Origin of the sequence: Propionivibrio soli, assembly GCF_025770765.1 — a bacterium.
GTDB lineage: Bacteria > Pseudomonadota > Gammaproteobacteria > Burkholderiales > Rhodocyclaceae > Propionivibrio > Propionivibrio soli.
Map to the genome: position 1 here is coordinate 1 of NZ_JANZKY010000001.1, position 453,664 is coordinate 453,664.

Annotated in this window: 405 protein-coding genes, 5 tRNA genes, 1 other RNA gene and 5 riboswitches; of the genes, 177 read left to right on the forward strand and 234 right to left on the reverse strand. The window is 61.5% G+C overall.

What is annotated here, in order from left to right:
• From tuf (NZ453_RS00005) to NZ453_RS00085, 17 genes are all read right to left on the reverse strand, one after another.
• The coding region (gene tuf / locus NZ453_RS00005; RefSeq protein ID WP_263768199.1) for an elongation factor Tu at positions 1–1,190 on the reverse strand (1,190 nt) is incomplete at its 3' end.
• A 26-nt stretch (positions 1,191–1,216) separates the two neighbouring features.
• Positions 1,217–3,310: an elongation factor G gene (fusA, locus tag NZ453_RS00010; protein ID WP_263768200.1), complete on the reverse strand. Its 2,094-nt coding sequence runs from the start codon at positions 3,308–3,310 to the stop codon at positions 1,217–1,219.
• Between the two features lie 71 nt (positions 3,311–3,381).
• On the reverse strand, positions 3,382–3,852 hold the full coding sequence (rpsG, locus tag NZ453_RS00015) for a 30S ribosomal protein S7 (RefSeq protein WP_263768621.1): 471 nt from the start codon (positions 3,850–3,852) through the stop codon (positions 3,382–3,384).
• 92 nt (positions 3,853–3,944) lie between these two features.
• The gene (rpsL, locus tag NZ453_RS00020; protein ID WP_263768201.1) at positions 3,945–4,322 is read right to left on the reverse strand and encodes a 30S ribosomal protein S12; all 378 of its coding nucleotides are present in this window, start codon (positions 4,320–4,322) and stop codon (positions 3,945–3,947) included.
• A 166-nt stretch (positions 4,323–4,488) separates the two neighbouring features.
• A complete protein-coding gene (gene rpoC, locus NZ453_RS00025; protein ID WP_263768202.1) occupies positions 4,489–8,700 on the reverse strand; it encodes a DNA-directed RNA polymerase subunit beta' in 4,212 nt (1,403 codons plus the stop codon).
• 93 nt (positions 8,701–8,793) lie between these two features.
• Positions 8,794–13,077 (reverse strand): DNA-directed RNA polymerase subunit beta, encoded by a 4,284-nt coding sequence (gene rpoB, locus NZ453_RS00030; RefSeq protein ID WP_263768203.1) that lies wholly within the window; start codon positions 13,075–13,077, stop codon positions 8,794–8,796.
• A 258-nt stretch (positions 13,078–13,335) separates the two neighbouring features.
• Positions 13,336–13,710, reverse strand: coding sequence for a 50S ribosomal protein L7/L12 (rplL, locus tag NZ453_RS00035; protein WP_263768204.1), 375 nt, complete (start codon positions 13,708–13,710; stop codon positions 13,336–13,338).
• 63 nt (positions 13,711–13,773) lie between these two features.
• Positions 13,774–14,271, reverse strand: a complete 498-nt coding sequence (gene rplJ, locus NZ453_RS00040) for a 50S ribosomal protein L10 (RefSeq protein WP_263768205.1) — start codon at positions 14,269–14,271, stop codon at positions 13,774–13,776.
• A 279-nt stretch (positions 14,272–14,550) separates the two neighbouring features.
• A complete protein-coding gene (rplA, locus tag NZ453_RS00045) occupies positions 14,551–15,240 on the reverse strand; it encodes a 50S ribosomal protein L1 (protein WP_263768206.1) in 690 nt (229 codons plus the stop codon).
• A 1-nt stretch (position 15,241) separates the two neighbouring features.
• Complete coding sequence (gene rplK, locus NZ453_RS00050; protein WP_263768207.1) at positions 15,242–15,673, reverse strand: 50S ribosomal protein L11; 432 nt, start codon at positions 15,671–15,673, stop codon at positions 15,242–15,244.
• Positions 15,674–15,793: 120 nt separating this feature from the next.
• Entirely contained in the window at positions 15,794–16,327 is a 534-nt protein-coding gene (gene nusG / locus NZ453_RS00055; protein WP_263768209.1) for a transcription termination/antitermination protein NusG, read from the reverse strand.
• The gene (gene secE, locus NZ453_RS00060; RefSeq protein WP_263768210.1) at positions 16,324–16,677 is read right to left on the reverse strand and encodes a preprotein translocase subunit SecE; all 354 of its coding nucleotides are present in this window, start codon (positions 16,675–16,677) and stop codon (positions 16,324–16,326) included. The genes nusG and secE overlap by 4 nt, the downstream gene beginning before the upstream one ends.
• Positions 16,678–16,698: 21 nt before the next feature.
• Positions 16,699–16,774, reverse strand: a tRNA-Trp gene (locus NZ453_RS00065).
• 52 nt (positions 16,775–16,826) lie between these two features.
• Complete coding sequence (tuf, locus tag NZ453_RS00070; protein ID WP_263768199.1) at positions 16,827–18,017, reverse strand: elongation factor Tu; 1,191 nt, start codon at positions 18,015–18,017, stop codon at positions 16,827–16,829.
• Positions 18,018–18,065: 48 nt separating this feature from the next.
• Positions 18,066–18,140 (reverse strand) — tRNA-Thr (locus tag NZ453_RS00075).
• Positions 18,141–18,171: 31 nt separating this feature from the next.
• A tRNA-Gly gene (locus NZ453_RS00080) sits at positions 18,172–18,245 on the reverse strand.
• A gap of 53 nt (positions 18,246–18,298) precedes the next feature.
• Positions 18,299–18,383 (reverse strand) — tRNA-Tyr (locus NZ453_RS00085).
• Positions 18,384–18,713: 330 nt separating this feature from the next.
• Between NZ453_RS00085 and NZ453_RS00090 the strand changes: the two genes are divergently transcribed.
• Positions 18,714–19,364 carry a class I SAM-dependent methyltransferase gene (locus NZ453_RS00090; RefSeq protein WP_263768211.1) on the forward strand — a complete coding sequence of 217 codons (651 nt, stop codon included), beginning with the start codon at positions 18,714–18,716 and terminating at the stop codon, positions 19,362–19,364.
• A gap of 3 nt (positions 19,365–19,367) precedes the next feature.
• On the opposite strand, the gene NZ453_RS00095 is transcribed toward NZ453_RS00090, so the two are convergent.
• The 3 genes from NZ453_RS00095 to NZ453_RS00105 all read right to left on the reverse strand — a co-directional run bounded on the left by NZ453_RS00095 (position 19,368) and on the right by NZ453_RS00105 (position 22,342).
• The gene (locus NZ453_RS00095) at positions 19,368–20,015 is read right to left on the reverse strand and encodes a response regulator (RefSeq protein ID WP_263768212.1); all 648 of its coding nucleotides are present in this window, start codon (positions 20,013–20,015) and stop codon (positions 19,368–19,370) included.
• Between the two features lie 207 nt (positions 20,016–20,222).
• Entirely contained in the window at positions 20,223–21,899 is a 1,677-nt protein-coding gene (locus NZ453_RS00100; protein ID WP_263768213.1) for an ATP-binding response regulator, read from the reverse strand.
• Positions 21,900–21,943: 44 nt separating this feature from the next.
• On the reverse strand, positions 21,944–22,342 hold the full coding sequence (locus NZ453_RS00105) for a thioredoxin family protein (protein ID WP_263768214.1): 399 nt from the start codon (positions 22,340–22,342) through the stop codon (positions 21,944–21,946).
• 302 nt (positions 22,343–22,644) lie between these two features.
• Between NZ453_RS00105 and NZ453_RS00110 the strand changes: the two genes are divergently transcribed.
• Together NZ453_RS00110 and NZ453_RS00115 are read left to right on the forward strand one after the other, a co-directional pair.
• Positions 22,645–23,490: an ABC transporter substrate-binding protein gene (locus tag NZ453_RS00110; RefSeq protein ID WP_263768215.1), complete on the forward strand. Its 846-nt coding sequence runs from the start codon at positions 22,645–22,647 to the stop codon at positions 23,488–23,490.
• Positions 23,487–25,772, forward strand: coding sequence for a diguanylate cyclase domain-containing protein (locus tag NZ453_RS00115; protein ID WP_263768216.1), 2,286 nt, complete (start codon positions 23,487–23,489; stop codon positions 25,770–25,772). The genes NZ453_RS00110 and NZ453_RS00115 overlap by 4 nt, the downstream gene beginning before the upstream one ends.
• Before the next feature lie 12 nt (positions 25,773–25,784).
• On the opposite strand, the gene mltA is transcribed toward NZ453_RS00115, so the two are convergent.
• Positions 25,785–26,864, reverse strand: coding sequence for a murein transglycosylase A (gene mltA / locus NZ453_RS00120; RefSeq protein ID WP_338051129.1), 1,080 nt, complete (start codon positions 26,862–26,864; stop codon positions 25,785–25,787).
• Between the two features lie 194 nt (positions 26,865–27,058).
• Here mltA and NZ453_RS00125 point away from each other — a divergent pair, with 194 nt between their 5' ends.
• Both NZ453_RS00125 and NZ453_RS00130 read left to right on the forward strand, forming a co-directional pair.
• Positions 27,059–27,961: an ATP-binding protein gene (locus tag NZ453_RS00125; RefSeq protein ID WP_263768217.1), complete on the forward strand. Its 903-nt coding sequence runs from the start codon at positions 27,059–27,061 to the stop codon at positions 27,959–27,961.
• On the forward strand, positions 27,892–28,911 hold the full coding sequence (locus tag NZ453_RS00130; protein ID WP_275982999.1) for a Nudix family hydrolase: 1,020 nt from the start codon (positions 27,892–27,894) through the stop codon (positions 28,909–28,911). The genes NZ453_RS00125 and NZ453_RS00130 overlap by 70 nt, the downstream gene beginning before the upstream one ends.
• Positions 28,912–28,930: 19 nt before the next feature.
• Here the strand turns inward: NZ453_RS00130 and NZ453_RS00135 are convergent, their stop codons facing one another.
• From NZ453_RS00135 to glnA, 18 genes are all read right to left on the reverse strand, one after another.
• Positions 28,931–29,122, reverse strand: a complete 192-nt coding sequence (locus NZ453_RS00135) for a DNA gyrase inhibitor YacG (protein WP_263768218.1) — start codon at positions 29,120–29,122, stop codon at positions 28,931–28,933.
• On the reverse strand, positions 29,122–29,877 hold the full coding sequence (zapD, locus tag NZ453_RS00140; RefSeq protein WP_263768219.1) for a cell division protein ZapD: 756 nt from the start codon (positions 29,875–29,877) through the stop codon (positions 29,122–29,124). The genes NZ453_RS00135 and zapD overlap by 1 nt, the downstream gene beginning before the upstream one ends.
• Before the next feature lie 57 nt (positions 29,878–29,934).
• Positions 29,935–30,564: a dephospho-CoA kinase gene (gene coaE, locus NZ453_RS00145; protein WP_263768220.1), complete on the reverse strand. Its 630-nt coding sequence runs from the start codon at positions 30,562–30,564 to the stop codon at positions 29,935–29,937.
• Entirely contained in the window at positions 30,561–31,253 is a 693-nt protein-coding gene (locus NZ453_RS00150; protein ID WP_263768222.1) for an SPOR domain-containing protein, read from the reverse strand. The genes coaE and NZ453_RS00150 overlap by 4 nt, the downstream gene beginning before the upstream one ends.
• Positions 31,254–31,267: 14 nt before the next feature.
• Positions 31,268–32,632: a TrpB-like pyridoxal phosphate-dependent enzyme gene (locus NZ453_RS00155; protein WP_263768223.1), complete on the reverse strand. Its 1,365-nt coding sequence runs from the start codon at positions 32,630–32,632 to the stop codon at positions 31,268–31,270.
• 114 nt (positions 32,633–32,746) lie between these two features.
• Positions 32,747–33,166: an adenosylmethionine decarboxylase gene (gene speD, locus NZ453_RS00160; protein ID WP_263768224.1), complete on the reverse strand. Its 420-nt coding sequence runs from the start codon at positions 33,164–33,166 to the stop codon at positions 32,747–32,749.
• An 8-nt stretch (positions 33,167–33,174) separates the two neighbouring features.
• Complete coding sequence (locus NZ453_RS00165; RefSeq protein ID WP_263768225.1) at positions 33,175–34,809, reverse strand: NAD(P)-binding protein; 1,635 nt, start codon at positions 34,807–34,809, stop codon at positions 33,175–33,177.
• A gap of 1 nt (position 34,810) precedes the next feature.
• Positions 34,811–36,310, reverse strand: coding sequence for a polyamine aminopropyltransferase (locus tag NZ453_RS00170; protein WP_263768226.1), 1,500 nt, complete (start codon positions 36,308–36,310; stop codon positions 34,811–34,813).
• Positions 36,310–36,450, reverse strand: coding sequence for a hypothetical protein (locus NZ453_RS00175; RefSeq protein ID WP_263768227.1), 141 nt, complete (start codon positions 36,448–36,450; stop codon positions 36,310–36,312). Before NZ453_RS00175 ends, NZ453_RS00170 begins: the two co-directional genes overlap by 1 nt.
• Before the next feature lies 1 nt (position 36,451).
• Positions 36,452–38,266: a DUF4178 domain-containing protein gene (locus NZ453_RS00180; protein WP_263768228.1), complete on the reverse strand. Its 1,815-nt coding sequence runs from the start codon at positions 38,264–38,266 to the stop codon at positions 36,452–36,454.
• A 162-nt stretch (positions 38,267–38,428) separates the two neighbouring features.
• The gene (locus NZ453_RS00185) at positions 38,429–39,445 is read right to left on the reverse strand and encodes an SPFH domain-containing protein (RefSeq protein ID WP_263768229.1); all 1,017 of its coding nucleotides are present in this window, start codon (positions 39,443–39,445) and stop codon (positions 38,429–38,431) included.
• A 64-nt stretch (positions 39,446–39,509) separates the two neighbouring features.
• The gene (locus NZ453_RS00190) at positions 39,510–39,914 is read right to left on the reverse strand and encodes a DUF350 domain-containing protein (RefSeq protein ID WP_263768230.1); all 405 of its coding nucleotides are present in this window, start codon (positions 39,912–39,914) and stop codon (positions 39,510–39,512) included.
• A gap of 61 nt (positions 39,915–39,975) precedes the next feature.
• Positions 39,976–40,692 carry a type III pantothenate kinase gene (locus NZ453_RS00195; RefSeq protein ID WP_275983000.1) on the reverse strand — a complete coding sequence of 239 codons (717 nt, stop codon included), beginning with the start codon at positions 40,690–40,692 and terminating at the stop codon, positions 39,976–39,978.
• Entirely contained in the window at positions 40,689–41,507 is an 819-nt protein-coding gene (locus NZ453_RS00200; RefSeq protein WP_263768231.1) for a biotin--[acetyl-CoA-carboxylase] ligase, read from the reverse strand. Before NZ453_RS00200 ends, NZ453_RS00195 begins: the two co-directional genes overlap by 4 nt.
• 36 nt (positions 41,508–41,543) lie before the next feature.
• Positions 41,544–42,968: a nitrogen regulation protein NR(I) gene (gene ntrC / locus NZ453_RS00205; RefSeq protein WP_263768232.1), complete on the reverse strand. Its 1,425-nt coding sequence runs from the start codon at positions 42,966–42,968 to the stop codon at positions 41,544–41,546.
• A 179-nt stretch (positions 42,969–43,147) separates the two neighbouring features.
• Positions 43,148–44,239 (reverse strand): nitrogen regulation protein NR(II), encoded by a 1,092-nt coding sequence (glnL, locus tag NZ453_RS00210; protein ID WP_263768233.1) that lies wholly within the window; start codon positions 44,237–44,239, stop codon positions 43,148–43,150.
• A 33-nt stretch (positions 44,240–44,272) separates the two neighbouring features.
• The gene (locus tag NZ453_RS00215) at positions 44,273–44,785 is read right to left on the reverse strand and encodes a DUF4124 domain-containing protein (protein ID WP_263768626.1); all 513 of its coding nucleotides are present in this window, start codon (positions 44,783–44,785) and stop codon (positions 44,273–44,275) included.
• Positions 44,786–44,937: 152 nt separating this feature from the next.
• Positions 44,938–46,353 (reverse strand): type I glutamate--ammonia ligase, encoded by a 1,416-nt coding sequence (glnA, locus tag NZ453_RS00220; RefSeq protein ID WP_263768235.1) that lies wholly within the window; start codon positions 46,351–46,353, stop codon positions 44,938–44,940.
• A gap of 277 nt (positions 46,354–46,630) precedes the next feature.
• On the opposite strand from glnA, the gene NZ453_RS00225 reads away from it, so the two are divergent.
• From NZ453_RS00225 to NZ453_RS00235, 3 genes are all read left to right on the forward strand, one after another.
• Complete coding sequence (locus NZ453_RS00225; protein WP_263768236.1) at positions 46,631–47,080, forward strand: rhodanese-like domain-containing protein; 450 nt, start codon at positions 46,631–46,633, stop codon at positions 47,078–47,080.
• 81 nt (positions 47,081–47,161) lie between these two features.
• On the forward strand, positions 47,162–48,259 hold the full coding sequence (gene nadA / locus NZ453_RS00230; RefSeq protein ID WP_263768237.1) for a quinolinate synthase NadA: 1,098 nt from the start codon (positions 47,162–47,164) through the stop codon (positions 48,257–48,259).
• Positions 48,260–48,264: 5 nt separating this feature from the next.
• Positions 48,265–49,032 carry an endonuclease/exonuclease/phosphatase family protein gene (locus NZ453_RS00235; RefSeq protein WP_263768238.1) on the forward strand — a complete coding sequence of 256 codons (768 nt, stop codon included), beginning with the start codon at positions 48,265–48,267 and terminating at the stop codon, positions 49,030–49,032.
• A 42-nt stretch (positions 49,033–49,074) separates the two neighbouring features.
• On the opposite strand, the gene gluQRS is transcribed toward NZ453_RS00235, so the two are convergent.
• The 9 genes from gluQRS to NZ453_RS00280 form a co-directional block, all read right to left on the reverse strand.
• On the reverse strand, positions 49,075–50,004 hold the full coding sequence (gene gluQRS, locus NZ453_RS00240) for a tRNA glutamyl-Q(34) synthetase GluQRS (protein ID WP_263768627.1): 930 nt from the start codon (positions 50,002–50,004) through the stop codon (positions 49,075–49,077).
• 22 nt (positions 50,005–50,026) lie between these two features.
• Positions 50,027–51,118: a redox-regulated ATPase YchF gene (gene ychF / locus NZ453_RS00245; RefSeq protein WP_263768239.1), complete on the reverse strand. Its 1,092-nt coding sequence runs from the start codon at positions 51,116–51,118 to the stop codon at positions 50,027–50,029.
• 23 nt (positions 51,119–51,141) lie between these two features.
• On the reverse strand, positions 51,142–51,711 hold the full coding sequence (gene pth, locus NZ453_RS00250; RefSeq protein ID WP_263768240.1) for an aminoacyl-tRNA hydrolase: 570 nt from the start codon (positions 51,709–51,711) through the stop codon (positions 51,142–51,144).
• An 84-nt stretch (positions 51,712–51,795) separates the two neighbouring features.
• Complete coding sequence (locus NZ453_RS00255) at positions 51,796–52,434, reverse strand: 50S ribosomal protein L25/general stress protein Ctc (protein WP_263768241.1); 639 nt, start codon at positions 52,432–52,434, stop codon at positions 51,796–51,798.
• Between the two features lie 54 nt (positions 52,435–52,488).
• Positions 52,489–53,439 (reverse strand): ribose-phosphate pyrophosphokinase, encoded by a 951-nt coding sequence (locus tag NZ453_RS00260; protein ID WP_263768242.1) that lies wholly within the window; start codon positions 53,437–53,439, stop codon positions 52,489–52,491.
• Between the two features lie 87 nt (positions 53,440–53,526).
• Positions 53,527–53,603: transfer RNA gene (locus NZ453_RS00265), tRNA-Gln, on the reverse strand.
• 109 nt (positions 53,604–53,712) lie between these two features.
• The gene (ispE, locus tag NZ453_RS00270) at positions 53,713–54,576 is read right to left on the reverse strand and encodes a 4-(cytidine 5'-diphospho)-2-C-methyl-D-erythritol kinase (RefSeq protein ID WP_263768243.1); all 864 of its coding nucleotides are present in this window, start codon (positions 54,574–54,576) and stop codon (positions 53,713–53,715) included.
• Positions 54,573–55,187, reverse strand: a complete 615-nt coding sequence (gene lolB, locus NZ453_RS00275; RefSeq protein ID WP_263768244.1) for a lipoprotein insertase outer membrane protein LolB — start codon at positions 55,185–55,187, stop codon at positions 54,573–54,575. Before lolB ends, ispE begins: the two co-directional genes overlap by 4 nt.
• On the reverse strand, positions 55,187–56,947 hold the full coding sequence (locus NZ453_RS00280; protein WP_263768245.1) for a tetratricopeptide repeat protein: 1,761 nt from the start codon (positions 56,945–56,947) through the stop codon (positions 55,187–55,189). Before NZ453_RS00280 ends, lolB begins: the two co-directional genes overlap by 1 nt.
• A gap of 95 nt (positions 56,948–57,042) precedes the next feature.
• On the opposite strand from NZ453_RS00280, the gene mutM reads away from it, so the two are divergent.
• Together mutM and NZ453_RS00290 are read left to right on the forward strand one after the other, a co-directional pair.
• Positions 57,043–57,867 (forward strand): bifunctional DNA-formamidopyrimidine glycosylase/DNA-(apurinic or apyrimidinic site) lyase, encoded by an 825-nt coding sequence (gene mutM, locus NZ453_RS00285; RefSeq protein ID WP_263768246.1) that lies wholly within the window; start codon positions 57,043–57,045, stop codon positions 57,865–57,867.
• 81 nt (positions 57,868–57,948) lie between these two features.
• Positions 57,949–59,904: a dynamin family protein gene (locus NZ453_RS00290; RefSeq protein ID WP_263768248.1), complete on the forward strand. Its 1,956-nt coding sequence runs from the start codon at positions 57,949–57,951 to the stop codon at positions 59,902–59,904.
• A 54-nt stretch (positions 59,905–59,958) separates the two neighbouring features.
• Here the strand turns inward: NZ453_RS00290 and NZ453_RS00295 are convergent, their stop codons facing one another.
• The 5 genes from NZ453_RS00295 to NZ453_RS00315 form a co-directional block, all read right to left on the reverse strand.
• A complete protein-coding gene (locus tag NZ453_RS00295) occupies positions 59,959–60,219 on the reverse strand; it encodes a YfhL family 4Fe-4S dicluster ferredoxin (protein ID WP_263768249.1) in 261 nt (86 codons plus the stop codon).
• Positions 60,220–60,237: 18 nt separating this feature from the next.
• Positions 60,238–60,738 carry a pantetheine-phosphate adenylyltransferase gene (gene coaD / locus NZ453_RS00300; RefSeq protein WP_263768250.1) on the reverse strand — a complete coding sequence of 167 codons (501 nt, stop codon included), beginning with the start codon at positions 60,736–60,738 and terminating at the stop codon, positions 60,238–60,240.
• Positions 60,739–60,743: 5 nt separating this feature from the next.
• Positions 60,744–61,289, reverse strand: a complete 546-nt coding sequence (gene rsmD / locus NZ453_RS00305) for a 16S rRNA (guanine(966)-N(2))-methyltransferase RsmD (RefSeq protein WP_263768252.1) — start codon at positions 61,287–61,289, stop codon at positions 60,744–60,746.
• Between the two features lie 132 nt (positions 61,290–61,421).
• Positions 61,422–62,738, reverse strand: a complete 1,317-nt coding sequence (locus tag NZ453_RS00310; RefSeq protein ID WP_263768253.1) for a M16 family metallopeptidase — start codon at positions 62,736–62,738, stop codon at positions 61,422–61,424.
• Between the two features lie 11 nt (positions 62,739–62,749).
• Positions 62,750–64,117: a M16 family metallopeptidase gene (locus tag NZ453_RS00315; protein WP_263768254.1), complete on the reverse strand. Its 1,368-nt coding sequence runs from the start codon at positions 64,115–64,117 to the stop codon at positions 62,750–62,752.
• A 91-nt stretch (positions 64,118–64,208) separates the two neighbouring features.
• On the opposite strand from NZ453_RS00315, the gene ftsY reads away from it, so the two are divergent.
• The 5 genes from ftsY (at position 64,209) to NZ453_RS00340 (ending at position 68,491) form a co-directional block, all read left to right on the forward strand.
• Complete coding sequence (gene ftsY / locus NZ453_RS00320) at positions 64,209–65,162, forward strand: signal recognition particle-docking protein FtsY (protein ID WP_263768255.1); 954 nt, start codon at positions 64,209–64,211, stop codon at positions 65,160–65,162.
• 6 nt (positions 65,163–65,168) lie between these two features.
• The gene (locus tag NZ453_RS00325) at positions 65,169–65,831 is read left to right on the forward strand and encodes a cell division ATP-binding protein FtsE (RefSeq protein ID WP_263768256.1); all 663 of its coding nucleotides are present in this window, start codon (positions 65,169–65,171) and stop codon (positions 65,829–65,831) included.
• A complete protein-coding gene (gene ftsX, locus NZ453_RS00330) occupies positions 65,828–66,727 on the forward strand; it encodes a permease-like cell division protein FtsX (protein ID WP_263768257.1) in 900 nt (299 codons plus the stop codon). The genes NZ453_RS00325 and ftsX overlap by 4 nt, the downstream gene beginning before the upstream one ends.
• Before the next feature lie 24 nt (positions 66,728–66,751).
• On the forward strand, positions 66,752–67,684 hold the full coding sequence (locus NZ453_RS00335) for a ZIP family metal transporter (protein ID WP_263768258.1): 933 nt from the start codon (positions 66,752–66,754) through the stop codon (positions 67,682–67,684).
• 138 nt (positions 67,685–67,822) lie between these two features.
• Positions 67,823–68,491, forward strand: coding sequence for an HAD-IA family hydrolase (locus NZ453_RS00340; protein WP_263768259.1), 669 nt, complete (start codon positions 67,823–67,825; stop codon positions 68,489–68,491).
• A 46-nt stretch (positions 68,492–68,537) separates the two neighbouring features.
• On the opposite strand, the gene ugpC is transcribed toward NZ453_RS00340, so the two are convergent.
• The 16 genes from ugpC to NZ453_RS00420 all read right to left on the reverse strand — a co-directional run bounded on the left by ugpC (position 68,538) and on the right by NZ453_RS00420 (position 84,562).
• Entirely contained in the window at positions 68,538–69,554 is a 1,017-nt protein-coding gene (ugpC, locus tag NZ453_RS00345; protein WP_263768260.1) for a sn-glycerol-3-phosphate ABC transporter ATP-binding protein UgpC, read from the reverse strand.
• Positions 69,554–70,405: a sn-glycerol-3-phosphate ABC transporter permease UgpE gene (gene ugpE, locus NZ453_RS00350; protein WP_263768261.1), complete on the reverse strand. Its 852-nt coding sequence runs from the start codon at positions 70,403–70,405 to the stop codon at positions 69,554–69,556. The genes ugpC and ugpE overlap by 1 nt, the downstream gene beginning before the upstream one ends.
• 29 nt (positions 70,406–70,434) lie before the next feature.
• Positions 70,435–71,316: a sn-glycerol-3-phosphate ABC transporter permease UgpA gene (ugpA, locus tag NZ453_RS00355; RefSeq protein ID WP_263768262.1), complete on the reverse strand. Its 882-nt coding sequence runs from the start codon at positions 71,314–71,316 to the stop codon at positions 70,435–70,437.
• Positions 71,317–71,331: 15 nt separating this feature from the next.
• Complete coding sequence (gene ugpB, locus NZ453_RS00360; RefSeq protein WP_263768263.1) at positions 71,332–72,639, reverse strand: sn-glycerol-3-phosphate ABC transporter substrate-binding protein UgpB; 1,308 nt, start codon at positions 72,637–72,639, stop codon at positions 71,332–71,334.
• Between the two features lie 676 nt (positions 72,640–73,315).
• On the reverse strand, positions 73,316–74,548 hold the full coding sequence (gene ccmI / locus NZ453_RS00365) for a c-type cytochrome biogenesis protein CcmI (RefSeq protein WP_263768264.1): 1,233 nt from the start codon (positions 74,546–74,548) through the stop codon (positions 73,316–73,318).
• Positions 74,545–75,060 (reverse strand): cytochrome c-type biogenesis protein, encoded by a 516-nt coding sequence (locus tag NZ453_RS00370; protein WP_263768265.1) that lies wholly within the window; start codon positions 75,058–75,060, stop codon positions 74,545–74,547. Before NZ453_RS00370 ends, ccmI begins: the two co-directional genes overlap by 4 nt.
• Positions 75,057–75,641 carry a DsbE family thiol:disulfide interchange protein gene (locus tag NZ453_RS00375; RefSeq protein WP_263768266.1) on the reverse strand — a complete coding sequence of 195 codons (585 nt, stop codon included), beginning with the start codon at positions 75,639–75,641 and terminating at the stop codon, positions 75,057–75,059. Before NZ453_RS00375 ends, NZ453_RS00370 begins: the two co-directional genes overlap by 4 nt.
• A 3-nt stretch (positions 75,642–75,644) precedes the next feature.
• Positions 75,645–77,639 carry a heme lyase CcmF/NrfE family subunit gene (locus tag NZ453_RS00380; RefSeq protein ID WP_263768267.1) on the reverse strand — a complete coding sequence of 665 codons (1,995 nt, stop codon included), beginning with the start codon at positions 77,637–77,639 and terminating at the stop codon, positions 75,645–75,647.
• A 60-nt stretch (positions 77,640–77,699) separates the two neighbouring features.
• Positions 77,700–78,179, reverse strand: a complete 480-nt coding sequence (ccmE, locus tag NZ453_RS00385; protein ID WP_263768268.1) for a cytochrome c maturation protein CcmE — start codon at positions 78,177–78,179, stop codon at positions 77,700–77,702.
• Entirely contained in the window at positions 78,176–78,448 is a 273-nt protein-coding gene (gene ccmD / locus NZ453_RS00390; RefSeq protein ID WP_263768270.1) for a heme exporter protein CcmD, read from the reverse strand. Before ccmD ends, ccmE begins: the two co-directional genes overlap by 4 nt.
• A 2-nt stretch (positions 78,449–78,450) precedes the next feature.
• A complete protein-coding gene (ccmC, locus tag NZ453_RS00395) occupies positions 78,451–79,143 on the reverse strand; it encodes a heme ABC transporter permease CcmC (protein ID WP_263768628.1) in 693 nt (230 codons plus the stop codon).
• A gap of 194 nt (positions 79,144–79,337) precedes the next feature.
• Positions 79,338–80,006, reverse strand: a complete 669-nt coding sequence (gene ccmB / locus NZ453_RS00400; RefSeq protein ID WP_263768272.1) for a heme exporter protein CcmB — start codon at positions 80,004–80,006, stop codon at positions 79,338–79,340.
• Entirely contained in the window at positions 80,003–80,647 is a 645-nt protein-coding gene (ccmA, locus tag NZ453_RS00405; protein WP_476746429.1) for a cytochrome c biogenesis heme-transporting ATPase CcmA, read from the reverse strand. The genes ccmB and ccmA overlap by 4 nt, the downstream gene beginning before the upstream one ends.
• 87 nt (positions 80,648–80,734) lie before the next feature.
• Positions 80,735–82,099 carry a sigma-54-dependent transcriptional regulator gene (locus NZ453_RS00410; RefSeq protein ID WP_263768276.1) on the reverse strand — a complete coding sequence of 455 codons (1,365 nt, stop codon included), beginning with the start codon at positions 82,097–82,099 and terminating at the stop codon, positions 80,735–80,737.
• Positions 82,092–83,534 carry a sensor histidine kinase gene (locus NZ453_RS00415; protein WP_263768278.1) on the reverse strand — a complete coding sequence of 481 codons (1,443 nt, stop codon included), beginning with the start codon at positions 83,532–83,534 and terminating at the stop codon, positions 82,092–82,094. Before NZ453_RS00415 ends, NZ453_RS00410 begins: the two co-directional genes overlap by 8 nt.
• The gene (locus NZ453_RS00420; RefSeq protein ID WP_263768279.1) at positions 83,531–84,562 is read right to left on the reverse strand and encodes a substrate-binding domain-containing protein; all 1,032 of its coding nucleotides are present in this window, start codon (positions 84,560–84,562) and stop codon (positions 83,531–83,533) included. The genes NZ453_RS00415 and NZ453_RS00420 overlap by 4 nt, the downstream gene beginning before the upstream one ends.
• A 628-nt stretch (positions 84,563–85,190) precedes the next feature.
• Here NZ453_RS00420 and NZ453_RS00425 point away from each other — a divergent pair.
• The 3 genes from NZ453_RS00425 to NZ453_RS00435 are packed head-to-tail and all read left to right on the forward strand — an operon-like array spanning position 85,191 to position 87,920.
• Complete coding sequence (locus NZ453_RS00425) at positions 85,191–86,195, forward strand: cytochrome c3 family protein (RefSeq protein ID WP_263768280.1); 1,005 nt, start codon at positions 85,191–85,193, stop codon at positions 86,193–86,195.
• Complete coding sequence (locus NZ453_RS00430; RefSeq protein ID WP_263768281.1) at positions 86,188–86,802, forward strand: cytochrome b/b6 domain-containing protein; 615 nt, start codon at positions 86,188–86,190, stop codon at positions 86,800–86,802. Before NZ453_RS00425 ends, NZ453_RS00430 begins: the two co-directional genes overlap by 8 nt.
• Positions 86,803–86,849: 47 nt before the next feature.
• Entirely contained in the window at positions 86,850–87,920 is a 1,071-nt protein-coding gene (locus NZ453_RS00435) for an ethylbenzene dehydrogenase-related protein (RefSeq protein ID WP_263768282.1), read from the forward strand.
• A gap of 83 nt (positions 87,921–88,003) precedes the next feature.
• Here NZ453_RS00435 and NZ453_RS00440 read toward each other — a convergent pair whose 3' ends face one another.
• The 7 genes from NZ453_RS00440 to NZ453_RS00470 all read right to left on the reverse strand — a co-directional run bounded on the left by NZ453_RS00440 (position 88,004) and on the right by NZ453_RS00470 (position 97,341).
• Positions 88,004–89,974 carry a bifunctional 5-dehydro-2-deoxygluconokinase/5-dehydro-2-deoxyphosphogluconate aldolase gene (locus NZ453_RS00440; protein WP_263768283.1) on the reverse strand — a complete coding sequence of 657 codons (1,971 nt, stop codon included), beginning with the start codon at positions 89,972–89,974 and terminating at the stop codon, positions 88,004–88,006.
• A gap of 56 nt (positions 89,975–90,030) precedes the next feature.
• The gene (locus NZ453_RS00445) at positions 90,031–90,891 is read right to left on the reverse strand and encodes a MurR/RpiR family transcriptional regulator (protein WP_263768284.1); all 861 of its coding nucleotides are present in this window, start codon (positions 90,889–90,891) and stop codon (positions 90,031–90,033) included.
• 210 nt (positions 90,892–91,101) lie between these two features.
• Complete coding sequence (iolG, locus tag NZ453_RS00450) at positions 91,102–92,097, reverse strand: inositol 2-dehydrogenase (protein WP_263768285.1); 996 nt, start codon at positions 92,095–92,097, stop codon at positions 91,102–91,104.
• 46 nt (positions 92,098–92,143) lie between these two features.
• A complete protein-coding gene (locus tag NZ453_RS00455; RefSeq protein ID WP_263768287.1) occupies positions 92,144–93,175 on the reverse strand; it encodes an ABC transporter permease in 1,032 nt (343 codons plus the stop codon).
• A 90-nt stretch (positions 93,176–93,265) separates the two neighbouring features.
• On the reverse strand, positions 93,266–94,816 hold the full coding sequence (locus tag NZ453_RS00460) for a sugar ABC transporter ATP-binding protein (protein ID WP_263768288.1): 1,551 nt from the start codon (positions 94,814–94,816) through the stop codon (positions 93,266–93,268).
• An 82-nt stretch (positions 94,817–94,898) separates the two neighbouring features.
• Positions 94,899–95,837 (reverse strand): sugar ABC transporter substrate-binding protein, encoded by a 939-nt coding sequence (locus NZ453_RS00465; RefSeq protein ID WP_263768289.1) that lies wholly within the window; start codon positions 95,835–95,837, stop codon positions 94,899–94,901.
• A 439-nt stretch (positions 95,838–96,276) separates the two neighbouring features.
• Positions 96,277–97,341 (reverse strand): LacI family DNA-binding transcriptional regulator, encoded by a 1,065-nt coding sequence (locus NZ453_RS00470; RefSeq protein ID WP_263768290.1) that lies wholly within the window; start codon positions 97,339–97,341, stop codon positions 96,277–96,279.
• A gap of 240 nt (positions 97,342–97,581) precedes the next feature.
• Here NZ453_RS00470 and NZ453_RS00475 point away from each other — a divergent pair, with 240 nt between their 5' ends.
• The 10 genes from NZ453_RS00475 (at position 97,582) to NZ453_RS00520 (ending at position 110,554) form a co-directional block, all read left to right on the forward strand.
• Positions 97,582–98,487: a sugar phosphate isomerase/epimerase family protein gene (locus NZ453_RS00475; RefSeq protein ID WP_263768291.1), complete on the forward strand. Its 906-nt coding sequence runs from the start codon at positions 97,582–97,584 to the stop codon at positions 98,485–98,487.
• Between the two features lie 82 nt (positions 98,488–98,569).
• On the forward strand, positions 98,570–99,385 hold the full coding sequence (locus tag NZ453_RS00480) for a TIM barrel protein (protein WP_263768292.1): 816 nt from the start codon (positions 98,570–98,572) through the stop codon (positions 99,383–99,385).
• Between the two features lie 37 nt (positions 99,386–99,422).
• The gene (gene iolG / locus NZ453_RS00485) at positions 99,423–100,436 is read left to right on the forward strand and encodes a bifunctional inositol 2-dehydrogenase/D-chiro-inositol 1-dehydrogenase (RefSeq protein ID WP_263768293.1); all 1,014 of its coding nucleotides are present in this window, start codon (positions 99,423–99,425) and stop codon (positions 100,434–100,436) included.
• A gap of 230 nt (positions 100,437–100,666) precedes the next feature.
• Positions 100,667–102,370: a methyl-accepting chemotaxis protein gene (locus tag NZ453_RS00490; RefSeq protein ID WP_263768294.1), complete on the forward strand. Its 1,704-nt coding sequence runs from the start codon at positions 100,667–100,669 to the stop codon at positions 102,368–102,370.
• Between the two features lie 485 nt (positions 102,371–102,855).
• Entirely contained in the window at positions 102,856–103,950 is a 1,095-nt protein-coding gene (locus NZ453_RS00495; RefSeq protein WP_263768295.1) for a transaldolase family protein, read from the forward strand.
• Between the two features lie 28 nt (positions 103,951–103,978).
• Positions 103,979–105,001 carry a Gfo/Idh/MocA family oxidoreductase gene (locus NZ453_RS00500; RefSeq protein ID WP_263768296.1) on the forward strand — a complete coding sequence of 341 codons (1,023 nt, stop codon included), beginning with the start codon at positions 103,979–103,981 and terminating at the stop codon, positions 104,999–105,001.
• 258 nt (positions 105,002–105,259) lie between these two features.
• The gene (gene iolD / locus NZ453_RS00505) at positions 105,260–107,113 is read left to right on the forward strand and encodes a 3D-(3,5/4)-trihydroxycyclohexane-1,2-dione acylhydrolase (decyclizing) (protein WP_263768297.1); all 1,854 of its coding nucleotides are present in this window, start codon (positions 105,260–105,262) and stop codon (positions 107,111–107,113) included.
• Between the two features lie 79 nt (positions 107,114–107,192).
• A complete protein-coding gene (gene iolE, locus NZ453_RS00510; RefSeq protein WP_263768298.1) occupies positions 107,193–108,095 on the forward strand; it encodes a myo-inosose-2 dehydratase in 903 nt (300 codons plus the stop codon).
• Between the two features lie 10 nt (positions 108,096–108,105).
• Positions 108,106–108,906 (forward strand): 5-deoxy-glucuronate isomerase, encoded by an 801-nt coding sequence (iolB, locus tag NZ453_RS00515; RefSeq protein WP_263768300.1) that lies wholly within the window; start codon positions 108,106–108,108, stop codon positions 108,904–108,906.
• Between the two features lie 130 nt (positions 108,907–109,036).
• Entirely contained in the window at positions 109,037–110,554 is a 1,518-nt protein-coding gene (locus NZ453_RS00520) for a CoA-acylating methylmalonate-semialdehyde dehydrogenase (protein ID WP_263768301.1), read from the forward strand.
• Between the two features lie 169 nt (positions 110,555–110,723).
• Here NZ453_RS00520 and NZ453_RS00525 read toward each other — a convergent pair whose 3' ends face one another.
• The 6 genes from NZ453_RS00525 to NZ453_RS00550 form a co-directional block, all read right to left on the reverse strand.
• The gene (locus NZ453_RS00525; RefSeq protein ID WP_263768302.1) at positions 110,724–111,179 is read right to left on the reverse strand and encodes a hypothetical protein; all 456 of its coding nucleotides are present in this window, start codon (positions 111,177–111,179) and stop codon (positions 110,724–110,726) included.
• A gap of 164 nt (positions 111,180–111,343) precedes the next feature.
• A complete protein-coding gene (locus NZ453_RS00530; protein ID WP_263768303.1) occupies positions 111,344–112,456 on the reverse strand; it encodes an ABC transporter ATP-binding protein in 1,113 nt (370 codons plus the stop codon).
• A complete protein-coding gene (locus NZ453_RS00535; RefSeq protein ID WP_263768304.1) occupies positions 112,456–114,654 on the reverse strand; it encodes an ABC transporter permease in 2,199 nt (732 codons plus the stop codon). Before NZ453_RS00535 ends, NZ453_RS00530 begins: the two co-directional genes overlap by 1 nt.
• A gap of 2 nt (positions 114,655–114,656) precedes the next feature.
• Positions 114,657–115,694, reverse strand: coding sequence for an ABC transporter substrate-binding protein (locus NZ453_RS00540; RefSeq protein ID WP_263768305.1), 1,038 nt, complete (start codon positions 115,692–115,694; stop codon positions 114,657–114,659).
• A 119-nt stretch (positions 115,695–115,813) separates the two neighbouring features.
• Positions 115,814–116,635 (reverse strand): inositol monophosphatase family protein, encoded by an 822-nt coding sequence (locus NZ453_RS00545; RefSeq protein WP_263768306.1) that lies wholly within the window; start codon positions 116,633–116,635, stop codon positions 115,814–115,816.
• A 170-nt stretch (positions 116,636–116,805) separates the two neighbouring features.
• On the reverse strand, positions 116,806–117,840 hold the full coding sequence (locus NZ453_RS00550; RefSeq protein WP_263768307.1) for a LacI family DNA-binding transcriptional regulator: 1,035 nt from the start codon (positions 117,838–117,840) through the stop codon (positions 116,806–116,808).
• A 210-nt stretch (positions 117,841–118,050) separates the two neighbouring features.
• Here NZ453_RS00550 and hypF point away from each other — a divergent pair, with 210 nt between their 5' ends.
• Entirely contained in the window at positions 118,051–120,399 is a 2,349-nt protein-coding gene (gene hypF / locus NZ453_RS00555) for a carbamoyltransferase HypF (RefSeq protein WP_263768308.1), read from the forward strand.
• Positions 120,400–120,462: 63 nt separating this feature from the next.
• On the opposite strand, the gene NZ453_RS00560 is transcribed toward hypF, so the two are convergent.
• The 6 genes from NZ453_RS00560 to NZ453_RS00585 all read right to left on the reverse strand — a co-directional run bounded on the left by NZ453_RS00560 (position 120,463) and on the right by NZ453_RS00585 (position 127,222).
• Positions 120,463–121,539: a septal ring lytic transglycosylase RlpA family protein gene (locus NZ453_RS00560; RefSeq protein WP_263768310.1), complete on the reverse strand. Its 1,077-nt coding sequence runs from the start codon at positions 121,537–121,539 to the stop codon at positions 120,463–120,465.
• A gap of 15 nt (positions 121,540–121,554) precedes the next feature.
• Positions 121,555–122,661, reverse strand: coding sequence for a rod shape-determining protein RodA (rodA, locus tag NZ453_RS00565; protein ID WP_263768311.1), 1,107 nt, complete (start codon positions 122,659–122,661; stop codon positions 121,555–121,557).
• Positions 122,661–124,562, reverse strand: coding sequence for a penicillin-binding protein 2 (gene mrdA, locus NZ453_RS00570; protein ID WP_263768312.1), 1,902 nt, complete (start codon positions 124,560–124,562; stop codon positions 122,661–122,663). The genes rodA and mrdA overlap by 1 nt, the downstream gene beginning before the upstream one ends.
• Positions 124,563–124,573: 11 nt before the next feature.
• Positions 124,574–125,095: a rod shape-determining protein MreD gene (gene mreD / locus NZ453_RS00575; protein ID WP_263768314.1), complete on the reverse strand. Its 522-nt coding sequence runs from the start codon at positions 125,093–125,095 to the stop codon at positions 124,574–124,576.
• 4 nt (positions 125,096–125,099) lie between these two features.
• The gene (gene mreC / locus NZ453_RS00580; RefSeq protein WP_338051134.1) at positions 125,100–126,029 is read right to left on the reverse strand and encodes a rod shape-determining protein MreC; all 930 of its coding nucleotides are present in this window, start codon (positions 126,027–126,029) and stop codon (positions 125,100–125,102) included.
• 149 nt (positions 126,030–126,178) lie between these two features.
• Positions 126,179–127,222, reverse strand: a complete 1,044-nt coding sequence (locus tag NZ453_RS00585) for a rod shape-determining protein (RefSeq protein WP_263768316.1) — start codon at positions 127,220–127,222, stop codon at positions 126,179–126,181.
• A gap of 101 nt (positions 127,223–127,323) precedes the next feature.
• Between NZ453_RS00585 and gatC the strand changes: the two genes are divergently transcribed.
• The 4 genes from gatC to gatB are packed head-to-tail and all read left to right on the forward strand — an operon-like array spanning position 127,324 to position 131,100.
• Positions 127,324–127,611, forward strand: a complete 288-nt coding sequence (gene gatC / locus NZ453_RS00590) for an Asp-tRNA(Asn)/Glu-tRNA(Gln) amidotransferase subunit GatC (RefSeq protein ID WP_263768317.1) — start codon at positions 127,324–127,326, stop codon at positions 127,609–127,611.
• A complete protein-coding gene (gene gatA, locus NZ453_RS00595) occupies positions 127,608–129,089 on the forward strand; it encodes an Asp-tRNA(Asn)/Glu-tRNA(Gln) amidotransferase subunit GatA (protein ID WP_263768318.1) in 1,482 nt (493 codons plus the stop codon). The genes gatC and gatA overlap by 4 nt, the downstream gene beginning before the upstream one ends.
• Positions 129,068–129,631: a hypothetical protein gene (locus NZ453_RS00600; protein ID WP_263768319.1), complete on the forward strand. Its 564-nt coding sequence runs from the start codon at positions 129,068–129,070 to the stop codon at positions 129,629–129,631. Before gatA ends, NZ453_RS00600 begins: the two co-directional genes overlap by 22 nt.
• A 17-nt stretch (positions 129,632–129,648) precedes the next feature.
• Positions 129,649–131,100, forward strand: coding sequence for an Asp-tRNA(Asn)/Glu-tRNA(Gln) amidotransferase subunit GatB (gene gatB, locus NZ453_RS00605; RefSeq protein ID WP_263768320.1), 1,452 nt, complete (start codon positions 129,649–129,651; stop codon positions 131,098–131,100).
• A 62-nt stretch (positions 131,101–131,162) separates the two neighbouring features.
• On the opposite strand, the gene NZ453_RS00610 is transcribed toward gatB, so the two are convergent.
• Together NZ453_RS00610 and pyrE are read right to left on the reverse strand one after the other, a co-directional pair.
• Positions 131,163–131,813, reverse strand: a complete 651-nt coding sequence (locus NZ453_RS00610; protein WP_263768321.1) for a hypothetical protein — start codon at positions 131,811–131,813, stop codon at positions 131,163–131,165.
• Complete coding sequence (pyrE, locus tag NZ453_RS00615; protein WP_263768323.1) at positions 131,797–132,444, reverse strand: orotate phosphoribosyltransferase; 648 nt, start codon at positions 132,442–132,444, stop codon at positions 131,797–131,799. The genes NZ453_RS00610 and pyrE overlap by 17 nt, the downstream gene beginning before the upstream one ends.
• Before the next feature lie 48 nt (positions 132,445–132,492).
• Between pyrE and NZ453_RS00620 the strand changes: the two genes are divergently transcribed.
• Positions 132,493–133,290, forward strand: a complete 798-nt coding sequence (locus tag NZ453_RS00620) for an exodeoxyribonuclease III (RefSeq protein WP_263768324.1) — start codon at positions 132,493–132,495, stop codon at positions 133,288–133,290.
• A gap of 48 nt (positions 133,291–133,338) precedes the next feature.
• On the opposite strand, the gene NZ453_RS00625 is transcribed toward NZ453_RS00620, so the two are convergent.
• Complete coding sequence (locus NZ453_RS00625; RefSeq protein ID WP_263768325.1) at positions 133,339–134,181, reverse strand: methyltransferase domain-containing protein; 843 nt, start codon at positions 134,179–134,181, stop codon at positions 133,339–133,341.
• 355 nt (positions 134,182–134,536) lie between these two features.
• On the opposite strand from NZ453_RS00625, the gene NZ453_RS00630 reads away from it, so the two are divergent.
• The 4 genes from NZ453_RS00630 to NZ453_RS00645 are packed head-to-tail and all read left to right on the forward strand — an operon-like array spanning position 134,537 to position 135,910.
• The gene (locus NZ453_RS00630) at positions 134,537–134,857 is read left to right on the forward strand and encodes an ElaB/YgaM/YqjD family protein (protein WP_263768326.1); all 321 of its coding nucleotides are present in this window, start codon (positions 134,537–134,539) and stop codon (positions 134,855–134,857) included.
• Positions 134,858–134,869: 12 nt separating this feature from the next.
• A complete protein-coding gene (locus NZ453_RS00635; protein ID WP_263768328.1) occupies positions 134,870–135,280 on the forward strand; it encodes a phage holin family protein in 411 nt (136 codons plus the stop codon).
• Entirely contained in the window at positions 135,261–135,581 is a 321-nt protein-coding gene (locus NZ453_RS00640; RefSeq protein ID WP_263768330.1) for a YqjK-like family protein, read from the forward strand. The genes NZ453_RS00635 and NZ453_RS00640 overlap by 20 nt, the downstream gene beginning before the upstream one ends.
• Positions 135,578–135,910, forward strand: coding sequence for a hypothetical protein (locus NZ453_RS00645; RefSeq protein ID WP_263768332.1), 333 nt, complete (start codon positions 135,578–135,580; stop codon positions 135,908–135,910). Before NZ453_RS00640 ends, NZ453_RS00645 begins: the two co-directional genes overlap by 4 nt.
• 62 nt (positions 135,911–135,972) lie before the next feature.
• Here the strand turns inward: NZ453_RS00645 and NZ453_RS00650 are convergent, their stop codons facing one another.
• The 11 genes from NZ453_RS00650 to NZ453_RS00700 all read right to left on the reverse strand — a co-directional run bounded on the left by NZ453_RS00650 (position 135,973) and on the right by NZ453_RS00700 (position 147,412).
• On the reverse strand, positions 135,973–136,710 hold the full coding sequence (locus tag NZ453_RS00650; protein WP_263768333.1) for a uracil-DNA glycosylase family protein: 738 nt from the start codon (positions 136,708–136,710) through the stop codon (positions 135,973–135,975).
• Between the two features lie 23 nt (positions 136,711–136,733).
• On the reverse strand, positions 136,734–138,236 hold the full coding sequence (locus NZ453_RS00655) for an AmpG family muropeptide MFS transporter (RefSeq protein WP_263768335.1): 1,503 nt from the start codon (positions 138,234–138,236) through the stop codon (positions 136,734–136,736).
• A 6-nt stretch (positions 138,237–138,242) separates the two neighbouring features.
• Positions 138,243–138,848 carry a methionine biosynthesis protein MetW gene (gene metW, locus NZ453_RS00660; RefSeq protein ID WP_263768336.1) on the reverse strand — a complete coding sequence of 202 codons (606 nt, stop codon included), beginning with the start codon at positions 138,846–138,848 and terminating at the stop codon, positions 138,243–138,245.
• Positions 138,845–139,972: a homoserine O-succinyltransferase MetX gene (metX, locus tag NZ453_RS00665; protein ID WP_263768338.1), complete on the reverse strand. Its 1,128-nt coding sequence runs from the start codon at positions 139,970–139,972 to the stop codon at positions 138,845–138,847. Before metX ends, metW begins: the two co-directional genes overlap by 4 nt.
• 46 nt (positions 139,973–140,018) lie before the next feature.
• Positions 140,019–140,097: riboswitch (SAM riboswitch) on the reverse strand.
• Positions 140,098–140,155: 58 nt separating this feature from the next.
• Positions 140,156–141,916 (reverse strand): phosphoenolpyruvate--protein phosphotransferase, encoded by a 1,761-nt coding sequence (gene ptsP, locus NZ453_RS00670; RefSeq protein WP_263768629.1) that lies wholly within the window; start codon positions 141,914–141,916, stop codon positions 140,156–140,158.
• A gap of 7 nt (positions 141,917–141,923) precedes the next feature.
• Positions 141,924–142,193, reverse strand: coding sequence for an HPr family phosphocarrier protein (locus tag NZ453_RS00675; RefSeq protein WP_263768340.1), 270 nt, complete (start codon positions 142,191–142,193; stop codon positions 141,924–141,926).
• Between the two features lie 32 nt (positions 142,194–142,225).
• Positions 142,226–142,615, reverse strand: a complete 390-nt coding sequence (locus tag NZ453_RS00680) for a PTS sugar transporter subunit IIA (RefSeq protein WP_263768341.1) — start codon at positions 142,613–142,615, stop codon at positions 142,226–142,228.
• A 72-nt stretch (positions 142,616–142,687) separates the two neighbouring features.
• Positions 142,688–143,719: an FAD:protein FMN transferase gene (locus NZ453_RS00685; protein WP_263768342.1), complete on the reverse strand. Its 1,032-nt coding sequence runs from the start codon at positions 143,717–143,719 to the stop codon at positions 142,688–142,690.
• Positions 143,701–144,654, reverse strand: coding sequence for a glutathione synthase (gene gshB / locus NZ453_RS00690; protein WP_263768343.1), 954 nt, complete (start codon positions 144,652–144,654; stop codon positions 143,701–143,703). Before gshB ends, NZ453_RS00685 begins: the two co-directional genes overlap by 19 nt.
• A gap of 159 nt (positions 144,655–144,813) precedes the next feature.
• On the reverse strand, positions 144,814–146,097 hold the full coding sequence (gene gshA / locus NZ453_RS00695; protein WP_263768344.1) for a glutamate--cysteine ligase: 1,284 nt from the start codon (positions 146,095–146,097) through the stop codon (positions 144,814–144,816).
• Between the two features lie 40 nt (positions 146,098–146,137).
• Positions 146,138–147,412 (reverse strand): class I SAM-dependent methyltransferase, encoded by a 1,275-nt coding sequence (locus NZ453_RS00700; protein WP_263768345.1) that lies wholly within the window; start codon positions 147,410–147,412, stop codon positions 146,138–146,140.
• A gap of 181 nt (positions 147,413–147,593) precedes the next feature.
• Between NZ453_RS00700 and panE the strand changes: the two genes are divergently transcribed.
• Positions 147,594–148,520, forward strand: a complete 927-nt coding sequence (panE, locus tag NZ453_RS00705) for a 2-dehydropantoate 2-reductase (protein WP_263768346.1) — start codon at positions 147,594–147,596, stop codon at positions 148,518–148,520.
• A gap of 21 nt (positions 148,521–148,541) precedes the next feature.
• The gene (locus tag NZ453_RS00710; protein ID WP_263768347.1) at positions 148,542–149,333 is read left to right on the forward strand and encodes a PhzF family phenazine biosynthesis protein; all 792 of its coding nucleotides are present in this window, start codon (positions 148,542–148,544) and stop codon (positions 149,331–149,333) included.
• A gap of 123 nt (positions 149,334–149,456) precedes the next feature.
• Here NZ453_RS00710 and ahpF read toward each other — a convergent pair whose 3' ends face one another.
• Both ahpF and ahpC read right to left on the reverse strand, forming a co-directional pair.
• The gene (gene ahpF, locus NZ453_RS00715) at positions 149,457–151,016 is read right to left on the reverse strand and encodes an alkyl hydroperoxide reductase subunit F (protein WP_263768348.1); all 1,560 of its coding nucleotides are present in this window, start codon (positions 151,014–151,016) and stop codon (positions 149,457–149,459) included.
• Between the two features lie 124 nt (positions 151,017–151,140).
• Positions 151,141–151,707 (reverse strand): alkyl hydroperoxide reductase subunit C, encoded by a 567-nt coding sequence (gene ahpC / locus NZ453_RS00720; protein ID WP_263768349.1) that lies wholly within the window; start codon positions 151,705–151,707, stop codon positions 151,141–151,143.
• Positions 151,708–151,762: 55 nt separating this feature from the next.
• Here ahpC and NZ453_RS00725 point away from each other — a divergent pair, with 55 nt between their 5' ends.
• The 3 genes from NZ453_RS00725 to NZ453_RS00735 are packed head-to-tail and all read left to right on the forward strand — an operon-like array spanning position 151,763 to position 154,238.
• On the forward strand, positions 151,763–152,017 hold the full coding sequence (locus tag NZ453_RS00725; protein WP_263768350.1) for a hypothetical protein: 255 nt from the start codon (positions 151,763–151,765) through the stop codon (positions 152,015–152,017).
• 11 nt (positions 152,018–152,028) lie between these two features.
• Positions 152,029–153,651: an ABC-F family ATPase gene (locus tag NZ453_RS00730; RefSeq protein WP_263768351.1), complete on the forward strand. Its 1,623-nt coding sequence runs from the start codon at positions 152,029–152,031 to the stop codon at positions 153,649–153,651.
• 8 nt (positions 153,652–153,659) lie between these two features.
• Complete coding sequence (locus tag NZ453_RS00735) at positions 153,660–154,238, forward strand: 1-acyl-sn-glycerol-3-phosphate acyltransferase (RefSeq protein WP_263768352.1); 579 nt, start codon at positions 153,660–153,662, stop codon at positions 154,236–154,238.
• 123 nt (positions 154,239–154,361) lie between these two features.
• On the opposite strand, the gene NZ453_RS00740 is transcribed toward NZ453_RS00735, so the two are convergent.
• A complete protein-coding gene (locus tag NZ453_RS00740; RefSeq protein WP_263768353.1) occupies positions 154,362–155,006 on the reverse strand; it encodes a hypothetical protein in 645 nt (214 codons plus the stop codon).
• Positions 155,007–155,257: 251 nt separating this feature from the next.
• Here NZ453_RS00740 and thrH point away from each other — a divergent pair, with 251 nt between their 5' ends.
• The 3 genes from thrH (at position 155,258) to NZ453_RS00755 (ending at position 158,788) form a co-directional block, all read left to right on the forward strand.
• A complete protein-coding gene (gene thrH, locus NZ453_RS00745) occupies positions 155,258–155,872 on the forward strand; it encodes a bifunctional phosphoserine phosphatase/homoserine phosphotransferase ThrH (RefSeq protein WP_263768354.1) in 615 nt (204 codons plus the stop codon).
• An 8-nt stretch (positions 155,873–155,880) separates the two neighbouring features.
• The gene (purU, locus tag NZ453_RS00750) at positions 155,881–156,759 is read left to right on the forward strand and encodes a formyltetrahydrofolate deformylase (RefSeq protein WP_263768355.1); all 879 of its coding nucleotides are present in this window, start codon (positions 155,881–155,883) and stop codon (positions 156,757–156,759) included.
• 85 nt (positions 156,760–156,844) lie between these two features.
• Positions 156,845–158,788, forward strand: coding sequence for an ABC-F family ATP-binding cassette domain-containing protein (locus tag NZ453_RS00755; RefSeq protein ID WP_263768356.1), 1,944 nt, complete (start codon positions 156,845–156,847; stop codon positions 158,786–158,788).
• Between the two features lie 68 nt (positions 158,789–158,856).
• Here NZ453_RS00755 and NZ453_RS00760 read toward each other — a convergent pair whose 3' ends face one another.
• Positions 158,857–159,864, reverse strand: a complete 1,008-nt coding sequence (locus NZ453_RS00760; RefSeq protein WP_263768357.1) for a DMT family transporter — start codon at positions 159,862–159,864, stop codon at positions 158,857–158,859.
• Between the two features lie 244 nt (positions 159,865–160,108).
• Here NZ453_RS00760 and NZ453_RS00765 point away from each other — a divergent pair, with 244 nt between their 5' ends.
• The 7 genes from NZ453_RS00765 (at position 160,109) to cbpB (ending at position 165,830) form a co-directional block, all read left to right on the forward strand.
• Positions 160,109–161,191, forward strand: coding sequence for a VanZ family protein (locus NZ453_RS00765; protein ID WP_263768358.1), 1,083 nt, complete (start codon positions 160,109–160,111; stop codon positions 161,189–161,191).
• 62 nt (positions 161,192–161,253) lie between these two features.
• A complete protein-coding gene (locus NZ453_RS00770; protein WP_263768359.1) occupies positions 161,254–161,562 on the forward strand; it encodes a (2Fe-2S) ferredoxin domain-containing protein in 309 nt (102 codons plus the stop codon).
• A 15-nt stretch (positions 161,563–161,577) separates the two neighbouring features.
• Complete coding sequence (locus NZ453_RS00775; protein ID WP_263768360.1) at positions 161,578–162,216, forward strand: alpha/beta hydrolase; 639 nt, start codon at positions 161,578–161,580, stop codon at positions 162,214–162,216.
• Positions 162,204–163,136 carry an ATP-binding cassette domain-containing protein gene (locus NZ453_RS00780; RefSeq protein WP_263768361.1) on the forward strand — a complete coding sequence of 311 codons (933 nt, stop codon included), beginning with the start codon at positions 162,204–162,206 and terminating at the stop codon, positions 163,134–163,136. The genes NZ453_RS00775 and NZ453_RS00780 overlap by 13 nt, the downstream gene beginning before the upstream one ends.
• A 28-nt stretch (positions 163,137–163,164) precedes the next feature.
• Entirely contained in the window at positions 163,165–163,956 is a 792-nt protein-coding gene (locus NZ453_RS00785) for an ABC transporter permease (protein WP_263768362.1), read from the forward strand.
• A 77-nt stretch (positions 163,957–164,033) separates the two neighbouring features.
• A riboswitch (cobalamin riboswitch) is annotated at positions 164,034–164,222 on the forward strand.
• A 33-nt stretch (positions 164,223–164,255) separates the two neighbouring features.
• Complete coding sequence (gene cbpA, locus NZ453_RS00790; protein WP_263768363.1) at positions 164,256–164,453, forward strand: modified peptide precursor CbpA; 198 nt, start codon at positions 164,256–164,258, stop codon at positions 164,451–164,453.
• Positions 164,454–165,830 (forward strand): peptide-modifying radical SAM enzyme CbpB, encoded by a 1,377-nt coding sequence (gene cbpB, locus NZ453_RS00795; protein ID WP_263768364.1) that lies wholly within the window; start codon positions 164,454–164,456, stop codon positions 165,828–165,830.
• A gap of 83 nt (positions 165,831–165,913) precedes the next feature.
• Here cbpB and NZ453_RS00800 read toward each other — a convergent pair whose 3' ends face one another.
• From NZ453_RS00800 to NZ453_RS00835, 8 genes are all read right to left on the reverse strand, one after another.
• Positions 165,914–168,757 carry a sulfide/dihydroorotate dehydrogenase-like FAD/NAD-binding protein gene (locus tag NZ453_RS00800; RefSeq protein ID WP_263768365.1) on the reverse strand — a complete coding sequence of 948 codons (2,844 nt, stop codon included), beginning with the start codon at positions 168,755–168,757 and terminating at the stop codon, positions 165,914–165,916.
• Complete coding sequence (locus tag NZ453_RS00805) at positions 168,754–173,763, reverse strand: 2-oxoacid:acceptor oxidoreductase family protein (RefSeq protein WP_263768366.1); 5,010 nt, start codon at positions 173,761–173,763, stop codon at positions 168,754–168,756. The genes NZ453_RS00800 and NZ453_RS00805 overlap by 4 nt, the downstream gene beginning before the upstream one ends.
• 439 nt (positions 173,764–174,202) lie before the next feature.
• Positions 174,203–175,825: an NAD(P)-binding protein gene (locus NZ453_RS00810; RefSeq protein ID WP_263768367.1), complete on the reverse strand. Its 1,623-nt coding sequence runs from the start codon at positions 175,823–175,825 to the stop codon at positions 174,203–174,205.
• On the reverse strand, positions 175,825–176,838 hold the full coding sequence (locus tag NZ453_RS00815; RefSeq protein WP_263768368.1) for a thiamine pyrophosphate-dependent enzyme: 1,014 nt from the start codon (positions 176,836–176,838) through the stop codon (positions 175,825–175,827). Before NZ453_RS00815 ends, NZ453_RS00810 begins: the two co-directional genes overlap by 1 nt.
• Positions 176,839–176,848: 10 nt before the next feature.
• Positions 176,849–178,102, reverse strand: a complete 1,254-nt coding sequence (gene porA / locus NZ453_RS00820; protein ID WP_263768369.1) for a pyruvate ferredoxin oxidoreductase — start codon at positions 178,100–178,102, stop codon at positions 176,849–176,851.
• Positions 178,095–178,688: a 2-oxoacid:acceptor oxidoreductase family protein gene (locus NZ453_RS00825; protein ID WP_263768370.1), complete on the reverse strand. Its 594-nt coding sequence runs from the start codon at positions 178,686–178,688 to the stop codon at positions 178,095–178,097. Before NZ453_RS00825 ends, porA begins: the two co-directional genes overlap by 8 nt.
• Positions 178,689–179,040: 352 nt before the next feature.
• Positions 179,041–180,177 (reverse strand): PilT/PilU family type 4a pilus ATPase, encoded by a 1,137-nt coding sequence (locus NZ453_RS00830; RefSeq protein ID WP_263768372.1) that lies wholly within the window; start codon positions 180,175–180,177, stop codon positions 179,041–179,043.
• 36 nt (positions 180,178–180,213) lie between these two features.
• The gene (locus tag NZ453_RS00835; RefSeq protein WP_263768373.1) at positions 180,214–181,260 is read right to left on the reverse strand and encodes a type IV pilus twitching motility protein PilT; all 1,047 of its coding nucleotides are present in this window, start codon (positions 181,258–181,260) and stop codon (positions 180,214–180,216) included.
• Between the two features lie 67 nt (positions 181,261–181,327).
• Here NZ453_RS00835 and NZ453_RS00840 point away from each other — a divergent pair, with 67 nt between their 5' ends.
• From NZ453_RS00840 to NZ453_RS00855, 4 genes are read left to right on the forward strand one after another with little or no spacing between them, the layout of a single operon-like run.
• Positions 181,328–182,017, forward strand: coding sequence for a YggS family pyridoxal phosphate-dependent enzyme (locus NZ453_RS00840; protein WP_263768630.1), 690 nt, complete (start codon positions 181,328–181,330; stop codon positions 182,015–182,017).
• Positions 182,014–182,826 (forward strand): pyrroline-5-carboxylate reductase, encoded by an 813-nt coding sequence (gene proC / locus NZ453_RS00845; RefSeq protein ID WP_263768374.1) that lies wholly within the window; start codon positions 182,014–182,016, stop codon positions 182,824–182,826. Before NZ453_RS00840 ends, proC begins: the two co-directional genes overlap by 4 nt.
• Before the next feature lies 1 nt (position 182,827).
• A complete protein-coding gene (locus tag NZ453_RS00850; protein ID WP_263768375.1) occupies positions 182,828–183,367 on the forward strand; it encodes a YggT family protein in 540 nt (179 codons plus the stop codon).
• Between the two features lie 5 nt (positions 183,368–183,372).
• Positions 183,373–183,666 (forward strand): DUF167 domain-containing protein, encoded by a 294-nt coding sequence (locus tag NZ453_RS00855; RefSeq protein ID WP_263768376.1) that lies wholly within the window; start codon positions 183,373–183,375, stop codon positions 183,664–183,666.
• A gap of 62 nt (positions 183,667–183,728) precedes the next feature.
• On the opposite strand, the gene NZ453_RS00860 is transcribed toward NZ453_RS00855, so the two are convergent.
• Genes NZ453_RS00860 through NZ453_RS00880 form a run of 5 tightly spaced genes read right to left on the reverse strand, consistent with a single transcriptional unit; the run spans position 183,729 to position 187,499 of the window.
• Complete coding sequence (locus NZ453_RS00860; protein ID WP_263768377.1) at positions 183,729–184,994, reverse strand: dihydroorotase; 1,266 nt, start codon at positions 184,992–184,994, stop codon at positions 183,729–183,731.
• Between the two features lie 24 nt (positions 184,995–185,018).
• Entirely contained in the window at positions 185,019–185,978 is a 960-nt protein-coding gene (locus NZ453_RS00865; RefSeq protein WP_263768378.1) for an aspartate carbamoyltransferase catalytic subunit, read from the reverse strand.
• Positions 185,971–186,477, reverse strand: a complete 507-nt coding sequence (pyrR, locus tag NZ453_RS00870; RefSeq protein WP_263768379.1) for a bifunctional pyr operon transcriptional regulator/uracil phosphoribosyltransferase PyrR — start codon at positions 186,475–186,477, stop codon at positions 185,971–185,973. The genes NZ453_RS00865 and pyrR overlap by 8 nt, the downstream gene beginning before the upstream one ends.
• Positions 186,464–186,937: a Holliday junction resolvase RuvX gene (gene ruvX / locus NZ453_RS00875; protein ID WP_263768380.1), complete on the reverse strand. Its 474-nt coding sequence runs from the start codon at positions 186,935–186,937 to the stop codon at positions 186,464–186,466. Before ruvX ends, pyrR begins: the two co-directional genes overlap by 14 nt.
• On the reverse strand, positions 186,930–187,499 hold the full coding sequence (locus NZ453_RS00880) for a YqgE/AlgH family protein (RefSeq protein WP_263768381.1): 570 nt from the start codon (positions 187,497–187,499) through the stop codon (positions 186,930–186,932). Before NZ453_RS00880 ends, ruvX begins: the two co-directional genes overlap by 8 nt.
• A 40-nt stretch (positions 187,500–187,539) precedes the next feature.
• On the opposite strand from NZ453_RS00880, the gene NZ453_RS00885 reads away from it, so the two are divergent.
• Positions 187,540–189,006, forward strand: coding sequence for a cryptochrome/photolyase family protein (locus NZ453_RS00885; RefSeq protein WP_263768382.1), 1,467 nt, complete (start codon positions 187,540–187,542; stop codon positions 189,004–189,006).
• Here NZ453_RS00885 and NZ453_RS00890 read toward each other — a convergent pair.
• The 5 genes from NZ453_RS00890 to NZ453_RS00910 form a co-directional block, all read right to left on the reverse strand.
• The gene (locus NZ453_RS00890) at positions 188,979–194,813 is read right to left on the reverse strand and encodes a hybrid sensor histidine kinase/response regulator (RefSeq protein WP_263768383.1); all 5,835 of its coding nucleotides are present in this window, start codon (positions 194,811–194,813) and stop codon (positions 188,979–188,981) included. The two genes, NZ453_RS00885 and NZ453_RS00890, sit on opposite strands and share 28 nt — an antisense overlap.
• Before the next feature lie 30 nt (positions 194,814–194,843).
• Positions 194,844–197,015: a methyl-accepting chemotaxis protein gene (locus NZ453_RS00895; protein ID WP_263768384.1), complete on the reverse strand. Its 2,172-nt coding sequence runs from the start codon at positions 197,013–197,015 to the stop codon at positions 194,844–194,846.
• Positions 197,016–197,077: 62 nt separating this feature from the next.
• Positions 197,078–197,587, reverse strand: coding sequence for a chemotaxis protein CheW (locus tag NZ453_RS00900; RefSeq protein ID WP_263768385.1), 510 nt, complete (start codon positions 197,585–197,587; stop codon positions 197,078–197,080).
• A 12-nt stretch (positions 197,588–197,599) separates the two neighbouring features.
• Entirely contained in the window at positions 197,600–197,962 is a 363-nt protein-coding gene (locus tag NZ453_RS00905; protein WP_275983001.1) for a response regulator, read from the reverse strand.
• Positions 197,963–198,001: 39 nt separating this feature from the next.
• On the reverse strand, positions 198,002–198,367 hold the full coding sequence (locus tag NZ453_RS00910; RefSeq protein ID WP_263768632.1) for a response regulator: 366 nt from the start codon (positions 198,365–198,367) through the stop codon (positions 198,002–198,004).
• 484 nt (positions 198,368–198,851) lie between these two features.
• Between NZ453_RS00910 and thiE the strand changes: the two genes are divergently transcribed.
• Both thiE and hemL read left to right on the forward strand, forming a co-directional pair.
• Positions 198,852–199,550 carry a thiamine phosphate synthase gene (gene thiE, locus NZ453_RS00915; RefSeq protein ID WP_263768387.1) on the forward strand — a complete coding sequence of 233 codons (699 nt, stop codon included), beginning with the start codon at positions 198,852–198,854 and terminating at the stop codon, positions 199,548–199,550.
• Entirely contained in the window at positions 199,537–200,817 is a 1,281-nt protein-coding gene (gene hemL, locus NZ453_RS00920) for a glutamate-1-semialdehyde 2,1-aminomutase (protein WP_263768388.1), read from the forward strand. Before thiE ends, hemL begins: the two co-directional genes overlap by 14 nt.
• Positions 200,818–200,949: 132 nt before the next feature.
• Here the strand turns inward: hemL and corA are convergent, their stop codons facing one another.
• From corA to NZ453_RS00960, 8 genes are all read right to left on the reverse strand, one after another.
• The gene (corA, locus tag NZ453_RS00925; RefSeq protein WP_263768389.1) at positions 200,950–202,254 is read right to left on the reverse strand and encodes a magnesium/cobalt transporter CorA; all 1,305 of its coding nucleotides are present in this window, start codon (positions 202,252–202,254) and stop codon (positions 200,950–200,952) included.
• A gap of 148 nt (positions 202,255–202,402) precedes the next feature.
• Positions 202,403–203,116 (reverse strand): monofunctional biosynthetic peptidoglycan transglycosylase, encoded by a 714-nt coding sequence (gene mtgA / locus NZ453_RS00930; protein WP_263768390.1) that lies wholly within the window; start codon positions 203,114–203,116, stop codon positions 202,403–202,405.
• Positions 203,113–203,928: a shikimate dehydrogenase gene (gene aroE, locus NZ453_RS00935; protein WP_263768391.1), complete on the reverse strand. Its 816-nt coding sequence runs from the start codon at positions 203,926–203,928 to the stop codon at positions 203,113–203,115. The genes mtgA and aroE overlap by 4 nt, the downstream gene beginning before the upstream one ends.
• 10 nt (positions 203,929–203,938) lie before the next feature.
• Positions 203,939–204,826: an energy transducer TonB gene (locus tag NZ453_RS00940; RefSeq protein ID WP_263768392.1), complete on the reverse strand. Its 888-nt coding sequence runs from the start codon at positions 204,824–204,826 to the stop codon at positions 203,939–203,941.
• 1 nt (position 204,827) lies between these two features.
• Complete coding sequence (locus NZ453_RS00945; protein WP_263768393.1) at positions 204,828–206,750, reverse strand: ribonuclease catalytic domain-containing protein; 1,923 nt, start codon at positions 206,748–206,750, stop codon at positions 204,828–204,830.
• Positions 206,751–206,758: 8 nt separating this feature from the next.
• Positions 206,759–207,328: a YqiA/YcfP family alpha/beta fold hydrolase gene (locus NZ453_RS00950; RefSeq protein ID WP_263768394.1), complete on the reverse strand. Its 570-nt coding sequence runs from the start codon at positions 207,326–207,328 to the stop codon at positions 206,759–206,761.
• Complete coding sequence (locus tag NZ453_RS00955; protein ID WP_263768395.1) at positions 207,325–208,149, reverse strand: undecaprenyl-diphosphate phosphatase; 825 nt, start codon at positions 208,147–208,149, stop codon at positions 207,325–207,327. Before NZ453_RS00955 ends, NZ453_RS00950 begins: the two co-directional genes overlap by 4 nt.
• 303 nt (positions 208,150–208,452) lie before the next feature.
• A complete protein-coding gene (locus NZ453_RS00960) occupies positions 208,453–209,721 on the reverse strand; it encodes an ATP-dependent 6-phosphofructokinase (RefSeq protein ID WP_263768396.1) in 1,269 nt (422 codons plus the stop codon).
• Between the two features lie 161 nt (positions 209,722–209,882).
• Between NZ453_RS00960 and NZ453_RS00965 the strand changes: the two genes are divergently transcribed.
• The gene (locus tag NZ453_RS00965; RefSeq protein WP_263768397.1) at positions 209,883–210,329 is read left to right on the forward strand and encodes a surface-adhesin E family protein; all 447 of its coding nucleotides are present in this window, start codon (positions 209,883–209,885) and stop codon (positions 210,327–210,329) included.
• Between the two features lie 8 nt (positions 210,330–210,337).
• Here the strand turns inward: NZ453_RS00965 and NZ453_RS00970 are convergent, their stop codons facing one another.
• Positions 210,338–211,312 carry a TRAP transporter substrate-binding protein gene (locus NZ453_RS00970; RefSeq protein WP_263768398.1) on the reverse strand — a complete coding sequence of 325 codons (975 nt, stop codon included), beginning with the start codon at positions 211,310–211,312 and terminating at the stop codon, positions 210,338–210,340.
• 50 nt (positions 211,313–211,362) lie between these two features.
• Positions 211,363–212,760 (reverse strand): NAD(P)H-dependent oxidoreductase, encoded by a 1,398-nt coding sequence (locus NZ453_RS00975; RefSeq protein WP_263768399.1) that lies wholly within the window; start codon positions 212,758–212,760, stop codon positions 211,363–211,365.
• A gap of 168 nt (positions 212,761–212,928) precedes the next feature.
• Here NZ453_RS00975 and NZ453_RS00980 point away from each other — a divergent pair, with 168 nt between their 5' ends.
• Positions 212,929–213,612 (forward strand): GntR family transcriptional regulator, encoded by a 684-nt coding sequence (locus NZ453_RS00980; RefSeq protein ID WP_263768400.1) that lies wholly within the window; start codon positions 212,929–212,931, stop codon positions 213,610–213,612.
• A 49-nt stretch (positions 213,613–213,661) separates the two neighbouring features.
• Here NZ453_RS00980 and NZ453_RS00985 read toward each other — a convergent pair whose 3' ends face one another.
• Positions 213,662–215,368 (reverse strand): diphosphate--fructose-6-phosphate 1-phosphotransferase, encoded by a 1,707-nt coding sequence (locus NZ453_RS00985; RefSeq protein ID WP_263768401.1) that lies wholly within the window; start codon positions 215,366–215,368, stop codon positions 213,662–213,664.
• Positions 215,369–215,723: 355 nt separating this feature from the next.
• Here NZ453_RS00985 and NZ453_RS00990 point away from each other — a divergent pair, with 355 nt between their 5' ends.
• The 3 genes from NZ453_RS00990 to NZ453_RS01000 all read left to right on the forward strand — a co-directional run bounded on the left by NZ453_RS00990 (position 215,724) and on the right by NZ453_RS01000 (position 219,922).
• Positions 215,724–218,003 (forward strand): NADP-dependent malic enzyme, encoded by a 2,280-nt coding sequence (locus NZ453_RS00990; protein ID WP_263768402.1) that lies wholly within the window; start codon positions 215,724–215,726, stop codon positions 218,001–218,003.
• Between the two features lie 152 nt (positions 218,004–218,155).
• On the forward strand, positions 218,156–218,599 hold the full coding sequence (locus NZ453_RS00995; RefSeq protein ID WP_263768403.1) for a rhodanese-like domain-containing protein: 444 nt from the start codon (positions 218,156–218,158) through the stop codon (positions 218,597–218,599).
• Positions 218,600–218,698: 99 nt separating this feature from the next.
• Entirely contained in the window at positions 218,699–219,922 is a 1,224-nt protein-coding gene (locus NZ453_RS01000) for an HD-GYP domain-containing protein (protein ID WP_263768404.1), read from the forward strand.
• On the opposite strand, the gene NZ453_RS01005 is transcribed toward NZ453_RS01000, so the two are convergent.
• The 7 genes from NZ453_RS01005 to NZ453_RS01035 all read right to left on the reverse strand — a co-directional run bounded on the left by NZ453_RS01005 (position 219,919) and on the right by NZ453_RS01035 (position 231,249).
• Positions 219,919–220,950, reverse strand: coding sequence for an HD domain-containing phosphohydrolase (locus NZ453_RS01005; protein WP_263768405.1), 1,032 nt, complete (start codon positions 220,948–220,950; stop codon positions 219,919–219,921). The genes NZ453_RS01000 and NZ453_RS01005 overlap by 4 nt on opposite strands.
• Positions 220,940–225,103 carry a PAS domain S-box protein gene (locus NZ453_RS01010; protein ID WP_263768407.1) on the reverse strand — a complete coding sequence of 1,388 codons (4,164 nt, stop codon included), beginning with the start codon at positions 225,101–225,103 and terminating at the stop codon, positions 220,940–220,942. The genes NZ453_RS01005 and NZ453_RS01010 overlap by 11 nt, the downstream gene beginning before the upstream one ends.
• A gap of 432 nt (positions 225,104–225,535) precedes the next feature.
• On the reverse strand, positions 225,536–226,825 hold the full coding sequence (locus NZ453_RS01015; protein ID WP_263768408.1) for a cobyrinic acid a,c-diamide synthase CobB: 1,290 nt from the start codon (positions 226,823–226,825) through the stop codon (positions 225,536–225,538).
• Positions 226,819–227,493 carry a cob(I)yrinic acid a,c-diamide adenosyltransferase gene (gene cobO / locus NZ453_RS01020; RefSeq protein WP_263768409.1) on the reverse strand — a complete coding sequence of 225 codons (675 nt, stop codon included), beginning with the start codon at positions 227,491–227,493 and terminating at the stop codon, positions 226,819–226,821. Before cobO ends, NZ453_RS01015 begins: the two co-directional genes overlap by 7 nt.
• 95 nt (positions 227,494–227,588) lie before the next feature.
• Complete coding sequence (locus NZ453_RS01025) at positions 227,589–228,374, reverse strand: ABC transporter ATP-binding protein (protein ID WP_263768410.1); 786 nt, start codon at positions 228,372–228,374, stop codon at positions 227,589–227,591.
• Between the two features lies 1 nt (position 228,375).
• Complete coding sequence (locus tag NZ453_RS01030) at positions 228,376–229,365, reverse strand: FecCD family ABC transporter permease (protein WP_263768411.1); 990 nt, start codon at positions 229,363–229,365, stop codon at positions 228,376–228,378.
• A 6-nt stretch (positions 229,366–229,371) separates the two neighbouring features.
• Positions 229,372–231,249, reverse strand: a complete 1,878-nt coding sequence (locus NZ453_RS01035; RefSeq protein WP_263768412.1) for a TonB-dependent receptor domain-containing protein — start codon at positions 231,247–231,249, stop codon at positions 229,372–229,374.
• A gap of 138 nt (positions 231,250–231,387) precedes the next feature.
• A riboswitch (cobalamin riboswitch) is annotated at positions 231,388–231,602 on the reverse strand.
• A 132-nt stretch (positions 231,603–231,734) separates the two neighbouring features.
• Between NZ453_RS01035 and NZ453_RS01040 the strand changes: the two genes are divergently transcribed.
• The 5 genes from NZ453_RS01040 (at position 231,735) to NZ453_RS01055 (ending at position 234,648) form a co-directional block, all read left to right on the forward strand.
• Entirely contained in the window at positions 231,735–231,947 is a 213-nt protein-coding gene (locus tag NZ453_RS01040; protein ID WP_263768413.1) for a hypothetical protein, read from the forward strand.
• A gap of 14 nt (positions 231,948–231,961) precedes the next feature.
• The gene (locus NZ453_RS01045; RefSeq protein WP_263768414.1) at positions 231,962–232,318 is read left to right on the forward strand and encodes a cell division protein ZapA; all 357 of its coding nucleotides are present in this window, start codon (positions 231,962–231,964) and stop codon (positions 232,316–232,318) included.
• Between the two features lie 12 nt (positions 232,319–232,330).
• A non-coding RNA gene (ssrS, locus tag NZ453_RS22260) (6S RNA) lies at positions 232,331–232,513 on the forward strand.
• A 274-nt stretch (positions 232,514–232,787) separates the two neighbouring features.
• A complete protein-coding gene (locus NZ453_RS01050) occupies positions 232,788–234,341 on the forward strand; it encodes a protein adenylyltransferase SelO (protein ID WP_263768415.1) in 1,554 nt (517 codons plus the stop codon).
• Between the two features lie 52 nt (positions 234,342–234,393).
• Entirely contained in the window at positions 234,394–234,648 is a 255-nt protein-coding gene (locus NZ453_RS01055; protein WP_263768416.1) for a TIGR02647 family protein, read from the forward strand.
• On the opposite strand, the gene dsbD is transcribed toward NZ453_RS01055, so the two are convergent.
• From dsbD to lgt, 5 genes are all read right to left on the reverse strand, one after another.
• Positions 234,635–236,437 carry a protein-disulfide reductase DsbD gene (dsbD, locus tag NZ453_RS01060; protein WP_263768417.1) on the reverse strand — a complete coding sequence of 601 codons (1,803 nt, stop codon included), beginning with the start codon at positions 236,435–236,437 and terminating at the stop codon, positions 234,635–234,637. The genes NZ453_RS01055 and dsbD overlap by 14 nt on opposite strands.
• Complete coding sequence (gene cutA / locus NZ453_RS01065) at positions 236,434–236,769, reverse strand: divalent-cation tolerance protein CutA (protein ID WP_263768418.1); 336 nt, start codon at positions 236,767–236,769, stop codon at positions 236,434–236,436. Before cutA ends, dsbD begins: the two co-directional genes overlap by 4 nt.
• 26 nt (positions 236,770–236,795) lie before the next feature.
• On the reverse strand, positions 236,796–238,400 hold the full coding sequence (locus tag NZ453_RS01070) for a hypothetical protein (RefSeq protein ID WP_263768419.1): 1,605 nt from the start codon (positions 238,398–238,400) through the stop codon (positions 236,796–236,798).
• Positions 238,401–238,532: 132 nt separating this feature from the next.
• Positions 238,533–238,943 carry a methylmalonyl-CoA epimerase gene (gene mce, locus NZ453_RS01075; protein ID WP_263768420.1) on the reverse strand — a complete coding sequence of 137 codons (411 nt, stop codon included), beginning with the start codon at positions 238,941–238,943 and terminating at the stop codon, positions 238,533–238,535.
• Positions 238,944–239,065: 122 nt separating this feature from the next.
• Positions 239,066–239,863, reverse strand: coding sequence for a prolipoprotein diacylglyceryl transferase (lgt, locus tag NZ453_RS01080; RefSeq protein ID WP_263768421.1), 798 nt, complete (start codon positions 239,861–239,863; stop codon positions 239,066–239,068).
• Positions 239,864–240,122: 259 nt separating this feature from the next.
• Here lgt and ilvD point away from each other — a divergent pair, with 259 nt between their 5' ends.
• From ilvD to NZ453_RS01115, 7 genes are all read left to right on the forward strand, one after another.
• Positions 240,123–241,982, forward strand: a complete 1,860-nt coding sequence (gene ilvD / locus NZ453_RS01085; RefSeq protein WP_263768422.1) for a dihydroxy-acid dehydratase — start codon at positions 240,123–240,125, stop codon at positions 241,980–241,982.
• 170 nt (positions 241,983–242,152) lie between these two features.
• Positions 242,153–242,479, forward strand: a complete 327-nt coding sequence (locus NZ453_RS01090) for a c-type cytochrome (RefSeq protein WP_263768423.1) — start codon at positions 242,153–242,155, stop codon at positions 242,477–242,479.
• A gap of 411 nt (positions 242,480–242,890) precedes the next feature.
• On the forward strand, positions 242,891–244,159 hold the full coding sequence (locus NZ453_RS01095) for a branched-chain amino acid ABC transporter substrate-binding protein (RefSeq protein ID WP_263768424.1): 1,269 nt from the start codon (positions 242,891–242,893) through the stop codon (positions 244,157–244,159).
• Between the two features lie 97 nt (positions 244,160–244,256).
• Entirely contained in the window at positions 244,257–245,174 is a 918-nt protein-coding gene (locus tag NZ453_RS01100; RefSeq protein ID WP_263768425.1) for a branched-chain amino acid ABC transporter permease, read from the forward strand.
• The gene (locus tag NZ453_RS01105) at positions 245,174–246,283 is read left to right on the forward strand and encodes an ABC transporter permease subunit (protein ID WP_263768426.1); all 1,110 of its coding nucleotides are present in this window, start codon (positions 245,174–245,176) and stop codon (positions 246,281–246,283) included. The genes NZ453_RS01100 and NZ453_RS01105 overlap by 1 nt, the downstream gene beginning before the upstream one ends.
• Positions 246,280–247,050, forward strand: coding sequence for an ABC transporter ATP-binding protein (locus NZ453_RS01110; protein ID WP_263768427.1), 771 nt, complete (start codon positions 246,280–246,282; stop codon positions 247,048–247,050). Before NZ453_RS01105 ends, NZ453_RS01110 begins: the two co-directional genes overlap by 4 nt.
• A complete protein-coding gene (locus NZ453_RS01115) occupies positions 247,043–247,747 on the forward strand; it encodes an ABC transporter ATP-binding protein (protein WP_263768428.1) in 705 nt (234 codons plus the stop codon). Before NZ453_RS01110 ends, NZ453_RS01115 begins: the two co-directional genes overlap by 8 nt.
• Positions 247,748–247,799: 52 nt before the next feature.
• On the opposite strand, the gene NZ453_RS01120 is transcribed toward NZ453_RS01115, so the two are convergent.
• Both NZ453_RS01120 and NZ453_RS01125 read right to left on the reverse strand, forming a co-directional pair.
• Positions 247,800–248,975 (reverse strand): EAL and HDOD domain-containing protein, encoded by a 1,176-nt coding sequence (locus NZ453_RS01120; protein ID WP_263768429.1) that lies wholly within the window; start codon positions 248,973–248,975, stop codon positions 247,800–247,802.
• Positions 248,976–248,980: 5 nt separating this feature from the next.
• On the reverse strand, positions 248,981–250,039 hold the full coding sequence (locus NZ453_RS01125; RefSeq protein ID WP_263768430.1) for a CDP-6-deoxy-delta-3,4-glucoseen reductase: 1,059 nt from the start codon (positions 250,037–250,039) through the stop codon (positions 248,981–248,983).
• A 47-nt stretch (positions 250,040–250,086) separates the two neighbouring features.
• Here NZ453_RS01125 and NZ453_RS01130 point away from each other — a divergent pair, with 47 nt between their 5' ends.
• Positions 250,087–250,968 (forward strand): NAD-dependent epimerase/dehydratase family protein, encoded by an 882-nt coding sequence (locus NZ453_RS01130; protein WP_263768633.1) that lies wholly within the window; start codon positions 250,087–250,089, stop codon positions 250,966–250,968.
• A 161-nt stretch (positions 250,969–251,129) separates the two neighbouring features.
• Positions 251,130–252,278 (forward strand): THUMP domain-containing class I SAM-dependent RNA methyltransferase, encoded by a 1,149-nt coding sequence (locus tag NZ453_RS01135; protein ID WP_263768634.1) that lies wholly within the window; start codon positions 251,130–251,132, stop codon positions 252,276–252,278.
• 25 nt (positions 252,279–252,303) lie between these two features.
• On the opposite strand, the gene NZ453_RS01140 is transcribed toward NZ453_RS01135, so the two are convergent.
• Both NZ453_RS01140 and NZ453_RS01145 read right to left on the reverse strand, forming a co-directional pair.
• Positions 252,304–253,383 (reverse strand): Vgb family protein, encoded by a 1,080-nt coding sequence (locus NZ453_RS01140; protein ID WP_263768431.1) that lies wholly within the window; start codon positions 253,381–253,383, stop codon positions 252,304–252,306.
• A gap of 261 nt (positions 253,384–253,644) precedes the next feature.
• Entirely contained in the window at positions 253,645–254,133 is a 489-nt protein-coding gene (locus NZ453_RS01145; protein WP_263768432.1) for a MarR family winged helix-turn-helix transcriptional regulator, read from the reverse strand.
• Positions 254,134–254,378: 245 nt separating this feature from the next.
• On the opposite strand from NZ453_RS01145, the gene NZ453_RS01150 reads away from it, so the two are divergent.
• The gene (locus NZ453_RS01150) at positions 254,379–256,271 is read left to right on the forward strand and encodes a DUF4914 family protein (protein WP_263768433.1); all 1,893 of its coding nucleotides are present in this window, start codon (positions 254,379–254,381) and stop codon (positions 256,269–256,271) included.
• 206 nt (positions 256,272–256,477) lie between these two features.
• Here the strand turns inward: NZ453_RS01150 and NZ453_RS01155 are convergent, their stop codons facing one another.
• The 4 genes from NZ453_RS01155 to NZ453_RS01170 form a co-directional block, all read right to left on the reverse strand.
• The gene (locus NZ453_RS01155) at positions 256,478–259,576 is read right to left on the reverse strand and encodes an efflux RND transporter permease subunit (RefSeq protein WP_263768434.1); all 3,099 of its coding nucleotides are present in this window, start codon (positions 259,574–259,576) and stop codon (positions 256,478–256,480) included.
• Between the two features lie 10 nt (positions 259,577–259,586).
• Entirely contained in the window at positions 259,587–260,741 is a 1,155-nt protein-coding gene (locus tag NZ453_RS01160) for an efflux RND transporter periplasmic adaptor subunit (protein WP_263768435.1), read from the reverse strand.
• Positions 260,742–260,770: 29 nt separating this feature from the next.
• Entirely contained in the window at positions 260,771–262,192 is a 1,422-nt protein-coding gene (locus tag NZ453_RS01165; protein ID WP_263768436.1) for an efflux transporter outer membrane subunit, read from the reverse strand.
• A 132-nt stretch (positions 262,193–262,324) separates the two neighbouring features.
• Positions 262,325–263,008 (reverse strand): hypothetical protein, encoded by a 684-nt coding sequence (locus tag NZ453_RS01170; protein ID WP_263768437.1) that lies wholly within the window; start codon positions 263,006–263,008, stop codon positions 262,325–262,327.
• Positions 263,009–263,096: 88 nt separating this feature from the next.
• Here NZ453_RS01170 and NZ453_RS01175 point away from each other — a divergent pair, with 88 nt between their 5' ends.
• Positions 263,097–263,753: a response regulator gene (locus tag NZ453_RS01175; protein ID WP_263768438.1), complete on the forward strand. Its 657-nt coding sequence runs from the start codon at positions 263,097–263,099 to the stop codon at positions 263,751–263,753.
• A complete protein-coding gene (locus NZ453_RS01180; RefSeq protein ID WP_263768439.1) occupies positions 263,750–265,132 on the forward strand; it encodes a sensor histidine kinase in 1,383 nt (460 codons plus the stop codon). Before NZ453_RS01175 ends, NZ453_RS01180 begins: the two co-directional genes overlap by 4 nt.
• Before the next feature lie 51 nt (positions 265,133–265,183).
• Here NZ453_RS01180 and NZ453_RS01185 read toward each other — a convergent pair whose 3' ends face one another.
• The gene (locus NZ453_RS01185; protein ID WP_263768440.1) at positions 265,184–265,807 is read right to left on the reverse strand and encodes an SCO family protein; all 624 of its coding nucleotides are present in this window, start codon (positions 265,805–265,807) and stop codon (positions 265,184–265,186) included.
• A gap of 152 nt (positions 265,808–265,959) precedes the next feature.
• Here NZ453_RS01185 and coxB point away from each other — a divergent pair, with 152 nt between their 5' ends.
• Genes coxB through NZ453_RS01215 form a run of 6 tightly spaced genes read left to right on the forward strand, consistent with a single transcriptional unit; the run spans position 265,960 to position 270,698 of the window.
• Positions 265,960–267,141 (forward strand): cytochrome c oxidase subunit II, encoded by a 1,182-nt coding sequence (coxB, locus tag NZ453_RS01190; protein ID WP_263768441.1) that lies wholly within the window; start codon positions 265,960–265,962, stop codon positions 267,139–267,141.
• A 16-nt stretch (positions 267,142–267,157) separates the two neighbouring features.
• Complete coding sequence (ctaD, locus tag NZ453_RS01195; RefSeq protein WP_263768442.1) at positions 267,158–268,741, forward strand: cytochrome c oxidase subunit I; 1,584 nt, start codon at positions 267,158–267,160, stop codon at positions 268,739–268,741.
• 23 nt (positions 268,742–268,764) lie between these two features.
• Complete coding sequence (locus NZ453_RS01200) at positions 268,765–269,610, forward strand: cytochrome c oxidase subunit 3 (RefSeq protein ID WP_263768443.1); 846 nt, start codon at positions 268,765–268,767, stop codon at positions 269,608–269,610.
• A 46-nt stretch (positions 269,611–269,656) separates the two neighbouring features.
• A complete protein-coding gene (locus NZ453_RS01205) occupies positions 269,657–269,971 on the forward strand; it encodes a cytochrome c oxidase subunit II (RefSeq protein WP_263768444.1) in 315 nt (104 codons plus the stop codon).
• Entirely contained in the window at positions 269,968–270,090 is a 123-nt protein-coding gene (locus NZ453_RS01210) for a hypothetical protein (RefSeq protein ID WP_263768445.1), read from the forward strand. Before NZ453_RS01205 ends, NZ453_RS01210 begins: the two co-directional genes overlap by 4 nt.
• A gap of 2 nt (positions 270,091–270,092) precedes the next feature.
• Entirely contained in the window at positions 270,093–270,698 is a 606-nt protein-coding gene (locus tag NZ453_RS01215) for a cytochrome c oxidase assembly protein (protein WP_263768446.1), read from the forward strand.
• A 24-nt stretch (positions 270,699–270,722) separates the two neighbouring features.
• On the opposite strand, the gene NZ453_RS01220 is transcribed toward NZ453_RS01215, so the two are convergent.
• A complete protein-coding gene (locus tag NZ453_RS01220) occupies positions 270,723–270,920 on the reverse strand; it encodes a twin transmembrane helix small protein (RefSeq protein WP_263768448.1) in 198 nt (65 codons plus the stop codon).
• On the opposite strand from NZ453_RS01220, the gene NZ453_RS01225 reads away from it, so the two are divergent.
• The 4 genes from NZ453_RS01225 to NZ453_RS01240 all read left to right on the forward strand — a co-directional run bounded on the left by NZ453_RS01225 (position 270,919) and on the right by NZ453_RS01240 (position 274,410).
• Positions 270,919–271,740, forward strand: a complete 822-nt coding sequence (locus NZ453_RS01225) for an SURF1 family protein (RefSeq protein ID WP_263768449.1) — start codon at positions 270,919–270,921, stop codon at positions 271,738–271,740. The two genes, NZ453_RS01220 and NZ453_RS01225, sit on opposite strands and share 2 nt — an antisense overlap.
• Positions 271,737–272,378, forward strand: coding sequence for a hypothetical protein (locus tag NZ453_RS01230; RefSeq protein WP_263768450.1), 642 nt, complete (start codon positions 271,737–271,739; stop codon positions 272,376–272,378). The genes NZ453_RS01225 and NZ453_RS01230 overlap by 4 nt, the downstream gene beginning before the upstream one ends.
• Before the next feature lie 101 nt (positions 272,379–272,479).
• On the forward strand, positions 272,480–273,352 hold the full coding sequence (gene cyoE, locus NZ453_RS01235) for a heme o synthase (protein ID WP_263768635.1): 873 nt from the start codon (positions 272,480–272,482) through the stop codon (positions 273,350–273,352).
• Positions 273,353–273,363: 11 nt separating this feature from the next.
• Complete coding sequence (locus NZ453_RS01240; RefSeq protein WP_263768451.1) at positions 273,364–274,410, forward strand: COX15/CtaA family protein; 1,047 nt, start codon at positions 273,364–273,366, stop codon at positions 274,408–274,410.
• Positions 274,411–274,471: 61 nt separating this feature from the next.
• On the opposite strand, the gene mpl is transcribed toward NZ453_RS01240, so the two are convergent.
• Complete coding sequence (gene mpl / locus NZ453_RS01245; protein ID WP_263768452.1) at positions 274,472–275,842, reverse strand: UDP-N-acetylmuramate:L-alanyl-gamma-D-glutamyl-meso-diaminopimelate ligase; 1,371 nt, start codon at positions 275,840–275,842, stop codon at positions 274,472–274,474.
• 132 nt (positions 275,843–275,974) lie between these two features.
• Between mpl and NZ453_RS01250 the strand changes: the two genes are divergently transcribed.
• The 8 genes from NZ453_RS01250 to NZ453_RS01285 all read left to right on the forward strand — a co-directional run bounded on the left by NZ453_RS01250 (position 275,975) and on the right by NZ453_RS01285 (position 283,112).
• The gene (locus tag NZ453_RS01250; RefSeq protein WP_263768453.1) at positions 275,975–276,571 is read left to right on the forward strand and encodes a hypothetical protein; all 597 of its coding nucleotides are present in this window, start codon (positions 275,975–275,977) and stop codon (positions 276,569–276,571) included.
• Positions 276,568–277,119 carry a TlpA family protein disulfide reductase gene (locus NZ453_RS01255; protein WP_263768454.1) on the forward strand — a complete coding sequence of 184 codons (552 nt, stop codon included), beginning with the start codon at positions 276,568–276,570 and terminating at the stop codon, positions 277,117–277,119. Before NZ453_RS01250 ends, NZ453_RS01255 begins: the two co-directional genes overlap by 4 nt.
• A gap of 215 nt (positions 277,120–277,334) precedes the next feature.
• On the forward strand, positions 277,335–277,796 hold the full coding sequence (gene accB, locus NZ453_RS01260) for an acetyl-CoA carboxylase biotin carboxyl carrier protein (RefSeq protein WP_263768455.1): 462 nt from the start codon (positions 277,335–277,337) through the stop codon (positions 277,794–277,796).
• Positions 277,797–277,809: 13 nt separating this feature from the next.
• On the forward strand, positions 277,810–279,174 hold the full coding sequence (gene accC, locus NZ453_RS01265; RefSeq protein WP_263768456.1) for an acetyl-CoA carboxylase biotin carboxylase subunit: 1,365 nt from the start codon (positions 277,810–277,812) through the stop codon (positions 279,172–279,174).
• An 84-nt stretch (positions 279,175–279,258) separates the two neighbouring features.
• Positions 279,259–280,149 (forward strand): 50S ribosomal protein L11 methyltransferase, encoded by an 891-nt coding sequence (gene prmA, locus NZ453_RS01270; RefSeq protein ID WP_263768457.1) that lies wholly within the window; start codon positions 279,259–279,261, stop codon positions 280,147–280,149.
• Between the two features lies 1 nt (position 280,150).
• Positions 280,151–281,227: a DUF3426 domain-containing protein gene (locus NZ453_RS01275; protein ID WP_263768458.1), complete on the forward strand. Its 1,077-nt coding sequence runs from the start codon at positions 280,151–280,153 to the stop codon at positions 281,225–281,227.
• Positions 281,228–281,327: 100 nt separating this feature from the next.
• On the forward strand, positions 281,328–282,263 hold the full coding sequence (locus NZ453_RS01280) for a carbohydrate kinase family protein (RefSeq protein ID WP_263768459.1): 936 nt from the start codon (positions 281,328–281,330) through the stop codon (positions 282,261–282,263).
• 87 nt (positions 282,264–282,350) lie between these two features.
• A complete protein-coding gene (locus NZ453_RS01285; RefSeq protein WP_263768460.1) occupies positions 282,351–283,112 on the forward strand; it encodes a lysophospholipid acyltransferase family protein in 762 nt (253 codons plus the stop codon).
• On the opposite strand, the gene NZ453_RS01290 is transcribed toward NZ453_RS01285, so the two are convergent.
• From NZ453_RS01290 to rfbB, 4 genes are all read right to left on the reverse strand, one after another.
• The gene (locus NZ453_RS01290; protein WP_263768461.1) at positions 283,090–283,911 is read right to left on the reverse strand and encodes a symmetrical bis(5'-nucleosyl)-tetraphosphatase; all 822 of its coding nucleotides are present in this window, start codon (positions 283,909–283,911) and stop codon (positions 283,090–283,092) included. The two genes, NZ453_RS01285 and NZ453_RS01290, sit on opposite strands and share 23 nt — an antisense overlap.
• Before the next feature lie 7 nt (positions 283,912–283,918).
• Positions 283,919–284,923, reverse strand: coding sequence for a UDP-glucose 4-epimerase GalE (gene galE, locus NZ453_RS01295; RefSeq protein ID WP_263768462.1), 1,005 nt, complete (start codon positions 284,921–284,923; stop codon positions 283,919–283,921).
• Between the two features lie 75 nt (positions 284,924–284,998).
• Positions 284,999–285,889, reverse strand: a complete 891-nt coding sequence (gene rfbD, locus NZ453_RS01300) for a dTDP-4-dehydrorhamnose reductase (protein ID WP_263768463.1) — start codon at positions 285,887–285,889, stop codon at positions 284,999–285,001.
• Positions 285,886–286,953 carry a dTDP-glucose 4,6-dehydratase gene (gene rfbB, locus NZ453_RS01305; protein WP_263768464.1) on the reverse strand — a complete coding sequence of 356 codons (1,068 nt, stop codon included), beginning with the start codon at positions 286,951–286,953 and terminating at the stop codon, positions 285,886–285,888. The genes rfbD and rfbB overlap by 4 nt, the downstream gene beginning before the upstream one ends.
• Before the next feature lie 111 nt (positions 286,954–287,064).
• On the opposite strand from rfbB, the gene waaC reads away from it, so the two are divergent.
• Both waaC and waaA read left to right on the forward strand, forming a co-directional pair.
• Complete coding sequence (waaC, locus tag NZ453_RS01310) at positions 287,065–288,030, forward strand: lipopolysaccharide heptosyltransferase I (RefSeq protein WP_263768465.1); 966 nt, start codon at positions 287,065–287,067, stop codon at positions 288,028–288,030.
• Positions 288,027–289,301 carry a lipid IV(A) 3-deoxy-D-manno-octulosonic acid transferase gene (gene waaA, locus NZ453_RS01315; RefSeq protein ID WP_275983003.1) on the forward strand — a complete coding sequence of 425 codons (1,275 nt, stop codon included), beginning with the start codon at positions 288,027–288,029 and terminating at the stop codon, positions 289,299–289,301. The genes waaC and waaA overlap by 4 nt, the downstream gene beginning before the upstream one ends.
• On the opposite strand, the gene NZ453_RS01320 is transcribed toward waaA, so the two are convergent.
• Positions 289,276–290,613 carry a TolC family outer membrane protein gene (locus NZ453_RS01320; RefSeq protein WP_263768466.1) on the reverse strand — a complete coding sequence of 446 codons (1,338 nt, stop codon included), beginning with the start codon at positions 290,611–290,613 and terminating at the stop codon, positions 289,276–289,278. The genes waaA and NZ453_RS01320 overlap by 26 nt on opposite strands.
• Positions 290,614–290,631: 18 nt before the next feature.
• Entirely contained in the window at positions 290,632–291,297 is a 666-nt protein-coding gene (locus NZ453_RS01325; protein WP_263768467.1) for a protein-L-isoaspartate O-methyltransferase family protein, read from the reverse strand.
• Between the two features lie 214 nt (positions 291,298–291,511).
• Between NZ453_RS01325 and NZ453_RS01330 the strand changes: the two genes are divergently transcribed.
• The 5 genes from NZ453_RS01330 to NZ453_RS01350 all read left to right on the forward strand — a co-directional run bounded on the left by NZ453_RS01330 (position 291,512) and on the right by NZ453_RS01350 (position 300,946).
• Positions 291,512–295,099, forward strand: coding sequence for a PAS domain-containing protein (locus tag NZ453_RS01330; protein ID WP_263768468.1), 3,588 nt, complete (start codon positions 291,512–291,514; stop codon positions 295,097–295,099).
• The gene (gene nosR / locus NZ453_RS01335; RefSeq protein WP_263768469.1) at positions 295,096–296,409 is read left to right on the forward strand and encodes a response regulator c-di-GMP phosphodiesterase, NosR family; all 1,314 of its coding nucleotides are present in this window, start codon (positions 295,096–295,098) and stop codon (positions 296,407–296,409) included. The genes NZ453_RS01330 and nosR overlap by 4 nt, the downstream gene beginning before the upstream one ends.
• A gap of 64 nt (positions 296,410–296,473) precedes the next feature.
• Entirely contained in the window at positions 296,474–297,040 is a 567-nt protein-coding gene (locus NZ453_RS01340) for a response regulator (RefSeq protein ID WP_263768470.1), read from the forward strand.
• A 61-nt stretch (positions 297,041–297,101) separates the two neighbouring features.
• Positions 297,102–299,606 (forward strand): EAL domain-containing protein, encoded by a 2,505-nt coding sequence (locus NZ453_RS01345; protein ID WP_263768471.1) that lies wholly within the window; start codon positions 297,102–297,104, stop codon positions 299,604–299,606.
• Positions 299,603–300,946 carry an ATP-binding protein gene (locus NZ453_RS01350; protein ID WP_263768472.1) on the forward strand — a complete coding sequence of 448 codons (1,344 nt, stop codon included), beginning with the start codon at positions 299,603–299,605 and terminating at the stop codon, positions 300,944–300,946. Before NZ453_RS01345 ends, NZ453_RS01350 begins: the two co-directional genes overlap by 4 nt.
• A gap of 124 nt (positions 300,947–301,070) precedes the next feature.
• Here NZ453_RS01350 and NZ453_RS01355 read toward each other — a convergent pair whose 3' ends face one another.
• From NZ453_RS01355 to NZ453_RS01375, 5 genes are all read right to left on the reverse strand, one after another.
• Positions 301,071–303,809 (reverse strand): hybrid sensor histidine kinase/response regulator, encoded by a 2,739-nt coding sequence (locus NZ453_RS01355; protein ID WP_263768473.1) that lies wholly within the window; start codon positions 303,807–303,809, stop codon positions 301,071–301,073.
• On the reverse strand, positions 303,806–305,089 hold the full coding sequence (locus NZ453_RS01360; RefSeq protein WP_263768474.1) for a cyclic di-GMP phosphodiesterase: 1,284 nt from the start codon (positions 305,087–305,089) through the stop codon (positions 303,806–303,808). The genes NZ453_RS01355 and NZ453_RS01360 overlap by 4 nt, the downstream gene beginning before the upstream one ends.
• Positions 305,090–305,255: 166 nt before the next feature.
• The gene (locus NZ453_RS01365; RefSeq protein ID WP_263768475.1) at positions 305,256–307,847 is read right to left on the reverse strand and encodes a TRAP transporter permease; all 2,592 of its coding nucleotides are present in this window, start codon (positions 307,845–307,847) and stop codon (positions 305,256–305,258) included.
• Positions 307,848–307,940: 93 nt separating this feature from the next.
• A complete protein-coding gene (locus NZ453_RS01370) occupies positions 307,941–308,912 on the reverse strand; it encodes a TAXI family TRAP transporter solute-binding subunit (protein WP_263768476.1) in 972 nt (323 codons plus the stop codon).
• Between the two features lie 261 nt (positions 308,913–309,173).
• Positions 309,174–310,154 (reverse strand): TAXI family TRAP transporter solute-binding subunit, encoded by a 981-nt coding sequence (locus NZ453_RS01375; protein ID WP_263768477.1) that lies wholly within the window; start codon positions 310,152–310,154, stop codon positions 309,174–309,176.
• Positions 310,155–310,421: 267 nt separating this feature from the next.
• Here NZ453_RS01375 and NZ453_RS01380 point away from each other — a divergent pair, with 267 nt between their 5' ends.
• The 3 genes from NZ453_RS01380 to NZ453_RS01390 all read left to right on the forward strand — a co-directional run bounded on the left by NZ453_RS01380 (position 310,422) and on the right by NZ453_RS01390 (position 314,547).
• On the forward strand, positions 310,422–311,201 hold the full coding sequence (locus tag NZ453_RS01380; RefSeq protein WP_263768478.1) for a putative hydro-lyase: 780 nt from the start codon (positions 310,422–310,424) through the stop codon (positions 311,199–311,201).
• Positions 311,198–312,106: a DUF4392 domain-containing protein gene (locus NZ453_RS01385; RefSeq protein ID WP_263768479.1), complete on the forward strand. Its 909-nt coding sequence runs from the start codon at positions 311,198–311,200 to the stop codon at positions 312,104–312,106. Before NZ453_RS01380 ends, NZ453_RS01385 begins: the two co-directional genes overlap by 4 nt.
• 554 nt (positions 312,107–312,660) lie before the next feature.
• Positions 312,661–314,547: a methyl-accepting chemotaxis protein gene (locus tag NZ453_RS01390; protein ID WP_263768480.1), complete on the forward strand. Its 1,887-nt coding sequence runs from the start codon at positions 312,661–312,663 to the stop codon at positions 314,545–314,547.
• A gap of 283 nt (positions 314,548–314,830) precedes the next feature.
• Here the strand turns inward: NZ453_RS01390 and NZ453_RS01395 are convergent, their stop codons facing one another.
• Positions 314,831–315,304: a hypothetical protein gene (locus NZ453_RS01395; protein ID WP_263768481.1), complete on the reverse strand. Its 474-nt coding sequence runs from the start codon at positions 315,302–315,304 to the stop codon at positions 314,831–314,833.
• A gap of 152 nt (positions 315,305–315,456) precedes the next feature.
• Between NZ453_RS01395 and NZ453_RS01400 the strand changes: the two genes are divergently transcribed.
• On the forward strand, positions 315,457–316,926 hold the full coding sequence (locus NZ453_RS01400) for an aminotransferase-like domain-containing protein (protein ID WP_263768482.1): 1,470 nt from the start codon (positions 315,457–315,459) through the stop codon (positions 316,924–316,926).
• On the opposite strand, the gene NZ453_RS01405 is transcribed toward NZ453_RS01400, so the two are convergent.
• Positions 316,910–318,280, reverse strand: a complete 1,371-nt coding sequence (locus tag NZ453_RS01405; RefSeq protein ID WP_263768483.1) for a carbonic anhydrase — start codon at positions 318,278–318,280, stop codon at positions 316,910–316,912. The genes NZ453_RS01400 and NZ453_RS01405 overlap by 17 nt on opposite strands.
• Before the next feature lie 155 nt (positions 318,281–318,435).
• Positions 318,436–318,530: riboswitch (TPP riboswitch) on the forward strand.
• A gap of 84 nt (positions 318,531–318,614) precedes the next feature.
• Here NZ453_RS01405 and thiC point away from each other — a divergent pair.
• Positions 318,615–320,531 carry a phosphomethylpyrimidine synthase ThiC gene (gene thiC, locus NZ453_RS01410; protein ID WP_263768484.1) on the forward strand — a complete coding sequence of 639 codons (1,917 nt, stop codon included), beginning with the start codon at positions 318,615–318,617 and terminating at the stop codon, positions 320,529–320,531.
• Positions 320,532–320,623: 92 nt separating this feature from the next.
• Here thiC and NZ453_RS01415 read toward each other — a convergent pair whose 3' ends face one another.
• From NZ453_RS01415 to NZ453_RS01435, 5 genes are all read right to left on the reverse strand, one after another.
• On the reverse strand, positions 320,624–320,983 hold the full coding sequence (locus NZ453_RS01415; protein ID WP_263768485.1) for a hypothetical protein: 360 nt from the start codon (positions 320,981–320,983) through the stop codon (positions 320,624–320,626).
• Between the two features lie 157 nt (positions 320,984–321,140).
• Positions 321,141–321,947 carry a VWA domain-containing protein gene (locus NZ453_RS01420; protein WP_263768486.1) on the reverse strand — a complete coding sequence of 269 codons (807 nt, stop codon included), beginning with the start codon at positions 321,945–321,947 and terminating at the stop codon, positions 321,141–321,143.
• A gap of 277 nt (positions 321,948–322,224) precedes the next feature.
• Positions 322,225–324,111, reverse strand: coding sequence for a potassium transporter Kup (locus tag NZ453_RS01425; protein WP_263768487.1), 1,887 nt, complete (start codon positions 324,109–324,111; stop codon positions 322,225–322,227).
• Positions 324,112–324,149: 38 nt separating this feature from the next.
• Complete coding sequence (gene kdpE, locus NZ453_RS01430) at positions 324,150–324,833, reverse strand: two-component system response regulator KdpE (protein WP_263768488.1); 684 nt, start codon at positions 324,831–324,833, stop codon at positions 324,150–324,152.
• Positions 324,826–326,409, reverse strand: coding sequence for a DUF4118 domain-containing protein (locus NZ453_RS01435; RefSeq protein ID WP_263768489.1), 1,584 nt, complete (start codon positions 326,407–326,409; stop codon positions 324,826–324,828). Before NZ453_RS01435 ends, kdpE begins: the two co-directional genes overlap by 8 nt.
• Before the next feature lie 167 nt (positions 326,410–326,576).
• On the opposite strand from NZ453_RS01435, the gene acnA reads away from it, so the two are divergent.
• Positions 326,577–329,282 (forward strand): aconitate hydratase AcnA, encoded by a 2,706-nt coding sequence (gene acnA, locus NZ453_RS01440; RefSeq protein WP_263768490.1) that lies wholly within the window; start codon positions 326,577–326,579, stop codon positions 329,280–329,282.
• A 162-nt stretch (positions 329,283–329,444) separates the two neighbouring features.
• Entirely contained in the window at positions 329,445–329,762 is a 318-nt protein-coding gene (locus NZ453_RS01445; RefSeq protein ID WP_263768491.1) for a YciI family protein, read from the forward strand.
• A gap of 42 nt (positions 329,763–329,804) precedes the next feature.
• Here NZ453_RS01445 and NZ453_RS01450 read toward each other — a convergent pair whose 3' ends face one another.
• From NZ453_RS01450 to NZ453_RS01460, 3 genes are all read right to left on the reverse strand, one after another.
• On the reverse strand, positions 329,805–330,308 hold the full coding sequence (locus NZ453_RS01450) for a C40 family peptidase (protein ID WP_263768492.1): 504 nt from the start codon (positions 330,306–330,308) through the stop codon (positions 329,805–329,807).
• A gap of 101 nt (positions 330,309–330,409) precedes the next feature.
• A complete protein-coding gene (locus NZ453_RS01455; protein ID WP_263768493.1) occupies positions 330,410–331,300 on the reverse strand; it encodes a dienelactone hydrolase family protein in 891 nt (296 codons plus the stop codon).
• A 274-nt stretch (positions 331,301–331,574) separates the two neighbouring features.
• A complete protein-coding gene (locus NZ453_RS01460) occupies positions 331,575–332,150 on the reverse strand; it encodes a helix-turn-helix domain-containing protein (protein ID WP_263768494.1) in 576 nt (191 codons plus the stop codon).
• Between the two features lie 135 nt (positions 332,151–332,285).
• Between NZ453_RS01460 and kbl the strand changes: the two genes are divergently transcribed.
• The 3 genes from kbl to NZ453_RS01475 are packed head-to-tail and all read left to right on the forward strand — an operon-like array spanning position 332,286 to position 335,865.
• Positions 332,286–333,491, forward strand: coding sequence for a glycine C-acetyltransferase (kbl, locus tag NZ453_RS01465; RefSeq protein ID WP_263768495.1), 1,206 nt, complete (start codon positions 332,286–332,288; stop codon positions 333,489–333,491).
• 12 nt (positions 333,492–333,503) lie between these two features.
• Positions 333,504–334,490: an NAD-dependent epimerase/dehydratase family protein gene (locus NZ453_RS01470; protein WP_263768497.1), complete on the forward strand. Its 987-nt coding sequence runs from the start codon at positions 333,504–333,506 to the stop codon at positions 334,488–334,490.
• Position 334,491: 1 nt separating this feature from the next.
• Positions 334,492–335,865, forward strand: coding sequence for an L-serine ammonia-lyase (locus NZ453_RS01475; RefSeq protein WP_263768498.1), 1,374 nt, complete (start codon positions 334,492–334,494; stop codon positions 335,863–335,865).
• Positions 335,866–335,965: 100 nt separating this feature from the next.
• Here the strand turns inward: NZ453_RS01475 and rng are convergent, their stop codons facing one another.
• Positions 335,966–337,420, reverse strand: coding sequence for a ribonuclease G (rng, locus tag NZ453_RS01480; protein ID WP_263768499.1), 1,455 nt, complete (start codon positions 337,418–337,420; stop codon positions 335,966–335,968).
• Between the two features lie 123 nt (positions 337,421–337,543).
• Here rng and trhP point away from each other — a divergent pair, with 123 nt between their 5' ends.
• Both trhP and NZ453_RS01490 read left to right on the forward strand, forming a co-directional pair.
• The gene (gene trhP / locus NZ453_RS01485; RefSeq protein ID WP_263768500.1) at positions 337,544–338,851 is read left to right on the forward strand and encodes a prephenate-dependent tRNA uridine(34) hydroxylase TrhP; all 1,308 of its coding nucleotides are present in this window, start codon (positions 337,544–337,546) and stop codon (positions 338,849–338,851) included.
• A 55-nt stretch (positions 338,852–338,906) separates the two neighbouring features.
• Positions 338,907–339,992, forward strand: a complete 1,086-nt coding sequence (locus NZ453_RS01490) for a glycosyltransferase family protein (RefSeq protein WP_263768501.1) — start codon at positions 338,907–338,909, stop codon at positions 339,990–339,992.
• A 32-nt stretch (positions 339,993–340,024) separates the two neighbouring features.
• On the opposite strand, the gene NZ453_RS01495 is transcribed toward NZ453_RS01490, so the two are convergent.
• From NZ453_RS01495 to NZ453_RS01535, 9 genes are all read right to left on the reverse strand, one after another.
• Entirely contained in the window at positions 340,025–340,936 is a 912-nt protein-coding gene (locus tag NZ453_RS01495; RefSeq protein ID WP_263768502.1) for a PilZ domain-containing protein, read from the reverse strand.
• A gap of 144 nt (positions 340,937–341,080) precedes the next feature.
• On the reverse strand, positions 341,081–341,704 hold the full coding sequence (locus NZ453_RS01500) for a Maf family protein (RefSeq protein ID WP_263768503.1): 624 nt from the start codon (positions 341,702–341,704) through the stop codon (positions 341,081–341,083).
• 4 nt (positions 341,705–341,708) lie between these two features.
• Entirely contained in the window at positions 341,709–342,179 is a 471-nt protein-coding gene (gene rlmH / locus NZ453_RS01505) for a 23S rRNA (pseudouridine(1915)-N(3))-methyltransferase RlmH (RefSeq protein ID WP_263768504.1), read from the reverse strand.
• On the reverse strand, positions 342,176–342,538 hold the full coding sequence (gene rsfS, locus NZ453_RS01510) for a ribosome silencing factor (RefSeq protein ID WP_263768505.1): 363 nt from the start codon (positions 342,536–342,538) through the stop codon (positions 342,176–342,178). Before rsfS ends, rlmH begins: the two co-directional genes overlap by 4 nt.
• 7 nt (positions 342,539–342,545) lie before the next feature.
• On the reverse strand, positions 342,546–343,226 hold the full coding sequence (nadD, locus tag NZ453_RS01515) for a nicotinate-nucleotide adenylyltransferase (protein ID WP_263768506.1): 681 nt from the start codon (positions 343,224–343,226) through the stop codon (positions 342,546–342,548).
• Positions 343,219–343,992, reverse strand: a complete 774-nt coding sequence (locus tag NZ453_RS01520) for a BPSS1780 family membrane protein (protein ID WP_263768507.1) — start codon at positions 343,990–343,992, stop codon at positions 343,219–343,221. The genes nadD and NZ453_RS01520 overlap by 8 nt, the downstream gene beginning before the upstream one ends.
• A 75-nt stretch (positions 343,993–344,067) precedes the next feature.
• Entirely contained in the window at positions 344,068–344,805 is a 738-nt protein-coding gene (locus tag NZ453_RS01525; RefSeq protein ID WP_263768508.1) for a BPSS1780 family membrane protein, read from the reverse strand.
• A 131-nt stretch (positions 344,806–344,936) separates the two neighbouring features.
• The gene (locus NZ453_RS01530) at positions 344,937–345,275 is read right to left on the reverse strand and encodes a DUF2782 domain-containing protein (protein WP_263768509.1); all 339 of its coding nucleotides are present in this window, start codon (positions 345,273–345,275) and stop codon (positions 344,937–344,939) included.
• 39 nt (positions 345,276–345,314) lie between these two features.
• Positions 345,315–346,040: an LOG family protein gene (locus NZ453_RS01535; RefSeq protein WP_263768510.1), complete on the reverse strand. Its 726-nt coding sequence runs from the start codon at positions 346,038–346,040 to the stop codon at positions 345,315–345,317.
• A 35-nt stretch (positions 346,041–346,075) separates the two neighbouring features.
• On the opposite strand from NZ453_RS01535, the gene polA reads away from it, so the two are divergent.
• The 8 genes from polA (at position 346,076) to NZ453_RS01575 (ending at position 355,424) form a co-directional block, all read left to right on the forward strand.
• Positions 346,076–348,853, forward strand: coding sequence for a DNA polymerase I (polA, locus tag NZ453_RS01540; protein ID WP_263768511.1), 2,778 nt, complete (start codon positions 346,076–346,078; stop codon positions 348,851–348,853).
• A 221-nt stretch (positions 348,854–349,074) separates the two neighbouring features.
• Positions 349,075–349,695, forward strand: coding sequence for a thermostable hemolysin (locus tag NZ453_RS01545; RefSeq protein ID WP_263768512.1), 621 nt, complete (start codon positions 349,075–349,077; stop codon positions 349,693–349,695).
• Positions 349,692–351,188: an AMP-binding protein gene (locus NZ453_RS01550; RefSeq protein ID WP_263768513.1), complete on the forward strand. Its 1,497-nt coding sequence runs from the start codon at positions 349,692–349,694 to the stop codon at positions 351,186–351,188. Before NZ453_RS01545 ends, NZ453_RS01550 begins: the two co-directional genes overlap by 4 nt.
• Positions 351,175–351,840 carry an iron-containing redox enzyme family protein gene (locus NZ453_RS01555; RefSeq protein WP_263768514.1) on the forward strand — a complete coding sequence of 222 codons (666 nt, stop codon included), beginning with the start codon at positions 351,175–351,177 and terminating at the stop codon, positions 351,838–351,840. The genes NZ453_RS01550 and NZ453_RS01555 overlap by 14 nt, the downstream gene beginning before the upstream one ends.
• On the forward strand, positions 351,831–352,628 hold the full coding sequence (locus tag NZ453_RS01560) for an SDR family oxidoreductase (RefSeq protein ID WP_263768515.1): 798 nt from the start codon (positions 351,831–351,833) through the stop codon (positions 352,626–352,628). The genes NZ453_RS01555 and NZ453_RS01560 overlap by 10 nt, the downstream gene beginning before the upstream one ends.
• Before the next feature lie 64 nt (positions 352,629–352,692).
• On the forward strand, positions 352,693–353,343 hold the full coding sequence (locus NZ453_RS01565) for a tetratricopeptide repeat protein (RefSeq protein ID WP_263768516.1): 651 nt from the start codon (positions 352,693–352,695) through the stop codon (positions 353,341–353,343).
• On the forward strand, positions 353,344–354,006 hold the full coding sequence (locus NZ453_RS01570) for a response regulator (protein WP_263768517.1): 663 nt from the start codon (positions 353,344–353,346) through the stop codon (positions 354,004–354,006).
• A complete protein-coding gene (locus NZ453_RS01575; protein WP_263768518.1) occupies positions 354,003–355,424 on the forward strand; it encodes an ATP-binding protein in 1,422 nt (473 codons plus the stop codon). The genes NZ453_RS01570 and NZ453_RS01575 overlap by 4 nt, the downstream gene beginning before the upstream one ends.
• Positions 355,425–355,572: 148 nt before the next feature.
• Here NZ453_RS01575 and NZ453_RS01580 read toward each other — a convergent pair whose 3' ends face one another.
• The 8 genes from NZ453_RS01580 to NZ453_RS01615 all read right to left on the reverse strand — a co-directional run bounded on the left by NZ453_RS01580 (position 355,573) and on the right by NZ453_RS01615 (position 366,794).
• On the reverse strand, positions 355,573–357,183 hold the full coding sequence (locus NZ453_RS01580; RefSeq protein WP_263768519.1) for a methyl-accepting chemotaxis protein: 1,611 nt from the start codon (positions 357,181–357,183) through the stop codon (positions 355,573–355,575).
• Positions 357,184–357,295: 112 nt separating this feature from the next.
• Positions 357,296–359,509: an SLC26A/SulP transporter family protein gene (locus NZ453_RS01585; protein ID WP_263768520.1), complete on the reverse strand. Its 2,214-nt coding sequence runs from the start codon at positions 359,507–359,509 to the stop codon at positions 357,296–357,298.
• 96 nt (positions 359,510–359,605) lie between these two features.
• Positions 359,606–361,291, reverse strand: a complete 1,686-nt coding sequence (locus tag NZ453_RS01590; RefSeq protein WP_263768521.1) for a Na/Pi cotransporter family protein — start codon at positions 361,289–361,291, stop codon at positions 359,606–359,608.
• An 18-nt stretch (positions 361,292–361,309) separates the two neighbouring features.
• On the reverse strand, positions 361,310–362,077 hold the full coding sequence (locus tag NZ453_RS01595; RefSeq protein WP_263768522.1) for an HAD-IIA family hydrolase: 768 nt from the start codon (positions 362,075–362,077) through the stop codon (positions 361,310–361,312).
• Between the two features lie 3 nt (positions 362,078–362,080).
• Positions 362,081–363,358, reverse strand: a complete 1,278-nt coding sequence (locus NZ453_RS01600; protein ID WP_263768523.1) for a TRAP transporter large permease — start codon at positions 363,356–363,358, stop codon at positions 362,081–362,083.
• 1 nt (position 363,359) lies between these two features.
• Complete coding sequence (locus tag NZ453_RS01605) at positions 363,360–363,881, reverse strand: TRAP transporter small permease (protein WP_263768524.1); 522 nt, start codon at positions 363,879–363,881, stop codon at positions 363,360–363,362.
• Between the two features lie 212 nt (positions 363,882–364,093).
• Entirely contained in the window at positions 364,094–365,086 is a 993-nt protein-coding gene (locus NZ453_RS01610; protein ID WP_263768525.1) for a TRAP transporter substrate-binding protein, read from the reverse strand.
• Positions 365,087–365,180: 94 nt separating this feature from the next.
• Positions 365,181–366,794 carry an FAD-dependent oxidoreductase gene (locus NZ453_RS01615; RefSeq protein WP_263768526.1) on the reverse strand — a complete coding sequence of 538 codons (1,614 nt, stop codon included), beginning with the start codon at positions 366,792–366,794 and terminating at the stop codon, positions 365,181–365,183.
• A gap of 231 nt (positions 366,795–367,025) precedes the next feature.
• Between NZ453_RS01615 and NZ453_RS01620 the strand changes: the two genes are divergently transcribed.
• From NZ453_RS01620 to NZ453_RS01640, 5 genes are all read left to right on the forward strand, one after another.
• The gene (locus tag NZ453_RS01620; RefSeq protein WP_338051133.1) at positions 367,026–367,820 is read left to right on the forward strand and encodes a DeoR/GlpR family DNA-binding transcription regulator; all 795 of its coding nucleotides are present in this window, start codon (positions 367,026–367,028) and stop codon (positions 367,818–367,820) included.
• Positions 367,821–368,186: 366 nt separating this feature from the next.
• On the forward strand, positions 368,187–368,900 hold the full coding sequence (locus tag NZ453_RS01625; RefSeq protein WP_263768527.1) for an XRE family transcriptional regulator: 714 nt from the start codon (positions 368,187–368,189) through the stop codon (positions 368,898–368,900).
• A 446-nt stretch (positions 368,901–369,346) separates the two neighbouring features.
• Positions 369,347–370,963 (forward strand): methyl-accepting chemotaxis protein, encoded by a 1,617-nt coding sequence (locus tag NZ453_RS01630; RefSeq protein WP_263768528.1) that lies wholly within the window; start codon positions 369,347–369,349, stop codon positions 370,961–370,963.
• Positions 370,964–371,060: 97 nt separating this feature from the next.
• Complete coding sequence (locus NZ453_RS01635) at positions 371,061–371,792, forward strand: AzlC family ABC transporter permease (RefSeq protein WP_263768529.1); 732 nt, start codon at positions 371,061–371,063, stop codon at positions 371,790–371,792.
• Complete coding sequence (locus tag NZ453_RS01640) at positions 371,789–372,109, forward strand: AzlD domain-containing protein (protein WP_263768531.1); 321 nt, start codon at positions 371,789–371,791, stop codon at positions 372,107–372,109. The genes NZ453_RS01635 and NZ453_RS01640 overlap by 4 nt, the downstream gene beginning before the upstream one ends.
• A gap of 133 nt (positions 372,110–372,242) precedes the next feature.
• Here the strand turns inward: NZ453_RS01640 and NZ453_RS01645 are convergent, their stop codons facing one another.
• Positions 372,243–373,916, reverse strand: coding sequence for a tetratricopeptide repeat protein (locus NZ453_RS01645; protein WP_263768532.1), 1,674 nt, complete (start codon positions 373,914–373,916; stop codon positions 372,243–372,245).
• 180 nt (positions 373,917–374,096) lie between these two features.
• On the opposite strand from NZ453_RS01645, the gene NZ453_RS01650 reads away from it, so the two are divergent.
• The 17 genes from NZ453_RS01650 to cobA all read left to right on the forward strand — a co-directional run bounded on the left by NZ453_RS01650 (position 374,097) and on the right by cobA (position 389,235).
• Positions 374,097–374,291: a hypothetical protein gene (locus tag NZ453_RS01650; RefSeq protein ID WP_263768533.1), complete on the forward strand. Its 195-nt coding sequence runs from the start codon at positions 374,097–374,099 to the stop codon at positions 374,289–374,291.
• Positions 374,292–374,583: 292 nt separating this feature from the next.
• A complete protein-coding gene (locus NZ453_RS01655) occupies positions 374,584–376,512 on the forward strand; it encodes a type IV pili methyl-accepting chemotaxis transducer N-terminal domain-containing protein (protein WP_263768535.1) in 1,929 nt (642 codons plus the stop codon).
• A complete protein-coding gene (locus NZ453_RS01660; RefSeq protein ID WP_263768536.1) occupies positions 376,509–377,219 on the forward strand; it encodes a response regulator in 711 nt (236 codons plus the stop codon). The genes NZ453_RS01655 and NZ453_RS01660 overlap by 4 nt, the downstream gene beginning before the upstream one ends.
• A 139-nt stretch (positions 377,220–377,358) precedes the next feature.
• A riboswitch (cobalamin riboswitch) is annotated at positions 377,359–377,571 on the forward strand.
• Between the two features lie 145 nt (positions 377,572–377,716).
• Positions 377,717–378,394 (forward strand): energy-coupling factor ABC transporter permease, encoded by a 678-nt coding sequence (locus tag NZ453_RS01665; protein WP_263768537.1) that lies wholly within the window; start codon positions 377,717–377,719, stop codon positions 378,392–378,394.
• Positions 378,391–378,738, forward strand: coding sequence for an energy-coupling factor ABC transporter substrate-binding protein (locus tag NZ453_RS01670; RefSeq protein WP_263768538.1), 348 nt, complete (start codon positions 378,391–378,393; stop codon positions 378,736–378,738). The genes NZ453_RS01665 and NZ453_RS01670 overlap by 4 nt, the downstream gene beginning before the upstream one ends.
• Positions 378,739–378,750: 12 nt before the next feature.
• The gene (gene cbiQ, locus NZ453_RS01675) at positions 378,751–379,494 is read left to right on the forward strand and encodes a cobalt ECF transporter T component CbiQ (RefSeq protein ID WP_263768638.1); all 744 of its coding nucleotides are present in this window, start codon (positions 378,751–378,753) and stop codon (positions 379,492–379,494) included.
• Positions 379,494–380,345: an energy-coupling factor ABC transporter ATP-binding protein gene (locus NZ453_RS01680; RefSeq protein WP_263768539.1), complete on the forward strand. Its 852-nt coding sequence runs from the start codon at positions 379,494–379,496 to the stop codon at positions 380,343–380,345. The genes cbiQ and NZ453_RS01680 overlap by 1 nt, the downstream gene beginning before the upstream one ends.
• Positions 380,345–381,142 (forward strand): precorrin-4 C(11)-methyltransferase, encoded by a 798-nt coding sequence (gene cobM, locus NZ453_RS01685; protein WP_263768540.1) that lies wholly within the window; start codon positions 380,345–380,347, stop codon positions 381,140–381,142. The genes NZ453_RS01680 and cobM overlap by 1 nt, the downstream gene beginning before the upstream one ends.
• Entirely contained in the window at positions 381,135–382,058 is a 924-nt protein-coding gene (locus tag NZ453_RS01690) for a sirohydrochlorin chelatase (protein ID WP_420851579.1), read from the forward strand. The genes cobM and NZ453_RS01690 overlap by 8 nt, the downstream gene beginning before the upstream one ends.
• A gap of 162 nt (positions 382,059–382,220) precedes the next feature.
• Positions 382,221–382,895: a precorrin-8X methylmutase gene (locus tag NZ453_RS01695; RefSeq protein WP_263768541.1), complete on the forward strand. Its 675-nt coding sequence runs from the start codon at positions 382,221–382,223 to the stop codon at positions 382,893–382,895.
• Positions 382,892–384,049, forward strand: a complete 1,158-nt coding sequence (locus NZ453_RS01700) for a cobalt-precorrin-5B (C(1))-methyltransferase (protein WP_263768542.1) — start codon at positions 382,892–382,894, stop codon at positions 384,047–384,049. The genes NZ453_RS01695 and NZ453_RS01700 overlap by 4 nt, the downstream gene beginning before the upstream one ends.
• A complete protein-coding gene (gene cbiE, locus NZ453_RS01705) occupies positions 384,046–385,434 on the forward strand; it encodes a precorrin-6y C5,15-methyltransferase (decarboxylating) subunit CbiE (protein WP_263768544.1) in 1,389 nt (462 codons plus the stop codon). Before NZ453_RS01700 ends, cbiE begins: the two co-directional genes overlap by 4 nt.
• Positions 385,431–386,231, forward strand: coding sequence for a precorrin-2 C(20)-methyltransferase (gene cobI / locus NZ453_RS01710; RefSeq protein ID WP_263768545.1), 801 nt, complete (start codon positions 385,431–385,433; stop codon positions 386,229–386,231). The genes cbiE and cobI overlap by 4 nt, the downstream gene beginning before the upstream one ends.
• Positions 386,232–386,285: 54 nt before the next feature.
• Positions 386,286–387,038: a cobalamin biosynthesis central domain-containing protein gene (locus tag NZ453_RS01715; protein WP_263768546.1), complete on the forward strand. Its 753-nt coding sequence runs from the start codon at positions 386,286–386,288 to the stop codon at positions 387,036–387,038.
• Entirely contained in the window at positions 387,035–387,430 is a 396-nt protein-coding gene (locus NZ453_RS01720; RefSeq protein WP_263768548.1) for a cobalamin biosynthesis protein, read from the forward strand. Before NZ453_RS01715 ends, NZ453_RS01720 begins: the two co-directional genes overlap by 4 nt.
• Positions 387,427–388,431, forward strand: a complete 1,005-nt coding sequence (gene cobJ, locus NZ453_RS01725) for a precorrin-3B C(17)-methyltransferase (protein ID WP_263768549.1) — start codon at positions 387,427–387,429, stop codon at positions 388,429–388,431. Before NZ453_RS01720 ends, cobJ begins: the two co-directional genes overlap by 4 nt.
• 54 nt (positions 388,432–388,485) lie before the next feature.
• Complete coding sequence (gene cobA / locus NZ453_RS01730; protein WP_263768550.1) at positions 388,486–389,235, forward strand: uroporphyrinogen-III C-methyltransferase; 750 nt, start codon at positions 388,486–388,488, stop codon at positions 389,233–389,235.
• Positions 389,236–389,239: 4 nt separating this feature from the next.
• Here the strand turns inward: cobA and NZ453_RS01735 are convergent, their stop codons facing one another.
• Positions 389,240–390,505: a putative Na+/H+ antiporter gene (locus tag NZ453_RS01735; protein WP_263768552.1), complete on the reverse strand. Its 1,266-nt coding sequence runs from the start codon at positions 390,503–390,505 to the stop codon at positions 389,240–389,242.
• A 491-nt stretch (positions 390,506–390,996) separates the two neighbouring features.
• Here NZ453_RS01735 and NZ453_RS01740 point away from each other — a divergent pair, with 491 nt between their 5' ends.
• From NZ453_RS01740 to NZ453_RS01770, 7 genes are read left to right on the forward strand one after another with little or no spacing between them, the layout of a single operon-like run.
• Positions 390,997–392,241 (forward strand): MFS transporter, encoded by a 1,245-nt coding sequence (locus NZ453_RS01740; protein WP_263768553.1) that lies wholly within the window; start codon positions 390,997–390,999, stop codon positions 392,239–392,241.
• A 48-nt stretch (positions 392,242–392,289) separates the two neighbouring features.
• Positions 392,290–393,948 carry an MFS transporter gene (locus NZ453_RS01745; protein WP_263768554.1) on the forward strand — a complete coding sequence of 553 codons (1,659 nt, stop codon included), beginning with the start codon at positions 392,290–392,292 and terminating at the stop codon, positions 393,946–393,948.
• Positions 393,949–394,003: 55 nt separating this feature from the next.
• Positions 394,004–397,834 carry a nitrate reductase subunit alpha gene (locus tag NZ453_RS01750; protein ID WP_263768555.1) on the forward strand — a complete coding sequence of 1,277 codons (3,831 nt, stop codon included), beginning with the start codon at positions 394,004–394,006 and terminating at the stop codon, positions 397,832–397,834.
• A 12-nt stretch (positions 397,835–397,846) separates the two neighbouring features.
• Positions 397,847–399,370, forward strand: coding sequence for a nitrate reductase subunit beta (gene narH, locus NZ453_RS01755; RefSeq protein ID WP_263768556.1), 1,524 nt, complete (start codon positions 397,847–397,849; stop codon positions 399,368–399,370).
• 2 nt (positions 399,371–399,372) lie between these two features.
• Positions 399,373–400,080, forward strand: a complete 708-nt coding sequence (narJ, locus tag NZ453_RS01760; RefSeq protein WP_263768557.1) for a nitrate reductase molybdenum cofactor assembly chaperone — start codon at positions 399,373–399,375, stop codon at positions 400,078–400,080.
• Positions 400,077–400,811: a respiratory nitrate reductase subunit gamma gene (gene narI / locus NZ453_RS01765; RefSeq protein WP_263768558.1), complete on the forward strand. Its 735-nt coding sequence runs from the start codon at positions 400,077–400,079 to the stop codon at positions 400,809–400,811. Before narJ ends, narI begins: the two co-directional genes overlap by 4 nt.
• A gap of 10 nt (positions 400,812–400,821) precedes the next feature.
• Positions 400,822–401,649, forward strand: coding sequence for a peptidylprolyl isomerase (locus tag NZ453_RS01770; RefSeq protein WP_263768559.1), 828 nt, complete (start codon positions 400,822–400,824; stop codon positions 401,647–401,649).
• A 44-nt stretch (positions 401,650–401,693) separates the two neighbouring features.
• On the opposite strand, the gene NZ453_RS01775 is transcribed toward NZ453_RS01770, so the two are convergent.
• Positions 401,694–402,776 carry an NADH:flavin oxidoreductase/NADH oxidase gene (locus NZ453_RS01775; protein ID WP_263768560.1) on the reverse strand — a complete coding sequence of 361 codons (1,083 nt, stop codon included), beginning with the start codon at positions 402,774–402,776 and terminating at the stop codon, positions 401,694–401,696.
• Between the two features lie 158 nt (positions 402,777–402,934).
• Positions 402,935–403,183, reverse strand: coding sequence for a hypothetical protein (locus tag NZ453_RS01780; RefSeq protein ID WP_263768561.1), 249 nt, complete (start codon positions 403,181–403,183; stop codon positions 402,935–402,937).
• A gap of 313 nt (positions 403,184–403,496) precedes the next feature.
• On the opposite strand from NZ453_RS01780, the gene NZ453_RS01785 reads away from it, so the two are divergent.
• The 3 genes from NZ453_RS01785 (at position 403,497) to NZ453_RS01795 (ending at position 408,380) form a co-directional block, all read left to right on the forward strand.
• A complete protein-coding gene (locus NZ453_RS01785) occupies positions 403,497–404,423 on the forward strand; it encodes a transporter substrate-binding domain-containing protein (RefSeq protein WP_263768563.1) in 927 nt (308 codons plus the stop codon).
• 24 nt (positions 404,424–404,447) lie between these two features.
• Positions 404,448–407,432, forward strand: a complete 2,985-nt coding sequence (locus NZ453_RS01790) for a hybrid sensor histidine kinase/response regulator (protein ID WP_263768564.1) — start codon at positions 404,448–404,450, stop codon at positions 407,430–407,432.
• A gap of 156 nt (positions 407,433–407,588) precedes the next feature.
• Positions 407,589–408,380, forward strand: coding sequence for a GNAT family N-acetyltransferase (locus tag NZ453_RS01795; RefSeq protein ID WP_263768565.1), 792 nt, complete (start codon positions 407,589–407,591; stop codon positions 408,378–408,380).
• Here the strand turns inward: NZ453_RS01795 and NZ453_RS01800 are convergent.
• From NZ453_RS01800 to sctI, 16 genes are all read right to left on the reverse strand, one after another.
• On the reverse strand, positions 408,377–409,117 hold the full coding sequence (locus NZ453_RS01800; RefSeq protein WP_263768566.1) for an RES family NAD+ phosphorylase: 741 nt from the start codon (positions 409,115–409,117) through the stop codon (positions 408,377–408,379). The two genes, NZ453_RS01795 and NZ453_RS01800, sit on opposite strands and share 4 nt — an antisense overlap.
• A complete protein-coding gene (locus NZ453_RS01805) occupies positions 409,114–409,536 on the reverse strand; it encodes an MbcA/ParS/Xre antitoxin family protein (protein WP_263768567.1) in 423 nt (140 codons plus the stop codon). The genes NZ453_RS01800 and NZ453_RS01805 overlap by 4 nt, the downstream gene beginning before the upstream one ends.
• 150 nt (positions 409,537–409,686) lie before the next feature.
• Positions 409,687–411,495 carry a type III secretion system outer membrane ring subunit SctC gene (gene sctC / locus NZ453_RS01810; RefSeq protein WP_263768568.1) on the reverse strand — a complete coding sequence of 603 codons (1,809 nt, stop codon included), beginning with the start codon at positions 411,493–411,495 and terminating at the stop codon, positions 409,687–409,689.
• Positions 411,492–411,899 (reverse strand): CesT family type III secretion system chaperone, encoded by a 408-nt coding sequence (locus NZ453_RS01815; RefSeq protein ID WP_263768569.1) that lies wholly within the window; start codon positions 411,897–411,899, stop codon positions 411,492–411,494. The genes sctC and NZ453_RS01815 overlap by 4 nt, the downstream gene beginning before the upstream one ends.
• A 3-nt stretch (positions 411,900–411,902) precedes the next feature.
• Positions 411,903–412,949, reverse strand: a complete 1,047-nt coding sequence (gene sctU, locus NZ453_RS01820; protein WP_263768570.1) for a type III secretion system export apparatus subunit SctU — start codon at positions 412,947–412,949, stop codon at positions 411,903–411,905.
• The gene (gene sctT / locus NZ453_RS01825) at positions 412,946–413,764 is read right to left on the reverse strand and encodes a type III secretion system export apparatus subunit SctT (protein ID WP_263768571.1); all 819 of its coding nucleotides are present in this window, start codon (positions 413,762–413,764) and stop codon (positions 412,946–412,948) included. Before sctT ends, sctU begins: the two co-directional genes overlap by 4 nt.
• Positions 413,765–413,834: 70 nt before the next feature.
• The gene (gene sctS, locus NZ453_RS01830) at positions 413,835–414,104 is read right to left on the reverse strand and encodes a type III secretion system export apparatus subunit SctS (protein WP_263768572.1); all 270 of its coding nucleotides are present in this window, start codon (positions 414,102–414,104) and stop codon (positions 413,835–413,837) included.
• Between the two features lie 8 nt (positions 414,105–414,112).
• Entirely contained in the window at positions 414,113–414,760 is a 648-nt protein-coding gene (sctR, locus tag NZ453_RS01835) for a type III secretion system export apparatus subunit SctR (RefSeq protein ID WP_263768573.1), read from the reverse strand.
• Positions 414,757–415,821, reverse strand: coding sequence for a type III secretion system cytoplasmic ring protein SctQ (gene sctQ / locus NZ453_RS01840; RefSeq protein ID WP_263768574.1), 1,065 nt, complete (start codon positions 415,819–415,821; stop codon positions 414,757–414,759). The genes sctR and sctQ overlap by 4 nt, the downstream gene beginning before the upstream one ends.
• Positions 415,822–415,827: 6 nt before the next feature.
• Positions 415,828–416,430, reverse strand: coding sequence for a hypothetical protein (locus tag NZ453_RS01845; protein WP_263768575.1), 603 nt, complete (start codon positions 416,428–416,430; stop codon positions 415,828–415,830).
• Positions 416,427–416,942 (reverse strand): type III secretion protein, encoded by a 516-nt coding sequence (sctO, locus tag NZ453_RS01850; protein WP_263768577.1) that lies wholly within the window; start codon positions 416,940–416,942, stop codon positions 416,427–416,429. Before sctO ends, NZ453_RS01845 begins: the two co-directional genes overlap by 4 nt.
• A gap of 7 nt (positions 416,943–416,949) precedes the next feature.
• Complete coding sequence (gene sctN / locus NZ453_RS01855; RefSeq protein WP_263768578.1) at positions 416,950–418,278, reverse strand: type III secretion system ATPase SctN; 1,329 nt, start codon at positions 418,276–418,278, stop codon at positions 416,950–416,952.
• A gap of 9 nt (positions 418,279–418,287) precedes the next feature.
• Positions 418,288–418,929, reverse strand: a complete 642-nt coding sequence (locus NZ453_RS01860) for an HrpE/YscL family type III secretion apparatus protein (RefSeq protein WP_263768579.1) — start codon at positions 418,927–418,929, stop codon at positions 418,288–418,290.
• On the reverse strand, positions 418,899–419,567 hold the full coding sequence (locus tag NZ453_RS01865) for a SctK family type III secretion system sorting platform protein (protein ID WP_263768580.1): 669 nt from the start codon (positions 419,565–419,567) through the stop codon (positions 418,899–418,901). Before NZ453_RS01865 ends, NZ453_RS01860 begins: the two co-directional genes overlap by 31 nt.
• Positions 419,568–419,569: 2 nt before the next feature.
• On the reverse strand, positions 419,570–420,355 hold the full coding sequence (gene sctJ, locus NZ453_RS01870) for a type III secretion system inner membrane ring lipoprotein SctJ (RefSeq protein WP_275983005.1): 786 nt from the start codon (positions 420,353–420,355) through the stop codon (positions 419,570–419,572).
• Positions 420,352–420,780 carry a type III secretion system inner rod subunit SctI gene (sctI, locus tag NZ453_RS01875; protein ID WP_263768581.1) on the reverse strand — a complete coding sequence of 143 codons (429 nt, stop codon included), beginning with the start codon at positions 420,778–420,780 and terminating at the stop codon, positions 420,352–420,354. The genes sctJ and sctI overlap by 4 nt, the downstream gene beginning before the upstream one ends.
• Positions 420,781–420,981: 201 nt before the next feature.
• Here sctI and NZ453_RS01880 point away from each other — a divergent pair, with 201 nt between their 5' ends.
• A complete protein-coding gene (locus NZ453_RS01880; RefSeq protein WP_263768582.1) occupies positions 420,982–421,224 on the forward strand; it encodes a hypothetical protein in 243 nt (80 codons plus the stop codon).
• Positions 421,225–421,234: 10 nt separating this feature from the next.
• Here the strand turns inward: NZ453_RS01880 and NZ453_RS01885 are convergent, their stop codons facing one another.
• From NZ453_RS01885 to NZ453_RS01945, 13 genes are all read right to left on the reverse strand, one after another.
• Positions 421,235–421,723, reverse strand: a complete 489-nt coding sequence (locus tag NZ453_RS01885; protein ID WP_263768583.1) for a SycD/LcrH family type III secretion system chaperone — start codon at positions 421,721–421,723, stop codon at positions 421,235–421,237.
• Between the two features lie 10 nt (positions 421,724–421,733).
• Complete coding sequence (sctB, locus tag NZ453_RS01890; protein WP_263768584.1) at positions 421,734–422,690, reverse strand: type III secretion system translocon subunit SctB; 957 nt, start codon at positions 422,688–422,690, stop codon at positions 421,734–421,736.
• Between the two features lie 30 nt (positions 422,691–422,720).
• A complete protein-coding gene (gene sctE, locus NZ453_RS01895) occupies positions 422,721–424,004 on the reverse strand; it encodes a type III secretion system translocon subunit SseC family protein (RefSeq protein WP_263768585.1) in 1,284 nt (427 codons plus the stop codon).
• Positions 424,001–424,510: a SycD/LcrH family type III secretion system chaperone gene (locus tag NZ453_RS01900; protein WP_263768586.1), complete on the reverse strand. Its 510-nt coding sequence runs from the start codon at positions 424,508–424,510 to the stop codon at positions 424,001–424,003. Before NZ453_RS01900 ends, sctE begins: the two co-directional genes overlap by 4 nt.
• A gap of 23 nt (positions 424,511–424,533) precedes the next feature.
• Positions 424,534–425,076 (reverse strand): hypothetical protein, encoded by a 543-nt coding sequence (locus NZ453_RS01905; protein ID WP_263768588.1) that lies wholly within the window; start codon positions 425,074–425,076, stop codon positions 424,534–424,536.
• A gap of 63 nt (positions 425,077–425,139) precedes the next feature.
• Positions 425,140–425,685, reverse strand: coding sequence for a hypothetical protein (locus NZ453_RS01910; RefSeq protein WP_263768590.1), 546 nt, complete (start codon positions 425,683–425,685; stop codon positions 425,140–425,142).
• A gap of 64 nt (positions 425,686–425,749) precedes the next feature.
• Positions 425,750–426,340 (reverse strand): hypothetical protein, encoded by a 591-nt coding sequence (locus tag NZ453_RS01915; protein ID WP_263768591.1) that lies wholly within the window; start codon positions 426,338–426,340, stop codon positions 425,750–425,752.
• Positions 426,341–426,472: 132 nt separating this feature from the next.
• A complete protein-coding gene (locus tag NZ453_RS01920) occupies positions 426,473–426,760 on the reverse strand; it encodes a hypothetical protein (RefSeq protein WP_263768592.1) in 288 nt (95 codons plus the stop codon).
• A 154-nt stretch (positions 426,761–426,914) separates the two neighbouring features.
• Positions 426,915–428,714, reverse strand: a complete 1,800-nt coding sequence (locus NZ453_RS01925) for a patatin-like phospholipase family protein (RefSeq protein ID WP_263768593.1) — start codon at positions 428,712–428,714, stop codon at positions 426,915–426,917.
• Complete coding sequence (locus tag NZ453_RS01930; RefSeq protein WP_263768594.1) at positions 428,711–429,169, reverse strand: type III secretion system chaperone; 459 nt, start codon at positions 429,167–429,169, stop codon at positions 428,711–428,713. The genes NZ453_RS01925 and NZ453_RS01930 overlap by 4 nt, the downstream gene beginning before the upstream one ends.
• Positions 429,170–429,171: 2 nt before the next feature.
• Positions 429,172–429,639, reverse strand: a complete 468-nt coding sequence (locus tag NZ453_RS01935) for a CesT family type III secretion system chaperone (RefSeq protein WP_263768595.1) — start codon at positions 429,637–429,639, stop codon at positions 429,172–429,174.
• Between the two features lie 34 nt (positions 429,640–429,673).
• On the reverse strand, positions 429,674–432,415 hold the full coding sequence (locus NZ453_RS01940; protein ID WP_263768596.1) for a regulator of G-protein signaling domain-containing protein: 2,742 nt from the start codon (positions 432,413–432,415) through the stop codon (positions 429,674–429,676).
• Between the two features lie 44 nt (positions 432,416–432,459).
• Positions 432,460–432,933 (reverse strand): type III secretion system chaperone, encoded by a 474-nt coding sequence (locus tag NZ453_RS01945; protein WP_263768597.1) that lies wholly within the window; start codon positions 432,931–432,933, stop codon positions 432,460–432,462.
• 245 nt (positions 432,934–433,178) lie between these two features.
• On the opposite strand from NZ453_RS01945, the gene sctW reads away from it, so the two are divergent.
• From sctW to sctV, 5 genes are read left to right on the forward strand one after another with little or no spacing between them, the layout of a single operon-like run.
• Positions 433,179–434,288 (forward strand): type III secretion system gatekeeper subunit SctW, encoded by a 1,110-nt coding sequence (gene sctW / locus NZ453_RS01950; RefSeq protein WP_263768598.1) that lies wholly within the window; start codon positions 433,179–433,181, stop codon positions 434,286–434,288.
• The gene (locus NZ453_RS01955; protein WP_263768599.1) at positions 434,289–434,684 is read left to right on the forward strand and encodes a type III secretion system chaperone family protein; all 396 of its coding nucleotides are present in this window, start codon (positions 434,289–434,291) and stop codon (positions 434,682–434,684) included.
• Between the two features lie 30 nt (positions 434,685–434,714).
• A complete protein-coding gene (gene sctX, locus NZ453_RS01960; protein ID WP_263768601.1) occupies positions 434,715–435,122 on the forward strand; it encodes a type III secretion apparatus assembly protein SctX in 408 nt (135 codons plus the stop codon).
• Between the two features lie 31 nt (positions 435,123–435,153).
• Entirely contained in the window at positions 435,154–435,510 is a 357-nt protein-coding gene (gene sctY / locus NZ453_RS01965) for a type III secretion apparatus assembly chaperone SctY (protein ID WP_263768602.1), read from the forward strand.
• 2 nt (positions 435,511–435,512) lie between these two features.
• Positions 435,513–437,618 (forward strand): type III secretion system export apparatus subunit SctV, encoded by a 2,106-nt coding sequence (gene sctV / locus NZ453_RS01970; RefSeq protein WP_263768603.1) that lies wholly within the window; start codon positions 435,513–435,515, stop codon positions 437,616–437,618.
• A 20-nt stretch (positions 437,619–437,638) separates the two neighbouring features.
• On the opposite strand, the gene NZ453_RS01975 is transcribed toward sctV, so the two are convergent.
• A complete protein-coding gene (locus NZ453_RS01975; RefSeq protein WP_263768604.1) occupies positions 437,639–437,971 on the reverse strand; it encodes an STAS domain-containing protein in 333 nt (110 codons plus the stop codon).
• A 65-nt stretch (positions 437,972–438,036) separates the two neighbouring features.
• On the opposite strand from NZ453_RS01975, the gene sctD reads away from it, so the two are divergent.
• The 3 genes from sctD to NZ453_RS01990 all read left to right on the forward strand — a co-directional run bounded on the left by sctD (position 438,037) and on the right by NZ453_RS01990 (position 440,072).
• Positions 438,037–439,416, forward strand: a complete 1,380-nt coding sequence (gene sctD, locus NZ453_RS01980; RefSeq protein WP_263768606.1) for a type III secretion system inner membrane ring subunit SctD — start codon at positions 438,037–438,039, stop codon at positions 439,414–439,416.
• 38 nt (positions 439,417–439,454) lie between these two features.
• Entirely contained in the window at positions 439,455–439,670 is a 216-nt protein-coding gene (locus NZ453_RS01985; protein WP_263768607.1) for an EscE/YscE/SsaE family type III secretion system needle protein co-chaperone, read from the forward strand.
• Between the two features lie 162 nt (positions 439,671–439,832).
• Entirely contained in the window at positions 439,833–440,072 is a 240-nt protein-coding gene (locus tag NZ453_RS01990) for an EscF/YscF/HrpA family type III secretion system needle major subunit (protein WP_263768608.1), read from the forward strand.
• A gap of 249 nt (positions 440,073–440,321) precedes the next feature.
• On the opposite strand, the gene NZ453_RS01995 is transcribed toward NZ453_RS01990, so the two are convergent.
• The gene (locus NZ453_RS01995) at positions 440,322–440,747 is read right to left on the reverse strand and encodes a hypothetical protein (RefSeq protein WP_263768609.1); all 426 of its coding nucleotides are present in this window, start codon (positions 440,745–440,747) and stop codon (positions 440,322–440,324) included.
• Positions 440,748–441,253: 506 nt separating this feature from the next.
• Here NZ453_RS01995 and NZ453_RS02000 point away from each other — a divergent pair.
• Positions 441,254–441,988: an RNA polymerase sigma factor gene (locus NZ453_RS02000; protein ID WP_263768610.1), complete on the forward strand. Its 735-nt coding sequence runs from the start codon at positions 441,254–441,256 to the stop codon at positions 441,986–441,988.
• Between the two features lie 23 nt (positions 441,989–442,011).
• On the opposite strand, the gene NZ453_RS02005 is transcribed toward NZ453_RS02000, so the two are convergent.
• Positions 442,012–442,503, reverse strand: a complete 492-nt coding sequence (locus NZ453_RS02005; RefSeq protein ID WP_263768611.1) for a type III secretion system chaperone — start codon at positions 442,501–442,503, stop codon at positions 442,012–442,014.
• Complete coding sequence (locus tag NZ453_RS02010) at positions 442,504–442,977, reverse strand: ATP-binding protein (protein ID WP_263768612.1); 474 nt, start codon at positions 442,975–442,977, stop codon at positions 442,504–442,506.
• Positions 442,978–443,349: 372 nt separating this feature from the next.
• On the opposite strand from NZ453_RS02010, the gene NZ453_RS02015 reads away from it, so the two are divergent.
• The 8 genes from NZ453_RS02015 to NZ453_RS02050 all read left to right on the forward strand — a co-directional run.
• On the forward strand, positions 443,350–444,507 hold the full coding sequence (locus NZ453_RS02015; RefSeq protein WP_263768613.1) for an ABC transporter substrate-binding protein: 1,158 nt from the start codon (positions 443,350–443,352) through the stop codon (positions 444,505–444,507).
• Entirely contained in the window at positions 444,504–445,289 is a 786-nt protein-coding gene (locus NZ453_RS02020; RefSeq protein WP_263768614.1) for a hypothetical protein, read from the forward strand. Before NZ453_RS02015 ends, NZ453_RS02020 begins: the two co-directional genes overlap by 4 nt.
• Positions 445,286–447,202 carry a hypothetical protein gene (locus tag NZ453_RS02025; RefSeq protein WP_263768615.1) on the forward strand — a complete coding sequence of 639 codons (1,917 nt, stop codon included), beginning with the start codon at positions 445,286–445,288 and terminating at the stop codon, positions 447,200–447,202. The genes NZ453_RS02020 and NZ453_RS02025 overlap by 4 nt, the downstream gene beginning before the upstream one ends.
• A complete protein-coding gene (locus tag NZ453_RS02030) occupies positions 447,202–449,352 on the forward strand; it encodes a PP2C family protein-serine/threonine phosphatase (protein WP_263768616.1) in 2,151 nt (716 codons plus the stop codon). The genes NZ453_RS02025 and NZ453_RS02030 overlap by 1 nt, the downstream gene beginning before the upstream one ends.
• Before the next feature lie 2 nt (positions 449,353–449,354).
• Entirely contained in the window at positions 449,355–450,164 is an 810-nt protein-coding gene (locus NZ453_RS02035; RefSeq protein ID WP_263768617.1) for a hypothetical protein, read from the forward strand.
• Positions 450,164–452,305: an MFS transporter gene (locus NZ453_RS02040; RefSeq protein ID WP_263768618.1), complete on the forward strand. Its 2,142-nt coding sequence runs from the start codon at positions 450,164–450,166 to the stop codon at positions 452,303–452,305. Before NZ453_RS02035 ends, NZ453_RS02040 begins: the two co-directional genes overlap by 1 nt.
• Complete coding sequence (locus NZ453_RS02045) at positions 452,302–453,081, forward strand: hypothetical protein (RefSeq protein ID WP_263768619.1); 780 nt, start codon at positions 452,302–452,304, stop codon at positions 453,079–453,081. Before NZ453_RS02040 ends, NZ453_RS02045 begins: the two co-directional genes overlap by 4 nt.
• A 371-nt stretch (positions 453,082–453,452) precedes the next feature.
• The coding region (locus tag NZ453_RS02050; RefSeq protein ID WP_263768620.1) for a hypothetical protein at positions 453,453–453,664 on the forward strand (212 nt) is incomplete at its 3' end.

Genomic DNA, 453,664 nt, shown 5'->3' on the forward strand with positions numbered 1-453,664 from the left:
TACTCGATGATTTTGGCGACGACGCCGGCGCCGACGGTACGACCGCCTTCACGGATGGCGAAACGCAAGCCTTCTTCCATGGCGATCGGGGCAATCAGCTTCACCGTCATCTGCACGTTGTCTCCCGGCATCACCATCTCCGTCCCTTCCGGCAGCGTGATGGCTCCCGTCACGTCCGTCGTCCGGAAGTAGAACTGCGGACGGTAGTTGTTGAAGAACGGGGTGTGACGGCCACCTTCGTCCTTGGACAGGACGTAAACTTCGCCCGTGAAGTGGGTGTGCGGGGTGATCGAACCCGGCTTGGCCAGCACTTGGCCACGCTCGACTTCTTCGCGCTTGGTGCCGCGCAGCAGGACGCCGACGTTGTCGCCCGCCTGCCCTTGGTCGAGCAGCTTGCGGAACATTTCGACGCCGGTGCAGGTGGTCTTCTGCGTGGGCTTGATGCCGACGATTTCGATTTCTTCGCCCACCTTGATGATGCCACGTTCAACCCGACCGGTGACGACGGTGCCGCGCCCGGAGATGGAGAAGACGTCTTCGATCGGGAGCAGGAAGGGCTTGTCGACGGTGCGCTCGGGCGTGGGAATGTAGCTGTCGAGCGCTTCGGCCAGCTTCATGATGGAGCCTTCGCCAAGGTCGTCGGTGTCGCCGTTCAGGGCCTTCAGGGCCGATCCTTTGACGATGGGGATGTCGTCGCCCGGGAATTCGTACTTCGACAGGAGCTCACGCACTTCCATTTCGACGAGTTCGAGCAGTTCTTCGTCGTCCACCATGTCGCACTTGTTCATGTAGACGATGATGTAGGGCACGCCCACTTGGCGGGCCAGCAGAATGTGTTCGCGCGTCTGCGGCATCGGGCCGTCAGCGGCCGATACGACGAGGATGGCGCCGTCCATCTGCGCGGCACCCGTGATCATGTTCTTGATGTAGTCCGCGTGGCCCGGGCAGTCAACGTGCGCGTAGTGCCGCGTCGCCGTTTCGTATTCAACGTGCGCCGTGTTGATCGTGATGCCCCGCGCCTTTTCTTCCGGCGCCGCGTCAATCTGGTCGTATGCCTTGGCTTCTCCACCAAACTTCTTCGCCAGGATCGTCGTGATCGCCGCCGTCAGCGTCGTCTTCCCATGGTCAACGTGACCAATCGTGCCCACGTTTACGTGCGGCTTCGTCCGCTCAAATTTTGCCTTAGCCATTTTGCGTTATCCTCAAAAACCAATCGTTACTTCTTGTTGATCACGGCCTCGGCGACGTTCTTCGGCGCCTCGACATAGTGTTTGAATTCCATCGAGTAGGTCGCGCGGCCTTGCGACAACGAACGCACCGTTGTCGAGTAGCCAAACATTTCGGCGAGCGGCACTTCCGCTTTGATCGCCTTGATGCCGCCGGGAAGGTCTTCCATCCCCTGCACCATCCCGCGACGGCCCGACAGGTCGCCCATGATGTTGCCCATGTACTCTTCCGGTGTCTCGACTTCGACGGACATCATCGGCTCGAGCAGCGTCGGCTGCGCCTTGCGCATACCTTCCTTGAACGCCATGGAAGCCGCCATCCGGAATGCGTTTTCGTTTGAGTCAACATCGTGGTACGAACCATCGAACAGCGTAAACTTGATGTCGACAACCGGGAAGCCAGCAAGCACGCCGCTCTTGATCGAGTCCTGCAGACCTTTGTCCACCGCCGGGATATATTCGCGCGGGACCGTCCCACCCTTGATTGCATCGACGAACTCGTAGCCCTTGCCAGCCTCGTTGGGTTCCAGTTTGATCCAGACGTGACCATACTGGCCGCGACCGCCGGATTGCTTGACGAACTTGCCCTCCTGCTCGACCGCTTTCTTGATGCATTCGCGGTAGGCAACCTGGGGAGCCCCGACATTCGCCTCAACACCGAACTCGCGCTTCATTCGATCGACAATGATCTCAAGGTGCAACTCACCCATACCCGAGATAATGGTCTGTCCGGACTCCTCGTCGGAGCGAACACGGAACGACGGATCCTCTTGCGCCAACCGACCCAGCGCGATACCCATCTTTTCCTGGTCACTCTTGGTCTTCGGCTCCACCGCGATGTGAATCACGGGCTCGGGGAACACCATCCGCTCAAGCGTGATCACGGCATTCGGGTCACATAACGTCTCGCCCGTGGTGACTTCTTTCAAACCAACGCAGGCCGCGATATCGCCGGCCAGAACTTCCTTGATCTCTTCCCGGTTGTTGGCATGCATCTGCAGCAAACGGCCAATTCGTTCCTTACGCCCTTTGACCGGGTTATAGATCGTATCGCCCGACTGCACGACGCCGGAGTAAACACGGATAAACGTTAATTGGCCGACGTAAGGGTCGGTCATCAGCTTGAACGCCAGCGCTGAAAACTTCGCGCTGTCCGAGGCTTCGCGTGTATCAGCCTCGCCGTTCTCCTTCTCTCCCGAGACCGGCGGAATATCAACCGGCGATGGCAGCAGATCGATAACGGCGTCGAGCATCCGCTGTACGCCCTTGTTTTTGAAAGCCGTGCCACACAGCATCGGCTGGATCTCGCACGCGATCGTGCGGCTGCGCAAGCCTTTGATGATCTGCTCTTCGTTCAGATCGCCCGCTTCGAGGTATTGATCCATCAATTCCTCGGACGACTCGGCGGCCATTTCAACCATGTTGCTACGCCACTCATTCGCCAACTCGACAAGCTCGGCCGGAATGTCGCGATAGTCGAACTTCATACCCTGAGTAGCGTCGTCCCAGTAGATCGCCTTCATCTTGATGAGATCGACGACACCCTGGAAGTAGTCTTCCTTACCGATAGGGATGACGATCGGAACGGGGTTCGCCTTCAAGCGCGTCTTCATCTGTTCGACGACCTTGAAGAAGTCCGCACCTTGGCGGTCCATCTTGTTCACGAACGCCAGACGCGGCACACCGTATTTATTGGCTTGACGCCAAACGGTTTCCGACTGCGGCTGAACGCCGCCTACAGCGCAATACACCATGCAAGCGCCATCGAGAACGCGCATTGAGCGCTCGACTTCGATGGTGAAATCCACGTGCCCCGGCGTGTCAATGATGTTGATCCGGTGCTCGGGGTACTTGTTTTCCATCCCCTTCCAGAAGCACGTGGTCGCGGCCGAGGTGATCGTGATACCGCGCTCTTGCTCTTGCTCCATCCAGTCCATCGTGGCAGCGCCATCATGAACCTCACCGATCTTATGATTGACACCGGTGTAGAAAAGGATGCGCTCGGTCACCGTCGTCTTACCAGCGTCGATGTGCGCGCTAATACCGATATTCCGGTAGCGGTCAATAGGAGTTTTGCGTGCCACAGTAATGAACCTTCAGTAATAAAGAACGATCGTCGACAGCCGCGCTGCGACGGCAAGAACGTGCAACGAATCTAGAAGCGGAAGTGCGCGAAAGCCTTGTTAGCGTCGGCCATACGGTGCACTTCGTCACGCTTCTTGACGGCACCGCCGCGGTTCTCTGCAGCCTCAAGCATCTCAGCCGCCAAGCGTTGCCCCATCGACTTCTCAGAACGCTTGCGAGCCGCCTCGCGCAACCAACGCATCGCCAGCGCCATGCGGCGGCTCGGACGAACTTCGACAGGAACTTGATAGTTGGCACCGCCGACACGACGGCTCTTAACCTCAACCAGCGGCTTGACGTTGTTCATCGCCAACCCAAAAACTTCGATGGGATCTTTCCCACCCTTGGAAGCGATAATGTCAAAAGCACCGTAAACGATCCGCTCAGCGACAGACTTCTTGCCGCTCATCATGATCGTATTAACAAATTTGGACACTTCGATATTGCCGAACTTCGGGTCCGGCAGAATATCGCGCTTAGGAACTTCGCGACGACGTGGCATAACAACCTCTATAAATATGTTCAGTTGAAGGGCGAGACGAATATCCACCCCTCGCGGCCGCCCAAACGAACGACCACTTACTCAAACGGCGATTAAGCCGCCTTCGGCCGCTTCGTACCGTACTTGGAACGGCCCTGCTTGCGATCCTTCACTCCCTGCGTGTCGAGCGAGCCGCGAACGGTGTGGTAGCGCACACCCGGCAAGTCCTTCACCCGACCACCGCGAATCAGCACCACCGAGTGTTCCTGAAGGTTGTGACCTTCACCACCGATGTACGAGATGACTTCGAAGCTGTTGGTCAAACGAACCTTGCACACCTTCCGCAGAGCCGAGTTCGGCTTCTTCGGCGTGGTCGTATAGACACGCGTACACACGCCACGCTTCTGGGGACAATTCTCCAGCGCAGGCACTTTGCTCTTGCTACGCACCGCTTCGCGGGGCTTACGCACGAGCTGGTTGATGGTTGGCATATTTCTATCCCTAAATTCACCACGGTCCGCGACCCGAAAGAGCCGTATCCCGCAAAAAACCAAGGCGGACCGAAGGCCGCCTTAGCGATTTCTTATTACAAGACCCAGGCAATGGTTAGCCCAAGCCGACAAAGACCGCGGATTTTATGGCTTATCCGCACCTAAGTCAACCGACTGAGGCGTCCTGAGCACTTTCCCCGATCGGGGTCGATTCCTCGATAAGTCCTTGCTCTCCCGCCATGTCGACACCGGCCGCATTGTTTTTTCGCATGCGGTGGTAGGCCAGTCCCGTACCTGCAGGAATCAGGCGACCGACGATGACGTTTTCCTTCAACCCGCGCAATTCGTCCCGCTTGCCCATGATCGCAGCTTCGGTCAGAACACGAGTGGTTTCTTGGAAGGATGCCGCAGAGATGAACGAGTCGGTAGATAGCGAAGCCTTCGTGATACCAAGCAAGACCGGTTCATAGGTAGCTCCGAGCTTGCCTTCGGCAGCCATACGATCGTTTTCGTCCAAGAGGTGCGCCCGCTCGACCTGCTCACCACGAATGAACTTCGTATCACCCGGATCAATGACCAAAGCACGCCGCAACATCTGGCGGACGATAACCTCGATGTGCTTATCGTTGATCTTCACGCCTTGCAAACGATAGACGTCCTGAACTTCGTCAGTGATGTAAACCGCCAGCGCTTCGACGCCCTGCAAGCGCAGAATATCGTGAGGGTCAGGCGCTCCGTCCACAATGAGCTCGCCCTTGTTGACGACTTGACCGTCATGCACGAGGACGTGCTTGTCCTTCGGAATCAGGTACTCGTGTGCGATGCCCTCCAGATCGGTGATAACCAGGCGCTGCTTGCCCTTGGTGTCCTTACCGAAGGAGATGGTGCCCGTGAATTCGGCCAGCATGCCGGCGTCCTTCGGCGTACGGGCCTCGAACAGTTCAGCAACCCGCGGCAGACCACCCGTGATGTCGCGCGTCTTCGCCGATTCCTGCGGCAAACGCGCGAGCACGTCGCCGACCGAGATCTGCTGACCATCAAGCACAGTAATGATGGCGCCGACCTGGAAGGTGATCGTCACCGGGTGGTCGCTGCCGTGCATCCGCACTTCTTCACCGTTCGCGTCGTAGAGCCGAACTTGCGGGCGCAAGCCCTTCGACTGGCCTTTACCTCCGCGCTTTGGATCGATCACGACGAGCGTCGATAGACCCGTCACTTCGTCGATCTGCTTCGCAACCGTTACGCCCTCTTCGACGTTCTCGAATTTCACCTGGCCCGAGTACTCGGCGATGATGGGACGGGTATGGGGATCCCAGGTGGCAAGCTTGGTTCCGGCCTTCACCGCCTGGCCGTCAGCCACTTGCAGGGTCGAACCGTACGGTACTTTGTGCTTCTCGCGCTCGCGGCCGTTATCGTCTGTGATCACGACTTCGCCTGAGCGCGTGATGACGATCTTCTCGCCCTTCGCACTCGTCACGTAGCGCATCGAGGCAGTGAACCGCACGACGCCGGCACTCTTCGTCTCTACCTGGCTAGCAACCGCCGCACGCGAGGCCGCGCCGCCGACGTGGAAGGTACGCATCGTGAGCTGCGTTCCCGGCTCACCGATCGACTGGGCGGCAATCACACCAACCGCCTCACCCACGTTCACCGGCGTACCACGCCCAAGATCCCGTCCGTAACACTTCGCGCACAAGCCATAGCGCGTATCGCAGGTGAGAGGCGTTCTGACCTTAACCTCATCGATACCTAGCTGGTCGATGAGATCGCAGAGATCCTCATTGATCAGCGTGCCGGCCTCGATAACCGTTTCATCTGTTTCTGGATTTACCACGTCGTTGATTGCCACGCGACCGAGAATCCGCTCGCGCAAAGGCTCAATGACTTCACCGCCTTCGATCAAGGCGCGCATGGTCACGCCGTTCTCAGTACCGCAGTCTTCTTCGACGACGACCAGATCCTGCGTTACGTCCACCAGGCGCCGCGTTAGGTAACCCGAGTTCGCCGTCTTCAACGCCGTATCCGCCAAACCTTTCCGCGCACCGTGCGTGGAGATGAAGTACTGAAGAACGTTAAGCCCTTCTCGGAAGTTCGTGGTAATCGGCGTTTCGATGATCGAGCCGTCGGGCTTAGCCATCAAGCCCCGCATACCGGCCAACTGGCGGATCTGGGCGGCCGAGCCGCGGGCGCCGGAGTCGGCCATCATGTAGATCGAGTTGAACGATTCTTGCTTCACCGCCTTGCCATGACGGTCAACCACCTCTTCGTGGCCGAGTTGCTCCATCATGACCTTCGCCACCTGATCGCCGGTCCGGCCCCAGATATCGACGACCTTGTTGTACCGTTCGCCGTTGGTTACCAAACCGTTCGTGTATTGGCTCTCGATCTCCTTCACTTCCTTCTCGGCCGCCGCAATGATTTCGCCTTTTTGCGTCGGCACCAGCATATCGTCCGAGCAGATCGAGATACCCGCGCGTGTCGCCAGGCGGTAGCCGTTTTGCATCAGCTTGTCAGCGAACACCACGGTCTCTTTCAAGCCACAACGACGGAACGACGCGTTGATGAGTTTCGAAATCTCTTTCTTCTTGAGAGGCCGATCGAGCACGCTGAACGGGAGCCCCTTCGGCAGAATCTCGGACAGCAGAGCACGCCCAGCCGTGGTGCTATAGCGGGAGATCTTCTCCTTCCATCCGTTGTCGCCGTCCTTTTCGTATTCCTTGATACGAACCGAAATCTTCGCATGCACATCAAGCTGTCCCGCCTGCATGGCGCGCGAGACTTCCGCGAGATCGGGGAAGACCATTCCTTCGCCCTTGGCGTTGATCCGCTCGCGCGTCGCGTAGTAAAGGCCGAGAACGATATCCTGCGATGGAACGATGATCGGCTCGCCGTTCGCCGGCGAAAGCACGTTGTTCGAAGCGAGCATCAGGGTCCGGGCTTCCATCTGCGCTTCGAGCGACAGCGGAACGTGCACGGCCATCTGGTCGCCGTCGAAGTCGGCGTTAAACGCGGCACATACCAGCGGGTGCAACTGGATGGCCTTCCCTTCGATCAGGGTTGGCTCGAAGGCCTGGATACCGAGGCGGTGTAGCGTCGGAGCCCGGTTGAGCATGATGGGATGCTCACGAATCACTTCTTCGAGAATGTCCCAGACCACCGGCTCCTGCGTCTCGACCATCTTCTTGGCCTGCTTGATGGTCGTCGCCAGCCCCATCATTTCCAAGCGGTTGAAGATGAAGGGCTTGAAGAGCTCAAGCGCCATCAGCTTCGGCAAGCCGCACTGATGCAGTTTCAGCTGCGGGCCGACCACGATAACGGAGCGGCCCGAGTAGTCGACGCGTTTACCCAGCAGGTTCTGACGGAACCGACCGCCTTTGCCCTTGATCATATCGGCCAGCGATTTGAGCGGGCGCTTGTTGGCGCCCGTCATCGCCTTGCCGCGGCGCCCGTTGTCGAGCAGCGAATCCACCGCTTCCTGGAGCATCCGCTTCTCGTTGCGCACGATGATTTCCGGCGCCTTGAGTTCAAGGAGCCTCTTCAACCGGTTATTACGGTTGATGACGCGGCGATAGAGGTCGTTCAGATCCGACGTAGCGAAACGGCCGCCATCCAGCGGGACCAAAGGACGCAGGTCCGGGGGCAGCACAGGCAGAACTTCGAGTACCATCCATTCGGGCTTGATTCCAGACTTCTGGAAGCCTTCAAGAATCTTCAGACGCTTCGAGAACTTCTTACTCTTCGTTTCGGATGTCGTCGTTTCAAGTTCGGAGCGCAGGCGATCGACCTCGGAATCGAGATCAATCGAGCGCAGCAGCTCGCGGATACCCTCGGCGCCCATGGCAGCGCGGAAATCGTCCCCGTGCTCTTCCATGAGTTCCAGGCATTGCTCCTCGGTCAGTAGTTGACCGCGCTGCAGGTTGGCCACCATCCCTGGATCGCAAACCACGAAAGCCTCGAAATACAACACTCGCTCGATATCACGCAAGGTCATGTCAAGCACCATGCCGAGGCGGCTTGGCAAGCTCTTCAAAAACCAGATATGGGCAACTGGCGAGGCGAGTTCAATGTGTGCCATGCGCTCCCGGCGCACTTTGGAAAGCGTCACTTCGACACCACACTTCTCGCAAATTACGCCGCGATGCTTCAATCGTTTGTATTTGCCGCACAGGCACTCGTAGTCCTTGATCGGGCCGAAGATCTTGGCGCAGAACAAACCATCGCGCTCGGGTTTAAACGTGCGGTAGTTGATCGTCTCTGGCTTCTTGACTTCGCCGTACGACCAAGACCGGATCTTGTCCGGTGACGCCAGCCCGATGGTAATGGCATCGAACTGTTCTTCCTGCGTTACCTGTTTGAACAAATCAAGCAGTGCTTTCATCTTTCACTCCATCCGTGGTGGCAACCACATTCTTCACGCCGCATCCTGATAGGCCGCGAACTGCGCTGACGGTCCGTTGCGTAACTCTCGTGCCTAGTAACGCTCAAGGTCGATGTCGATCGCCAACGACCTTATTTCTTTGACCAGCACGTTAAACGACTCCGGCATACCAGCGTCGATCTTGTGGTCGCCCTTCACGATGCTTTCGTAAACTTTCGTCCGGCCGTTCACGTCGTCCGACTTAACAGTTAGCATTTCCTGCAGCACGTAGGAGGCGCCATATGCTTCGAGCGCCCACACTTCCATTTCCCCGAAACGCTGACCACCGAATTGCGCTTTACCGCCGAGCGGCTGCTGTGTCACCAGCGAGTATGGGCCAGTCGAGCGCGCGTGCATCTTGTCGTCGACAAGGTGATGCAGCTTCAGGACGTGCATGTAGCCGACTGTCACGGGACGCTCGAATTGTTCGCCCGTACGGCCATCGAATAACACCATCTGACCGGATTCTGGCATGCCGGCCAGCCGCAACATCGCCTTGATTTCCTCTTCCTTCGCTCCATCAAAAACCGGCGTTGCGAACGGTACGCCCGCTTCAAGGTTTCCGGCCATTTCAGCGATTTCGGCGTCCGTCAGTTCGTCAAGCTCTTCCGGCTTGCCGGTCGTGTTGTAGACCTGCTCAAGGAAACTCCGCAGTTCCTTCTCGCTGGCTTGGCGGCGCAGCATGTCGCCGATCTTGAAGCCCAAACCCTTGGCTGCCAGGCCGAGATGGACTTCAAGCACCTGGCCGACGTTCATCCGCGACGGAACACCAAGGGGGTTGAGGACGATATCGACCGGCCGACCATCAGCCATGTGCGGCATGTCTTCGACGGGAACGATCCGCGAAACGACGCCCTTGTTCCCGTGGCGACCAGCCATCTTGTCACCCGATTGCAGGCGGCGTTTAACGGCAACATAGACCTTGACCATCTTCTGCACGCCCGGTGGCAATTCGTCGCCTTGCGTGAGTTTCTTGCGTTTTTCCTCGAACGCGACGTCGAAGTCCTTGCGTGTCTGTTCAAGACCCTCACGTAGCGACTCCAGCTGCTGCGCCACGTCATCATCCGCCATACGGATATCGAACCAATGGTGTGGTTCGATCCCATCAAGGTATTCCTTCGTAACCGCTGTGCCTTTGGCGAGGCGCTTCGGACCACCGTTCGCCACTTTGCCTACGATCAGCCGCTCGACACGAGCAAAAGCATCTCGCTCGACGATCCGGAGTTGGTCCGCCAGATCGAGCTTGTAACCCCGCAGGTGATCATCGATGATTGACTGCGCGCGCTTGTCACGTTCGATACCTTCGCGCGTGAAGACCTGAACGTCAATGACGGTCCCGGCAATGCCTGACGGTACGCGCAGAGAGGTGTCCTTCACGTCTGAAGCTTTTTCACCGAAGATGGCGCGCAACAGCTTCTCTTCCGGAGTCAGCTGGGTTTCGCCCTTCGGCGTCACCTTGCCGACCAGCACGTCGCCGGCGTCGACCTCCGCGCCGATGTAGACGATGCCGGAGTCATCGAGCCGTGACAGCTGGGCCTCACCGAGCGAGGCGATATCGCGCGTGATCTCTTCCGGTCCCAACTTGGTGTCGCGAGCAACGACCGTCAGTTCCTCGATATGGATCGACGTGAACCGGTCTTCGGCCACCACGCGCTCAGAGATGAGGATTGAGTCCTCGAAGTTGTAACCATTCCACGGCATGAATGCGATCAGCATGTTCTGCCCTAGCGCCAACTCACCCTTGTCGGTCGACGCGCCGTCAGCCACTACGTCACCCTTCGCGATTACGTCGCCGACGCGTACCAGCGGCCGTTGGTTGATGTTGGTGTTTTGGTTGGAACGGGTGTACTTGACCAAGTTGTAGATATCAACGCCAACTTCGCCTGGGACCGTTTCATCGTCGTTCACTCGAACGACGATACGCGAGGCGTCGACGTAGTCCACCTTACCACCGCGCAGAGCCTGCACCGCGGTGCCAGAGTCAACCGCCACCGTCCGCTCAATGCCGGTTCCGACGACTGGCTTTTCAGGGCGAAGACAAGGAACGGCCTGCCGTTGCATGTTCGCGCCCATCAAAGCCCGGTTAGCGTCGTCGTGCTCAAGGAACGGAATCAATGAGGCGGCAACCGACACGATCTGACCTGGAGCAACGTCCATGTAATCGACGCGGGCTGGTTCGGCCAGAATCGTCTCGCCTTTTTCCCGGCACGTTACCAGATCGTCGGTAAGCGTCCCGTCGGCTGTGAGTGCCGCGTTCGCCTGCGCAATGATGTAAGCGCCTTCCTCAATGGCCGAAAGGTACTCGATTTGATCTGTTACACGGCCATCCGTTACCTTGCGATAAGGTGTTTCCAAAAAGCCGTATTCATTCGTCCGAGCGAAAAGCGCTAACGAGTTGATCAGGCCGATGTTCGGACCTTCCGGCGTTTCGATCGGGCACACACGACCGTAATGCGTCGGGTGCACGTCGCGGACTTCAAAGCCCGCACGTTCGCGGGTCAAACCGCCCGGCCCGAGCGCGGAAACGCGGCGCTTGTGGGTAATCTCGGACAGCGGGTTCGTCTGGTCCATGAACTGCGACAGTTGGCTCGAACCGAAGAACTCTCTTACCGCGGCGCTGATCGGTTTGGCGTTGATCAGATCGTGCGGCATCAGGTTGTCGGACTCCGCCTGCGACAAACGCTCCTTGACAGCCCGTTCGACCCGTACCAGACCGGCGCGGAATTGGTTCTCGGCGAGTTCACCAACAGAACGCACGCGACGGTTTCCAAGGTGGTCGATATCGTCAATATCACCACGCCCGTTGCGCAGTTCGACGAGAATCTTGATGACTTCCACGATATCGCGCGGCGATAGCGTGAGCTGTTCGCGGACTTCGGCTCCAACACCCAGGCTCTTCAGGCGTGCGGCCAGCGCGTTTGCCTCTTCCTCACTGAGGTTCTCGGCAACAGCGCGCGTTCCGTAGGTCAGTTCGCCGAGCAGCGTTTCCACGGCGGCCTCGGAACCGCCGGCCACTTCGATGATCGTATTCACGACCGCGTCACGCTTGGCCGGGACGTGTTTCACCATCACCTTATATTCGACGACATCTTTCCGGGCCACGCGCCGGTTGAACTTCATCCGGCCAACCGCTGAAAGGTCGTAACGCTCGTCGGAGTAGAACAGGCCATTGAACAGAATCTCAACCGCTTCTTCCGTAGGCGGCTCACCCGGCCGCATCATGCGGTAGATCGCGATGCGAGCCGCCTGTTTCGACGCGGTTTCATCCGTACGCAGTGTCTGCGAAATGAAGCCACCGCGGTCGAGGTCGTTGATGTACAGCGTCTGCAGCGATTCGATTCCGGCCTCGACCAATTTGCCGAGCAGGGCGTCTGTGATTTCATCATTGGCGTTCGCCAAGATCTCGCCAGTATCCTTGTCGATGATGTTCTGCGCGATGACGCGCCCGACCAAGAATTCCTCCGGCACGCTGATCTGCTTGATACCCGCCGCGTCCAGTTCGCGAATATGCTTGGCTGTAATCCGCTTGTCCTTCGCAACGATCACCTTGCCGGCGCTATCGCAGAAATCGAAGCGCGCCACCTCGCCACGCAACCGTTCTGGAACGAGATGAAACTCGACACTCTTGCGACTCAATTGGAATGTATCGAAATCGAAAAATTCACGCAGGATCTGTTCCGGCGTCAGGCCGATAGCCTTAAGCAGGGTGGTCACCGGCATCTTGCGGCGGCGGTCAACGCGGAAGAACAGCGTGTCCTTCGGGTCGAATTCGAAATCCAGCCAGGAACCGCGGTAGGGAATGACCCGCGCGGAGAAAAGAAGCTTTCCGGAGCTATGCGTCTTACCTCGATCGTGCTCGAAAAAGACACCCGGCGACCGGTGCAACTGCGACACGATGACGCGCTCCGTGCCGTTAATCACGAATGAGCCCGTCGTCGTCATGAGCGGAATTTCGCCCATGTAAACTTCTTGTTCCTTCACTTCCTTAATTGTGTCCGGCGTTTCACGGTCGAGGATCACCAAGCGGACCTTCGCTCGCAACGCCGAGGCAAAGGTCAAACCGCGCTGCTGACACTCCTTGACGTCGAATGCCGGCTCGGCGAGCGCGTAGCTGACAAACTCGAGCCGGGCGTTACCGCTGTGGCTGACGATCGGAAAGATCGACGAAAAGGCTGCCTGCAGCCCTTGATTCTTCCGCTGCACGGGCGGGACGGCAGCCTGCAGAAACGCGGTAAACGATTCCAGCTGCGTGGCCAGCAAGAAAGGAACGTCAAGCACGTTGGCGCGCTTGGCGAAACTTTTGCGGATGCGTTTTTTCTCGGTGTAGGAGTAGGTCATGGTCGCTCCGAGCTCAGAAAGCAAAACCCTTTAGCAAGCCCCCCAAAAACCAGCGCGGCTTTTGCGGTTTGCAACGGGCAAACGGAAAGACGAGGCGTCACTGCAACGGGAAATCCCGCGAACACCGTTCGCCTTTGCGTTTACTGGCTGCCAAGTCTTTCGAAAACAAAAAAACAGCGTGATGCGAAGTTTGTTTCCGGAAAAGCACAAAAGGGCCGGCGACCGATTTGGCCGCCAGCCCAACCTGATACTTGAAAATTACTTGATCTCGACCTTGGCACCCGCGTCCTCAAGTTGCTTCTTGAGAGCTTCGGCATCGGCTTTCGCGATAGATTCCTTAACGGCCTTCGGTGCTCCGTCAACCAGATCTTTCGCTTCCTTAAGGCCAAGCCCGGTTGCCGCACGGACGACCTTAATAACTTCAACCTTTTTCTCGCCAGCCGCCAACAACATGACGGTGAATTCCGTCTGCTCTTCAGCAGCAGCAGCGCCCGCAGCAGCCGCAGGACCGGCGACGGCCATTGCAGCGGCGGAAACGCCAAACTTCTCTTCGAACGCCTTGACGAGGTCGTTCAAGTCCATAACCGTCATGCTGCCGACGGCTTCGAGGATGTCTTCTTTAGTGATAGCCATAATCGTTAAACTCCTAATCTGGATTCTTGAATAGTAAAGCTGTAGAAAACGTCTTTTGCCCGCTCAAGCAGCCGCTTCTTCGCGCTGCTTCGCCAAAGCGCCGAGCGCAACGGCAAAGCCGGAAACCGGCGCCTTCATAACGCCGAGGAGCTTGGCCAGCAACTCCTCGCGGCTCGGGATCGACGCGAGGGCTTGCACACCTGCCTTGTCGAGAACCTTACCCGCGTACGAGCCACCTTTCAGAACGAGTTTCTCGTTCGTCTTGGCAAAGTCGTTGAGGACCTTTGCGGCGGCCACCGGATCAGACGAAATGCCGTAAATCAGAGGCCCTTTCATTTGCGCGGCCAGGTCGGCGAAGGGCGTACCTTCAACCGCACGGCGCACCAACGTATTCTTCAAAACACGTAGATAGACACCCGATTTACGCGCATTGGCCCGCAACTTGGTAACGTTTCCTACCTCGAGGCCTGCGTATTCAGCCATCACAATCGTCTGAGCACCGGCCACCTGCGCCGACACCTCAGCCACGACGGCTTTCTTTTCATCAAGATTGAGACCCATAGGTCCTTTCTCCTATCAAGTCAACACGCCACACACTGACAAAACATGCGAGTGGCACCACGGCGACCTGAACCAAGAGCATCGGTAGCCCTGAACGAGCAACTACAGAGGAATCCAGTTCGGGATGCACCGTCTACGCAGGCCGTATACACGCTTAAGCTTCCAAACAATGTTCCGTTTTCTGCACCTGCGGTCTTTGACGATCTGCCGGCTAGCGCCAGCAGCCCAAAGTTCAGAGCAGCAGAGCCTATTGGGGCGGCTCCGCTGCGTAAAAAAACATTAAAGCGTGGTCGAATCCACGCGCACGCCCGGACCCATCGTGCTCGAGACTGAAATCTTCTTCAGGTACTGTCCCTTGGAAGCCGCTGGTTTCGCCTTGGTCAGCGCTTCAATGAGCGCCTTCAGGTTCTGTTCCAGCTTCTCAGCATCGAAAGACGCCCGACCGATCGTGCTATGAACGATCCCGCCCTTATCGGTCCGGTATTGAACCTGGCCAGCCTTGGCATTCTTCACGCCGGCCGTAACGTCCATCGTGACAGTACCGACTTTCGGGTTCGGCATAAGTCCGCGGGGCCCAAGAATTTGCCCCAGTTGTCCGACCACTCGCATTGCGTCCGGCGTAGCGATCACCACGTCGAAATTGATGTTCCCGGCCTTGATTTCGGCGGCCAAGTCGTCGAAACCAACAATATCCGCACCGGCCGCCTTGGCCGCTTCCGCCTTTTCGCCTTGCGCAAAAACGGCTACGCGGACGGTCTTGCCCGTTCCGGCTGGCAGAACGACTGAACCCCGAACAAGTTGATCGGATTTCCGCGCATCGATACCGAGACTGACGGCAACGTCAATCGATTCGTCGAATTTGGCGGTGGCAAACTCTTTCGCCAGCTTTAGCGCATCTCCGACCGGATAAGCCTTGCTACGATCGACCTTCCCCTCAATGACTTTTTGACGCTTGCTGATGTTCGCCATGTTAGAGCCCCTCCACGGTGATGCCCATCGAACGGGCGCTACCGGCGATGGTGCGAACAGCGGCATCCATGTCAGCCGCAGTAAGGTCGGGCATCTTCTGAGTAGCGATTGCTTCGCACTGAGCACGCGTCAGCTTGCCAACCTTGTCGGTATGAGGTTTCGGGCTGCCCTTTTGCACCCCTGCCGCCTTCTTGATCAAGATGGTGGCCGGAGGCGTCTTCATAACGAAGGTAAAACTCTTGTCCGCGAACGCCGTGATTACCACCGGAATAGGCAAGCCCGGCTCCATGCCTTGCGTCTGAGCGTTGAATGCCTTGCAAAACTCCATGATATTCAGGCCGCGTTGGCCGAGCGCCGGGCCGATTGGAGGTGACGGATTCGCCTTGCCCGCCGGCACTTGCAGCTTGATAAAGCCGACAATTTTCTTTGCCACGATTTAGCTCCTATAAATGGGTCCAAGCGCGCCGTTAGGCGCTCCCCGAACAACAGCGACCAAAGGTCGCCAAACGCGCAGCGCTCTCAACAAGTTAGCGCCGCAAACTACTGAATGGCATCAGGCCTTCTCAACCTGCCCGAACTCGAGTTCGACAGGCGTTGCACGGCCAAAAATCGTTACTGAAACGCGGAGGCGGTTCTTTTCGTAGTTCACGTGCTCCACGGAGCCGTGAAAATCGGTAAACGGGCCTTCCTTCACGCGCACAACCTCGCCCGGTTCGAACAGAACCTTTGGACGCGGCTTTTCAACCCCATCCTGCATCTGCTGCATGATTTTCTCGACTTCCTTCTCGGAAATCGGCGTCGGCTTATTGGCAGAACCGCCGACAAATCCGGTAACCTTCGGCGTGCTCTTGACGAGGTGCCAGGATTCGTCGTTCATCTCCATTTCGACGAGAACGTACCCAGGGAAGAATTTGCGCTCGGAAATACTTTTCTGACCGAGCTTCAATTCGACAACCTCTTCCACGGGGACGAGGATCTTCCCGAACAGATCCTGCATCCCCTGCCGCTGGATGCGCTCAGTAAGCGCCCGCTGCACGCTCTTTTCAAATCCAGAGTATGCATGAACAACATACCAGCGTTTACTCATGATCTCCTCCAGCCCAAAACCAAGTCGTACAGAACCCATTCAAGGCTCTTGTCCGTAAGCCAGAGAAAAGCGGCCATTACAACGACGAATGCGAACACCAACCCCGTGGTTTGCAAAGTCTCTTTACGAGTCGGCCACACGACCTTCTTGGCCTCAGCCGTCGACTCCTTCGCAAATCCAAAAAATTGGCGGCCAGGCTCCGTTTGCCACGCCACAGCCGCAGAAACACCGACCCCGGCGAGCACAGCCAACACACGCAGGATCATTGCCTGCTCTGCAAGCAGGTAAAAGCCGGCCACACCGGCTATCAACAACAGCAACGCCAGCGCAAACTTGATTTTATCGGCCATTTCGTCAGCTTGATTTGATAGTGGCAGGGGCAGAGGGTCTCGAACCCCCAACCTTCGGTTTTGGAGACCGACGCTCTGCCAATTGAGCTATGCCCCTGCGGCAGAGACAAGAGGACGCCCCGTCAGGGCGCCCCAGTCTTTGATCCTATTTACTCGATGATTTTGGCGACGACGCCGGCGCCGACGGTACGACCGCCTTCACGGATGGCGAAACGCAAGCCTTCTTCCATGGCGATCGGGGCAATCAGCTTCACCGTCATCTGCACGTTGTCTCCCGGCATCACCATCTCCGTCCCTTCCGGCAGCGTGATGGCTCCCGTCACGTCCGTCGTCCGGAAGTAGAACTGCGGACGGTAGTTGTTGAAGAACGGGGTGTGACGGCCACCTTCGTCCTTGGACAGGACGTAAACTTCGCCCGTGAAGTGGGTGTGCGGGGTGATCGAACCCGGCTTGGCCAGCACTTGGCCACGCTCGACTTCTTCGCGCTTGGTGCCGCGCAGCAGGACGCCGACGTTGTCGCCCGCCTGCCCTTGGTCGAGCAGCTTGCGGAACATTTCGACGCCGGTGCAGGTGGTCTTCTGCGTGGGCTTGATGCCGACGATTTCGATTTCTTCGCCCACCTTGATGATGCCACGTTCAACCCGACCGGTGACGACGGTGCCGCGCCCGGAGATGGAGAAGACGTCTTCGATCGGGAGCAGGAAGGGCTTGTCGACGGTGCGCTCGGGCGTGGGAATGTAGCTGTCGAGCGCTTCGGCCAGCTTCATGATGGAGCCTTCGCCAAGGTCGTCGGTGTCGCCGTTCAGGGCCTTCAGGGCCGATCCTTTGACGATGGGGATGTCGTCGCCCGGGAATTCGTACTTCGACAGGAGCTCACGCACTTCCATTTCGACGAGTTCGAGCAGTTCTTCGTCGTCCACCATGTCGCACTTGTTCATGTAGACGATGATGTAGGGCACGCCCACTTGGCGGGCCAGCAGAATGTGTTCGCGCGTCTGCGGCATCGGGCCGTCAGCGGCCGATACGACGAGGATGGCGCCGTCCATCTGCGCGGCACCCGTGATCATGTTCTTGATGTAGTCCGCGTGGCCCGGGCAGTCAACGTGCGCGTAGTGCCGCGTCGCCGTTTCGTATTCAACGTGCGCCGTGTTGATCGTGATGCCCCGCGCCTTTTCTTCCGGCGCCGCGTCAATCTGGTCGTATGCCTTGGCTTCTCCACCAAACTTCTTCGCCAGGATCGTCGTGATCGCCGCCGTCAGCGTCGTCTTCCCATGGTCAACGTGACCAATCGTGCCCACGTTTACGTGCGGCTTCGTCCGCTCAAATTTTGCCTTAGCCATTGCCGATACCTCGAAACGTTAGAAGTTAATAAACCCGGTGCCATATAGTGGTGCCCATGGGCAGGATTGAACTGCCGACCTCTCCCTTACCAAGGGAGTGCTCTACCACTGAGCTACATGGGCATCGCGCCGCAACCAAATCCCAGCCGCAACCTGGAGCGGGTGAAGGGAATCGAACCCTCGTCTTAAGCTTGGAAGGCTTCAGCTCTACCATTGAGCTACACCCGCAAAACAATTACCAGCCGCACTACCGTCCGCAACCGCGTTTAGCGGTAATTCTTTGGTGGAGGGAGAAGGATTCGAACCTTCGAAGGCAGAGCCGTCAGATTTACAGTCTGATCCCGTTGACCGCTTGGGTATCCCTCCGACCCGGAACCGAAAATTTTGACACTCGGTGATCCGATTGTCAATCGGCGTTCTCACGAATCGGGCGAGATGATAGCAGAAAACGTGCCGGACGCCACTCTTCTTGTGAGATTTTGACATCTGCTGCTCTACCCGTCGCCCTCGAACGGTAAACTGCGCATGACCTAGCTAATCGAAACCAGCCCCCCCTTGCCTCTTTCGCCCACACCTATACCAGAAGACGAGTTAGGACCGTCTCGCCACTACGCCCGACAGCTGACCCTACAAGCTGCCGCCGTCGTTGTTACGCTATCGCTCGCATGGCCTTATTTCGGAATCAAGGGCGAGCCATTGACCTTCCCGGCCACCGCATTCGCGATCGGAACTGTTGCCTTACTGCTCGCGATGCTCACGAAACAAAAATGGTGGTGGCGTATCATCCACTTCTTTTTTGTGCCGCTTGCTTGGTGGTTCACGTCCTGGGGCATCGATCCGGTTTGGTATCTTTTCGCCGCCTTGATGACGCTAACCGTATATCGTGGCGCGATTACCGGACGAGTTCCGCTCTTCCTTTCCAATAGGAAAACGGTTAACGCTCTTTCCATTCTCATCGAAGAAAGGCAAGGAACACGCTTCCTTGACCTCGGCGCGGGAATTGGCTCCGTTGTGCGTCCGCTGGCAAGAAGGTTCCGGTCGGCGCATTTCTCGGGCATAGAAAATGCGCCCGCCACTTGGCTGCTGGGCTACGTCATGACGCGAGGGCTGAAGAACTGCGCATGGCGCTGGGGCAACCTCCGCAATGCACATCTCGGAGAGTACGACATCGTCTACGCGTTCTTGTCCCCTGCGGCCATGCCGGCGTTGTGGAAAAAAGCCTGTCGCGAGATGCGCTCGGGCACAGTGTTTGTAAGCAATAGCTTCCCGGCACCCGGAACCGAAGCTACCGAAATCATCGAAGTTGACGACGCCCGGAACACTGTTCTGTATTGCTATCGAATCTGAGGGCTAAACCCGGATTCCGCGCCGTGCCACAACAACCATTGCCTGGGTTCGGCTGGTAGCTCCAAGGACCTTGAAGATTGCCGTCAAATGAACTTTGACGGTCCCCTCGGTCAAGCCGAGCAGGCCGGCGATATCGCGGTTTGATTTTCCGCGAACCATGAGCCCGAGCACCTCCGCCTGCCTTTCGCTCAGCCCAAAGTTCGCTGGGTCTGCCTTGGATTTCGCCGGCGGGTGCGGCGATACGGCGGCCGACCGGACTCGCAGCATATCTCGGTCAAAAACCCTCCCAGCGAGCACTTCGCTGACTACTTGAAGCAATCGCTCGCTGGGATCAGCTTTGGACACGAAAGCAGCCGCTCCACATTTCATGGCCCGATTGACCGTGTGCGAATCGTCGTAACCGGAAAGAATGATGACGGGGATTTCCGGATAGCGCTGTCGAAAAGTACGGAGACAGGAGAGTCCGTCCAAACCGGGCAACCCAAGGTCGAGCAGCATGAGATCGAGTTCGCCCTGCTGCTCGAGCACTGCCGTCGCACCGTCGAAATCCGCCGCTTCGAACACCTCCGTGTCGCGTCCAACATGGCGCAGGGTTTGCACCAGTCCTTCCCGAACCAAGGCGTGATCTTCGACAACGAGCAGTTTCACCATAACGACAAACCAGATTCCGAAGACCGGTATATTTTACCACCAAGCGTAGTTGAGCAAGAAGGGCAGAAAGCTAGCCAATAGCAGACCAACGCACCGAAAGCATGGGACATGCTTTCCTCAACAGTCTAGCTGCAAAGGCCTCTTGCAAAGCATCGCGCGTGCGAAACGCCGACCAAGCAGACCTACGGAGCAGGCCGAGACCCTTGTCTAGCGTGAGCGCTCAAACGCTTCACTCATCACTGTCAGTATCCGCGCCAGATCAGTGGGTTTGAACAACACGGGCCAAGGTGAAGAGGCAGTCAGGTTGGCTTTCTCCGGCCCCGTTTGCCCTGTCATTAACACGGCATGAATCGAACGCCGGGACCGTTGCTGAATCTTGTCGAGCAACTCAAGGCCATCCGTTCCCGGTAAGACGAGATCGCAGATATAAAAGTCGGCTGCAGTGATCCTCGGATCGCGAAGCGCCTCTTCGGCCGAACCGAAAATGACCACAGCAACTCCGACAGCCTGAAGAGACAACTCAACCGACTTAGCCACCACCGGATCATCCTCAATGACGACCACCTGACGACCAACCAAGTGCGCATGACCCGGTTCGTCCTCTGTAAGCGGCAAGGAGGCTTCCTGCTCCTCGGAAACGTTGAGCGGCCAACGCTGGTCCGGGGCGAGCGGAAGCACGACTTCGAAAACGGTACCGCGCCCCGGCCGCGAGCGAAAAGTCACGTCGCTGCCGAGGAGTCTCGCCAAGCGCCGTGCGATCGAGAGGCCGATCCCGAGACCCTGGCTGCGATCGTGAAGCGGGTTACCGATCTGGAAACACTCATCGAAAACCCGATCGCCGTATTTGCGTTCGATTCCGATACCGGTGTCCCAAACCTGGATGACAGCCGCATCACCTCGGCGTCTCACCCCGACGAGAACGCCTCCTGACTCGGTGTACTTGAAGGCATTATCGATCAGGTTGCGCAGCACGCTGAGCAGCAGGCCTTGATCGGTCAAAAGGACGGCGCACGTGCTCGAATAGAATAGCTTGAAGCGGAGATTCCGTTGTCGAGCTACCGTCGAGAACGCTTCGTCAATGCGTCCAAAAAGATCCTCGACGAGCGTCTCCTTGATCACGGGCCTGATCATTCCCGCATCAAGTTTCGAAATATCGAGCAGCGAATACAGCAACTCTCCTAGCGAGTTGACTGACATCGAGAGGAACCTTGCGATGGTCTTCTGTTCGTCACGCAATTCGGTCCTGTTCAGCGCGTCTTGAAAGAGGTTCATCGCCTGAATCGGTTGCCGGAGGTCGTGACTGGCAGCGGCCAACAGACGTGTTTTGGCGATGTTGGCCGTTTCTGCCTGTTGCTTAGCCGCCATCATGTCCTTTTCGGCTTGCTTGTGAGGCGTCACATCGGTGTGTGCCAGCCAAACACCGCTCGCCTTTCCGATCACTCCGTTCGGACTCGCCGCCTGGACGGTAACGTACACGACACCCCCATCCGGCTTAACGAGGCGGTACTCGCAGACCGCACGTGAGTTGTCCCGCAGTTCGCCGACCAACCCACGCGCTATGGAAACGTCTTCATGATGCACCAGTGTGAACAGCCCTTCTTCTTCGAGTTGCGCTCGTGTGCGTCCAGTAAGTTCTGCAAACCGCTTGTTTGCGTGCGTAATCCTCAAGCCATCGCGGCTCACACAGCAAAGACTGGCAGGAAGAGCATCCACGGTCTCCAGAACCGCGTCCTCATTCGCTGACAGCGAGCGCCTTCTCGTTGTTGAACGTGCGCGATAAAGCCAGGCTACGACGAGACCGGCGCACCACAATGCCGACACGCCCAGAGCAACGAGCACTGGCGACTCAATGAATCCCTCCATCAGCGAGGCGGTTGCAGACACCTTAGGCTGCCCTCTCCCGTTTTCTGCTCCAGATCAAACGCCGGCTATCCAATTTCCGACTCATCGCGCGTCGCCGCCAGGTTTCGCAAATCCGCGTCGTTCTGCCAGGCTTTCCGTTCGGGACTAGAGGAAACATAAGCAAGGCTTTCCGCCTCCGGCTGCGCAAGGAATGTCTCCACCGCTCTACGCAGATGGCCAAGGTGCGGCAACATCGTGCCGAAGAACAGAATCACGTCCGACCGGGCAATAAGCAGCGTTGGAAAGTTCTCGACATCCAAGTCCCCTATCGCGTCTGCTTGATCCTCGATATCGACCCAGCGAAAAGTAACCGTCGGGAATTCTTTCCGCAGCCCCTCAAAGCCCAGCCGATAATCACGGCATGTCCCGCACCATTCCGCGCACAGGCATATGACAGCCAATGCCGGGTTCGCCCCGCTTTCCATTTCCTTGTCAATCCTTTGCTCGAACGGCACGACAGACCGACGCCGTCGATCTCCGTCGCCATTGTTTTCCGAACGCTAAAGTGTAGTGCACATTGCGCCTTGCTTCGACAGCAATCGCCTCGACGATTTGCTTCCAGGGCAGGCGTGCAACACGGCAAACTTCTCTTGACGCGAAAAGTGATACAGTGGCTTCAAAGGACGCCGCCCGGAAGCCCTACTGCCGGATAGCTGACATACAAGCCACTGCATGACGAGTTTGGCCAGCCATCTTTGACCGCCGCCACGCCGACGACCGTATCGCCATGACCAGCGTTACCACCCGACGCACCCCTGATCCGAGCCGGGCCGGCGTTACTGCTGCCTTTCTTATTCTCCTGACGTTAGGCCTCGCCGCTGCCGTAGAGGCCCCGGCAGCGGGGAATGCCCCAAATCGGCTCGAACTTATCCTGAAAAACAAGCTGGTTCAGATCTGCATCTGGCCGGATTACTATGGAATAACGTACCGAAACCCAAAGACGCAGGAGCTTTCCGGAATCGATATCGACATGGCACTCCAGCTCGGCAAGGACCTGGGGGTCGCAGTCCAGTTTGTCGACAGTTCCTTTGCTCGTCTGATCGATGACGTCACCCTGGGACACTGTGACGTCGCCATGTTCGCCGTTGGCATAACACCGGCGAGATCGGAAAAGCTCCGGTTCACGCGCCCTCATCTTGCCAGTGACATCTACGCGATCACCACACGGACTAACCTACGCATCAAGAACTGGGAAGACATCGACAAACCCGGAGTCGTTGTCGCCGTGGCAAAAGGGACAGTCCACGAGCCGATCATGAAAGAGAAGCTCAAGGAAGCCGAACTGATCGTTCTCGACTCTCCGTTCGCGCGCGAACAGGAAGTGCAATCGGGCCGCGCCGACGTTTTCATCACCGACTACCCCTACAGCCAGCGCTTTCTCGCCAACGCTGATTGGGCGCGACTCGTCGCACCGCCTCAAACCTATCACATAACGCCTTATGCTTATGCGGTAACGCCGGGAGACGATCCTTGGTTCGCCCGGATGGAGCGTTTTGTCGATGACATCAAGCGTGACGGCCGTCTGCTGGCCTCTGCGAAACGCCACCGCCTCGAACCCATCCTCGCAAGATGACGACCCCACCGCGGCAATTGCGCCAAGCGTTCTTTTTTGTCCTGACACTCTTTGTCGGCGGCATGGTGGCCATCACCGCTTATACGCTGTGGCGCCTACGTTCGGATGCCGTCGCCAACGGGTTGGAAGTCTCGGCCATGCACACCCGGGTATTCGAGGAGTTGCTAACGCAGAATCTGCAAACGACGGAGTTGATCGCCGCCAACATCCTCGCCCGAGAAGCCAGCACACCTGACACATCGCACATTGAGGCGAGTTTCGACGCGATACTGCGGCGAACGCCTTTCCTTCGCTCCATCTCGCTAATCGATCCCAACGGCGGGATCGTTGCCAGTTCGAACCCCGCCAACCTCGGTAAAACGGTACCCACCGAACGGTTTCTCCCGGTTGCTCCCCATGTCCCAGGCTCTCTGCGCATCGGTGCTCCTTGGGTAGGACGTGACTTCGCGAATGGACGGCCAGCAACTGCTACGGCGCCAGCCGCGCCCGACGCCCCGGGTTTTGTGCCAATTACGCAATCGATGTCCAATGGCTTAAGGACGGCCGGTTTATTGATAGCCGTCAACCCCGACTACTTCCTTAATCACGTGGCGCAGAAACTTGAGCCGGAGGAAGGCACGGTGAAAGTGCTGAGTTACGACGGAACGTTACTGATATCCAGTGACTCCGGCGATCGGCCGGGCATGTCTTACCGGGAGGTCGTGCGCCGCCTGCGGCTAGCCGAAACGGAGTCCGGCCGCTTTGAACAGACTCTCGATAATGGCAAGGCCGTCCTGACGGCCTTTCGCGCCTCGCGGCTCTACCCTATCGTTGTCATGACGCATATGGACCGCGACTTTACGCTTAGCCACTGGCAGAGGGAAGCGAAGGTTCTGCTGGCAATCGTCATCCCCACGTTGCTCGCCATCGTGATACTTGCTGCCTTTTTCTACCATCGGCAGATGCAGCTCGCCGCTCAACGCTCGGAGGTTCAACGCTTGCAGCGGGTCAATGCGACCGTTTTCGATTTCAGCGCTGAGGGCATTCTGATCACCGACCTCGCAACACGGATCATCTCAATCAATGCTTCATGCACACGCATTACCGGTTACCAGCCCAGCGAGGTCATAGGGCGCCACCTTTACGATCTGCTGACCGATGAAGGAGCCGTGGTTTGCGAGGAAAACCTGCCTCAACTGCAGACTGCGGACGAACACGGCGTGCCGGTCAACGAAGCACCCATCGAGGTGAAATTGCGCTGCAAAGACGGCAAGTTGATCTGGACCGAGATCCTCTCCACACCGGAATGGGATGCGTATGGGGCACTGACGGGATATCACCGCATTTGCCGAAATATCACCGAACGCAAGCAGAACGAAGACAAGATCCGCCTCGCTGCCAGCGTATTCACGCACGCAAGCGAAGGCATTCTGATCGCTTCGTCGGAAGGAAGAATCATCGATGTAAACGACGCCTTCTGCCGCATTACTGGCTTTTCTCGCGAGGAGGCGCTGGGCAAGAACCCAAACATTCTCAAGTCGGGACGCCAAGGGAAAGCCTTCTATGCCGCCATGTGGCGCGAACTCGCGGCGAACGGGCATTGGCACGGCGAGATATGGAACCGGCGCAAGGACGGCGCGCTACTGGCCGAGATCCTGACCATCAGTGCCGTGCGCGACCCGAGCGGCCGTGTTCAGCAGTACGTAGCGCTTTTCTCTGACATCACTCCGCTCAAGGAACACGAGCGCGAGCTGGAACGGATTGCTCATTTCGACGCTTTGACCAATCTTCCCAACCGTGTCCTCTTGGCGGACCGTCTGCATCAGGCAATGTCGCAGGAACAGCGGCGCGGACAGAAACTGGCTGTCGTCTTCGTGGACCTGGATGGTTTCAAAGCCGTCAACGACACCTTCGGACACGAAGCCGGCGACCAATTGCTGATCGCTGTCGCAACGCGCATGAAGCAGGCCCTACGCGAAGGCGATACGCTGGCGCGACTTGGCGGGGACGAATTCGTCGCTGTCTTGCTCGATCTCGACAACGCGGAAACCAGCATGCCAACCCTCACCCGCCTGCTCGCGGCGGCCGCTGAGCCGGTTCATCTCGGGGATATTGAACTGCAGGTGTCCGCAAGTCTCGGCGTCACGTTCTTCCCGCAGGCTGGCGAGATCGACGCGGACCAGCTTTTGCGCCAGGCCGATCAAGCCATGTACCAGGCGAAACTCGCCGGCAAGAACCGCTTTCACGTTTTCGGAACGGGCTATGCCGCCTCTCCGATGCGCGCCTCGAACACTGTTTCCTGAAACGGCTCCACGCTATTTCGGACCAACCCCAGGGGGCAGCAGAACCCACATCTCACCGCTCTGCCGCATGCGCCCGGCTAGCCGTCCGGCATCCGGGCCAAATCCCCAGAAAAAGTCGGCGCGTACCACGCCACGAATCGCGCCACCGGTGTCTTGAGCGAGCATCAGGCGGCGCAAAGGCTCAGGCGAATTGGGCTGCGTCGTGGCCAAGAAAACCGGCGCGCCGAGCGGGATTTGCCGAGGATCGACGGCCACGCTTCGTTCCGGCACGAGCGGCACGGCGAGCGCTCCGGGCGGCCCTTCGCTCGGACTCGCGGGCGGAGGAAGTTCGCGAAAGAACACGTAGCTCGGGTTGGTGTTCAGAAGCTCGTTCAGACGTTCGGGATTCGCTCGCCCCCACGCCTGGATTCCCTGCATCGACGCCTCTTCAGGCTTGAGTTCGCCTCGCTCGATCAACACGCGGCCAACCGACTGGTACGGATGCCCGTTCTGATCCGCATAGCCGATGCGCACGAGACGGCCATCCGGCAACTGCACGCGGCCGGATCCCTGAATCTGCAGAAAGAACAATTCCACCGCATCGTCCACCCACAACAGCACGCGATCAGCGTAGGCTTTTTCCCGGCCAACGATATCGGCACGCGAGTAGTACGGGACGACCTTATTTCCTTGCAGGCGGCCGCGCAGCCTCAAGTTCTTGACGTCGGGGACGACGTCGCCGAGGTCGATCGTCAATAGATCGTCCGGGACACCAAGGACCGGCTGGTTGAATGAACCGCTTCGCTTACGCGCCCCGCGTAACAACGGCTCGTAGTAACCGGTGACAAGGCCGCTGGTACTCCCATCCGGGTTGGTCAAACGATAGGGCTGGAAGCGGGCTTCAAAGAAACGACGTAGCACCGCGTTATCCGTGGCCTGCAAAGTGTTCGCTTCTTCACACGCGGGACGCCAGAGTGGCCATTGGGATCGGGCAGCGAGGGCGCGGCACGAGTTGAGGAAGGCTGGCCAAGCCGCGATGAGATTGTCGTCGGGCCAACCTGGCAGTTCATCCCATTGCGCCGGCTGCATCGGTTTCGCAGTAGGCGGCTTCACGGGAGGGGTCGGACATTGCTGGCACACAGCGCACACCGGGCAGGCCGCAGGCGGGGCTTCCTGCACGGTCGCACACGCCGCGAGAATCATGGGGGCCGCAAGCAAGGCGGCCAGTCGCCCTGGGCGGCGGGTTTGGCATTTCAACATGGTTTGGCTAAAGTGTTCGGCTTTGGAACGACTCAGTATACCGCCCGATGACCGACGCCACGCCTGCTCTCGCGAGCTTCCTTGCCCGCGCCGAGCGCCTGCTTGCCCGCCTCGAACTCCTGCTTCCCCCTGAGTCTGCACACCCCGATTGGGATGCGTCGATCGCTTTCCGTTGGCGCAAGCGCGGCCAAGTCGGCTATTTGCAGCCGGTTAGCCGGCCGGCAGCCATCCGTCTGGCCGACCTTCAGGACATCGACGACCAGAAGGCGCGGATCGACGCCAATACGCGCCAGTTCGTGGCCGGACAACCCGCCAACAACGTCCTGCTCACCGGTGCCCGCGGGTCGGGAAAGTCGTCGCTGATCAAGGCACTGCTACACGCGTATGCCTCAAAAGGGCTTCGTCTCATCGAAGTAGAAAAAGGCGACTTGGTCGATCTCCCGGACATCGTCGAACTGCTGTATGGGCGTCCCGAGCGTTTCATCATCTTTTGCGATGATCTGTCGTTCGATGCAGGCGACGCGACATACAAGGCACTGAAGGTCGTTCTCGACGGGTCGGTCGCGTCGGCGCCGGACAACGTGCTGATTTACGCGACGTCGAACCGGCGCCACCTGATGCCGGAGTACTTTGCCGAGAATCTGGAGAGCAAGCGGGTTGGCGAGGAGATTCATCCCGGAGAAGCCGTAGAGGAAAAAACATCACTCTCCGAACGATTCGGGCTTTGGCTTTCCTTTTACCCGTTCGACCAGGACGCCTACCTTAACATTACGGCACATTGGCTGCGTTCCTTCGGCTGCAGCGATGCCGACATCGTGCGCGCGGAGCGCGACGCGCTCAACTGGGCGTTGTTGCGTGGCTCACGTAGCGGCCGAGTCGCTTGGCAGTTCGCCAAGGACTGGGCTGGCAGTCATCGCACGAAGCGGCCAGCAAGCAGGCGCAAGAAGTGACGAAGATCGTCGAGGTTTCCGCCGCCGTCCTGTTGCGTAATGTCGCCGACGCAGCTCCCCGCCAGGAATATCTGCTCGCTCAACGCCCGGTGGGAAAGGTCTATGCCGGCTACTGGGAATTCCCGGGAGGCAAAGTCGAACCGGGCGAGACGCTGCGCGAAGCCCTTGATCGCGAATTGCGCGAAGAACTCGGCATCGCCGTCCAACGGGCATGGCCATGGCTTTCCCGCCAGTTCACCTACCCGCACGCCACGGTCCGCTTAAAGTTCTTCCGGGTTGACGCGTGGCAAGGGACGATCGCTCCGATTGAGCACAGCGGTTTCGCTTGGATAAAGATGGGCGAAACGCCGTTGGTGGAACCCGTGCTGCCGGCAAACGGGCCAATCATGCAGGCGCTGGAGGTACCGGCCGTCTATGCCGTGACGAACGCGGAGGAAAACGGGGTCGAGATTGAACTTGCCCGCCTCAAAACCGCGCTTGCCAACGGACTGCGACTTGTTCAAGTCCGCGACAAAACCTTAAGCACCGCGGCAAGGCAGCATCTGTGCGTCCAGTCTGTCGCTCTGGCCCACCGTTATGGCGCCCAAGTGTTGGTCAATGACGACGTCGAGCTGGCACGGGCGACGGGAGCCGATGGCGTCCATCTGTCATCGGTACGGCTGATGCAATGCCGCGAAAGACCGCCGTTCCCCTGCGTCGGCGCCTCCTGCCACGACGAAGCCCAACTCGCACAAGCGGCGACACTCGCTCTCGATTTTGTCGTCCTCGGTCCGACGCTGCCGACGCCAACGCATCCGGACGCGAAAGGAATCGGCTGGGAAACGTTTGCCCATTTGGTCGAGCGCGCGCCGCTCCCCGTATTCTCCTTGGGTGGAATGCGACCGGACATGATCGAAACCGCGTGGGCTCACGGTGCCCACGGTATTGCCCTGATGCGGAATTGGGGCTGACGCCGTTCGAGCGACCGAATCAGGCCCCCGGTTCGTCGGGAGGCGGGCCGTTCGGTTCCTGTTCGGGCAACCGATACGACTCGGACGCCCAGGCACCGAGATCGATCAGCTTGCAGCGCTCGCTGCAGAACGGCCGATACGGGTTGGCCAGACTCCATTCTGATTCGCCGCCGCACTGCGGGCAGCGTACCTTGGTCGGCTTGCGGGGCATCAAAGATTGCAGAAAACCATGTCGAACTCGACGTCGGTCCCGGAATGGCGGGATCGATGATCGTAGTCCGGGCTCACGAAACGGATATTGAGGGCGTACTTGTTGGCGCTGATTTCCGGGATATAAGCGACGTCGCTCTTGAGGGAAACGCGTACCATCTGTGCGGTGCTACCGCCGAGCATCATCTGGAAGGCACCGCCGTCGGCGACCTGATGCTCCGAACGCCCGCTCGAGCGCAGCAGCCGCAGCACGATGTCGAGGCCGCCGCGGAGAGGCATGAACGGTTGCAACCAGCCAAGCAAGGTTTCCCGGCGTTGGCCATCAGGGCGATGCTGCCAGTAGTGATAAGACGGCAAGTCGAACTCGCAAACGCCGCCCGGTATCGCCGCCCGGCTCTTAACGCTCATCAACCAGTCGTTGTCGCGCAGGTGCTGACCGATTTTTCCGGTCATGCCGAGAAGGGCTGCCGAGGACTGTTCGATTTCGTACAGGGCACCCGACAAGGCTTCTTCCGAGATGTCCGGGTTGTTGCGGAAAACCAGCAAAGACTGCCGCTGCCGTTCCAGCTCCTGGATCAAATCCATCTTCAGGTCGGCGCGCCCGGCCACCTCAAGAATCTCGAACAATGTCAGGAGGACGACGTGGTGTTCGCGGGCGCCATCCTGCTGGATGAAATGCGCCGCCTTGTCGAATAAATCCTCCAGGCGCAACAACGTACGGATGCGCTCATTGAAGGGATATTCGTATGTGATCACTCGGTCGCCAAGCGTAAACGAAAACTGCTCGTATTCTGAAGCATATGCACCAAAACCTCAACGCTGTGTCAAGTGCCGACCAGCCACCTCAGCGAGCTCAAGGTAGCGCCGATGCAAGGGCAAAATGCGGTCTTCCAGTTCGGCACGGTCCCCTTCGTTGAGGATCACGTCGTCCGCCACCGCCAGCCGTTCCTCGCGGGAGGCTTGTGTCGCCATGATCGCGCGCACCTCTTCTGCGGTCAAACCGCTGCGTGCTATGACGCGCTCAACTTGTGTACTTTCATTGCAATCGACGACAAGAACGCGATCAACCCGCTGGCGGTAAACACCTGACTCCACTAAAAGCGGAACGACGAGCATCACGTACGGGGCCCAAGCCATCGCCACGCAACGACGTTCAGTTTCGCTGCGAATCAACGGGTGGAGAATGCCTTCGAGACGGCGCTTGGCTTCCGGGTCCGAGAAAGCCACACGGCGCATGGCGGCGCGGTCCAGCCCCCCCTGTGGGAGCAGAACTCCCGGTCCAAACGCTTCGGCGATAGCTTCCATCGCCCCGCCGCGCGGCCCAGTCAATTCATGGGCAATCGCGTCGGTGTCCACGATGGCGACGCCAAAGGAAGTAAAAATATCGGCGACGGTCGTCTTGCCGCTACCGATCCCACCCGTCAAACCGACGAGAAAATTCATTGGGCAGAAGCCTGGACCGACTTTGACTTACACGCCTCGACTTTGGCATCGGCCAGCACATCGGTGACAACTTGGCGCAGTGCATCGGTCTGCCCGTCATTCCCGCGCAGTTCGAGCGCTACGGTTTCCGGCTTCAGCACACGCTCGAAGACCTTGGCCGAACGGACACCCCGACCCTTGAGCGTCTCCAGGTGTGTCGCTGCGGCCTCCTTGGCAGAAAACAGGCCGAGCGAAATGGCGCGGTTGTTGGGCCCATTCTCCTGCACGATGTAATAATCCTTGATGCCGAGCTTGGCCAGTTCCGCCGCCTTGCTCTCCGCATCCTTGCGCGTTGCTACCGGCGGGATGTAAACCCAGTAGCTCGTGCTTTTCGGCACCAACATCTTGCTGACCCGGACCGCCGGCAGCTTTTCGCCAAACGCCCCCTCGATCCGTTCCGCGTCGGCCGTCGCCAGATCGCTGACCAAAACACAGGCCTCTACCTGCTTCCTCTCGCTTACGGCGACAACGCGCTGCTCGCGCGCGGCTTCCGGGGGAGGCTCGTCGACCGAAATCACCCGAATGCGCTCTGGATGCAGTTGATTCTGCATGCGGAAAGCATCCGGGTTGGGCGCAAAGCCAAGATACCCGTGCGTCCACGCGAGGAACAGCAGGTTACCGATCACCAGCAAGAATACAAAAACGCGCATCGATAAATCCCGCGTTAACCGACGTTCGGCAGATGCTGCAACGATTCGGCGATCGATTCTTCGGGATAGTCGAAATCCTCAAGCTCGCCAGCGAAGTACCGGTCGTAAGACGCCATGTCGAAATGCCCGTGCCCGGTGAGATTGAATAGAATCGTCTTCGCTTCGCCGGTCTGCTTGCAGCGTAACGCCTCATCGATGGCACCGCGGATGGCGTGGTTCGATTCCGGAGCCGGAATGATGCCTTCGGCCCGCGCAAACATCACACCGGCCTCGAATGTCGCGAGTTGTGGTACGGCGATCGCCTCGATCAAACCCTCGTGATAGAGCTGCGAGACAAGCGGGGAAGCACCGTGATAGCGCAGACCGCCAGCGTGAATGCCGGGCGGCATGAAGTCGTGGCCGAGCGTATGCATCTTCATGAGCGGGGTGAAACCGGACGAGTCGCCGAAGTCGTACGCATATTTGCCCTTGGTCAGCGAGGGGCAAGAACTCGGCTCGACAGCGACGAGGCGAACCGGCTTGCCTTTACGCCCGCCGGCAGCGTTGTCGGCGACAAACGGGAACGCCATACCGGCAAACGACGAGCCGCCTCCACATGGCGCGAAAATGATGTCCGGCCAATCGCCTGCCAACTCGAACTGTTTCTTTGCCTCGAGGCCAATGATCGTCTGGTGCAGCGCGACGTGGTTGAGCACCGAGCCGAGTGCGTAGTTCGTATCCGCACGTCCAGCCGCTTCCTCGACGGCTTCCGAGATCGCGAGGCCAAGCGAACCCATGTTGTCCGGATTTGCCGCCAGCGCATCTCGCCCCGTTTGGGTGACGCTCGACGGGCTAGCGAAGACTTCCGCACCCCAGGTTTGCATCATCGAGCGGCGGTAGGGTTTCTGCTGATAGCTGACTTTGACCATAAAAACGCGCACGTCGATGCCGAACATTTGCCCCGCCAGTGCCATCGAACATCCCCACTGACCGGCGCCGGTTTCGGTCGTGATGCGCTTGATGCCGGCCTGTTTGTTGTAATACGCCTGCGCCACCGCCGTGTTCGGCTTGTGGGAACCGGCGGGAGAGACGCCTTCGTTCTTGTAGTAGATCTTGGCCGGCGTTCCGAGCATCTGCTCAAGCCGGGCGGCGCGCACCAGCGGGGACGGGCGCCACAAACGATAGATTTCGCGCACCTCTTGCGGAATAGGAATCCAACGCTCCGCGGACATTTCCTGCTCAAGAATCGCCATCGGGAAAATCGCGCCCATCTGTTCCGGCGTCGCGGGATTGCCATCGGGCCCCAATGGCGGCAACGGTGCGGTCGGCATATCGGCCACGACGTTGTACCAATGCGTCGGAATTTCGGATTGTGCGAGCACGAAACGCAGCGATTCCATTACATCTCCCTAAAGCAGGCGGTCATTTGTTTGCAAAAGCGCAAGTATAGCCCGGTGCTTCCTGGCCCGCAGCCCGCCCCCACCGCCAGTCTGTCAACATCCAGGCGGCACACCTCATTTGGAACTAGACGAGCATCTTTCTGACAGAGCCAGCGCCTGCTCGCGGCAGGCCCCGCGGCGAATCTCGCGTCGCTCGATTCTTCCCGGCACAAAAGCCGCGATCATTTCCTCGAACGCGCGTCTCGCGGCGGCACTGTTGTCTCGGCTGAAGTTGCATACGTAAAGGTCGAGCGTCACTGCATTCAATTCCGGCCAGGTATGCACCGCGAGGTGGGATTCGGCGAGGATGACCGCGCCGGTGGCTCCCGCAGGTCCTCCTTGGGTGACGAACTGATGAAAGAGCTGTCCGACGGGTGTCAAGCCAGGCGCCTGGCAAACCGCGAGGCAAATGTCGCGCAATGCATCGGCGCTCTGCAACCTGGTGACGGCACATCGGCAGTCGTACAGCTCGGCGACAAGGTGGAGTCCGTCCATCGTCCGCCTCAGGCCAGTGACGAAACGAAATCGCGACCGAGTCGGCGCAGCGTTCGCTCGGCCGCCAGTATGCCGCGATACTGCGCCTCTTCGAACAATGAGAAACCGCTTACGTCGGCGTGCGCAAAACGTACACGCGGAAAGTCACCCGCAAAGCGAGCACGTTCGGTTCCCCAGATAAGGCCAGGGGTTGGCCGCACCATCGCGTGGCCGAGCCGAAAGGTATCGACGCGGACGGCCACTTGGCGGATATCGGGGTGAGGCCCTTCGAGTTCCGCAAGAACCTGCTCGGCCCAGGTTTCATGCGGCGTTCCGAGCAGCAGCGCGCGCCCTGCGGCCGGATCGACCTCCGCCAACGCCCGATAGTAGGTAAATACGGTGGCCCCGGCGCGAACCCGCATTTGCTGATGCGTCGACACGACGTAACCCAATCCGGGACTGTCGAAAAGCACGTTGTCCCACGCCACGCCAGCCCCCGAACGTTCCGCCGGGAAACGGGCCAACGTCAAATTGGCGACCAGCCACGGCGCGTACGAAAAAGTGGCGGCCGCCGCTTTCAGCGACGCATTGCCGGCGAATACGTGGGGGACAAGGAAGAGCGGTGCCGCCCAAATGAGTTGTTCGGCCTCGATACGCGTCACGCGCTGTTCCGTTGGCGACCACACGTCGACAGCCATTCGGTCGCCGGTCTCAATGACTCTGAAAGCGAGCGAGCCAGTGCGGATACGATCGCCGGCGCGTTCGCGGATCGACCTCGCCATGCCGTCGGCAAGCCAGGCATTACCCCCGGGAGACGTAAGGACAGCGTCGCCCGAAGCGTCCCGCGCCTGGCCGTTGCGGCAGGCAAAATAGTGGATGCCCGCCCAGGCCGACACCGCGTCGGCGCGCGTTCCGAAGTCGTCGCGGCATGCATAATCAACGTACCAATGCAGATGCGGCGAATCGAAGCCTTGCGCAAGGAGCCAATTGCGTAGGCTTTGTCGATCGAGCGCCACGAGATCGTCTGCGCGGCTCGACAATGCCATCGGCAAAGCGAACGCCCGCCGTCCTTGATCGCATCGCCGCTTGAAGCTTTCCATCAGACCGAAAAAACGCTTGTACTGCGCACGCTCATCGGCGCCTATACCGACGGCAGGAACCAGCCCATCCTCCCAGCGACCATGCCGATACAGACGCTCCTGTGGTACGGCGCACAAAAACCGCTCGTCGTAGCGAGGTTGTTCCGCGCGCGGATCACCGATCAAAACGCCGAGTTCCGAGAGCAGTTCGCGGACAGCCACGGCCTCCTGTGTCGGAATAGGCAGATAATGCGCAGCGAGCGGGAATGGCCCCGCAGCACCCTGGCCCGCCCGGGAATTGCCGCCGGGCTGCGCTTCGAGCTCCGCAATGACAAAATCGTTGAAACCCGCTTTGGCGAGCTTCCAACCCGCCGACAATCCCGCCACTCCGGCACCGACAATGACCACCCGCACATGCTCTGTCTCCGTAGGCGACGGCATGTCGCCCGCCTGCAGCCGATGTCCGGTATTCATCGACGCACCGAGGCTCTCTCCCGGTGGAAGCGCTTGTGTGGAATCCCGACACCCGGCCAGCGAAACGCATCCGGCGGCACTGAGGGCGCGGATAAAATCGCGGCGGCGCATATTAGCGAATCACGTGTCGCCACTCGTTCTCGAAATAGCGAACGAGGACTTGGTTATTGAGCCGATTCACCTCCGCATCCACACGCGCCATGTCCTTCGGAAACTGGAACAACGCGGTTGTAGTTTCCGGCGACAGGAAACGCGTTTCGACGGTGTAGTCTCTCGGCGGTACATACACGCGACGTCCAGCGAGCACGAATCCCCACTCGCCGAACGAGGGCACGAGCGCGTGATACGGCGTGGCGACGAAGCCAACGTTTTCAAGCGTCGCGACGACGCACCAGAACGACTGGCGCGCGTAGAGCGGAGACGTTGACTGGATGACCGCGAGCGCCCCGGCGTTCATGTGCTTTTCGAGCAAACGATAGAACGCTGCGCTGTAGAGCTTGCCGATCGCGAAATTTGAGGGATCCGGAAAGTCGACGACGACAAAGTCAAATACGTCATCATTCTCCTCGAGCCACTGCGCGGCATCGGCGTTAACGATCTTCAACTTGGCGGCACGCAGCGCGTCTGCATTGAGCCTGCGCAACGGCTCCGCCGTCGAGAAGAGGCTCGTCATCGCCGGGTCGAGATCGACAAGCGTAATCGATTCGATCTGCGGGTATTTGAGAATCTCGCGCACCGCGAGGCCGTCGCCGCCACCGAGAACGAGAATGCGTCGGGCGCCGGGCAAAGCCGCCAATCCTGGGTGAACAAGCGCCTCATGATAACGGTACTCGTCTCGGGAACTGAATTGCAGGTTGTTGTTGAGGAAAAGACGAAGATCGTCTTTCCAGCGCGTGATGACGATGCGCTGATAAGGAGAGCTTTCGTTGTAGACGATCTCATCGGCATAGAGCTGGGCTTCGGCAAGCGAGCTGAAGTGACCTGCGCCGACGAAGCCGGCTACGAGGACCACCAGCGCGACTGCGGCCTGCATTTTCAGACCATAGGCGGCATGAAGCTGAGCGCGAAACAACCAGAGCGCCCACAGAGAGACCGCTACATTGAGCAAGCCGAACAGTAATCCGCTGCGCACAAGCCCGAGATGCGGAACAAGCAGCAACGGGAAAAGGATCGAAACCGCCAGCGCACCGAGATAGTCGAAGGTCAGAACTTGCGAAACGACGTCTTTGAACGTCAGGTCGCGTTTGAGAATCCGCATGATGAGCGGGATCTCGAGCCCGACCAGCACGCCGATACCGAACACGGCCAGATACAGGGCCAGCTTGAACGGGGCCGAGAACCAAGCGAACACGAAGAAAAGCGCCGCGGCAGAGAATCCCCCAAGCACGCCGACCATCAATTCGACCTGAACGAAACGCGCAATAAGGTTGCGCTCGATGTAACGCGACAGCCACGAGCCGATCCCCATGGCGAATAGATAGGTCCCGATCACCGTCGAGAACTGGGTCACCGAGTCGCCGAGCAGGTAGCTGGACAAGGCCCCGGCGATCAACTCGTACGCGAGCCCACACGAAGCGACGACGAAAACCGAGAACAGCAGCGCCTGGTTCATCACTTATGGTAGGTCCGGCTGGCGCCCGATCGCGCCGATGGAGCGCCCGCATCGCGTTCGAACAGGTTCCATCCCTCGTACTGCGCGTGCGCAAACAACGCGATCGCCAGTAAGCCGATGAAGACGTTGACCTTGATCATGTCATTCGTCCTCTTCTCCGTCGTCGTCTCCCGAATCGACACTCACGGCGTCTCCCAAATCGGCTTCGCGCCAGCGCCGCTCTTCGAAAGCGCTGTACCGCCAGCGCGCGAAAACAGGAAAGATCGCGAGAAACAGGATGACAAGCACGTAGTTGGACCAGGTGATCGGATTACGTACGACTTCGATGTTGTCGACCACCGAGTAGGCACGACGGGCGTTTTGCTCTCTGCCCAACTCGTATTCGACGGTAAGGTAATACTCACCGGCTGGCACGTCCTTGAATCCGATTGATTCGTCTTGCGATCCCTCCGACCAGTTCTCGCCGCCCTCGCTCCCCGAGTAATAGGCGACTTCGACCGCACCTTCCCGAGCCTCGCCGCTGTTCTTCTCGACCAAGGTCGTAGTGACATCGACCCAGCTGTTGTTGACGTCGGTACGATGGCGAACACGCAACGCCCGTGCCCGGTTCGGCATCGAGAACGTACGTGTCGTCAGCGTCGCGTCTTCATTGAACGACGAAAGAACAAGGGGCTGCTTGAGTACGGTTTGCGACGACAGAAACAGGGCAAACGCCAACTGCACCAGCGTCGCGACGCCGCAAAGCCCGAGGAAAACCGACAAGGATTTCTTTGCCGTTGCCGCCCATGGATTCGGCTGATTGGCATAGACGCCGACACGCGACGGCATCGCAACGCCGAACGCCGCGCCAACGGTTTCCGGTTCCAAATACTCGCTCTCGGACCATACAACCTCGTTCGGCGTCATTTCGCGCGAGAGCATGAACGGTGGGCAAACGTAATCATCGATCGAGCACTTCTCACCGACCGCCACGCGCCAGTAGAACTCGCCGACGACATAAGCCACCTCGGCGGTTCCCGAATTGAATAACTTGAAACGGCCGCCTTTATTCCAGAATAACGGCTGTCCCCGCGCCACCGATGGCGGAGCGGAAAGAGTCCGCGCGAAATTCCAGTGCCCGTCGTACTCGGTAAGCCAGGCGAATCCGTGTTCTGCGCTGAATAACAGGTACTCTGACCAAGCGTAATCCACACCGTCGCTTCGCGTACGCCGTTGCAGGAACCCGATCGTTTCCCACTCAATACCCTGCAGTGTTCCATGGCAACCGAGCGGCAGCCGAGGCTCGACGCGCTTGGCGCGTGCCGCCTGCGCGAGCAAGCGAACGCTCTCGTTCTCGGTGCCGATAACGGCCCCACAACCGGCGCACACGACACGCTCGATGGCAGGCGAATGCGCTTGCAGTGGTCCACCGCACTTCGGGCAATTGAAAACGCGAACCTGGGTACCCGCCCGCCCGTTTTCTTGGTGTGCAGGGTGTTCACGCAGCCCACTTAGCTTGAGCGCAGTAAAAGTGACCGGCTTGCCGACGAACAGCAGTGGCGGCGTTTCGCTGTAGTCGATGGTTGCGAAGCGCTCACCGCTTCTCAAGTCGGCCGTCTTCACGTCATAGCCCGACTCGACGCGAAAAGGAAGTTCCCCCTCCCCGGCGACGCAGCGCGCAGTCTCCAGGTCGGCTACCTTGAAGGTACGCCCATTCAGGAGAACCGACGTTTCCGGACTCAAATCCGCGAACGCCGGCAGCGGTTCCTTCGCAACCGTCAGCACGCTGAGTACATACTCTCCGCCCGCTTCGGAAAGCCACGCGCTACGACCGTCGTCGAACAAAACGTGCCACTCGTTCCATAGGCCGCTTGCATGCCTGAGCTGGATGCGCCCGATAACGGCGAAGCGGCGCCGCTCATGAACCCCCGCGCTGCCGATGCGCAGGCGCGTTGGATCGTCCAACAGTTCCGCCATACGGCCGAGATTCTTCAGCGCTTCTCCGTCGCGCAGCAAGGTGCTGCGGCAGAATTCGCAGACGGCGAAGGCGGACGCCGGCGACTTAAAAACGACGGGCGCGCCGCAAGAGGGGCAAGTAGCCGTTTTGGCCACGACGCGAACAGCCGGCGGGCTATCGAATCAACGCAACTTGCCGAGCAACTCGGCCTTCTTCGCCTCGAACTCGGCTTGAGTCAATATGCCTTTGCCAACCAGCCCGTGCAGCTTCTCCAATGTGGCCACGATTTCGTCCGCGCCGGCGGATGAAGCTCCTGCCGTCGCACCGGCTGCCGGCTGCGCCGCTTGCCCGACCGCCTGCGCCATACTCTGACCGATTGTCATGCCGGCCCCAATACCGGCGCCGATGCCGGCGACTCCGCCCTCGTTCTGTGCCGCGAGCGGAATGCTCGTCGCGACCTGATATTGGGTAAAACGGCCCATGTCGCCCACGATGTTCATGCTGATCTTTGCGTCGAGCGTCTTCTGCAGTTCCTCGGGAAGAGAGACGTTCTGCACGACGAAAGCGTCGAGCGCCAGCCCATAGCGCTCGAAAAGCGGAACCAGCGCCGCTCTCAAGGTGGTGCCGAATTCATTTTGATTCGCCGCCATATCGATGAACGGCACACCGGACTCGCCGAACATGTCGCTGATGGCACCGACCACCAGATTGCGTAGCTGCCCATCGAGATCGTCGACGGTGTACTGCTCACGCGTCCCGGAGATTTCTTTGTAAAAGCGCGCCGGGTCGGCGAGCTTGTACGAGTAGATGCCGAACGCCCGCATGCGCACCATCCCGAACTCCTTGTCGCGGATGGTGATCGGGTTCGGCGTTCCCCATTTGCGGTCGAGTTGCAGCCGGGTCGAGAAGAAATAGACGTCCGACTTGAAGGGCGACTCGAACAACTTGTCCCAATTCTTCAGGTTGGTGAGAACAGGCAAGGTTTGCGTGGTCAGGGCGTAGCGCCCAGGGCCGAAAACGTCGGCGACCTGCCCTTCATTGACGAACATGGCTGTCTGCGAATCTCGCACGGTGAGCTGCGCGCCGTTCTGGATTTCGAAGTCCTGCATCGGATAGCGATAGGCGAGAACCCCGTCGCTTTCCTCCGTCCAGTGAATGACGTCGATGAATTGTTTTCTGATGAAATCCATAATGGCCATCGCTTTCTCCCCCTAAAAACCGCGCTGGCCAAGGCCGGCGGCATTCGAAATCTGGTTTCTTTGATCAGTAAGTCATGCAGGCGGCGTTAATCAGCCCAACGGTCAGCGAAAGTACCGCGAGAAATGTCGCCGGCGCCGTTCGTCCTGCCGGTACATCGGCCGCCAGTTGGGGCAGCGCGACGCGCACGACGAGATACGTCAAGAGTTGAATGACAGCAGCAACTGCGCCCCATGCAGCGAGATCGGCAAGGGTGTCGCTATGCGCAATGACGTTGGCGACCGGCATGGCGAAGCCGAGCAGAGCGCCCGCCAAGCTCACCGCGGCAGCAATGTTGCCTTGACGGATGAGTGTGACTTCATCATACGGTGTGACCCGAGTGTAAGCGAGGAAGAAGACTGCAACGAGTGCCATCGCAACGCCAAAGTAGGCGAGAAAAGATGGCAACGTACTCAGCATTTTCGGCAGCATGGCGAGTCTCCAGTCCAGTGCGGAAGCATCTAGCGGATATGCCGTGCGGCAGCGCCAAGTACTAGCGCGACATACCGAAACGCACCAATCCGTCGAGGATCAGATTCTCCATCAATTGGAATGGAATACTCAAGTGGCGGGCGATACGCGGCGACGCCCCCCCGGTCAGCAGACATTTGGCACTAGGCTCGCTCGCCACCGCAGCGAACATGCGCTCGATCGCGCCCACCTGCGCATGCAGGCAACCGGACACGATCGCGTCACCGGTATTGCGCGGCGCGAGGCGGAACTCTCCCTCGGCGAGCGGAAGCTGCGCCGTATCGCGGGCGAGCGAGGCAAGCATCAAGTCCATACCCGGGAGAATGACTCCGCCCCGAAAGTTGCCATCCGCATCAAGCCAATCGGCCGTCGTCGCCGTACCGGCGCAGACCACCAGACAGGCACGATCGGTATGTCCGCGAGCACCGATCAGCGCTGCCCAACGATCGGCGCCAAGCCGCTCGGGGAGGTCATATCCATTGCGCACACCGCAGCTTTCGACATCCGACCGTAGCCACGAAATCGCGGAGAAACGCGCCGACAGCCGTCTGTCTATTTGATCCCTGACCGGCTCGCCCGCCACATTGCAGGCGATCACCCGGTCGCCCTCGGGCCACGCGGCCGCCACCTCTCCGATCCGCGTCACCTCGGCCGTCAGGAGGTTCCCGCGCTGGCTCCACGAAGAACCGTCGTACACGCCCCACTTGATGCGGGTATTTCCGACGTCGATGGCAATCATGATTTGCTGCGCAACGACAGATCGCCTGAAATACAGCGCTCGATCCCATTAGGCGTCTGCACAAGCAGAGCACCGTCGGCGTCTGCGCCCCGGCAAATACCCTCGGTTTCGATCTGATTGCCGCGCAACAGTTTGACCGGCTTGTCCTGCCATGCGTTGCGTGCCTGCCATTGCTCGCGCAAGGCAGCGAAACCAGAGGCCTCAAAACGGTCGAATACGCGTGCCATTTCCACGAGCAGCGCGGCAAATAATGCGTGCCGTTCAGGGAAAGAGGACATGGCCTGATCGAGGGCAACCGGCCGCAACGCAAACCCCTCACCGCTCCCTCTGAGTTCCGGCAAGCGCAAATTGAGCCCGATACCGACAACCGCCAGTGCGCTGGCGTCATCGGAATGCAGTTCAACGAGAATGCCGCCCAGTTTGCCTTCTGCATGGAGGATGTCATTTGGCCACTTAAGCCCGACACCTTGGGCCCCGCAAGACTCGAGCCCATGCACCACCGCGACGCCAGCCGCAAGTGAGAGGCCGGCCAGTGACTCGAGTCCCCCCGAAAAGCGCCAAAGGACCGAGAACGTCAGGCTGGCTTCGGGCGAAGCAAGCCAACTCCGGCCGCGGCTTCCGCGTCCGGCCGTCTGCCGGTCAACGACAATGACGCTGCCCGACGGTGCGCCCTGTGCCGCCCGGTCGAGCAGCAACGTATTGGTCGAGCCACACTCGGCGATCGCGTCGACGTCGAAACGCCCACGTGCCTCGCCAAGCAAGGGCTGTAGGCGAACCGGATCGATCAGTCGGGAAGGAGGAAGCGTTTCCGGCATGGCGGCTTGAACTCGAAGGCCGCCATTATCGCCGATTTACCCCGCCGCATGCTCCGCTTCATCGGCGCGCCCGCCGTCAAGTCCGAGTTCCTGAATCTTGCGTGTAATCGTGTTGCGCCCAATGCCAAGAGCCAAGGCTGCTTCAATGCGCCGTCCCCCGGTATATGCGAGAGCACGCGAAATCAGTACGCGCTCGCAGATGCTGGTCAGTTTCTCGTGCACATTACCTTCCCCGCCAGCGAGCAGGCGGTCCACTTCGGCAGCGAGCCCGCTTTCCCAGTCGGCGATCGACGTCTGAGGAGCAGATTCGCGCAGGTCGGGCGGCAGATCGGCGACATCGACCTGTTGTCCCGGTGCCATTACGGTCAGCCAATGGCAAATGTTCTCCAGTTGGCGAACGTTTCCCGGAAAATCCAGTTGCGAGAGATACCGCAACGCCGTGTCCGAAAACCGCTTGGCCTCCACACCCAGGTCGCGGGCGCTCTTTTGCAGGAAGTGTCGAGCCAGGATCGGAATATCTTCGCGCCGTTCCCGCAGGCTGGGCAGTCGTACCCGGATAACGTTGAGCCGGTGAAAGAGGTCCTCGCGGAACAAACCTTCCTTGACACGCAACTCGAGGTTTTGGTGCGTGGCCGCGATGATACGGACGTTGGCTTTCAGCGGCGAATGCCCGCCGACCCGATAGTAGTTGCCGTCGGAAAGCACGCGCAGCAGCCGTGTCTGCAGTTCGGGCGGCATATCGCCGATTTCGTCGAGAAAGAGGGTGCCGCCCTCGGCCTGTTCGAAGCGGCCCCGTCGTTGCGCAGCGGCACCGGTAAACGCACCGCGTTCATGGCCAAAAAGCTCGGATTCGAGCAGGTCGCGGGGAATGGCCGCCGTATTGATGGCGATGAACGGCTTGTCTGAGCGCGGGCTGTGACGATGGACGGCACGGGCCACGAGTTCCTTGCCGCTCCCCGACTCGCCAGTGATCATCACCGTTGCGTTCGACTGACTCAGTCGGCCAATGGCGCGAAACACCTCTTGCATCGCGGGGGCCTGGCCGAGGATTTCTGGCACGAGTCCTACATCTGCCGACGCCCCACCTTGGTGCATGCTCTCATCGAGGGCGCGGCGGATGAGTTCCAATGCCTGGTCGACATCGAACGGTTTGGGCAGGTATTCGAAGGCCCCCCCTTGAAACGCCGCCACGGCGCTGTCGAGATCGGAGTACGCGGTCATGATGATAACGGGCAGCGCAGGGAAACGCACTTTTACCTGCTTGAGCAGCCCCAGGCCGGATTCGCCCGGCATGCGGATGTCCGAAACAAGCACTTGCGGGGGCTCGGCGCCGTCATCGAGCAAGGCAAGCGCCTCACTCGCAGACGCGAAGCTCCGGAACGGAATCTGCTCCCGCGAAAGCGTTTTCTCGAGCACCCAGCGAATTGACTTATCGTCGTCGACGATCCAGACGGGTTTCATTGCATTCCTAGCGAAGAGGGTCCCCCGAGCCGTAGCAAATACTTTGCCATATTTGCGCTTAGGCGTCGCGCCACAAGAATCATTTGAACAAAGAGACCACAACGCCGCCTTATGCGGGCCGATGCGGCGGATTCAATCCGAGGGCTGCACCCCGCATCACACTCCCGAACCGTTTGGGATTATTGCCCTTTGCCGGGAGCTGCGCCCAATGGCAGGCGCAAGGTAAAACAGGTGTATCCGGGTCGGCTCTCGCACTCGATGGTGCCGCCATGCTGCTGGATAAAGCTTTGCGCCAGGGTAAGACCCAAGCCGCTGCCGCCTTCCCGCCCCGAAACCAGCGGGTAAAACATCCGCTCGCGGATATCCTCGGGAATGCCCGGCCCGTTGTCGATCACTTGCAGTTCGAGCGCCAGCCGGAAGCGGCGCTTGGCCAGCGTCACCTGCCGCGCTACACGCGTACGCAACGTGATCTGGCCCGACCCCGCCTCCGCTCCCGGACGGCCCTTGATGGCTTGTGCGGCGTTGCGCGCAATATTTAGCACGGCCTGAATCAACTGTTCGCGGTCGCCGACCAGGTCCGGCAGGCTCGTGTCGTAATCGCGCTTGACGGTCAGTGTGTGCGGAAACTCGGCGGTCAGCAGGCTGCGCACACGTTCAAGGATTTCGTGAATGTTGACCGGGGCCGGTTGCATCGGCCGGTGCGGAGACAATAGGCGCTTCATCAACTCCTGCAGCCGGTCCGCCTCCTTGATGATCACCTGCGTGTACTCACGCAGGCTGGGATTGTTGAGTTCGTGTTCGAGCAACTGAGCCGCGCCGCGTATGCCGCCCAGCGGATTCTTGATTTCATGTGCCAGATTTCGGATGAGTTCCCGGCTGGCGAGTTGCTGCTCGAGCAAGCGTTCTTCCCGGGTCGCCTTGAGTTGCTGATCGATAGGCCACAGTTCGACGAGAAGCCGCGCTCCCGGCACCTCGATCGGGTTGATCGTGCAGTTGAGATGCAAAGCAATCCCATCGGGACGCTGCAGTTCGACGCTCGGGCCGGTATAGCTGCGTCCTTGCGTCAGCGCGCTGGCCAGCGCCTCCTGCAAGGCGGCGGAGCAGGCAACGACATTGTCGAACCTTGCGCCGGTAACGCTGCGGCTGCTCACAGCGAGCAGGTTCTCGGCCGCGGAATTCATGTAGCGGATGGCGGAACTCTCGTCGAGGAGAACCACCGACGAAGAGAGGAGGTCGAGTCCGCCGAATGGCGAGGGGGTTGTGTCAGGCATGCGCGGGGCGGAGCAATAAGCGCGCCACTGGAGTTAGCGCAGACGGGACAGCTCTTTCTGTATCGCCTCGATGTTGCGCTCGTGCAACGCGACCTTGTCGCGGTAGGTCTGCAACCTTTCTTCGACCTTCCCGCCGGCAATACCGCCACCCCCCTTGTACTGCATGCGCTCGCTGGGCAGGACAATCCCCTCCTGCTCCGTCAGATCCTTCCGCGCCTGCTCCAGGTTTTTCTGCTCGGCAGCTAATTCAGTCTCGAGAATGCGCCGCCGATCGTTATCACGCGCCCGTTGGGAGTTTTCATCAACCTTGGGAAAGCCGGCGGGCGAAGGCGAAGCGGCTTTTGCCGGGGGTTTCGCCGTGGCGGGGGGCGGCGTCGGATCGCCGAGGTCCATCGCGACGCATTTCATGCCTTTGGCCGAGGACTTGATGTTGGAAAACGACTTGTGACCGCTGTCGTCGACACACTGATACATCACATCGGCGCGAACCTGTAGCGCAACCAGAAAAAGTAACGCGGCTGAAAACCGCCAGCCCGGGACATTCATCACGATCCTATCCGTTTGCAGCGTCCGGCAAATGGGACAAACGAGCACCAGTGTATTGGATGCCTTGGCGAATTACAAACGTCATTACTGTCTTGGCAGAAAAAAAAAGGACGGGCCATGCCCGTCCTTTCCGGATACCGAACTTGAAGCGATCAGCAGGAATAGTAAAGCTCGAATTCCACCGGGTGCGTCGTCATGCGAACCTTGTTCACTTCGTCCATCTTCAGTTCAAGGTAGGCGTCGATCCACTCGTTCGAGAACACGCCGCCGCGGGTCAAGAACTCGCGATCAGCATCGAGCGAGGCCAGAGCTTCTTCGAGACTGGCGCAAACGGTTGGGATCTTCGCATCTTCTTCCGGCGGCAGATCGTAGAGGTTCTTGTCGGCGGCATCGCCCGGGTGAATCTTGTTCTGGATGCCATCAAGGCCGGCCATCAACAAGGCCGAGAAGCAGAGGTACGGGTTGGCAATGGGGTCCGGGAAGCGGGTTTCGATACGGCGCGCCTTGTCGGAGGCAACGTGAGGGATGCGGATCGACGCCGAACGGTTCTTCGCCGAATAGGCCAGCTTGACCGGTGCTTCGAAGTGCGGAACCAGGCGCTTGTAGGAGTTGGTACCCGGGTTGGTGATCGCATTCAGCGCTTTGGCGTGCTTGATGATGCCGCCGATGTAGAAAAGCGCCAATTCCGACAGGCCGGCGTATCCGTTGCCTGCGAAAGCGTTCTTGCCATCCTTCCAGATCGACTGGTGGACGTGCATACCGGAACCGTTGTCGCCGACGATCGGCTTCGGCATAAATGTCGCCGTCTTGCCATACTGGTGGGCAACGTTGTGCACCACGTACTTCAGGATCTGCGTCCAGTCGGCGCGGCGGACCAGCGTATTGAACACGGTGCCGATCTCGCACTGCCCGGCGTTGGCCACTTCATGGTGATGCACTTCGACCGGAACACCAAGTGATTCGAGGGCCAGCACCATGGCCGAGCGGATGTCGTGCAGGCTGTCGACCGGCGGAACGGGAAAGTAACCGCCTTTGATGCCCGGACGGTGGCCGGTGGAACCATTGCCTTCGTTGCGCTCACCCGAACTCCATGCCGCTTCGGCGGAATGAATCTTGAGGCGGCAACCCGACATGTCGACTTCCCACTCGACGCCGTCGAAAATGAAGAATTCGGGTTCCGGCCCGAAGTAGGCCGTATCGCCGATACCCGTAGATTTCAAGTACGCTTCGGCGCGCTTGGCGATCGAGCGCGGATCACGGTCGTAGCCACGACCGTCGGCGGGATCGACAACGTCGCACGTGAGAACAATGGTGGTTTCGTCGAAGAACGGGTCAATATAAGCGGTCGCGGGGTCCGGCATCAGGAGCATGTCGGAAGCCTGAATGCCTTTCCAGCCGGCGATGGACGAACCGTCGAAAGCATGGCCGCTCTCGAACTTGTCTTCATCGAAAGCGCTCACCGGAACGGTAACATGCTGCTCCTTGCCGCGTGTGTCGGTAAAGCGGAAGTCAACGAACTTCGCTTCGTTGTCCTTGACCATCTTGATTACTTCTTGCGGGCTTGCCATTGCAAAGTCTCCTCAGCGGGTACCGGTGATTCCGGCGACAGTAAAAAATCGTACTCCGGCTAATAGCAGAAAACATGCCAATGCTGGCACAAGGGGAAAACGTTCTGCCACAAGCCATTATGGCGCACCGAATGATTCTTGCGCACCGATTGAGTGCCTCCATAGCAGAGACGCACCAAAATGGTGTATCCAGCGCTCTCCCCAGGAATAGGGCGGCTTCCTGGCAAGTGATTTATACTTGGTTTGCACTTCGCCACCATCACCATGAATGGCTTCCATGGGAAAACTGTCGGACATCCTCAATATCGCCCGTATGCGTTCCAAGGAGTTGGGGCTCCCCTACGCGGGTGCCCTGACGCCAAGCGAAGCGTATGAAGTCTGGCAACTTGCCCCCGGCGCTCGTCTCGTCGACGTGCGTACTCGCGCGGAATGGGACTGGGTCGGCCGCATTCCAGGGGCCGTGGAGATCGAGTGGGTAAGCTATCCCGTGAGCGAGCCGAACGCCCATTTTCTGCAACAGCTCAAACAGCAGGTGGATAACGAGGCGCTAATGATGTTCATTTGCCGCAGTGGCGTTCGCTCGCACAATGCCGCAAGCTTGGCGACCCAGGCCGGGTTCAGCGAATGCTACAACGTGCTCGAAGGCTTCGAAGGCGATAAAGATGCCAACGAACAACGAGGCCATGTCGGCGGCTGGCGCCACGCAGGACTGCCCTGGAAAAGCTGAGCACTTCCCCAAAACAACAGAAACCAATCGGCGTGGTGGCGGTCTTTTCTCAGACTAGCCGCGACGCCCAGAGATATCGCAATGAAGACCGCAAGCATCAAATTCGATCGTTTCAATGAAATGCAGGACGACGCATGCCACGAGCGCATCCGGGCGGCGCGTGCGCGCCTGGGCGATAGCGCCGTAATCCTCGCCCATCACTATCAGCGAGCCGACGTCTACCAGTATGCCGATCTCACTGGCGACTCGCTGAAGCTGTCGCGCCTCGCCTCGCAGACCGATTCCCAATACATCGTCTTCTGTGGTGTGCACTTCATGGCCGAGGTAGCCGACATCATGTCCAAGCCGCATCAGCGGGCGATCCTGCCTGACATGGCGGCCGGCTGTTCGATGGCCGATATGGCGAATCTCGCCAAAGTCGAGCGTTGCTGGCGCGAGTTGAATACGGTCTTAAACGCGGAAGAAGCGGTGACTCCCATCACGTACATCAATTCGGCGGCCGACCTGAAGGCGTTCTGCGGAGATCACGGCGGCATCGTGTGTACGTCGTCGAATGCCGGGACGATCGCCAAATGGGCTTTCGCCCAACGCGAGAAGATCCTGTTCTTCCCGGACCAACACCTCGGCCGCTGGACCGGCCATACGATGGGAATCCCGCTGGACGAAATGATAGTCTGGGACCCGGACCTCGAAATGGGCGGCCTCACCCCCGAACAGATTCGCCAAGCCCGTCTTCTTCTCTGGAAAGGGCATTGCTCCGTGCACCAGATGTTCCAGCCCGCGCATATCCTGAAGTTTCGTAACCAATATCCGGACGGCATTGTCATTTCGCACCCGGAATGCAGTTTCGAGGTATGCCGGCAATCGGATTACGTCGGATCGACCGAACTCATCGTCAAGAAGATCAAGGAAGCCGCGCCGAATACGCGCTGGCTGGTAGGTACGGAACTCAATCTCGTCAACCGTCTCGCCGAGGAAGTGAAGCCGGAAGGCAAAATCGTGCACTTCATGGCGCCCACCGTGTGCATGTGCTCCACGATGCAGCGCATCGATCCGCAACATCTTGCCTGGACGCTGGAGAATCTCGCCGAGGGCAACGTGGTAAACGAGATCAAGGTCCCGGAACACGAAGCGCGTCTGGCCAAACTTGCCCTGGAGAGGATGCTCGCGGTGTCTTGAGCGCCATGAAAGCACCAGGCCTGCACGTCGTTACGTACAACATCCACAAAGGATTCTCACAGTTCAACCAGCGCATGACGGTGCACGAACTGCGCGAACAGCTACGCGCGCTCGGACCGGACATTGTATTTCTGCAGGAAGTGCAGGGAATGCACAGCCGCCATGCCAAACGCATCGCCAACTGGCCCGAAGAAGCGCAGCATGCTTTCCTCGCTGCCGAAATGTGGGAGTCAACGGCTTACGGCCGTAACGTGATCTACGGCCACGGCCACCACGGCAACGCCATTCTTTCCCGCTACCCGATTGAACACACGCACAACCAGGACGTCACGCATTTGCGTTTCGAACGCCGCGGCCTGCTCCATTGCACCATCCGCGTGCCCAAGCTCGAGAAGGCGTTGCACTGCGTCTGCGTCCATCTCTCGCTTTTCGCGCGCTCCCGGCGTCGGCAAATGGACGCACTTGCGGGCTACCTGGAAGGCATCGCGGATCCCGACGCCCCGCTGATCATCGCCGGGGATTTCAACGACTGGCGCAACGAGGCCGATGAACTGCTCGCGCAACGCTTGGGATTAAGTGAAGCGTTTGGCGGCCCATGGGGCGGCACCGGTTCACCCGGGCGGAGCTTTCCGGCGCAGCGTCCGGTATTGCGTCTCGACCGCATCTACGTCCGCGGCTTTTCGGTTAAGCGCGCTCGCATGCATTGCGAGGAACCATGGTGCAAGATTTCGGACCACGCCGCTTTGTCGGCGCAACTCGCCATACCCACCTGAGTCAAGGCTATCCCGCCGCGTGGGCCGCAGATCTAGAAACTTCTATGCTGGTAAGGTGCCACCGGGGAAAATTCCGCGCACTTTGGGAACCCGGTCTATCGACCACGCGGAGACAGCCCATTTCCAGAAGTCGTTTACCACACCGGAACGTACTTCGCCCGGAACAGGGTGGCCGAGGAGTTCCAGCGCAGCGGCAAGCCGTGGCACACCTTCCCCAGCATCCACAGCCGGGGCGAGCGTCTGTTTCGAGAGTTTTTCGCCAGCGGCATTAACGATGACTGGAAGGTGGGCGTAGGTCGGCATCGCGAATCCGAGCCGTTCCTGCAACCAGATCTGGCGGGCCGTTGAGTCGAGAAGATCGACGCCGCGGACAACCGCGTTAACTCCCTGCAGCGCATCATCCACAACGACCGCCAGTTGGTACGCGTACTGCCCATCGGCGCGGAACAGGATGAAATCGCCAACGTCGCGCGCAAGGTTTTGCGCGACAGGACCCTGAACCCGGTCGATGAAACGGAAGACGCGGTCGGGTACCCGCAACCGCCATGCACGTGCGCTCCGCCCCTCCGGGATTCCCGGGCGGCAGGTACCTGGATAAAGGAGGCCGCCGTCGACGGATCGCGCTGAGCTCGCCGCCGCAATTTCGCTGCGGGAGCAGGAACAGGGGTAAACGTCGCCGACGAGCTGAAGACGCGTCAGTTCGGCATGGTAGATGTCGGTGCGCTGACTCTGCACCACGACCTCGCCATCCCATTCAAAACCAAAACCTTCCAGAGTGCGGAGAATGCTTGCCGCGGCACCTGGCACGGTCCGGGGGCCATCGACATCCTCGATGCGAAGCAGCCATTCGCCATCATTCGCTCGTGCATCGAGATAACTGCCGACGGCCGCGACAAGTGAGCCGAAGTGCAATGGCCCAGTGGGCGAAGGCGCAAACCGGCCGCGATAACGGGGGGCAGAAGACGCGGCCACGTCCACACTGAGCCCCCGCGGCTCAGACGTTGAACAGGAAATTCAGAACATCGCCGTCCTTGACGATGTAATCCTTGCCTTCGGCACGCATTTTCCCGGCCTCCTTGGCGCCTTGCTCGCCGCCATAGGCAATGAAGTCTTCGTAGGCGATCGTCTGCGCGCGGATGAAGCCGCGTTCAAAATCGGTGTGGATCACTCCGGCGGCTTGTGGCGCGGTGTCGCCTTTGTGGATCGTCCACGCACGTACTTCCTTAACGCCAGCCGTAAAATACGTCTGTAGGCCAAGAAGGTGGTAGCCGGTGCGAATCAGGCGGTTGAGGCCCGGCTCGTCGAGGCCGAGATCGGCGAGGAACATCTGTTTTTCGTCGTCCGCGAGGTCGGCGATCTCCGCCTCGATCGATGCACAGACGGCGACCACCTCGGCCTTTTCGGTGGCTGCATGCGCCCGTACCGCGTTAAGGTGAGGATTATTCTCGAAGCCATCCTCGGCCACGTTCGCTGCATAAAGCACCGGTTTGGCCGTGATCAGGCAGAACGGCTTGATGTTGGCCCACTCTTCCTTGGAGAGATCGAGGCCGCGCACCGGTTTGCCGGCATCCAGCTGGGCAAAACACTTCTCGAGCACGGCAACCAGGAGTTTGGCCTCCTTGTCCCCGGCACTGGCCGGTTTTCGGTAGCGGTTCAGCGCCTTCTCAACGGTGGCGAGGTCGGCAAGTGCGAGTTCGGTGTCGATGACCTCGATGTCGCGAATCGGGTCGACGTTGCCGGACACGTGCACGACGTTATCGTTTGCGAAGCAGCGGACCACATGGAGCACCGCGTCGGTCTCGCGAATATTCGCCAGGAACTGGTTGCCTAACCCCTCGCCTTTCGATGCTCCGGCCACCAGTCCGGCGATATCGACGAACTCGGTGACTGCCGGCACGATCCGTTGCGGTTTGACGATCTCGGCCAACGCCGCAAGCCGCTTATCGGGGACCTCGACAATGCCGACCGACGGCTCGATTGTGCAGAAGGGATAGTTCTCCGCCGCCACGCCCGCTTTGGTCAACGCGTTGAAAAGGGTCGACTTGCCGACGTTCGGCAGACCGACGATTCCGCACTTCAGGCTCATGTTCGTTCCTGTCCGTTAATTCGTTAAACAATCTTCGTATGCAAGGATTGCTGCGCAGCGGCGAAATCACCGCCAGCCATTCTCGGCCACGCCAGAAGGCATCTGTCGAGAGCGCGGTCGATTTCCTGCAGCTCTTCTTTCCGCGGCGCTTTAAGAACGTAATTGATTACCTCATTACGATCGCCCGGGTGACCAATCCCCAGCCGCAATCGCCAGAAATCTGGTGTCCCGAGGTGCGCCTGGATGTCCTTGAGGCCATTATGCCCGCCGTTGCCCCCGCCCTGCTTGAGCCGGATTCCTCCAGGAGGCAAATCCAACTCATCGTGAACAACTAGAATCTCCTCCGGCGCAATGCGGTAGAAGCGAGCCACGGCAACCACGGCCTGACCGGAACGGTTCATGAACGTGGTTGGCTTCAGCAGCCAACGCTGTCCGTCGCGCGCTATCCAGCCGAAGAACTTACCTTGGGGAGCCAGTTGGGTCTTCAGCTCGTCCGCGAGCCGATCGACGAACCAGAAACCAAGATTGTGCCGCGTGTCGGCGTACTCGCTACCGGGATTGCCGAGGCCGACGATCAGACGGGGTGCAATCATGACGCTAAAGAACGTGAGAAATGAAAAGGCCGCCGCAGGTAATCACCAACGGCGGCCATTGATTCGCAGCCAGGCAGAGACAGCTTAAGCCGCCGGCGGCGTCCCGGCCGGAGCAGCTTCACCGCCCTCAGCGGCTTCGTCAGCTGCTTCGGCGCCTGCCTTCTTGAGTGTGATGGTGACGACCAAGGGATCTTCACCACCGTGCATGACCGGCTTCACGCCCTTCGGATAAGTAAGTTGCGATACGTGCAGCGTCTGGCCGGCCTCCAGATCCTTAAGATCGACTTCAATGAAGGCTGGCAGATCTTGCGGCAGGCAGGTGACGTCGACTTCGTTCATCGCGTGCGAAACGGTACCGCCGCCGACCTTCACGCCCGGCGCTGCTTCCTGGTTCATGAAGTGCAACGGAACCTTCTGGTGGATGGCGTGCGTCGTATCAACGCGCAAGAAATCGACGTGCAACACCAGCGGCTTGTAAGGGTGCATTTGCGAATCGCGCAACAACACGCTTTGCTCGGTTCCGCCAAGCTTCACCGAGATGACGGTCGAGTGGAAGGCTTCCTTGCGCAGGGCAAGCAGCAGCTCATTGTGATCGAGCTCGATCAATTGCGGTTCTGCCGATCCACCATAAATGATGCCCGGGACCTTGTTCGCGCGACGCAGGCGGCGGCTCGCTCCGGACCCCTGCAGGGCGCGCGTTTGCGCGTTGAGTTGAAATTTCATGATGACTCCAGTTGATGACAAAAAACCGCCCGCGACCAGGCGGAAGAGAAATCGCTATTCGATGAATAGCGAGGAAACAGAATCCTCGTTGCTGATACGCCGGATCGTCTCGGCTAGCACGTCGGCCACTGACAGCTGGCGGATGCGCGGCGATCGCTGCGCGTCGTCGCTGAGGGGAATGGTGTCGGTAACGACGAGTTCATCGATCGCCGAGTCGTTAATGCGGCTGATCGCCGCTCCGGAAAGCACCGGGTGCACGCAGTACGCGAGAACCCGCTTGGCGCCGTGGTCCTTCAACGCAGCGGCCGCCTTGCACAGGGTGCCGGCAGTATCAACCATGTCGTCCATCAACACGCAGGTACGGCCCTCGACCTCACCGATGATGTTCATGACCTCGGACACATTAGCCTTCGGCCGCCGCTTGTCGATGATCGCCAGGTCGCACTCCAGGCGCTTGGCCAGCGCCCGTGCCCGTACGACGCCGCCGACGTCCGGCGAAACGACCATGAGATCCTTGAGATCCTTCTTCCACACGTCAGCCAGCATGATGGGCAACGAGTAGATGTTGTCGACTGGGATGTTGAAAAACCCCTGAATCTGCTCTGCGTGCAGGTCCATGGTAAGCACGCGATGCACACCGGCGGCGGCGAGCAGGTCAGCGACCAGCTTGGCCGCAATCGGCACCCGGGCCGAGCGGACGCGCCGATCCTGGCGCGAGTATCCGAAATAGGGGATGGCGGCGGTGATCCGGGCGGCGGAGGCGCGCTTCAGGGCGTCCACCAGGATCAGCAGTTCCATCAGGTTTTCATTGGTCGGCGCACAGGTTGATTGCAGGATGAAAACGTCTTTCCCGCGCACGTGCTCTTGGACCTCAACCATGATCTCGCCGTCGGAGAAGCGACCGACTTTGGCCCGCCCCAGCGAGATGTTGAGACGCCGAACGACATCGGCAGCTAACTTGGGGTTGGCATTGCCGGTGAACACCATCAGGCTGTCGTAAGCCATATCGCATCCCGTCGCGACGAACGTTCGCCGCTATAAAGCAAACGCGGGCAGGTAAATTCCTACCTGCCCGGCGCGTGAGAAACCAGATGGCTGGGGAAGAAGGATTCGAACCTTCGAATGCCGGAATCAAAATCCGGTGCCTTGACCAACTTGGCGACTCCCCAGCAACTGCCCGCTTGTCGTGGCTAGCGGGCGAGGCGCGGATTATACAAGGGATTTTGCGAAAAAAACAGGGGAAACGCGAACCGCCGGAGCACCAAGTTGATAGAGCGTTTAGGGAAGTGCGCCAACGAGTTCGGCCAGCGGATGCTGATCGAGCCCAGGAGCCGCCCACCCGCGCATACCTTCGGGCATTCGGGAAAGTATGGCCTTCGCTTCCTCTTCACCCGAGGCTTCGGTAAAAACGCAGGCTCCGGAACCGGACATGCGCGCCTCACCGAACTGCGTGAGCCACTCAAGATGGCGAGCCACCTCCGGGTACCGCGAGACGGCCACAGGCTGTAAATCGTTGGTGCCGAAGCCCGGCTGCCAACGCGTAGCGTCGATCGCGACCGTATCGCGCTTGAGTTCCGGCGCACCGAAGACCACTGCCGTCGGCACGCCGACCGGCGGTTCGAGAACGACATACCACGCAGAGGGTAGCCGCAACGGCAACAGCCTTTCCCCAACGCCTTCCGCGAACGCATTCCGGCCAAAAACAAAAACGGGTACGTCAGCGCCGAGACTCAGTCCGATTTCCTGCAGCCGAGCACGGGAAAGGCCGAGCCTCCAAAGATGATTTAGCGCAACGAGAACGGTCGCCGCATCAGAACTCCCTCCGCCGAGGCCACCACCCATTGGCAAACGCTTTCTGACCTCGATCTCGACGCCTTGCCGGCAGCCGGTATGCGTCTGCAGGAGCTTCGCTGCACGAACCGTCAGGTCGCTCTCTTGAGGTACGCCGGGCAACGGCGTCACGAGAACTACTCGATCGTCGGTCCGTGGCGAAAAACGAAGCTCATCGGCCCGATCGACAAAACGAAACGCGGTCTGCAACAAATGGTACCCGTCCGCCCGACGGCCGACGACGTGGAGGAAAAGATTCAGTTTGGCCGGCGCCGGGTAAACGCTTTGCCAGTCCCAGGCGGCAGATGTCACGGCGCACTATCTCCCGCAACACCATCGTTCCATTCGTCGATGCGGAGCCGCAACTCGACCCCACCGGCCCGTTCCGCGAAGATGGTGGTCGGCGGCGCTTGGGGGTCATCGCTGTCGTATCCGTAATCGATACGCCAGTCCTCGTGGCGCAGACGTAACGGCCGGCCACGCGTGTCGAGATCGGCGCCACCGGAGCTCGTCCCACGGGCCTGCACCCAATCGGTCAGCGGTTCGAGAGGTAAAGGGTAACCGAGTACGTTCCGCGTCAGCGTCTCGGTATCGGGGGCAGAATACACACGCCCGTCACTCGCAGTCAGGCGTGCTCCGTATTCATCGGTGGCAATTTCCGCAATACCCTGCCCGAACGGGGAAGCAAGAAGCACGGTGTTCTTGGCACCGGCATGCCGCCAACTCAATCGACCGGAATAGCTCTTCTCCTCGTAGCGAAGCGAGAACCGTCCTTCAAGAGAGAATGGACGCGACACGCCACGCGCGATGCGATGAGATTCTTCCACAGGCGCAAGAGCCGCGCACCCGCCGAGGATCATTACTGAAAATGCGACAGCGAGCGTCCAGATCCACGCAGGGCAACGACAAAAACGCCGCGGCATTATTGGCCGAATTTTCTGACCGCCTCGTTCAAGGCGTCATTGTTCGGGTATTTTTGCATCGACCCGCGCAGGGTCTGTCGCGCCTCGTCCTTGCGGCCCATGGCCCACAGCACCTCACCCAAGTGAGCAGCCACATCCGGGTCTTCGTTCTGCTTGTAGGCGCGCTGGAGATAATCCAGCGCGGCAGGTAGATCGCCCTGCCGGAAAAGCACCCAGCCCATGCTGTCGAGGATGAAATGGTCATCAGGGGAAAGCTCCAAGGCTTTCTCGATGAGTTGGCGCGCTTCCGGCAAGCGCATATTGCGGTCGGCATACGAGTAACCGAGCGCGTTGTACGCCTGCGCGCTGTCGGGCTTCAACTCGATCAACTTGCGCAGTCTTGTTTCGAGAACGTCGAGCCGATTGATCTTCTCGGCAAGGAGCGCGGTTTCATAGAGAAGGTCGGGCTGTTCCGGGTCGGCGGTCAGCAAGCCGTCGAGCAGATCGAACGCCGCTTGTGGTTGCTTCGCTTCGCGTAGCAGCCCGGCTTCGGCGATCGAAAGCTGCAGGCTCTCATCCTGACTGGATGCCTTGGTCTCGCGCAGTAGCGCGCGCGCCTGATCGAGCTTGCCCTGCCCGGCGAGAATATGAGCGCGGCGAAGTTGCGAAGGAATATAACGCTCCCCCTCCCCCACCTGCGAATAGAACGAGAGGGCTTCGTCGGGGCGTTTCTTGTCCTCGGCAATTTGCCCGAGATAGTAGTAGGCAACGCTCTTGTTCGGAACGTCGAGGGTCAACAGACGCCTAAGCTGGGCCTCGGCGAGCGCCACATCGCCCTGCTGCAACGCAAGGATGGCGACCGGATAAACGACATCGGCGCTGTCCGGATAATCCTTGAGCAAGCGGTCGAAATGACGCTTGGCATCGGCATAACGTTTCTCCCCGATTAGCGCTCGCGCCAAGTGAAGGCGTACTTCACGCGCTTCCGGGTGCCGTTCGACATAGTCCTCGAGAAAAGCAATCGCTTGGCCGGGCGAATCGCGCGAGAGAAGCTGCGCCTGCAGGAATACGGCCGCATCCCAATCGGGCCGCAGATCGAGCGCGCGCCGTACCTCGGAGAGGCCGCGTTCCGTCAAGCCCGCTGAGGCGGCCGCCGTGGCAACCGCGTAGTGCGCCTCGGCCAGCCCGAAGAACGGCTGGCAAACCTTGTCGATGAGGCGATACACCGCCAGGCGGTCGGGCGTGCGGGCGAACATGCGGTTCAGCCCGAGGAGATTGTCGGCGAGGGCGGGTTTGTCCGCCTCCAGAAGCTTGACGAGAATGGGCGCAACTTCGTCGAGCTGGTTGGTCATGACGAGGATGCTGACCAGGAGTTGCTGCGCCCGCTTCGACGACGGTTCCACGTCGAGCCACAGGCGGGTCGTTTCCAACGCGAGGTCGAACCGGCGAGCATATCCGGCCACTTCAACCGTCCGTTCCAGTATCTTCGGGTCGCGGGTACGCAAGGCGAGGCTGGAATAGGCTTTAGTCGCGAGATCCAAGTCGCCGCGCTGTAGGGCGATTTCTGCCAGCAGGACTTGGTAAACCACTTGCGCCGCCTCTTCAGCCTCTTCTGAAGCGGCAATCTCGGCCGGCGTCAGGGGAACCGGCGCCGGGGTTTCAACCTGCCGCTGCGCCGGAGCCCGTTTCCTGACCGGTGCTTTCGGTTCGGCCGCCACCGCATTCACTCCGACGAAGAGGGCGAGCGTGGCGAAACCCAAGGTACGACGTACGTATTTCATGGAATCCTAACAATACTCGGCCGGATCGCCTCCGGTTAGAGCAGTCTGCGTCATAATGGTTTTCCGCATGTTATGGTCTTTTCTCGGTAGCAGCAATGCCAGAACTCCCCGAAGTCGAAGTCAGCCGCCTGGGCTTGTTGCCTTTCCTTACCGGGCAGCGCATCCTCTCCGCCGAATTCCGCACGCCGAAGCTGCGACACGACATCCCGCGTGCGCTTGCGTCACGGCTCGTCGGGCTGCGTGTCGAAAAGATCGAACGTCGAGGCAAGTACCTGCTTTTCGATTGCGAAAGCCGTCATGGAGGAGGCTGGCTGATCCTTCATCTGGGCATGTCGGGAAGCCTGCGGCTGGTGTCTCCTGGGGCTCCCGCCCAAAAACACGACCATGTCGACCTCGTGTTTCGCGGGACGGCATTACGGCTACGCGACCCGCGTCGCTTCGGAGCTGTTCTCTGGCACGAAGGCGACATCGAACATCATCCGCTCATTGCAGTACTCGGCATCGAGCCGCTTTCACCCGCATTCGACGCCGAATGGTTGCATGCGCAGACCCGCGGGCGCCGGGCACCGATCAAACCCGTGCTTATGGACAGCCACCTCGTGGTCGGCATCGGCAATATCTATGCCTCGGAAAGTCTTTTCCGTGCCGGTATTTCTCCAATGCGGCCGGCACACGCCATCAGCCTCGAGCGATATCGGCGGCTTGTACCGGCGATCCGCGCCACGCTCGAAACGGCGATTGCCGCCGGCGGCAGCAGCGTGCGTGACTACGTCCATAGCGACGGAGGCGCCGGCAGCTTTCAACTCTCATGCGCCGTCTATGGGCGTGAAGGGCAGCCGTGCCCCGCCTGCAAGGGCAGCGTGCGCGCCATTCGCCAGGCTGGACGCACGACCTTCTACTGCCCGCGCTGCCAGCGCTAACCGAGTGCCTCAAGGCCGGCCGGCGACCGCCGCAGACCGTTGTGATACAGTGGCAAGAACGTTTTTCTTGCCGAGAATGTCATGACACTCGCAAAACAACTCGCCGCGTACAGTGAGTGGCGCACCGAACTCTCTGCCAATCTCGAACTGTTCCGCCGCTGGCTGGGCGACAACGATCTATCCGATGCGCAAACCGATCTGCGTATCGGCCAACTCCTCGACAAACTGCGCGAGGACCGCCTGCATGTCGCGTTCGTTGCCGAGTTTTCCCGTGGCAAGTCCGAGCTGATCAACGCCATCTTCTTCGCGGATTACGGAAGCCGTATCCTCCCTTCGACGGCGGGCCGCACGACGATGTGCCCGACCGAACTCATGTACGACCCGGCCAAGCCGCCGCGCATCGAGTTGCTTCCCATCCGAACTCGGGAGACGAGCGCCGGCATCAGCGAGTACAAACGTTTCCCGGCCGAATGGAACGTAGTGCCGCTCGACACGTCTTCGGCCGAATCAATGCAGGCGGCATTGCGCTCGGTCAGCGAGGTCACGCGTGTGTCACCCGAGGAGGCCGAAAAACTCGGTTTTCCCACCGGCGAGGGCGAAGCGGCAGCGGCTCGCGTCGGCGCTGACGGAACCGTCGAGATTCCGCTCTGGCGCCATGCCATCATCAATTTCCCACACCCGCTGCTGCAACAGGGACTCGTCATTCTTGACACACCGGGCCTGAACGCGATCGGGACCGAGCCCGAACTCACGCTTTCGCTTCTGCCCAACGCACACGCGGTGATCTTCATTCTGGCTGCGGACGCCGGCGTTACTCAGTCCGACTTGTCGATATGGAACGGGCATATCCGTGCGCCGGGCGAACGCAAGAGTGGACGCATTGTCGTTCTCAACAAGATCGACAGCCTGTGGGACGAACTCCGCTCGCAAGACGAGATCGACGAAGAAATCGCCAAGCAAGCGCGAAGCTGCGCGTGGACGCTGGATATTCCGACGGAGCAGGTGTTCCCGATCTCGGCGCAGAAAGGGCTGGTCGCCAAGATCAACGGCGATGAGGCCTTGCTGGCACGCAGCCGCCTGCCCGCGCTTGAATACGCGTTATCCGAAGAACTGATCCCGGCCAAGCAGCAGATCGTTGCCGACAACACCGAGGTCGAGTTTGCCGATATTTACGTGCGTATGCGCCGCCTGCTCGAGTCCAGGCTCGCGGGGCTGCGCGAGCAGCTGGGCGAGCTCAACGAACTGCGAGGCAAGAACAAGGGCGTCGTCGAGTACATGATGGGCAAGATCCGTGTCGAGAAGGACGAGTTCGAGGCGGGGTTGCAACGTTACTACGCCGTGCGCAGCGTTTTCTCGCAACTCACCAACCGGCTGTTCTCACATCTGGGAATCAATGCCCAACGGGCGTTGATCACGGAAACACGCGAAAAAATGGCCGACGCGACGTTTTCGAAGACGCTTTCAGATGCAATGAAGACATTCTTCGCCGCCTCTCGCCAGAACCTGCGTAAATCGGACGCTGACATCACCGAAATTCTGTCGATGATGGAGGCCATCTACAAGAGATTCTCGGTCGAACACGGACTCAAACTCGGGACCCCGACCGGGTTCTCGTTGATGCGCTGTCAGAAGGAAATCGACCGGCTCGAACACTGGTGCGACACGCACCTCAACACGGTATTCCAGTTGGTGACGATAGAGAAGCACAAGGTCACGCAGAAGTTTTTTGAGGAAGTCGCGCTACAGGTCCGCCGCGCCTTCGACCGCGCCAACCAGGACGCGGAAGCCTGGTTGAAAGCGATCATGGCACCGATGGAAACGCAGGTGCGGGAGCATCAGATTCAATTGAAACGGCGACTGGAAAGCATCAAACGCATCCATCAGGCCACCGACACGCTTGAGGATCGGATCAACGAACTGGCACAGGTCGAGGACAGCCTGGTCGCCCAAATCCGCTCGATCGCCAACGTCGGCCTGTCCGTACAGCGCGCACTGCAGAAGCGGATCCACGAAGAGAGTCAGCGCAACGCCGCCTGATCCGCGGGCGGCATCGCGCGAGCAGGCAGGAGGATCCTCTCCTGCCGCGGTTGATCAGCCGGCGCGCTTGTTGCCAGTCAGACGCTCGTACTTCACCCACAGCATTTCGCTGCTTTCGGAATGCGCTGGATCCTTCGCGATGCAGTCGACGGGGCACACCTCGACGCATTGCGGCGTGTCGTAGTGCCCGACGCACTCGGTGCACTTGCCCGGATCGATCTGATAAATCTCGTCGCCTTGCGAGATCGCCTCATTCGGACACTCCGGCTCGCAGACATCGCAGTTGATGCATTCGTCGCTGATATTCAAAGCCATGACTTCTTTTCCTTCAACTCATTGAGATTTGGCGGCGACCTGTTTCCTGAGCCGCTCGCCGACTTCCGGCTGGACGAATTTGCTCACATCGCCGCCGAGAATAGCGATCTCCCGCACCATCGTCGCCGAGATGAACATGTACTGTTCGCTCGGAGTGAGGAACAACGTTTCGACTTCCGGATAGAGATTGCGGTTCATTCCGGCCATCTGAAACTCGTACTCGAAGTCAGACGCCGCGCGCAGCCCCCGCAAGATCACCTTCGCGCCTTTTTCATGGAGAAAGTCCATGAGCAGGCCTTCAAAGCTGCACACTTCGGCCGTCGGATACGGCCGAAGGACCTCCTTCGCCATCTCGACGCGGTCTTCCAACGGAAAGAACGGCCGTTTGGCCAAACTCGCCGCAACGGCGACGATGACGCGGTCGAACAGGTTAACGGCCCGGCGCACAAGGTCTTCGTGTCCGCGCGTCATCGGATCGAAGGTTCCTGCATAGATTGCCAGCCGCTTGTTAAGCGCCATCGCGATCACCGCTTTCGCATCAAATGATAATAAACCTGCCCGGCCCGCCCTTCCCGGACGGTTTGCCATTCACCGCAGCCCTCGAGCGCCTGCTCAGCCTCGACATAGAGTGCAGCCTCTTCGTCGAGCAAGTTGTCCAATAACGGAACAAGGCGTTCGACCCAACCTTTTCGATAAGGCGGATCGAGAAACAGCACGTCGAACGGTCCACCGGCCGAATCCGGCAAGGACGCGAATTTTACAGCATCCGCGCGCACAATCCGCAACCGGTCACCCGCCTGAAGCTGGCTCGCATTCGCTTCGAGTGCGGCCAACACCTTGGGTTCGTTGTCGACCATCACGACTTGGCTGGCGCCACGGGACGCCGCTTCGAAACCGAGGGCGCCGCTACCGGCGAACAGATCAAGGCATTTGAGTCCGCGCAAGTCCTGGCCCAACCAGTTGAACAGGGTTTCGCGCACCCGATCTGGCGTCGGCCGCAGGCCGATCGAGTCCGGAAAACGGAGGACACGGCGGCGCCATTCGCCACCGATAATACGCACGGAATTCATCGCCGCTGTTCGGATTGGGAGGCTGTCAAGATTACGGGAAAGCGACGACAAAAGGAACGACGGGGAGAGCATTGATCCCATGCTCCGCCCCGCTATGGGGCCAGTTTCACTAAGCCAGCCGCCCAGTATCTCCTATCGTGGTTCCGGACCGACCACCACGGTTGCCATGCTCTCAAGTTTGACGTGGCGGGAAAAAGCGGCCTTGACGTCGTCCACCGTTACCTTGCGCACGTTATCGGCGTAAGTGTCGAGATAGTCGAGCGGAAGCCCGTAGAAGCCGATGACCGCAACGTGATCGAGAATCTTGCGGTTGCTGTCGAGACGCAAGGGGAAACTGCCGATAATGTTCTGCTTCGCCGCCTGCAGCTCGGCTTCGGTCGGTCCCTCGGCAAGGAAACCTGCAAGAACCTCGCGCGTCAGTTTGAGCGCTTCTTCAGCTTGTTCCTTTCTTGTCTGCAATCCAATCTGGAAGGGCCCCGGCATGGCGAGCGGCTGGAAGTAGCTGTAAACACTGTAGGCATAGCCGCGCTTGTCGCGGACTTCCTTCATCAATCGGGAAACGAAACCTCCCCCGCCCAGCGAATAATTGCCGACAACCAAGGGAAAGAGGTCAGGATCGCCGCGCTTGAGCGCCGGGAGCCCAACGAGAACGTGCGCCTGCGCCGCCGGATGGGCTACGCGCCGTTCAGCGCTCGCCGAGGGTGTGGAGGGCAGTGCCAATGCAGCCCCCCCTGCATCGACAGGCAACGCGGCGGTCAGATCCTGAGCCAACGCTTCTGCTTGCGCACGCGACAGGTCTCCGACGATAGCCACGGAAGCGCGCCGCGCCGTGTAATAGCGCCTATGGAAATCGATCAGGTCCGAACGCTGGAGTCCATTCACCGACTCCGGCGTGGCTCGACCGCCATACGGATGCGCCGGGTACATGGCTTCCCAAAACGCTCGTGAGGCTATGGTGTCGGGCCGAGTGAGCGCCTCCTTCAGGCCAGCGACTGCCCGCGCTTTTTCACGCCCCAACACATCTTGCGGGAACTGTGGGGTGGTCAGCACGGCGCGCAGGAGCGCGAAAGCCGGCTCGCGTTTGTCGGCCTGCGACAACGTACGCAGCGTGAGCGACGCACGATCGAGATCGGTATCGCCGGAAAGCAGCGCGCCAAGGTCGGCTAGCCGGCTCGCCAGCAGCGTTTCGTCCATGCCGGCGACACCGAGATCGAGCAAGGTATGCGTGAGTGACGCGAGGCCTTGCTTGCCCGCCGGGTCGTAGGCGCTGCCGGCCGCAAAGTCGATCTCGACATCGATGATCGGCAGATCGTGATTCTCGACGAAGTACACGCGAGCACCGGACGGAGCCATCCAATGGTCAATGCGCGGCCCGGCGAAGGCGGCTTGCGCAAGCAACCCCAGACACAGCAGGAAACCGAAGCGAAACCAGGAGATTAACGGATTCATGAACAAACCTCTCAATGCCGCCCGACCGGCGCGCTGCGTGGCCGCGGCGTGGCCGGCAGAGGCTGGGGATCGAGCTCGGCCACCGTGAGGCCATCGTCGTTGAAATATTTGCTGGCAACCGCCTGCACCTGCTCGGCGGTCACCGCTTGCAGTTTCTCAATGAGACGACCGTGCAAGCGATACGAGATGCCCACCGCTTCGAGCTGACCGATTTCCATGGCTTGCGCGAACATCGAGTCGAGCTTGTACGTTTCGCTCGCGACGAGCTGGACCCGCGCACGCTGTAGTTCCTCCTCGCTGACGCTGTCCCGGGCGATACGCGCGATTTCCGCCCGGAAACCGGCCTCGAGGTCGGCCGTGGTTTTGCCGGCGCTCGGCGAACCCTGCATATAGAACAACCCCGGCCCGCGCGAGGTCGGGCTGTACCCGGCACCCGCCGAAACAGCCAGCCGCTCTTCCCGGATCAGACGGCGAGTAAAGCGCGCCGCGTCGTGACCATCTAGAACGGCCGAGAGCATTTCCAGCGCGTACGGATCAACGTCGTTGTCCACGTCGCGTACCACGGGGACCTTGTAGGCCATCAGGACCACCGGCAACTCGGCCGGCGCCTTCACGACGAGCCGGCGGATGCCGACTTGCTCCGGCTCGTTCTGCGGGCGACGCACCGGAAGCGGACGTGCCGCAAGGGGCCCAAAGTACTTGTCCGCCAGGCGAAACGCCTCGTCGTGGTCGACGTCGCCGACGATTACGACGTAAGCATTGTTCGGCACATACCAACGCTCATACCAGTCGCGCGCATCCTGTGCGGTCATGTTTTTCAGATCGTCCATCCAGCCGATCACCGGCACGCGGTATGGATTCGCCTGGAAGGCGACCGCGCCGAGCTGCTCGAAAAGCAGCGCTTGCGGCTGGTCCTCGGTGCGCAACCGGCGCTCTTCCATGACCACCTTGATTTCCTGTTCGAACTCGGCGGGCGAAAGTGTCAAATGACGCATCCGATCCGCTTCGAGCTGCATCATCTGCTCGAGCTTTTCTTTGGGAACCTGTTGAAAATAGGCGGTGTAGTCCTTGTTGGTGAAAGCATTGTCGCGCCCGCCGGCTTCCGCCACCAGGCGGCTGAACTCTCCGGCACCGATACTCGGTGTGCCCTTGAACATCATGTGTTCCAGCACATGCGCGACGCCAGTCGTGCCGTTCGTTTCGTCGACACTGCCTGCCCGGTACCACACCATATTAGCGACGGTCGGCGCGCGCCGGTCTTCCTTGACGATGATGCGCAAGCCGTTTGGAAGGAGATGTTCGAAGGGATTGGCCAAAGCCAGGCCGGGCACAAACAATGCTAGGAGGAACGAGAACAGGACACGGTGGCGTTTAGGCATAGGCGGCTTCTGATAGAATCTGTCGAGTAGGTCACTCGCGACGGCATCTTACCATCGCACATTCCCCATCCCCCAAAGACAAGTAACTGTCATGTTTGGTTTCCTTAAGAAAACCGGGCCGACCCCGGCCAGCGTCGAGCCGTCGTGGCGCGATCGCCTCAAAGCCGGCCTGGCGCGTACTCGGGCGCAATTCACGGGGACTTTGAAGTCGATCTTCTCGCGCGGCAAGGTCGATGAAGAACTTCTCGAAGAACTCGAAGCGTTGCTGCTTACGAGCGATGTAGGCATGGAAGCGACGCAGCACCTCCTAGACGATCTGAAAGCCCGAGCCAAACGCGACCGGATCGAAACGCCCGAAGGTATCCAGGAAGCTTTGGCGGCCTCGATGTACGACCTTCTGCTGCCACTTGAGCAGCCGCTAAACATCTCGTCGCATCGTCCCTTCGTCATCATGATCGCCGGCGTCAACGGTGCAGGAAAGACGACGTCCATAGGCAAGCTTGCCAAACATTTCCAGTCGCAAGGACTGTCCGTCCTACTGGCCGCCGGAGACACCTTCCGCGCCGCAGCGCGCGAGCAACTGCAAACGTGGGGGGAGCGAAACAACGTCACCGTGATTTCGCAACAATCAGGCGACCCGGCCGCTGTCATTTTCGATGCGATCTCGGCCGCCAAGGCACGCGGAATCGATATCGTGCTGGCTGACACCGCCGGCCGCCTGCCGACGCAGTTGCACCTCATGGAGGAAATTGCCAAGGTGCGGCGCGTGATTCAGAAGGCTGACCCCACGGGCCCCCACGAGACGCTGCTCGTGCTCGACGCCAATTTCGGGCAGAACGCGCTGCAGCAGGTGAAAGCCTTCGACAAGTCGATTGGCATAACCGGTCTGGTCGTTACCAAGCTGGATGGTTCGGCCAAGGGCGGAGTAATCGCGGCCATCGCCCGGCAGTGTCCAAAACCGATCCGTTTTATCGGCGTCGGCGAGGGCATCGACGATTTGCGGCCCTTCAACGCCAGTGATTTTGTGGACGCGCTCTTCGACTGATTGCCGATGATTTCCGCTAGTGCCGTAACCAAACGCTACCCCGAAGGGCGCGAGGCGCTCAAAGGGGTGAGCTTCGAGATTTCCGCCGGCGAGATGGTTTTTGTCACGGGGCATTCGGGCGCCGGAAAGTCGACGTTGTTCCGCCTCCTTGCCGCCATTGAACGTCCCACGTCGGGCACCATCACGGTTAACGGACAGAACATTGCCGCCCTACGGCGCAGCGCCATCCCGTACCTCCGACGCAATTTTGGCCTCGTCTTCCAGGATCAGAAACTCCTGTTCGATCGCAACGTACTCGAAAACGTCATGCTGCCCCTCGCGATCGTCGGCCTGCCAGCCAAGGAAGCGCGTCGGCGCGCCCGCGCGGCGCTCGACAAAGTGGGTCTGCTCGACCGCGAGAAGGCACATCCCGTGGCGCTATCGGGTGGCGAACAGCAGCGGCTGGCCATCGCACGCGCCGTGGTCAACCGCCCGACCATCCTGCTCGCCGACGAGCCAACAGCCAATCTCGATGCGGAATCGGCGGCGGCGATCCTCGACATCTTCCTCGCTTTCCATCAGGTCGGCGTAACGCTGGTCATCGCGACACACGACCCCTTATGGATGGCGCGCAGTTCGCCGCGGATGCTCGAACTTGAACACGGCCGACTCGTCGGAGGCGCGGCATGAGAACTTGGCTCGCACAGCATTTCGCCGCTATCCGAGGTGCCACGCGTCGCTTGGTCGCTTCGCCGCTCGGCACGCTGCTTTCATTGATGGTGATCGGCATTGCCCTGGCGCTTCCCTGCGCTGGCTGGGTCGTGCTCGACAACATGAGCGCCATTGCCGGCAGCACGTCGGGCATCCAGCAAATCAGCGTGTTCATGACCTTGGACGCCGGCCGAAAGGACGTCTCCGAGATCGAATCGCGTCTGCGTCAAGCCAGCGCCGGGGAGTGGCGTTTCGTTTCGCGCGACGAGGCGCTCAAGCGGCTGCAGTCGTCGGAGGGCATGAGCGAGATCGTCGCCAGTCTGCCGAGGAATCCGTTGCCCGATGCCTTCGTCGTCGAGCCCGACGACACGCATCCCAAGGCACTGGAGCGGCTGGCCAAAACGTTCGCCGAATGGCCGAAGGTGGCGCATGTGCAGCTCGACTCTGCCTGGGTCAAACGCTTCGATGCCTTTCTGCGCATCGGCAAGCTGGCGGTCGTCATGCTCGCCGCGCTGTTCGCTACGGCACTCGTCTCAGTTACGTTCAACACGATCCGCCTACAGATCCTCGCGCACGCCGCGGAGATCGAAGTCTCTAAGCTGATCGGCGCCACCAACGCCTTCATCCGGCGCCCCTTCCAGTATTACGGCGCGCTGCAGGGCGCTCTGGGCGGCCTCTTCGCCGCGCTGCTTGTCGTCGGCAGCGGCTGGTTGCTGGCCGAACCGGTCGGCGAACTGATCACCTTGTATGGCGGCTCCTATGCCGTGCGCGGCCTGTCGACTACCGGCGTTGGCGTGCTCGCCGCCGCGGGAGCCGCACTCGGCTGGGTGGGAGCGCAACTCTCGGTCAGCATTCACTTACGGCGCATCGGCTAGCGCCAGCAACACTGGAGACCCGCCATGGAAGCCTACCCAGTGACATCGTGGAAACGCTGGCCCGTCATTCTCCGGGATTACGCAACCACGCACCCGGCGACCACCCTCGGGTTTGGCATCGGCTTGCTCGGCGTCATTATTCTTTTAGGCCAAAGCCTGCTCCAGATTGTGGTTGGCGAAGCTCCGCTCGGCGTACGCAACGCGCTCATCGGCGGAACGGCGGGTTTTGCCGCCACCGCCCTCGGCGCCGTTCCCGCGTTGGCCTTGCGCGGGATTCCGCAGAAACTCGAAGACAGCCTGCTCGGCATGGCGGCCGGCATGATGCTCGCCGCCAGCGCCTTCTCCCTGATCCTGCCGGGCATTGAGGCCGGTACAGGAATTACGGGCAGCAAGACGCTGGGGGCTGTCGTTGTCGCGGTCGGCATGGGCATCGGCGTTTTGTTGATGCTCGGCCTCGAAGGCTTCACTCCCCACGTGCATGAAGGCACGGGTCCGATCGGACCGGGCACAGAACGCTACAGCCGCGTGTGGCTCTTCGTCTTCGCGGTCGCACTGCACAACTTGCCGGAAGGCATGGCTATCGGCGTTGGCTTCGCCGAAAACGATCTTTCGGTCGGCATTCCCCTGACAACCGCCATTGCGCTACAGGACATGCCCGAAGGGCTGGCGGTGGCCTTGGCGTTGCGCACGGCGGGGTTCAGTTCATTCAAGGCCGTCCTCGCCGGCGCGGCAAGTGGTTTGCTGGAACCCTTCGGTGCCCTGCTCGGCGTCGGTCTCTCCAGCGGGCTAGCGCTCGCTTATCCGACCGGCCTGGGACTCGCCGCCGGCGCAATGATCTTCGTAGTGTCGCACGAGGTGATCCCGGAGACGCACCGCAACGGCCACCAGACGCCGGCGACGCTCGGCCTGATGGCGGGATTCGCTCTCATGATGCTGCTCGATACGACGCTCGGTTGAATCGATGAATCAGCCTCTTCTCCTGATCGGCTGCTTTTTCCAACAGTCGTTTTCTAGCTTGCCGTTTCCGTCTCAACTCCCGCTTCAATTTCCGTCTCTGTTCTCTCCTCATACTGCCCACCTGCGGCACCGAATCTCATGCGCCTGACACCCGGAACCCTAATCACCACCCGAGCCATCTTGTTCGACATGGACGGCACGCTCGTCGATTCAACCACGGCCGTCGAGCGCATATGGGGCCGCTGGGCGCGCAACAACGGCGTTCCGTTCGAGTCATTCGTGCATCGCATGCACGGACGACGGGCGATCGACACCATGCGCGAGGTCGCTCCGCCGGGAGTCGATCCCGAACTTGCCGTGCAACAGATTGACGAAGAGGAACTCGTGGAGACAGACGGCATCGTGGCCATTCCCGGAGCAACCGAACTGATCGCCGCGCTGCCGAAGGACAGTTGGGCGCTCGTAACCTCGGCCCGGCCGGCATTAGCCCGCGCCCGCATGACGGCTGCCGGGCTGCCGATGCCGGATATCGTCGTCGCATCTACGGACATCACGCAGGGCAAACCACATCCCGAGTGTTATGCGTGCGCGCTGGACAAGATGGGCCTCTCGGCGGGGCAGGCAATTGCCTTTGAAGACGCCTCCGCCGGCGTGGCTTCGGCAAGCGCCGCAGGTTGCCGGACGATCGCGCTGGCGACGAATGCTTCGTGGGACCACTTGCCCGAGCAGGAGTGGCTCCCGGATCTCTCGTACATCACACTCGAAGACGTACAGGCAGACGGCACCCTGCACCTACGCGTCCGCTGACCTTCGGCTCAGCGAACGCTACGCTGCTTCCTTCTGTGCATCCGCTCTACTTGCGCTTGCCCGTCGCGGCGTCGAAGTAGTGCAGCCGGTCGGCCCGCGGCGTGACGTGGATCGTGCTGCCCAACGTTGGAACCGGGACGTTCTCCTCGCAACGGATCGTCATCAACTCGTCGCCGCTGCCGTGTGCCCAACGCCCGTAAACAAGCCGTTCAGCGCCTAGTGTCTCGATTGCGTCGACCACGAGCGCCCAACCGTCAGCCGTAATGTCGAGATGTTCCGGCCGAATGCCGACGATGGTTCCCGCGTCAGCCCCCGGCGCATTCTTCAGGAGGTTCATCGGTGGGGAACCGATGAAAGTGGCAACGAAGGTCGTCGCCGGACGGGCATAGACTTCTTCCGGAGTCCCGAACTGCTCCATGACGCCGTCGTTCATAACGATCATGCGTTGAGCAAGCGTCATCGCCTCGACTTGATCGTGCGTCACGAAAAGCGAGGTAATACCGAGTTCGCGGTGCAGCTTCTGGATTTCCAGCCGCGTATGCGCACGCAGCTTGGCGTCGAGGTTCGAGAGCGGCTCGTCGAACAGGAACACTTGCGGCTGGCGAACGATCGCGCGGCCCATGGCGACGCGTTGGCGCTGGCCGCCGGAGAGCTGGCGCGGCTTGCGTTCAAGAAACTGACCCAGTTGGAGAATCGCTGCCGCCTTGTCCACACGCGCGCGGATCTCGGCCGCCGGCACCTTGGCGATCTTGAGACCGTACGCCATGTTGTCGAACACGCTCATGTGCGGGTAGAGCGCGTAGTTCTGAAATACCATGGCGATGTCGCGCTCGGAGGGTTCCAGGTCGTTGACCACGCGGTTGCCGATGATGATCTGGCCTTCGCTGATTTCTTCCAGACCGGCGACCATGCGCAGCAGAGTCGATTTTCCGCAGCCCGACGGGCCGACGACAACGACGAATTCACCATCGCCGATCTCGGCACTCAAGCCGTGGATGACCTGGTTGACCGACTTGCCATTGCCGTAGCGCTTGACGACGTTCTTCAGGGATATTGAGGCCATTATTTTTCGGTATCCACCAAACCTTTGACGAACCACTTCTGCATGAGAATCACGACCAGCGCTGGCGGAACCATCGCCAACATGGCCGTGGCCATGACGATGTTCCACTGCATCTCGGAATCGCCGCCGGAGATCATGCGCTTGATGCCAATGACAACCGGGTACATGTTCTCATTGGTCGTCACCAGCAGCGGCCACAGATACTGATTCCAGCCGTAAATGAACTGGATCACGAACAGCGCGGCGATCGACGTCGCCGAAAGCGGCAACAGGACGTCCTTGAAAAAGCGGATCGGCCCGGCGCCGTCCATACGGGCGGCTTCCAACAGCTCCTCGGGAACGGTGAGGAAAAACTGCCGGAACAGGAAAGTTGCAGTGGCCGAGGCGATCAGCGGAATCGTCAGGCCGGCGTAGGTGTCGAGCATGCCGAGGTCGGCAACGACTTTGTAGGTCGGACCGATCCGGACCTCCACCGGCAACATCAGGGTGATGAAGATCATCCAGAAGAAGAACATTCGATACGGGAAGCGGAAATACACGATGGCGAACGCCGATAGCAGCGAAATCGCGATCTTTCCGAGCGAAATGATGAGCGCCGAAATCAGGCTCACCACCATCATGCGTCCGACCGGTGTCTTCGCTCCAGCCCCACCCCCCGTACCGGTCAGGGCCGCCGTGTAATTTTCGACGAGTTGATCGCCGGGAAGGAGCGGCATCGGCGTTTGCACGATGGCCTGCGAAGTCTGCGTCGACGCAACGAACGTGAGGTAGAGCGGAAAGGCGACGACAATGACGCCGAGAATCAAGACGAGATGCGTGAACGCGGTGAGCAAGGGACGCCGTTCAACCATGCTCGTACTCCGCTAACGATGGCGCCATATCAGTAATTCACTTTCTTTTCGACGAAGCGGAACTGGATGACGGTGAGCGCGACGACGATCACCATGAGGATGACCGACTGCGCCGCCGATCCGCCGAGGTCCATCGCCTTGAAGCCGTCGTAGTACACCTTGTACACGAGGATGACCGTGTCCTTCCCAGGGCCACCCTGCGTCGCGGAGTCGATGATCGCGAAGGTGTCGAAGAAGGCGTAGACGATGTTGATGACCAACAGGAAAAAGGTCGTCGGCGAAAGCATCGGAAAGACGATGGTCCAGAAGCGGCGCCAAGGGCGCGCGCCATCGATCGCCGCGGCCTCGATCAGCGATTTCGGAATACTCTGCAAGCCGGCGAGGAAAAACAGAAAGTTGTACGAAATCTGCTTCCAAACGGCGGCCATGACGACGAGCGTCATCGCGTGGTTGCCATTGAGCAGGTGATTCCATTCGAATCCCAACTTGCGCAGAGTGTACGAGACGACGCCCACGCTCGGTGCGAACATGAACAGCCAAAGCACGCCGGCAACGGCCGGCGCGACGGCGTACGGCCAGATGAGAAGCGTGCGGTACGCGAGCGCGCCCTTGACGACGCGATCGGCAAATACGGCAAGGAGGAGAGACAAGGTCAGACCAACGACGGCCACCGACACCGAGAACACCGCCGTCGTGTAGAACGACGCTAGGTAGGTGGCGTCGTTCCATAGATTGACGAAATTCTCGAACCCCACCCACTCGACCGACGTACCGAATGCATCCGACTGTTGCAGCGACTGTACGAGCGCCTGCGCGGCGGGCCAGAAGAAAAACAGCGTAATGACCACCACCTGGGGCGCGATCAGTGCCCAAGGTAGCCAACTCGATCGGAAGACGACGCGTTTTTCCACTGGCCGGGCTCCCGCTTAGTTCTTGCTATTTGCTTTCTCGAAGCGCTCGATCAGCTCATTGCCGCGGCTGACGATGGCGTCGAGGGCCTCCTTCGCGGTCTTCTTGCCGGCCCAGACCTGCTCGAGTTCTTCATCCTCAATGGTGCGGATCTGCACGTAGTTGCCGAGGCGAATACCGCGCGACTTGTCGGTCGTCTTGCGGATCATTTGCGTCGGCGCGACGTCCGTACCCGGATTCTCCTTGTAGTACCCGGATTTCTCGGTCAGTTCAAACGCCGCCATCGTGATCGGCAGGTAACCGGTCCGCTTGTGGCTTTCGGATTGCACTTCGGGGCTGGACACGTAGTTGAAGAACTCGGCGACGCCCTTGTACTCTTCAGGCTTCTTGCCTGCCATGACCCACAAGCTCGCACCGCCGATCACGGTATTCTGTGGGGCACCGGGGACGTCCGGATAGTAAGGGAGCGTGGAGAGCCCAAAGTCGAACTTGGCGTTCTTCTTCGCGTTGCCGTAGAAGCCGGACGAGGTGGTGATCATCGCGCATTCACCGGAGATGAACGTCGGTTCCGGCACGCTCGTGCGGCCCTTGTAGACGAACAAACCTTGCTTGGCCATGTTCGCCAGATTTTCGATGTGACGAACATGCAACGGCGAGTTCACCTTCATCCGCGCGTCGAGACCGCCGAAGCCGTTGTTCTTCGACGCGAACTCGACGTTATGCCACGCGGAGAAGCTTTCCAGTTGCGTCCAGCTCTGCCAGGCAATGGTGAGCGGGCATTGGTGGCCGCTGGCCTTCAGCTTGGCCGCCGCCTGTGCTACTTCGATCCATGTCTTGGGTGGCGCGTTGGGATCGAGGCCCGCCGCCTTGAAGGCGTCCTTGTTGTAGTAGAAAACGGTCGTCGAACTGTTGAACGGGAAGCTCAGCATCTGCCCGTTGGCGCCGGTGTAGTAGCCGGCGACGGCCGGAATATAGGCGTTCGGATCGAACTTTACGCCGGCGTTCTTCATCACTTCACCGACCGGAACGATCGCTTTGCGGCTAGCCATCATGGTCGCCGTACCGACCTCGAACACTTGCAGGATGTGCGGCGCGTTGCCGGAGCGGAACGCGGCCATTGCCGCCGTCAGGGACTCGTCATACACACCCTTGAAGGTCGGAATGACCTTGTACTTCGTCTGGCTGGCGTTGAAGCCCTTGGCCAGGTCGTTGACCCACTCGCCATTGACGGCGGTCATCGAGTGCCAGAAGTGGATTTCGGTCTGGGCGTGCGCGGAGAGGGAAGCGAGTGATGCAAACAATACGGCAGAAAATTTCAGTCTCATGTGAACTCCTTTATCGATGCGGTTACTCGCGCGCAAACGCCTATGGCCGCTGTTGGATGAACGAAGACGTGAAGGTAATTCCGGTGCCTGATACTGTTCCCTGGTACTGATCCCTTGTTATGTTTCCTTGTTCTGTAACATTGGTGTCCGGATGGTGGCCGTTAGCCAGACAGGCTGTCAAGCGACCAGGGCAGCCACAGGGCGCCGGTCCGGACACGCGTAGTAACCAACAGGGGCACACGGAACATCGTCGAAGGCGGCAAGCAGGAACGCGGCGGACTCTACGCAGCCCGTATTACCGGACCGTTACAGTTCAGACCGCCTCTTCGCCCGCTGGCAGAGACTGCAATGACGATGTTTCCTTGCCTACGAACCGATCTTTATTTGTTTCGTATTCGACCGGAGATGTTTTCGTATGCAAACATGACCCTTGAAGCGACACTATTATGGCGGTTTTTTCTTGTCAAGCGAAAACGGCACGTTCCGTTACGAACGTGTGGTAAGGATGGTCCGGCAGCATTTCCGGAAAGAGCGCTGAAGACGCTCGCTGCTTCCCAGGCGCCCCGAAACGATGGGCAGCGAGAAGACACAAAGCGATCAACCGATCGCCTCGCTCTCCGCGCTGCGCGAGATTGGCGTTTCAGAGCCGAAAAACTCAGTCGACAAAAACGCCGCGTCAGGGACGAACCTGGTCGATCGTCACCCGCACGCCGCCGGTACCGATTCCTACGCCTTTCACGACACCAAAGAGATCCCCGCTCGCGCTTTGTGCTTGTCCGGATTTGGCCACCCGTGCCTCGATGGTCACCGACTTGAAGCCGGAGATTTTTCCGCCGCCGGGCAGGGCTTGCGTATCGTCCAAGGTGAATTTCAACGGCAGGTCGGCCACCCGTCCGCGCATTACGGCAAGCGGCATCCGCGAACCGTCGTCGGGCCGCGCGAACACGAAAAGCACATCGTCGGGCTGAGCTTTGGCAGCGATGGCGCCGGCGAGCATGACTTCTCCGCTGATCGCTTCCGGACGCACCGCCTTCTGCACTTCCGGCGTTGCCGACATGGCTCCCGGCGCATCTCCCCGTGCCGCCAAGTCGCGCGCCTTATCCACCGCCGCCTGCAGCGAACGCGCCTCGTCCGATCCCGGCTCGAGCTGTGGCAGCAAGCGGCCCCAATAGTCGATGACGGCTTTGAAATCGTTGCGTTCGGTCGCCGCGGCACCGGCGAGGAAGAGCGCCTGAGGCTCGCCCGGGTCGAGTTTGAGTGCGCGGATTACCAGTTCTTCGGGCTTGCCCGCCATGGCGCCACCGTTAGCCCGTGCGAGCATCTCGGCGTAATCGGCAAGCAGCGCCGGCTCGTTCTCGACCACGGCGCTGGCGTGTGTGTAGGCGTCAGCCGCCTCTGCATACCGGCCGAGCGCCTTATACGAACGGGCGAGCATGATCCACCCCTTACTGTCGTCAGGATTGGCTTTCAGGCGCGCCGCGAGCCCGTCGACCATCTGCGCAATCTGCTCGGCGGCGACATGGGGCCTTGATGCGTCGGGATCGAAAGCCTGCGGCGTGCCGAGCAATGCATAACCGGCGAGCGCGGCCAAGGGGATGGCGAAGAGGAGCACGAACGCCGTGCGCCGCCCCCCGCTCTTCTCGACGACATCGCCTGTCGCTCGGTTTTCCTCCAGCAATCGACGCTGCAATTCGTCCCGCGCTTCGCGGAAGTCGGCGTCAGCCAGCGCGCCTGCCGCGCGTTCGCGTTCGAGTTCCCGTAACTGATCGCGAAAAATGCCAACGTTCAGTTGCTGCGCCCCAACTCCCGCCGTTTGGGCCGGCGCGCGCAAGAGCGGGCGCAAAAGGATGAACAATACGACGGCCAGGAGCAGCCCCGCGCCGAGCAGAAAACCGGCGGCCGTACTCATTGCTGTTCGCCCTCCATATTCAGCAACCGCTCGGCTTCACCCTGTTCCTCGAGGGACAATGGAGCAGCCACCACCTGCCTGTTCCGGCGCCGCAAATAAGCGACTAGGGCCGCTAATCCGCCGAGCAGCAGCACTACCGGCCCAAACCAGAGAAGAATTGTCGTCAGCTTGAGCGGCGGCCGATACAACACGAAATCGCCGTATCGGCTGACCATGAAGTCGAGAATTTCCCGATCGCTGCGTCCCTGCCCGATCATCGTCCGGATTTCGCGGCGCAAGTCGTTAGCAAGTTCCGCATGCGACCCGGCCAGCGACTCGTTCTGGCAGACCAGGCAACGCAGTTCGGAGGCGATGGCCACCAACCGCTTTTCGACGGCCTCGTCGGCAGCGAGCGGTGCGGCCTCCTTGGCGCGCGCCGGAGCGAAAACGGCCAGGCTCGCCATCACGGCAAAAAGCGCCAACCACCAGGAGTATCGATCGGCGCGCGACGACCACCAGACGAATGGGGTCATTTGTTGAGCTCCGCGATGAGCGGCAGGATCTTGCCCGAGAAAACGTCCGGTGTGATCGGTCCGGTGTGCTTCATCCGAATCAAGCCGGACTTGTCGATGACATATGTTTCGGGTACGCCATAGACGCCGTAGTCGATGCCAACGCGACCGTTGAGGTCAAGCGCGGAAAGCGCATACGGGTTGCCGTGTTCACGCAGCCAGGCGTTGGCGCGCTGCAAGGCAAGCCGTCGCTCGCCCTCCTCGCCCAGTTTGTCGGCATCGATCGCGCCGTCCCCGCTCACCTCCTTGTAGTTGAGGCCAATCAAGGTAATCGCGGGATTCTTCGCCATCTCGACGAGAACCGGGTGTTCCTGGCGGCACGACACGCACCAGCTCGCCCACACGTTGAGCAACCACACTTTGCCGCGCATTTCCTGCGGCGAAAAACTCTTTTCCGGGGCATCGACGCGGGCCAGCGTGAACACGGGGGCCGGTTTGCCGACCAGCGGCGAAGGCACGTCGCGGGGATTGAGCCCCAGCCCAACCGCAAGCAGGATAACCAAGGCAACAAAGCCAACTAGAGGCCAAAGGAAACGGTTCATGTCTTACGCCTTCGCTTGGTCCGCGACGCCGGCAACCGGTGCCGCCGCGCGGGCTGCCAGACGGTAGCGCCGATCGGAGAGGGCCAGGATGCCGCCAAGGGCCATCAGTACGCAGCCGCCCCAGATCCAGTCCACGAACGGCTTGTGATAAACGCGTACGGCCCAAGGGCCGTCGGGCCGCGCCCGATCGATCGGCTCGCCGAGCGAAACGTACACATCGCGCAGGAATCCGGTGTCGATCGCCGCCTCGGTCATCGGCATCGCCGAGGAAACGTAGCTTCGTTTCTCCGGATGCAATACGCGCAGCACGCGGCCCGAGCGCTGCAACTCGACGTCCCCGACCAGGGCCGTGTAGTTCGGCCCCTCCTCGGTGCGTACGCCGCCGAAGCGGAACGTGTATCCGCCGACCTCGACCGTATCGCCGATGTCCATCCGCACGTCCTTCTCGGCTTGGTAACCGCTGACCAAGGCCACGCCGACAACGAAAACCGCGACGCCGATGTGGGCCAGGTGCATGCCGAGAAAGCTCCTCGGCTGTTGGCGACAAGCCGCCATGAACGGGCGGCCCGCCCGTGTCGACTGCACACGGACGACGAAGTTGAGACCGGCGGTAGCTACGATCCATACGGCGAGTACGAGGCTGAGCGCAACGAGTGGCTTCCACTCGCCCATCAGCAATGGCGCGGCACCGCCGACTATGGCAGCCGAAACGAACGCCCAGCGCAGCGTCCGCGACAACTCGGCAATACTGGCGTTTTTCCAGCGAGCGAATGGAGCGACACCGATCAGGAACAGAACCGGGATCATCAGCGGCGCAAACACCGAATCAAAGTACGGCGGACCGACGGAGAGTTTGCCGAGACCAAGCGCATCGATGACGAGCGGGTAGAGCGTACCGAGCAATACCGACGCGCAAGCGACGACGAGCAACACGTTATTGGTGAGCAGGAACGACTCGCGCGAGACGAGTCCGAAGCGCCCTCCCAGGCCGACCTTGGGCGCCCGCCAGGCGAACAGCACAAGTGAGCTGCCGATGACGACGACGAGGAAAGCGAGGATGAAGATGCCGCGCCGCGGATCGGTCGCAAACGCATGCACCGACGTCAACACCCCGGAACGGACGAGGAACGTACCGAGCAGCGACAGCGAGAACGCAGAGATCGCCAGCAGCACCGTCCAGTTCTTGAACGAGCCGCGCTTTTCGGTCACTGCCAGCGAGTGCACAAGCGCCGTGCCTAGCAGCCAGGGCATGAACGACGCGTTCTCGACCGGATCCCAGAACCACCAGCCGCCCCATCCCAGTTCGTAGTACGCCCACCAGGAGCCGAGCGCAATGCCGAAGGTCAGGAAGACCCACGCGGCCGTGGTCCACGGCCGGGACCAGCGCGCCCAGGCGGCGTCGAGTTGCCCTGAGAGCAGCGCCGACACGGCGAAAGCGTAGGCCACCGAGAAACCGACGTAGCCCATGTACAGCATCGGCGGATGAATGACGAGGCCCGGATCCTGCAACAGCGGATTGAGGTCGCGCCCTTCTTCCGCCCCGGGCAGCAAGCGGTCGAACGGATTCGACGTCACCAGAATGAAGAGCAGAAATCCTGCAGTGACCAGCCCGAGGACGCCGAGAACCCGCGCCACCATCGCGTCCGGCAATTGGCGCGAGAACGCGGCCACCGCCAGCATCCACAACGCGAGCATCATCACCCAGAGCAGCAACGACCCTTCGTGGCCGCCCCAGACGGCCGCCACGCGATACGGCAGCGGCAACAACGAATTCGAGTGTTGAGCGACGTAAAGCACCGAGAAATCGTTTTGCACGAACGACGCCGTCAAACATCCGAAAGCCACGGCAATCAACAACGTCAATGCGCTGGCCGCCGGGCGTGCCAGCGCAATCCAGCGCAACTGCCGTCGATGTGCGCCAACGAGTGGCAGCACGCCTTGCACGACGGCAACACAGAAGGCGACGATCAGGGCGAATTGACCCAGTTCAGGAAGCATCGCGAGACCTCATGCGATTGAAGTTTTCGTCGCGCGCCGACTGCGCCATGCCAAGCCCGTTCACTGACGCACCGTCTTTGCGGTGGCTTCGACGGCCGCCTTGTTGGCCAAAGCGCGTGCATGCGCGTCCCCCACCGCTTTCGCGGCTTCCGGCGGCATGTAATTCTCGTCGTGCTTGGCCAGCACCTCGCTGGCGACGAAAACGCCGTCATCGCCCAGGCGACCCTGAGCAACGGCCCCTTTCCCCTCCTTGAACAGGTCGGGGAGGATGCCTTTGTAGGCGACGGTCATGTCCTTCTCCGTATCGGTGACGACGAAACGCATCGTCACGCCGTCGACTTCACGGCGCAGCGAGCCTTCCTTCACCATGCCGCCGATGCGAAATGGCTTGCCCTTAGGCGCTTCACCGGCCGCTACCTGCGTCGGCGAGAAGAAGAAGACAAGATTGCTTTGAAACGCATTGAGGACGAGAGCGGCGATAACGCCCAATACGGCGAGTCCCCCCAGGATCAACGCCATGCGCTTGTGCCGTGTTTTCACGCTTTACTTTCGGAATTGCTTGGTGTGCCCGGCGTGCTTGGAACGCCGAGTCGGTTCTGAGTTTGTCGGACGGTCGCCCGCCCGCGCTCGGATTTTTCGGCGCGGAACTGCCGCCGCAGGCGAGCCAGTAACTGCCTGTGACCTTTCACAATTAGAAGAGGTTCCGCGACCATCGCCACCGCCATGACGATGAACGAGCCCCATACATACACGCCGTGCGTGCCCATGGCGATGAATTCGGCGAAGCTATTCCAGTACATCCAGTCCATGTTCACGCCTCCGCCGCTTCGCCGCGCGCGATCTCGGCACGCACCCATTCGGTGTTTCGCTCGCGTTCCAGCATGATCGTGCGCACGCGCATCAGCGCCACGGCAATGGCGTACATCCAGCACGCGAGAGCACAGAACAGCATTCCCCACAACATCGTCGTCGCCATCGACGGCGACTTCGTCAGGCTCACCGACGATCCCTGGTGCAACGTGTTCCACCACTTGACCGAGAAATAGATGATCGGAACGTTTACCACACCGACCAAGGCCAGGACGGCGCTCGCGTTGTCGGCTCGGCGCGGATCGTCGATGGCCGAGCGCAGTGCGATGAAACCGACGTAGAGAAAAAGCAGGATTAGTTCTGAGGTCAGCCGCGCGTCCCAGACCCACCACGTGCCCCACATCGGCTTGCCCCACAGGGCACCGGTCCATAGCGAGAGGAAGGCGAACAGCGCCCCCGTGGGCGCGAGTGCCTGCGCCATCATTCCCGACAGGCGGAAGTTGAAGGCCAGCCCGAGCCCGGCCCAAAAGGCCATCACAACATAGATGAACATCGACATCCACGAGGCCGGGACATGCAGAAAGATGATGCGGTAGCCCTCGCCTTGTTGCGCGTCGGTCGGCGCGACGAGAAACCCGATGTAGAGCCCGATCACGCCGAACACCGCCGCGAGTACCCAGAACCAAGGAATCATGCGGCCCGCCAGCGGATAGAACGCCTGTGGGCTTGCAAATCGATACCAGTTGATCAGCCGGTTGCTCACGTCGTTACTCTCCAGTCACTGCGCGGTCGACCGCGTGCGCAGCCCGCCCGTCGCGCAGGGGTCGAAACATGCCCTAGCTCCCCGGGGCAGCAGGAGCATCCTTTTCAGGCGGTCGGTCGCGGCACTCATTCCAAAGCGATTCGCAAGGCCGCAGCCGTCGGCCACGGTGCGAAAAACACGCCGCCGAGCGCGAGAGCGCCGAGCAGCGAAAGATGGGCGTCCGAAGCCATTCCCGTCGCCACGGCGTCCACGGCGCCGGCGCCAAATATCAGCACGGGAATATACAGCGGCAGCACCAGCAGCGACAGCAGCACGCCGCTCCCGCGCACACCAAGCGTCAAGGCCGCGCCGATGGCGCCGATTCCGGACAGTGCCGGCGTGCCGATGAGGAGTGACAGCGTGAGCGTCTTCAAACCATCGGCTGGCAGATCGAACTGAAGCCCGAGCACCGGAGCAAGCAAGGCGAGCGGCAATCCGCACACCAGCCAATGCGCGACCACCTTACCGATCACCGTCAAGCCCAGCGGTTGCGGCGCGAGCAGCAATTGTTCGAGCGTACCGTCGCGCAGATCATCGGCAAATAGCCGCGGCAACGAGAGCATCGTCGCCAACAACGCGGCCACCCACAGAACGCCGGGAGCAAGCGTGCGTAGCAGCTCGGGCTGCGGCCCGACACCGAGCGGAAACAGGCTGACGACGATGATAAAGAAGAACAGGGCCGAAACGACGTCGGAGCGCCGCCGCATGGCGAGACGCAAATCGCGGGCGACGATGGCGCGGACGAAAGCGATCATGTCGTCGCGCTCCCGCCAGTCGACAGATCACCCAGAACCAACTCATGCGTGGCGCCGGCCGCGATCGGTACCGCCTGATGCGTCGTCAGAACGGCGAGACCGCCGCGCTGCAGGTGCGCACCGATCAATCCGGCGACAAACTCGACGGCCGCCACGTCGAGGGCGACGAAAGGCTCATCGAGCAGCCAGAGGAGCCGGCGCTCGCCGACGAGGCGCGCCAGCGCCACGCGTCGCTTCTGCCCTTGCGAGAGGTAGCGGCAGGCGAGGTCGGCGCGTCCAGCGAGGCCGAGCTGTTCGAGCGCGTCGATGGCCGCATCCTCGTCAAGCGTTTCGCCGACGAGCCGGGCGGTGGCCAGCAGGTTCTCGAGCGGCGTGAGGTCCTCCTTGATGGCATTCGGATGCCCCAGATAACAGAGCTCGCGCCGATAGTCGTCGGCCTGGCCCCGAATCGGCGCGCCGCGCCAGCGGACTTCGCCCGCCATCGGCGTCGATAGCCCGCAAAGCATACGCAGCAACGTCGTCTTGCCAGTCCCGTTGCCGCCCTGCAGGTACAGAAGCTCACCCGCACCGAGGCGAAAACCGACGTGCGCGAACAGGCGCCGTTCGCCCCGCACACATTCGAGATCGATTGCTTCCAGCAAGCCGTCCATGGGATCAAAAGCGTCGAATCAGGGCCGCATTATGCACGGGAAGCCGGTTTTCCTTCACGGCATCAGCACATGACGGGCTCATTCATTCTCCCCGAGATCACCGCCAGTGTTGCGGATTCCAAGCTTCTTCATCTTCTGCCAGAGGTTCTTGCGGCTGATCTTCAGCGCCGCCGCGGTCTCCCCGATCCGGTTCTGATGATGATGCAGCGCCCCTTCGATATGCCGCCGTTCGCACGCCTGCAAGTATTCGTTGAGCGAGTCTTCTTCGCTGCCGGATTCGTCTTCCACCTCGTCAGCCCCGAATTCATCGCCGAAGATCAGTTCGCCGGTCAACGTCGCTTCACCTGACAGGATGCAGGCACGCTCCAGCATGTGCTTGAGCTCGCGTACGTTGCCAGGCCACGGGTATTCGAACAACGCCTTCTCGGCCGAGTGCGACAGGTTGCGTCGATCGCCATGCTCAGCCGCCCACGCGTCGAGCATGCGGCGTGCAAGCCAGAGGATGTCCTCTTTGCGCTCGTGGAGCGGCGGAATATGCAGGTGCACGACATGGACGCGGTAGTAGAGGTCTTCGCGGAAACGCCCCTCCTCGACCATCTTCTTGAGATCCTGATGTGTCGCACAAACAAGCCGGATCGAGACCGCGACCGACGCCTCCGAGCCGACACGAGTGACGCGGCGCTCTTGGATCGCCCGCAACAACTTGACCTGCATGATCGGCGACATTTCACCGATTTCGTCGAGAAAGAGCGTCCCGCCATCGGCCTGCTCGAATACGCCCTTCTTGTCGCGCACCGCGCCCGTGAAGGCGCCCTTGACGTAGCCGAAAAGCTCGGCTTCGAGCAGCGTCTCGGTCAGGGCCCCACAGTTCACGGCAACAAAGGGCTGCTGCCCGCCAGGATCGCCCAGCCTGTGTAGTGCGCGGGCCACCATCTCCTTGCCGACGCCCGACTCGCCGGTGATCAGCACGGAACCCGAAGCTTGCGCCAAGCGCGGCAGCATGGCTTCGATCGAGCGCATGCTGCCCGAGATGCCGAGCGTCGGCTCGCCGGTCGCCGGCGGCCGGGCGCGGGTACACAATTCTCGGATCGTCTGCAGCAGGGCGTGGATGTCGAGCGGCTTGGTCAGATAGTCGTGGGCACCGAGCTTGAGGAGGCGCACGGCACGGTCCACCGTGCCGTAACCGGTGACAAAAACGAAGGGCGGCAGCGTTCGACCGGCCTCCTTCAACTGCACGAAGAGATCTTCGCCGCTGACATCAGGCAACCGGATGTCGCAGATCGCCACGTGGTAGCGCTTGTGCGTCAACGCCTGCATCGCAGGATGCCCAGCCATATGCCAGTCGCAAGCGAATCCTTCGAGCGCGAAGCGTTCGACCAGGGCCTCGCCCATGATCGGGTCGTCCTCGATCAAGCAGATCCGGTACGGAACAGAATCAGTCATGCGGCACCTCGAACGGAATGGTGACGGCGACGCGCAGGCGATCGCCGTCTCGCGTGGCGGATATCTTTCCGCCGAGTTGATGGACAATCTGGTACGTCACCCAGAGACCGAGGCCATGGCCTCCGTCGCTGAGCGAGAAGAACGGTTCGAAGAGATGCGGAATGGCGTTCTCGTCCGGAATCCGACCACCGTTGCTGACGCCGACCTGCAGCCGCCCCTCCCCATTCGTCACCTGGAAAACGACGCTCTGTTCCGACTCCGAGGCTTCGATCGCGTTCAGCAGGAGGTTGATGAGGATCTGGCGCACCAAAGTGGCCGGCAGCGCGGCCTCACCGCGGACCGCGTTTCTCGATTCGAGGCGCAAGGCTTTTTTCTCGGCAGGTGGCGCCACGAGCATCAGGACGTCTTCGACGTCCTTGGCCGCGAAGTTGCGGCTCTTCACCTTCGCTTCGACGAGCAGTGCGCCCACCGTATCCTTGATCTGCGTCAGGCCACGTTCGATCAGATCGATCGTCTTCATCGTGCGCGCGTCGACGTCACCATGCAGCTTCAACGTATCGATCGCAGTCAACATACCGCCGAGCGGGTTGTTGATTTCGTGCGCCATGGCGGCTGCCAGCCGCCCAAGCGCAGCGAGCCGTTCGGATTGGACGACTTGCTTCTCCATTGCCTCGTGCGAGCGCAATTCGGCGAGCATCTGGTTGAAGACGGTGAACAACTGGCCGAGTTCGTCGCCGTAGTTGTAGAGCTCGGGATTGATGTTGGGTGGCAGGCGTTTACCGACCTCACTCATGCGTTCCGTCAGGTGTGCCAAGGGCATCGCCAGACGGCGCCCCCAATACCAGCTGATCGGCAGCAGCAAACCAAGCACCGCGAGCCCTGCGAGCAGGCCCTGCCAGGCAATGGCGTAGAAGCGGGGACGGAAGTCGTTTTTTGCCACAGTGATGATGAGCGTTCCGAAGTGCACGCGGTCGTCGGCGATCGGAGTCAAGACATAGAGGTGCCCGGAATCGGACATATCAACGGTTTCGCCGCGCGTCGTTTTGATCTTTTCAGCGAGCGCGACGAAATCGGCGCCAAGATCGCGCAAGGGTGTAAGCACCGGCGCGCGCTTCGGTTCCGAAGCGACGAAGATGTTCAGTGCGTTGTCGACGACGAACAAGGCCTCGGCCTTCACAGATTGGGCCCCCGGTGCGCGCCCTGCCGGCGCACGCACCGTCTCGAAGGCATGCCAGACGTCGTCGTGCAACATATCCTGAAGCAGGCTGGGCGCCATCGCGCGCCCCAACGTTTCGGCATTTACGCGCAGATCGTCGCGAAGCGCGCCGTACGCCGCGAGCATCAATGCTGTTGCCACGCCAAGCGCCGAAACGATGATCAACGCGGCACCGAGCAGCGGCAGTTTGACCCGAAAACTGAGGTCGAGCAGTTTCACAAGTCCCCCACCGCATAGGGAAGCCGCGTCACACTTTCGTAGAGCTTCGGACTGCCCGGGATGAAGCCGTCGATGTTCAATTGCCGCAGCAGGCTGCGGCCTTCCTCGTCGCCGCTCATGCCGGTCAATACCGCGCGCATTGCCGCCGCCTCTTTCTTGTCCACCCCGGCGCTGGCCACGATCGGCGGGAAACCGTATTCCTCGGAGCGCGTCACGATCCGTGTGCGCGCGGTCAATTCGGGTTGAATACGAGCCACCGTGTCCCAGACGAAACTGTCGATGGAACCGCCATCCGCAAGCCCTTCGGCAACGGCAACGATGACCTTGCGGTGCGACGACGTGAAAAAGGTCTTGCGGAAGAACCGGTTCTCGTCTTTGCCCGCCTGGCGCAAAACGAAGCGGGGAACGACGTAGCCGGTGTTTGAGTAGAGATCGGCGTAGGCGAATACCTTGCCTTCGAGATCGAGCAGCGATTGCGTCTGCGTGTCCGACGCCGGCACGATGAGGTAGGCACGGTAATAGGGGCGCCCTTGATACAAGGGAACCGCCAACAGACGCGCGTAGCGTCTCCGTTCGAGATAGGCGTACGGATACGTGGACACCCAGGCGAAATCCAGCCGCCGTTGGCGAACGAGATCAATCGTTTCCCGATAGCTGTTGCGCGAGACGAATTCGACGTGGCGTTGCAGCTTGCGCTCCAAGTAGGCCCGCCAGTCGTCGAGCACGCCGTACTGATCGTGGACGATCGCCGGCGTGATGCCGAAGCGGATCGGCTGATCCGGAACATCGATCTTCTCTTCGGCCACGGCTGGCACCGCAAGAAAAGCGAAGATCACAAGCCACGCTTCGAGGATGTGCGCAAATGCGCGGCCATGCCGTACTTGCTTTGAACGCCATGTCGCGAACATCTCCACACACCTGCGGCAACGTCCAGCGGCCACGTTGTGCGACGTCCCCCAACCGGCTGGATGACGCCGAAAAGCGCCCGCCACGAAGGCCTGGATTTCTAGATCTGAAGTCGGGCTCATCGTCGGCTCCGAGATTCTGCGTTGGGGGACTGCAAGCCCGGGTTGGTTACCGGCCGGTAACCTTATTGTGCCCATTTTCACCCGATGTGGCGAAACGGTAACAACCCGCGCACTCGCGTGTTTGAGCCAGCCACCCGCTACTGCCTGATTCCCCATGAATCTCGTTCTTTCATCTGGACATGGCCGCCCAACTCCAGCGAGGCGCCTTGCGAGCCTTGGCAGGCTCATATAAGCCGTAGCTGCCCTGCCACGACATGGAAGGCAGCGCAATTTCCATGCCGCTTCCCTTTTACCGCGGCGTGTTTAGAGAGCTGATAACTTGGCCCGAGCCCCCAGCCAAGGTCTCGATTCTGATCTGCGTCGCGAAGGGACGCCGTTGTCTTTGACCCATAACGTACACCAGTGTTACCCACCGGTAACGCGGTGGCGCGCGGACCTTGGCCCGTCCAGTCGCGCCAGCCGTCATCGACGAACGGCACATAGAAACACATCTATTGGAAACAATGCGTTAGGCGGATTCCGCGAGAGGAATCCACTCACCCCTCGCCGCTTTCCAGCTAATGGTATGGATGTTGCGGAGGGTTGCCCATCAAGAAACCGGTCTCAACCGGCGTCGTGTGGGGGGACAATGCGGGCGTTTCATAACACCGTTCTCAGGTTCGCCGCATGCATCGCGATGATGCTGCTCGCTTCGTTCGTGCCTGCCGCTGCGTTGGCTCAGGAAAAGACCAGCGCGTTGATGACACCCGAACTGCTCGAAAAAGTCCGGCGTGCTAATAACGAGTGTTTCGCCTGCCACTCGGAAGAGGGTGTGAAAAAACCACCGCGCGCAGACCTCGATATCACCAAGCTGCGCCCCTTGGCTCACGACCCGAAGGTTTTCAACGGATCGAACCACGGGTTGATGGAATGCACGCAATGCCATGGCCAAGGCTACACCGAGTTCCCGCATGCCGCGGATGCGCGTGAGTCGATCAGCGCCTGCGAGGAGTGCCACGCCGCCAAGGTGCTGCGCATCGAGAAGCAGCTCGATGCGTCCGTCCATGCCACGCGGGTGAAGGATAAGTTCACCTGCAGCACATGCCACGACCCTCATGTCGACTTGATTGCCTCCACGCTGATCGACCCGCGCAAGATCGTCGCTCAAGACAATCAGCATTGCCTCGATTGCCACGACTCCGAATTGGAGTTCGCGAAGTTTGCTCCCGATGACGAGCAAACCTCCACCAAGAAGAAGCGCCCGGACATCGACAAGATCCACGAGTGGCTGCCCAACACCCGCGTGCACTGGCAAGCGGTGCGCTGCGTCGAGTGCCACACGCCGGCCACCAAGACCCTCTCGCACGAGATCGTGAACAAGGAGAAAGCCGAGCGTCAGTGCCTCACCTGCCATAGCGCCAGCAGCTCATTGACCACGCGGCTCTATCGGCACCTGGCCAAGGAAGAGCAGGAACGGCTGGGTTTCGCCAACAGCGTGATCCTGGCGAGCTCGTACGTGCTGGGTGCGACGCGCCATCCCTGGCTCGACCGTCTGATCGTCGGCGCCTTCGCCGCCATGCTCCTTGGACTTCTGATCCATGGCCTCGCCCGGATCGTCGCCCGTATCGTGCGCAGGAAGAAGAATCATGGCTGAGCGTGAGTACCTGATTTCCCCCTGGATCCGCATCTGGCATTGGACCAACGCGGCGCTGATCCTCGTCCTCGGCACGACGGGCATCAGCCTCCACTTCGCCGACCCGAATTTGCCCTTCGTCGAGTTCTCGCTGGCGGTCCGCGTCCACAACATCGCCGGGGTCACGCTCGCCGCCGCGTATGCTTTCTTCGTAATCGCCAACATCGTGACTGGCAACTGGTGGCAGTTCGTACCCAAACCGCCCGGCATCGTGCCGCGTCTGGTGGCGCAGGCACGCTGGTACGCCTTCGGCATTTTCCGCGGCGACCCGCACCCGCACTCCCCGACAAAAGACGAGCACTTCAACGTCCTGCAGGCGTTGACCTACTGGAGCGTCATGTACCTGTTGATGCCACTCATTATTCTCAGCGGGCTCATCTATCTCTATCCGCAATTCGCGCCCGACAAGATGTTCGGGTTCGACGGACTGCTGCCTATCGCCATGCTGCACTACCTGTCCGCGGCAGCCGTGCTGCTCTTCATGCTCTCGCACATCTATCTCGGCACGACGGGCAAGACGGTCGGGGCCATGTTCAAGATGATGTTCACCGGTTGGCACGAACACTAACAAGCCACGTGCCGGCTTCCATGTCTTTTAACGCAGGAGGGAACCAAATGATCAGCATCCGGAATTCAATCGCATTGGCCGTCGGCGCCGCACTGGCATGTTCCGGTGCGCTGGCACAGGACAAGAAGGAAAAGCCGAAGGCCTTCAAGCCCATCCCTGTCGTAGCCGTCAAGGCGGCAAGCGTGCCCAAACTCGACGGCGTAGCGGACGATGCGGTATGGAAAGACGCTCCCGTAACGAACGTCAAGGCCGTCAAAGGCGCCAACTTCAAGGACAACCAGGGGAATACCCAGGCAACGATTCAGGCCGTCTACACCGCCGATACGTTATTCCTGCTCATCACCTACGAAGACCCGACGCTTTCGGTACGCCGCAGTCCGTTCGTCAAGAAAGCGGACGGCACCTGGGAAAAACTCAAGGACCCGGACGACAAGGGTGGCGACAACAATAAATTCTATGAAGACAAGATGGCCCTCATCTGGAATATCGACGACTCGATCTTCGGCTTCAATGAGCGCTTTTCGTGCCAGGCGGCTTGCCATGCTGGCGAACCCGGCAAGCCGTATGGCAACAAATACACGGGCGATGACGGGGAGATGGGCGACATCTGGCACATGAAATACGTGCGCACGGGCGCCATCGGTCAGGTTGACGACCAGTACCTCGACAATACGCCGTTCGACCCAAAGACAGCGCCGGAGGCCGGCCGCAAATCGGACCCGAAGACGGGCGGCGGGTATGACGATATCAAGCTCGTGAACGGCAAGCCCGAGTTCATGAGCAAGGACGGCAAGCCGGCAAACGCGGGAGGGACGTATTGGCTAAAAGCCGAGGACAAGGTGCCGTTCGACGACTCCAAATTCAAGGCTGGCGACGAAGTGGCATCGATCATCATTGCCCCCTTCACCGGAGACCGCGGCGAGATTGCCACTGGGGCAAAATGGGCCAATGGCAAGTGGACGATCGAGATATCCCGCAAGCTGGTGACAGGTTCGAAATTCGACGTCAACTTCAAGGATCTGGACAAGACCTATGGCTTCGGCATGGCGCTCTTTGACAACGCGCAGGTTCGCCACGCGTACGTTCAGGAACCCCTGCATCTGCAGTTCAAGAAGTAAGGCGTAGTATAGGTCGCGCTGCCTGATCCAAATCAGGCAGCGCGGTTAGCGGGAGGTAGAGTCAGCCGTGGCGGAGACGATGCTCAGCGCGGAAACGCCGGCCCCTGTCCGCGCGGCGGCCGGCGCCGCGAGCGGATGCGCTGCCAAGCGATGATCAGCTGCTCGAAGCTGTCACAGCAACGGTCGATCAACCCCTCATCGTCGATTTCTCCCATCAGCCAGGCCCGGGTGGGGTCCTGGAAGATGCTGCGCCCGACGGCGAAGCCGCAACAGGTGCGGCTGTCCTTGGCTTCTTCAAAAGACGCGATCAACTGTTCGATGGGCGCATTCAGACCGAGCATGACGACGCCGCGGCTATACGGGTCGCGCGACTCGATCAATTCGTCGATGCGAGCCCACTGCTCGGCTGAGGTCGGCGGCAGCTTCCACCAGTCGGGATGGATGCCCAGGTTATAGAAGCGCGTCATCGTGCGCAGGATGGTATCCGGGTCGGACGGCAAGCCCTTGGCGGGGATCAGTTCAAGGAGCAGTTCGTGCCCGCTCTCGTTGGTCGCCTCGCACAAGGTGCGCACCTGGCTTTCCTGCGCCAGCCGGCGCTCCGGCAGATCGTCCGGGTGGTAGAAGATCAGGCACTTGACCACCTGTTCCTTGGGCCAGTGCACGAGCACCGAGCCGATCGAGCTGCCGAGCTCGAAGATGACGGGGTTGGTTCCCGGTTGCTCGACCGGCCGCCCCAGCCACCAGCCGCGCCCGGTCGCCGCGTGCAGCGCGTCTTCACCATACTGATCGTCGATCAGGGCGCCGAGACTTCCGTACAAGCCGAGACGGCGTTCGGTGCGCGCGACGGTCTCGACGAGCAGACGCTTCAGCGGCCGGAGCCGCGTTTCCGGAACGCCGAGCTGGCACGCCAGATCGTAAAGTTGGCTGCGATGGTCGAACGCGAAAATAAAGACGTCGTTCCAGATATGCCGTTTGGGCGTTACGTGGTGCAGCCAATTGAGCGTGCTGTCGTTCGCCGGCTCGGTGAGCACGTCGACGTGTTCAAGGAAGTAGTCGAGCTCTTCCTTGGTCGGCATCGCGGGCGCGCAGGCATGGCGCGAAACGACCAGTGCCCCTGCGGCATTGGCACGCCGGCAACAGATGTCGTAATCGAGTCCGCGCAACCAACCGGAGAAGAAGCCAGCGAGGAAGGCGTCGCCGGCACCCAGCACATTGAGCACCTCGACGCGCGGGCTGGGGACCGAGAAAGCGTCCTCAATGCGATCGGGAACCTCGCCTTCGACGATCGCGCAACCGAGCGGGCCAAGCTTGACGATGAGCGTCGCGGACGTCCGCCGTCGCACTTCGCGCAGGGCCGGAATCAGCTCGGCAACGCCGCCGGCGATCTCGAACTCTGCCTCCGTACCGACAATGAGATCGAAGTGCCCGAGAATTTCCTGTAGCCGGGTCGTGACCTCCCGGCTCGGGATATACCGCGTTTCCCCATCGCCCGGCGTCGTCAGGCCCCACAGCACGGGGCGGTAATCGATGTCGAGGATGGTGCGTACATTGTGCCGATGCGCGTACTCCAAGGCACGCAAGCTGCCCGCGCGCACCAGCGCCTTGGAGAAATGGGTGCCGGTGATGTGCAGAGCCATGCAATCGGCGATGAAGGACTCGTCGACGTCCTCGGGGCAGAACGCCATGTCGGCGCAGTTGTCGCGGTAGAACAGAAGCGGAAAAGTCTGCCGGTCCTTGATGCCGAGGATCGCAAGCGCCGTCATGCGCGCCGGGTCAACCTTGATCTGGGAAACGTCGCAGCCTTCGTCGGCGAGCGTCTTGACCAGAAAGCGGCCCATCTGCTCGTTGCCCACGCGGGTAATCATCGCGCTGCGCAGGCCGAGCCGGGCGCAGCCGAAGGCGACGTTGCCGGACGAGCCGCCAAGATACTTGGCGAACGACGAGGCGTCCTCGAGGTCGCATCCGTATTGGTTGGAATAGAGGTCGACGGCGAGCCGGCCGATGGAAACGACTTCGTGTTTCCGGCCTTTCGCGAATACGGTCGGATTCTTCATAGGATCTGATACCTGCAGCCCGGCCGAAACACGGCCGTGCCCGTCTTGTGACTTTTTCAGTCGGCGCTCGTTCTTTCGTCCGAGCGCTCCATATTGAGTTCGAGACGGTACGCCAGGGCGATGAACAAGGCCTGGGCCAGACTCATCGTTCCCGCCATGGCGCGGAAGTAATATGCTTCCGCCTCCTGGACCGTCAAGGTTACCGCCGCCGCCCGGGAAATCGGCGACAGCGAACTATCGGTGATCGCAACGACTGTCGCTTGTCGCTCGACGGCCAGTTCGGTGCAGTAACGCGTCTCCGTGCCGTACGGCGACATGCTGATCGAGAGCAGAACGTCGCCCTTCGACAGCCCCTCGATCTGTTCCTTGAACATGCCGCCCATGGCGTCGACGAGGATCACGCGCTTGCGTGTTTGCGGCAGCACATACGCGAGATAGCTTGCCACGGGGAACATGCGCCGCACGCCCATGATGTAGATATGCTGCGCCCCTTGGAGGATACCGACCGCTTTCTCGAATGCCCGGTCGTCGAGCGTGGCGCTGATCGACGCGATGCCGGACTGGCAGGTTTCGAGGAAGCTGCGCGCAAGGTCCGGGCTTTTCATTTGCGCTGGGTGCTTGCTGATCACGGCCCGGATGCGTTGCTGGTAATTGCCCACCGATACGCCGCTGGCGTAGGCATCGCGAAAAACCGCCTGCAAGTCGGAAAAGCCTGAGAACCCGAAATGCTGGGCAAAACGCACCACGGCGGATGGCTGCACGCCGCAGGCATCGGCGACGTCCCGGATGCGCACGACAACCATGTGCTGACGATTCTCGGTGACGTATTTGGCGATCAGTTTCAGTTGCTTGGAGAGCCCGTCGTACTCCTGGGCCACCCGTTGCACCAGATCCTCAACCCTGCTGTCTTGGTTCATATTCTTGGTCCACGCCGTTTCCCGGACCGTCGGCGCCCCGTGCGCCTTACGGTTGCCGGATTGTAGCGCACGCCACCGCCGTCCGGCCGCCTCGTGATGCGACTTGCAGACGCCGGGAAAACACCGCCCCGGCACGCGGCCGCCACCGGCGAACTAGGCCGGTCAGGGCGAACCCAAACGCGCCGGGGCGGCAGAACCGAAGACCAGCCTTCAGCGCAAGCTGATGATGCGTCCTTCCCGCCACGATGTCGTCGCGGCGTCGGCGAGTTCAAGCGCCTTGACGCCGTCCTCGATGCCGACACGGAGCTTCTCATGCCCGCCCAGTGCGGCAACGAAGTGATCAAGCTCGTTGCGGTAGGCTTTTTCATAGCGCTGCAGGAAGAAGTGTTCGGGCTTGTCGAACGAAACGACGTCCGTACCCCATGCCGCCACTTCCGTCGGACGGTGGTTGCCAGCTTGCAACAGGCCTTTCGAACCCAGCACCTCGAAGCGCTGATCGTAGCCGTAGGCCGCACGGCGCGAGGTATGGATCTGGCACAGCTTTCCGGACACGGTACGGATCGTCACCGCGGTGGTGTCGGCGTCGTTCGCCTCGGAAGCGATCTTCGGGTCGGTCAATGCGCTGGCGGCCGCGTAGACCGTCTGTGCCTCGTCGCCGAGAATCCAGCGAAAAATGTCGAAGTCATGAATCAGCATGTCCTTGAAAATGCCGCCAGAACGTTTCAGGTAATCGACCGGCGGAGCGCCGGGGTCGCGGCTGATTACGGTCAGCGCTTCGAGAACACCGATTTCGCCTTGCTCGATACGCGCCTTCACGGCGGCGAAGGTCGGGTCGAAACGACGCTGGAAGCCGATCAGACACGCTTTGCCCGAGGCCTTCACGACCTTTTCGCACTCACGCGCCCGCGCCAAGTCGAGGTCAACGGGTTTCTCGCAGAAGATGTGCTTGCCGGCAGCGGCGGCGCGCTGGATGAGGTCGGCATGCGTATCCGTCGACGAACCGATCAGGACGGCGTTGATCGCCGAATCGGCAAAGATCTGATCCACCGTCAGGACGCGCGTGCCGAGTTCGGCCGCGAGTTTCGCCGCCGGGTCGGGTATTGCGTCCGCCACGCCGGCGAGCCTGACCGCAGGATTGAGGGCGGCATTGCCCGCATGAATCCGGCCGATGCGGCCGGCGCCGATGACTGCCATGGTGATTGCCATGATGTGAGCTCCCTAAGAACGATTACTGGATTTAGCCATATTCCCGTTAAACCGAGCGACGCGTCTTCTGCCGGTATTGGTCGGCGACGACGGCGGCGACGATGATGATGCCTTTGACGATCTCTTGATAGTAGGCGTCGATACGCAGGAAGGTGAACCCGGAGGTCATCACGCCGAGGATGATCGTGCCGATCACGGTGCCCGTGATGCGCCCCGCTCCGCCGCTCAGCGACGTGCCGCCAATGACCGCACCCGCGATCGCGTCAAGCTCGTAACCCATGCCCATGCCGGCTTGCCCGGTGATGGCGCGCGCCGACGTGACGATCCCGGCCAGACCGGAGAGCAAGCCGGCGAGGCAATAGACGACGATCAGGTGGCGGCCGACGTTGATGCCCGAAACACGCGCTGCCTGGCGGTTGGCGCCGATGGCGTAGGTGAACTTTCCGTAGCGCGTGTAGCGCAGTGCAATATGAAAGATCAGCGCCACGATCAGGAAGATGACAACCGGGATGGCACCCGAGCCGATCCACGCATAGTCATCGGTGAGCATGCTGACCGGCGACCCATGCGTATACCACTTGGCCAGTCCGCGCGCCGAGACGTACATGCCGAGCGTGGCGATGAAGGGCGGTATCGCCGTGTAGGCGATCAGCGCACCGTTGATCCAGCCACAGACGAGCCCGACGAGTATGCCCGAAATGATCGGCCAGAATACCGAGATCCCGGTGAGCGAAGGATAGACGGCGCGCGCGTACCCGGCTTCCTGCGCGAGACTTGCGGCGACCATCGCCGATAGGGCGAGTACCGATCCGGACGAGAGGTCGATGCCGCCGGTGATGATGACCTGCGTGACACCGACAGCGATGATCCCGATGACCGACATCTGCAGGATCATCACGATCAGGCGTTCCTTGTTGAGCAGGAAGCTTTGCCCGATGATGATCCAGCCCAGCGCTTCGAAAACCAGCGCGACGCCGATCAGCACCAGGAAGATCCGGGCCTCGCTCGGCAACCTGATCTTGCGCGTCTTTTCTGTGCTCTTGGTCATGTCGACCGTGGCTGCGTTCCCTACTGCCATGACATTTCCTCCGTGTTGCGATCTGTTGTGCCGTCGAATGCGGCTTGACGAAAGAGAGCCCGGATGCTGTTGCGGCTCTCGTCGTCCGTTTTACTTGGCGGCCAGCTCCATGATCTTTACCTGATCGGCTTCGGCCCGATTCAGGATTCCGGTCACCCGTCCTTCGTGCATCACCAGAATGCGGTCGCTCATGCCCAACACTTCCGGCAGTTCCGACGAAATCATGATCACGGCCACGCCGCGTCCGGCCAGGCGGGTGATGAGCTTGTGGATCTCGGCCTTGGCCCCGACGTCGATACCGCGCGTCGGCTCATCGAGAATCAGGATGCTCGGATTGGTGAGCAGCCAGCGGCCGATCAGCACCTTCTGCTGATTGCCCCCGGAGAGGTTCTCGACGCGCTCGTACATCGTCGGCGTCTTGACGCTGAGCTTGGCGCTCATCTCCTTGCATTCTTCGGTTAGCTTCTTTTGTTCGACGAACCCCCCGCGCACGAACTTCTGCCCGACGACCGCCATTTGCATGTTCTCGAGCACGTCGAGGATCAGGAAGCAGCCGCTTTCCTTGCGGTCTTCGGTGAGAAACGAGATTCCCTGGGCGATGGCCTTGCTCGGCGAGTCGATGTCGACCTTCTTGCCGTTGATCTCGATCGTTCCCGACGTGGCCGGCGTCACGCCGAACAAGGCCTCGGCGACGTTGCTGCGGCCGGAGCCGATCAGCCCCGCGAAACCGAGGATTTCGCCGGCCCGCACATCGAAGGAGACGTCCTTGAAGACGCCGTCGAGCGTGAGGTTGCGCACCGAAAGCCGGATATCCCCGATCGGCACTTCCTCCTTGGGGAACATCTGCGTGATTTCCCGCCCGACCATCATGCGGATGATGTCGTCGCGCGTCACATCGGCGGCACGTTCCGTGCCGATATAGCGGCCATCTCTGAAAACGCTGACTTCGTCGGCGATCTCAAAGAGCTCGTTCATCTTGTGCGTGATGTAGATGATGCCTTTTCCCTGATCACGCAATTGACGGATGATCGTAAACAGGTGGCCGACCTCATGCTCGGTGAGCGCGGACGTCGGCTCGTCCATGATCAACACGTCGGAATTATAGGAAACCGCCTTGGCGATCTCGACCATCTGCCGGTTGGAGATGGATAGGTGCTGGATCTCGATCTCGGGATCGATGTCGATATTGAGTGCGTCGAACAACTCCTGCGTCTTGCGGCGCAACTCGCCGTGATCAATGAGGCCGAGCGAATTGTGCGGCTCGCGACGGATCCAGATGTTTTCCGCCACGGTCATGAAAGGCATCAGATTCAGTTCTTGGTGAATCATCGCGATGCCGTTCTGCAGCGCATCCAGCGGCGAAGTCAGGCGCATCTCGCGACCATGCAGGTGCATCGTGCCTTGGTCCGGCACATACACGCCGGCCACGATTTTCATCAGCGTCGATTTGCCGGCGCCGTTTTCGCCCATCAGGGCGTGTACCGTACCCGGGCGGATCCGCAGACACACGTTATCGAGCGCGACGACGCCGGGAAACGCCTTACGCACGCCTGCGACTTCAAGCAGGTATTCGGATTTAGCCCCTTGCGGGTCAGCCGGCGCAGGCGAAGCGACGGCGCCGATGTTGTCGATACTGCCCATGATTCTTTCCTCCAGAGACTTGTAAGCCGGGCGCGGCGCGTGTCGTCGCGCCCGGCGGAGTGCTTATCCGGATCCGGAAGAATCAGTTCTTGCTCATGTACTGGCTGAGGTTGGCGGGAGTGACGAGTTCGAACGGAATCCAGACCATCGACGGAACCTTCTCGCCCTTCATCAGTTTCAGTGCCGTATCAACCGCGCCCTTGCCCTGGCCGGCGGCGTTCTGGAACACCGTGACCTTCATATCGCCCGCCTTCATCGAGGCCAACGCGTCCTGCGTCGCGTCGATACCGGCGACGATCGTCTTGTCGAGCAGCTTCGAAGCTTTCAGCGCTTGGACAGCACCAAGAGCCATTTCGTCGTTGTTCGAGACGACGGCGTCGAACTTCATGCCAGCGCTGATCCAGTTCGTCATCAGGTCATTACCGTCGGTGCGCTGCCACTTGGCCGTACGCTTGTCGAGAATCTTGATACCGTTGCATTCCTTCGTGGCAACGACGTCTTCGACGTCCTGCGTACGCTGACGCGCGGCCTGGTTCGCGAGGTCACCCATCATGACCAGGATGTTCCCCTTGCCGCCCATCAACCGGCAGACTTCCTTCATTTGCAGCGTGCCCGAATCGACTTCATTCGATCCGACATACGCGACACCGGCCGGCAGCGACTTGTCGGCAGGCTGACGGTTCACATACACCAGCGGAATCTTGGCTTCGGAAGCGAGCCGGGTCATCTTCGGCGTTGCATCCGTATCGACGGCGTTAACGATGATCGCATCGACCTTCTGTGCGATGAAGTTCTGAATCTGGTTCAGCTGCCGACCGACGTCGGCTTGCGCGTCTTCGAACTGCAGATCGACGCCCTTCTGCGTACCGGCGTATGTCTTCATGCCGTTACGAAGCACGGTCAGGAAGTTGTCATCGAACGAGGACATCGTGACGCCGATCTTGGCCGCCGAGGCGGGCATGCTGGCGAGAGAGAGGGCGACCAAAGCGGATGCAGCAAGCGTTTTGACAAAAGGCTTCATACGTACACCTCCAATGCGTAAATCGGATATGTCCGAAGCGGACGGTTTTTATTCGACCCCGTTACCGGGGCCTTTCACCGGACGCGTTGCAGGACGCGCCGGTGCTGCTGCGCCTACGCGTTTCGCCGTCAAACGCCGGCGAAACAGAAACACACTGCAAAACCTTTTCCGATACCGGCCATCGACCCATGCCAGCCAGCCGACGCCAGCAAACACATTTCTTGTTTTTTCGTCGCGGTCGGTCATTTAGGCCGCCGCGTTTTTTGTGTGCGCTAACGATAAGAGGATTGAGAAAAAAATGCAAACAATATTTCACTAGAGCATAAAATTCGAAACGAGGTTCTATTTTTGTCTCGAACCGGGACGATGGGAAAGGCGATTCGCCGCGCGGAGAACGTGCTCAGGCACCTCACGAAACGCGGTAAAACTGTGGGCCGAGTCAGCGAATGTCAGGCAAATAGGGCGTTTGGCGGGAGTTCTCGGCAAAATAGAGCCGGAAATCGACGCGTTCTCCGGCCAACGGGTCGTGTTCCACGACGCCGCACTTGAAGAGCAGGTGTTGCAGTGCGGCCATGATCTGGTTGTCCGGGTCCTGATCGATCACCACGTCGAGCAGGCCGCTTTGCATGTACTGGCGGTGATCGTCTGACATTTCGTGTGTCACCCAGCAGATATCCCGGCCGATGCCGTATTTGCGTAGTGCCGCCTCGACACCCGGCGAACCGGCTCCGCTGTTGTAGATCGCGGCGATCGGCTCGCCGTCGCGCAAGGCGCTGGCGACGCCAAGGAAGCAGCGGTCGGGATCGTCGTAGGTTTCCACCGTCCGCACGTCGCACACGAGCCGGGGGGCGAAGCGGGCCAGCACGTCGCGGCACCCCGCCGTGCGATCGACGTGTCCCTGATAATCGGTGCGGCTGCTCAGGATGACCACGCGGCCGCTGTTCTGAGCCAAATGGCCGATGAGGTAGCCGGCCGTGCGCCCCGCGCGGTAGTTGTCGATTCCGGCGTATTGAAGCGCTGGGACACCACCGATGTTGGTTACCACGGCGACGGCCGCTTCGCCGCCTGACGTCGCATCGAGCAGCGCCGCTCGCACCTGCTCGGTATCCGGGGCCGCCAGAATCAGCCCCTGCCGGCGATATGGCGGTTGCCGTATCGCTTTAGCGAAGAGATCGTTACGGTGCTCAGGCAGAAAGGCGCGGTGCACGACGATGCGGCGATCGAGCATCTCCATCAGGCGCTGCAACGCGAACCCGAGGCGCCGGAAGAACGGCGTGTCGTTGACCGGCAGCAGGACATCAAGATGAATCAGGCCGTGCCGTGTCTGCGGAAGCAGGCGCGGCACGCCGAGACGTTTGGCCGCCGTAACAACCTTTTCACGCGCGGCCGCCGAAACACTGCCGCGTTCGTTGAGAACGCGGTCGACCGTGGAGGCACTCACCCCCGCCGCCGCGGCGATTTCGACAAAACGCGGTGTTTTCTTGCGACGCTCGCCGGTAGCCAAGCGACCCACCTCACTCCGCGCAAGCTTTACCTTGGCGAAAAAGAATAACGAAACAGAACTCTGGCTGCACCCTACGTCGTTTGACGATAAATCGTCAAATTCGCAGATGCGAAGCGGAGGCACGTTTCCTATATTGGCCGACATCGAAGTGCCTCTGTCGTCGTATTCACAGCCGATGGCGCCTCGCGCATCGGCGCCCCGCACTGCCCGACAAGGCATAGAAACGGAAAGGAGACCCGGGTGAAAATCGCTCTTGACCCCTACATGCATCGCCACCTCGATCTGCCCGGCCTCTGCCGCTTGACGGCCGAACTCGGTTACCAGTACATCGAACTCTCCCCGCGCGCCGACTTTCTCGACTGGTGGGTCATGCCACATGCCTTTCCGGAACGGATCGCCGAGTTCAAGAAGGCGATGCGGGAACACGGCGTGCAACTGGCAACGCTGCAGCCGATGTACCGTTGGGCGAGCCCGTTCGAGGACGAGCGCCAGGTGGCAATGAAGTACTGGAAGCGCGCGATCGACATCGCGGTCGAGATGGGCTGCGAGTTGATGATCTCGGAGTTCGGCCGCGGCGCATCACCCGAACGCTCCGTGGGCATGGGCCCGGCCGTGAATGGTAAGGAAGCGTGCGAAGCGGCGTTCTGGCGCTCGATGGAAGAACTCGTGCCGGTCTTCGAACGGGAAGGCGTCGTTCTCTCGATCGAGCCGCATCCGGAAGACTGGGTGGAGACGTTTCATCCCGCGTACGACGTGATCCGCATGATCGGCTCGCCCAACGTGAAGATGTCGTATATCGCCCCCCACACCTTCTACTACGGCGATGACATGGCCGCCATGTTGCGCGAGGCGGCCCCGGTTCTGAGCCACGTACGGGTCGCCGACACCTACAACCACAAGGCGTCGTCCGGCCTCCGCTACATTGTCAACCCGCCGGGGGCGCAGGTGCGCGTGCACCAGCATCTCGACATCGGGCAGGGAGAGATCGACTGGGATGTCTTTTTCGCCACACTGGCCGAGATTGGCTTCGACGGCGTTTTGTCGTCCTGCGTGTTTGCCTGGGAAGACCGCGCCGAGGAGTCGTCACGCTTCATGCGTCGCGAGATCCAGCGCTATGTCGACAAGTACTGGCACCAGGCTGCCTGACGAGAGTCCACGGGGCACAGCACTCGACGATTGGCCCGACACTAAAGCCGCGCTTCAACAACTTCAACAGGAGGTCGCAAACATGAGCCGCATTCGTTTTTCCATCAACCGCATCAGCTCGCCACGCATCTCTTTCGATGCTTTCCTTGCCATGTGCAATCGCTTGGGCGTCGACAGCGTCGAGATCCGCAACGATCTGCCGGGCACCGAACTGCAGGACGGCACGCCGGCACCGATAATCAAAAACTCAGCCGCCGCAGCGCACATCACGGTGCGTACGATCAATGCGCTTTATCCGTTCGACGTCTTTACGCCGGAACTGCGCGAGAAGGCCGTGACGCTCGCCAAGTACGCAAAGGAGAGCGGCGCCGAAGCGCTCGTCATGTGTCCGCTCAACGACTGGAACGACAAACGCACGCCCGCCGAACGCTACGCCGACCTCGTGCGCTCTTTGTGCGAACTGCGCCCCATCCTTGAAGACGCGGGGTTGCTTGGCCTCGTCGAACCGCTCGGTTTCCAGCAGTGCTCGCTGCGTCGCAAGTCGGACGCCATCAAGGCTATCTACGACGCGGGCGCTGAGCGCGCGTATCGCCTGGTCCACGACACTTTTCACCATTACCTGTCGGGCGAGGACATTTTCTATCCCGACATGACGGGCCTCATCCACATCTCGGGCGTCGAGGACAAGGCATTGCAGGATGCCGACATGCGCGACGAGCATCGCGTCCTTGTCGGCACGGCTGATCGGCTTGGCAATCTACGGCAGCTCAAGATCATGCTCGACCGCGGTTACCAGGGCGTCGTTTCCTTCGAGCCGTTCGCCCCCGAGATCATGGACGCCAGCGATAGCGAAAGCCGCCTGCGCGCCAGCATGGACTTCGTGCGCGCCAACGTTTGAGTTCATCCCGGTCTTTTCCAAAACAAGAGGAACGATCATGACTCTGAAAATCGGCGTCGTCGGAACCGGCGCCATCGGCCAGGATCACATTCGCCGGATTACGCAGGCGCTGTCCGGAGCTGAAGTCGTGGCGGTTAACGACATCAATCCGCAACAGGCCCGCGACACGGTCGCCAAATACGGGTTGCACGCCGAAGTGCATGCCGACGGAGAAGCGCTCATTGCGTCGCGCGACGTCGAGGCCGTCCTCGTCACTTCATGGGGCCCAACGCACGAACTCTTCGTTCTCGCCGCGCTGGCCGCCGGCAAACCGGTGTTCTGCGAGAAGCCGCTGGCGACGACGGCGGACGGATGCCGCCGCATCGTCGACGCCGAAATCGCGGCCGGCAGGCGCCTCGTGCAGGTCGGCTTCATGCGCCGCTACGATGTCGGCTATCGCGATCTCAAGAAGACGATCGAACAGAACGCCATCGGCACCCCGCTCATGGTGCACGGCGCTCACCGCAATCCGGCCGTCGGCGACGGCTACAAGACGGACATGGCGATCACGGATACGCTGATCCACGAGATCGACGTTCTGCGCTGGCTGCTGCGTGACGACTACACGTCGGCGCAGGTCATCTATCCGCGCAAGACGCGCAATGCGTCCGGCCACCTCGCCGATCCCCAGATCATTCTCCTGGAAACGACGACGGGCATCCGCATCGACGTCGAGGTCTTTGTGAATTGCGTCTATGGCTACGACATTCAGTGCGAGGTCGTCGGCGAGACAGGCATCGCGCGCCTGCCGGAACCTGCGCGCGTGTTGATGCGCAGCGGCGCCAAGCGTTCGGTCGAGATTCTCACCGACTGGAAGGAACGCTTCATCGATGCCTACGACGTCGAGATTCAAGCCTTCATCGACGGTGTTCGCACTGGAGAGCTCACCGGCCCCACGGCGTGGGACGGCTACGCCGCAGCGCTTATCGCCGACGCCTGTGTCAAGGCGCAACGCACGGGGGCGATCGAACCGATCGCGATACCGCCGCGGCCATCGTTTTACGACGCGTAACGAAAGTGGCCCCGCCTCGCCGGGGCCACTTTTGCGTGCCGCTTCTGCCAGAGCTCTCGGCCGTCTTCACCCTCCACGTTTCGCCCTCGGCTATTGCGTTGACGTTCGATCATGCGATACTCGAAAAAGAAGTCGCAGCAAACGCCAGCTCGTATGTAGATTAACTACAAGAATATGGACAGACACGCTGGGCGCCAGGGATAACTCATACGTCATGCAGAGGGGGTTCTATGATCGGCATCGGCTTGGGCAATTTCAGCGTCAAGAAAAAGCTCGGCTTTTTGATACTGTTCGCGATTCTGATGCTCTTGGTCGTCGGCGTCGCGGGACTAGCTGGGGCGAAGCGCATCGACGGCGCGCTCACAGTCGTTTCTGAAGACAAGCTGCCGGCGGCAAACGAGCTGGCAACGATCCGCAACAGCATGGCGACGCTACACAGCGTGTGCCTCGAAGCGTCGCTGTGGCGCGAGAAGAAATACTCGCAGAAGTACTTCAAGAACATTTTCCGCCGCATCGAGCCACTCAATACCGAGCTGATGAAGGCAATGGAGAATTACGAGAAGCTCGGCCTTTCGGAAGAAGAAACCGAAGCCTGGAAGAAATTCAAGGAGACGTCGGCCAACTGGCACACCTACGCAAAACGCACGGCGAAGGTCATCGAGCAACTGGCAAACAACGACGACAACGGCAGCAACACCGAAGAGGCGATGGCCAAACAGGCGCAGTACTTCGACGATTACGACATGTCGATGGCGCCGTGGGGTGTCGTCGAACCGGCGTTGCAGAAGGCGCTGACCGCTCTCGTCGAAGCCAACGCGAAATCGGGCGAAGGCGCCGTTGAAGCGGGCAGAACGGCGAGCAAGGCGGCGTCGGTCGCGATCATCGGCGTCTCGGCCGTCGCCGCCTGCATCCTGGTCGTCCTCGGTTTCTTCATGAGCCGGGGGATCATCGCGCCGCTCGAGAACATGCGGCGCTCGATCGTCACCGTGGCGACCGACAACGACTTCACAAACCGCGCGGCGGTTACGTCGCGCGACGAGGCGGGACAAACCGCTGTAGCGTTCAACGAACTCATCGAGCAGATGCAACGTTCGTTGCGCGAGGTTCTCGATAACGCCGGGCAGGTGTCGAGTGCCGCGCACCAGGCGGCCGACGTTTCTAAGCAGGTTTCCGACGCGTCGAACAACCAGAGCGAAGCTGCGTCGGCGATGGCCGCGGCCATCGAGCAGATGACCGTGGCGATCACGCACATCAACGACTCGGCGCGCAGTGCGCTGCAGCGCGCGCAGGAAGCGGGAGCCGCGGCGGACTCCGGAGCGGAAACGATTTCCGGGGCGAACGCCGAGATGGCCGAAATCGCCGGCACGGTGCACAACGCGGTGCGCGACATCAACGAGGTCGGTGTGCAGTCTGGCAAGATTTCGATGATGGTGCAGGTGATCAAGGATGTCGCCGATCAGACCAACCTGCTGGCTCTGAACGCCGCGATCGAGGCGGCACGCGCGGGAGAACAGGGGCGCGGATTCGCCGTCGTCGCCGACGAAGTACGCAAGCTGGCCGAGCGGACGGCTTCCTCGACGACCGATATCGCGGGCGTCGTCGCGGCGATGCAGGCGTCGACGAAGAACGCCGTCACGGGCATGGACTCCGTCGTGCAGCGCGTCGACGTCGGGCAGAAGCTCTCGGATCAGGCCGCGCAGCGGATGGGCGAGATCCAGGGCGAAGCCAAGCACGTCGCAGACGCGATCCACGACATCGCTATCGCGCTCGACGAACAGAGCACCGTCGCCCAGGACATCGCTCGGCGCGTCGAAACCGTCGCCCGCATGTCGGAGGAAAACACAGCCGCAGCGACCAACACAGCCAAAGTCGCCGAAGGGCTGGACCAACTGGCCGGCGCCTTGCGGCAGACCGCCGGGCGGTTCAAGGTGTAGTTCCGCAGAGCGGTTGGGCGCCCGCTGCCCAGAGCGGCGGGCTTCGCCGCCTTGCGATGCCCACCGGTACTCCTGGCTTTCTCTCCTCAGCGCGAATCCGGCCCCGAGCGCCCGACCCTCTGCCTCGCAGTTCTCGGCACGTTCCTTCCAGCAATTCCCCCGCGAACCCAGCCACGGCCTTTCCACGTCTCGCGCCACGCCAGAAAAATGTTCATCTAGCGCGTCGAGATAGGGCGTTAAAAAAAGACAAAATAGAATGCTAGTTCTAATTGACTTTGATATTTAGAAAATATATTGTTTACGCAAGGTTGAGAGGGTCAATGACGAGTGGATTCGGAAAGCGGTAACACGATCAAGAAAACCGCGACCGGTGCACAACGAAATTCGCCTTGATCAATGAACTGGTCGCGCTCCGCTTGCGGGGCACGCACGAATCAACCTCAGGGCCATTCATCTACCGCTAGCCACTAACGAGGTATGTGCAAATGAACAACAGTCAGCAAGCCGCTCAGAGCCCCCTATCCCTGACGACCGCCAACTACGTGACGGATTTCTGGAACGACTCCTGTGCGGTCGACGAACTGCAGTACGCGATCGCCAACGGCGGCGTCGGCGCGACGACCAACCCGAGCATCGTGCTCAACGTGCTGAAGAAGGAACTGCCGGCGTGGCGCGACACCTTGGTGCGCATCTTCAATGAGAACCCGACCTGGGGCGAAGAGCAGATCGCCTGGAAATTGATCGAGGAGATGGGCCTGAAGGGCGCCCAGTTGCTGATGCCGATCTTCGACCGCGAACGCGGACGCAAGGGGCGGTTGTCGATGCAGACGAACCCGGCGTTCTACCGCAACCCCGAGGCGCTCGTCGAACAGGCCGTTCATTTCAACAGCCTCGCGCCGAACGTGCAGGTGAAGATTCCGGTGACCGCTGCCGGCATTCCCGCGCTGGAAGAAGCCACCTACCGCGGCGTAACGATCAATGCCACGGTCTGCTTCACCGTTCCGCAAGCCATTGCCGTTGCAGAGGCCGTTGAACGCGGATTGAAACGCCGGGCGGCCGAAGGCAAGAACTGCGACATCTTCCCGGCTTGCACAATCATGGTCGGCCGCCTCGACGACTGGATGAAGGTCGTCGCACAACGCGACGGCATCGCGCTCACTCCGGGATACGCCGACTGGGCCGGCGTGGCGACAATGAAAAAGGCGGCGGCCATCTTCAAACAGCGCGGCTACCGTGCGCGTCTGCTCTCCGCGGCCTACCGTCATCACCTGCACTGGTCCGAGTTCATCGGCGGCGACATCATCCTGACGATTCCGCACGAGTGGCAGGTGCTGTTCAACAACTCCAAGGTCGAGGTCAAGGAGCGCATGCAAAACCCGGTCGATCCGAAGATCGTGGCCGAGCTTTACGACCTGGTCCCGGACTTCCGGCGTGCCTACGACGAAGACGGCATGACGGTCGCCGAATTCGACGACTACGGCGCCACCCGGCGCACGCTGCGCGGCTTCTGCGACCACTACCACGAACTGCTGTCGATCGTGCGCGACGTGATGATCCCGAACCCGGACAAGAAGAAGTAATCCCTGTAACCAAGACACGGGAAACGTCATGACGGAAAACGTACGCATCGGCATCGTCGGGCTTGGCCGGCTGGGCAAGCGCCACGCGCTGAACCTCGCCGGTTCTGTTCCCGGAGCATCGTTGATCGCCGCCGCCAGCCCGGTCGAAGAGGAACGGCGCTGGGCGCGCGATCATCTGCCGCAAGCCAGCAGCTACGCCTCGCTCGAAGAGTTGCTGCGGCACGACGGGCTGGATGCCGTCTGGCTCGTCACACCGACCTCGCTACACGTCGAACAGATTGAAGCTGCGCTGCTCGCCGGCAAGCACGTCTTCTGCGAGAAGCCGCTGGCGCTGACGCTGGAATCCTGCGATCGCGTTCTGGAACTGGCGGAGAAACGTCCACGGCAGGTGGCAATGATCGGCTTTACCCGCCGTTTCGATCCCGCCTACGCGATGTTGAAGGAGCGTATCGACGCAGGCGAGCTCGGCCGCGTATATCGCCTGCACTTTGAATCGCACGATCCGATCGATCCGCACGGTTTCTTCGTCAAATTTGCTCCTACGTCAGGCGGCCTGTTCCTCGATTGCGGTATCCACGACGTCGACCTGGCACGCTGGATGGCGGGAAACTCGCGGGCGGTACGCGTAAGCGCGAGCGGTTGCTGCCACCAATATCCCGGACTTGCGGAATGCGGCGACATCGACACCGGTGTCGGCACGATCGAGTTCGAGAACGGCCTGATCGCTACACTGTTCATCTCGCGTACCTCGCATCGCGGCTACGAAGCTACGCTGTGGGCCAACGGAACCCTGGGCGGAATGCTGGCCGGCAAGGACATCGCGGCCCCGGCCCTGATTGCCGAATCCGGAAACATGCAGCATCGGCAAGGGCTGCCCGATTTCTTCGCACGCTTCTCCGACGCTTTTCTCGTCGAAGCCAAAGCCTTCGTCGACGCTTTGCGCAGCGGCCAACCGTCGCCGCTGACACTTGCCGACGCGCGCGAGGCGACACGCATTGCGATCGCTTTGCGTGAGGCCTACGAAGGCCGGCGGACGATCGAACTCGACTGAATCTCGAAATGTGTATCACCGGAATACGCCTCCTGCCATCTGCGATTAGAATTTTTGTTCCGTTATGATAAATATCGAGAATTTCCGTTGCACTAAAGCCGAAGGCGCGCTATCTTTCCCGAGTGGGAAATGGAGCAATTTGGGGAGCAATCCCGGTCCCCGGGAGAGCACCCGGCGAGGCGCGCCGAGCACGTTCGCAGAAGACCTAAACGGGCGTTTTTGCGCGGTGCGGGAGACAAAAACAGCGGAGGTCAGGTAATGACGACAATTCGTTTGACGATGGCGCAGGCACTGGTGCGTTATCTCACTGCACAACGCGTAACAACCGGCAACGGAACCGAGCCGCTTTTCGGCGGCATGTGGGCGATTTTCGGGCATGGAAACGTGAGCGGTCTGGGTGGGGCGCTGTATGCGGTTCGCGAGACGTTCCCGACGTTCCGTGCGCACAATGAACAAGGCATGGCTCTTGCGGCGGCGGCGTACGCCAAGGCACACTTCCGCCGACGCATCATGGCCGTGACGACGTCGATCGGCCCGGGCTGTACGAACCTGGTGACAGCCGCCGCGACCGCGCACGTCAATCGTCTGCCGATGCTCTTGCTTCCGAGCGACGTCTTCATCTCGCGCGCGCCGGATCCGGTTCTGCAACAGGTCGAGGACTTCCAGGACGGTACGGTTTCGGCCGTCGACTGCCTGCGTCCGGTGTCGCGTTATTTCGATCGCATCGTCGCGCCTTCGCAATTGCTGACCGCATTGCCGCGCGCCATCGCCGTACTCACCGACGCAGCGCAATGCGGACCTGTTACCCTGGCCTTGCCGCAAGACGTGCAATCGATGGCCTACGACTGGCCGGAAGAATTCTTCGCCGAGCGCGTTGTGCATTTCCGTCAGCCGCCCGCCGACCCGGGCGAAGTGGCCGCCGTCGCGGCAGTGCTGCGTAATGCCAAGCGCCCGCTGGTGGTCAACGGTGGCGGCGTTCTCTACAGCAAGGGCGGCTGTGCCGCGCTACGCGCGTTTGTCGAAAAACACGGCATTCCGGTCGGCGAGTCGCAGGCCGGCAAGGGCGCCCTGCCCTGGGACCACCCGATGCTCTCCGGCGCGATCGGTGTGACCGGCTCCACGGCGGCCAACGCACTTGCCGAAGAAGCGGACGTGGTCATTGCCGTCGGCACCCGATTGCAGGACTTCACCACCGGCTCACATGCTTTGTACGCTCAGGCCAAGCTCGTTTCGATCAACGCGGCACCTTTCGACGCCATCAAGTGGAGCGCGACGGAAATGGTCGCCGACGCGGCGGTCGGGCTCGCGGCGTTGTCCGCTGCCCTCGGTACGTGGCAATCTGAGACCGCCTGGCGCGAGAAGAGCGTGAAGCTCAACGACCAGTGGCGGCGCATGGTGAAAGAGATTGTCGTCAGTCCGCGCGCCGACCTGCCTACCTACGCCGAAGTCATCGGTGCGGTGCAAGCCTCGTCGCCGGATTCCGAGACGCAGGATATCGCGGTGTGCGCCGCAGGAACGCTGCCGGCGGAGCTGCACAAGCTCTGGCGCACGTCGACACCTGGCGGTTATCACATGGAATACGGGTATTCGTGCATGGGCTACGAGGTCGCGGGTGGCGTCGGCGTCAAGATGGCGCATCCTGACCGCGAAGTCATCGTCATCGTCGGCGACGGCAGCTACCTCATGCTCAACAACGAGCTCGCGACGTCGGTGATGCTGGGTCTGAAGATCATCGTCGTCGTCACCGACAACGCCGGCTACGCCTGTATCACCCGACTGCAGAAAGCCTGCGGCGGTGCCCCGTTCAACAACATGTATGTCGATTGCCTGCAGGGACCGCACGGCATCCCGGCGATCGACTTCGCGCTCAACGCACGTTCGCTCGGTGCCAACGCGGAGACGGTGACCAGCGTCACCGAGTTGCGCGAGGCGATGGTCCGCGCACGCGCTTCAGACAAATCGACCCTGATCAGCATCACCATCGACGGGCCGCAATGCACCGAGGAAGGCGGCGCTTGGTGGGAAGTTGGCATTCCGGAAGTATCGGAACGCGCCGAAGTTCGCGCCGCACGTGCGCAGTTGGAGCAGGACAAGAAGAAGCAGAGGCTTTGAACGCTGGCGGCGAGCACCTCGCAATCCGCATCGATCGAAAAACCGGACAAGACTGACTAAGCGTAAATAAGGGACAGACATGGGAAAACTAAGTGTACGCATCGGGATCAACCCGATCTCTTGGACCAACGACGACCTTCCTCAGCTCGGTGGCAATACGCCGCTTGAGACCTGCCTTTCGGAAGGCACGGAGATTGGTTATACGGGTTTCGAGCTCGGCAACAAATTCCCGAAAGACCCGGCGGAGCTCAAGTCGAAGTTGGCAGGCTACGGTGCCGTCGTGGTTTCCGGCTGGTACTCCGGAAATCTCGCGGAAGGTACGCTGAAGGATGAAATCGAAGCCGTCGGCCCGCACCTGAAGAAGCTCGTTTACAACGGCTGCAAGGTGATGGTTTACGGCGAAGTCGCCGGTTCGGTTCAGGGCCAGCAGCAGACACCGCTGTCGCGCCGTCCCAAGTTCGAAAACCTCGATCAGTGGAAAGCGTATGCCGAAAAGCTCGATGCCTTCGGCGCCTACCTCAAGAGCAACGGCATCACGCTCGCTTACCACCATCACATGGGCGCGTACTGCGAAAGCCCGCAGGATCTCGACACGCTGATAAAGCTGACGACGCCGAATGTTGGCCTGCTGTTCGACACGGGCCACATCACTTTCGCCGGTGGCGACGCCCTCGCCGAGTTGCGCAAGCACATCGGGCGGGTGGTGCACGTGCATTGCAAGGACGTGCGCAAGGCCGTGATGCAAAAGGCGCGCAACAACGACCAGAGCTTCCTGAATTCGGTGCTCGACGGCGTATTCACCGTTCCAGGCGACGGCATGATCGACTTCGAGCCGATCCTCTCGCTGCTCGCCGATCACAACTACAGCGGCTGGCTCGTTGTCGAAGCGGAACAGGACCCGGCCGTCGCGCCTAGCTATGAGTACGCGAAGAAGGGCTTCGATTACCTGACCGCGCTCGTCGCGAAGATCAACGGAAAGTGAGGGCGCCCGCGTGAGCAGCAAGCTTCTCGTAAAAGCCCGCCCGGGCAAGGAGATCGCCTCGGTCACACCGGAATCCGCCGGCTGGGGATACGTCGGCTTCGTCGCCTATCGTCTGCAACCCGGCGAATCAGTTTCGTTCGCCGACCCGAAGCGCGAGGCCTGTCTTGTCGTGTTGAGCGGCAAGGCGCGCGTGCAGGCCGGCGATCTCGATTGCGGCGAAATGGGAACGCGCGAAAGCGTCTTCGACGACAAGGCGCCGGACGCGGCTTACGTCCCGAACAACTGCCGCGTCAGCGCGACGGCAGTAACCGCTTGCGAGATCGCGATCGCGCACGCACCGGGATTTGGCACCTATCCTGCCAGGGCGATTCCCTCCACGTCGATCAAACGTTCGGTGCGCGGCGAAGGAACCAATCAGCGCTTCGTGACGGACATCCTGCCGGCCAGCGAACAGGCCGACAGCCTGCTGGTCGTGGAAGTCATCACGCCGTCGAGCCACTCGTCAAGCTACCCTCCGCACAAGCACGACACCGACGCGTTGCCCAACGAGAGCTCGCTCGAAGAAACTTACTATCACCGGCTCAATCCGGCGCAAGGCTACGTGCTGCAGCGCGTGTATACGGACGATCGGAGCCTGGATGAAGCCGTCGCCGCGGAGGACCACGACGTGGTGATGGTTCCCAAGGGGTACCACCCGGTCACCGTTCCACACGGCTATACCTCGTATTACTTCAACGTCATGGCCGGGGAAAAGCGTAGCTGGGTTTTCCGCAACGACCCGGCGCACGAGTGGATGTTGCGCAAGGACTGAATCGCTCCGGCCGCCCGCTGAACCAACGGGCAAGTGCCGGAAATGCCGCAGAAAGGCCGCACGGACCGGATACGCCGCCGCGGCATCGGGCAGGAATCCGTATTCGAGTACTTTTTGGAGGAAGCAAGCAATGGCCGGTATCAAGCGTTTGAAAGTCTGCATCAACAACGAGTGGGTTGAATCGAGCACGTCCAAATACATGCCGGTCATGAACCCGAGTCTCGGCGTCCAGATCGCCGAGGCGCCCTGCTGCACGCAAAGCGAAGTCGATGCCGCGGTGAACGCCGCTGCCGCCGCTTTCCCGGCCTGGTCGAACACACCCATCCCTCAGCGCATCCAGCTGATGTTCCGTTTCAAGGCCCTGCTCGACCAACACCTCGACGAGTTGACGACGCTGCTCGCAACAGAAATGGGTAAGGTACTCGCCGAAGCCAAGGGCGACGTGCTGAAGGCGATCGAAGTCGTCGAATGTGCCTGCTCGTCGCATTACCTGATGCAGGGCGATACGTGCATGAACGTCGCCAACGGCTACGACACGGTGTCCTTCCGCGAACCGCTCGGCGTCTTCGTGGGTATCGCACCATACAATTTCCCGGCGATGATCCCGATGGGTTGGATGCTGCCGTTCTGCATCACCACCGGCAACACCTTCGTCCTGAAGGCCGCCTCGATGGTGCCGCAGACGTCGATGCGCATGCTCGAACTGCTGATCGAAGCCGGCTTGCCCAAGGGCGTCGTCAACCTCGTGACGTGCTCGCGCGTCGAGGCGGACTCGCTGCTCGTCAATCCGAAGGTCAGAGGTATCACCTTCGTCGGCTCGACCTCCGTCGGTCTGCATATCTACTCGACCGCCGCCGGCGCAGGCAAGCGGGTGCAAGCCCTCTGCGAAGCCAAGAACCACGCACTGGTGATGGAAGACTGCGTGCTTGAGCGCACCGTCTCCGGCATCATCAACTCGACCTACGGCTGTGCCGGCCAGCGTTGCATGGCCCTGCCGGTGGTCTGCGTGCAGGAATCGATCGCTGACGAGTTCGTCGCGTTGCTCAAGAAGAAGGCGCAAGAACTGAAGCTCGGCGCTGCGTACCTGCCCGAATCGCAACTCGGGCCGTTGGTCTCGGCCGCGCAGAAGCAGTCGGTTGAAAACTGGATCGCCCGCGGTGTCGAAGAAGGCGCCAAACTCGTGCTCGACGGTCGTGGCGTGAAGGTGCCCGGCTTCGAGGACGGTTATTTCGTCGGGCCGACGATCTTCGACCACGTGAAGCCGGAACATGCGATCGGCAATGACGAAGTCTTTGGACCGGTCACCTGCGTCAAGCGCGTGAAGAGCTTCGAAGAAGGCCTGGCGATCATGAACGGCAACCGCTTCGCCAACGGCTCGTGCATCTACACCAGCTCGGGCTACCACGCCCGCGAGTTCGCCAAGCGCACGCACGGCGGCATGGTCGGTATCAACGTCGGCATCCCGGTCCCGTTCTCGATCTTCCCCTTCACCGGGCACAAGGATTCGTTCTTTGGCGACCTGCACGCGATGGGCAAGGATGGCGTGGCCTTCTTCACCGAAACGAAGGCGGTCACTTCGGTTTGGTTCACCGACGAAGACGCCCGCAAGGCGGTTTCAACGTGGGATGGAACGCTGACACGGAACTGATGTAAGCAACACCGGCCCGCGGCGGCGGGCCGCTTTCTTTCTCTCCTCTCAAGGCCATGGTCTCGCGGCGCCTGTCCGATTCTCCCAAGACTGGCGCCGTCTTTTTTTGTGCGCGTTGAAAAGCGTCAGCAGAAGATGGCGTTGCTCCACCGCACCACATTGAGACCGCTCAGGCCGCCGCCCGGATACCGTTGATGGGGGCAATGGAGCAAGCCGACAGTTGGGTCTCAAGCCGCTCGACGATACGTGGATGCGGCCACAAGGCCAGTGTTTCCAGCCCCTGCACCTCGACCCGGGTCGCCGCCGTCTCCTGTCCTTCGAAGTAGATGCTGAATGCACCAGTGAAGGCGTCTTTCACGACGTAGCGCTGCGGCAACAGGAACGACGGAGGAATCCCCGCCCGGCCGACCTTCTCCCACCCGTAGCGGTTGGGCGTGTCGTTGCATACCGGAACCCGGAACGCTACCGGGAGCGAGATGATCTCTGCGCCCGCGAGGCTGGACGCGCACGCGGCGAGGAAGACTCGTGCCGTGCCGTCAGCGAGCCACTGACAGTAAGCGTGCGTGCCCGCCTCCGAGAGTGGGAACTTCAGCAGGTCGCCAGGCTTCTTGATGATGCGTGCCATCGTGTCCTCGGTGCTTACTGCGCCAACGGCCTCCGGATGCCGGTTAGCCGCTCTGCCGGCAAGAGATCCCCGTCCGTGCGAGTTTTGTCGCTCGCTCGGTTCGGGACCGTGAACCGGCCCTTTGCTCGGGATAGTGTCGCCGCACTAACGCTGCGGCACGCGCCCTACGCGTTACCTCCGACGATCGCCAGCCCGTGATCGGCGAAGCCGATGCCCACCCGACGGCCGAGGGGATAGGTGTTGAAAACGTCGCTGGAACGCACGAAGAGTTCGCCCAAGGGAGTCTGCAATGTGTACTGCATCTCTGTACCCAGGAACGACGCGTAGACGATCTCTCCGCACAGAGGCTGATTGTCTGTCTCCCCTGTAAGCCGTATGGCATCCGGACGCACGGCGATGCGCACATCACCTCGGCGGGCCTTTCGGTCTGGAACGATCACCGTGACGCCGCCGATGACGCATTCGCTGCGCCCGGCCTCATGACGCTGCGCCTCACCCGAAACGAGATTGGCATTGCAGATGAAGTCGGCCACGAACTCATCGGCCGGCGTCTCGAACAGGTCGCGCGGTGTTCCGTGCTGCGCGATGCGTTGCTTGTTCATGACGATGATCTGATCGGAAACAGCCATCGCTTCTTCCTGATCGTGTGTCACATACACCGCGGTCAAATTGAGCTTGAGTTGAATGCCACGGATCTCGTCGCGCACATGGCGACGCAGCTTCGTGTCGAGATTCGACAAGGGTTCGTCGAGCAGCAACACCTGCGGCTCGAGCACCAGCGCGCGGGCAACCGCGACACGTTGTTGTTGGCCGCCCGAGAGTTCGCTCGGCAGTCGCGGGCCGTAGTCGGCGAGGCCCACGAGGCTCAATCCATCCAGCGCACGCTGGTTCGCCTCGCGCGTAGGCAAGCCGCCGACGGTGAGCCCGTAAGCGACGTTTTCGAGCACCGTCATATGCGGAAATAGCGCGTACGATTGGAACACCATGCTGACGTCGCGCTCAATCGCCGACTGGTGCGTCACGTTCTCTCCGTTGAGCAGAATGCGTCCCTCCGTCACGGCTTCGAGGCCGGCGATCATGCGCAATGTGGTCGTTTTGCCGCAGCCGGACGGGCCAACGAGCGTGACCAGCGAGCCGCGCGGAATGCTGAACGAGACGTTGTCCACCGCCACGACGCGTCCGTATTTCTTCGTCACCTGATCGAACACAAGCGAGATGTCGTTGGCCTTGGCGTTCGATGCGGCGTTCTCGACGCCGGGATGAGCTGCATGATTCATCAGATCGCTTCCTTCTGCAGGATGGGTTTGACCGGTATCGAAGGCTTATCGAGGTCGTTGAGCACGCGGTCCTGGCGCCGCAGCCGGCGGCGGCCAACGAGCTTCTGCACACCGATGACGCAGGAGAGCATGACAACGATCAACATGCTCGAGTAGGCGATCGCGGTTCCGTACTGACCGTTTTCGACGAGCCCAATGATGTAGGAGGTCGCCATGTCGTACTTGGCGCTGACCAGGAAGATGATGGCGCTGATCGACGTGATCGAACGTACGAAGCTGTAGACGAGCGCGGTGGTGATCGCCGGCTTGAGCAACGGGAAGATGATGCGGCGCGCGGTAGTAAAGCTGCTCGCCCGCAGCATCGTCGAGGCTTCGTCGAGGCTCTTGTCGAGCTGGCTCATCGCCGCGATGCCGCCACGCAGCCCGGTCGGCATGTTGCGGAAAACAAAGCACAGGATCAGGATCAAGCCCGTACCGGTCAGTTCGATCGGCGGCACGTTGTACGCCAGAATGTAGCTCACGCCAATCACCGTCCCCGGCACGGCGAAGCACATCATCGTGCCGAACTCGAACAGGCTCTTGAGCGCGAACTTCTGCCGGACCAACAACCACGCCGTCATCATGCCGAGCGTCGCGGTGAGCGGCGCGGCGATGCCGGCGATCGTCATGCTGGTGAAGAACGACGACCACGCGGTGCCCGTCCAATTGATTCCGTGTTGGCCGAAGTCGATGCCGAACGCGTTGATGTAGTGACGGAGCGTGAAGCTGTTGTCTCGTCCCCACTGATGGACGAAGCCGCCACTCAGCACCATGCCGTAGATCACGATCGTGAATGACGTCCAGATGACGACGACAGTCGTGATGACGCGGGCGAAAAGCGGTGAAAGCGCTACGTGCTGCCCGTTGTCGGCTTTGCCCGTCACCGTCGCGTAAGATTTGTTGCCGAGCCAGCGCCGCTGCAACAGGAAGGCAATCACGGCAAACGAGAGCAGGATCAGGCCAAGGCTTGCTGCCCGCCCTTCGTCGGTCTGCGCGCCGACAATCGCGAAGTAGATTTCCGTCGACAACACGCTGTAGCTGCCGCCGAGAACCATCGGGTTGCCGAAGTCCGCCATGCTTTCGATGAAGGTCACCAGGAAAGCGTTGGCCAGGCCCGGCTTCATCAGGGGCAGGGAAACGCGCCACAGGGTTTGCCAGCGTGACGCACCGAGTGTTTGCGACGCTTCCTCGACCGATGGGCTAACACCTTCGACGACCCCGATCAGCACCATGAAGGCGATCGGCGTATAGGCGAGCACCTGTGACAGCCAGACCCCAAAGAATCCGTAGACCCAGCGGCCGGGGGCAACACCGAACCAATGGGCGACGAGCGTCGTCAGCGCACCGTTGCGGCCGAGCAGCAGAATCAACGCCAAGCCGATCACAAAAGGCGGCGTGATGATCGGCAACAAAGTGAGCGCGCGCAGCGAGCCTTTCCAGCGGAAGCCGGTGCGCGTTACGACGAGCGCGAAGCACAGACCCAGCAGCATGCAGCAGGTGGCCGTCGCGGCGGCGAGATAAAGCGTGTTCCAGGCGACGCCACAGCGGCCGCCGCCGAAGACGCAATTGAGTCCCCAGGTTCTCTGATCCGTCATACGGCCGAACCACGAGCCGACGCTGAACAAGCCCTCGGGATCAACAAAGGCCTTCGCCAGCACATGGCCGACCGGCATGATCACGAAGAGCGAAATCAACGCGATGATGAGCCCGATCATGCCGGTGACGAACATGTCGCCACGGCAGGCACCGAGGAGCGCACAGCCGCCGGTAAGCAGGAACAGGAAACCGGCCGCAACGAGCAATGCACCATAGCCCAGTCCTACTTGGGGGCCCAGCCCGAGCCAGCCGGGCCTGAAGCCGAGAACGAGTAGATAGGCGATTCCCGCCACGCCGACAGCAATAAACAACAAACCCCGCGCACGCCGTGAGAACGGCGCGAGCAACGCCGCCGTCGCCGCGGCGACGAGGCCGACCAGCGGCCACAAGACCGCTTGGCCGTGTTTGAGCATCAGAAAGAGCGCGGAGGCCGCGTCCTTCTTGTCCGACCAGTCGGCCGAAAGCCAACGGCCCGCAAAGAACCCCGCCTCCTGCTGATGCCAGGGGACGAGCGCCAGCGCGAATGCCATCAGCGCCAGCCAGCCTCCGAGCGACTTCTTCACAATTACATCCTTTGCGCGGCGAAGATTTCGTCATCCCAGCGCTTGAGCAAGCGCTTGCGCACATCGTCTTGCCCGAACTTGGCGAAGTCATAATTGATCAGCTTCACCTCGTCGGGACGCGGCGCCTTGGGCGGAATCGATGCCGAGGCGTTGGACGGCAATTGCAGCGCATTGGCCTTGAACGCCAGGGACTGAACGTCGGCGCGCAGCGCGAACTCGTAGAATTTCTTGGCGGCTTCGAGGTTGCGGGCGCCCTTGACGATGCTCATCGAGCCGATTTCGAAACCGGTGCCTTCGCACGGAGCGAACACTTCAACCGGCATTCCGGCCATCGTTTCCTTGAGCAGATCGTGCAGGAAGGTGATGCCGATACCTGTTTCGCCACGTGCCAGCGCCTTGGCCGGCGCAGAGCCGGACTTGGTGTATTGGCTGACGTTCTTGCCGAGTGACTTCATGAAGGCGAACGCCTCGTTCTCACCGAAAATCTGCACGAAGGTGGCCAGCGCCGTGTAAGCCGTTCCCGACGAATTGGGGTTCGAAATCTGGATTTCGCCGGCGAACTCGGGTTTGAGAAGGTCTTTCCAGCACTTCGGCACGGCAAGTTTTTTCGCCTTCAATACCTCCGGGTTGTAGCCGACGCCGAGCAGGCCCATATACACGCCGACAGTGCGATAGCCCGAAATACGCGCCTGCTCCTGCGCCCAGGAATGCAGCTTCTCGAGTTGCGGTGATTTGTAGACCTCCGTGTAGCCGGCGTTCGCGGCTTGCAGGTGAGGGTCGCCGGTACCGGCCCACCAGATGTCGGTCTTGGGATTGGCCGCTTCGGCACGAATCTGCGCGAAGATTTCGCCGGCACTTTTACGTACCATCGATACCTCGATACCGGTCTCTTTCTGGAAAGTGTTGCGCATCAGCTCGCACCAATCGTTGTCCGAGGCGCAAAGGACATTGAGCTGTTCGGCGGCCACCCCCGAGAGGGGGATGAGAGGCAATGCAAGGGCGGCTGAAACGAGAAGGCTACGCAAACGGCGTCTGATCATGATCTCTCTCCAGTTTCAATGAGCACTAGCGGCCGGGGTCCGATGCTCGGTAAATGGATGCACGCAGGTGCAACCCCCGATTGACGTTTGTTCCTCTCCCTATCCTGTTACGAGTTTGTTCAAGTTGTTTCCAGCGCGAGGCCGGCATGGGTGGCAATCTGCCCCCAGACGGCCTGATTTCCGACGACCACGACGTTGCCATGGAGCAAGCCGTTGCCAGCAAGAAAGTCGCTCACCCTGCCTCCGGCCTCACTGACAAGCAGATAACCAGCGAGCGCATCCCAGGCGTTCATGTGCGGCTCGAAGTAGCCGATGAGGCGACCTGCCGCGACGTACGCGATCATCAGCGCCCCGGAGCCATTCCGAATGAACATGCCGCCGTCGCGCAACACGGCATCGAGAAATGGGATGAAATCGTCCACTCCGACGCGGAACGAGGTGCCGACGCCAAGAACGCCGTCCTTCAATGTGGGCCCGGGATGGACGCGCATCGGTTCAGGTCCGCAGAACGCCCCCCCGCCAAGGCGGGCATGGAAGAGCTCGTTCGCATTCGGGTCATACACGACGCCGACGACGACTTGGCCGCGGTAAAGGACGGCGATGGAGATGCACCAAGCGTACATTCCGTTCACGAAACAGGCCGTGCCGTCGATCGGATCGACAACCCAGATGTATTCCGCGTCGCCGACGTCCGCCCCGCCTTCTTCGCCGAAAAAGCCGTCGCCGGGAAACATCGCGCGGACACGTTCCTTCACGTACTGCTCGACGTTCCGATCGGCGGCGCTGACCATGTCTTGCGGGCCTTTGGATTCAATGACCAGTTGCGCGCGCCGGCGGAACATTTCGAGGGCCATGGCCCCCGCGTGCACCGCGATCGCTTGCGCGAGCAGATAGCGGGGATCATGCATGGCGGCATCGGAGGGCTGGCAGGGAGCCTTCATGGCGTTGTACTCCTGGTCGGTAAAGGTCTGGGGCAGCTCGCAAATCTCAGGAGCCCGACCCGTATTGCACTCGTGTGCAGTCTAGGCGTCTGAAATCTCGATTGCAAGAGAAATTTCAACTGAAAATTAAATTCTATTTGGCGTGGGGTCGTGCAGCGGGCGGAAGCGCATCAGGACTTGCTGGTAGCCCGAGGGACCAGTTGCACAGGAATACGGCGCGTTCGTGCCAGCGTGGTCGGTTCGGCCATTCGTTGCACGAGCAGGCCGACCGCCTCACGGGCAAGTGCTTCGACGTCCTGGCGGATAGTGGTCAATGCAAAACCCTGCGTAGACGCCATCGGGATATCGTCGAAACCGACGATCGCGATGTCCTCCGGCACGCGCAACCCGAAGTCGTAGCGTGCCGCATCGAGGAAACCGAACGCGAGCAAATCGTTGGCACAGAACACCCCGTCCGGCCGCCGCTCCGGCGGGCGATCGAGCAACTGCGCGGCAACGTCGACGCCGCCGGCATAGTCCGGAATCGTTCCCTGCACAAGTTCAAGCGAGATCGAAGCAATTCCCGATCGGGCGACAGCCTCCGAAAAGCCTGCGCCGCGCGAAATCCCCGAATACGTGCCTGATGGGAGGTTTACGTACGCCAAGCGACGCGCGCCGCCCTTGATCAGGCAGTCGGCCGCAAGGGTTCCCCCCTCCTGGTTGTCGCTCGTCACGACGTCGACGCTTTCCAGATTGGCGTCGCGGTTGATCATCGCTACCGGGACGCGCAGGCGGAGATACTCCTGCGCCAGCTCGATCGGCGGCGAGCCCGACGTGAAGATGACGCCGGCAACGCGGTATTGCAGAAGATAACGGAGCTTGCTCGCCATCTGCGCCGGGTCGCGGGCGTCGATCAGGAGCGGTGCCAGCGAATGGTGCGCGAGGTTTTCCGCCAAAGGCCCGAGCAATTGCACAACAAATTCGTTCTGCATGCCAGGGACGACGATTCCGACGAGGCTGCTCTGACGTTGGATCACACTCCGGGCCAGGCGGTTTACCTGGTAGCCGAGTTCCTCCGCCGCCTTCAGCACGCGCGCCCGGGTTGCGGGAGAAACGCTGGCGCCCTCGGTAAATGTGCGGGAAACGGCCGATCGCGAAACCCCGGCCCTGGCCGCCACATCGGCCGACGTCGCCCAGCCTTTGGGTAAAGCATCCTTTTTCTTCATGTTGGCCACGGTCCCGCAGAAACACGCATGACAGTATGTTTTGCACTCGTGTGCTTCGTCAATAGGAACGCATGCCGGAGCCGACGGTAACGGGCTGCCCAAGCTCGTTGAGCGTTCCGTACAATTTCGGATTCCCGTTCCCTGCCCCATGCGATAGAATGCGCGGCGTTCAAGGCGGGTGATCCTCAGCGAGGTTCGATAGAAAAGCTGATGGAATCCTCGCCTTTCCGCTTTTCTTGGACCTACCGCGTGGAAATACACGACGATTCCGCCTTTGTCTGCCAAAGAATCCGGCTGAGCGGCGTTGTTCAAGGGGTCGGTTTCCGGCCTTTGGTGTGGCGTATTGCAAAAGAGCTGAAACTCACGGGGTGGGTGCGAAACGACGCTAAGGGCCTCGAAATAGAAGCCTGCGGCCCCGCAAACGACATCGATCTCCTGATCCGCCGCTTGCACGAGGATTCGCCCCCGCTCGCCCGCATCGACGCCATTACTTCTCGCCCGACCGACTCGGTGTCCGTCGCCGATGATTTCTTCATCCTTGACAGCCGGGGCGGCCGCGCCGCAACGATGATTGGCCAGGACACGGCGATCTGCCGGGATTGCCTGAGCGACGTTTTCGATCCGTCCGGTCGCCGTTGGAGATATGCATTTTCCAACTGCGCGCATTGCGGCCCGCGCTACACCATCTGCCGCGGGCTGCCGTACGACCGGGAAAGAACCAGCCTCAAGCCGTTCGGCATGTGCAAGAAATGCCTGGCGGAATACACGCGGGCGGATGACCGCCGTTTACACGCCGAAGGCAACTGCTGCCCGAAGTGCGGGCCGCAGCTTTCACTCGTCGACGCCAAGGGCAAAATCATCGCCGAGGACCCCATTGCCGGCGCGTACAAGCTCCTCCTCGACGGACGCATCGTCGCCATCAAGGGGCACGGGGGATTCCACCTCGCCTGCGACGCGCGCAACCCTGCCGCCGTCGCGCTGCTCCGCAAGCGCAAGCACGGATCTTCCAAGCCCTTCCCGGTGATGTTCGCCGGCACAGCGTCGGCGACGAGTTATGTGCAATTCAGCGTCGGCGAACCGGGGCTGCTGAACCTGCCGGAACGACCCATCATCCTGCTCAAGAAACGCGCCGCTTGCGACGCGGCAATGCCGGACGTAGCTCCAGACCTGCATTGGCTGGGCGTGATGCTTCCATTTTCGCCAATTCATTACCTGCTCTTCCACGAGGCCGCGGGACGTCCCTCCGGCATCGCCTGGCTCGATGAAGCGCAGGACTTCGCCCTCGTCATGAGCGGCGGGAATCCCGACGAAGAACCACCGGCGATCGACAACGAAGAGGCGCGCGAACGTCTTGCCGGTCTAGCGGACGCATTTCTTGAACATGATCGCGAGATCGTGGTCCGTTGTGACGACAGCATTGCCCGCTCAGGCCCGGGCGGCCTGCAACTGATCCGCCGCGGGCGCGGTTACACGCCACGCGCCGTGAAGCTGGCGCATTCCGGTCCCTCGATTCTGGCTGTCGGCGGCCCGGTCCGGAACTCGATCTGCGTCGTCCGCGGGCACGAAGCCTTTCTCTCGCAACATATCGGCGAGCTGACCAACCCGGCCTCTTGCGCCTTCTTCGATTCAACGATTGCGCATCTGCTCAAGATGCTAGAGATTTCGCCCGCGGTCGTTGCGCATGATCTGCACCGGGACACACACGCAACCCGGTTCGCGGAGACGATGGCAGCACAACGGGGCATTCCGGCGCTCGCCGTGCAACATCATCATGCGCACGTTGCTTCGGTACTTGCCGAGCACCACGTCAAGGAACCGGTTTTTGCACTGGCGCTCGACGGCGGCGAACTCGGCACGGACGGCACGATTTGGGGGGGCGAACTGCTCCGCGTGCAAGGCGCCCATTTTGACCGCCTCGGCCACCTCACCCCGCTCGATGTCGTTGGGGATGAACGCAATTCGCATACGTCCTGGCGCCTCGCCTCCAGCGTCCTGCACGCGCTTGGGCGAACCGACGAAATCGCGCGACGTTTCGGGGCACACTCCGATGCCCCCGCGCTTGCCCAGGATCTGGCGAACGGGCGCAAGAGTGCGCGCGGAACGAGCCTCGGATGGCTGACGAAAGCGGCCGCGGCTCTCCTCGGGGTCAATGAGGTCGCGGTTTACAGCAGCCAGGCGAGTCTTCTTCTCGAGGGACTCGCCGAGCGCCATGGAGAAACGTCGCCGCTGGCCGGGGGTTGGGCCATCAAGGACGGGAATCTCGACCTGACACCCTGCTTGGCGGCGATCGCCGATCAGAAAGATGCAGCTTTCGGTGCGGCTTTGCTGTACGCCACGATCGCCGAGGGCCTCGTCGAATGGCTGTGCTCCGTCGCGCCCGAAGGCAGCCCAGTGGCGGCAGGCGGTAGCAGTTTGCAGAACCAGGTCCTCGCGCGTCAGGTGCGCTCGCGACTCGCGGAACACGGTTTCCATCTGCTGGAAGCGCGTCGCGTCCCTCCCAACGACGGGGGCTTGGCACTCGGGCAAGCCTGGATCGCACAGCAATATCTGCAGAACTGAAAGAGACCGAGGAGCCTCGGGCGCCGGTGCCCGAGGCTTCTCACGTCTTGTTTTTTGAATCGCTCAGCGCCTGACGAAAGCCGGCTTGTAACCAAGAGCAGCGGCAATCTTCACGGCCACTTTCTCGGCATCCGCCCGCGAAGCATATGGCCCGAGATGGACGCGGTGCATACCGCCGCTAGCAATGATCTCGATCCCCTCGTTCAACCAGTCGAGTTCTCGCGACAGATGCGAACGCAGGCTTTCGGCGTTGTCGGCACTCGAAAAGGCGCCAAGCTGCAGGAAGACGCCGCGCGCGGCATTCGCTGGACTCGAGGCCGCTCCGCCGTTGGGCGATGGCTTGGCGTTTTCCTCGCCAGCCAGCCGTGCCGTCAACAGCTCAATCTCGTCGGGTTCCGAGGCGGCCGCAATCTTCGTAGGCGATTTTGCAGGTTCAGTCGCGACCGGCTTGGCGTCAGCGTAGAGCGTCTGGGAATCGCTCGGCCCCTCAGGCACGATGGACTCCACTTCAACCACGGTGCTGCCGTTGTTGACGTACCCCAACCGATACGCCGCCGCATACGAAAGGTCGATAATGCGATCGGCATGGAACGGGCCGCGGTCGGTCACGCGGAGAATGACCGACTTGCCATTGCTCACGTTCGTCACGCGGACATACGAAGGGATTGCCAGCGTCGGGTGTGCCGCTGTCATCGCAAACATGTCGTACGGTTCGCCGATCGATGTCTTTTGCCCGTGGAATTTTTTCCCGTACCAACTCGCGACGCCGCGTTGCCGCATCGGTTTGAGCACGGTGTATGGGACATACGATTTTCCGAGCACCACGTACGGGTTGTTCGCAAAACGATGTAGAGGTTCCCAGCGCGGAATCGCGTCGGGGATCTCGTCCAGGTTATCGGGAATCTCGTCGCCCGGGCCGTCGTCCTTGTAGTAACCGCCGCCGCGCTTTTGAACGACAGTGCCGGGCTTGCGTCCGGCCGTCGGCGTGGCTGGCGCCGTCGCCTCCGTTCCGGTTCCCGGTACGGAGGCCGGGCCGGAGGGTGCGGCCGAGCGCGGCGGCTGAACGCTGCATCCCGCCAGAATCGCCGCGGCAAGGAAGCCGAGCGTCGGAGTTCGAAGGTTTGCGCCGCGATTCAACATACCGTCCTCGTTCCCCTACTTTTTCACCAGCATCCGATGCGACTGGATGCTCATGAGGACACCAAGTCCGAGGAAGAGCGTTACCAGCGCAGTTCCGCCGTAACTCATGAAAGGCAGCGGGACGCCGACCACGGGCAGGATGCCGCTGACCATGCCCATGTTGACGAAGGCGTAAGTAAAGAAACTGAGCGTCACCGACCCGGCAAGCACACGGGCAAACAGCGTCGAGGCGTTGGCCGTAATCATCAAGCCGCGGGCGATCAACAGCAGGTAGAGAACGACGAGAATGCTCGTGCCGATCAAGCCGCGCTCTTCCGAAAACACGGCGAAGATGAAGTCCGTATGTCGCTCTGGAATGAACTCGAGGTGAGTCTGCGTACCTTGCAGCCAGCCCTTTCCGAAGGGCCCGCCGGAACCGATTGCGATTGTGGACTGGATGATGTGGTAGCCGGCGCCCAATGGATCGGTGGTCGGATCGATCAGCGTCAGGATGCGTTTGCGCTGGTAGTCGTGCAGGATCGTCCACACGAACGGGGCGGCAGCTCCGACGCCGACGATCATTCCGAGAAGCACCTTCCAAGGCAGCCCGGCGAAGAAGATCACGTAGAAACCGGCGGCGCCGACAAGGATCGCCGTCCCGAGATCCGGCTGCTTGGCGATCAGTCCGAACGGGACGAGCAATAGCACGCCGGCGATCAGGTAATGGCGGAATCTCAACACCGCCTCGTATTTGTGGAAGTACCAAGCCAGCATCAGCGGCATGGCGATCTTCAGGATTTCCGAGGGTTGTATGCGGGTGAAACCGAGCGACAGCCAGCGGCGGGCGCCGTTGACCTTCACACCGGCGATGAACACGAGGACGAGCAGCACCACACCGATCACATACAAGGGCACGGCAAAACGCATCAGCTTCTGCGGCGGGAGCTGCGCGACGGCCCACATGGCGACGAAGCCCACGGCCATGTTCAGCGCCTGAGCGAACGCCCGGTTGTTTGCGTCGTAGGTAGCGCTGTAAATCGTGGCCAGCCCGGTGGCCATGATCATTAAGGTGATCAGCAGCAACGGTGTGTCCAGATGTTCAACGAGCCGTTCCCGCAAACGGTGCAATAGATGATCGAACACTATTCTTCCTCCGTTGCGGATTCGTCTTCCTTCGCCGGCCCATCCGGCGTCTTGCCGAGAAGATAGTAGTCCATCACCATGCGGGCGATCGGTGCAGCGCTTTGCGCGCCGAATCCACCGTTCTCGACCAGGACGGCCAACGCAATCTTCGGTTGGTCGGCGGGCGCGAAGGCAATGAAGAGCGCATGGTCGCGCAGTTCCTGTTTAAGCTTGCCAGCCCGGTAATCGCTACCCTTCAAGCTGAAGACCTGTGCCGTCCCTGTTTTACCGGCCGACTCGTACGACGCCCCGGCGAAAGCACGCGCCCCTGTTCCCTCCTTATTGACCCCGACCATGGCCTTTTTGATGGTATCGATATTCTGTTGTTTCCATGGAAGCCGGCGCAAAGGCTCCGGCTCGATCATCGTCTTTTCGCCGGTCTTGCTGTCGGTGACGTACTTCACCAGGTGCGGGCGGTAAAGCACACCGTTGTTGGCAAGCGCCGCCACGGCCTGCGCGAGCTGGATCGGCGTGTACGCGTTATAGCCTTGGCCGATGCCGATTGAAATGGTCTCGCCGGCGAACCACTTCTGTTGTTCCGGCTTGCGGAACCGGCGCTTCTTCCACTCTGGAGACGGGAGAACCCCTTCGGATTCGCCTTCAATATCCACGCCGGTTTTGCTCCCCAGCCCGAGCGGCCCCATGAAGCGCGCGATGTTGTCGATCCCGAGATCGTTCGCCAGCATGTAGTAGTAGGTGTCGCACGATTGCACGATCGACTTGTACATGTCGACCATGCCGTGGCCACCCTTTTTGTCGTCGCGGAACGTATGGCCGCCGAACGTAAAGAAACCCGGATCGGCAATCGCCTGCGAAGGCGTCCGCTTGCCTAACTCCAGCGCGGCGAGCGCCATGAACGGCTTGAACGTCGAACCCGGCGGGTAGGCGCCGTTCAGCGCGCGATTGACCATCGGCTTGTCGGGTGAGTTGTTGAGCAGGTCCCAGTCTTCCGAACGGATGCCGTCGATAAAGAGATTGGGATCGAAGGTCGGCGTCGAAACAAGCGCCAGAATGCCTCCCGTCGACGGTTCGATGGCAACCAAGGCTCCGCGCCGGTCGCCGAAAGCCTTCTCGGTCATCTGCTGGAGGCGGACGTCGAGCGTCAGAGTGAGGTTGTTGCCCGACACCGGAGGAATGCGCTTGAGGCTGCGCACAGCACGGCCGCCGGCGTCGGTCTCGACTTCCTCGTATCCGGTCTCACCATGCAATTGGAATTCGTACTTCTGCTCAAGCCCCGTCTTCCCGATGTGATCCGTACCGCGATAGTTCGATTCCTGCCCCTTCTCTTCAATCGCAGCAAGGTCCGTCTTGTTGATACGGTTGATGTAGCCAATCACATGCGAGGCGATCGGGCCCAGCGGATACTGTCGAAACAACCGCGCCTTCACTTCGACGCCCGGAAAAAGGTACCGGTTGGCAGCGAAGCGCGCGACCTCTTCGTCGCTCAAGCGCGTTCGGATCGGCAGACTCTCGAAGGATTTGCTTTCATCCAGGAGTTTCTTGAAGCGCCGTTTATCCTTGTGTTCGATCTCTACGACCTTGCCCAAGCGCTCGATCGTGTCGTCTAGATCGTCGACGGTGGACGGCGTGATCTCAAGGGTAAACGCCGTGTAGTTGCGAGCGAGCACGGTACCGTTGCGGTCGACGATAACGCCTCGGTTCGGCGGGATCGGCACCAGCGAAATGCGATTATCCTCGGCACGCGTCGTGTAGTACTCATGCTGGAATACCTGCAAATAAACGAACCGGCCGATGAGAACTGAAAACGCCAGGACGACCACAGCCGCCGCAATAACGATACGGAAGCGGAAACGGTCGAGTTCGCTATCCTGAGACGCGAATGGCGAATGCCGGTTGTACAAGGTGCGGTCTCTCAGATGGGCCGGTTCGCGTCATGATCGACCGGTTGAAACTGCGGCAGCAGCAGAATGAAAGTGAGCGGCCACCACAATAGAGTACCAACGAACGGGCCGATGAAGTATCCCCATCCCGGTAGTTCAATCCCGGGCATGGCGCGGACGGCAAACTGCACGCACTGCACAATCAGCAGCAACGGCAACACATGCAGCGCCTGCTGCCCCAACGGGAACCAGAGAATGCGCCGCGACAAGGCGGCCGCGGCATAGGTGGCCAGCACGTACGCCAGCGCGTGCTGACCCATCAGGCTCGCATCGGCGACATCCATCGCCACCCCAAGGACGAATCCCCATCCCATGCCCACATGTCTGGGCTCGCGGATGCTCCAGAAAATGAGCACCAAGGCGACCCAGTCGGGCATCCAGAACCAGGCGTCCGTGGGCAGGAAGTTCAACACGAGCGCAACCAACAGGCTCGCCACGATGAACCAGGGCCTCACCGGCTGCAGGATGCGCGAAGACGAAAATGTCGGTTGCATGGCGCTAATCCTTCTTCAATGCCCGTTTCTTCGCCGGCGCGGGCTTTGCCGCCGGCTTCGGTCCGCTGTTAGCCTCCTTGTTCAATTCAGGGGGCAACGCGGCGACTTCGCGCGGGTCGAGGACAAGCACTTCGCCGTAGTTCTCGACGCCAGCCACCGGCTCGCAATTGATCCGAGCGAAGGAGTACGACGTATCACGCTCGATATGCACGACTTTGGCCACCGGCAAACCGGGCTGAAAGATCCCGTCAAGCCCCGACGTTACAAGCAGGTCGCCGTTCTGTACATCGGCGTTGGCCGGCATGAAACGCAACTCGAGTTGCCCGTTGCCCAGGCCGAAAACCACCGAGCGCAGACCATTACGGACAATCTGGACGGGAACGGCCTGTTCCTTATCGGTAATCAAAGTAATTTCAGAGACGAAGGGAAACACGCGGGTCACCTGTCCGACGACCCCGGCGGCGTCCACTACCGGCTGCCCGGCCACGATCTTATCCTGCAAGCCCTTATCGACCACCACACGCCGCGAGAACGGATCACGCGCTGCGTACAGGATCTGAGCCACATGACCACTCACCTGCTGCCGCCCCTTCACTTCGAGCAACTTGCGCAAACGCTCATTCTCCGCCTCGAGCTGTTCGGCACGAAGGAGCGTTCCCGCCCGTTCAAGCTGCTCGCGCCGCAGACGGACGGCTTCCTCCTCGAAACGAGCGACACTGGAAAAGAAATCGCCGGCATTGCGCAACGAATCGATCGGCGCATGCGCCATTTGCTGTATGGGATGCGTAAACACCGAGATCGCCTGACGGGCGAGTTCCAGTGTGCGAAATCGCGAATCGACAAACACCAGCGCCAACGACAACGCCGCGTAGAACGACAGGCGCGCCAACGGCGCCGGGCCGCGCTTGAAAAACGGTGGCGGCTGATGGTCCATGGCGTTCAATTGGCTATACGGAAAACCTGACGGGCAAAGGCGCCGGGTGCAACGTTACGCGCACCTTCGGGCATTCGGCAATAGGAACGGCAGAATGAATCCGCCAGCGGTCCACCCGGCTTGCTCCACCGCGGCGTACCGGATGACGATCAATCCGATGCGAAGATGCTGCCGAGCTTGTCCATCCGCTCCAGCGCCATGCCGCAACCCCGGGCGACGCAGGTCAGCGGTTCCTCGGCCACGATCACCGGCAAGCCCGTCTCTTCCATTAGCAACCGATCGAGATCGCGCAGCAGAGCGCCACCACCAGTAAGCACCATGCCCTTGTCGGCAATATCAGCGCCGAGTTCGGGCGGCGTTTTCTCCAGTGCGGACTTGACCGCCGAAACGATGCTGTTGAGCGGCTCGGTCAGGGCTTCGAGGATCTCGTTCGAGGAAATCGTGAACTTGCGCGGGATACCCTCCGCCTTGTTGATGCCAGAGACTTCCATCTCACGCACTTCGGCACCGGGGAATGCCGAACCGATGCTCTTCTTGATGAACTCGGCCGTATTCTCGCCGATCAGCATGCCGTAGTTACGGCTGATGTAGTTGATGATCGCCTCGTCAAGCTTGTCGCCGCCGACGCGGACCGACCCGGAATACACCATGCCGCCGAGGGAAATCACGCCCACCTCGGTCGTACCGCCGCCGATATCGACGACCATCGAGCCGGTCGGCTCGGAGACCGGCAAGCCGGCCCCAATTGCGGCAGCCATCGGCTCTTCGATCAGGAACACCTGGCTCGCTCCGGCACCGATCGCCGACTCGCGAATGGCACGGCGCTCGACCTGCGTCGACCCTGACGGTACGCAGATGATGATGCGCGGGCTCGGAGAGAGGAGACGGGAATCATGCACCTTGCGGATGAACTGCTTGAGCATCTGCTCAGTGACGGTAAAGTCGGCGATCACACCGTCCTTCATCGGCCGAATGACGGTAATGGCGCCAGGGGCTTTGCCGAGCATGTCCTTCGCGCTCTGGCCGACGGCCTGGATCGTCTTCTTAGCATTCGGGCCGCCCTGCATGCGGATGGCAACGACCGACGGTTCGTCAAGGACGATGCCCTTGCCACGCACGTAGATCAGCGTATTGGCGGTCCCCAGATCGATCGCCAGATCGTTGGAAAAATAGCTTCGGAGAAAACTCAACATGCCTTCAGTATCCGGTTAAAACCCTCGGGGGGTGCGGCGTATAAAGCATTTATGATACCTTATATGGCTCTGTGTTTTAACACTTTACCGATTTCAAAACCATGTCGCTGAGCCTGGAACAAGTCCGGCGCATCGCTCATCTTGCCCGAATCGAAATCAGCGATGCCGAGGCGGAAACGACGCTGGGACATCTCAACGGGATATTCACCCTCATCGAAGAAATGCAGGCCGTCGACACGCGCGGCGTCGAACCAATGGCTCACGCGCAGGACATTGCTCAGCGCCTGCGCGAAGACAAGGTGACCGAAGAGAATCGTCGTGAGGCGCTGCAATCCGTCTCCCCTGAAACAGAAGCCGGCCTATACCTCGTTCCGAAGGTGATCGAATGATCCGGCGCAGCGTATCCGACTTGGCAAAGGCCCTGGCAGAAAAGGAAATCTCCAGCCTCGAACTGACTCAGCTTTACCTTGATCGCATCGCCCGCCACAACGACGCGCTGAATGCCTTCGTGTCCGTTGACGCCGAACGGAGCCTCGAGCAGGCAAAGGCCGCCGATGCGTTACGTGCCGCGGGCCGTGCGCAAGCCCTGACCGGCATCCCCATCGCACAAAAAGACATTTTCTGCGCCAAAGGTTGGCGGACGACCTGCGGCTCGCGAATGCTCGACAATTTCGTCAGCCCGTACGACGCTACGGTGATCGAGCATTTCAATGCCGCTGGCGCCGTGATCCTCGGCAAGACGAACATGGACGAGTTCGCGATGGGCTCGTCGAACGAAACCTCGTATTTCGGCACAGTGAAGAACCCGTGGGATACGCAACGCGTTCCCGGTGGTTCATCGGGCGGTTCAGCCGCCGCCGTCGCCGCGCGACTCACTCCAGCGGCCACAGGTACGGACACCGGCGGCTCGATTCGCCAGCCGGCGGCGATGTGCGGCCTGACCGGCATCAAGCCGACCTACGGCGTGGTGTCGCGTTACGGCATGATCGCCTTTGCTTCGTCACTCGATCAGGGCGGGCCGATGGCCCAATCCGCCGAAGACTGCGCATTGCTCCTGAATACGATGGCCGGTTTTGACGAACGTGATTCGACAAGTCTAAACCGTCCGAACGAGGACTACAGCTGCGCCCTTGCTACTGACAAAGGCGGGCGCCCACTCGCCGGACTCCGCATCGGACTGCCCCGTGAATTCTTCGGCGAAGGCTGCTCGCCGGAAGTCATGCGACTCATCGAGGACGCTATTGCGGAATACCGGAAACTGGGTGCAGAGACGGTCGAAGTGAGTCTGCCCAACATGAAGCTTTCGGTCCCGGCTTATTACGTCATCGCTCCGGCAGAAGCGAGCTCCAACCTGTCGCGCTTCGACGGTGTGCGCTACGGCTACCGAGCCCCCGAGTACGCCGACCTGAACGACATGTACTGCAAGACGCGTGCGCAAGGGTTTGGGGCCGAGGTCAAGCGGCGCATTCTGATCGGGACCTACGTCCTCTCGCACGGTTATTACGATGCCTATTACCTGCAGGCACAGCGTATCCGACGCTTGGTCGCGAATGATTTCGTCGCCGCCTTCAGGCAGTGCGACGTCATCCTGGGCCCCACTAGCCCGACGACAGCCTTCAAGCTCGGAGAGAAAGCCGCGGACCCGGTTCAGATGTACCTTTCGGACATCTACACGATCGCGGTCAACCTCGCGGGACTGCCGGGAATATCGGTCCCGTGCGGCTTCTCTACTGATGGGCAGACCCGCTTGCCGACCGGACTGCAATTGATCGGCAATTATTTCGATGAAGCTCGCCTGCTTGACGTCGCTCATCGTTATCAGCAGGTTACCGACTGGCATACGCAATGCCCGCCCGCGTTCGCCTAGCAGCCCCGGCGAAACGGGCGGTTGCTGTCGCAGGAGCCGTGCTGTTGGTAGCGTGCGCAACACCCGAACAGCCACCGGCCCCGCCCGAACCCGTGAAGGAGACTCCTCCAGAAGTCAGCGCCGCCAAGCCTAAGAAAGAGGCCATCAAATCGCAGCCCTTGAAGTACTTGGTCGGCCGCAACTTGAAGCCGATGCCTGACAAGGCGCTCGATGTACGGACTCGCTGCGGTTTCAAGGATGTGGGTGGCGGACATGGGAGCATGGATCTTCAGGTGACGAAAGCCGAGGTGAAGCGTTTCGTCGCCGAAGTCAGCATCCCGAAACAGGGGCTCTGCCGCTTCGACCTGAAGGATTTCGAGCAAACAGCGAAAATGCCCAACGTCGTGCTGACCGACAAGAGCGGTACGTGCACCGTGCGCATGTGGGAGCAGGAGAAGGGCGTCACCGTTGCCTTCAATAGCTGCCAGACGCAATGCAGCGGCGACGCATTCAGTTATCTCTGGCCAATCCTGGTCGACACGCGCAGCGGCCGTTGCGCTTGACAAGCGAGTAACACGCAATGAAACACTGGGAAGTCGTCATAGGAATCGAGACTCACGTTCAGCTCTCGACCCAATCGAAAATATTCTCCGGCAGTTCGACGGCCTTTGGCGCCGACCCGAACGCACAAGCGAACGCTGTCGACGTCGCCCTTCCCGGCGTCCTGCCCGTTCTCAACAAAGGGGCCGTCGATTGTGCAATCCGCTTCGGCCTCGCGGTCGGCGGACAGATCGCGCCGAAATCGGTTTTCGCGCGGAAGAATTACTTCTACCCCGATCTGCCGAAAGGCTACCAGATCAGCCAATATGAATTGCCGGTGGTCGTCGGCGGCGAGGTCGCGATCCAAGTAGTGCAAGGCGACGAGGCTGAGGAAAAAACGGTTCATCTGACGCGCGCGCACCTCGAAGAGGACGCCGGTAAATCGTTGCATGAGGACTTCCACGGCAAGACGGGCATCGACCTCAACCGGGCCGGGACGCCGCTGCTCGAAATCGTCACCGAACCCGACATGCGATCGTCAGCCGAGGCCGTTGCCTATGCCCGTGCCCTGCACGCGCTGGTCCGCTGGATCGGTATCTGCGACGGCAACATGCAGGAGGGCTCGTTCCGTTGCGACGCCAACGTTTCAGTACGTCCGGTGGGGCAAGAAGAATTCGGAACGCGGCGCGAAATCAAGAACCTGAACTCCTTCCGCTTCCTGCAGCAGGCGATCGATTACGAAGTGCAATGGCAGATTGCCGAGATCGAGGACGGCCGCGCGATCCAGCAGGCGACGGTTCTGTTCGACCCGGATACCGGCGAAACGCGGGCGATGCGCTCGAAGGAAGACGCCCACGACTACCGCTACTTCCCGGACCCCGACCTCCTCCCTCTCATCATCGATCGGGACTGGGTGGACCGCGCGCGCGCTGCCATGCCCGAGCTGCCTGCCGCCAAGCGTCAGCGCTTCGTCGATGAATTCAAATTGTCGGCTTACGACGCGGCGACGCTGACGGCGTCGCTCGAATTGGCCGGTTACTTCGAGGCGGCGCTTGAAGACGGAGGCAAGACGAACGCGAAAGCCTGTGCCAACTGGGTAATGGTCGAACTCGCTGCACGCCTCAACAAGGATGGTCTCGATATCAGCCAGTCACCGGTGTCGCCTATTCAACTCGGTGGGCTGATCGCACGTATCGCTGACGGCACGATCTCGAACAACATCGCCAAGAAGGTTTTCGAGGCACTGTGGAACGGAGAAGGGCGGACCGCCGACGAGGTTATTGAGAAACAAGGGTTGAAACAAATCACCGACAGCGGCGCCATTGAGGCGCTCATCGATGGCGTGCTGGCTGCCAACGCGGCGATGGTTGCGGAGTTTCGTTCGGGTAAGGAAAAGGCATTCAATGCGCTGGTCGGCCAGGCGATGAAAGCCGCCAAGGGCAAAGCCAATCCGCAGCAGGTCAACGAACTGCTGCGAAAAAAGCTGGGCTAGGGAACTGGCGGCCTTGCGGCTTCGGGCCGGTTCGAATGCCGGCCCCGCGCATCCGCCTCCGGCTATCGGGCGGGCGACGTCTTCGTTAGTTCCAAGTAACGGCGCAAATCCTCGTCGTACTTCTGACGCACGGTTTCGAGTTCTTTCTGTTTGGCCGCGATCAGCGTTTCCTGCGCCTTGATCTCGACGTCAGCGTCGGCAAGCCCCTTCTGGATTTCGACCGGCAGCTTCTTTTTCTTGTAGAACTCGGCTTCGTTCTCGTACTTCTTGCGCAACGTGCGCGTCTCGGCGACCTTCGTTTCCGCGGACTTGATCGACTTCAGCACATCCTCTTCGGCACGTTTGCGCATCGCCTCGATGTCACGTTCGCTGCCATAGGTATTGAGCAACGCCTGGTCCTTGCGCTGTTGCTCGCGCCGCGCCGCTTCCTCCTGTTTGCGCTTTTCCTCCTCAGCGGCGCGTTGAACACGCTGCTCAGCTGTGAGAGGAGCCTCCACGTTGCGCAGCGTACGGCCTGACTCGCCGATTTCGCGATAAGCACGCCCATAACACGCCTGAGGGAGAATATCGCCGCACACCTGCTTGCCGCTGGCATCGTGGCAGCAGTAGAGCGTACCCGCCGCAAATGCGCCCAAGGGCAGCAAGCTTAAGCCAGCCAGTCCGCAAAACGCGGCGGCAAGTCGGCAAGAGCGGCCGTTAGGCACGCGGACCAACCCCGTACTCCTCACGGTACCGTGCAACCGCTGCTTCATATTGAGCAAAGTCCGGGCGTTGTCGAAGGAAACTCATCAGGTCGTCCAAGGTGGCCACGGAGACAACCGGTATTCCGTAATCCCGTTCAACCTCCTGGACCGCTGACAGATGCCCGGTGCCTCGTTCCATGCGGTCGAGAGCGATGACAACACCGCATGGCGTCGCCCCGCCTTTGCGGATCAATTCAACCGACTCGCGCACCGAAGTGCCGGCGGAGATCACGTCGTCAATGATCAGCACACGCCCTGCGAGCGGAGCACCGATGATGTCGCCGCCCTCGCCGTGGTCCTTCGTCTCCTTGCGGTTGAATGCGAAAGGAAAACTGGAGCCGGCACGAGCCAGCGCAAGGGCGCTGACGGCAACCAGGGGAATACCCTTGTAGGCCGGCCCGAAGAGCATGTCGACCGCGACGCCGCTGGCCAAAATGGCCTTGGCGTAGAATTGCGAGAGGCGGTCCAGCGCGGCGCCGTCATTGAACAGGCCGGCATTGAAAAAGTAAGGCGAAAGCCGCCCGGCCTTGGTTTTGAACTCCCCGAAGCGCAGAACGTTCTGAGCAAGGGCGAATTCGATGAATTCCTGACGAAAGTCCATGGCTCCCGTTTTAGTCGTTATTGACGCCGATATCGGCATGGAATCCACATGTTACGCATCATTACCCTAAACCTCAACGGCATTCGCTCGGCATGGACGAAGGGGGTGCTCCCGTGGGCAGCCGCCCAGAACGCGGATGTCATCTGCCTCCAGGAGTTGAAAGCCCAACACGCCGACCTCGCGCAGGACATGAAAAACCCTGACGGAATGCACGCGTTTTACCACGTGGCAGAAAAGCGAGGCTACAGCGGTGTCGGCCTATGGTGTCGCCGAAAACCGGATGCGGTCATCGAAGGCACAGGCAACGCCGAGTTCGACGCCGAAGGCCGCTACCTTCGCGCCGACTTCGGCAATCTGTCAGTCGTCTCGCTTTACCTGCCTTCGGGATCGAGTTCCCCGGAACGTCAAGAAGCGAAGTTTCGCTTCATGGAGATTTTCTATCCGCAACTCGTTGAACTCGCCAAATGTGGTCGCGACGTCCTGGTTTGCGGCGACTGGAACATTGCGCATCAAGAGATCGATCTCAAGAACTGGAAAGGTAATCGCAAGAACTCGGGCTTTCTGCCCGAAGAACGCGCCTGGGTCACCAAGGTGATCGACGAAGCCGGCTGGTGCGACGTCTACCGGCGCTTGCACCCGGAAACGACCGAAGGTTCTTACACGTGGTGGTCCAACCGCGGGCAGGCCTGGGCGAAAAACGTCGGGTGGCGTATCGACTATCACATGGCGACGCCGGGCCTTGCCGCAGCGGCGACGGCAGCCGCCGTATACAAAGCCGAGCGTTTCTCGGACCACGCGCCGCTGACCATCGATTACGACTATTCGATCGAGAGCCCGAGCGCGTAAGGGGACGCATGAGAATGGCCGCCGCCCCGGCTCGGAGTGGCGGACGGCTCATTGCCCGGGCTTGCCGGTGGCCCCTGCAACACGAGCCACGATGAAGAGCCGTCGCATCGGAAAGAGCGTTGTGCCATCGTGCCGCCGCGGATAAGCGGTGTTGGTGCGGGCACAATAGTCGGCCCAGAAGCGCTCGCGCAGCCCGCCCACATGGCCGGTCTGCGCCTCGTTCTCTTCCTCCAGTTCGCTCAGGACGTCCATGACCGGGATCAACGCGGTCGCCTTGAACCATTCGGCAACCGCGTTTTCTCCTTCAAGCACGTGCAGGTAAATGGTTTCCCAGATGTCGACCTCAGCGACCTTAGGTTTGAGCCAAGCGTAATACTGAGCCGGGTCCGCGACAGGATGGTTGAGCTTCGCCGCCATGATCCGGGTACGCCAAGCGGCGGACATCGGCAATCCGGCTAGTGCATCGTCGATCGAGGTATGTGAAGGCGCCGCGAAGTTGTGCGGCATCTGTACGGCGAGTAATCCACCCGGCTTAAGGAAACCGACGAGACGGGCGAGCAGTTTGTCGTGGTGAGGAAGCCAGTGCAACGCGGCATTGGAAAAAATGAGGTCGACGGGAGCGGATGGCTGCCAGGACGCAATCTCCGACAATTGCCACTCGACGCTCGGCAGGACGGCTTGAGCTTTCTCAAGCATTTCGGCGGAGCTGTCCACCCCCGTGACGTGCGCATCGGGCCAGCGCTCGCTAAGGACACGGACGACGTTTCCGGCTCCACAACCGAGATCGACGACGGTCTCCGGCGTACGCAACGGCAAACGAGCCAGCAGGTCGAGAGCGGGACGCAAGCGCTGGTTGGAGAATTTGAGGTACTGAACCGGATCCCAGCTCATCGTCTATCCCTCCTGCAACGCGAATTGGTGACCACAGCGTACTCCTGCGTGCCGCGTTTTCACGTTCCGAGCTATCTTTTCCTCGCCACCGATGGGGAAATGCGTTTTCAATCGTTCGACCCAGGCAGCCATCGGGCGTTCTCGACTCACCCGGGATAAATTGTTCGCAAGAATACGCGAGCTACGCGGAAACGGCCTCCCAGGCAAAACGGCTCGGCTCCGAATCGGCCTATGCGACCTGAGTTTTACGTTGATATGCGGGGGCAAATTGGATACTCTGAGAACAGAGGCTCCGGGAGCGGCCCCTGCGGTTTCATGCTCCGAAAACCATCCCTTTTTCGTGATGAGGTGCGCTATGGCTGAATTTGCCGACGTTTCGAATAACAGCAAACAAAAACTCGTTTCCGACATGAAGGTCGTCGTCGCCGATGCGGAAGAAATCCTGCGAGCGACGGCCGGCGTGGCCGGCGAAAAGATCGGCGACCTGCGCGAACGGATTGGCGAGCGTCTGCGCGACGCCAAACTGCGTATTGCCGACGCGGAAGCTGTCTTGGTCGACAGAACGAAGGCTGCCGCCCGGGCAACCGACGACTACGTCAATGACAACCCGTGGCGCGCCGTGGGCATCGCCGCCGGCGTCGGACTACTGATCGGCATCATCATCGGCCGTCGCTAGGGCGGCTGGGTCGTGGGGGAGGCACACGGCGGAGAGAGCGGCAGCCTGCTCTCCGCTCTTAAAAATATTGCGACGACGCTGCTGGCTGGAGGAAAAACGCGGCTCGAACTCCTTGGTAACGAGATCGAGGAAGAGAAGCTGCGCGTCGTGAGGCTGGTGATCATCGGGCAAGCGATGATGTTCTGCCTGGGAATCGGTATCGTTCTCGGCGTTGCCTGGCTGACCACGCTGCTTTGGGAAAGCCGAGCTGTCGTGATCGGCGGCTTCGCGGCCCTATTCTTGGTACTTGCGGGCGTTCTCGTCGGCCGGTTCCGGGAGGCAGCGCAACGTCAGGACCGGATCTTCGCTGCCAGCTTGGCGGAACTTGAAGAAGACCTGCGGCAATTGAAGGCGGCGCTGGGCCATGAACCGCCGACTCGGTGAGCTCCATGTCCGGCGCGGACAGCTAATTGAGCGCATCGCCGCACAGCGCACGGCAATCAGCCGCGATTTCGAACCGGTCGGAGATGCCTTGCATAAAGCGGACGCCGGCTTGGCGGTAGTCCGTTCGGTTGTCGACAAGATCAAGCAACATCCGGTGATAACGGCGGCAATGGTAATCGGCGTCGGTAGCCTTAAAAAAGGCCGGCTCTGGCGTTGGGCAAAGCGCGCCGTTTCGTTGTGGCAGATTTGGCGCCTGATCGAGCGCAAACGCATGGAGCTTGGTCTGCGAGCGCGTTTGTGACCGCTTCCGGACAAGGCGCGCCCGGTCAGGACGACGAAAGCGTCGTCTCGCAACTCGTTGCTTCGCAAAAACGCCATGTACGCGAAGTCGTCTCCGACATCGTGCGCGTGCGGGGGCTGATGCCGCTGCTGATGAAACGACGCAATGGCGGGCGTTGGACGGCTGAGGAGAGACGAGAACTTCTCGTTCAATTGAGAGTTCTTTCACGCCTGTCGCCCAGCCTGCTCCTGCTGCTCGTTCCAGGATCGGCGCTGCTTCTGCCTGCCTATGCCTGGTGGCTGGACCGACGGCGAAGGCCGCGCCCGCCGCTCGCGAACGGCCCCTACTGAGACTCACCTCGCGGTTTGACAGCGACGAGTTGCAAACCCGTGTTTCTTCGTATTCTGCGGAGCTAAGCCGGCCAGACACCTTGAGCCACGAGCTGTTTGGTCGCCGCTTCCGCCCACCCTCGGTTGGCTGCCGGGCTGGCCGGACTAGGATGCAGTACGCGGCCAAAGCGCACCTTGTCCCGGCCGATCGCTTCGATTGCCCGGGTTTCTGCAAAGCCGCCGACACCGATAACCCAATCGGGTTGGACCGCCGATACAACGTCCCGCAGGTGCGCATCGCAAGCCGCATATAGGGGTATCGTTTCTGAAGCCGGCAGCTTGTCGGGAGTCACATTGCGCCCCAGATCGAAGAACGCGAGCGGGCAGTAGTTCGCCACGAAGTGTTCGGCAAAGAATGCATCCGGCGTACCGAAGCGTTGAGCGAACAATCCCCAAAGGCGGCGACCGCTCACCTCGGAACGTGGGCAGGCGAAACCTTCGATGGGGCGCTTGGGGTTCTCCGACGCCGGCTTGCCGACAGGCGCCTCAATACCCATCCAGTCACGTACGGCGGCTATCTCGCCAAAAGGAACGCCGCACTGGACCATCCCAAACGGCCCCGGGTTCATGCCCAGGAAGACAACTTTTTTGCGACTCGCTCCGAACCGCTGCAGATAGAGTTCGTGCGGAGTCCAGGCATAAGAGAGCGGGTTGTAGACGTGCGACACGGGTGGTGAAAAATGGAGACGGTCGACCGCCTCCGAAAGCCGAAGGGCCGCATCGATCAATTGCTCACTGACTGCCGTATTCGTGTTGTTCAACACGCATCCTTTCGGAAATATCGTTATCGGGCCTCGGCTGTCCCTGCCAGCGCGAGGAGCGGCTGCCGCATCCATCGCACCATCAGTACCCCGGGCAAAGCCACCAACACAGAGAAAAGGTAGAACGCCTCCCAACCGATGCTTTCGGTTAGCACCCCGGCCACAGGGCTCACGTAGATACGGCCAACGGCAGCGAGTGCGGAGAGCAGCGCGTAATGAGTCGCCGTAAACTTGTGATTGCAGAGCGACATCAGCAAAGCGACGAGCGCTACGGTGCCCATGCCACCGGTAACGTTCTCCGCCGCGACCACCGCCATGAGCAGAAAATCCAGCGCCGCCGGTTCGCGCAGCGAGACGATCACCCAGTCGAACGCGGGTACGGCGACGCTGCCCCAGGCGCCCTTACCGAGCACGGCGATCAGGTAGAAGCCGAAGTTGGATACGAGTTGCAGAACGCCGAAGAGAAGCAAAGCCCGATAGAGCCGCAGACGCATCATCAAAGCGCCACCGGCGAAGGCCCCAAAGATGGTGAGCCAGATGCCGATGATCTTGTTCGCAATGCCCACCTCGGTCTGAGCGAACCCGAGGCCCTTGATCAGGAAAGCCGTCGTCAGGCTGCCGGCAAAGGCGTCGCCGAGCTTGTAGAGCACGATCAGCAGAAGAAACAGTGCGGCGCCCGGTTGCGCGAAGTAGCTTCGCAGGGACGCGTTGAGCGTCTCGAACCGTGCCAGTCGGGCAAACCACCATGCGAGCGGCGCAGCGGCTGCGATCTCGGCCATGACGAAGAGCAGCTGTACCCAATGATTCGCGCTCTCTGGCTCCAGCCCGAACACCTGCAGCACGAAACGCGCGATGTAGTAGCCGGCGAATACGCCGACGACCATGGCGGCAAAACCGGCCACCTCGCTCTTTGCATCCGACGTCGGCGGAAGGGATTCACTGCGCACGCGCGGCAGCAAAAACAGAGAGATCGCTGCCGTCGCCGCCATGATGAGTCCCATGGACCAGTAGACGCGCGGCCATGACTGCCATTGGTCAGCCCAGATGAGCGCGATGCCGCCCGAAAGGATCATCGCCAACCGATAACCGAACACATGCAGGGAAGCGCCTGGCCCATGCTCGACCTTGTCGGTCAACAGATCGGCCCGATACGCGTCGACAACCACATCCTGCGACGCCGAGAGAAAGGCAAGCAGGACGGCCCACTGCGCAAAGAGCATCGGGCGTGCGCTCGGCGACAGCTCCGACATGACGAACAGCGTCGCCGCAAGCGCCAACTGCGTGAGAACCAGCCAGCCACGCCGTCGCCCCAACCACGGGGGCTCAAAGCGGTCCATCAACGGTGCCCAAAGAAACTTGAACGTGTAGGGAACACCCACCAGACCGAAAAACCCGATCGTCGCAAAATTGACGCCGTCGACCGTCAACCACGCCTGCAAGGCCTGCCCGGTCAGCGCCAGAGGCAACCCGGAGGCGAAACCCATGATGAGCACCGCTCCCAGGCGGTAGATGCGGCCAGGCGACATCAGCGCCTATTTCCGCCCGAGGCGGTAGAAGGCGAGGCTACCGTTAAGATTCGGGTCCTCGATCACCGGCCGGCCGGATTCGTCGAACGCAAGTCGCTCGCGGATTTCGATGCCGAGCCGTGCGCACAACGCTTCAAAATCCGCGATGGTGAAGAAACGGACGTTCGGCGTGTCGTACCACTCGTACGGTAGGTCTTCCGACACCGGCATGTGCCCCTCGGCGATCGCCTCGCGATTGGTGCGGAAAGCAAAGTTGGGAAAGCTAACCACGGCCTCCTCGGCTACGCGCAGCATCTCGTTCAGGATACGTTCGGTGGCATGCATCGCCTGCAGCGCTTGAGAAATAACCACGTGGTTGAACGAGCGGTCTTCGAAACCGGAGAGGCCCCGTTCGATATCGATCTGGATCACGTCCACGCCATTTCGGATGCAACCGAGAACGCTTTGATGGTCGATTTCGACACCGTACCCGACGACACCTTTGGTCTCGCGGAGATAGCGCAATAGGCGGCCATCGCCGCACCCGAGGTCAAGGACGCGCTCGCCCGGAGGAATCCAGTTCGCGATGACGGCAAAGTCGAACCGTTCGCGTTCTTTGGGCGTGAAGTTCATATCGAAATGTTCTCCAGGTACGCGCGCAGCACGGCATGGTAATGCGCGTCGTCAAGCAGGAAGGAATCGTGACCGGCATCGCAATCGATTTCTGCGTAGGCGACGTGGCGCCGATTGTGCAGGAGGGCAAAAACGATTTCGCGCGAACGCGCTGGCGAAAAACGCCAGTCCGTCGTGAAGCTGACAACCAGGAAGTTTGCCGTCGCACGCTCCAGTGCGGCGGGCAGATCACCGTCGTATTTGTAGGCGGGATCGAAATAGTCGAGCGCCTTGGTGGTAATCAGGTAGGTGTTGGCGTCGAAGAAGCCGGCAAACTTGTCGCCCTGATAACGCAAGTACGATTCGACCTCGAAGTCCACGTCGTAACTGAACTTGTGCTCCCCGTGACGCAATTGGCGTCCGAACTTTTCGCCCATCTGACTATCCGACAGATAGGTAATATGCCCGATCATGCGCGCCAAACGCAGACCCTTGGCCGGGACGACCCCATGTTCCGCATAGTGACCACCGTGAAAGTCGGGGTCCGAGAGGATCGCCTGCCGGGCGACCTCGTTGAAGGCGATGTTCTGCGCTGAGAGCTTGGGCGCTGAAGCGATCACCAGCGCATGCCGGATACGTTCCGGAAACTGCAACGACCATTCGAGCGCCTGCATGCCGCCCAGGCTGCCGCCCATGACCGCGGCCCAAGTGTCGATGCCGAGGTGATCCGCGAGACGCGCCTGAGCCGCGACCCAGTCCTCGACGGTGACCATCGGGAAATCGGCACCGTAACGCTTGCCGGTGTCGGGGTTGATCGATATCGGGCCAGTCGAGCCGTAGCATCCGCCCAGATTGTTCACACCGACGACGAAGAAGCGGTTCGTGTCGAGCGGCTTGCCCGGCCCGACCAGGTTGTCCCACCAACCGACATTCTTTGGATTGTCGGCATAGGTTCCAGCCACGTGATGGCCGCCGGACAGCGCGTGGCAAATGAGCACCGCATTCGAACGAGCGGCATTCAGCGTACCGTACGTTTCGTAGACGAGTTCGAAGCTTGGGAGCGACGCGCCGCTCCTCAGCGCGATCGGCTCATTGAAGCGGACGCGTTGCGGAACAACGACACCGACAGAATTTTCGAGAGGCATACACCGTCGTATCTTCAAAAAAACAAACCCAGTCGGCCATAACAAAGCGGACTGGGTAGACGCCGCTTTAGCCGGATTTATTAAGCGCCCGCAAGCTGATCGTTCAAATCGGCGCTAGGGAGTCGAAGTTACTGCCGGGCTGCCGAAAAGTCAAACCGGCACCACCCACCGCTTGGCAACCGGCTAGACGTAGACTCCCGGAACAAAGGCGTTGAGCCGTTCGAGCTGCTCCTGGAGCCGGCCCGACTCTTCCATGCGCAGCATGCGGCGGACAACCGGGGTGAGAAGCGAAATATCGCTTTGTTTGACGCGCTGCTTCACGGCCGGAATCTGCGCCGGGTACATCGAGAATTGCCGCAGACCCATGCCAAGGAGCAAGCGCGTAAGCGCGGGATCACCTGCCATTTCGCCGCACATCGACACCGGAATATTGGCCTTCTCCGCGCTGCTGATTACATGCGAAAGCAGCATCAATACGGCCGGGTGCAGCGGGTCGTAAAGGTAGGCGACCTGCTCGTCGCTACGGTCGATTGCCAACGTATATTGAATCAGGTCGTTGGTACCGATCGAAACAAAATGCAGACGACGCAGGAACATCCCCACCGCCAGCGCCGCGGCGGGCACTTCGATCATGCCGCCGATTTCGATGTTTTCGTCAAATGCCACGCGTTCACCGCGCAGGCTCGATTTCGCCTGTTCCAGCGCGGCCAGCGTCTGGTCGATCTGATGCGCGTGCGACATCATCGGAATCAGTATTTTCACCTTACCGAGTTTCGAGACGCGCAGGATGGCCCGCAGTTGCGCCTGAAACGTCTTCGGCTCGCTCAACGACAATCGGATCGAACGCAGACCGAGTGCCGGGTTATCCCGCCGACGGTCTTCGTCAATATCGGAATGCAGGTTCTTGTCGTTGCCCAGATCGAAGGTACGGATCGTGATCGGGCGGCCGTCCATGCCCTTGACCGCCTTGCGATAGGCTTCAAATTGCTCATCCTCGCTCGGCATGTCGCCGCGCCCGAGAAAGATGAACTCCGTCCGGAACAGGCCGACGCCATCCGCGCCGCTTTCTAGCACAGCTTCTACGTCTTCCGGTTCCTCGATGTTGGCCAAAAGGTCGATCTTGACCTTATCCAACGTCGTCGCCCGCGCGGTCTTCAGCAGCCGGAGCTTCGATCGTTCGAGCTCGAACTGCCCCTTCTTGAGCTCGTATTCCTCAAGAACGCGAACATCCGGATTGACGATCAGCACACCACGCGTGCCGTCGACGATCAGCGTTTCCTTGTCGCGAATGAGCTGCCGAGCATTGTGCAGCCCCAGGATGGCGGGAATACCCATACCACGGGCCAGAATCGCCGTATGCGACGTGGCACCGCCGACGTCGGTAACGAACGAAGCGAAATGCTGATCCTTGAACGCCATCACGTCGGACGGCGATAGGTCGTGCGCGACCAGGATGACGTTCTCACCCTTGATACCTTTTACGCTCTTAAACGACGGATTCGTCGGCCGACCGACGAGTTCACGCACCACGCGTTCGACGACCTGGCGGACATCGTAGCTACGCTCGCGTAGATAAACATCGTCGATTTGCTCGAACTGCGCGACCAGGACTTCCATCTGCTGCACTAGCGCCCATTCGGCGTTGCAACGGCGTTCCCGGATGATCTGTTTCGGGACCTCTGACAGTTCCGGGTCGGAAAGCAGCATCATGTGCAAATCGATGAAGGCGCCGATATCCGCCGGGGAATTCCCGACGCTGTTCTTCATCGTCGCGAACTCTTCCCGCACCCGCGTAATCGCCGCCTCGAACCTCGCGATCTCCTTCTCGACCAGCCGAGGTGCAATGACCATATGCGACACCTCAAGCGTCGCTTGGGATATCAGGTGGGCCTGCCCAATCGCAATGCCGCCCGATACCCCCAGCCCATGCAGGGTAAAGCTCATCGAGAGATCACTCGCCTTCACCGAATTTGTCCGCAATCAGTTTGAGAAGGGAATCGAGCGCGGCCTGTTCGTCGTGGCCCTGCGTTTCGACGACAATCGTGGAACCCTTGCCCGCGGCGAGCATCATCACGCCCATAATGCTTTTCGCGTTGATGCGGCGCGAACCTTTCTCTATCCATACGTCGGAGTCAAACGAACCGGCGAGTTGAGTGAGCTTGGCCGACGCGCGGGCATGCAGGCCGAGTTTGTTCGCTATTTCTATTTCAGCACGAGCCATCGAGATTCCCTGTAATTCAATTCGCAAGAACGTTAATGCCGCTGCATGTTGATGACGCCGTCGTGACCTCCGCTGACGGCTTTCTTGACCAGTGTTTCCAACCCATTCTTCCGGTATGTGAGGGCGCGCAAAAGCATGGGAAGACTGACGCCGGCGACGCCTTCAATCTTCCCAGGTACGAGCAGCTTCAACGCCAGATTGGCCGGCGTCGCGCCCAGAATGTCGGTCAGAACAAGCACGCCTTCGCCGCCATCCACCTCTTCCAGCAGCCGCTTCGCCATGGGCAGAATGTCGAGTGGGTCGTCCTGAGCGGAAACACCAAGTTGGGCGATGAGGGGCGGGCGTTTGTTGAGAACGTGGCAGACGTTCTGGATCAGACTTTCGCCGAAAGTGCCGTGCGTTATGAGCAAAATGCCAATCATGTGGCCCCCGGGAGGATTCCCAACATTCTAAGGGATTCCAAACGATTCGGAAGTCCCCGCGGGCATTTAGTCCTAGGGCTGGACGAGCTTCTCGGCACCGTCGACGAACTCAAGACGGCTGCGCATCGCCTGACTAACCTGAATTCGCCCCTCCGCGTCGACCCGCAACACCTTGTCGATTCCCATTTTTCGTGCCGCCGAGGGCCAATCGGGGCCGGCAATGAAAAGCGGTTTGGAGCCCGCATCGGAAAGCGTCCCGGCGCCAGAGCGAGCTTCGACGAGGACTGTGAGAGCTTGCGTATGGCTTACGGGCTCACCCCGCCGGGGATCAAGCAGATGGCAGTAGCGCTTGCCGTCGAGCTCGAAATAACGCTGATAGTCGCCTGACGTGCCAATGGCCTCACCATCACGCAGATCGATGGTCGCGAGCGGTCCTGGATGGCGCGGATGCTGGATGCCTACACGCCACGGCTCACCGTTCTTGTTCCCCATCGCCATCACATTGCCGCCGATGTTGATCAAGGCATTGCTGACGCCCTGTGCTTTCAAGATCGCCACGGCCCGATCCAGGGCAACGCCTTTCAGATAGCCGCCGAAATCGATGGCCACGGCCTTGTTGCGGCTGCTCACTCGCGTCCCTTCGACGCGCACATCGCCAATCCCCGGCTTCGCCGTTCGCCAGGCTTCAAGCGCGGCGGTGTCAGGCAAGCGCGCCTGGAAATCGTCGGATTGGAAGCCCCACAGGCGAATCAAGCCGCCGATGCCCGGATCGAAGAGGCCATCGGAAGCGGCAGCAAGCCGCTGAGCATCGACGATGAAGTTCGCCATTTCCTGGCTGACTTCGATCTCGCGTCCGGCAGCGAAGGCCGCGTTCACGTCGCTCAACTCGGAGGGCTGCCACGCATGGTACGTACGATGAAGCCGGTCGAACTCGCGCAGAACGGCCGTCGCCGCCGGCCGCGCGCGGGCCTCGGCTAATCCGGCAACGAGAACTTCGACGCGCGTACCGAAAACGTAGGATTCTTGTCGGTGGAGCGGCGCCTTGGCGCACGCGGAGAGGAAAAGAACGACGAAAGCGAGGAGGCCTAGACCGATCCGATGCATTCGCGCTCCAGCGTACTCACGAACATTGCCGCCGAGTCGAATCCTGTCTGCTGTGCAATTTCGACCATGCACGTCGGGCTGGTGACGTTAATCTCGGTCAGCCAGTCGCCAATCACGTCGATGCCGACGAGCATCAGCCCGCGTGCGGCCAGCACCGGGGCCAGCGTTTGTGCGATCTCGCGGTCGCGTGCGGTAAGCTCGCGCGCCACGCCGCTGCCACCAGCCGCAAGGTTGCCGCGCAGTTCGCCGGGCTTTGGAATCCGGGCCAGGCAATACGGCACCACCTCGCCACCAATGATCAGGATGCGCTTGTCTCCGTCACTGATCTCCGGGATGTAGCGCTGCGCCATGACGGTCCGCGTGCCGTCGTGGGTCAGCGTTTCGAGGATGACGTTGCGGTTCGGATCGTTCTGGCGCACGCGGAAGATCTGACTGCCGCCCATGCCATCGAGGGGTTTGACGACGACGTCGCCCTGGACATCGATGAAATCCTGAATCGCCCCGTTTTCACGGGCAACGAGCATCGGCACCGCGAACGACGAGAATTCGGTGATCGAAAACTTTTCGGAGTAATCGCGCAGGGCTTGCGGTCGATTGAAGACCCGCGCGCCTTCGGCCTCCGCGCGCGAAAGCAGCCACGTCGTGGTCACATACTCGATGTCGAACGGCGGGTCCTTGCGCATGACGATGGCGGCAAAATCACGCAAGGGAACGACATGCCGGTCCATCTCCATAAACCAGTCGGTATCGTCGTCGAGCATCACGACGTGAGCCGCTTCGGCACAGACTCCGTGCAACGACGACCAGTGGATGGCGGACTGTTCGATGGCCCAGACGGCATGTCCGGAAGCTTGGGCGGCGCGCATCATCGCGACGCTGGAATCCTTGTAGGCCTTGAGCGAGTCAAGGGGATCGAGAACGAAGGCAAAGCGCATCTGAATACCCGTAGCGTTGGTTCAACCAAAATAATCGCACGAAAAGACCTGCGAGGCTTTCTCGCCACGCGTTCCTAGCCTTACCAGCACCTCTTGTCAGCGCTCGGCCGGGCCGTCGGCGGGCGACACGAGCGTGTTCCTATTAGCGTCCGAGCGAATCTAGTCCTCGGGCGGTGCCGTATTCTCAAGTTCGAGCGACGCCGCGAGTTGTGCCAGACGCGCGACCACGCCGTAGGCGTAGAAGCGATTCGGCGCGGCGTCCGGATTCTGGCATTGGTCTGGCAAACAGCAGCTGGTCTCGAACGCCAGCGGCTCGAAATGCATGCCCGGCGCATTGAGGTTTTCGTCGGCGCCGCGGCCCGAATGCACCCGATAGAAGCCCCCGACCACGTAACGGTCGATCATATAGACAACCGGCTCGGCAACGCCGTCGCTGACTCGTTCGTGCGTATGCACCCCTTCCTGGATGATTACCTGCGAGACCTCGAGACCTTCCTTGATGACCGACATCTTATTGCGCTGTTTGCGGTTCAGACCGATCACCTCAGCGGCGCTCTTTACGGTCATGACGCCCATGCCGTAGGTCCCGGCATCTGCCTTGACGACCACGTAGGGTGTTTCCTCAATGCCGTATTCCTTGTACTTCTCGCGGATCAACGTCAGGACCGCGTCGACGTTGGAAGCCAGGCACTCCTCGCCTTGTCGCTCATGGAAATTCACGCTGCTGCACACGGAGAAGTACGGGTTGATCTGCCACGGATCGATGCCGACCAGCTTGGCGAACTCATCGGCCACCTCGTCGTAAGCGGTGAAATGGTTCGATTTGCGCCGCACAGCCCAGCCGGCATGCAGAGGCGGGAGGACGAACTGTTCGTTGAGGTTTTGCAGGATTTCCGGGATACCCGCCGAAAGGTCGTTGTTGAGCAGGATGGCGCACGGGTCGAAGCCGTTGAGCCCCAACCGGTACTTGGTGCGCACAAGCGGCTCGAGAACCAGCTTGGCGCCATTCGGCAAATCGACCTCCGTCGGACGGTCGATTTCGGGAATCAGCGTACCGAGGCGAACGTCGAGCCCGGTCAGCTGCAAGATCTTGACCAATTGCGCAACGTTCTGCAGGTAGAACGTGTTGCGCGTGTGGTTCTCGGGAATCAGCAGCAGACTCTTGGCGTTCGGGCAGATCTTGTCGATCGCGCTCATCGCCGCCTGCACGCAAAGCGGCAGAAACGCCGAATTGAGGTTGTTGAAGCCGCCCGGAAAGAGGTTCATGTCGACAGGCGCGAGCTTGACGCCGGAGTTACGCAGGTCGACCGACCCGTAGAAGGGTGGCGTGTGCTCCTGCCATTTGCCCCGCAACCAGCGTTCGATGGCAGGCGCGGAATCGAGAAACTTAGCCTCAAGGGCGAGCAGCGGCCCAGTGAGGGCGGTAGTAAGACGAGGAACCATGACTATCTCCGATCGAGTTCGGGGGTAGGACGCGCGCCGCTCAAAACAGTTTCTTGAGCTTCTCCCACCATGTTACACCGGCGCCCTGAGCGAACACGCGGAAGGAGGTCGGCAGCGGCGCCTGTTCCAGGCTGCGTTGCGTGAAAAGAAAACGTCCATCGCAGATGAAGCCGAGATCGCCCCAGTCTGCTTCATTCAATGCGTCGGCTAGCCGCCGCACGTCCACCTCAGGATCGTGGGGAAAGATAGCCAATACGGAGCCATCGTAGTGGGGGCAGTCATGCACGAAAAATGGCCGCGCCCGACGCGTCTTGCCGTTCACGTAGATGCGCGGCTGCTCGGACTGGAAATAGCTGCGACCCCACTGCCACCAGTTCGATTCGTCGAAGCGGCGGATGCGCCGCGCGATCAGGCGTGCCTTGTGAGGCAGCAAAGCTTCCGGCGGTGGCTCGCCCGGTGGGCACCAGATCATTCGCCGCGTTTTGCCGTCAGCCGCGGTCGTGGAGCAAACGAAATCGCGATTGCCAAATTCGCTGCTCGTATAAACCTCGTCGGCACCGGACACGGCTCCCACCTTGACGAAAGCGATATCTGAAAGGCGCAGCGGGTAGTCATGCCGAGAAAAGAGCAGGTGCCCCCCGCTTTCGATGAAGAGGCGCTCTTCCCATGGCGGATTTTCCAGGCTCGTCGCGCCCGAGGCCGTGCTCAGCGCGGCATAACGCGTGCAGCGGGAAGTATTGCCGAGCTCGAAGCGCCAGATCGCGCAATTGGGCGTCGCACCGTCGAACAGATGCACGTCACCGAGGTCGATGAAATCGGTGATCGTTCCCTGGGCGAAGAGCAGGCGGTTGAGCGGTACCGCCGACGTAGCCTTCAGGAGGTCGCGTGGGGTAATGAAAATGAGCTCTCCGCCCGGCTCCAGGTGGCGCAGGCACTTCTCGATGAAAAAGAGGTACAGGTTGGCACGCCCGTCGAGAACCGTCTCCCCAGCGAGGCGGCGGGTACCGGATGAAATGTCCTGGTAGCGGACATAGGGCGGGTTGCCGATAATCGTGGCAAAAAACTCGTCGTCGGCGAGTTCAAAAAAATCCATGACTTCGGCACCAGGCGGCGCATGCCGCGGGTCGATTTCGATGCCGAGAGCCCCCGGAAAACGCGCGAAAAACGCGCCGTCGCCGCACGCGGGCTCAAGTACACGGCCTTGATTGCGCACTAGGCGGCACATGCAGTCGACGATGGCGGGCGGCGTAAAAATCTGGCCGAGAGCCGCAATCCCGTATTCCCGGTCTTCGGGTTCCGCGAGGGTTGAAGGCATCTTGAGTCGGTCGATCGCCACGTGGTCGCAAAACACCCGAGTATACCCTTGAACGCCGTTGCAGCGGAGGCATCGCGGGACGCGGCCAGATAACGGAATACTGGGCTGCCCCGGGGGTTACGAGCCGGCAAACGGAGTAAAGTTACGGGTTTCGATTTCACTTCGAGAGCGGAGAACGAACATGCGAATTCTTGTCTTGGGTGCTGGCGGAATCGGCGGATATTTCGGAGCCCGGCTGCAGGAAGCCGGCGCGGACGTCACCTTTCTCGTCCGCACGCCGCGAGCCGCGCAACTGAGGAAAGGCGGTCTCGCCGTCTTCAGTTCGTTCGGCGACGTGACGGTAACCCCGAAGGTGCTCACGCGGGAGGAGTTGCGCGAGCCGTTCGATCTCATCGTCCTCTCCTGCAAGGCGTACGATCTCGAATCGGCCATGGACGCCATCGCGCCTGCCATCGGTGAGCGGTCGGTGATTCTGCCGCTGCTCAACGGCATCCGCCACATGGAACTGCTCGATCAACGCTTCGGGGCCACGCATGTACTCGGAGGCGTGGCGCAGATTTCGGTGACACTCGGTGCCGAAGGCGAGATTCGGCATCTCAATCCGATGCACCGGTTCACCGCCGGTGCTCGCGGTGGCGTTTCATCACCTTGGCTGGCCGAACTCGCGCAGGTCGCTGCCTCGGCAAGATTCGATTTCGTGCTCTCGGACGCGATCGAGCAGGCCATGTGGAACAAGTTCGTCTTCCTGACCACGCTGGCCGGCGCGACCTGCCTCTTTCGCGGTAGCGTGGGCGACATCGTGGCTTCGGCGGCCGGCGAGCCGTTCGTTACGGCTCTGTTCGAGGAATGTGCCTCCGTTGCCGCAGCCAGCGGCTTCCCAACGCCCGAGGCGCAGGCGGCGCTGTTCCATAAACAGCTTACGGAGCGCGGTTCCGCACTGATCGCCTCAATGCTGCGCGACGTCGAACGCGGTGGTCCGACCGAGGCCGACCACATTCTTGGTGACATGCATAACCGTGCGAAGGCAAAAGGCGTAGCGGCCCCGTCGCTCGCCCTAGCCTACTCGCACCTGCAGGTTTACGCCGCGCGCCGCGCCGCCGCAAGTTGAAAACAGAACGGGAGACGGCCCATGATCTCGCTTGATCAGTATCAGGTTGACGCCTTCGCCGAGCGCGCCTTTGCCGGCAACCCGGCCGCCGTCTGCCCGCTCTCGTCATGGCTCGACGACCGCGTGCTGCAAGCGATCGCCGAGGAAAACAACCTCTCGGAAACCGCGTTCTTCGTCCCCAGCGCCAAAGGATTCCACCTGCGTTGGTTCACGCCGGGCAGCGAAGTCGATTTGTGCGGGCACGCAACGCTCGCCACGGCGCACATTCTTTTCGAGCGGCTTGGCTACGCCGGCGAATCGATCACCTTCGAAACACGCAGCGGCGACCTACATGTGCGTCGTCGCGGCGCGCGGCTCGAAATGGACTTCCCCGCGATCCCGGTAACACCCTGCCCCACACCGGGCACACTAGTGCAAGCGCTCGGTGCGAAGCCAAGCGAAGTCCTGCGCGCGGACGTTTACCTCGCCGTTTTCGACGACGAGGACATCGTGCGAACGATGACACCGGATCACTCCCTGGTCAGGCAACTCGACCTGCGCGGCCTCATCGTCACGGCGCCGGGGAAGACAGTCGATTTCGTAAGCCGCTTCTTCGCGCCGAAGATGGGCGTTCCCGAAGATCCCGTGACAGGATCCGCGCACTGCAAGCTGGTGCCCTATTGGGCCGCACGGCTGGGCAAAACTTCGTTCGCGGCGAAACAGGTTTCGAAACGCGGCGGCGACCTCCGGTGCGAATTGCTAGGCGATCGGGTGCTGATATCCGGATCAGCCGTTACCGTGATGACGTCGAAGGTAACCTTCGACCATGGGTAAAGCTCGGCAAACCGCTCATTCGGGATAGGAAGGCATATCTCTGGCCAAACTACCGGCTCGGTCACAATGAAAACGAAAGGCCAGGAGATTCTTCCTGGCCCTTTCATTACCGCGCCTGGCCGATCAGGCCGGCACTGACGTGCGGATCAGATGATCGAAGGCTGAAAGCGAAGCCTTGGCGCCCTCGCCCATGGCGATGATGATTTGCTTGTACGGCGTCGTCGTGCAGTCTCCGGCGGCGAACACACCGGGCAGCGAAGTGCTGCCGCGAACATCCACCTCTATCTCGCCGCGCGGCGAAAGCGATAGCGTGCCTTTCAACCAGTCGGTGTTGGGCAACAGACCGATCTGCACGAAGATGCCTTCGAGCTCGAGCGTGCGCAGGTCGCCGGTTGCCCGCTCCTTGTAGACGAGGCCCTTCACCTTCTCGCCATCGCCAAGGACTTCCTGCGTCTGCGCGTGCGTGATCACCGTCGCGTTCGGCAGACTGAACAGCTTCTTCTGCAGTACCGCGTCGGCGCGCAACGCCGTATCGAACTCGATCAGCGTCACCTGGCTGACGATACCGGCGAGATCGATGGCCGCTTCGACGCCCGAGTTGCCGCCACCGATGACGGCCACGCGCTTGCCTTTGAACAGGGGCCCATCGCAGTGCGGGCAGTAGGCGACGCCGCGCCCGCGATACTCCTTTTCGCCCGGAACGTTCATCTCGCGCCAGCGCGCGCCGGTCGAAAGGACGACGGTCCGGCTCTTCAGCTCGGCTCCGCTCGCCAGACGCACGTGCGTCAGGCCGTCGCCGCCGACGGTCAGCGCTTCCGCACGCTGCAGATTCATGATGTCGACATCGTAGTCACGGACGTGCTGTTCGAGCCCAGCCGCAAGACGCGGACCTTCGGTCGCCTTGACCGAGATGAAGTTCTCGATGCCCAGCGTATCAAGGACCTGGCCGCCAAATCGCTCGGCGACGACACCGGTGCGTACCCCCTTGCGCGCTGCGTAGATGGCGGCGGCCGCGCCCGCCGGGCCGCCGCCAATGACGAGGACATCGAACGCCGACTTGGACGCGAGTTTTTCCGCCTCGCGCTGCGCGGCGCCGGTATCGATCTTGGCGACGATTTCCTCGAGCGTCATCCGCCCCTGGCCAAACGGTTCGCCGTTCAGGAACACGGTCGGCACGGCCATCACTTTGCGCGCGTCCACTTCGCTTTGGAACAGCGCGCCGTCGATCATCGTGTGGCTGATATTCGGGTTGAGCGCCGACATCAGGTTGAGCGCCTGAACCACATCCGGGCAGTTGTGGCACGACAGGGAAACGAAGGTCTCGAAATGGAATTTTCCGGGGAGCGAGCGAATCTGTTCGATCACCTGCGGTTCCACCTTGGGCGGGTATCCGCTCGTCTGCAACAACGCGAGAACCAGTGACGTGAATTCGTGTCCCATCGGGAGGCCGGCGAAGCGAATGCGTGCTCCTTCGCCGGGTCGGCCAACGGAGAACGACGGACGACGTGCATCAGTGCCATCGAAGCGGACGCTCACCTTTGCCGAAACCTGAGCGATGTCACTGAGCAGGCCTAGAGTTTCCTGCGATTTGGCATCGTCGGCCACCGAGGCGACAAGTTCAATGGATTGTTCGAGGCGCTCAAGGTAGCTCTTGAGTTGGCCCTTGATGGTTGCGTCGAGCATTTCGTTCTCCCTTTGAAAATAGGTGGTGCGCGGTAGTACGGGTAGTGCAGTTTGTTGCGGCGGGAACCGCTTGCCGGAAACGTTCGTTCCGGCAAAAGCCCCCGCCCGGATTCGGCGGCGTCGGTTAGATCTTGCCGACGAGGTCAAGCGACGGAGCCAGCGTGGCCTCGCCTTCCTTCCACTTGGCCGGGCAGACTTCACCCGGGTGGGAAGCAACGTATTGAGCGGCCTTCACCTTGCGCAGCAGTTCGCTGGCGTCCCGACCGATGCCGCCGGCGTTGATTTCGATGATCTGGATCTTGCCCTGCGGGTCGATGACGAACGTCCCGCGATCGGCCAGGCCCGCTTCTTCGATCATCACACCGAAGTTGCGGCTGATCGCGCCCGTCGGGTCGCCGACCATCACGTACTCGATGTTCTTGATCGTGTCCGAAGTGTCGTGCCAAGCCTTGTGCGTGAAGTGCGTATCGGTGGACACGCTGTAGATTTCAACGCCGAGCTTCTTGAATTCGGCGTAATTGTCCGCCAGGTCGCCGAGTTCGGTCGGGCAGACGAAGGTGAAGTCGGCGGGGTAGAAGAAAACGACGGACCACTTGCCGCGCAGATCGGCGTCGGAAACATCGACGAATTTGCCGTTATGGTAAGCCGTGGCTTTGAACGGGAGGACTTCGCTGTTGATCAGTGATTTCATTTGATTCTCCTTGCGTTTGGGTTGAAAGATCGTTGCGACAGGGAGAATGTTAGGGATGCCAGCTCAATTAATCCAATTGATTGTTTTTGTCTTTGTTATCGTTTTTTTCTATCAACGAATAGCGGCGCCTGGAATGCAGCGAGCAAGAGAGTCCCATGCCGATGCGCCGGTGGAGAACAGCTCACGGTTGCCTTTGAGTGTCCGCCGGGCGACACGCCGTAACACCTCGGCTACAATAGCGGGCTTTGCAAAATCAATGGCTTTGGCGCTTTCCTCACCCGAGCCATCAACGGCTTTGCCGTTTTCTTAAGAGGTAATCGAGTGCTCGTCGCCGCCAACATCACCATGCAGTTCGGGGCCAAGCCCCTGTTCGAAAACGTCTCCGTCAAGTTCGGCGAGGGTTACCGCTACGGTCTGATCGGCGCCAATGGCTCCGGCAAGTCCACCTTCATGAAGATCGTCGCCGGCGAGCTCGAGGCAACGGCCGGCAACATTTCGAAGGACGCGCACGAACGCATGGCGTACCTGCGCCAGGATCAGTTCGCCTACGAGGAACAACGCGTCATCGACGTGGTGATGATGGGACACCAGGAGATGTGGTCGTGCATGCAGGAGAAGGACGCGATCTACGCCAATCCCGAGGCCACGGAGGAAGACTACCTGCATGCCGCCGAACTGGAGCATCACTTTGCCGAATTCGGCGGCTATACGGCGGAAGCCCGCGCAGGCGAGCTGTTGCTCGGCGTCGGTATCCCGGCCGACAAGCACTACGGGCCGATGAGCGAGGTGGCGCCCGGTTGGAAGCTGCGCGTGCTGCTCACGCAGGCGCTGTTCGCCGACCCGGACATCCTGCTACTCGACGAGCCCACCAACAACCTCGACATCGGCACGATCCGCTGGCTCGAAAACGTGCTCAACGAGCGCAACAGCACGATGATCATCATCTCGCACGACCGGCACTTCCTGAATCAGGTGTGCACGCACATGGCCGACCTGGACTACGGCAAGATCACCGTGTATCCGGGCAACTACGACGATTTCATGGAAGCGTCGTCGCAGGCACGCCAGCAGCAACAGGCCGCGAACGCCCGCGCCAAGGAACGCATCGCCGAGCTGCAGGAATTCGTGCGCCGCTTCTCGGCCAACAAGTCGAAGGCTCGCCAAGCGACGTCGCGCATGAAGCTGATCGACAAGCTGAAGCCCGAAGACATCAAGCCGTCCTCGCGGCAGTACCCGTGGATTCGCTTCGAGTACGACGAGAAGGAAAAGCTGCACCGTCAGGCGCTGGAAATCGAGAGCCTGTCGTTTGCCTATCCCGGCAGCGAACGCCGCCTCTTCGACAAGTTCGATCTCACGCTCAATGCAGGTGACCGGCTGGCGGTGATCGGAGAAAACGGCGTCGGCAAATCGACGTTGCTCAAACTGCTGATGGGCGAGCTCAAGCCGCTCTCCGGCAACGTCAAATGGGCCGAAAAAGCGCGGGTCGGCTACTACGCGCAAGATCACGCCGACGAATTCAAGAGCGACGAGAGCCTGACCGAATGGATCGGTGGTTATGCCCGCGCGAACGCCGCCGAAGGCGAGGACCTCGAAACGCTGATCCGCGGCACGCTGGGGCGCCTCCTCTTCTCGGGCGATGAAGTCAGGAAGCCTGTGCGCGTGATCTCGGGCGGCGAACAGGGACGGATGATCTTCGGCCGTCTGATGCTTACCCGAAACAACGTGCTCGTTCTCGACGAACCGACGAACCACCTCGACATGGAATCGATCGAGTCGCTGAATACGGCCCTTGAAAAGTACAAGGGAACGCTGGTATTCGTCTCGCACGACCGCGAATTCGTTTCATCGCTGGCGACGCGGGTTCTCGAAATCCGGCTTGACGGCACGATCGTCAACTACCTCGGCAACTACGAGGAATACCTCGCCAGCCAGGGTATCGAGTAAGGCTCAATATGCTGCGTTCGCTCGCTTCAATGACGCTGCGACTCGTCGGCTGGCATTCGGTGTTCGAAATGCCGCCGGGGCCGAAATCGGTGATCGTCGTCTATCCACACACCTCGAACTGGGACTTCGTACTCGGCGTACTGTGCCGCGTGAAGCATGGCGTCTTCTTGCATTGGGCAGGCAAAGACACCCTCTTCCGTTGGCCGCTACGCGGTTTCTTTCTGCGCTTGGGTGGCGTACCGATCAATCGGCGCGAGCGCACCGGGATGATCGCCCAGCTCGCCGAAGCCCTGCGCCGCGAGCCGACCTTCCACATCGCGATCACGCCGGAAGGAACGCGTTCCAAAACCGACCACTGGAAATCGGGTTTCTATCGCCTTGCCCTGGCCGCCGACGCACCGCTGGGGCTCGGTTTCATCGATTACGGCACAAAGCGCGTCGGCGTCGAGCGCTGGATCAAACTCATCGGCAACGAGGAAGCGGACCTCGCATTGCTGCGCGCTTACTACGCCGACAAGAAGGGCCTGTATCCGGAAAAGTCCGGCGACATCCGCTTTCTCCCGCGCCCTGCGGAAAAGAGCGCCTGATCTTCATCAGATAAGAAACACCGGCATTTCCGCCCAGGAGAGCACAACCATCCGGACGGATCGCTTACCGGCGTGCGATCACATCTCGGCACGGGAACGCTCTTTCTCGCTTCGCCAAAACTGTCAAGGAGCGGGCGTCGTCGTTGCGCTTTCCTTCTTTGACGACGCTTCCGCGCGGGCCGCTTCCTTTTCTGCCCGTTTGGCTTCTTCCTTCGCGCGCTTCTCGGCGCGCTTGGCGTCATCTTTGGCACGCTTCTCCAGCTTTGCCTGACGCTTGGCTTCCTCGGCAGCCGCCTGCTCGCGCCCTTTCACCGCCTTGGCTTCCTTGTCGGCAATCTTCTTTTCGCGCTCCGTCGCTTTTTCGGCTTCTCGAATGCGAAACGCCTCGGCCTTTTCCTGCTGGTCTGCGTCACGTTTCACGCGGTCGGCTTGGCGCTGCACATCCTCGGCGTCAAGTTCGGCCCGTCGCGCCTCACGCAGGAAATCGCGCGCCGGCGCGTCAAGTTTGCGCGCCTCGATCGTCGCCTGTGTATGACGCTTCTTGGCGTCAGCAAGGCAATCGTTGACCAGAAACTTGTCGTAGCACGCGTCCTGCTCGGCGGCGAAGCGCTGATCGGCCTCGTGCTTCATCTGCGAGGCTCGGGCGCGCTGCGCGTCGGCCTCCTCCTTTGTTTGCGGCACAGGAACCGCTTCCGGCGTGGACGTCTCGGCACGCGCTATGGAACCGAGCAGCAACGCGGCAAGCAAGAAACAACGTATGTACATCATGGCAACCTCCAGGGGCCGTAATCTATCAGGCAGTCGGAACTTATGCCACGCGCGCAGCATGCCCACGTCGCCCTCGTGCCAGCGCCAGGGCCGTCACCTCGAGTCTGCGAGCCGTATTTCGCTGCGTGGAAAAGTTCGCTGCGCGAACCGCCGTCGATGCCGGGAACGCTCCGCAAGGAGTAAGACCCTGATGCATTTGGTAGAATGTCGGGCTTCTGTTTACTCAACCGCCACCGCTCAGGGAGCCCGTCTTGAAAATCGTCTGCCTCGACCTCGAAGGCGTTCTCGTCCCCGAAATCTGGATCGCGTTCTCCGAACGCACCGGTATCCCGGAACTGCGCCGGACGACGCGCGACGAGCCGAACTACGACACCTTGATGAAGTACCGCCTCGGCATCCTCGCCGAACACGGGCTTGGGCTACCGGATATTCAGCAGGTCATCTGCGCGATGGGCCCGCTTCCGGGCGCGAAGGCGTTCCTCGACAAGCTGCGCGAGGATTACGAAGTCATCATCCTGTCGGATACGTTCTATGAATTCGCCCACCCCTTGATGCGCCAGCTGGCTTGGCCGACGTTGTTCTGTCACAGTTTGGAGACCGATGCCAGCGGGATGGTCGTCAACTACCACTTACGCATGCCGCAGCAGAAGCGCGAGGCGGTCAAACGCTTCCGCGAAATGAACTTCACGGTCGTCGCCGCCGGCGATTCGTACAACGATACGGCGATGCTCGGCGAAGCGCACGCCGGCATTCTTTTCCACCCGCCCGAAAACGTGATACGCGAGTTCCCGCAGTACCCCGTCACGCGCAGCTACGACGAACTGCGCGCCGAAATCGACAAGGCGTTCGCCCGCGTCGGAGGATAAGCCAGTCCATGTATTCCAAACGTTACTACACGCTCTCCGCTTCCTGTCCCGACCGGGTGGGCATCGTCGCCCGCGTCGCCAGTTTCATTGCCGAACACCGCGGCTGGATTCTCGAGTCGCGCTACCACTCCGATCACAACAATATCGAGAGCAACGGCGACAGCCGCTATTTCATGCGCATCGACATCAAGGCCGAGTCGCTGCCTTTCCATCTCGCCGAGTTCCGCGAGCGTTTCCGGCCAATCGCCGAAGAAATGGGCATGACATGGAAAATCAACGATTCGGCCGTCAAACGGCGCGTGGTCATCCTCGTCAGCAAACAAGAGCACTGTTTGTACGACTTGCTGGCGCGCTGGCAGTCGAAGGAACTCGACATCGAGATCCCCTGCATCATCTCGAACCACGACACCTTCAAGGGCTTCGTCGAGTGGCACGGCATCCCGTTCCATCATGTGCCGGTCGCGCGCGACAACAAGGAGGCTGCATACGCCGAAATCCGGCGCATCTATGAAGAGGTGAAGGGCGACACGATGGTGCTCGCGCGCTACATGCAGATCATTCCCCCGGACATGTGCGACGCGTACCCGGGCCAGATCCTCAATATCCACCACTCGTTCCTGCCCAGCTTCGTCGGCGCCAAGCCGTACCACCAGGCGTACCAGCGCGGCGTCAAGCTGATCGGCGCCACCTGCCACTATGTCACCAGCGAGCTCGACCAGGGTCCGATCATCGAACAGGATGTAATCCGCATCGACCACTCCGATTCCGTCGACGACATGGTGCGCTACGGCAAGGACATCGAGAAAGCCGTACTGGCCCGTGGTCTGCGCTACCACCTCGAAGATCGCGTTCTCGTCCACGGCAACAAGACCGTCGTTTTCCGCTAGATCGCCACGGAGCGCCGCCGGCCGGCATACCGCCTGTCGGTGGCCAAGTTGACTCCGCCCGCGAACTGTTTCAAGGCTCTTCTTCATGATTACCCTCAAGAACGTCACCTTGCGCCGCAGCGCCAAAGTGTTGCTCGACAGCGCCTCGGTGACGCTCAACCCCGGCGAGAAAGTCGGCCTCGTTGGCCGCAACGGGGCGGGCAAGTCGACGCTGTTCGCACTGTTCAACGGCGCACTGCACGAGGATGCAGGCGACTTCTTCATGCCGGCGCAATGGCGCATGGCGCAAGTGGCCCAGGAAATGCCGGAGACCGACCAGTCGGCTACGGACTTCGTGATCGCCGGCGACACGGCGCTGATCGCCGCCGAAGCCGAAGTGCGGGCCGCCGAGGCATCCAACGACGGCGAGCGCATGGCCCACGCCTACACGGCACTGCATGATGCGGGCGCGCACGACGCGCAGGCGCGGGCGCAGGCGCTGATCCTCGGTCTCGGCTTTAAGACTACCGAGGTCGATAGGCCGGTGAATAGCTTCTCCGGCGGCTGGCGCATGCGTCTGCAGCTTGCGCGAGCGCTGATGTGCCCGTCCGACCTGCTGCTCCTCGACGAGCCGACAAACCACCTCGACCTCGATGCGCTGGTCTGGCTCGAAACCTGGCTCAAGCGTTACGAAGGCACGCTGATCGTGATCAGCCACGACCGCGAATTTCTCGATGCCGTGACCTCGGTGACACTGCACATCGAGAACGGCAAACTGACGCGCTACGGTGGCAACTACAGCGCCTTCGAGGAACTGCGCGCGCAGCAGCTCGAGTTGCAGCAGTGCGCGTACGAGCGCCAGCAAGAAAAAATCGCGCATCTCACGAAGTTCATCACCCGTTTCAAGGCCAAGGCGACAAAGGCTCGGCAAGCGCAAAGCCGGGTCAAGGCGCTGGAACGCATGGAGAAACTCGCGCCGGTGCTCGCCAGTGCGGACTTCACCTTCGAATTCGGCGAACCCGCCAATCTGCCCAATCCGATGCTGGCGATGAACGAAGCGTCCTTCGGCTATCCGCCGCCCCCCGATGCGCCGGCCGGAACACCGCCCACCGTAATCGTGCGCAACGTCAGCAAATCGGTAACGGCAGGTCAGCGGATCGGCATCCTCGGCGCCAATGGCCAGGGCAAATCGACGCTGGTGAAGACGATCGCGCGGGTGCTCGCGCCGCTCGGCGGTACCGTCACCGAGGGCAAGGGACTCAACATCGGCTACTTCGCGCAGCAAGAACTCGACGTGCTCGAACCGCTCGACACGCCGCTTGAACATATGGTGCGCCTGGCCAAAAACGGCCTGCCGGCGGGCCAAAGCGGCCGCGAGCAGGATCTGCGCACCTTCCTTGGCTCATTCAACTTCGTCGGCGACATGGTCAAGCAGCCGGTCGGCACGATGAGCGGCGGCGAGAAGGCGCGACTTGTGCTCTGCATGATCGTCTGGCAGCGTCCCAACCTGCTCCTGCTCGACGAACCGACCAACCATCTCGACCTCGCCACGCGGGAAGCGTTGTCGGTTGCCCTCAACGAGTTCGAAGGCACCGTGATGCTGGTCAGCCACGATCGATCGCTGCTGCGCTCGGTCTGCGACGAATTCTGGCTCGTTTCGCGGGGCGGGGTCGCGCCATTCGATGGCGACCTCGACGACTACCAACAATACCTCCTCGACGAAGCGAAGCGGGTGCGCGAGGAGGTGCGCGCCTCCACGCGTTCCGCCAGGGAGGCGGCCGAGCCCATTCCGGCCCCGCAGACGGCGCGCCGCCCGGCGGTCAACGTCAAGGCTTTGAAGCGCGACCTCGGCAAGCTAGAACAACGGATGCTCGAGCTGCAGACTCGAAAGCACGCGCTCGAAGCCAGCCTGTCGGCGGCGACGTCGCCGCAAGAGATCGGCACCATCGGGACCGATCTGCAGCAGCTTGACGCCGAACTCGCCGAGAACGAAGACCGCTGGCTGGCAATCTCCGAACAGATTGAGACCGAGGAAAACGGTACCGCCTGACCTCCGGCCCAGCCGGGGCCGGCCGCGCCGCCTGACGCCGAAAACGTGAAGAGCCTCCGAGAGCGAAGTCAGCCGCCGGAGGTCGCGCTGGCTAGTGCCGCGGTTCTTTCGCGAGCCGAGGCGCGCTCGTGCGTTGCAACGTAAATGCCGCTGGCCACGAGGAGCGCGATTCCGGCGAGCGACCACGCGTCCGGAAAATCGCCGAAGGCGACGAAACCGATCAACATCACCCAGATCAACTGCGAGTAGGTGAACGGCGCCAGCCGCGAAGCCGGTGCATGGCTGTAGGCCTTGATCAGCAGCAGGTGAGCCGAACCGCTGAGCACGCCGACGAACACCAGCAGCGCCGCGTGTGCCAGATTCTGCGGCGTGACCCAGATATAGGGAAGCGCCGCCGAGAGGAGCAAGGAACCGATCAAGCCCGCGTAGAAGATCGAGGTGTAGGCGCTCTCGACGGCGGCGATCTTGCGCGTCAGCACCTGATAGCTCGCAAAGGCCACGGCGTTGCCGATCGGCAACAACACCGCCCAGTGGAAAACGTCACTGCCAGGACGAATGATCACGAGCACGCCGATGAAACCGCTCGCGACGGCAATCCAGCGCGCGGCGTCGACGTGCTCCTTGAGAAACACCACGGACAGTAGCGTCACGATCAACGGCGTCAGGAAGGCGATCGAGGTCGACTCCGCGAGCGGCATGTACTTCAGCGCACCGACGAAGAAGAGCGAAGCGCCGACCAGCAGAAAGCCGCGCACGATCTGCACCCCGGGGTGCGCGGTACGCACGAGCCCCTTGCCCAGGCGCGGCCCGAGGGCGGCGACGATGAACACCAGATGGAAGGTGTAGCACGCCCAGACCACGAAGGCGACCGGATAGAAGCGTGTCAGGTATTTGGAACAAAGATCGGTGATCGAGAAGAGCGCGACGGTCACGAGGACCAGCACAATTCCCCGCAGCAGGCGGGGCTTTTCGGCAGTGGGGCTGTTCATCAAAACGCGGGGAGGCAGATGGAAGCTGGAAACAAAAACGAAGAGATCCCCGGTGACGGAATCGACGGCAACAAGACAATGGTGCATCGCCTCGTCCTGCCACCAGCCCGCGCTAGCAGTAAGCGACAGGCTCGTCCCGATACTCTCCTAAACCGCCAGTGTACGGTAGAAACGGAGAATTCGCCGAGATTTGTCTCCGGAATGACGAAGCAACATAACCGCGTCCGCGTCTCGACAGAAGCGGGCTCCGTACCGTATCCGCGGAACGCCCGGCAAGTCCTTCGCGCTAGAATGGCGACATAGTCCTCCCGGCCTGTCAGCGATGCAGCCCTTGTCCCCGAAGCAAAAGCCAACGCCGCTAAGAACGCCGCTTCCGGCATCCGGGTTGCCCACCTACCTCGCGCTGTCGTACGCCGTCCTGGTCGTTTACGGCAGCCTGCACCCCTTCTCCGGATGGCGCAGCCCGGGATTACCGCTCCTGTTTTTCCTCGACGCCGGGTGGCCGCGTTACTGGACGGTTTTCGATGTCTTTGTGAACGCCTTGGCTTATCTTCCGCTCGGATTCCTCTTCACGCTGGCTCTGCGGCGCATTCCCGGAAATACCCTGTCCGCGCTGGTGGCGACCTTGCTTGGCGCCCTCTTGAGTTTGTGTCTTGAGACGATCCAAGCCTGGCTTCCGGCACGGGTGCCGTCCAATCTCGACTTTGCCTGCAACGCGTTGGGTACCGCTATTGGCGCCGTGTTGGCGGTGCGCCACGGGCATCGCTTTTTCTATCGGGTGGCACTCCTGCAACGGCGATTGCTGGCGCCGATACCGCATGTCGAGTTGGGACTCGTTCTCGTCGGGCTTTGGCTCCTCACCCAGCTCTCGCCGGAGACAATCCTGTTTGGAGCAGGCGACCTGCGCCACCTGCTCGACATTGCATCCCCCTTGCCTTACGCCGCACCGTCATTCTTCGCCCTCGAAACAGGCACCATCGCCTGCAACACCGTCGCCATCGGGCTCGTGGTTCGCACCTTGCTGGTCAGAAACCCCTCTCCGTACTTGGTCTTGACCCTGTTCTTTTTCGTCGCATTGGCCATTCGCACGCTCGCCGCCGGCGTGCTCATCGATCCGTACCACGCGTTGGCTTGGCTTACTCCCGGTGCGGGACTGGGTTTGATGATCGGTGGCTCGCTACTTGCCGTACTTCTGCTCCTTCCGGGTTGGGTACGTGTCGCGCTTGCCGGCCTTGCGTTGATGGCAGGAACCGTGCTGGTCAATGCCTCGCCGCCCAATCCGTATTCGGCGGTCGCTCTCGCCGCATGGCGGCAGGGCCACTTTCTAAACTTCAACGGATTGACACGGCTTGCTGCCAGCCTGTGGCCGTTTCTTGCACTTACCTACCTGATCGCACTCGGACGCCGGCTTTGAATCAAGCCGGTGATCGGTTGTCAGAGAGCCACGCCAACTCCAATAACGAGAACTTCTTCAGCATGAGCTACTACAAACACCACGTATTTTTCTGCTGCAATCAGCGCCCCGAAGGCGAGAGCTGTTGCAACAACCTCGGCGCCACGGTCGCCCAAACCTATGCCAAGGATCGGATCTCCGAGCTCAAATTGAAAGGCAAGGGCAAGATAAGGATCAACAAGGCCGGCTGCCTCGACCGTTGCGACGAAGGCCCGGTCCTCGTGGTGTATCCGGAAGAGGTCTGGTACAGCTACGTGGATACTGAGGACATCGAGGAGATCATCCAGGAGCACCTGATCAACGGCCGTGTCGTCGAGCGGTTGAAAATCTGACGACAGGGCCGGCCTATGAAAACCAACGCTGAAACGGTCCACATTTCGGGACCGGCGGGCCCTATCGAGACCATTATCGAAAATCCGGGCAATCCAGTCGGTATCGCGCTGGTGTGCCATCCCCACCCTCTTTTCGGCGGGTCCAACACCAACAAGGTGACGCAGACGGTGGCCCGCGCGCTTGTCCGGTTAAACTACGTGGCTCTGCGACCGAATTTCCGCGGCGTGGGCCAGAGCGCCGGAAGCCACGACGATGGCCGCGGCGAATGCGACGACATGCTGGCTGTGCTCGCCGATGCCCGTCATCGCTTCGGCGACCTTCCGGTGGCACTCGGCGGCTTCTCTTTCGGCGCCTATGTGCAAACCCACGTTGCCAAAGGGCTGGCCGATGAAGGGCGCGCCGTAGAGCGCATGGTCCTCGTGGGGACCGCCGCTGGCGACGTCAAAGGAATTCGCCGTTATACGACCGGCACGGTCGGCGAAGACACCATCGTGATCCACGGCGGCGCGGACGAAACCGTTCCGCTCGCCAACGTGCTCGCTTGGGCGGAGCCGTTCGATCTACCGGTCATCGTGATTCCTGGCGCGGACCATTTTTTCCATAGACGGCTGCATATCATTAACGACATCGTGACACGCGCATGGCGACCATAAACGACAAGAACAGCCATGCCCTCGACGTATCGGGGTTGCGCAAAAGCTACGACGGCAACGAAGTCGTCGCCGGCATCAGCTTCACCGCGACCCCGGGTACCTGCTTCGGGCTACTCGGCCCCAACGGCGCCGGCAAGACAACCACGCTGCGTTGCTGCCTCGGCCTGACCGCTCCGGACGCAGGCGACATCCGGCTAGGCGGTTTCGATGTACCTGAGGCGGCGGAAGAGGCACGTCGGCGCGTCGGCGTTGTCCCGCAGTTCGACAACCTCGACCCCGATTTCACCGTAACGGAAAATCTGGTCGTGTACGGCCGCTACTTCGGCTTGGCTGATACCGAGATTCGTTCCCGAGTCGGCGATCTGCTCGATTTCGCTGGACTCAAAGGCAAGGAAAAGGCACGTATCCAGACACTCTCCGGTGGTATGAAACGCCGCCTGACGCTCGCCCGAGCGCTGGTTAACAATCCCGACATTGTCTTCCTCGACGAGCCGACGACTGGTCTTGATCCGCAGGCCCGTCACTTGATTTGGGATCGCCTTAAGCAACTCACCGCACGCGGTAAGACACTGATCCTCACGACCCATTTCATGGACGAGGCCGAACGCCTATGCGACCGTCTGGCAATTCTCGACCATGGGCGGCTCATTACCGAAGGCGCACCACGCGATCTGATCGCCGCGCATATCGAACCGCAAGTCGTTGAGGTCTTCGGTGATGACGTCGCCGCGTGGGCGCGCCACCATCAAGGGCTCGGCGAGCGGCTGGAGGTGGCCGGAGATACTGCCTTCTTCTATTGCCGCGACAGCGACCCGCTGCTCCACGCCCTCGCCGGCGAAACCGGGCTGCGCTACATGCACCGGGCGGCGACGTTGGAAGACGTGTTCATCAAACTCACAGGACGGGAGTTGCGCGACTGAACGCGCCGTCCGACAACGAGCCATCGAAATGATCAGAACGACCGCGTTATTTCAACTGCCCCGCCCGGGGCTGAATTGGTTCCCGGTGTGGCGCCGCAACTTTCTCGTGTGGCGCAAGCTGGCGATTCCCTCGATCCTCGGTAACCTTGCCGATCCACTGATCTACATGTTGGGTCTTGGATACGGGCTCGGCAACATGTTGCCGGAAGTGAGCGGCGTCAAGTACGTCAGTTTTCTCTCTGCCGGCACGGTGGTCGCCAGTACGATGAACGCGGCGACATTTGAGGCGCTCTACTCATCGTTTTCCCGCATGCACGTGCAAAAAACGTGGGACGCCATCCTGAACACGCCGTTGTCGCTCGACCACGTCCTCGCAGGCGAACTCGTCTGGGCAGCGAGCAAGAGCCTGCTCTCGGGGCTCGCCATCCTCGTCGTCATCGGGGCGCTTGGACTCACGCAATCTCCATTGGCCCTGTGGGCGATCCCAGTAATCTTCCTGACCGGACTCACATTCGCAGCGATGGGCTTGATCGTATGTTCGCTGGCGCCCTCCTACGATTTCTTCATGTACTACTTCACCTTGTTCATCACGCCAATGCTGCTCGTATCGGGGATATTCTTCCCGGCGGACCAGTTGCCGGCCGCGGTGCATGCTGTCGCCAGTTGGCTGCCGCTCGCTCATGCCGTGCAACTCGCACGGCCCTTGTTGCTCGGTGAAGTCCCGAGCAACATCTTCGGCCATGTAGGCGCGCTGACGCTGATTGCGCTGGTCGCCTTTTATGTTGCATCTGTTCTCACGCGCAAGCGGCTGCTTAAATAACAGTACCAACGTCCTGTGGGTCGCCGCCGGAGATAGGCAGCAAGTCCGCCGCTTGACCGGTGTAGGTGCAAAGAGTGAAAATGCCGGCACCGTTCGGTTCGACGAAACGGAACACGGTGTGAATCCGTGGCGGGCCCGCCGCTGTATCCGGGGACGAACGCTGCAAGGTCGAGAGACCAGCCACTGACGGGGCCTACCCCGCCGGGAAGGTGTAGCGATTCGGATGATCCGGTAGCCAGAAGACGTGTCGAACCGGTTCGGAGTCCAGGCAAGGGCTCCGGCAAAGCGCATGCAGTCGCGTGCACTTTGCCGGAGCCCTTTTTGTTTTTGTTGATCTCATCGAGGAGCAGATTATGTCGAACGCCATTCAAACCCCCGCCAACGCTCAGCCGGCAAAGAAAGAGTCCTCCCCCATCATCGCGGTGCGCAAAAGTTGCAATCCGGACGGAATCGGTCTTTCGCACTATGTGTTGATGGACCGGAAAGCGGCCAAGTAAATGTCGGTAGCCGAACAAAGCCGGGCCGGGGTCGCTGGCCCGCTGATTCCGGTCGACATCGGGCATGACAGATACACAGCGCTTACCGACCCGAATACGGCCTTCTGGGCACTGGTGGACAAGAAACGCGTTGGAGAATCAGAGGCCCATGGTTCGCTGCTCGCCAGCTTCCATGAAAACGCGGCCGCCTTCGCACGCGAAATGCACGCCTTGCGCTTCGAGCTCACGCCCTCGGGCGTGTATCTGAATCCGACCGAGCGTTGCAACCTCAATTGCACGTACTGTTATCTGCCGGGCCAGCAACGTAGCGAAGGTAGGCACATGCCGGTCGACACGCTACTCGTCTCGCTGGAGAAGCTGCGCACCTATTTCCGATCCGTAATGCCAGAAGGCCGCAAGCCGCGCGCCATTTTCCACGGGGCCGAGCCCTTGATGAACAAGGCAGCGGTCTTCGAGGCGATCCGCGCCTTTGGCGATCACTTCGCCTTCGGCATCCAGACCAACGGGACGCTGCTCGATGAAGAGGCGATGAGTTTCCTCACGTCGCGCAACGTCAGCATCGGCCTGTCGCTTGATGGGCCGATGCCGTCGATTACTGACGCGACACGGCTTACCTGGGGTGGCAAGAGCGTGCACGACAAGGTGCTCACAGCCATGGACAAGCTGCGTGGGTACGGCTCGTGGAGCGTCATCACGACGTGCACCACGGAGAACCTGCCGCATCTCACCCGCATGGTGGAGCTCTTCCACGCACGTGAAGTGCCGACGTGCATGCTCAACACCTTGCGTTGCACTCTGCCCGGAGCTCGCGGCGTCAAGCCAGCGGATGCCGATATGGCGCAGTCGTTTTTCGGGGCGCTCGACCGCAGCCACGCGCTATTCAAGGAGACGGGCCGCAAGCTGGTGGTCGCCAACTTCGCCAACATCCTGATCGCGATCCTAGCCCCGACAGCACGCCGGCTGATGTGCGACATCTCGCCTTGCGGCGGCGGACGGGCTTTCTTCGCTTTGGCCGCCGACGGCAGTCTCTATCCCTGCAGCGAATTCATCGGCGTGCCACACTTTAACGGCGGCAATCTGTTCGACGCCGGAGGCGTGGAGGCGGCGCTCGCCTCGGAAGCCTTCAGGACCGTCACCGAGCGCGATGTCGATACGTTTCAACCGTGCAGCGACTGCGCGATCCGGCATTTCTGCGGCTCGCCCTGCCCAGCCGAAGCGCACGAGATGAACGGTGGCATGCAGCAAATCGGCGCCTTCTGCGAATTCTATAAGGAGCAGGTCAACTACGCGTTGCGGTTGATTGCCGACGGCAAGGCCGACGATTATTTATGGGACGGATGGGACGCCGGGACGGAAACGACGTTTCAGGTGCAGTAATCACGGAACGAACGTCGCACTTCCGAGGAAAACAAAAAGGGGCGGATAAACCGCCCCTTTTTTTTTTTGCTCTGCCTAGACCACTAGGCCAGCCCGTGTTTCACCTTGCTGGCCTGTTCCTGCGGCTTGAACAGATTGAACCGCGGCAGGAACTTGTCCCAATCGATGATGTGGCCATCGATCTCGGGGCCGTCGACGCACGCATGCTTGCGTACCATCTTGCCCTCGATGTTCACCGGCACCATGCATGCGCCGCACATGCCGGTTGCATCGACCATGATCGAGTTCAGGCTGGCGACAGTCTTCACGCCGTACGGACGGGTAAGGTCGCTGATCGCACGCATCATCATCGGCGGTCCGATCGTCACCACTTCGGCAATCGCCCGTCCCTTGCTCTTCTTTCCGTTCTTGAGCATTTCTTCAAGCGGCCCCGAGACGAATCCCTGGATGCCGAAAGTGCCGTCGTTGCTCGTGTAGATGACGTCGAGCTGATCGCCGAATTCGGCCTTCAACTTGCCTACGCGTTCATCCTCGCCGGTCCAGAAGAGCAGGTTCGCACTGCGGAAGCCGGCGATCAAGGTGACATGATTACCGAGGCGCAGATGCTCGCGAGCGATCGGATACACAGGCGGCAAACCGACGCCGCCCGCGGTGAAGACCACCGTCTGCTTCTTCTCGTCATAGTGATGCAGTTCGCTCGGCAGGCCGAGCGGACCGGCAATACCGGTGAACGCGTCGCCGATCTTCATCCGGTTGATCTCGATGCTGGTCGTCCCCATCCCTTGCACGACGAGGCAGATGGTGCCCGCCTTGGCGTCCCAGTCGGCCAGCGTCAGTGGAATCAACTCGCCGTTGGGCCACGCGAGTACGCGGACAAACTGCCCGGCGCGCGCCGCCTTCGCGATCAGCGGTGCATGAACGATGAACTCGACAATGCCGCCGGCCAGATCGATCTTGTCCACGATCGTCTGCGGCGCCGCCCCCAGTCGCGAGTACGACTGTGCTTTCTCGACCATGTCGCGAATGCCGGCGTCCGATATGTCGATATCGCCGACGATTTCGCGGGCCGCCGCCTGCCCGTCGCCCGCCGCGCGGATCGCGGTGGAGCCACCGCGAGCGGCATCCCCGCCCGAATAGATGCCATCGAGCGAGGTCTTCTGTGATCCCTTGCCGAGATCGATCGTGCCCCACTTGGTCGTCTTCAGGCTCGGTTCGGAATCCTTGATGATCGGATTCGGATCATTGCCCAGCGCCATGATCACCAAGTCCGCCTTCATGATCTCCTTCTCGCCGGCGACCACCGGGCTGCGCCGCCCCGAGGCATCGGGCTCGCCAAGCGCCATGACATCGAGCACGGCCGACGTCACGAAGTGCGTCTTGTCGTCGCCGACGAATTCGCACGGCGAACGCAGTACCTTGAGCTGAATGCCTTCCTCCAGCGCATGGTGCAGCTCCTCGACGCGCGCAGGCATTTCGCTTTGCGTGCGCCGATAGACGATCGTCACATTGCCGCCAAGCCGCCGCGCCGTGCGCGCAGCGTCCATCGCCGTGTTTCCTCCACCGATGATGATGACCTGCTTGTCACGCGTTTCCGGTAACGGCGTCTCATAGTCCTCGCGCAGCCCCTGCATCAGGTTCACGCGCGTCAAGAATTCGTTGGCCGACATGACGTTGAGCAGATGCTCGCCCGGAACGTTCATGAACCGCGGCAAACCGGCGCCGGTGCCAACGAAGATGCGCCAGAACCCGGCGTTGCGCAGATCCTGCAAGGTCGCCGTCTTTCCCACGACGAAGTTGGAGACGAACTTGCCGCCAAGCAGCTTGATCTTGCCGACGACGTCGTCAATCAGTTCGTTCGGCAGACGGAACTCGGGGATGCCATAACGCAGCACGCCACCGAGCGCGTGGAAAGCCTCGAACACGGTCACCGGGAAACCGGCGGCGGCCAGCAGATAAGCGTTGATGAGTCCGGCCGGTCCCGAACCGACAATCGCAATCGGCGGTTTCTCGGCCTTCTCCCACGGATCCGGCACGCCGGCAAAACGTTCGGCAACGCCGCCCGGATTGACGACCTTGTCGCGCTGAGGCAAGAACCATTCAAGCTGTCCGATTTCGATCGGCTGCTTGGTATGCGCGCAAACGCCCTGGCACTGCAATTCCTGCGGGCACACGCGCCCGGTCACGTTGGGCAGCGGGTTGCAGCTCTCGATGAGTTCCATCGCCTCGCGGAAGCGGCCATTGCCGAGCATATCGAGCACTTGCGGGATGTGAATTTTCACCGGGCAGCCGCCTTTCGGATCGGTCTTGCCTTCGACCCGCAATCCGAGTTCGCACGGCTTCTCATCACATTGCTTGTCGCGCAGCACCTCGAGCCACACGATGAGGTCGACTTCTCGAGCGCTGTACCCGAGATTCATGTAACCCAGATAACCCTGGTTCACCAGCCCGAAATCGACCGAGCGCTCTTCGGGCGTGCGGATGTACGGCGGGATGAAGCTCTCCGCCGGCCAGTTCTCCGACAGGCCCTTGAACATCGGGTAGCGATCCGAAAGATGTGTATCGAGCGCCTTGATGAACTTGCGCTTGAGGCGCAATGGCACTGCCCACACGAAGCGCATCAGCACCTTGCTCGTGTCGTCGTCGCGCAGCAGGAGTTCCCACATTTTGCGGATGAACTCCGGAGAGAGTTCGTCCTGCTGGAACTCCGCGACCAGGGCACTGGTGCCGTCGGCGATGAACATGTCGCGGAACACCTGCGGCTCGTTGAGGAGGCGGCGACGCAAGAGATCCATCTGCCGGTTGAACGTTTCCACGGCTGCCGTCTGTTCCAGGGCCTCCACCTGAGAGCGCGTGCTTGCCAGCGCGTCGCTGGCCTGCCGATAGCGCTCCAGGTCACCCGGGCTGAAAGGAGTCGTACCGTTGCTCATCGTATGATCTCCGCGTCGCAATTGGCCGACACCCGCTTGATGCGGGCCTTCAGCTCGGGGGTCACGGTCACGCGTTCAAGCGCGCCGGGAATCAACCGACCGACTTCACGGCTCTCGCCGTTGACGACGATCCGCGTTTTCTCGAACAGCTCGGACAAATCCTGGTAGCAGGTCTTGCAGTTCGTACACTTGACCTGATCCGCTGGGTCGTAGGTCACAATCGCTTCGGCCACGGCCACCGTTCCACCTGCTCCGCTCGCGGCGGGTGCCGGTGCTGCGGAAAGCGGCATGATCGGAATCACCGTGCCGTTGCCGACCGGCGCCTTGCTTGATGCAGCGAGTTCGGACATCGCGCGTGCAAAACTGTCGAGCGATGCGTCGCGTTGCTTCACCGAGTCGTTGTATTGCGCCTGCAGGGCCTCCACACTGGCGCGATGCGTGGCGCTCATGTGCGCCACATGCTGACCAGCGAGGAACTGCAACAGCGTCCAGTACTTGCGGCGCTCTTCAACGAGGTCGACGATCGCCGGCGAGACACCGAGCTTGACCAGGCGCTTCTTCGCATCCGTCGAATAGACGAACGGGGTCTTGCCGTCGCGCTCGGCCACCGGAAGATCGATGTACTCGTGAATGACGACGACGTTCGGCGCATCCGCTGGAAGCTTTCGGAACTGCTTCTTGAAGCGGATTTCTCCGACGGCGAAACTGGCCGGCGTGAGCGGCAACTGCATGAGCTGCAGGGTGCCGTCGTCATCGAAGTATTCGAGCGATGTTGTGGTCCAGGTGCTCTCGGGATCGGGATTGCCGTCCAGGCTGAACCACTCATGCAGCGTCTTACCGCGTCGCGGGTCGTGCACGAAGACGGGGTTCATGCGGCTCTCCACGGCGAGACGTGCTTGACGCGCCGAGGCGGCATCGGCAATTCCATGCTCTCCCTGGCACGGCGTATACACGTCGAGCACGGCCGGCGAATCGGTGTAGGTCAGGAACTCCATCGTGTTCTTCAGATAGTGCCCCTGCAATGCCGTGGTCGTCGAACACACGAAGACGTTGGAATGGAATGACGCGATCAGCCCCAGCTCCTTACGCGCCTCGTGCTTGCCGTCGTGTGCTGCGCCATGCCGCGCGAGGTCGGAATCCTGCCCGATGAAGCTCGACGTTGAAGCCTGACCGCCGGTGTTCGAATACACTCCCGTGTTGAGTACGAGAACCTTGAGCGGCGTATTGCTGGCCAGGATGCGCGAGAGTGCGCCGAATCCGATGTCATAGGTCGCTCCATCGCCGCCGATCGTCATCACGGTCGGCAGTAGCGAAAGTTCCTGTTTCGTGAATTGCGGCCACGAAAGATAGCGCAGCTGCGCATCGTGCTTCTCCGGCACGTACGCGTCGTCGAGTTCAAGGCGGGCTTGACGCAGCGCGCGGATGGCGGGAATCGCCTGCGCGGAGATGCCCTCGAACATGCCTTTCGCCAGCGGTTGAGCATCCTGGAACAGGCTATTCACCCACGGATCGTTGTATGCGTTGAACGGGAAAGTGGACGCATACACGCTGCTGCACCCGGTGGAATTGGCGATCACCGCACCTGCCGGTCCGTTGCCCGTCGGGCCGCTCTCATAAAGGTAGAGCCGCTTTTCGAGCACGGCGATCAGCTCGCCGATGCGCTTGCTGCGCTCGGTGTCTTTCTTGCCGAGCGACGCCTGTTTGGCACCAAGCGCCTCGATGAGGTTCTCCAGCTCGATGATGTGATCGCGGCGCCGTTTCTCGGTAATGGCGTGATTTGCAGCCATCACGAGACGGATCGCCGTCACCTCACCGCACCCACGGCAGCCGCCATGACCGCCGGTCGTCGAGTAGTAGTTGCCGCGATCGAGCAGCAGGCGCTTGATTTCCCCGCCCGGTTCCGTGGCGCCATCGAAGAAGCGCGCCGGCGTGTTCGGCGTCTTGCTCATGAATTCGAAGCGATCCTGCAACGTTGCTAGCACATGGGCATCCTGCTCATGCGCGGCAAGCGCGCCCGGCCCGCAAACGTCAACGCATTCGAGGCAACCCGTGCATTTCCACGGGTCGACATTCGCCACAAACAACCCGCCGCTTCCTGGCGCCGCCTTTTCCATGGCGTCGAAGAACGGGCGGGTCTTCGCTACCGGATAGGTGGCGAGGAGGTCGACCAGCTTGGTGAAGTTGCTGAGCAACGTCGCCTGCTTTACAGGCAACTTTGAAGCCGCTTCGGCCACGAGCTCATGGAACGCGCGTGCGTCCTTGCTTTGCCGATAGGCTTCGCGCACGCCCTCGGTGAGCGGATAAACATGGGCACGCATGGCGTCGCGCTGCGCTTCGCTCACATCGAGTTTGGCGATGCCCGCGAGCAACAGCTCGTGAATGTCATGGACATTATTCGGGATGGCGGCGTCAGGGCAAACCAGCGCGCATTCCATGCACCCGGTGCACAGGTCGGGATTGAAGATCGGCACGGTACGCCGGAAGAGGCCTTTGTCCTTGGAACCGCCGGTTCCCGTCGGCATGAACAAACCGCTGCCGGGAAGCACCGGGGCTTCGGCAATCGTTCCCTCTCTGAACGGCGTCGCGATCATGTCGTCGAAATATTGCCGGTCGAACAAGCCGCCGCAGGCCGATGAACCGGCCGGCTGGCACATCGAGGCGGAAAGCGACACATTACGCAACGCGATCGCTGCCGGCTTGGCTTCGATCTTGGCAAAGGCTGGCTGCGTGTAGTCCACACGCCGCGTCGATTCGATGCCCTCGCAGATAACCTCCATATTGCCTTCGACGACGGCGGCCCCTTTGGTACCGAATTTCTTCGTGATCTGCTTGCGCACCTTTTCCAGGATCACCTTGGGCGCCGCGCCCGCGGCAACCTGCTTGACGTGGCCGGCCACGGCGCCGATGAAGGCGATGCCCATCATGCGTGTGGCAAGTTCGGGCGTCGGGGCATGTTTCTTGGCGACGGCAAACGCGTCGATGATGAAGAAGTTGATCTTCTTCTCGCGGATCGTCTTTCTCGCTTGCGGCGGCAGTTCTTCCCACACCTGTTCGGGCGTGGCATTCGATTGCAGGATGAACGTTCCGCCGTCGGCCAACCCGCGCAGCGGGTTCGTATGGCTGAATGCGCGGTGATCGGGCGAGATCACGACCTCGACGTCTTCGAGCTCAGCGTTAGTGATCTTGACCGTCTCGGGACTCAGCGTGATGTAGTAGTTCGTCGGCGCGCCGCTTTTCTCCGAACCGTATTTCGGCGCGGCCTTCGAGTGCATCTCAAGCACGCCGGCCAGAATGTCCGTGAGCAGCTTGCCGGATGCGATCGTTCCGTACCCGCCGACGGAATGGAAGCGGACGCGGAATGCGGAGGGCGGGAGTAGACGCGGATTGGGCTCAGTCTCCAGCCCCATCAATTCGGTTTCCGGGTAGGCCGCCTTGAGCTTCTTCTGCAGTTCACTCATGCGCGGGTTCGGATTCTTCGAAAAGAACTGCGAACCAAGGTAGATCAGCGAGGCACCCTTGCCGCTCTCCATGTTCTTGAAGGCAGCGACCAGGTGACGCGGTTGCAGGTCGTGGCCGCCCAGCCCGAAGATCGCCGTGGTCAGCCGTGGCGCCGACTTGAGCGCCGGGATGCCGGGATGCCGTTCGGCTTCGCCGCGCTTCACGTCGCCGTTTTCACGCGCCTTAAAGAGAGCCTGGGTCACGAAATTGGTCAGCGCGGTTTGATCGGAACGTTCGAGAACGGTAACCGCCTTCTTGCCAGCCAGTGCCGCGACCACTTCCGCCTCGGGGAAGGGTTGCAGGAGCTTGATGGCGACGACACCGACCTTCTTGCCCTTGCTGCGCAGGTAGGTCACAACGGCTTCAACGTCGTCGGTGACCGAGCCGAGGCCGACCATGACCGTCTCTGCGTCGTCGCACATGAACGTATGCACCGGCTCGTACGTACGTCCGCTCAGCTCGGAATACTCCTTCATGGCGCGTCGAACAAGGCCAGGCACCTCGCTCACGAAGTGTGTGCGATGGTCCGCCGAACCCGCCTGGAAGTCTGGCTGGTTCTGCACCGGGCCGGTCAGGCCAGGGTTATTGACGTCGACTTGCGCCGGCACCAGCTGCCGTGTTCCCTTCTCGAAAGCGTTGAGCCACTGCCGGCGCCACTGGCCCTGCAATTCCTCCGGAATCCAACCGAGGGTCTTGGCGATTAATGCGCCCTCATTGTCCTTTTCGACCTTCGCCGCATTGGCATCGAGGAATTTCTTCAGTGCTGCGACATTGGCATCGGAAAGATCGACGGCGTGGCGGTCGATATATTGAGTCAGCTGGAATACGCGACCTTTGGAACCAAACAAAATTTCCTGTGCCAAAGTCGGCGCAGGGATACGTCCTGCGGGGTCACCGAGGTATTCGCGAAGGAGATCCGGTTCGGGCAGGAGCGCCTCGCTCATCATGTGGCTGGTGGCGAAACCGTCCATCGCATTGGCCACGGGGATGAGCGACAGCGCCGAGGTCCGATACGCGATCGCGGCGAGGTCGGCCGCTTCTTGCGGATTGGCGCCGAAGAGAATGGTGTAACCCGACGAAAGCAGCGCATACACGTCGTCGTGGCCGGCCATGACGTTGAGCGAATGCTTCGACACGACGCGCGCGGCGACCTGCAGCACGAACCCGCCCACCTTCTTGCCTACCGTCACATAGTGGGATTCAAGCGCGTACAGGATGCCTTGGCTTGAAGACGCGTTGGAAACGAACTGACCGCCGGTCAGGGTCGCACCAAGCGCTCCACTCTGCGCAGAGTGTTCGCCTTCGGGCTCAAAGAAGAACGGGTGCTTGCCCCAGACATTGACTCCCCCTTCGGACCGGAACGCCTCGTAGAGCTCTGCAATCTCCGTAGACGGAGTGATCGGATACCCGATTACGCCGCCACATACCTGGCTCATGACATGCGCCACAGCGCCATTGCCGTGAATGACGGTGGGAATGCCGGGGTACTTCGCTTTCTTAGCTTTCATGATGACATCCGAAGGTAGGTTGGAAAATCACCCGCACTAAGACCGCTTCGCGGGTTCGCTCAGAACCGATTCGCGGAAGGAAGCGTTGCTTGTGTTGCTCGATTTTTGTCCGGCCGTCGTCAGCTACGCCCGGTCGCTACACGACCGACTCGAAGCCCAAAGGCCGATTATTGGGACGCTTGACCCATCCTCTCCGCACATTATTGTTTTGCTGATCCGGCGCGCTTTCCGTACTTAGTGCCATTACGGAACAACGTAATGCCGTGCCGGAATCATTTTAACCACACTTTTGCGGATAATGAAACGGCTTTTCAAAAAATAAATCAAGTCCCGGGGACAACCCTCGCTGCAGGGAATTGGAGTGAAGGCTTCAGAAATCCGGACAAAAAAAACGGGGCGGATTAACCGCCCCGTTTGGTAATTCAGCGACCTACGACCGTCAGATGTTCTCCGGCTCCATGTTGATTGCTCCACACGGACACTCGGCCACACAAAGGCCGCAGCCCTTGCAGTAGTCATAGTTGAACTCGAAGCGTTTTCCGGGCCCCAGCTTGATCACCGCGTTGTCGGGACATACGCCGTAGCAGTTGTCGCACTCAAAGCAGTTGCCGCACGACAGGCAACGGCGGGCTTCGAACAGCGCGTTCGTTTCATCGAGGCCGCCTTGCACTTCCTCGAAGGTCGACTGGCGGCGGATCACATCGAGCATCGGGCGCACGGTTTTCGGTGCGTCCGAGTAGTACCAGGTGTTGAGGCGTTCGAAGGTCGCCAGTTGATGCTTGGCCGGCGCTTCGTATTTCTCGCCCTTCAACCAGGCGTCGATATGGCGAGCCGCCTTCTTGCCGTGCCCGACCGCAACCGTGATGTTGCGCTCGGTCGGCACCATGTCGCCGCCGGCAAAAATGCCGGCATGGCCGGTCATCATGTTGGCATCGACCTTGACCACACCATCGGTGACTTCGAGTCCCGGGACACCATTGAGCAAGCCAAGGTCCACGTCTTGCCCGAGCGCTAGGACCACCGAGTCGGCTTCCAGCGTTTCGAACTCGCCGGTCGGCTGCGGAAAGCCGTTGGCATCGAGTTCCATCTTCTCGACGGTAATACTCGAATCGCCGGCGTGCTTGATCGTCGACAACCACTTGATCATGACGCCTTCCTGCAGCGCCTCCTCGACCTCGAAGTCATGCGCCGGCATTTTGTCGCGGGTGCGGCGATAGACGATGATCGGTTCGGCGCCCATCCGCTTGGCGGTTCGCGCCACGTCGATCGCGGTATTGCCGCCGCCATAGACGACCACACGGCGGCCGAGCATCGGCTTGTCTTCGTGCTCCATGCTGCGCAGCACCGAAACGGCGTCGACGATCTTCGAGACAGCTCCCGCCGGAATCGTTGCCCGCTTGCCGATATGAGCGCCGACGGCGAGGAAGGCGGCGTCGAACTTCCCGGTCTGCATCGTTTCGAGGATGTTGTCGACCTTGGCATTCAGCTTCACCTCGACACCCAGGTCGATGACCCGTTGCATTTCGGCGTCGAGCACGTCGCGTGGCAGCCGGTACTTCGGTATCCCGAAGCGCATCATGCCGCCGAGCATCGGACCCGCTTCGTACACGGTGACTCGGTGTCCCAGGCGGCGCAGATGGTAAGCCGCCGACATACCCGACGGGCCGGCGCCGACGATCAGGATGTGCTTTCCGGTCTCGGCCGTCGGAACGACCAGCTTCCAGCCACGCTTGATCGCCTCGTCGCCGAGGAAGCGCTCGACGGAATTGATGCCCACGGCTTCGTCGAGCTTGGCCCGGTTACACGCCCCTTCGCAGGTGTGGTAACACACCCGCCCCATGATCGCCGGGAACGGGTTGTCCTTGGTCAGGTGCTGCCACGCCTTTTCGTAGTTGCCCGATTCGGCGTGGAAGAGCCAGCCCTGAATGTCCTCGCCGGCCGGACACTGGTTGTTGCAGGGCGGCAAGCGATCGACGTAGACCGGGCGCTCGGTCCGCCAGGAACCGGTGCGGTTGGCAAGCGACGAGCCGGGATTAAGGGTTATTGCAAACGGCTTGTTCATCAGTTCGCCTCCTTGTCGAGCAGCGCATATCTACGAATGTTCTTATCCGCCAACGCCTGCAGACGGGCGATGGTTTCCACAGCGGGCGTCTTGCCGAACAGGTGGGCGTAACGCTTCTGCGGTCGCAGATATTCCTCGACGGGCAACAGGCGGCGAATCTTCGTCGAATTGGTGATTTCGCCGTACTGCGCTTCGAACACCGGGAACAAGCCGGTTTCCTTCGCCAGGCGCGACAGTTTCATCGTGTCGCGTGAGGCAGCTCCCCAGCCGAGCGGACATGGCACAAGGATATGGATGTAGCGGGCGCCGCGGAAGGTCATCGCCTTCTTCACCTTGTGTTCAAGGTCGCGCAAATCGGCGACCGTTGCCGTGGCGACGTACGGGATTTCGTGCGCCATAGCAATCGCCGGCACGAACTTGCCTTGGCCGAACGGGTTTCCTGGTTCCGGACCCACAGGCATCGTGGTCGCTGTGCGGGCAGCGGGCGGCGTGGCCGAACTGCGCTGGACCCCCGTGTTCATGTAACCGCCATTGTCATAGCAGATGTAGAGCACGTCGTCATTGCGCTCGAACATCCCGGAAAGGCAGCCGAAACCGATATCGGTCGTGCCGCCGTCACCACCCTGCGCCACGACGCGCACGTCGCCGACCAGCCCCTTCTTGCGCTTGACCTTCATCGCCGCGGCGATACCGGTGGCAACCGCCGCCGCGTTACCGAACAGCGAGTGAATCCACGGGATCTGCCACGACGTCTCCGGATACGGTGTCGAGAATACTTCCAGACAACCGGTCGCGTTGGCGGCGATCAGTTGCTTGTTGGTGGCGTGCATCGCCGCATCGATGGCGTAACGCGCGCCGAGTGCTTCCCCGCATCCCTGACACGCACGGTGGCCGGAATTGAGTGAGTTGGTACGCTCCATGTTGGCCTGCACACTGCGCTGATCGGGCTCGAGCAGGCGATTGCCGACAGTAAAGGTGCCGGTCTGGTAAAACTTGACAGGTTGAAAGCTCATGATGTCGTCCTCAACTGTGTTGGGCAACATGGCTGCCCACGTCGCGCAGGATGTTTTCAGCGGCCGGACCGGAGCGGCGCTTCTTGCGCTCCCGTTCCAGCTGCTTGTTCACGATGTCCCAGTCGAGATCGAGGAAGGTGAGTGCGGGCAGATCGTCACGCAGCGCCTTCTCGAACAGTTCATGCAACGACTTCTTGGTGATCGGCCGTCCACCGAGCCCTGCCACCACCGTGTAGTCGAGGATCTTGATGCCGTCCATGGCCGTACGGATGTCGGTGGCCAGGATGCCGCCAATACCGACGGCAAAGGTCTTCTCGACGACCACGACGCGCTTGGCGCCCATGAGCGCAGCACGCACCGCGTCGAGCGGGAACGGGCGGAAAGAAACGATGCCGAGGACACCGATCTTGGCGCCGGCGGCGCGCATGGCGTCGACGGTGTCCTTGATCGTACCGAGCAAGGAGCCCATGGCGACGATCACGGTTTCCGCATCTTCCATGCAGTAGCCGCGCACCAATCCGCCGGAATCGCGCCCGAAACCGGCCTTGAACTCCTTGGCGATCGCGGGGATCAATTCAAGCGCCCGCATCTGCTTCTCGTGTTCGAGGTAGCGCACTTCGGCGAACGCTTCCGGTCCGACCATGGCGCCAATCGAAACCGGCTCAGCCGGGTCGAGTACCTGACGCGGCTCGTATGGCGGCAGGAAAGCGTCTACTTGCGCCTGGGTCGGCATATCGACACGCTCGTAGGCATGCGTGAGGATGAAGCCGTCCATGCAGACCATCACCGGGTGGCTCAACTCTTCGGCAAGCTTGAATGCCTGGATATGCAGGTCGAGCGCTTCCTGGTTGGTCTCGGCAAAGAGCTGGATCCAGCCGCTGTCACGTTGCGAAATTGAATCGGAGTGGTCGTTCCAGATGTTGATCGGCGCACCAATTGCTCGGTTGGCCACCGTCATGACGATCGGCAGTCCCAGACCGGAGGCGTTGTACACAGCCTCGACCATGAACAGCAGTCCCTGCGACGCGGTGGCCGTGTAGGTACGAGCACCGGCCGCTGATGAACCGATCGCCACGCTCATGGCGGCGAACTCGGATTCGACGTTGATGAATTCGCAGTCTTCCAGTTCCCCCGACTTGACCATCTCGCCGACCCCTTCGACGATATGTGTCTGCGGCGAAATCGGATAGGCGCAAATCACCTCGGGGCGGCAAAGTGCGACGGCTTCGGCAACGGCGTGGGAGCCTTCGATTTGCTTAAGCATGAGCGACCTCCTTGCGGGCGTTTTCCACCCACGCCCGGACCATTTCGAAAGCTTCGGTAGCGCCGGCGACGTTGCCTTGCGCGACCTTGCCGGAAAACTTCACCTTGATGGCGTCGCACACCGACTCGAGCTTGATCTTCCCTGACAGCGCGGCAAAGCCGGCGAGCAGCGGAACGTTGGGCATCGGACGGCCGACGTGCTTGAGCCCGAGATCCGTCGCTGCCAACGTGCACAGGCGATCGGCAGGCCAATCGCGGACGTAGTCCGTCAAACCCAATTCTTCAAAGGTGCTCTTGGTATTGATCAGGATGAACCCGTTCTTTTTCAGGCCGGCAAAAACGTCGATCTGATAGAGCAGCGTCGGGTCTTGAACGATCACGGCATCCGGCTCCATGATCGGCTCGCGCAGCCGGATTTCCTTCTCGTCGATACGACAAAACGCAACCACCGGGGCACCTGTACGCTCGGATCCGAAACTCGGAAACGCTTGAGCATGGTGCTCTTCTTCGAAGGCGGCGATCGACAACATCTCCGCCGCCGTTACCACTCCTTGGCCTCCACGGCCATGAATACGTACTTCGAACATATTCTCTCCGCTTCGTGGTTATTGATGGCAACCCGCCGCTCCGCACGGGTGCTGTGCGGGCTGCCGGCTCCCTGGAGAAGAACAGCAGACCTCCCTGGAATCGCCAATTCTAGCAACTATTTTCGCGCATTGCGAAACAATATTTCGCAATGCGAAATAAGAACGACTCTCACGAACAAGAGGTATTGGCCGGGTGGCTTGACCAGACTAGGGAGAGCGTACGACAGCTCCTGTGAGCCATGTCGGTCGGAGAAAGAGGGCGGGGCACTACGCCACCGCAGGGCGACTGCGCCGAGAGGAAGAAAAGACTCCCGCCGAAATGTTTCTTCGGCAGGGCGCAGGAAGGGCAGAGCTACACGACTTCGAGGTGGCCGATGCCCGAGTTGAGGTCGCGGTCCTTCGATTCTTTACCGTGCAGCTTGATCTGCAGGCGCAAGTCGTTAAGGGAATCGGCGTTGCGCAGGGCGTCCTCATAGGTAATGCGCCCGGCCTCGTAATGGTCGAACAAGGCCTGGTCGAAGGTCTGCATGCCCAGTTCGCGCGACTTCTTCATGATTTCCTTGATCTCGTGCACCTCACCCTTGAAGATGAGGTCCGAAATCAGCGGCGAGTTGAGCATGATCTCGATCGCCGCCACACGCCCTTTGCTGTCCTTCTTGGGCAACAGGCGTTGCGAAATGAGCGCGCGCAAGTTGAGCGAGAGGTCCATCAGCAACTGGTGCCGCCGCTCTTCCGGGAAGAAGTTGATGATACGGTCGATCGCCTGGTTGGTACTGTTGGCATGCAGCGTCGCCAGGCACAGGTGTCCGGTTTCCGCAAAGGCGATGGCATGGTCCATTGTTTCCCGATCGCGGATTTCGCCCATCAGGATAACGTCCGGCGCTTGCCGCAATGTGTTCTTCAGCGCCGACTCCCATGAGTCCGTATCGACACCGACTTCGCGCTGCGTGACGATGCAGCCTTTATGCTCGTGAACAAACTCGATCGGATCCTCGACGGTAATGATATGGCCTTGGCTGTTCTGGTTGCGATAGTCGACGAGCGCCGCGAGCGAGGTGGTCTTGCCGGTACCTGTCCCACCGACGAAGATCACTAAGCCGCGCTTGGTCATCGCGATGTCCTTGAGTACCGTCGGCAGCCCCAGTTCGTCGATGGTCGGGATGGACATGTTGATCGTCCGGCAGACAACGGCGACACGCCCCTGCTGCATCAGCGCGTTGACCCGAAAGCGCCCGATACCCGAGGGCGAGATCGCGAAGTTACATTCCTTCGATGCTTCAAACTCCGCCGCCTGGCGATCGTTCATGATCGAACGCGCCAGTTCCGCCGTATGTTGGGAAGTCAGTACCTGATTGGAAACCGGCATCACGCGGCCGTCGACCTTGATCGCCGGAGGGAAGCCGGCGGTGATAAAGAGGTCGGAGCCGTTCTTTTGCGACATCAGGCGCAAAAGATCGTGCATGAACTTGAGAGCCTGATCGCGTTCCATAATTTGCCTCGCTATACCCGCTATGCTGGCGGCGGCTTACGCCCCCGGGAAGTTGTCCTTGTTGGCGGCGCGGGCGCGCGCCTCGGCCGCCGATACGATGTTACGCCGAACGAGTTCGAGCAGGCTCTGATCGAGCGTCTGCATTCCGAGCTGCGCACCGGTCTGGATGGCTGAGTACATCTGCGCCACTTTGTTTTCACGGATCAGATTGCGGATGGCCGGCGTGCCGATCATGATCTCGTGCGCTGCAACGCGGCCGGAACCATCCTTCGTCTTCAATAGCGTCTGCGAAATAACGGCGCGTAGCGATTCCGAAAGCATCGACCTCACCATTTCTTTTTCGGCCGCGGGGAAGACGTCGACGACACGGTCGATCGTTTTCGCCGCGCTCGACGTGTGCAATGTTCCGAAAACCAAGTGACCCGTTTCCGCACCGGTCAATGCGAGCCGGATGGTTTCGAGGTCGCGCATTTCGCCGACGAGGATCACGTCCGGGTCCTCACGCAACGCCGAGCGCAGGGCATTGGCGAACGACAACGTATGCGGGCCGACTTCACGCTGGTTGATCAGACATTTCTTCGACTCATGCACGAACTCGATCGGGTCCTCGACGGTCAAGATGTGGGCGTGCTCGTTTTCGTTGATGTGGTTGATCATCGCCGCCAACGTCGTCGACTTGCCGGAGCCTGTCGGCCCGGTGACGAGCACAATTCCACGCGGATACTCGGAAATATCCTTGAAGATTTTCGGACAACCCAGATCTTCGAGTGACAGGACCTTCGATGGAATCGTCCGGAACACGGCGCCGGCACCGCGGTTTTGAATGAAGGCATTGACGCGGAAGCGGGCAAGATTCGGTATTTCGAACGAAAAGTCGCACTCGAGGGTTTCTTCGTACGTCTTGCGTTGCGCGTCGTTCATGATGTCGTACACCATGGCGTGCACATCGCGGTGTTCCATTGACGGAAGATTGATTCTGCGCACATCGCCGTGAACGCGGATCATCGGCGGCAGACCTGACGAAAGATGCAGGTCAGATGCCTTGTTTTTGACACTAAAGGCCAACAGTTCAGTGATGTCCATTGCGTTCCGTCCTCAGCGGTATTCGGGCTCGGTGCTATACTTTTTGGTCCCAGAGCAACGACTGATTATGACAACAATTTCTGCTAAGCTGCAAGCCGTTCTCTCTCGTATCGAAACGGCCGCGCGCGCGGCGGGGCGCCTCCCCGATGAGGTTGCCTTGCTCGCGGTAAGCAAAACCTGGCCGGCGACACGGATAAGGGAGGCGGCCGCTGCCGGGCAAAGGCGGTTCGGCGAGAACTATGTACAGGAAGGTGTCGGCAAAACGCAGGAACTGAAATTGTTGAACCTGGAATGGCACTTCATCGGGCCCCTCCAGGGAAACAAGACGCGCCCGATCGCGGAAACATTCGACTGGGTTCATTCGATAGACCGTTTGAAGATTGCCGAACGATTATCGGCCCAACGTCCGGCTGAACTTGCACCATTGCAGGTCTGCATCCAGGTCAACGTAAGCGGGGAAGAAACGAAAAGCGGAGTCAGCCTGGCACAGTTGGCAGAACTTGCCCGAGGCGTAGCAAATCTGCCGAGGATCAATTTGCGCGGGTTGATGGCGATCCCCGCGCCGAGCGAAGATGTCGCCGAACAACGTCGCGCTTTCCGCGCCTTACGGGATGCCTACGAAAAATTGCAAAGCGACGGGTACCCGTTGGACACGCTGTCGATGGGAATGAGCGACGACCTTGAAGCGGCGATCGCCGAAGGCGCAACAGTGGTGCGCGTAGGCACTGCAATATTTGGTGAGAGAAGCGGATTATGAAAATCACGTTTATCGGTGGCGGCAACATGGCAAATGCCCTCATTGGCGGCTTGCTCAACCACGGCTTTCCTCCAAGCTCGATTGCCGTGATCGAGATCAGCGAAGAAGGTCGAGCTCGCATGGAAAAGAGCTACGGCGTTCGTTGTTATTCGGAGCCGGAAGCCGAAGCGCTGAACTGCGACGCGATCCTGCTCGCCGTCAAGCCGCAGCAGATGCGCGCCGCTTGCGCGCCGCTGCAGAAATACCTCAAGGAACAGCTTGTAATCAGTATCGCCGCAGGGTTGCGTTTGGCCGACTTATCGCGCTGGCTCGGCGGATATGACCGACTGGTGCGCACCATGCCGAATACGCCGTCGTTGATCGGCGCGGGGGTGACCGGCATGTTTGCCTCGCCCGGTGTTTCGGAGGCAGAGCGGTTGGGAGCCGAGCGAGTACTGCAGGCGGTAGGCAGCACGCTATGGGTTAACGAAGAATCGCAGATCGATGCGGTAACCGCCATTTCAGGTAGCGGGCCGGCTTACGTTTTCCTCTTTATCGAAGCCCTGCAGCAAGCCGCCATCGATCTCGGTTTCACTCAGAAACAAGCACGCCAGCTTTCGATCGAAACGACGCTCGGCGCGGCCCGCTTGGCCGCACAGTCCGACGAAGCGGCCAGCACATTGCGCGAACGCGTGACGTCAAAGGGGGGGACGACGGAAGCCGCCATACGGACGATGATCGAGCGGGGCGTCAAGGAAGGCATCATAGCCGGCGCGTTCGCCGCGAACGCGCGGGGAGGAGAGCTCGGCGAGATGTTGGGCAAGGACTGAAATGCTGATCGAGGCAGGTCTGTTTCTGCTCAACGCCGTCGTCGGCTTCCTGACGTTCGCCCTCCTCCTGCGTTTCTACATGCAGGCGTTTCGCGTCTCGTTTGCGAATCAGGTCGGTGCGTTCGTCGTCCAACTGACCAACTGGCTCGTCAAACCGCTACGCCGGGTGTTGCCCGGCGTTCTCGGCCTGGATTTGGCGAGCCTGCTACCGGCCTATCTTCTTCAGGTAGCGTTGTTGGTCGCTCTCCTCGCCGCCCGAGGCACGATCGTCGTCATACCAGCGCAGCAGATGGCAATGATTGTTCTTTGGGGCGGCGTCATCGCCACCCTGCGCATGAGCATTTATTTGCTGATCGGTGCGCTCATTCTGCAAGCCGTTCTCTCGTGGGTTAATCCTTATTCGCCGCTTGGACAGCCGGTCGCCCAGATCACTCACCCATTTCTCAGGCCTATCCGACGCGTCGTGCCACCGATCGCGAATATCGATCTTTCACCGTTGGTTGCCATTCTGCTCGCGCAGCTGATCCTGATCTTCCTCTAGTGGCGGTGGGTCCGACTTGGCTCCGCCTTGCCAATGGGCGGGCAACACTGACGTTACACGTGCAACCGGGAGCAAAGAAAACCGAAATCGCCGGAATCCACGGCGAATCGCTCAAAATCAGACTGGCGGCCCCCCCGGTTGACGGAAAAGCGAATGCTGCCCTGCTTGCCTTTATAGCCAAACGACTCGGCCTCCCGAAATCCGCCGTAGCGTTGAAAAGCGGCCAAAGTTCTCGACAGAAGGTGGTTGAGGTCGACAATCCCCCTCATGATGCGGCGCAGCGCCTGCTCGCCGGTTAGCTACCCAAAGCCGTTTCGTCCCGGCGACATCACTGCGCAGAATTGCCTTGCTCAGTCGGCAGCTATCCGCCGAGACCGCCTTTACGGTCGAACACGACACGACCTTCAATGAGGGTCATCTGAGCGCGCCCGGTCATCTCTTGGCCTATGAACGGAGAGTTCTTGCCGCAACTGACCAAATTTTTCGCTGCCAATACCCAATTCTCTTCTGGATCAAACAGGCAGATGTCCGCAGGAGAACCGACCCCGAGTGCGCCCCGGTCGACCCCAAGCGCTGAGGCCGCATCGCAAGTCACACGGGCAAGTGCGGCCGCCAGCGGCAGTTGGTCTTCACGCGCCCATTTGAGGACGAGCGGCAGCAGGAGTTCGAGCGCCGTCGCACCAGGCATTGCTGCCGCGAAAGGCAACTGCTTACCGTCCTCGTCAACAGGCGTGTGATCCGAACAGATGATCGCCGTTCCGTCCGCCGCTGCGGCGCGTAGTGCGTCGCGATCATTGACCGACCGCAAGGGTGGATCGAAACGGGCGCCACTGTCGAAGTAGCCAATATCGTGCTCGGAAAGGTGCAAGTGATGGACTGTGACGTCGCAACTCACCTGCAGCCCGCTGGCTTTTGCCTCACGCACGAGCGCGACTCCGGCCGCCGACGAGATCCGTGCCAAATGAAGGCGCACACCCGTCTGCCGCGCGAGTTGCAAGGCCGTCGCGATGGCCACCGTCTCCGCACACACAGGAATCGCCGCGAGACCGAGCCGCGAGGCTACCTCGCCGTCGTGAGCGACACCATCCCGTGCCAGATAATGGTCTTGCGGCTGCAAACGAATCGCGTAACCGAAAGTTGCCGCATACTCCATGGCGCGCAGCAACACCTGCGTGTCGAAGATCGGGTATTGGGCCTGCGAAAAGGCGATACAGCCAGCCGACGTGAGACTGGCCATCTCGGCAAGTTTTTCGCCTGCAAGCTCCTGCGTCAGTGCGCCAATCGGATAGACGCGGGCTAGACCGAGCGCTTCACTGCGCCGCACCAGTCGCTCCACCAGCCCCGGCTCGTCCAGCGGTGGGTTGGTATCGGGGGGGCAAGCCACGGCGGTAACGCCGCCGGCGACAGCCGCGGTGAGCTCGGACTCCAGTCCAGGCAGGCGTGTGGACAGATCAACCAAGCCCGGGCAAGCAATGAGCCCATGGGCATCAATGACGGTGTCTGCCGTAAAACCGCCAGGAACCGGACCAACGCCGACAACTCGCCCCTCAGCAAGGAACAGTGAAACTTTCTCATCCACGCCGTTCTTCGGATCAATAACGTGCGCATTTCGGATCTCGGTCCGCATACGATTGTTTTCCTTTTGCATCGCTCAGTTCCCCGCCAGAATGCTCATGACCGCCATACGGACCGCTATGCCGAACGTCACCTGAGGCAGAATCACGGCTTGCGGACCATCGGCCACCTCGGAGTCGATCTCAACACCGCGATTCATCGGCCCCGGGTGCATCACAATGGCGTCCGGCTTGGCGAGCGTGAGAACCTCGGGTGTGAGCCCATAGCATTTGAAGTACTCGCGCGCTGACGGCAACAACGCTCCGCTCATGCGCTCGTTCTGCAAACGAAGCATGATCACGACATCGCAGTCACGAACGCCTTCGCGAAGGTCATGAAAAACGCGCACACCCATGCCGCCGATCTCCGTGGGCAATAGCGTTTGCGGACCCACGGCACGGATCTCAGCGGCGCCTAGAGTGCGCAGAGCGTCGATATCAGAGCGCGCCACGCGAGAGTGGAGGATGTCGCCGACGATGGCCACAGTCAGACGCGAATAATCCTTCTTGTAGTGACGGATCGTGTACATGTCGAGGAGGCCCTGCGTCGGGTGTGCATGCCGGCCATCACCGGCGTTCACCACGTGCACATCGTCCCGCCCGACCCGATGTAAATGGTCGGCGATCAGGTACGGAGCCCCCGACGACGCGTGCCGAACGACAAACATGTCGGCATGCATTGCGACGAGGTTGTCGATGGTATCGAGCAACGTTTCGCCTTTTGCCGTCGAAGAGCGCCCGACATCGAGATTGATAACGTCGGCGGAGAGGCGCTTTGCAGCAATTTCAAAGGTTGTGCGGGTCCGTGTGGAATTTTCGAAGAAGAGATTGAAGACGCTCTTGCCCCGTAGAAGCGGCACCTTCTTGACATCGCGGTCCGAGACTTCAAGGAAGCTCGAAGCCGTGTCGAGAATGTGCAAAAGCACCTCGCGAGGCAACCCTTCGATCGAGAGAAGGTGAGTCAATTCGCCATTGGCATTCAGTTGAGGATTACGCATGTTCGACGCGCCTCCACTGGAGAAGTCCTGATGGAGAGGCTTCAAGGACGAGTTCTTCGCTCGCGTCAAGCTCGACGTTCCACGCGCAGAATTCGGCGTAGATCGGCAACTCGCGGCCTCCGCGATCGGCCAGCACGGCAAGCTTGATGCTCGCTGGTCGCCCATAGTCGAACAGTTCATTGATTGCGGCTCGCGTCGTACGGCCCGTGTACAAAACGTCGTCGACCAGGATCAGTGAGCGGCCCTCCACGTCGAATGGAATCGACGTCGGCTTGACCTGCGGATGGAGCCCGCGCTCACCGAAATCGTCGCGATAGAACGACACGTCGATGAGCCCGACCTCGCCAGGTAGACCGAGCAACTGATTCAGGCGTCGGGCGATCCAGGCTCCGCCGCTGTGGATTCCAACAAGAGTGGTATTCGGTTTCAGGTGCGGCCGAATGAGTTCCGCCAACTGCGCGCACTGCGCCTCGGCGTCAGGAAGATTAGTGAGAGGCATGAGCGTTTCGAACTCCCGAGTCTTTGGAAATTTTTTCAAAATGGCATTGCAGGATGATTTGTGCGGCAAGCGCGTCAATATGAGATTTCGCGCTTTTGGCGTTATGTCCGGCCGCACGCGAGCGCTCTTCCGCTTCGACGGAACTCAGGCGCTCCTCGGCAAAGTGCACTGGCAAACCGAAACGACCCCGCAATTGGTTGCCAAAACGGCGACAACGCGCCGTCATCGCGTGCTCGGAGCCGTCGAGTGCGACCGGCAGTCCCACGACAAGAAAGACGGGGTGCCACTCGGCGATGAGCGAAGCAATGACACCGAAACGCTCTGCATTGCTTTCGCCACGCAGGGTGGTAAGTGGATGCGAATGCGCCAGTGGCCACTCCCCTACTGCGACGCCGATGCGTTTTTCGCCAAAGTCGAACGCCAGAACCGAGCCGTCGCGAAGAGTGTCTAGCTCAGGCATGTCCGGCGTTATCGGCGAGATTCGTGATATCGACGCCGAGGATTTCCATAGCCTTGGGAAGGCGGTCTTCGTAAGGGAGATCGAACAGAATGCTCTGATCTGCGGGAACCGTGAGCCAGGCGTTTTTTGCGAGCTCCTGCTCAAGCTGCCCAGCGCCCCAGCCCGAATAGCCGAGAGTGACCATCAATTCGCGCGGTCTTCCGACGCGGGCGACGGCCTGCAAAACGTCTTTGGAAGTCGTCAGGCCAACGTCCTCATTCACCGCCAGAGTCGATTGCCACTCGCCCACCGGGCGGTGCAACACGAAACCACGATCCGTTTGTACCGGACCGCCGAAAAGCACCGGTTGCCGTGCCAAGTCCGATGACTCGAGTTGAACATCGATCTTCTCAAGAAGCGTACCGAGGTCCATATCGATCGGCCGATTTACAATGATCCCGAGCGCCCCTTGATCGTTGTGCTCAGCGATATAAATCAGCGATTTGGAAAAATACGGGTCCTCCATCGCCGGCATCGCGATAAGGAAGTGATCCGTGAGATTGACGCTCGTGCTTTGCCCCATACTCCTATTTTAATCGTCGATGCCAGGTGACACAAAGTTAATGCAGCTTGATTCGGCCCTCGTCTGGTTCCGGCGCGATCTGCGCGATGTCGACAACCTTGCCCTCTCGGAAGCATGCCGGCGGGCCCGCCGCGTATTCTGCGCTTTCGTTTTCGACCGGGACATCCTCGATCAACTGCCTAGCAAGACTGACCGCCGCGTAGCGTTTATCCACGGCTCGCTGCTCGAATTGGATAGGGCGCTGCGAAAGCGCGGCGGCGGACTCATTGTCAGGCATGGCCGCGCGGTACACGAAGTGCCTCGTCTTGTTCAGGAACTTGGCGTAGCGGCCGTCTTCGCCAATCGTGACTATGAACCGGACGCCAAGGCGCGTGACGCATCGGTTTCCAACACGCTGGCCCAGGCCGGGATCGCGTTCGAGGCCTTCAAGGACCAGGTAGTTTTCGACGGCGTCGAGGTACTAACGAAAGGCGCGAAGCCTTACACGGTCTTCACTCCCTATCGCAACGCGTGGCTCAATCGGCTCCGGGAAGGGGCAGAAGATCAACTGCATCTGCACCGCGAGCAAAGGGGCAACTTCTCCAGCACGTTGGGTTGCCCGGAGGATGCGAATGACATTCCTTCCCTCGCTACCCTCGGTTTTCGAACAATCGACCTAAGCCAACTCGAAATCGTACCGGGGATGTCCGGCGGCCGGGAATGTTTTGAGCGCTTCATGAGCCGCATGGACCGCTACGCCGTTGAGCGCGATTTCCCAGATCATCCGGGTGTCTCCAAGCTTTCCGTTCACCTACGCTTTGGGACCGTCTCAATTCGCCGGCTGGTAGCTTTTGCCATAGAGAAGGGGGCACTCTCGGGGGTTGAGGGACCAGCCACGTGGCTTGCCGAACTGATCTGGCGCGAGTTCTATTTCATGATTCTTGATCAATTTCCTCACGTCGTTACCCGTGCCTTTCGTCCTGAGTACGACGCGCTCGAGTGGGAATCGGGGAGACACGCCGACGAACTCTTTGCCGCCTGGTGCGAAGGGCGAACGGGCTATCCGTTTGTCGACGCGGGAATGCGCCAGTTGAACATGACCGGCTATATGCATAATCGGCTGCGTATGGTTACTGCATCTTTTCTCGTGAAGGACCTGGGCATCGATTGGCGCCACGGAGAGGCTTATTTTGCTCACCACCTCAATGACTTCGACTTGGCCGCCAACAATGGCGGGTGGCAGTGGGTCGCGTCAACCGGATGTGATGCGCAGCCTTACTTCCGGATTTTCAACCCGGTGACCCAGTCGGAACGTTTCGACCCGAGCGGAGACTTCATCCGGAATTACTTGCCAGAACTCGCCACGGTACCTGACCGGTATATCCACGCACCATGGCGAATGAGTCGCAGCGAGCAGCAGCAATGCGGCGTTGTGATCGGCACCACGACCCCGGCGCCGATCGTTGATCACGCCGAGGCCCGCCAGCAAACGCTGCAGCGCTACGCAGTAACCAGGCCGCGTTTCTGAGCCACGTATTCGCCGACCAGGTTCAACAGCTCTTCTTCCTGGTACGGCTTGCCCAGATAGTGGTTGACCCCGATTTCGAAGGCATAGGCGCGGTGCTTATCGGCCGTACGCGACGTAATCATGATGATCGGGATGCCTCTCAACCGCGCGTCCGCCCTAATGTTACGCGTTAGGTCGAAACCGTCCATACGCGGCATCTCGATATCGACGAGCATGACGTCTGGCACCACGTCCATCAACTGCTCCAGAGCCTCGACGCCGTCCTTCGCGACCAGCACGTGATAACCCTCGCGGGCCAGCAATCTACCGGTGATCTTGCGCACGGTGAGCGAATCGTCCACCACCATAACGGTCGGCAGCGTTGCCGACTCGGCTTCACTTTCCTCCACGACCGGCTTCACAGCCGTCGGCACTGGCGCCGCGAACGCTGCAACCGGCGTCCGTGTGCTGAGCGCAATCGGGTTCAGAATCAGAACGACCTGTCCATCGCCGAGCACCGTCGCTCCATCGACGCCGATGACGCGAGCGAGTTGGGGTCCGATGTTCTTGACCACGATTTCCTGGTTACCCAACAACTCGTCGACCTGAATCGAAATCCGCCGGGAGCCGCTACGTACGAGCAGCGTCCAGTATTGCCGGTGTTGCTCGGGAAGCGCCTGCGTTTCGCCGAGGAGATGCGGCAGGTAGCTGAACGGGTAGTGATGCCCCATCCATTCCGCCGTTCCCGCATCTCGGATACGCGCCAATGAGGCCTCCTTCAGATCGAGCACCTGCTCGATCATCACGGATGGAATCGCGTAGCGTTTGCTTCCCGCCCGCACAAGCAGTGCCTTGGTCACCGCCAGCGTCAGCGGAATGAACAAGCGGAATTCCGTGCCCTCGCCCGGAGTGGAGGCAATTTCAATCCGCCCGCCGAGGCTCGTCACCTCGCTCTTGACCACATCCATACCGATACCGCGTCCCGCGATCTGCGAGACCTCGGCTGCTGTCGAGAAGCCTGGGGCAAAGATGAATTCCGCCAGCCGCGCGGTATCCGCCTCCTCTTGAGCGCCGAGCAAACCGAGGCTGACGGCACGAGCACGAATACGTTCGAAGTCCAGGCCCGCGCCATCGTCGGAAAGGCTCAGGATGATTTCGTTGCCTTCCTGCTGCAGCGACAAATCAATTTCACCGATGGCCGGTTTCCCAGCGGCGACGCGAACGTCACGCGACTCGAGGCCGTGAGCGACGGCATTGCGCAACATGTGCTCCAGCGGCGCACCGATCTTGTCGAGAACGCTACGGTCCAGCTCGACTTGGCCGCCGGCGATTTCAAGATTCGCACGCTTATTGAGTTCCTTCGCCGTTTGCCGAACGACGCGGTAGAGGCGATCCGCCAAGCTGTTGAACGGAACCATGCGTACGGCCATTAGCTCTTGCTGAACTTCCCGGTTCAGTCGTGCCTGGGCAATAATGGCCGCGTTCGCTTCATCGAGATTCTTGAGAAGGTTCTGCTGCACCGTGGCGACGTCGTTCACCGACTCGGCCATCATGCGCGTGAGTTCCTGGAAACGCGTGAAGCGATCGAACTCCAGAGGATCAAAGCCCGCGTGGTGCTCGTCAGCTTGAGCCGTCCGCGACTGCATCTGCGACTCGGCCTGGATTTCGATGTCACGCAACTGGCGACGCAAACGAATCACGTTTTCCGTCAGGTCGAGCAATGACTCCTTCAAGCTCCGCATTTCGCCTTCGATACGCGCACGAGCGATCGACAATTCCCCGGCCTCGTTGACCAACCGGTCGATGAGGTCGGCGCGCACACGAAGGACAGCTCTTTGCGCGACGCTTTCGCTCTCCGCCTCACCCTGGCCAACGCGGATCCGGTCTTCGTGGCGTCGGTCGTGATCTGAACGACGCTCAATCACAACCGGAGACGGAACCTCAACTGCTGGCGTGGGCTTGGCCTCGAGCAAACCGGTTTGCGCTTGAATCTCCGCGCCCTTTTCCTGCTGCGCAGCCGGGACTGTTGCTTTTTCGACGACTGGTACTGGTTGTGGAATTTGATCTAGCGATTCACCACGCTGCAGGCGCTCGATGATCTGAAGCACGGCGTCGAACGCGTTATCCAGTTCGTCGACTAGATCTTCCGTTATCGCGCCCGCACGGCTGGCTTGTTCAACCCGTGTCTCGATCGAGTGGGTGATTTCGCCGAGGTTCATCGCGCCCGCCATGCGCGCACTACCCTTCAAGGTGTGCAACAGACGAGCGAGCATGCGTATGGCCTCAGGGCTCCCCGGAGCGCTTCGCAAAGCACGCAACTGCGTCGTAATGCCTTGGTTGAGTTCGACGGCCTCTTCCAAGAAGATCGGCAGCAATTGCTCGTCGATCTCGTCGCGCACATGGCGAACTTGGCCTTCCGCAGGAGCAGGAACCGCCTGAACCGACTCCGTTCCTTTCGTTTCCACCTCGGCGCCACCCACCTCGTGCGGCACCGATTCGGCAGGAGCAGCATGCTCTTCGGTTTCAGGCCGCGAAAGATCCGCCACGCCTAGAGGGTAAAGAGCATCCAGTGCATCGATCAATCCAGGCCGAATTTCGGGTTCGCGCTGAGCCGCAAGCGCGGACAGCATCAATTCGACTTCACCGACGGCCAGCCGTATTACACCAAGTGCTTCCAGACTGCCCGGCTGCGCCGACTTGTCCCGCCGCAGCAACGCATGCTCGAGAGCAAGGCCAACCTGGTTGACCGCGTTTATTCCGACCGTGGCGGAGATGCCAGCCAACGTATGAGCCGCGCGATACATATCATGCGGCGTTGGGGCAAATTCGTCGCGTTCAAGGATCGGCAATTCGCGCTGCAAGGTCGCCAGATGCGTACCCGCCTCTTCCGAGAAAATCTCGTACAGGACCGGCGAGATCGTGATCCGTTGCTGACTTTCGTTGGCGGGCGCCAATTCGGCTTGGAACGGCGCAGGCTTAACATGGTCGGCGGCTGGCTCACTCGCCACCGACGGAACGCTCGTGGCAAGATCCGCCACTTCGATGATTTCTTGGCCTCCATCCATCTCTGCCGACGGCTCTCGTGCGGGGAAGTCTAGCGAGATGATTTCTGCACTCTGCGCTGACTCAAAATCGGAGGCTGGCGTGACTACTCCCAGCTCTGTAGCGGTCAGCGCTACGTCTTCATTGTCTGCCTCGTCAAACGACTGCAGTTCGGGCATCGACAATTCTTCGATAACCGGTGCTTCGGCCGGCACGTCGGAGATTGTCAGTTCTTCCACCGAGGGTTCAAGTGACGGCTGCTCCTCTGTAGCCACAGGAGCGATCGCATCGACACTTAACGATTCGGGCGCAACGGCAGCGGACGGCGATGCGAGTTGTTCGTCTTTCGGGAGATCCTCATCCGCGCGCCGCAATGACTCGGCAAGTCCGATCATTGCGCCTGGATCAGGGGCGCGACCCGTCTGGGTTTCAAGGTACCGGACCCAAGCGGAGAACACGCCATAGGCCTGTTCGATCAAAGCCAACAAGGGGGCGCCAACCGCAAGCTCCTGGCGCAGCCAGAGATTCAATGTCTGTTCGACCGCCCACGCCGCCTCTCCGACATCCTTGAGGCCCACCATGCGCCCACTACCTTTTAGCGTATGGAATGAACGTCGGATTGTCGTTAAAACCTCTACGTTGTGCGGCTGATCGCGAAGCAGCCGCTGGTTGTCGTTGATGGTCCCCAGAACCTCTTTCGCTTCTTCAAGGAAGATCTCCAGCAACTCCGCGTCGATTTCCTCGTTGCTCGCCTGCGATAATTGGATCGTCTCCGCAGACGGCTTGGGCGGTTCTGGCGCTTCGGGCTTCAGCGTCGCCATCACGCGCTCGATCTGAGGTGAGGCGTCCGCGCCAGTTTCCAAAGCGGTGAGCATCGCCTTGGTTTCTTCGCCGAGCACCTTATCTGCCACCAGTTCGGCGTCGTTCTTCAGGGAGACAAGATTTTGTTTTACTTCCTCGCGCAAGCCGGAATCGTCGGGCTGCTCCTTGAAAGCTCCCAACAGCGCGTGTGTCTCTCGCTTTTGCTGTTCAACCTCCTGCTCGACCGTCACCTCGGTGACGGTCTCCTCCGGTTCCAAAAAATCGTCTGCTGCCCCCCCCGACTGCATCCGTTTGACGAAGGTATCGAAATCATCTGCTCCGTGCTGGAGGGATTCGACGAAGAAACCGACCACAGACAACTGGTTCGCGACCCGTTCAAAATCTTCCTCGAGGGGTTCATACGCAGGGTCGGTAAAACGCCTGATATCTTCAGAGCACTGCCGCAAGCTGTCGACCGCCGAATCGTGGCGCATCATCGCCAGCGCTCCGATGATCTGCCGCAGTGGAGCCTCCAGCCCCGCCAAGTCCCCGCGCTTGTCGGCATCGCGGAAGAAACCGTCGAGGACCTGTTCGATTTGCGCCAGGTTGGTCTGGATCTCCTTCGCTACCTGCGCGATCAATAGCTTTTCCTGGGCCTGTCTCGACATCTCGTCGAGCAGCGGAATCTCCGAACCCGGCTGCGGCGGAGCACCAGCGATGCACCCGTGAATACGGGCAACCGTTACATCTACTTGGTGCGCGAAGTCGCTGCCTAAACGCTGAAAGTTCGCTTGAGCGTTCTGAGTCAGCAGAATCGCGGTCGCGATTTCCATGGCCAGCGCCTCGGAATGACGCGCCGCATCTTCCGCAAGCCACGTTGCCGCTGCCGCAATCGCTTGCGCCAATCGGCGAAAATCAGTGTGGCCGAGTTGTTCTGCGACGGCACTCAAGGCCGTTGCGTTTTCCTTGAACAATGGCAGGGACTGCACCGTTCCCGCGCAAAATTTGTTCCAAGCTTCTTCCGTTGTGGAAATGATGTCGCGAAGTTTGCGGCGGACGGCCTCTTCAGGCGGAGGAGCAATCGTTTCCGTTGTCGGGATGGCGGCCTGCAGGTGGTAGGCTTCTTTGACTTGCGACACCGTCTTGTTGTCGCTGTCGGCACTGGCCACGTAATACAAGGCGTCGCGCATCAGGCGTTCGGCAACGTTCTTCGACCCCTCCAGAAGCCGTCGCATCTGGAGATCGATGCGCGCGCACAATTGCTTGACATTCTTTTCAGCAGGAAGGGTCCCTTCCACCAGCGCCGAAAGCAGCCCGGTCGCCACCCACCAGAATGCGCGAGCAGACCCGGCTTCCTGGAGAGATTCGACCCGCTTGACTGCGTCAAGCATCTCCTTGATGCCCGAACGATCCTGCGGCGAGCGCAGCCAAGCAAGGAAACCCCGTTGGAAACGCGCACGTTCCTGACGCACTAGCTTTGAAAAGTCGACATTCGGCCGGCCTTTCGCCGCTTGGTCCCTACGTGGAGGCCGGGCGCTTAAGTCGGGATAGAAAAGGTCGGTGGCAGGAACATTCTGGAATCCGCGAGCCGCTTGAACTTCCCGATACAGGGACAAAAGACGGAGCGGTTGATTCGGCTGACCGGAGACGAGCTCGTCGAGATAATGTCCGATAGCCGCCAACGCCCGTTGCGCCAACACAATGAATTCGGGTTTCGCCGGCAGTTCCTGTTGCTCGATCGACTCGAGCATTTGCTCGACAGCCTCGGCAAACTGCGTCACGCCGTCGAGACTGACAATCGTCAGAGCACCGTGAACTTGGTGCAGATGTGTGCGGCTAAACTTGATCTGTGTAAGATCCCCGGCCCCGCCGGTCGCGCTTGCGGCGTACTGCTGCAATGCCTGGCCAGCCCGCTCCAGTGCAAGTTCAATCTCGCTCTTGACCCATGTCAGCGGGCCGACATCAAATTCCGTCGCGGCGCTCATGTAGTGACTGTCTCCGGTTTTACGCTACGGTCAGCTCACCTTGAAGCCGGCAACCGAGCCCTTCAGTTCTGTTGCAAGGTTTGCCAATTCGCCAACTGCCGAGGCCGTTTTCTGCGTACCCGCCGTCGTCAGTTCTGTGACTCGCAAGATGTCCTGCATCTTGCCAGCGACCCCTGTCGCGGAATCGGCTTGTTGGCGGGTGGCGTCGGAAATGTTTTCGATCAGTTCCGCAAGGTTGCGCGAAACGTCGCCGATCTCGGATAGTGCTTGGCCGGCCGCGTCGGACAGTTTGGCTCCTTCCACCACGCCTCGCGTCGATTCTTCCATGGCCGATACCGCACCTTGCGTATCGGTTTGAATCGTCTTCACGATGGCAGCAATTTGCTTTGTCGCCTCACCGGAACGTTCGGCAAGGCGCTGCACTTCCTCGGCAACGACCGTAAAACCGCGGCCCGCTTCACCGGCCGACGCCGCCTGGATAGCCGCGTTAAGCGCCAGCACGTTGGTCTGCTCGGTAATGTCGGAAATCAGTTCCACGATTTCACCGATCTCCTGCGAGGACTCGCCGAGGCGCTTGATACGTTTCGACGTCTCCTGAATCTGCTCGCGAATCTCGTTCATACCCTTGATGGAGTCCTGCACAGCCTGCGTACCTTTTCCGGCAGCCGTCAGCGACTGGCGCGCAACTTCCGCGGACTGGTCGGCGTCGTTGGAAACGCGTGCCATGGAACTTGCCATAGTAAGAACGGAGTGGCCGACGTCCTGAATTTCTTCCGATTGCCTACGCGCCGCATCAAGGAGTTCCGCAGAGGTCTGCTGAGCAATCTCTGTAGCGCTGGTCACACGACCGGCCGCGTCGTTGATACGACCTACGAGAACACGAAGTTCCTCAACTGTGTAGTTAATCGAGTCCGCGATAGCGCCTGTGATGTCTTCCGACACGGTCGCCGTGACGGTTAAGTCGCCGTCGGCCAAGTCGCCAAGTTCGTTCATCAGTCGCAGAATGGCGTCCTGGTTCTGGCGGTTCACCGCTTCCGTTGCGCGACGACTCTCCTCGCTCACTTCGGCTTGATGGCGCGTGTCGTCGAGATAGATCTTTGCCATCAAAGCCAAGATAGCCAACGCCAGCACCACGAGAACGGTCAGCGCAACGCGGTACAGCGCCCGGTTGGTCAGGTTTGTCTCGTATGCCTTCCCGAGCGAATCCGTCGCATCGAGCAGTGCTTCACTGTTCCGGAAGATCTGGGTACCTGCCTGCTTGGCAATTACCAAGTCCTGCATGTTGGCCAGAATGTCGCCGATAGCGCTTTGGTAATCCTTGAACGCTTCTTCGAGTTCGCCGAGTTTCTTTCTGGTTTCTGGGTCGGTCGTCGGCGACAGGCGCAAAGCTTCGCTGCCCTTCGAGAGCCCGGAAACAAGCTCATTGAATGTGTGCGTGTCCTTGCCGAGCTGGAAAGCGATTTCCGGGTCGATGTCATTATTCACGCGCAGTTCCGACGCGTTCTTGGCGATCCGCTGCGTTAACATCACAAGCTGGCTCGCCGCCGCGATTTCCCGCGCACCAGAACTCGTCTGTAATTTGAGCGCCGCGACCTGTTCCGAAAGGTCGAGCAACGGAGCGTTGTACGAACTGATCGTGAAAGCCCGCATACCAAGGAGTACCAGGCCCTTTTGGCGAGAGAGCAGTTGGGTGGTGTTCTTGTTGGTCGTCTCCCAGACTTTCCCCAGCGCCTGTAGTTGGGGCTGAACATTTTCTGGCGACGGGGGCACCGTAAGATCGACGAGGAGTGCGCCGCCATTCGTTAGCCGGTCGAGATCACTGGAGAATTTGCTGTGCGAGTCAAGCAGCTGGATCAAAGCCCACTGGTCACCCTGCACCGCGAAGCTGGCGGCTTTCGCAAGCCGCTGCGAAAGCATCTGCATTTCGCCGGCGGTCGCAAGGTATGCCGTGTTGTATGACGAAACCTGGTTATCCCGGAAAACAACACCTGCCACTCCGGCCATGACGACCAGCAGGGCAGCACCGAGCATCTGCAACTGTTTGACGATCGGGTATTTTTCGAGAAAAGCAAGGCGCAACTTGATCTTCTTTTTTGGCGCCTGCGGCACACCTTCCAAGATGGTCTGTGCAGATGCTGTGTTTTCCCCTGCGCCCTTCTTCTTTCGAGACAAAAACGCGGGCATTTTCAGATCGAACGCCATAGTGCTTCTCCGGTTGCGGCTTCTAGAGATACTGTTGTCAGGTTCGTTGTTAAAACACTGGCCTAAACGCCAATGTCCATAAAATAATCATCAGCCAGAAGCTCTCGAACATCGAGCTTCTTCCACCGACGTCCTTCGTGATCCGTATAGGCCTGCTGCGCCCAAAGCGGCGCGTTAGGATCCTCGGCAGCCGGCGCAAGATCGTCGACGTTGCGCAGGCCAAGCATTCGCGTAACCAACAAGGCGGAGTTATTTCCGTAGCGGGTGCCGATCAGCAGAAGCCGTGAACTGGCGTTTTGCGGTGTCGCGTCTTTACCTTGGAATGCGGAAAAGTCGACAACCGAATACAGGTTGCCGCGAATGTTCGCGATCCCGGAGAACCAAGGTTTTGTCAGCGGTACGCCGGTAAGCGTGGTCAACGGAATAATTTCGCCCGAATCGGAAAGGTCGAGGAGCCAATAATCAGTTCCCGACTGCACTCCAAGCAAGCCGGCAGCACTCTGATTACTCGCACCGGCCAGCCGCGCCGCGAGGTGCGCCTGAAACTCGCGAAGACTACCTTTTTTGCCCATACGCGAGGAGCACTAGAGTGCGGCGATCTTGGACAGCAGTTCTTCGCTATTGACCGGCTTGACGATGTAGTCCTGCGCCCCTTGGCGCAAACCCCAGATCTTGTCGGTTTCCTGGCCTTTCGACGTGCATACAATGACAGGAATATGCTTCGTGGCTTCGTCGCGCGTGAGCGTACGCGTCGCCTGGTAACCATTCAGCCCTGGCATTACGACATCCATCAGAATGAGATCCGGCAACTTCGTCTTTGCAATCTCAATACCTTCTTCGCCGTTCTCGGCAGTAATGACGCTGTAGCCGTTCTTCGACAAAAGCTCGACAAGAACATGACGTTCGGTAGGCGAATCGTCAACAACTAGGATGGTCTTCACAGGCATGGCAATAACTCCCCGGTTTGCCTTTTGAATCTACGATGATTAATCCGAACCCTGATGCGGTGCAAACGTTGCAACCGCTTTCAGAAGGCTGTCTTTAGTAAACGGTTTGGTCAGGTACTGATCCGACCCGACCATGCGCCCTCTGGCGCGATCGAACAAACCGTCTTTCGAGGAAAGCATGATCAACGGCGTGTTGCGGAAACGTTGGTTTTTCTTGATCAGCGCGCACGTCTGATAACCGTCGAGTCGCGGCATCATGATGTCGCAAAAAATGACCGCCGGTTGGTGATCGGCAATTTTGGCGAGTGCATCAAAGCCATCTTCGGCAAGGACGACCTGGCAACCGGCTTGTACGAGAAAAATCTCCGCGCTCCGCCGGATCGTGTTGCTGTCGTCGATAATCATTACTTTGATGCCACTCAAGTTTGCAGCGTCGGCCACTTCCACCCCCAAGAGTGCCCTTCGGTTTGGCTCGCAGTGCCAAGCCCTATTCGTTCCGAAACCTACTTTCCGCTGAGCACTATACATCAATGCCAGCGGTTTCCACCATCGGAAGCTCTCTCCCTACCATGGCTGTCTGGTTCACGCGCGAACGCCGGGCATCGTTAATTGTTGGCGGAGTACAGACCATCCAGGCCTGCAAATGCCCTTGCACTCAAAGGATTCCAGTAGAATCCTTATCCGGAACACAGGCGATTCTAGCCAAACCGTTCTGCGTATGCCAAGTTTTTATTTGGGTTTGGCCGATGGAACGGAGGGAAACCGAACGGGCATGGACGAGGCATATCTGGACGGCGTGCGGTGGCGTCCAAAAGAGCCGTGGCGACGTTCCCACTCGTTCATCGACAGCTTTGGATCTCCTTGCTTCACCGGAAAGCCCACTTGCCAAGTGAAAACACTAGTCAATCAGATCAGCCTGCACATAGGTGACCACGGCGACTGCGAACGTCGGCGGCCATTTCGTGGCTTGTATGCCATCACACCAGAGGGGCTGGAGAAAGCGGACTTGCTTCGCCGCGCCGAAGCAGCGCTACGCGGTGGTACGTCCGTTGTGCAATACCGGGAAAAGGCACGCGCGCGAGCCGATCAGCTCCGTATCGCCGCTGAGCTGGCCACCCTGTGCAGGAAATTCGGCGCCTGGTTCATCGTCAACGACGATCCCATGCTAGCGAAGTCTGTCAACGCGGACGGAGTACACCTTGGCGCTTCTGATGCTGAAGTCGCCAGCGCACGCAACCTGCTTGGGCAGGATCGGCTCATCGGCGTCTCATGCTACGACAACTTCAGCCGGGCAACGCAAGCGATGGCGATGGGCGCCAATTACGTGGCGTTCGGTTCAGTCTTCGCCTCTCCCACAAAGCCGAAGGCGGTACGGGCCCCGCTAGAACTATTCACGCGCTGCAGGCAAGAACTCGGCATTCCGAGCTGTGCCATCGGCGGAATTACCGTTGACTCTGCACCGCAGCTTTTCTCCGCTGGCGCAGATCTGCTCGCCGTCATAACGGATCTGTTCGGGTCGGACGACGTCGAGAAACGGGCAAGAGCATTCACGCGGATTTATGAGGATACTGGACATGACGGACCGTAATCGCGAGCTTTTTGACCGAGCCCTGCGCCATATGCCGGGGGGGGTGAACTCGCCTGTACGCGCCTTTCGGTCAGTGGGAGGTGTCCCGCCCTTCATCGCCCGCGGTACCGGCTGTCGGATCGAGGACGTGGCGGGCAAGTCGTACGTCGACTATGTCGGCTCCTGGGGACCGCTTATTGTCGGGCATGCGCATCCTGAGGTCGTCGCCGCCGTCCGTGAGGCGGCTGAGGACGGCCTCTCTTTCGGTGCACCGACGGAACTCGAAGTCGAAATGGCCGATACGCTTTGCCGTCTGCTCCCCTCGCTCGAGCTGGTTCGCGTCGTCAGTTCCGGTACGGAGGCGACGATGAGCGCGATCCGGCTGGCGCGCGGCTACACCGGTCGGGACGTGTTGATCAAGTTCGAAGGCTGTTATCACGGTCACAGCGACAGTCTCTTGGTCAAAGCGGGTTCCGGTCTGCTGACCTTCGGCAATCCGAGTTCGTCCGGAGTGCCGGATGACCTCGCGAAACATACGTTGGTGCTGGACTACAACGATACGACACAACTCGGAGAAGCCTTCGCGGAACATGGGCGGCATATCGCGGCGGTCATCGTGGAACCCGTGGCGGGCAACATGAATTTGGTTGCTCCGGACGAGTCGTTCCTGCACGCCTGCCGCGAGCTCTGCTCCGCACATGGAAGCGTGCTGATCTTCGACGAAGTCATGACCGGATTCCGCGTCGCACTCGGGTGTGCTCAGGGTCGCTACGGAATTACCCCGGATCTGACGACGCTCGGCAAAGTCATTGGTGGTGGCATGCCCGTAGCGGCATTTGGCGGCCGGGCAGACATCATGCAGAAGATCGCGCCCCTTGGCCCGGTTTATCAGGCAGGGACGCTGTCGGGTAACCCAGTGGCCATGGCGGCCGGGCTCGCCACGCTTAAACTGATCCAGGCGCCCGGGTTCTACGACCGGCTTTCAGCAAGTGCCGCCAGGCTATGCAAGGGACTGACGCGCGCGGCCGAGGCCAATGGCGTAGCGTTCTCGGCACAGTCGGTCGGCGGGATGTTCGGACTCTATTTCAGGCCCAGTCCCCCCAGCTCCTTTGCGGAAGTGATGGAGTGCGACGTGCCGGCATTCAATCGATTTTTCCATGCGATGCTCGAAGCGGGTCACTACTTTGCGCCGTCTGCATTCGAAGCCGGATTCATCTCGGCCGCGCACAGCGAGGCGGACATCGACTCCACAATTGCCGCGGCCGAGGCCGTGTTTGCGCGCGGTTGAGCGGGAAGAGCCAGTCTTCCGTTAGGACCATTTGCCGGCAGGCTGCAGCTATTTGCGCTGCCCATCGGGCGCGCAGGCCCATGTCGGCTGGTCCGGAGGGTCGGCCGAGAGCTTCCGAATAACGCCAGAAAGCTAGCGCAGCCAGCCTTTCTTGCTGAATATCCAGAACGGAATCGCTACCGACAGCGTCATCAGGATCAAGGAGAAAGGGTAACCATAATCCCAATGGATTTCCGGGAACCACCCCTGGAAGTTCATCCCGTAGATGCTGGCAATCAGGGTCGGGGGCAGCAAAGCAACCGATGCAACGGAAAAGATCTTGATGATTTTGTTCTGGTTGATATTGACAAAACCCACTGTCGCGTCCATCAGAAAGTTTATCTTTCCAAACAGGAAGGACGTGTGGCCGTCGAGAGATTCGATGTCGCGCAAAATCTGGCGCGCGTCCTCAAGTTGATCGGCATTCAAGAACTTGCCCCGCGTCAAGAAGGACACGGCGCGGCGCGTGTCATGCACGTTGCGGCGGATGCGTCCGTTCAAGTCTTCTTCGCGGGCGATGTCGGCCAGAATCTTGGCCGCCTCGGTGTCAGTCACTTCAGTGCCGAGCACATGCTTACTGACCACCTCCAGCGCGGCATAGACGTTTTCGAGCGCGTCAGCCGAGTACTCCGCATCGGCGGCATATAGGTCAAGCAAGACGTCCTTGCCGTCGGTAACGTAACCCGGCTGCGTGCGAGCCCGCAGACGCTGCAGGCGGAAGACCGGTAGCTCCTCGGTACGTACCGTGAACAAGACGTCCCGATGCAAGATGAGGGCGACAGCCACGTTTCGCGATCCTTCGCGCGAATCGAGGAGGAAGTCCGAGTGCAGGTGGATTTCACCGTTGTCCTCGACATAAAACCGCGCGCTCGCCTCGAGGTCGGTCAGGTTGCTGGGGTTCGGCAGCTGCACATCGAAGAAACGGCCCACCCAAGCCCGAATCTCCGGAGTGGGCGCAACAAGGTCGACCCAAATCGGCTTCAGGCATTTGAGATCGTACGGCGTGTTGACCGCGATCTGGCTTAACCGCCCGTTACGCAATTCGAAGGCCGTGACCGCTGTCTTTTCGTTGCGGAAGTGGCTATCGACGATCAGTGCTTCGCGCACCTCGTCCGAGAGAATTTCGAGAATCGCCTCACCGCGCTCCTCACGTACCTCGTGCCACACGACCAAGCGTTCTTCGGGGCCCAGCGCTTCGATAATCTTTGCGATGTCGTTGATCGCCATCCGCTCAAGCAACGCATGCAAAGGCTGCTGAGGGCGCGCCGCGACCTCCTCGCTGCCTAGGTCCTGCCGAAAAGGGTCCTGTCGATGCGAGGGGTCTTCGGCCAGCTTGTGCTTGGCAATCAGTTCGCGAACGCTTGCCAGCGTTTCGGGAACGTTTTTTTCCTCACTCATCGGGTATGCCTCCCCTGAACAGCGGCGCTTCGGACTGGCCGGATTCTAGCACTGACAAGAGCCCGGCTGGCATGCGTCGACGATCAAGAACGGGCGGATCAAATAGAAGCGGACCGGCTACCTACTTGAAGGAGGGAAAGTCATTGGGCTAAGGAACCTGGGCGTTGCCCATTCGCCCGAGGATCGCCTCCGCACGATTGGCCAAACCGGGCGCTCCCGGGCGCCGATGGTAGTAGCGAGGGCTGGGGACCATGCCAGCGAGCCGGGCGGCCTGCTGGGGAGCAAGTTGCGCGGCCGTGGTTCCGAAGTAATGTCTCGCGGCGGCTTCCGCACCGAATATTCCGTCGCCCCACTCGATGACGTTAAGATAGACCTCGAAAATCCGGCGCTTACTCCACACCGATTCGATCATCACGGTGATGAGCGCCTCCTCAGCCTTGCGCCAGTGTGTTTTCGCCGGCGTCAGAAAAAGATTCTTGGCGAGTTGCTGCGAAATAGTCGAGCCCCCGGCCACAATCTTGCCACGCTGGCGGTTGCGCTCCATCGCGTGCTGTATCCCCGCCCAATCGAAACCGCCGTGATGGACAAAAAGGTCGTCCTCGGCCGCAATGACGGCGCGTTTGAGGTGAACCGAAATCCGGTCGTACGGCACCCATTGTTTTTGCAGTTGCGTTCCCGGTTTTCGCGTCCGTAGTTCCTCTAGCCGGATTTCCATGAACCGCGTCAGGTCGGGGTCTGCCCACTTCCACCACAAAACCCAGCCGAACAACCACACTTGGTAGAGAACCAGGACTCCGACGACGAGGAGAATGAAACGCTTCAGCCAGCGGGCGATGAACTGTGCACCCCGCGAACCACTCATGCCTTACGCAACATGTCCATCACCGGTCCGCATTGCGGCCGGACGCCTCGCCAGACATAGAATGATTCCGCCGCCTGCTCGAGCAACATCCCCAGACCGTCGGAAATAAGCCCGGCTCCCTGCTCCCGCGCAAAGACGCGGAAAGGCGTGTCGCCCAATCCGTACATCATTTTGTAGGCCAGGCTACCGGGCGCGAAGATGCCTTCCGGGAGTGGCGGCATCGTCCCGCTGAGGCTGGCGGACGTCGCATTGATCACGATATCGAAGACCTGTCCGGCAAGCTCGTCGTAGCCACAGCCGGTCACCTTGCCAAGATGGCCGAAGTGCTCGCTGAGCGCCTTTGCCCGCGGAACGGTGCGGTTGGCGATGACGAGCGAGTGAGGCTGCGCCTCCAGCAACGGTCCGACAACCCCGCGCGCCGCGCCGCCGGCGCCAAGCAGCAACACCCGTTTTCCCGCTATCGGGTAATTCAAGTTCACCGTGATATCGCGAAGGAGGCCAAAACCATCGGTGTTGTCACCGATCACCTCATCGCCTTGAAAAACGAGCGTATTGACTGCCCCTGCCAGTTCTGCGCGTGGCGTCAGCCGGGTAACGATTTGGAAGGCTTCCTGTTTGAAGGGCACCGTGACGTTTGCCCCGCGGCCACCACCGGCAATGAAGTCGTCGACGGCATCCGCGAAACCATCTACAGGCGCGAGGATCGCGGAATACTCGATATCCTCCCCGGTCTGGCGGGCAAAGGCGGCGTGGATGAATGGCGATTTGCTGTGGCCGATGGGGTTGCCGAAAACACAGTAACGGTCGGTCATGATCAAGGTCTCAACGAGTGTTCGTCTCAAGGCGATTACTTGTGGTAAACGTCCAGGTTCGGGTGATCTCCAGAATATCGGTATCACGCCGGATATCTTTCGGAAAAGCCGCGTAAGGCCCGGCCATATGGACGATGCGGCGAGCGGCATCGTCGAGAATGCGATGTCCCGACGAGCGGTTGATCTCCACCCGGTCCACGGAGCCATCGCTTTTGATTCGGACCGACAGCATCAGGCTTCCGGAGAGCTTGCCTTTCGCCGCTTCAGGGTAGTTCAACGTACCGACCTTTTCGATCTTGATGCGCCAGTCTTCAACGTATTGCGCAAACCGGTACTCCTCAGCGCGAGCGCCGATGTTTTTGACGCGCGGTCGTTTGTTGTATTCGTCGGTGTCGCGCGCGATTTCGCCCTCGAGCCGCGCCATTTCCAGGGCGTTGTGCATCAAATCGCGGCCCGTCAGGCCCCGAACCGGTTCCGGCTGGGCTTCACGATCTTCCTTGGGCGCCGACACAGTCGCTTTTTCCTGGGCCTGGGCCAGCAATCGCTGCCGTTGCGCCTCAAGCGCCTGTACGCGCTTCTGCGTCTGTTCGAGTTCAGCGCCGGCCTGTTTTTTCGGCGATGAAGGCAACGGAGTCCGCACACGGCGGTCCTTGTCGGTCGTCCCTCCGCCGTCAAGGTTGGATTGCGCTAATGCTTGCGCGTCGCTCGGCTTTCGGGCCGAGCGGCTATTAACCAGAATGATATCGAGGGCACGGTCGCGAAAGGCCCTCGACGCATCGGGGAACTTGAAGTGAATCGAGAGAAGCAGCGCGTGCAAGAACAGCGACGCACCGACAGCAATCCATAGTTTGCGGTCGGCGGTCGAAACATCCCAGCGCTGGCCGAGAGCAGTACTCACGTCAGTCAATCGTCTCCGCAATTTCGTCGTCCAGATTCTCGGCATCCGTGGGCGCGAGATCAAGCGTTTCGACGTACCTGCACCCGAGTTCAAGTGTCAGATAATCGATGGATTCGATACGCAGCCGTACGCGCTGCCCGGGTTTCAACTCCGGTGCCGACGAAACGCGCTGCAGCAGCGGCAAATGGTCGAGCTTGAGGAGGTTCTCGCGGCGTACGGTCGCGTCGATTGTCTCCAAGCTCTCCTGCCGCAACCAACGGAGACACCAATAACGTTCCATCTGGCGCTGAAACTCGGCGTAGCCGGCGTAGGTGAGGTCGAAGTCGCGCATGGCAGCAAATAGCGCGTCGGATTTCGCCTTGAAAGGAGGCGTCTCACCTCGGAGGCACGCCACCAGTTGCCATTGGTTCAACATGTCGACGTAACGGCGGAGCGGCGACGACGACCACGCATATTGCGCAACGCCGAGGCCCTCATGCGGCAAGGGTGAAGTCGTCATGCGCACCTTTCCCGCCGTCTGCGCGCGGTAAATGGCTGGCACGGTTTTCTCGGCTAGAAGTCCGCCCCAAGTGCTATTGGCCACAATCATCAACTCCGCCACCAGTTTGTCGAGTGGACTGCCTCGCCGACGTTCGCTGATCGCGACGTGGCATTGCTCGGCATCGGTGAGATCGCCTTCGATGGCGAAGTTGTAGTCGTTTACGCCTTGAATTGCAGACGGTTTTCCCCGGCGGCCTTCACACGCATTCGCCAACTGCCAGAGGGTTTTCAGCTCGTCGCGAAAAGCGAACTCGGGCAAGCCTTCGGCGAGCGTCCGTTCGTTGAACAAGGGCTCGATGTCATGGTGGCGTAGGTTGGCCATGATCGGCACCGTTTCCACGCGCGACTCATGGCCGATGATCTCGAACTCGGACGTCACCGTCAGATAGAGGGAGACAGCCGGGCAATCGCGCCCGGCGGCCAGGGTGAAGCGCTCGACGACGTCTCCAGGCAGCATCGTGATCTTGCTTCCCGGCATATACACAGTCGAGAGCCGTTCACGCGCCACGTCGCCGAGCGGAGAACCCGGCGCGATAGCCAATGCCGGCGCGGCGATATGTATTCCCACGCGCCAACCGACACCCGGCAGCGACTGCAAGGAGAATGCGTCATCGATTTCCGTGGTCGCCGCATCGTCAATGGAGAATGCCGCGACATTGGCCCGCTCCAGGCCCACCGGCCAGTCGGGGAGCTCGCCCGTCGGGAAGTCCGTCCCGCGGGGGAAATACTCGAACAGAAAGCGCTGCAAGTGATAGTCGTGCGGGGAGCGGATCGCCCCGCATTGCGCAAGCAGTTGCAACGCGGACTGCCCGGTCTCGGAGCAGGCCGTCTCCAGCGCTTTGGTTTCGATCCGGTTGCGATCAGGCTTGTACAGGAGCTGCGCAAGAATCGGTGCGAACTCCGCCGGCAGAATGGAGGCCTTTAGCTCAGCGACCATGCGCTCCACGGCTTGCGCCTGCTGACGCTTCCTTTCAACACCGGCCAGAGCGGCTGCGAGAATGTCGGCAGGGGCCTTGCGGAAACGCCCCTTGCCCTTGCGGTGAAAGTAGATGGGCGTTGAATGGAGGGCCAGCAGGAGCGCAGTCGCTTCGACCGAGGAGGCCTTCTGCCCGCTTCCTCCGAAATAGTCGTCGGCAAAATCACAAAAAGAAAATTCGCCATCGCCCGCACACTCCCAGAGAAAGTCCGTCTCTATCCCTTCGGCGAGGGATTCGGCACGGTTCAGCAGTTCGCCCGGCGCCGGCTCCTTGAACCTCAACAAGACGTTCGCCGCCTTGAGCTTTACGCGTTTCCCGGAAACCGTTTCGACCTGCAGCGAAGACTCGCCATCGGTCATGATCGTGGCGGTTTTGAAGGCGCCGTCTTCTTCAAAAAGGACATGCATCGACGCGATTATAACCCGGCAAATTCAAGTATTTGGGCGACGTATTGAGGGAAATGGACGAAGCTGTGATCACCCCCGTCGAGCACGATCTGACGGTTACCTTGATAACGCGCCACGGCATGCCGGTAATCCAGCACTTCGTCGCCGGTCTCGACCAGGAGAAGGTACCGGCCGGCGGTGACGATTGGCGCCTCGAGAGCCCGCAACTCGGCCACGTGCTGCTCGGTCAGCTCGAAGCGCTGCCCCGTGTAAAGGTTCGTCTGAGGGCCGATGTACTTCGCGAGCGAAATCGGTGCAATGACGGCGGGATTGACCACAACTCCCCGCAGGCCATGTTTCTCCGCCAACCAAGTCGCGTAATAGCCGCCAAGCGAGCTGCCGACCAGCGTCAGCGGACCGGCTTCGCGAGCAATGATCCGTTCGGCTTGCGCGATCGCCTCGTGCGGCACGTGAGACAGCGCCGGGCAGTGGAATCGGTCGGCGTACCCGCGTGCCCGCATCGTCTCGCCAAGGAATCGAGCTTTCGCCGATTGCGGCGACGATGCAAAACCATGCAGGTAGAGGATACCTGCGCTCACGCCGCCCCCCAGGCGATGATGTCGAGTTTCCAGGTCGCGAGGACGACAATGCCGAATGCAATCCGGTACCAGGCGAACGCTGTAAAGTCGTGCGAGCTGATGTATCGGAGCAAGCCGCGCACCGCCCAGAACGCAGAGACGAAGGCAGCCAGAAAACCGACCGCCCACATGCCGATATCGTCGGCGGAAAGCAGCGCCCGTTCCTTGTAAAGCTGATAGAGGCTGGCGACGATCAGAGTCGGCGTGGCAAGGAAGAACGAAAACTCGGTCGCGGCTTTGCGGGAAAGGCCAAGAAACAAGCCGCCGATGATGGTCGCGCCCGAGCGCGAAACTCCGGGCACCAGTGCGAGAGCCTGGGCAAACCCAAGCTTGAGAGCGTCGAGCAATGAAAGGTCGTCCGCCGTTTCAACGCGGACGCGGTGTTCGCGCCGCTCGGCCCACAGAATGACGAACCCGCCAAGAATGAACGAAGCCGCAACCGTCGGCGCATTGAAAAGGTGGGCCTTGATCGCCTTGCCGAACAGCAGGCCAAGCACGGCGAGGGGTAGAAAGGCGACGAACAGGTTGATGGCGAACTGCTGGGCCTTCTGCTCGGAAAACAGGCCGGCAATCACGTTTGCAAACTTGGCGCGGTATTCCCAGCAGACGGCCAGAATGGCTCCAGACTGAATGACGATCTCAAAAAGCTTGCCACGGTCATCATTGAAATCGAGCAAGTCGCCGGCGAGAATCAGGTGCCCGGTGGACGAGATCGGCAGAAACTCGGTCAGACCTTCGACGATGCCAAGAATGAAAGCTTTGAGCAGAATCACAACATCCATAGTATTTAGCGTCCGGAAAAGTTGGGCATTCTAGCAGGCACCCGCCTGCTTCCTTGAACATCGGCGGCGAAACCGCCATCGAGCGGGAGCCTCGGAGGCCCGGAATGCGGAGGTGCGACGTGATGCGCTTGCGCGACAGACGGAAAGACTTCTTCACGTCGCTGAACGAAGACCAGCAAACTCGGCTTCTGTTCAATCACGCCCATCGTATTGGCCATTAACGAAGCCGGTCACACTGCGCTTTGACCAGCGGCGCCTGCCCCCCCCCGACCGGCCCTCGAAGGGTCCAGCCGGGGAATTGCTTTACTTTGCGAACTGAGCGAAGCGCTGGCCCGTGGAAGCCAGCACGCCCAGCCAGGCGGGGCTGTTGAGATCGAGCTGCTTTTTGTGCTTCGCCAGCAGCTCAATCGGCACGTGCGTGAAAATGTCATGTTGCTGACCGATCACGAGCCCGGTCTTCCCGGCCATCGCGGCATGCACCGCATTGCGTGCGTAGAAATCGCAGAGAATCGCGTCCTCCGCGCAGGCTTGAACGCTACGAATCAGGTAGCTTGGATCAAAGTAACGCAGAATCACCGGGACGCTTTCCGCCTTGAAATAGGCGTCGATCCGGTCGCGCAGGAAGAGGCCGATGTCTTTCGACTTCAGGTTTCCGGAGGCATCGTAAACTTCCGGCCCCTCGTTCATCAGATGCTGCCCCGCGCCTTCGGCGACCAGGATGACCGCGTGGGCGCGGCTAAGCACCCGCTTCTTGAGTGCTTCGAGGAAACCGTCCTCGCCTTCGAGTTGGAAGGGGACTTCCGGCACCAAGGTGAAATTTACGTCCTGGCTGGCAACCGTTGCACCCGCGGCGATGAAGCCGGCGTGGCGGCCCATGATCTTGACGATCGAGATGCCGTTCTGAACGCTGTGGGCCTCGGTGTGAGCGCAGTTGATGACCTTCGCCGCCTCTTCTACGGCCGTCACGTACCCGAAAGTCCGGGACACGAAAGGAACGTCGTTATCGATGGTTTTCGGAATGCCGACGACGGCAAGCGCATGGCCGCGCTTCTTCGCTTCCTGGAAGATTTCGGCGCCGCCACGCTGCGTTCCGTCGCCGCCGACGACGAACAAGATGTCTACCTTGCGCCGGATCAGGTTATCGACGGCCACGCTCACGTCGACGGGTCCGCGCGAGGTATTGAGCTTGGTGCCGCCTTCGTTGTGAATATCCTCCACGAACTCTGGAGTCAGCGGAATTGGCTCAGACCCGCGCCACGGATCGAGCCCTTTGTAACCGTCGACGAAGCCGAGAATCTCGCGCACGCCGTAGCCGTGCCGCAGTTCGAGAACGAGGGAACGGATGACGTTGTTCAGCCCTGGACACAGGCCGCCGCACGTCACGATTCCTGCGCGGGTTTTCTGCGGATCAAAAAACAGGCGCTCGCGCGGGCCTGCGACCTCGAATCGCAACTCCTCGGTAGGCTCCGCCGCCGGATCGATAACGACATTGAAAACAGCACGAGCAGTATCGCTCACGTGATAAGGCAGAGGGGACGGGTAACGCGCTTCGCCAAGAACGGTAATTTCCATGGTGCTTAGTCTTAGAGGGGGAAAACCGGAAAACCGCGAGTATCCCTCGCCACCGCCTGGCTGGTCAAACGGCCATCCCTGCTTCGCCCGTCGATTTCGCGTGTCGGAGAAGTCGTGTCGGAACGCCCGCTCTCGCGGCTTGCACGGTAAAATCGCGGCCCATGAAAAATGCCTTCTCCACGTTCCTTGCGGCTCGCTTCGCAACGGCCCTCATGCTCATGGCAAGTCCGTTGGCGCATGCGCAGTGGACCGAAATCCACACCTTCGAAGACGGCATGCGCGTGTATGTCGACAGTGCGTCTGCACACCGCAACGGCGACACGGGACAACTAAAGCACCTCGTACGCTGGGCGGAGCCGCAGTCGGACGAAGGCGTGCCGCCCTATCGTTCGACGCTGGTGCACACGGAATATGACTGCGCCGGCAAGCGTGAGAAGTACTTGGGCTCGGTCTCGTATTCGGGGCCGATGGCCGACGGTCCAAAGGTTCTCGCCGACGATAACGCCGCCGAGACGTGGTACTCCATCTCCGACGGTTCGATGGAAGAAAAACTCTGGAAGACGGCTTGCAAAATTAAGTATGGCAGGCCGCTCCGGAGTGCTCGATAAACGCCCGGCTACCGCTGCCGCGCCGCCGCGATAAGCTTGCGCGCGAAATCGCCGATTTCGCCGTTGCTCCACTTCGTGTTCACCACCTCAGCCGCCTTGGCAAACTCGGTCGGGTTGGCATAGTTGATGGCAATGCCGGTGGCTTTCAGCTTGTAAAGCTGACGGTCCTCTTCCTTGAGCGCGATCTCGCGATGGTAATCCGTTGCCTCCCGGGCGGAGACGCGCAGGATGGAACGGTCCTTGTCGCTGAGTCTGTCCCACACCACTTTGCTGGCGACAAACGGCGTCACCGAATACATATGCCCGGTCAAGGTCAGATAGCGTTGTACTTCGTACATCTTGGACGTATAGATGTTCGAGAGCGGGTTCTCCTGCCCGTCGACTTCTCCCGAGCGCAGGGCTTTCGGCAGCTCCGAGAACTTCATGCTCACCGGTTGCGCACCGAGGGCACGGATAAGGTCCATGGCGACGGGATCGGGCGGCGTGCGGATTTTCATTCCCTTCAGGTCGGCCACCGCAAAAATCGGCTTCTTTGAATTGGTCATATGCCGGAAGCCGTTGTCCCAGTAGCCGAGGACGATCAAGCCCTTCTGTGCCGACAACTGCGCGAGTTCTTTGCCCACGGGACCTTCCAGCGTATCCCAAGCACGAATGAGCGAAGAGAACAGGTAGGGGAGACCGATCGCCGCGTATTCGGGAACGACCGCCGACATGGCTCCCTGGGAATTGGCCGAAAGATCGAGTGACCCTTTGACCAATGCGGCCACCATTGCCGCGTCGTCACCCGCCTTGGCGTTCGGCAGCACCGAGACCTGCAACGCACCGCCGCTGTGCGCCGCCACCCGCTCGGCGAAGCGTACGGCCGATAGGTGGCGTGGGCTGTCTTCGGGCGACCCATGCCCAAGGACGAAGGTTTTCTGCGCATGGCTGAGCGGCGCCCAGAACGTTAACGCGGACAGGGTGAGAAACAGGAGTGATTTCATAACGTCTCCAATTTGTTACGCCTGGGCGGCCTCAGCCGCCCGAAGCTAGGTTAATGCTGTACCTCTGGAAAGAACTGTTCGTCTTGCGCGCGCCGCAAGGCGAACAGCTCCGAGGCAGGGTCGATCGAGATATCGTCGAAACGTATGACGGCGCCGGCCTCGACGTCGCGGACGAGGGGACGATTGGCCGCCAGGTAAAACGGCACCGGATTTCCGGCCGCCACGCGGGCAGCGGGGTGCAGTTCCGCCGTCACGCCTTCGATCGTATGGTGATGCCCACCCATCATCAGGGTCGCCCCCCTCGAGAGCCGCCGGGTGGCCCGTGCCACCAGATCAAGGCGTGGAAGTGGCTCGCGAGCTCCGCTGGAACGGCCGTTTGCGGCGGCATCAAGAACGCTCGTTGCGGCTTCCAGGCCCAGCAGATGGCGTGGCAGATAGAGCATTGCGCGTCCGCCATCGCGCGACACCACGTGGCCCTTGGCCGCCAGCAAATCCCAGGTGACGGCGTCTTCGCAGCGGACGACGACGAACACACCGCCGGCGAAACTCGCTTCGTCCGGACGCCGCAAGCAATGGAAAACATCAAGCGCACGTTCGCGCTTCAGTAATCCCCCCTCGGCGATTGGGCCGAAGAAGTCAGGAACCTCCGGAATACGAGCGATCGGGGCATGCAAGTCCGGCCGATCGGGCAAGAAGCCCGTGGCGTTGGCGACGACGAGCAGTTCACAAAGATCGGGTACGGCACGTTGCGGCAGCGCAGCGCACATCTCGGAACGGGCTTTGGCCACTGCGGCAGTTCGCTCTCCTTCGGGCGCCCAAAGGTTGGCAAAACCCGGAACGGGATACGGTCGCCCTTCGCACAAGATCGTTTCCATCTTCTGATCGAAGACAAAGTCGTATTCGCTCGACTTGCCGGCGGCAATGATGTCGAAGCCTAGCGTCTGCGCCCAGGTAATGAGGCCGATCAGCAAACTCGGCTGGTCGCCATCGACGGGCGTGGCGACTTTTCCCCGTTTGCGTGCCATATACGCCAAGTAAGGGCCGACGACGCTGTCTACTTCCTTGGACACGATCACCAGGTGATGGCCGGCTTCGATCGCCAACCGTCCATGCCGGGCGCCGGCTTCCGGATTACCCGTCGCCTCGACGACCACGTCGATCGGCAAGCCGACGACCGTGGCGAGATCGCCAGCAGCGACGAAACGGCCCGCCTCCCAGGCGCGCTGCGCTTCCTCAGCAGAGCGGCAGGTGGCGACCTCGTCTGCCGCGATACCGAGAGCGGTGAAAGCAGCGGCGGCGGTGGCCGCATCGATATCGACGGCGACCCGAGCCCGCATCAGCGGCACACGCAGTCCTTGAGCAATGAAGCTGCGGCCGAAACCGCCACTGCCAACAACGCAGGTTTGAACGGGGCGGGCCGCGCCCGCATAATAATCGAGGTGGTTCATGCGGATGACCTTGGGAGTCGAAAGGAAATCAGGAAAGGAATATGGAGTCGTATTGCATGCAATATTGAAATCAACAACCGTTTTTACACGCATTGATTGGTTGTAGTCAATAAATTGCATGCAATGTTGAGAAGAGTGCCGCACTGTTTTGAAAGGTGGAGCGAAACAATGACGGATGCCGCGCACGGAACACGAACCCAGGTTGCCGCTGACGAATTGCGGCGATTGATCATTGCCGGCGATTTGGCGCCGGGACAACGCATTTCGGAACGAGCCGTAGGCGAGTATCTGGGTGGTACGTCGCGGACCCCGTTACGTGAAGCTCTCAAAGTTCTAGCGGCCGAGGGGCTCGTCACCCTCTCACCGAACCGCGGGGCAACGGTCACCGCGCTCAGCGAGCGAGAGGTCGAAGAGGCGATCGAGTTCCTCATCGGCCTTGAAAGCCAGGCGGCCGATGCCGCGTGCGAGCACTTCACCGAAGCCCAGCTCGCCGAGATTGAACACCTGCACGATGAGATGCACCGCGCCTTCCGAGCGCAGCAGCTGATGGCGTATTTCGAGCTGAACCAGACGATTCATCAACGCATCGTCGAAGCCGCGGGAAATCGCGTATTGGCGCGGGTCTACGCGACCGAGTGCGCACGCGTTCGCCGCTACCGCTATGCCGGCAATCGTCGGCACGAACGCTGGGAACGGGCCATCGCCGAACACGACCGCATTCTAGAAGCGCTGAAGGCCCGCGACGGCGCCCTGTTGCGCGAGATGCTGCGCGCCCACCACCGCAACGGCTGGCGCGTGGCACGCCAGCTGGTGACCCGAGAACTCGTTTCCACCACAGAAACGGAGCGGTAAACCAAAAAGGCCGTCGCACGCGACGGCCTTTGGGTAAGACTTCTTACGATCAGCCCAGCTTGAATGCCAGCGACGAGGAACCCGAGTTGAGGGCGACGCTGATCGGCTGCTGGTAGGCGGCCGGACCCCACAACTGGCGCGGACCAGGCGACGCGAAGAGGTCGTCGTCGGCCCACTCGTCGCGCCGCGAAACGAAATACTTCATCGCGGCCGAATCCATCTTGACGAGCGCCTTCTCGATCACGAATTCGTCCTTGCCGTGGCGGCGTTCGATATTGAGCAGGCCGGTCAGCGGAATCGCCTGCGGTGCGCCGCCGTTCGTCAAGCCGGTGACGGTCGCCATGTAACCGGTACGGCCGTCGAGAATCAATGACCCGGCCGTCAAGCCCAGGTTGTAGGTGTAGGCGGCATCGAACAGCGTCGGTGCGCCGCAACGCCCTTCGTACCCAAGGAAGTGGGTGTGCGCGCTGAATGCCACGCCGGCGTCGAGCTGTTTCACGCGCGCCTTCACCATGTCGACGAGCAGACGCTCGGTCGGGATCAGTGAAACCTGCAGGTTGCCGTGCGAATCGCGTTCCGCCAACAGCATATGCACCACGTACGACGGCAACGAGGCCAGCAGTTTGCTGTTCTCGGGCGAGAGCTTGTCGAGGATGTACGCGGGCTTGGCATCTTCAGGCAATGCCGAGAACGCGAGCTCATGGTGGGCGATCTGTTCGTTCAGTTCGGCGATCAGCGCGTTCATTTCCGGAATGAACTCGATCAGGCCTTCAGGGACCAACACCACGCCATGGTGCATGCCCTTCGCCGCACGGGCGACGACGGCACGCGCGATCTGGTCCACGATGGCCGCCAGCGACATCTTCTTCTCGGCCACCTCCTCGGAGATCACCGTGATCGCGGGTTTGGTCTGCAGCGCAACTTCGATCGTCACGTGCGATGCGGAACGTCCCATCAACTTCACGAAGTGCCAGTACTTGAGCGACGAGCGGGTGTCCTGAAGGATGTTGCCGACCATCTCGCCGTAGATCTTGGTCGCCGTATCGAAGCCGAAGGAAATGGGCAGCAGATCGCCGATCTGCAGGTCGCCGTCAATCGTCTTCGGCACGCCGATCACCTGCACGCCGGAACCGTCAGCCTTCACGTTCTTGAACAGGTATTCGGCGAGTACGGCCGCGTTCGTGTTCGAATCATCGCCGCCGATGATGACGATCGCGTCGAGGTTGTGCTTGACGCAGGTCGCCTTGACCTGGGCGAACTGCTCGTCGGTTTTGATCTTCGTGCGGTCAGTACCGAGAAAATCGAAGCCGCCGGTGTTGATGATGCTCGCCACGTCCGCGTCGGTGATCTCGAACAGGTTGCCCTTCAGCAGTCCTTTCGGGCCGGGCTTGACGCCAAACAGCGTATTGCCTGCACCGAGCACGCGCTTCAGTCCGCACACCACGTTATGACCGCCCGCGGCCGGGCCACCGGAGAACAGAACGGCGACGCGCTTGCCTTGAGCCGCCTTGGCGTTGGTTCCCGAAGAGGCAAGGACAACATTGCCAGACGCCTGGACCGAATTAGCGAAGCTCTTGGCAACGCTCTCGCTGTCTTTGGTGCTCAGTACGCGCGACGTATTGGCGAAAGTGACGGCTTGCGGCTGCGTCGGCGAACCGAATGCGGCGCATACCGGAAGCGGCAGCTGGCGCACCGCCGATTCGAAAATCGAATTGTGCGCTTCCATCTTTTGCAATTGTTCAGCCAGATTGCTCATGGTTTGATCCTAAAGAAAGGGAACGAAAACGAAGGTTGCCCGGTGTGCGCCGCGTGCCCGCAGGGGCCGCCAAGCGACCGAAAAATCGTTTGGATTCTACCTCAACCCGGAGGTCTGAGCAGCGGCCCGAAGCAAACACAGGACTCCGCTTTCTCAGTCGTCCTACGCCCCAAAGAGATATTCGGACGACAGCTGGACGTCTAAAGGGACGCTACACTGGTTGGGGACATCAGACGTCTAAGCATTTTCCGGCCATTCTTATCGCATAGCGCCTTTGGTTTTTGTCATCCTTGTCCCGCTGTTCTAAAGTGATGCCCTGAAGGTTTTTGGACCAGCACAAGGGGAGCAGACGAGCATGACGACGGAAAAGGATTTGCGCGAAGCCGCACTCGAGTACCACAGGTATCCCACCCCGGGCAAGATTTCAGTGCAGCCGACGAAGGCATTGACCAACCAGCATGACCTCGCGCTCGCCTACTCACCCGGCGTGGCCCTGGCATGTGAAGCCATCGTCGAAGACCCGGCCAACGCCGCTCTCTACACGTCGCGAGCAAACCTCGTCGGTGTCGTCACCAACGGCACGGCCGTGCTCGGTCTCGGCAACATCGGCCCCCTGGCCGGCAAGCCCGTGATGGAAGGCAAGGGTTGCTTGTTCAAGAAATTTGCGGGTATCGACGTTTTCGACATCGAGCTCGCCGAGAACGATCCGGACAAGCTTATCGAGATGATCGCGGCGCTCGAACCCACACTCGGCGGCATCAATCTCGAAGACATCAAGGCGCCTGAGTGCTTCTACATCGAAAGCCGACTGAAGGAGCGCATGTCGATCCCGGTTTTCCATGACGATCAGCATGGCACCGCCATCATCTCCGCGGCCGCGATGCTCAACGCTTTGAAAGTCGTCGGCAAAGACATCGCGAAGGTGAAAGTAGTCTGCTCCGGTGCGGGAGCGGCAGCCATCTCCTGCTTGAATCTCTGGTGCGACCTCGGCGTCCAGCGCGAGAACGTCATCGTCTGCGACTCGAAGGGAGCCATCTATAAAGGCCGTGAAGCGAATATGGAGCCGACGAAGGCCCATTACGCACGAGACACCTCCGCGCGCACGCTAGGCGACGCCATCGACGGCGCCGATATCTTCCTCGGCCTCTCGGCTGCCGGCGTCCTGAAGGCAGAGATGATCGCCAAGATGGCGCCACGTCCTATCGTTTTCGCACTCTCGAATCCGACGCCGGAGATCATGCCGGAACTCGCGCGCCAGGTGCGACCTGACGTGATCATGGCAACCGGGCGCTCCGACTATGCGAACCAGGTCAATAACGTTCTCTGCTTCCCCTTCATTTTCCGCGGCGCCTTGGACGTCGGCGCAACGCGCATTACCGAAGAGATGAAGCTCGCCTGCGTACGGGCGATCGCCGCGATGGCGCACGAGACCGTCACCAGCGAGGTCGCGATGGCCTATCCCGGACAGGAGTTGGCTTTCGGCCCGGAGTACTTGATTCCGAAGCCCTTCGACCCGCGGCTCATTCTCGTCATCGCGCCGGCGGTCGCCCAAGCGGCCATGGATTCCGGCGTCGCCAAGCGGCCGATCGCGGACATGGCGGCTTACAAGGAAAAGTTGCAGGGCTTCATCTACCGCACCGGGGTCGGCATGCGCTCGGTGTTCTACGCCGCGCGTCAGGGCAAGTCGACACGGATCGTTTATCCCGACGGCGAAGACGAGCGCGTGCTGCGGGCAATCCAGATCGTGCTCGACGAGCAACTTACCCTGCCCATTCTGATCGGCCGGCCCGACGTCATCGCCGCGCGGCTCGAACGGATCGGCTCGCGTCTGCAGATCGGCAAGCAGTTCGAGGTTGTCGACCCAAACAACGACGACCGCTATCACGAATGCTGGAGCACATATCACAAGATGATGCATCGACGCGGTGTCACTGTGGACATCGCAAAAACCCGGCTGCGCAAGCACAACACCTTGATCGGTGCCATGATGATCAAGCTTGGTTACGCGGATGGAATGATCTGCGGCGTTACCGGGCGTTTCGAACACCACCTGCAGCAGATCGAGGACGTGATCGGCAAAGCTCCCGGCTGCTCGACGTTTGCGGCAATGAATCAAGTCGTGTTGCCCGGACGTGCCCTCTTCATTTGCGACACGCACGTCAACGAGAATCCGACGGCCGAACAACTGGCCGAGATCGCCATGATGGCGGTCGAAGAGGTGAAACGTTTCGGCATCGAGCCGAAGGTGGCCATGCTGTCTCACTCGAACTTTGGCGCATCGTCATCCGTTTCAGCCCGCAAAATGGCTGAAGCCACGGCTTTGTTCCGAGCCAAGGCGCCGAACGTGGAGGCCGACGGCGAAATGCACGGCGACGGAGCGCTCTCGGAAGAAATTCGCAAGCGTTTCGACCCCGAAACCACGCTGAGCGGCGAAGCCAATATCCTCGTCATGCCGAATCTCGATGCCGCCAACATCTCGTACAGCTTGCTCAAAATGACGGGCGGCGATGGCATTACGATCGGACCCATCCTGCTCGGTGCGGCCCGGCCCGTGCACGTATTGACGACCACGGCGACGGTACGCCGCATCGTCAACATGACGGCCCTCGCGGTTGTCGGTGCAGCGAGTAAGTAGCGCGAGACATCGGCCCGCCGTTATCGCACAAGCTTTAGCGGTGTGCGCGGCGGGCCATGCGAACGCGCGGGTCGAAACGGAGTCTCAAGCCGTATCGCCCGGACAGCAGATTTGCGCAACCACCTAGAAGAACGACGCTCAGGAGAAACGCCATGATCGCACGCTGGTTAACAGGGATCGCAACAATTCTGGCGGCATTCGCCGTCAGCGCGGAAGTGATAGACATCGACAACGGCGAATTGGCCAAACTGGCCGCAAAAGGCGTCCCGATCATCGACATCCGCACCGCAGGCGAGTGGAAAACCGGAGTCATCCCGGGCAGCCGGCTGCTTACGTTCTTCGACGAGGCCGGACAGTCCAACCCGCCACAATGGCTTGAACGCGCAAAGGCGGTGGCCAAACCGGACCAACCGGTGGTTCTCGTTTGCCGGAGCGGAAACCGGTCACGCAGGGCAAGCGACTTTCTTTCGACTCAGGCTGGATACGGGACGGTGTACAACCTATCGAAAGGAATGAACGGTTGGGTCGCCGAGAGCCGCCCAGTCACGGCACCCGCGCCCGGCATGGCGCTCTGTTCGCCCCCGGCCCATTGCTGAAACGGAACCAAAGGAGCTAACGAGGGCGCTCAGTGCCTGGTATGCCGCTTGCAAGCACTGCCCCTGTGAACCAGAATGGTCTGCAGGAGGCAAGCCAGCATGATCAGAATTCCCGACGAGAAAGCGGCGTTCTTCAGGCACTCCGACGCGCTCGAAGCGCTGCACCGTAGCCAATCGCTCAATGAGAAACTGGCCGCCCTGCACGGCGCATTGCGCACGCACGTTGCGACGGTCGACCGTATCGCGGTCGCCGCGTACGACAGCACAACGGATCTCCTGCGCACGTTTCTGGCCAGCTCCCCGCACGGCAATCCGCTTGTCCGTTACGAATCCCGCCTGGCCGAATCCCCTTCGCTGGTGAGCATCCTCCAAGCGGGCGCTCCGCGGCTCGTTCATGATCTCGAGATTTTCCGTTCCGGCACCCACCCGCATACGCAAGCGATTGCCGAAGGAGGCTATCGCTGGAGCTACACCGTCCCGATGTATCGGGACGGTACGTTCTGGGGATTCGTTTTTCTGAACTCGCTCAGCCCGTACGCCTTGAACGATGCGGAGTTGCGCACGCTCGACGTCTTCGCTCACCTCGTCGCCTCGATCGTTACCGACCAGATGCAGGCGATGCGTACGCTGGCTGCGGCCGTGAAGACCGCGCACGACCTCGTGCACTACCGCGATCCGGAAACGGGCGGGCACATCGACCGCATGGCACGGTACGCACGGCTGATCGCACAGCATCTCGCGGCGCACGGCCTAGCCGCGCTCGACGACGAGGCGATCGAGCGCATCTATAACTACGCTCCACTGCACGACATCGGCAAGTTGGCGCTGCCCGACCGCATCCTGCTCAAGCCGGGCAACCTCTCGGACGCCGAGCGCGAAGAAATGAAGCGCCATACTGTCCTCGGCTTGGAGATGATCGACACGATCGCGCGCAACTTCGGTCTGGAACATCTCGACGGGCTCGACATCCTTCGGCATATCGCCGAGTCGCACCACGAGACGATGGACGGATGCGGCTATCCGCATGGCCTGCACGGCGACGAGATTCCGATTGAAGCGCGCATCGTCGCGGTCGCCGACATCTTCGATGCCTTGACCAGCTCGCGCGCCTACAAGGTGTCATGGACCCAGGCCAAGGCCTTCACCCGCCTGCGCGAGCTGGCACGCGCCAAGCTCGACAAGGACTGCGTGGAAGCGCTGCTGGCCAATGCCGACAAAGTGCACGTAATCCGCGAACGTTACGCCGACCGCCCTTCCGCTGACGATCGCCACGACATCCGGCCGACCGACGTCGTAAGCGCCACGGACATGCATCCTGTTTAGTTGGTCGGGTCGGTATAGGACGCCCGGATTTCGGCGTACTCGGGAATCAGGCCGACAAAGAGCTCGACCAGCGCGGGGTCGAAGGCGGTCGCCGCTCGGCCGACAATGTAGGCCGCCGCGTCTTCCGATGACCAAGGACGTTTGTACGGACGCTCGCTGGTTAGCGCATCGAATACGTCGCAGATGGCGGCGATTCGTCCATGCAAGGGAATCTCCTCGCTCTTGAGGCCACGCGGATAGCCCTTGCCGTCCCAGCGCTCGTGATGCGTAAGCGCCACCGAGCGTGCAATGGTAAGCAGCTCCGAGTCGTGCTCGCCGATGATTTCGGCGCCGATTTCGGCGTGCCGTTTCATGAAGGCCCACTCCTCGGGATCAAGCTTGGTCGGTTTGAGCAGGATACGATCGGGAATACCAATTTTCCCGATGTCATGCATTGGCGCGGCCAGTTGAAGGATCTCGGCCTGAGCCTCCGGCACGCCTGCCGCCCGCGCGAGCCGCTGACAGTAAAGACTCATGCGAATGACGTGCATGCCAGTCTCGTTGTCGCGGTACTCTCCGGCCCGCCCGAGACGCCGGACGATCTCGAGCCGCGTGTTTTCGAGTTCGCGCGTGCGTTCGCGCACCCGTTCCTCAAGCGCTAGGTTCATATTGTGCAGGTCGAGGTGGATCCGCACCCGCTGCCGCACGATCGCGGGATGGCAGGGCTTGTGCAGGTAGTCGACAGCGCCGAGCCGTAAGCCCACCTCCTCGTTGCTGACATCGCTTTGCGCCGTGAGAAAAATGATCGGAATGTCCCGTGTCCGCAGATCGGACTTCAGCCGCCGGCAGACCTCGTAGCCATCCATCCCCGGCATCATCACGTCGAGCAGGATCAGGCTCGGATGCGGCGCCGCCAGCGCAAGGGCCAGCGCCTCCGTCCCGTTCATGGCAAACAGGACGCGGTACTCCTGCCCCAGCACATCTGCCATGGCGCTGATATTTTCGGCCACATCGTCGGCGACCAGAATCGTTTCGCGATCATCGTTCATCGGACTCCTCCTCCGTTGCGTTGCGGTCGCCGGGGAGCAGGGGCAGTAGTTTCAGGGCCGTCGCGTAGTCGTAACGCAGAACCGCCGCGCGGAATTCGCCCAAGCGATCCGGAGCCGGGTCGAGGCGCGCGATCGCACGCAAGAAATCGTCGAGCGACGAAACAGCCGCCGTGTCGCGGGACTCCAGCAAACCTTGCATATTTTCGATTGCCTGCTGACACTCCTCAGCATCGGTCCGCGGCGCCTCGGTTACCGTCGCGCCGCCTGACCGGGCTGGGGGCTCGCTTTCGTCACCGAGCGCCTGCAACCCGCCCATCACACAGCCGAGCTCGGTCATTGCGGCCGGCCGAGCGGCGTTCAGTTCGTGGATGTTCCTGCGCGCCGCCGCCTTTTCGAGGTCCTCGGCCAACGAGCCGAGTCTTGCCGCTCCCATCGACCTCGCCAGACCCTTCAAGGTATGAGCCAGACGCACGGCGGCCGCCCAGTCGCCCGAGTCCAATGCGGCAGCAAATTCGGCTTCGAAAGTGTTTCCGAATCCGTCGCGGAATCGCCGCAACACGCGCAGGTACAGGTCTTTCTTGCCAAGCGCGAAACCCAGCCCTGCCGTTTGGTCGATTCCCGCGAGCCCAGGCAGTCCACCCGCTGCGAGGTTCTCAGTGTCGGTTGGTTCGGCGACGGACTTGAGTAACGGTCGACGCGCCGGCGAAGCGCGATAGATGAGTTCGTGCGGCCCGTGCGTCGTTGTGCGCACGTGTGACAGCCACTTGAGCAAGATGGTGAAAAAATCGGCCGGATTGACCGGTTTGGTGACGAAGTCGTCCATGCCGGCTTCTTCGCAGACCCGCCGATCTTCGTCGAAAGCGTTCGCCGTCATGGCAATGATCGGCGTCGTCTCGTAGCCCGGCAGCGCCCTGATCGCTCGCGTCGCCTTCATGCCGTCCATCTCGGGCATCTGCATATCCATCAGGATCAGGTGGTAGTGTCTGTCGCGCGCGCGCTTGATCGCCTCGTACCCGTTGGCGGCCGTGTCGGCGTTCAGTCCGACCGAATGCAGCAGCTCCATCGCAACCTCGGAATTGATCGCGTTGTCCTCGACGAGCAGAAGCTGGGCGTCGCTGAAACGTAGCCTGAGGCGCCCCTCGGCATCCGTCCGCTCCTTGTATTCGGGCTCGGGCATGATGCCGTGCCCTCGCCCAAGCCGCGCGGTCAGCCAGAACGTGCTGCCGACCCCCGGCGTACTGCTAGCGCCCGCTTCGCCTCCCATCAACCCGGCGAGCCGGCGGGTAATCGCGAGCCCCAGCCCCGTGCCGCCGTACTTGCGGGTGGTGGAGGTATCGGCCTGTTCGAAGGACCGGAAAAGGTCTGGGAGGACATCGGCCGGGATGCCGATTCCCGTATCTTCGACTTCGAAACGTACCAGCAGATCATCCGCGTTGGCTTCGATGAGGACGGCGCGCAGGACGACGCGGCCCCGCTCGGTGAATTTCACGGCGTTGCCGGCGTAATTGAGCAAGGCTTGCCGCAAACGCGTGGGATCGCCCCGCAGCCAGACGGGCACAGAGTCGGGATCGATGTCGACCTGCAGCCCCTTGTTCCTCGCCTGCTCGCCGATGAGCGAACGGATGTTGTCGAGGATCGCCGAAAGGTGGAAATCCATGCTCTCGAGTTCGACGCGTCCGGCCTCGATCTTCGAGATATCGAGAATGTCGTTGATGATCGACAGCAGGTGCCGCCCGGCGTTTTCGATCTTGCGCATCCGCTCCGCCTGCTCCGGCGTCTGTCCGGCGCGAAGGACGAGATGGGTCAAGCCGATGATGGCGTTCATCGGCGTTCGGATTTCGTGGCTCATGTTGGCAAGAAAGACGCTCTTGGCTTGGTTCGCCGACTCCGCTTGTGCTTTCGCCACGGCCAGTTCGGCCGTCCGGCTGGCTACGAGGTTCTCGAGATGATTGCGGTGCTGTTCCAGCTCGGCCTCCACCCGCTTGCGTTCGGTGATATCGACGACGATGCCGAGATAACGCCAGGGACGGTTGCGTCGGTCGACGTCAGGACGTCCACGCGACATCAGCCAACGTTCGCTACCGTCCGGATGCCGGACACGCCATTCCACGTTAAGCTCGGCCGCCATTTCACGCGCGGCGGTCACTGCCGTTACAGCGGCGTCGCGATCATCTGGATGCACGGTGGCAATCCAGGTTTCGAAGGACGGCATGCTGCTTCCCGGCGTTAGCCCGTAGAGTCGGAACACCTCGTCGGACCAGACATTCCGACCGGTTGCAATATCCCACTCCCAGCTCCCGGCCTTCGCCGCGTCGAGCGCCAGGCGCAGCTTGCTCTCGCTTTCGCGCACGGCGTCCTCGGCCGCCCGTTGCTCGGTCACATCGCGCCCGGTAACGACGGCTCCCGCGATCTCGCCGTCGCCGTCGCGTATCGGCGCGAAGCTGAAGCTGCCCACCCAGGTCTCGCCGGTTTCTTTACAGCGCAGGATCAGTTCCTCACTGGTTCGGGCGTCGCCGCGCAAGGCTCGCGGCACGGGCCACTCGTTTTCGGGTAGGACCTCTCCACTCGTTGAGCTGATTTCGAACGTTTTCGCATATTCCGTTTGCGTACGTGGACAGTCCTCGCGCGTACGGCAACGATGAAAGCTGGCAAAGGCTTCGTTTACCTCGACGAAGCGCCCCCACCGGTCCGTGATGAAGACGGCATCGGTCATGCTGGCCAGTGCGGCCTCCAGCTTGCCTTTCGTCGCCAGCATGTCGTCCTGGACCCGCTTTCGCGCGTCGATGTCCTCGATTACCGCCACGAAATAGTCAGGATCGCCCTGTGCCGTACGCACCAACGACACCGTGAGGTTCACCCATACCGCGCTGCCGTCCCTCCGTAGGAAACGCTTTTCACGGGCATAGTGCTCGATCTCGCCATCCAGCATGGACCCGACTTCTTCCGCGTCATTGTCGACGTCATCGGGATGGGTGAGACTGCGGAAGCTCTTGCCTACCAGGTCGCCAGGCGGCCAACCGAGCATCGTGGAGAGGCGCCGGTTGGCACGCAGCCACTCCCCGTTCGTGGCGACGAGCGCGATGCCGACCGCGGCCTGCTCGAATGTCGCCGTAAATCGCTGCTCGCTGGCCAACAGAGTTTGCGAGTCGGCGATGCGCTGCGCGGCGGCTGCATCAAGGTAGTCGCGCGCGGCGGCGATCTCGGCGATGTCCGAGCGCGGAACGTCCGGCCGAGGGGCCTCAACCAAGCTCGCCACACCGCCGACCAACCGACGCGCCGCGATCTTTCCGGCGAAGACGCCGATCAACAGAGCCGCCAAAAGGCCGGCCGAAAACTTCGCGATCGCCGAGTACATTGGCGTGTGGTAAACGTCACGCGGAATTTCAAGCACGACCGACCAACGGGAAAGGGCTGACAACGCCTCAATCCTGCCTTCCGGATCCACGTCCCGCCGCGGGTCCATTCCTGGGGGAATACGCTCCGCGAGCCGCGTACCGCCGCGGTCAAGCAGGGTAAGCGCCCAACGTTCCGGCAAGTCGAGTTGATCTAGCCGCTGCTGAAAACGCTCGGTCTCGATGATGCTGACCATGACGTAAGCGGCCCGCCCTTCGCGCAGGACCGGCACGGCTATACCAACCAGGGTCCCTTCGCCGAGCTGACTGCGAAAGCTATCTCCCACCGCCGGCTTTCCTGTCGCCACGGCCTCCGGTGCAGCAGCCCGCCCTTGGGGTCGTGGGAGCGTCGGCAACGGTGTACCGAACGGTTCACGGGTCGTAAACAGCATTTGCATCGGCTCAGTCGCCAGCGCAAAGACGACGTGAGCATCAAAGCTTTTCTGGTAATCCTGCGCCTCTCGATACAGATGGCTCCAGCCATCGGGATCGTCCGAAAATGGGGAAAACGCGAGCATGTTCAGGCCATTGATCCGTGCCTGCAAGCGCTGATCGATCGCCAACGCGAGATAACCAGCGATGTGCCGCGCATCGTTCATGAAAGCCTGCTGTTGCTTGTGCACTCCGTCCACGGCTAGCCAGGTGGCAACGATAAGGGGCGGCAACATGCAAAGCCAGATGAGACGCGCTACGAAGCTGCGCATCGATATCGCGTGGTCGCGCAAAAACGGCTGCGACAAGGCTTGGCTGTCGATCCTCATGCGCACCGCACCCGCGAGGACTCGCACGCCGAGGGCGCTGCATCCGAGGCACGGCGCGAGAGGCGCGCGGCATCCCAGCGGACCGACACGGAACATTCGCCCAACACAATCAAAGCGAACATCGCTTCTCCTACGCGATCCCGCTGTATCAGACGCCGGGCCACGCTCAGAAAACGGATCGGACAGAAGCTTCACCGACACGGCAACCGGCTGGTCATCGCGAAACCGAACCTTGCCTATCGCATGGTTCTATGCATTTCGCGCAGTGCGCTTCCGATGATCTGTAGAGAGGGCGGAATGGGCATCGGTTCCATCGACACGCGAACGGAATATTGCGGCGCTTGGCTCAGGAACAAGAATCGCATCCCGCTGCAAATCGTATGCCCGCGCAAAGGAACCACTTCTTCCTTCGCGCGAGTCAATGGCAGGCGATTAAGCTGTCAGCAATGCAGCGACGGCCTGCGGGTTGGAGGGAAAATAGAGGTGCATGTAGCTGGCGGTAAGGCGCTGCCGCCGATAAACCGCTTCGCCGGGCCGCCCGTCCGCATTTCGCGTCGAGCATAAGGGCACGAATGGGGAGTCCGCGGACGAAAAGTGAAAGCTATGGCCGCGCAGCACGCCTTCCGGAAGTTCGACTTCCTGCAGCCCGAGCCGGACCAAGCGCTTTTGCATCGTCGTGCGCCCCGGTAAAAGGCCACCTCCCTGGTGCTCGATACCGTTCCCGTCCACCAGTTGTTCAAAGAGCGCCATCATGCCGCCGCATTCGGCAAGCAACGGCTTGCCGGCGTCGACGTGCCGAGCCAGAGCGCGCCACAACGGACGATTAGCCGCCAGCGTTTCTGCATGCAACTCGGGGTAGCCGCCAGGAAGCCAGACAGCATCACACGTCGGCAGCGCAGCATCAGCAAGCGGTGAAAAATGGACGAGGCGCGCACCGAGCGCCTCGAGGCATTCCACGTTTGCCGGATAGATGAAGCAAAAGGCGGCATCGCGCGCGACGGCAACCGTCACCCCTTCAAGGCTCCGAGCAACCGTCGGCGATTTCGCTTCGGGAAACGGGACGGCCGGTGGAAGATCAGCCGCGGGTGTAGACGCCAAGTGATCCGCCATGCGGTCGATGCGACGGACAAGACCGTCGATTTCCGCCGCGGGCAGCAGGCCGAGATGACGTTCGGGCATCGCCGCTTCGGCATCCCGAGGTAAGTATCCGTACCACGCGATGTCTTCAGGCAAGCTGTCCCGCAATAGCGTGGCGTGATAAGCGCTTCCGACACGATTGGCGAAGGCGGCGTTGACCGGAGTACCCGGGCGATAGTGTTTGAGGCCATGGGCGATGGCGCCAAAACTCGCCGCCATTGCGGCACCGTCGATCACCGCCATGATCGGAATGCCGAGGTTGCGCGCGAGTTCGGCGGCCGACGGTTTGCCGTCGAACAGCCCCATGACGCCCTCGATCAGGACCAGGTCGGCCGAACGCGCCGCTTGCGCCAGGCGCCAGGCGGCGTCGTCCCGTCCGCACATCCACAAATCGATTGTTTGGCAGGCCGCACCGCTCGCCACAGCGTGAATCTGCGGATCGAGAAAATCCGGGCCGCATTTGAACACGCGAACGCGCCGCCCAAGCCGCGTATGCAACCGCGCCAAAGCCGCCACCACCGTCGTCTTTCCCTGGCCGGACGCCGGCGCGGCAACCAGCAGGGCTGGGCACGCCGGGCCTACCATTCCAGACCCGGCATGGCCTTCACGCCCGCACGGAAGGCGTGTTTCACCATTGTCATGTCAGTCACCGTGTCAGCCGCTGCAACGAGTTCTGGCGGTGCCGCCCGACCGGTAACGATCACATGCTGCATGCGCGGCCGTGCGCCGAACGCCGCGAGCACCGGTGCGATATCGAGCCAGCCGTACTTGAGGGCATAGGTGAATTCGTCGAGCACGACCAGACCCACTTGTGGGTCGGCAAGATACCGCGTGGCGATGGCCCAAGCGGCTTCGGCGGCCGCCTTATCCCGTTGGCTGTCCTGCGTCTCCCAGGTAAACCCTTCGCCCGATACATGCCAGTTCAACGCACCTGGTATCGTTTCAGCCACTCGCCGATAGAACGCTTCCTCACCGGTATCCGAGCGCCCTTTGACGAATTGGATGACCACGACCCGGAGGCCGTGACCGAGCGCTCGTGCCACGACACCGAAGGCGGCCGACGACTTGCCCTTGCCGTTACCGGTATTGACCACAAGGACGCCGCGCTCTTCCTGCGCGGCGGCAATGCTCTCGTCGACAACCGTTTTCTTGCGCTGCATGCGACGCGCGTGACGCGCCTCCTTGTCGGCCAGTTCAACGCCATTGCTTGCATTGCCGGTGATTGCACCGTTGCTGGTTTCGCTTTTGTTCATCGCTTTCCAATAGAAGAAAGGGAAGGATTCCACGCCTCGCCGGCAGGTATCTTGATCTATGGTCGCTCCGGACCCTAACCCCGGGCCGATGGGGCTTACTTGGGAATAAAGCTCACATGCCCGCCGCTCTCCACGGCAGCAAGCGGGTATTCGTAGAGATCAGAGAGCCGGTCCGCGTTCAATACCTCGGCGGCCGGCCCCGTTTCAACCTCACCGTCGCCATACACCAACAGCACACGGTCGCAAAAGCGACGAGCCAACGCGGGATCGTGCAGCACCATGGCCACGGCAGCGCCTTTCCGCGCGGCGTCGTCAAACAACTCGAGCATCGCGATCTGGTGCTTGAGGTCGAGGTAAGCGATTGGCTCGTCGAGCAGGAAAAGCTTCGGCTGTTGCGCAAGCAGCGTCGCAATGGCCAGCCGCTGCCGCTCGCCGCCGGACAACGTTTGAATATCGCGATCCTCGAACGCCGTCAGATCAACAGCCGCTAACGCGGCACGAACGATCGCCGCGTCCTTCTCCGTTTCCCAACCCCAACGGTCGAGGTGGGGATGGCGACCGACCAGTGCCGTTTCGAGCACTGTCGAAGCAAAGGCATCGCCACGCGCCTGCGGCAACCAACCACGCACCAGCGCGCTGCGGCGTGCGCCAAGGGTAGGGTAACTTTCACCGGCGATCAGGACGTCACCTGACAAGGGGGCTCGCAAGCCGGCGAGCACCGAAAGCAGGGTCGATTTTCCGGCACCATTGCGCCCGAGAATGGCGAGCCGTTCTCCCGCGTGTAACTGCAAGTCGAGGCCGCGGCAAAACACCTTGCTGCCGATGCCAACGGTCAACTGTCGCGTTTCGAGGACGGTGCCCGCCATCTGCGTAGGGCTCATTTCAGTGCCTCGCCTTGGCGTCCCGCGTAAGCAGGAACAGGAAGACCGGTACGCCGATCAACGCCGTGAGCACCCCGACGGGCAGCTGCTGTGGCGCCACGAGCGTGCGCGCCAGCGTATCGGCGACCACGAGCAGGCTGCCGCCGGCCAACGCCGACGCCGGCAGCAGGACGCGCTGGTCGTTGCCTACGGCGAGCCTGACGAGGTGCGGCACGATGAGTCCGACGAAGCCGATCGATCCTGCCTGTGTCACGGCTGCCGCGGTGGCGATCGATGCCGCCAGATAAACGCCGCGGCGCAACAGCGCGACTTGCACGCCGAGCGTTTGAGCGATGTCTGCCCCGCGCGTGAGCAGATTGAGCTCACGGGCGAAAGGAAGTGCAGCGCCGACGACGAGCGCGAGGACGGCGAGACCGAGCAGCGGATTGGTGGCCTGAGAAAGATCGCCCATCAGCCAGAAGACCATCCCGCGCAACTTGTCGTCGGGCGCGACGGCGAGCATTAATGCAACGAGCGCACCGCACCCCGAAGCGACAATGACGCCGGTGAGGAGCAGCCTGGTCTGGGTCCAGCTGCCGTCGCCGTGGGCGAGCCCGAAGACGACGACCATCGCTGCCAACGCGCCGATGAACGAGGCAACGTTGATCCCGAGGACACCCGCGCCAAGGAGAATGGCGAGAATCGCCCCGACGCTTGCCCCACCCGAAACGCCAAGAACGTAGGGATCGGCAAGCGGATTGCGCAGAAGAACCTGCAGCAGCGCACCAGCGATCGCCAACACACCACCGCACGCGAAACCGGCCAGCGCGCGCGGCAGACGCAGGTTGCGCACGATCTCGCCCGCGACACCGTCATCCCTTCCAAGCAATGCCGCGACAACATCGGCGAAGCCCACCTTCACGCTGCCGGCCACCAGTGCCAGCGCAAGGCTGACCACGGCCAGCCCGGCAAGGGCGGCAAGGATCAGCAGAGCGCGGCGGCGGGTCGGCATGGCGGTTTACTTCGGCTGGTAGCGGACTCCGACGAACACGGTCCGGCCGTCCGTTTCGTAGTCCTTGCGCAACTCATACTCGCGGTCGAACACGTTTCCGGCACGCGCAAAGAGCGTAAAGTCCTTGTCGAGCTGATAATCGGCACGCAGGGCAAGCGTGGTGTAGCCGCCGAGCCGCACGGTATTCGCCGTGTCGTTGTAGCGTGCTCCGGAAGCATACAGTTCGGCGCCCCAGGTCAGTTTGCCGAGCTTGTGATCGAAGCCGAGGGTGGCATGACGCCGGGCGCGCAGGATGAGTTGTTTTCCGGTCGTCTCATCGCGGTGGTTCTGGAAGTCGGCGCTGGCACGCAGTGTGACATCGCCGATCGCTTGCCGGCCGGTCAGCGTCACGCCTTCGAGTTTGGCCTTGCCCACGTTGTGCGGGTGCCATGAGAAGTTCGACGGATCACTGGGATCGTCGGGGCTCCACTGAATAAGATCGCTGACAATGTTGCGATACGCCGTGACCGAAGCGCTGGTAGACGCCGTATCGTAGTTAATGCCGACTTCACGGTTGCGCGACGTCTCTGGCTTGAGATTCGGGTTGCCGCCGCCGAAAAGCGGGTCATCCGGGAAATACAGGTCATTGAAGCTGGGCGCCTTAAATCCCGTCGACGCAGCCGCGCGTGCACGCCAACGCTCGTCGATCTGGTAGCCGTAGGCCGCGCCGCCGGTGGTTTTGTTTCCGAATTGCGAGTTACGGTCGTTACGCGCGTTCAACTGCAAGCGATGGTTGCTGAAACTACCCGTCCATCCGGCAATCAACGAATTGATCGTGCGTTCCGTCTCGGCATAGGTGCCTGACGTATCGATCGTTTGGCGCAGCGATTCAGCTGCCAACAGCAGCGAACCGAAGGGAATCTTGACGTCGTTCTGCCAGACGACCTGATCTTGATGCGTGCGGAAATCATCGCGCTCCGTCGGGCTCGAATGATCTTTGCTGTCGTCAGTCGAGCGACCGACGCGCAGGAAGCTCGTCCAGTTCGACGTAAGCCGGTTCTTCGAATACGCCGCATAGCTGTCGACGGTAGAGGTCGACCGGAAGTTGTAGTCGGTACGAGGCCTGAACGAAGCATCGTAATACAGTGCGTCATACTCATTGCGAGTCTGGCTGTGAAATACCTGTACGCCCAGTTCGTGCCCCTTGGCGAGATCGACCGAAACGTTGGCCGACGCGTTGAGGCTGGAATATCCATCGTTGTCGTCATTGAACTGGCCGTTCGACGAATCGCCGATCGCCGAAAATCCGTCGCTCGTCGCCTTACCCACACGCAAGCTGTAGTGAAGCGCGTTCGCTTGCCCACTCACGGCGGCATTCGCCTCCCGGGTATTGTGGCTGCCTGCGGCGACTTCCGCACTGACCGTCGGCTCTCCCTGACCCCGGCGGGTGAAGACCTGGATCACGCCGCCGATGGCATCCGAACCGTAAAGCGAGGAGGCCGAACCTTTGAGGATCTCGACGCGTTCTACCTGACTTAGCGGAATAGCCGCGATGTTCGGTGTACCAAGGGTCGCCGAACCGACACGCATACCGTCGATCAGCAGCAAGGTATGACCTGCGTTCGCTCCACGGATGTAGATGCTCGAACTCGCTCCCGGTCCGCCAAGCGAAGAGAATTCGACACCGCCCTCCCGACTGAGCAATTCGCCCAGGGTTTCCAGGGGACGAGCCTTTTCAATGTCTTCGCGGCTGATCACCGAAACGTCGCTCAGCAGTTCGTTGGCGCGCTGGGCTTGACGAGTTGCGGTAACGACAATGGCGCCGTCCGGGGTTTCGGCGGCGATGGCGGGAAAAGCGGCAAGCACCGCCAAAGCGGAGGCCGCAAGGGAACTGCGTGGATTCATGAGAGGTTTCTCCCTGTGCCCGGCAAGCGTCCCCGCACGCCGGCGCAAGTTAACAATCGGAGACCGTTAAGGGAGAAGACTTCGGGATAAGCTGCGTCGCGCAACCGGTACATTCCGTGTCCGCCTCCCCGCGGCACTTCCGTCTAATTACGCGAAGGCCGGTATCCGGGCTCGCAAGTTTTGACGCATCGCCTTCCCAGGCTTTCGCCCAGTGGCTAATCGACGCATCCACACTCGCTTACCGTTGCGGGGGCAGCACAGGCATAGTGCTCAACGCACGCACCTGTTTCCCGTTTATCCGCGTGGATTCATTGACTGAATCCATGTGCGGCACCTTGCACGTTTTCCGCCCCTTGGGAGTGGCGGAAGGCGGCATTATAGCGGAAAAGGGGTAACCTCCGCTGCCTGGCAAAGGAAATAAATCACATTCAAAACCGGAGCTTAGCCCTTGACTCGCCTTCGTTTTTGAAACTATAGTCGCCGCCATGGTGAACGAACTCAACGCGCTCGAAAGCAAGATTGCCCAGGTCGCCTCGCTTTGCCGCACACTGCGCGCGGAGAATGCGGAACTCAGGCAGCAACTCGCCGCCATTGAAGGCGAACGTCGGCGGCTCACCGAGCGGATGGACGCTGCGCGTACCCGACTCGAACAGCTCGCGGAACAGTTGCCGGCTGCGCAAGTCGAAGCCGTCGTCTGAGTTTGGACCCCGCCATGCCTAACGAAGCGAACTACCTCGACATCACACTCCTCGGCAAGGAATACCGCGTCGCCTGCCCGCCGGAAGAACGCGAGGCGCTACTCGCCGCCGTCGCCTACGTCGATGAGAAGATGCACGACATCGCCGAAAAAACGAAGAGCAACATCTCCGAACGCATTGCCGTCATGGCCGCACTGAACATTGCGCACGAACACCTGTCAAACCGGCGCCAGCCGGGGGAAACAGCCGCGATTCCATCAGCTGTTTCGGGGCCTGAATCGGGGCTAGACTTCGGCGCGGTTAAGCGTAGAATTTCGGACATGGAGGCGCAACTCGACGCGGTGCTGACGCCGCAAGAGAAGCTGTTGTAGGCCTCCGACGGCTGTTCCCTGCGGTGTTTGTCAAGGCCATATATTCCTTGAACCAATGCTAATTGGCGTCGGTCGCGAACCATCGAAGCTGCTGTTGTGCCCGCCCCTTAAGCCGGGCGAGCCTGATGCAGAAGGGAAGCGACCCCACTGAACTCCGGTTCAGGATGCCGGCCTAACGGCATTCGCGGGGACATTATTCGAAACGGCGTGGTCGGCGGATGCCTTCCACGCCGTTTTTTTGGCCCATGTTGGACGCAGCGCTTCGTCGCTATCGGGCAAAGCCCTCCCCGCCCAGCCGTTCGCCTTGCGGAGCCAGTTTCGCTCCCTGCCTTAACTTCCCTCACGCGAGGCACTCGCGAAGAGGCGGGCACGTTTGAACGTCGCCAGCGCCGCTCAGCCAGAGGCCAAGGGGGAACTTGTCGCCTCCAGGTGTGCCGAACGGCCTAACTACCAGCCCACAAGACTTCCAATGCTTCGCTTTGACAATCGCCTGGTGCGAGAAACACCCGGAGAGGAAAATCCTGCGCCACACTCGCATCAAGTGCTTGGCGCGCTGTGGTCGCCGGTATGGCCTACACCCGCCTCCAATCCCCGGCTGGTTGCCTATTCGCGAGAAATGGCACACGAACTTGGTCTTGCCAACGACGAGATTACGTCGTGGGATTGGGTTGCCGTGCTGGCCGGAAACGCCTTGCTTCCCGGAATGGCGACCTACGCGACATGCTATGGCGGTCACCAATTCGGTTCCTGGGCACGCCAACTCGGCGACGGCCGGGCGATTTTTCTCGGCGAGGCTGTGAATGGGGAAGGCCGGCGCTACGAACTCCAGCTCAAGGGCGCAGGAACCACGCCGTACTCGCGTCACGCCGACGGACGTGCCGTGATGCGCTCATCGATACGCGAGTTCCTCTGCAGCGAAGCGATGCACCACCTCGGGGTACCGACCACGCGGGCACTCTCGTTGGTAGCCACGGGCGATGCCGTGGTACGCGACATGTTCTATGACGGCCACCCGGTCCAGGAGCCAGGCGCCATCGTCTGCCGCGTCGCCCCTTCATTCCTGCGTTTTGGTCACTTCGAACTCCCAGCCTCGCGTGGCGACGAGGATCTGCTGCGACGCATCGTCGACTTCACGCTCACTCGCGATTTTCCGGAGTTTGCCGATGACGGCGAAGAGCGCATCGCCCGCTGGTTCGGCGAAGTCTGCGAAAGGACCGCGCGGCTCGTCGTCGATTGGACACGCGTCGGGTTCGTGCACGGAGTAATGAACACCGACAACATGTCGATCCTCGGATTGACCATCGACTACGGCCCGTACGGTTGGCTTGAAGACTTCGATCCGGCGTGGACGCCCAACACAACCGACGCCGACGGCCGCCGTTACTGTTTCGCCCGGCAGCCGGAAATCGCGCGGTGGAATCTCGAACGACTGGCTGAAGCCCTGAGCGTGGTAGCGGCAGAAGCGAGCGAAGTCACGTCGCAGCTGAATCGTTACAACGAAACGTATTCCCGCGAATTCCAGCGGGTGTTCGCCGCCAAGTTTGGGTTCAGCGCATGGCGCGAAAGCGATAGCACCTTGCTGGAACGCGCCTTCGAACTGATGCAGGCGGCCGAAGCAGACATGACGCTGTTTTTCCGCCACCTTGCCGACGTCGATGTCGGAACGCCGTCGGTCATTGCGTTGCAGGAAGCCTTCTACGACGATGAGCGTTTGGCCGCGCACACCGAGGCGCTAGCGCAGTGGCTGCACGACTGGGCGACGAGAATCCGCTCCCAGGACGAGCCGGCGGCAAACCGCATCGCCCGGATGAACGCGGTCAATCCGCGTTACGTGTTGCGCAACTACCTCGCCCAACAGGCGATCGAACGCGCGGAAAACGGCGACCCGCACATGATCTGGGAATTGCTCGACGTGCTGCGCCATCCGTACGACGACCAGCCAGGCCGGGAAAGCTTCGCTGCGCGGCGGCCGGAATGGGCACGACACAAGGCGGGCTGTTCGATGCTCTCGTGCAGTTCGTGAACACCACCCGGGCGATCCCGTAGAATGGCGCTTTCCGCGCAAGGAGGCCCGCATGCCCTATACGTCAGACCTCGTTCATGAACTGAACGCTTTGATCCTCTTCGACCTGGGTACCGGCCAACTCGGCATCAAGGTGCACAAGACAGCGGACGCCGCCGTCATCGCCGCCGTGCAGCGGCTATACGCTAAGGGTTTGGTGACGCAGACCGACGGCGGCTACCTGACGCGACTCGGACGGGAAGCGGCGGAGCATGCGCGAGTCATGCTCGGAATGCTGACTGACGGCGTGGCGGCTAGCGTTCACTAAGGCGGATTCCCGGCACAGGCGCCGTTGCTGCCTGTAGGCTGGAGAGAAAACGATCGGCGTTTTGAAAGCCGATGACGCGAACACCGCGTCGCTCATTGCCGGCCGCATCGAAAAAGACGATCCCCGGAGGCCCGAAGAGATTGAAACGGGCCAATAGCGCTTTGTCCGTTTCGGAGTTGGCTGTCACATCGGCCTGCAGAACGACCCAATCCTTCAATGCCCGTTGCACGCGCTGATCGGAAAAGGTGTCGCGCTCCATTTCCTTGCATGTCATGCACCAATCAGCATAGAAGTCGAGCATCACCGGCTTCCCGGCTGAATTGAGACGCGTGTCGAGTTCGGCAATTGATGTGACACGCTCGAAGCGCAAGGCGGACCGCTCCGCCGCCGGTTTCGCGCCAGCGATCGCCGACAGAGGCCGCAACGGGTCGCCGGCTCCAGACAGGGCTCCGACGAGCATCGCGGCCCCCGTCACCAACATGACGATGCCCACCCCCTTCCAGAATCGAGGCCAACCGCGAACGTGCGGCGGCAGCGGGTCGATTGCATTCAGGAACACCGCCGGAACAATCAACAGGGCGGCCCAACCCGCCATCTGCCACGCGACCGGAAGCACCGGTGAGACGATCCACAACGCCGAGGCGAGGAGAACGACGCCGAACGCCTTCTTCACGTTTTCCATCCACGGGCCGGACTTCGGCAGGAGCGTCCCGGCAGAGAGTCCAAGGGCAAGCAGCGGCGCGCCCATACCGAGCGCTAGGCAGAAAAGAACAAGGCCGCCCAGAACGGCATCGCCCGTCTGTCCAATGTAGAGTAGCGCGCCGGCCAGCGGAGCCGCCACGCAGGGACCGACGATCAACGCGGAAAGCGCGCCCATCACCGACACGCCAGCCAATCTCCCGCCACGTAGCCGGCCGGCTTCCTCAGAAACCTTACTTTGCAGAAAAGTCGGCAATTGCAGCTCATAGAAGCCGAACATCGACAACGCCAAGGCGACAAAAACGAGCGCGAAGACGCCGAGTGCCCACACATTCTGCAGAGACGACGAAAGCAGCGTCCCGCTGAGACCTGCGGCAATACCGGCAGCCGCGTAGGTAATCGCCATACCGAGAACGTAAGCGAGCGAAAGAGCAAAACCTCGAGCGTGCGAAACGCCGCGGCCTTCGCGTCCGGAGCCGACGATGATTCCGGACAGAATCGGAAACATGGGGAACATGCAGGGCGTAAACGAGAGGAGCAGCCCGAAACCGAAAAAGATGCTGGCAAGCAGCCACGGTTCGGTATGCGCAAAAAGGCCCGCGATGCGTCCCGATTCATCGGCAGAGGCCGCTTCCGGCGGTGCGGCCGGTGTACTGGCCGGATCGGGCAACTCAAGGCTCAGTGTCTGCTTTTGCGGCGGATAACACACGCCGATGTCGGCGCATCCTTGCGACGTCACCGAGAGAACGAGCGGCAATGTACCCGAACTGTTGCGCTCGACGGGCAAGCGGATCGCCACGTCTCGATAATAAACCTCTACCTTGCCAAAGGTATCGTCGAGTTTTTCCTTGCCGAGCGGCAACGCCGGCGACCCAAGCTGTACACTTGCCGGCTCGGCGGAGAAGCGAAACTTGTCGCGGTACAGGTAATAGTCTTTGGCGATTGAGAAGCGGATCTCAATGGTCTGGCCATCGAGCGCCTTTGCCGTTGGCTTGAAAGCTTCCGACGGCGGCAACAAATCGCCGGCAACAGCACCGCCTGCCCACAGAAGAAGGAGGCAGAGCGCGTGCCGCAGAAAAATGCGAATCATGGCGATAGCCAGTTTTCGGCCTGCGTCTCAGCCATGACCCATGCCAGGTAGCCGGGCAGGCCCCGTGTGATGGGAACGGCGATGATTTCCGGCGTTTCGTATGGATGGCCCTCGCAAATCGCCTTCTCAAGCGCCGGATAACACGCCTCTGTGGTCTTGATCAGCAAAGGCACCTCGTCCACGGATTCAACAACGCCTTTCCAGCGATAGATCGAGTGGCACGGAGACAAGATATTGGCGCAGGCGGCGAGCCGTTTTTCAACGATCTTTTCCGCCAGCGCATTCGCGGTTTCGATATCGGGCAGATTGGTCAGTACGAGCAAAGTATTCATTTGCGGATTCCCCGACGGGGCCGATCTCACGCTTCGGACACCATCGCCCAGCGTTCGTTGTCGCCGCCGCGGTCGACCAGGCGGTCAAGCCGCCAGGCAAGCCGGGTCTGCTCGCGACCGTCCGACAAGCGCATGGACAGCGCCCGCGCCGGCAGGCCGGCCGGGAGGATCGCCACCCGTGCTTCATCGCCGGTTTCTCCCGGAAGTACGAGCGCCGGATAGAAGCCGGCCTTCCCTGTCGGGCGCTCACGGATCTCCACCAGAAGTGGGGCCGGCCGCCCAGGCAGAAGAACGACCGTCACTACGAGGCCTTCGTTCCGTGCGTACAAGCCGGTGATCGATGCGAGGTCGTAGGAAGCGGCATCGGCACGACGCAAGCCGAGCACCGCACCGAAGGTCAAACGCGCGTCGCCACTCGATGGGCGCCGGAACAACTGGATCTCTTCGCTCTGCCGCTTCAGGATATCCCAGGATTCGGCGGCTTTCTCGGCATCGCTCTCGGCGTGGACGACGACATGATCGAAAACCGCCAGTTGTTCATGGCTCAAGCGATCGCCGTAGGCGGCGGCCGGCGTCTCAGATTCTTTCAATCCACGACCGCCGAGCGCTCGGTAGATGTTCTCCATGCCTGGTAGAACCGTTACAGAACCGTCCGTGGCGCCAGGCTCGGGCACGGACAGCACAGGAAAGCGGAGATGGTCGGAAAGGAGATTCAGCAGCGCGACGCAAGCCGGCCCTGAAAGCGTATTACCAAGCTTCAAGCTCTCGGGAGATTCACCTTCAGCTAGCATTCCCGCCCGTTTGCGCATCTTGCGCATGATGTTCGTCAACGACAGCCAGCGGGCGACATCGGCCGGCTGGGCGTTGCCGTGGATGGGCTGGTCCTGGGCGAGATCGATGGCCAGACAGCACGCTCGCGGATTATCGTCCGGCAAGTCGAGCACATCGGCCTGCTCGCGCCAGCGCGAGAACCATTGCGCAGTGGCGGCAAACTGCCCGTGGGACAGCGCGAAAGGCCGCGCGAGATGAAGCAAGAGCGCCATTGCGTACTGGCCGCTGACCGTTGACTCGCGCGTTTCGCCGAGCAAGGAGTCCTCGACCGGCTCGCGCACCACCCCCAGTTTTTCCGCCGAGGCCAGAACAGCATGCAGAGTGCCCCAGAACCCGGGGGCCAATTCATTCGACGCCGCATAGCAGGCGAGTTGCTCCATGCGCAAACATGAGAGAACGCGATGCGCCATGCGCGCGCTATAGCGGACTACGGCCGGATCACGGTCGAGGCAAGCTCGCAGGCAATGCAGATAGGCAACGGCGTACGCGCGCCACAAACGACGGGCCGCTTCGAAGACGAGCTTCTCCTGGGAAAGCAGGGGCAGAGGTTTCCCCTCGTAGCGTCGCTGACATTCGCGGCTGACGGCAAATGCCGACTTGCGCAAAACTTCCAGCGTTTTGTAACGCTCGCGCGGCGGCATCGACAGGGTGTCGAGCGCATGAATCTGCGTGGCGAGAGCGTTCAGCATTGCCGGGGCGTTGGCTTGCGGCTGTTCGGCCAGCCAACGCGCGGCACTCACGGAATCGGAGAACGCACCCCTGTTCTCCGCTTGCGTTTCCGGCAAAGAAAACCAGGTCATGGACGGTTCCCCTTCAGGATCCTGGCCGCCAAATTGGGCCAGATCGACGGCGCGGCGCGACAATGCCGCGCCGCTGCCCGCTCAACGGCTTGTTTCAGTCCTCCGTGTGTATCCCGGATAAGACGCGACCGCTTATTTCTTCGGGTCTTCGCAAAGCTCAAGGAGAACGCCGCGCGTTGCCTTCGGGTGTACAAATGCAATGTCGAGCCCCTCGGCGCCCTTGCGTGGCGATTTGTCGATCAGTTGCACGCCCTTGCCCTCAAGTTCGGTCAGGCTGGCTTGCAGGCCGTTCGCCGCCAGGGCGATGTGGTGCACGCCTTCGCCCTTCTTCTCGATGAACTTGCCGATCGGGCCTTCCGGATCGGTCGACTCGAGGAGTTCGATCTTCGACTGGCCAACCTTGAAGAACGCCGTCTTGACCTTCTGTTCCTTGACTTCCTCGACCGCGTAGCACTTCAGGCCAAGTTGCTTTTCCCAGAACGGGATTGCTTCCTCGAGGCTTTTCACGGCGATTCCGATGTGTTCGATATGTGACAGATTCATTGCCCTTTTCCTTTGGATGATGATGAAAACCGGTTGAAATCCGAAAGCTCGATTATCCGCCAAAACGGCGCCACTGACAGCCTACGCGGCCAGGGCCGCCATACCGCGCATCTTCTCTGCTTTTACGCTGGTCGCCTGCAGGTCCACGCCCACATCGCGATTCCCGCCGCGACCATGGGTAGGGAAAGCCACTGCCCCATACTGATCACTTCAGAGAGTCCGAAGATTCCGGCGTCCGGCGTGCGGAAATACTCGGCGATGAAACGGAAGGCGCCATAGCCGATGAGGAAGACCCCGGACACCGCCCCGCTGGGTCGCGGACGGCGAGCGTAGAACCAGAGGATGAAAAACAGCAGGATGCCCTCCATCCCCGCTTGGTAGAGCTGCGAGGGGTGGCGCGGCAGTTGATCGACGTGCGGAAAAATCATCGCCCAGGGCAAACTTGGGTCGGCGACACGACCCCATAACTCGCCGTTGATGAAGTTGCCGATGCGGCCGGTGGCGAGCCCGAGCGGGACTAGGGGCGCGATGAAGTCCGTGATGTCGAGCCATCGACGTTGCACCTTGCGCGCATACAGGACCATTGCGGCCAGCACGCCGAGAAACCCGCCGTGGAAAGACATGCCGCCTTTCCAGACGGCAACGATCTCCAGCGGGTGCGTCAGGTAGTAGCCTGGTTCGTAAAACAGAACCTGGCCAAGACGGCCACCGACGATCACGCCGATGACCCCATAGAACAACAGGTCGTCCAATTGCTGTACTGACCAGCCGGCCTGTGCCACATGCGGCTGCGTTTCGATTCTCCGCTTGCCGAGGAACCAGAATTGCAGGAACGCGAGCAAATACATCAACCCGTACCAACGCACGGAAAGCGGTCCGAGAGAAAAAGCAACGGGATCGAACTGAGGATGAATCAACATGGAGGAGACCTTCGGGAAAGGCGCTACGAGCACGGCGCATCGAAAAGCGGTGCAAGGCGGCTGATTCTAGCGCGAACGCCGATAATGGGGAAAAACCCACCTGTGCTCATGGGTTATCGATGTCCCAAGGGTTGTTGTGAGCGATCTAGCAGAGTCGCGCCACACAGCACAGACCGGCTGCGCGTGCAGGCAGTCATTGCCCGGCATCTTGGGTAGAATGATTCTTTCGCTTCGACCGATTCCGTACTGGAGACTTCCCATGCCTGACTATCGTTCCCGCACTTCAACCCATGGCCGCAACATGGCCGGCGCACGCGCCTTGTGGCGAGCCACCGGGATGAAGGACGGCGATTTCGGCAAACCGATCATTGCCGTCGTCAATTCGTTTACTCAATTCGTCCCCGGCCACGTCCACCTGAAGGATCTGGGCCAGTTGGTCGCCCGTGAAATCGAGGCGGCGGGCGGTATCGCCAAGGAGTTCAACACGATCGCCATCGACGACGGCATCGCCATGGGCCACGATGGCATGCTCTATTCGCTGCCCTCCCGCGACTTGATTGCCGATTCGGTCGAATACATGGTCAACGCGCACTGCGCGGATGCGATGGTATGCATCTCGAATTGCGACAAGATCACGCCTGGAATGTTAATGGCCGCCATGCGCGTCAACATCCCGACGATCTTCGTTTCCGGAGGCCCAATGGAAGCCGGCAAAGCCGTCCTCAACGGCAAGACCATCCATCTCGATCTGATCGATGCCATGGTCAAGGCGGCAGACAGCAACGTCTCCGACGCCGAAGTCGATGCAGTCGAGCGATCCGCCTGCCCAACTTGCGGCTCGTGCTCCGGAATGTTCACCGCCAATTCGATGAACTGCCTGACCGAGGCGCTCGGCCTTTCGCTGCCGGGCAACGGCACCGTCGTCGCCACGCACGCCGACCGCAAAGAACTGTTCCTGAAAGCCGGCCGCCAGATCGTTGAGCTATGCCGCCGCTATTACGAGCACGACGACGCATCGGCTCTGCCGCGCGGCATTGCCACGTTCGAGGCTTTCGAGAATGCCATGACGCTCGACATCGCCATGGGTGGGTCGACGAACACCGTGCTGCACCTGCTCGCCGTGGCGCAGGAGGCGGAGGTCGATTTCACGATGGCCGACATCGACCGGTTGTCGCGGAAGGTGCCCTGTCTGTGCAAGGTGGCACCAGCAACTGAGAAATACCACATCGAGGACGTACATCGCGCCGGCGGCATCGTCGGCATCCTCGGCGAACTCGATCGCTGCGGCCTGATTCACCGCCACGTCGCAACCATTCACACCAAGACGATCGGCGAGGCCCTCGACATCTGGGACGTGATGCACCGAGCGCATGATCTGAAAGTACACAACTTCTATCGTGCGGCTCCGGGCGGCGTTCCAACGCAGGTCGCCTTCTCACAGAACAAGCGCTATAACGAGCTCGATCTCGACCGGACGCACGGTTGCATTCGCGACCGGGCAAACGCCTACTCGCAGGAAGGCGGCCTCGCGGTCCTCTACGGAAACATCGCGCTGGATGGCTGTATCGTAAAAACGGCGGGCGTCGACGAGAGCATCTGGAAGTTCAGCGGTAAGGCGCGCGTGTTCGAAAGCCAGGACGAAGCGTCTCAGGCCATTCTGGCCGAAACGGTTCACCCCGGCGACGTGGTGGTGATCCGGTATGAAGGGCCCAAAGGCGGTCCTGGCATGCAGGAAATGCTGTACCCGACCTCGTATCTGAAATCCAAAGGGCTCGGCAAAACCTGCGCGTTGCTCACCGACGGCCGCTTCTCGGGTGGCAGTTCCGGCCTGTCGATCGGCCACGTTTCGCCGGAAGCTGCGGAAGGCGGCGCCATCGGACTGATCGAAGAAGGAGACGTGATCGAATTCGATATCCCGAACCGGCGGATTCACCTCGCCGTCCCGGACGCCGCGCTCAAATCGCGGCGCGAGGCGATGGAGGACCGAGGCGAGAAAGCCTGGCAACCCGCCAAAGTACGCCCCCGCCGTGTAAGCAAGGCGTTGCAGGCCTACGCCCTGATGGCAACGTCGGCCGCGAAGGGCGCCGTGCGCGACGTCAGCCAGCTCATCCGCCGTTGATACGTCGGCCCGGTAATAACCATTTCGTTGATATGGGAACCGTCCGCTCAGCGGGCGGTCCACCCCAGCCGCTACCCACTCGGAGGCGGCCGGGTAGCCGCAGCCACCGAAGCTTGAACCGTGAATCCGTGACTACGGGCGATTCCAACGCCCACTTGTGGAGAAAACCGATGAAAGTGATTTACCTTCCCCTGCTCCTCGCCGCTGGCGTCCTGATTTCGGGCGCGGCTCAAGCCGACGAGGCTTTGGCGAAAGCGAAGAATTGTTTCGCCTGCCATACGGTCGACAAGAAACTCGTCGGCCCGGCCTACAAGGATGTCGCCAAACGCTACGCGGGGCAGAAAGGCATCGAAGCGACGTTGGCAGAAAAAGTAATGAAGGGCGGCAAGGGCAACTGGACCAAGGAACTGGGAGCTGAGATTCCGATGCCGCCCAATCCTCAAGTCAAGCCGGACGAGGCGACCAAGCTCGTCAAATGGATTCTCAGTTTGAAGTAAGCGTTCTCCAGTTTTCGTCCCTCCATAGCGGCCGCGCAGCGCTTTACGCGTTTGCGCGGCCGCGTCACCAAAAGGGTGCGTTGCGTCCGGCAGCGCACCAATCGGCGGCCGAAATGATTGTGTTAATTCGGAGCGCCCAACCGCGATTCGATCGTTTGTCGTTCGCTCTCGCGCAGTTCTCGCAACCCGGCTTGCCCCTCACGGCGGCATGGCTTTCAGGCCAACGTCGGTAACTCTCCGATCTTTTTCCCGACGTTGTTGTCCGAGGCGTGGCATGGAGCATGCTTTTACCGCTCTGTTGCCCGCTCTTTGCCATTCAGTTTGCTGTCAGTTTTCTATCCATCATAACGACAGCTAAAGAGCACAGACTTCATTAACCACGTTCGACGAAACCAGCCCGGAGGTAACGCTATGCAGGATTCACGCATTTCCACCCTGACGCTCGCCGTGTTCGCAGCCTTGGCTGTGGTCGGTTGCAGCCAGAAAGAGGAACCGAAACCCCAGGCCGCCGCCCCGGCCGCTCCTGCCGCAGCACCTGCGGCCCCTGCTGCACCTGCCCCCGCGCCCGAAGTTGTTGTCAAGCTCGGGCACGTGGCGCCGCTGACCGGACCGCAAGCACACTTGGGCAAGGACAACGAGAACGCCGCACGCATGGCGGTGGAGGAACTCAACGCCAAGGGTCTGGAAATCGGTGGCGCCAAAGTGAAGCTCGAACTGGTTCCCGAAGACGACCAAGCCGACCCGAAACAGGGAACGATCGTCGCCCAGAAACTGGTCGACGCAAAGGTCAATGGCGTCGTCGGCCACTTGAATTCCGGCACCACGATCCCCGCATCCAAGATTTATTCCGATGCCGGCATCCCGCAGATTTCCGGCTCGGCGACCAATCCGAAATACACGCAACAAGGGTTTGCGACGACCTTCCGCGTGATGGCCAACGACGTTCAGCAAGGCAAAGTCCTCGGTGAATATGCCGCCAGGCAACTCGCCGGGAAGAACGTGGCGATCATCGACGATCGTACGGCATACGGCCAAGGTCTCGCCGACGAGTTCGAGAAAGGCGCCACAGCAGTCGGCGCAAAGATCGCCACGCGCGAATTCACGACTGACAAGGCGACCGATTTCGCCGCCATCCTGACCAAGATCAAGTCGAAGAAGGTTGACGTGATCTTTTACGGCGGCATGGACGCGCAAGGCGGCCCGATGACCAAGCAGATGAAGTCGCTCGGCATCAAGGCCAAGTTCCTCACCGGCGATGGCGGCTGTACCCCCGAGTACATCAAGCTCGCGGGCGATGCCAGCGAAGGTCAGTATTGCTCGCTGCCCGGCGTTCCGCTCGACCAGATGCCGGGAGGCAAGGCGTTCAACGACGCGTTCTCGGCGAAGTATGGCCAGATCCAGCTTTACGCACCGTACGTGTATGACGCCGTGATGGTCATGGTGGACTCCATGAAGCGTGCGAACTCGGTTGAGCCGGCGAAGTACCTCCCTGAGATCGGCAAGACCGACTACCAGGGTGTCACGGCCAAGATCCAGTTCGACGAGAAGGGCGATCTGAAGGGCGGCGCGATTTCGCTGTACCAGGTCAAGGACGGGAAGTGGGAGTACCGAGAAACGATCGGCGGTGCGCCGGCCGCTCCTGCGGACGCCCCCAAGGCTGAAGGCGAACAGAAGAAGTAACGCCCGGCCGTTCGCCAACGGGACGGCTCCCTTACGGAGCCGTCCTCCCGAAGCTCTCTTTTCTGTTTCCCTTTTCTGTTTGGGGTAACCCAAAGCAATGGACATCTTCATCCAACAGATCATCAACGGCCTGGTGCTCGGCAGCATCTACGCGCTCGTCGCCCTCGGCTACACGATGGTTTACGGCATCATGGGTCTGATCAACTTCGCCCACGGCGAAGTGGTCATGATCGGCGCCATGGTGGCCTTGTTCGTCATCAAGGCGCTGCCCGGGTTACCCGCCATCGTGCTGGTACCGCTCGCGCTCGTCTGCGCAGCCATCGTGTGCATGACGATCGGCTTCGCCATCGAACGTATCGCTTACCGACCGCTGCGTCGGGCGCCCAAGCTGGCACCGCTGATCACCGCCATCGGCGTTTCGATCATCCTGCAGAACCTGGCCATGCTCATCTGGGGCCGCAACTATCACGCCTTTCCGCCGATCCTCCCCTCCGGAGAACACGACGTGTTCGGCGCCACGATCACCAGCCTGCAAATCGTCATCATTGTCGTCGCCGGGCTCATGATGGGCGGGCTGACATTGCTCATCCGGCGCACACGGCTGGGGCGGGCCATGCGCGCCACATCGGAGAACCCGCCGATCGCGCAGCTGATGGGGGTAAACATTAACCAGATCATCTCCGCCACCTTCGTCATCGGTTCGGCGCTCGCTGCCGTGGCCGGACTGATGGTCAGCGCCAACTACTCGATCGCGCACTATTACATGGGCTTCATGCTCGGTCTGAAAGCTTTCACCGCCGCCGTCCTCGGCGGTATCGGCAATCTCGCCGGCGCGATGCTCGGCGGCCTCCTGCTCGGTGTCATCGAATCGCTCGGCGCCGGTTATATCGGCGACCTGACCGGCGGCTTCCTAGGTAGCCACTATCAGGACATCTTTGCCTTCTTCGTCCTGATCGGTGTGCTTATCTTCCGGCCGTCGGGACTGATCGGCGAACGCGTCGCGGAGCGTGCGTGATGGCGGCGCTGACATTCGACTCCTTGCGCCACGACCGCCGCACGGCCATCGCGGCGGCCGTTGGCATCGGCATCGTGCTCGCCGTCTTTCCGTTCATCGTCGGCACCACGCTCGGCAACTCGTGGCTGCGCATTCTCGATTTCGCCCTGCTCTACATCATGCTGGCGCTCGGCTTGAACATCGTCGTCGGTTTCGCCGGGCTGCTCGACATGGGCTACATCGCCTTCTACGCCGTCGGCGCCTACCTCTACGCGCTCCTCGCGAGCCCGCACTTCGGGTTGCATTTACCCGTCTGGGCCATCATTCCGCTCGGCGCCGTGCTGGCCGGAATCGCCGGCGCCCTGCTCGGCGCACCGACGTTGCGTTTGCGCGGCGACTACCTGGCGATCGTGACGCTCGGCTTCGGCGAGATCGTGCGCATCTTCATGAACAACCTCAACGCACCGATCAATATCACCAACGGTCCGCAGGGCATCTCGAGCATCGACCCGATCCACCTCGGCGGCATCACGCTGGCCAAGCCGCTGACGGTCGCCGGCATCACGGTACCGTCGTTGCACGCCTATTACTACCTGTTCCTGGCGCTCGCTCTGCTGATCATTTTCGTCTCGCTACGCCTTGAGGATTCGCGCATCGGCCGCGCCTGGGTCGCCATCCGCGAAGACGAGATCGCGGCCAAGGCATGCGGCATCAACACACGTAACATCAAGCTGCTGGCCTTCACGATGGGCGCGAGTTTCGGCGGCGTCGCCGGCGGGTTGTTCGCGGGCTTTCAGGGCTTCGTCAGTCCGGAGTCGTTCAACTTGATGGAATCGGTGATGGTGCTGTGCATGGTCGTCCTCGGCGGCATGGGCCACATCCCTGGCGTCATCCTTGGCGGCGTCATGCTCACCATCCTGCCTGAGTTCTTCCGGCACAGCGCCGGGCCAATGCAGTTGGCGGTTTTCGGTAAGATCATCCTCGACCCGGAAGCCTTGCGCATGTTGCTTTTCGGCCTGGCGCTCGTCGCCGTCATGCTCTATCGGCCAGCTGGACTATGGCCCTCGACGATACGGCGGCGCGAGTTCCGGAATGGATCGACGGCTGACGTTCTTAAGGAGGGCGAATGAAGCCTGTCCTCCTTTTGGCCAACGCCATCGCCAAGCGCTTCGGCGGGGTCAAGGCATTGAATGGTGTCTCCCTCACCATCCATGAAGGTGAAATCTATGGTCTGATCGGACCCAATGGTGCCGGCAAGACGACCTTCTTCAATGTGCTCACCGGCCTCTATCACCCCGACGGAGGGGAACTGCTGTTCGAGGGCCACAAGTTGAAAGCCAGCACGCCGCACGTGGCGACACAGCGCGGTATCGCGCGCACTTTCCAGAACATACGCCTCTTCGGGAACATGACGGCGATCGAGAACGTCATGGTCGGACGCCACGCGCGCACGCGGGCCGGTGTGTTCGGCGGGGTGTTGCGCACGGCGCGTACGCGCGCCGAGGAAGCGGCGATCCACGATCGTGCCGAAGAACTGCTGCATTACGTCGGCGTCGCCCACCGCGCCAACGACATGGCCAAACACCTGTCATACGGCGACCAGCGCCGCCTCGAGATCGCGCGTGCACTGGCCACCGAACCGAAGCTGCTGGCGCTCGACGAACCGGCGGCGGGTATGAACGGGACCGAAACGGAAAGCCTGCGCCGTCTGATCGAGAGCATCCGCGCCGACGGAACGACCGTGCTGCTGATCGAACACGACGTGAAGCTCGTGATGGGCCTGTGCGACCGGGTTGCGGTCCTCGATTACGGCGAAAAGATCTGTGAAGACGTCCCGGCCGCCGTACAGAAAGATCCGAAAGTCATCGAAGCCTATCTGGGAGGCAGCCTTGCTTGAAGTAACCAAGCTCAGCGTGGCCTACGGCGGCATTCAGGCGGTACGCAACGTATCCTTCCGTGTCGAGCAAGGCGAGATGGTCGCTCTGATCGGTGCCAACGGAGCGGGCAAGACGAGCACGCTGAAAGCGCTCGCCCGCTTGCTCACGGCGGCAAGCGGCAGCGTCCGCTACTGCGGCCAGGAGATTTCAGCTCTCGAGCCGCATCGGCTTGTATCGCAGGGAATCGCGCTCGTGCCTGAAGGTCGTGGCGTATTTCCGCGCATGTCGATCGTCGAGAACCTGCTCATGGGCGCGTATTCGCGCTTCGATAAACCGGCCATCGTGGCGGATACCGAGCATGTGTTCTCGCTGTTCCCCCGCCTTAAGGAACGGGCGCAGCAGCTTGCCGGCACGCTGTCGGGCGGCGAGCAGCAAATGCTGGCGATCGGCCGCGCGCTGATGAGCCGACCGAAGCTGCTGCTGCTCGACGAACCGTCGATGGGTCTCGCTCCGCTGATGGTGCAACGCATTTTCGAGGTCATCCGCAAGGTAGCGGACGAAGGGATGACGGTTTTGCTTGTTGAGCAGAACGCCAAGCTAGCGCTGGAAGTGAGCCAGCGCGGTTACGTCATGGAAAGCGGCGAAATCACGCTGACCGACGAGGCAGAGAAGTTGCTCGCCAACCCGAAGGTACGCGCCGCCTATCTCGGCGAATAGTGCTGCCGACGACGACTGCGCGGTGGCTAAGAAGACGCCGCGCAGCGGGCTGCTAGAGCTCCATCGTCTCCGCAAACGCCAGCGCCTGCATCTGGGCACGGTTGAACTGCTCGGCCGACAAGCCGAGCATGCCCGCCTGTTCGGCGATCGCCGCGCCGTCCTCGCCTTCGCTGACTCTTGCGAGGTCGAGGAAGGGGCCATAGATACCGCCGCGATCGAGCAACGCGTCGCTGATCGCTTCTGGCAGACTCATCGATTCAAGCGCCTTCTCCATCGTCACGCCAAGCAATGCGTCCAGCATGGAAAAAGCGCCGGTGATGAACAGGTTGTCGTATTCCTGGCGATCGACGAGGCCATGCCCCAAAAGCTCCATCAGGCGAGCCCGTGTGAGCGCCGTATGCATCAGCGCCGGCGCCATCGGGTCCTTGCTTGCCGTCGCCAGCAGTAACGACAGCCATTTATGAAGCTTGTCGTAGCCAAGGATCGTCACTGCGTGGCGGAACGACTGGATCTCACACGATAGCCCGAAGCCCGCCGAGTTGATGTAGCGCAACAACTTGTACGAGAGCGCCACGTCCTGCTTGAGCGCGGCTTCGATATCCCGCACCTCGGCATTTTTGCGCACTAAATTGAGGACGCGAATGATCTGCGCCTGCGCCGGATTCAGAGCTTTTGCCGGCGCCTGTGTCGGGCGCTTGAAGAACCAGCTCGCCGCTGCATTGACGCCGGCATCGAGGCAGGCCTGAAAACCCGCCGCATCGAAAACGTTCGTCGCCACGCCGATTCCGTAGGGCTGCGTCTGCGTCGCCAGCACCTTGAGTTGCGCGGCGGAATAACGCTGGGCGTCGAAGGCGATGAAACGGAATGGAATCCGCGTCATCAACGCTTCCTTGGCCTGCGCGTCAAAGACGAGGCACAGCGAGGGTTGCGCCGCCCTCAGCGCCTCGACAAGCGCGGGCGCTTCCGGGCCGGCAAGTGCCGCGGCCTGGACTTCGAGCGTCGCGTTTTCCGGCGCCTGCCAGGCCACGAAATCCGCGTCACAGGGCGTTTTACCGCAATTGACGAAGACGAGTTTCTCGCCCTTTGGCCAGTCCTCCGCCAAGGCCTCGAGCGCGCCAACGGCGTCGCGAGTCGTTGCGCCGGCGGGCAGATGAAGCGTCAGGCGGGTAGCGATGATCTTGCTCTGGCGATTGACCAGGGGTTGTCGGGAAACGAAGACTTCAGGCATGGCGGTCAGTCTGACAAATTGTTCTCTGCACCCGACGAATCAGCGGGCGCGTCGTTGGCAAAAACGAAGGAATCGGCGAAGAACTCTTCTTCGGGCAAATGACATTGTGCGACAAAATCGCGCCGCGCGGCGTTAACCATCGCTGGCGAGCCGCAAACATAGGCCTGGAATCCCGACAGGTCGGGGTAGTCGTGCATCGCGGCCTCATGCACCAAGCCGCAGCGGCCAACCCACACGGTATCGTCTTCGGCGTCGGAAAGAACGGGAACGAAACGGACTTGAGCATGATGGTTCTGCCATGCCTCGGCGACGTCGAGCTGATAGAGATCGACCCGCGTCCGGCCGCCCCAGTAGATGGACATAGGCCTTGCGCAATCCTCGGCGAGCGCGTGTTCGACAATCGCCTTGATCGGCGCAAACCCCGTACCGCCGGCGACAAGGAGCATCGGTTTCGTCGACTCCTCGCGCAGGTAGAAGATACCGTGCGGACCGCGGATGCGCACGACATCGCGCTCCTTCATGGTCGCAAAGACGCGGTCGGTGAACAATCCGCCCGGCACATGGCGAACATGAAGTTGCAGACAGTCGTCGTTTTCGGGCGGATTGGCCAGCGAGAAGGCACGTCGGCGGCCGCCGGGCAAGAGAATGTCGATGTATTGACCGGCCAGGAATTGCAGGCGCACGTTCGGCGGCAATTTGAGGTCGACGATCATGACGTCCGGAGCTGCCCGCGTCAGCTTTTGTACTCGGGCGGGCAGTGTCTTGGGGACCACTTCGCCAGCCGTGCGGACTTCACGGCTCTCGATGACGAGATCGGTGTGCGGCTTGGCGCAACAGAACAGAGCTTTGCCCGCGTCGCGATCGGCAACGGTTAGCACCTCCGCTTGCGCTCGACCGTGGTCGACGTCGCCCGAGACAATCCGCCCACGGCACGTGCCGCAACCGCCATCCCGGCAACCGTAGGGGAGCACCACGCCATGGCGCAGGGCGGCATCGAGGATCGTTTCGCCGGCCTCCGCCTCGAAGGCGTGTCCGCTCGGCTGCACGACGATCCTGAAACCCATGAAACCTCCCCAGGAGGTGAATCCAGTAAAATTGCGCGGTGAAAAAACTGCAAAACCTGCTGATTGTCGGTGCTGGCGACGTGGCACGCCGCACGCTGCCGATGCTGATCGGCCGCTACCGCCTCTTCGCCGTATTGCGCGATCCCGCCCAGCGGGCTTTTTGGCGCGAACATGGCGTCCACCCGATTCTTGCCGACCTCGACCAGCCGCACGACCTTCGTCGCTTGGCAGGGCTAGCCGACGTCGTGCTTCATTTCGCTCCGCCCCCAGCCCATGGCGCTCGCGACACGCGCACGCGGCGCCTCCTGGCGGCCCTAGCCTGCGGGAAAAGTCTACCACAGCGACTTGTGTACGTTAGTACGAGCGGAGTTTACGGAGACTGCGGCGGCGCACGAGTGACCGAGTCCCGCCCTCTCCGACCCCGCACACAACGGGCGCAGCGGCGTGCCGACGCGGAGCGGGAGTTGCGCCGGTTTGGGCGGCGCTGCGGCACCTGCGTGAGCATCTTGCGCGCGCCGGGAATCTATGCGGCGGAGCGGTTGCCGGTCGATCGCTTGCGCAACGGGATCGAGGCCCTGCGCGCCGAAGATGACGTATTCACCAATCACATCCACGCCGACGACCTTGCTGCAGCAACCTGCGCCGCCTTGCGCTACGGGCGTCCCAATCGTTGCTACAACGCGAGCGACGACTCGGCCTTGAAGATGACGGACTACTTCGATCTCGTTGCCGACCGTTTCGGCCTACCGCGGCCACCGAGGATCACGCGCGCCGAAGCCGAGGTACGCCTGCCGGCGACGCAGCTCTCGTTCATGAGCGAGTCGCGGCGCCTTGACAACCAGCGCCTCAAGTCGGAACTGCGGGTTCGGTTGCGCTACCCGACCGTGGCCGATGGCGTAGACGCCGCTGTCCGGGTAGCGAGTCGGTAATCGTCCGTCAGCGCTTACAATGACAACGTGCCGTAACGCGCCTGCGCTGGCTGCATTGTTCATTGCGCTATGCCGCGGCGCATCGCTTCTAGCTGCCCGCCACGTGCTCAACCGGGCACGCGGGACAGTAGCCGCCCTCTTGATTTGATTCGTTAGGAAACATCTTGGAAAAATTCTTCGCCACCTGCCCGCGCGGACTCGAGCCGCTGCTCGTTGAAGATCTCATTGCCGCTGGCGCGAAGGAGACGACGGCGGTCCCCGGTGGCGCCCACTTCGTTGCCGACTGGCGCGCCTGCTACACGTCCAATCTGCATTCCCGGATCGCCACGCGCATTCTCTGGCGCGTCGCCCACGGCCGCTACCTCAAGGAAGACGACATCTACAAGCTGGCGCTCGATACGCCATGGCCGAAGTGGTTCGGCGCCAGCGGCACGATCCGCGTGGACGTCACCGCCGTCAAGAGCCCGCTGAAGAGCCTCGAGTTCATCACCCTGCGCATCAAAGACGCCGTCTGCGACCGCTTTCGCGCCGACACCGGCAAGCGCCCGAGCGTAGATACGCGCGAGCCGGACGTACGGGTACACGGCTTCCTCACCGGTAACGAGTGCACGCTTTACATCGACACGTCAGGCGCGCCGCTCTATCAGCGCGGCCTGCGGCAAAAGACCGTCGAAGCGCCGCTCAAGGAGAACCTCGCCGCCGGCATCCTGCGCCTCAGCGGCTGGACGCCCGGCACGCCGCTGCTTGACCCAATGTGCGGCAGCGGCACCTTCCTCGTCGAAGCCGCCCAGATCGCGCTCAATATCGCCCCCGGCGCGGGTGGCCGCGCCTTCGGTTTTCAACGCCTGCGCAATTTCGATCTCGCGCTTTGGAAGGCGCTGCTCGACGATGCACAGGAAGCCGAGAAGCCGGCGGCCGACGCGCAGATTTTCGGTAGCGACGTATCCCCGGTCGCCGTGCGTGCCGCGTTAGCCAACCTCGACCGCGCCGGACTGCTGCCGGCGGTGACCCTGGGCTCGGGCGACATTCTGAATCTCCACGCGCCAGCCCCAAGCGGCGTCATGGTAGCTAACCCTCCGTACGGCGAGCGGTTGTCCGAACAGGAGGAACTCGCGGCGTTCTACCCTTCGCTCGGCTCGGCGCTGAAGCGCAACTTTGCCGGCTGGAACTGCTACCTGCTGACGGCGGACCTGCGCATGCCGAAACTCATGCGCCTTGCGCCAAGCAAGAAGACGCCACTCTTCAACGGGGCCATCGAGTGCCGGCTGTTCGAATTCAAGATGGTCGCCGGCAGCAACCGCGACGCCTAGCCGCTGTGACGCGGAGCGCGGCGCCTCAACGCGGCGCGCTCAGGCGCACCAGCCGGTCATTGCCCGACTCGGCGCCCCACACCTCGCCGCGCCGCCCAAGCAACTGGCGCACCGTCGCGCCGGTTCGATCAGACGGGTAGCTCTCGATTTTCTCGGTTTCCGGGTCGAAGCGGACAATCGCGTTACTGCTCCACTCGGTAAGCCAAACCTTGTCGCGTTCGTCCACCCAAACCGCGTAGGCCCGCGCATCACCTGGCAGCTTCCACTCGCGCCACGAGTCGGCGGCGGGGTCGTAGCGGCCGACATGCCCGGTCGTCCAGTAACTCACCCAGATATTGCCGCGAGAATCCGACCACACCCGCCGTGAGCCTTGATCCTTGGTCGGCGGCTCGATGACGGTCGCCTCACCGCTCTCGGTATCGATGCGGGCAATGTGGCTGCCGGCGAGCGACGCGTAGTAGATATGCCCATCGGGCGTCGCCGTGATGCCGTACGGGCCGCGACCCCGCGGCGCCTTCCAGACCTTTAGATCGCCGGTTTCCGGCACCAATCGTCCGTAATATCCAGCCTGGCCCGTAAACCACAAGCGGCCTTGTTTGTCGAAGGCGGCTGTATTGAGGTTAGCGTTAGGGGCGTCGGCGGGCAGAGCCCAGGTACGCAACGCCCGGGTTTTCGGATCGTAGCGAACGATCGCATTCAGCCCGCCGTCGGTAATCCAGGCAGCGCCGTCCTTGCCGACGATCACCCCGTGTGGAGCAGAACCGGCGCCGAGGTGGATTTCCTCAATCCGTCCACTTCGTGGATCGAGCATCCCGAGCCGGCCCGTACTCTGCGCCGTGTAATACACGGGACCGTCGACGGTCGGTACGGCGGCCACATCGTGAGGATGCGATCCTGCAGGTACGTCGAAATAGCGCGTGGAAAACGATGCAGCATGTACCGAAGCGACAAATAGCATCAGCCCCCCGAAGAAGAGCAATGGCGCGGCGAACCGGTGCCTCGGAGAGACAGCGACTGGTCTGTTGGTCGGTCTGACCTCGGCACCGTGCCGGATCAATGAGCCGAAAGCCGCGACGCGCCGCGATCCGAAGCCCCGAGTTTCCATGCTGATCTCCCGCTACGAAAAACCCGACAAGCCGCGCCCGCACGCCTTGTCGCCGCAGATATTCGCTGGTATTCGATTAACGGCGGCGTAGCGGAGTTCCGACAGGAGATAACCGGGGACGGAGAAGGGATCACCGCTCATCCCTTTTGGGACGAACCGATTCGCGGCGCAAGTGACGACGGATCGGTAGGCCGCGATGTGATCACCCCACGAATGGGCGTGGCCTCAAAAGGCGGCCATCCCCTAGCTTCTACCGGTTCGTCAGCCGCCCTCGTCGGCGTTGCGGGAGCCGTCGACATGACCGTGATCGAGTTCGATCGCGGCCGACAGGTTGGATTTCACCGTTTGCAGAATGTCGGTGAGGAACTCCTGTTGTTCGGCCGACAGGCCATGCAGCATTTCTTCGCGCGAGTGCAGGATCACTCGCTCGACTTCAACGAGCAGCTCTCTGGCCCGGTCCGTCAGGTGAATGCTCCACAATCGGCGGTCTCCGGGAATGGGCCGCCGTTCGATCCAGCCACTCTTCTCGACTTGATCGATCAGCCGCCCAGCGGTCGATTTCTCGACTTCCAGTTCGCTGGAGATCTGCGACTGAGAAAGCCCTTCATGGTTGGAAAGGATGGCCAGGATCGACCACTGCGCCCGCGACAGCCCCAACGGCTGCAGGCGTCGGTCGATCAACTTGCGCAGCAGCCGGGCTGTGTCGGTGAGAAGGAATCCGGCGCCGCGGTGCGAATCGTGAATCAGCATCGATAGGTCCTTTTTTTGGAGGGGAATGATAGGGCCCAGCCCGCACGAACACCAGAGCGGAGATTCACTGACCGTCTTCTATAGTTGCATTGCTTACTATTGCATTTCATATGTTATGCTAGCACACCGTGAACGTTCGAACTGTCGAGCTCCGGAAACATGCCGACCGCCAAGAAGCGGTGGCTCAACGTCCCGACGCGTCCATTTCGAACGCCTGTTTTGTTCATCACCCAGGAGTGAGCATCATGAGCAAAGTGGACGTGGGCTTTCGCATCCCCTTGTCCGTTCAGGAGATTCTCGCGGCGTGCCCGAAGTACACGGCGGCCTCGAACTGGCAGCAGTTGTACGAACTCGCGACGCGGGACGCGGTGGACGGCGTGCATGAAGTGGCCTATGAGGTCCCCGGTCGCGGTCGCGTGGTGGAGGCTACGGTTTGCCGGGTCAAGAACGGCGTCGCGGCCAACTACGTCGAGCCGTACATGCGGCGTCGCGACCCGGATTGCATGCTGATCGCCGACGGTCAGCCCACGGACAAGGCGCGTTTCGAGGACGAGTACGGCGAACCCTTCGAGTCCCTTCGCGCAGAAACTTTTGCATGGCTCAAGACCCAGGAGCTGGCACTCTTTCCGTTTATCGCTGGAGCACCGGGCATGGGGGCCGATGCGCTCGTCGTTGCGCCAGCCAATGCCGGCTTCTTCGCGCTCGGGCTGGCTCTTTTACAGGGCATTCTGGACGAAAACGCGCTTCCCGCCGAGTTCGACCCGAAGGCCGTGATTTTTGTCGCCCCGCCCTTCCGGCACACGCACTTCGGCGGCAAGCAGATGGTCGTGCATAACCGCCGCCCCGGACGACACGAACTGTTCAGCTACAACCTCTACCCCGGTCCAAGCGCGAAGAAGGGCATCTACGGCGTGCTGCTCACGTTGGGCGAACGGGAAGACTGGCTGACCGCGCATTGTTCGGCGGTACAGGTAATTACCCCGTACGCCAACAAGCTGTGCATTATGCACGAAGGCGCAAGCGGCGGCGGCAAGAGCGAACTACTCGAGCAGGTGCACCGCCAGGGCGACGGCGGTTTGCTGCTCGGCGTCAACACGCTCTCGGGAGAGCGTCGCACGCTCGTTCTGCCGCACAACTGCGAACTGCGGCCGGTCACCGACGACATGGCGCTCTGCCATCCCTCGCTGGCGAAGAACGATGGCCGCCTCGCGCTGATGGACGCCGAAAATGGCTGGTTCGTGCGCGTGAATCACATTACGCAATACGGCACCGACCCCAACCTGGAACGGATGACGATCCACCCGACGGAGCCGCTGCTCTTCCTCAATATCGATGCCAAACCCGGTAGCACGGCCCTGATCTGGGAACATATCGAAGACGAACCCGGAAACCCCTGCCCGAACCCGCGTGTCGTCATTCCGCGCAAGGCGGTACCCGGCATCCATCAGGGTGCCGTCAACGTGGACGTGCGCAGCTTCGGCGTGCGGTGCCCGCCTTGCACTTCGGAAAACCCGACCTACGGGATCATTGGCTTGTTCCATCTGCTGCCGCCGGCACTCGCCTGGTTGTGGCGCCTGGTAGCCCCGCGCGGACACGCCAATCCGAGCATTGTCAGCGCCGAAGGCATGAGCTCGGAGGGCGTCGGTTCCTACTGGCCATTCGCCACCGGGCGCATGGTTGACCAGGCCAATCTGCTGCTGCGCCAAATCGTCGATACGCCGCGGGTGAAGTACATCCTGACGCCTAACCAGCACGTCGGTGTTTGGGAAACCGGGTTCATGCCTCAATGGATCGCCCGGGAATATTTGGCCCGCCGCGGCGGCGCCAAATTCACTCCGGATCAGGTGGTCGCCTCACGCTGCCCGTTGCTCGGTTTCGCGCTCGAGAGCGTAGTCATCGAAGGACAAACGATTCCCGGCATCCTCTTACGCGTGGAGAAGCAACGGGAAGTCGGCACCGTCGGCTATGACGCCGGCGCGGACATCCTCACCGAGTTTTTCCATCGCGAACTCGCGCAGTATCTCGACGCCGATCTGGAACCCCTGGGTCGCCGGATAATCGAATGCTGCCTGGAGAACGGTTCGGTCGACGACTACAGCGCGTTGCTTCCGCACAAGGTGTTGGTCGACGAAGACTAACCCTCCTAGCCCTGACTCCAACTCCAACGCCGGCTCCAAGTTACCCCCACGGCCGCAGAGGCTTCCGTTACCGAAGGACGGCGATAACGGAGGTCGCCGCGGCCGTGTTTTTCTTCCGTTTCAAGACGCCTTGCCGCACCTTCGTGGTCGCGGGCGCCAAGGCCGCTCTTTCCCCCTAAGCCGCTTCCGCCGCAGAGTTGCGAGCGTCAGGACGAACTCAGCGACCTCTTCCGCGCACGCGCGCTGCGAATCCTCGCCGGTAGGCCGACGATCCAGCCACGCGCGTCGTCCACGTAGGTGAAGACCACCGGAATCACGAGCAAGCTGAGGAAGGTCGAGGTGATCAACCCGCCGATGACGACGATCGCCATCGGCGAACGGAAGCTGGGGTCGGTGCCCAAGCCGATGGCGATCGGGAACATGCCGGCGCCCATCGCCACCGTGGTCATTACGATGGGCCGCGCCCGCTTGTGGCACGCGTCGAGCAAGGCCTCCCAGCGCGTCATGCCGCGGTCGCGACGCGCCATGATTGCGTATTCGACGAGTAGGATGGAATTCTTCGTCGCCACGCCCATCAGCATGATAAGGCCGATCATCGCTGGCATCGACAGTGCCGTGTGGGTGATGAAGAGCGCGAAGATCGCTCCGGGCACGGACAGCAACAAAGCCACGAGGATGGTCACCGGCTGCACGAAGTCCTTGAACAGGAGCACGAGCACCACGTAAATGCAGAAGACGCCGGTCAGCATGGCGAGGCCGAACCCTTCGAACAGCTCGCCCATGGCCTCGGCGTCGCCGATGGCCGTTTTCGTGATGCCGGGCGGGAGGTCTTGCAGACTGGGCAGATGCGCCGCGATTTCCTCCACGGTACCGAGCGGCACGCCGTTGAGTTCGACGTCGATCGTGACATTGCGCGAGCGGTCATAACGGTCGATCTGTGCCGGGCCACCGACCAGAGAGATATCTGCGATCGTCGCCAACTGCACCGGGCCGTGACTGCCGGGTACGGTCAGGCGCGACACCACGCCGAGGTCTTCGCGTGCCTGGTCGCGCAGTTTCACGACGATCGGGATCTGCCGCTGCGAAAGGTTGAGCTTGGCGAGCGACTGGTCGTAGTCGCCAGAAGTCGCTACCCGCAACGTGTCGGCAATCGCCTCCGACGTGACGCCGAGATCGGCGGCGCGCGCAAAGTTCGGACGGATCTCGAGTTCGGGACGAACCAGGCTCGAGTTCGAGGTCACATTCCCGATGCCCGGGATGGTGCGCAGATCGCGCTCGACCTTGCGCGCCGTTTCGAGCAGCAGGCGGCCGTCATCGCCCGATATTGCCAACTGATACTTCTCCGAGCCGCCGGCAAGTCCGACGCGCACGCGAACGCCGACCAGCGCCTCAAGGCCGCTCCGGAATTCGCCTTCGATGTCCTGCTTGCTGATCCCGCGGCGCTCCTGCCGGCGCGTCAGGTTGACCGTCAACGTCGCCTTACGCACCTCGGACGCCCCCTGCGGCGCAAACGGATCGCTGCCGGAAGCGCCACCGCCGATCGTCGTGTAGATCGTCCGCACCTGGGGGCTGGCGCCTACGATGGACTCCGCCTGCTTCACCTTCTGCAACGTCTGCTCGAAGGTGCTGCCGGGCGGCAAGGTCAACGCCACTTGCGTCTGCCACAGGTCATCTGGAGGTATGAAGCCGGTAGGCAGCAACGGCGTCAGGCCGAAAAGCACACCGCAGAAGAATACGACGGCGGCGATCGACGTCTTTACCCGGTGCTTGAGGCACCACTGCGCCCAGCGCATGTAGAGGCGTTCCCAGCGCGCTTCCTCATGAGCTCGCGTGGTGGGCTTCAGCGTATAAGCCGCCATCATCGGCGTCAGCATGCGCGCGACAACGAGCGAGAAGAACACCGAAATCGCCGCCGTCCAACCGAACTGCACGAAGAATTTGCCAACGATGCCGGTCATGAACGCGGTCGGCAAGAAAACGGCGATCAGCGTGAAGGTCGTGGCGATCACCGCGAGGCCGATTTCGTCAGCCGCTTCCATGGCCGCCTGGTAGGGCGATTTGCCGCTGCGCAGATGGCGGATGATGTTCTCGATTTCGACGATCGCGTCGTCAACCAGGATACCGACAACGAGCGAGAGCGAAAGCAAGGTGACGCCGTTCACCGTGAACCCGAAGCGTTCCATGGCCCAGAACGTGGGGATGATCGACAACGGCAGCGCCGCGGCCGACACAAATGTCGCCCGCCAGTCGCGCAGGAAGAGCCAGACGACGAGCACGGCGAGCGCCGCCCCTTCGTACATCAGCGACATCGAGCCTTCGTAGTTCTCGACCACGGGATCGACGAAGTTGAATGCCTCGTCGACCTTGATGTCCGGATGCTTCTCCTTGAGCTTCTCGAGTTGTGCGCGCACGGCGTGCATCACATCGACCTCGCCCGCCCCGCGGCTGCGCACGATTTCGAAGCCGACCACGGGCTGGCCGTTGAGGAACGCGGCCGAGCGCCGTTCGGCGATCGAATCCTCGACCTTCGCCACTTGATCGAGACGGATACGTCGGCCGTCGGACAGCGGGATTTCCATGCGTCCAAGGTCGGCCGCCGTCTGCACGGTGGCGATCATGCGTACTGATTGCTCGGAACTGCCGACGTCGGTGCGCCCGCCCGACGCTTCCTGCTGCACAAGCCTCAGTTGGCGCGAGACGTCGGACGCGGTCGCGTTGAGGGCGAGCAATTGGTCCGGATCGATTTCGACGCGTACCTGCCGCGTTACGCCCCCGACGCGCGAAACGGCGCCGACGCCGCGCACGCTGAGCATCGCCTTGGCCACATCGTGGTCGACGAACCACGACAGCGACTCCTCGTCCATGCGATCCGACGCGACCGTATACGTGAGTACCGGCGTGCCCGCGATATTCGATTTGGTGATTACCGGATCGCGCAGGTCGCCGGGCAGGTCCGAGCGGATGCGCTGCACGGCATCGCGCACGTCGTCGAGCGCTTCCTGCGTATCCTTCTCGATACGGAACTCGATGGTCACGATGACCGTGCCGTCCTGGATCATCGTGTAGATGTGCTTGATTCCCTGCAACGACGCCACCGAGTTCTCGATCTTGCGCGCCACCTCGGTTTCGAGCTGCGCCGGCGCCGCGCCCGGCAACGAGGCATTGACGATGACCATCGGCAGGTCAATGTCGGGCATGTTCTGGATCTTCATGGAGCGGAAGCTCATCAGGCCGACGAGCGTCAACATCATGAACAACAACACCGCGGGAATCGGGTTGCGGATCGACCAGGCGGAAACGTTCATCGCCGCGACCTCACTTGCCCGCTGCCGTGGGCGCCGGAGCTGACGCCGGATTGTTCCCCGCTGCACCCGCCGCATCGGCAACGCGGACGAGATCGCCGTCGGCGAGGAAGCCAACGCCGGTGGCGACGATCGACACGCCGACGTCGAGCCCGCTCAGTATGGCGGCGCGATCGCCGCGCCGTTGCGCGATCTCGATCTTGGTCTCGATCACTCGGTTGTCGGGACCGATGCGGAACACGTAGCTGAAACCGTCGCGCAGCAGCACGGCTGTCTGCGGTACGGTAAGCACCTTGCCGCGGCCAATTTCAATTTCACCGCTCGCGAACATCCCGGCGCTGGCGCCGCTCTTCGTATCCAAGTCTACATAGACGATGCCCTTGCGCGTTTGCGGATCGAGCGTCGGCGCCACCATGCGCACGCGGCCCGACACGTCCTTGCCGCCGATCGCAACGCTGGCGGTCATACCGGCTTTGACGCGCAGCAGGTCGGCCGAAGGCAGCTCGGCGCGCCATTCAAGCCGATCCTTGCGCACGAGCCGGAACAATTCCTGGCCGGATTGCACGACGGCACCCAGCGTCGCAAAACGCGCCGAGATCGTGCCGTCGTCGGGCGACAGGATGCGTGTCTGCGCGAGGCGAATCTCATCGGCCTTCAGTCGCGCCTTGAGGACTTCGACACGCGCCCGCGCCGTCGTCTCGGCCGTGAGGTATTGCGCGACCTGCTGGGCGCTCAGCGCACCGCTCGCTTCGATCTGCCGGGCGCGATCCGCATTGGCCCGCGCCTCGGCGAGGGACGCTTCCGCCTCCGCCATGCTGGCGCGCGTCTGGTCGCGCTCGGCGGCCGTCGTTTCGCTTTGCAAACGGGCGAGCTCCTGACCCTTCTTGACACGGTCACCGACGTTCACCGGCACGTCGACGAGGCGCAGCCCGCCGATCTCGGCGCCCACGCTCGCTTCATGCCAGGCGGCGATGCTGCCGCTCGCGGCGAGCTTCTGCGGCCAATCGGCCGCCGTCGGTTTCACCGTGGTCACCGTCAGCGCCGCCCGTGCCGGGGTCGACGGCTTTTCCTCGGCGCCGCCGAGGAAGGGGACGGTCAGAGCCGCGAGACCGCCGATTATGGCCAGCACGGGAAGGACGGTGGATCGTGAGATTCGCAACACGCTCATTTTTTCGTTCTCTTCGTCATTTGCGGTGTTCAGTTCGCTTTCGTCGCTTTCGTCGGTTCTGTCTCGGCGGACCACCCACCGCCCGCGGCGCGGTAGAGGCCGATCCAGGCGGCGATGTTCTCGGCGCGCACGCCAACGTGTTGACTGCGCGCCGCGATCGCCAGCCGGCGGGTATCTTCCAAATCGAGCTGCGAGCCGAGACCGACCCGCCAGCGCTCCTCAGCAGCCTTGAATACTTCGTCGTAACGGTCGGCGGCGCTGCGCGCTTCGGCCTCGCGCTCCGCCGCATCCGCGAGCCGGACGAAGGATTGTTCAACCTCACGCACCGCCCGGCGCACCGCGGCGCGGTAACCGGCCAGCGCCTCGTCGTAGCGCGCGCGGGCCGCGTCCGCATTCGCCGCCCGCCGCCCCGCGTCGAAGATGGGCAGCGAAAGCGTGGGGCCAAACGACCAGACACGCCCGCTCGCCTCGACGCCATCAACCGTCTGATGCTGGCGCCCAATGGAACCGAGCAGGCTGAGCCGCGGATAACGGTCCGCCTCGGCCACGCCGATATCGGCGCTCGCTGCCGCCAGCGCTCGCTCGGCGGCCGCCACGTCAGGGCGCGCGCTGACGATACGCACAGGCAGTTCATCGACAGCCAGGGAGGCCGGCTGCGGCAGGCGGCCTTCGCGCACGGCAAGCTTCTGCCTCAATTCGGGCTCCGCCAAGCCGGTCAAGGCCACGAGGGATTTGACGGACAGGCCGCACTCCACCTGCAGCGCCAGCATGCGCGTCGCTCCTTCGGAGGCGCTCGCCTGCGCCAGTGAGCCGTCGGACGGTGCCGCGAAACCTGCGCCGACTTTCTGCCGCGTCAGCTGTGCCGAAGCCCGGCGCGATGCAACGTCGTTCACCGCGTCCGCGAAGCGGGCCTCGCAACTGCGCAGATTGACGTATTCGAGCGCGACTTCCGACGCGAGCGAGATGCGCGCGTCGTGCCAGGCCGCCTGACTGCCTTCGAAACGCGCCTGCGCCGCCTCACTGCCACGCCGGTTGCCGCCGAAGAGATCGATTTCCCAGGCGGCGTCGAGCGAACCGCGCGTGATCGTCTGCTCGAAAGTCACGGGATGGTTGCCGCTCTTGGTACGGCTCGCGTTGCCATCGACGCTCGGGAACAACGCCGAGCGGGCCGCCGTCACGCCGGCACGGCTCTGCTCGATACGCGCCAATGCCTGTGCCAGCGTGGGGCTGTCGTGCTCGGCCGCTTCGATCAATTCGGCGATCGTCGGATCGTCGAATTGTTTCCACCAGTCGACGAGATCCGCCGGTTTGCCGTCGTGCGGCACGGGCGCTTGCCAGCGCGTCGGTGCCGAGGCGTCGGGGCGTACATAGTCCGGGCCGACCGCGCATCCGCAGAGGAGCAAGGCCACGCCGACGCCAGCCGTCCGGCCAACGATTTGCATGAGTTTCATGGCGCGGGTAGGTGTTGCGAAAAATACGTAACTCTACCTCATGCGCTTGGGGTAAAGATACTGATTGGAGTTGGAAGTCAATAGGAAGTGAATACGCCGCCGTTCCGATAACGGCGGCGCGACTTTTGACGCTCAGAAGGCATAGGAAACGCCGACGTTGACGACGAGCTCCGCCGCATCGTCCTTGAACCGCTTACGTTCGACGGCGAGGTCCTGGCGAAGCATCGCGTTCGTGGCCGAACCGCTCGCTTCGAGCTTGCTGCTCGACTTGCCGAGGTATTTGACGCCTAGGTCGGAGGTAAAGCGCCATCCGGAGGAAGACGTCCCGGATTCCCAACCGATGCCGAGATAGGGGGCGATCGAACGATATTTCGTCTCGCCTTCGAGTTGTCCGACTTGTGCCGAAGAATAGCTATGTCCGTTGAACGTGTAGGCGTTAGCTCCCCCGTCGTATTCCGTTTTGTGCCGGGCAACAAAAGTGCCGCCGCTGACACGGAAGCCGCTGCCGCTGATCGGATAGAAATCAGCGAGCACGCCGATACCCGGCCCGCTTTTGAATTTGGCATCGTATTTGTTGCCGTGGATCTTCTCGTCGTCGAGGTCGGCTTTGATTCCGGAGTTGAGCATCACCCGCCCACCCCAACGGTCGTTGAAGCGTTTTCCGTAACCGATGCTGGCACCGGTACCCAAGGTCGCGAAGAACGTGTCGTCCGAGGCATTGGCCGTGGTTTGCGCCTGCGCCTTATGCGTCGGCAGCAGCGCACCGAGCACCGTTCCGATCATTAGGGCGGTCGAGATTCCTTTCACGCTTGTCATGTTGTTGTCCTATCGGGTTAAAGGAGGGCGCAGTATAGGAAGGCCAAGCTTTGGCGAAGCTTAAGGATGTTTGCGGGATAATTGCGGCATGCATCTTTTGATCATCGAAGACGATCTGGACCTGGGGATGGCGCTGCAACGCGCGCTGAAGGTCGAAGGCATGACCAGCGAGTGGTATCGCCGCTGCGCGGACGCGCCACATGCGCCGGACTCCTCCGACTATGACTGCGCGCTTCTCGACCTCACCCTGCCCGACGGATCGGGCATGGACTTGCTGCGTCGCTGGCGCGGCGCCGGCGTGGATTTGCCGATGATCGTCATCACCGCACGTACCGCACTGGAGGACCGTGTCGAAGGCCTCGACGGCGGTGCAGACGACTTCATCATGAAGCCCTTCGCGATGCAGGAACTCGTATCGCGCGTCCGTGCCGTGGTCCGGCGTGCCGCACGGCAGTCCTCCGAGGTCTGGGAATTCGGCCCCTTGCGCATCGAACCGCGGCGGCACCGGGCGAGCATCGCCGGCCAGCCGCTCGACCTGTCGTTACGCGAGTTCCAATTGCTCGTCGAATTGGCGCGCGAGCATGGCAACGTGCTGCCGAAGAGCGTACTGGCGCAACGTCTCAATCCGCTTGGCGACCCGCTCGACGCCGGCGCGGTGGAAGTCCATGTTTCGAACTTGCGGCGCAAGATCGGCGCGCGCCGCATCTGTACCGTACGCGGCGTAGGCTACATGCTGAGTTCATGAGGTCCCTGCTTTTCTCACCCAGCCTGACCCGGCGCGTCTTTTTCGCCCTCGTCGTCGCCTTCTTTATTGCCGGCGCCGTCCTGACCGGCAAAGCCGTCCATCAGTTCTATGCGGACATGCAGAACACCAGCGGAGACTGGTCACGCGCCGGACGAACCCTGATATCGATCCTGCAAGAGGTCGAAGAAGAGGCGCAGGCGGTTTCGATCGTGCGCGCGATGGAAGCGCAGTTCAACGCGTCGCTCCGCGACTCGCATCTCAGCAACGAGGGACATCCCGGAGGCGTGTTTTTCCAACTGGCGGACGCCAACGACCGGCTGCTCTATGCTTCGCATCTGCCTGGCATCCTTGCCCCCGGGACAGCGGGCCAGGTCATCGACTACCGCGTCGGCGGAAGCGAATACCGTGTGCACGCCTTCGCCAACGAGCGTTGGCATCTGCGCCTCGGCATCCCGTCGATTCCGGAGCATGTGCTCATTGCCGTGATCGTGCACGACCTCGTCCCGGAACTGCTCATCTCCTTCCCTTTCGTTCTGTTACCCCTCTGGATCGCGATCCGTACCGGTTTGCGGCCGCTCAGCGAGCTCAGCGAGCGCCTGGCTAAACGCAGCGACGATGACCTGTCGCCGCTCAATCTCGGCATGAAATACGTGGAACTGGAACGCGTGACGGGGGCCATCGAAAGCTTGCTCGCCCGGTTGCGCGGGCGGCTGGAGCGGGAACGCGCTTTCATTCACGATGCAGCACATGAGATGAGAACGCCAATCGCCGTCATCGGAACGCAAGGGCATGTGCTGGCCAACGCCGCGGATCCGGCGAGCCGTGCGCTGGCGGCGCAGTCGTTGCGCGAGGCGATCGAGCGCGCCTCGCACCTCTCGGAACAACTGCTCTCGCTTGCTTCACTCGATCAACAGCGAGCGCTCGAAAAGACGCCGGTGGACGTCGCGGCCTTTTTGCAAAGTCTGCTCGCCCAAATGGCGCCGATGGCGCTCAAGCGCAATATCGATCTCTCGCTCGACGCGCCGGAGAGCGCCGTGATACCGATGAACCGGGTGTCGTTGCACTCGATCGTCCAGAATCTGGTCGATAACGCACTGCGTTACGTCCACACAGGCGGCCGGGTGGCCGTGTCACTTTCCCTGACGCCGGAGCATGCCGTGCTGCGCGTGGCGGACGACGGTCCGGGCGTGCCAGTCGAGGACCGGCCCCAGATCTTCGAACGCTTCTATCGGGGGCGCAACCACGACGCGGCCGGCACGGGCATCGGCCTCGCTATCGTGGCCAAGGCCGTGCAGGGTCTGGGCGGAACCATCAGCGTTGCCGACGGCATCGATGGCCGCGGCGTGGCGTTCGTCGCGACATTCCGGCTGGGTCAATAACCCGGCGAAACACCCGCGCCTATCAGTTCGCCGCGCCGATCCATCGCCTGTTCACCCCCGCTCAGTTTCAAGAGCTCGCAAGTCCTCGACGATACTCTCCGGCGTAGCGTCGTCCTTCACGTACAGGCGAATGCGTCCGGCGGAGTCGAATACGTAGGAACCGGACGAGTGATCGATCGTATAGTTCATCCCGCCCCCCGCGTCATGACGGGCGTAATAGACCTTGAATGCCTTGGCCGCTTCTGCCGTCGCCGCCGCGTCGGCTGACAGGCCGACGAAGCGCTGATCAAACCACGGCACGTACGCCGCCAGTTTCTCGGTCGTATCGCGCTCCGGGTCAAGCGTGACGAAAATGACTTGCAGTCGCTCGGCGTCCGGCCCCAGCTCCTTCATGACCTGCGCCGCCCGCGACAGCGCGGTCGGACAAACATCCGGACACGCGGTGTAACCAAAGAAGATCATCACGTTCTTGCCGCGGAAGTCGGCGAGGCTGCGCTCATGGCCGTAATGATCGCGGAATCCGGCGAGCGAATTGCCGACCGGCGATCCGCTGATATCGGTATTGAGAAACGGCACACGTTTCGCCGTCGACGCTGTCGTCGGCGAAGTGACAGGTTCGCGTTCAACACATCCGGCAAGGAGTGTGAGAACGACCAGAATCAGCGCACGCCACATGCATAACCTTAATGCCGGAAGGGCCTTTGTGCCTGGGTTTCGCGACGACCGCCACAAAACTCCGTGTCATCTTCCGACGATGAACTTTTGTCATGGAAAGGGTCAGAGGCTTACCCGCAACGCAAACATCCGTACGTGCAGGAGGGATTTACTTGGCACAGAATCTTCGCTCCAACCGGCAAGTTTCCGTTTGTCTGCCCTGCCGCGCCGTTGGTTCCCGGCCGGCATCGGCGCCCGCCCTGCTCTTCCTTTCGTTGCTTACTTCGGCGCTCCCCGCCCGCGCAGACTACGCCGTCAATTTGCAGACCCCAGCCACGGGCCTCGCCAACCAGGTCTATGACCTGCACACCCTGATCGTTTGGATCTGCTTTGTGATCTTCATCATCGTCCTCGTACCGATGGGTGTGGCGCTTGTCCGGCATCGCAAGTCCGCAGGGCACGAGCCCGCCAAGTTTCACCACAACACGCTGGTGGAATGGATCTGGACCATCATCCCGGTGCTCATTCTCGTCAGCATGGCCTGGCCCGCCACACAACTCGTGGTGCAAATGAAGGACACGAGCAAGGAAGATCTGACGATCAAGATCACCGGCCGCCAATGGAAGTGGGAGTACGAATATCTCGGCGACGGCATACGCTTCATCAGCAATTCGGCGACAAGCAACGAGCAAATCGCCGGCAAGCAGCAAAAGAACGAGCATTATCTTCTGGAGGTCGACAAGCCTCTCGTCGTACCTACGGGACGCAAGGTCCGCATCGTGCTCACCGCGGCCGACGTGATCCACACCTGGTGGGTCCCGGCGCTCGGCGTCAAACAAGATGCCATTCCAGGTTTCATTCGGGATGCTTGGTTCAAGGTCGAACAGCCGGGAACCTACCGCGGTCAGTGTGCCGAACTGTGCGGCGTAGGCCACGCCTATATGCCCGTTGTGGTCGAAGCCGTTCCTCCGCAGCAATTCGCGACTTGGATGCAAGACCAGAAGACGCAACTGGCGGCCGCCGAAGAGGCGTCCGGCAAGACCTACTCGCTCGACGAACTGAAAGCCAGGGGCGAGAAGGTTTATGCCGCCAACTGCGCCGCCTGTCATCAGCCAACCGGCATGGGCATTTCCGGCGCCTTCCCCGCCCTCTCGGGTTCAAAAATTGCCACCGGCGACAAGGCGGGTCACATGGACATCGTGCTCCACGGAAAACCGGGGACTGCCATGGCGGCGTTCGGTCCGCAGCTCTCGAATCTCGATCTCGCGGCGGTAATTACCTACGAACGCAATAGCTGGAACAACAAGGTTGGCGACGCCGTTCAACCGTCCGAAATCGCCGCGCGCAAGAAGTAACGAGGAGGCCCGATCCATGTACACCGCTACCGCCACGGACACGCACGGACACGATCACGAACACGCGCCTACCGGCATCATGCGCTGGATCGCGAGCACGAACCACAAGGACATCGGCACGCTTTATCTGTGGTTCAGCCTGTTCATGTTCTTCTTCGCCGGCACGCTGGCGATGATGATAAGGGCCGAGCTGTTCCAGCCGGGACTGCAACTCTTTCAGCCAGGGTTCTTCAATCAGCTGACCACGATGCACGGCCTGATCATGATCTTCGGCGCGATCATGCCGGCGCTGGTCGGCTTCGCCAACTGGCAGATCCCGCTCATGATCGGGGCTTCCGACATGGCCTTCCCACGTATGAACAACTGGAGTTTCTGGTTGTTGCCGGCCGCGGGGCTCCTGCTCATTTCCACGTTCTTCGTTCCCGGCGGATCGATCGGCGGCGGGTGGACGATGTATCCGCCGCTATTCATTCAGGGCGGAATCGGTTACGACATGGCGATCCTCTCGGTGCACCTCATGGGTATCTCGTCGATCATGGGGGCCATCAACATCATCACCACGGTGCTCAACATGCGCGCACCCGGCATGACGTTGATGAAGATGCCGCTCTTCGTGTGGACCTGGTTCATCACGGCCTTCCTGCTCATCGCCGTCATGCCCGTGCTTGCCTGCGCGATCACCATGCTGCTCACGGATCGCAATTTCGGCACCCACTTCTTCGACGCGGCCGGCGGCGGCGACGCCGTGATGTACCAGCACCTCTTCTGGTTCTTCGGTCACCCGGAGGTGTACATCATGATCCTGCCGGCCTTCGGAATCATCTCGACGATCATCCCGACCTTCTCACGCAAGCCGTTGTTCGGCTATGTCTCGATGGTCTATGCGGTGGCCTCGATCGCCTTCCTCTCGTTCATCGTCTGGGCGCACCACATGTTCACGACCGGCATGCCGGTCGCCGGTCAGCTCTTCTTCATGTACACGACGATGCTCATCGCCGTGCCGACGGGCGTGAAGGTCTTCAATTGGATATCGACGCTGTGGCGCGGGGCGATCACCTTCGAGACGCCGATGTTGTTCGCGCTGGCGTTCGTCATCCTCTTCGCCATCGGCGGTTTCAGCGGCCTCGTTTTGGCCCTCGTCCCGGTAGACATTCAATTGCAGGATACCTATTACGTCGTTGCCCACTTCCACTATGTCCTGTTCTCGGGATCGGCGATGGCGATCATGGGCGGCGTCTACTACTGGCTGCCGAAATGGACCGGCCATATGTATGACGAGCGCCTGGGCAAGATCCACTTCTGGCTGACCGCGATCGCCTTCAACATCACGTTCTTCCCGATGCACTTCCTCGGGCTGGCCGGCATGCCCCGCCGTATTCCGGACTACGCGCTGCAGTTCGCCGATTTCAACATGATCGCCAGTATCGGCGGCTTCTTGCTCGGCGCCAGCCAGTTGCTGTTCCTTTATACGGTCGTCAAGTGCGTCCGCGGCGGAGCGCCCGCCCCAGCCCGGCCGTGGGACGGCGCCGATACATTGGAGTGGACGCTGCCTTCGCCGGCCCCATACCACTCGTTCGTCACGCCGCCGCTTGTGAAGTAGGTACCGGTATCCGGAGTCAAGCCATGCAATCACCCACGCAAACGCACCACACCGACGTTTACTACGTTCCCTCGTCGTCGATCTGGCCGATTGTCGGGTCGATCGCGCTGCTCACGCTCGCCGCCGGGTTCGTGCTCTACCTTGGCAAGGTAGCCGCCGGCCCCTATGTGATGGGGGCCGGCGTAGCGATCCTGGCGACCATGCTTTTCGGTTGGTTCAGCACCGTGATCAAGGAGAGCCTCGCCGGAAAGTATTCCGATCAGGTCGACACATCGTTCCGATGGGGGATGGCCTGGTTCATCTTTTCCGAGGTGGCGTTCTTCTCCGGGCTCTTCGGCGCCTTGTTCTACGTGAGGCTCATTACCCTGCCTTCGCTCGGGCACGCGGATTTGGTGTGGCCGAACTTCGAAGGCGTTTGGCCGAGCGCCGGTCCGGGGTTGAACAAGACGATCACGCCGGTAGGCGCCTGGGGCATCCCGGCGTTGAACACCCTGATCCTTCTGTCCTCCGGCGCCACCGTGACGTGGGCTCACTGGGGACTGCAGAAAGGGCGCCAGGCGCAACTCAAGCTGGGGCTGGCCTTGACCGTGCTGCTCGGGGCCCTCTTCCTCGGGCTGCAAATCCACGAATATGCGGAGGCCGCGTTCAGCATCCGCGACGGCATCTTCGGCGCGTTGTTCTACATGCTGACGGGATTCCACGGCTTTCACGTGCTGCTCGGCACCGTCATGCTGACGATCATCCTGCTGCGGGCGATGGCGGGGCATTTCACGCCCGACCGGCATTTTGCGTTTGAGGCCGTGGCTTGGTACTGGCATTTCGTAGACGTCGTCTGGCTGCTCCTTTTCGTTTTCGTCTATTGGATCTAGGCATGCGTACTTATTTCCCCGCTCTTCTTGCTCCGAAGGCCACTTCGTGAGCGCGCATCATCACTTCATGGCCGCGATCAGCCTTCTTTTCGCGACGGTGTTCGCCATCATGATCTACTCGACGATCGCGCACCGGCGCGCCAGCGGCGAAGGTCGCGGCACGCGGGGCGCCGTTCAATGGTTCTGGGCCGTCCTTCCGATGGCCATTCTGGCCGGTGTGGGCTATGCCCTGGCGGAACTACCGCCGACGTCGGCAGCGGCTTCAGCCGCCCGCTTTGAGGTGGCAAGCGTGGGAGACACAGTGATTCCGTCGCAAACAGCGACTGGAGAAGCAGCAAACCTGACGAGCGCCGCTCAATGACATCGACCGTTTCTCCCGAGGAGCAGGCGCGGCGCGCGGCGGCCAACCGGCGCGTCGGCTGGGCTCTCGCCGCGCTCGCGGCGATCATTTTCTTTGTTTTCTTTTTCAGCAAGATCTAGCGATGGCCGCCGCCCACCCCCTCGACCCGCTCGCACGCCGGCACCGCAAGCTGCTCCTGAAATTGCTGGCGGCCATCGTGCTCGCGTTTGGATTCGGGTTTGCGCTTGTCCCGCTGTATGACGCGTTTTGTGCACTCACCGGTCTGAATGGCAAAACCCGCGGACCGGAGTTCATTGCCGGGGGATTGAAGGAACGGGGGGACGGCGCGGCAGCGCGCGCTCCGTCACGCATCGATACGAGCCGCACCATCACGGTCGAGTTCGTCGGTACGGTCATGCCTGGGCTCCCTTGGGAAATGCAGCCGGTCAACGCGCGCATGGACCTGCATCCCGGCGAACTGCACCAAGCGAGTTACCGCGTGCATAACCTCTCCGACAAGACGATCGTCGGGCAAGCCATCCCGAGCGTCTCGCCGGGAGAGGCCGCGCTGCACTTCCAGAAACTCGATTGTTTCTGCTTCGCCCAACAGATGCTGGCGCCGGGCGAAACCAAGGAATTGCCGCTGACCTTCATTGTCCAGCCCGAGGTAGCGTCGGACGTGCGCACGATTACGCTGGCCTACTCGTTTTTCAACGTGGCTCCCAATGCCGCCGCAGCCGCTCGCTGATGCCACGGCAACGGCCCGGAAGCGTTAGACGCGGGGCGGCAGCAAGCCGAGCCAATAAGCAACGAGGAGCAGCACGAACAGCGTGACCGAGAGCGCAACGCGGACCGTCAGCGCTTTCACCGTCCGATGCCCTGCTCCGCGGTCGCGATAGAGGAAGAACAGCCCGGAGAACAGGCTGGCCAATACACCGAACAGCAGGAGAATGATCACGAGTTTCAACATGGTCCATCCTACAAGGTCGCGCATCGAAGGCGCTCGTGCTCAGAACACGCGGCCGGCGAAGAGTTCGGCACCGGTGCCGCTCTCGGGTGAGCAAACCGAGGCCACGCCTGGCCCGGGGTTTCATCTGCGCTTGTGGCCCACGCTCGCGGCGGCGGCGTTGATTCCGCTCTTTATCGCCGCCGGCCAGTGGCAATGGGGAAAAGCGGAGCTGAAAGCTGAGCGTCAGCGCGAACTGGATCTGCGCCAAGCTCAACCGGCCGTGACGGTCCCCGCCACGATCGCCGACCCGCTCAGTTTCGAATATCGGCACGCCGTGGCGCGCGGACACTATGAGTCGCAACACGAAATCCTGATCGACAATCAGGTTCAGCAGGGCCGGGCCGGTTATCACGTCGTCACGCCGCTGCGCCTGGAAGGTAGCGAGATGCGGGTACTGGTAAATCGGGGATGGGTTCCCGCTCTGCCCGAGCGGCGGGAGGTTCCGGCCACGCCGGCTCCGCAAGGCCTCGTCGAGGTCGATGGCACCGCCGTCATTCCGAGCCAACGCTTTTTCACCCTGCAGCAGACCGGCCCTCAAGACGGCCCCGAGCGCGTCTGGCAAAACCTCGATCTTGCACGCTACCGGTCGGCGGCGCGCTTCCCGATCCAGCCGTTTGTCATCGAGCTTTCTCCCGGCAGTTCCGCGGGGGGCTACGTTCGCGAATGGCGCCGCCCGGACGACCGGCGGCAGGTCAACGTGGGCTATGCCTTCCAGTGGTGGGGCTTTGCCGCCACGACGGTAGCCCTATGGCTATTCTTCAGCTTCCGCAGAAAATCATGACGACGGCTTCCATGGTTCCCCACTTCCCCGGCGCGTCACCCTCCGGCGGCGGAGAGCGCCCGACCGGCTCGATGCGAACGCTATGGCTGTTGTTGGCTATTTTCGTGCTGCCATTCGTTGGGGGCACGTCGCTTTACCTGTTCGATTGGCGCCCGCAACGTTTCGGCAACCACGGCGAACTCGTACAGCCGCTGCGGGTGCTGCCGTCCGAAGGGTTGCGGCGGGCCGACGGACAGCCGCTCGTGACGGCCGAACTACAAGGCGTGTGGTGGTTGGCGATGCCTGTTGGAAGCGCTTGCGAGAAGCAATGCGAAGGAGATCAGGAAGCGATGTACCGCCTGCACGTCGCGCTCAACAAGGAACAAACACAATTGCGGCGTGTCCTGATAACCGACGTACCCGCTGACGCGACGGCGCGCACGGTGGCCAGCCGAATACCCGACCTGACGTTGGCAACCTGGAGCGGCGCGGCCAACGCGGCAGCGTGGCGCGATGCTTTGCCGTTGCGGGACGGCGCGTTCTATCTCGTCGATCCGATCGGCAACGTCATGATGCGTTATGACGCGGGAACAGAGATGCGCGGCGTGCTCAAGGATATCGAGCGCTTGTTGAAGTATTCATGGATTCGGCACGAATAACGGCGACGTAAAGGAAACCGAGGAGGAAGCGCATGGTGCCCCGCCAAGGACGATCACACGATACGGCACACGCCCGGCCGGCGTCGCCGCTTTCATTGCCGATGTCGCTGCCGCTCGGGCAGCGCCTCGCCGATTTCTTCGCACTCTGTAAACCACGGGTAAATACGCTGATCGTGTTCACCGCGATGATCGGGATGTTCCTCGCTTCGCCAGGTATTCCTCCATTGGGTCGTTTTCTGGCAGCGTCGATTGGCATCGCACTTGTGGCGGGCGCGGCGGCAGCGATCAATTGCCTCGTGGAAAGCACGGTCGATGCGGTCATGGCACGTACCCGCTGGCGGGCGACGGCGCGCGGCTCCGTGCGTATTGCCGAAACGGCGGCTTTGTCGCTGTGCGTGGGCGGCGCCGGCCTCTGGTTGCTGCACACCACGGTCAATGCGCTCACCATGTGGCTGACACTGGCAACCTTCCTCGGTTATGCGGTGATATACACGCTCGTGTTGAAACCGGCGACACCGATGAACATTGTCATTGGCGGCGCATCGGGGGCCATGCCGCCGCTCCTCGGCTGGGCGGCAATGACCGGCAATGTCGGCCCCGAGGCGCTGGCGTTGTTCCTCATCATCTTCATCTGGACACCCCCGCATTTCTGGGCACTCGCCTGCTATCGGCGCGACGAATACGCGCAGGCCGGCCTGCCGATGCTGCCCGTGACTCACGGCATTCCTTTCACCTGCCTGCATAGCCTGCTCTACGTTGTCATGCTTACCGGCGCTTCGTTCCTCCCCGTAACGCTCGGCATGAGCGGTCGCCTCTACCTTGTGTCGGTCATTGCGCTGGACGTCGTGTTTCTTGGTTACGCCTTCGCGCTTTGGCGTAATTACAGCGACGCTTTGGCTCGGCGCACTTTCCGCTGGTCGATCGTATATCTCACCCTTCTGTTTGCTGCCTTGCTCGTCGATCATTTCCTGTGAAGCGGGCACCGATGCGTCTCTATCGATCCTTGATAATCATCGCCGCCGTCCTTGCCTTCGGCGTGATTACACTCGGTGCCTACGTGCGCCTCTCCGATGCCGGCCTCGGCTGTCCGGACTGGCCAGGATGTTATGGCCACTTGATCGGAGTCCCGGATGCGGCGCATGAACAGGCGGCGGCACTTGCGGCCTTTCCCGACCGGCCGGTCGAGGCGCCAAAGGCATGGAAGGAGATGGTGCACCGCTATTTCGCCGGTTCGCTCGGCGTCCTGATCGCCGCTATTTGCGCGCTCGGATGGCGTCATCGACGGCTGCTCGGACAACCGCCGACGGTGCCCAGCCTGCTCGTTGCGGTCGTCGTATTCCAGGCCTTGCTCGGGATGTGGACGGTAACGCTGCTTCTCAAGCCGGTGATCGTGACCGGTCATTTGCTCGGCGGGATGACGACCCTGGCCCTGCTTGTGTGGCTCTGCTTTGCCCCAGACCAGTCAACCAGCAACGGCGAAGGATTGCCGCCAAGAATACGGTGGGCCGTCCGACTCGCCTTGGTTACCGTGGTCGTTCAGATCGCTCTGGGCGGGTGGGTGAGCAGCAATTACGCCGCGCTCGCCTGCAGCGATTTCCCCACCTGTCAGGGACATTGGCTTCCCGAGATGAACTTCTTGCAAGCTTTCGAACTGCACCGACCACTTGGCGAAACGTCCGATGGCACCTTGCTTTCCAACGCGGCACTCACCGCAATCCACTGGTCGCACCGGGTCGGCGCCCTGGCCGTCACACTCATTGTGGGTTATCTCGCCCTCGCGCTTGCCCGGCACACGGCTTGGCGGCATTGGGCCGGCATTCTCGCCACAGCACTCGCCCTCCAGATCGTGCTCGGTATCGCTAACGTACTGTTGTCGTTGCCGCTCCCGCTCGCCGTGGCGCACAACGCCGGAGCCGCGGTTTTGCTCACCGCCGTGCTGGCGTTGAACATCCGGGTCTCGCGTACAGCCACCGCCGTCCCGTCACTCACTGAGACGCAAATACCACCGGCTAAGACCGTCGAGGTGACCTAGCCATACAACAAATGGAAATAGAGCCAAGCCGCTTGGCTTGGGGCGGCGGGACGGCTGTCAGTTAGTCGGAACGACCCAGCGCGGCTAGCAACTTCCCGTGTACGCCGCCGAAACCGCCATTGCTCATCACCAGAATGTGGTCTCCCGGCCGGGCTTCCGCCGAGATGGCCGTAACGAGCGCGTCTAAATCGTCGGCCACTGTCGCCTTGGCACCAAGGGGGGCCAGCGCTTCCGCCGCATTCCAGCCGAGGTTGGCGGAATAACAATAGACCCGGTCGGCTTCGGCGAGACTTCCCGGCAACTGCGCCTTCATCACGCCGAGCTTCATCGTATTCGAGCGCGGTTCGAGGACGGCAAGGATGCGCCCGCCTTGCTGACCCATCTTGCGCCGCAGGCCGCCCACCGTCGTGGCAATCGCGGTCGGATGATGGGCAAAATCATCGTAAACCCGGATATCGCGCACGGTTCCGCGTAATTCCAACCGACGTTTCACGTTCTGGAAACGGCCGAGCGACTCCAAACCTTTGTCGAACGGGACGCCCACATGCCGAGCCGCCAGGAGCGCGGCCAAGGCGTTCGCCCGGTTGTGTTCGCCGTTGAGTGACCAGGAAGCCTGTCCGATCAAGGTTTTCCCTTCGAACAAGGAAAGGGAGCCCTTGGCGTCGTCCCCTTCCATGCGCCAACCGCCGGGACCATTGAAGCGCTCGATCGGCGTCCAGCATCCGCGCCCGAGAACCCGGTCGAGGCTAGCCTCGGCAGCGTTCGAAATAACGAGCCCCGAACGGGGTAGCGTCCTTACCAAGTGGTGGAATTGGGTCTCGATCGCCGCAAGATCGGCGAAGATATCCGCATGATCGAACTCCAGATTGTTCAGCACCGCGGTGCGTGGGCGGTAATGGATGAACTTGGAACGCTTGTCGCAGAACGCCGTGTCGTACTCGTCCGCTTCGATGACGAAGAAGGGCGAGTCAGCCTGCGTACCGGCGAGACGCGCCGAAACGCCAAAGTTCAGGGGCACGCCGCCGATCAGGAACCCCGGACTCAGACCGTTGTCTTCGAGTATCCAGGCAAGCATCGACGAGGTGGTCGTCTTGCCGTGCGTTCCGGCCACCGCCAAAACCCAACGATCGCGCAACACGTTGTCGGCGAGCCACTGCGGACCCGAAACATAGGGCAGGCCGCGGTCCAGAATCTCTTCCAACAGCGGGTTGCCCCGCGAAATGGCGTTTCCGACAACGTAGCAATCGGGGTTGAGCGCCAGCTGGTCGGGATGGTACCCGTCGACGAGGTCAATGCCGGCCGCTTCGAGTTGCGTGCTCATCGGCGGATAAACGCCAGCGTCGCACCCGGTAACACGATGACCGCGGGCCCGGGCCAATTGAGCAATCCCGCCCATGAAGGTCCCGCAAATGCCCAGAATATGAATGTGCATCAAAGAATCCACGCTAAAATCAAGCCGCCACGGCGCGGCTTTTCGCCCGGCATTGTACCGTGCAGCGCCCTTCCCGCCGCTGTGAGCGACCGTCCGCCGTGCTTTGCCACTATTCCCGCTAGAGTATTTATCATGCCGACCCGCCCTGAACGCCAGAATCCCAATCTCCACACCCGGGCTCGAATCGCGGGTGCGGCCGCGCGCCTCATGGCTGAAGACGGTATATCGGATTACTCCGCGGCGAAGAGAAAGGCCGTGCGCTTGCTTGGATTGCCCGACAACACCCAGTTACCTGAAAACGCCGAAGTGGAAGCCGAGCTGAGAACCTACCAACGGCTTTTTCAGGATGGCGAGCATGAAGTACGGATTGCCCACCTGCGGCGCAAGGCCGGAGAGCTGATGGCTATCCTGGAGCGATTCAACCCCTACCTCACGGGTTCGGTGCTCGACGGCACAGCAGGCCGTTACGCGGAGATCGACATCCAGCTTTTCACGGACAGCGCGAAGGATGTGGAGATCTTTCTGCTCAACCAAGGCATCGCGTACGAACACGCAACCCCACGTACCGATCGAGCGGAGGCAGTGCTGGCAATCCATAGCGATGACGACGTAGCCAATCTGATCGTCTACCCTCGAGACGAAGAACGCGTGACGTTCAAGACTCGCGATGGCCGAGTGCGCAAGCGCGCGCGCCTGGATGCCGTCAACAAACTCATCAGTCATCCTTGAACCTCTTGAAGCGCGGCGGCCTTTATCTGCTTCTTGGCGTCGTCATCGCCGCGACTGCGACAGGGGCGTATGTCGGACGCCAGCTTCTCTCGCCCGGCAATCCGTCGTCGCGTATCTCTTCCACCGCCGTAAACGAGCTGTACTCGACCCCCTTTCCCGATGTCGCCGGCAAAACACAGCGCATTGCCGATTGGGAGGGAAAGACCGTCGTCGTCAATTTCTGGGCAACGTGGTGCCCGCCCTGCCGGGAAGAAATGCCGGCCTTTTCGCGGCTGCAGCTAAAGTACGCCAACGATGTGCAATTTGTCGGCATCTCCGTCGATTCAGCGGACAACGTGCGCTCTTTCACGACAAAAGTGTCGGTCGCCTATCCTCTGCTGGTCGTCGAGAGCCAGGGAGTAGAACTATCGAAAGCGCTCGGCAACGAGCGCATGGGGCTCCCCTACACGGTCGTTCTCGGCCCCAAACGCGAGGTTCTGCTTGCTCACACCGGACGTTTAGCCGAGAACGAACTGGATCGTATCCTTGAAAAAGCAGGCTCCAAGTAAGCCGTTATGGACAAAAGGCGCCTAAATGCGGCAAACTTTCGCGAACGGTTAGCAATTTCTTCGGTCTGAACAGCAGACCGCCCCGCCGCCCCAACCGAGAAGAACGACGGTCAAGCAACCAGGCGTGCAGCGCGCCTTCGTTCCGCACAGAAATTCCCGCGTAAGCCCTCCGACCCGGCCGGTGAGCCGCTATCGGAAAAGAAAAGGAGCCTTTCATGGATTTGAGAAAGCTGAAAAAACTGATCGACCTCGTCGAAGAGTCCGGGATCGCCGAGCTCGAGGTCACCGAAGGTGAGGAGAAGGTCCGCATCGTCAAACACGGCGTCGCTGCTCCGCAAACATTCGTTGCTGCTCCAGCTCCTCTGCCCGTACCAGCCCCGGCGACGGCGCCTGCGACAAGCCAGGCGGTTGGCGTTCCCGAGGCGGCGTCCGAGTTGCCTGCCGGTCAGGTGGTGAAATCGCCGATGGTCGGCACGTTCTACCGCTCGGCGAGCCCGGGATCGGACCCGTTCGTCGATGTCGGCAGTACAGTCAAAACGGGCGACACGCTGTGCATTGTGGAAGCCATGAAGCTCTTGAATGAAATCGAATCGGAGTTCTCCGGCACGATCAAGGCGATCCTCGTAGAGAATGGCCAGCCCGTCGAATACGGCGAACCTCTGTTCGTCATTGGCTGACGGACCTTTAGCCATGTTTGGAAAAGTCCTGATTGCCAATCGCGGCGAGATTGCGCTGCGCATCCAGCGCGCCTGCCGAGAACTCGACATAAAAACGGTCGTCGTGCATTCCGAAGCCGACCGCGACGCGAAATACGTAAAGCTGGCCGATGAGTCGGTCTGTATCGGCCCCCCGCCGTCAAACCAGAGTTATCTCAACGTTCCCGCGATCATCTCAGCGGCCGAAGTGACGGACGCCCAGGCTATCCACCCGGGGTACGGTTTTCTCTCGGAAAACGCGGACTTCGCCGAGCGGATCGAACGGTCAGGGTTCGTTTTCATCGGTCCGCGCCCGGAAACGATCCGGCTCATGGGAGACAAGGTGTCGGCTAAGGAGGCGATGAAGGCGGCCGGGGTACCCTGCGTCCCCGGATCGGACGGCGCACTCCCCGAAGACCCCAAGGAAATCCTGCGCATCGCGAAGGCCGTCGGCTATCCGGTGATCATCAAGGCCGCAGGCGGTGGCGGTGGCCGCGGCATGCGCGTCGTGCATACCGAGGCCGCATTGATCAATGCGGTGACGATGACGCGGTCCGAAGCGTTGAGCTTCTTCGGCAACGCTAACGTTTACATGGAGAAATACCTGGAAAACCCTCGCCACATCGAAATCCAAGTTCTCGCCGACAGCTTCCGCAATGCGGTCTATCTTGGCGAGCGCGATTGTTCGATGCAGCGACGGCACCAAAAGATCATCGAGGAAGCTCCGGCGCCCGGTATTCCACAACGCCATATCGCGCGCATCGGCGAACGCTGCGCGGAGGCCTGCCGCAAGATCAATTACCGTGGTGCCGGCACGTTCGAATTCCTGTATGAAAACGGGGAGTTCTACTTCATCGAGATGAACACGCGGATACAGGTCGAACATCCGGTGAGCGAGCTCATCAGCGGCGTCGATATCGTCCAGGAACAGATTCGCGTTGCCGCGGGAGAGAAGCTCCGCTTCCGGCAGCGCGACCTCACATTCCGTGGCCATGCGATCGAATGCCGGATTAACGCCGAAGATCCCTACACGTTCGTCCCTTTTCCTGGAAAGATCACGCTATATCACCCTCCCGGTGGGCCTGGAATCCGTGTCGATTCCCACGTTTACCAGGGCTATACCGTTCCTCCGCACTACGATTCGATGGTGGCCAAAGTCATCGCGCACGGCGACACGCGCGAGCAGGCGATCCGCCGCATGCGCATCGCGCTGTCCGAAATGAGCATCGAGGGCATCAAGACCAATATTCCCCTGCATCAAGAACTGATGCACGACGCCAGTTTCATCAAAGGCGGAACAAATATCCATTACCTGGAAAAAAGACTGGCCGCGAAAAGCGAAGTCAAGAAGGACCATTGAAACGTAAGCTCACCGGTCACATCGCGTGGCCGCGTGCGTTACGATAACGAACTTGACGTATTTGGCCCTGTTCAAGAAATCACCATGCCTTGGCTTTCCATCAGCATCGAAACCGATTGCCGCCACGCGGAGGCGCTCGCCGACGCGCTAATGGATGCCGGCGCATTGTCGGCCACGATTGAAGACGCAGACGCCGGAACGCCCGCCGAGACGCCTCAGTTCGGCGAACCGGGCTCGATCGCCACACCGGGTTGGGAAAGATCCCGCGTGGTGGCCTTGCTGGAACAGGACACCGACGCGGATGAATTTCTCGCCGTCTGCGCATCGCAGGCAGGATTGGACGCCATTCCGCCGTTCACGCGCAGCGAGGTGGCGGAGCAAAACTGGGTACAACTCACGCAATCCCAGTTCGAACCGATCCGCGTTTCGCATCGACTGTGGATCGTGCCTTCCTGGCACGAGGCCCCCGACCCTGAGGCGATCGTCCTCGTCCTGGATCCCGGCATGGCGTTTGGGACCGGGTCGCATCCCACGACGCGCCTCTGCCTGGAGTGGCTCGAACAGGAAACAACACCGGGCGCCTCACTCCTTGATTACGGCTGCGGTTCCGGTATTCTCGCCATCGCCGGCGCGAAGCTGGGGGCCGGTGAGGTACTCGGGGTGGATATCGACATGCAGGCCGTCGAAGCGGCCACCCGCAACGCCGAACGAAACAACGTCCAGGCTCGATTTGCCGACTCCACCAAAGAAATTCCGAAACAATACGACATCGTGGTCGCCAATATTCTCTCGAACCCATTGAAGGCATTGGCCCCGGCGATTTGCTCGCACGTACTTCCGGGGGGCCGGTTGGCGCTTTCGGGGATTCTCGCCGAGCAGACCGACGACTTGATCGAAGCGTACGCGCCGTATATCGCACTTGATGTTGCCGGTACGCGCGAGGGATGGGTTTGCCTCGCCGGACGTAAAGCCTGAGATGAAAACGCGCTGCCCCATCTGCGAGACCGTTTTCCGCATCACGCCGGAACAGTTGAAAGCCCGTGCGGGCAACGTTCGTTGCGGGCAATGCCAGACCGTCTTCAACGCGCTCGACACGCTGCTTGAGAACGAGACTACCGAGCATGGGGCGACGTCGGCGGTTCAGGTAGCAAGCCCGCAGGCGTCCGCACTGCAGACCGCGCGGCCGCCTAAGACGAAGTTCGAACAGGATTACGACAGAATCCTCGACTCCTTCCACGTCGACCGAATGGAGGGAGAGTCTGGCCTCGACAAGAAGCAGGTCGAATCCCTCGTACCAGACACCAACGCAGACCTCGACCGCGGCCTTGCGGGAACTGATTTCCGTGAGGAGCCAATGTCCACGGCTCCTTACATCGGCGAACACCCGACACTCCCGGATGGCGAAGAAATCGCAACCGAAAGCGTCTCGCCCCCTCCTCCGGACCAAGAGGGGGATTCGGGACATGAGATGGGAAAAGCCGCCGGGCTGATCCTGCCGCGTGAAACGACCGAGATTCCCGGGTACAGCAAATGGGCGGAAGGTGTCGTCACCCCGTCGTCCATCCCTGGCGATGCATTGTCGCCGCGCTGGCCATTCGCGCTCGCGGCGATTCTGCTGGTGCTGGTGCTCGCCGGCCAGCTTGCTTTCCATTTTCGGGGAGAGCTCGCCGTCTCGGCGCCGGTTCTACGGCCGCCTCTAGAGGCGTTCAGCCGCGTATTCGATGCCGACATCCCGCTGCCCACGCACGTCGAACTCGTCAGCATCGAGAACTCGGACCTGCAAGCCGACCCGGCGCGCGGCAACATGTTCGTGCTCAATGCCACCTTGCGCAATCGAGCTCGCTACGCGCAAGCGCTGCCTTCGCTGGAACTCTCGCTCACCGACACGCAGGACGCCGCCGTGGTTCGACGCGTTTTCAGGCCTGACGAATACTTGCCCAAGAGCCGCGATCACCGGGCTTTCCCAGGCAACTCCGACATCGCGGTGAGGCTGTGGATCGAGACGAAGGACGTCAGCGCGGCCGGTTACCGGCTGTACGTCTTCTACCCCTGATGGGTTGAACCGGAAATCAGCTTGCCAAGGGTTCGGTGGGTGCCCGGGCCGCGTTTTCCGCTTGTTATAATCCGCGATCTATCCTTTCCTGCGCTCACCCATGCCCACGCTAATCTGCGGCTCCGTCGCCTACGACAACATCATGGTCTTCCATGATCGTTTCAAGAATCACATTCTTCCCGAACAGATCCACATCCTCAACGTGGCGTTCCTTGTCCCGGAAATGCGGCGCGAATTCGGCGGGTGCGCGGGTAATATCGCCTACAGCTTGAAGTTGCTCGGTGGCGATCCGTTGATCATGGCGACCGTTGGTGACGACGCCGCGGCGTATCTCGACCGCCTCGATCACCTCGGCCTGCCGCGTACGCACGTGCGTCATGTAGCCGGAACCTTCACGGCACAGGCGTTCATCACCACCGACCTCGACGACAACCAGATTACCGCCTTCCATCCGGGTGCCATGACTTTTTCGCACCTGAACAGCGTCGCTGATGCCACGAACGCCACCCTCGGCATCGTCGCCCCCGATGGTCGCGACGGCATGCTCAAGCACGCACGCGACATGGCGGCGGCCGGCATACCCTTCATTTTCGATCCCGGTCAGGGGCTACCGATGTTCGATGGCAATGACCTCATGGAATTCATGCACCTCGCGCGCTACGCCTGTTTCAACGACTACGAGGCGAAACTCGCTAGCGAGCGTACGGGTCGGTCACTCGAGCAGCTCGCAAACGAGGTCGAGGTGCTGATCGTCACGCGCGGTGGCGAGGGCTCGCACATGTACGTGCGTGGCGAGAAACTGGAGATTCCGTGCGTAGCCGCCGACGATCTCGTCGACCCAACAGGTTGTGGCGACGCCTATCGCGCCGGCCTGCTCTACGGTATCGCCGAGGGCTGGGACTGGCAAAAAACAGGTCGCCTCGCCGCCGTGATGGGAGCGATCAAGATCGGCCACCGAGGCGGTCAGAACCATACCCCGACGCGCGCCGACATCGCCCGCCGGTACGTTGCGGCCTTCGGCGAATCGCCTTGGTAAGAAGGTAGGGCACCGCCTCTTAGCCATGATTCTGACTCCTTGCGCGAGGACGGTGGGCAAGCGACGTGTCCGAAGCGCCGCGATGCGATGAACGCGCCCGGCCCCACCCCCTACCTGACTCGCACCTACCGTTGCGTACGACTGGCCTGTCACTTCGCGTGGCTCGGCCTCGGTGCGGCCCTCGTTTATCCCTTCGTCAAAGACGCCCGCCGCAGGCGGCTGAAACAGCGCTGGTCGCGGCAGATTCTCGACATTCTTGCCATCCGTCTGAACGCCGACATGGCCGAAACACCCCCGGGATGCCTGATCGTCGCCAACCACATTTCCTGGCTGGACATTTTCGCCATCAACTCGGTCCGACCGGCAGCCTTCATTTCCAAGAGCGAGGTCCGGCAGTGGTTCTTTGTCGGCTGGCTGGCGGCACGTAACGATACGGTCTTCCTGCGCCGGGGCAGCCGCGGCCACGCACGTACGGTAAATTCGGAAATCGACAACCGGCTAAACGCGGGCCGGGATGTTGCGGTATTCCCGGAAGGAGCAACGACGGATGGCACTGGCCTGCTCGGTTTCCATGCCGCCTTGCTGCAGCCGGCGATCGAGACGGGTCGCCCGATCCTGCCCTTGGCACTCTCGTACCACGACGCGGGCGGAAAACGGACCACCGCGGCGTCGTTCGCTGGCGATATCCCCTTGCTCGCGTGTTTCGCCAATATCCTCGCCTGTCGTACGCTGACCGTACGTATTCAAGCAGCGCCGATCATCGACACCCAGAACAGAACGCGACGCGAACTCTCGCAACTGGCCCACGCGGCCATCGAGGAGCGGCTCACCAGTTGCGCACTTCCTTAGTCGAACACGGCACCTGGAGTATCTCCCGGTCCTCAAGCCGAATCGCGGTCAACGAGCCTCCCCACAGACAGCCCGAATCGATCGCCAACAGGTTCGGGAAAACCTTCAGGCCAAGCGCCGACCAATGACCGGTGATCAACACCCTGTCGGCACTCCGGCGCCCGGGCACTCGGAACCACGGGACGAGGCCATCGGGTGCGTCGGCGAGACCGCCCTTCGGCCGAAAGTCCATGACGCCTTGCGGCGTGCAGAAGCGCATACGGGTCATTGCGTTAACGATCACCCGCAGACGTTCCCAGCCCGTCAGCTCATCGCTCCATGCCGCCGGCTCGCTGCCCCACATGTGGGCGAGAAAAGTCGTCCAGTTATCCGCTTGCAGGGCCGCTTCCACCTCAGCGGAGAGTGCCCTGGCCTTGTCGACGGTCCACTGCGGCAGGAGCCCCGCATGAACGAGACAGTAACCATTTTCCACGTGGCATAGCGGCTGTCGGCGCAGCCAGTCCAGCAGTTCGTCGCAGTCGGGAGCCAGCAGCACATCGTCGAAGGTATCGCTCGCGTGCCGTTTGCCGAACCCTTTCGCGGCCATCAGCAGTGAGAGGTCGTGATTGCCGAGGACGGTAACCGCCGCCTTGCCGCAGCCCCTCACGAAGCGCAACGTTTCCAGCGAACGCGGCCCCCGGTTGACGAGATCGCCGACTAGCCACAGCCGGTCAGCGGCTGGATCGAACCGACAGCGCTCAAGCAAGCGGGAAAAGGAGTCGAAACACCCTTGAATGTCGCCGATCGCGTACGTTGCCATGCGATTCTCAGGCGCTCGCCTCGTTCCTCTGCCAATTCCAGGCGTCGGCACACATAGCGTCGATGCCCAGCTTGGCGGACCAGCCGAGCAGTTGGCGAGCCAACGCCGGGTCCGCATAACAGGCTGCCACGTCGCCCGGGCGGCGCGGGACGATGGCATACGGGACCGGGCGCCCGCTGGCCTTCTCGAATGCACGCACCATGTCGAGGACCGAGTACCCGCAACCGGTTCCCAGATTGACGGTAAGCAGGCCGGGCTGGCGGGCGAGGTAATCGAGTGCCGCCACGTGGCCCTCGGCAAGATCCACGACGTGGATGTAGTCGCGGACGCCGGTACCGTCAGGCGTCGGATAATCACCGCCGAAAACGCTCAGCCGCTCGCGTTTGCCGACCGCGACCTGGGCGACATAGGGCATGAGGTTATTCGGTATTCCATTCGGCGATTCGCCGATCAGTCCGCTCGGATGCGCTCCGACCGGGTTGAAGTAGCGCAGCCTAGCGATCCGCCATTCGGCATCGGCCTTGGCAAGATCGGCAAGAATGTCCTCGATTATCAGCTTGCTGGCGCCATACGGATTAGTGGCCGAGCGCGGGAAGTCTTCGCGAATCGGTACCGAAGCCGGATCGCCATACACGGTCGCCGACGAACTGAAGATAAGGATTTTCGTCCCTGCTTCTGCCATCACCTCGCACAACGAAAGCGCGCCGCCGACGTTGCAATCGTAGTAACGCAACGGCTGCGCAACTGATTCGCCAACGGCTTTCAACCCGGCGAAGTGAATGACGCCGTCGATCCGTTTCCCCGCAAAGATAGAGCGCAGCAGCGGGCGATCGCGTACGTCGCCCTCGAAAAATGCCGGGCGTTTGCCGGCGATCCGCTCGATGCGGTCGAGCACTTCACGACGGCTGTTGGAGAGGTCGTCGATCACAGTCACTTCATGGCCGGCAGCAAGCAGCGCGACGCAGGCGTGAGAACCGATATAGCCGGTTCCTCCGGTTACGAGGATATGCACTTTTTTATTCTCCACGTTCAAGAAATTGGACCACAGGCCGAAGCAAGTGAAGGTTCATTGACCGATCCGCTCGTGCTACCCGATAAACTCGGTCAGCATGCGCTCGACGCCGACGCGCCACTCGGGCAGTACGAGGCCGAAGGCTTCGCGCAGCTTGCGCGTATCGAGACGAGAGTTATGCGGACGTTGCGCCGGCGTCGGGTAAGCGCTCGTCGTGATGGCTTCGATCGCATCGGGAGCGACACGTATGGGGCGGCCGGCGTGGCGCGCATAGTCGATCACGAAGCGCGCATAGCCGTGCCAGCTCGTCTCGCCACTCGCTGCAAGGTGATAGGTGCCGGAGAGCGCCGGCTGCACACTCGCCATACGTATCGCATGCGCCGTCACATCGGCGAGGAGTTCGGCTCCGGTCGGCGCACCGATCTGGTCATTAATGATTTTCAAGCTCTCGCGTTCCTCGGCCAGCCGCAACATGGTCTTGGCGAAGTTCGCGCCACGCGCCGCGTACACCCAGCTCGTGCGAAAGATTAAGTGTCGCGTGCAACGCGCCACCGCTTGCTCGCCCTCGAGCTTGGTGCGCCCATAGACACTGAGCGGCGCCGGCCGATCGTCCTCTTTCCATGGCCGGTCTCCGCTGCCGTCAAAGACATAATCGGTTGAATAGTGGATCAGCCAGGCCCCAAGTTTCTCCGCTTCGTCGGCCAGCACACCGGGGGCGAGGGCGTTGATCGTCCGTGCCAGATCGGCCTGGCTCTCCGCGCGGTCGACGGCGGTATAAGCAGCGGCGTTGACGATGACATCCGGCGCTACCCGGCACACGGTTTCCGCCAGCGCGGCGAGATTCGAGAAGTCGCCGCACAGTTCGGTGCTATCGCTATCAAGAGCAATCAGATCGCCGAGCGGCGCCAAGCTCCGCTGCAGCTCCCAGCCGACTTGCCCGCCCTTGCCGAAAAGCAGGATCTTCAAGCGTCTCTCCCGCTGTAGTTCTTCTCGACCCACTCCCGGTACGCCCCGGTCTGCACGTTGTTGATCCAGGCGGCATTGTCGAGATACCAGTGCACGGTCTTGCGAATGCCGGTGGCGAACGTCTCCGCCGGCCGCCAGCCCAGTTCGCGCTCTATCTTCGATGCGTCGATCGCATAGCGGCGATCGTGCCCGGGCCGATCGGCCACGTAGGTAATCTGCTCGCGATACGAGCGGCCATCGGCATGGGGACGCAGCTCGTCGAGCAGACCGCAGATCGCATGCACGATGTCGAGGTTCGGTTTTTCGTTCCAGCCGCCTACGTTGTAGGTCTCGCCGATCTGGCCGCCCGCGAGAACCGTACGAATGGCGCTACAGTGGTCGCCGACGTACAGCCAGTCACGGATCTGCTGACCGTCGCCGTAAACCGGCAACGGCTTGCCCGCGAGCGCATTGACGATCATGAGCGGAATCAGCTTCTCGGGAAACTGGTAGGGGCCGTAGTTGTTCGAGCAGTTGGTCGTCAGTACCGGTAGGCCGTAAGTGTGATGGTAGGCGCGCACCAAGTGGTCCGAAGCGGCTTTCGAGGCTGAGTAGGGGCTGTTCGGTTCGAACCGGTTCGTCTCACTGAACGCCGGGTCTTCCGCCTTGAGCGAGCCGTAAACCTCGTCGGTGGACACATGCAGGAAACGGAATTTCGCCTTCTCCGCCTCGCTCATGGCCGCGTAATACGCGCGCACATTCTCGAGCAGGTTGAACGTACCGACAATGTTCGTCTGAATGAATTCGCCGGGGCCATGGATGGAACGGTCGACGTGGCTTTCGGCGGCGAAATTGATTACGGCGCGTGGCCGATGGCGCGAGAGGAGTTCGCCCACCAGCGACTTGTCGCCGATGTCTCCCTGCACGAAGGCATAGCGTGGGTCACCGCTTAACTCGGCGAGGTTCTCTCGGTTGCCTGCGTAAGTGAGTTTGTCGAGATTGAGGACCGGCTCGTCGTTCTCGCGCAGCCAGTCGAGGATGAAGTTGGCTCCAATGAAGCCCGCACCGCCGGTTACCAGAATCAAAGCGCTTCCTTTCGTTTGGGGGATGACCGCTCGTCGGGGCGACCGGTTCAACGCGAGGGGATGCTGCCTTTATAATGCTGCCTTTTCCTACCGCAGGTATTTTACCCGTCGATGCGCATCCTGTTGGTCAAAACGTCGTCGCTCGGCGACGTCATCCACAACTTGCCCGTCGTACGCGACCTGCGCCGCAGCCTGCCCGAAGTCACCGACATCGACTGGTGCGTCGAGGAAGGGTTCGCCGACATTCCCCGTCTTCATCCAGAGGTTTCGGACGTCATTCCCGTCGCTGTTCGACGCTGGCGGAAGTCGCTTGGGAGCTTATCCACGTGGCGCGAAATCGCCGCATTCCGGCATCGGATAGTGGACTCCGAATACGACGCGATCCTCGACACCCAAGGATTGTTCAAAAGCGCCTTGATTGCGCGCCAGGCGCGCGGCCTTCGCTATGGTTACGATGCGGCAGTCGCGCGTGAGCCGATCGCCGCCCGGTTTTACGACCGCACTTTCATCATCCCGCCGAACGCGCATGCGGTCGAACGCAACCGCTGGCTGGCGGCCGCCGCCTTCGACTACCCGGTAGATCTGCCGCTGGATTATGGGATCTCGGCACCGGACGCCGAATTGCCGTGGTTAGCACCCGCGCAGCGCCACGCCGTTTTGCTCACAGCAACGAGCCGCGACGACAAGCTGTGGAGTGAGGAGGCATGGACCAGCCTCACGCGTTGGCTAGTCGCGCGCGACATCGTGCCCGTGTTGCCGTCCGGCAGCGCGCAGGAGAAGCAACGGGCAGAGCGGATCGCCGCAACCGCGCCGGGTGCCATTGTTGCCCCGCCGCTTGACTTGCGCTCCCTGGCGGCGCTGCTCGGCAGATCACGGCTCGCCGTCGGCGTGGACACCGGTCTTGTGCATCTCGCCACAGCGCTGAACGTCCCGACGATTGCGATCTACGTCGCCACCGACCCCGCGCTGACGGGCGTGTACGGCACCGGCTTTTTCCGCAATCTCGGCACACGCGGCCGGCCCCCGCTAGCGGCGGAGGTCATCGCCGTCGCCGAACAGGAGCTTCGTTCATCATGATGCGTGTTCTGTACGCCCTCACCTTCTATCTCGCGCAGCCTCTCGTCTGGACTCGGCTGCTCTGGCGGGCTCGCAAGCAGCCCGAATACCTTCGCCATGTCGGCGAACGTTATGGTTTTCACCAGTCTCCGGCGCCCAGCCGGCTGATCTGGGTACATGTCGTGTCAGTGGGAGAAACGCGAGCCGCCGAACCGCTGATCAAGGCTTTGTTGAATACCTATCCGGACCACGACGTGCTGATGACGCACATGACGCCGACAGGGCGCGCGACCGGTGGGGAGTTGATCGCGAAATACGGCGGGCGTCTGCATCAGGCCTACTTGCCCTACGACCTACCCGACGCTTGCGGACGATTCCTCGACCATTTCAAACCCCGTCTGGGCCTGCTCATGGAGACCGAGTTATGGCCGAACCTCATTGCCGCCGCGGCTCGTCGCAATATCCCGGTATCGCTCGTCAATGCCCGCCTCTCGGCGAAATCGCAACGCGGTTACCTGCGCCTGTTGCCATTGATTCGCCCGGCGTTCGATGCCCTGCGCGCGGTCGCCGCGCAAACGCCGGCAGATGCTGAACGCCTGGTCGCCATCGGCGCTCAACGCGTCAGCGTTTTCGGTAATATCAAATTCGACGTGACACCAGCCCCCGAAAAGCTCGAGTTGGGAAAAGAATGGCGGCAGGCACTCGGCAACCGCCCGATCTGGCTGGCGGCAAGCACCCGCGAAGGCGAGGAGGCGCTGATTCTCGACGCTTTCTGCCGCCTCAATGAGCCCAGCCTGCTGCTGTTGCTCGTGCCGCGTCATCCGCAGCGTTTCAACGAGGCGGCCGCCCTTGTCGAGGAGAGGAAACTGAAGCTCTGTCGACGCAGCGCGGGCCCCTTGCCGACAGAGGACACGCAAGTCTGGCTCGGCGACAGCATGGGCGAGATGCCGGCGTATTTCGCCGTGGCCGATATCTCGATCATGGGCGGCACCCTGCTCCCCTTCGGCGGACAAAACCTCATCGAAGCAGCGGCTTGTGGTTGCCCTGTCCTCGTCGGCCCCCACACCTACAACTTCCTGCAGGCTTCGGAAGACGCCACGGCGTGCGGCGCCGCGCGTCGTATCGCGGATGCCGGGTCGGCGGCGGCGGAAGTGAAGAAGTTGCTCGCGGATGGAGCGGCGCTACAGCGGATGCGCGATGCCGCGACGGCCTTCACTCAGGCACATCGCGGCGCCACGGCTCGCACGATGGCCTTGGTGGCCGAAATCATGGCGCCTCGAACAGCGGGTTGATCTGTTCGAGGTCGGCCTCGCTCAGCGAACCGACGGCGGCCTTGAGCTTGAGTTGCGCAAGCAGCGTATCGGAACGCGCCTTAGCCAGGTCCCGCTGGGTGACGTAAACCTGATTTTCGGCATTGAGCACGTCGATATTGATGCGCACGCCTACTTCGTAGCCCAGCTTGTTTGATTCGAGGGCGCTCGTGCTCGATATCAACGCGGCCTTCAGCGCCTGAACCTGCGCCAGTCCATTCACCACCCCGAGAAACGACTGCTGCGCATTGAGCGCTGCCGTACGTCGGGCGTTCTCAAGCGATGCCAGCGCCGCGTTGCGATTAGCCGCCGCCTCACGGACTCGCGAGTTGACGTAGCCGCCCTGATAGATCGGGATGTTGAGTTGAAGGCCAATGTTCGCCGTACGCGTTTCGAGGTTGTCTTGCGAGGAATAGGACGTCTGCGAATTACTCTTGCCGTAGTTTGCCACCGCATCGAGCGTCGGGTAATGCCCGGCTCGCATGCGCTCGACTTCCTTCGCCGCGACCTCGCTCGCCGCCTGCTGGGCTTGCACGGTGAAGCTATCCCGCTCCGCCGATTCGACCCATTGCTCCATCCTCGCCGGCTGCGGCGGTCGAAGCTCGGCTTCCGTCTTGAGGCGGTTCAGTTCGCCGACGTCACGACCGACGATAAGCCGCAGTGCATGGCGTTTGACGTCAAGGTCGTTTTGCGCGGCGATTTCCTGCGCGGTCGCGAGGTCGAAACGGGATTGCGCTTCCTGCGAATCGGTGATCGTCGCCGTTCCCACCTCGAAGTTCTTTTTCGCCTGTTCAAGCTGCTGCGCAATCGCCTGTTTGTTGGCGCGAACGGCGCGCAGGCTTTCCGTGGCGTAGAGAACGTCGAAGTACGCCTGGGCCACGCGTAGGATCAGTTCCTGCGAGGCTTGGGCAAAATTGGCCTCGGCTTGCGCCACCTGCAGCAGCCCCTGGTCGTACTGCACCACGTTCTGCCAGCGGAACAACGGTTGCGTCAGATTGACGTTGTAACCGTCCGTGCCGTAGCTCTTGTTGATCGCCGGGCGGCTTTCGACCTGGTAACGGTTGTCATTCCGCACGGCATTGGCCGACGCGCTGACAGTCGGCAGCAACCCGGCCAGTCCTTGCGGAGCCTTTTCACGCCCTGCCTCGGCCGTGGCGCGCGCCGCCGCGTATTGCTGGTCGTTGCTCAACGCCTCGCGATACACCTGCACGATGTCCGCCCCCCATGCGGCATTCGCCGCCACAACTCCCGCCGCGAACAGTGAGAGCCAAATTGCGGAGGTCTTCAGGCGCATCGCGCGAACCCTGCGGAATCAGAAAACGAACTTCTTGCGCTGAACCGCGTTGGTAAGCGGCTCAGCCACAGTCTCAAGAACGTTGATTGTCGTAAACGTATTCTCGTCGGTACGCGTGATCGATTGCATCTGCATCGCTGGCGCTTCGCCGACGATCGCCACCAAACGACCACCGACCCGGAGTTGCTGCAGAAGATTTTCCGGGACCATCGGCAGCGAGGCGGAGACGACAATCGCATCGTAGGGAGCATATAAGGGCCAGCCCTGCGCCCCATCGCCAAGATCGACGCTGACATTGGCAACGCCGGCGCGCTGCAGATTGTTCCGCGCCGTGGCGACGAGGTCGGAATCGATTTCGACGGAATAGACGAACTCGGCCTTCGCCGCGAGCAGCGCCGCCATGTAGCCGCTGCCCGTACCGATTTCCAGGACTTTGTCGGTATTCTTGATGCCGAGTTCCTGCAGCATGCGGGCTTCGATCTTCGGCGCCAGCATCGTCTGATTGGGAGCGCCGTTACGTTTCAGGGGAATTTCGAGGTCGGCAAACGCCAGCTCCTTGTGCTCCGTGGGCGCGAACTCTTCGCGCTTCACCACCGCGAGCAGGTTCAGCACGTTGGGATCGAGCACCTCCCAGGGCCGGATCTGCTGCTGGATCATATTGAAACGCGCCTTTTCAATGTTCATCGTTGCGTCCGCCATATCGTCGTTCCCCGTCACAATACATTAGGCCGAGCTAATATTAAGTAGCGCGGCGACTCGCGATTATACCTTGCGCCGAGTACCGTCCGCATGCCGTCTCGGCGCGGCGCTCTCCGTAATTCCCGCCATGGTCTGCGCTGCAGCCCGGGAGTACCATCGGCGAGGAAGGTTGCAGTCTTTCGGCCAGGAGGCCAACAGAATGGAACGGAGCTTGGACCGTCGGCAACGCGGGGGGAGCGCAGCGCCCGGACCAGGGACGGAAATGGCCGCGGCAACCACGCATCTCCCGGGAACCAAGCGGTTCTTCCTGATGCAGTGGGTAACGCTGATCATCGCCTTCCTGATCCTTGCGGCTTTCGTCGCCGCATCGTTGCACACGGAGCGCAAGCGAATCCTCGCGAATGCGGAAGACCGCCTCGCGCTCGGCGCGAAATCGATCGCTTTCGCACTCGAACGACGCCTCGACTCGATCGACCGTGGTCTGCGGGATATCCGAGAAAACCTGCGCATCCTTCACCACCACGACGAGCGAGGCAGCCACATTGCGATGCAGCTCGCCTTCTTCCAGCGCGCGGTCGAGGGAGTCCGCTCGGCGATGATCATCGACGCGGACGGCGTTGTCGTTCTAGCCAGCGACCCACATCTGGTGGGGCGCGACTTAGCAAGCACCGCGCTATTTCGCGCGGCCCGAACACGGCCAAATAGTGCCGCAGCCGACTTCTCGGCGCCGGAGGCCATCGGCCAACGAACGCTTTCCGCCACGCTCTCGCATGCCATCGTCGAACCTGACGGGCGATTTGCCGGGCTCGTCGTCGCCGAACTCGATCTCGACGCGCTCGAACCCATCCTGGCAGCACTGCGCTATACGCCGGACGTCTCGGCGGGCTTAGTGCACCGCTCCGGCAAAACCCTTCTCTACGTGTCGTCCCCCGCCGTTCCGTCCGGTACCGACTTCTCCGCCCCGGATACTTTTTTTTCGCGGCACAGGCAAAGCGGCCGCGATGCGAGCTTACTTTCAGGCACATGCCAGGTGCTGCCCAATGAGCGCCTCGCTGCCGTACATACGGTACCTGCCTTGGCGCCGGATTCCGCCCCGCCGCTGGTGGCCATCGTCAGCCAGGAATACGACACCGTCCTCGCTCCTTGGCATACCGACCTGCGGAACCGCGCCGGCCTGCTCGGACTGTTGATCATTTCAGCCGTGGCCGCCCTCGCGGTCCACCAAAGACGGCAGCGACGCCTCGTGCAGATGACCCGGCAATACCAGGCTGACCGGCAGCACGCCGCCGAGCGCCTGCAGTTCGCCACCGAGGCGAGCGGCACCGGCATATGGGAACTCGACGTGCGCACAATGGCGCTCACCTGCGACGACACGATCTATCGCCTTTATGGACGTGAAAAGAAAGGCGTGGGTTCCGCCTACGCCACCTGGCGCGAGGATGTCCTGCCGGAAGATTTGCCTGCCGCTGAAGCGGCGCTGCAATACGCGATTCAGCATGGTGAGGACCTGGAGATGGTTTTCCGAGCCGTGCGCGGAGACGGCCAGGTTCGCGTCATGGAAGTACTCGCCCGCCTATTCAAGGACGAAAATGGCAAACCGTTGCGGCTTATCGGCGTCAATCGCGATATCACCCGGCAACGGCGTATCGAACAGTCGCTGCGGGAAAACAAGGATTTTCTGGTCGGCGTACTTGATTCTCTTGTTGAACACGTCGCCGTACTCGACGACAAGGGACACATCGTTGCCGTCAACCGGGCCTGGGTGGATTTCTCCGCCGAGAATGGCGGGCCCGGGCGAGCCGCCGACATCGTTGGCCACGACTATTTCGAGTTGCGCAATGCCTCTCCGGCAAGCGCTCAAGACGAAGACACAAGCCGCATCGGAAACGGCGTACGCGCCGTGTTGGCCGGCGAATGGGGCAGCTTCGCGGCGGAATACGAGAACAAAGCGGCCGACCGTCATCGCTGGTTCCACATCCAGGTCACGCCATTGCAAGGGGGAAAGCGGGGCGCCGTCATCGCCTTGGAAGACATCACCAACCGCAAACTCGCCGAGGAAGCCCGTCAGCGAGCGCAGCGCGTGACGCAACAGTTCCTCGACCACATGCCGGGGCTCGCCTATGTCAGGGACGAGAGCCATCGGTTCGTCCTTGCCAATAGGCAGTTCAAGACTTTGTTCGGCATCGACCCGAGCGACGCTATCGGCAAGACAAGCGAGGAGTTGTACCCGGAAGCGATGGGCCGAAAGGTTGCGGCGGACGACCGCCGAGTACTGCGTACAGGCCGCAGCGCCGTTATCGACGATCATTTCTTTGGGCGCCATTACGAGTCCAACAAATTCGTTATCGAGGACGACTCAGGGAAACGCCTGCTCGGCGGGATTACGCTCGATGTCACGCAGCGCCGGAAGCATTCGGAACGGCAGGACGCGCTGCTGGCGCTGAGCGAGCTAGGCGGCACGGTACCCGAGCATGAGTTCCTCCATCGCGGGCTTGAGATGGCGGTTCGCCTGACAGAAAGCCAGGCGGGCTTCGCCTGCTTTGTAGACGAATCTCAGGAAGGCCTTGAATTCGTCGCAGCCACCTGGTTGACGGACGATGATCTCGATCGTCTGGAATGGCGCCGTCGGATCGACGAAGCCGGCGCGTGGGCGCAAGCCGCCAAAACCGGTAACGCCGCCGTCTTCAATCGCGCCCCGGATGGACCGGCGTCTGCCTTGCCCCCTGAATGCCCGGCCATGGAGCGATTGATCGCCATTCCGGTGGCCGAGCAGAACCGAGTCCGAGCGGTGCTCTGTATCGGCGGTAAAGCGGCGGACTACGACGACTTCGACTGCGCCTCGGCCCAACTCATCGGTAACGACCTGTGGCGCATCGTGCACCGCATCCGGGCGGAAGTTGCCTTGCAGCAGAAGGTCGACGAGCTGGTATCCCTCAACGCGCGACTCGACGAAACGAACAACCGACTGCTCCAATCCGAGAAGCTGGCCGCCATCGGGCAATTGGCCGCCGGCGTGGCGCACGAGATAAACAACCCGATTGGCTATGTTTCGTCGAACTTGAACTCGCTCACCGGCTACGTAGCCGATCTGCTGGCGATCGACGAGGTGTACGGCGAGATCGAGGCACGTTATGGCGTCTCGATGCCCCGCGCTTTCGAACGCGTACATCAACTCAAGGCGGAAGCCGACCACGGATTCATCGTTAGCGACATTCGGCATTTGCTCGACGAGTCGCGAGAGGGGCTCGCCCGCGTGCGGCAGATCGTGTCCGATTTGAAAGACTTCTCGCGCATCGGCGCGACGGGTTGGGAATGGGTGGACCTCCACGCCGGTCTGGAGAGCACGCTCAACATCGTCTGGAACGAGATCAAATACAAAGCCGAAGTCGACCGACAATACGGCGAACTACCGCCCGTGCGCTGCATTCCGTCGCAGATCAACCAAGTGTTCCTGAATCTGCTGACGAATGCCGCGCAGTCGATCGAAGGGCACGGCCGCATCGTCTTGCGTAGTGCCTGCGAAGGCCGTACCGTATGGATCGAGATCGAAGACAATGGCTGCGGAATCGCGCCGGAAAGCCTGGAACATATCTTCGAGCCGTTCTATACGACGAAGCCCGTCGGTAGCGGAACCGGCCTGGGATTATCGCTTTCCTGGAGTATCGTGCAGCGTCATCAAGGGAAAATCGAGGCGCGCTCGGTCCTTGGCCGAGGAAGCGTGTTTCGCGTTACGTTGCCGATCGATCCGCAGCCGGCCGACGAGACTCAAGTCGAGACAGCATCATGAACGATACGAATGAGAAGGTGGCGACGCTCCTCCTTGTCGACGACGAACCCAGCATTTTGTCGTCGCTGCGCCGGGTGCTCCGTCCCGCTGGATACGCCGTGCGTACGGCGGAAAGCGGCGCCGCAGGACTTGCGCTGCTCGAGCAGGAGCCAGTCGACCTCGTGGTCTCCGACATGCGTATGCCGGAAATGGACGGCGCGAAATTTCTCGAACAGGTCCGCAAGCGGTGGCCGGACACGATGCGCATCCTCCTGACCGGCTACGCCGATGTGAATTCGACGATCGACGCAATCAACCGGGGCGAGATCTACCGTTATGTATCCAAGCCGTGGGACGACAACGACCTTTTGCTCGTCGTGCGCGACGCGTTGGAGACGGCGCGGCTGCGGAGCGAAAATGCCCGCCTCCTGGCTCTCACGCAAGCGCAGAACGAGGAACTCAAGGACCTAAACGGCCATCTCGAAGACAAGGTTCGGCAACGCACCGCCGAAATCGAGCAGATCAACAGCTTCCTCAATCTGGCGAACGATAAGCTGAAGCAGAATTTCCTCGTCTCGATCAAGATGTTCTCCAACCTGATGGAGTTGCGAGGCGGGGCCATGGCGGGCCACTCGCGCCGCGTTGCCGACCTGTCGCGGCGTCTCGCGGCCCGTCTCGGGGTACCCACCAAGGAACAGCAGGACATCTTCTTCGCCGCTTTGTTGCACGACATCGGCAAGATCGGCTTCCCAGACAGCCTGCTCGCCCGCCCCGTGTCGCGAATGAGCGGCGACGAATTGGGCCGCTATCGCAGGCACACCATCTCCGGCGAATCGGCGCTGATGCCGCTCGACGAGCTGAAGGAGGTATCCCTGATCGTGCGTGCTCATCACGAACGTTTCGACGGTCAAGGATTCCCGGATGGTCTGCAAGGCCTCGGCATCCCTTTCGGCGCGCGCATTCTCGCCGTAGTGAACGACTACGACAGTCTGCAGATCGGTACGCTGGCCGAAAAGCGCATGGGTCCCGACGAAGCGAAGACGATGGTCGCCAAGTCGCGCGGCAAGCGATATGACCCGCAGGTTGTGGACACCTTCATCGAACTGCTCGGCGGCCTGGCGCACGAAGTGGTGCGCGAACGCGCCGTCTCGTACCCCGATCTCAAGGTCGGCATGGTGCTGGCTCGCGACCTCGTCAGCCGCGACGGCGTTCTCCTGCTCGCCGCGGATTTCGTGCTCGACGTCTCGCTGATCAAACAGATCCAGGACTACGCGCGCAGAGAAAACCACGCGATAACGGTCTACATCCGAACGGACAAGGGAAGGGAATGAACGTGGGACAAGGCCGGCTGGGCAGCGGACGCTGTTTTTCAACACCGATTCTTGGAGGTGCGGAATGGACCGAGTAATGATCGTCGACGACGACGAGTCGATTCTCAACGCTTTGCGCCGACTGCTGCACATAACGCCGTGCTTGTCCGGCGGCAAGCTCTTCAAACTGACGGTCGACACCTTCAGCTCGCCGGAGGCTGCGTTGGAGAAGGCCCGCCACACGGCGTACGCTCTCGTCATCTCTGATTATCGGATGCCGACGATGAACGGCGTGCAGTTTCTGAAAAAATTCCGCGATATCCAACCGGACGCCGCGCGGCTCATCCTCTCGGGCTATGCTGATCTGAACGGGCTGATCCGGGCAATCAACGACGTCGGCATTGTGCGCTTCGTCTCCAAACCCTGGAACGATTATGAGTTCGTATCCACGCTGGGCCAGGTGCTCGCGCTACGCGAGCTGACTCTCGAAAATCAGCGGCTCGCCGATGAGATGCGCTTGTCGAAGGGCGATCTGTCGCCAGAGGAGTTTGAACGGAAACGCCTTGAGGAAGCCGAGCCGGGGATCACCAAGGTGCACTGGGGGCCTGACGGCTCGGTGTTGCTCGACGAATCGTTGCTGGATCGGCCCTAGGCGGCGTCGGGTCCTCGTAGCCGAACTGTGAATGGATAGCGAACTGAATCGGAGGTGCGGCTTGAGCAAGGTCGACGACGAACAGGCACTTTTCGATACGCTCGAATGCCCGGTGTTGCGCGTCGACACGACGATGGTGCTCATGTTCGCCAATCGGTTCGCGCGCCGCTGGATGGCAAATGGTGACGATCCGGTAGGTCAGTCGCTGGCCGCCCTCGTTCCGCCCGACGCTGGAGACAACAATTTCGTCGAGTCGATACGCGAGCGCCTGGTGGCGCGCGACAGCCGCCCCATTCGCGGCACATGGCGGGGAACGGATGGGAACCCGCGGTGCGCGGTTTGGTCGCTGGGCTTTGCCGCCTCGACCGAAAGCCAGACCGAAGTCGTCCTGATCGGTGCGGTGTGCGACAAAGACTCGGATAAACCAGAAGACAACGCGAACCCAAGCGGCGGCAAAACCGGGCAGGCATTTGCCGACCTCATGCTGTGCACCGTTGCGGACGGTTTCGCGGCCCCGATTCTCGTGACGGCCGCCGACCAGACGATTCTCTATGCCAATGCCGCTGTTCTGAACGAAACAGGCTATTCGGCCGCCGAGGTGCTCGGCCGCACGCCCGCCTTGTTCAAGTCCGGGCAGACCGGCGAAGAGACGTATCACAGCCTGTGTACGGCGCTCGAATCGGGATACACCTGGAAGGGCGATTTCATCAACCAGCGCAAGGACGGCTCCCAATTCGTCCAGCGCATGACGATCGCCGCCGTGCGCGGCGATGACGGCGCCATCCGTTACTACTTTGCAGTCGGCGATACGGCGGCTACACCTCAAGGTGGTAGCCCCCGCGTCGAGAATCTCCTGGCTTATGATCCGCTGACCGGCCTGCCCAACCGTGGCGCCTTTTTGCGCACGCTCGTCGACGCCCTTGATGACGCACCGTTGACCGGCGGCAACATTACCGTCCTGCACATCGACATCGACGACTTCTTCGTCGTCAGCGACGCGCTTGGCACGGCGGAGGCGGACAACGTGATCGCGGCCATCGGCGAGCGCATCGCCGGTGTGTTGCGGCAAGCGGATATCCTGGCGCACCTGGGCGACGACAAATTCTCCATCCTGCTCGATCCGCGAACGCCGGGAGCCGAGAACGATGCGCGGGAAGTGGCGGCGCGGATACTCGAGGCCGTCCGCGAGCCCCTCGTCTGCGCGGGCCGGACGAACACGATGACCGCCTCGGTAGGCATCGCCGCGTATCCCGCCGATGGCGAGGATGCCAGTACGCTGCTGAGCCACGCGATGAATGCCACGGAGCGGGCAAAGACCGCCGGCGGCAACGAAGTCCGGCGCTTCGACGCGGTTGCCGCAAGCAGCGTCAGCGGACAGAGGGAACTTCTCCACGACCTTGCCCGCGCCATTGAGCACGGCGAACTGGTGCTCCACTACCAGCCGCAGGTGAGCCTTTTTTCCGGCAGTGTCATCGGTCTCGAAGCGCTGGTGCGCTGGCAGCATCCCGATCGCGGAATGGTCCCGCCCGGCCAGTTCATTCCACTCGCCGAACACTCCTACCACATCATTCACATTGGCGAATGGGTACTGCACGAGGCCTGCCGGCAAATGCGGGTTTGGATGGACTCCGGACTCCCTCCGCTCAAGGTCGCCGTCAATCTCGGCGCGCGACATTTCCGCATCCCCGACCTGCACTCGCGGGTCGCCGGCACGCTGGCCAAGCACGATATCGAGCCCGGGTTCCTCGAAATCGAAATTACCGAGGGCGTGATGATGCACGAGGTCCAGGCGACCGTGCGCAGTACCGCCCAATTGAAGCAACTCGGCGTGCGTATATCGCTCGACGATTTCGGAACCGGCTACTCGTCGCTCGCCTACCTGTCGCGGTACCCGATAGACGTCGTCAAGATCGACCAGTCTTTCGTCCGCGACGTAACGACCAACCCGGTCAACGCGGCGATCACGCAGGCGATCATCGCCATGTCACACAAACTGGGAAAGGTGGTTCTCGCGGAAGGCGTCGAAACCGAAGAACAGATGCATTACCTGCGCCGCAACGAGTGCGACGAAATGCAGGGTTACCTGTTCTCACGGCCAGTGCCCGCTGAAGACGTCGGGCGTCTACTGCGCGACGGCGCTGCAATGCGGCTTTCGGGACAGCAGGATGCCGAGAAACGGAGCACCGTCCTCTTCCTGGACGACGAACCGAACATTCTCACTTCGCTAAAGCGTACGCTCCGGCGGGAAGGCTACGATATCCTGACCGCCGAAACGGCCACCGACGCCTTCAGTCTGTTGGCCTGCAACGAAGTGCAGGTGATCATCTCGGACCAGCGCATGCCCGAGATGAACGGCACGGAGTTCCTCGCTCGCGTAAAGAATCTCTACCCGCAAACGGTGCGCATGGTGCTTTCCGGGTACTCCGAGATATCGACGGTGACCGATTCGATCAACAAGGGCGCGGTCTACCGTTTCATGCTCAAGCCGTGGGACGACGAGAAGCTGAAGGCGGAGATCACCGGCGCCTTGCGGCACTGGCGCGAACTCTACGGAGAGAAGAATTGAGCAAGGCGGAAGAAATCATCGCCTCGGCGCGCGTGCTCGTCGTCGACGACGATCCCATTCTGCGCACGCAGCTCAAGCACTTGGCCGGGCGCTTCGTCTCGGAGGTGCGGGTCGCCGCCGACGGCGCCGAAGGACTCGACATCTGGCGCGAATGGCGCCCGAACGTGACGATCACCGACATCTTCATGCCGCGCATGACCGGCTTGGACATGACGACGGCAATCAAGAGCGAAGACCCGGATGCACAGATTATCGTCATCACGTCGGACCAGGACGGCGACAGCCTGCGCCAGGCACTGAGCATTGGCGTCGAGCGCTACATCACCAAGCCAGTGGACGCACACCTGCTCGCCGATGCGATCGCGAAATGCGTACGCGATCAACAGCAGATCGAGGAACTGCGGCTTACCCGACAGGTCGCCGCGCTCACCGAGGCGCTGCAGCAACAATTGCAGGAAAAACAGCAAGCCGAGGATGCCCTGCGCAAGGAAAAGGCCGAGCAGCTGGTTCTGATCGAACGCCTGGAAGAAGCGCACAATCAATTGCTGCAATCCGAGAAGATGGCTTCGATCGGCCAGCTCGCGGCGGGCGTCGCCCACGAGATCAACAACCCGGTCGGGTTCGTCAACGCCAATCTTGGCGCACTGCAAAAGTATGTCGACGAACTCCTGCGCCTCCTCTCGCTGTATGAAAAGTGCGAAGGCGAGCTGAGCGATGTCAGCCGTTCTGCCCTACTCGACCTCAAACGCCAGATCGACATCGACTATCTGCGCGAGGACATCGACGCGCTGATGAGTGAATCGCTCGGCGGCCTGCAGCGCGTACGGCGCATCGTGCAGGACTTGAAGGACTTCTCCCACGTCAGCAGCACCGAGATGCAGTTCGCGAGTCTCGAGCAGGGAATGGAAAGCACCCTAAACGTCGTCTGGAACGAATTGAAGTACAAGGCGCAGGTGGTCAAGGAATACGGGCAACTGCCGGAAGTCGAGTGCATACCGTCGCAGATGAACCAGGTGTTCATGAACCTGCTCGTCAACGCGGCGCAGGCGATTCCCGAACAGGGACGCATCACGATCCGCACGAAGCAGCAAGGCGACACCGCATGCATCGAAGTCAGCGACACCGGCGCCGGGATTCCGGCGAAGATTCTCAACCGGATCTTCGATCCCTTCTTCACCACCAAGCCCGTGGGCAGCGGAACGGGCCTCGGCTTATCGATCGCGCACGGCATCGTACGCAAGCACCACGGGCGGATCGAGGTTGAAAGCGAGCCGGGCAAGGGAACCACGTTCCGCATCCTGATTCCGCTCCGGCAAAAGGCTCCGGCCGCTGCGGGCTGAAACGCCAGCATGTTTTGCCTGCGTGGCCCTTGCGCCCCTCCAGCCGGCAGGAGGCAATAAGCGCTCTCCCCAGCTACGGCTGGGGGAGGATCGATCGGCAGCCAGTAGGCGGCTCGACCGCCGTTTACGCCTCGATGCTTGGCGCCAGACACTCCATGACGACGGGGTGTTTGAGAAAGGCGAGCCACGATGCTTCGAGCTGCGAAAGCAGACGTACGGCAGCGTCGACCTTGCCGCGAATCGCCGCCTGTTCGATCTCGAATGCCGCCGCATTGATTTCCGAGGCACAGAGATTGGCCGCGGCGCCTTTGATGAAATGTGCGGCAGCGCGTATGGCCGCCGCATCTCCGCCAGCGATCGCATCCTTGAGTTTCTCGATGTCCCCCGGCGTATTGGCGAGAAACATGCGCAGCAGCGTCGCGACAAGCTCGCGGTCGCCCATCATCAATTCGAGCAGCTGTTCGTAGCGGAACGTCGTTTCCAGGTCTGCAGTGGCCGACGCAGGTGGCGGCGGTTCTGTGTTTGGTACCGGGTCTGCGGCATTAAGGAGCCACCGATCGAGACAGGGACCCAGCTTGTCGATGGCGATGGGCTTCGTCAGGTAATCGTCCATCCCGGCTTCGAGGCATTTTTCGCGGTCGCCACTCAATGCGTGCGCCGTCATGGCGACGATCGGCGTCTTGACGCCGAGTTCGCGCAGACGACGCGTCGCCGCGTACCCGTCCATCTTCGGCATCTGGCAATCCATTAGAATCAGATCGTACGCGGCAGCGGTACCGGCATTTACGGCCTGCTCGCCGTCGAGCGCCTTATCGATCGTGGCATAGCCGAGCTTCGCCAGAACACCCTGCATGACCATCATGTTGACCGGGTTGTCTTCCACGACGAGCAGCCGCGCGTCGCGCTTGGCCGTTTCGGCCAGCGTACGGGCGGTAATGATCGGCGTCTGTCCCGGCCTCTCTGCAGGGCAGAGAATGCGCACAAGGCAGTCGACAAGAAACGATCGGCGCACCGGCTTGTGCAGGTAAGCCGCAAAGCCGAGTTTCTCGAAGCGCTTCGCATCGCCGCGAAATCCGGCCGACACGCACAGAACGAGGGCAACACCAGCGTTGGCCGGACTGGCCAGAACTTGACGGCCGAATGTCTCGCCGTCGTCGCCCGGCATGGCCATGTCGACAAAGATGCATCGATACGGCTTTCCCTCCTCACGCGCCGAAGTGACGAGTTCCAGCGCACCGACGGCACCCGTCGCCTCATCGACGCAAAACCCCCAAAGGCGTAGCAGCGCCGCGAGTCCCTTGAGGGTCACGGGGTTGTCGTCGACGACGAGAATCCGCGCCCCCGTCTGATCACGCAGGCGCTCGAGTTCGGGTAGCGACGCCGCTTCTTGATTCGCCTGACGCCGGAGAATCACATTGAGCTTGAACGTGGTACCGGCGTTTTGCTCGCTCTCCACGCCGATCTCCCCGCCCATCAAGTCGACCAGCTGTTTCGTGATCGCCAAGCCCAAACCGGTGCCTCCGTATTTGCGCGTGGTCGATGTGTCGGCCTGCTCGAAGGGCGCGAAGATCTTCCCGAGATGGGCCGCCGCGATTCCGATGCCAGTGTCCTTGACCTCGATGTTCAGGCTGACTCGCCCGTCGCGTTCGACACCGCGAGTGACGATGAGAGAAATCGTTCCGGATGCTGTGAACTTCAGTGAGTTGCCGATCAGGTTCGTGAGTATCTGCCGGAGCCGGCCGGGATCGCCGCGCAATTGTGTCGGCACTTCGGGGTCGAGACTCCACGCGAACTCAAGGCCTTTCTCCGCCGCACGCAGGCCATTGAGATCCGCAATGTCCTCGAGCAGCGTGAGCAGGTCGAAATCGATCGACTCCAGCGTCAGCTTGCGCGCCTCGATTTTGGACAAGTCGAGAATATCGTTGATGATTGACAGGAGCGCGTCGGAACTCGAACGGATGATCTCCAGGTAGCGCCGTTGATCCGCGTCGAGTCGCGTGTCGAGCATCAACGTCGTCATGCCGACGACGCCGTTCATCGGCGTCCGGATCTCGTGCGACATCATCGCCAGAAAGTCTGCCTTGGCACGGTTGGCCGATTCCGCCTTCTCGCGCGCGGCGATCAAATCCTGCTCGATGCGGATACGCTCGGTAATGTCATTGAATCCGAATACGCGGCCGATGATGCGTTCGCCCAGGTACTGCGGCAACGACTTGCATTCGAAGACGCGTCCGTCGGCCAGCGTGAGAAGGTCGTCCGTATCGTGGTCGTCGACGATCTCGCGCAGCCGACGGCGGAAGGGCTCGCCATTCTCAACCTGATCGACCATGAAGTCGAAAATTGCTTCGTCGTCCTGGCGCAGCAGCAATTCCTCGGGGATTCGCCACATCTTGCTGAAGAGGCGGTTCATGCTGGCGATCCGACCCTGCCAGCCGATAACGAGAATGCCGTTGCCGGTCGATTCCAGCGTCGCGCGCAATTGAGACGTGGTCTGAGCGAGGTCTTCCTCGATCTGCAACTCTTCGTGCGATTCCCTCGCTTGCACCAGAAGCCAGCGTTTCCCGTCCTGCTCCAGCGCCTTCACCGATTTGGTCACCGTGCGCATCGAGCCGTCCGAGCACAGGTAAAGCCCTTCCTGCGATTCGATGTTCGAATACTGGCCGCCGCGCACCTCTTCCCAATAAAAAACGTCCTGCAATGCGCTTTCGACGTCGATGATCGTTTTTCCTAGCAGTTCCTCTTCGGAATAGCCCAGGGTTTGCACCGCGATCCGATTGGCGACGACGATCGCCAGCGTTTCCGGCTCGACGAGCAGGATCATCTGCTCCGTGTTGTCGAGCAACAGGCGTTCGAGCGTCATCATTTCTTAGCGGGATCCTTGTCGCCGGCTCGCGCGTCGAAGTAATAGCTGACCTGCTTGCGCGGACTCAGGTAGTTGTAGATTTCACGCGGCAATTGTGCCGGCCGGATCGCCTTGGCGATATTCACATCCCCTTCAGTCTCCATGTCGACGAGGATGGCCTCGTCCTTGGGGATGTCGGGATCGTAGGCCACCACCATGGGTTTCATCGGCTTCGCGGTGTTGATCGTGGCCACCATGCCGATCACCCCATTCGACAGCTGCACGATCGTCCCCGGCGGATAGACGCCCAGGCAACGCACGAAGACTTGCAGGAGTTTCGGGTCGAACTTGGCGCGCAGCTTGGCAAACATCGTTGCCAGCGCCTCGTGCGGCGTCAGCGCGTTGGCCACGTTTACCGGATTGCACAGGCGATCGTAGTAGTTGGGGATCGCCACGATACGGGAGATCAGGCTGATGGCGTCGCCCTTCAATCCTCGTGGATAGCCGCTCCCGTCGTACATCTCGTGATGTTCGCGAATGATCGCCAGCGTCGTCGGCGGGAAGTGCAAGCGCTGTCCCATATCCACGCCATACTGGCAGTGCTGCTCGTAGTAGTTCTTCTCGGCCTGCGTGAGCGGTTCGAGTTTCATCAGGATCTTAGCCGGGATTTCCCGCAACCCGACGTCATGGAACAACGCCCCAGTGCCCAGGGCGCGAAAGACTTCCTGCGGCAGTTTGATATCGCGCGCCATCATCAGCGAAAGCATGGTGACGTTGAGCGAGTGGAAGTAGAGTTCCTCGCCTCCAACTCGGTCTCCCATGACGTGGATCGCCAGTTCCGGGGCGGAGAGGATCGAGTCGGCGATCTGCTCGACCAGGACATTCGCCTGCTTGATCGTTTCGGCTGGGTTGCTGAGCAGGTTCTTTTCGACGTTATGAATCGTCTTTGCCGTATCGACGAAAGCGCCTTCGATACGCGCCGCCGCTTCGCGCTGCACTTTGATCTTTTCGATCAATGCGCGTTTCGCGGCGAGCGCTGGATGCTCTTTCAAGACGGGCTCCGCCGGCTTGTCTTCCTCGGCGGTTGCCGCCCCCTCTGGTGGGGGGCGCGCATCGCTACGGGCTGGGTCGTAACGGACCTTGCGCAAACCCAGTCCACGGATTACCTGGATCTGCTCTTCGTCCTTGATCTTGAAGTTGTTGAACGCGAACGGGTGCTCGAACCACTTCAGGTCGAGATAGACATACAGGCCGATCCGCAACTGGTCGACCGTCACGTAGGAATTGTTCGAATCTCCCATTTCCGCGCACACCTGCCCTGTCGTTTTCTAAGCCTCATGGTAAGAGCTTTTTGACGGCGCTGCCAAGGACAACGCGGCCACCGGGAGCACAAAAAGAGAACGCTGCCGAAGCAGCGTTTTCAGGACCGAGCCGGTGGTACAGGCCGCGCCCGACAATCGATTCACATCAGGCGGGCGACAAGCCGAGCCGCACTCGCCGCCGCTGAGCAAACACCACGAACGCCAGCACGCCAAGCGTCGGTACGAATATCCACTCTGGGCGCGGCCGCTTGTTCTCAACTTCCAGGTCGGTGATCTTCTGTCCCTGTTGGAAGCCCGCCTTTTCCGCCTTGCTGCGGAACTTCACGGAAATCACATCGATCTGGCCGGCCATGGGGATGACCCGCAGCCCGAAACGGTCCAGCCGCTCAGCGGCTTTGCCGGGCTCGCCAAGCGGGATCAGCATGCCTTTCCGCACCGGATCGCCGTTCATGTCCTCGCCCTCGACCCACACCCGCAACTGTTCGTTGGCCGGTGCCTTCTCGATCGTTTGGATGAGGTCCGTCGCCGGAACCTTCGAGTACGGCGGATAGATCATGTCCATCCAGAAGTTGGGCCTAAACAGGCTGAACGCGATGAGCAGCAGGATCACGGTCTCGTACCATTTGCTACGCGTTATGAACCAGTTCTGCGAAGCGGCCACGAACAGCAGACTGGCGACAATCGCGAATACGACCACCAGCACAAGTTCGGGAATGCTGTTAATGCCGATCAGCAACAATTGCGTGTTGTAGATGAACATGAACGGCAGGACGCTCGTACGAATGCTGTACCAGAACGCCTGGAACCCCGTCACGAGCGGATCGGCCTTCGCGATCCCCGCGGCCGCATAGGCGGCCAGTCCGACCGGCGGCGTCACGTCGGCCATGATCCCGAAGTAGAAGACGAACATGTGCACGGCGATCAACGGCACGATCAGGCCGGCCTGCGCACCCAGTTCGACGACCACCGGCGCCATCAGCGAGGACACGATGATGTAGTTCGCCGTCGTCGGTACACCCATGCCGAGGATCAACGAGGCGACAGCCACCATGCACAGCATCGCAAACAGGTTGCCCGCCGAAATCAGCTCGACGACCTCGGCCAGCACGAGGCCGATACCGGTCAACGTCACCGTGCCGACGATGATGCCAGCGGTCGATGTCGCGATCGCGACGCCGATCATGTTCCGCGCCCCGGCGATCAATCCCGTCTTGAGATCCGCGAAGCCTTGTGCCAACTCGTCCTTCACGTCCTGTTTGCCGCGGAAGAAGGCCGCTAGCGGCCGCTGTGTCACGAGGATGAAAACGAGGAAGGTCGTTGCCCAAAATGCCGAAAGGGCCGGCGAGAGTTCCTCGATCATCAAGTTCCAGATCAACGCAACGACGGGCAAAAGGAAGTGAAGACCGCTCTTCAGCGTCGGCCCCGGGTCGGGGAGCTTCAGAATCGGCGCGTTCGGGTCATCCATATGCAACTCGGGATAGCGCGCTTCGAACTTGAGCAGGCCCAGATACGCAACGAGCATCAACACCGAGATGATGAAGATGGACGCATTGCCGGCCACATCCTTGATCCAACCCAGGCCGTAATAGACCACGTTGGCCAGAACGATTGCGCCGCTCACCGTCAACAGAATGTTGATGAGGCGCTGCTTCAACGGCGAAACCGTATCGCGCGGAATGCCATGAATCCCGGCTTTGCATGCCTCGAGGTGCACGATATAGAACAGCGCGATGTAGGACATGAGTGCCGGCAATGCCGCATGCTTGATGATCTGCGTGTAGGGGATGCCTACATACTCAACCATGAGGAACGCCGCGGCACCCATCACCGGCGGCATGATCTGCCCGTCAACCGACGCCGCCGTTTCTACCGCTGCAGCGATCTGCGGCTTGTAACCGACCCGCTTCATCAAGGGAATGGTGAAGGTTCCCACCGTTACCACGTTGGCGATCGAGCTGCCCGAGATCAAGCCGGTCAGGCCCGAGGAAACGACGGCGGCCTTCGCCGGCCCTCCCCGCATATGGCCAAGCACCGAAAGCGCCGACTTGATGAAGTAGTTCCCGGCCCCACCGGTATCGAGCAAGGCGCCAAACAGCACGAATAGAAAGACGAAACCCGACGAAACTCCGAGGGCAACGCCGAAGACGCCTTCGGTCGACAGCCATTGGTGCGACATACCCTTGGTGAACGACGCCCCCTTGTGCGCGATCATGTCCGGCATGTATGGACCGAGAAAAACGTAGGCGAGGAACAACGTCGCCATGACGGCCATCGGCAGACCGACCACCCGACGGGTCGCTTCAAGAAGAAGGGTCAGGCCCACGCACGCCACGGTGAGGTCCAACGCCGTCGGCTGCCCCGGCCGCGCCGCCAGATCGGCGTAGAAAATGAACAGATACGCCGCACAGAAGGCGGCGACGAGGCCGAGAACCCAGTCCTGAACCGGAATCCACTTGCGCGGAGAGCGTTGCAGCGGAGGAAACAGGAGGTACCCAAGAAATAGGGCGAATGCCAAGTGGATGGCGCGCGACTGAGTGTCGTTGAGCACGAATACGCCCAACGAGAACGGTAGCGGCGAGGCGATCCAAAGTTGGAATAGGGACCACGCCATCGCCGTGTACATGACAACCTTGGCCGCAAGGCCGCTCGGCCTTCGTCCGCCGGTGTCCGACTCAGCGACCATTTGCCGGATTTCTTCGTCGGAAACTGCCGGCGAGTTGATTTCGTTTTGAGTCACGCTGCTCCCCCGAGCTCAAGCAATTAAACGCAAGACGGCTCCTTCACGGAGCCGTCTCAATAGGCGCTATTGATTCGTCGAACCGCGACGGATCTACATCCAGCCCTTTTCCTTGTAATACTTCACCGCGCCCGGATGCAGCGGCGCCGTCATGCCGTTCTTGATCATGTCTTTCGGATCAAGATTGCCAAGCGCTGGATGCAGTTTCTTGAACTCCTCGAAGTTGTCGAAGACGGCGGAAACCATGGCGTAGACAACGTTATCCGGCACCTTGGCCGAAGTCACGAAGCTCGCCACGACGCCGAAAGTCTTCGTTGCTTCCGGGTTGTTCGGGTAGGTATTCGCCGGAATCGTGGCGTAGGCAAAGTACGGGTATTCCTTGACCAGTTTGTCCACCGCTGGACCGGTAATCGAAACGAGCTTGGCGCCGCAGGTCGTCGTCGGATCCTGGATGTTGGCCGCCGGGCTGGCGACAACGAAGGCAAACCCGTCGATCTTGTTGTCGCACAGGGCCGCACCATGCTCGTCCGGCTTCAACTCCGACGTCAGCGAAAAATCGCTCGTCTTCATTCCCATGCCGTTCATCAACATGTCGACCGTCGAGCGGGTCCCCGAGCCCGGGTTGCCTACGTTGAAGCGCTTACCCTTGAAGTCGGCAAAGGACTTCACGCCGGCCTCCTTGCGCGCCACGACAACCAGCGCTTCCGGGAAAACCGAGAAGACCGCGCGCAGGTCGGTATGCGGGCCACCTTCCTTGAACTGGGCCAATCCCTTCACCGCGTTGAATTCGACGTCGGACTGCGCCACGCCAAAGTCGAGCTCTCCGGCTTTGATCGTGTTGATGTTATAGACGGAAGCGGCGGTGCTCTCCACCGAGCAGCGAATACCGTGCTTGGCGCGTTCCTTGTTCATCAAGCGGCAGATGGCGCCGCCGGCCGCGTAGTAGACGCCGGTCACGCCGCCTGTACCGATCGTGACGAACTTCTGCTGGGCAACGGCGGCGGGACTACCGAACGTCGCACCAAGTGCCACCACGGCTACTGCAATAGCGGAAAGTCTTTTCATTGTGGATACCTCCAAGGATGGGCCAATAGTCAGAATGGGGGACCATGGACACAATCCCCCTCGTTTCCAAACCAACTTGTGATTCGGCGACCGGCGCAAGGCTGTCGCGTTGAACGAACGCAGAACAAGAATAGCGTAAAAGAAAGTCGAACGCGCGCGCTATGATCGGCTTTGTGCGATTTCGCTACGAGAGAGCTCGAGCATGCACGGGCGGGGTGCGCCCAATCGAGGACGACGCACCAAAAAGGATCAGTCGCGGGGTCAGTCGCCGCCCCGAATCCATCCTTTTTCCCGGTAGTAGCGCACGGCTCCATCGTGGAGCGGCACCGGGAGACCATGGCTGATCATGTCGATCGGTTCGAGGTGAGCGAACGCCGGGTGGAGTTTTTTGAACTCCTCGAAATGCTCGAACACGGCAGCCGCCAGATCGTGAACGACCTGCTCAGGAACGTTCGTCGAGCTCACCAACCCGGCCATGACGCCGAAGGTTCGTACCGGATCTGGATTGGACGGGTACATGCCGCCCGGAATGGTGGCGAAAACGAGGTACGGGTGCTTCACCACCAGCTTATCCACCTCCGGCCCCGTCACGGACACGAGCTTCGCTCCACACGAGTCCGCCGCGTCATGGATATTCGAAACCGGACTACCGACGACGTAGGCCAAGCCGTCGATCCTTCCCGCGCACAGCGCAGCGCCGTGTTCGTCCGGCTTGAACTCGGCCGCGAGGGCCAAATCCTTGATGTCCACCTTCAACGCTGTAAGAAGCATCTCCATGGTCGCACGGGTACCGGACCCGGGGCTGCCAAGGCTGACGCGTTTGCCGCGGAAGTCCTCGACCTTCCGGATGGCGGCTTCCTTGCGCGCGAGTATCGTCAACGGCTCAGGGTAAATCGAGAACACCGCCCGTAGTTCATCCGCTCGCTTTCCCTTGAACTGAGCGAGGCCGCGCGCCGCGTTGAACTGGATGTCCGATTGCACGATCGCGAATTCCAGTTCTCCCGCCTTGAGCGCCTTCACGTTGGCGATCGACCCTTCCGTGCTCTTCACCGCACATGGCCGCCCTTGGCCTTTGCCCTGCGACATTCTGTTGAGCAACTGGCAAATCGCGGTTCCGGTGGCGAAGTAGTTCCCCGTGACCGCGCCGGTACCAATCGTTACCGGCCCTCGCTCAGCCGCAGCAACCTGTACGGCCGCGAGGCCGCCCAAGAAAAGCACCCCCACCAAGCGGAACTTGTTCATCGTTGAAGCCTTCCACGCGAGTCCTGGAGACGACCGCGAAACGGAAAATCATGGCGTCCGAACTCGGGGCTAAGCCCTCTTCTGAAACGCTTCGAACACGCCATCGCCCGTCGACGAGAAAAAGTGAAGGATAGCGCAATCGGATTCCCGCGGGCTCATGCGAGCAATGATTAACAACCCGCGCTCGTCACTCCGGTAAGATGAGGGCGGCAAAGGCAGGAAATCAGTGAGGGCGAAATCCTCTCGCCTTGAACGACAGGAGATACCATGGAGAAAAGCGTCGCGGAACTGCGCGCGATGATTGCGCAGGGCAAATGGAGAAAGCCGACGTCGGGCCTTGCGCCTGGCTTCACGCAGGCGAACGTGGTCATCCTGCCGCGCATACACGCTTTCGATTTCCTTCTCTATTGCACGCGCAACGACCGGCCGTGCCCGGTCATCGACGTCTGCGAAGCCGGCGTGGTTGCGCCGCCGATTGCCGGCCCCGCGGCGGATATCCGTACGCAGGTGCCCCGTTACCGCATCTATCGGCACGGCGAACTCGAACGTGAGTGCGACGATATCCTGAGTGATTTCACCGACGACATGGTGACGTTTCTTCTCGGATGCAGTTTCACCTTCGAGCAGGATCTTCTCGATAACGGCGTCCCCGTTCGCCACATTGAACTCGACCGCAATGTCCCGATGTACGTCACCAACAGAGATTGCCGACCGGCCGGGATTTTTTCGGGGCCGCTCGTCGTCAGCATGCGGCCGATTCCGGAGCACTTGATCGCCAAGGCGTCGGAGGTCACCGGGAAGTACCGCAAAGCGCACGGAGCGCCGATCCACGCAGGCGATCCTGCCGCACTGGGAATTCGAGACATTACCAAACCGGACTTCGGCGACCCGCCCGAGATTCGCCCCGGCGAAGTACCGGTGTTCTGGGCTTGCGGCGTTACGCCGCAAATGGCATTGCAGAAAGCCCGTCCTGAACTTGTCATCACGCACGCGCCGGGATACATGTTCATTACCGATATCCGGAACGAAGATCTGGCGCGCCTGTGACCCGGGAAGAACAAACCGAGATCATCCACCGCCTCGAGGCTATCGCGCGCCGCGACCCGGGTAGGCGGGGCTTGGCGACGTTTGCCCCCGACGGACTCCTTCTGCCCGCCACGCTCGAATTGCTCGGCGCCGAACGCGTTGCTCTCGTGACGGGTTTTTGCGTGCGCGCGGCGATGATCGGCGAAACCGACGGACCGCCGGGAACGCTTGTTCTCGCCGACGCCCTGCGCCAGCTGGGCAAGGGCGTTCGCCTCGTCACCGACCGCTTCAGCGCGCCTCTTCTTGCCGCCGGAGCTCCGCTTTTTGGAGAAGCGTTTCCGCTATGCGTCCTCGACCTGGAACAGGAGCAGGCCGACCGCCAGATTGACGCCCTGCGCAATGAATTCGAACTGACCCACGTCGTAGCGATCGAGCGGCCGGGCCGCGCGGCGGATGGGCATCGTTACTCGATGCGCGGAGAAACGCTCGACGACATCGCGCCCGCCGCCGACCGTCTCCTGCGCCCGGACGCTCCTGATGCCCGGCTTCCTTACCGAACGATCGCGGTTGGGGACGGCGGCAACGAACTCGGCTTCGGTTCATTACGTTCGCAATTGAAGGATCGTGTCCTCCACGGCGACCTCATCTTCTGCACAACGGCGGCCGACCACCCGGTACCGGCCGGAATCTCGAATTGGGGCGCCACCGCGCTCGCGTCCGCGCTTTCGATCCTTGCGGGAAAAAAATTGATCCGCGATACCGATCATGATCGCAAGGTTCTCGAAACCATCGTCGAGACCGGCGCCGTAGACGGTGCCACCCGGAAGCAAGCGCTTTCGGTCGACGGACACAGTTGGAACGAGTACGCCGCTCCCCTCGCAGAGATGTACGGATTGGTCACGACTGCCCTCGGCTCCACAAACTAGAGACGCACCGCCCCACACCGGATAGCGGGTCAGTCAAAAACCAGCACGCAGGCGGCTCGATCTCATCAGTGTCGCCAATGGCCGAGCGGGGTCGGTGCCCGTCATTCAAGCAGGCTAGTGCTTCCAACATGGTCCACATCCCGCACCAATCAGGGGCACGAAGGAGCTAAAGCGTGGCAGCCGGGTTGCGTTCCTCAACGTGCTGGCGCAGCCACGAATGCGGCGCATACCTATTCAGCACAGACGTCCGCAAGGTGCTGGATGAATATCCGACGTTCCTTGGCCCGTTCGCGTCCCTTGCGCGGCATGGCTGCAGCTCAAATGAACGGCGGCGTGCTAACCGTTCTCTCCCGCCCGCCAAGATCGGAGCGTGGGCTCAACGGTAAGGAAATTGCTTACTCACCACGTCGGTCTAGAATCAAAAGACCGACATCGCGCGACCCGAGGGTAGCTGCAAAGCCGCTCCGAGGTTTGATCAACAGCCTAAAAAGCGGGACGCTTTCCTGCGCGGAGAAAAGCGCCCGCTCTGACACCAAGAACTTGGGGAAAACACCATGAAAACATCGCTTCGAATGAAACTCACCGCCGCCACAGTAGCGATCACGACGATCGTTACGGTGGCCATCACGGTTGGCAGTTATGTGCAGATGCGTAGCCAACTTATACATACCGGCATCCGTAACGAAGCGAGCGGTACCGCCGTCGGTGTCAGCGCACTGATTAAGGAATGGATCTCGACGCGCAAGGCGATCGTCACCGCCGGGGTACAGGCGGTTCAGACGGCGGATGATCCGCTGCCTGGCGTCGTGCAGACGGCGAAATCCGGCAAGTTCCAGGCGGCCTACCTCGGAACCCCGGACAAGAAGATGATTCAGGACCACGACATGCAGTTGCCCGCCGGGTATGACCCGACGCAACGCCCCTGGTACAAGGAGAACGTGAACGCCTCCGGGACGGTGATGACCGCCCCGTACATCGACCTGTCGACAAAGAAGCTGGTGATCTCTTTCGTCGCGCCGGCGACCAAGAATGGGACCTTTCTGGGCGTTCTGGGTACCGACGTATTGCTCGACGACATCGTCGCCAACGTGCTCGGCATCAAGCTCGTCGGAGACGGCTACGCCATGCTCATCGGTAAGGACGGGCAGGTTCTCGTGCATCGCGACGCTGCCCGGGTCACCAAGCCTGCTGGCGAACTCGCGCCCGAACTGAAACCGGAATCGTTGGCCGAGTACGCGAAGAGCGGCGACTTGCACGAAATTACGCTCGACAATACGAGCAAGTACATCTTCGTGCATGCCATCGAAGGCGCCGACCTCTTCCTCGTGCTCGCCGTAGACAAGAATGCCGCCTTGGCCCCCCTGAGCGCCCTGCTATGGCAAGCCGTCGTGGTCCTCGCCGTTATTCTCGCTGTCGTTATTCCGCTGACCGGTGCTCTCGTCGGTCGCATGTTGGCCAGCATTCGGCAGATCCACGACAAAATGGTGGAAATTGCCGGCGGTGGCGGCGACCTGACACGCAAGATCGAGATTGCGGGCAACGACGAAGTGGCAGAAACAGCCGAAGCGTTCAACCGCTTCCTTGAACAGATCCGCTCCATGTTTGTGCGCATCGACCAGGAATCCGTCCGCCTGACCGCCGGGGTGAAGGACATCCACGGGGCCGTCGAAACCTTGTCGAGCGATTCGCAACGGCTGGCCGAACTCACCGCCGAGAATGCCGCGGCGATCGAGGAAATCACCGTCAGCATCTCGCACATTGCCGACAATTCGCACGATGCCGACAGATTGGCGAAGGACACCGACAATCTATCGCTGGAATCGGTGTCGGCGATTCGTGATGTCGCCGGAGAAACGAGCCGGTCAGCGCAAGAAGTCGAGGAGTTGTCGGCGATGCTCGACGGTCTCAGCGTCCGCGCCCAAGAGATCAGCGGCATCATCCGCGTCATCAAGGAAATCGCCGATCAAACGAACTTGCTCGCGCTCAACGCGGCGATCGAAGCCGCTCGTGCCGGCGAGCAAGGCCGAGGTTTCGCGGTGGTCGCCGATGAGGTACGCAAGCTGGCGGAGCGCACCAGCCAAGCCACGGTGCAGATCACCGGAATGATCGAGGGAGTGGACGGCGAAACGCGCAAGGCGGTCGAGAGCATGCAAAGTACGCTGACCGCCGTGCGTAGCGGCGCACAGCATTCGAACGAAACGGCGGACAAGATCACCGCGATCCGCGAGAACATCAACGTGGTTACCGCCAAGATCGACGAGATTGCCTTGTCCACCAAGGAGCAGCACAGCGCGACGACGGCGATGGCCCAAGCGGCGGAAAAAATCACCAATCAGACGCTGCATTCGGACGCGGCCTTGCAACGCGCTGCTGAGGAGGTTCGTCGGCTCAACGAGTTGGCGTTGTCCTTGCGCGGCCTGTTCAGCAATTTCCGCCTCTAGGTGGAGTTTAGGCGCGCCTTGGCTTCACATTCCCTGGCGCGCCCTTACTTCAGGTATTGAAAGCAAGACGGTCCTAGATCGCGGCCACACCTTTTCGGGAAAGACGAACCGCCAGGAAGCAAGAACGATAATGGCGATATCGGCAACGCGCACCGTGCTGCGCGTCGAGGAGCAAGCCAGTCGCCCGCGCCTCCGAGTCGTCGCTCGACGCGAAACACGATGACAAGAGCTGGCGCGCAACAGAGTCGAGTCGCGCGCCAGCGAGGGGAATTTAGGCTGGGATTCAGTAAGCCCTTGTCGGGAGTGCAACCGCTACCGTCGTACGGCCGTCGATCCGCCCCACTTCATCACCTGCTTGGTCGAGCAGCACAATACGGTCGCCGTTGATGCTCAGCGTGGCAGCATCCGTTGCTTCGACCGGGAAATACTTACGCAACGAGAGCGTCTTCGCATCATGCAGCGACACGCCGTCATCGCCCAAAACCCAGAGCTGCCCCAAGTTGGCGTCCAACTGCAGATCACGAACGCTGGTACGACGAACACCGCGGGTCTGCGCAAACAGCACCGGAGCACCGTTGCCAAGGAAGTACGAGCGCACTTTCCCCATCCGGCCGTCGGCCACAAAAATGAGGTGTTTCTCGGACCATTCGGTCATTAGTTGCCGGGGAAGCCCGTCGTCGATCGGTTTGCATGCACTAAGGGCAAGCAAGACAAAGAGCGCTAGTAAGTATCGGCTGATATAGCGGTTGAGCATCATAACCTCCCTTCAGATCCCTAGACCTGATTGACTGTAACTGAACAATACCGGACAATTTTCACCGTCTCCATGTACAATTTTTGATTCGGATAGAGACACTGTACCGGCCAAGCGACCGACACAGTTCCGGCTTTCACGACGGGACACTCGCCATGCAACTCAGCCTGAACGCTCACTCCAGCCTGCCGCTCGTCGACCAGATCGTCGTCGGCGTACGCACACTGATCGACGACCGCATGCTACGCGCCGGGATGCGCCTTCCCCCCATTCGTCGTTTTGCGGAAAGCCACGAAGTCAGCCGCTTTACGGTAGTCGAGGCCTACGACCGACTGGTCGCCCTTGGCTACGTGCAATCGCGGCGCGGATCGGGGTTCTACGTCGCGCCGCGGACAAACGCGAGCCCGGTGGAACCTCGGCGGGGTGAGATTGAGCGCGCATTCGACAACGCCGGCGTGCTGTATCAGTGCCTGGACGGCGAAGCAACGAGGCTGAAGGTCGGTGCGGGATGGCTACCCACCGACTGGTTCGATGAAGCGGGGATACGGCGCAACATACGGACCCTTGTTCGCGCCGACGACAGCACGGTCGTCGGCTACGGAACCGCCCAAGGTTTCCGTCCCCTGCGTGAACAACTCCAGGTGATTCTGGGGGAGATGGGCATTGCGGCCGACCCGTCACAGATCGTGCTCACCACAGGCGCGACGCACGCACTCGATTTGCTCGCCCGTTACCTGCTGAAAGCAGGTGATTGCGCACTCGTCGACGACCCCGGGTATTGGAACCTGTTTTCCAACCTGCGGCTATATGGGATCAACCTCATTGGTGTACCGCGCACGCCGGACGGCCCGGATGTCATTGCGCTCGAAAAGTTGCTAAGCGAACACCGGCCGAAGGTCTTCTTCACACAGTCCGTTTTGCACAACCCGACGGCGTGCAACCTGACACCGGCGACCGCGTTCCGCCTTTTGCAGCTCGCGGAAAAGCACAACTTCATTATCGTCGAAGACGATATCTACGCCGAATTCCACCCCGGAACGACGACGCTGCTCGCCGAACTCGACCAGTTGCAGCGGGTGGTTTACGTCGGCAGCTTCTCGAAAACGCTGTCGGCCAGTCTGCGCGTCGGATACCTCGCCGCCAATCCGGACCTCGCCAACGAGTTGATGGATGTAAAGATCGTGAGTTGCCTTTCGACCTCGGAGTTCGCTGAGCACTTGGTCTATCTGATGCTTACCGAGGGCCACTACCGCAAATTTACCGAGCGGACGCGGGGACGACTTGCGGACGCGACATCCAAGACGCTACGCATGCTCGAACGTTCGGGCATGAAGGTGTACGCGGAACCGGAAGGCGGGATGTTCGTATGGGCAGAGGTGCCCGGAATTCCCGATTCGGTGCATTTGGCAGAACTCGCTTCGCAATCGGACATCATGCTCGCGCCCGGAAACATCTTCCGACCGCAAATGCAGCCCTCGCCGTGGATGCGTTTCAACGTAGCGCATGCGGCCGATCCGCGGCTCGAGCGCTTCTTCGGCGAAACATTGGGAAAAGACAAATACCGGGAAGCGCTGACGCGCAAGGAATCGCCGAGCGGGCGGAAGGCCGCTACCTCGATTCCTTGACGATGCGGCCCCACGCGGGCTGGGTCGGTCGGGCGTTGGGCGGGTAGAGGCGAGCGAAGATGCCGACCTGGTCGGCCGATATCGCCTGCGGCTTCTTCAGAACGATCCACAGAACGTCTTCATTGCACGGCGGTGTCGTCAGCGACCCCATAAAGGTGTAATAGCGTCGGTCATCGGGCAGCAAGCGCGTGGCGTCCACGCTCAGCGCCGGTGGCTGCACCTCGCCGCCCTTCTCCAGAGGCAGGTTGTTGAGCGCCGTCTGCACCACGGGATTTTCGCTGCCCGGTTCGAAGAGGACGGTGACGACCGCCAGTTTCCCATCGTCGGTCTTGTGCACGAGTTGCGCATCCATCTCGAACGTCTTGCCGGCAATGGTGATTTCGGCTGGGCGGTGGAATTGAATTCTCTGCAGTTCGTATTTCTTGCCGAGCAGGTTGAAGCCGCCTCCGTACACAGTCACGTGCAGGCCCCGGCCGTTATCCACCACACGGAAAGGAGCCGGCCGGTAATCGAACTGGATTGGTTCTAGATCAACGGCGATGCCATCGCGGACGTCGATCGGCGACTGGCGTCGTCCCGAGCCGCAGAGTGCGTAGTCGGACTTCAGGCGCGCCCAGTTCTCCGGTCCACCGGTACCGGCATAGGCCCAGGAAACGGCGGACGGAGGCACGACCGAACTCGCCGACGCGCGGCCCGCCCTCGGCTCGCCTCCCGCGAGAGCGATGCGCGCCCTTTCCGCGGCATGCGTCTGCTGCTGTTTCGCATCGCGAGCGACGGCCTGAGCGACGAGCGCTTCGTTGATCTTGCGGAGTTCAGATGCCGCCGCGTTGGCTTTTTCGATTGTCTTGTTCCCCGAGCCGGTCGGCGCCGCGAGTGCGATCGGCGGGCTGGGCGGGCTCGGTTGGCTGGGTGGGGCCTCAGGCGCTGCCGCGCTCGGGGACTTTTCCGGCGCGCTCACGCCGGCCACGCGGAGTCGGCACGCTTCACGTAGCAGACGGTCATCGGGTGTGCCGCTGCGCACCGGCATGTCGAACGGGCTGCGCACTTCTTCCTGGCGCAGGATTTCGCCCTCTTCCTTGAAATAGGTCCGCTTCAGGGTCGCATACGTTCGTTCGTTGCAGTCGTAGCGGCTCTCGACTTCAATAATCCGATATGAAGCCGAAGTCTTGGGATCGACGATCGGCTTTTCGAGGACAATCCGTCCCCGCGCGGTCGCCTGCCCGTCGGCACCTGCGACAACGGTTGCCCGGTCGATTTCAACGCGCCTGCCGGGTTCCGAGATGACGGTCTGCCACGCAGCATAAGCAAACATCGGCGCCGCGACGAGCGTGAAGGCGCCAAGCGCGCGACGCACTCTCCCCCGCCCATTCTTCTGCAGATTTGGTCTTCTTTGCTTCATCTTCTGTTTGACGGACACCGTGCCCAATACTTTAGCCGTATTTCCGTTCGAGGCCTCTGCCGGTGCGGGGAACGAGCCTTGCGCTACGCGGTCGATTACAGTAACTTGATCGCTCTCGTTAGGGGTGCTGCCCGCCGGGCAGCTGAGATAGTCCCTTTGAACCTGTACGGGTAATGCCGTCGTAGGGAAGCGAAACGCCGCACCGCTCATCGCGCCTCCTCGCCGTCTCTTGCCCGCATTGTCCTGTTTAACCGCCGCTCCGACCGGCGGGCTCACGCAAGGAAATGCCATGAACGCCACCGAAAAATTCGTCGCCGCCGACGCTCACGTCGACGCCGCCGCCGTCAAGCCGCTACCCAACTCGCGCAAGATCTACGTGCAAGGCAGCCGTCCCGACCTCCGCGTGCCGATGCGTGAGATTGCTCAGGCCGATACGCCGACGGGCTTCGGAGGCGAGAGAAATCCGCCCATCTACGTTTACGACTGCTCAGGCCCTTACTCCGATCCGGAGGCCAAGATTGATGTGCGCCACGGTCTGGCGGCTTTGCGCGCGGCCTGGATCGCCGAGCGCGGCGATACCGAGGAACTTGCCGACCTGACATCCGAGTACGGCCGTCAACGCGCCGCCGATAAATCGCTCGACGAACTGCGCTTCCCCGGGCTGCACCGCAAGCCCAGGCGTGCCAAGCCCGGTCGCAACGTCACGCAGTTGCACTACGCCCGTCAGGGCATCATCACACCGGAGATGGAATTCATCGCGATTCGCGAGAACAACAACCGGCGTGCCTATATCGAGTCGCTAAAAACGAGCGGCCCGCAGGGACTGCGCTTAGCGGAACTGATGGCGCGGCAGCACGCCGGTCAGAGCTTCGGCGCCAATATTCCGGAGGAGATCACACCCGAATTCGTGCGCAGTGAGGTGGCCCGCGGCCGCGCCGTCATTCCGGCCAACATCAATCACCCCGAAGCCGAGCCGATGATCATCGGCCGCAACTTTCTGACCAAGATCAACGCCAACATCGGCAACTCGGCACTCGGATCTTCCATTCAGGAGGAAGTCGAGAAAATGACCTGGTCGATCCGTTGGGGCGGCGACACGGTGATGGATCTCTCGACCGGCAAGAACATCCATGAGACGCGCGAATGGATCATCCGCAACAGCCCGGTGCCGATCGGAACCGTGCCGATCTATCAGGCGCTGGAAAAAGTGAACGGCAAGGCCGAGGAACTGACCTGGGAAATTTTCCGCGACACGCTGATCGAGCAGGCCGAGCAAGGTGTCGACTACTTCACCATCCATGCCGGCGTACTCTTGCGCTACGTGCCGATGACGGCCAGCCGACTGACCGGCATCGTCTCGCGCGGCGGCTCGATTATGGCCAAGTGGTGCCTCGCGCATCACAAGGAGAGCTTCCTGTACACGCACTTCGAAGAGATGTGTGAGATCATGAAAGCCTATGACGTCGGCTTCTCGCTTGGCGACGGCCTGCGCCCCGGTTCGATCTACGACGCCAACGACGAGGCGCAACTGAGCGAACTGGAAACGCTCGGCGAACTCACCGACATCGCCTGGAAGCACGACTGCCAGGTGTTCATCGAGGGGCCGGGCCATGTGCCGATGCACATGATCAAGGAGAACATGGACCTGCAATTGAAGTATTGCAAGGAAGCCCCGTTCTACACCCTCGGCCCGCTGACCACCGACATCGCCCCTGGCTACGACCACATCACCAGCGGCATCGGCGCCGCGATGATCGGCTGGTACGGCACCGCCATGCTCTGCTACGTCACACCCAAGGAACACCTCGGCTTGCCGGACAAGGACGACGTCAAGGAAGGGATCATCACTTACAAGCTTGCCGCCCATGCCGCCGATCTCGCCAAAGGCCACCCCGGCGCACAGATCCGCGACAACGCGATGAGCAAGGCGCGCTTCGAGTTCCGCTGGGAAGACCAGTTCAACATCGGTCTCGACCCGGACAAAGCACGGGATTTCCACGACGAGACGCTGCCCAAGGAATCGGCCAAGGTCGCCCACTTCTGCTCGATGTGCGGCCCGCACTTCTGTTCGATGAAGATCACGCAGGACGTGCGCGACTTCGCTGCACAACAGGGGCTCGACGAGAAGACGGCGCTGGAAAAAGGAATGGAGACGAAAGCCGTTGAGTTCGTGAAGAGCGGGGCGGAGGTTTATCGGAAGCTCTAGCGCACCTTATTTCGTGCCGTGACGGTTACCGAGGGAATCGGTAACCGTTTTCTTTTGGCGACCGACCGGCCGCCTCAAGGGTCGTGACATCCTCAGCGCACCTTCTTCAAGCGCATCAGCGTCTTCGATTCATTCACCCAGACGGCGGAAGCCGCCGCCGCCTGATCGCGGGCAATGTCGGCGTCGGTTTTCGGGGCTTCGTTCGGCATTCGGGCAACGTCATCCCAAATCCAGACATTGCAGTTTGGCTGGGTGCCGCAAGCGCGTTGAGCTGCCTCAACCCACGCATTCTCCGCGAGCGGAATCGGGCAATGCATGAGGACGACAGCCTCACTGCGGGTTTTCATGCTGCACACCGGTTCGGCAGCATGAATCCCGTCGCTCAATACGCCGCCTGCAAGCACGGTCATGAGACAGGCATACCGACCAATCCGCATCTGAAGTGCCTTCAAGATCGGTTCCACTTCACGGTTGATAAATCATGAGACGAAGACCGACGATGCCAGCCACGGTTCAATATGAGAGAGCAGAAAACAAGAGACAGGGCACTTCTTCGCCCTGTCTCATAAACCATCATCGCCGATTGCCGGCCGGCCAAGATCAGGCAGATCAGGCGCGCCGACGCTGCACCAACCCAAGCGCCGCCAAGCCAATGGCAACGAGAAGCAAGGTAGCAGGTTCAGGGATCGGAGTGGGTCCGACGGAAGCAATCACTTTTGCACGCAGCACCGGGGCCAGTGTGGCGTAGTCACTCACCGGGACGACAAAGCTTCCGCCCAGCGGATTGGGGATAGTCGTCGAATTGACGGGGAGAATGGTCACCGGACCCGGAAATGCGATCGCGGCCATGTTGTTCAGCGCAGAGTCACTCGACAACCCGGAGCCGATGGCCTCGATCGACATAGCGTCGATCCCGGCCGCGGCGGCGGCGACTGCAGCAGCAACGGCGGCGGCTTGCGGATCGACTCCGCCTGCCGTCGGCTGGCCATCGGTCGCCATGTTGATCAGCGAGGTAACGCCAGGGTTCGAGAAGAACGACGATCCGGTCATCAATGAACTCAACAGATTGATGGCCCCCGAGGTGTTCGTCGACCCGCCTGCTTTGGCATGGGAAGAGATCGCGCTCTGAATCGTAGACAGCGACGCGGCCGTGAGTACCGTCGGCGCAACGACGGTTGACGCCGTCGTACCGAATTTCACAACGGTGATCTCGATCGTCCCATCGGCAGGAATCGCGGCCAATGCAGCATTGAGACCGGACCGAAGAAGGTTGTAGCTTGTCGTGCCGACGCTCCCCGAACCGTCTAGGGCAAAACCGAGCTGGAACATCGGCGCCGCCCAGGCACCGAACGAGGTCGCCGTCACGGCGACGCAAACAATGAATCGGGCGAAGGCTCTGTTCAACGATTTGATCATCTCGTTCCCCTTGCATCAGGTGACAGGAGAAGCGACGTGGCGAGCGGGAGCTGTTTCGGCAAGGCTCCGACACGTCGGGCTTCGGAATACAACTTGAAGCATGTCCTGCACCAGATGTGCTAACGCGTTAATTAAACGTGCAAAGGGGAAAAAGCGAGTTGCCGTTTCCGACAGCAGTGTAAAAAAATCCGTCACCGCTGTACGAAAGGCCGACACGGCGAAAGGGACAAATCCCGGTCCTGTAGAAAAGCGCTGGCTCACTCCCGACAACAGGCAGCTAGAGCACCACTTGCGATCCGAGTTCGACTACCCGGTTGGACGGAATATGGAAAAAGGCGGTCATGCTCGTCGCGTTGCGGAACATCGTCGAGAAGAGCAGAACCCGCCAATACGCCATTTCCTTGCCGATGCGGGGTATTAGCGTCTCGCGGCCGAGGAAGAATGAAGTGTCCATCATGTCGAACTCGAGGCCGAAATGGGCGCAATGCGTCAGCGCTTCGGGAAGATCGGGCTCATCCTTGAACCCATATTGAACCGTCACCTGCCAGAAATCCCCACCGAGCGGCTTCACTTCGACGCGGTCGATTTCTGGCACGTAGGGAACGTCGAAAATCCGGATGGTCACGATCACCATGCGTTCGTGCAGCACCTTGTAGTGCTTGAGGCTGTGCAACATGGCGCGGGGGACGCCTTCGGGGCGACCGGTCAAAAAGACTGCAGTACCCGGGACACGAGTAGTGCCGCCCAACGATAGGCTCTGAATGAATGGCTCAAGCAGGATCGCATCCTGGCCGAGTTTCGCATGCATAACCTCGCGGCCTCGTTTCCAGGTCGTCAATACGATGAACACGACCGCGCCGAAAGCCAACGGAAACCATCCGCCATCGGCGATTTTGGTCGAGTTGGCGGAGAAGAAAGCGAGATCGATGATCACGAACGGCACGACGCATGGCAGGACCTTCAACAACGACCATTTCCAGTCGTTACGCGCGACAACAAACGCCAGGAGATTAGTGATAAGCATTGTCCCGGTCACGGCAATTCCATACGCCGCGGCGATATTGCTCGACGACCCGAAACCGATCACCGCCGCGATCACCGCGGCAAGCAGCAGCCAATTGATGGCCGGCAGGTAGATTTGTCCCATCTGGCTCTCGGAAGTGTGATGCACCTCGAAACGGGGCGAATAGCCGAGTTGCATTGCCTGAAGCGTGATCGAGAAGGCGCCCGAGATCACCGCCTGCGAGGCGATAACCGTCGCCGCGGTCGCAAGTACGACCATCGGGTAAAGGGCCCAGCTTGGCGCTAGAAGATAAAACGGATTCTCGATCGCCGCGGGATTGCTGAGCAGCAGCGCACCCTGTCCAAGATAGTTGATGAGCAGAGCGGGCAACACCATCCCAAACCAAGCGATCGTGATCGGCTTGCGGCCGAAGTGCCCCATGTCCGCGTAAAGCGCTTCCCCCCCCGTGATGACGAGAACGAGGGCACCGAGCGAGAAGAAGCCCAGGAGAGGATGGGCCGACAGGAATCCCACGGCCCAGGCGGGATTCAACGCGCGTAACACGCTCGGTTCAAGGATGATGGAACGCGCGCCGAGGACCGAAAGCGTAATGAACCAGACGATCATGATGGGACCGAAGAGCTTTCCGATGCTCGCGGTTCCGTTCCGCTGTATCACGAACAGGCCGACCAGTATCGCCAGCGCCAAGGGGATGACGAAGGGTTTGAGCGCCGGCGTGATGACCTCCAAACCTTCCACGGCGGAGAGTACTGAAATCGTCGGCGTAATCACGCCGTCGCCGTAAAAAAGAGCCGCGCCGAACAGACCCAGCAGCAGGATCAGCCGCCGCTTCGGCCCTTCGCCAACGCCCCGCAGCGCGAGCGTCATCAGCGACATGATGCCGCCTTCCCCCCGGTTGTCCGCGCGCATGATGAACGACACGTATTTACCGCTGATGACAAGCATAAGCGTCCAGAACACGAGAGAGAGAATCCCGAGGACGTTCTCCGGCGTTATCGGTACGGGGTGGTGCGGGCTGCCGAAGACTTCGCGCAACGCGTACAGGGGGCTCGTGCCGATGTCGCCGTAAACGACCCCTAGCGCGGCAAGCGTAAGCGTTTTGAAGTGCGTCCGGTCGGACGCATTTGTTATTTGGCTCATCAGAATTTCCGGAATGCGAGAAAGTAGGAAAGCCCTGTTCAGGGCTGGAAACGGTACCCCACGCCCGTTTCCGTAAGCAGGTATTTCGGCTGGGTCGGATCGTCTTCGAGTTTTTGCCGCAAGTGCCCGACGTAGACGCGCAGATAATGATTGCTCTCGACGCTCGAACCGCCCCATACCTCGCGCAATAGATGGCGCTGCGTCATTACCTTGCCAGCATTTGCGAGAAGAAGAGAGAGCAGCCGGTACTCGATCGGCGTCAGGTGCACCGGGCTGCCGGCACGGGTCACGAGCCGGCGCGAGAGATCCACTTCGACGTCGCCAAAGGCGACGATCGGCGAGGCATTCGCACGCCCCTGGCGTCTCAGGAGGGCACGGGTACGGGCGAGGAGTTCGCCGACGCCGAATGGCTTGGTGAGATAGTCGTCAGCCCCCAGGTCGAGCGCCTGGATTTTGTCCTTCTCCTGCACGCGCGCCGACAGCACAAGGATCGGCACGTCGGACCAATTGCGCACGTCGCGGATGAGGTCGATACCATTGCCGTCGGGCAAGCCGAGGTCAAGAATGATCAAGGCAGGATGACGGTCGGCGGCTTCGCGCACGCCCTCCACAAGCGTGCCGGCCTCGAAAACGGCGCAACCCTCGCCTTCGAGCGCAGCGCGCACGAAGCGGCGGATTTGCCGCTCGTCTTCGACGAGAACGACTGCAGGCGTTTCAACCATGGCTAGCGTCCATCTCGCCGGGGATGGGTTCTTCTTCGATCGTAGGCGGCTCCCCGAGCGGGAGCGTAAACGTTACACTGCCGCCCCCCTGCGGCCGGTTCGCCGCGGAGATCGTGCCGCCATGCGCCTCGACGATCGCGCGGCAGATCGCCAGGCCCAGCCCGACGCCCGGCTTGGCGGATTCGTGTTCTCCGCGCGCAAACATCTCGAACAGCGCTACGGTATCGCCGGCAAATCCGTCGCCGCTGTCGCTCACGCTGACCTCTGCGTTGCCGGCCTGTGCCCGCACGACAATTTCGATGGGCGTTCCCGGTGGCGAGTATTTGGCGGCGTTCTCTAGCAGGTTGCAGAAAACCCGCTCGATCAGGATGGCGTCGAACTCGACGAGCGGAAAATCGCTCGCCAGCGACACCTTGACCGGATGCTCGGCCAGCGCGCGGCCGAGCAGCTTGATGCTCGACCCGATGACCTCCTCGATCGGTTGCCACTCCTTCTGCAACGTCACATCGCCGGCATGCAGGCGCGCCATATCGAGGAGGTTAGCCACCAGTCCGTTGAGCCGCTCGGCCTGGTCGCGGATGGCCCCTGCCGTCTCTCGCTCATCGTCGGGAAGCTGAGGTCTACTCATTGCCAGAGAGTCCGCGAGCCCGACGAGGACGGTGAGCGGCGTACGCAGATCGTGCGATAGCGCGGAAAGGATGGAACTGCGTAGCCGCTCGGACACCATCTGCACTTGCGTACGTTGCGCCACATCGACGTAGTGCACCCGTTCGATGGCGATCGCGGCGAGCGAGGCGGCGGCCTGCAAACGCCCGTGCTCGTCTGGCAATGGCCGCCGGCTTCCGTCGGCGGGTGCTACGGCGAGAACGCCGCGCACGCGCATCGGCGCTCGCAACGGCAGATAGAGTGTGGCGAACCCAGGCGCCGCAAGGGGTGAGCACTCGACCGGCTCGCCTTTTTCGTACGCGACGAACGCTAACGTGGGCTCAACCGCCAGCCCTTTCGTGCCCGCCACTTCGACGGCCTTCAGATTCCCCTTCCCATCCGGCAGGAGCAATACGGCTTCGGCATTGAGGACGCGATGCAGATAGGAGCCGGTGATCTCCGCAATCTGTTCCACCATCAGCGCACCAGAAAGATCACGCGCCATTTCATACAAAGCGCCGGTGCGCAAAGCCTCGGTGGCCGATTCGTCCGCGCGTCGACGCAAGCCGGCGGTAAGCCGGCCGGTGACAATCGCCACGGCCAGCATCACGGCAAAGGTGACGACGTACTGTCCGTCATTGACCTCGAACGAAAAGCGAGGCGGGACAAAAAGGAAGTCGAACAAACCGACGCTGAGAAAAGCAGCGAGCAGTGCCGGCTCAAGCCCAAGACTGACTGCCACGGCGAGCACCGCGAGCAGGAACAGCATCACGATGTTCGCCGGGTCGAGACGACCGGCCATCGGGGTGGCCAGCAGGGCCGTCACCGTACAGATACACACAGCCAGCAGGTGTCGCTGCCAGGTAGGAAGGGCCAAAAGCCGGCCATTCTTGTGTGGGGGCAACGCACCGCCGCCCTTTTCGATGCTCATGGATCTCAAACTCGGAAGAACATGGGCGGAATTCTCCCGCGCCGGGCATAAAAAAGGTGTAAACGCCTCGCCGCGATGTTTCCTCACCGTCAAAACGTGGTTTTCCATGCGCGGAACAACGTCTGGTGTGACCTGTCCTAACGGTACCTGACGACAAGGAAAAACACATGGCAAACCCGCCGTTCAATACGCTGACCCGCCTCGACGCGCCCGGTGTCCCGCAGGTTTCCTTCCACTCGCTGCCTGAATTGGAACGGGCCGGAATCGGCAACATCACGCGCCTTCCCGTTTCCCTGCGCATCGTGCTCGAAGCGCTGGTACGCCATTGCGACGGCAAGCGTGTTACCGAACGCCACGTGCGCGAACTGGCCGCCTGGCAGCCGAACGCACCCCGCAACGAGGAGATCCCCTTTGTCGTCGCGCGTGTCGTGCTACAAGACTTGACTGGAGTCCCCCTGCTCTGTGACCTGGCGGCCATGCGGCAAGCCGCCAGCACCCGCGGCGTCGATCCCAAACGCATCGAGCCCCTGGTACCGGTCGATCTCGTTGTCGATCACTCGGTGCAGGTCGACACGTACGGAACGCCCGACGCACTGCAAAAGAACATGGCCATCGAGTTCGAGCGCAACCGCGAACGCTACCAGTTCATGAAGTGGGGCATGCAGGCGTTCGATACGTTCAAGGTCGTACCGCCGGGCATCGGCATCGTGCATCAGGTGAATCTCGAATACCTGTTCAACGGCCTACGCCGTCAGAATACGGAAGACGGCGAAGTCGTCTTCCCCGACACGCTGGTCGGCACCGACTCGCACACGACGATGATCAACGGCGTCGGCGTGGTCGGCTGGGGCGTCGGCGGCATCGAGGCGGAAGCCGCCATGCTCGGCCAGCCGGTTTACTTTCTCACCCCCGACGTCGTCGGCATGGAGCTGACCGGGCGGTTGAACGAAGGCGTGACGGCCACCGATCTCGTACTTACCGTGACCGAAATCCTGCGTCGAGAAAAGGTCGTCGGAACGTTCGTTGAGTTCTTCGGCGAAGGCGCGCGCACGCTTTCCGTCACCGACCGGGCGACGCTCGCCAATATGGCGCCTGAATACGGCGCGACGATGGGGTTCTTCCCGGTCGACGACAATACCGTCGCCTACATGCGCGGCACCGGCCGCAAAGAGGAAGAGTGCGCATTGCTCGAAGCCTATTTCAAGGCACAGGGCTTGTACGGGATTCCGCTCGCCGGCGAAGTGGACTATTCGCGCGTCGTACGCCTCGACCTGTCAAGCATCGTGCCCTCGCTTGCCGGTCCGAAACGGCCGCAGGACCGCATCCCGCTGCCCGAAATGGCGGGGACCTTCAACCGGCAACTGACCGCCCCGGAATCCGCCGACGGTTTCTCCCGGCCGGCGGAAACATTGGGCAAACGCTACCCGACCGACCGTGCCGGCGTCGATCTCGGCCACGGTGACGTGCTGATCGCCGCGATCACCTCGTGCACCAACACGAGCAATCCGGCGGTGATGATCGCTGCCGGATTGCTGGCAAAGAAGGCCGTGGCGAAGGGGTTGAAAGTCGCGCCGCACATCAAGACCTCGCTCGCCCCGGGGTCGCGCGTCGTCACCGATTATCTGGAAAAGGGCGGTCTGATCGGTCCGCTTGCCGAACTCGGCTTCGCGCTCGCGGGCTACGGCTGCACGACGTGCATCGGCAATGCGGGCGATCTCGACCCGGCGTTCAACAAGGCGATCGTCGATAATCAGCTCGTCGTCGCAGCAGTCCTGTCCGGTAACCGTAACTTCGAGGCGCGCATCCACCCGAACCTGCGCGCCAATTTCCTCGCCTCGCCGCCGCTGGTCGTCGCCTTTGCCATCGCCGGGCGTGCGAATATCGACCTGACGCACGAACCGCTCGGTAAGGGCCGCGATGGCGAACCGGTCTATCTGCGCGATGTCTGGCCGACCTCGGACGAAATCAATGCGGTGCTGCCGTTCGCTCTCGATCCGGCAACGTTCCGCGCGCGCTACGGCGACTTCACTACCGGGAACGATTTGTGGAACGCGATACCGGCGCCCATCGGCGACCTGTACGACTGGCCGCCCTCGACGTATATCGCCCGTCCGCCCTTTCTGGAAATGCCGGACCTCCCCCCGGGCGACATCCACAGCGCCCGCGCGCTACTCATCCTCGGCGACTCGGTCACCACCGACCACATTTCGCCCGCGGCCTCATTCGGCGAAACGACCCCCGCCGGTCAATGGCTGCTCTCGAAAGGCGTCAAGCGGCCGGACTTCAACTCCTACGGCTCGCGTCGCGGCAACCACGAAATCATGGTACGCGGCACCTTTGCCAACGTGCGCATCCGTAACCTGATGCTGCCGCCCGACGCTGAAGGACGGCGACCGCAAGGCGGCTTCACACTGCTCGACGGTCGGCAGACCACCATCTTCGACGCCGCCATGACCTATCAGGACCGCGGTATCCCGACGATCGTGTTCGCCGGCGAGGAATACGGCTCCGGGTCTTCGCGCGACTGGGCAGCGAAGGGCCCGCGTCTGCTTGGCGTGCGCGCCGTAGTTGCGCGCAGCTACGAACGTATCCACCGCGCGAACCTCGTTGGCATGGGCGTCCTGCCACTGCAGTTCATGGGCGACGATTCGGCGGTAACGCTCGGCCTTGCCGGCGACGAGCAATTCGACATCATTGGCATCGAGGAAACTCCGGCCGTGAAACAGACGTTGACGCTCGTCATTCGGCGTGCAAACGGCGAATGGGTCGAGCGGCCTGTCCTGTGCCGGATCGATACACCGATCGAGGTCGAGTATTTCCGGCATGGCGGCATCCTGCCGTACGTGCTCAACCAGTTGCTCGCCAAAGCGTGACGTAAGAAATGGCCGCGAGCCGATTGTCCCGCGGCCATGTTTGCGCGATGTCCGTTTTTTACAATACCCCGGTGTTGTCCTGCGGGAAGATGGCCAAGTCGTTCGAATCTCGTTCATGCCTCGTTCAAGGCCACTTTCCATGCCTACAAAAAGGAGAACACCATGCCCTGCTTCCTCGTCGAGATCGTCTTCACTCGTCCGTTCGAAACCTTTGGCGACGCGGTCGCCGAACACCGCGCCTACCTGCAGACCGGCTATGACCGCGGCCTGCTGCTCCTGTCCGGCCCGCGTGCCGACAAACGGGGCGGCCTGTGCGTCGCGCGTGCCGTCGATGAGGCGGCGGTACGCGAGTTCTTTGCGCACGATCCATACAAGCAGAAGGGACTCGCCGAGCATCGCTTCGTCGCGTTTGCGGCGGCCAAACGCCAACCCTTCCTCGACGACTGGGTCGAAGGCCGGGATGGTGCGATGGCAGCCTGATTTCGGGAACCGAGCGCCCCGAACTTGCGGAAGCAAGCAGGCTCAGTCGAAATAGCTGCGCGCCGATTCGAAGCGGCGCGCGTAGTAAGCGGCGGTCATGCGGTCGACGCGCACGCGGCCGTTGGTGGATGGCGCGTGCACAAACCGATCGTCGCCGATATAAACCCCGACGTGCGAGAAAGGCGCATTGCGAGTATTGAAGAAGACAAGATCGCCAGGACGCAACGCACCGCGCTCGACCTCCCGCCCCTGACGGGCGATATCAGCGGCACTGCCGCTTACCTTCAGCCCGGCCGCTTGGTTGTAGATGTAAGCCACCATGCCGCTGCAGTCGAGGCCCGCGTCGGGATTCTTGCCGCCGAACTTATAGCCCGTGTCGATCAAACCAAGCGCGAACAACGCGACTTCGCGGCCGAGCTCGCTGTCGCGAGGTCGCGCCACCGGCGTAGCATCCGGGGCGGGGGTGGGCATGGACGTGGGCGGTACCGTGCCGCATGCGGCGAGCACGGAGAGAAAGCCGGCAGCGATCAGGGTGCGCAATTGCATGCCGTGCAGTATAGGCGAACACCGGCTTTTCGTTGCAATGCTGCAATATGGCGGCGGTCGTTCCGCGCGGTCGCGTCACCGCCACGCCGCCCTAGACAGCGTCAAAGACCGTTTTGCTTGAACCAGGCGAGCAGCCGCTGCCAGCCGTCCTCCGCCTCGGCCTTGCGGTAGCTCGGCCGATAATCGGCGTTGAATGCGTGCGGCGCGTTTTCGTACACATGGATTGTCGACGCCTTGCTTGCCGCGTTTGATGATTCAGTGAGCGCTTTGCGCATCCGTTCGACGGTATCGAGCGGGATCCCTTGGTCCTGCCCGCCGTACAGGCCGAGCACAGGTCCGTACAGTTGCCCCGCGATGTCGATCGGATTCCTTGGGTTGAGCGCATTCGTATCGCCGACGAGGCGTCCGTACCAAGCCACACCGGCCTTGACCTTCGGGTTACGCGCTGCATACAGCCAAACGATGCGTCCGCCCCAGCAAAAACCCGTTATGCCGAGGCGCAAGGTATCGCCACCTTGGGCTTCGGCCCAGTCGACGCAAGCGTCGAGGTCGCCCATGACCTGCTCGTCGGGCACCTTGGCGACGATGTTGGTCATCAGTTCCTGAATGTTCGTGTATTGGCGCGGATCGCCCTGGCGCGCGTAAAGCTCGGGCGCAATCGCCATATACCCCTGCTTGGCAAGACGGCGGCAGATATCTTTGATGTGCTCATGGACTCCGAAGATTTCCTGAACTACCAGGATCACCGGAAACCGGCTCCCGGAAGCCGGCTGAGCTCTGTAAGCCGGCATCTCGCCGCCGGCTGCGGGCACTTTCACCTCGCCTGCCGTCAGCCCCGTGCTGTCGGTCGTGATCGTCGTCTGCGCCATCACCGGCTGCACGGCAAGGGCAAAGCCGGCGCCGAGCGCGGTGACGATGAAACTGCGACGATCGAAGGGAACGGCGGGAGCCAGACTGTCGAACTCGGGGCTGGTCGGGACGCTTGTTGTCATCGGGTTTCTCCTTGGCGGCGATGAGGGCGCGTTGCACGGCGAACGCAGCGGCATAGACAGGGAGAAAGCTGCCAAATTCCCGACGACACTTGGCACATGGACCAAGATGATCGGAGGTTTACTTCACCCAGCGACGCGACGCAGGTAGATCGGCAAGTCCCTGCTTGCCGGAACTCCGTTCAATCTTCCATCACCTTTTGCGCTGAAGGGCTTTGCAAGGCGTGGGTTTTCGCAACCGGGTTTTCAACCGCAGAAGCCAACCGGCCAAACCTCGCTAGGAGTGAATAAGGACCATCAGCGCCTTCGCTTCAACCTTGCCAAGGTTCCGGATGGAATGCGGGCGATCCGCTTGATAACGGGCCGTCGCGCCGTTCCTCAATTTCTTCTTCTCGCCATCCACTTCAAGCTCCATCGCGCCTTGCAACAGCGTGAGATGTTCGGTGGCACCGGGGTCGTGCGGGTTTGACGCCAATTCCCCGTTGGGCGCCAGCACCAACTCGTACCACTCGAACTTCCCGGCAAGTTCCAGCGGGCTGAGGATGCGCAAGACGTAGCCGGCGTGGTTGCCCGCCATGGTGGGCATTTCGTGCGCTTCAAGGACGCGAATCGAATCGTTCTCGCGTGTCTCCGACGTCAGCAACTCGGCAATGCTCACGCCCAGCGCGTTGGACAAGCGCCAAGCGACGGCGATCGTCGGGTTCGCCTTCTCGCGCTCAATTTGCGAAAGCATCGATTTCGATACGCCCGCGGCACGCGACAAATCTTCCAGTGTCAAATTTCTCGCCAGGCGCAGCTTTTGCAGGGTAGCCCCTACTTCCGGGGGTGTGGATGGGGAATTGGGAATTTTCATGGCCGATGCTTGCAATGTTCAATGCGCATGGTTAGTATCCAATATAACGAATATTTTTTCGATATATCGAACCAAGTCCGTTTTTTCGAATAGATACGGAAAAAAGGACTGTACTCACAAAATAGGAATCATGCCATGACGACCAACGATGCCCGGAGCGCTTTTTACGCCAACTTGCGGGATAACCTGGACGGGCTCCGCGAGCAAGGGCTTTACAAGCAGGAACGGATCATTTCATCGCGCCAGGGTGCGGAGGTCGTCTGTGCCGACGGACGCACCCTGATCAACCTGTGCGCCAACAATTACCTCGGCCTATCCGGCGACAATGCGCTGGTGGCGGACGTCGCCACGGCGGCGGAGCAATACGGTTACGGGCTATCGTCGGTGCGTTTCATCTGCGGCACGCAGACCGTACACAAAGAACTCGAGAAGGCGCTGGCCGAATTTCTCGGAATGGAGGACGTCATCCTCTATGCGGCGGCGTTCGACGCCAACGGCGGGCTGTTCGAACCCTTGTTTGACGAATCCGACGCGATCATCTCGGACGCGTTGAATCACGCCTCGATCATTGACGGCATCCGCCTTTCGAAAGCCGCCCGCTTCCGCTATCAGCATAACGATATGGCAGACCTGGAAGCCCAACTGAAAGCGGCTTCCGGGAAACGCCACAAAGTCATCGCGAGCGACGGGGTATTTTCGATGGACGGAACGATCGCCCAGCTCGACAAGATCTGCGACCTGGCCGAACGTTACGGCGCGCTCGTGATGATCGACGAATGCCACGCCTCGGGCGTTCTGGGGAGAACCGGACGCGGCACGCACGAACACCACGGCGTAATGGGTCGCGTCGACATCATTACCGGAACGTTGGGCAAGGCGCTCGGCGGAGCGATGGGCGGCTTCACGGCTGCACGACGCGAGGTGATCGATATGCTGCGCCAGAAATCGCGACCTTACCTGTTTTCAAACAGCCTCGCCCCGACCATTGCCGGAACCTCGCTCGACGTGCTCCGCCGTTTATCGACCTCGAGCGACCTGCGCGACCGGCTGCATGCCAACACGGCGTACTTCCGGCAGGCGATCAGCAACCTCGGATTCACCATCAAGCCGGGCACTCACCCCGTGGTTCCCGTGATGCTCTTCGACGAAGTGATGGCCCAACGTTTTGCCCAACGCTTGTATGAACTCGGCGTGCTTGTCACGGGATTCTTCTATCCGGTGGTGCCGATGGGGCAAGCCAGGGTGCGCGTACAGCTATCGGCCGCACACCAGCGACATCAATTGGACGCGGCGCTGGCTGCGTTTGCCCAGGCCGGGCGGGAACTCGGCTTGATCGACTGAGGGAAGCGAACAATGGAACGGATTCTGGTTATTGGTGCAAACGGCCAAATCGGCAGCGAACTGGTCGAGGCTTTGGCGGCGAAAGTCGGCGCAGACAACGTGATTGCGGCGGACATTCAGACTAACAGCTCCACCGGAGCCGCACGCTACGAAAAACTTGACGTGCTCGACTCCACTCGCTTGGCTCAGATCATCGACGCCTACGATGTCGGTCAGGTTTATCAGCTGGCCGCCCTGCTTTCGGTTACCGGTGAGCAGGCTCCCCTGCGTGCCTGGTCGCTGAATATGAACGGCTTGCTCAACACGTTGGAGATCGCCCGTCAGCGAACGGAATCCGGCAAACCCTTGCGCGTGTTCTGGCCTTCGTCGATCGCGGCCTTCGGCCCACATACGCCGGCCGTGAATACGCCACAACTGGCCGTCATGGACCCGACCACAATCTACGGCATCAGCAAGCAGGCGGGAGAGCGCCTGTGCGAGTACTACCACAGCAAATATGGCGTGGATGTACGCAGCATCCGGTACCCCGGCATCATCAGCTACAAGTCTCCCCCCGGAGGCGGTACCACGGACTACGCCATCGCCATTTTCCACGCGGCCGCCAGCCGGGAGACGTACAACTGTTACCTCGGGCCGGATACGACGCTGCCGATGATCTACATGCCTGACGCCATCCGGGCGACCATCGAGCTGATGGACGCCCCGGCGGATCAGATCGGTATACGTTCGGGCTACAACGTGGCGGGACTGAGCTTCAATCCTCGCGAGCTGGCGGCGGCCATCAAGGCGCGACGGCCGGAATTCCGCATCGAGTATCGGCCGGACCACCGCCAAGCCATCGCCGATAGCTGGCCGCAAAGCCTTGACGACAGCTGCGCGCGCGCCGACTGGGGATGGAAGCCCGAAATCGGACTGGATGAACTGGTGGACGACATGCTGCTGCATATCGCCCCGCGCTGGCGAACAAGCACCCCGGAGTGCATGAACGAAGCGGCATGAGATGACCGTCGGTGTATTCGATCTTTTCAAGATCGGGGTTGGACCGTCGAGCTCCCACACGGTGGGGCCCATGGTCGCTGCACGGCGTTTTTTGCTCGAGTGCCCCGATCTGGAAAAAGCCCAACGCGTTCAGGTTGCCCTTTACGGGTCGCTAGCCCTTACGGGAATCGGGCACGGAACCGACAAAGCGATCCTGCTCGGCCTCCTGGGAGAAACCCCGCCAGGGGTCAACCCGGGTGAGATTCCTACCAAGTTAGCCAGCATCGCCGATAGCGGGAAAATCTGCCTGGCTGGGCGACATAGCATTCCTTTCGATAGCGAACGCGATCTTCTGTGGCACAAGAACGAAAACCTGCCCGGTCATACGAACGGAATGCGCTTCACTCTGACGTACGGCGACGGACGCGTGCGAGAGCGGGTTTTCTATTCGATCGGTGGCGGCTTTGTCCGCGCCGAGGACGATCCACCAACGGCAGAAGACGCAGGGTCGACCCCCGCTCCCTACCCTTTCGCAAGCATGGATGAGTTGTTGCGCCTTGGACGACGCAACAACTTGAGCATCGCCGCCATGCAACGTGCCAACGAGCTGGCGCACTGCAGCCCCGAAGCGCTGGATGCCGGTCTGGACACGATATGGAAGGTGATGAGTCAATGCGTGGAAAGCGGTCTGAACACCAGCGGCGAACTCCCGGGTGGACTGCACGTCAAGCGTCGGGCGGCGACGCTGTGGAACACCGCGCAGCGAAATTCGTCGCCGTTGCCGAACGACGCAATGCATCGCGTGAGCCTCTACGCCATGGCCGTGAACGAAGAGAACGCGGCGGGCGGGCGTGTGGTGACGGCGCCCACCAACGGTTCGGCCGGCATCGTCCCCGCGGTTCTGCGCTATTTCCTGGAGGAATGCCGGAGCCCCGACCCGGAAACGGGCGTACGGGATTTTCTGCTTGTCGCCGCCGCGATCGGCCTCCTCTGCAAACGCAATGCGTCGATCTCCGGAGCCGAGATCGGCTGCCAGGGTGAGGTGGGCGTTGCCTGCGCCATGGCCGCCGCGGGACTGACCGCCGCGCTCGGGGGCAGCAACGAGCAGGTTGAATGCGCCGCCGAAATCGCCATCGAGCACCATCTCGGCATGACCTGCGATCCGATAGCCGGATTGGTACAGATCCCGTGCATCGAACGCAACGGCATGGGCGCCGTAAAAGCCATCACCGCCGCATCGCTCGCCATCAACAGCGACGGCAGCCATCACGTCAGTCTCGATCAGGTCATTGCCACGATGCGTCAGACCGGGAGCGACATGCAGGCGAAGTACAAGGAAACCTCACTCGGCGGCCTAGCTATCCACGTTGCCGCGGTGAGCCAGCCGGAGTGCTGACGCACCGACTGTATCACCTCGACGCGGGGATTTTTGGCCGGTTCAACGGCCACCTCGAACAGCCTAAGGCAAGCGCGCTCCCAACTTCAGAAACCGCCCGTCACAACAGAACGATGTCGTATTGCTCCTGGGCATAACTCGGCTCGGCCTTGAGCGAAATCGGCTTGCCGATGAAATCCGAAAGCATCGCCAGCCCCTGGGATTCTTCGTCGAGGAAGATGTCGATCACTGAGACCGCGCCGAGAATACGGAATTCGCGCGCGTTGAACTGTCGAGCTTCGCGCAGCAGTTCGCGCAGAATCTCGTAGCACACCGTGCGCGCCGTCTTCACCTCGCCGCGGCCGCCGCAGGTCGGGCACACTTCGCAGAGCACGTGCGCAAGAGACTCGCGTGTGCGTTTGCGCGTCATCTCGACGAGGCCGAGCGCCGTGAAGCCGTTGACCGTCAGGCGCGTGTGGTCCTTGGCGAGCGCCTTGTTGAACTCGGCGAGCACGGCGTTGCGGTGCTCCTCGGTATCCATATCGATGAAGTCGATGATGATGATGCCGCCGAGGTTGCGCAGGCGAAGCTGACGGGCGATCGTCTGCGCAGCCTCAAGGTTCGTCTTGAAGATCGTGTCGTCGAAATTGCGCAAACCCACGAAGCCACCGGTGTTCACGTCGATCGTCGTCATCGCCTCGGTCTGGTCGATGATCAGATAGCCGCCTGATTTGAGGTCCACGCGGTGCGCCAAAGCCTTCTGGATTTCTTCCTCTACACCGTAGAGGTCGAACAGCGGCCGTTCGCCAACGTAGTGCTCGAGCAGCGGCGCCACGGTCGGCGTGTATTCGTTGGCAAAGGTCGTCAGTTTCTGAAAGTTCTCCCGCGAGTCAATAACGATGCGCATCGTTTCCGGATTCACGAAATCGCGCAGAACCCGCAGCCCGAGCGATAGCTCCTGGTACAGTAACGCCGGTGGCGCCTGCGTCTTTGACTGTACCTGGATGTCGTGCCAGATCTTGCGCAGGTACTCAATGTCGTTCGCCAGCTCTTCCTCGTTTGCACTTTCCGCCATCGTGCGCACGATGAATCCGCCCGGTTCGTCTTCCGGCACCAGGCGCGTAATCTTCTCGCGCAAAGCCTCGCGTTCGGCTTCGTTCTCGATTCGCTGAGAAATGCCGATATGCTTTTCCTGCGGCAGATACACGAGCATGCGGCCGGCAATCGAGATCTGCGTCGACAGGCGGGCGCCCTTGGTGCCGATCGGGTCCTTGATCACCTGTACGAGTACCCGCTGGCCTTCGTTCAGCATACGCTCGATCGAGCGCGGCGCGTCGCCGTTGTGGCGAGGTTCCCAGATATCAGCGACGTGCAGAAAGGCGGTTCGATCCAGACCGACGTCGACGAACGCCGACTGCATCCCGGGCAGGATGCGGACGACACGGCCGAGATAGACGTTGCCGACCAGGCCGCGATTGGCCGTGCGCTCGATGTGCAGTTCCTGCACGACGCCCTCGTACATGACGGCGACGCGCGTTTCCTGCGGCGTAAAGTTGATCAGGATATCTTCTGGCATGGGGGACAATCCGGACAATGCAGTAAAATGCGACTTTGTTGCATTCTACCTCGCCGCGCCCCTCCCGCCCGGCCTCAACGCCCGGGTTTCACGCATTTCCGCTGCCTCTCAGCCAACTTTTCGATGCCCTCCGCACGCCCCGATTTCACCCCTTTCGTACCCGAACTGCTCGCGCCCGCCGGGTCGCCCGCGATGATGCGACGTGCCTTCGCGTTCGGTGCGGACGCCGTCTACGCGGGGCAGCCGCGTTATAGCCTGCGCGTGCGCAACAACGAATTCGGTGATCTCGCCACCCTGCGCGGAGCCATCGACGAGGCGCACAACGCGGGCAAGCGCTTCTACGTCGTGAGCAACGTCCTGCCACACAACGCCAAGGTACGCACCTACGTAGCCGACATGGCGCCAGTCGTCGCCTTGCGCCCCGACGCGTTGATCATGGCCGACCCAGGTCTGATCGATCTGGTGCGCGAGCGCTGGCCGGAAATGCCGGTTCATTTGTCCGTCCAGGCCAATACGGTCAACTTCGCCGCCGTCCGTTTCTGGCAGCGGCTTGGTATTGCGCGCATTATCCTTTCGCGCGAACTGTCGCTCGATGAAGTCGCGGAAATCCGCCAACAGTGCCCGGACATCGAACTTGAAGTCTTCGTTCACGGCGCCCTGTGTATCGCCTACTCCGGGCGCTGCCTGCTCTCTGGGTATTTCAACCGGCGTGACCCGAACCAGGGAACGTGTACCAACGCGTGCCGCTGGGACTACGCGGTGCGGCCCGGGGTCGAGGAACCGTCCGGTGACGTACGCGCCGCACCGCCTGCCACCCGCCGCTGGCTGCTCGAAGAGAGCGAACGCCCAGGCGAGTTGATGCCGATCGAAGAAGACGAGCACGGCACCTACATCATGAACTCGAAGGACCTGCGCGCCATCGAACACGTCGCCCGCCTCGCGGAAATCGGTGTCGATTCGCTGAAGATCGAGGGCCGCACCAAGTCGCCTTACTACGTTGCCCGTACGGCACAGGCTTACAGACAGGCGATCGACGACGCCGTCGCCGGCCGGCCGCTCGATCCGCGCCTGCTCGGCGAGCTCGAAGGGCTGGCCAACCGCGGCTATACCGACGGCTTCTATCAGCGTCATCACGCACATGAGACGCAGAACTATCTGCGCGGCCATTCAGAATCTGGTCGCAGCCTTTATGTCGGCGATTTCGTCGCCTGGGACACCACGCGGCAGCTGGCGGAAATCGAGGTAAAAAACCGCTTCGCGGTCGGCGACCGAATCGAAATCATCCATCCCGGCGGCAACGTCGAGATCGTGCTGGAGCGCATGGAAAACGCCGATGGCGCACCGATCGAAGTCGCGCCCGGTAATGGTCATCGGGTCTGGATTCCGTTGGCCTCGGACCTGACTGGCGCAATGCTCGCCCGTTTTGTCTAGGCAATCGCATTCTCATTGCCCCGGTCACCGTTTACGTGCAGTTAGTTAGTTCCCGATGCCTCATCTCTTTGCCGACATTTCGCCTCACGGTCTCGGTCACTTGGCGCAGGCCGCACCGGTTCTCAACACGCTCGCGCGCAAACTGCCGGATTTGCGGCTCACGATCCGTAGCGGCGTCGCGGAGAGCGTTTTGCGCGCCCGTATCCCGCTGGATTTCACCTTCGTGCAGGGAACCAGTGATTTCGGCTTCGTCATGCACGACGCGACGCACATCGACAAGGCTGCATCGGCGACGGTCTACCGCGACTTCCACGCCAACTGGACGGTCCGCGTCGCGAGCGAGGCCGGCCTTCTCGCCAACCAGAAACCGGACCTCGTGCTCACCGATGTGGCGTATCTGCCGCTTGCCGCGGCGCACGCGGCTGGTATCCGTTCGTTGGCGATGTGCTCGCTCAATTGGGCCGACCTGTTCCTGCATGTTTTCGGTGCCGAGTCTTGGGCGCCGCCGATCCACGCTCAGATCCTCGCCGCTTACGGGGTAGCCGAGGTTTTTCTGCGCCTCACACCGGCCATGCCAATGAGCCGCCTCCCCCGGTGCCGGATGGTCGCGCCGGTCGCCACACTCGGCTGCGATCGGCGAGCCGAATTGCGGCGGAACCTGAATGCCGGGTACGACGAGAAGCTCGTCTTGATCGCTTTCGGGGGGTTCGACAAAGACCTGGGCGCCGAACGCTGGCCACAACGCGCGGGGCGGCGCTGGCTGGTGCCACGTGCCTGGCGTACCCAACGCGCCGACATGGTCCCGCTCGAAGACACTGGCCTGCCCTTCGCCGACCTGTTGTGCAGCGCCGACGCGGCGGTCACCAAACCGGGTTATGGGACTTTCGTCGAAGCAGCCTGCGGCGGCACACCGCTCCTCTACGTCGGGCGCGACGACTGGCCGGAACAGGACTGCCTAGTCGATTGGCTGCAGGCCAACGGCCGCTGCCGCGAAGTGGAACCGGCCGACCTGATGGCCGGCCAGTTGCACGAGGCGCTGGATGAGCTGTGGCGGCAACCGGCTCCGCCCCGACCTTTTCCGTCGGGAAACGAGGAGGCCGCCTCTATCATCGCGACCGCGCTGAGCAGCAGCGCGCGTTGACGCGCGGCGTCCACGGAACCGCCACCCACGAATCACTTTCCGTAGTTGAGCAATCCTGCCTTCAATTCGAGCAGATCGAGCGGCGCAAGCGGGCGTAGCTTGCCATCCTTCAACTGCCCTTCCAGATGCACGACGCACGTCTCGCCAGAGCGGCGGATAACCGATGCCTTCATGAAGTAATGCCGCTCGGCCTCCCCAAGTTCGGTTTCGATGAAGACGATGTCGCCACGCGCCAGTTCGGGCATCGACGTGCCATGCTCGCGCACGCGCAGGCGCAGCTCGCCCTCGGAAATATCGACAATCCTGCACAAACGGGCGAGCGGATTGTCAGGCAACGCAAGTTTGACCGGCGCGTTGATCTTCGTCCTGACCTTGCGCCGCTGATCGGTGATGGAAAGCGTCGACAAGTCCGGCGTGAGCAACACGAGATTCGTCGTGGCATACGGGCCGTCGGGCAGATTAACCTGCTTGGCGACTTCGGTATCGACCGTCGAGACGCCCTTGACGCCCGAGTTTGAAATAAGCGAGATGCAATTACCTGCGTTGAACTGCCGGCCGCGCCCGATGATTCCCCAGCGGTGATAGTCGAGTTTCGTCTCCAGTTCGGAGGTGTCCGGGACGAGCAGTTGAAACAGATGAATGGCCGTGGCGGGAATCCGCATGCCGCGTTCGGGGCAATGAAATACTCGCGGCACACCGTCGTCATCCCGTTCGATCGAGTCGGCGGAGTAAATGAAATGCCCGTTGACGCCGTAGGCGACAACCAGCGTGTCGAATACGATCTCGCGCTGGAATTCAGGGTAGTAGCGAAGCTTCTTCCCGATTGGGAAGAAATCGATCAGGGTTCGGACCTGCGCGAGGTCCATCCTCGTCCGCGCCGAACCGGGCAATGCGTCCTTTGCCCGACCCTCGCGCGATCCTTTGCCAAAAAGTGTTTTGAGCATTTTTCGCCTTCCAGCATTCGCTGCCGTGGGGACCGAAGCCGCAACGACCAGGAGCTTCGGCGACGTCGAAGGGAATTCGATTCCGGAACTCTACCGGAAAAAGGAGCCGCAGCCTATCCGCAGGTGGCCGCCACCATGACAACGCTATAACGGGTAGTCGAAGCGTTTGAGCAGTTGTACCGTTTCGTAAAGCGGCAAGCCCATCACGCCGGAGTAGCTGCCGGCGAGATGGCGGACGAATCCGCCGGCATAGCCTTGAATGCCGTAGGCGCCGGCCTTGTCCATCGGTTCGCCGCTGGCGACATACTCGCGGATATCCGATACCTCAAGGTCGCCGAAGGTGACCTCGCTCACCGAGAGCCGGGATTCGATCTGACCTTCGAAGGCAACGGCTACCGACGTATACACACGGTGCGTCTGCCCGGAAAGCCGGCTCAGAATGCGCTGCGCGTCACCGGCATCCACCGGCTTGCCGATGATCTCGCCGTTGAACTCAAGCGTCGTGTCGGCGGCCAACACCGGCTGGTGGCGCAGCTTGCGCCAGCTGACGATCAGCCACCCCAGTTCGGCCTTGGCCCGAGCCAGTCGTTCGACATAGACGTGCGGCGGTTCCCCGGCGAGCGGCGTTTCATCCACTTCGCTCTCTTCGCGCGGCGAGTCGCGCAGGAAAACGGTATCGAACTGCACACCAATTTGCGCCAGCAATTCACGGCGACGCGGGCTGCGTGACGCAAGATAGATCCTGGGGTTCACAAGGCTGGGATACATGTCGTCAGCCTTCGCGGTGGTAGGGGTGGTTTTTCACCACGCTGACCGCGCGGTAAAGCTGTTCGCAGAGGATGAGTCGCGCCATGGCGTGGGGCAGGGTCAAACTCGAAAGGCGTATCGTATCATCGGCTTGGCATTTGAGTCCTTCGTCGATGCCGTCCGCCCCACCGATGATGAACGCCGTATCTCCTCCTTCGCGCATCCAGCCCTCCAGCCTTTGAGCCAACTTCATGGTCGTCAGGTCGGCGCCTCGCTCGTCGAGAACGACGATCCGGTCGTACCCTTGCAAAACAGGCTGCAAGCGGCTCGCCTCGGCCGAGAGAAGTTGCTCACGGGTCTTGGTACCGCGCGGTTCCGGCTTGATTTCGACGACCGTCAGCGGCAATTCGCGCGGCATGCGTTTCTGGTACTCGGCACAGCCTTCGGCCACCCAATCCGGGAGTTTATGGCCGACGGCAAGAATGCCGAGCTTCATGCCCCGGCAGCGACGGCCTTGCGAACCCGGGCCGGCCCTTTACCGCCCCACAGTTCCTCGAGGTTGTAGTAGCTGCGGATTGCCGGCTGCATCACATGCACGACGATTTCGCCGAGGTCCACGAGGACCCACTCGCCGCTGTCCTCGCCCTCGGTGGATATCACCTCGCCGCCGGCTTCGCGGACTTTTTCCTGCACGTTGTTGGCAAGCGCACGCACCTGCCGATTGGAATCGCCGCAGGCAATGACGATGCGTTCGAACAGCGGCGTAAGTTTGGACGTGTTGATGACTTCGATATCGCGGCCTTTGATGTCCTCAAGGGCGGCAACGACGATTTTTTCGAGCTGGGTTACTTTCATTGAACGGTCAATTCTCCGAATAAAGTTGGTGAGCCGCGATGTACGCCGCCGAGGAATCGGGCACCAGATACCGCGTACTCAATCCTTGAGACAGCAGCGCCCGGACCTTTGTTGCCGAAATGTCGAGTTGCGTCATGGCGAAGGAAACGATGCGTCCACCCGGCGCTGCCCGCAACACGCCGGGATCTTCGCTATACCGCTCGCGATAGGTATCCGCCAGTGCGGGCGGCAGGCTTGCGGCGACGATCGGGAAACCGGGACGGTGCGCGACCGCCACGTGCGCCAGGTCGAACAGCGACGTCCAGCGATGCCAGCCGACCATGCCCGAGAAAGCATCTGCCCCGACGAGCAGGACGATCGGCCGGGCGGCGCCACACGTATTTGGTAGACGCAAGCGTTCGAGCGTCGGCACCGTGTAACTCGGTTGCGCCGCCTCGACTTCGCAAGCGTCGAGTTCAAAGCGCGGGTTGCCAGCGATCGCCAAACGTACCATTTCCAGCCGTTGCGCGGGGCTGACCTTCGGTGTCTGACGCAGAGCAGGCTGTCCAGCGGGGACCCATCGCACCTTCACCAGCCCGAGCGCGTCTGCAGCTTCTTCAGCCAGCCGCAGATGACCGAGATGAACGGGATCGAAGGTGCCGCCGAAGACACCCAGCGGCGCCGCGTCCACCACTGTGAGTTCAGGCATGCTCGTCCACGCTGACGAAAACGTCGCGATAACTCACGTAGAAGCTCGCATACAGCGTCGGCAAGAGAACGAGAATCATCGCCACCGTGAACACGACCGAGAAGAACTGACCGGCGCTCGCAAACAATGACCCAAGCACCCCGGCGACGAGGCCGGGAACGAAAGCGCCGACGAGCGTCACGACGGCGCCATAGACCAGGAAAGCACGCCAGTTCCGCCAACTGGCGACAAGACTGAAGAAGAGGGACTTCCCCGCTGAGAGGCCATGCCAGGCGGCAAGCACTGGAGCAAACCAGTAGGCCATCAGGACAGGCGCGAACAGAACGAGCGCAACCAACACCGAGAGCGAAACCTCTTCCGCCACAGCGCCTCCGCTCGGTCTTTGCCCGAGAGTGACGAAACGGAACAGCGCCCCGCCGTCCACAGCCGACGAAACAGCGAGAATAGCGACGCTGAATGCAATATAGAGCGCGCCGAGCATGAGCAAAGCGCGCAGGTTCTGGCGAAACCCCGAGAACAACACATCGGATGGCAAAGGCACACCCTGCTCGATCATACGGCACGCATTCATCAACCCGACGGAGAACGCCGGTACGAGTAACGTCGCCGCAATCTGGCCGACCACCGGTAGCGAATTGACAAGGGCCATGAGCACCCAGTAGCCGAAAACGAGCAAAGAAAGCATCAGATGCTTCTTGCGAAAGAGGACGAAGCCCTCGGAGATCCAGCGCCAGCCGCGCAAGGCCGGAAGAGTCAGTGCTTGCATGAGCTCAGCAAAAGAGGAAGAAGAACGAGTCGGCCCGGATGGGCCGGCCCGGTGAGGGCGAGGGGAACCCCCGGCTCAATTGGCGACAAAAATGTCCCGGTAGGATGCATAGAGCGAGCCGGCGAGCACGGGAATCAGTACGAGAAAGCCAAGCCCGACCGGTAGCGCCGCGAAAAACGCCAACACCATGACGGTCAGGCCATAGATCAGAAACGCCAGAATATTCTTCAGGCAGGCGCCGAAGCTAGCCTTGAGCGCATCGACCGGTTGCATGTTGTTAAAGAAAACAAGGGCAGGAGCGAACCAGACGGCCATCGCCAGAGGAACAAACAGGGCCAGCGACAGAAGGCCGGCGAACATCACGCCACCGATGGCCAGAACGAATCCTAGCGGCGACCCCATCGCCAACCCGCTCGCGGCGGTACCGCCGCCGAGGAAGGCAACGACGACGAAGATCGCGAACATCGCCGCCATATACAGCACGCCGACCATGATCAGCGCCCCGGGGTTGCGGTTGAAGCCGATGAAGAGATCACCAACGACCGGCGTTTCGCTGTTCGAGAGACGCTGGCAGACATGCAGCATCCCGGCCGCAATAAGGGGAGTAAACAGGTTGACGGCGAGCGCACCGATTACCGGCACGATGCCGAGCGCAAAAATGAGCACGAGAAGGATGATCGTCATCGCGATCCAGACGGCCGGGCTCGCGACAAACAGCGCCCAGCCCTGGCGCAACCACTCGAGCGCATTACCCGCGTCAACGGCGCGGCTGCGGCCGTTGAACTCCGGAGCGGGAATCGGAAACTGGTCCATGGAAGGCGGAGGAATTACGAGTCTGGTCGCGAGTTTCTTATCGGTATATGAAAACGCGAACACTGCGGGCTATCCCCGCCGGTTTGCGCACTTGCGGTGTCGGCCGGCAAGAACGGCGACAAGGTGAGCGGCTAGAACGTGCCGATCACCCACATCGGCACGCTCAAAGCCGGAGATCCCGGGCTCTCCGCCGGAACGAACGTCCCGTCGCCGCGCGCATCGATCAACGTGTACGGGGGGCCGTTCTCCGGTGTCACTCTTATTTTGTACAGCCGTCCGTTGAGGCGGAACTCCTCGATCGTGCTGCCTTCGCGTTTTCTGATCGTGACCTGAGGTTCGAGCGATTCGTCGAGCGGAGCCACGGCGGGCGGTCTGGCATCCGGCGCCGGCGGCGGCTCGTTCCGCTGCTGCGCCGACACCGGCACGGCAACGAAAACCAACACGGCGAGGAGACTCAGAGAACGGCGCATGACAAAAACTTCCGGTAACGGTGGCAAGCCCTGATTGTATTACAGATTCAACAGCATCTCGTGTTCCCGCGGCAAGGGGCCGAAACTGCGCTTCTCGTAATGCTTGAAGATCGACTCGACCACGTCCTTCGGATTGTCGATCAACTGGATGAGATCGAGATCCTCGGGGGATATCACCTTCTCGGCAAGAAGCGTGCTCTTGAACCAGTCGACCATCCCGCGCCAGAACGGTTCATGGACGAGGATGATCGGAATCCGCTGGCTTTTGCCCGTCTGCATCAGCGTCAAAGCCTCCAGCAACTCGTCGAGCGTACCGAAGCCCCCCGGCATGACGACGTAGGCGTTGGCGAAGCGCACGAACATGTACTTGCGCGCGAAGAAGTGGCGGAACGTCTGCGAGATGTCCTGGTAGCCGTTGGATGTTTGCTCGTGCGGAAGCTGGATATTCAGGCCGACGCTCGGCGATTTGCCGAAAAACGCGCCCTTGTTGGCCGCCTCCATGATTCCCGGCCCGCCGCCCGAGATCACCGAAAATCCGGCGTCGGACAGCAGTCGCGCGATTTCCTCGGTGAGCTTGTAATACGGTGAATCGGGCGACGTACGCGCACTGCCGAAGATCGAGACCGCCGGCCGAATGGCTGACAGGCGCTGCGTCGCCTCGACGAACTCTGACATAATGCCGAAAACCCGCCACGCCTCCTGCGACGCGGTGAATTTCGAAGCGTCCGGGTCGGGCATCTGCGGTATCTTTGCTTTCTCGGTCATTTCGGCCTTTTTCTCAAATTTCATTAATCGACACTATGCCAACCTTGCTGCTGGTCGACGGGTCGTCGTATCTGTACCGGGCTTTTCACGCCATGCCGGACTTGCGCAACACCCAGGGTGAGCCGACCGGCGCCATCTACGGCGTGCTGAACATGCTACGCCGGCTGGATAGTGACCACAAGGCGCACGACATCGCCTACAAAGCCTGCGTTTTCGATGCCAAAGGCAAGACGTTCCGCGATGATTGGTACCCCCAATACAAGGCCAACCGTGCTGCCATGCCGGAGGATCTGGTGCGGCAGATCGAGCCGATCCACGCCGGCGTCGCCGCTTCCGGGTGGCCGATCCTGATGATCGACGGCGCCGAGGCCGACGACGTCATCGGCACCCTCGCCCGGCAAGCGGCGGCCGAAGGCATCGACGTTATCGTATCGACGGGTGACAAGGATCTTGCGCAGCTCGTCGGGCCACGCGTGAAACTCGTGAACACGATGACCAACGAGATCCTCGACGAAGCCGGCGTGCTCGCCAAGTTCGGCGTCCCGCCCGAGCGCATCGTCGATTACCTGACCCTCGTCGGCGACGCCGTGGATAACGTGCCGGGCGTCGCAAAAGTCGGGCCCAAGACAGCCGTCAAATGGCTGCAGCAATACGGCTCGGTCGACGGCGTGATCGCCGCCGCGGGTGAGATCGGTGGTGTCGTCGGCGAGAATTTGCGCCAGGCGCTCGACTTCCTGCCGCTCGGGCGCAAGCTCGTTACCGTCTGCTGCGACATCCCGTTGCCATTTACCCTTCCCGACCTCGTGCCGCGCGCGCCGGAGCGCGAAACGCTGATCGAGTTGTTCACCCGCTATGAAATGAAATCGTGGCTGAAGGACGCGCAGGCGATTGGTTCCTCGCCGGCGGACGCCACGCCAGCCGTAACCATAGCCGCGACGGCGGTAGCGGAAGCCGGCACCAAGCCGGCGGGCGATCTACTCAATGACGGCTCGCATCGGGCCGGCTATGCCACCATCCTTGACTGGGCAACGTTCGACACCTGGCTGAGAAAGATCGAAGCGGCACCGCTCACGGCGCTCGACACCGAGACGACGAGCCTCGATCCGATGGCGGCCCGCATCGTTGGTATTTCATTCGCGGTGACACCCGGCGAGGCGGCCTATCTGCCGCTCGGGCACGACTATGCGGGAGCCCCCGAGCAATTGCCCCGCGACGAGGCACTGACCCGCTTGAAGCCTTGGCTCGAATCGACGCAGCACGCCAAGATCGGGCAGAACCTCAAGTACGATCAGCACGTATTCGCCAACCACGGGATCGCGCTGGCCGGCGTTGCGCACGATACGTTGCTGCAATCCTATGTGCTCGAAGCGGGCAAGGAAGGCGTGCGCGGCCACGACCTCGGGCAGCTCGCGCTGCGCCACCTCGGCCTGGAAACGATCCCATTCGAGCAACTGTGCGGCAAGGGCGCAAGCCAGATCGGTTTCAACCAGGTCGCCGTCGATTGCGCCGCGGAGTACGGCAGCGAAGACTCCGACCTGTGCCTGCGTTTACATGAACGCCTGTACCCGCAGATTTCGGCGCAGCCCGGCCTGACTCGCGTCTACGAAGAGATCGAGATTCCGGTACGCGAGGTTCTGTTCCGTATGGAGCGCAACGGCGTGACGATCGACGCCGACCTCCTCGCGCGGCAAAGCGGCGAGCTCGGGCAGCGCCTGCTCGAACTTGAAGCCGAAGCCCATGCGCTCGCCGGGCAGCCGTTCAACGTCAATTCGCCGAAACAACTCGCGGAGATCCTGTTCGGCAAGCTCGGGCTGCCGGTCAAGAAGAAGACGCCGTCAGGGACACCATCGACCGACGAGGAAGTGCTTTCCGAACTCGCCCTCGACTACCCGCTGCCCAAACTGCTGCTCGAATCGCGCCAGCTCGCGAAGCTCAAGGGCACCTACACCGACAAGCTGCCGCGCATGGTGAATGCGCAGACAGGACGAGTACACACCAGCTACGCGCAGGCCGTCGCCGTCACCGGGCGCCTGGCGTCGAACGATCCGAATCTGCAGAACATTCCCGTGCGCACCGCCGAGGGACGGCGCATCCGCGCTGCCTTCATCGCGCCGCCCGGCGAGCATATCGTCTCCGCCGACTATTCGCAGATCGAATTGCGCATCATGGCGCACCTCTCCGAAGACGAGCGGCTGCTTGAAGCCTTCGCGCAAGGCGAGGACGTGCACCGCGCCACCGCGTCGGAGATTTTCGGCGTCACCCCGATCGAGGTCGGCCCGGATCAGCGCCGCGTGGCCAAGGTGATCAACTTCGGCCTGATCTACGGCATGAGCGCGTTTGGCCTCGCCCGCCAGCTCGGCCTGGAACGCAGCGCGGCACAGTCGTATATCGAACGCTACTTCGCGCGCTATCCCGGGGTCGCACGTTACATGGAGAGCACGCGCAATGCCGCGAAAACCAACGGCTTCGTCGAGACGGTTTTCGGCCGGCGCCTTTGGCTGCCGGAAATCCGCGCCTCGCAGGCCGGCCGCAGGCAAGGTGCCGAACGCGCCGCGATCAACGCCCCGATGCAAGGTACCGCCGCTGACTTGATCAAGCTCGCGATGATTGCCGTGCAACGCTGGATCGATACCGCGCAACTCGCGACTCGCCTGGTGATGCAGGTACATGACGAACTCGTGCTTGAGGTGCCCGATGGCGAACTCGCGCGCGTCCGCGACGAGCTTCCGGGCCTGATGACTCAGGTGGCCCGACTGCGCGTGCCGCTCGCGGTCGAAGTCGGCGTCGGCGCCAACTGGGACCAAGCGCACTAGGGCACTTTCGCTGCACTACCGCCGGAGCGGGTTTCTCTTTCCGGCCGGGGTCCGCGACGCGCTCTGCGGTGTAATGCCGCACTGACGTTCCTGCGACGACCGCCGGGCGCGCAGTGCCCAAGAAGGAGTGCGTGCAGGACGTCTCTTCCATCGCGAATGGTTAAGACCCCGTTAAGGATGGCTGCCTACGATGCGGCCGTCCCATACGGAAAAGGCCACTCATGCAGACCGCCGCACACTCACCCGCGCACGCCCCTTTCGACGGACCGGGCTCCCGGTCCGCCACGCGCGCCATTCATGTAGGTCCGTGCTCGCCGCTTCGTCCGGAGGCCGAGTCGTTCATTCGCGATATATTTCATCGGCATTACGGAGCGCTGGTCAGCTCCATCGCCCCGAATCTTTTTGTTCTCGAAAAGCATAATGGCATCGCCGCGACGGCAGGTTGGCGGGGTGCCGATTACGACTCGCTGTTTCTCGAGCGTTACCTCGATGCGCCGATCGAAGCGGCGCTGGAAAACCTGACCGGACAGCGCGTCGAGCGCCGCCACATCGTCGAAGCCGGCAATCTCGCCTCCCGACACGCGGGCGGCAGTGTACAGGTGATCATCCAACTCGCACGACACCTCGCCGATCAGGGCTACGAATGGGTCGTCTTTACAGCCACGCGCCAACTGATCGGCATCTTCACCAAGTTGGGATTGCCGCTTCTGGCGTTGACCAAAGCCGACCCGAGCCGACTCGGCGCGGAGGCCAGTGAGTGGGGCACGTACTACAAGAGCGAACCGGTCGTCGTCGCCGGACGCATTCGCCTCGCTCTTGAACGCAATGGAGCTGGCGCATGAATGGCCAAGTCCTGTTCGAGGCCCTCGAACGCTACCCCGTAGGCGCAACCGTCTTCTCCAGCGACACGGAGACGTGGAATGCCGTCCGGGTGCAGGCGGAGATCGCCACGGCAACCGAACGTCTGGCCGGTGTGCGGGTATTGGCAATACTCGCCGACAACTCGCCGGACTGGGCCGTGGCTGACCTTGCCGCCTTGCGCAACGGCGTCGCCGTCCTGCCGCTACCGACGTTCTTCACGGAATCCCAGCTCGCCCATGCCTTGGAGCAAACCCGAGCCAACACCGTACTGACGGACCAGCCGCAACGCATCCTGGCGGCGACACCCGGCTTCCACATCGTCGCTACTCAACGCGGTTTGTATTGGATGCGGCGCGACATCGACGCGGCGGAGCTTCCCGTCGGGACGGCGAAGATTTCCTTCACGTCGGGCAGCACCGGCGCACCCAAAGGCGTTTGTCTGTCGGCGGACGGGCTGGTCGACACGGCGCAAGCCCTCAACTCCCGGCTCGGCCCGCTCGGAATTACCCGGCATCTTTCGGTACTGCCGCTTTCGCTCCTGCTCGAAAACTCTGCCGGCATCTACGCCCCTCTGCTCTGCGGCGCTCAGGTTCATTTGCCACCGCTGGCGGCAGTCGGCTGGCGTGGCATGGCAGGTTTCGCACCTGACGCTTTGCAGCGTCTTGTCGAGGCGCAGCGACCGGACAGCCTGATCCTCGTTCCCGAGCTCCTCAAGGCGTGGACACTCTATCTCGCGACGCGCGGGGAACCGGCCCCAGCGGGCCTCAAGTTTGTCGCCGTCGGCGGTTCGCGCGTCGAGCACGCCGCATTGCTCAAGGCACGGCAACTCGGCATTCCTGCATACCAGGGCTATGGCCTCACCGAATGCGGTTCGGTCGTCAGCCTCAATACTCCCGGTGACGATGATGCCGGGGTCGGCCGTCCTTTGCCGCATGTACACGTCCACCTACGAAACTCATGTGACGAAGGCGGAGGGGAAATCGAAGTTGTCTCCCGAGCCTTCCTCGGCTACCTCGGTGATACACCAATTGAAGCTGGCCGGCCCTACGCGACGGGAGACCTGGGTTCGATAGCCGACAACGGCCATCTGCATCTCTCCGGCCGGCGCAAGAACCTGCTGATCACGTCATACGGCCGCAACGTGTCGCCCGAGTGGGTCGAGTCGGCCCTCCTGGCGCAACCGGAAATCATGCAGGCGGTTGTCGCCGGCGACGGCCATGCCACGCTGTGCGCGATCCTCGTTCCGCTGCCCGGTGTGGCTCTCGACGTAATGAAAGACGCTGTCGCACGGGCCAATTCCGGCCTCCCGGACTATGCCCGCATCGGCAAGTGGATTACCGCCGCCCCCTTCACGCTGCAGAACGGACTGGCGACCGGCAACGGGCGCCCGCTCCGCCCTTCGATTATCGAACGTTATGCCGCTGAACTAGCGGCGCTCTATTCCGATGAGGAGAACCCCCATGCCTTTCTATGAGCGGCTTGCCGCCGAGACGCAGGCAGCCCGTGACTACCTGCTTTCCGCCCCGCTGATCCAGGACTGTCTGCACGGCGAGATTCGCAAGGAAAGCTACCTCGCGTTCCTCGGGCAGGCCTACCACCACGTGCGTCACACGACGCCGCTGCTCATGTCGCTGGGCGGACGCCTGCCCGATCGCCTTGCATGGCTACGCCGTGCCGTCGCCGAATACATCTCCGAGGAAATCGGCCATGAGGAATGGATCCTCAACGATATTGCAGCCGCCGGTGGCGACGCAGACGCAGTGCGCGTGAGCCGTCCCGACCTGCCTGCCGAACTGATGGTCGCCTATGCCTACGACCTCGTCCATCGGGGCAACCCGGCCGCCTTCTTCGGCATGGTGTTCGTGCTCGAGGGAACGAGCGTGGCGCTCGCCCTGAACGCGGCGGATCGCATCCAACAAGCGCTCGGCCTCCCCGACTCGGCCTTCTCCTACCTGCGTTCGCACGGCACGCTCGACCAGGAGCACACACGGCACCTCGCCGACCTGCTCGAAAAGATGACGCCCGACGATCAGGCCGACGTGCTGCGCGCCGCCCGCGTCTTTTTCAAGCTCTACGGCGACATTTTCCGTGCGTTGCCGACCGTTCGGGAACTGCGATGCAACTAACCCATGCACGCATTCTGCTAACCGGCGCCAGCGGCGGCTTGGGTTACGAGCTTGCCCGCCAGTTGTCCGGAGCCGGCGCCGCCCTGCTGCTGGCCGGACGCGAGCCGGCCAAGCTGGCCGAGCTGCGCGCCCTGCTCACCGCCCAAGGCGGCGAGGTAACGACAATTTGCGCCGACCTGACCCGTGCGGAAGGCGTCGCCGTCATCGCGCGGGCGGCACAGGACTTTCGTGTCAACGTACTGGTCAACAATGCCGGCGCAAGCGCCTTCGGACTCTTCGAAAACCAGGAGTGGCCAACCATCGAGCGCGTCCTCGCGACAAGCCTGGAGGCGCCGATACACCTGACGCACGCACTCGTTCCCTGGCTCCGCGCGCAGCCGCAAGCTGCCATCGTAAATATCGGATCGATGTTCGGCTCGTTGCCGTTTCCGGGCTTCGCCGCCTACTCAGCGGCCAAAGCCGGGCTGCGCGCCTTTTCCCAGGCGTTGCGCCGCGAGCTCTCCGATTCGTTGGTGAGTGTGGTGCATATTTCGCCACGGGCAATCGACACGCCGATGAACAGCGGCGCCGTCAACGCGCTCAACGCGGCACTCGATACGCACAGCGATCAGCCGAGCGAAGTTGCCCGAGAAATCGTCGCCGCCCTTGCTCGCAACGAAGTCGAGCGTCACATCGGTTTTCCCGAACGACTGTTCGCGTGGGTCAACGGCCTGGCGCCACAGGTCATCGATCGTGCCCTCGCCGGCAAGCTGCCGACGATCAAGCAGCACGCCGCGCGCCCGCACTGAATACTCGCCGCGAGGCCGTCCTCGCCGGCACCAATCATTTGATTTTGTCTTGAAAGGAATTCGCATGCACGCTGTTTCGAAACTCCTTGCTACCGCCACGCTGGCTCTCATTCTTGGTGGCCATGCCTTCGCACAAAACGGAGAGGATTCGGTCCGCGCCATCCAAACGAAATGGGCGGAGATCAAGTACAAGACACCGGAAAAACAGCAGGCCGAGCAGTACCACGCTTTGGCACAGGAAGCGCGCAAGGCCGCCGAGTCCCACCCCGGAACGGCGGAACCGTTGGTTTGGGAAGGCATCGTGCTATCCAGCGAAGCCGGCGTGCGCTCCGGCTTGGGCGCACTTTCCCTGGCCAAGGAAGCCCGCCAGCGTCTGGACGAAGCAGTGAAGATCAACGGCGAGGCGCTGAACGGTTCCGCCTACACCAGTCTGGCCACACTCTACGCCAAGGTTCCCGGGTGGCCGCTCGGGTTCGGCGACAAGGGCAAGGCCGAGGAGTACTTCAAGAAGTCGCTGGCGGTCAATCCCGATGGTATTGACCCGAATTTCTTTTACGGCGAGTATTTGATGGATAACGACCGGCCGGCGGACGCTCGCCGGCACCTCGAAACGGCGCTCAAGGCGCCCGCGCGCCCGGGCCGGGAACTCGCCGACAGCGGCCGTAAGCAGGAGATCAAGGCGCTGCTCGACAAACTCGAAAAGGAAGCGAAATAAGTGCGTGTGCTGCTCGTTGAAGACGACCCTCTGCTTGGAGACGGAATCAATGCGGGGCTGAAACTCGCCGACTATGCCGTCGATTGGGTTCGCGACGGGGAGGCGGCCAACCTCGCGCTGCTCGATCACGAATACGATGCCTGTGTACTCGATTTGGGACTACCGCGGCGCGACGGACTGTCGGTGCTCAAGGAGCTTCGCGGACGCGGCAGCCGTCTGCCGGTCCTCATTTTGACGGCGCGAGATACCAGCACTGACAAAATCTCCGGGCTCGACGCGGGCGCGGACGACTACCTAACCAAGCCTTTCGACTTGCCCGAGATGCTGGCCCGTTTGCGCGCCATCGTGCGCCGTGCCACCGGCGAGGCCCGGCCGACGCTGGAACATGCCGGCGTCGTTCTCGAGCCAGCGGCGAAAACTGTGACGTTCAAGGGCCAGCCTGCCACCTTGTCGGCACGCGAGTTCGCGCTCCTGCACGATCTGATGCGCTACAAGAATCAGATCCGCACTCGCGCGCAGCTCGAAGAGAGCCTGTACGCCTGGGGCGAGGAAACCGGAAGCAACACGGTGGAAGTCTACATTCACCACCTGCGCAAGAAGTTCGGTGCCGATTTCATCAAGACCATCCGCGGCCTCGGCTACCAACTCGGCGACACGCCGTGATTTGCTGCCTCGATAGCGGACCGGTTGTTTCGCTGCGCCGGCGGCTGCTCACCCTCGTCTCGGTATCGTCCGTGCTCATCCTCTGCGTGGCAGCTACGCTGAGTTACCGGCAGGCGCGCCACGACGTCCAGGAACTGATGGACAGCCAGATCGCCGGAACCGCGCGCTTGATGCTCGCGCAAGTCCAGCATGGGCCGGAACACCTCGCCGATCTGCCGAACCTGATCGCCAACCAACGCGGCTTGGCGGCACACAGTCGGCTCGCACTGGAATACACGATCGCCGACGCATCAGGCAAGGCGCTGGTGCGTTCGTCAGAAGCACCTGAACTGTCGCGCAAGGGCAAGCTCGGTTTTTCCACGAGCAACGCGGGGGGCATCGGCTGGCGCAACGTCGTCCTCGAAACCAGCGACGGGACCCATCGCATCCAGGTCAGCCAGTCACTTCGCGCTCGCGACAAGGAGGCCTTCGAAATCGCGAAGAAGACGGTCACGCCGCTCGGTTTATTTTTCCCGGTTTTTCTCCTTGCCATCTATGTCTCTGTCCGCAGAGGACTGAAACCGCTCGACGACCTCGCTGCCGACGTTTCGCAACGTACGCCGGAAAACCTCGCGCCGCTGGCGAATGCGACGGCGCCGCGTGAAGCGCAACCGCTTGTTGCGGCGCTCAATCGGCTGCTGTTCCGACTTGCCGGTTCGCTGGAAAACGAGCGGCGCTTCACGTCGGATGCCGCCCACGAATTGCGGACGCCATTGGCGGCTGTGCGTATCCAGACCCAAGTCGCTCTGCTCAGCGAAGATGCCGAGAAGAGGCGGCACGCACTGACGCAGACGCTAAAGGGCATCGACCGCGCCACCCGGGTGGTCGAGCAGATGTTGCGCCTGGCGCGCCTCGAACCGCTTGCCGGGATTACCCATGCGCAACCCGTCGACTTGGCTGAGTTGGCACGCGAAGTCGCTGCGGCGGTACTCGACAGCGCGCCCGACAGCGTCATCGCGCTCTCGGTGGACGAAGAGACGCCGACGATAGACGGCGACGCCGAACTCCTCGGCGTCGCGCTGCGGAATCTGATCGACAACGCCGTCCGTTACTCGCCTCCGGCCAGCACCGTGGCCGTCAGTCTGCGCTGTAAGGACGGAGACATTCGGCTGTCGGTATGCGACCGCGGCCCTGGCGTCGCGGACGATGAATTGCCGCGCCTCGTCGAGCGTTTCTATCGCGGCCCAGCGGTAAGCGCCGAGGGAAGCGGATTGGGCTTGACGATCGTGCAGCGCATCGCGGAGCTGCACGGCGCGACGCTGGAACTGGCCAACCGTGAAGGCGGCGGTCTCGACGCCACGCTCCGTTGGCCCGCACGCCGCTCCGGCGGAGCGCTTGACCCCCGGGCGTCGGCGGCCTCGGCCACGATCGCCGGCTAAGTCGCTGCCGAGGATCGCTAGGTACCTGCCCGCTCGATTGGGCATCCCCCGTGCGCCCCACACGGCCGTGCTCCGATAAGACGCTTGCCGCGGGGGTGGTTTCCCGCGGCCTTTCGTTCTCTTTTCTTTGCCGAGTCAGGTCGGTCGCCTAGACCTTATACACCGCCAGGGCCTGGGCAATCTCGCGGCTCATCTCGCTCATGCGATGCACGGCCTGGGCGGTGCTCTCGGCCGCCGCGGTGTTGCGCTCGGTCATCTGGGCGATCTGTTCGATGCGCTGGGAGATGGAGGTGCTGGCGGCACTCTGTTCGCGCACGGCTTCGCTGATCTCTTCGACGGCACCGACGACGGAGTTGGAGCCTTCTTTGATGCTTTGGATGGATTCGCCGGCGCGTTGGGCGTTCTCGACGCCGACGTCGACTTCGCGTACGGCGGCGACCATGCTGTCGACGGCTTGTTTGGCGCTGCCTTGCATCTGTTGCAGGAGGGTGGAGATCTCTTGCGTGGATTTGGAGGTGCGTTCGGCGAGTTTGCGTACTTCGTCGGCGACGACGGCGAAGCCGCGCCCTTGTTCGCCAGCGCGGGCGGCTTCGATGGCGGCGTTGAGGGCGAGGAGGTTGGTCTGGTCGGCGATCTCTTTGATGATGTTGGCGACGGAGGAGATGCTTTCGCTGTCGTTGCGCAGGGCTTCGATGCGGCCGGAGGCTTCGCGTACGGAGTCGGAGATGGTCTGGATGCCGTGGACGGTGGAGAAGATGACGTCGGCGCCTTGGTCGGCTTTGTCGCGGGAGGCCTGGGTGTTGTGGCTGGCGTCCTGGGCCTGGTTGGCGACCATGGAGATGCTGACGGTGAGTTCTTCGATGGCGGCGGCCATGCCGGAGGAGGCGTCGCTCTGGGCCTGGGAGTTTTCGGCGATTTCGCTGGAGGTGGTGTTGACTTCGTCGGTGATGGCGGCCATGCGGGCGGCGGCGGCCTGGACTTCGCTGAAGCTGGCGCGCAGGCGGACGAGGAGTTCGTTGTAGGCGTGCAAGGTACGGCCGACTTCGTCGTTGGAGGTGACGGCAATGGTGTCGCGGAAGTCGAGTTCGTTGGCGGTGCGGGTGATGGCGCGTTGCATGGCGCCGAGCGGGCCGGTGATGGAGCGGCCGAAGAAGAAGCCCATGACGCCGATGACGGCGACGCCGAGTACGGCCGCGGAGAGGGTGATGGCCAGGGTGCGCGTGAAGGCCGATTCGGCGGAGGCGGCCACGGCGTTGACGTTGTTGATGTGGATTTCGACCAGCTTGTCGAAGGAAGCGGCCAGTCGCTGATGCAGCGGCCCGATGTCGCTCTGCACCATCATCATCGCCATCTCGTTACTCTGCGCGGCGAGTTCGCTGATCTGTTTTACGCGCGTGACGAAAGCGCCCAAACTGAGCTTCGTTTCCTGCAGCGCCTTCTCCTCTTCCGGATTCTTCTCGCGTTCCGAGTATTCCTTGATCTGCTTGAGCAGCTTCTGGTAGATCGCCGCCATCTCCTTATCCAGAGCCGCTCCCTTGTCGGGTTCGGCAGTGGCCGCCCGGTTATAGAGCAGCGGCACCGACGACAAGTAATCTGCCCGCATCCCGCTGACCAGCATCAACGCCGGCACGGTGTCTTCGGCGGTTTCCACCATGCTCAAGTTGACGACCCGTACGCCATACAGGCCGAAGAACGAAACCGCCGCACACGTCGCCATCGCGAAGCCGACGAGCATTCCGAGCTTTCTGCTGATCAACACTTTGCGTTCCCCCTGACGTTATTGATTTTGAGCAAAACGACGACGCACGGCCGCGCCTCACCGCTGCCCGTCGCGTTGTGAAATCGTTCGTATTGACGGCGCAACAGCGTCGTCAATTATCCTGCAACAGGGTCAATTCTTCGTTGATATGGCGCAAGCGGATCGACAACAGTCGCGCCAGCTTGGTCATGAGCACGAGCGCCACGCGCTTGTGTTCGTCCGCAAGGTAGTTGAATTTCTCGAGCGAGAGCACGTACATGTCGCAGTCGCGCGTTGCCACGGCGTCGTTGCTGCGCGAGCGGTTGTCGAGGAAGGCCTGCCCGCCGAGGAAATCGCCACGGCCATAGGTGGCAATGTGCTTCATGCTGCCTCCTCCGCCAAGCGCGGCCAACACTTTCACCTCGCCCTTGCGAATGAGGTAGAGGTCGTTGCTCGGGTCGCCACAGGAGTAGATCGTCTCGCCGGCTTTCCAGGAGCGCTTCTCCATGCAGGCTTCGAGGTCGACCAGCGTATCCGGCTTGCTGCCTTTGAAGAGCTCGATCTCATGCAATTCAAGCGGCGGCAGATCATCCTCGTCGGACGTCGTGCTCTCGCCCAGCAGCCGTGCTTCGACCCATTCGATCGCTTCTTCGAGCGTCGGCAGATAAATGACGACGTTTTCCTCGGAACGCAGACCGGCCAGCTCAAGGAACTCGCGCAGGTTCCGGCCATTCGGCATGCGTTCGCGAACGTTCGAAAGCAGCAACGGAACCTGCCGTTCGGCAAGCACGTCGCGTACGAGGTTGAGCATGTGCGCCGCTGTCACGTCGACCGACTGCACGCGCTGCAAGTCGAGAATCAGGAAGTCGGTTTTCGTCAGTTCCGGTTCGAGCGTACGGTAGAGTTGTTGCGCGGTGCCGAAGAAAAGGCTGCCCTGCAGCTCGAAGATGACCGCCGAATGCCCTTTCTTTTCGAGAATGCGCATCTCGTTCTCGGGCCGGTACCACGCCGAAGAGCGTTCGCCGACGAAACTCTTGCGGCGCACGACCGTGCCGCCGACTTGCTCGCGCAGGAAGAGCATGATCGAGAGAACGACGCCGACGGCCGAGGCCGCGATCAGCCCGATCGTCAGCGTGACGCCGACGACGGCAAGGACGACGGAGAAATCGAGGACCGTCGAACGCGATTCGAGAAAACGCAATGGATCGGTGTCGATCATGCGTATCCCGACGACGATCAGGACGCCGCCCAGTGTGGCCACGGGAATCCACGCGACAAACGAGCCAAGCAGGAGCGCGACACCCACGGAGAGCAGCCCCTGAATCCATGCGGAAATGCGCGTTTGGGCGCCACTCGAAAAGTTGACCATCGTGGCACCCATCGTCCCGGCACCCGGCATGCCGCCGATGATGGAAGCCGTCATGTTGGCCAAGCCTTGTGCAGCGAGTTCACGGTTCGAGTCGTGCCGGGTACGCGTCAGGCGGTCGAGGACGACGCAGGTCTTGAGAGTATCGATCGAAAGCAGCACGGCCAGGGTCAGGGCACTGCCGACCACCCCCGCCACTTGGCCGACCTTGAGCTCGCCGATCTGATTCCAGCGGTCGGTGATCAAGGCGACATAGCCTTCGCCCGTCGCACCGAGCGAACCGATCACGAGCGAGTTGCCGTCAAGCTCGAATAGCGTCGAATCAATGAGCCCCACCCCGGCATAGGCCAAGATGCCAGCGCCGATCCCTGCCACAGTGGCGGGAACCGCCTTGACGAAACGGCTGGAAAAAACCATCGCGGCGATCGTCGCCCCGCCGACGGCGAGACTTCGCCAATCCCAGGTCTCGGGCGAGGCCAACACCTGAAACCATCCGGTATCCGTCGCCACGCCGAAAAATTTGGACAACTGACTGCTGATAATGAGCAGCCCGACCCCTGTAAGGAAGCCACTGACCACAGGGTACGGGATGTACCTGATCAATCGCCCGACACCAAGGAAGCCGATGAGGATCTGAAACACCCCTGTCAGGATGCCGACGACGGTCATCATGAGCACGATGCTCGATGGGGCGACGCCCTGCCGCACGAGTTCGATGGCAAACGCGGAAAGCATCGCCGTCGCCGGTGCGCAGGGGGCACTGATCAGGCGGTCGGTGCCCCCGAACGTGGGCGCAACGAGCCCGAGCGCCATGGCGCCGAGCACGCCGGCCAAGGCGCCGAACGCGGCGTAATGCGGATCGATGACGGAGTACACCGTGACGCCAAAGCCGACGGACGCCGGCAAGGCCACTAGCATCGCGGCAAGGCCGCCCCAGAAATCCCCCGAGTGGCGCATCCAGGCGCCCGATAGTTCCCGCATTGCCCCTCCCGCGCTTCCTCTGCGCCTACGGCGCCGAAGCTTTTGTTCTAGACCGTGTCTGACTTTGTTGTCGTCGGTATCACTCGCTGGCCCACCCTATTCCGGATGAGCGATCAGCCGTTCTGCCGCTTCGTCGGCGGACGTCTCGTGATCCGGCTGCACGTCGTAGCCGATACTCGAAACCTGCGTGTTGATCCACCGCATGTCCGAAATCAGATCGAGGTGCGCGGAACTGCTTTCCATGGCGTTCGATACGCCTTCGCTCAAGCGTGCGATGTGGCGGCGCGAGCTGTCATGGCACATCTTCTTGAATGTGCGTTTGCGCTGCACGAGGACGTGGGCGGTTTCCGGGTGCCAAGCCATGATCACTTCCGCCGCCAACTGAGTATTCCCGATCAAATAACGGAACAGCGTATCGATCTCCTGCTTGCCTTCCTCGGAAAAGCGCTTGTTATCGCGCTTCATCGCCTCGGGAATCGTGATCATGCTTTTGCAAACAATGTCGCCGGCATTCTCGAGACTGGCGGTATAGCGGAGCAGCGCCGTAACACGCCGCTGATCATGGTCGCTGATGCCTTTGCGCGTTACGTCGACGGCATAGGAGCGAACCGCACGGAACAGCGAATTGACCTTTTCCTCCATCTTGAGGATTTCCTGCCGCTTCTCCGCATTTCCCGAAATGACGCCGTCAAGCATCGTTTCCAGCATGTTCTGCACGGTGCCGAGAATGCGCAGGACTTCCCGCGACAGCGCCGTGACCGGGAGAAGGTCGAGCTTGTCGTCGGTAGCGCACGAGGGGATGTATTTCGGCCCGATGTCGTCGGCCGGCTTCACAGCCGACGAGAACAGTCGATCGAGTGCGCGTCCGATCGGATGTACGAACGGCGCAAAAACGACAATCAGCGTGGAGTTGAACAGAATATGCAAAATGACGACCCGGAAGCTCGGATCGCCAGGAATCATGGTGTACAAGCCATCGATCAAGCGCAGGAAAACCATGCCGGCAAAAACGCCGCACAACTTGAAGATGCCATGCCCGACGACAATACGGCGCGCCGGCGGCGCCTGCGTCCACGTCATGATGATCGGCGGCACTGCATTGCCGAGGTTGATGCCGAGAATCGCGGCGATGATCAGGCCCGGCTCGTTGGTAATGCCGGCCTGCACCAGAGACGCCCAGAACAGAAGGATGGCGATCGACGAGTGTGCCAGCCAGGTGAGGATTCCGAAAAGAAGAACGGCGATCAACAACTCGTCGCCCAGTGAAGAGACGACGATGCGGACGAGATCGCTCGAAGCGAGTCCGCTCGATACCTGGCTCATGAAAGTGAGCGCAACGAGGATCATCGCGATGCCGAGCCCGATCCGCCCGACCTGCTTGAGCGGCGACCCCGTATCACTGTAGATCGAATGCAGCAAGTATCCGACGAACATCAGGACCGGCCACAGCGCCTTGAGATTGAGCGTCAGCAGAGCGGCCACGACCGCGCTGCCGGCATCGGCGCCGAGCAGCAGAATGAGGCCGTCGGCAACCGGGACCACACCGGTGGCCGCCAGTCCCGACGTGAATACAGCGACGGCGATCGAGCTTTGCAGGATCGTTGCCGCGCCGGCACCGGTGAGCAGGGCAATCAGACGATTGCGCAACGCCCGCTCGATAATACGGCGGATTCCCGAACCATAAATGCGCATGACGCCGGTGCGCGCCATCCGTACTCCCCAGAGCAGCAGCGTCGCCGCGCCGAGAATCATCGTCAGTTCGTAGGTGCCGGAATCCTGCATCGTTTTCTTCTGTTAGATCTAAAAGGAACCCAAATCGTCGACAACCAGCGTCGGTTGGCGTTCGAGATGCGGCAAGTCCTCGCGTTTGGCTTCACCACTCAGGACGAGGATGAAGTCGATGCCGGCATTCTCGGCCAGCAACTTATCGGTCGTCAGCCGGTCGCCCACCATGACCATTTCCTCCTTGCGGAACCGCTTGAGGAGCGGCGAAAGGATCACGGTGTTCGGTTTGCCGAACACGAGTTCGGGCAACCGCCCGGTCGCAGCCTCATAGAGCTTCACGAAACTGCCGGTGTCCGGCAACGGGCCTTGAGCTGAAGGACAGACGAGATCCGGGTGGGTCGAAAAGAAACGAACACCCGGGCGCTGCAGCAGCAGGCACGAGGTGGCCAGCTTTTCGTAAGTCAACTCGGTGTCGTAGCCGAGAACGACCGCCTGGCAGTCTTCGCCGGACGTGAACTCGATATCCGGCATCCGTTCGCGCAAGAAGACCTGAAAACTGCGATTGCCTACCGGATAGATGCGGCGGATCTTCTGCTCCTGCAGATAGTCGACCAACGGCAACAGTGGCGAGAGTATCCGGTCGAGCCCGATGTGCAGGTCGAAGTTGGCGAGCTTCTTGATGTAGTCGCCGAGATTCTTCGACGTGTTGTTGGTTAGAAAAAAAATTTCCCGGCGCCCCAAGTTGCGCCGGATGAAATCGATCGTCCCCGGAATGGGACGGTCCCCGAGGTAGACCGTCCCATCCAGATCAAAAACGAAGCAGTTTTTTTTTGAGATATCCACTTATTACATCAACCACTTCAGCGGTACGAGCGACAGGCTTGGGAAGAACAGCAGCAGGAACAGCACCGCGATCTCCATGATGAGGAACGGGGCCATCTTGCGCACCAAGTAACTCATCGATATTCCCGCCGAACCGCAGACCACGAACAACACCGTGCCGACCGGCGGCGTGATGACTCCGATACCGACGTTGAGCACGAACAGCAGGCCGAAGAAATACGGGTCGATACCGGCCGCCGTGGTCAGCGGGTAGAACACCGGCGCAAACAGCAGGATGTTCGGCGTCAGGTCCATCACCATGCCGGCTGCAAACAGGAAGATCATGATCGCGATCAACAGCAGCGTCGGCGTCGGAACCAGCGGCTCGAAGAAGGCTTTCATCTGCTCCGGAATCTGCGCCGCCGTGATGAACCAGCCCACCGCCGTCGCCGCACCGACGATCAGCATCACGACCGCCGTGCTGCGCGCTGCGGTGGCGCTGACGCGCAACAGGTTGCGGATGCTCAGTTCGCGGTAGTAGAACACCGTCACCAGGATCGCATATACGGCCGCGAACGCACCGCCTTCGGTGGGCGTGAATACGCCGAAGCGGATACCGCCGAGCAGGAGGATCGGCAACATGAAGGCCGGAGTCGATTCCTTGAGGATGTTGATCGCTTCCTCTTTGGTGAACTTGATGGTTTCGGTGTAGCCATCTTTGCGCACCACGAAGAACCACATCACCAGCAGGAAGAAGCCGATGATCAGGCCAGGAACGAGACCGATCATGAACAGCTTGGTGATCGACAACTCCATCGTCGCGCCGAGCAGGATGAAGTTGGCCGACGGCGGGATGATCGGGCCGAGGATGGCGCCCGACGAAATGATGCCGCCCGCGCGGCCGCGGTCATAACCGGCATCCTTCATCATCGGGTACAGGATGCCCATCAGCGCCGCGGCTTCACCGACTGAGCTTCCCATCAGACCAGCAAAGATTACGCTGGCAATGATGGTGGCGTAGCCGAGGCCGCCCTTGACGCGCCCGATCATCAACTGGGCCAACAGGATCACGCGCTTGGACAGACCGCCCTTGGCCATGATCTCGCCGGCGAAGACGAAGAACGGGATCGCCATCAGCGGATAGTTGTTGACCCCGTCGACCATCGCCTGCGGGATGATCATGAAATCGCCGTCGCCCGAATAAATCATCAGGACGATGGCCGAAAGCACCATCACCAGCGCGATCGGGATTTCAAGGATCAGGAAGAAGAAAAGGCTGCCGAGGAAAATCGCTAATTCCATGTCAGAACTCCTTCGGCTTGCGGTGGAATTCGGCAGCCGGCTTGCTGATAGTTCTGAACAGCGGCGGTATGCGCATGATGATGACCGCGATCGCCATCACGGGCAGCGTGCCGTTCACAAAAGCCATATTGAGTCCGGTAGCCACTGTTGCCGTGTCGATCGTTTGCTGCACGAGCGTTACACCGCCGACGGCGAGGAGCCCTAGCGCGGCGAGAGCCAGAAGTTGCGCAAAGATATCGACCGACTTTCTCGTCACCCCCGACATCAGGCTGGTAAACATATCGACGGCGATGTGGCGACCGCGATAGAAGCCTTCGATCGAACCGAAGAACGTGATGTACATGAAGAGAATTCGCGCCCATTCTTCGCTTGGCGCGAAACTCGCCTTGAAGACGTACCGCAGCATGGCGTTACTGAAGACCAGTCCGATCATGGACAGGAAAACGACGGCGCAGAAGACCTGGAAAGCAATTTCCCCCTTGCTTTCGTTCTCCTGCTCCTTTTCAGGCATGAGCTCACTCATCTTGCCCCCTCTTTTGTTTGTTGATTGAAGAACGCTCGCCAGCCGCTATCCACGGCTGTTATTTCCGAAATACCAAAACTCTGATCATCCTATGGGGCAAGGCGCTGTCGCACCCGCCTGCAGGCGACGTAATTGCGTCTGGTTTGGGAAAGCCGCTCCCGCGCTGCCGCGAGAACGGTTTCCCTGTTCCGGATTTGCCGTCCGTAGAGCGGTTACTTGTACTGCTTCACGCTTTCAAGGATTTCCTTGGCGTTCGGTACCGTGTCGTAAAACAGCTTCCACGTTCCCTGGCCAGCCTTTTCGAGTGCTGCCTTGAATTCGGCGTTCGGCGTCACGATCTTGCCGCCGCCCTTGGTGATCTGCTCAACGGCCTTCTTCTCGACATCTGCGGCCATCTTCCAGACTTCTTCAGCCGAGTACTTGGCGGCTTCGTCGAAGACCTTCTTGTCTTCCGGCGGGAGCTTGTTATAAAAGTCGTTGTTGATGTACAGCGAGTGAATGACCAGCAAGTGCCCGGACAACGTGATGTTCGGCGCGATTTCATACATCTTCAACGCGGTGATGTCCGAGAAGGGGCTGTCGCCGCCGTCGATCGTGCCTTGGTCAAGCGCCGACGGAACTTCCGCGAACGGCATCGGCTGGCCGCTCTGGCCCAGTTGCTTGGCGAATTCGAGGTAGAGCGGGATGTTCGGAACCCGCATGCGCAGGCCCTTCAGGTCGTTGATGCTATTCACCGGCTTCTTCGTGTAGAAGTGCCGGAAGCCGAGCGGGAAGGCGTTCATCACGGTCATCCCGGATTTCTCGGAGAAGCCCTTTGTGATCAGCTTGAAGGTCTCGCCGTTCATCGCTTTGTGAGCGTGTTCAAGGCTGTCGAAAAGCATTGGCGTTTCGAACATGGCCATCGACGGCTGCAGCGACGAGGTCTGCGTACCCGTTGCGCACATCTGGATGATACCTTTGCGCGTTTGGGCGATGTAGGCGTCTTCCTTGCCGAGCTGGCTGTTCGGGAAGACACGTACGTCGTACTTGCCGTTCGTCTTGTCCATGACGTACTTCGCGAACAGCTTCATACCGACCGTTTCCGGCTCGCCGTCCGGCTTCATGCCGGCGATCTTGACGATGATCTTGTCGGCCGCTTGCGCGGTCGGCAACATCGCCGCCCCGAATACCGCCATCAAGGAAAGAAGAAGAATTCTGCGTTTCATAGTTACCTCCATCATTATTTGAGTAGAAACGTTTGACACACTACGGTTACGCGTTGCCTGGTCTTGCTGCCCCCAATCAACCTGCCTGGCACCTTCAGATAGCCGTTTCAAGCCGGTTAAGGCCCGCTTCGGTTTCCTTTCTGCACCGCACGTCGTCCCAACCGTGCTCCTGCGCCATCAAGGCCACCACACGTGGTAGCGCGAGTTTCGCCGCAGCGTTATCAACGAGCGCGAGCGGTATCCGGCGTGTCACGAAGTCGGATGCGGACTCGGCGAACTCGAACCGAGCAGAATACACGGCTTCGGCCTCGATGTAAGGATGGTTGGGGTGCAAACGGGCATTCAGACCGTCTTTGGCGAGTTCCGCCACCTCCGGCGCGCGGTCACCGTATGACCGGTGGAGGTGGTACGCGACGTCCTCGTCGAGCCCGAACTTCTTGGCCAACGCGGCAGCCCCTTCAGCCACATAGTTCTCTCCGCCGACGAGGCGAAGGTGCTTGGTTTGGCAGGCTCCCGCCGTCTTCAGATGGAACGCCGAAACGGCGCGATCTACCGCTTCCTCGGCCATCTTGCGATACGAGGTCCACTTGCCGCCGGCCATGGTAAGGAGGCCGGAGGGGCTGATCATGATCAGGTGCTCGCGCACCTGCTGCGCCGTATTGGCCGATTTATCGAACTGAACAAGAGGGCGAAGCCCAGACCAGACCGACATCACGTCACTGCGCTTCACCGACAGATCGAAGTACTTGTTGATATGGCGCAGCACGTATTCGATCTCGTCCTCGGTCGGCACGGGGTGCTCGACGATCGGTGATGAATTTTCAGTCGTGCCAATCAGCGCATGTCCCTGCCATGGCAATACGAACAACACGCGTCCGTCTTCCGTTTTGGGGATCAGGAGACCGGTATCGGGCGGAACAAAGCGCTTGGAAAGCACGATGTGGATACCCGACGATGCCTTCAGCACGGGCGGCGAGCCAGCGTCGTCCATGGCCCGGACCTGATCGACGAACGGCCCGGCTGCATTGATGACACCGCTTGCCGTGATGACGAATTCCTCGCCGCTCATCCTGTCTCGGACGCGCGCGCCATAGATCTTTCCCGCCACCTTTTCGAGGGACATCGCTTCGACGCGGGTCGCAACCACGGCGCCGTATTTTTGTGCCGTCATCGCCAGCGTAACGGCCATGCGCGCATCGTTGAACTGCCCGTCGTAATAAACGACCCCGGCCTTCAGCCCTTCGGCTTTCAGCATAGGGAACTTACGCAATGCTTCGTCGCGCCCCACGACATAACTCTTGCCCAGACCCATGTCGCCGGCGAGAAGGTCGTACATCCGCAGACCGGCATAGACATAGGGCACCTCATGCCACTTGTACAGCGGCGTCACCAAAGCGACCGGGTTAGCGAGATGGGGCGCGTTCTGCAGGAAGAGGCCGCGTTCATGCAACGCCTCCTTGACGAGGTGGTACTGCGCGCGGTCGAGCTTCTTTACGGCGGCCTCGAGATAACGCACGCCACCGTGCACGAGCTTCGTGCTGCGGCAGCTCGTTCCCTCTGCGATGTCGTTTCGTTCGATCAGCGCGACGCGTAATCCACGGCTAGCCGCGTCTACTGCGATGCCGCAGCCGGTTGCCCCCGCCCCGATGATCAACAAATCAAAGGGCTTTTGCTGCTTCAGAGATTCCAGAATGGCGTGTCGTTTCATTTTCCCTTGCCGTCTTTTTCCGTTGTATGCGTCCACCCGGTGTTCGTATACAAACATTTTTTTCTTGTACGAACATTAATGGGTCGCCTTTCCCCTGTCAACCGAAAGTGGTATGTTCCAATCTGAATAAGCGGGCATTATTTTCTTGCGATTGCGAATTGATCGCATCAATAGATACCGTGGAAAGCGCGAACGAACGCGCCTTTACCGCGGAGACGAAAGGAGAGGGGAGTGGAAACGCACGCCACGGATGTGGAGCTGAATCCACGCCATCGCCATATTCTCGAACTCGCCCGGCAAAAGGGCTTTCTGTCGACCGACGAGTTGAGCAAGGTGCTGAGCGTCACCGTCCAGACAATCCGGCGCGATATCAATGAATTATGCGAGCGCGGTCTGTTACGGCGCTACCACGGAGGAGCTGGTCTCGAATCGAGTATCGAGAACACCGACTATTCGATGCGCCAGGTCCTGAATCGCGAGGAAAAGGCTGGGATTGCCCGCATGGTCGCCGAAGAAATCCCGGATAACGCCTCGCTATTCATCAACATCGGAACGACGACCGAGGAAGTCGCCAAAGCACTTTACGGACATAAGAAGCTGCGCATCATCACAAACAACCTCAATGTGGCCGGGCTTTTGTGCGAAAACGAAAATTGCGACGTAATCCTCGCTGGCGGCGTCGTACGCGGAGACCGGGGCGTGATCGGTGAATCAACCCTCGAGTTCATTCGGCAGTTCAAGGTCGACTTCGGAATCATCGGTATTTCGGGAATCGACAATGACGGTACATTGCTCGACTTCGATTACCGGGAGGTCCGGGTTGCACAAGCCATCATCGAAAACTCACGCCAGGTTTTTCTCGTTGCAGACCACTCCAAATTCGGGCGCAACCCGATGGTACGGCTGGGTCATATCTCGGAGATCGATGCCTTGTTTACAGATCGCACGCCGCCTCCCGAACTTGTAAACGCTTTGCGCGCCGCGCGGGTAAAAGTCCACTTTCTAGACAAACAAATGGAGGACTGAAAGTGGGTCAAGCGGAGGGGCTTGTCGTATTAGCGACCATGGTTTCCATTGGCCCTCGTTCCGCGCGCGGCCTGGGTCGTGGCGGCACGGGAACCAAAGCAGCCCACGAACTCCGTTTGCCGGACTCGCCCACAGTAGCAAACCACATTAAGCCTTCACTACCCAAGTGGGTGCACAAGTTTGGCAAGTAAGCGTTTTTACAGTGGATTTATTGGGCGAAATGCCTTAAATTCGTACCATGAGAAGAGTCAACACGTAACAGTCCGACGGTCGGCGCGAGACCGTAAACCTGCGCCACCCCTCACCCTTCGGGCTGTTCCGACATCGACCGATACCAATAACCCGTACGCACTGTTTAGGTGAGAGATGAACACTAACACTGTAATCAAATTCAGCGAACCCGAGGACCGGTCGGCAAAGCAGAAGGCTTTCCGCAGGCAATTTGCCGACAATTTCAACGCCGCCCTCGATCGGCGCGGAACCATTCCCTCTGGGTACGGACGCGTGATCGGTGTCGCTGAACTGTTCGGCGTGAGCCAAAACACCGCCGGCAACTGGTTGAAGGGCGAAGGCGTACCGGAACTTGCCCGTTTGCCCGAAATCGCGGACATCCTTGGCACGACCGTCGAGCAATTGGTCGTTGGTGACCGTGACACGGGTACGCAAGCCATCGACGAACGTTACGTGATCGTCGATATGCACGAAGACGACAGCGAGGAAGGGTTTTCCTGGTACACGCTGCCCGAAACGCTGCGTAGTGTCGGGCTGCCCAACGATATCAAGATGCTGCAGATCGGTAACGACGATATGGCTCCATACGTCAATCGCGGCGATATCGTGGTGTACGACCCGCGCGTGAAACGTATTCAGGCCAACGGCGTTTACGTGCTGCAAACCAACGAGCGATTCATCGTTCGCCGCGCTCAACGCGGTCTCAAGCACAACATCCGGCTCATTTGCGACAACCCGCTGTTCGACGACGAGAGTTTCGACGAATCGGAGTTCAGCGAAGACATTCAGGACAAAAGCCGTATCGTTGTGGCCGGCCAAGTCATTGGCCGGGTGTTGGTCGGTAGCTGATCATCTCTCCGACCGGCGTGTGGCGCGCCGGTCGTGCTGTTCCAGTCGCCGTTGCGGGCGGCTTGAGAATAAAGCCGGAGCACCATTCTTCTTGAAAAGAATACTTGGTGCCTCCGGCTTTTTTTCGCCCTCAACCAAGACGGTGGGCCGCATCCGCGACGCGGCTTCTCGGTCCTCCCTGCTTTAGGTTGCATCTTCTCATCCCCCCTCCACACGGTTTCGCGTCGGTAGTGCGATCATGGGGTGGCAACAGTGTTCACCCTTACAAGGCGAAGGGGTTTTCGGTAGCGCTTGTAGCAAGCCATGTATTCATCGGGCGACACATAGCGGGGAGATAAATCCCTCTTGCCGTTGTGCCTTTGGCTCGATAACGGGCTATGCTGAGACTACTACTGTACGCCGCCACAGTACGGCGGCGCCGACAACCATAACAGCAGGGGGCTCACATGAAACTCTCCACCCGGTTAGCCATTCTCATCGCGGCCAGCATGATCGGTCTGCTGCTGATCAGCGGGTTCGCGCTGTACAACGTTCGAGGCAGCATGCTCGCCGAGCGCCATGCGCAACTCGAGAATCTGCTGAAGATGTCGGTGACGCTGATGGACCGGTACCACGCCCTCGAACAGGCCGGCAAACTGACGCGGGAACAAGCGCAGGAACAGGCCGCGCAAGCGCTGATGGGTTTTCGCAACGAGGACATTTACCTTTTCGCGCGCAACGCCGAAAACATGTTCGTGGCCTATCCGCGGGCGGAGTTGTTGAACAAGGTTAACCTTGGCGCCAAGGTCGCGGACGGAAGAAATCTGGTGCAGGTCTATAAAGACGCGCTGGCTGAGCAAGGCGCGCTCGCCTACGTCGAAGTACCGGTCGCCAAACCCGGCGGCAAACCGGACAAGCTATTTCCAAAGTTGAACGGCGTCACCCGTTATGATCCATGGGGATGGACGGTCGGCACAGGCTTCTTCATCGACGACATTGAAGCCGCGTTGCTCGAGTATTCGATGGGGATGTTGCTGGTCGGTGTCTTGATCCTCGCGATAACAGGCGGCTTGGCTGTCGTGTTCGCCCGCCAGATTTATCGCCAGATCGGAGGCGAACCGAGCTACGCGGCGGAGATGACGCGCACCATCGCCTCGGGCGATCTAGGCAAGACGATCGAGAAGGCCCCGGCAGCGAGCATCCTGGGAGAGCTCTGCGACATGCAGGAAAGTCTGCGCAAGATGATCCGCGAGATTCACGACAAAGCCGGCACCATCAAGCACTCCGCGGGAGAGATCAAGAACACCATGCAGGAGATCAGCACCGCTTCAGCACATTCTTCGGAAGCCACATCTTCGACGGCGGCAGCAGTGGAAGAAATGGTCGTCAGCGCGAGCATGATTGCCGATAGCGCCAAGGAAACCGAGAACAATTCGGGGCGGGCGGCCAACCTTGCGAGCGAGGGTGAAGGGCAGGTTTCGGCGGCCGCAACGGAAATCCAACGTGTTGCGGATCAGATCGACGGCGCTTCCAAGCAAATCAGCGATTTGTCCGACCGTACGCGGGAAATCGGCGGTATCGCCAATGTGATCAAGGAAATTGCCGACCAGACCAACTTGCTCGCACTCAATGCCGCTATCGAAGCGGCACGCGCCGGTGAACAAGGCCGAGGCTTCGCCGTGGTCGCCGACGAGGTGCGCAAGCTGGCCGAACGTACGACACGAGCCACGAATGAGATCAACACGACGATCCAAGCGGTACAACTCGATACGAACACCGTCGTAACGAGCATGCAGGCTGTTGGACCGCAGGTGGCGCGTGGCGTATCGATGGCGGAAAGCGCGGCCGTCTCGTTGCGCGAGATCAGCCAGGGGGCAGACGCAACGCTCTCCAAGGTTCGCGATGTGGCGCATGCAACGGCGGAGCAAACCTCGGCGAGCAACAGCATCGCCGCCAACGTCGAGCGCATCGCCAGTATGTTGGAAGAAACCGACAAGTCGGTGCACAGCGCCAGCGACTCCGTGGTCGCCTTGTCCGAGATGGCGAACGAAATCAACGCGGCGGTATCGCGCTTCCGCTTGTAAAGCGAATGAGAAAGCGCGTTGGTGCCGGCGCGCATTGCCTCCGGGCGGCGGGGTACGCTAAGCTCGTGGATTCCACCCCGCCGTACGAGATATCCGGATGCCCCCCCCCCTTTCGAGCGTCCTTGCCGGCGCCCGCGACACTCTGCCGCTCACTGTCGGTACCACGCCCTTCGCCGTCATCTTCGGCACGCTCGCCGTTGCCGCCGGCCTGCCACCGATCGCAGCGGTCGCCATGTCGGTCATCGTTTTCGCGGGTTCGGCGCAATTCATTTCGGTCAACCTGATCGGCGGGGGTGCCGCCTTGCCGGTCATCTGGCTCACGACGTTTGTAATCAACCTGCGCCATGCGCTTTACAGCGCAACGCTGCAACCGGTCGCTCGCGACTGGCCCTTGGCGTGGCGAGCGCTCGCCGCGTTCTGGCTCACTGACGAGTCGTTTGCCGTTGTGGACCGCCGGTTCCGCGCGCACGGCACCGAAGGTGCGCTACCCTACTTCGTCGGCTCCGCCTTGTTCTTCTATCTCAACTGGATAGTTTGGACGGCAATCGGCGCGGTCGTCGGGCACCAGTTCTCGGGCTTGGCCACACTCGGCCTCGATTTCGCCATGATTGCCACGTTCGCCGCGATGGTGGCACCGCAGTTGAAAGCGCTTGCTCCCGTCGCCGTCGCCGCGACAGCGGGAAGCGCGGCCTGGCTCGGACAAGCGCTACCGTACAAGCTCGGATTGATCGGCGCGGCGGCGGTCGGTGTCATAGTCGGCGTAGCGCTAGACAGCCGGCGCCGGCGGACGGATTCGCCTGCCGCCGTTTCGCCGGAGGATCCGCGATGAGCACTACGCTCTGGGCGACGATCCTCGGTATGTTCGTCGCCACCTTCCTGATCCGGGCCAGCTTCCTGGTCTTCGGGCAACGTTTGCGCTTTCCGCCCGCCGTCATCGAGGCGCTGGGCCACGTGCCGGTAGCCGTCCTTTCCGCCATCGTCATCCCGGAAGCAATCGCGCCTGGCGGGCAGCTCAATCTGTCGCTTGCCAACCCGTACCTCGTCGGCACCCTTATCGCTGGGCTGATTGCTTGGAAGACCGGCCGCCTGCTGGTCGCCGTCATCGTGAGCTTTGCCGTTTTCGGTGCCATGCGCTGGCTGTTGTAAAGGATGGCAATCGATGCCGCCAATCTGATGTTCGTTAACGGTCTCTCCGCGCACGCGGTTCGATAGCAAAAGCCCGCCTACCAAAACCGTTACTCATTCCATCTCGTGAGAAAACGCTTCGACTAACATCGAGCTATGGATTCTCAGGAGCCACAACCAAGCGCCTCGCAATCTGCGCGACGACGCTGTCCCAGTCGCCCGGGCTCGGTTGTCGGAAGATTTCCAACGTCGCGTACCACGGCGAATCGGCGCGATCCCGTTGCCAGCGCCATTCGCTATCCGCGCGCAACATGAGCCGGCACGGCTTGCCGAGCGCTCCAGCGAGGTGCGCCACGGAGGTATCGACGCTGATCACGAGGTCCAGGTTGTCGATCAGGGCCGCCGTTTCCGAATAGTCGGAAAGCCCCCCTTCGAAACGCCGGAGTTCCGGAAATGCTTCGAGAGCAACCTCGTCCTTGGTCGGGATATCCTTTTGCAGACTCACCCACTCCACGTTGGCGCCGGCGAGCGGCAACAACACCGCAAGGGGCATATCGCGCGTTGGGTTGATGGCCCCATGTTGCCGCCCGGCCCACGCAAGGCCGACTCTAGGACGAGACTTGGGACCGAGGAGAGCCGCCCAGCGCGCGGCCTTTTCGGCATCCGCCCGCAAGTACGGCTGTGCGGCCGGTAAGGCTTTTAGTCCCAGGGCCAGCGGCAGACTGAGCAACGGGCAATGCACATCGTGCGACGGAATCGGTTCATCGTCGCCAATTACCGCCCACGGCAATCCGCGGCTTTGCATGAGTTCGCGCAACGGCGCCTGCACTCGCAAGATGACGTGGGCCGCTAGCGCGGCCACGGCGGAAGCAAAACGCACAAACTGAAGGGTATCGCCCAGGCCTTGTTCGGCCCAGAGCAGAATCGTTTTTCCGGAAAGAGAGGGTTCCGCAAGCGACCACGGACGGGGCGCGCCCGATTGGTTGGTTTCGCCGAGCCACACGGGGCATTCGCTTGGTCGGGGCGCGTCCTTCAGGTAACGGGTCTGCCATCGCCATTCGAGGTAAGGCCATCCGTCGGAGTTGCCTTCCAGCAGCAGGCTATGTCCGATCTCCATGTGCGCCTCGGCCAAATCGGGAACCAGCGCCAGAGCCTCCCGATACGCCGCCCTGGCTCGCTCGACTTGCCCGCGTTTCTGCAGGACGTTGCCGAGGTTGTGCCAGGCCTCGGCGCATTTCGGGTCCCCGGTAATGGCGTTTTCGTAGGCGCTCAGCGCTTCGCCATGACGGCCGAGCGCCAGTAGGGCTGTGCCGAGATTATTGAGAACATCGGCACGGCGGGGTTCGTTCCGCAGAACGGCTTCATAGTCAGCGATTGCCTCCGCTGGACGATCAGCCAAGCGAAACAGTTCGGCACGCCGCAAGCGGGCGTCCGAAACGCTTGGTTCGGCATCAATTCGCCGGTCGAAATCGGCGAAGGCTTCATCCAGTAGTTGGTGCCGCATCAGGGCGATCTCTGGGGCCGGAGACGCAAGGCGCAGGAACTTGTCGTAAAACTCCAGCGCCTCTTCGTAACGACCCAGCTTGCCAAGGACCATGGCGCGGTCCACGTAGCACGGCACAAAGAGCGGATCGATCGATAGCGCCGCGTCGAGGCACTCAAGCGCGTCTTCCCACCGCTCTGCCAAGCGGAACTCGGTCGCGCGCAGCATGCTGGCCAGTATCTCGGGGAGGTACGCCTGCACGTCCGGTGAGAGCCCGTCTTCTTTCACAGCAAACACCTTTATCGCCTTCAGGGTAACCCGCTGCTCAGGGTTGAAATCGGTCACGCCCCTTGTGCTGCCTGAGTTCCCGGACATTACACGCCGTTACAGAAGACCAACCGGCGTTACTTAATGGCCAAAAAGCCGCTACAGACCCGTAGTGGCAACTTTGTTACTCTTTGTTTCGTCTAGTGAGAATGGTTTTCATTAGATGAAATGTTCAGCTCATTTTTGAAAGGAAGCATCATGGAAGTCAACAGCACGTTCTTCTTCGAGCATGCAGCAGAAATCCGTTTGGCCATCACACTGCTCGGCATTGTGGTCGGCGCCGGCCTCATCGCCCTCGGCAACTTCGCATTTGACGCCTGGAAACGTTTCTCCAGCGCCGATGGCAAACCTGGTATCACTTCGGCTCGCCCGAGTGCAGTTGGTGCCCGCTAATCTCGCCTTGTCATGACGAGCTAACCTCTGACCGGAAAAACCAACGGTCGCCACCTGGCGACACTATACGCAAACCTCTTTCGAGGCACGCATTCCGGTCGGATTTCACCATGCCGCATCGCCGGCTTCAACAGACTACTCCCCTCTCACCATTCATCGGCCTTTGCCGTTCTCCGCATTAGGAGCTTCAGGCTCGGCTCGTATTGACGCAATACCCCCGCTTTGACCGACGGACCCCGCGGCGCCGGATGCTGTCTTAGAATGACCATCCTTCAAGTCGTCGACGTCCGCCATGACCACGAGAAAGCAATGGAGCCTCGGTGCCAAGCTGGCCTTGCTCGGCGCCCCCTTCCTCCTGCTCGTCCTCCTTTCCACTGCCGCCGCGCTATGGGTGTCCTGGCAACTGGATGGCGGTGCTGCGGCGGTCAACGAAGCCGGGCGCATGCGCATGCAGGCCTATCGAATGTCGCTCTCGGTCGGCTTGGGACGATTCGCCCAACTTCCCGATCAAGTCGCTGAATTCGAGCTCAGCCTCGCTACGTTGCGCAAAGGCGATCCCGAGCGCCCATTGTTCGTCCCTCCGGAAGCCGGCGTCCGCGAGCGCTTGGAAACCGTTGGCCGTGCCTGGACCGCGTACCGGGCACGCTGGCTCACTGAGCGGCCGACGGACGCGGCGGCCTTGCCGGCCGAAACCGCTCAGTTCGTCACTCACATCGACGCGTTCGTCGCCGGCATCGAGGCGCACATGGCACGCTGGACCGCCTGGCTCTACCTCCTGCAACTCTCGGTGCTCGGGCTGGCGATCTTCGTGGTGGCGATCCTCGTCTATGCCGGATACGTCTTCGTCCTCGAGCCCGTGACCCAGCTTCGGCAAGCGGTTGAGAGAATCCAACAGGGCGATTTCGACGCGCGCGTGGACCATGCGAGCAGCGACGAATTCGGTACGCTCGCGCGCGGCTTCAACGGCATGGCGGAACACCTCCAGCACATGTACCGGCATCTCGAACACAAGGTCGCCGAAAAAACGAGCGAGCTCGAGGAAAAGAAAGAACGGCTTGAAGGCCTGTACGAAGTCACTGCGCTGGTTGCCGAGGCGACCTCGCTCGACGAACTGGCCCAGCGTTTCGCGCGCAACGTGATGCGCATCGCTCGCGCCGACGGCATCACCGTCCGCTGGTCGGATCAGGAAAATCAGCGCTACCTGATGCTCGCCGCGCAAGGCATGCCCCAATCGCTCGTCGACAAAGAGCGCTGCATCGAGAAGGGCGATTGTTTGTGCGGTACGTCCAATGCCAGCGAGATCGACGCCTCGCTACGTGTGATTCCCATCGTCGCGAGAGATGCCAACGAGCCGGCGCCCCTGCCGTGCTCGACGGCCGGTTTCCGCACCGTCGTCAATGTTCCGGTTCGCCTGCACGACCGCCTGATGGGCGAGGTGGATCTCTTCTTCAACGCGAAGATCACCCCAACCCCTGCCTCGCGCTCGTTGCTCGAAGCCCTCGCCAGTCACTTGGCGGGCGCCATGGAAAATTTGCGTCTCAACGCCCTCGAAAAGGAAGCCGCGGTGGCTCAGGAACGCGTTTACCTGGCGCGCGAACTGCATGACTCGATCGCCCAATCCCTGGCCTTCATCAAGATTCAGGTCCAACTGATGCGCGATGCGCTGCAATCCGGCAATCCAGAAGAAATGCGCCAAATCGTCGACGAGATCGACACCGGGGTGCGCGAAAGCTACGGTGACGTGCGCGAGTTACTGCTGCATTTCCGCACGCGCACCAACGAGGAGGACGTGGCCCCCGCGCTGGCCACGACGCTGCGCAAGTTCGAGCTGCAGAGCGGAATCAAGGCGGAACTGGCGATGGAGGGCCATGGGCTTCCGCTGGCTCCGGACCAGCAGATTCAGGTTCTGCATATCGTGCAGGAGGCGCTTTCCAACGTACGCAAGCATGCGCACGCGTCGCGCGTCGCGGTCAGGGTGCAACAGCAGCCGGCGTGGCGTTTCGAGGTACGCGACGATGGCATCGGTTTCAGCGCAGCCGACGGTTCTGCCGACGAAACGCACGTGGGCCTGCGCATCATGAAAGAACGCGCGCAGCGCCTCGGCGCCGAGGTGACCGTGGTGTCGATTCCCGGACAAGGAACCGTCGTCACCCTGACCCTGCCGCCCCCCGCCAATCCGCTTGCGCAAGCCACGGGAACCTATGGAGGAAGTGCCGCATGAACGCCACCCCATCGGCGAACGCGACCTCGATCCGCGTGCTCGTCGTCGACGACCATACGCTGTTCCGGCGCGGGCTGATCGCGCTGCTCGCCCGCGACCCGATGGTGACCATCGTCGGCGACGCCGGAGATGCCGGCGAAGCAACGCGCAAAGCCGCCGATCTTCTACCCGATGTCATTCTCCTCGACAACCACCTGCCCGGCGTCAAAGGTGTCGATGCACTGCCAGGATTGCGCGAGGCGGCGCCGAGCGCCCGCATTTTGATGCTCACCGTGAGCGAGGATGAGAGCGATCTTGCCGCCGCGTTGCGCGGAGGCGCCGCCGGCTATCTTCTGAAAACCGCGGAAGGTGAAGCGCTGACCGCGGCAATCCAGCGTGCGATGGATGGCGAAAGCATCGTCGCACCGGAAATGATGAGCAAATTGGTCGCCGCCTACCGCGGAGCGGCATCCGCCGGCCCGGTTTCCGGTACGGCACCCACCGAGACATCGATCTCGCCGACCCAGCCCGGCATCCGCAGCCTTTCCCCTCGGGAATTGGAAATCCTCCGCAGCATCGTTCGTGGTGCGAGCAACAAGGAGATCGCACGCGCGCATGGCATTGCGGAAACGACAGTAAAGATCCATGTGCAGCACATCCTGCGCAAACTCGACGTCAGTTCGCGCGTACATGCTGCCGTCATTGGCTCGGAAAACGGAATCACCTGATCGACAGCCGTAGCCACGGCGAGGCTTATCCGTTCGGCATTTATATTGCGGATCGATTGCGGCATGGACGCCGCGTAACAACTCGCTTCGCAGAATGACAAGCAGGAGAACGCCCCCTGGCCTTTTTTGCGATTCATGTATAATCCAAACTGTTTTAGGTTCCTCGCTTCGCGACCGCGGAGCAGGTGAAACGGGAAGCCGGTGACTCGCCACAGCGAGAAATCCGGCGCAGCCCCCCGCTGCTGTAGGCCTGACAACTTCGGCAACACGTCACTGTGCAATAGATCGCACGGGAAGGCGCCGAAGAAGGATGAAGGCGAGCCAGAAGACCGACCTGAAACGAGTGCGGTACCAATCCTCGGGGTGAGGGGAAAGGTTCTGTGGGCTTCGCCGTCCGGTTTTCGTCGCATCCATGCACGACTCTCCCCACGGCCATCCTTCCGAGCTGATTCCCTTGCGCGACCGGTTTTTGCAACGTTTCGCGAAACGGATGAATCATGCACATCATGGAGGGCTTCCTGCCCATAGAGCACGCCGTCGGCTGGACGGTGGCCGCGGCGCCTTTCGTCGCTTACGGCACATGGTCGATCAAGAAAAGGGTCGCGACGCATCCTGAACAGCGCATCCTGCTAGGAGTCGCGGCAGCGTTCTCCTTCGTACTCTCGGCGCTGAAGCTTCCCTCGCTCACCGGCAGTTGTTCACACCCCACCGGAACCGGCCTCGGCGGGCTGCTCTTCGGGCCAGCGGCAATGGCCCCGATCGGCGCCGTGGTCCTGCTGTTTCAGGCGCTGCTGCTCGCGCACGGCGGTCTGACGACGCTCGGCGCCAACGTCTTTTCGATGGCCATCGTCGGCCCCATTGTCGCTTACGCTGTCTTTTGCTCTGCGCGCCGTGTGAACGCCGCCATGGCCGTCGCCGTATTCCTCGCCGCCGCGCTCGGCGACCTGGCGACCTACGTGACGACCGCGGCGCAGCTCGCGTGGGCTTTCCCCGATGCGAGCGGTGGTTTTTCCGCCTCGTTCGTGAAATTCTCCGGCGTCTTCGCCCTAACGCAGATCCCGCTTGCGATCAGTGAAGGCCTGCTTACCGTGCTGATCTTCAACGCGCTGACGCGTTTCAATCCGGACGAGCTGCGCGCGTTGCATCCTTCAGACAACGCGAAGGTCCGGCCATGAAACGCATGCAGAACATGCTGCTCGTCGTAGCGGTCATCGTGCTCGGTGTAGCACCGCTCTGGATCGTTGAAGCGCCTTCGGACGAGGCAGGCAATCAATCCGCGATGTTCGGTGGCGCCGACGACAAGGCCCGTAACCTTGTGAGTGAAATCCGCCCGGATTACCAACCGTGGTTTACGCCGCTCGTGGAACCGGCAAGCAGCGAGATCGCGTCGATGCTTTTTGCATTGCAGGCGGCCCTCGGCGCCGGGTTCATCGGCTATTACCTCGGCGCGGCACGTACGCGCGAACGGTTGCGGAACGAACGGAAAACCGCACACGAAAGCGACACAAGTGGGGACTAGAACACCGTGACGATGCTTGTCGACCGCTATGCCTATAGCAATCGCTGGCGCGCCGCATCTCCCGAGGCAAAGGCGACGTTCGCGGCCGGCGGTTTCATCGCCGCCTTTGGGGCTGGACGGCCGTCCGCCGCATTGACGGTGGCCGTGGTCATGGCGCTCGTGACGATCGGAGGTGCCCGCGTTCCGCTGACTGTCTGGTTGCGTGTCGCGGTCGCACCACTTGGCTTCCTGCTGGTTGGAATGTTGTCCTTGGTGTTTTCCGTCGATGCGGTCGGCGACGGCGCTCTTTCGCTGCGTTGGCTGCCCGACGGGTGGGAACCCGTTTTTCGCCTCGGTACGCGGTCGATCGCGGCACTCTCGGCGCTCCTCTTTCTCGCGCTCACGACGCCGCTGCTCGACATCGTGGCGTTACTCCGGCGCTTGCGCGTACCCGCCACGCTGCTCGACCTGATGGTCCTCTGCTACCGGACGCTCTTCGTCCTCACAGACGCGGCTCAGGCCATGCGCACAGCGCAGGCCGCTCGGCTCGGTTACGCTACGGCGCGCGGAACATTCAACTCACTGGGTCTATTGCTCGCCAATCTGACGGTTCAGGTCTGGGAACGCTCCCGAGCCATGCAGCGGGCCGCGCAATCGCGCAACGGTGACGGCGCATGGCGCTTTCTCGAGCACGATGGCGCTATGCCGCACCGCGAGTTGGCGCTTGCTCTCAGCGGGGCCGTCCTGCTGGTCGCTTACGCGTTCGGGAATCCGTGATGCACGCCGCGGCCGCTTTGCTCGAGTTCGCCAACGTCGCCTACCGATATCCGGGTGGCAACAGCGGGCTCGCAGGCTGCTCACTGGCCATCGAGGCCGGGACCCGCAACGCCTTGATTGGTGCCAACGGTGCCGGCAAGACCACCTTGTTTCAACATGCCAACGGACTGCTTCGGCCTAATGCCGGTATCGTGCGATATCGTGGGCAGCTGATCGGCTACGGCCGCGAAGGGCTGCGTCAGTTGCGCAGCGAAGTCGGGCTGCTGTTCCAAAACCCCGATCAGCAGCTGTTTTCCGCCAGCGTACGTGAAGATGTCGCTTTCGGTCCGCTGAATCTCGGCCTCGACGCGGCGACGGTACGGCGCCGCGTGGATGAAGCGTTACACGCCGTCGGCATGGACGACTTCAGCGACCGTCCGGTGCACAGCTTGAGCTTCGGGCAGAAGAAGCGCGTGTGCATCGCGGGCGTATTGGCGATGCAGCCGCGCCTCCTCGTGCTCGACGAACCGATGGCCGGGCTCGACCACGCGATGCGTGGCGATTTGCTGCGCGTGCTCGATGAGCTTCACGCGCGCGGCGTAACGCTGCTCCTGGCCACGCACGACATCGACTTCGCCTACGCGTGGGCGGACCGGATTCATGTGCTCGCCGCCGGCGTTTGCGTCGCGAGTTGTGCGTCAACCGAGCTTCCACGTCACGCCGAACTACTCACCGGCTGCGGGTTGCGCGTTCCGGCGGTGATCCGTCTCTGTGGTGCGCTGGCAAGGAACGGACTCGCATTCGGCAACGGCGCCGAGCCGCGCAGCGTCGATGCGCTCGTCGGCCTCATCGATCAAGAAAAGGAGTCCTGATGCCCGGAAAGGTTTGGTTTGTAGGCGCGGGTCCCGGTGACCCGGACCTGATTACGGTGAAAGGACGCAATGTCCTCGAACGCGCCGGCGCGATCCTCTACGCCGGATCGCTGGTCGACCGGGCGGCGACGCGTTATGCACCGTTCGGCTGCGAGATTCGCGACTCCAAGGAGATGACGCTCGAGGAAATCACCGCCTGGCTGATCGATCGGGCCGAACATCACGCGCACGTCGTCCGCCTGCAGACAGGTGATCCCGGGCTCTACGGGGCGCTGATCGAAATGACGCGGCCATTGACGGCCGCTGGCGTCGCCTGGTCGGTGGTCCCCGGCGTCTCGTCGGCGATGGCGTCGATGGCCGCCGCGGGCGAGACGCTGACGCTGCCGGAAGTCACGCAGACGGTGATCCTCACCCGCGTCGCCGGACGCACGCCAATGCCGCCGGGTGAAGACCTGGAGGCGCTGGCCGCCCACCACTGCACGCTCTGCATCTACCTGTCGATCACGCTCCTGCACGAGGTGCAGCGGGCGTTGCGCGCCGCCGGCTGGCCCGAGGACGCGCCGATGCTCGTCGTGCAGAAAGCGAGCTGGCCGGGGCAGGAAAAGATCGTGCGCGGCACCCTCGCGGACATCAAGCGCAAATGCCAGGAAGAGAAAATCGGCAGCCAGGCGATGATCGTCGCCAGCCCGACGCTGGGTGCCGCCGATTGGCCGTCGCTCGTTCGCTCGAAGCTCTACGACCCAACCTTCACCCACCGTTTCCGCAAAGCGGAGCACAGCGAGGTTACCTATGATTAGCCTGGACAAGACGGCGGTTCTGCTCGCCGGCCACGGCTCGCGCAACCGCGAAGGCAACGACGAGATCGAGAAATTCGCCGAGCGCTACCGGGCGCGCCACCCGGACCTGCGGGTCGAAGTCTGCTTCATCGAACACGCCGACGTGCTCCTCGCCGACGGCCTCGACCACGCAGCCGAGGGCGCCAGCCGTGTCGTGCTGATCCCGTTCATTCTCAACGCCGCAGGACACGTGAAGATGGAACTGCCGGCCGCCCTCGCCGCCGCGCGCGCGCGCCACCCCGACGTCGATTTCGTCGTCACCCGCCACCTCGGCGTGGGGCGAGAGATTTTCGACGTGCTGCAGCGGCAGCTCGACGGGCTGATGAAATCGCTCGACGCACCCGATCCCCAAACGACCGGCGTCATCCTGCTCGGACGCGGCTCCTCCGATGCGGGAGCAAACGGCGAACTGGCGCGCGTCGTGCGTTGGCTTTTCGAGGAGAACGACCACGAACTCGTCGACCTCGCGTTCACCGGCGTCACCTGGCCGCGCCTCGAAACGGTGGTGCAGCGCCAGATCCGGCTCGGCATGACGCAGGTGTGCATCGTCCCGGTTTATCTGTTCACCGGTGTGCTGATCGAACGCATCAAGGCGCAGGTGGAACGGCTCAGACAGCAGTATCCGCAGGTGGCTTTCGCACTCAGCGGGCATTTCGGATTCGAGCCGGAGATCTTCGCGCTCATCGACGAACGCGTGCGCAGCGCGGGTAAGGAAAGCTGCGGATTGCTCGAGTGCGACGGCTGCAAGTACCGCGAAGCGGCCGAGCACGAGCATCTGCACGACCACGCCCACACGGCAACGAAATCAGGGGCAGGAGAACTCGCCGTGGCGATTCATTCTCCGGCATCGGCGCAAACCGTTTGCCACCCGGCCTGAGACCGCAGGCAAGCTAAGCCTATTACCGGAAACGACTTGCGACACCACAGACAGACAGAGGCACAGAGGAATGCGAAGGAAATGTTCAGGAAGGTTTTCTTCGTGTGTGCGAACCCCTGTGTCTCTGTCTCTCTGTGGTGAAGCTCAACCCATAGGACAGTCATGACGCGCAACACCATTACCGAACAGCTTACCGCCGCCGGCCGCGCCATCGAGCACGACTCGTTCGCGATTATCGACGCAGAAGCCGGCGCGCACAACTACACCGATGAACAATGGCCGATCGTGCGACGCATGATCCACGCCAACGCTGACTTCGATTTTAATGGCCTGACCGCCTTTCACGCGGACGCCGTGCGCGCCGGCGTCGCCGCCATGCGGCGTGGCGGCACGCCGATCGTCGCCGACGTCGAGATGATCCGAGTCGGCCTCTCGGTGCCCCGGCTCGCCCATTTCGGCCTGACGACGCACGACTACATCACCGACCCTGACGTGATCGAAGCCGCGCATGACGAAGGCACCACGCGCGCCGTACAGGCGATGCGCAAAGCGCATCGCCTCGGACAACTAGACGGCGCGATCATCGGCATCGGCAACGCGCCGACGGCGCTGCTCGAAGTCGTGCGCCTGATCCGCGAGCGCGGCGTGCGGCCGGCACTCGTCGTCGGTATGCCGGTCGGTTTCGTTTCGGCGGCGGAGTCGAAGGAACTCCTCACCCGTACGCCGCAGGTGCCGTGGATCACAATCACCGGACGCAAGGGCGGGTCGACTCTGGTGGTGGCCGCGATCCACGCGTTGCTCGGTCTCGCGGAAGCGGAACAGAAGAAGGCGGCATGAGCCAAGACCTGGCCGTCGCCGAAGCGCCCGCAAAGGTGCGCAAGAGCGATCCCAAGCGCCGGCGCGGCAACCGCAGCGGATTCACCACGGGTGCCTGCGCCGCAGCGGCGGCCCGCGCGGCGACGATCGGCCTTGTGACCGGCGAAGTGCCGGCCAGCGTCGTCTGCCGCCTGCCGAACGGTCAGGAAGTCGCCTTTGCCGTAACCGAGCCGCGCGTCGACGCCGAAACCGCGCACGCGGTCATCATCAAGGACGCCGGCGACGATCCGGACGCGACCAACGGCGCGCACCTCACGGCCGACGTGCGGTGCTTGCGCGGCCTCACGGGCGAGATCGTCCTCCGGGGCGGCTCGGGGGTCGGCGTCGTGACCCGCGAAGGACTGGGGCTGGAGGTCGGCGGCCCGGCGATCAATCCGGTGCCGTGCCGCAACATCGCCGATAACGTGCGCGCCGTCGCCGGCGCCCTGCTCGACCGCGACGGGCTCGAAGTGACGATCTCGGTGCCCGGTGGCGAAGAGATGGCGAAGAAAACGCTCAACGCCCGGCTCGGCATCCTCGGCGGCATCTCGATTCTCGGCACCACGGGCATCGTGCGTCCGTACTCGACGGCCGCCTTCCGTGCCAGTGTCGTGCAGGCCGTCGACGTCGCCGCAAGCCAGGGCCGGCAGGACATCGTGTTCACCACGGGCGGCCGCAGCGAGAAGTTCGCCATGCGGCAACTGCCGGAACTCGACGAGGTGTGCTTCGTGCAGATGGGCGACTTCGTGAAGGTCGCCTTCCAGACGGCGATCAAGCGCCGACTGGCGCGCATTTATGTGGGCGCCATGGCCGGCAAGTTAACGAAGATGGCGCAGGGACTGGCCGTGACCCACGCCTGGAAGGCCGAGGTCGACCGCGACCTCTTGGCCGACTGCGCGCAGCAGGTCGGTGCGCCGGCAGACTTGGTCGAGGAAATCCGCGCCGCCGAGACCGCCCGGTTCGCGGCCGAACGGCTCGATGCGCTCGGCCTGGCGGTGGACTTTCACCGCGCGCTCGCCCGCCGAGCCATGCGGAGCCTAAAAACTTGTTATCCCGGCCCTTACCGGCTGACCATGCTCGTCTGCGACTTCGAGGGGCAATTCATCGTACGCGTAAACGACGAGGAGGGTTCATGACGACCTGCACCGTGATCGGCATTCTCGACGACGGCTGGGCAGGGCTGTCCGACGCGGCTCGCACAAGACTGCGCGCGGCTGGCATCGTGATCGGCGTCGGCCGGACGCTCGAGCTCGTGCGCCATCACCTCGCGCCAGCGGCGATCGTCAGAGACATGGACGGTGCGCTGCCTCGTGTTCCGGAGTGGACGAAGTCGGCGCTCGCCGATGGGCTGCCGGTCGTCATCCTGGTCACCGGCGATCCATTCTGCCATGGCTTCGGTGCCTGGCTCGACGGCCGGCTCGAAACGCCCCTCGATATTCTCCCCGCGGTTTCCACGCTGCAACTCGCTTGCGCACGCTTGCGCATTGCGTGGCATGACGCCCGGATCGCCTCATGCCACGGCAAGGACGGGGGCGAGTGGACCTCTGGCGCGTCGCCCGAACACCCACTCTACCCCGCCTTGCGCGCCATCGCGCAGCACCCGAAGGTGCTGCTGTTTACGAGCCCCGAAAACGGGCCGGCGCGGCTTGCCCGCGCCCTGCAAACCGCCGGCTACGGCGACGACGAGATCCGGCTTTCGGTGGCATGTAGGCTGCAGATGGCCGACGAGCAACTCTTCCGCGCGCTGCCCCTCTCGGCGGCGACGCAGGGCGATTTCCCGACGCCCAACGTCGTTCTCGTTGAATGGATGAATCGCTCGGCGCAAAGCACACCCGTGTTCGGGCTCAGCGACGACGAGTTCATCCAGCGCGCGCCGGAGAAAGGCCTGATCACCAAACAGGAGGTCCGCGCCCTCTCCCTCGCCAAACTGCGCCTGCGCGAAGACGCCGTCGTCTGGGACATCGGCGCTGGTTCCGGGTCGGTCGGCCTTGAAGCCGCGCGGCTGGCGCCCGCCGGCCACGTGTGGGCGATCGAGAAGAACGCCGAGGATGCCGCCAACGCGCGCGCCAATGCACACCGCATGCAGTCCACCAACTACACGCTCGTCGAGGGCAAAGCACCCCGCCGTCTCGATGCCTGGCCCGACCCCGATGCCGTCTTCATTGGCGGTTCCGGCGGCGAATTGGCCGCGCTGATCGATCTCATCTTCAAACGACTGAAACCCGGTGGTCGCTTGGTGATGAACTTCGTGACGCTGGAAAACCTCGCCACCGCCACGGCGGCGCTCACGGCGGCAGACGCCACATGGGACGTCGTGCAGTTGCAGGCGAGCCGCAGCCAGCCGATCCTCGACATGCATCGGATGGCGGCGCAGAACCCGGTTTGGGTAGTTACGGCTTTACCCCCCCAGCCTCCCTTGTCAAGGGAGGAGGCTCATCGTGGCGACATGCGGGCTCCTTCCGAAGCACGGGCAAGGACGGCAGACGCCTTCGGCGTTTCAATACAGCAGGCAACACCATGACCCGACAAGGTTCCTACGGAAAACTCATCGGCGCTTCGCTCGGCCCGGGTGACCCCGACCTCATAACCCGTCGCGCCTGGGCGGCGTTGCACTCCGGCGCGCGTTGGGTGTATCCGGTTAAACGCGCGGCCGAGGGCTCGTACGCGCTGTCCATCGTTGAACGGGGCGGTCTCGCCGTTCCCAACGACGCCGTCGAGCTCGTCTTCCCGATGACGCGCGACCCCGTGGCGCTCGGCAAGGCGTGGGCGCGCGCCGCCGCGCAAACGGTCGAACTGCTCGCCGGCGACGGCACGGGGCGCGACGTGGTCTTCCTCGTCGAAGGTGACGCGTCGACCTTCTCGACCTTCGGCCACCTTGCCCGCGTCGTGCGCGAAATCGTTCCGAAAGTCGAGGTCGAGACGATCCCCGGCGTCTCCTCGTTCGCCGCCGCGGCCGCGGTCGCCGGCGTACCGCTCGCCGAAGAGGACGAGACGCTCGCCGTCATTCCGGCCGCCTACGGCACAACGGTCATCGACCACCTGCTCGACGAATTCGACACGCTGATCCTGCTCAAGGTGAAACCGCTGCTCGACGAGGTGTTGCAGTTGCTCGAACGCCGCGGTCTGCTCGCGACGAGCTGTTTCATCGAGAAGGTCGGCTCGCCCGACGAGCGCCTCGTGCGCGACCTTGCCGCGTTGCGCGGCGAAAGCGTCAACTACTTGTCGCTCCTGCTCGTGCAGAACCCCAAGCGTCAACGCGGCGAACTGCGTCGCGGTTGCCGCCGACGGCAGGAAGCCGCGGAGACGACGGATGCCTGAGCGGCGTATTCCCGACGGCCGCATGGCGCCACGGATCAAAGCGGAGGCTCGGCCATGAGCACTGCCGTCCTCGCGATCACCCGTCACGGCGTCGCGCTCGGCGCCCGCGTCGTCGCCGTACTGCCCGACGCACGGTTGATCGTTCCGGAGAAGTTCGGCGCCGACGCCGAACTCGCCGCGCCGGGCCGTACGACAACCTACGCCGGCAAGACGGGGGAACAGGTCGCCGGGCTCTTCGCCGAACACGAGGCGATCGTGGCCATCGTTTCGCTCGGCGCGCTGGTTCGCCTGATCGCGCCGCATCTGCGCTCCAAGGAAACCGACCCGGCGGTCGTCGTGCTCGACGAAAGCGCGCGCTTCGCCATCCCGGTGCTCTCCGGCCACCTCGGCGGCGCCAACGCGCTCGCCGGGCGGCTGGCTAAGACCCTCGACGCAACGGCGGTGCTCACCACGGCGTCGGATGCACGCGAGACGATCGCGGTCGACCTCCTCGGGCGCGAACTGGGCTGGGTTTTCGAGGCGACGCATGCCGAGCTGGTGCACACCAGCGCGGCGATGGTGAACGATGAGCCGGTCGCGCTCGTACAGGAGGCCGGCCGTACGGATTGGTGGACGAACCACGCCAATGGCCGCCACGGGCCGCTGCCTGTCAACGTCACGCGCTTCGAGCGCCTGGAAGACGTCGAGCCGGAACGCTTCGCGGCCGTGCTCTGGATCAGCACTCGAACCATGCCTTCCGCCTACGCCGCTCGCCTCGCCGGTCGCTGCGTCACCTATCGGCCTGGCGCCGAGAAAGCCGGTCCATGAGAATCGCGCTCGGTCTCGGCTGCGACCGCGACACGCCGCTCGCTACGGTACGGGAGGCGATCGATCTCGCGCTGCGTGCCGGCTCCGCGGCGTGGGAAGACATCGCCGCCGTTGCCAGCATCGACCTCAAGGCGGACGAAATCGCGTTCGCACAACTCGCGGCCGAGCGCGGATGGACGCTGCGTTTCTACCCCGCGCACGTGCTCGCCGCTGTCGACGTTCCGCACCCTTCGGAAACCGTACGGCGGCACACCGGCACGCCTTCCGTCGCCGAAGCCGCCGCGCTGCTGGCTGCAGCTTCCGACAAACGCGAGCTCATCGTCGAAAAACTCCGGCATCGCGGCCCCGACGGGCGGCATGCCACCGTTTCCATCGCAAGGATCCCCGAATGAACGCCACCTCCAACGCCCGCCCTCGCGGCAAGATCATGCTCGTCGGCCTCGGGCCGGGGCGCCACGACTACCTCACGGCTCGAGCCCGCGCCGCCATCGCCGAAGCCGACACGGTGATCGGCTACGTCACCTACATCCGCCTCGTCGAGGACCTGCTCGAGGGCAAGGAAGTGGTGAAGAAGGCCATGACCGAGGAGCTCGACCGCGCGATCGAGGCCTACGAACGTGCCAAGGCGGGCAAGAAGGTGGCTCTCATCTCTTCCGGCGACGCCGGCGTCTACGGCATGGCGGGACCGACGTTCGAGGTACTCTTTCAGGCGGGGTGGACGCCGCCTGGCGACGACGGCGAAGGCATCGAAGTGGAGATCGTCCCCGGCGCATCAGCCATCAACACCTGCGCGGCGCTCGTCGGCGCACCGCTGACGCACGACTTCTGCGCCATTTCGCTCTCCGACCTGCTGACGCCCTGGCCAACCATCGCCCGTCGCCTCGATGCCGCCGCCTACGCCGATTTCGTCGTCGCCCTCTACAACCCGAAGAGCGGCCGCCGCACCCGGCAGATCGAGGAAGCGCAGCGTATTTTCCAGCGCCATCGGGCGCCCGAGACGCCGGTCGCCGTCGTCAAGTCGGCGTTCCGTACCAAGCAGCGCATCGAATTCACGACGCTCGACCGGCTGGCCGATGCCGATATCGGCATGCTGACGACCGTGCTGATCGGCAACTCGAACACCTTCGTCAAACACGGCCTGATGATCACGCCCCGCGGCTACGCCAACAAGTACGATGTACAGGCGAACGGCGAGGCGCGCGACGGCGAAAAAGCCGGGCGTTCGCTGTCGTCGGGGCTCGACGGGTGGCTGGCCGAGATTCGTGCAAGCGGCAAGACGGCGGCCGAGCTCGCCGCTCTCCATCGTCTGCCTGAAGATTACCTTGCGGCTGTCCTCGCCGAGCCATTTGAACCCGAAGCGGTCTACAGTAGCGAGGAAAACGCGAGCGCCTGATGGCGTTCGCTCCACCGACGATCGACGCTTTTAGCAATGCACCAGGAGAACATCGTGTCCCAACCCGCCCCCTCGACCATCGGCCGCGTTGCGCTCGTCGGCGCCGGCCCGGGCGACGCCGAACTGATCACGCTCAAAGGCGCCCGCCTGCTGCGCGAGGCCGACGTGGTCATTTACGACAACCTGGTCGGCCAGGGCATTCTCGAACTCGCCGGACCAGATGCGGAACGCATCTATGTGGGCAAGAAGTCGGGCGAGCACACGCTGCCGCAGGACGAAATCTGCCAGTTGCTCGTCGACCAGGCGCTTGCCGGCCGGAAGGTCGTGCGCCTCAAGGGAGGCGACCCTTTCGTGTTCGGACGCGGCGGCGAGGAGGTCGATGCCCTGCTGGCGGCCGGCATTCCGGTGGACATCGTGCCGGGCGTTACGGCCGCGCTCGGCGCGGCGGCAAGCTTCGGCTTCCCGCTCACGCATCGCGACCACGCGCAAAGCTGTGTCTTCGTCACCGGTCACCTGAAGAATCACACGGTAGACCTCAACTGGTCGGCGCTGGCGCAGCCGAACCAGACCGTCGTCATCTACATGGGCATCACCGGGCTGGACACGATCTCGGAGCAACTGCAAGCGGCCGGGCTTCCTGGCGAGACGCCGGCGGCACTTGTCTATCGCGCCACCTGGCCCACTCAGCGCATCTACCCCGGCACCCTCGCCACCCTGCCCGATGTCGCCCGCGAACACCATGTCAAACCGCCGGCGCTGATCGTGATCGGCAGCGTGGTGCAGTTGATGCCAGCCGACCGCTGATCGTTTATAGAAGGCGGAAAGCGAAAATTGCGACGAGAGTCGGCATCAACGCCCCGAGAAACAGGCCCAAAGGGTTAATCGCGCCTTCTGGAAACCGGTCTTTAAGGATCGATGCGCCCGCCGGATTCGGCGCGTTGGCGACGAACGTCAATCCGCCGCCGGTGACCGCACCCGCCACGAGCGCGGACTTGAAATCCGGACTCAGCCCTTCGACGAGGGAGCCGAGGTAGGTCAAAGCCGCGTTGTCCGTGAAGGCGGTCAGCGCCGTTGCGCCATAGAACACCTGAGTCGCATCCATGCTCATCAGCAAGGGTTGCAGCCACCACTGCTGCATGCCCCCGAGAACGACCAGCCCGGAAAGGAAGAAGGCCACCAGCAAGGCTTCGCGCAGAATCAACCGGTCCTGGTAATGCTCGTACGCCGTGGCGATGCCAAGGAAAAACAGCAAGGCACCGATGAAGATCGCCGGGTGATGGGCGAAGACGACAATGGCGACAAGAAACCCCAGGTGGACCGCGATGAGGGCCGGCGGCACGCTCGGCTTGTCTGGCTCGTCGCTGCCCGCAAGGCCAGCCAGCTCCCTTCGGAAAACGAAGGTGGCGAGGGCGGAATTCGTCAACACGGCAATAGCGGCTCTCCAGCCGAACTCGCTCATCATGAAGGCAATATCCCAGTTCCACTTGGCGGCCACCATGAGGACCGGCGGTGCGGCGAAGGGCGTCAACGTGCCACCGATGGAGATGTTTACAAACAGCACACCCAGCGTCGCGTATTTCAGCCGGGTCGAGGCCTGGCTGGTGAACAGCCGATTGCGGAGCATCAGAGCGGCCAGCGTCATGGCCGCGGGCTCGGTAATGAACGAGCCGAGGAGCGGGACGAAAAAGAGGATGACGAAATAACTCGCCATGGCCGACGGCAACGGAAACGCCCGAGCGGCAAGGCGTACCATCCCACCGCTGACATCAAGAATGGGTCGAGTGCCGGCCACGACCATCACCGCAAACACGAACATCGGTTCGGTGAAGTCCCGGGCTTCGACGTAACTGACAGCCTTCTCGCCGCTTTCGAAGGCGGCAACGAAAAGCACCAGTACCAACGCCCAGAAGCCGAAGACAACTTCGACCTCCCCCAGCAGGTGCCATATCCCCGCATGCCGGGGTTGAATATGCGCGAGATGGGCAAAATACTTGACGGAGAACGTGTGGATAAGCGCGATCGCGAAAAGGATCGCCGCGCCGATCTCGATAAAATGCGTTACAGAAGAGTCCATGGTCGCATCTTCTCCACATCGCGTCCCGTTGGGGCCGATTTTCCCGATTCGGATGGGCTGATTCCTTCGGCCGCTGGTTTGATTACTTCTTTCCCGATATTCGAAAGAGAAAGAACGCCGTCGCCACACCGTGCAAGAAGCTTGCTGCCCAAGGACCAATCGGTGTGCGGAAAGCCGACGTGCGCTGAGCGTTCCGTATATCTCGTCGGCGGAACAGTTCAACGATGCCCAGGCGGACCTTCCCGGTTTTCTGATTCGCCGTTACCAGCCAGAGGCCCCATGTTACCGGAATAGCGCCCGCGGGCGCGGCCGGTTGACGAAGCCAGTTCATGGTGGAACGGTGGATCGGCTAAGCATCCATAGTTCTTTCGAACTATCCCCTGATCCCCGCACCTAGTTCCTTTTTCCTCCCGCGCTCGTCCTTCAGGAGAATTTCGCCACCGGGTCGCCTTGCCTAAATTGCGTTCATGGCAATCCAAAGGGGGAAGGACATGACTCGCAAGCGGCAGGCGCTCTCCGTATTGATGGTGAGCACACTCGCGTTCACGGCGTGTTTCATGGTCTGGATGATGTTCGGCGTCATCGGCATTCCGATCAAGAAGGCGCTCAACCTCAACGCGACGGAGTTCGGTCTGCTGACCGCGACACCCGTGCTGACAGGATCACTGGTACGTGTGCCGCTCGGTATCTGGACCGACAAGTACGGTGGGCGCATCGTCATGACGCTACTCATGGCGGCCACGATTCCGGCCATCTGGCTGATGAGCTACGCGACCGAATACTGGCACTTCCTGGTTATCGGCCTCTTCGTCGGCCTGGCCGGCGGTTCGTTCTCGGTCGGCACCCCCTATGTCGCCCGCTGGTTCCAGCGCGAGCAGCAGGGATTCGCGATGGGGATCTACGGCGCCGGCAACTCGGGTGCGGCGGTCAACAAATTCCTGGCCCCGACGCTGGTCGTCGCTTTCGGCTGGACCGCGGTGCCGGCGGTATACGCCGCCGTCATGACCGCGATCGTCGTTCTATTCTGGTTGTTCAGCTACAGCGATCCGGCACATCACGTTTCCGGGGCCATCCGCTTTAGCGATCAGTTACGCGCGCTAAAGGATCCCCGGGTTCTCAAGTACTGCCAGTTCTACAGCATCGTCTTTGGCGGCTACGTCGCGCTTTCGCTGTGGATGGTGCAGTACTACGTGGGCGAGTTCGGCCTCGATATTCGTACGGCCGCACTGCTCGCGACCTGCTTCTCGCTGCCCGGCGGCGTGCTGCGCGCAGTGGGCGGCTGGATGTCCGACAAATGGGGCGCTCACAGCGTTACCTGGTGGGTGATGTGGGTGAGCTGGGTCTGTCTCTTCCTCCTGAGTTATCCGCAAACCGACGTGACGATCGCCACCGCCTCGGGCCCGGTGATATTCCACATCGGTCTCAACATCTATCTGTTCACGGCGCTGATGTTCATCCTCGGCATCGCCTTCGCGTTCGGCAAGGCGAGCGTCTTCAAGTACATCAGCGACGACTATCCGCACAACATCGGCACCATCAGCGGCATCGTCGGCCTCGCCGGCGGTCTGGGCGGATTCATCCTGCCGATCATGTTCGGCGCACTGATGGACATCACCGGCATTCGTTCCAGCGCTTTCATGCTCATGTACGGGATCGTCTGGGTCTCGTTGATCTGGATGTACTGGACCGAGGTCCGCCGTCGCGACGTGGTTGGCGCGACTCAGTTCGCCGACTAGCCACTCGATAAAGCAACAACTCCGCAAGGCGCAAATCAGGGAGACACCATGCTCGATACCGCTACTCGCCCCTTACCCGCCGGAAACGCGAAGCCTTCCGGCGCCGACATCGCCGACTGGCGCCCCGAAGACGACGCGTTCTGGGAATCGACCGGAAAGCGCATTGCCTACCGCAACCTGTGGATCTCGATTCCTTGCCTGCTCTGCGGTTTCGCCGTGTGGGGCATGTGGGGAATCATCACGGTGCAGATGATCAACCTCGGCTTCCCGTTCAGCCAGGCGGAACTCTTTTCGCTGACGGCCATTTCGGGTCTCGCCGGCGCGACGATGCGCATCCCGGCGTCGTTCTTGATCCGTCTCGCCGGGGGGCGCAACACGATCTTCCTGACGACGGCGATGCTGCTCGCGCCGGCGATCGGTACCGGCATCGTGTTGCAACACAAAGACTGGCCGCTGTGGGCTTTCCAGCTGATGGCACTGTGGTCCGGCGTCGGCGGCGGCAATTTCGCGAGCTCGATGTCGAACATCAGTACCTTCTTCCCGAAACGCCTGCAGGGTACGGCTCTCGGCCTCAACGCCGGTCTCGGCAACTTCGGCGTCACGAGCATGCAGATCGTCATCCCGCTCGTCATGACGACGAGCCTGCTCGGTGCCTTCGGCGGCGAACCGATGACGCTGATCAAAGATTCCGGCTGGATCTTCGGCCGCATTCCCGCCGGGACGCCGACCTGGATCCAGAACGCCGGCCTCGCTTGGGTGCTGTCGCTCGTTCCGCTGGCCGGCTTCTGCTGGTTCGGCATGAACAACCTGAAGACGGTCTCGTCCGACACCGGCCATCCGATCGTCGCCTTCCTCAAGATCACATGGCTGTACACCCTCTCGTTCGTTCCGGCAGGTGTCGGCCTCTATCTCTACCTCCCGGCTCCCAGCGGACTGGGCGTGCTCAACATGTGGCTGACCATGCCGCTGATCATCGTCAGTACGCTGTTGGTGATGAAGCTCACGGCGTTCGGCACGATGAAGGAGAACATCGCCAAGCAGTTCGCCATCTTCAGCAATAAGCACACGTGGTCGATGACGCTGCTTTACATCGTGACCTTCGGTTCGTTCATCGGTTTTTCGATGGCGTTGCCGCTCTCGATCAAGGTGATATTCGGCGTCAGCCACGTACCGGACGCAGCGGGAGTGATGCAGCACACGCTGAACAACCCGAATTCGCCGCAGGCGCTCACCTACGCCTGGATCGGCCCCTTCGTGGGCGCGCTGATCCGGCCCGTGGGCGGTTGGATCGCGGACAAGATCGGCGGCTCGATCGTGACCCAGATCATCTCGGCCGTGATGGTCGCCGCCTCGGCGGCGGTCGGCTACGTCATGATGTTGGCGTACGCGTCGGCAACGCCGGAACAGTACTTCCCGGCGTTCATGACGCTCTTCGTCATCCTCTTCGCCGCCAGCGGCATCGGCAACGGCTCTACGTTCCGCACCATCGGCGTCATTTTCGATCGCCAACAGGCCGGCCCCGTACTCGGATGGACTTCAGCCGTCGCCGCGTACGGCGCGTTCGTCGCCCCCGTCGTCATCGGCAATCAGATTACCGCCGGCGCGCCGCAACTCGCGATGTACGGCTTCGCCGCGTTCTACGCACTGTGCCTGATTCTCAACTGGGCGTTCTACCTGCGGGCCGGCGCCGAGATCCGCAACCCTTGAGGCGCGTGCTCGACACCGTCACCGCTTTCGTACCCACCGGATTCCAGAGGCAACCATGAGCCATTTTCTCGATCGACTCACCTACTTCAAGCAACCGCGCGAAAGCTTCTCGGGCGACCACGGCGTCACGACCGGCGAGGATCGTACCTGGGAAGACGCGTATCGCGATCGTTGGGCGCACGACAAGATTGTGCGCTCGACGCACGGCGTCAACTGCACGGGTTCCTGCTCGTGGAAGATCTACGTCAAGGGCGGCATCGTCACCTGGGAAACGCAGCAGACCGACTACCCGCGTACGCGCTGGGACATGCCCAACCACGAACCGCGCGGCTGCGCGCGAGGCGCGAGCTACAGCTGGTATCTCTATAGCGCCAACCGCGTGAAGTACCCGCTGGTGCGCGGCCGCCTGCTCAAGCTGTGGCGCGAGGCGCGGCTCACGCACGATCCGGTCGATGCGTGGGCGGCCATCGTCGGCGACGAGGAAAAGCGCCGGAGCTACCAAGTGGTCCGCGGCATGGGCGGTTTCGTGCGCGCGAACTGGGACGAAGTGAACGAGATGGTCGCCGCCGCCAACGTGCACACGATCCGCACGTATGGACCGGACCGCGTCATCGGCTTCTCGCCGATCCCCGCCATGTCGATGGTTTCGTACGCTGCCGGCTCGCGCTACCTCTCCCTCATCGGCGGCGTCTGCATGAGCTTCTACGACTGGTACTGCGACCTGCCGCCGGCGAGCCCGCAGGTGTGGGGCGAGCAGACCGACGTCCCCGAATCGGCCGACTGGTACAACTCGACCTTCCTCATCGCCTGGGGTTCGAACGTGCCGCAGACGCGTACGCCGGACGCGCATTTCTTCACCGAGGTGCGCTACAAGGGCGCCAAGACGGTAGCCGTGACGCCGGACTACTCGGAAGTCGCCAAGCTGAGCGACATCTGGATGAAACCCAAGCAGGGTACCGACGCCGCCGTCGCCATGGCGATGGGCCATGTGATCCTCAAGGATTTCTACTTCCCTGACGGCAGCAACGGACGTTCGGTACGCAGCGCTTATTTCGACAACTATGTGCGCCGTTACACAGACATGCCGATGCTGGTGCTGCTCAAGGAACAGACACTTCCCGACGGCAGCACCGCCATGGTGCCCGATCGCTACCTGCGCGCTTCGGACTTCGCCGACCGGCTCGGCGCGACGAACAACCCCGAATGGAAAACGGTGGCTATCGACGAGGCGGGCAACGTCGTACTGCCCAACGGCGCCATCGGCTTCCGTTGGGGGCCGGACGGGCGTACCGACGCCGGCCAGTGGAACCTCGAAGCCAAGGAGGCAACGGGCGGCCGCGACGTGACGCTGCAGCTCTCATTGCTCGAAGGCGAACACGCGACGACGGATACGGCCAAGGTGGCCTTCCCCTACTTTGGCGGCATCGCCCACGAGCACTTCCCGAACAACACCCTCGGCAATGGCGGCAACGTGCTGGTGCGCACCGTTCCCGTTCGCCACCTGGCGCTCGCCGACGGAAACGGAACGAAAAAAGCCGCCGTGGCCACGGTGTTCGACCTGCAGGTCGCCAACTACGGTGTCGCACGCGGGTTACCCGGCGAACTCGCGGCACGCGATTTCGACGACGACACACCCTACACGCCGGCGTGGCAGGAACGCATTACCGGCACGCCGCGCGAGCAGGTGATCGCGGTCGCCCGTCAGTTCGCCGACAACGCCCACAAGACCCAAGGCAAGTCGATGGTGATCATCGGCGCCGCGATGAATCACTGGTATCACGCCGACATGAACTACCGGGGCGTCATCAACATGCTGATGCTGTGCGGCTGCATCGGCAAGAGCGGCGGCGGCTGGGCGCATTACGTCGGCCAGGAGAAACTCCGGCCGCAGACCGGCTGGACGGCGCTGGCCTTCGCGCTCGACTGGATCCGCCCGCCGCGGCAGATGAACTCGACGAGCTTTTTCTACGCGCACTCGGACCAATGGCGCTACGAAAAGCTCGGCGTCGAGGAAATCCTCTCGCCGCTCGCCGACAAGTCGCAATACGGCGGCAGCATGATCGACTACAACGTGCGCGCCGAGCGCATGGGCTGGCTCCCCTCGGCGCCGCAACTCAAGACCAACCCGTTGCATGTCGTGCGCAATGCGGTGGCGACCGGCCTCGACCCGAAGGATTACGCCGTCGGCGCGTTGAAGGACGGTTCTTTGCAGATGAGCTGCGAAGACCCGGATCACCCGGACAACTGGCCGCGCAATCTCTTCGTATGGCGTTCGAATATTCTCGGATCGAGCGGCAAAGGGCACGAGTACTTCCTCAAACACCTGCTCGGCACGAGCCATGGTGTTCAGGGCAAGGACCTGGGCCCAGACGACGCGAAGCCGGCAGAAGTCGTGTGGCACGACAAGGCGCCCGAGGGCAAGCTCGACCTCGTGGTCACGCTCGACTTCCGCATGAGCACGACCTGCCTGTATTCCGACATCGTGCTGCCGACCGCCACCTGGTACGAGAAGAACGATCTCAATACCAGCGACATGCACCCGTTCATCCACCCGTTGTCGACGGCGGTCGATCCGGCGTGGCAGGCGAAGAGCGACTGGGAAATCTACAAGGGTTTCGCGAAGAAATTCAGCGAAGTCTGCGTCGGCCATCTCGGCGTCGAGCGCGAACTCGTGCTCACGCCGCTGATGCACGACTCGCCCGCCGAGCTGGCGCAGCCGTTCGGCGTCAAAGACTGGAAACGCGGCGAAGTGGATCTCGTGCCGGGCAAGACGGCGCCCAACATGGCTGTCGTCGAACGCGACTACCCGAACGTGTACAAACGCTTCACAGCGCTCGGCCCGCTCATGGACAAGGTCGGCAACGGCGGCAAGGGCATCGCCTGGAACACCCAAACGGAAGTCACTCAGCTAGGCGACCTGAACGGTCGCGTGACCGCCGAGGGCGCAACCTGCGGCATGCCGAAGATCGAAACCGACATCGACGCTTGCGAAGTCATCCTGCAGCTCGCTCCCGAAACCAACGGCCATGTCGCGGTGAAGGCATGGGAAGCGCTCGGCAAGCAAACGGGCCGCGACCACACGCGTCTCGCGCTCTACCGCGAAGACGAGAAGATCCGTTTCCGCGACGTGCAGGCGCAACCGCGCAAGATCATCAGTTCGCCGACGTGGAGCGGCATCGAGTCGGAGACCGTCTCGTACAACGCCGGCTACACCAACGTGCACGAACTGATTCCGTGGCGGACGCTCACTGGCCGCCAGCAGTTCTATCTCGACCATCCGTGGATGGCGGCCTTCGGCGAGGCGTTCTCAAGTTACCGGCCTCCGGTCGACCTGAAGACGACGGCCGAGGTGCAGGGCATCAAGCCAAACGGCAATCCCGAGATCGCGCTCAACTTCATCACGCCGCACCAGAAGTGGGGCATCCACTCGACTTACTCGGACAATCTGCTGATGCTCACGCTCAATCGCGGCGGGCCGGTGATCTGGCTTTCCGAGGACGACGCCCGGCACGCCGGCATCATCGACAACGACTGGGTGGAGCTCTTCAATGCCAACGGCGCGATTGCGGCGCGCGCGGTGGTCAGCCAGCGCGTCAATCCGGGCATGGTCCTGATGTACCACGCGCAGGAAAAGATCATCAACACGCCGGGATCGGAAATCACCGGCTTGCGCGGCGGTATCCACAACTCGGTGACACGCATCGTGCTCAAGCCGACGCACATGATCGGCGGCTACGCGCAGTTCGCTTACGGCTTCAACTACTACGGCACGATCGGCGCCAACCGCGACGAATTCGTCGTCGTACGCAAGATGAACACGGTGGATTGGCTGGACGACGAAGCGCCGTCCACGTCCGCCACGATGGCCGCGGCCTCGGCCCGCTAGGAGAAAGACGACATGAAGATTCGCGCCCAGATCGGCATGGTGCTGAACCTCGATAAGTGCATCGGTTGCCACACCTGCTCGGTGACATGCAAGAACGTGTGGACGAACCGGCCGGGGATGGAATACGCCTGGTTCAACAACGTCGAGAGCAAGCCGGGTATCGGCTACCCGAAAGAGTGGGAAAACCAGGACAAGTGGAACGGCGGTTGGGTACGCAAGGCGGATGGCACGATCGAGCCGCGTCAGGGCGGCAAGTGGAAGCTTCTGATGCGCATCTTCGCCAATCCGAACCTGCCGCAGATCGACGACTACTACGAGCCCTTCACCTTCGATTACGACCACCTACAGTCGGCGCCCGAATCGAAGGCGACGCCGACCGCACGGCCGCGCAGCCTGATCACCGGCAAGCGCATGGAGAAGATCACCTGGGGACCGAACTGGGAAGAGATCCTCGGCGGTGAGTTTTCGAAGCGCAGCGCCGACAAGAACTTCGACGAGATCCAGAAGGACATCTACGGTCAGTTCGAAAACACTTTTATGATGTACCTGCCGCGCCTGTGCGAGCACTGCCTCAACCCGGCGTGCGTAGCGTCGTGCCCTTCCGGCTCGATCTACAAGCGCGAGGAAGACGGCATCGTTCTCATCGACCAGGACAAGTGCCGCGGGTGGCGCATGTGCGTGAGCGGCTGCCCATACAAGAAGATCTACTACAACTGGCAGTCCGGCAAGGCCGAGAAGTGCATCTTCTGCTATCCACGCATCGAAGCCGGTCAGCCGACGGTGTGCTCGGAGACCTGCGTCGGGCGCATCCGCTACCTCGGCGTTCTGCTCTACGACGCAGACCGCATCGAGGAAGCAGCAAGCGTCGAGCGCGACAGCGATCTGTATCAGGCGCAGCTCGACCTTTTCCTCGACCCGAACGACCCCGCGATCATCGAGCAAGCACGCCGTGACGGCATCCCGGAGGCCTGGCTGGAGGCCGCGCGCAACAGCCCGGTGTACAAGATGGCGGTCGACTGGAAGGTGGCACTGCCGCTGCACCCTGAGTACCGCACGCTGCCGATGGTCTGGTACGTACCGCCGCTGTCGCCGATCAGCTCCGCCGCGCACGCCGGTCACATCGGCGCCAACGGCGAAATCCCCGACGTGCGTCAGTTGCGCATCCCGGTGAAGTACCTCGCCAACCTGCTCACGGCCGGCGATACCGCACCCGTCGAACGCGCGCTCGAACGCATGCTGGCGATGCGCGCCTACCAGCGCGACAAGCATGTCGAAGGGCGCATCAACACCGACGTGCTGGCACAGGTCGGCATGACGACCCAGGAGGTCGAGGCGATGTACCGGATCATGGCGATCGCCAATTACGAGGACCGTTTCGTGATCCCCAGCACGCACCGCGAATACGCCGAGAACACCTTCGACATGCGCGGCGGTTGCGGCTTCTCGTTCGGCAACGGCTGTTCGGACGGCAGCAGCGCACCGAGCCTGTTCGGTGGCAAGAAGCGGCGCACGATCCCGATCAAGGCGGAGGTGTAAGCATGGGGATGTCAAAAATTTCGCTGACGCTGCGTGTGCTCGCCGCCCTGCTTAGTTACCCGAGCGAGAGACTGCGCGGCGAGTTGTCGGCGCTCGTCGCCGCGCTGCGGGAGGAAGCGGCATTGCCCGCCGCGCGTCAGCGCGAAATCGAGTTGCTGATCGCCCGCTTGCGCCACATCGACGCGCTCGACTGCGAATCCGAATACGTCGAAGTGTTCGACCGGGGCCGCGCCACGTCGCTGCATCTCTTCGAACATGTGCACGGGGACTCGCGCGACCGCGGACCGGCGCTCATCGACCTCGCCCAGACTTACGAAGCACGCGGGCTCATTCTCGCCCCCGGGGAACTTCCCGACTACCTGCCGGTAGCGCTCGAGTTCGCTTCCACGCTCCCCGCCGAGGAAGCGCGAGCCTTCCTCCGCGAGATGGCGCACATCCTCAACGCGATCTCCAACGCGTTGCAGAAACGCGAGAGCCCGTATGCCGCGATCACCGGCGCACTGCTCGATTTGTGCGGCAAAGAGACACAGACGATAAAGGTCGTCGACGACGAGCCGCTCGACGCGACCTGGGAAGAGCCGGCGGTTTTCGACGGCTGTTCGTCGCGCGGGCAGGCCGCCTCGGAGCAGCCGATCCACCTTGTCCGCAACGCCACGGCAACACGCCAGACATCCCCTTCCAACCCGCACATTCCCGGAGTTTCGCCATGAGCGCGTTCGAGACATTCCTGTTCGGTATCTATCCTTACCTCTGCCTCGGCGTCTTTCTGCTCGGCAGTTTGATCCGCTTCGAACGCGACCAATACACGTGGAAAAGCGACTCGTCGCAGCTCCTGCGAGCCGGCCAGTTACGACTCGGGAGCAACCTCTTCCACGTCGGCGTGCTCTTTCTTTTCTTCGGTCATTTCTTCGGTATGCTCACGCCGCATGCGCTCTACGAACCCTTCATCGCAGCCGGCAACAAGCAGCTTCTCGCCATGGTAGCGGGCGGCATCGCCGGCACGCTGGCGTTCTTCGGCGTCAGCCTGCTCTTGCACCGCCGGTTATCGGACGCGCGCATTCGCGCCACGTCACGCACCAGCGACATCGTGCTGCTCGTTCTGCTCTGGATGCAGTTGGCGCTCGGACTCGCCTCGCTGCCGATCTCGGCGCAGCACATGGACGGCAGCGTGATGATGCGGTTGGCCGAATGGGCGCAACGCATCGTGACCTTCCGTGCCGGCGCCTCGGAACTGCTCGCCGACGTGAGCTGGCTGTTCAAGGCGCATATCGCGCTCGGCCTGTCCATCTTCCTGGTCTTTCCGTTTACCCGGCTCGTTCATGTATGGAGCGGCTTCGGTACCGCGGCCTACGTTCTTCGCCCGTACCAGGTCGTCCGCGCCCGCCGGTTGAACATTCCGGCTGGACACAATCTGCCGCGCCCGCCCGGGGCCGGCGTCTAGGAGAAACGCTTTGCAAACCGAATTCCTCAAACACACGCCCGCTCACCTGCTTGGCGACGGCATCGCCTACGTCGATGGGATTGCGCTCAACACCCTGGGCGAAGTGCTCGCCGTCGGCGAGTTGCGGCAACGCGCGTATTCCGAGTTATTGCGGCGCGCCGCGATCGACCATGGCCTGCTCGCCGCCGAAGACCTGCCGGCCACCGACGGCGTGCTGAGCGAGGACGCCAGCCGCGCCATCGAAGCTCTGCTCGAACGCAAGCTGATGATCTTCGAACCGTCGGAAGAGGAATGTTTGCGCCATTACGCGGCGCGCCGCAAGACCTACGCGATCGGCGAGCGCGTGCATGCCCGGCATATTCTGTTCGCCGTCACGCCCGGAGTCGACGTGGCTGCCTTGCGCGAGCGCGCCGAGTCGATTCTGCTCGACCTGCGCAGCCACGGCGGAAAGGCGCTGCAGGAAGCCGCTGCCGGCGATCGATTTGACGAAGCCGCGCGCACGTACTCGAACTGTCCTACAGGTGCCGACGGCGGCAATCTCGGTTGGCTCACGGCGTCCAACTGTGCGCCGGAGCTCGCGCGCGAGCTGTTCGGCCGTACCGAGGTCGGCGTCCTGCCGCGCCTCGTGCACAGTCGCTTCGGTTTCCATATCGTCGAAGTGAGCGAGCGCCAACCAGGCGTCGAGCCCCCCTATGCGGAAGTCGCCGGTGCGGTCGTCACATCGCTGCGGCAAGCCGCCTATGTGACGGCTTTGCGCGACTACCTGGCGCGTTTGGCGCGCAAGGCGACGATCGTCGGCGTCGATCTCGACACGAACGAATCGCCGCTGATCCAGTAGACGCGCGACTGGCCGCGGCGCAACCGCGGCCGTCGCCAGTTCTCCTAGCGTGCCGGCGTTCCCGGCGGCGCCGCCCGCAGATACTGTTTTGGCCATTCGACCGCGTGCCCAAGCGCCTGCGCGGCATGCAGCGGCCAGTAAGGGTCGCGCAGGATCTCACGGCCGACGAGCACCATATCGGCCTGCCCCGTCCGGATCACATGATCGGCCTGAGCCGGCGAGGTGATGAGGCCGACGGCTGCCGTCGGTATATCGGCTTCGGCGCGTACGCGCGCGGCGAACGCCGTCTGGAATCCAGGACCGGCCGGAATCTTGGCATACGGCACCAAGCCGCCTGACGACACGTTGATGAGGTCGACGCCGAGCGCCTTCAGTTGCGTGCACAGTTGCACAGTCTCATCGACGTCCCATCCGCCCTCGACCCAATCCGTCGCCGAAAGTCGCACTAGCAGCGGCAAGCGCTCGGGCCATTCGGCACGCACGGCGGCGGCCACCTCGCGCACGAGGCGCGAGCGGTTCTCGAAACTGCCACCCCAGGCGTCGGTACGCTGGTTCGCAAGCGGCGACAGGAATTCATGCAGCAGATAGCCGTGAGCGGCATGTATCTCGACGACCTGGAATCCCGCCTGGAGAGCACGCCGCGTCGCGGCGACGAAAGCGCCGATGACGGCTTCGATACCTTGTGTATCGAGCGCCTGCGGCACGGCGTAGCTGTCGCCGAAGGCAATCGGCGACGGTGCCACTGGCGGCCAGCCGCCCTCTTCCGCACCCAGCGATCGCTGCGGCTGCCAACCCAGCCCTGCACCACCCTTACGTCCGGCATGCGCAAGCTGAATCCCCATGACGGCGCCCTGTTCCCGGGCATAACGGGTGATACGCGCTAAAGGTTCGATCTGGTCATCGTTCCACAAACCGAGGTCGGCCGGGCTGATGCGCCCCTCGGGAACGACGCCCGTCGCCTCGATGTTGATGAGCGCGGCGCCGCCGATTGCGCGACTCGTGTAGTGCACGAAATGCCAGTCGTTGGCGACTCCGTTTTGCGCCGAATACTGGCACATCGAGGGTATGCCGATGCGGTTCCTGAAGACGACGTCGCGGAGTTTGAGCGTTTCGAAAAGGTGAGCCACGAGTTCCTCATTGGCGGAAAGAAAAACGTGATCTTAGCGCCCGCTGGGAACCCGTGCTGTACCGCGCCCGTTTGCGGCCGTGCATCACCTGGCGGCACTCTGCGGAAAGATCTCGGTGGTTAGCGTTCTGGCGAACAGCAGCCCGCGATACGAGAGGCTCAGTCGCGCCAATCGTCCCGGTCGTGGTAATGGCCGCGACCGCGGTAATAGCCGGGCGGCCCGGGTGGAACGACGACCACGCGAGGCGCTGGAGCCACCCACACACGCGGAGGCGGAGCGACCCAGACACGCGCCGGCTCCGGCTCGTAGTACGCCGGACCGCGCGGGGTGACGACCGCGCATCCGGAAAGAACAGCCGCCGCAGCCGTCACGGCGAGAACGGGAGGCGAGAAGAAGCGTTTCTTCATGGTATAAACCTCTGACACGATGGGCACGCCGTGGACCGCGACGGCTCGCGAGGCAAGCGCGACACCAAGAAGAAATGCGCTGCCTTGAGCAGATAACGCGCGGGATGCGGGGTAATTTGACGGTCGAGTTGTAAATTCGGGCGCCGCTTTGTAACGAGATGTTGGTTAGAGACGCTGATAACAGGCCGCGTTGGCCAAGTGCCTATTCGGCAAGGAAAATCCCTGTCGTGGCCACGCCTAAATATCCTGTTAGAATATTTGCGCTGGTCGGGGTGGTGCCTTGCTGATGCGCTGTTCGTTCTGGAGTTTGAAAATGAAACCAAGGGTCCTCATGCCGATGCGGGCGATTGCTCTTCTCCGTGTAACGTTCGCCTGCCTTCTCGCAGCGGTCACGCTTACGGCGGGCGTACAGGATCTTGCGGAAATCCGCGAACGCGGCGTCCTCCGCCACCTCGGCGTTCCGTACGCGCGGTTTGTCGTCGACAGCAACGAAGGACTCGACGTCGAAATCATGCAGCGCTTCGCCAAACATATCGGCGTGCGCTACGAATTCGTGCAAAGCGGCTGGTACAGCATCTTCCAGGACCTCATCGGCCAGAACATCGAGTACAAGCCGGTTATTCGCGCTTTCGGCAGCCGCGCGATCCGTGGCGACGTCATCGGCAGCGGCCTGACGGTTCTCCCCGGGCGTGACAATATCGTCGACTTCTCGACGCCGACATTCCCTACGGCCGTCTGGCTGATGGCGCGCTCGGCGTCGGTCGTGCAGCCCATCACGCCGAGCGGCAATCTCGCCGCAGACATCAAAGCGACGAAGGCCAAACTCAAGCAAGGGACGACCTTCGTGATCGACAACACCTGCCTCGACCCGGCGCTCTACGATCTTGAAGGCAAGGGCTACACGCTCAAGCGCTTCACCCGCGAGATCAATCTCAACGACATCGTTCCGGCCGTATTCAAGCAGGAGAGCGAAATGACCCTGCTCGACGTGCCGGACATCATCGTCGCGCTCGAAAAATGGCCGGGCCAGATCAAGGTGATCGGACCGATTTCCGGCGAGCAGCGCATGGCGGCGGCGTTCCGCAAGACATCGCCTGCTCTGCGCCAGGCCTTCAACGAGTTCCTCGCCGAGTTGCAGAGGGACGGCACCTACATGGAACTCGTGCGCAAATACTATCGCTCGGCGCCGCGCTACCTGCCCGAGTATTTCCGCGAGCTGGGAATGGCAAACGCCCGCTGACATATCGCGCGAGGGACACATCGGGTGTTTTTCCTGATCAGGCGCTATAAGAAAAGCGTCCTTACCTTCCTGATCTTTATCGCGTACGCGGGCGCGGTTTTCTGGAGCAATTACGATTCGCTCCGGCGCCTGCAGGAAAACGCGCTGATCCAGCTGCAACTCGAGACGGAGAAGCAGGCGTCGGCCATTTCCTACTATTTTTCCGAACGCCGCAGCGACCTCGGCGAACTCGCCGAATCCGAGATCGTGGTCAACTTCTTCAAGAACAGCGACATGGGCATGAGCTACCAGTACGGCCTGGGAGTCAATGTCCAGCTCATTGAGGATCATTTCGAACGCCTCGCCGAACGCAAGCGCGTGGGCGATCTGCCGGCTTATTCGGGATTCGCCCTCGTCGCCGCCGACGGCCAGCCGGTCGCCACCTGGCACGCGCCGGATGCTTCAGGCGGTTACCAGGCGTGGATCGAACCCGACAACCGCGAGATGCGCACGCGGCTCATTGAACGCCAGGACGTTCTCCTGGTCAGCGCGCCGGTGTGGATCAACCGTGTCTATCGCGGCGAGGTGCTCGCGTGGGTGAACGCCGACACGAGCTTTGCGCAGTTCGGCCGCTCCAGCGGCGGCAATCTGAGTTTTCTCGTGGATCGCTTCAACGGCAAACCGATCGGTTCTTCCGGCAACGAACTTGCGCAAGTCGCGGCGGAGCATTGGCAGGAATTGAGCAAGGGCAGCCGGATGAACAACAACGCGGGGGTCGCGCTCCACGACGACGACGGGGAAACGCAGGTCCTCGTCAAGGTCGATATCGACAACACGCCAGTGGCCTACGTTTCCCTCACGTCGGGTCAGGTGGGCGACAGCGGCACGGCGCGGCTCTTTGTCATCGCCGCGGCGATCGTACCGCTGATTGTCGTGCTCGTTGGCTCACTCGACGTGCTCGAACGGCGCCGCCTTGATCGGCTCAGCGAGCTGGCGCGGAAGGAAGCGGAACGACTGGCGCGAACGCGCAGCGAGTTCCTGGCGAACATGAGCCACGAGATCCGTACACCGATGAACGCGATCATCGGCATGACCGAGCTTTGCCTGGGGACGAAGTTGAATCCCAAGCAGCACAACTATCTGACGAAGATACAGAGCGCGTCGAACTCGCTGCTGCGCATCGTCAATGACGTTCTCGACTTCTCGAAGGTTGAGTCGGGCAAGCTCGAAATCGAGCAGTTGCCTTTTGACCTCGACCAAGTGATCGACAACCTGGGGACGCTATTCGCCGAAAAGGCGCGGGCGAAGTCGATCGAGCTCGCCTTCGACGTCGACGATTCGGTACGGCACACTTTTGTCGGCGACATCCTTCGCCTCGAACAGATTTTGATCAATCTGATCGGGAACGCCATCAAGTTTTCCGAACGCGGCAACGTTGTCGTGCGCATCCGAGGCGAACGCAACGGGGCGGCCTCCGCACGCGTCCATTTTGCCGTGGTTGATGAAGGCATCGGACTCTCTCCGGAACAGCAGGCTCGCCTGTTCAACGCTTTCACGCAAGCCGACACAACAACGACGCGACGCTACGGCGGCACGGGTCTCGGCTTGGTGATCAGCAAACGGCTGGTCGAGTTGATGGGCGGCAGCATCCGTGTGGAGAGCGTGCTGGGGCAGGGAAGTACGTTCCACTTCCATGTCTGCCTCGGTGTCGATGCCTCCCGCCCGGCCCCGGCCGAGGTAATGGCACAGCAACTGGCGCCCTTTGCCCATCGGCCCGTGCTCGTGGTCGACGATAACGCGGTGTACGGTGCAGTCATGGTGGGGCAACTCGGCCAACTCGGCCTGCGTGCCGAGGCAGTAGACTCCGCGCAAGCGGTGCTCGCCGCCTTGAGCCGACCGGACGCCGTCGACTACTTGGCAATTCTCGTCGACAGCGATATGCCGGGCGTCGACAGCATCGAAGCGGTGCGTATGTTGCGCCAGCAGATGGGAGAACGACGGCCGCCCATTCTCCTCGTCACGTCCGGGCTGGACGATCGTTGGCTCGACCGGATGGCCGATGTGGTCGACGGCTCGCTCGGCAAGCCGACGAGCGCCAGCCGGCTGTTCGTCGAACTCGCCCCGCTGCTCGGCATTCGCGCTCCAGCCGGACTTGACCAGGGTGCACGCAAGGCGACCGATGTATCGTGGTTGGGCGGCCTGGACATCCTGCTCGTCGACGACGTGGCGCTAAACCAAGAGGTGATTCGCGACATGCTTGAAGAAGCGGGCATGCGCGTGCGCCTCGCCGCCAACGGGCTCGAGGCCATCGAGGCCGTCACCGAAAAACGCCCTGATTGCGTGCTCATGGACTGCCAGATGCCGGTGATGGACGGCTACCAGGCGACACGCATCCTGCGCAACGACGAGCACCTGCACGACTTGCCGATCGTCGCATTGACGGCCAGCGCGCTTCCGAGTGAACGTGAGCGCTGCCGGCAGGCAGGCATGAACGGCTACATCAGCAAGCCAGTCACCTCGGGCGATCTGCTCGCCATTCTCGCCACTTATATTCCAATGCGCGGCTCGCCAGAGGCGCAGGTTGGAGTAACAGCAGGGCCAGTTGATCCGGAGCGGCCAACCGCGAACGCTCCGCGCGGTGCTGACGCCATGCCGCCGCAATCGAAGGCGACCGACGACCTTCCCGAACTGCATGGCATCGACTGCGAACTCGGCCTACGGTATGCCAGCGGCAAGGCGATGGTTTATCGCCGTTTGCTGCGCATCTTCCTCGATTCGCATGGCCGCACTTTTGAAGGTGCGTTCCACGACGCTTACGAGGGAGGAAACTGGAAGGAAGCGACGCGGCTTGCGCACTCGCTCAAGAGTGCCGCGCGCACCATTGGCGCCAATACCCTGGGAGATTTGGCCGAAGCCCTGGAGCATTTGTGTCTCGATCGCGAGGCTGCGGCGATTGCGCCCTTGCTCGGTCGGGTGACCTTGGAACTCGAACAGGTGTGCGGCGGCCTGGCGACCGTCAACACCGACTGATCGTCGCTGATCGTCAGTCCATCGAGCCATTTGCTCTGCGCGCCGACGTACTGGTACGGCGCGGTGGAGCGCGGGGAGAAACCCGGTCCTTGTGCTGCAACACGCTCGTAACGTTGATCTCGTAACGTCCTTCCACACGATGCGAAAGGACACGCCATGAAGCAGACATCGCTTGCGCCGCAACGAGAAAGGAATACCCGGCGCTCTCGGCTTACCGTCAGCCTCGCCCAATGCGAATGGGACATCCTGCAGGCACAGAAGCTCCGCTATCGCATTTTCGCCGGCGAGCTTGGGGCAAATCTTCCGACGCGCACACCGGGCGTAGACAAAGATATTTTCGACCCCTACTGCGAACACCTCGTCGTTCGTGACGAGGGTAGCGATGCGGTAGTCGGAACGTGCCGAATCCTGTCCCCGATGCGCGCGGTGCGCGTCGGCAGCTTTTATTCCGAGAACGGCTTCGACCTGACCCGGCTGCAGCACCTGCGTTCGCGCATGATCGAGGTCGGGCGTCTGTGCGTGCATCCCGCCTATCGAACTGGCCGCACGATCGATCTGCTTTTTCGTGGAATCGGCCTCTACATGGACCAGAACCACTACGAGTACCTGCTCGCCTGTCCCGGCGTCAGCATGACGGATGGGGGGCACGCCGCCGCCAGCGCTTACGCGCGTCTCGGCGAATACCTGAGCCCCCTCGAATACCGCGTCTTTCCCCGTTGCCCGCTGCCTTTGGCGTCACTCGACCGCCACACGCCGGTTCACCTGCCGCCGCTCGTCAAAGGATGCCTGCGCATTGGCGCCTACGTATGCGGAGAACCCGCGTGGGATCCCGATTTCAACAACGGCGATTTTCCGATTCTCCTGCCCGTTGCCGCACTTCACGGCCGTTATGCGCGGCGCTTAGGCCATCCGTCGGTTCGCAGCGAAGTCGCCGCCACCCCGCTTTAGCCGGCGGGCACCGTAACGCCGCTTTCGGACGCATCGGGTAGTTCCAGCCAAACGGTTCCTGGCTGCCGTTCAACGGTGACGCTCCCGGCATCCGTCGTCGTGTAGGTGAGGAAACAAAGCTGGCGCGGATCGGACAGCACGCGCGGGTTGAAGACGGCATAGACGTCTCCGCTACAGCGCGCAGAGCGCGAGAGCAACCCCGGGTGCCCCTCGCGATGCAACTTGGCCCCCACCTGATGTGTCAGCGTGTAATCGTCCGGATCGACAAGCGCCGGACACGCCGTCACGGTTGGGCGCAGGTCGATCAAGGCCGCATCGCAGCGCACGAGGTAGATCTTGCGTTCGATGCGGATTCCCGGCTGCGTGAAGCCCGCGTCGCGCAGAAAGCCCTCCCGCCAGTGGTACACAGTCTCATACACCGTCGTCTCGACGCTGTCGGCACCGTACCAGACGCCGAAACTGCCGTCCGAATACCGACTGCGCATCCAGTGCTTGAACGGGTAGTCGATCGCATCGTTCCAGTGTGCCTCCTCAAAAGGCCGATGAATCACCGGTTCCGGCGAAGAAAACGCGCGCGACTTCGTAGCGAGTTCGAGCTTGATTGCCGCGCTCCAGTCCTCCGGATCGTCGCTGAGATCGTCGAAGACGTCCTGAGAGACACGGATAGAGACGATGTTGCGATAGGCGTCCGCGTGGGTTTCCGCGAGGCGCAGATCCGCAAAGACGGTGTCGATCACTGCCCGCGCGCTCGGTCGAGGTACGCCAACACCATCAGCAGGCCGGCGAAGCCGAACTCGCGGATCACTTCGATCGGCGTACGGTTGTCGAACGCGCGGTTGCGCGTCTTTATCCAGGCGTAAGCCAGATCGCGATTGTGGGGAAAGAGAAGACGCGTGTTTTTGTGGATGCCGAGCAGGTGGCCTGCTCGTTCGAGAGTGTCGCGGCTGTTGGCGATCGGTTCGCCGCGCCGATAGCGGCCAAGCACGGCCCGGTTCGTCGGCGAAAAACCGAGGGCGTCGAGCTGTTCCTCGGTCGTGAGCCTCCAGTGGTCAAACAATTTCATCAGCATACCGGCGACGGCACGACGGTCGATTGCCTCGGCAGACGTATTTGCGGCAGGAAGCATGGCGTTATCCGGCGTCTTCGCTTTGTTCATGTTGTTATTGTAACTTATTTTGCACTATATGCAACATTTATGCCTTGAGCGATTTATGCTTCGCTATCATGCCGGCAAAAAAGAAGCCCGGGAATTCCGGGCGTCTTTCTTGGCGTTTAGGCCGTTTTCAGGCCTGCGAACAGGATTCCGTCATTTCTGCGGTGCCTTATCGATCGCGCCGTCGGGGACCGGAGTCACTTCAGCTTTGCTGTCCGGTAGCAAAGGCGGTTCCGGAGCAACCGCCGAACCGGGCGCACTGGCCGTGACAATCCTTGGCTTGATGAGAAACAGCCGGTCGCGTTTCTGGTGATCCGTGCTCTTGTTTGAAAACAGCATGCCGATCAGCGGAATCTCGCCCAGAATCGGGATGCGGTTTGTGCGCTCGATCTCCTGCTCGCGGTTATAGCCACCGATGATCAGCGACTGGCCTTCGTCAAGTAGCGCCTGCGTACTGATGCTGCTGCGTTGGACCGTAGGCAGCGAATCGACGAACTTGTCCTGGATGTTGCCGTCCTCGACGTCGACGATGAGCTGGATGACATTACGCCCTTCGTTGTGCACGACTCGCGGCGTCACGCGCAGGGTCACGCCTGCCGTAATCGGCGTCACGCTCGCGACGCGTTCGCCCTGCACGCGGATATAGAAGGTCTCAGAGTGGTCGAAGACCGCGCCTTGATTTTCCAGCGTCAGTACGGACGGGCGGCTCTGCACGCGGGCATCGCCGATACCCTCCAACGCCCGGATGCGGGTCACGATGTAATTGCCGGTATCGACGACGAGCGTCGACGGATTGACCGCATTCTTGATCGCCGACCAGTTCACCGAGAGTGCATTCGTCGTGCTCGTGGAGCTTGTCGGCGTATTGAAGCCGATGGCGTTATTGCCGGCACGACCGCCCCAATCGATCCCGAGCTCGGCCGTACGTTCGCTATTGACGTCGACCACCATGGCCTGGATTTCGATCAGCGCCGTCGGCACGTCAAGCTCGCGTATCAGCTCCGCATAGACGGGAATGCGTTCCGGGATGTCCTGCACGATCAGGCTATTCATGCGCACGTCGGCCTGGATCGACGGCGTGCGCGCCCGCGTGCCGCCGGCCACCGCCGTCTCGCCCACGGCCACCGCTTGCCCATTGGCCGCCACAGCGGCCGTTCCGGAGGCGACGGCACCCCCATTGCCCGAAGAAGCGCCGCCGATTTCCGTGATCACGGGCGGTACCGAACGCAAGGGCGCCGCCATCGCGGCCATGGCTTCGTTGTTCACCGCACCGCGCCCACCGCTCGCACCCGTGATCAGGTTGCGAAGAATACTGGCGACGCCGGGCGTGCGGATCTCCTTATCTCGGAAATAGATCGTGCGGTCATCGACGGTGGCGTGCTTGAGGCGGAAAACCGCGACCTGCTGACCGCCTGTGTTCGACGGCAGCGACTTCACCGTCCGCTCGACCAGATCGACATACGCCGGCGGACCGGAGACGAGGACGAGATTCTGTTCCGGCAGTTCGCCCCACCCGAAACGCGTATCCAGAATACCGAGGCTGGTCAGCGCTTCGCGCAACTGCGCCGTACCATTGCCGGCGGCCGAGACCGTCACCGTCTTCTGATCATCTGCGCGGCTAATGAACAGCGTACCGGCGTGCGTAAACCAATTGAAGCCATAAACGCTCGCCAACTTGTTGATGAATTCGGTTGGATTGCGGGCGTTGAAGCGCCCGTTGACCATGCCTTTGACGCCCGGGCCGACATTAAGCGACAGGCTGAAGCTGCCGGCAAAATCCTGCAGCACGGCATCGAGCTTGCGGTCCTGGGCGTAATGGCTGTACGGAGCGTCGGCCCATGGCGGCGCGGCCGCCGTGGCGGTATGGGCCGTCAACAGCGTGACCGCGATCATCGCTCCACGTAACACTCTCCCCAACCCGGTGGCCCGACACCCACCCCACAACGTTGTTCTAGACATCATAACGAGTTACCTGTGCGCACCCAGAAATGGAGTGCATTCGTGAATTCGCCGATTTCGGCATCCAACTCAATTCCAGTGAGATCGCCACTCAGCGACTGCTGCAGTTGCAGCATGCCCGCTTCCCTGTCGAGACACAGCGTGGACGCGTGGTCGCGTAGCATGCCGGCGCCGCTATTCATCAGCCGCTCGACGACCTGCTGCGACGCCGGGCTTCCAGGATCGCCGGGAAGCGGCATCACATTTGCCGTCAAGGTCAGCTGCCCGCCACTGCCGGGCCGCAGATGAATACGGTAGCGGCCGTCGATGACCAGCGTCAGCCGCCCGTCGGCACGCATCGCTGTTGCCGCCAGCCCTCGCCGCGCCATGAAGTCGCGCACGCTTTTATGTTGGTTCGGGGATTCCATTGTTTATTCCTCGGGGTGATTCATGTTCCGGATCAGCCGCAGCACCTCGGCCACCGGCTCGACGAGTTCGGAGGGGATGTATTGATCCACTTCGGCCGTATTCATCAGGGAATGGGCAAGCGGGATGTTCTGCAGCACCGGGACGCCTTCTTCGCGCGCCGCCTTGACCATATTTTCGGCCAGCGTTCCCTCGCCCTTGGCGAGGACAACCGGCAGCGGCGTTGTGTCCTTGTCGTACTGGATGGCGATCGCCAGATGCGTGGGGTTGGTGATCACTACCGACGCCTTGCGCGTCCGCTCCACAGCCCCCGAACTCATCAACTCCTGGTGCAGATGCTTGCGCTGCTGCTTGATCTCGGGGCTGCCTTCCATTTCCTTGTATTCCTGCTTGATTTCGTCCTTGCTCATCATCAGCCCCTTGGTGTGCTGATAACGCTGGTAGACGAAGTCGGCGGCCGCGATGATCGCGTAGACGATCGCCACGTTTACCATCATGTCCTTGAGCATCATGCCGACGGCGATCCCGATGCCGGCGAGTCCGCCTTGCGGAAGCGTCATCATCGTCGGCAGCGCGGCGTGAACGAGCTTGAAGATCAGCGCGGCGAGGAACGTGATCTTGAGAATCGACTTGATCAGCTCGATCAGCCCTTTGAGCGAGAAGATATTCTTCAGGTTGCTCATGACATTGAGCTTCTTCGCCGATGGCTTCAGCGCCTTGAAGGCGAAGTTCATCCCTGTCTGGAACATCTCGGCGAACAAGCCGAGCCCGATCACGATCAGGAGGAAGGGCAGGACGACCCAGATCGCGTCGCGGACAAGCTGCGATATCACGACTTCGGCCGCTTCCTCGAACGGCATGCCGAGCACGTTCACCGGCATCAAGATCATGTCGCCGAGCGACTTCACAAAGCGTTCGGATTGGCTGAGCACGTAGCCGAACAGCGCCAGGATGAGCACCGTCTGCGTGAAGTCCTTGCTGTGCGCGACCTGGCCTTCTTCGCGTGCCTGCCGGAGTTTTTTGGCGGTCGGTTTTTCGGTCTTTTCGCTCACGGCTTACCTCCCGAACCCGGCGCCCGCCACTGCTCGTTGAGCATCGGCGTCAACCCGCGTTGTTCCGAAAGATACTCCGTCCCGTAATGGAATAACGTCGGCAGATAGAGCAACAGGACAACCACCGCCAACGCGCTCTTGATCGGCATGGCGAGGAAGAAGACGTCGAGTTGCGGGACGAAACGGCTGATCAGTGCAAGCCCCACTTCCGACAGAAACATGGCGACGATAGCCGGCGTGCTGAGTAGCACGGCGATGCGCACGATGCGTGCGAACTGCTCGAGCATGAGGGGAATCGTCCCGGCGTGAAGCGTCGGCGCCCAAGTGAAGACGTCCCAGAGCTTGAAGCTGTCATAGAGCGCATCAAGCATCATGCCGAAGCCACCGGCCACCAGAAAGAAAACGATGAACGCCTGGTTGAACAGAATGCCGAGCGGCGACGTGTCGTTTCCAGTGAGGGGATTCAGCGTCGAAGAGATGCTGGCGCCGCGTTGGTTGTCGACGAAAAAGCCGATTCCCTCGAAGGCCCAGAACGGAATGGCAATCAGGTAGCCGAGGGTGAAACCGATGAACGCCTCCTTGACAACGAGCACGAGAACCTGCGCCGCGCCGAAATTGGCGACGGTAACCTCAGGCACCAGCGTCGGCGCGACCATGACGCCGATGCCGGCGGCGATCGCATAACGCAACAGGCCCGGCATGATCTGACGATTGAAGATCGGAATCGCGATGAACATGGCGAGTATCCGTGGCTGCGTACACGCCAGGGCGATCAGGAACGCCCTGGCTTGCGTATAAGTAACGGCCTCGTCCATTTCGTTCCGGTCCTAGCACGCCATCGCGGCGCTCTGCTCCACGCGCCGGGGAGAGGAAAGCCGGGGAATCTCAGCGCAGCGCATGGGGAAAAAGATCGAAGATGACCAGCGTGAAGTTGTACAGCTCGCCGGCCATCCAGCGCACCGTGAGCGAGAGCGTCGCCATCACCGCGATCAGCTTGATCGCGAACGACAGCGTCTGCTCCTGGATCTGAGTCAACGCCTGGAAGAGCGAGAACAAGGTGCCCACGACAGCCGCCACGACAATCGGCGGCAGCGAGAGCATCAACACGAGGTAAAGCGCCTTGTAGACTACGGAGACGACGTCGGTGACGGCCATGGCTGTTCCTAAGCGTAGGTTTGGATCAAGCCATGCACGAGCCGCGACCAGCCGTCGACCATGACGAACAGGAAGAGCTTGAGCGGCAGCGAAATGGTCACCGGCGAAACCATCATCATGCCCATCGAGAGCAGGATATTGGAGATGATCAGGTCGATGACGACGAACGGCAGGTAGAGCAGGAAGCCGATCTCGAAGGCCGACGTCAATTCGCTGACGAGGAACGCTGGCATCAGGACGATGAAGTCGGTCGGTTTTATGTCCGCCGCGAGCTTCGGTCCCCAGAGGCGCTGCGCCGTTTGCACGAAATAATTCCGCTGCTCACCGCGGCTGTTGCGCAGCATGAATTCGCGCAACGGATCGGCGCCCTTCTGAATGCCGCTCATCAGGCCGTCGATGCTCTTCATCGCTGCCGGCTGATGCAACGTCTGCTCGTAAATGCCGTTGCCCACCGGCGCCATGATGTAGGCGGTAATGATCAGGGCCATTCCGTAGAGGGCAAGGTTCGGCGGTATCTGCTGCACGCCGAGCGCATTCCGAATCAGCGACATGACGATGGCGATCTTGAGGAACGACGTCGTCACGACGACAACCGTCGGCAAGAGCGCCATCAGCGCCAGAACGAGCGCGAGGGTGATGGGGTCGAAGCTGGTCATGACCCGCTTTCCGCGAGCGAGGCGATCGTCACGCCCAGACGCCCGTCAACCTCGACGAGTTCGCCGTGGCCGATCAACGCCCCGTTGGCGCGGATGCTGACGGCGCTGCCGAGTGGACGGCCAAGATCAAGCGTCTGCCCGGGTTGCAGGGTTTTCAGTTCGCCGAGCGAAAGCGTGCGTTCACCGAGATCGAAAGTCACGCGGACGGGAATGCTGGCGAGCGGTGCCGGCGCGGCGTCGCCCCGGGTTTCGGATTCGTTGGCGGCCATGGCAAGTGGAATCTCCGTGAAAGCTTGAGTAATCGCGAGTTGTGTGTCTTCACAGCGGGCGCGCACGCCGAATTGGTCCTGGCCCAGCCAGAGCTCACCACCCTGGCTGATCCAGCAATCGTCGATCAGGACGGTGTCGCCGCCCCGCAAGCCGCTCAGTGCCTCTGCAGACAGCGCCGTGCGCCCTATCTCGGCGCGCAGCCGTATCGGCAGCGCGTCCTCGTCGATCGCGTTCACGACGGGCGGCAGCGTGGCGACGGCGCCGGCCATCAACATCAACCCGAGCGAATCGGTCGATAGTGCGCCGTGGATGGCCTGACCATTGCGGTGCAGGGTCAGCAGGAAATGGTGTACCGGCGGGTGTCCCGGTGACGCCGTCCCGGAAGCCGGCGAAGCATCGAGGCGGTCGACCTGTGCCGGTCCACGGCCGAGCGCGACAATCGCTTGCACGGCGTCGGTCAACGCCTCTTGCAGTGCCGCCGCCGCGAAGGGCGACGGCAGCCCCGGCAGATCAAGCTCCGGAAAACGCGCTTCCACCCACGCGATCGCTGTATTTCCCGGCAGCGTGATGAGGACCGGCGCACCGGCCCACTGCGCGTCGACCCGCCATTCGCCTGCGATGTCGCCCGGGCGTTCCAGCACGGGAACGAGCGAGAGCAGCCATTCCTCGCCGCCCAGCGGAACGGACAGTTCGACGGCGCGTTGGGCGAGCAGCGTGCGCGCCTGCGCCTCGTTGCCGGTAAAGCGGCGGAACGGCTTGTGCGGACGAACCGCGGTGTGATTGGCATCCATTGTTCTCTATACCGTACCCAGGCACTCGATCAGACGAGGATCTTCCTCGTCGTCCGTCTGCACACGCATCAACACGTCGCGCGCCAGCCGCTGTGCAAGCGTGCTAGCCAGCTCCGGCAATGCCTCGTTGAGTTGAAGACGCGAACTTTCTACGCGGCAAATGAAGTCCACCTGCAGCCGTCCCTCGCATTCCTCAATCGACACCGTCACGCCCGGCAGATGGTCGTCTTTCAGTTCCATGCGCACCTGTCGATTGCCGCTGCGGCCATCACCCACCATCAGGCGCTCGACTTCGCCGCCGAGGTGCATCGCAAGCTCGGCATGCGCACCCCGGCTGGCGCTGGCTTCCGAAGACGAGCCCTTGCTGCCGAACAAGGCGAATGGCGACGGGACGTCCGTTGCTCCGAAGAAGCCTTCACCCGCCGCTTTGTCGCCGGCCTTCGCGCCCCCCGGGTCCCCGCCCGCCAGCGCCTCCTTGAACCGCTGCTCGGCCTGCGCGTCGGGCGGCGGCCGATCGGCCGGTGTACGGCCCTCCGCCGGCGAACCGAATGTTTGCCGCTGCAACCCCGGCGAGGAGAGATCGAGATCGATGCGGCGATCGGTACTCATGCCGCCTCATCCTGATCCTGATAATCGTCCCAGTCGGCGCGGTCGCGGCGCAGTTCGGCGACCTCCTCCATTTCGGCGTCTTCCTTGCGCTCGAATTCCTTCAGTTCCTCGTCCGAATAAACCTGCACCAGCTCGACGAATTTCTGTTTCATGCGCGTTGCCTGCTTATGCTCTTCGCGCGTCGATTCAAGTTTGTTCTGCTCGGCGACAAGCGCCCGCTCGGCGTCTTCAAGCTTCTTCTCGCGTGTGCGCTCGCCGCTGCGCAGGCTGACGACTTCGTGCTGCACGTCCTCGATGTCGCGCAGTCGGACGATGCGCCGGCACAGTTCGCCGTAGAGGTCACGCTCGTGCACTAGCGCGTATTCTCGAAACTCGCTCAGCACCTGCGCCTCGTCGTCGCGCTGTTTGCTCGCCGCCTGGAACACCTGCCGTTGCTTGAGTACCGCCAGCTCCGCGCGTGTCTCGCGGAAGTCCTTGATGGAGAGAATCTCTTTGAAGGCGTTGGCGGCCATGGCAACGTCACCTTCCGACCAGTTTTTCGAGCGCCTCGACGGTCTGTTCGAGCGTCGATTTCTCGTTCGTCTTCTGGCGCAGGAAGTCACGGATACGCTCCTGCTTATCGATGGCCTCGTCGGTCGTCGGATCGGCGCCGCGCTTGTATTCGCCGATCTTTACCAACAGTTCGACTTCAGCGTACTTGGCCATCAGTTCGCGCAAGCGGCCGGCAGCCGCCTTGTGTTTCGACTCGACGACCGCGTTCATGACCCGCGATGCGGACGCGAGCACGTCGATCGCCGGGTAGTGGTTGGCGGCGGCTAGCTTGCGCGAGAGAACGATATGGCCGTCGAGGATCGAACGGGTCTCGTCGGCCACCGGCTCGTTCATGTCGTCGCCCTCTACGAGCACGGTGTATAGGGCGGTGATCGATCCCTTGTCGTTCATGCCGACGCGTTCCATCAGGCGCGGCAGCGTCGCGAACACACTCGGCGGATAGCCGCGGCGCGTCGGCGGCTCGCCGGCCGCGAGCCCGATTTCGCGCTGGGCGCGCGCAAACCGCGTAACGCTGTCCATGAGAAACAGCACCTTCTTGCCCTGGTCGCGGAAATACTCGGCAACGGCCGTCGCGACGTAGGCGGCCTTGGCGCGTTCCATCGAACTCTTGTCCGACGTTGCACAGACGACGACGCTACGCCGGCGGCCTTCCTCGCCGAGTTCGTGCTCGAGAAACTCCCGCACTTCGCGGCCGCGTTCGCCGATCAGCGCCACGACGGTCACATCGACGTCGGCGCCCTTCACGAGCATGCCCATCAACGTCGACTTGCCGCCGCCGGCGGCGGCGAAGATGCCCATGCGCTGCCCCTCGCCACAGGTGAGTACCGAGTCGATGGCGCGCACGCCGAGTTCGAGCGGCTTGCTGATAACGCGGCGCTTGAGCGGGTCCGGCGCATCGGCAAAGACCGGATAAAACTTGTTCACCTCGAGCGGGCCGCGCTCCTTGGCGTCGAGCGGACGGCCGAGCCCATCGAGTACCCGCCCAAGCAGGCCGCTGCCCACTGGGACCATGTGCGCGCTGCCGGTCGGAATGACTTCCGTCGCGCCGGAGATGCCATACATGTCGCCGATCGGCGTGAGCAGCGCCGCGTCCTTCACGAAGCCGACCACCTCGGCCTTCATCTCGAAGCCTTCGCCGGGATTGCGCAGCAGGCACACCTCGCCGACTTTCACGGTCGGCACGACGGCCTTGATGATCGTGCCGATCACCTGCGTCACGCGCCCCTTGATGTGCAGCGTCGGCGTGGCGTCGAGTGCCAGCGACATCATTTCGGTTATGTGCTCGAACTGGTGCATGCCGCGGCCCTAGATCCGGCTCCCGAGAACCTTCTCGAAGGCGCCGCGCAACGCCTGCAACTGGCCTTCGAGGCTTGCTTCGATCATCCCGATATCGCTCTCGACGATACAGTCGTCGGCCTTCAGTCGATGGTCGGGAACGATGTCCATGTAACCGACGCCGGGGAATGCCGCGAGGATATCGTTGAGCCGCGACTTGACGATCTCGGCCTGCTGCGGATTGACGCGCAACGTGATCTGTTTCTGGTTGCGCATCACGGACAGCGCGCTCTTGACGGCGATCAGCACGCGCTCGTTGTCGTCGAACCCGTCGACGATCTTGCGTACGGCGCGCATGACGAGGTCAACCATCTGGCCCTCGACTTTGCTGAAGTAGTCCACCGTGCGGCTGATGTTGCCGATCATCTGCTCCACCTGCTCCAGGCGTGCCTCCTCCTGGCCTTCCTGATAGCCGCGCTGTCGTTCCTGTTCGAAAGCGCTCTGCGCCTCGGCGACGATTCGCTCAGCCTGCTGCCGCGCTTCGGCGACGATCTGCTCGGCATCGCGCAAGGCGTACACCTCCTCGGTGCTCAGCACCTTGGTGGCCGGGTCGATGCCGACGGCAAAGCGGCGCGCCGGCTCTAAAGGGTTACGGGGAACGATGAAAGCCATACCGGATCAATTTCCTGAAGCAGGGTGAGCGCGCATTGGCGTGCCTCGGCGGGTCGTAACGGCAAACGTTCGACGTTGCCGGGCGCATCGGGCGACAGGCGCAACATGGCGCGGCGTGCGACGGGCGGAGCCGCCTCTGAGAAGGCGCGAGCAAGCAAGGCGCTGCCAAGCACACCCACCTGTTCGCCAGCGGCGCTCAACGGCCACGCCAAGGTGTCGTGATCAAGCCCCGGGTGTATCGCCGGCGCCCGATGCCGTACGAAATCAAGCACCGCATCGCCGATCTGCTCGCGCAACACCTGTACATCGTTGCGCGCGATGCAACGGCGAAAGCGCTGCCCAGCGAGTGTCGCACCGGCCAGTGGAATCAAGGCCGCCAACCGGTCGGCAGGCAGCATGGCAATCGGCAGCACTGGGTCATCGAAGCTCGTCACCGTACCAAGGTCCAAGGAACGCATCAGCTCGGCAGACCACAGCCGGTGCAGCAAAGGCGACGCGATGTCCGCGTCCCGTACAACGTCGGGAACGAACTGCGCCGCCTGTGCGGGATGCAAATTGAGACTAGGCAGCAGACAGAACGCGAGCAGCGACCCGGCCAAGGGATGCCGGAATCCGCGTGCGCGGTTGCTGCCCGTCATACTCAGTGCCCGCCCTCGTTGCCGGCGGCTGCCGCTTGGCGCCGAGCCGGCAGCCAGAACTTCCAGGCCAGAAATCCAGCGCACGCCGTGCTCAGCAGTGCCAAAACGGCTAGGACAACGGCAACGGCCACCGGTACGCCGCCCGTCGCAGCCGCGGATTCCGTCGGTTTGTTCTCGCCGGAGGCCGGGGGCGTCTGCGCGCCAATCAGAACGATGGACACGCGCTCGGGCGACAGGCTCGGAATGCTGTTCGTCACGAGCTTGCGGATCTGCGGCTGTACGGTGTCGAGGTTGTAGCCTTCCTGATGCTTGATGAAGACGGCCGCCGTCGACGGCGTCAGAGGCTCGCCCGAACTGTTGCGTTCGGGCAGCACCACGTGCACGCGCGCCGTGATGACGCCGTCAATCTGCGCCAGCGTGTCCCGCAGCTCCTGTGACAGGGCATAGATGTATCGGGCGCGCTCTTCCAGCGGAGACGAAATCAGACCCTCTTTCTTGAAAACGTCGCCCATGCCGGGGTGGCGCTCGCGCGGCAACCCCTTGGCACGGAGCAGATCGACGGCACGCCCAACCTGCGACGCCTCGACCGAAAGACCCACCATGCCTTCCTTGCCGGGAATCTTGCTGGCCGCGATACCGGCATTCATCAAGGCAGCGATGACTTCGTTGGCCTCTTCCTCCGGCATGCTAGCCATCAACTCGACCCGGCTGCCGCAGGCCGCGACGAGGATCGCGGCAACCGCGACAAGGCAATAGCGGATCACGACCCGTTTGATTCCTGTCCTCATGAGATCTTGACCAATTGTTCGATGTTGGAGGTCGACCGGCTCAATACCTTGCCGACGAGGTCATATTGAATCGACATCTGCGTCAGGTTCATCTGCAGCTTGAGCATCTCGGCAGTCGTCAGCGTACCGCCGCCGTCGAGCACATCGTTGACGTTCTTCCATGACTGTTGGAAGTCGCTCGACAGGTTGTTGAGCCCGTTGAGAATGCGCTCGCCCATGGTTCCCGTCGCCTGCGGGGCGGGAAGGGCTGCTTGACCGCTCTGCACCATCTGCGCCGCCTGGCCGGTCGCCGCCGGATCGGCCTGCATGATCGCCGCAAAGCGTTCGGTCGCCAGCGCGTCAGGCGCGCCCGCCGCGGTTACGGCCGGAGTCGTCTGTGTCGTCGCTACATTGATTGCCATCCCCACACCGGCAATATCCATCATGCACCCCCATCATGTTGTCGCGGCGGGCGTTCACCACGTGTATCAACTGCCGCCTGATGCGTTTTCTCGTTTGTGCTTCTTTGTGTTTCAGTCTGTCGTACCGTCGCAGGTCGGCCCGGCCTGCCCCAACATCGCCCGTGCCAGCCTGACATTGCCTGCCGCCTTCAGCGCCCGGACGCTTTCCGAAGTCCGGCCTGCGAGATGCAGAACGAATCCACGGAAAGCCTCGAGCTCGGCGCGTTCGTCCTTATCCTCAACATGGGCCAGCGCATCGGCCAGGATGTGGGCGGCTTCATCGTGGCGGCCAACGTTCGCATGCGCGATGGCGCGCCCGATATGGGCAAACGCACGCTGGGGGCGCAGACGCGCCAACGCGCCGAAGATGATTTCGGCGCGTCGGATGTCCCCAGCCCCCGCAGCGAGGAAGCCTACTTCCGTGAGTAGGCGGATTTCTTCAGGTTGAAACAGGTTCTGTCCTCTTATCCATCAGCGCGAGCATTCCCTCGGCCCGCTCGCGCGTGTTCTCAAAGCCGCCTTTTTCGTTGCAGTAGCGGACGACGAGCTCAAGCAGTTTACGCGCCTCGGCAAATGAATGGCGCAACAGTTCGCATTCGGCGATCGACAGCATGTGCTCGGGATTGTCGGGCTCGATGTTGGCGGCGAAGGCAAAGTTGGCCACCGCTTCGTCGTAGCGCCCCAGCATCTGGTTGCACAGAGCGAGCCCGGCCAGATACTTAGCCTCCGTCGGACGGTACAGGGTAAGGAAGCCGAAGCGCTTGAGCGCATCGGCGTAGCGCCCTTGAGCAACGAGATTATGGGCGATCAAGTAGATCGTCTCGGTGTCGGAAGAGGTGAGACGCTTCGACGACGGCAGCGCGTCGAGTTGCGCCTTCAGATCGGCAATCGCGTCGGAAACAGTGGTGTTTTCGGTAGTCGTGTCCATAACGGTCTCCTCAAACGTTGCGTGCGATGCCGCGGTTGGTTTCGGCCTGTGCCTGCTGGATAGCGGCGATCTTGTCCTTCACGTCCTGGATGATTTCGAGCGCTTGCTGCATCATTTCTTTGGCATGCTCGACGCCGGCTTCGTGAACCTTGGCTTCGGCCTCCAGCTTCCCTTTGGCATGCTCATGTTCGGCTGCCTGATACGTCAGCACCGAACTGACAATGCCGCCAGAAGACGAAACGACTTGCGAAACCCCCGTGCCGATCTGCCCGGTGGCCTGCGCCCTGCTGCCCCAGTAGCTCGCCTCGGCGGTCTGTTCCGCGGCAGTCGCTTTCAGTCCGCTGGCCTTGCCCGCATAGGTTTTGCTCAACGCCTCGTTTCCGTCGGCTAGGAATTGCTTCGACTTGGCGGTGGCTTCATCGAACGACTTGGTAGTCTTCGCCGCTTCGGTACCGGCATCCAGCGCCGTACCCGCCTGGCCGATTTGCACAGCCCCCGCTCCGATCTGCACGCAACCGGCGGCGATACCCATAGCGCCCTGCACGATTCCCGCTGCCAGGTGCTGAGCTGCCGCCTTCTTCATTTCGTCGGCAGCACTGTTCAGAGCCGAAATCTGCGACGAAAGCTCGGCCGCACGCTGCTCGCGCCCAGCCTTGCGCATCGTCATCGCACACTGCTGGAACACCTTCATGAGTTCCATGCTGTCGATCAATACATCACCCGAGTTGAAGCTCTCGAGATGCTTCAAGGCATCGAGCTGTTCCTCGCTGGTGACGGTCCGCCCATCGGCGAGTTTGATCGCGACGCCGTCTTTGAGCAGGCGGTGCTCGATCTGGCTGAGCAGCTCCGGCGTGATGTCGGTCACCGCCTTCGTGATCGACGCTTCGTCGGTCGTCTTCACGCCGCCTTCCTGGCTGACTTCGATGTTGTACTGCTGGCCACCAGCCGTTACGCTTGTAATTGCCATCGTGTTCCCCTTGTTCTCGCTCACTCCGGGTCAGACCGCCGCGCGGCCGCCCTTGAGATTGGCCGTGATGTCGGACAGGCTCTGCGCCGATCCGGCGATCAGGTCGCTGATGCTCTGCAACGACTCCTCGATCTGCTTGATGACCTTCTTCATCTCTTCGGAGTCTTCCTCCATGGCCTTCATGAGCGCCATGGTGATGGCATCGATCTTCTTCTTGTCGGCAAGCGCGTTTTCGGCTCCGCTGGTGGCTTTCGACTCCTCGATCTGGGCGATGCCCGAGCCCACCCCCGCTGCACCTGAGGCGACTTGCGTCGCTCCCTGGGCAATGCCGGCGGCTCTGCTGCCGACTTGAGAGGCCGTCGTCGCCGTCTTGCCGGCGATATTGGCTGCCGACCCTGCAGCACTGCCGCCCATGCTCAAAACGGCGGCAACAACACCGACGGTCACCGTAGTGGCGATCGTCACTGCCATCGACACCTTGGCGATGGTATCCGGGTCGACGCCGCCGAGTTCCATGCTGCCTGCGACTACGTTCGTCGCGAATTGAGGATCGATCAGCAAAGCAGCGCCGCTCGTGAGCGCCATCGCGGCGACGCCGGACACGATCTTGCCGATACTTTCAGCCTTTTCTTTTGGAACACCGCACGCCTGTAGCGCCGCGCCAATGGCCTTAGTAAGCAGTGATGAAAGCTCAAGAGGCGGTCCCCCACATTCCTGGCTGATCGCGCTGGCCATCGAGATGGTAGCCGCCGCCAGGCACATCGCGGAGATAGCGAGCGCCGGTGCTGCCGCGCCACCGGTAGCAACGGTGGCAACGGCTGCCAGCCCCGTGGCGATGGCCGCGCCGACGAGCGCCAGCGCCTTGCCGATCCAGCCGAAGATCTTCTTGAAGATCGACGCGTGCTTAGCTTCGGCACATTGCCTAGCGTATTCCTCGATCTTCTCGATGGCCTTCTTGTGGCTCTCGGCCATCTTCAGTTTCGAAGTTTCAAGGCTTTCTTTGGCGGATTTCAACTGCGCGTCCTGGGTTTTGGTACCCAGCATGCGCAACGCATCGCCGAGGTCCTCGGCCGAGAAGCTGATCTTTACGCCGTCGATCTCGGGTGCTCCGTTGGCATCGGCGACCCCAGGCGTTGCGTTACCTTGTTGGGTCGTGTTGCTCTTCATGTACTGCAGCGCTTTCTGCTGCAGTTCTTCGAGCATGGCGGTGGAGAGCTTGGATAGCTGCTGGGCCGCCGCGTTGGCGTCCGTGTCGGCAACTGCAAAATTACCCGTGCCGAAGCTGGACGGCGAATTTACGAATACGCCTGTCATTCGGGGTTCCTCCCGTTTTCGGATTGTGGCGCTTTGAGGAGATCGAGCATCGCTTGAGCACGCGTTTTCAGTGCTTCCTGATCCGGTTTCTCACACAGCCCGACGACAATGCTGAGCGCATCGACCGCCTCGGGTATCCGGCCGAGCGCGATGAGGCACTCGGCGGTGTGGAAGATCGGACCGGGGTTTGATATTTCCATCATCGACGCGAGACCGTAGAACGCGATCGCGTCCTCGTGACGCTTCTGCATCTGCAGGCAGGAGGCGTAGGAGTTCACGAAACGACGCTCGAGCGGATTGTTCATCACGAGGAACCCGAACGCCTTGAGCGCATCAAGGTAGCGCGCCTGGGCGTAGAAACTGTGGCCCAAGGCGTACAAGGCCTCGTAATCGGTGTCGTCATACCCGAGCAGATCGCCGAGCGTTGCGCCGTTCGTGAAAGCTTCGGTCACGCGCGCGATGATCGCATCGAGATCGGGAGCGGGGGCTTGCTGGATGGTGTCCATTACGCTTTCCTTTATTGAAGATGTCAGCGGAAATTGGCGAGGATAGTGGCGCGGGCCTCGGACATCTTTTTGACGAGGTTGGTCATGATCTCGAACACCTCGTTGCGCTTGTTGCTCATGCCCTGCAGTCGCAACATATCCATTTGCTGACTGTTGGCCTTGGCGTCGATCTTGCCCTTGAGTTCCTCGGCCCAGACGTCGAACGTCTTCTGCTTGGCGCTGTAGATGCCGGTACCCGCTTCACTGACTTCATCCAAACCCGTTGGCATCGTCAGGCCGGCGTCCTTGATCCGCTGGCACAAGTCGCGACCGGCTTGCTGCGACGATCCCAGATTGGCCCGCTGATCGGCGGCGTCGCCGGAAGGGCGCAAACTGCGCAAGTCAGTCAATAACTTATTCATGCCGGCGATTTCACCATTGCCATCGCTAACACGTTGCATGTAGTCCTTCAATTGCACTTCAAGGCCATCGGCGCGATCCAATTGCATCTTCATCATCGCTTCTTCGAGAGTCAGACCCTGTATTTGGATCGGTGAAACGTCGCGCGGGCTGATCGGTGAAGTCATTGCAGTCCTCTGTGCTCTTCCGGTCGGAAGGGGCGCCATGCGAGACGACGACGCCCGATTTCCTTATCTCATGTTGCCGACGATGCTGGCGCGGTTGTCGGACATCTTCTTGACGAAGTTGGTCATGATCTCGAACGCCTCGTTGCGCTTGTTGCTCAGACTCTGCAACCGCAGCATGTCCATCTGCTGGCTGCTGCTCAGGGCGTCGATCTTGCCCTTGATTTCCTCAGCCCAGACGTCGAACGTCTTCTGCTTGGCATCGTAGATGCCGTTGCCACCCGACTCGTCCACCACATCGCCGCCAGTGGGCATGGTCAATCCTGCCTCTTTGATTCGGGCATACAGGGCTTGGCCCTCGGCCTTGGTCCCGCCCAGATCGTTCCATTTATCGGTGTCATTGCCCGATGGACGCCGACTGCGTAGGTCGGTCAGCAGCTTGTTCAGATTGGCGATTTCCTTGTTGCGGTCAGCGACCCCCTTCAATTGATCCTTTAGCTGCACTTCGAGGTTGCTGGCCCGATCCGACTGAATCATCATCATCGCCGTTTCGAGATCCATGTTTTGCAGTTGGGCCGCTGACACACCGCCCATGGTGATAGGTGTACTCATTTCGATCCTCTGAACTTTTCGGTTGTTGAACGGAGGCTGCCAAGCGCCAGCTTCCGCGTTTCGTTTATCTCAAATTGCCGACGATGGAGGCGCGGCTGTCGGACATCTTCTTGACGAAATTCGTCATGATTTCGAACGCCTCGTTGCGCTTGTTGCTCAGGCTCTGCAATCGCAGCATGTCCATCTGCTGGCTGCTGCTCATGGCATCGATCTTGCCCTTGATCTCCTCGGACCAGACGTCAAAGGTCTTTTGCTTCGGCTCGTACTTCGTTTCTTTGCCGTATATCGGTAGGGAGATGCCCAACGGCAGCGTCCTGTAACCGATAATCGTCTGGCTGTCATGCTCTTGGGGAACGGCATCGCCACCCGTTGGCATCGTGAGGCCTGCCGCAATGGCCCGGTTGTACAAATCCAGATTGATGTCGCCACGCTTATCCGTATCGCCTCCGCCCGGACGGGCCGTCTTAAGCTCAGTCAGCAACTTGTTGAGCGTGGCAATTTCCTTGTTGCGGTCGGCTACCCCCTTCAACTGTTCCTTGAGTTGCACTTCGAGGTTGTTGGCACGATCTGTCTGAACAGCCATCATGGCCGTTTCGAGGTCCATGTTCTGTATTTGCTCCGCAGAAATCGGGGCCATGCTAATTGGTGAAGTCATCGTCGTTTCTCCGTTCGGTTCCCTTTTCGCTTCCGCACCCACAGTCCGCGCCGCGACCAGTCAAATCGCGGAGACCACCGCTGCCCCGTTTCAACACGTCGGCCATGTCAGCAACGGGCGCATCCGCCAGCCCTAGATCATCGTGCGGTGCCGCGCCGGCGACTTCGTCGCCTGCGGCGTACTGAACGCCAGCCGGGCCTTGCCTTCAGCAACCTCGCGTTCGACGGCAGCGAGATCGTCGGCCAACAGGCGCTCGGCCTCTTCCTTCTCTTTCGGGCCGACGGCATCGCGCATTTTTTGCCGGTCGATACCCTGCTCGCGGAAAAAGTCTTCTCCGGCGTCGAGCTGGTGCTGGATTTCGTTGATCATCTGCTCGGCTTCCGCCACGATGCGTGCTACGCGGTCGTCATCCATCGACATTCTTTTTCTCCTTCGAGTTAGTCCTTTGGTCGGGTTTTACCCCGGTTCAAAACCCTTGCTGCCTACACCCGTTAAGTAACACCGGCGAGCGGCGGGTTCCACTTTCAGCTGAATTCTTCGTCATGGCGCCGAACGCTTTCCGCCGGTTCGACGGTCACCCCCCTTCATCGACCTCCGCTTGCAGCAGCCCCCAGATGCGGGCGTCGATCCGGTACTGCTCGTCATCCGCACCACGCGGGTAGGACACCGGATTCGGCGCCCCGCCGTCGAGGATGGCCTGCTTGTCGCTCGGACTCATCATGACGACGGCCTCTTCGAGCGAGTCTGTTTGCACGGCATATGCCTGGTCCATGCGCTGCTCGATCATTTCCAACGTCTTGAGTTGCGACATGGCCTGCGCCGCTGCGACGCGCTCCTGCGAAGCGCCCATGTCCAGCGTGCCGATGTCACCATGGAAGACGACGAAGGCATTCGGCCCGGCGTCGTGGATCTTTTTCCGGTCGGCATTCTGCGTTTGAGTCAGCAGCGGGTTGCCGCTCAACGCCGATTCAAGAAAATCCGCCTTCTTCTCGCGTTGGTCTTTGGGTCCATGCAGGACGGTGTAGGCCCGGCCATCTTCATCGAAGGTCATCAACATCGTCCGCGCGGCCGTTTCCTCTTCGTCGACACCACGCCGCTGGACATAGACGGCCTCTGCCGGCATGTTGCTACCAATGCCACCGTCGGCCCAACTACGGTGCCTTTCTCCCGGCGGGGCGTAGTGCACCGACGCGAAAAACACCGGAATGCTCATCGAAATGCGCGCGGCGACTGCTACCGGCATGTTGGGGTGGCTGGCCGCGCGAAAGTATGTCTCCGTCCCGTGGGTCGAATCCCAGCCGGTCAGCGTGAGCTGCTTGAATTTCCCGGGTTCGATGCGATGCAGGATCTCCAGATCATGGAAGGTGATCATCTGCGCCGTTCGGTCGGTGTCGTAGTTCTGCGTACGCAAAGCGTCTAGACGCCGGCAGTCGGCCTCGCTCAGCTTGCCCTCCGTCCTCAGTTGCGTCAGACGTTGCTGGAATGCAGGCTTCGCCCATTCGGCATTCAGATAGCCGGCTACGGAGCCGGCCGTTTGGCGGTCGATCGTTTCCAGGGCTTTTCCGGCGTGGAAACCGGTCAGACTGACGCCGACGGTCGGGTACTTGGTGGCGTAGTGTTCGGGTTTACCCTTGAGCGAGCCCATATCGAGGCCGTCGGTAAACGTCTTGAGTTCCGTCGCACTCATGCCCGAGGCGAGCACCGCCGCCGTGAGCGCGCCGGCCGACGTGCCAACGACGAGTTCGAGCCCCGAGAGCAGGCCGGCGCGCTCCATTTCCACCAGCGCCGGGGGGTTGCCGACCCCCTTTGCTCCCCCACCGCGCAACACGAGATTCTCGATCTGCGGCGCGCGGCGAACGAGCGTATAGCCGTCCATGCGACCGCCCTCGTAGCGGGGCAGGACCTGGGGCCGAACGTCGCCATGCTGACCCGCCGCCAAGCGGTGGTCGACCTGCAGCAACTTCAGGCTGCGCAATGCCTCCTGCGCCTTGGCGTTGGCCGTACGCACCGTTTGCTGCAGCTTGCCTTCGCTGAGGCTTCCGTCGCCACGCTCGACCGCATCCTGCTCAGCGCCGTGCATGGCATCCAGCGCGATCTGCTGCATCATCTCTGCCGCCAGACGGGTGAAGCCCTCGCGGTGCTCGGGCGAGACGGACGCTGGCAGGGAGCGTGCAAGAGCGTCGGTCTGCTCCTTGAACGACTGTTTGAACGTCTCGACGGTATTGATCAGCGTTGCCGTGGACACGGTTGGCCGCGTGAAGAATCTCTTGAAGGCCACCCAAGCCCCCTGGCTTTTGTCCGCCTGCGACACCGAAGCCTGCCACGCCGCGGTTGCGCCGACCGCTCCCTGGCCAGTGATGGATCCTGGATTCATTGCGCACCTCCCACCGCGGGTTGAAGAGCAAACGAGAACCCGGCGCCCTGCATCGACAGATTACGCACGAGTTCGCGGACCCGCCGCGCCTGGCGCAGCAGGTAGTTAAGATGATTGGCGTACTTGATGGCGTCGAGGTCTTCCAGGCCGATCTCGCCGACCAAGGTGACGAAGCTGCGGCTATCCAAGCCGCACACGAACCGCCGCCCAAGCAGGCCGACATGGTTCATGGCGAGCAAAGCGTGCACTACCGCACGGCGCATAGGTCCGGTCAACCGAGCCGCATCGCAGACGAAAAGCTCGGAAAGGACGCGCTTCTGGTTCGGATGCAGGACGACGGCAACAGTCAGGTCATCGTCAAAAACCAGTTCGAAGGCATTGCTTGATGAGGGAACGATTCCCTCATCGAGAGCGCATGCGAACCGGGCGAAGTCGGCATTGGCAAATTCGATCATGGTCAGGCCCTTATCCAGTTGGACGCGAAGGTTTCCGGCTCGTCGGCGACATGCGCCGGGTTCGCCTGTTCGTGCCCGTGGCCGAAACCGTCGATTGCGTTGCGGAGGCGCTCCATGAGCTGCTCGGCCTCGCTCGCCTCGCCCGGCAGTTGCTGCAAGGCAACCGCGCAGCACAGCCGCCCGTCCGGATCGATGGCGCCCATGTGGCCGGCGGTGTAGCGGCTGTCGAAACTCATGCGCAGCAGACGCTCGGCGGCCTCCGCCGCGTCGTCCTCGGACGCCGTGCTCAACGAGGCGTCGGCGCTGAGAACCCAGCGCTCGGCGTCGACGTTGTAGGCGAGCCAGACCCCGTTCTCGTCATCCAGCGGAGCACGGAATTTCTCGCCGTCTTCGAACTCCGCCGGTCGTTCGCCGAGACCGGCCAACCCGGCAATCGTTTCGCTCAGAATGTGCAAATCTTTTGTAGTCATCACGCGTTTCCTCCCCTGTTCTTGCCGGTCGCCTTCAATTCGCGTGCTGGGCGATCATCGCGGCCTTGAAGCGCGGCAGCATGTCGGTTTCCACGAGGTGGGTGATTTCAGTCTGCAGGCCGTCGAAGAGCATCGGGTCGACGAGAGCGTTCGGGTTACCGGCCGCTTGCGTGACCGCTTGATCAAAAGCGCGAACGAAGGGAGCACGTTGCCCGTGGCTGACATTCACCTGCTGCGGCGAGTCGGGATCAAGAAACTGTTGCTTTAGCGCGATGGCGTTGGCCATCGTCGGGTTTTGACGGAAAGCGGTCATCGCCTCGAGCACGAGCAGGTTTTCCTCGTTGAGTTCACGGCGCGCAAAGGCATGCAGGTCGTCGTGGCACGCCGCGCCAGCGAGATCGCGCAACTCAAGCCCGCCTGGAGGCGGATAGTCGTGCACCGGCCAGTCAGTGAAAGCCTGGACGTTGTACTTGCAGGTCGGTCTACCGAGGATTTCCAGATGGCCGTCGTCCGCCATCGCCGCGTCGTAGCTGTACGAAACGTAACTGGCCTGAGGATCGAGCCAGATCGGTTCGCCTTGTTGCGGAAGCATGGCATGGTCGGCATGACGCAGCCGATACTCGAAATGCAGCGTCAGATTTCCTTCGTCATCGTGTACGAAGGAAATGTTGAAATCACGCTCACTAACTCCCTGTCCCGCCTGGTCGAAAACGATAGGGCGGCCGTCCGGCAGACGGGTTGGGCTCTCGTCGGGATTGGTGCCACAAGCGAAGGGGAAGCCGCCAGCCATGCCCTGGTGAGCCACCAGGGTAAACGTGCGTGCCCGTTCTTCGTCGCCACCGCAGAGGTCGATCAACCGCACGAACCCGGCCTCGATGCGTTGCAGGCGCTCATCCGGCGAAATCGTGTCCCAATTTGTCCTGTCGACCATCGACGAGCCGTCGGGCATCTTCGGATCGAACGTGCGCGCGACGTCGTCGACGAACGAGCGACCAATGATGTGCCCCCCCGGTAACGTGGTGAGCTTTGTTCGCTCGGTTTGGCTGAGCGGCCTTTCCTGTTCGAGTTTCATCGTCGCCAGGAAGCCCGCTGAAACGTCCTTGCGTTCAGGAAGAACGAAGGGCGCCAACTGCCGATGCAACCCATTCGGGGCGATTCGATTGCTCTGTAACTGGCTGGCGGCGCTGGCTGCCTGTTCTGGCGTCATCCCGGCGCGCTGGCCAAGCGCCTGTACCAGACCGTTGAGCAACGGCGCCTGCACCGCAAGCTGAATATCGAGTGTCTGCATGAGGCCTTGCATCAACTGGTGGCCATTCGGCCCCGTCAGGCGTTGGAACAGTGTTTGCGCTTGCGCGGGTGTCATGCTGGCAGCGGCCAGTTGCAGCGATTGCCACATCAATTCGTCCGCCATCTCGCCGCTTGCCAGGCTCCCGGATTCCCAGACGGCCTCCCCGGCCTCCTTCATCGCGACGATGCCGTTCCCGAATGCCTGTACCAGACCCCCGAGCGTATCGAGTGCCGACTCGAAATTCTGACCCTGCAGGTCTGTTCCGATACTCGTTGCACCGGCCGCCATCCCCTGGGCGAGACGTTCGAACTGGGCCACCTGCGTCCGGTCGATCCGGCGCGAAGCCGCTATGCCGCGCAGAATCTCCTTCTGATCCGGCAGAAGCGTTGTCGACTGTTCGATCATTTGCAGCGCCGCGCAGTGCTCCTCGAGTGCCAAACGCGTTTTCATCTCCAGCCGCGGCGCAAGGGCGGTCATGATCGACGCGGCGTCATCTGCACAACCGAACTCGGCAGGCATCGCGCCGACACGATAGGACAAGCCTTCGGTGACATTGCCCTCAATGCATTTCAGGACCGCGTCCGGGATCGTTGCCATGCCGTGCCGATGTGCAACGTCGGCAGCCGTTCGCGACAGCATGGAACCTGGATCGTGCCGGTCAAGTTTGGTCTTCATATCGGCGACCACCGCAAACTCGCGCGCGGCGTCGCGTATTTCGGCCGCCGGGGCTTTCTGCGACGCCCGCCCGACAATATCGGCCAGCCGCGCCTCCGTCATACCCGGCAGGCTCTTCAGCTCCTGATAAAGGTCGAAGGCATTCCTGGCCGCCTGCACCATCTGTTCGTTGCTGACCCGCCCTTGGGAATGTTCGGGCAACGCTTCACATTGTTTTTGCACATAGGCGGTAACGAACTTGGCCGCCGGCGCGCCCATCGCTTCCTGCCATGAGGTGGCGCCATTGAGCTGCATATCGCGGTCAAGGAAAACGCCGTTCATGTCCGTTTCGCCAGGCACATGAGCCGCACCTTGCAACGGGCTTTCGAGGAAGCGCATCACTGCCATATTGTTATGCGAACGGCGCACCTGCTGCGCGCGCTCCGCCTGCTTCAGGACTTCATCCACCTTGCGCGCCGTGATCGGCGTGCCGCCCGTCTGATCCACGTCGCGCATGCACATGTCAGCAATGTCGCAGCCGAACGCCGCGCGTAGGTCCTGCGCAAAACCATTGAGGAAACGGCGCGACGAGGCCTGTTGCTCGGCGAGCCTGACCGGATAATCCGCGACTTCCGCCCGCGCCCGCTGCAAGCTACCCAACGAGCCAAGCAAAGGAAGCCCAGAAAGGGCGGCTTTGAAATGCGTCCATTTGCCCGGTGGGTTGACCGGTAGGTCGGCCTTTATGCCGCCGGTGGACTGTTGGAGTAGAACATCACCCCCGTGGTTGGTCCGCATCAGATTGCTGACGGTACCCGCGTACTGGCTGATGGCCATCGAAATCTCCTCTTCTTGTTTTTGGCGGCGTGGGCCTGGCGGGCCTATCCGAAAATGGGACGGAACCCGGTATCGCCAAGCACCGGAGCGGCAGACGGGGCCACCGCCGGAGCAGATTCCTTGATACGCCGACGCCATTTTTCGGCCTGCCCGACCAAGTTCTCCACCAGCGCTTCGAAACCGGGCCCATCGAGTTCGTTGACGCTGCGCGAATAGACGAGGATGACGCCGTTGGTCCCTTCCTCGAGGCAAAGCGTCGCGCCGCGCGTACGGTGCCAATAGAGGTTGGCACCCATGAGTTCGCGCAGCAGGGGTTCCGCGCCCTCCTTAGGCAGTTCCTCGAGGTAGATCGAGAACACCAAGCGTTCCACAGCGGCGTCGTACTCGATATTGAGCAGCAGTTCGCCGTCGAAAACTAGGACGCAACTATTCGTTTGGGCATCGAGTTCGAGATTCGGTACCGTCAGCGTTTTGCCAAAGTCGGCGACCAGCTTGTTTGCCACTACGCGTTTGTCCATGTCGATTTCCCGTACGGTCGTGTTTGGTTGGAGGGTAGGAATGCGGCTGTGGATGCCCGTTATTCCATGACCGGTAAGTAACGGTGGAGGCGTGGCGGTTCCAGTTTGTATCCATTTGTCGCCTGCTACGAAGAGAACCACCATCGAGGCGCGACCGATGGAACCGCTTGCTGGCAGCTGTTACTAATTTGACGCCCGCTGGCGAACGATCAGCAGCGGCTTTACGGGGATTCACACGCAAGACCATGATTCGCATAGACGGCAGCCAGGCAGCGGCGCCCCAGTTCTCGTCGCAATCGACCACGGCCGAACCGGGAACGGGGGGTATCGGGACGCTTGCCGGACAATCGGCGGTGCCCGAGGATGCCGCCTCGGTGCTCACCGACGCCGCCGAGGAACTGAGCCTGTACGCCGCTGAAAAGCTCGAACACAAGTCGCTCGACGAGCGCGAGGTGGAGACAGAGAAGCCGATCGATCTGATGCATATCGATGAGATCGCCGCTTACCTCGAAGCCGCGAAGCTGCTCGACAACCCACAGGAACTCACCCGCGTCGCCAAGCAGCTGCAATCGGGCCAAGGAAATCCGCGCGAGCTCGCGCGCCGGGAAAGCCGCGATCCGACACAACAGTACATGCTGTTGCAGTACGCCGCGCAGGACGGGCTGAAAAACGGGACCGCGCCGGAAATCCTGGACGAGTTGCTCGACGCGCTCGCCGATCTCGAAGTCGAATACGGCCCGCAAATCCGCAGCGACCTCAACACCATCGGCGCAGCAAGCGAGTTCGCTGCCGGCCCGGGAGGCATTGCGGCTTTCCAGGACGCTTACCAGGACGTCGTTCTCGGTGAAGCGTCCCTCGCGCAAACGCTGACAGTGGTGGTCAGCAAGCTTGGGGGCGAGAGCGGCGAAGGCTTCGTGCGCGGATTACAGGGGCTGATCAAGGCGCTCGGGCAAGACCTCGCCGCCACGCGGCCGTCGGTCGACGCCAACCGACTGCAGTCTTTGGTGCAAGATCTCTATCACTTGGAAGTTGCTTCGACGGTGGTCGACGGATGCCGCAAGCTGGCCGGCGAACTCGCCGCTAAACACGCAACGCCGGGTGTCGACCCCGCGGCGCTTATGAAGGAGCTCGTTGCGGTCACCGGGGAAAAGTGGGTGAGCGCAAGCCGTTTCGCCGCGCTGGCCGAGAAATTCGGCGTCCGCGACGTCGGGGCCCAGATCGCGTTCCAGGCCGGCGTGCGCGCCCTGATGCGCGAACTGCCCGTCAAGATCTTCCCTGACGCGGATGCGCGCCAGGCGGTCCTGAACGCCTCGCAGGAAGCGCTCGACCGTGCCATCGATCTGGAGGAGGAATAGGTGAACTGGGTCCACGAAACCCTGGCCGAATTCGGCCGGCAAATCGGCCTCACCGGCTTCGCCCCCGGGACGCACGGAGTCGCGCAGTTGCGCCTTGAATCGGGCGGGCTGCTGGCCGTCGAGGCCGTAACCCGCGGTTCGTCCGACGAAGTGCTCGTTTATTTGGGCCAACCGATGGGTTTCGACGCCGACCGACTACGTATGGCCGCTCTGGAGAAGGTTCGTGAGACGCGCGGCGGCCCTTACGCCATCCAGGTCGCCACACGCGGCGATGGCCCTCAGGCGATGCTGCTGATGCTCGTCCGCGTGCCGGAGCGCCAATTCACCGTGCAAACCCTCGGTCAGGCGGTCGACTATCTCGGCCGCTGGTTCGCCGATCTGGCGGCGAGCCGCTGAAGTCGGTGACGACCATGAAAGGAATCCATCATGTCTGACGTGCGCATCGGCAGCGGCAATTTCTTCTCGCAAGGGATCGACAGCATCAGCCACGTCGCGGCTTCGCAGATCGGCGGGCTGCCGGAACAACAGGAATTGACTCCGGCAGAGCAGACGCAGCGGCCGCTGCTCGACACACTGCTGGCCTTGCCCAACATGGAGTCCTTCCTTGCCGATAGCATCCGCCCGGAACTCGACAGTGGCGAGTTGCTGCTGCCGGCTAACTTCCAGCGCGCGCACGACTCCACCTTGCGCGCCCTGCAAGACGCGGCGGATAAGGTCCGCGAGAGCGACCCCGACGCCCTTAAGTTATTCAACCGCGCCGCACGCCTGCTCGGCGACGAAAAGGCGCTACGCGACTTGCTCAACGACTACCGCACCGCCCTGCACAAGGGATGAACAAGGAACGACGAATGGGAAACGGCTGGCGATGACGGCGGAAGAAGAATCCTTTCTCGCGCTGCTCGGATACGTTTATATGCAGAACGACCGCCCCGACAAGGCGGCCGTTCTTTTTGCCGCCTTGGACCGGCTCGCGCCAGGCCAGGGGCAGGTGCTGCGCGCCCTCGCCCTGGCCCAGATCCGCAGCGGCAAGGCACAGCGTGCCCTCGATGCCCTGGACCGGTTGGCGATGGCCGGGCAGGCCGACGCCGCTTTTCACCTGTTGCGGGCACAGGCGCTCGGCGCGCTGGACCGTCAGGATGAAGCCGCGGCGGCGATGCGCGCCTATCTGCAACTCCGTACCGCGGCGCCGATCCCGGTGGGCGGCCAGATCATGAAGGGATAGCGATGTCGGCCTTCGAAGCCCGCATGCAACGTATTGTCGTCTTGGCCACGAGCCGGAACGACATCGTTCTTGCCATCTTCCTCGTCTCGGTCATCTTCATGATGATCCTGCCGCTGCCAACCTGGCTGGTCGACGTGTTGATCGGCACCAATATGACGATCTCGGCAATGCTGCTGATGGTAGCCATGTACTTGCCTTCGCCGCTCTCGTTCTCGAGCTTTCCGTCGGTGCTGCTGGTCACCACGCTGTTCCGACTCGGCATCTCGATCGCCACGACGCGTCTGATCCTGCTGCAAGGCGACGCCGGCCACATCATCGATACGTTCGGCAATTTCGTCGTCGGCGGCAACCTCGTCGTCGGTCTCGTCGTCTTTCTGATCCTCACCATCGTTCAGTTCGTCGTCATCACCAAGGGCGCCGAGCGCGTCGCCGAAGTGGCCGCTCGCTTCTCGCTCGACGCCATGCCGGGCAAGCAGATGTCGATCGACGGCGACATGCGCGCCGGCACGATCGACATGGACGAGGCGCGTCGCCGCCGCCGCAACGTCGAGAAAGAGAGCCAGCTTTACGGTGCCATGGACGGGGCCATGAAGTTCGTGAAGGGCGACGCCATCGCCGGCCTCATCATCGTGGCCGTGAACCTGCTTGGCGGCATGATCATCGGCACTTTCCAGCGCAACATGACCGCCGCCAAGGCGGTCAAGACATACTCAATCCTCACCATCGGTGATGGCCTGATCGCGCAAATCCCTGCGCTGTTCATCGCCATCTGTGCCGGCATGATCGTCACGCGGGTTCAAAGCGACGAGGGAGGCCCTTCGAACGTCGGCAAGGATATCGGCGGCCAGGTGCTCGCGCAGCCCCGCGCGTTGGTCATTGCCGCCGTCATCGCACTCGGCATGGGAATCATCCCTGGCATGCCGACCCCGGTATTCGGCGTGTTATCCATCGCCATCGGCGCCGTCGGCTTTGTTCTGCTGCGCGGCACGCGCAAGGTCGTCAATGAAAAGACCGGCGAGGTGACCGAAGTGCCAGCCCTGCAGTCAGCAGCCGCGCCTGCCCGCAAAACGCCGGCGACGGCGGAAGAAGAATTTGCGCCCACCGTGCCGCTGCTGATGGACGTGGCGGCCGGCCTGAAAGCGAGCTTCGACCCCGCTGTGCTGAACGAGGAATTGCTCAAGATACGGCGCGCGCTCTACTTCGATCTCGGTGTGCCGTTTCCCGGCATTCAATTGCGTTTCAACGAGAACCTGCCCCCGGAAACGTACACGATCATGCTCGCCGAGGTGCCCGTATCGCAGGGCAAACTACGACCCGGCTACCTGCTGGTACACGAGAACACGCGCAATCTCGATGCGCTACAGATTGCCTACGAGGAAGACAAGAAGTTCCTGCCCAACATTCCGACGATCTGGGTTTCGTCCGACCTCAAGGAACTGCTCGCCAAGGCGGGGATCGCGTTCATGGATGCCAGCCAGGTACTCACTTACCATCTGGCGTTTGTGCTGCGCAAATACTCGTCGGATTTCATCGGCATTCAAGAGACGAAGTTCCTGCTCTCCGCCATGGAAGCCCGCTTCCCCGACCTGATCAAGGAAGTGACACGCGTGCTGCCGATCCAGAAGATTGCCGAAATTCTGCAGCGTCTGGTCTCGGAGGACATTTCCGTGCGCAACCTGCGCGCAATCTTGGAAGCGTTGATCGAATGGGGGCAGAAAGAAAAGGATTCGGTCCTGCTCACCGAATACGTGCGTTCGACACTCAAACGCCATATCTGCTACAAGTATTCGAGCGGTCAGAATATTCTTGCCGCTTATCTTCTGGCACCCAACGTCGAAGACACCGTACGCACCGCGATCCGCCAGACGAGTGCCGGCAGCTACCTTGCGCTCGACCCGGCGATCGGCAAACGTCTGGTGGAAAACATCAAGAAAGCCGTCGGCGATCTTTCCGCCGCCGCACAAAAACCGGTGCTGCTCACCTCGATGGATATCCGGCGCTACCTGCGCAAGATGATCGAGCAGGATCTCTACGATCTTCCGGTCCTGAGTTACCAGGATCTGACGCAGGAAATCAACATCCAGCCGCTGGCGAGGGTCGAGCTGTGAGCCCTCGCAGGTGCATTGCCTCAGACCTTGGTGACGCCGTCCTCGACGGTATCCGCCACGGCGAAGAGGCTGAGAAAGCCGCTCATTTCGAACACCTCGCGTACCACGTCGCGCATGCCGACAAGCGCCATCTTGCCTTGCACTGGCCGCAACCGTTTGCCGGCAAGCAAGACGACGCGCAGGCCTGCGGAACTGATGTAGTCAAGGCTCGAGAAATCGAACAACAGCCGCTTTGTGCCGGCATCCAGGTTCTCGACGAGTACGCGTTCGAGTTCGGGAGAACTCGTGCTGTCCAGGCGGCCGATCGGTTGCACGACCAGAATGTCGTCGATGCTGCGTTTTTCCAGCCTCATGGCAATACCCGTTTGGCGGTTGCGAAGTGGGAATCCAATTGTAAGGGAAGTACGGGCGCATTCAAATGAGCAATGCAGGGCAAGCCGAGCTTCGAATCCACAATGGCATCCATGCCGGCGCCCGCGCGCGCCTGGAGGCGGGTCGCTACGTGCTCGGCACCGACCCGCAGTGCGACTTTGTCATATGCGATCAGGAAGTCGGGGGCGAGCAGCTCGAAATCGCCGTCGGCGACGGAGGGTGGAGTTATCGACCCTTGCCGGGAGACGGCAATATCAATGCGGAGGCGATTCTCATCGCACCGGGAACGGCGCTTCGGCTCGGTCCGGTCGTCATTTCGGTGGAGCAGGCGGATGCACCCTGGCGTACGCCGATAAGCCAGCCCGAACCCGCGAAAAGAGAAACCGCGCAGGACGTCTCAACGGACGAACGCAAGGAGCCTTCCCCAGCGGCCGAGCCCGCCGCGGTAAGCGAAACGCCCGGGAGTTCGGAAGTCCCACAAGCCCAGCCGCCCCGGCTACCGCCCACGCGCCGCTACAAAGTGCTTTGGGCAACGTTGGGAATTTGCGTGCTGATCGGCCTCCTCGCGCTTTTCTTGCTTGGCCGAAGCAATGACGCCGGCGTTTCGCCTCCGTCGCCAGAGGCGGTTTCGGCCGATGCCGTCTTTGAAGCGCGCAAGGCGCGAGTAGTAGCAATATTGGAACGCTTGAACATGCTCGACCGGGCGCGGGTCGAGCGCCAGGCGAACGGCAGCCTCGTCGTCGACGCCGCACTCATTGACGACGCGGAGTACGAGGAATTGGCCGCCGAGTTGGCGCAGCTCAACCCACGTCCGGGCTTGCGCGTCTCCGACGAAAACACGCTGATCGAAGCGGTACGCGACGCGCTCGCCGAGCGCGCCCCCGGAGTTAAGGCGGACTATCTCGGCTCCGGACGCTTCCGCCTTTCCGGAAAAGTGGCAAACGAAAGCGAGCGCGACGGACTCCTGCAAGCGCTGACCACCGCCTTTCCCGCGGTGCGTGCTTTCGAATCCGCGCTGCTCACGCCACCCATGATGGCCGAGCGGTTGGTGCAGATGTTGCAGGACAACGAAGTGACGGTACTCGGCCAAGCCTGGAGCGATGAGACGTTTTCGGTCGACGTCAACGTGGCACCATCGCGGCTATTGCTGCTGAAGCAAACATTGACGCGCGTCGAAACCGAGTACGGGCGATGGCTCAAGTTCGTCGTGCGCATCCAGGGGGAGGGAGCGGAAAAGCCCCCGTTACAGACCGCGTCGTTGCCGTTCAAGATTCAGGGTGTCGTCGGCGGTGAGACGCCCTACATCGTTCTGCCTGGAAACGAGAAGGTGGTTCCCGGCGGCAGCGTCGGCAAGTGGCGGCTCGTCGAAGTCGCGTCTGACCACCTGGTGTTCGACGGCCCGCAGCGGCTCGTCGTCAGTCGATGAGCCGACAGATAGGACCAATATCAAAAGATCGACAGGAAATGAACCTCACCGAACTTGAAGAACGATTGAACGGCCCCGACGGTGTTGCGGCTCGCGATGAGGTGGCCACGCGGTTGGCGGAAATGGAACAGCGACTACGCGGGCAGATTGCCGCCGGTATGCCGCGGAGCGAGTTTCCCGATTGCCAGGCAGCGCTCGACGCCGTGGTTGCTGCCGCCGAGGTCATCAGCCAGCGGCGCGTAGGGCTGGGTTGACACTTAAGCACGGGCAGAAAACTACGTGAGCAACCCAACCACGGCAAGAAACGGCAAAGCGTGTATCTTTAGTTTAGTGGAAACGGCAGTGTAAACAACGTTCCGGCCACGATGGCCGGCCCCAACCAATAGACAGCGGGATAACGAAAGCGGAGAACCAGAATGATCACCAACGGCTTGTCTTTCGACTACATCGGCACTTCGGTCGCTAACGTCGTGGAAAATGCGGAGACGTCGCTCAAGAATAAGATTTCGAGCCTCGACGCAGACACGGCGAGTTCGACGGACCTGCTTCTGCTGCAGCAGGAAATTTCGAAATTCACGATCATGACGGAGATTCAGAGCACGCTCGTGAAGGAACTCAGCGACGCGATGAAGGGCGTCATCCAGAAAGCAGGCTGACTTTTTTTGCTTCCCGTTCAGGCCCCGCTCAGGTCCTTTTCCTCTATGCGTGGGGCATTGCGCTCCCCATGAAGAATCGGAACCAGAGCGGAGTGTGAGCCCTTCGAATCTCTCCGGTATCCAGAAAGGATTTGGGCCGGCCGTTTTCCCATCCTCGCATGCAGGGTTCCGACACATTAAGCGGGTTGTTCACAGCATACCCGCAAGTTTCCGGACCTTGATCCAGCGGGCCCTTGTCGTGCCTCCGGCCTAGACCTTTTTCGGATCGTCCCCGTTGCCGGTCGGTCCGTTGCGCGTAAATTGTTCGGCAAAACGAACACCACCGAGGGCTTCCTGCGCCGTTTCGATCATTCCCAAAGCCTGCGTCACGGTGCGTGCCGACAATGGCTTTCCCGGAGAAGGCTTTAAGCCAAGTTCATCAGCGACGGCTCGCGAAAGCGAGGCGCCATACGAACTCGCCAACGCCTCAACGAACATCCGCGTCGCATCGCCGTCACCTTCAACCCATGCCACGGAGCGGCCAGAGGGCGTGCTGCCGGTAGCGACAAGCTTGTAGGACTCGCCGTCGATTTGAACGTGCAAGTCTTGGCCCAACGCGGCCTCGCGGCGAAAATCGTCCACCGACAAGGAAGGACGCGCGGCGCCTGAAGTCGCATTAAGGTTCGAAATACTCACCGTCGAATGCCTTTTCCATGTGTTGGTGCAATAGCGGCGGCCTGCTCAACTCCAACCCGACTCTCCGCTTCCGCGCCTTCTCCGACGTTTTCTCGTCGTATCGATACAAATTCCTTTTTTCTCCCGTGCTTCCATCCACGGCATTACAAAAACCTGCGCTCGCCGGTGGCGCAGCGGCCCATTGGCGACTATGCTGACACTCTATCTGGCCTGTTAGTAACAGCACTAAAGGCTTAGTTCCAGCGAATGCATCGCACGTCCCGTGCCTTCGGGACGCCTCGCAGGACATCCGTTTGTGCTATCTCTTCCAGGCCTTTTTGGTAAGATAGCCCGACAAATTGCATAAATGACCATGTCGTTCACGCCGTTGTCATGCGCGCACGGCACTCTGGCCATACCGCGGAAGAGCGGGGGGAAGCGTGGACTTTTCGGCAATCGGCGTACCCGGCATGGTGCACGGTTAGCGGACCGCCTGCGCAAGGTGACGCAGCATTCGGACAACAACGATGAACCGCAGCATCGAGAGCGACTCGGCAGCCGCAGGCGACGCGATGTCAGAAGCCGCGGAAAGCGCGCAAGGCGGTGACATCGCAATGCCGAGTGCATGGAACGGCTCCCCGTTTCAATCCACGGCTCCCGATGCTTTTCCGCCGGAAAGCGAAGGCGATGTTGAGTCGTCCGAACTTGTCGAATCTGAGCCGAGCGCTCCCCTGCAAGCCGATACGTCCGCTCTATTCAAGCAACTGGTACACGACCACCGCGAACGCCTGTACCGCTTTGTCTTGAAAAACATCGGCAACTCAACCGAAGCCGAGGAAATTACCCAGCAAGCATTCATGGAAGCGGCGCGCTCGTACGCGACCTATCGCGGCGAATCCGCGGTGTCCACATGGATCTACGGCATCGCGATGAACCTGACACGCAACTATCTGTCGCGCTCACCGCACCGCAAATACGATTTTGTCGACGAGCAATCACTGGAGACACTCGCGTCGAACGAGGTCGATCCAGCCGACGCGCTGGCTAACCGTCAGGCGGTAGAGGCACTGCAGCGCGAACTTGCGGAGTTGCCCGACGAAATCAGAGAGGTGCTGCTCCTCGTGGCACTCGATGAGGTCTCCTACGAAGACGCCGCGGTCATGTTGTCGATTCCGGTCGGTACGGTGCGCAGTCGGGTATCGAGAGCCCGTGCCAAGCTACGCCAACGGCTGACCAGCGCGGGGATCGAGCTCGGTTTCTAGGAGCGGGACGACTTCTTTACGTTTCACACGCGGTTGAGCATCCATGGCGGCGGCCGTTCCCCTCCGGCGTGCGTCGCCGCCGTCGTTTCGCCGCTGGTCGGCTCCCCACGGTGCAGCCGCTCGGCCCACGTTTCGGCCAGATTAAGCAGGCCTTCGAGTTGATCAAGCAGATGCTGCCCAGTCGTCTCCGCCAGCGGCAACTGAAACTGCAGGCAAGGCTTGCCGTCCGGCGCAATGCAAAGGAAACCGCCACCGCTCCCCGCGCCCATGAAATTGGCGCGCAGCATGGCTGTCTGGCTCCCGTGCGGAACCGTTTGCCGTCCATCGGTGAGCGGGCACGAGAGGAGCCAGCGCTGAGCGCCGGGAACATGGGCTAGCGTTACCAGCCAGCGGCCGTCAAATGCCAGCTGGCAGCAGCCGTTACCGTCGAGCTTCAGACCCGGAACGCCGATCAAGGTACCGAGCTCATTGATTGTCGAGTCAGGACCTCCGGCAACATGCGGGGCTCCGGTCATCTAATTTCCTCCGCCCGTACCTGGCCCGCTTTCGGGCGACGTTTCCGCCTTGCAGAATACGACCACATTCGCGACGCCGTCATGCCGCTGATAACTCAGGTGATCGGCGAGCTTGCGCACAAAATGGACCCCGAGGCCGCCGATCTCTCGCTCGTCGATATCCTTTTCGGTATCCGCGGGCGGCAGACTGGTCGGATCGAACTCCGGCCCATAGTCCCGTAGCGTGACGCACACCCGGTGACCGTCATAATCAGCGTTGACCTCGATGGTCCCATCGTTGCAGTTGCGATAGGCATGCGCAACGATATTGGCAATCAGCTCGTCGAGAATGATATTCACGTAGCGGATTGTCCGTTCCTGCACGCCGGCCGTCGCCGCCCATTCCTCAACGGCATCCGCGAGTTCCGCGATCTCGGGCGCACGGCTGTTGAGCTGGCGGGAAAAAGACGATGAGGACGATGACGGGGCTGACATGGCCGTGGGATATCGACTCAGAATAGAACGCGGCTGATTGGGCGTCTTGAGTTCATCGAGTTCAGTAGACGACAAGCATAACGGAAACCATTGCACATGGCGCGGCGGTCCTCGCGAAGCCCTTTTCCCCTGCCCTTTGCCCTCACCGGCTGAGAAGAAACCTTTGTGTGGGTATCAAACGGCGTCTCTAAGTTCCCGATGCAACGATTTCTCGCACCAGGCGCGATATTTTGGAGCAAATTCCGACGGGCACGGAACCGGAAACGCCGATCCGTTACCAATTCTGACGGTATGTGCACTACGAACGAACAACATTGGGGAAACGGCGGGTCGGTAGGTACCGCGCCGGAAACGAGAGGCGAGGGACACCGAATGCATGGGAAATGCAAGGGCATCCGTGTCCGACGTTTGGTCAATCGGCCGTCCGTGCGCGACGAAGGAGGGGCGCCGGGCGTGGAGGAGCTATTCGGTTATTTCAAGCGGTTTCTGGTTTTCCTGGCCGTCTGCCTAACCTCGCTCGTGCCGGGATCGGTGCTGGCGGCTGGGGATGCCCCGCTAGTGGTCATGGTGACGCCGCGCGGCCGGACGTCAATGGAGATTGTCTTCGAAGCCGATCTGCAACGCCGGCTGGGCGGACGTGTGCGTTTCATGCTGATCGTGCCGGACGCACGCAACAAGGACGAAATGGCGGCTTTACCCGAGCGCATACGCAAGGAGAAGCCAAGCCTCATCTACACCTGGGGTACGCCGACGACGGTCGCCGTCGCCGGTACACACGACAAGCCGGTGATTGACGACATCCCGATCGTCTTCGCCGTCGTCGCCGATCCGGTCCGTGCCGGGATCGTGAAAGATTTGCGTGCGCCGAACCGCAACGTAACGGGCACTTCGCATCTGGCGCCGCTGACCGTACAGATCAACGCCATCGAATCGTTCCGGCCATTCAAGAAGCTCGGCGTTGTGTATAACGCCGGCGAACCCAATTCTCGCTTCATGCTCGATGACCTCAATGCGGTTGCCGCCCACCTCGGCTTCGAGTTGATCGCCGAAGCGGTCACGCCCGATGCCAAGGGCGCCCCCGACCCACAGAGCCTGCCCGGGCTCGTGCGCAAGGTGAAGGAACGCGGCGCGGAATGGCTGTACATCGGGCCGGACACCTTCGTCGGTTTCACGCATCGCAAGATAACCACCGATGCGGCGGCCGAGGCCGGATTGCCGTCGTTCACCGCCAACGAAAGCGCGATCCGCGACGGCAACGCATTGTTCGGCCTCTTTTCGCCGCAGGAAAACATGAGCCGCTTTGTCGCCTTCAAGGCGGCGCAGATCCTCAAAGGCGAGGTTCCGGTCGGAAGTATTCCTATTGAGACACTGCAGCGCTTCAGCGTGCTGGTGAATATGTGTACGGCAAAGGCGCTCGATGTCTATCCGCCGCTGCCGCTGCTCAACATCGCGGACGTGCGCCTTCCCGCGAGGCTCGGGCCCAGCTCGGCGCCGTGTGTGCCGCCGGGCAAGCCGGGAAGCGGGCCATGAAACTCTCCGAAGCGACCGCGTCCCCACCGGCGGAACGCGACACTGATCTGCCGCGCATCCGCGGGCTGCGCCTGGCCGCCTATGTGTGGGAAATCGCCGGGGCGTGGTTCATCATTCTCTGGCTAGCCGGCGTCGCCGCCGTGGGCGCGTTCGCTTGGAACTATCAGGAAGAAATCGACGGTCTGCGGCGCGAACGCTTGTTGCTCTTCCTCTCCGAAATCAGGGACAAGGCGGAGACCGATCTGCAACTCGGTTTCGACATCGGCGAGGACCGCGGCGTGCGCAACATGCTGGATGATCTGATCCGCAAGGACCCGTCGGTACGTTCCATCGAGATCTTCGACACGGAAGGCATCTCCCGGCATTCGACCGACCGCGGCACGACCGGGGAAACCGTCAGCCCCGAATGGCGCCATGCCGCGCAGCACTTCTCAGGGCATTACTGGACCAGCCAATCGGAAACGGATGCCACGCTCGGCGTGCCCCTGCGCGGCAGCTTCCGCGAGCCGGTCGGGCACTTGGCCATCACCTATCAGCCGGATGCGGGCGGCGAGCGCATCGAGGCATTCAAGGAAAACGCCGCCACCGTACTGATCGTTTTTCTGCTCGCCGTCTTGATCGCACCTTTTATTGCCGCCGCCGCGTATGCGCGCGAGGTGGCAGCGGCCGAGGATGCCTTCTACGCCGATGACGAGCGCCGCTCGCCAACCGTCGCCATGCTGAGCCGGATTCGCCGGCGGCTTGACGACGCGATGCACAAGGTGGGGCGGAGAGCGCGATGAACCGGTTGGTTCACGTCGAGCGACGGCTCGCCCTGTTTACGGTGGCGCTGGTGGCCGGCCTCGTCGTTTGCCTCATCGCCTTGATCGTCGGCCAGACGGCTGAGTTGCGCCGTAACGAGCAGCGTATCCGCGCCGCCGTGATCGCTGAAGCGTTGGCCGCCTCGATCGGTCGTGCACTGGCGTATGACATCCCTTTCGACCGGTTATCGGGAGTCGACAGTGTTTTCGGTACGCGCATGAGCGAGGATGGCGACATCGTGCGCATCGTGCTCACCGATGCTTCCGGAAAGGTCGTCGCCGAACGCGCGGTCCCGGAGCCGTCGTCGGTCGCCCCGATCGCCATCTCGGCAACCGTCCGGCCCACCGAGGGAGAAAGTTCTGCGGTTGGGACGGTCACGGTTTATACCGAGCCGACCACCGTTCTTGAGGCATTGGCCTTTCCGGCCGCCCTCGGAATTATCATTGTCGTCGCCACGCTGACGATCGCGCGCCGTAGCGTGAGCTATGCGCTCAAGCGCGGCGCGGAGGCCCGTGAGATTGCGCTGCACGCCATGCAGGAACGCATCGCCGCTGGCGACCTGACGACGGTCGTCAATGAAACCAGCCCACGCAGCTTCGATCTGCGCGCGTCGTGGCTGACCGCCCGTATCCGCGACTTGAATGAAAGGCGCCTGCGCCTACAGCGCCTGGTCGCCTCGCTGCTGCACACCGAGCCCGAGCTTGGGGAGAGGCAACGCCTCTCCGCGTTGCTCATCGACGCGGTCGCGGATACGCGTTTCGCTGCCATCAAGCCTGCTCGCGACCGCGTCCATCCCCTGCGCAGCGATCTCGGCTGGATCCTCTTTCTCGGTAGCACCGCCGTATGGACAGCGCTGGGCGCAAGCGGAGCAATCAACGGAATTCCCGTCTGGCATCGACCGCTGCTGCTCGCTTGCGCGGTGGCGGGATGTGCCTCCGGGCTGCCGCTCGGACGACGCCTCGCCATGGGCGCTCCACCGAAACTCGCGGCGTCGCTCGGCTTGACGATAACGATGCTTGCACCGGTATTGTTCGCGATGGCGCAGGGTGTCGACGCCTTCCGCGAACCGGGACTCTGGGTCGCGATCATCGCCCTCGGCGTCGGGTTCGGGATTTTCGTACGCGCGCTTGCGGCCTTGCCTTTCGCTCGGCAGGAACCTTCGCCGCTCACCATCGCACAGGGAGCAACGACGACGATCTCTCCGTCGCTCATGATGCGCGGCCTCTGCGTCGGCTGGCCGCTCGGCATGATCGGCGGTACGGTCCTCGGCGTCGGGTGGTCGTTCGTCGCGGCCGGACTGGTGGCGGGCGTGGCGCATATGTTCCTCGCGAGCTTGCGCATCGAGCAGACGCGAATCATTTCGACGCATTCGGGCAGCCGGCCTCTGTCGCCAGCGCACCCCGGCGGATGGCCGTTTCTAGGTTTCGCGTTTGGGTTATTCATGGCGTCGTCGGTCACCGGCGTCTTTCCCGGCCTGCGCGTGGATACGCCGGTCGAAACCGTTTTCGCCCTGTGCGGGCTGGTGCTCGGAATCGCGCTGGCATTTGCCGCCGCCGGGCGATTGACGGAAAAGGTATTTGTCGCGCTCGCAGCACTCGCCTGCGGAATGATCGCCGCCGGGTATTTCGATGCGGTCCCCTATCCCATTTGGGTGCATACCATCGCCGTTGGCGTGCTCGGTTTCGCGATTTCCGGGCATCTGATCATTGTCGGAACCCGGGAAGCGGCCGGGCTCGAGGTATTGCCCCGGGCCGGTACAGGCTGCGTCCTGGGCTGTGCGCTCTCGGCGGTCGCCTTGTATGCCGATCTGCCCATGCATTGGCTCTGGTGGGCCGGATGCGCCGCGTGGATCGGGTTGGCATGGGTATGTTTCGCCGCAAAGGAGCAACGGTAATGTTGCTGCGTACGCGACTCATCATTATCTCGACGCTGGTCCTGCTCCTGTTGCTGGCCGCTTTCAGCGGCGTGTTATGGATGCGGGATGCGCACTTCAACAGCCGGTTCAACGGCGAGGTGTTGCAGAGCCAACGTTTCGCTTGGGAAAAGATTCGCGGCGAAACGCAGGAACGGCTTGCCCTCTCGCACCAGCAACTCGTTTCCGATCCGGCGTTCGCCCGCCTCGCTCGCCATGCCGCCGACTCCACCCAATTAGCGACCCTCATCGAGGGACTGCGTGCAGGTTTTCCCGAGATACGGGTCGACGTCTTCGGCGCCGACGGCAGCGTTCTTTATTCATCGGCGGTCAACCTTTCCGAATCAGGCGGCCTGCTCGACCCGGGCGCCATCGCCGCTCTCCTCGGGGACGGCAAGGCGGTAGCCGGTCTGACGCAGCTTTCGAACAAGGAATTCCTGTTCGTACGCGCACAACCACTTGGCACTCCGGGTTCCGGTAAGCGGGCGCCGGGTGCTATCGCCGCGGTGGCCCTGGCCGTCGAGATTCTGCCGGCCCTCACGCAATTACGCGACAGTCTCTCGGGCGAAGTGGCCATCCATAACCTGCGCGGCAAACTTGTCGCCGGGACGAAACCCGCGCTGATGAACACGCTGGGGCTCGGCACCGCGGTACGCACAGAGCGGGTGACCCGACGCGAGGTCGACGGACGGACCTACCTCGTCTCGGTCCTCCCTCAGTTCAATTCCGAACAACGCCCGCTGGCCGCCCTGATCACTGCGCGCGACATCACCGATCTGGCGCGCGCCGACGCCAGTTTCAACACGCGCATTGGCACAGTGACCCTGTTCTTCGGTATTGCGCTTCTGATCCTGATGGCGCTTTACCTGCGCGCCTCGCTCGACCCACTGAACCGGGCGCTGCGCGCCCTCGACGCACTGGCTCGCGGCGACACGTCAGCGCAGGTTGTCGACGAGAGCGAGGCCGAGGTCGCCGACGAAGCGGCGCGCATCGTGCACGGCATTTCGGTACTGCGCGAGGAGGTACTGCAAGGCCACATGCTGCGTGACGAACGCCTGCGCGCCCGGCAGCAGCAGGAGCACGTGATCCGCAGCCGTCTGCGCGAGCTCGCCGAGAGCCTGGACGCGCAATCGCGCGAGGAAATCCTGCGGGAACTCGGCGCGCTGGAAGCAGAAGCGCAGCCGCCAGCCGCTCAGGCGACAACGACGGCCAACGCCGCAGACATTCCCGGCGGCGCAGAGGCAAACGACTTGGCGGCTTTGGCGGGTGTCCTTGGCCGCATGACGGGATTGATTGCCTCGCAGCAGCACCGGCTGCTCGATCTGCTGTCCGAAGTCCGCTCGGCCGCCGAGGCGAAGGCACGGCTCGCCGGCCTACAACAGGAACTGGAAGTCGCGCGCCAGATGCAGGCGGCGATTCTGCCCCGTGTCGCCCCGGCAAGCGAGCAAGTCCGCGTCGCCGCGCTGATGATTCCTGCCAAGGAAGTGGGCGGCGACTTCTACGACTACTTCTTCCTCGATTCCGAATGGCGCTACCTGGGCATTGTCGTCGCCGACGTCTCGGGCAAGGGTGTGCCCGCCGCCTTCTTCATGGCTGTTGCGCGTACGCTGCTCAAGAGCAACGCGCAATTTCTGCGCGCGCCCGCCGATTGCGTCACGCAACTCAACAACCTGTTGTGCGCCGACAACGACCAGATGATGTTCGTCACCGTGTTCTACGGCGTGCTCGATCTCGTTACCGGCCGCTTCGAATACGTGAACGCCGGTCACAATCCGCCGCTCCTGATTCCGGCGCAGGGCGAAGCCCAATACCTGCCGAAGACGAAGGCGATGGCGCTCGCGGTGATGGAGGACATTTCCTTCCCGGCCGGCGAACTGACGCTCGGTCCAGGCGATTCGCTGCTCTTTTACACCGACGGGATTACCGAGGCCACGAGCACCGACGGAGAGCTCTACGGCGAAACGCGTTTGTTGCATACGCTGCAAGCCTGCGCCGGAGCCGACATGCCGGCCCGCAACGAAGCCATCCTCTCCGACATCCGCCGCTTCGAGCGTGGAGCCATGCAAGCGGACGATATCACGTGTGTTTCCCTGGTCTATCGCCCGGCGGGCAGCGCAGCGGTGCAGGCATGAACATGGGGGTGCCAACCGATACGCGGAGCCACCTAGGGCGGCTCGCCTATCTTGCCCTCGTTCCGTCGGCTGTTCTGCTCGCGTGCTTCCTGATCACATCGCTTTTGGTCAGCCTGCGTGTGGAGGAGGCGGTCGTCAACTTGGCTGAAGTGCGCGCCCGCCTCGTTGCCGGCGAGGTGAGGCGGGCGGTCGAAGCGGGTTTGCGTTTCGGCATCCAGCTTACAGACCAGAACGGGCTTCCGCGGCAGCTGACCGAACAACTACGAGGAGACCCCGATGTTCAGGCGATCACGGTCTACTCGGACACGGCCCAACCGGTTTTCCGCGAAACTCGCCCCGCCGAAGCCGTCGAGCTCGAACCGCGCTTCGCTCGGCGCCTGCTGGACGAGAGCGCGGTCAACCCGGCCGAAGACATCGTGCGTACCTTCCGGAGCGGTGGTCAACAGCACGTCGTGATGTCGATACGCGACCCGATTGGGCGCCCGGGGGGCCTCGTCTCCGTGATGTATGCCGACCCGGCGGCGACGGCAACGTTCGCTGCCGTCATGGAACGCCTGCTTCCAGCCACCGGCGTTAGCTGGCTCGCCGGCACGGCGGTGTGCATTGCTCTCGTGGCTCTGATGTGGGGCCGCTGGGAACGGGCAAGCGCCGCCGTCATCAACCGCCTGCGCGGTACCCCGACTGCCGACGACGGCATGCAACGCATGGCCGGCCTGAAACTAGACGGTGCCGTCAAGTCCATCGAGACGGCCGAAACGGAACTCGACAGGCTGAGCCGATTCGCCGAACGCCGTCCGGATGGGCCCTCGTAATGCGGGAGAAACTTCGTATCTGGCTTGCCGCCGCCGTCGTGGTGGCCGTTGTCGGCGCGGGCCTCGCAGCTATCGTCAGCGAAGCGCGACACACCGGCAGCCCACGTGTCGTCAGCGCGTTGCAGCGTAACGCGCAGGGCATCGGACGCGTCGTCGGAATGCAGATCGAAAGGGCCGTGCAGGTTGGTATCGCCACGGACCGTCTGCCCGGTCTCGACACCTTGTTACGCGACGAACTCGCACGGCACAAAGAGCTGTCTTTTTTCGGCGTGGTGGCCGAGGACGGCCAGATTCTTACTGTTCAGATCGCCGACGATGTCGACTCGGCGGACCGGCCGGAAATCGAGCGTCTTGTTGCCGCCGCCGATGCGCAAGCGAAGCCCCCCATTGATGCCGTCTTGCTGCCGGCGGCGCGGCGCGGGAGCTACGCCGAGTTCGAGCCCAACGAGTTTTCTTATCGTGCCGAAAGTGTACCGGCCGGTCCGGGCGCGCCCGAGGTCACCGTCGTAGTCGGCTATGCGACCGACTACTTCGACGCACAGGTCCGAGCCGTCGCGGCGGATATCGGTATCGCCGTACTCATCAGCCTCATCCTGGTCCTTGAACTGTCTCAGTATGCGGCCCGGCGATGGATGCTGCGCGACCTCGTCGTGATTCACGATCTGGCGCAGGAGGTTGCCGACGGTGAGTTCAGGGCGCGCGCCGTACTGCCCGGCCGCAGCCCGTTCGAACGACTTGCCGGCGCCCTCGACGCGCGGCTCGACGGGTTGCGCATCAGTTATCGCCGGCTCGCCCAGCGAGCCACAGCGCTTGGCGGCGACCCGCAAGCGCGCCATTGGGCCGACGAGGTAGCCGCCTTCGGCAAAGAACACGCTCTCGATCACGAACCGCAGCCGATCGGTGCGCACGTTACGACGGGCCGCTTGCGGCTGGTCGTATTCCTCGTCGCCATTGCGGAGGAATTCTGCCGACCATGGTTCGCCCTTCATGCGGCAGGTATCGAGGGACCCAGCACGCTCGGGTCGTCGATTCTCGCCAGCTTGCCGCTGACGGCATTCCTGCTGACCTGGGCACTGTCGCAACTCGTCGGGCCGTTTCTGCTCCGGCGCTACGGCTTTCGCTGCTGCCTCGGCGTCTCGATCGCTCTCACCGCCGCGTCTTTGGCGGCGACAGCCGTGGCCGGGCACTGGTATTTGCTCGTCGCGCTGAGGGCGCTGAGCGGGACGGCATTTGGGCTTGTCCTGATCTATGCGCAAACGGGGCTGCTCGGACTCGATACCGGCGCCATGCGTGCCCGCAACGTCGCGCAATTTTCGGCGGCGATTGTCGCCGCAGGGATTTGCGGCCCCGTGATCGGCGGGCTTTTCGCCGATGCCTACGGCTATCGCTTCGCGTTTTTGCTTGCCGCCGTCGTTACGGCTCTCGCGTTGCTGCTCGTCGGAGGCATGCGCGTCGAACTTACCCCTGAGGACAGCAACCGGCCACGGCGCAGCGTGGCGCAGACGGCTCGCCTGGCGCTTGGCAACCTTCGTTTCCTGGCCCTCGTCCTGGTAACCGCCGTACCGACCAAGCTCGCGGCTACCGCCGTCTTGCTCATCGTCGTACCCCTCGCCGTCGCCGATCTCGGCGAGCCCGCTGCCACCGCCGGCCGCCTGCAGCTGTTGTTTTTCGTTGCCTTTCTTTTTGTCGCCGGTCCGGTGGCGCACCTCTCCGACCGGTTCGGACAGCGCAAACCGTTCGTGCTCGGCGGCGCGCTCATCGGCGGCGCTGCATGTCTGCTCGGTTACACCCTGCAAGGCGTCATCGGCTTCGCGGCCGTGTGCGGACTGCTTGGCCTGGGTCAGGCGACTGCAGGAAACTCTCAAGTGGTTCTTGTTACCCGCGTCTTTTCCAGCGGCCAGTCGGCAGCCGACCCGGAAATCGGGCTCGGGTTGTACCGGCTCATTGAACGGTTCGGCGGCGCGCTTGGTCCCGTTGTCGCGGCCCTGCTCGTCCGCTATTCGGGCCTGCAGACCTGTATTGCCGTCATCGGTACCCTCTTCGCGCTCAGCATCGTCGCTACGGCGCTCTTGCTGCGTGGCTACGACGAAACCCGAACGGCACCCAAGCCATCGATGAACTTGGCGAGCGATACGGCATGACCCCTCCGACATCCTCCGTGGCCGTGCAGTCAACTGTCGCCGGCCTGCACCTGCCGCGCCGGTTTGCGCGGTTTTCCGCTCGCCTGCTGTCACCGGCCGATGCGGCAGCCGTCTTCGACCTTCGCCGTCGCGTGTTCGCCACACTCCCGCTTGAGTTCCGGCTCAACGATCCCGCCGACCAGGATGTCGAACGTGCCGAACGGGAATGGGCCGACGAACACTTGAACCGGCCGGCGATTACGCTTGGCGTCTTCGCAGGTGCATCGCTCATTGCTTACGCCACGGTGATCCTTCCCGGGAGCGACTATCGATGCGAGATTGGCGACCGCTTGAACCTTTCATCCGACGATATGGGGAACTCAGCACACCTCGCCTCGTGCTTCATCGACAATGGCTATCGTGGGCACGGTCTGCAGTTGAAACTCGTTAAATGGCGTTTGGCGGTAGCCCGTATTTTTGAACGCCGGCTTATCGTCTCCATGACGGCAGCGGGAAACGAGTATTCGCGACGCAATCTGCTCGCCGCAGGCCTCTCGATCAAGCGCGTCGCCGAACGAACGCCCGGCCGCTTCTGGTACTACCTCGGGCTCGATCTCGCCGCCCCGCAGCAACGCGTTGTCGAATCGGTCTGGGTCCACGACTCGGAGCGCGCACGGCAGGTGGAGCTGACAGCGGCGGGTTTCGAGGGAATTGTCGAGAAGGCACGCCTTGGCTCTCACACGCAAGAATTCTTCATTCAATTCGCGCTTCTGCGGGAAATCCGAGACCCGTGCTGAATCGGTTCGTCATCGGCCCACGGGCTGATCACGCCGACGTTCTCTGAGTTCGGCCGAGAACGTGATCAAAGTGACGTACGAAGTGACGCGGGGCTTATCGCTGATTGGGCGGGTGGGCGCGAGTGCCACCCTGGGGCTGCTCTACACCTTCTCGTTCGGCGCCGCCAAGAACGACGGCGTCCCCACCGACGCCGGTCCCCCGCCCCCGCCGCCGAGCGTCGCTCACTGACGTCATGAGCTTGCCGGGCCTCGGGTTCGCCTCGGGACGGCCAAGCCATGGACGCCAAATCTATGACCTTCGTTATATATGTACTTCACCTATTGGGGATAGTAGAATCCACAGTCCCAATAGAACACAATAATTCCCCGCCATGGATGATGTTTTCTCGGCCCTCTTGGCCCGCGGCGTATCGCTTTTTGGCCAAGGGGACCGGTTGCTGCGGCTGCGTTTGGCCTCGGGGCGGGGGTTTTCCGAAGCCACGCTCTTGCCGCACCGCCTGCACGGCGAAGAAGGTCTCTCGGTCAATTATCGGTACGACCTCGAGTGCCTGTCGGCGAACGCCCACCTCGAACTCAAGACCCT

Bases quoted from the DNA above. Each gene is read 5' to 3' on its own strand.
- rpsG (WP_263768621.1), bottom strand. From the start codon at position 3,852: ATGCCACGTCGTCGCGAAGTTCCTAAGCGCGATATTCTGCCGGACCCG.
- rpsL (WP_263768201.1), bottom strand. From the start codon at position 4,322: ATGCCAACCATCAACCAGCTCGTGCGTAAGCCCCGCGAAGCGGTGCGT.
- rpoC (WP_263768202.1), bottom strand. From the start codon at position 8,700: ATGAAAGCACTGCTTGATTTGTTCAAACAGGTAACGCAGGAAGAACAG.
- rpoB (WP_263768203.1), bottom strand. From the start codon at position 13,077: ATGACCTACTCCTACACCGAGAAAAAACGCATCCGCAAAAGTTTCGCC.
- rplL (WP_263768204.1), bottom strand. From the start codon at position 13,710: ATGGCTATCACTAAAGAAGACATCCTCGAAGCCGTCGGCAGCATGACG.
- rplJ (WP_263768205.1), bottom strand. From the start codon at position 14,271: ATGGGTCTCAATCTTGATGAAAAGAAAGCCGTCGTGGCTGAGGTGTCG.
- rplA (WP_263768206.1), bottom strand. From the start codon at position 15,240: ATGGCGAACATCAGCAAGCGTCAAAAAGTCATTGAGGGGAAGGTCGAT.
- nusG (WP_263768209.1), bottom strand. From the start codon at position 16,327: ATGAGTAAACGCTGGTATGTTGTTCATGCATACTCTGGATTTGAAAAG.
- secE (WP_263768210.1), bottom strand. From the start codon at position 16,677: ATGGCCGATAAAATCAAGTTTGCGCTGGCGTTGCTGTTGTTGATAGCC.
- tuf (WP_263768199.1), bottom strand. From the start codon at position 18,017: ATGGCTAAGGCAAAATTTGAGCGGACGAAGCCGCACGTAAACGTGGGC.
- NZ453_RS00095 (WP_263768212.1), bottom strand. From the start codon at position 20,015: ATGGTGAAACTGCTCGTTGTCGAAGATCACGCCTTGGTTCGGGAAGGA.
- NZ453_RS00105 (WP_263768214.1), bottom strand. From the start codon at position 22,342: ATGGAAAGCGGGGCGAACCCGGCATTGGCTGTCATATGCCTGTGCGCG.
- NZ453_RS00110 (WP_263768215.1), top strand. From the start codon at position 22,645: ATGACCAGCGTTACCACCCGACGCACCCCTGATCCGAGCCGGGCCGGC.
- NZ453_RS00115 (WP_263768216.1), top strand. From the start codon at position 23,487: ATGACGACCCCACCGCGGCAATTGCGCCAAGCGTTCTTTTTTGTCCTG.
- NZ453_RS00125 (WP_263768217.1), top strand. From the start codon at position 27,059: ATGACCGACGCCACGCCTGCTCTCGCGAGCTTCCTTGCCCGCGCCGAG.
- NZ453_RS00135 (WP_263768218.1), bottom strand. From the start codon at position 29,122: ATGCCCCGCAAGCCGACCAAGGTACGCTGCCCGCAGTGCGGCGGCGAA.
- coaE (WP_263768220.1), bottom strand. From the start codon at position 30,564: ATGAATTTTCTCGTCGGTTTGACGGGTGGGATCGGTAGCGGCAAGACG.
- NZ453_RS00150 (WP_263768222.1), bottom strand. From the start codon at position 31,253: ATGCGCGTTTTTGTATTCTTGCTGGTGATCGGTAACCTGCTGTTCCTC.
- NZ453_RS00155 (WP_263768223.1), bottom strand. From the start codon at position 32,632: ATGGAATCGCTGCGTTTCGTGCTCGCACAATCCGAAATTCCGACGCAT.
- speD (WP_263768224.1), bottom strand. From the start codon at position 33,166: ATGGACGGACTCCACCTTGTCGCCGAGCTGTACGACTGCCGATGTGCC.
- NZ453_RS00165 (WP_263768225.1), bottom strand. From the start codon at position 34,809: ATGCGCCGCCGCGATTTTATCCGCGCCCTCAGTGCCGCCGGATGCGTT.
- NZ453_RS00170 (WP_263768226.1), bottom strand. From the start codon at position 36,310: ATGAACCAGGCGCTGCTGTTCTCGGTTTTCGTCGTCGCTTCGTGTGGG.
- NZ453_RS00175 (WP_263768227.1), bottom strand. From the start codon at position 36,450: ATGATCAAGGTCAACGTCTTCATCGGCTTACTGGCGATCGCGTTGTTT.
- NZ453_RS00180 (WP_263768228.1), bottom strand. From the start codon at position 38,266: ATGGCGGAACTGTTGGACGATCCAACGCGCCTGCGCATCGGCAGCGCG.
- NZ453_RS00185 (WP_263768229.1), bottom strand. From the start codon at position 39,445: ATGGCCATTATGGATTTCATCAGAAAACAATTCATCGACGTCATTCAC.
- NZ453_RS00190 (WP_263768230.1), bottom strand. From the start codon at position 39,914: ATGCTGCCGAAAATGCTGAGTACGTTGCCATCTTTTCTCGCCTACTTT.
- NZ453_RS00195 (WP_275983000.1), bottom strand. From the start codon at position 40,692: ATGATTGCCATCGACGTCGGAAATACCCGCATCAAGTGGGGCGTGTAC.
- NZ453_RS00200 (WP_263768231.1), bottom strand. From the start codon at position 41,507: ATGCCGGAAACGCTTCCTCCTTCCCGACTGATCGATCCGGTTCGCCTA.
- ntrC (WP_263768232.1), bottom strand. From the start codon at position 42,968: ATGAAACCCGTCTGGATCGTCGACGACGATAAGTCAATTCGCTGGGTG.
- glnL (WP_263768233.1), bottom strand. From the start codon at position 44,239: ATGCCTGACACAACCCCCTCGCCATTCGGCGGACTCGACCTCCTCTCT.
- NZ453_RS00215 (WP_263768626.1), bottom strand. From the start codon at position 44,785: ATGAATGTCCCGGGCTGGCGGTTTTCAGCCGCGTTACTTTTTCTGGTT.
- glnA (WP_263768235.1), bottom strand. From the start codon at position 46,353: ATGGCAAGCCCGCAAGAAGTAATCAAGATGGTCAAGGACAACGAAGCG.
- NZ453_RS00225 (WP_263768236.1), top strand. From the start codon at position 46,631: ATGGGAAAACTGTCGGACATCCTCAATATCGCCCGTATGCGTTCCAAG.
- nadA (WP_263768237.1), top strand. From the start codon at position 47,162: ATGAAGACCGCAAGCATCAAATTCGATCGTTTCAATGAAATGCAGGAC.
- NZ453_RS00235 (WP_263768238.1), top strand. From the start codon at position 48,265: ATGAAAGCACCAGGCCTGCACGTCGTTACGTACAACATCCACAAAGGA.
- ychF (WP_263768239.1), bottom strand. From the start codon at position 51,118: ATGAGCCTGAAGTGCGGAATCGTCGGTCTGCCGAACGTCGGCAAGTCG.
- pth (WP_263768240.1), bottom strand. From the start codon at position 51,711: ATGATTGCACCCCGTCTGATCGTCGGCCTCGGCAATCCCGGTAGCGAG.
- NZ453_RS00255 (WP_263768241.1), bottom strand. From the start codon at position 52,434: ATGAAATTTCAACTCAACGCGCAAACGCGCGCCCTGCAGGGGTCCGGA.
- NZ453_RS00260 (WP_263768242.1), bottom strand. From the start codon at position 53,439: ATGGCTTACGACAGCCTGATGGTGTTCACCGGCAATGCCAACCCCAAG.
- lolB (WP_263768244.1), bottom strand. From the start codon at position 55,187: ATGCCGCGGCGTTTTTGTCGTTGCCCTGCGTGGATCTGGACGCTCGCT.
- NZ453_RS00280 (WP_263768245.1), bottom strand. From the start codon at position 56,947: ATGAAATACGTACGTCGTACCTTGGGTTTCGCCACGCTCGCCCTCTTC.
- mutM (WP_263768246.1), top strand. From the start codon at position 57,043: ATGCCAGAACTCCCCGAAGTCGAAGTCAGCCGCCTGGGCTTGTTGCCT.
- NZ453_RS00290 (WP_263768248.1), top strand. From the start codon at position 57,949: ATGACACTCGCAAAACAACTCGCCGCGTACAGTGAGTGGCGCACCGAA.
- NZ453_RS00295 (WP_263768249.1), bottom strand. From the start codon at position 60,219: ATGGCTTTGAATATCAGCGACGAATGCATCAACTGCGATGTCTGCGAG.
- coaD (WP_263768250.1), bottom strand. From the start codon at position 60,738: ATGGCGCTTAACAAGCGGCTGGCAATCTATGCAGGAACCTTCGATCCG.
- rsmD (WP_263768252.1), bottom strand. From the start codon at position 61,289: ATGAATTCCGTGCGTATTATCGGTGGCGAATGGCGCCGCCGTGTCCTC.
- NZ453_RS00310 (WP_263768253.1), bottom strand. From the start codon at position 62,738: ATGAATCCGTTAATCTCCTGGTTTCGCTTCGGTTTCCTGCTGTGTCTG.
- NZ453_RS00315 (WP_263768254.1), bottom strand. From the start codon at position 64,117: ATGCCTAAACGCCACCGTGTCCTGTTCTCGTTCCTCCTAGCATTGTTT.
- ftsY (WP_263768255.1), top strand. From the start codon at position 64,209: ATGTTTGGTTTCCTTAAGAAAACCGGGCCGACCCCGGCCAGCGTCGAG.
- NZ453_RS00325 (WP_263768256.1), top strand. From the start codon at position 65,169: ATGATTTCCGCTAGTGCCGTAACCAAACGCTACCCCGAAGGGCGCGAG.
- ftsX (WP_263768257.1), top strand. From the start codon at position 65,828: ATGAGAACTTGGCTCGCACAGCATTTCGCCGCTATCCGAGGTGCCACG.
- NZ453_RS00335 (WP_263768258.1), top strand. From the start codon at position 66,752: ATGGAAGCCTACCCAGTGACATCGTGGAAACGCTGGCCCGTCATTCTC.
- NZ453_RS00340 (WP_263768259.1), top strand. From the start codon at position 67,823: ATGCGCCTGACACCCGGAACCCTAATCACCACCCGAGCCATCTTGTTC.
- ugpC (WP_263768260.1), bottom strand. From the start codon at position 69,554: ATGGCCTCAATATCCCTGAAGAACGTCGTCAAGCGCTACGGCAATGGC.
- ugpE (WP_263768261.1), bottom strand. From the start codon at position 70,405: ATGGTTGAACGGCGTCCCTTGCTCACCGCGTTCACGCATCTCGTCTTG.
- ugpB (WP_263768263.1), bottom strand. From the start codon at position 72,639: ATGAGACTGAAATTTTCTGCCGTATTGTTTGCATCACTCGCTTCCCTC.
- ccmI (WP_263768264.1), bottom strand. From the start codon at position 74,548: ATGAGTACGGCCGCCGGTTTTCTGCTCGGCGCGGGGCTGCTCCTGGCC.
- NZ453_RS00370 (WP_263768265.1), bottom strand. From the start codon at position 75,060: ATGACCCCATTCGTCTGGTGGTCGTCGCGCGCCGATCGATACTCCTGG.
- NZ453_RS00375 (WP_263768266.1), bottom strand. From the start codon at position 75,641: ATGAACCGTTTCCTTTGGCCTCTAGTTGGCTTTGTTGCCTTGGTTATC.
- NZ453_RS00380 (WP_263768267.1), bottom strand. From the start codon at position 77,639: ATGCTTCCTGAACTGGGTCAATTCGCCCTGATCGTCGCCTTCTGTGTT.
- ccmD (WP_263768270.1), bottom strand. From the start codon at position 78,448: ATGGACTGGATGTACTGGAATAGCTTCGCCGAATTCATCGCCATGGGC.
- ccmC (WP_263768628.1), bottom strand. From the start codon at position 79,143: ATGATTCCTTGGTTCTGGGTACTCGCGGCGGTGTTCGGCGTGATCGGG.
- ccmB (WP_263768272.1), bottom strand. From the start codon at position 80,006: ATGATCGCTTTCGTCCGCGCCATCGTCGCCCGCGATTTGCGTCTCGCC.
- NZ453_RS00410 (WP_263768276.1), bottom strand. From the start codon at position 82,099: ATGACTGATTCTGTTCCGTACCGGATCTGCTTGATCGAGGACGACCCG.
- NZ453_RS00420 (WP_263768279.1), bottom strand. From the start codon at position 84,562: ATGAGCCCGACTTCAGATCTAGAAATCCAGGCCTTCGTGGCGGGCGCT.
- NZ453_RS00425 (WP_263768280.1), top strand. From the start codon at position 85,191: ATGCGGGCGTTTCATAACACCGTTCTCAGGTTCGCCGCATGCATCGCG.
- NZ453_RS00430 (WP_263768281.1), top strand. From the start codon at position 86,188: ATGGCTGAGCGTGAGTACCTGATTTCCCCCTGGATCCGCATCTGGCAT.
- NZ453_RS00435 (WP_263768282.1), top strand. From the start codon at position 86,850: ATGATCAGCATCCGGAATTCAATCGCATTGGCCGTCGGCGCCGCACTG.
- NZ453_RS00440 (WP_263768283.1), bottom strand. From the start codon at position 89,974: ATGAAGAATCCGACCGTATTCGCGAAAGGCCGGAAACACGAAGTCGTT.
- NZ453_RS00445 (WP_263768284.1), bottom strand. From the start codon at position 90,891: ATGAACCAAGACAGCAGGGTTGAGGATCTGGTGCAACGGGTGGCCCAG.
- iolG (WP_263768285.1), bottom strand. From the start codon at position 92,097: ATGGCAATCACCATGGCAGTCATCGGCGCCGGCCGCATCGGCCGGATT.
- NZ453_RS00455 (WP_263768287.1), bottom strand. From the start codon at position 93,175: ATGGCAGTAGGGAACGCAGCCACGGTCGACATGACCAAGAGCACAGAA.
- NZ453_RS00460 (WP_263768288.1), bottom strand. From the start codon at position 94,816: ATGGGCAGTATCGACAACATCGGCGCCGTCGCTTCGCCTGCGCCGGCT.
- NZ453_RS00465 (WP_263768289.1), bottom strand. From the start codon at position 95,837: ATGAAGCCTTTTGTCAAAACGCTTGCTGCATCCGCTTTGGTCGCCCTC.
- NZ453_RS00480 (WP_263768292.1), top strand. From the start codon at position 98,570: ATGAGCCGCATTCGTTTTTCCATCAACCGCATCAGCTCGCCACGCATC.
- iolG (WP_263768293.1), top strand. From the start codon at position 99,423: ATGACTCTGAAAATCGGCGTCGTCGGAACCGGCGCCATCGGCCAGGAT.
- NZ453_RS00490 (WP_263768294.1), top strand. From the start codon at position 100,667: ATGATCGGCATCGGCTTGGGCAATTTCAGCGTCAAGAAAAAGCTCGGC.
- NZ453_RS00495 (WP_263768295.1), top strand. From the start codon at position 102,856: ATGAACAACAGTCAGCAAGCCGCTCAGAGCCCCCTATCCCTGACGACC.
- NZ453_RS00500 (WP_263768296.1), top strand. From the start codon at position 103,979: ATGACGGAAAACGTACGCATCGGCATCGTCGGGCTTGGCCGGCTGGGC.
- iolD (WP_263768297.1), top strand. From the start codon at position 105,260: ATGACGACAATTCGTTTGACGATGGCGCAGGCACTGGTGCGTTATCTC.
- iolE (WP_263768298.1), top strand. From the start codon at position 107,193: ATGGGAAAACTAAGTGTACGCATCGGGATCAACCCGATCTCTTGGACC.
- NZ453_RS00520 (WP_263768301.1), top strand. From the start codon at position 109,037: ATGGCCGGTATCAAGCGTTTGAAAGTCTGCATCAACAACGAGTGGGTT.
- NZ453_RS00525 (WP_263768302.1), bottom strand. From the start codon at position 111,179: ATGGCACGCATCATCAAGAAGCCTGGCGACCTGCTGAAGTTCCCACTC.
- NZ453_RS00530 (WP_263768303.1), bottom strand. From the start codon at position 112,456: ATGAATCATGCAGCTCATCCCGGCGTCGAGAACGCCGCATCGAACGCC.
- NZ453_RS00540 (WP_263768305.1), bottom strand. From the start codon at position 115,694: ATGATCAGACGCCGTTTGCGTAGCCTTCTCGTTTCAGCCGCCCTTGCA.
- NZ453_RS00545 (WP_263768306.1), bottom strand. From the start codon at position 116,635: ATGAAGGCTCCCTGCCAGCCCTCCGATGCCGCCATGCATGATCCCCGC.
- NZ453_RS00550 (WP_263768307.1), bottom strand. From the start codon at position 117,840: ATGAAGAAAAAGGATGCTTTACCCAAAGGCTGGGCGACGTCGGCCGAT.
- hypF (WP_263768308.1), top strand. From the start codon at position 118,051: ATGGAATCCTCGCCTTTCCGCTTTTCTTGGACCTACCGCGTGGAAATA.
- NZ453_RS00560 (WP_263768310.1), bottom strand. From the start codon at position 121,539: ATGTTGAATCGCGGCGCAAACCTTCGAACTCCGACGCTCGGCTTCCTT.
- mreD (WP_263768314.1), bottom strand. From the start codon at position 125,095: ATGCAACCGACATTTTCGTCTTCGCGCATCCTGCAGCCGGTGAGGCCC.
- mreC (WP_338051134.1), bottom strand. From the start codon at position 126,029: ATGGACCATCAGCCGCCACCGTTTTTCAAGCGCGGCCCGGCGCCGTTG.
- NZ453_RS00585 (WP_263768316.1), bottom strand. From the start codon at position 127,222: ATGTTGAGTTTTCTCCGAAGCTATTTTTCCAACGATCTGGCGATCGAT.
- gatC (WP_263768317.1), top strand. From the start codon at position 127,324: ATGTCGCTGAGCCTGGAACAAGTCCGGCGCATCGCTCATCTTGCCCGA.
- gatA (WP_263768318.1), top strand. From the start codon at position 127,608: ATGATCCGGCGCAGCGTATCCGACTTGGCAAAGGCCCTGGCAGAAAAG.
- NZ453_RS00600 (WP_263768319.1), top strand. From the start codon at position 129,068: ATGCCCGCCCGCGTTCGCCTAGCAGCCCCGGCGAAACGGGCGGTTGCT.
- gatB (WP_263768320.1), top strand. From the start codon at position 129,649: ATGAAACACTGGGAAGTCGTCATAGGAATCGAGACTCACGTTCAGCTC.
- pyrE (WP_263768323.1), bottom strand. From the start codon at position 132,444: ATGGACTTTCGTCAGGAATTCATCGAATTCGCCCTTGCTCAGAACGTT.
- NZ453_RS00620 (WP_263768324.1), top strand. From the start codon at position 132,493: ATGTTACGCATCATTACCCTAAACCTCAACGGCATTCGCTCGGCATGG.
- NZ453_RS00625 (WP_263768325.1), bottom strand. From the start codon at position 134,181: ATGAGCTGGGATCCGGTTCAGTACCTCAAATTCTCCAACCAGCGCTTG.
- NZ453_RS00630 (WP_263768326.1), top strand. From the start codon at position 134,537: ATGGCTGAATTTGCCGACGTTTCGAATAACAGCAAACAAAAACTCGTT.
- NZ453_RS00640 (WP_263768330.1), top strand. From the start codon at position 135,261: ATGAACCGCCGACTCGGTGAGCTCCATGTCCGGCGCGGACAGCTAATT.
- NZ453_RS00655 (WP_263768335.1), bottom strand. From the start codon at position 138,236: ATGTCGCCTGGCCGCATCTACCGCCTGGGAGCGGTGCTCATCATGGGT.
- metW (WP_263768336.1), bottom strand. From the start codon at position 138,848: ATGAACTTCACGCCCAAAGAACGCGAACGGTTCGACTTTGCCGTCATC.
- metX (WP_263768338.1), bottom strand. From the start codon at position 139,972: ATGCCTCTCGAAAATTCTGTCGGTGTCGTTGTTCCGCAACGCGTCCGC.
- ptsP (WP_263768629.1), bottom strand. From the start codon at position 141,916: ATGAGCTTTACCCTGCATGGGCTGGGGGTATCGGGCGGCATTGCGATT.
- NZ453_RS00675 (WP_263768340.1), bottom strand. From the start codon at position 142,193: ATGGCTCGTGCTGAAATAGAAATAGCGAACAAACTCGGCCTGCATGCC.
- NZ453_RS00680 (WP_263768341.1), bottom strand. From the start codon at position 142,615: ATGATTGGCATTTTGCTCATAACGCACGGCACTTTCGGCGAAAGTCTG.
- NZ453_RS00685 (WP_263768342.1), bottom strand. From the start codon at position 143,719: ATGCATCGGATCGGTCTAGGCCTCCTCGCTTTCGTCGTTCTTTTCCTC.
- gshB (WP_263768343.1), bottom strand. From the start codon at position 144,654: ATGCGCTTTGCCTTCGTTCTCGATCCCCTTGACTCGCTCAAGGCCTAC.
- gshA (WP_263768344.1), bottom strand. From the start codon at position 146,097: ATGGTTCCTCGTCTTACTACCGCCCTCACTGGGCCGCTGCTCGCCCTT.
- NZ453_RS00700 (WP_263768345.1), bottom strand. From the start codon at position 147,412: ATGCCTTCAACCCTCGCGGAACCCGAAGACCGGGAATACGGGATTGCG.
- panE (WP_263768346.1), top strand. From the start codon at position 147,594: ATGCGAATTCTTGTCTTGGGTGCTGGCGGAATCGGCGGATATTTCGGA.
- NZ453_RS00710 (WP_263768347.1), top strand. From the start codon at position 148,542: ATGATCTCGCTTGATCAGTATCAGGTTGACGCCTTCGCCGAGCGCGCC.
- ahpF (WP_263768348.1), bottom strand. From the start codon at position 151,016: ATGCTCGACGCAACCATCAAGGGCCAACTCAAGAGCTACCTTGAGCGC.
- ahpC (WP_263768349.1), bottom strand. From the start codon at position 151,707: ATGAAATCACTGATCAACAGCGAAGTCCTCCCGTTCAAAGCCACGGCT.
- NZ453_RS00725 (WP_263768350.1), top strand. From the start codon at position 151,763: ATGCCAGCTCAATTAATCCAATTGATTGTTTTTGTCTTTGTTATCGTT.
- NZ453_RS00735 (WP_263768352.1), top strand. From the start codon at position 153,660: ATGCTGCGTTCGCTCGCTTCAATGACGCTGCGACTCGTCGGCTGGCAT.
- NZ453_RS00740 (WP_263768353.1), bottom strand. From the start codon at position 155,006: ATGATGTACATACGTTGTTTCTTGCTTGCCGCGTTGCTGCTCGGTTCC.
- purU (WP_263768355.1), top strand. From the start codon at position 155,881: ATGTATTCCAAACGTTACTACACGCTCTCCGCTTCCTGTCCCGACCGG.
- NZ453_RS00755 (WP_263768356.1), top strand. From the start codon at position 156,845: ATGATTACCCTCAAGAACGTCACCTTGCGCCGCAGCGCCAAAGTGTTG.
- NZ453_RS00760 (WP_263768357.1), bottom strand. From the start codon at position 159,864: ATGCACCATTGTCTTGTTGCCGTCGATTCCGTCACCGGGGATCTCTTC.
- NZ453_RS00770 (WP_263768359.1), top strand. From the start codon at position 161,254: ATGAGCTACTACAAACACCACGTATTTTTCTGCTGCAATCAGCGCCCC.
- NZ453_RS00775 (WP_263768360.1), top strand. From the start codon at position 161,578: ATGAAAACCAACGCTGAAACGGTCCACATTTCGGGACCGGCGGGCCCT.
- NZ453_RS00780 (WP_263768361.1), top strand. From the start codon at position 162,204: ATGGCGACCATAAACGACAAGAACAGCCATGCCCTCGACGTATCGGGG.
- NZ453_RS00785 (WP_263768362.1), top strand. From the start codon at position 163,165: ATGATCAGAACGACCGCGTTATTTCAACTGCCCCGCCCGGGGCTGAAT.
- cbpB (WP_263768364.1), top strand. From the start codon at position 164,454: ATGTCGGTAGCCGAACAAAGCCGGGCCGGGGTCGCTGGCCCGCTGATT.
- NZ453_RS00800 (WP_263768365.1), bottom strand. From the start codon at position 168,757: ATGAGCAACGGTACGACTCCTTTCAGCCCGGGTGACCTGGAGCGCTAT.
- NZ453_RS00805 (WP_263768366.1), bottom strand. From the start codon at position 173,763: ATGAAAGCTAAGAAAGCGAAGTACCCCGGCATTCCCACCGTCATTCAC.
- NZ453_RS00810 (WP_263768367.1), bottom strand. From the start codon at position 175,825: ATGAACAAGCCGTTTGCAATAACCCTTAATCCCGGCTCGTCGCTTGCC.
- NZ453_RS00815 (WP_263768368.1), bottom strand. From the start codon at position 176,838: ATGAGCTTTCAACCTGTCAAGTTTTACCAGACCGGCACCTTTACTGTC.
- porA (WP_263768369.1), bottom strand. From the start codon at position 178,102: ATGCTTAAGCAAATCGAAGGCTCCCACGCCGTTGCCGAAGCCGTCGCA.
- NZ453_RS00825 (WP_263768370.1), bottom strand. From the start codon at position 178,688: ATGTTCGAAGTACGTATTCATGGCCGTGGAGGCCAAGGAGTGGTAACG.
- NZ453_RS00830 (WP_263768372.1), bottom strand. From the start codon at position 180,177: ATGGAACGCGATCAGGCTCTCAAGTTCATGCACGATCTTTTGCGCCTG.
- NZ453_RS00835 (WP_263768373.1), bottom strand. From the start codon at position 181,260: ATGGACATCACTGAACTGTTGGCCTTTAGTGTCAAAAACAAGGCATCT.
- NZ453_RS00840 (WP_263768630.1), top strand. From the start codon at position 181,328: ATGACAACAATTTCTGCTAAGCTGCAAGCCGTTCTCTCTCGTATCGAA.
- proC (WP_263768374.1), top strand. From the start codon at position 182,014: ATGAAAATCACGTTTATCGGTGGCGGCAACATGGCAAATGCCCTCATT.
- NZ453_RS00850 (WP_263768375.1), top strand. From the start codon at position 182,828: ATGCTGATCGAGGCAGGTCTGTTTCTGCTCAACGCCGTCGTCGGCTTC.
- NZ453_RS00860 (WP_263768377.1), bottom strand. From the start codon at position 184,994: ATGCGGACCGAGATCCGAAATGCGCACGTTATTGATCCGAAGAACGGC.
- NZ453_RS00865 (WP_263768378.1), bottom strand. From the start codon at position 185,978: ATGCGTAATCCTCAACTGAATGCCAATGGCGAATTGACTCACCTTCTC.
- pyrR (WP_263768379.1), bottom strand. From the start codon at position 186,477: ATGCCTCTCACTAATCTTCCTGACGCCGAGGCGCAGTGCGCGCAGTTG.
- ruvX (WP_263768380.1), bottom strand. From the start codon at position 186,937: ATGCCTGAGCTAGACACTCTTCGCGACGGCTCGGTTCTGGCGTTCGAC.
- NZ453_RS00880 (WP_263768381.1), bottom strand. From the start codon at position 187,499: ATGGGGCAAAGCACGAGCGTCAATCTCACGGATCACTTCCTTATCGCG.
- NZ453_RS00885 (WP_263768382.1), top strand. From the start codon at position 187,540: ATGCAGCTTGATTCGGCCCTCGTCTGGTTCCGGCGCGATCTGCGCGAT.
- NZ453_RS00890 (WP_263768383.1), bottom strand. From the start codon at position 194,813: ATGAGCGCCGCGACGGAATTTGATGTCGGCCCGCTGACATGGGTCAAG.
- NZ453_RS00895 (WP_263768384.1), bottom strand. From the start codon at position 197,015: ATGGCGTTCGATCTGAAAATGCCCGCGTTTTTGTCTCGAAAGAAGAAG.
- NZ453_RS00900 (WP_263768385.1), bottom strand. From the start codon at position 197,587: ATGGGCAAAAAAGGTAGTCTTCGCGAGTTTCAGGCGCACCTCGCGGCG.
- NZ453_RS00905 (WP_275983001.1), bottom strand. From the start codon at position 197,962: ATGCCTGTGAAGACCATCCTAGTTGTTGACGATTCGCCTACCGAACGT.
- NZ453_RS00910 (WP_263768632.1), bottom strand. From the start codon at position 198,367: ATGATTATCGACGACAGCAACACGATCCGGCGGAGCGCGGAGATTTTT.
- hemL (WP_263768388.1), top strand. From the start codon at position 199,537: ATGACGGACCGTAATCGCGAGCTTTTTGACCGAGCCCTGCGCCATATG.
- corA (WP_263768389.1), bottom strand. From the start codon at position 202,254: ATGAGTGAGGAAAAAAACGTTCCCGAAACGCTGGCAAGCGTTCGCGAA.
- mtgA (WP_263768390.1), bottom strand. From the start codon at position 203,116: ATGAGTGGTTCGCGGGGTGCACAGTTCATCGCCCGCTGGCTGAAGCGT.
- aroE (WP_263768391.1), bottom strand. From the start codon at position 203,928: ATGACCGACCGTTACTGTGTTTTCGGCAACCCCATCGGCCACAGCAAA.
- NZ453_RS00945 (WP_263768393.1), bottom strand. From the start codon at position 206,750: ATGCATGTCCTTTTTGAAGAAGACGGCGCCTTCAAAACCGCCACGATC.
- NZ453_RS00955 (WP_263768395.1), bottom strand. From the start codon at position 208,149: ATGGATGTTGTGATTCTGCTCAAAGCTTTCATTCTTGGCATCGTCGAA.
- NZ453_RS00960 (WP_263768396.1), bottom strand. From the start codon at position 209,721: ATGGAAATTACCGTTCTTGGCGAAGCGCGTTACCCGTCCCCTCTGCCT.
- NZ453_RS00965 (WP_263768397.1), top strand. From the start codon at position 209,883: ATGAAAAATGCCTTCTCCACGTTCCTTGCGGCTCGCTTCGCAACGGCC.
- NZ453_RS00970 (WP_263768398.1), bottom strand. From the start codon at position 211,312: ATGAAATCACTCCTGTTTCTCACCCTGTCCGCGTTAACGTTCTGGGCG.
- NZ453_RS00975 (WP_263768399.1), bottom strand. From the start codon at position 212,760: ATGAACCACCTCGATTATTATGCGGGCGCGGCCCGCCCCGTTCAAACC.
- NZ453_RS00980 (WP_263768400.1), top strand. From the start codon at position 212,929: ATGACGGATGCCGCGCACGGAACACGAACCCAGGTTGCCGCTGACGAA.
- NZ453_RS00985 (WP_263768401.1), bottom strand. From the start codon at position 215,368: ATGAGCAATCTGGCTGAACAATTGCAAAAGATGGAAGCGCACAATTCG.
- NZ453_RS00990 (WP_263768402.1), top strand. From the start codon at position 215,724: ATGACGACGGAAAAGGATTTGCGCGAAGCCGCACTCGAGTACCACAGG.
- NZ453_RS00995 (WP_263768403.1), top strand. From the start codon at position 218,156: ATGATCGCACGCTGGTTAACAGGGATCGCAACAATTCTGGCGGCATTC.
- NZ453_RS01000 (WP_263768404.1), top strand. From the start codon at position 218,699: ATGATCAGAATTCCCGACGAGAAAGCGGCGTTCTTCAGGCACTCCGAC.
- NZ453_RS01005 (WP_263768405.1), bottom strand. From the start codon at position 220,950: ATGAACGATGATCGCGAAACGATTCTGGTCGCCGACGATGTGGCCGAA.
- NZ453_RS01010 (WP_263768407.1), bottom strand. From the start codon at position 225,103: ATGAGGATCGACAGCCAAGCCTTGTCGCAGCCGTTTTTGCGCGACCAC.
- NZ453_RS01015 (WP_263768408.1), bottom strand. From the start codon at position 226,825: ATGGTAGGCCCGGCGTGCCCAGCCCTGCTGGTTGCCGCGCCGGCGTCC.
- cobO (WP_263768409.1), bottom strand. From the start codon at position 227,493: ATGAACAAAAGCGAAACCAGCAACGGTGCAATCACCGGCAATGCAAGC.
- NZ453_RS01025 (WP_263768410.1), bottom strand. From the start codon at position 228,374: ATGAGCCCTACGCAGATGGCGGGCACCGTCCTCGAAACGCGACAGTTG.
- NZ453_RS01030 (WP_263768411.1), bottom strand. From the start codon at position 229,365: ATGCCGACCCGCCGCCGCGCTCTGCTGATCCTTGCCGCCCTTGCCGGG.
- NZ453_RS01035 (WP_263768412.1), bottom strand. From the start codon at position 231,249: ATGAATCCACGCAGTTCCCTTGCGGCCTCCGCTTTGGCGGTGCTTGCC.
- NZ453_RS01040 (WP_263768413.1), top strand. From the start codon at position 231,735: ATGGTGAACGAACTCAACGCGCTCGAAAGCAAGATTGCCCAGGTCGCC.
- NZ453_RS01045 (WP_263768414.1), top strand. From the start codon at position 231,962: ATGCCTAACGAAGCGAACTACCTCGACATCACACTCCTCGGCAAGGAA.
- NZ453_RS01050 (WP_263768415.1), top strand. From the start codon at position 232,788: ATGCTTCGCTTTGACAATCGCCTGGTGCGAGAAACACCCGGAGAGGAA.
- NZ453_RS01055 (WP_263768416.1), top strand. From the start codon at position 234,394: ATGCCCTATACGTCAGACCTCGTTCATGAACTGAACGCTTTGATCCTC.
- dsbD (WP_263768417.1), bottom strand. From the start codon at position 236,437: ATGATTCGCATTTTTCTGCGGCACGCGCTCTGCCTCCTTCTTCTGTGG.
- cutA (WP_263768418.1), bottom strand. From the start codon at position 236,769: ATGAATACTTTGCTCGTACTGACCAATCTGCCCGATATCGAAACCGCG.
- NZ453_RS01070 (WP_263768419.1), bottom strand. From the start codon at position 238,400: ATGACCTGGTTTTCTTTGCCGGAAACGCAAGCGGAGAACAGGGGTGCG.
- mce (WP_263768420.1), bottom strand. From the start codon at position 238,943: ATGAATCTGTCACATATCGAACACATCGGAATCGCCGTGAAAAGCCTC.
- lgt (WP_263768421.1), bottom strand. From the start codon at position 239,863: ATGTTGATTCATCCTCAGTTCGATCCCGTTGCTTTTTCTCTCGGACCG.
- ilvD (WP_263768422.1), top strand. From the start codon at position 240,123: ATGCCTGACTATCGTTCCCGCACTTCAACCCATGGCCGCAACATGGCC.
- NZ453_RS01090 (WP_263768423.1), top strand. From the start codon at position 242,153: ATGAAAGTGATTTACCTTCCCCTGCTCCTCGCCGCTGGCGTCCTGATT.
- NZ453_RS01095 (WP_263768424.1), top strand. From the start codon at position 242,891: ATGCAGGATTCACGCATTTCCACCCTGACGCTCGCCGTGTTCGCAGCC.
- NZ453_RS01100 (WP_263768425.1), top strand. From the start codon at position 244,257: ATGGACATCTTCATCCAACAGATCATCAACGGCCTGGTGCTCGGCAGC.
- NZ453_RS01105 (WP_263768426.1), top strand. From the start codon at position 245,174: ATGGCGGCGCTGACATTCGACTCCTTGCGCCACGACCGCCGCACGGCC.
- NZ453_RS01110 (WP_263768427.1), top strand. From the start codon at position 246,280: ATGAAGCCTGTCCTCCTTTTGGCCAACGCCATCGCCAAGCGCTTCGGC.
- NZ453_RS01120 (WP_263768429.1), bottom strand. From the start codon at position 248,975: ATGCCTGAAGTCTTCGTTTCCCGACAACCCCTGGTCAATCGCCAGAGC.
- NZ453_RS01125 (WP_263768430.1), bottom strand. From the start codon at position 250,039: ATGGGTTTCAGGATCGTCGTGCAGCCGAGCGGACACGCCTTCGAGGCG.
- NZ453_RS01140 (WP_263768431.1), bottom strand. From the start codon at position 253,383: ATGGAAACTCGGGGCTTCGGATCGCGGCGCGTCGCGGCTTTCGGCTCA.
- NZ453_RS01145 (WP_263768432.1), bottom strand. From the start codon at position 254,133: ATGCTGATTCACGATTCGCACCGCGGCGCCGGATTCCTTCTCACCGAC.
- NZ453_RS01150 (WP_263768433.1), top strand. From the start codon at position 254,379: ATGAGCAAAGTGGACGTGGGCTTTCGCATCCCCTTGTCCGTTCAGGAG.
- NZ453_RS01155 (WP_263768434.1), bottom strand. From the start codon at position 259,576: ATGAACGTTTCCGCCTGGTCGATCCGCAACCCGATTCCCGCGGTGTTG.
- NZ453_RS01160 (WP_263768435.1), bottom strand. From the start codon at position 260,741: ATGAGCGTGTTGCGAATCTCACGATCCACCGTCCTTCCCGTGCTGGCC.
- NZ453_RS01165 (WP_263768436.1), bottom strand. From the start codon at position 262,192: ATGAAACTCATGCAAATCGTTGGCCGGACGGCTGGCGTCGGCGTGGCC.
- NZ453_RS01170 (WP_263768437.1), bottom strand. From the start codon at position 263,008: ATGACAAGCGTGAAAGGAATCTCGACCGCCCTAATGATCGGAACGGTG.
- NZ453_RS01175 (WP_263768438.1), top strand. From the start codon at position 263,097: ATGCATCTTTTGATCATCGAAGACGATCTGGACCTGGGGATGGCGCTG.
- NZ453_RS01180 (WP_263768439.1), top strand. From the start codon at position 263,750: ATGAGGTCCCTGCTTTTCTCACCCAGCCTGACCCGGCGCGTCTTTTTC.
- NZ453_RS01185 (WP_263768440.1), bottom strand. From the start codon at position 265,807: ATGTGGCGTGCGCTGATTCTGGTCGTTCTCACACTCCTTGCCGGATGT.
- ctaD (WP_263768442.1), top strand. From the start codon at position 267,158: ATGTACACCGCTACCGCCACGGACACGCACGGACACGATCACGAACAC.
- NZ453_RS01200 (WP_263768443.1), top strand. From the start codon at position 268,765: ATGCAATCACCCACGCAAACGCACCACACCGACGTTTACTACGTTCCC.
- NZ453_RS01210 (WP_263768445.1), top strand. From the start codon at position 269,968: ATGACATCGACCGTTTCTCCCGAGGAGCAGGCGCGGCGCGCGGCGGCC.
- NZ453_RS01215 (WP_263768446.1), top strand. From the start codon at position 270,093: ATGGCCGCCGCCCACCCCCTCGACCCGCTCGCACGCCGGCACCGCAAG.
- NZ453_RS01225 (WP_263768449.1), top strand. From the start codon at position 270,919: ATGGTCCATCCTACAAGGTCGCGCATCGAAGGCGCTCGTGCTCAGAAC.
- NZ453_RS01220 (WP_263768448.1), bottom strand. From the start codon at position 270,920: ATGTTGAAACTCGTGATCATTCTCCTGCTGTTCGGTGTATTGGCCAGC.
- NZ453_RS01230 (WP_263768450.1), top strand. From the start codon at position 271,737: ATGACGACGGCTTCCATGGTTCCCCACTTCCCCGGCGCGTCACCCTCC.
- cyoE (WP_263768635.1), top strand. From the start codon at position 272,480: ATGTCGCTGCCGCTCGGGCAGCGCCTCGCCGATTTCTTCGCACTCTGT.
- NZ453_RS01240 (WP_263768451.1), top strand. From the start codon at position 273,364: ATGCGTCTCTATCGATCCTTGATAATCATCGCCGCCGTCCTTGCCTTC.
- mpl (WP_263768452.1), bottom strand. From the start codon at position 275,842: ATGCACATTCATATTCTGGGCATTTGCGGGACCTTCATGGGCGGGATT.
- NZ453_RS01250 (WP_263768453.1), top strand. From the start codon at position 275,975: ATGCCGACCCGCCCTGAACGCCAGAATCCCAATCTCCACACCCGGGCT.
- accB (WP_263768455.1), top strand. From the start codon at position 277,335: ATGGATTTGAGAAAGCTGAAAAAACTGATCGACCTCGTCGAAGAGTCC.
- accC (WP_263768456.1), top strand. From the start codon at position 277,810: ATGTTTGGAAAAGTCCTGATTGCCAATCGCGGCGAGATTGCGCTGCGC.
- prmA (WP_263768457.1), top strand. From the start codon at position 279,259: ATGCCTTGGCTTTCCATCAGCATCGAAACCGATTGCCGCCACGCGGAG.
- NZ453_RS01275 (WP_263768458.1), top strand. From the start codon at position 280,151: ATGAAAACGCGCTGCCCCATCTGCGAGACCGTTTTCCGCATCACGCCG.
- NZ453_RS01280 (WP_263768459.1), top strand. From the start codon at position 281,328: ATGCCCACGCTAATCTGCGGCTCCGTCGCCTACGACAACATCATGGTC.
- NZ453_RS01285 (WP_263768460.1), top strand. From the start codon at position 282,351: ATGAACGCGCCCGGCCCCACCCCCTACCTGACTCGCACCTACCGTTGC.
- NZ453_RS01290 (WP_263768461.1), bottom strand. From the start codon at position 283,911: ATGGCAACGTACGCGATCGGCGACATTCAAGGGTGTTTCGACTCCTTT.
- waaC (WP_263768465.1), top strand. From the start codon at position 287,065: ATGCGCATCCTGTTGGTCAAAACGTCGTCGCTCGGCGACGTCATCCAC.
- waaA (WP_275983003.1), top strand. From the start codon at position 288,027: ATGATGCGTGTTCTGTACGCCCTCACCTTCTATCTCGCGCAGCCTCTC.
- NZ453_RS01320 (WP_263768466.1), bottom strand. From the start codon at position 290,613: ATGCGCCTGAAGACCTCCGCAATTTGGCTCTCACTGTTCGCGGCGGGA.
- NZ453_RS01325 (WP_263768467.1), bottom strand. From the start codon at position 291,297: ATGAACATTGAAAAGGCGCGTTTCAATATGATCCAGCAGCAGATCCGG.
- NZ453_RS01330 (WP_263768468.1), top strand. From the start codon at position 291,512: ATGGAACGGAGCTTGGACCGTCGGCAACGCGGGGGGAGCGCAGCGCCC.
- nosR (WP_263768469.1), top strand. From the start codon at position 295,096: ATGAACGATACGAATGAGAAGGTGGCGACGCTCCTCCTTGTCGACGAC.
- NZ453_RS01340 (WP_263768470.1), top strand. From the start codon at position 296,474: ATGGACCGAGTAATGATCGTCGACGACGACGAGTCGATTCTCAACGCT.
- NZ453_RS01355 (WP_263768473.1), bottom strand. From the start codon at position 303,809: ATGATGACGCTCGAACGCCTGTTGCTCGACAACACGGAGCAGATGATC.
- NZ453_RS01360 (WP_263768474.1), bottom strand. From the start codon at position 305,089: ATGGGAGATTCGAACAATTCCTACGTGACGGTCGACCAGTTGCGGATC.
- NZ453_RS01370 (WP_263768476.1), bottom strand. From the start codon at position 308,912: ATGAAAAGACTTTCCGCTATTGCAGTAGCCGTGGTGGCACTTGGTGCG.
- NZ453_RS01375 (WP_263768477.1), bottom strand. From the start codon at position 310,154: ATGAACAAGTTCCGCTTGGTGGGGGTGCTTTTCTTGGGCGGCCTCGCG.
- NZ453_RS01380 (WP_263768478.1), top strand. From the start codon at position 310,422: ATGGAGAAAAGCGTCGCGGAACTGCGCGCGATGATTGCGCAGGGCAAA.
- NZ453_RS01390 (WP_263768480.1), top strand. From the start codon at position 312,661: ATGAAAACATCGCTTCGAATGAAACTCACCGCCGCCACAGTAGCGATC.
- NZ453_RS01395 (WP_263768481.1), bottom strand. From the start codon at position 315,304: ATGATGCTCAACCGCTATATCAGCCGATACTTACTAGCGCTCTTTGTC.
- NZ453_RS01400 (WP_263768482.1), top strand. From the start codon at position 315,457: ATGCAACTCAGCCTGAACGCTCACTCCAGCCTGCCGCTCGTCGACCAG.
- thiC (WP_263768484.1), top strand. From the start codon at position 318,615: ATGAACGCCACCGAAAAATTCGTCGCCGCCGACGCTCACGTCGACGCC.
- NZ453_RS01420 (WP_263768486.1), bottom strand. From the start codon at position 321,947: ATGATCAAATCGTTGAACAGAGCCTTCGCCCGATTCATTGTTTGCGTC.
- NZ453_RS01425 (WP_263768487.1), bottom strand. From the start codon at position 324,111: ATGAGCCAAATAACAAATGCGTCCGACCGGACGCACTTCAAAACGCTT.
- kdpE (WP_263768488.1), bottom strand. From the start codon at position 324,833: ATGGTTGAAACGCCTGCAGTCGTTCTCGTCGAAGACGAGCGGCAAATC.
- NZ453_RS01435 (WP_263768489.1), bottom strand. From the start codon at position 326,409: ATGAGCATCGAAAAGGGCGGCGGTGCGTTGCCCCCACACAAGAATGGC.
- acnA (WP_263768490.1), top strand. From the start codon at position 326,577: ATGGCAAACCCGCCGTTCAATACGCTGACCCGCCTCGACGCGCCCGGT.
- NZ453_RS01445 (WP_263768491.1), top strand. From the start codon at position 329,445: ATGCCCTGCTTCCTCGTCGAGATCGTCTTCACTCGTCCGTTCGAAACC.
- NZ453_RS01450 (WP_263768492.1), bottom strand. From the start codon at position 330,308: ATGCAATTGCGCACCCTGATCGCTGCCGGCTTTCTCTCCGTGCTCGCC.
- NZ453_RS01455 (WP_263768493.1), bottom strand. From the start codon at position 331,300: ATGACAACAAGCGTCCCGACCAGCCCCGAGTTCGACAGTCTGGCTCCC.
- NZ453_RS01460 (WP_263768494.1), bottom strand. From the start codon at position 332,150: ATGAAAATTCCCAATTCCCCATCCACACCCCCGGAAGTAGGGGCTACC.
- kbl (WP_263768495.1), top strand. From the start codon at position 332,286: ATGACGACCAACGATGCCCGGAGCGCTTTTTACGCCAACTTGCGGGAT.
- NZ453_RS01470 (WP_263768497.1), top strand. From the start codon at position 333,504: ATGGAACGGATTCTGGTTATTGGTGCAAACGGCCAAATCGGCAGCGAA.
- NZ453_RS01475 (WP_263768498.1), top strand. From the start codon at position 334,492: ATGACCGTCGGTGTATTCGATCTTTTCAAGATCGGGGTTGGACCGTCG.
- rng (WP_263768499.1), bottom strand. From the start codon at position 337,420: ATGCCAGAAGATATCCTGATCAACTTTACGCCGCAGGAAACGCGCGTC.
- trhP (WP_263768500.1), top strand. From the start codon at position 337,544: ATGCCCTCCGCACGCCCCGATTTCACCCCTTTCGTACCCGAACTGCTC.
- NZ453_RS01490 (WP_263768501.1), top strand. From the start codon at position 338,907: ATGCCTCATCTCTTTGCCGACATTTCGCCTCACGGTCTCGGTCACTTG.
- NZ453_RS01495 (WP_263768502.1), bottom strand. From the start codon at position 340,936: ATGCTCAAAACACTTTTTGGCAAAGGATCGCGCGAGGGTCGGGCAAAG.
- NZ453_RS01500 (WP_263768503.1), bottom strand. From the start codon at position 341,704: ATGTATCCCAGCCTTGTGAACCCCAGGATCTATCTTGCGTCACGCAGC.
- rlmH (WP_263768504.1), bottom strand. From the start codon at position 342,179: ATGAAGCTCGGCATTCTTGCCGTCGGCCATAAACTCCCGGATTGGGTG.
- rsfS (WP_263768505.1), bottom strand. From the start codon at position 342,538: ATGAAAGTAACCCAGCTCGAAAAAATCGTCGTTGCCGCCCTTGAGGAC.
- nadD (WP_263768506.1), bottom strand. From the start codon at position 343,226: ATGCCTGAACTCACAGTGGTGGACGCGGCGCCGCTGGGTGTCTTCGGC.
- NZ453_RS01520 (WP_263768507.1), bottom strand. From the start codon at position 343,992: ATGCAAGCACTGACTCTTCCGGCCTTGCGCGGCTGGCGCTGGATCTCC.
- NZ453_RS01525 (WP_263768508.1), bottom strand. From the start codon at position 344,805: ATGGACCAGTTTCCGATTCCCGCTCCGGAGTTCAACGGCCGCAGCCGC.
- NZ453_RS01530 (WP_263768509.1), bottom strand. From the start codon at position 345,275: ATGCGCCGTTCTCTGAGTCTCCTCGCCGTGTTGGTTTTCGTTGCCGTG.
- NZ453_RS01535 (WP_263768510.1), bottom strand. From the start codon at position 346,040: ATGACCGAGAAAGCAAAGATACCGCAGATGCCCGACCCGGACGCTTCG.
- polA (WP_263768511.1), top strand. From the start codon at position 346,076: ATGCCAACCTTGCTGCTGGTCGACGGGTCGTCGTATCTGTACCGGGCT.
- NZ453_RS01545 (WP_263768512.1), top strand. From the start codon at position 349,075: ATGCAGACCGCCGCACACTCACCCGCGCACGCCCCTTTCGACGGACCG.
- NZ453_RS01550 (WP_263768513.1), top strand. From the start codon at position 349,692: ATGAATGGCCAAGTCCTGTTCGAGGCCCTCGAACGCTACCCCGTAGGC.
- NZ453_RS01555 (WP_263768514.1), top strand. From the start codon at position 351,175: ATGCCTTTCTATGAGCGGCTTGCCGCCGAGACGCAGGCAGCCCGTGAC.
- NZ453_RS01560 (WP_263768515.1), top strand. From the start codon at position 351,831: ATGCAACTAACCCATGCACGCATTCTGCTAACCGGCGCCAGCGGCGGC.
- NZ453_RS01565 (WP_263768516.1), top strand. From the start codon at position 352,693: ATGCACGCTGTTTCGAAACTCCTTGCTACCGCCACGCTGGCTCTCATT.
- NZ453_RS01585 (WP_263768520.1), bottom strand. From the start codon at position 359,509: ATGCGGGAACTATCGGGCGCCTGGATGCGCCACTCGGGGGATTTCTGG.
- NZ453_RS01590 (WP_263768521.1), bottom strand. From the start codon at position 361,291: ATGCAGGATTCCGGCACCTACGAACTGACGATGATTCTCGGCGCGGCG.
- NZ453_RS01600 (WP_263768523.1), bottom strand. From the start codon at position 363,358: ATGGAATTAGCGATTTTCCTCGGCAGCCTTTTCTTCTTCCTGATCCTT.
- NZ453_RS01605 (WP_263768524.1), bottom strand. From the start codon at position 363,881: ATGAGTGAGCTCATGCCTGAAAAGGAGCAGGAGAACGAAAGCAAGGGG.
- NZ453_RS01610 (WP_263768525.1), bottom strand. From the start codon at position 365,086: ATGAAACGCAGAATTCTTCTTCTTTCCTTGATGGCGGTATTCGGGGCG.
- NZ453_RS01615 (WP_263768526.1), bottom strand. From the start codon at position 366,794: ATGAAACGACACGCCATTCTGGAATCTCTGAAGCAGCAAAAGCCCTTT.
- NZ453_RS01625 (WP_263768527.1), top strand. From the start codon at position 368,187: ATGAACACTAACACTGTAATCAAATTCAGCGAACCCGAGGACCGGTCG.
- NZ453_RS01630 (WP_263768528.1), top strand. From the start codon at position 369,347: ATGAAACTCTCCACCCGGTTAGCCATTCTCATCGCGGCCAGCATGATC.
- NZ453_RS01635 (WP_263768529.1), top strand. From the start codon at position 371,061: ATGCCCCCCCCCCTTTCGAGCGTCCTTGCCGGCGCCCGCGACACTCTG.
- NZ453_RS01640 (WP_263768531.1), top strand. From the start codon at position 371,789: ATGAGCACTACGCTCTGGGCGACGATCCTCGGTATGTTCGTCGCCACC.
- NZ453_RS01650 (WP_263768533.1), top strand. From the start codon at position 374,097: ATGGAAGTCAACAGCACGTTCTTCTTCGAGCATGCAGCAGAAATCCGT.
- NZ453_RS01655 (WP_263768535.1), top strand. From the start codon at position 374,584: ATGACCACGAGAAAGCAATGGAGCCTCGGTGCCAAGCTGGCCTTGCTC.
- NZ453_RS01660 (WP_263768536.1), top strand. From the start codon at position 376,509: ATGAACGCCACCCCATCGGCGAACGCGACCTCGATCCGCGTGCTCGTC.
- NZ453_RS01665 (WP_263768537.1), top strand. From the start codon at position 377,717: ATGCACATCATGGAGGGCTTCCTGCCCATAGAGCACGCCGTCGGCTGG.
- NZ453_RS01670 (WP_263768538.1), top strand. From the start codon at position 378,391: ATGAAACGCATGCAGAACATGCTGCTCGTCGTAGCGGTCATCGTGCTC.
- cbiQ (WP_263768638.1), top strand. From the start codon at position 378,751: ATGCTTGTCGACCGCTATGCCTATAGCAATCGCTGGCGCGCCGCATCT.
- NZ453_RS01680 (WP_263768539.1), top strand. From the start codon at position 379,494: ATGCACGCCGCGGCCGCTTTGCTCGAGTTCGCCAACGTCGCCTACCGA.
- cobM (WP_263768540.1), top strand. From the start codon at position 380,345: ATGCCCGGAAAGGTTTGGTTTGTAGGCGCGGGTCCCGGTGACCCGGAC.
- NZ453_RS01690 (WP_420851579.1), top strand. From the start codon at position 381,135: ATGATTAGCCTGGACAAGACGGCGGTTCTGCTCGCCGGCCACGGCTCG.
- NZ453_RS01695 (WP_263768541.1), top strand. From the start codon at position 382,221: ATGACGCGCAACACCATTACCGAACAGCTTACCGCCGCCGGCCGCGCC.
- NZ453_RS01700 (WP_263768542.1), top strand. From the start codon at position 382,892: ATGAGCCAAGACCTGGCCGTCGCCGAAGCGCCCGCAAAGGTGCGCAAG.
- cbiE (WP_263768544.1), top strand. From the start codon at position 384,046: ATGACGACCTGCACCGTGATCGGCATTCTCGACGACGGCTGGGCAGGG.
- cobI (WP_263768545.1), top strand. From the start codon at position 385,431: ATGACCCGACAAGGTTCCTACGGAAAACTCATCGGCGCTTCGCTCGGC.
- NZ453_RS01715 (WP_263768546.1), top strand. From the start codon at position 386,286: ATGAGCACTGCCGTCCTCGCGATCACCCGTCACGGCGTCGCGCTCGGC.
- NZ453_RS01720 (WP_263768548.1), top strand. From the start codon at position 387,035: ATGAGAATCGCGCTCGGTCTCGGCTGCGACCGCGACACGCCGCTCGCT.
- cobJ (WP_263768549.1), top strand. From the start codon at position 387,427: ATGAACGCCACCTCCAACGCCCGCCCTCGCGGCAAGATCATGCTCGTC.
- NZ453_RS01735 (WP_263768552.1), bottom strand. From the start codon at position 390,505: ATGGACTCTTCTGTAACGCATTTTATCGAGATCGGCGCGGCGATCCTT.
- NZ453_RS01740 (WP_263768553.1), top strand. From the start codon at position 390,997: ATGACTCGCAAGCGGCAGGCGCTCTCCGTATTGATGGTGAGCACACTC.
- NZ453_RS01745 (WP_263768554.1), top strand. From the start codon at position 392,290: ATGCTCGATACCGCTACTCGCCCCTTACCCGCCGGAAACGCGAAGCCT.
- NZ453_RS01750 (WP_263768555.1), top strand. From the start codon at position 394,004: ATGAGCCATTTTCTCGATCGACTCACCTACTTCAAGCAACCGCGCGAA.
- narH (WP_263768556.1), top strand. From the start codon at position 397,847: ATGAAGATTCGCGCCCAGATCGGCATGGTGCTGAACCTCGATAAGTGC.
- narJ (WP_263768557.1), top strand. From the start codon at position 399,373: ATGGGGATGTCAAAAATTTCGCTGACGCTGCGTGTGCTCGCCGCCCTG.
- narI (WP_263768558.1), top strand. From the start codon at position 400,077: ATGAGCGCGTTCGAGACATTCCTGTTCGGTATCTATCCTTACCTCTGC.
- NZ453_RS01780 (WP_263768561.1), bottom strand. From the start codon at position 403,183: ATGAAGAAACGCTTCTTCTCGCCTCCCGTTCTCGCCGTGACGGCTGCG.
- NZ453_RS01785 (WP_263768563.1), top strand. From the start codon at position 403,497: ATGAAACCAAGGGTCCTCATGCCGATGCGGGCGATTGCTCTTCTCCGT.
- NZ453_RS01795 (WP_263768565.1), top strand. From the start codon at position 407,589: ATGAAGCAGACATCGCTTGCGCCGCAACGAGAAAGGAATACCCGGCGC.
- NZ453_RS01805 (WP_263768567.1), bottom strand. From the start codon at position 409,536: ATGAACAAAGCGAAGACGCCGGATAACGCCATGCTTCCTGCCGCAAAT.
- sctC (WP_263768568.1), bottom strand. From the start codon at position 411,495: ATGATGTCTAGAACAACGTTGTGGGGTGGGTGTCGGGCCACCGGGTTG.
- NZ453_RS01815 (WP_263768569.1), bottom strand. From the start codon at position 411,899: ATGGAATCCCCGAACCAACATAAAAGCGTGCGCGACTTCATGGCGCGG.
- sctT (WP_263768571.1), bottom strand. From the start codon at position 413,764: ATGGACGAGGCCGTTACTTATACGCAAGCCAGGGCGTTCCTGATCGCC.
- sctS (WP_263768572.1), bottom strand. From the start codon at position 414,104: ATGGCCGTCACCGACGTCGTCTCCGTAGTCTACAAGGCGCTTTACCTC.
- sctR (WP_263768573.1), bottom strand. From the start codon at position 414,760: ATGACCAGCTTCGACCCCATCACCCTCGCGCTCGTTCTGGCGCTGATG.
- sctQ (WP_263768574.1), bottom strand. From the start codon at position 415,821: ATGGATGCCAATCACACCGCGGTTCGTCCGCACAAGCCGTTCCGCCGC.
- NZ453_RS01845 (WP_263768575.1), bottom strand. From the start codon at position 416,430: ATGAGTACCGATCGCCGCATCGATCTCGATCTCTCCTCGCCGGGGTTG.
- sctO (WP_263768577.1), bottom strand. From the start codon at position 416,942: ATGGCCGCCAACGCCTTCAAAGAGATTCTCTCCATCAAGGACTTCCGC.
- sctN (WP_263768578.1), bottom strand. From the start codon at position 418,278: ATGCACCAGTTCGAGCACATAACCGAAATGATGTCGCTGGCACTCGAC.
- NZ453_RS01860 (WP_263768579.1), bottom strand. From the start codon at position 418,929: ATGGCTTTCATCGTTCCCCGTAACCCTTTAGAGCCGGCGCGCCGCTTT.
- NZ453_RS01865 (WP_263768580.1), bottom strand. From the start codon at position 419,567: ATGACGGGCAGCAACCGCGCACGCGGATTCCGGCATCCCTTGGCCGGG.
- sctJ (WP_275983005.1), bottom strand. From the start codon at position 420,355: ATGAGGACAGGAATCAAACGGGTCGTGATCCGCTATTGCCTTGTCGCG.
- sctI (WP_263768581.1), bottom strand. From the start codon at position 420,780: ATGATGGATATTGCCGGTGTGGGGATGGCAATCAATGTAGCGACGACA.
- NZ453_RS01880 (WP_263768582.1), top strand. From the start codon at position 420,982: ATGCAGAACGAATCCACGGAAAGCCTCGAGCTCGGCGCGTTCGTCCTT.
- NZ453_RS01885 (WP_263768583.1), bottom strand. From the start codon at position 421,723: ATGGACACGACTACCGAAAACACCACTGTTTCCGACGCGATTGCCGAT.
- sctB (WP_263768584.1), bottom strand. From the start codon at position 422,690: ATGGCAATTACAAGCGTAACGGCTGGTGGCCAGCAGTACAACATCGAA.
- sctE (WP_263768585.1), bottom strand. From the start codon at position 424,004: ATGACAGGCGTATTCGTAAATTCGCCGTCCAGCTTCGGCACGGGTAAT.
- NZ453_RS01900 (WP_263768586.1), bottom strand. From the start codon at position 424,510: ATGGACACCATCCAGCAAGCCCCCGCTCCCGATCTCGATGCGATCATC.
- NZ453_RS01905 (WP_263768588.1), bottom strand. From the start codon at position 425,076: ATGACTTCACCGATCAGCCCGCGCGACGTTTCACCGATCCAAATACAG.
- NZ453_RS01910 (WP_263768590.1), bottom strand. From the start codon at position 425,685: ATGAGTACACCTATCACCATGGGCGGTGTGTCAGCGGCCCAACTGCAA.
- NZ453_RS01915 (WP_263768591.1), bottom strand. From the start codon at position 426,340: ATGACTTCACCAATTAGCATGGCCCCGATTTCTGCGGAGCAAATACAG.
- NZ453_RS01920 (WP_263768592.1), bottom strand. From the start codon at position 426,760: ATGTCGATGGATGACGACCGCGTAGCACGCATCGTGGCGGAAGCCGAG.
- NZ453_RS01925 (WP_263768593.1), bottom strand. From the start codon at position 428,714: ATGAATCCAGGATCCATCACTGGCCAGGGAGCGGTCGGCGCAACCGCG.
- NZ453_RS01930 (WP_263768594.1), bottom strand. From the start codon at position 429,169: ATGATCGAATTTGCCAATGCCGACTTCGCCCGGTTCGCATGCGCTCTC.
- NZ453_RS01935 (WP_263768595.1), bottom strand. From the start codon at position 429,639: ATGACTACAAAAGATTTGCACATTCTGAGCGAAACGATTGCCGGGTTG.
- NZ453_RS01940 (WP_263768596.1), bottom strand. From the start codon at position 432,415: ATGGCCATCAGCCAGTACGCGGGTACCGTCAGCAATCTGATGCGGACC.
- NZ453_RS01945 (WP_263768597.1), bottom strand. From the start codon at position 432,933: ATGGACAAACGCGTAGTGGCAAACAAGCTGGTCGCCGACTTTGGCAAA.
- sctW (WP_263768598.1), top strand. From the start codon at position 433,179: ATGATTCGCATAGACGGCAGCCAGGCAGCGGCGCCCCAGTTCTCGTCG.
- sctX (WP_263768601.1), top strand. From the start codon at position 434,715: ATGTCTGACGTGCGCATCGGCAGCGGCAATTTCTTCTCGCAAGGGATC.
- sctY (WP_263768602.1), top strand. From the start codon at position 435,154: ATGACGGCGGAAGAAGAATCCTTTCTCGCGCTGCTCGGATACGTTTAT.
- sctV (WP_263768603.1), top strand. From the start codon at position 435,513: ATGTCGGCCTTCGAAGCCCGCATGCAACGTATTGTCGTCTTGGCCACG.
- NZ453_RS01975 (WP_263768604.1), bottom strand. From the start codon at position 437,971: ATGAGGCTGGAAAAACGCAGCATCGACGACATTCTGGTCGTGCAACCG.
- sctD (WP_263768606.1), top strand. From the start codon at position 438,037: ATGAGCAATGCAGGGCAAGCCGAGCTTCGAATCCACAATGGCATCCAT.
- NZ453_RS01985 (WP_263768607.1), top strand. From the start codon at position 439,455: ATGAACCTCACCGAACTTGAAGAACGATTGAACGGCCCCGACGGTGTT.
- NZ453_RS01990 (WP_263768608.1), top strand. From the start codon at position 439,833: ATGATCACCAACGGCTTGTCTTTCGACTACATCGGCACTTCGGTCGCT.
- NZ453_RS02000 (WP_263768610.1), top strand. From the start codon at position 441,254: ATGAACCGCAGCATCGAGAGCGACTCGGCAGCCGCAGGCGACGCGATG.
- NZ453_RS02005 (WP_263768611.1), bottom strand. From the start codon at position 442,503: ATGACCGGAGCCCCGCATGTTGCCGGAGGTCCTGACTCGACAATCAAT.
- NZ453_RS02010 (WP_263768612.1), bottom strand. From the start codon at position 442,977: ATGTCAGCCCCGTCATCGTCCTCATCGTCTTTTTCCCGCCAGCTCAAC.
- NZ453_RS02015 (WP_263768613.1), top strand. From the start codon at position 443,350: ATGCATGGGAAATGCAAGGGCATCCGTGTCCGACGTTTGGTCAATCGG.
- NZ453_RS02020 (WP_263768614.1), top strand. From the start codon at position 444,504: ATGAAACTCTCCGAAGCGACCGCGTCCCCACCGGCGGAACGCGACACT.
- NZ453_RS02025 (WP_263768615.1), top strand. From the start codon at position 445,286: ATGAACCGGTTGGTTCACGTCGAGCGACGGCTCGCCCTGTTTACGGTG.
- NZ453_RS02030 (WP_263768616.1), top strand. From the start codon at position 447,202: ATGTTGCTGCGTACGCGACTCATCATTATCTCGACGCTGGTCCTGCTC.
- NZ453_RS02035 (WP_263768617.1), top strand. From the start codon at position 449,355: ATGGGGGTGCCAACCGATACGCGGAGCCACCTAGGGCGGCTCGCCTAT.
- NZ453_RS02040 (WP_263768618.1), top strand. From the start codon at position 450,164: ATGCGGGAGAAACTTCGTATCTGGCTTGCCGCCGCCGTCGTGGTGGCC.
- NZ453_RS02045 (WP_263768619.1), top strand. From the start codon at position 452,302: ATGACCCCTCCGACATCCTCCGTGGCCGTGCAGTCAACTGTCGCCGGC.